Raw genomic sequence first — 451,078 nt, 5'->3', positions numbered from 1 at the left:
AAGAGCAGTTGAAGCGCGGCATGGGCATCATGCAGAAGAACTATGAAGCCACCGCTGCGCGCGGCGGCATTCCCGCCGACGCCCCGGCCAAACGCATGGGCCTGATCAATGGCGTGGTCGGCCTTGAGAACGTCAAGGACGCCGACCTCATCATCGAGGCGGTGTTCGAAACCATGGCGATCAAGAAGGAAGTGTTCACCGCGCTCGACGCCTACGCCAAGCCGGGTGCCGTGCTGGCCAGCAACACCTCCTATCTCAACATCGACGAGATCGCGCAGGTGACCAAGCGTCCGCAGGACGTGCTCGGCATGCACTTCTTCTCGCCGGCCAACGTGATGAAGCTCTGCGAGATCGTCCGCGCCGACAAGACCGCGCCGGACGCGCTTCTGACCGCCGTGGCGGTTGCCCGCAAGATCGCCAAGGTGCCGGCCGTGGTCGGCGTCGCCGATGGTTTCGTCGGCAACCGCATGCTGGCGGCCCGCTCCAAACAGTCCGAGAAGCTTTTGTTCGAGGGCGCTCTGCCGCAGCAGGTCGATGCCGTCGTCACCAAGTTCGGCATGCCGATGGGTCCGTTCGCGATGGGCGATCTCGCCGGTCTCGATATCGGCTGGCGCTCGCGCAAGGACCGCGGCATCACCTCGCCGATCGCAGACGCTTTGTGCGAGGCTGGCCGCTTCGGCCAGAAGGCCGGCAAGGGATACTACAAATACGAGGCCGGCTCGCGTGCGCCGGTTCCGGATCCGGAAGTCGAGAAGCTGATCGACGACACCTGCAAGAGCCTCGGTCTCACCCGCCGCATCGTCAGCGACGAGGAGATCCTCGAGCGCATGATGTATCCGATGATCAATGAAGGCGCCCGCATCCTGGAAGAGAAGGTCGCCTCGCGGCCCTCCGACATCGACGTGATCTGGCTGTACGGCTACGGCTGGCCGATCTACCGCGGCGGCCCGATGTTCTATGCCGACAGCGTTGGCCTCAAGCACATCGCCGAGCGGCTGTCGTTCTACGCCAAGCAGACCAACGATCCGTCGCTGGAGCCATCGGCGCTGCTCAAGCGTCTCGCCGACGAAGGCAAGACGTTCGCATCATTGGCGAAGGGCTGAGCCTTGATGGAGACGATTGCGTCATTGCGCGGTCCTCTCAGCACGTCGTCCCCGCGAAAGCGGGGACCCATAGCCTCTGTCTTATCGATGGAATGCTGTGGAACTATTCGTGCTTCTCTTCCTCTGCCGTGGTTATGGGTCCCCGCTTTCGCGGGGACTACCCGCGGAAAGGCCGAACAGCAGGCATTTCGATGACCTATCCCGGCGAAAAATTCTATCCCGACGACGTGCGCTGGGATGCGCCGATCGCGCGTGGCACGCTGCCCGATCTGCTGTCGAAAGCGGCAGCCGATTTCGGCGACCGTCCCGCAATCGAATTCCGCGACCGATCGCTCAGTTTCAACGAACTCGACGAGAAGGCCGCAACCGCTGCCGCGGCATTCCTTCGTGCCGGCTTCGGTCGCGACACGTCGATCGGTCTGTTCCTCGGCAATACGCCGGATCACCCCGTCCACTTCTTCGGCGGGCTGAAGGCCGGCGCGCGCCTCGTGCATCTCAGCCCGCTCGACGGGGAACGCGCGCTGTCGCACAAGCTCAGTGACTCCGGCGCTCGCGTGCTGGTCACCAGCAACCTGTCCTCGCTGCTGCCGATGGCGCTCAAATTTCTCGACAACGGCCTGCTCGACCTCCTGATCGTCTGCGAGGACGATGACTGGGGCGACGTCGGCAATCCGCAGATACCGCTGCCGGATGATGCCCGCATCATGACCTTCAAGCGCTTCACCGAAGGCGCTGCGCCGCCGTCGCAATGGCCGGCGATTTCGCCGGATGATGTGGCCTTGCTGCAATATACCGGCGGCACCACGGGGCTGCCGAAGGGCGCCATGCTGAGCCACGGCAATCTCACCTCAGCGGTGTCGATCTACACCATCTGGGGCGAAGCAGCGCGTGCCGAGCGCAACACGATCGAGCGCGTGATCTGTGTGTTGCCGCTGTTCCATATCTACGCGCTGACCGTGATCCTGCTGCAGCGGATCCATGTCGGCGACACCATCTCGCTGCACCAGCGCTTCGACACCGGCCGCGTGCTCGGCGACATCGAGAAGAACCGCGCCACGGTATTTCCCGGCGTGCCGACGATGTGGATCGCGATCGCCGCCGATCCGTCGCTGGAAACGCGTGACCTGTCGTCGCTGGTATCGGCCGGATCGGGCGGCGCACCGCTGCCGGTCGAGGTCGCGCGATTGTTCGAGGCCAAGACCGGGCTCAAGCTGAAGAGCGGCTGGGGCATGACCGAGACCTGTTCGCCGGGCACCGCGCATCCCGCCGTTGGTCCCGATAAGCCGGGCTCGATCGGGCTGATGATGCCGGGCGTCGAGCTCGATATCGTCTCGCTGGACGATCCGTCGCGGGTGCTGCCGACCGGCCAGAGCGGCGAGATCCGGATCAAGGGCCCGAACGTCACCAAAGGCTACTGGAACCGGGCGCAGGAATCCGCTGACTCGTTCGTCGGCGAGCACTTTCTCACCGGCGACATCGGCTACATGGACGATGACGGCTATTTTTATATCGTCGATCGCAAGAAGGACATGATCATCTCGGGCGGCTTCAACGTCTATCCGCAGATGATCGAGCAGGCGATCTATGAGCACCCGGCGGTGCACGAGGTCATCGTGATCGGTGTGCCCGACCAGTATCGCGGCGAGGGCGCGAAAGCCTTCATCAAGCTGCGGCACGGTGCCGAACCGTTCAGCCTCGACGACCTCCGGGATTTCCTGTCCGGCAAGCTCGGCAAGCACGAATTGCCGGTCGCGGTCGATTTCGTCGACGATTTGCCGCGCACCGCCGTCGGAAAACTCTCGCGCCATGCCTTGCGCGCGCTGCATCCATCGCCAACACTCGATCAACGACAAACCGCCACCGGAGGCCGCCCATGACTGAAGCCGTAATCGTTTCCACCGCCCGCACCCCGATCGGCAAGGCCTATCGCGGCGGCCTCAACGCCACCGAAGGCGCGACCTTGCTCGGCCACGCCATCGAGCACGCCGTCAAGCGCGCCGGGCTGGATCCCCGCGAGATCGAGGACGTGGTGATGGGCGCTGCGTTGCAGCAGGGCTCGACCGGCGGCAACATCGCCCGCAAGGCGCTGCTCCGCGCTGGCCTGCCCATCAGCGTCGGCGGCACCACCATCGACCGGCAGTGCGCTTCGGGCCTGCAGGCGATCGCGCTGGCGGCACGCTCGGTGATCTTCGACGGTGTCGAGATCGCGGTCGGCGGCGGCGGCGAGTCGATCTCGCTGGTGCAGAACGACCACGCCAACAAGTTCCACACCGTCGATCCCGAACTGATGAAGATCAAGTCGGACGTCTACATGCCGATGCTCGACACCGCCGAGAACGTGGCGAAGCGCTACAACATCTCGCGCGAGCGCCAGGACGAGTACTCGCTGGAGAGCCAGCGCCGTACCGCGGCGGCTCAGCAGGGCGGCAAGTTCAACGACGAGATCGCCGCCATCACGACGAAGATGGGCGTCGCCGACAAGGCGACCGGTGAAGTCACGTTCAAGGACATCACGATCCACAAGGACGAAGGCCCGCGCCCCGAGACCACCGCCGAAGGCCTCGCCGGCCTGAAGGCCGTGCGCGGCGACGGCTACACCATCACCGCCGGCAACGCCTCGCAGCTGTCCGATGGCGCTTCCGCCACCGTGATCATGAGCGACAAGACTGCGGCTGCGAAGGGTCTCACCCCGCTCGGCATCTTCCGCGGCTTCGTCTCGGCCGGCTGCGAGCCGGACGAGATGGGCATCGGCCCGATCTACGCCGTGCCGCGGCTGTTGAAGCGTCATGGCCTCAAGGTCGAGGACATCGACCTCTGGGAGTTGAATGAAGCTTTCGCGGTGCAGGTGCTGTATTGCCGCGACAAGCTCGGCATCGATCCGGAGAAGCTCAACGTCAATGGCGGCGCGATCTCGGTCGGCCATCCCTATGGCATGTCGGGCGCCCGCCTGACCGGCCACGCGCTAATCGAAGGCCGCCGCCGCAAGGCGAAATACGCGGTCGTCACCATGTGCGTCGGCGGCGGCATGGGCTCTGCCGGCCTGTTCGAGATCATCCACTAACTGTCATTCCGGGGCGCACGCGGCGCGAGCCGCGCGCGAACCCGGAATCCCGAGATGGGACGATGAACATCTCGAGGTTCCGGGCCTCCGCCAGCCGGCTTCGCCGTCTGTCGCATCCCGGAACGACAACATTATCGTTTAATTTTCACAGGAGGATCCGATGGATCTCAACTTCAGCAAGGAAGAAGTCGCGTTTCGCGACGAAGTGCGCGCGTTTTTCAAGGATCACGTACCGCCGGCGACCCGGCAGAAAATGGCCGAGGGCCGCCATCTCGGCAAGGACGAGATGGTCGCCTGGTGGCGCATCCTCAACGACAAGGGCTGGGGCGTGACGCACTGGCCGGAGGAATATGGCGGCACCGGCTGGAGCTCGGTGCAGCACTACATCTTCAACGAAGAGCTGCAGATGGTGCCGGCCCCGGCGCCGCTCGCCTTCGGCGTCAGCATGGTCGGCCCGGTGATCTACACCTTCGGCAGCGAGGCGCAGAAGAAGCGCTTTTTGCCGCGCATCGCCTCGGTCGAGGATTTCTGGTGCCAGGGCTTCTCCGAGCCCGGCTCCGGCTCCGACCTCGCGTCCTTGAAGACCAAGGCCGAGCGCAAGGGTGACAAGTGGATCATCAACGGCCAGAAGACCTGGACCACGCTGGCGCAATACGCCGACTGGATCTTCTGTCTCTGCCGCACCGATCCCACCGCCAAGAAGCAGTCCGGCATCTCCTTCATCCTGGTCGACATGAAGACGCCGGGCATCACCGTGCGCCCGATCGTCACCATCGATGGCGGCCGCGAAGTCAACGAAGTATTCTTCGATGACGTCGAGGTGCCCTATGAGAACCTCGTCGGCGAAGAGAACAAGGGCTGGGACTACGCCAAATTCCTGCTCGGCAACGAGCGCACCGGTATCGCCCGCGTCGGCGTGTCCAAGGAGCGCATCCGTCGCATCAAGGAGCTGGCGTCGCAGGTGGAGTCGAACGGCAAGCCGGTCGCAGACGATCAGAAGTTCCGCGAGAAGCTGGCGATGATCGAGATCGAGCTGAAGGCGCTCGAACTGACGCAGCTCCGCGTCGTCGCGGATGAAGGCAAGCACGGCAAGGGCAAGCCCAACCCGGCGTCCTCGGTGCTGAAGATCAAGGGCTCGGAAATCCAGCAGGCGACGACCGAGTTGCTGATGGAAGTCATCGGCCCGTTCGCGGCCCCCTATGACGAGCATGGCGACGACGGCAGCAACGAGGCGATGGAATGGACCGCGCAGATCGCGCCGAGCTATTTCAACAACCGCAAGGTCTCGATCTACGGCGGCTCCAACGAGATCCAGCGCAACATCATCACCAAGGCCGTGCTGGGGCTGTAAGCGCACTTCTTTCACCTCTCCCCAGCGGGGAGAGGTCGGCGCGCAGCGCCGGGTGAGGGGGCGGCTGCGAGTAAAACATGGGCTCCCCCTCACCCGAAGCCTCGCTGGCGCGAGACTCCGACCTCTCCCCGCTGGGGAGAGGTGACCATCACTGCCATTGCAAAAAATCGACGCAGCGACCGGATCGCGCGAAACAGGAAACGGAAACATGGATTTTGATTTGTCGGAGGAGCAGCGGCTTCTCAAGGATAGCGTCGACGGTCTCCTGAAGACCTCGTACGACTTCGATCACCGCAAGAAGTATCGCGGCGAGAAGGGCGGCTGGAGCAAGAACGTCTGGGGCAAGCTCGCCGAGCAGGGCCTGCTCGGCCTGCCGTTCACGGAAGAAGAGGGAGGCTTCGGCGCCGGCGCCGTCGAGACCATGATCGTGATGGAATCGCTCGGCCGCGCATTGGTCGTCGAGCCCTATCTGCCCACGGTAATCATCGGCGGCGGCTTTTTGCGTCGCGGCGGATCTGCCGCGCAGAAGGAAGCCTACATCCCCGCGATCATCGACGGCTCGAAGACGCTGGCTTTTGCGCAGCTCGAGAAGAACTCGCGCTACGATCTCGGCGACGTCTCCACCTCCGCGAAGAAGAACGGCGACGGCTGGTTGATCGACGGCGAGAAGTTCGTCGTGCTGAACGGCGAGAACGCCGACACGCTGATCGTCTCGGCGCGCACCAATGGCGGCCAGCGTGACCGCAGCGGCATAGGCCTGTTCCTGGTGCCGGCGAATGCCCCCGGCGTCAGCATCAAGGGCTATCCGACGCAGGACGGCCTGCATGCCGCCGACATCACCTTTACTGCGGTGCAGGTCGGCGCAGACGCGGCGATCGGAGATCCCGCGAACGCGCTGCCGCTGATCGAGACCGTGGTGGATGACGCCCGCATCGCATTGTGCGCCGAGGCGGTCGGCGAGATGGACGAGTCGCTGAAGACCACCGTCGAATATCTCAAGACCCGTACCCAGTTCGGCGTCGCGATCGGCACGTTCCAGGTGCTGCAGCATCGTGCCGCCGACATGTTCGTCGCGGTCGAGCAGGCGCGCTCGATGGCGATGTTCGCCACCATGGCCAGCGACTTCGAGGACGCCGCGGAACGCGCCAAGGCGGTCTCGGCGGCAAAAGTGCAGATCGGCAAGTCGCTGAAATTCGTCGGCGAGCAGGCGATCCAGCTGCATGGCGGCGTCGGCATGACCATGGAGTACAAGATCGGCCACTACTTCAAGCGGCTGACCATGATCGAAAGCACCTTTGGCGATACCGACTATCATCTGCGTTGCGTGACAGACGCGGGCGGCTTGAACGGCTAGAACACCGGCCTCTCCCCGTCATTGCGAGGAGCGAAGCGACGCGGCAATCCAGAGAGCCACACGCGCAGTCTGGATTGCTTCGTCGCAACGGCTCATCGCAATGACGGGGAGAGCGAAGTGCAAACAAAAACAACAACAGGGAGCTCTCCATGAACAACCCGTTCGATCTCACCGGCAAGGTCGCCGTCATCACCGGCTCGAGCCGCGGCATCGGCCGCGCGTCGGCCGAGTTGCTGGCCAAGCTCGGCGCCAAAGTGGTGGTGTCCAGCCGTAAGCAGGACGCCTGCGAGGAAGTCGCCGAAGGTATCCGCAAGGATGGCGGCGACGCGCACGTCATCCCCTGCAACATTTCCCGCAAGGACGAGGTTGCGGCGCTGATCGCGGGGACCGTGAAGCATTACGGCCCGATCGACATCCTGGTCTGCAATGCTGCGGTCAATCCCTATTACGGCCCGCTGCTCGACATCACTGACGAAGCTTTCGACAAAATCATGGGCTCCAACGTCAAGAGCAACATCTGGCTGTGCAAGGAGGCGATCCCGGCGATGGCCGAGCGCGGCCGCGGCTCCGTCATCATCATCTCATCGATCGGCGGGTTGCGCGGCTCCACGGTGATCGGCGGTTATGGCATCTCCAAAGCCGCGGATTTCTCGCTGTGCCGCAGCCTCGCCGGCGAATGGGGCCCGAAGGGCGTCCGCGTCAATTGCATCGCGCCGGGCCTTGTGAAGACCGATTTCGCGAAGGCGTTGTGGGAAGACCCCGAAAGTCTCAAGCGCCGCACCGCCACCACGCCGTTGCGCCGGATCGGCGAGCCGCACGAGATTGCCGGCGCGGTGGCCTATCTCGGCTCGGATTCCTCGACCTTCATGACCGGCCAGACCATCGTCATCGACGGCGGCGTCACGACGGCCGGGGCATAATCTTTCTTCCCTCTCCCCGTGCGAAGCTTCGCTTCGCTAGGTGGGAGAGGGTGGCTTCGCGAAGCGAAGACGGGTGAGGGGGCCGCGCGCTCTGTCGCCAAAGCCCCCTCATCCGTCACGGCCTGCGGCCGTGCCACCTTCTCCCACAAGGGGAGAAGGAAGATGCGCGAGTTGTCAGAGAGGAGACCCCCATGCCCTTCATCCTCGCCATCGATCAAGGCACCACCTCGTCCCGCGCGATGGTCTTTCGCGAGGACCTCTCGATCGCCGCCGTCGCGCAGCAGGAGTTTCCGCAGCATTTTCCGGCGTCCGGCTGGGTCGAGCACGAGCCGGACGACATCTGGTCGTCGATGCTGCAGACCTGCCGCGAAGCGATCGCCAAAGCCGGCATCACCGCCCGCGACATTGCTGCGATCGGTATCACCAACCAGCGCGAGACCACGGTGGTATGGGACCGCTCGACCGGCCAAGCGGTGCACCGCGCCATCGTCTGGCAGGACCGCCGCACGGCGGAGATGTGCGCGCAACTCAAGGCCGATGGCCACGAGCCCGCGATCACCGGGAAGACAGGATTGATCATCGATCCGTACTTTTCCGGCACCAAGGTCGCCTGGATCCTCGATCACGTGCCCGGCGCGCGCGTTCGCGCCGAACGCGGCGAGCTCTTGTTCGGCACCGTCGACAGCTATCTGCTGTGGCGCCTCACCGCGGGCCGGGTGCATGCCACCGACGCCACTAATGCCTCGCGCACGCTGCTGTTCAACATCCATACCGGGCAGTGGGACGAAGATCTGTTGCGCCTGCTGCGGGTTCCCGCGGCGATGCTGCCGGAGGTGAAGGATTCTTCCGCCGATTTCGGCAGCACCGATCCCGAATTGTTCGGCGGCGCCATCACCGTTGCCGGCATCGCCGGCGACCAGCAGGCGGCGACCATCGGCCAGGCCTGCTTTGCGCCCGGCATGATCAAATCGACCTACGGCACCGGCTGCTTCGCGCTGCTCAACACCGGCACCACCGCGGTGGCGTCCCAGCACAAGCTGCTCACCACGGTTGCCTATCAGCTCAAGGGCGTGCGGACCTACGCGCTGGAGGGGTCGATCTTCGTCGCCGGCTCCGCGGTGCAATGGCTTCGCGACGGGCTTGGCATCATCAGGAACGCCGCCGAGACCGGTCCGCTCGCCGAGCAGTCCGACCATGCGCAGTCGGTCTATCTGGTGCCGGCCTTTGTTGGCCTCGGTGCGCCGTACTGGAACCCTGACGTGCGCGGCGCGCTGTTTGGCCTGACGCGTAACACCGGCCCCGCCGAGCTGGCGCATGCCGCGCTGGAGAGCGTGTGCTACCAGACCATCGACCTGCTGGCCGCGATGCGCGCCGACTGGCCGGAGGCCGACGCCGCCAATATCGTGCTGCGCGTCGATGGCGGCATGAGCGCGTCGGACTGGACGATGCAGCGCCTCGCCGACTTGCTGGACGCGCCGGTCGATCGCCCGACTATTAGCGAGACCACGGCGCTGGGCGCGGCCTATCTCGCCGGGCTGCATGTCGGCCTCTATCCGGAGCCGCAGAAATTCGCCGACAACTGGCGGCTTGAGCATCGTTTCCGCCCGAACATGAGCGAAGCCACTCGCACGCGAAAACTGGCGGGCTGGACGCGCGCGGTGAAAGGATTGCTGGCGAGCCAGGCGTAGCCCGGATGACAATCCGGGGCCGGCTCATCTATACGTACGACGGCTCCTGGATTGCGTCACCGCCCGCGAGCCGCGGTCGCTAACTTCATCCGGGCTACGACTGAGCCGTTGGTGATTTTCCACGCGCCAGCCACGAACACACGACAGCCGGGATGGCGCCGACGATCCCGAAGGTGAGGATCTCGCGCAGCGACAGCGGGCGGCTGGTGGCGACGACCAGAAGCGCGATGACGGCGACGTAGCCCGTCACTGCAGAGGTCAGCAGCTTCGGCCACAGTCCCATTTTGCGCTCGAGCAGCCAGTCCTCGAACCACATCACCAGCACGATCGGCAGGCCGAACACATAGGCGAACGGCAGCCCGACCAGCAGCCCGATGGCGCCGCCATAGATCTTGCCGCCGAGCACGTCGCGCACCGCAAAGACCGCGAAACCGATCAGCGGCCCCAGCAACAGGAAAACCAGAAAACGCCTCATGCCACCTCCGGACCGCTCACCCGCAAGATGCAAGCCTAGCCCGGATGGCACAAAGCGCAATCCGCCGTTGTGGATTACTTCGCGCCGATCGCCCGGCCACGGAACTGCAGATGTACCGCGCAATTGCAGCCCGGCGGATGCGTGGCCATCTCTTTGGCGATGACGTCGTTGGCCGGTTCGGGGGCGTGGACCGGCGTGGCGGTCATGGCTTCCTTGACGCGGCGGTCCTGCGCCGACTGCTCCTGCGTCGGAATGTAGTTCAGCACCGGCGCCAGCCAGCGTTCCGCTTCGGAGACGCTCCAGCCCTTGCGGGTGGCGTAATCATCGACCTGGTCGCGCTCGATCTTGCCGACGCCGAAATAATAGCTCTCCGGATGGCTGTAATACATGCCGGACACCGACGAGCCCGGCCACATCGCGTAGCTTTCGGTCAGCGTCACGCCGGCGGTCTTCTCGGCGTCGAGCAGGCGGAACAGGGTGGCCTTCTCGGTATGGTCGGGTTGCGCGGGATAGCCGGGGGCCGGGCGGATGCCCTGATATTTTTCCAGGATCAGCTCGTCGACCGGCAGGTCCTCGTCCGGCGCGTAGCCCCAAAACTCCCGGCGCACGCGCATATGCATGCACTCGGCAAAGGCTTCGGCGAGACGATCGGCCAGCGCCTGGCACAGGATCGCCGAATAGTCGTCGTTGGCGTTCTTGAAGCGGTTGGCGATGATGTCCTCGCCGATCCCCGCGGTGACGACAAAAGCGCCGATATAGTCCGGCACGCCGGAGGCCACCGGCGCGATGAAGTCGGACAAAGCGGCGTTGAAGCGGCCGTCGCGCTTCACCAGCTGTTGGCGCAGCGTGTGCAGCGTGGCGACCGGCGCGGTGCGGGTTTCGTCGGTGTACAGCACGATGTCGTCGCCGACCGCGTTGGCCGGCCAGAAGCCGATCGTCGCCTGCGCCTTGAACCATTTTTCGTCGACGATCAGCTTCAGCATCTTTTGGGCGTCGGCATAGAGCGAGGTCGCGACATCGCCGACCTTGTCGTCTTTCAGGATCGCCGGGAAGCGTCCGGCCAGTTCCCAGGTCTGGAAAAACGGCGTCCAGTCGATGTATTCGGCGAGCTCGGCCAGCGGGTAATCGCTGAACGACTTGATGCCGAGGAAGGTCGGCTTCTGCGGCGGCGCCTTGGTGAAGTCGATCACCATGCCGTTGGCGCGTGCATCCGTCAGCTTCAGACGCTTCTTGTCGGCCTGGGCGCGGAAATGCGCCGCGGAGATCTTGGCGTAATCGGCGCGGATTTCCGCGGCATAGGCGTCGCGCCTGTCTTCCGACATCAGCGACGAGGCGACGCCGACGGCGCGGCTGGCGTCGTTGACGTGGACCACCGGGCCCTTGTAGTTCGGCTCGATTTTCACCGCGGTATGCACGCGGCTGGTGGTGGCGCCGCCGATCAGCAGCGGCACCTTCAGCCCCTGGCGCTCCATCTCGCTGGCGAGAAAGCTCATCTCGTCGAGCGACGGCGTGATCAGGCCGGACAGGCCGATGATGTCGGCGTTCTCGGCCTTGGCAGTCTCGATGATCTTCGACGCCGGCACCATAACGCCGAGATCGATCACCTCGAAATTGTTACATTGCAGCACGATGCCGACGATGTTCTTGCCGATGTCATGGACGTCGCCCTTGACGGTGGCGAGCACGATCTTGCCGGCGTTCTTGCGGCCGTCGCCCTTGATGCCGGCTTTGAGATTATCCGCCTTCTCCTGTTCCATGAACGGCATCAGCCAAGCCACCGCCTGCTTCATCACGCGGGCGGATTTCACCACCTGCGGCAGGAACATCTTGCCGTCGCCGAACAGGTCGCCGACGATATTCATGCCGTCCATCAAGGGACCCTCAATGACGTGCAGCGGACGCGCCACGGTGAGGCGCGCGGCCTCGGTGTCCTCGTCGATATATTCGGTGATGCCGTGCACCAAAGCATGGCTGAGCCGCCGCTCGACCGGCCACTCGCGCCAGGCGAGATCCTTTTCCTTCACTTCCTTGCCCTGGCCGCGGAATTTTTCCGCAAGCTCGAGCAGTCGCTCGGAGGCGCCGGGGTCACGGTTGAGGATCACGTCCTCGCAGGTCTGGCGCAGTTCGGGATCGATGTCGTCATAGACGATCATCTGCCCGGCATTGACGATGCCCATGTCCATGCCGGCCTTGATGGCATGATACAGGAACACCGAATGCATCGCCTCGCGCACCGGCTCGTTACCGCGGAACGAGAATGAAAGGTTGGAGACGCCGCCGGAAATATGCGCGTGCGGCAGGTTCTGGCGGATCCAGCGCGTCGCCTCGATGAAGTCGACGCCGTAATTATTGTGCTCTTCAAGGCCGGTCGCGATCGCAAAGATGTTTGGATCGAAGATGATGTCTTCCGGCGGGAAGTCGAGGTCGTTGACCAGGATGTCGTATGCGCGTTTGCAGATCTCGGTCTTGCGCGCAAACGTATCGGCCTGGCCGACCTCGTCGAACGCCATCACGACCACCGCGGCGCCGTGGCGACGCGCGATCTTGGCCTCGTGGATGAACTTGTCGACGCCTTCCTTCATCGAGATCGAGTTCACCACCGGCTTGCCCTGAACGCATTTCAGGCCGGCTTCGATCACGTTGAATTTGGAGGAGTCGACCATCACCGGGACGCGGGCGATATCCGGCTCGGCGGCGACGAGGTTGAGGAAGGTGATCATCGCCTGCTCTGAATCGAGCAAGCCCTCGTCCATGTTGACGTCGATGATCTGCGCTCCGTTCTCGACCTGGTCGCGGGCGACCTGCAGTGCCGCGGTGTAGTCGCCGGCGGTCACCAGCTTGCGGAATTTCGCCGAGCCAGTGACGTTGGTGCGCTCGCCGACATTGACGAACGGAATTTCCGGCGTCAGCTCGAAGGCTTCGAGGCCGGACAGACGCAAGCGCGGCTCGATCTCGGGTACGATGCGCGGCTTGTGGGGTGCCACGGCCTTGGCGATCGCGGCGATATGGTCCGGCGTGGTGCCGCAGCAGCCGCCGACGATGTTGACGAGGCCGGATTTGGCGAATTCGCCGATCAGCCCGGCCATGAATTCCGGGCTCTCGTCATAGGCGCCGAATTCATTGGGCAGGCCGGCATTCGGATAGGCGCAGACCAGCGTATCGGCGACGCGGCCGATATCCGCGATATGCGCGCGCAGATCCTCGGCGCCGAGCGCGCAGTTGAAGCCGATGGTCGCCGGCTTGGCATGGCGCACGGAATTCCAGAACGCTTCCGGTAACTGGCCGGACAGCAGGCGGCCAGACTTGTCGGTGATGGTGCCGGAGATCATCACCGGCACGTCGATGCCGCGCGCCTCGCAGATTTCCGCGATGGCGTAGAGCCCGGCCTTGGCGTTCAGCGTATCGAAGATCGTTTCGAGCAATAGCAGATCGGCGCCGCCGTCCAGCAGGCCGTTGATCTGCTCGCTATAGGCGATGCGCAGGTCGTCGAAAGTGACGGCGCGGTAGCCCGGCGAGGACACGTCGGGCGAGATCGAGGCGGTGCGGTTGGTCGGACCAATGGCACCGGCGACGAAGCGCGGTTTGCCGTCTTCGGCGGAGACCTTGATGGCAGCGTTCTTCGCCAGTCGGGCGCCTTCAAAGCTCATCTCATAGGCGATGTCGGCGAGGTCGTAGTCGGCCTGCGCGATCGAGGTCGAGGAGAAGGTGTTGGTGGCGACGATGTCGGCGCCGGCGCGCAGATATTCGGCGTGAATGTCCTCGATCGCCTGCGGCTGGGTCAGGATCAGCAGATCGTTGTTGCCGCGCAGGTCGCGGTGAAAATCCTTGTAACGCTCGCCGCGAAAGGCGGCCTCGTCGAACTGCAGGCCCTGGATCATGGTGCCCATGGCACCGTCCAGCACGAGGATGCGTTCGGCAGCAGCTTTCAGCAGTTCGGTACGTTTGGCGGAAACGGGAACGGTCATGGATCAGGCTGCTTTCTGCGCGCCGTTCGGCCGGAAGCCGAGCAAATGGCTGATGGCGAAAACGAGATCGGCGCGGTTCATGGTGTAGAAATGGAAGTCGCTGACGCCCTGCTTGGCGAGCTTCTGCACCTGGCCTGCGGCCACGGTGGCGGCGACCAGCTTTCGGGTCTCGGCGTCGTTGTCGAGGCCGTCGAACTTCTCATCGAGCCAGGCCGGCACGCTGGTGCCGGCACGGGTGACGAAGGATCGCGCCTGCTTGAAATTATGCATCGGCATGATGCCGGGCAGGATCGGGATATCGATGCCGCGAGCGCGGACGCGGTCGAGGTAGCGGAAGTACAGATCGTTGTCGAAGAACACCTGGGTGATGGCGCGCGTCGCCCCGGCATCGACCTTGGCCTTCAGCACGTCGATATCGGCGTCGAAGTCCGGGCTCTCCGGGTGCTTTTCCGGATAGGCGGAGACGGTGACGTCGATGTCCGGATAGCGCCGCTTGATCGAGGCCACCAGGTCCGCCGAGGTCTGGTAGCCGTCGGGATGCGCCAGATAGGGCGTGCCGATCCCGGTGGTCGGATCGCCGCGCAGCGCCACGATGTGGCGGACGCCGACGTCGTGATACTGCGCGACCACGTCGTCAATATCGCCCTTCGAGGCGTTGACGCAGGTCAGATGCGCGGCCGGGACCAAAGCGGTCTCATTGAGAATCCGGGTGATGGTGGAATGGGTGCGCTCGCGAGTCGAGCCACCCGCGCCATAGGTCACCGACACGAATTTCGGCGACAGCGGCGCCAGTCGCGTGATGGTCTCCCACAGACTGCGTTCCATTTCCTCGGTCTTCGGCGGGAAGAACTCGAAGGAAATGTTGGGAAGCCTGGTCGGTTCGGGCGCTGCGATATCGCTCATGTCGGCTAACTCCACGCGGCCCGCGCGGGCGGTGACCGGTTGTCCTGCGAGCGAGCGGTGTCCGGGACACCCGTGCGCTGCAACGATATAGGCGGAAAGTCGGGACTACATAGCCCATTTTCCGGCAGAAAGGCGTGGGAAGTGGCCCATTTTATGAAAGCGAGGGCGGATAAATAGAAGGAAATCGCCTTGAGTGGGCAGTTAATTTCAACGGTTCAAGCTGTTTATCTCGGTATTTTGCCTGCCTAAGATCGTGGGCGGAATTGAAGTCGAGATGTAGGTAAGAGGGTTCGGCCCACGGGGTAGACGGCGCATCTGCTTCTGGTCGGCCCGCGAGTTAGCCGAGGCGGCCGTGTCGAGCATTCACCCGGATACCGCTAATGTCGGGACCGACGCCGCCGCGACGTCCTTGGTGCTCGATCCCGACGAAAGGTGAAACCGATGCTTTACGCGATACTGGCCTATCATGTGGAAGACGTCGTCGCGTCCTGGACGCCGGAAGAAGATGCCGCGGTGATGGGCGGCCTGCATGGGGTGCACGACCGGCTGACGGCCGAGGGCCGCCTTGGCCCCGCCGCGCGATTGGGCGCAACCAAGGACGCCTTCACCCTGCGTGGCCCCGGGGCCGGGATAGTGATCGACGGCCCGTTCGCCGAGACCAAGGAGCAGTTGCTGGGCTTCTACGTCGCCGAATGCACGTCGCGTGAAGACGCGATCGCCGCCGCGCGCGACCTGCGCCGCGTCAATCCGACCGCGGTTTACGAGATCCGCCCGATCATCCTGTTCCTGCCCGGCGCGGCGCTGGATGCGACCCACGCGCTGGCGGATCACGCCGCGGGGTAAGCTTCCTGACGAGCGCACGGCCTCTGACGGAGAGGCCGGCGCGACTACTCCGGCGCTTCGCCGTAATTGGCGCGGAAGGGGTGTGCCGGGTAGACGCCGACGATGCGGAATTCGCGGCTGAAGAACTGCAACTCTTCCAGCGCGAAAGCCAGATTGCGGTCGTCGGGGTGGCCGTCGACGTCGGCATAGAACTGGGTGGCGAAGAAATTGCCGTCGACCATGTAGCTTTCCAGCTTGGTCATGTTGACGCCGTTGGTGGCGAAGCCGCCCATCGCCTTGTAGAGCGCGGCCGGCAAGTTGCGGACCCGGAACACGAACGACGTCACCAGCGGCCCGGAGCCCTGCGCCGCCCATTTGGCGTCCCTGGCCAGAATCACGAAGCGCGTGGTGTTGTGGTCCTCATCCTCGACATTTTCGGCCAGGATATCGAGGCCATAGATGTCGGCGGCGAGCTTCGACGCCAGCGAGGCGCAGGATTTGTCGCCGCGCTCGGCCACGGCCCGGGCCGAGCCCGCGGTATCGGCGGCGACGATCGCTTTCAGGCCGAGTTTGCGGATGATGCGGCGGCACTGGCCGAGCGCGTGGACGTGGCTCTCGATGGTCTTGATGTCGTCGAGCTTGGTGCCGCGCGGGGCCATCATCTGGTGGTGGATCGGCAGAAACCACTCGCCGACGATGAACAGGCCGGATGCCGGCAGCAAATGATGGATGTCGGCAACCCGGCCGGCGATCGAGTTCTCGATCGGGATCATGCCGAGTTCGGCCTCGCCCGACGAGATCGCCGCCAGCGCGTCCTCGAAGGTGGCGCAGGGCAGCGGCTCGGCGTCCGGAAAGGCTTCGACGATGGCGATGTGGGAGTTTGCGCCGGGTTCGCCCTGGAATGCTATTTTCATGGTGTTCTCGTCTGTGATCGATCGCTCACGTGTTGGTCAGGACACGCCGCGCGGTTTCCAGGTCGGCTTGCGTATCGACGCCGCGCGGTACGGTATCCACGATGGAGACGTCAATGCGCATGCCGGCCTCCAGCGCGCGCAACTGCTCGAGCTTCTCCCGCCATTCGAGAGGCGAGGGCGGCAGTGCCACGAAGCGTTGCAGCGCCGCGCGCCGGTAGGCGTAGAGGCCGATGTGATGGTAGCGCGGCCCGTCGCCCCAGGGGGCCGTGGCACGCGTAAAATACAGCGCCCGCAGCCGTTGCGGGCCGAGCGCAGAGCCGATCACCTTCACCACGTTGGGGTTGGTGCTTTCTTCCTCCGTATGGATTTCCGCGGCCAATGTGGCGATATCCACGGCCGGGTCGGCCAGCGGCCCCAGAACGGCGCGGATATTGTCCGGCAGGATGGTCGGGAAATCGCCCTGCAAATTGATCACGGTATCGATCCTGCCGTCCGGATCGAGCAGGCCAAGCGCCTCGAAAATGCGGTCGGAGCCGGACGGGTGCTCGGCAGACGTCATTACCGCCTCGCCGCCACAGGCACGGACGGCATCCGCGATCTCCGGCGTATCGGTGGCCACTGCCACGCGGCCGATCCCGGCTGATTCCGCCCGGCGCAATACGTGCACGATCATCGGCAGGCCGGCGATGTCGAGCAGCGGCTTGCCGGGCAGGCGGGTCGCCGCCATGCGCGCCGGAATCAGAATCAGGGTTCGGGTCTCGGTCATGGCGATGCAGTCTGAACCCAGCGGAAACGCGTCAGGATATGCGGGATGGGGTGGCGGATTGCGGCGTTTATACGGGTTGCCAGAGCGGGGGCAAACCGTTATCTCAATTTCGCTGCCTTAGCAGCCGCGAACGCGCGATTCCGAGACAACGCGGCCGATCAACGGCCCACCACCGCCTTACGGCGCGGAGCCTGACTGACGATGGACTCCTTTGAACTCAACAAGATCATCGGTGCCATTCTGGGCACCTGCCTGCTGCTGATGGCGACCAGCATCACGGCAGACGCGATTTTTTCCCCCAAGAAAATAGAAAAGCCCGGTTACGACATCGCGGTAAAGGAAGAGGCGGCCGGCGGCGCCAAGGCGGCCGCCGCGGGGCCCTCCGAACCGATCGAGAAGCTGCTGCAGACCGCCTCGGTCGAAAAGGGCATGGGCGCGGCCAAGAAGTGCGCCGCCTGCCACACCTTCGAAAAGGGCGCCCCGAACCGCGTCGGTCCGAATCTGTTCGGCACCGTCAACGAGAAGATCGGCACCGCCAAGGGCGGCTTCAACTTCTCGGCTGCCATGAAGGGCAAGGGCGGCGAGTGGACCTTCGATGCGCTCAACAAGTTCCTCACCAGTCCGAAGGCCTATATTCCGGGCACAGCGATGGGCTTCGCCGGCATCGCCAAGGACAGCGAGCGCGCCGACGTGATCGCCTATCTGGCTTCGCTGGCCGACACCCCGGTGCCGCTGCCGACGGCCGCGAAGTAAACAAGCCCGCAAAAAGCATCCATTGGAACGAACGGCCAGGCTCAGCCTGGCCGTTTTCGTTTTGCCTTACGAAAGCTTAAGCGGGACGTTTGGCCGCAATGGGCTAGGATGCGGGGATGGTATCCTCAGGGAAACCCGGCATAATCGGTCGAATCCTCGCCTTATATGTCCGCTCTACTCGACGCTTCGGTTCACAGGAATTCAGCATCTTGCCCATGGCCTTCTCCCGACGACGTCTGCTGCAGACCAGCGCCTTTGCCGCCCTCGTCCCCATGCTCGGTGCGGCGCCTGCGCTTGCGCAAGCCGCGGTCCCCGAGGCGGAATGGCGCCACGCTTTATCGCTGTTCGGCGAGATCAAATATCCGGCCGGCTTTCCGCGCTTCGATTACGTCAATCCGGAAGCCCCCAAGGGCGGCGTGGCGCGCCAGATCGCGCTCGGCACCTTCGACAATTTCAACATCGTCGTGTCCGGCGTGAAGGGCAACATCGCCGCCGCCGTCGGCCTGATCTACGAATCGCTGACGACGCCGTCGCTCGACGAGGTGTCCACCGAATACGGCCTGCTCGCCGAATCCGTCAGCCATCCCGCAGATTTTTCCTCGGCCACTTACCGCCTGCGCGCGCAGGCGAAATGGCACGACGGAAAGCCGGTGACGCCGGAAGACGTGATCTTTTCACTGGATTCCTTCAAGAAGCATCACCCGCAATATTCGGCCTATTACCGCCATGTGGTGAAGGCCGAGAAGCAGGGCGAGCGCGACGTCAAATTCACCTTCGACGGGCCGGGCAATCGCGAATTGCCGCAGATCGTCGGCCAGCTCCTGGTGCTGCCGAAGCACTGGTGGGAGGGCACCAATGCCTCCGGTGCCAAGCGCGACATTTCCGCGACCACACAGGAGCCGCCGCTCGGCAGCGCGGCCTACAAGATCAAGGAATTCGTCGCCGGCCGCTCGATCGTGGTCGAACGCGTCAAGGATTACTGGGCGCGCGACCTCAACGTGAATGTCGGCCGCCACAATTTCGATGAGCTGCGCTACGAATATTTCCGCGACGGCACCGTGGCGCTAGAAGCCTTCAAGGGCGACCAGGTCGACTGGCGCACCGAGAACAGCGCCAAGAACTGGGCGACGGCCTACGACTTCCCGGCGGTCACCGACAAGCGCGTCGTGCTCGAGGAATTCCTCAACCGCTCGTCCGGCGTCATGCAGGGCTTTGCCATGAACCTGCGCCGCGACAAGTTCAAGGACCCGCGCGTCCGCCGCGCGCTGAACTATGCGTTCGATTTCGAGGAGATGAACAAGCAGATCTTCTTCAACCAGTACAAGCGCATCGGCAGCTATTTCGAGGGTACCGAGTTGGCGTCGTCCGGCCTGCCGGAAGGCCGCGAACTGGAGATACTGGAGATCGTGCGCGCCGAGGTGCCGGCGGAAGTGTTCACCAAGCCCTACAGCAATCCCGTCGGTGGCAGTCCCGAGGCGGTGCGCGAGAATTTGCGTGAGGCGTTGAAGCTCTTCAAGGAAGCCGGCTTTGAGGTGCGCGAGCGCAAGCTGGTCAATGCCAAGACCGGCGTGCCGTTCGAACTCGAACTGCTCGGCGAGGATCCCAACTCCGAGCGCATCATGCTGTTCTTCAAGCCGTCGCTGGAACGGCTCGGTATCGGCGTCTCGGTTCGCACCATCGACTCCACGCAATATGAAAACCGGCTGCGCAGCTGGGATTTCGACATCGTCGGCTCGATCTGGCCGGAGTCGCTTTCGCCGGGCAACGAGCAGCGCGAATTCTGGGGCTCGCAGGCCGCCGACATGGCGGGATCGCGCAACGTCGTCGGCATCAAGAACCCGGCGATCGACAAATTGATCGACCGCGTGATCTTCACCAAGGACCGCGCCGATCTGATTGCGGCCACCAAGGCGCTGGATCGCGTGCTGTTGTGGAATCACTACGTCGTGCCGCAGTTCACCTACAACAAGGTCCGTACCGCGCGCTGGGATCGGTTCGGCCGTCCCGCCGAGCCGCCGAAATACGGCCAGTCCGGCTTTCCGGCTATCTGGTGGTACGACGCCGAGCGCGCCGCCAAGAGCAAGCGGTCTTGAGCGACATCTCTCGACAGCGTGGTCTGAACCGCCGCCATGTGCTTGGTCTGGGGCTCGGCGCCGTCGCCGCCACACATTTCTCGCCGGCGCAAGCGCAAGACGAGACGCCGATGCACGGCATCTCGGCGTTCGGCGATCTGAAATACCCGGCCGATTTTCCGAACTTCGACTATGTAAATGTCAAGGCGCCGAAGGGTGGGGTGTTCTCGACGGTGCCGTCGACCCGCGCCTTCAACCAGTCGTTCTCGACCTTTAATTCGCTCAACGCCTATATTCTCAAGGGCGACGGCGCGCAGGGCATGGGCATGACTTTCTCGCCGCTGATGCTCCGCGCCGCGGACGAGCCCGATGCGATGTACGGGCTGGTGGCGAAGTCCGTGCAGATTTCCGGCGATGGCCTAACCTACACATTCAAGCTGCGCCCGGAGGCGCGTTTCCACGACGGCAGCCAACTCACCGCGCGCGACGCGGCGTACTCGCTGACCACGCTGAAAAGCAAGGGCCATCCGCTGATCAGCCAGCAGTTGCGCGACATGGCCCGGGCCGAAGCGACCGACGATGCCACGCTGGTCGTCACCTTTGCGGAAAAGCGCGGCCGCGACGTGCCGCTGCTGGTCGCCGGCCTGCCGATCTTCTCGCAAGCCTATTATGCGGCGCGCCCGTTCGATGAATCCTCGCTCGACATTCCGCTCGGCAACGGCCCCTACAAGGTCGGTCGCTTCGAGGTCGGGCGCTACATCGAACTCGACCGCGTCAAGGACTGGTGGGGCGCCGACCTGCCGGTCAGCCGCGGCTTCTATAATTTCGATACGGTGCGCTTCGATTTCTATCGCGACCGTGACGTCGCCTTCGAAGGCTTCACCGGCCGCAACTACCTGTTTCGCGAGGAATTCACGTCGCGGACCTGGAACACACGCTACGATTTCCCGGCCGTGCTCGACGGCCGCGTCAAGCGCGAGACGCTGCCGGACGACACGCCGTCCGGGGCGCAGGGCTGGTTTCTGAATACGCGACGCGAAAAATTCAAGGACCCGCGCGTGCGCGAGGCGCTGGGCAATGCCTTCGACTTCGAGTGGACCAACAAGTCGATCATGTACGGCGCCTATCAGCGCACGGTCTCGCCATTCCAGAATTCCGACATGATGGCCTCCGGCCCGCCGTCGCCGGAAGAACTCGCTTTGCTCGAGCCTTTTCGAGGTCAGGTGCCGGCCGAAGTGTTCGCCACGCCCTATGTGCCGCCGACCTCCGACGGCTCCGGCCAGGACCGCACGCTGCTGCGCCGTGCGATCCAGTTGCTCAACGATTCCGGCTGCGTCATCAAGGACGGCAAGCGCCTGACCGCGCAGGGCGAGCCGTTCAAGGTCGAGTTCCTGCTCGACGAGCCGACCTTCCAGCCGCACCACATGCCCTACATCAAGAATTTAGGCACTCTCGGCATTGAGGCGACATTGCGGGTCGTCGATCCCGTACAGGCCCGCGCCCGACGTGACGATTTCGACTTCGACCTCATGATCGAGCGCTTCAGCTTCTCCACGGTGCCCGGCGATTCCCTGCGTTCGTTCTTCTCGATGCAGTCGGCTACCACCAGGGGCTCCAACAATCTTGCCGGGATTTCCGACCCGGTCGTCGATGCGCTGATGAACGAGGTGATCGCCGCCGATACGCGGGCGAAGCTGGTCTTCGCGGCGCGCGCGCTCGACCGCGTGGTTCGCGCCGGGCGCTACTGGGTGCCGCAATGGTATTCCGGCGCGCACCGGCTGGCCTATTGGGACGTATTCGGTCATCCTGCCAACCTGCCGAAATATATCGGCGTCGGCGCCCCCGATCTGTGGTGGGCCTCGAAGCCCGCGAGCGAACAGGCCAGATAGACCATGACCGCCTATATCGCCCGCCGCGTCCTGCTGATGTTTCCCACGCTGTTGGGCATCCTGTTCGTGTCCTTCGTCGTGGTGCAGTTTGCCCCGGGCGGTCCCGTCGAGCGCGTCATCGCGCAACTCTCGGGCGCCGACACCGGCGCGTCGCGCGTCTCCGGCTCCTCGGGTGGCGATTTCGGCAATCGCGGCCAGGCTGGCGCGGCCGGCGATGCGGTGAATTCGAAGTACCGCGGCGCGCAGGGGCTCGACCCGGATTTCGTGAAAAGCCTGGAGAAGCAGTTCGGCTTTGACAAGCCCGCTTACGAACGCTTCGCGCTGATGCTGTGGAATTTCGCCCGCTTCGATTTCGGCAAGAGCTATTTTCGCGACACCTCTGTGCTGCAACTAATCAAGGAAAAACTGCCGGTCTCGATGTCCTTGGGCATCTGGATGATGCTCTTGACCTATCTGATCTCGATTCCGCTCGGGATCCGCAAGGCGGTGAAGGACGGGTCGCGCTTCGACACCTGGACCTCGGCCGTGATCATCGTCGGCTTCGCAATCCCCGGCTTTCTATTTGCGATCCTCTTGATCATCCTGTTCTCCGGCGGCTCATTCTGGAGCATCTTTCCATTGCGCGGGCTGACGTCGGACGGCTGGGACCAGTTCCCGTGGTACTGGAAGATCATCGACTATTTCTGGCACATGACGCTGCCGCTGATCTCGATGGTGCTCGGCGCCTTCGCCACCATGACGCTGCTGACCAAGAACTCGTTCCTCGACGAGATCCGCAAGCAATATGTCATGACCGCGCGCGCCAAGGGCTGCAACGAGCGCCAAGTGCTCTACAATCACATTTTTCGAAACGCGATGCTGATCGTGATTGCCGGCTTTCCCGGCGCTTTCATCCACGCCTTCTTCTCCGGCTCGCTGCTGATCGAGACCATCTTCTCGCTCGATGGACTGGGCCTGCTCGGCTTCGAGAGTGTGCTGAACCGCGACTATCCGGTGGTGTTCGGCACGCTGTTCATCTTCTCGCTGGTCGGCCTCGTCGTGAACCTGTTGTCCGACCTGGCCTATATGTGGATCGATCCGCGGATCGACTTTGAGGCGCGGGAAGTCTGATGACCATCACCGCACCCGCCGTCGAAACCACCACGCAGACCCCGCTCGGCGAAGCCGTGCCGCCGTCGCGCCGGCCGCTCGGCATCTCGCCGCTGAACCAGCGGCGCTGGCAGAACTTCAAGGCCAACCGCCGCGGCTACTGGTCGCTGTGGCTGTTTGCGATCCTGTTCTTCGTCTCGCTGTTCGCCGAAGTCATCGCCAACGACCGGCCGTATTTCATCCGGTTCGACGGCAAATCATATTTCCCGGCCTTCGTCAGCTATTCCGAAACCACCTTCGGCGGCGACTTCGAAACCGCCGCCGACTATCGCGATCCGTTTCTGCAGAAGCTGATCGCGGAGAAGAACGGCACCATCCTCTGGCCGTTGATCCGCTATTCCTACGATACCCATAATCTCGATTTGCCGACGCCGGCGCCGTCGAAGCCGACCTGGATGCTGACCGAGGCACAGTGCAAGCCGGTGGTCGAGAAGAAGGGGCTCAAGAGCTGCCGCGATCTCGAATACAACTGGCTCGGTACCGACGACCAGGGCCGCGACGTGGTGGCGCGGCTGATCTACGGCTTCCGCATCTCGGTGTTGTTCGGCCTGGCGCTGACCATCATCTCCTCGGCGATCGGCATCGCCGCCGGCGGCGTTCAGGGCTATTTCGGCGGCTGGGTCGATCTCGGATTCCAGCGCTTCATCGAGGTGTGGAGCGCGATCCCGTCGCTTTATCTGCTGCTGATCCTTTCCTCGGTGCTGGTGCCCGGCTTCTTCGTGCTGCTCGGGATTCTGCTGCTGTTCTCCTGGGTCTCGCTGGTCGGCCTTGTGCGCGCCGAATTCCTGCGCGGCCGCAACTTCGAGTACATCATGGCCGCGCGGGCGCTCGGCGTCTCCAACGCGAAAATCATGATCCGGCATCTGTTGCCCAACGCCATGGTCGCGACCATGACCTTCCTGCCATTCATCGTCTCGTCCTCGGTGATGACGCTGACCGCGCTCGACTTCCTCGGCTTCGGCCTGCCGCCCGGTTCGCCGTCGCTCGGCGAGTTGCTCTCGCAGGGCAAGGCCAACGTGCAGGCGCCCTGGCTCGGCTTCACCGGCTTCTTCGCGGTGGCGATCATGCTGTCGCTGCTGATCTTCATCGGCGAAGGCGTGCGGGATGCGTTCGATCCCCGCAAGACGTTTCGGTGAGGCTATGGTAGGTTTCGGGGCTAACGAGGTGGACCATGAACAGAATAGTTCGCGAGCATTATCCAGCTTCGAAACTCCCTGACGACTTGCGGGGCAATGTCGATATTTCATCCACAGTTACCGTGACGATCGTCGAGGAAGAAAATCCGCAAAAAAAGGTGCTGAGTTTAGAAGATATCTGGGCGCTGCGAGCTCCGCCATTCCGGACAGCTCAGGAAATCGATGATGACTTGCGTCGGGATCGAGATCGATGGGATGACTGATCAACAGCGCAGGCGACGGATTTATTTCGATTCGAACGCTTTCATCTATGCGATAGAGAGCGTCGATGACGTCGCAACCGTGCTTCACTCGCTTTTTGGCGCTTTAAGAAAGCAAGGTACGTCAGCTTGCACCAGTGAGTTCACATTGGCCGAGATTCTGCCGAAGGCTAACTCGGCCCAGCGTCGGAGCTATTTCACTTTGATTCTGCATAGTGGCCTCTTCGATCTAGTGCCTGTGACGCGGGATATTCTGATTGAGACTGCGGAGTACAGAAAATTCCTGTTGCGGCCAAATTTCGATACGAAGCAGTCTATGCCCAAGCTTCCTGATGCGATTCACGTAGTGACGGCCGTCAAGGCCGGGTGCGACACATTTGTTTCGTTTGATCGCGGTCTGAAGCTTCCTGTCGGAATAGACAGGGTGGGGCGAGAAGACGACGGTCTGCTTAAATTGGTTCAGGAACTTTCTTAATGGACGCCATCAACCAGCCATTGCTCGACGTCCGCGATCTCTCGGTCGCGTTCCACCATGGCAGCGGCACGTCCGTTGCGGTCGATCATGTCTCGTTCTCGATCAAGCGTGGCGAGTGCGTGGCTTTGGTTGGCGAGTCGGGCTCGGGAAAATCGGTCAGCGCGCTGTCGATCCTGCGGCTGCTGCCCTATCCGACCGCGTCGCATCCCTCCGGCCAGATCCGCTTCAAGGGCCACGAACTGCTGGGCATGTCGGAGAACGAGATTCGCGGCATTCGCGGCAACGACATCTCGATCATCTTCCAGGAGCCGATGACCTCGCTCAATCCGCTGCATACTATCGGTGCGCAGATCGGCGAGATCCTGCAACTGCACAGCGGCATGCGCGGCACCAAAGCGCGCGAGCGCACGCTCGAATTGCTGACCCAGGTCGGCATTCCCGAACCGGAAACCCGGCTCGCCTCCTATCCGCATCAATTGTCCGGCGGTCAGCGCCAGCGCGTGATGATCGCGATGGCGCTGGCCAACGAGCCAGATCTGCTGATCGCCGACGAGCCGACCACCGCGCTCGACGTCACCGTGCAGGCGCAGATCCTCACATTGCTGGCCGATATCCGCGCGCGGCTCGGCATGAGCCTGTTGTTCATCACCCATGATCTCGGCATCGTCCGCCGCATCGCCGACGTGGTCTGCGTCATGAACAATGGCAAGATCGTCGAGCAGGGCCCGGTCGAGCAGGTCTTCACCACGCCGCAGCATGCCTATACGCGCGCGCTGCTCGCCGCCGAGCCGAAGCCGGACCCGGCGCCGCCGCGGCCGGACCAGCCGGTGGTGATGGCGACCGATGATCTGAAAGTCTGGTTTCCGATCAAGCGCGGGCTGCTGCGCAAGACGGTCGGCCACATCAAGGCGGTCGACGGCGTGACGCTCGCGGTCCGCCGCGGCGAGACGCTCGGCGTGGTCGGCGAATCCGGCTCCGGCAAGACCACGCTCGGCCTGGCGCTGCTGCGGCTGATCTCGTCGGACGGCCCGATCGTGTTTCTCGGCCGTGACATCCAGGGCTTGCAGTTCAAGGCGATGCGGCCGATCCGCCGTGACATGCAGATCGTGTTTCAGGATCCGTTCGGTGCACTCAGTCCGCGGATGTCGGTCGGCGACATCGTCGCCGAAGGCCTCAGCGTGCACCAGCCGCAATTGTCCGACGACGAGCGCGAGGCGCGCGTCGTCAAGGCGCTGGTCGACGTCGGGCTCGATCCGAAGACGCGATTTCGCTATCCGCATGAATTCTCCGGCGGCCAGCGCCAGCGCATCTCGATTGCGCGAGCGGCGGTACTGGAGCCGAGCTTCGTCGTGCTCGACGAGCCGACCAGCGCGCTCGACATGCTGTTCCAGGCGCAGATGGTCGATCTGTTGCGCGAACTGCAGCGCAAGCGAGACCTCACCTATCTGTTCATCTCGCATGATCTGCGCGTCGTTGCCTCGCTCGCCAGCCATCTGATCGTGATGCGGCAGGGCAAGGTGGTGGAGGAGGGGCCGGCTTCGGAGTTGTTCAAGAACCCGAAGACCGACTACACCCGCGCGCTGTTTGCCGCTGCGTTCCGGATCGAAGCCACGCCGGGCCCGGCCGCCGCATGAAAAATCCCGGCGTTGACGCGATCGCAGATCAGGTCGCCGAGGTGACGCTGTCGGAGCCGACCTCGATCGGTCGCGGCTACATGCGCTATGAACGCTTCGATATCGCCCTACCGCGGGACGGCGAGGACGCCTTGAAGCAGAAGCGTGACGTCATTCGCGCCGGCCGCGTTGCGGCCGTGCTGCCGATCGACATCGTCCGCGGCGAGATCGTGCTGATCCGCCAGTTCCGGTTGCCCGCGCATCTGGCGACGGGACGGGGCAATATGGTCGAGATCGTCGCCGGCCGCGTCGATGGCGAAGAGAGTGCGATGGCTGCCGCGTCGCGTGAATGCTTCGAGGAGATCGGCGTGACGCCGGACCGCCTGATCGAGCTCTACAGCGTGTTGCCGACGCCGGGGTTTACCGATGAGTACGTCACGTTCTTCCTCGGCTTTGTCGACCCGTCGAAGGTGCTGAACCGCGGCGGCCTGGCCGATGAGACCGAGGATACCCATCCCTTCGTGGTCTCGATCGATGCTGCTATCGCCGCGATCGACGAGGGGGCGGTGTTCAACGGTCTGATGGTCAGCGCGCTGCAATGGCTCGCGCTACACCGTGACCGGCTGCAGGAATTTCACGACCGGGCGACGCCTATAGGCGCTTGATGCTGGTCACCGTGCTGCCGGCCGCGGCAATGCGTGCGATCGAATCCTTCGTGTTCTCGATCGCGGTTGCCATGTGATGCGCATTGGCATGCACAATGGTGGCGGCATCACGCACGATGGCGACGTGGCCTTTCCAGAACACCAGGTCACCGCGCTGCAAGTTCTGCATCTCCACCGCCGACAGCGTGCGACCGAGCCCGCTCTCCTGCATGTCGCTGTCGCGCGGGCAACCGGTGCCGGCGGCCGTCAGCGCCACCTGCACCAGGCCGGAACAGTCGATGCCAAGGCTGCTTTTGCCGCCCCACAGATAGGGCGTGCCGACGAAGCGCTCGGCTACCGCCACGAAGTCGGTCTCCATCGCGTCGATCTCGGCAACATGCGACTTCGGGATGCAATGGCCTTCGCTGGTGACCGCGAATGCCCCGTGAAACTTCACCACGACGATGCGCCCGCCCATCGGCAGCGTATCGACCGGTGGCAGCTTGATCGACGGGCCGGGAAACGCGAAGCTGCGCAGCGCAATTACCTTGTGCGTCACCGCCGGGCCTGGGCGATACAGCGCAAGATCGGGCAGCCAGCCGACATAGCCGTCGCTGTGCAACTGCCCCCACGCCCAGCCTTCGCTGGTGCGATCATAGACCGTGACGCGCTCGCCCTTCAGCGCCTGCGTGTCCAGCGCCGCGCCAGAGAACGGTTCGCGGCGCACCGGCGCAACGCCGTCCATCACCTCGAATTCCTCGCCCTCGACGAAGCGCGCGGCCTCGACCTTGCCCTCGAGATATTTGGCGGCGAGGTCGGGCCGCAGCGGAGTGACGCGTGGATCATGCATAGCGTTGGCTTAGCAAAGCGTAGATCGCGCGCGCGGCCTGGCATTCGCCGCCTTCCGGGCGGGCGGGCTTCGCCGATGGCGTCCAGCCGTAGATGTCGACATGCAGCCAGGTCGTCGTCGGTTCGACGAACCGCTGCAGGAACAGCGCGCAGGTGATCGAGCCGGCGAAACCGCCGGACGGCGCGTTGTTGATGTCGGCGGTTTTCGAATCCAGCCAGGCATCATAGGGCGCCCACAGCGGCAGCCGCCACAGCGGATCGTTCTGCGCGGTCGCACAGCGCGCGACATCGAGTGCCAGCGCCTCGTCGTCGGTGTAGTAGGGCGGCAGGTCCGGCCCGAGCGCGACGCGGGCAGCACCCGTCAGCGTGCCCAGATCGATCAGCAGCTCGGGCTTGTCCTCGTCGGCATAGGCCAGCGCATCGGCGAGCACGAGCCGGCCTTCGGCGTCGGTGTTGCCGATCTCCACCGTCGGTCCCTTGCGCGACTTGAAGATGTCGAGCGGCCGGAAGGCAGTGCCGGCCACCGCGTTTTCCACCGCCGGGATCAGCACGCGCAGCCGCACCTTTAGCCCGGCATCCATCACCATCAGGGCCAGTGCCAGCACATTGGCCGCGCCGCCCATGTCCTTCTTCATGATGAGCATGCCGGAGGACGGCTTGAGATCGAGCCCGCCGGTGTCGAAGCAGACGCCCTTGCCGACCAGCGTAATTTTTGGATGCGTGGGATCGCCCCAGGAGAAATCGATCAGCCGCGGCGCGCGCGGCGAGGCCATGCCGACCGCGTGGATCAGCGGAAATCCCTTCGCCAGTTCATCGCCGGCGATGCAATTGAACGCGGCGCCGAACCGCGTCGCCAGTGTCCTGGCGGCGTCTTCCAGCTCGGCCGGTCCCATGTCGTTGGACGGCGTATTGATCAGGTCGCGCGCAAGCCGGGCGGCTTCCGCGACCCGGCCGATGTCCGCCATGTCGATGCCATCCGGCGGCACCAGCCTGACCTTCGGCGCCTCGTTGCTGCGATAACGGCTGAAACGGTAGCAGCCCAGCGCGAAGGCCAGCACGGCCAGGCGCAGGTCGTGCGGGGCGTTGGCGAAATGATACAGCCCCGGCGGCAGCAGGCCGGGCAATTGACCGGGCCGGAACAGGTCGCGCGGCTTGCCGTCGTCCTCCAGCCCGAACAACACCTGCGCGATCGAGCCGTCGGCGGCCGGCAGCGGCAGGCAGGCGCCGGGCTTGGCGGCGAAGCCGTGGGCCGCAGCGAACGCCTGCGCGGGCGCCGGCAGCGCGGCCGAGATCGCCAGCCAATTGCTCTTGGTGACGAAGTTGATGGCCGTGGACGGCGCGCCGGAGGCGGCCTCGAAGACGGAATGCATAAGGGGGTCTCGCGAAGGGCAGGGGCGGATTAACCAGCCATTAGGGTTAACACATTATTTCTGAAGCCGGTCGGCGGCTGTGTCTGCCGCGTTAAGTGAGTCACCGTGCCATGCGTCAGCCCATTTGTCTTGCCCGGCTTGTTGCGAGCGCCGCCGTGACGATGATTCTGGCGGTCGGCCTTGCCGGCTGCAAGACTGCGGGGTCGGACATCACCGGTTCCATCGGCAGCCGGGTCGAAGCCCCGGTGGAAGCCGATCCGGTCCGGGGCGCCGACATCTATGGCGAGCGTTTTCGCGCCAATCCCAAGGATGCCGACGCCGCGCTGCGCTATGGCCAGGCACTGCGCGCCAATGGTCAGCGCGCCCAGGCCGTCGCCGTGTTCGAACAGGCCAGCCTGCAGAACCCAAGCAATAAGGCGCTGCTCGCCGGCTATGGCCGCGCGCTCGCCGATACCGGCGCGTTCCAGCGCGCCTTTGACGTTCTCGCCAGTGCCCACACGCCGGCCAATCCGGACTGGCGCATTCTCTCGGTGCAGGGCGCCGTGCTCGACCAGATGGGCCGTCACGACGAAGCCCGCGGCTATTACGACAGCGCGCTGAAGATCCGCCCCGAGGATCCCTCGGTGCTGTCCAATCTCGGGCTGTCCTACATGCTGTCGAAGGATCTGCCGCGCGCCGAATCGACGCTGCGCCGCGCCTATGGCAGCGGCTCTGCCGATCCACGAGTCCGCCAGAATCTCGGCCTTGTCGTCGGCCTGCAGGGGCGCTTTGCGGAAGCCGAGACTATCGTGAAGTCCGATCTCCCGCCGGAAGAAGCCGCCGCCAACGTCGCCTATCTGCGCCAGATGATCAGCCGCAAGGACACGCCGCGCGGCCGGCCGGGTCTGGAAGAGACGCTGGGGCGGTCGTAGGCATCTTCTAGGACGCGCTCTTCTTCTTTCCTTCTCCCCTTGTGGGAGAAGGTGGCGCGGACGAAGTCCGCGTCGGATGAGGGGGCGAAGCGCAACACTACCCCTCATCCGGCCGCGCTGCGCGCGTCCACCTTCTCCCACAAGGGGAGAAGGAAGACATCACTGTATCGCGGCGATCTTGATGCCGGTCGGTCCGAGAATGACGATGAACAGCACCGGCAGGAAGAACAGGATCATCGGTACCGTCAGCTTCGGCGGCAGAGCGGCGGCCTTCTTCTCGGCCTCGTTCATACGCATGTCCCGGTTCTCCTGCGCCATCACGCGCAGGCTCTGGCCGAGTGGCGTGCCATAGCGTTCGGACTGCTGCAGCGCCAGGCAGACCGACTTGACGCCCTCCAGCCCGGTGCGCCGGGCCAGGTTTTCGTAGGCCACCTTGCGGTCCTGCAGGTAGGATAGCTCAGCAGTGGTCAGCGTGAATTCCTCGGCGAGTGCTACCGATTGCGAGCCGATCTCGACCGCAACCTTGCGGAACGCGACCTCGATCGACATGCCGGATTCGATGCAGATCAGCAGCAGATCGAGCGCGTCCGGGAATGCCCGGCGGATCGAGAGCTGGCGCTTGCTGATGGCGTTCTTCAGGAAGATCATCGGCGCCTGCATGCCGAGATAGGTCGCCAGCAGGCACATGCCGATCTTGATCGGCATCGAATATTCCAGGTTCGACAGCACGAACACGTAGATCACCGAAAAGATGAGGAACACGATCGGCATCACGGCGCGGAAGAACAGGAACGTCACATAGGGCGCCTGGCCGCGATAGCCGGCCATCACCAGCTTGTCGAGCGCGGCTTCCTGCGCCAGCCATTTGCTGAGGTTGAAATCCGTCACCACCTTCGACACCAATTGCCGGGGCGATTGCCGCAATGACCCGCGATCGCTCTTGCTCAGCCGGTCGCGCTCGCGCTGGCGGATGCGCTCGCGCTCGCTGGCGACGGCCTTCATGCGCCTGGCAAGGCCGTTGCCGGCAAACAGCGGCGTGATCAGGCTGTAGGCGGTGCCGGCCACCGCGATGGCCGCCAGCAACAGCGTCATGAATTTGGGGTCGTGGATCTTGGCGATCAGAAAATCGAGCATGCGACACCATCAGAAATCGAAATTGATCATCTTCTTCATGACGAAGATTCCGCACGTCATCCATACCGCGCTGGCGGCCAGCAACAGCCGGCCGGTTGGGTCGGTCCACAACAGCGAGATGTAGTCCGGCGTCGAGAGATAGACGAGCAGCATCACGATCGGCGGCAGCGAACCGATGATGCCGGCGGAAGCCTTGGCCTCCATCGACATCGCCTGAATTTTTTCCGACATCTTCTTGCGATCGCGCAGCACCTTGGAGAGATTGCCGAGCGCTTCCGACAGATTGCCGCCGGACTTTTGCTGAATCGCCACCACGATGCCGAAGAAGTTGGCCTCCGGCACCGGCATGCGCTCGTACAAGCGTGCGCAGGCCTCGCCGAGCGGCATGCCGATCGTCTGGGTCTCGATGATGGCGTAGAATTCCGTGCGCAGCGGCTCGGGCGCGTCGGCGGCGACCACCTTGATGGAATCGAACAACGGCAGACCGGCCTTGATGCCGCGAACGATCACATCGACGGCGTCGGGCAGCGCCTTCAGAAAAGCCTTCTCGCGCCGCGTCTTGAGAAACGCCAGAACCCAGCGCGGCAGGCCGAAGCCGGCGGCAAAGCCGATACCTGCGGCTCCCAGCAGACCGCCGCCGCCCATCAGAACCGTCAGGAACGACGCGACGCCGAGGGCGCCGGAGATCGTCAGGAACTTCTGTTCGCTCCAGTCCAGCCCCGCTTGCGCGATGCGGATGCCAAGCGCGACCTTTTTCTCCTTCTGGCGGCGGGCCTCGACTTCCTTCATCGAGCCCTCGACCTGTTCGCGGCGCGAGCGCTGCGACTTGTCGGACTGGCGTTTCACCGGCTCGCGCCGCGAAACGGCGATACGGCGCTGCTCCATTTTGTTGGCGCCTGACAGCGAGGGATACAGAAACACCCAGGCCAGTCCGCCGACGGCGGTGAAGGCGAGGAAGGCCATCGCGAGCGCCTGCATGTTCATCGCGCGCTCCCTAGTTCATCACAGCGACTTCGGCGGCATCGAGCGCTGCCGCCAGTCGTTTCTCTTCGCCGTAATAGCGCGCACGGTCCCAGAACCGCGGCCGGCCGATGCCCGTGGAGCGGTGCTTGCCGAGAATGTTGCCGTTGGCGTCCTCGCCGGTCATGTCATAGATGAACAGGTCCTGGGTGATGATGGTATCGCCTTCCATCCCCATCACCTCGGTGATGTGGGTGATGCGGCGGGAGCCGTCGCGCAACCGCGCGGCCTGCACCACGACGTCGATCGAGGCACAGATCATCTCGCGGATGGTGCGCGACGGCAGCGAGAAGCCGCCCATCGTGATCATGGACTCGCAACGCGACAACGCCTCCCGCGGGTTGTTCGCGTGCAGCGTGCCCATCGAGCCGTCATGGCCGGTGTTCATCGCCTGCAGCAGATCGAAGGCCTCGGGTCCACGGACTTCGCCGACGATGATCCGTTCCGGGCGCATACGCAGGCAGTTGCGCACCAGTTCGCGCATCGTGACCTGGCCTTCGCCCTCGATGTTTGGCGGCCGGGTTTCGAGCCGCACCACATGCGGCTGCTGCAGCTGCAGTTCGGCGGCGTCCTCGCAGGTGATGATGCGCTCGTCGTCGTCGATATATTGCGTCAGGCAGTTCAGCAGCGTGGTCTTGCCGGAGCCGGTGCCGCCGGAGATCAGCACGTTGGCGCGGCAGCGGCCGATGATTTGCAGGATGGTGGCGCCTTCCGGCGAGATCGCGCCGAACTTGACCAGCTGGTCGAGCGTCAGCTTGTCCTTCTTGAATTTGCGGATGGTGAGCGCCGGCCCGTCGATCGCCAGCGGCGGCACGATGGCGTTGACGCGGCTGCCGTCGGCGAGGCGAGCGTCGCAGATCGGCGAGGATTCATCGACGCGGCGGCCGACTTGGCTGACGATGCGCTGGCAGATGTTGAGGAGCTGCTGGTTGTCGCGAAACCGGATACCGGTCTTCTGGATCCGACCGGCAACTTCGATGAACACGGTGCCGGCGCCGTTGACCATGATGTCCGAGATGTCATCACGCGACAGCAATGGTTCCAGCGGGCCGTAACCGAGCACGTCGTTGCAGATGTCGTCGAGCAGCTCTTCCTGCTCGGCGATCGACATCACGATGTTCTTGATCGCGATGATCTCGTTGACGATGTCGCGGATTTCCTCACGGGCCGATTCGCCGTCGAGCTTGGCAAGCTGCGCCAGATCGATCGCCTCGATCAGAGCGCCGAAGATCGTCGCCTTGACCTGGTAGTAGTTCTCCGACTTTCGGTCGGCGATGGTTGCAGCAGTCGTCGTGCGGGCCGGCGACAGCGGCGGCGACGAGACCGGCGGCGCGCTGACGCTGGGCGCGCTCGGGGCAAGCTCCATCGTGCTGGCGGGCTTGATGGCCCGGGGTTCTGTATCGCTTGCGCTACGCTTACCAAACACGACGACGCTCCTGGCGGTGTCTTACTTTGACCGCAACTTCTCGAGGAATGGCGACAGGAAAGAGCCGCGCGGCTTCTTGGTCTCGCCGCGGCCGGTCAACCGCTGCGCGATCTGCAGGAATATCTCGGTAGTGCGATGACCGCTGGCGATCTCGGCGATCATCTGCCCGTTGTTGGCCGCCAGGCCGAACATCTGCGGATCGAACGGGATCGAGGCGATCGGCGCCGTCTCGATCGCCTTGGCGAATTCGCTGGCAGTGATTTCCGGGCGCTTCGGCACGCCGACCTGGTTGAGGCAGTACACCGGCGCACGGTCATTGGGTCGCGCGGCCTTGATCAGGTCATACATGTTCTTGGCGTTACGCAGATTGGCGAGATCGGGAGCCGCGACGATCAGAATGTCGTCGGCGCCGATCAGCGCCCGCCTGGTCCAGCCCGACCATTGATGCGGCACGTCGAGCACGATGCAGGGCATCGTGGCGCGCAGCGTATCGAAGATCGAGTCGAACGCATCCGCGCCGAAATCATAGACCCGCTCCAGCGTCGCCGGCGCCGCCAGCAGGCTGAGATGGTCGGTGCATTTCGACAGCAGGCGGTCGATGAAGGCGGTATCGACGCGGTCCGGCGAGAACACCGCATCCGCGATGCCCTGCGGCGGATCCTGGTTGTAATCGAGCCCGGCGGTGCCGAAGGCCAGGTCGAGATCGGCAACGACGGAATCGAGCGCGAGGTCGCGCGCGATCGCCCAGGCGACATTGTGGGCGATGGTGGAGGCGCCGACGCCGCCCTTGGCGCCGACCACCGCGATGATGCGGCCGACCGCCTTGGCTTCCGGCGCCGAAAACAGCCCGCAGATCGAGCGCACGACGTCGATCGGCGCCACCGGCGCGATCACGTAGTCGCTGACGCCGCGGCGTACCAGTTCGCGGTACAGCGTGACGTCGTTGACCTTGCCGATCACCACGACGCGGGTGCCGGCGTCGCAGACCGAAGCGAGCTGGTCGAGGCCGGCGAGGATGTCGGTTTTCGGCTCGGTCTCGAGCACGATGACGTTGGGAGTCGGTGACGAGCGATAGGCCTCGGTGGCCGCGGCCATGCCGCCCATCTGGATCTTGAGATGCGCCTTGCCGAGCCGGCGGTCCTCGCCGGCGGCCTGCACGGCCGCGGCGGTTTCCGGAGTCTCGCAAAACGCTTGCACCGACACCCGGGGTGCCGGCGCGATGTGTTCTTCCGCCATCGGCGGTGTGGCAGCCGGATCTTCCCCGGCCTGGCGTGCGTAGCTGATCATTTGCCGATATCGCTCAGTTTGGCCTTGTCGCTTTCGGGATAGGTGATCGCCGTCGGGGTACCCTTGCGGTATTTCTCGAAGGCGGCGGTGCGCCGTGCCGTATAGGCCGGGCTTTCCGGTCGCGGCTGGATCAGGTCGGCGGGGTTATCGACCATCGCCGCCATGTTGCGCTGATAGGCGCAGCCAAAGTTGTGATAGGACCGATTCTCCAGGTAGCTCGGGTTCTTGATCGAGGGACCGAGATCCGCCGGCCAGGTGCCACATGGGCCGGCATCGGCCACGATGCGCGGATATTTCAGCCGGATGGTTGCGAACAGACGCGGATCCTCCGGATGGTACTGCCGCACGGTCACGCCGCCGGCGGGGAGGCCGACCTGGACGAGCAGCATCTGGATCTCCCGCAGCGACTCCTGCGCGGCGCGGGCGTTCGGCGTACCGACCGGCACTTCAGCAATGATGGCGCCGGTGCCGTCGGCGAGCCAGGTCTGGCCGAGCCCGATGACGTCGGCGCGCTGCGCCGAAGTCAGGCCGCCGCGCGTCGAGCCGACGAAGATCTCAGTGTTGCGGTTCGATTCCTGGATCACGATCGGATGCCGCAGCCGGTAATCCTCCGGCGCCAGTGCCAGACTGCCGGTCACTTCCGGTTGACGGGTCGTGTTACATGCGCCGAGCGCCAGAGCGAGGCCGGTCAAAGCGAGCGCCAGGCAGAGCCTTTTACGGAAGGCGGCGGGGTGTGTGGTGGTCATGATTCTGTCCTCGTCCCGCGTCAGTCCGTGATAAAGCCGTAGGTGCCGCGATAATTCTTGGTGGTCTCGGGCCGGCCTGGTGCGCCATAGATGCGATTGATGCTGCCGAGCAGGTCGGCCTGCGGATCGGAGGCGGAAGCAAATCCATCGTCCGGACGCGACAGATCCTTCTGCGCGACGGCGCGGACCACCATCGGCGTCACGATCACCATCAGCTCGGTCTGGTTGTTGACGAAATCACGGCTGCGAAACAGCGTGCCCAGCACCGGCAGCGTGGACAGCCCGGGCAGTCCGTTGATCGCCTGCTTGGTCTGATCCTGGATCAGGCCGGCCATCGCCATGGCGCCGCCGGAGGGAATTTCCAGCGTAGTTTCGGCGCGGCGCACCTTGATCGAGGGTACCGTGAGGCCGCTGATGGTGATTGAATTGTCGGTCGAGACTTCCGACACTTCGGTCATCACCCGCAGGCTGATGCGGCCTTCCGACATCACCACCGGGGTGAAGTTGAGCGAGATACCGAACTTCTTGAACGAGATCGAGGGCGCGCACTGGCCTACCGCGCCTGCCGCGGTGGTCTGGCAGGTCACGCCGGTCGGGATCGGGAATTCGCCGCCGGCCAAAAAGGTCGCGGATTCGCCGGAGATCGCCGTCAGGTTCGGTTCGGCCAGCGTACGCACCACGCCGGCGCTTTCCATTGCCTTCAGCGTCGCCGTCACGGACGGCACGGCGCCGCCGCCGAACGAGGCCGCGGTGCTGCCACTGCTGAGCGAACGACCCAGTGCGGTGAAAGCATTGGTGTTGGTGAAGGTCACGGCAGACGTGCCGTAAGCCAGATTGGCGGTCAGATCGATTCCGAGCTGCTTGACGATGCTGCGCGTGACTTCCGCCACGGTGACCTTGAGCAGCACCTGGTCGCGGCCGCGCACGACGATGCTGTTGACGACCTTGTCGACCCCGCCGACGAGGCGCGCGGCAATGTCGCCGGCCTGTTGCGCTTCGATCGGGCTCGAGACCGAACCCGACAGCATCACGCCTTCGCCGACGCCCTCGATCCGCAGGTCGGCGTTCGGCATCGCCTGCCGCAGCGCAGCGCGCACGCCGTTGAGGTCGCGGGTGACGGCAATGTCATAGGCGGCGATCTGCTGCCCGGTGGAGTCGAAGAACACGATGTTGGTCTGGCCGACGGTGGCGCCGATGATGTAGGCGCGCTGCGCCGAGCGCACGACGGCATTGGCGATCTTCGGATCCGCCACCAGAACGTCCTTGATGTCGCGCGGCAGGTCGATGACCACCGACTTGCCGATGCCGAGCGCCAGGAAGCGCGCACCCATCTGCCCCTCGGACGACACCGGCGCGCCGGCATAGCCGCGCGGGTCGGCGGCCAGTACAGGCGACAGCGCGGTATTCAGCGCAAAAGCCGAAATAGCCGTAAACGACAGCGCGCAGACCATGAAGGCCTGCATCGATCCGCTGGTTGTCATGCGCCTCATCGTCTGCGTCCTCGTCACTTGGTCGTGGTCTGCGTCGGGATGCCGTAGCGAACGACGTTGACGCTATCGCGCTTGGCATTGCGGTCTTCGCTGACCGGATCGGGCAGGTTGCGGTCCACCAGCGCGCGCAGCGCCAGCGACAGCGTGCCGGTCTGCCGCGCCCGCGCCAGTATCTCGGCCTGCTCCGGCTTCAGCTCCAGCGTCGCGGTCTTGCCGACGACGGTGTTCTGGCCGTCCTTTTCCTTCGGCGCCTGATCGATCGCGAGCACGCGGATGTTGCTCATGATGACTTCGGAATTGACGATGTCGGCTGCGCCGCCGCGGTCGGGGTTCCGGTCGCGCTTGGACAGGATCACATCGACGCGGTCGTTCGGCAGGATGAACCCGCCGGCGCCGGTTTCCGGGGAGATTTCCGTGGAGACCGCGCGCATGCCGGTCGGCAGCACGGCGGCCATGAAGCCGGAGCCGTTGGCGCGCACCAGCTTGGGCTCGCGAATTGGCTCGCCGGCGATGAAAGGCGACCGCGCGATCGAGCCAGCCAGTTGGTTGGGTGCATCCGGCCTGTCGGTGCGGCGAATGACGGTGGAACTGGCGGCGGAGGACGGCCAGCTTTGCCACTGCACGTCACCGGGCCCTAGCGTCTGACCAAGCGCGATTTCGGATTTGGCGACGAGGACGTCGGTGGTTTGCAGTTGCGCGACCGGCGCGACCGGCGGCGGCGCCTGTTCGGAACTGCCGGCCAGATAAAGGGCCACGCCACCCGCGCCTACGGCAATGGCCAGGACCACGATGCGTGCGGTATTCATACGCTTCAACTTTCCACATTACGCCGCGACGCGAACGTCGCTGTAAGGGGCAGTTGACCAGCTATTCGTCAAAGCATGGTTAATGCGCGGTATCTAAATCGAGCCTAGCGGTAATCGCTGCTCAGTGCAGCGCCAGTCGGGTCAGATCGACGGCCCGGATCCATTCTGTTTCCGGGTAGACCATCAAGGCCCCCAGCGCGAGCGCGATGCCGTAGGGGATGCCGGTCTCCCTGTCATGCAGCTTCAGAAGCCAGGGCTGGCGGCCCAGCGCCTGCGGCAGCGGCCACTGCCGCGCCTGCAGCAGCAGCAGCGTCAGCGCGCCGCCGAACAGCGAGGCATAGAGCAGAAAGTCGAGCAAATGGCCGAAGCCGAACCACAATCCCACCGAGGCCGCCAGCTTTGCGTCGCCGCCGCCGACCCAGCCGAAGGCAAAGCAGGTGAAGGCCACCACGAGCACCGCAGCGCCGGCGCCAACATGCGATCCGATGTCAGGGAGTGACATGCCGCCGAACAGGGCCAAGACGGCAAAGCCGACGATCAGCAGCATCGAAATGCGATTCGAGATCGTCATCGTGAACAGGTCGCTGGCGGCGGCAAAAGCCATCAGTGCCGGGAACAGCAGCAGGCGTGCAAGGTCGAGGATCATCAATCAGGCCCGTTGCGGCGATGCAGCCAATCTAGCCGGCAGAAATGAACAATCGGCAAACACGCCGGAATTACCAGGCGCCGATGATCCGCGTTGCCAGCGCGGCCAATGCCAGCACCAAAGCGAGGCAGACGATGCCGGCGGGTTCGCGAAACAGGGCCGCCAGCGGCGAAGACGGCTGCGCCAGCAGGCGCGGATTGGGCTTACTCATCAGCGACGCCTTGTCGGGCGACCGGCCTGTCGTGAACCGGTGCCGCACGCATTGATACAATTAAATACAAAAAAGGCTCCGGTTTCTCCGGAGCCTTTTCTGCAAGATCGACCGATGCTTACTTCAGCGAAGCGTTGATGCTGCCAAACGTCGAGTTCAGCTTGGTGCCCAGGCCGTTGACGGCGGCGATGATCACCAGCGAGATGCCGGCTGCAATCAGGCCGTATTCAATAGCGGTGGCGCCGGACTCGTCCTTGACGAAACGCGCAACGAGATTCTTCATAATACAAACTCCATGAGTACACGAGGCTGTCGAACTAAGGTTTGGTCCTGTCGGCGTTCTCAGCACCGTGACCATGTCGGTACTCTAGGAGACGACACTTGCAGACGGGTTAATTCGATCGCCGAAAGTGGCCTTGAATCATCACTTGTTGAGCACGGTAAATGAAAACTTAAGCGTATTCAGTGGGACATGGGCTAAATCTCCGGAGCGACGGGGCCGGGTTCATGGCTCTTTAAGTATGATGCGCTACCTGTCGGATCAGATTACCCGATGAGGTCGCCATGTTTCCAATGCCCATGGAAATCGTTGATATGTGCGGCGAGACCCTCGCCAAGGTTGCGCCGATCACGCTCGTGCTGGCGATCGTCTTTACGGTGCTGTCCCATTTCTGGGCCTGCAATCCCGGCAAGGCATGGTGGCAGAAGACCGAGCTCGTCACCGATATCTGTTACTGGTTCTTCATCCCGCTGCTGACCCGCGTGGTCCGTATCGGCCTGCTGGTTCTCGGTGCTGCCGTCATTTTCAATATCCATGACGCCGGCGGATTGATCGCATTTTACGACAATGGTCATGGTCCGCTGGCCGAAATGCCGCTATGGGCGCAGGCCATCGTCTTTCTCGTGGTATCCGACTTCCTGCTGTACTGGTTCCACCGCATGTATCATGGCGGCGGGTTCTGGAAATACCACGCGATTCATCACTCTTCGGAAGATCTGGAGTGGATCTCCGCGGCGCGCTTTCATCCGGTCAACCTGTTTCTCGGCACGGTCGCCGTCGATGTCGTGCTGTTGATGGCCGGCATCTCGCCTAACATCATGCTGTGGGTTGGCCCATTCACGACGTTCCACTCCGCCTTCGTGCACGCCAACCTGAACTGGACGCTGGGTCCGCTGCGCTACGTGATCGCCACGCCGGTGTTTCACCGCTGGCATCACACCTCAATGGCTCGCGGCGGCGACACCAATTTCGCCGGCACCTTCCCGGTCTGGGATATTCTGTTTGGTACCTTCCGGATGCCGGAAGGTGAATTGCCGGACGATTACGGCGTCGATGGCGAACCGCTGCCCACTGCGTTCGGCGGCCAGTTGATCTATCCCTTCAAGCAGTGAAGGCGGGCCTGACGGCCGCAACCTCGACGGTCATCGCGCGGCTTGACCGAGAGATCTGGTTGCAACGGCAGCGGTGAGAAAAGCCGCCTCAACTTCGTCTGTTCGGGCACCTAACTGGCGGGCGATGACAACGGGATTCCAAAGCTCGCATCTCTTTTGCAATCTCCTGTTCCCGTTTGCTCTTCCTTCACCAATTAACGTCAGATTTGCCATGTCGGGCGTCGGCACCGCTGCGTATCTGCTTTTGCCGGCCTTGTTCGTCCCGGAGTACAGAATGTCGTTTTTGTTGCGTAAGCGCGTGCGCGCGCTGTTATTGCTCCCACCGCTCGCGGCGGGGATGTTGCTGACCCCGGCCGTGGTGGCGGCGCCGGTCGATGACCTGATCGCGGTCAATGTCGATCAGGCCACGCTGGTCAAGTTTCCCGGCCAGATCGCCACCATCGTGGTCGGCAATCCGCTGATTGCGGATGTCACCTTGCAGCCGGGGGGCCTCGTCGTCGTCACCGGCAAGGGCTACGGCGCCACCAATGTGATCGCCATCGATCGCCGCGGCCAGGTGCTGATGGATCGCATTATCCAGGTGCAGGGCCCGAGCGACAAGGTGGTGACGGTCTTCCGTGGTGTCGAGCGCGAGTCCTATAGCTGCACCCCTGTGTGCCAGCGCCGCGCGACGCTCGGCGACAGCGACGGTTTCTTCAACACGACGATGGGGCAGGCGGGTTCGCTGAGCACATCGGCCGGCGCTGCCGCGGCACCGAAGACCAATTGATCCGGCGATGCGAGCGCGTGCGAACGGTCCGGCCGGTGCGTCGGATCGTGGTTAACATGGCGATAACGGCGCGTGACAGGTCGTCTGTGTCGCTGGAAACACTTCCACAATCAGTTTGCGGTAATCTTGGCGCCAGACAATCACGGTAGTTCAGGGTTTACTGATGCTTTTACCGATCATCTCGATCTCGGCGTCCGGCCGCACGGTGCGCGGCTTCGGACGGGACCGGCGCGGTTCTGCCGCCGTCGAGTTTGCGATCGTTGCGCCGGTGTTCTTCGCGCTGATCTTCGCCATCATTGAAACGGCCATCGTGTTCTTCGCCGGCCAGGTTCTTGAGACCGCGGTGCAGGACAGCGGACGCACATTCTTCACCAGCACGGCGATGTCGAAATCGGCCTATGAAACGGCGGTCTGCGACCGCGTCAAGGTGTTGATGGACTGCACGAAGCTGCGCAACGATGTGCAGACCTATGCGGCGGGCGCCGCCTTCACGATTGCCGATCCGATCGATGCCAACGGCAAATTCGTCGACAGCTTCAGCTACAACCCGCCGGCTACGACCGACACGACCAGCACCGTGGTGGTGCGTTCGTTCTACCAGTGGCCGCTGTTCGTGACAGGTCTTGGCTACAACATCGCCAACATCAACCGCGGCGGCACCAGCCAGTCGCGCCTGCTGACGGCGACAGCCGCATTCCGTCCGCAATGAGAGCCGGGATCATGGTCAGGTCTGTTGCATCGTGCTGCCGGATTTCGCGCTGTCTGAGACGCCTGGCGGCGGACAATTGCGGTATCGCCGCGGTTGAATTTTCCATGATCATGCCGCTGATGATCTTGATGTTCTTCGGCATGATCGACGTCTCGATGGGGGTCGGCGCAGATCGCAAGGTCACGATCATCGCGCAATCGATGGCAGATCTGGCCTCGCGCTATACCAAGGTTACCGACACCGACTTCACCAACTTCTTCACGATCGGTGATGCGGTGCTGACGCCCTACACCGCTTCGGCGCTCACGGTCACGATCAGTCAGGTCTATATCGACCCGACGACCGGTACCGGAAAAATCTACTGGAGCAAAGGCGATGCAGCGCGCACGGTGAATTCGGCGATCACGGTGCCGACGGGGCTGATCGGGAAAGACTCATCGAACAACGTGCTGGCGAACCAGTACCTGATCCTCGCCGAGGTGAGCTACGTCTACAAGCCGATCATCGGTTACGTCGTGCCGAAGGCCGGCATTACGCTCAGCGAGTCGACCTACACCCGGCCGCGACAGTCGGCCTGCGTGTTTTATTCGGCGGCCAACGACTGCAAGTAATTTGCGCCGCGGATGCGGGCAAACGCATCAATAGCAAAAGGCCGCACTGCAAAGCGCGGCCTTTTGTACATGTCGATGACTTCACGCAGCGGCAGCCGCGGAGTTCGTTTAGCCGGCGGCGCGCAGGTTGTCGGCCGAAGACTTGCCAGAGCGACGATCGGCAACGATTTCGTAGCTGATCTTCTGGCCTTCACGCAGGGTGCCCAAGCCGGCACGCTCGACAGCGCTGATGTGCACGAACACGTCGTTGCCGCCGTCATCCGGCTGAATGAAGCCGAAGCCCTTGGTCGCGTTAAACCACTTCACAGTTCCCATGCTCACGGGGGTAGTCCCTTCTCAATAAACTTTAGTAGTAGCCGGCGCCCCTCTCCGGAGGGCGCGCAGGCTGGTGACATCGAATTTTTGGAAGGGTCGTCAGTCTAGACCGGCTGCACCGGGGGATAGATAATGTCGTCCGGCCGAAAATCGATTGACAGATGTTAAGCGAAGCGGGCGGTCAAGACAATCCTGACGCGCATGATTTTTTGATAGCGCACGAACAGTCGCGCCTCCCACGAAAAACCGCGCGCGACACAGGGTGCCACGCGCGGTGTAGTTGTTGTGCAGTGCAAGCTAGGCGTCGCGCGCGTTAGCGTACTTAGCGCCGGCGGAACTGGCCGCGCGGCGGAGCGCCACGCGGTGCGCCGCCGCCGGGACGTTCGTCCTTGTGGCGGAAGATCAGCCGGCCCTTTTCGAGATCGTAGGGCGACATCTCGATCGTCACGCGATCACCCGCCAGCGTCTTGATGCGGTTCTTTTTCATCTTGCCTGCGGTGTAGGCGACGATTTCGTGTCCGGCATCCAGCTGCACGCGGTAGCGCGCATCCGGAAGGATTTCGGTCACCAGTCCTTCGAACTGGATCAGCTCTTCTTTGGCCATTCGTTAGCTCCAGATCGATCGTGTGTTAGCGCGGACGCTGGGTGCGGTTCGGCGTGGTATTGGGTCGGCTCTCGCGATGCAGGAAGGCAACGCCCTGCATCCCTTCTTTCGGTGCAGCGCCGGCCTGGGTGGCCGGACGTGCGGTCGGTTCGTGCCGCGCGTTGTCGCGGTTCGGTTGCGGTGCGCCGCCATTGCCGCCGCCCGGGGGGCGACGACGGTTGCGCGCGTTCTGGCCAGGCGCGCCGTCATTGCTGCGCGGTGCGGACGGGCGCGAATTGCGGTTCTGACCGCCACGGTTCTGGGAGGGCGGCGGACCCACGTCGTTGCGACCGGGGGTGCGGCGATCTTCCTTAGGCAGCGAGATGCGGATCAGCTTTTCGATATCGCGCAGATACGCCATTTCCTCGCCGGAGCAAAGCGAGATCGCGATGCCCTCGGCCCCGGCGCGCGCGGTGCGGCCGATGCGGTGGACATAGGTCTCGGGGATGTTCGGCAGGTCGAAATTGACGACATGGGTGATGCCGTCGACGTCGATGCCGCGGGCGGCGATATCGGTCGCCACCAGCGTCTTGATTTCCCCGCTGCGGAAATTCGCCAGCGTGCGCTCGCGATGGTTCTGCGACTTGTTGCCGTGGATGGCGTCGGCGCGGATGCCGGCGCGCTCAAGGCCCTTCACGACCTTGTCGGCGCCGTGCTTGGTGCGGGTGAAGATCAGCGCGCGGTTGACGGTCTCGGACTTCAGGATCTGCGCCAGGATGGTCGGCTTGGCGGAGTGATCGACCTGGATCACGCGCTGGGCGATGCGCTCCACGGTGGACGCCACCGGGGTCACGGCGACGCGGGCGGGGTCCTTCAGCATCGATTCGGCGAGCTCGGCGATGTCCTTCGGCATGGTGGCCGAGAAGAACAGCGTCTGGCGCTTGATCGGCAGCTTGGCGACGATTTTGCGGATGTCGTTGATAAAGCCCATGTCGAGCATGCGATCGGCTTCGTCGAGCACCAGGAACTCAACCAGGTTAAGTTTCAGGCCGTTGCTCTGCACGAGGTCGATCAGTCGGCCGGGGGTGGCGACGAGGACGTCGACGCCCTGCATCAGCGAGCGCACCTGGCGGCCCATCGGCACGCCGCCGATGGCGAGTGCGGAGGTAAGGTGCATGTGGCGGCCGTAGGCGTTGAAGCTCTCTAGGATCTGGCCGGACAGTTCGCGGGTCGGGCTGAGCACGAGCACGCGGCAATGCTTGGGCTGCACCTTGATGCGGTCGAGCAGCAGGCGGTGCAGGATCGGCAGCGCGAAGGATGCGGTCTTGCCGGTGCCGGTCTGGGCGATGCCGATGACGTCCTTGCCGGTGATGGCGATCGGGATGGTCTGCGCCTGGATCGGGGTTGGGGTGGTGTAGTTTTCTTCTTTAAGCGCACGGGTAATGGGCTCGGCGAGGCCGAATTCCTGAAAGGTGGTCAAAAGATAGGTCTTTCCATCATGAAAGCAGGCGCCCGGCCATCAGGCCAGGAGCGCGCGAGGGGTGTCTGGAGACACCCGCGTGTCTGGGGCGTCGTTTAGGTTGGCTGAAGGGGCAAGCCAGAAACCGTTGGACGGGATCAGTACACGCGGCTCGCATAGACCTGATGATTCTCAAGGTCGTGTTGGTCATATGGAACAGGAACGCGGCGTTTTCAAGGTCAATCGAGGCAGTAGCCGATCCAGCGACAAAATACCGCTGCACGAAATTTATACAAACGTGCATTATTGCAAGTTTTTTGGTCCGCCTGCCTTGGCGGCGTTCAGAGTATGAGCGCAAAAATTAGGCACGCAATCGTCGCGGGACTCGCCGGATCGCGGAATTACCAGCAGTCACAAAGCGATAACGCGCAGAATGGCGATGGCACACTTCTTGCCATTCCCTTGACGCATCGGCCGTGGGGCCGGTCCGCAAACATTTACGTCTGCGTCAGGGAGATGAACGCACATGATCACCAATTTGACTCACGCCATAGCCGGGCCGCTCACCCGGCGCCGCGCCTTGGCGGCGACCGCGGGCCTTGTCCTCGGCCTTTCGGCCTTCTCGCCCGCCATGGCAGCAGACGACACCATCAAGGTTGGCGTGTTGCACTCGCTGTCGGGTACGATGGCGATCTCCGAGACGACGCTCAAAGATACGGTTCTGTTCATGATCGATGAGCAGAACAAGAAGGGCGGCGTGATGGGCAAGAAGCTCGAGGCCGTGGTGGTCGATCCCGCCTCGAACTGGCCGCTGTTTGCCGAGAAGGCGCGTGAACTGATCACCAAGGACAAGGTCGCCGTGGTGTTCGGCTGCTGGACCTCGGTGTCGCGCAAGTCGGTGCTCCCGGTGTTCAAGGAATTGAACTCGGTCCTGTTCTACCCCGTGCAGTATGAGGGCGAGGAATCCGAGCGCAACGTGTTCTACACCGGCGCGGCTCCCAACCAGCAGGCGATCCCCGCGGTCGATTACCTGATGAAGGACGAAAAGGTGAAGCGCTGGGTGCTGGCCGGCACCGACTACGTCTATCCGCGCACCACCAACAAGGTGCTGGAAGCCTACTTGAAGTCGAAGGGCGTCAAGCAGGAAGACATCATGATCAACTACACCCCGTTTGGCCATTCGGACTGGCAGACGATCGTCGCCGACATCAAGAAGTTCGGCTCGGCGGGCAAGAAGACCGCGGTGGTCTCGACCATTAATGGTGACGCCAACGTGCCGTTCTACAAGGAACTCGGCAACCAGGGCATCAAGGCCAAGGACATCCCGGTGGTGGCGTTCTCGGTCGGTGAGGAAGAACTCGCCGGCATCGACACCAAGCCGCTGCTCGGCCATCTCGCCGCCTGGAACTACTTCCAGTCGATCAAGGACCCGGAGAACGAGAAGTTCATCAAGTCCTGGCAGGCCTTCACCAAGAACCCGAAGCGCGTGACCAACGATCCGATGGAAGCTACCGTCATCGGTTTCAACATGTGGGTGAAGGCGGTCGAGAAGGCCAAGTCGGTGGAAGCCGACAAGGTCATCGACACGCTGCCGGGCATCGAAGCCAAGAACCTGACCGGCGGGACCTCGAAGATGCTGCCGAACCACCACATCACCAAGCCGGTGTTCATCGGCGAGATCAAGGGTAACGGCCAGTTCGACGTCGTCTGGAAGACCCCGGGTCTGGTGGCCGGCGACGCCTGGTCGAAGGAGCTCGAAGGCTCCAAGGACCTGATCGGCGACTGGGTCGGCAAGAAGTGCGGCAACTACAACACCAAGACCAACAAGTGCGGTGGTCAGGGCTCCTGATCCCGTCGTGATGGTCTGAGCAACGCGGGACCGTCTTTGCCCGTCATTGCGAGGAGCATCTGCCGTGGCTCGCAGAGCCACGGCAGATGCGACGAAGCAATCCAGTCCTTCTTCCTTGCGGCTCTCTGGATTGCCGCGTCGCTTCGCTCCTCGCAAAGACGGGGGCGCGATCCGTCGTTTGATGAGTTACTCCCGAGCAAACTGGAGAAGGCGGCAGTGTCGCCGCCTTCTTTTTTCTCCCGTCCGGGGTCATAAAGTGCATAATAAACTAGCCGCGCGTTTTCGCGTTCTGATCTGTGCCGTGCTTCTGATAGCCGCGTCTGCCATTCCCGCGCTGGCCGGTCCAATCGAGGACGCCGTCGCCAAATTCGCCAATGATGATTATTCCGACACCGACGACGCCATCGGCGTGATCGCCACCTCCGGCAACCCGCAGGCCTTCGCCATCATCACCGCGCTGCAGGACGGCCGGCTGATGGCCGACCCCGACAGCAAGAAAGTCTATCTCACCGACGCCGACGGCAAGAGCACCGACGTTGCAACCGGCGCGCCGGTCGCCAGCGTGCCCGACAGTGCCGCCGCGGTGCGCCTCAACAACCGCCTGCGTCGGACCATCGATGCGGCGCTGGGCGGGCTGACGCTGATGTCGCCGGATCCCGCCAAGCGGGTCGAAGCCGCGCAATCGGTGTTCAAGACCCATGACGCCGCGATGCTGCCGATTGTCGATCAGGCGCTGGAGAAGGAAACCGACAAAAAAGCGAAGCAGGCATTCATCGAGGCCCGCGCCGCCATCCTGCTGTTCAAGGAAGACGCCACCGACGTCGAGAAACTCGAATCGATCGCCGTCATCAAGGCGCGTGGCGACCAGGAAGCCCTGGCGCTGCTGACCGGGCTCGCCGGCGCCGAGCAATCGATCCTCGTGACCCGCAGCGCCGCCAGCGCCACCAAGGCGATCGAGAGCCGGCAGACGCTGTGGTCGATCGCCCAGAACGCCTGGTATGGCCTGTCGCTCGGCTCGGTGCTGCTGCTCGCCGCCATCGGCCTCGCCATCACCTTCGGCGTGATGGGCGTCATCAACATGGCGCATGGCGAGATGGTGATGATCGGTGCCTATGTCACCTTCGGCGTGCAGGAGATCATCCGCACATCCTATCCCGGGCTGTTCGACTATTCGCTGCTGATGGCGGTGCCGCTGGCGTTCCTGATCGCCGGCATCATCGGCATCGTCATCGAGCGCACCATCATCCGCTTCCTCTACGGCCGCCCGCTGGAAACGCTGCTGGCGACCTGGGGCCTGTCTCTGGTGCTGCAGCAGGCGGTGCGCACCATGTTCGGCCCGACCAACCGCGAGGTCGGCAATCCGTCCTGGATGTCCGGCGCCTTCGAACTCGGCCAGATCACCATCACTTACAACCGGCTGTGGATCCTGTGTTTCACGCTGGCGGTGTTTGCGATCCTGCTGGCGATGCTGCGCTATTCCAGCATCGGGCTGGAAATGCGCGCGGTGACCCAGAACCGCCGGATGGCGGCCTCGATGGGCATCGCGACCTCGCGCGTCGATGCGCTGACCTTCGGGCTCGGTTCCGGCATCGCCGGGATCGCCGGCGTGGCGCTGTCGCAGATCGACAACGTCTCGCCCAATCTCGGCCAGAGCTACATCATCGACTCATTCATGGTCGTGGTGTTCGGTGGCGTCGGCAATCTGTGGGGCACGCTGGTCGGCGCGTTTTCGTTAGGGATCGCCAACAAGTTTCTCGAGCCGGTCGCCGGCGCGGTACTCGGCAAGATCGCCATTCTGGTGCTGATCATCCTGTTCATCCAGAAGCGCCCGCGCGGGTTGTTCGCACTCAAGGGCCGGGCGATCGAAGCATGATGATGAATGTAGATATGAACGCCTGCCGTGACGCGCTGCTCTTCTCCCTCCCCCCTTGCGGGGGAGGGTCGGGGAGGGGGGTAACCCCAAGCGACGTCGCCTGTGGCAACCCCCACCCCCGACCCCTCCCCGCAAGGGGGAGGGGAGCCGGCCGTGCACTGTTGTGGAGTCCGCGCGTATGACCCCGCACATCCTCACCCGCTCGCTGGACCGTAGCGCCACGATCTTCCTGCTGATCGTGGCGTCCGTCGGCGTACTGCTGCCCCTGTCCAACCTGCTGCTGCCGGCCGATTCCATGTTCCAGGTGCCGACCTATCTGCTGGCGCTGTTCGGCAAATATGTCTGCTACGCGATCCTCGCGCTGTCGATCGACCTGATCTGGGGCTATTGCGGCATTCTCTCGCTCGGCCACGGCGCGTTCTTCGCGCTCGGCGGCTATGCGATGGGCATGTATCTGATGCGCCAGATCGGCCCGCGCGGCGTCTATGGCAATCCCGTCTTGCCGGACTTCATGGTGTTCCTGAACTACAAGGAGCTGCCGTGGTATTGGTACGGCTTCGACATGTTCTGGTTCGCGGCCCTGATGGTGCTGCTGGTGCCGGGCCTGCTCGCCTTCGGCTTCGGCTGGCTGACGTTCCGCTCCCGCGTCTCGGGCGTGTACCTCTCGATCATCACCCAAGCGATGACCTACGCGCTGCTGCTGGCCTTCTTCCGCAACGATTTCGGTTTCGGCGGCAACAATGGCTTGACCGACTTCAAGGACATTCTCGGCTTCAACGTGCAGGCCGATGGCACTCGAGCGGCTCTGTTCGCGTTGAGCTGCCTTGCTTTGATGCTCGGCTTCCTGATGTGCCGCGCGGTGGTGACGTCGAAGCTCGGCAAGGTACTTATCGCGATCCGCGATGCGGAATCGCGCGCGCGTTTTCTCGGCTACCGCGTCGAATCCTACAAGCTGTTCGTGTTCACGCTGTCGGCCTGCATGGCCGGCGTTGCGGGGGCGCTCTACGTGCCGCAGGTCGGCATCATCAATCCCGGCGAGTTCGCCCCGGCCAATTCGATCGAGGCGGTGATCTGGGTCGCCGTCGGTGGCCGCGGCACGCTGATCGGCGCGGCGCTCGGCGCCGTCGTCGTCAACTACGCCAAGACCGTGTTCACCTCAGGCGCGCTGGCGCCGTACTGGCTGTTCATGCTGGGCGCGCTGTTCATCCTGGTGACGCTGCTGCTGCCGAAGGGCATCATCGGTACCTTCAACGCCTGGTGGGAGCCGTGGAAGGCGAAGCGCGACACCGCCAATGAAGACAGCGCCGCCGCTGAAGACGGCGTCAGCAAACCCCGACCAGCGGAGTAGGGCGCATGACCATTACCGACACGCCTGAGCTTGTAAAGCCGACCTACCACGCGCCCGTGGCGGTCGATCCGCAGGTCGCCGCCCGCGAGGCCGAGGCGCGGCAGAAGCGCATCACCTCCGCATTGCTGTATCTCGACGGCGTCCACGTCTCGTTCGACGGTTTTCACGCCATCAACAATCTCTCGCTGGTGCTTGGCCCCGGCGAGATGCGCGCCATCATCGGCCCGAACGGCGCCGGCAAGACCACCATGATGGATATCATCACCGGCAAGACCCGACCGGACGAGGGCGACGTCTATTTCGACGGAATCCACGATCTCACGCTGCTCGACGAGACCGAGATCGCCAAGCTCGGCATCGGTCGCAAATTCCAGAAGCCGACGGTGTTCGAGAGCCAGAGCATCGAGGACAATCTGATGCTGGCGCTGAACGTCGACCACAGCGTGCGCGGCACGCTGTTCTGGCGCAACACACGGGCGCAGATGGAGCGTATCGGCCGCGTGCTGGAAACCATCCGCCTGACCGATTCCCGCCACCGCCTTGCCGGCAATCTCTCGCACGGCCAGAAGCAATGGCTGGAGATCGGCATGCTGCTGGCGCAGGATCCGAAACTGCTGCTGGTCGATGAGCCCGTCGCGGGGATGACCGACGTGGAAACCCACCAGACCGCCGAACTGCTGAAGGCAATCAACCGCGACAACAAGACCGTGGTGGTGGTCGAGCACGACATGACCTTCGTGCGCGAACTCGGCGTCAAGGTGACGTGCCTGCACGAAGGGACGGTGCTGGCGGAGGGCACGATCGATCAGGTCTCGACCAACGACCGCGTCGTCGAAGTGTATCTGGGAAGATGACAATGCTGAAGGTCGATAATATCAGCCTGTATTACGGCGCGGCGCAGGCGCTGCGCGGCGTCACGGTGGCGGCGGAGCCCGGCAAGGTGACCTGCGTTTTGGGCCGCAACGGCGTCGGCAAGACCTCACTGCTGCGTGCGCTGGTCGGCCAGCAGGCGATCTCGTCGGGCTCGATCACCTTCGACGGCCAGGACATCTCGGCGCTGAAGCCCTATGAGCGGGCGCGGCGCGGTATCTCCTTCGTGCCGCAGGGCCGCGAGATCTTTCCGCTGCTCACGGTCGAGGAAAACCTCAAGACGGGTTACGCGCCGCTGAAGCGGGCTGATCGCCATATTCCCGACGACGTGTTCTCGCTGTTTCCGGTGCTGAAATCGATGCTTGGCCGGCGCGGCGGCGACCTGTCGGGCGGCCAGCAACAGCAACTCGCGATCGGCCGCGCGCTGGTGATGCGGCCGACGCTGCTGCTGCTGGACGAGCCGACCGAAGGCATCCAGCCCTCGATCATCAAGGACATCGGCCGCGCGATCACCTACCTGCGCAGTCTCGGCACGATGTCGATCGTGCTGGTCGAGCAATATCTCGACTTTGCCTGCGAGCTCGGCGACAATTTTGCGGTGATGGACCGCGGCGTGGTGAAATTCGCCTGCGATCGCTCGACGCTGGATCCCGCCGAGATCAGCCGGCAGATGGCGCTGTGATCCATCCGCTGTATGATGCGGGCGGAGACAGCATGGCCATCGATTCCCCCGACGCATCATCCGCGATCTTTGCCGCCAACCGCGCCCGCGGCGCGGTGACCTTCGACGTGCAACTGATCGACGGCAAGACCCGCCGCCGCCAGTTGCATGAATCCGGCTCGCTGCGCGTTCGCTTCCCGTCGCCGGAGGATCACGGCCTGTCGGCGATGTTCGTCAACACGGCGGGCGGTGCTGCGGGCGGCGATCGCTTCGATATCGATATAGCGGCGGGGGAGGGCACCCGCCTGACCGTCAGCACCGCCGCGGCCGAAAAAGTCTATCGCTCGCACGGCCCCGCAGCCGAGATCAACATCAGGCTGACGGCCGGCGCCGATGCACACCTCGCCTGGCTGCCGCAGGAGACCATCCTGTTCGATCGCTCCCGGACTGAGCGTTCGATCGACATCGACCTCGATGCCACGGCCTCGCTGGTCGTCTGCGAGATCGTGATCTTCGGCCGCGCCGCGATGGGCGAAAAGATGCTGTCCGGCGGCTTCGTCGATCGCTGGCGGCTGCGCCGCGGCGGCCGTCTCGTGTTCGCCGAAACCGTTCGGCTCGACGGCGACCTCGGCGAGAAACTGGCAAGGCCGGCGATCGCCAATGGCGGCCTCGCCATCGGCACCGCGCTGATCGTGCCCGGCGACGAGGCGCTGGTGGAGCGCATCCGCGAGGCGTCAGATGGGTTCGGCGGAGAGGTGGGAATCTCCTCGTGGAACGGATTTGCAATGGCCCGTTTCTGTGCGCAAGATGCGGCCAAGCTACGCACCGACATGATGAAGGTCCTGGCGCGCTCCGGCGCGGCGCTGCCGCGGCTGTGGCTGAACTAAACATGCAAGTCGAGTAGGCCGATGAATCTGTCCCCCCGCGAAAAAGACAAGCTGCTGATCTCGATGGCCGCGATAGTCGCGCGCCGAAGGCTCGAGCGCGGCGTCAAGCTGAACCATCCCGAGGCCATCGCGATCATTTCCGACTTCATCGTCGAAGGCGCCCGCGACGGCCGCACCGTCGCCGAGCTGATGAAGTCCGGCGCCGAGGTCATCACCCGCGCGCAATGCATGGACGGCATCGCCGAAATGATCCACGACATCCAGGTCGAGGCCACCTTCCCGGACGGCACCAAGCTGGTCACCGTCCACGAACCGATCCGATGAAGGAGCCTGCCATGGCCGACGCCCCGTCGAAGCCGAGCTGGAAGGACCTTGCCGAGTTCGACCTCAGCGATCCCGAGAGCGCGCTGGCGCTGGTCGAGCATTTTCACGGTGAGTGGTATAATGGCGGTTTCTCGCAATTGTTCGCGAACTGGAATCGCGCGGATATCGTGCTGATCCCCGAGGCGCTTAGAATCGTCGGCGCGCCCGAGGCCGCGCCGGTCGTCGAGGCCGCGATCGCTTTGTTTCCTGACGATCAGGACGACTGGCGCGATATCGCGCTCAAGGCCATGCTGGATCCGGCAAGTCCGCTCGGCAACAAGCTATGGGATCTGAACGGCTCGCTTGGCGATCTCGAGGATGTCATCCAGCAGGCCGCCGAGGCGTTCGAACTGAAGCTCAGCGAAGACGAAGATCTGTAAAGGACCGACCATGATCCCCGGTGAACTCTTCATTCAGGACGGCGAGATCGAACTCAACGCCGGCCGCGCGACCGTGACGCTGACGGTGGCGAATTCCGGCGACCGGCCGATCCAGGTCGGCTCGCACTATCATTTCTTCGAGACCAATCCCGGCCTGAAATTCGACCGTGCCCTTGCCCGCGGCATGCGGCTCGACATCGCCGCCGGCACCGCCGTCCGCTTCGAGCCCGGCCAGAGCCGCGACGTGCAACTGGTCGAGCTGGCCGGCAAGCGTGAGGTCTACGGCTTCCGCGGCGACGTGATGGGGAAGCTGTAGATGTCGGTCAGGATCAAGCGTTCCGTCTATGCCGACATGTTCGGCCCCACCACCGGCGATCGCGTCCGGCTGGCCGATACCGATCTCATCATCGAGGTCGAGAAGGACTTCACCATCTACGGCGAGGAGGTGAAGTTCGGCGGCGGCAAGGTGATCCGCGACGGCATGGGGCAGTCGCAGGCCACCAATGCCGAGGGGGCGGTCGATACCGTGATCACCAACGTGCTGATCGTCGACCACTGGGGCATCGTGAAGGCCGACGTCGCCATCCGCGAAGGCTATATCTGCGCGATCGGCAAGGCCGGCAATCCCGACATCCAGCCCGGCGTCACCATCAATGTCGGACCGGGCACCGACGTCATCGCCGGCGAAGGCAAGATCCTTACCGCCGGCGGCTTCGACAGCCACATCCATTTCATCTGTCCGCAGCAGATCGAGCACGCGCTGATGTCCGGCGTCACCTCGATGCTCGGCGGCGGCACCGGCCCGTCGCACGGCACCTTCGCCACCACCTGCACGCCCGGCCCGTGGCACATCGGGCGGATGATCCAGTCGTTCGATGCCTTCCCGGTCAATCTCGGCATCTCCGGCAAGGGTAACGCCTCGAAGCCCGCCGCGCTGATCGAGATGATCCATGCGGGGGCCTGCGCGCTGAAGCTGCACGAGGACTGGGGCACCACGCCGGCCGCGATCGACAACTGCCTGACCGTCGCCGACGACCATGACGTGCAGGTGATGATCCATTCCGACACGCTGAACGAATCCGGCTTCGTCGAGGACACCATCAAGGCCTTCAAGGGCCGTACCATTCACGCCTTCCACACCGAAGGCGCCGGCGGCGGGCACGCGCCGGATATCATCAAGGTCGCCGGCCTGCCGAACGTGTTGCCGTCCTCGACCAATCCGACGCGGCCGTTTACGCGCAACACGATCGACGAGCATCTCGACATGCTGATGGTCTGCCACCATCTCGATCCGTCGATCGCGGAAGATCTGGCGTTTGCCGAAAGTCGCATCCGCAAGGAAACCATCGCCGCCGAAGACATCCTGCACGATCTCGGCGCGCTCTCGATGATGTCGTCGGACAGCCAGGCGATGGGCCGGCTCGGCGAGGTCATCATCCGGACCTGGCAGACCGCCGACAAGATGAAGAAGCAGCGCGGGTCCTTGCCGCAGGACAACGGCAACAACGACAATTTCCGCGTCAAGCGCTATATCGCCAAGTACACGATCAACCCTGCGATAGCGCATGGCGTGTCGAAACTGATCGGCTCGGTGGAGAAGGGCAAGCTCGCCGATCTCGTGCTGTGGTCGCCGGCGTTCTTCGGCGTCAAGCCGGATCTGGTGATCAAGGGCGGCATGATCGTGGCGGCGCCGATGGGCGATCCCAACGCTTCCATTCCGACGCCGCAGCCGGTGCACTACCAGCCGATGTTCGGCGCCTTCGGCCGCGCGCTGACGCAGTCGAGTTTCGTGTTCACCTCGGGGGCGGCGATCTCGAACGGGCTGCAGGCCAGGCTCGGCACGCAGAAGGCGCTGTATGCCGTGGAAAACACCCGCAGCGGCATTTCGAAGAAGAGCATGATTCACAATGACGCGACGCCGGACATCGAGGTCGATCCGGAGACCTACGAGGTCCGCGCCGATGGCGAGTTGCTGACCTGCGCGCCGGCCGAAGTGCTGCCGATGGCGCAGCGCTATTTCATGTATTGAATGCCGCTTGTGGCTTCCCTTCCCCCTTGTGGGAGAGGGTGGCCGCGCGCCAGCGCGGACGGGTGAGGGGTGTGTGGCGCTTTGTAGTTACCCCTCATCCGTCGCGGGCTTCGCCCGCGCCACCTTCTCCCACAAGGGGAGAAGGAAGAAAGCGGTGGCACGTCCTGCGCGCAACAAGCCCCCTTCAATCCCGCGCCATAACCCCCTAAGGTCCGCCCCGGCCGTCTCAGTGCCACAACAGAACCGGGAGCATTCGCCTTGATCTACGTCGTCGCCACCCTGACCGTGAAACCCGAAACACGGGCCGAACTGATTGCCGCCGCTACCGCCTGCATCGCCGAGACCCGCAAGGAAGCCGGCAATATCGCCTATGACATGCATGAGAGCATCACCGACCCGACCAAGATGGTGTTTGTCGAACAATGGGAAAACGCCGAGGCGCTGGTGCCGCATCGTCAGATGGAGCACATGAAGGCATTCGGGCGCGTCGCCGTAAAATGCTTTGCCGCGCCGCCGAAGATCGAGATCATCACCCCCGCCGATGTCGTCGTGCGATAGGACGCGCCGGCGCGGATTTACAAGAATGAGAGTATGACCATGATCCGCGCCACCGACGTCAAGGGCCAGCACCCGTTCAAGGAAGCCGCAGCCGACACCGTCGTGCTCGATTTCGACGATCGGCATCGCCGCCGCATGGCGATGACCGGCACCCGCGGGCTCGAGTTCCTGCTCGACCTCGAAACCGCCATCGCGCTGCGAGGTGGCGATGCGCTGGTGCTGGAAGACGGCCGGCTGGTCGAGGTGGTCGCTGCCCCCGAGCCGCTGATCGAGATTCGCGGCACCGAGCCCGCACATCTGGTTCGCATTGCCTGGCACCTCGGCAATCGCCATTTGCCGACGCAGATCACCGCCCGTGGCCTGCGCATCCGCCGCGACCATGTCATCGAGGACATGGTGAAGGGCCTCGGCGCCCGCATCATCGAAATCGAAGCGCCATTCGATCCCGAAGGCGGTGCCTATGCGGTGGTCGCGGAAATTCATGACCATTCCGGCCATGGTCACGCGCACCACGATCACGGCCACCATGGCCACGATCACGGCAAGCACGACCACGCGGGCCACGATCACGCCGCACACGCGCCCGCCGAGCATGTTCACGACGAACATTGCGGCCATGACCATGGGCATCACGGCCATTCCCATGCTGATGACCACAAGTAGCCCGGCAAAAATCCCCGCCGTGCTGTCGACCGACGACGGCGCGGCGCTGTACCGGCTGATGACCTGGCTGTCACCGGCGTTTCCGGTCGGCGCCTTCTCTTATTCCAGTGGTATCGAATGGGCGGTGGAAGCCGGCGACATTACCGATGCGACCAGCCTGCAGGACTGGTTGTCGGCGATGCTGACCGACGGCTCCGGCTTCTGCGACGGCGTGTTCCTGGCCCATGTGCATCGCGCGGTTTCGGGCGGCGATAACGTGGCGCTGCGCCACATCGCTGAACTCGCTGCGGCCTTCGTGCCCTCGAAGGAGCGCCAGCTCGAGACGACGTCGCAGGGCCGGGCCTTTATCGAGATCGCGCGCAGCGCATGGAGCCATCCGGGCCTGGAACGCCTGATCGACGCTTGCGATGGCGCCATCGTCTATCCGGTCGCGGTTGGCCTCGTCAGCGCCGCGCATCAGATTCCGCTGGCCGCCACCATGCACGCCTTCTTTCATGCGGTGACCTCGAACTGGATTTCCGCCGGCGCCCGCCTGGTGCCGCTCGGCCAGACCGACAGCCAGCGCGTGCTGGCGGCGCTCGAGCCCGTCGTGGTCGCGACCGGCGCCCGCGCGCTGACAGCTTCGCTCGACGACCTCGGCGGCGCCACCTTTCGCGCCGATCTGGCCAGCCTGCGCCATGAGACGCAGTATACGAGGCTGTTTCGGTCATGATGTCCGCGGTAGCCCGGATCAAGCGTAGCGAAATCCGGGGCCGTCCTATCCATTGAAATGCTTTTTCCCGGATTGCGCTACGCTCCATCCGGGCTACGATCAACGCATCAAACCGAAAGAGCCTCTGACATGTCCTCGTTTCACGGCCCATTGCGCGTCGGTATTGGCGGTCCTGTCGGCTCCGGCAAGACCGCGCTGATGGACCTGTTGTGCAAGACCATGCGCGAGCGTTACGACATCGCGGCCATCACCAACGACATCTACACCAAGTGGGATGCCGAATTCCTGGTGCGCTCGGGGTCGCTGACCGCCGACCGCATCGCCGGCGTCGAGACCGGCGGCTGCCCGCATACCGCGATCCGCGAGGACGCGTCGATGAATCTGGCGGCCGTCGCCGACATGCGCGCCAAATTTCCGGATCTCGACATGGTGCTGATCGAATCCGGCGGCGACAACCTTGCCGCCACCTTCTCGCCGGAGCTGGCCGACCTCACCATCTATGTGATCGACGTCGCGGCCGGCGACAAGATCCCGTCAAAGGGCGGGCCGGGCATCACCCGTTCCGACCTGCTGGTGATCAACAAAATCGATCTGGCGCCGCATGTCGGAGCGTCGCTGGAAAAAATGGATACCGACGCCAAACGGATGCGCGGCGCGCGCCCGTTCGTGATGACCAACATGAAGACCCAGGATGGCCTGGATCGCATCATTGCCTTTATCGAAGCGAAGGGCGGGCTGAAGGCCAGGGCCGCGTGAATGGTGCCGACTGCAGGTAATTGCTTGCCATCGTCCGCAGATGTTCGGGACGGTCACTTCGTCAAGCCTGTCTGGGAACCCACATTAAATTCCGATCGATCTGGAACAAAGACATTTCGGCGTGATTGGGCTAACCCTAGCCGCGAATTGGCCGTTGCCAATGAGGCGCGGCGACGATTCCTTCATGACCACGGGCAGCCCGGCGTGCAGTTCATCAGCTATTTGTTTGGGATCGCCGCTCTGCCCGCGAACGGTGCATCTCATTCCGCCTGCTATATTCGGCCATGCCCGTGATCCGGCTGGGTTTCATCATCGGCTTCATGGCACTGGTCGGCGTGTTCCTGTCCGGCCTGTCGGCCTATCGTGTGCACAATCAGGAGCTGGCGATCGACGGCATTGCCTTGGCGCGTGCGGTCGATATCCACGCCAGCCTGGTGCAGGAGCGGCTGACCGAGCGGGAATTACTGGCGCGCGTGGCGTCCGGGCTGTTCCGTGCGCCCTCGGTCATGAAGGCCAATATGCTGCAGCCACTGCGGTCTTCGATCTATGCGTTCAAGACCGATTTCGTGCTCGCCAGCTGGATCGCCCGGCTGCAACCTGGCGAATTGCCAGCCGCCCGCGCTGAACTGGCGGCGGCCGGATTCCGCAATCCCACGACCCGCAATTTTGACGATAGGCCAATGGACCCGCAGGTGCTCGACGGGCCCGTCGATGTGCTGATGGATGTCGAGCCGCGCAATTCGGTCACCGAGGGTCTGACCGGTCGCGTCCTGAACGACAGCCCGACCCTGGGGCCGATGCTGGCGCGCGCGATGGCCGAAGCCCGGCCGGTGGCGTCCGATCCGGTGTCGCTGCTGGGGCCGAGCGGGCGGATCGGCATGGTGCTGGCCGCCCCCGTGCTGCAGGACGGCAACACGACGCCGGCCGGCTTCGTGTCGTTTTCCTACGAACTGGGCCCCCTGATGCTTGAAAACGACGATCTGTCGCTGTTTTCGGTGGCGCTGAAGGACCCGCGCAAGGAGGACAGCGAGCTGGTCGCGGACGAGCGCGGGGTGGTCACCGCGCGACCGCTGGTCGCCAACAAGCCACTGAGCATCCTGCGCAGCGTCAGCTTTGGCAGCCGCGACTGGTCGCTGGGCTACTACCCCAAGACGGACATCACGACGCGCGCGCAACGGTTGGCGCTGATCGTCGGAGCCATCGGGCTGGCGCTGACGGCGATCATCTGCGGCCTGTTTGGCTATGTCGCCTACAATAACCTTCGTCTCAGCCAGGAAGTGCAGCGGCGCATCGGCTTCGAGCGACGCCTCACCGCCGTGATCGACGAACTCAACCACCGGGTAAAGAATATTCTGGCGGTGATCCAGTCGATCGTGACGCGCACCCTGCGCCATGGCTCCGACCTCGATGTGGCGCGTGACCTGCTGATCGGCCGCATTCACGCGATGAGCAACGTGGTGTCATTACTGTCGGAGAGCCAGTGGCGGGGCGTCAATCTCAAGGGCCTGTTCGAGCCGCGCGCTATTCCGCGGGCGGACCGTATCGCCGTCACCGGCCCGGACATCACCGTCAGCGCCCGCGCCGCGCAGAGCTTGTCGCTTTTGTTCTACGAACTGGCCTCGCATTCCGATGAGGGGCACTCGCTGGTCGGCAAGCACCCGCACATCATTGCGCATTGGGAAATCAGCGGCGAGGGCCACGAGGCAACGTTCAACTTCCGCTGGGAAGAATTCAACACCTCCGAGGCGACGCGCCGGCCGGACAGCGATTTCGGCGTGGTGCTGCTCGACCGCGTGGCGCCGGAAGCCCTGGGCGGTACGGCGAAGCGGTACTTTACCGACGTGTCCTACGTCTATGAGCTGACCGCGCCGATGGACACCGTGATCGACATGACCGAGCGCGATCGCACCGGCGCGCTCGCCAAGCCGGTCAAGTAGCGCTTTTTCCTGACGCGAATCCCTTTATGGGAACCCGTGAGCACAGCTATTTCCCCGTCATTGCGAGGAGCACTTGCGACGAAGCAATCCAGCTCTTGTCGCGCTCGCGGCTTCTGGATTGCCGCGTCGCTTCGCTCCTCGCAATGACGTGGATAGGTCTGTGCTTCTTATCAGCGCCCGACAAAAAAAGCGGCCACCGAAGTGGCCGCTTTCCGTATTTGCGTAAGCTCTTGTCTAGCCGCCGCTGCCACCGATGACGGCGCGGATCGTGTTGTCCGGACCGAAATCATCGGTGCCGTCGACATAGAGCAGGGCGCTCAGCTTCGAGCGTGCGCGGTTGACGCGGCTCTTGATGGTGCCAACGGCGCAGCCGCAGATGGTGGCGGCGTCTTCATAGGAGAAGCCCGAGGCGCCAACCAGGATAAGCGCTTCGCGCTGGTCCTGCGGCAGCTTTTCCAGCGCCGCCCTGAACTCCTCGAACTCCAGATGGGCATTCTGAGCCGGCTGGGTCTTGAGCGTCTTGGCGTAGCTGCCATCGGCATCCTCGACCTCGCGCCGCCGTTTGCGGTAATCCGAGCGGAACAGGTTGCGCAGGATCGTGAACAGCCATGCCGGCAGGTTGGAGCCGACCTGGAACGAGTCGATGTTGGCCAGCGCGCGCAGCAGCGTTTCCTGGACCAGATCGTCAGCACGGTCGCCATTGCCGGAGAGCGAGATCGCGAAGGCGCGCAGGCTCGGCACCGAGGCCAGAATATCGTCGCGGAGAGAATCGGTGAGAGGCATTATTCGCCTCCATCGGTTTTAGTCGCCACGGCGGCCTTGGCGCCAGGTTCGTCCAATTTGCGGATCAACTCCGCGAACCGGTCCGGGACACCTTGACGCACCACGTCGTCATACATCGCGCGCAGCTGGTGCCCTATCCGGGACTGGATCTCGGAGTTGAGCCCACCCTGCTTTGGCTTCACATCTTTCATGACCCGTTCCACATTCCCCAAAGGTAAGCCCTTGGATTTCGAGAGTTTTTCTTGATTTTGAAGCTTTGGCGGCTTCTGTTACGGTGCTAATTCAAAGCCTCGCTGAAAGTTCCGAGCCCGTGGAACTTTCATGACGCTGGGGCGTAAACACGCATATCAGGGGAGCCGGGGGTGTCATTCCCGCACCTTGATGTTTGACTCAGAAAGATGGAGTGGGGATGTCCCGATCACAGCTCGTAGCTGAACATTTACCGCTGTTGCGGCGCTATGCCCGTGCCTTGACCGGCAATCAGGCATCCGGCGACGCCTATGTCGGCGCCATGCTGGAAGCGTTGCTGCAGGACCAGTCGCTGCTCGACGAGCAGCATGGACCGCGCGCCGGACTTTTCCGTCTGTTCACGCAGATCTGGAATTCCGTCGCCTTGAACGACGATCCCGAGGTGACGCCGTTTTCGTCGGCGTCCGAGCGTCGGCTGTCCAACATTACCGCGTTGCCGCGTCAGGCGTTCCTGCTGCTGTCGCTCGAAGGTTTCTCGGAAGAGGAAGTGGCTTTCATCCTCGACACCGACGTGGCCGAGACCCGCGTGCTGGCCGATACCGCCGGCCGCGAAATGGCTGCCGAGATCGCGACCGACGTGCTGATCATCGAAGATGAGACCTTCATTGCGATGGACCTCGAGAGCCTGGTGAAGAACCTCGGCCACAATGTCATCGGCGTGGCGCGCACCCATGCGGATGCGATCGCTCTGGCCAAGAACAAGAAGCCCGGCCTGATCCTCGCCGACATCCAGCTTGCCGACGGCAGCTCGGGTCTCGATGCGGTCAACGAATTGCTTCGGCTGTTCGAGGTACCGGTGGTGTTCATCACCGCCTATCCGGAGCGCTTCCTGACCGGCGAACGGCCGGAGCCGGCGTTCCTGATCTCCAAGCCGTTCCAGCCTGCGATGGTGTCAGCCGTCGCCAGCCAGGCGCTGTTCTTCCAGCGCAATTCGCGCAACAAGACACCGAAGGCTGCGGCTTCCTGAAGGCGCCGATCTGCGCGCTAGTCGAAGGGCGGTTGCTTGGCAGCCGCCCTTTTTCGTTTGGCATCGTTCGCTGAATGCTCGCTGGCGTTGGATTAACGACCCGTACGGGGCACTGGGGACCGATCGCTCACCGTTGAATTCGTACACACGGTTAAGTGATCCCGGGTGTAGAACCCGTTCCGAACCTGCCGCGTTGATCTGCCGACCACCACTTGATGGTCCCAGCAGCGCGAGGCGGCACATGTCTCACATCACCCGCGGAATTTTAGGCGGTACGGCCGTAGCCCTGTTGCTGGGAGCGATCCAGCTGGCATCCGGCAGCGATATGCGCGCCACGGCGGCGGTACCTGTCACAGCCATCGAAGCCAGCCAGATCAATGCGGAAGCCGTCAATCGCGGTGGAAAGTCGGACCGGGCACAGATCGCCACGATCCAGGACGGCAGCCGGACGGTGGCATTTCAGCTCCATGGCCTCCGCGACACCTCGCTGTTGGTGCGGATCTCTTCTCCGCCGGCGAAGGTTGAAAAACCCGTCGCGGCATCAGACGTCGTCAATGCGACGACATTCAAGGCGTCATCGAAGCGGTCTGCAGTGGCCTGCGAGCCGCCGGTGAGCGTGCTCACGGAAGTCGCCAGACTCCTCGAGCCGGGACGTTGCGTCACCTGATTGGTGTTACGCCTCGTCGCCTTCGCTCTCGCCCTCGGTCTCGTCGTCTGCCGGCTCTGCCTTTCGGCTCATGTAATATCCGTAAGCCACCCCCGCCACAGCCAATAGCGGGATCAGCCGGGTCAGCCCGATGGCCCGCACGATCGGCAGGGCGGTTGCCAACAGCATGGGATCGATCATCGGCGCGGAGGCGGCAGCTTCCCGGGCGCGCTGGGCTGCCGCCAGAGCGCGGGCCCTGGCTTGGCGCTTCTTCGTCATGTAGATGGCGGCGATCACGAGAGCGATGACCAGGAACAGGCCGGCAAGCGTCAAGCAGGCCTCGATCGCTCCATAGCGATGCAGAATGGCGATGAATATCGCGGCGCACACAAACGATAGCGTGACGAACAGTGCCAGGCCCGCCAGGGCGGCCAGCGACGTCATTCGCAGCGATGCGCCGGTGGAATTCTTCAAATCGTCGATCAGCCGCTGCAACATGGAATCCCCCTTGAAACCGATACCTCAAACGAACTGACGACGCCTTGCGGCGCCGTCAGGGCAGTCTGTCATATACGCAAATGGCGCGCCGGTGTCTCACGCCTTAGCGGCGCCAGGCGGCGCCGATCAGGATGCCAACGCCGAGCGCCAGTCCAACGGCCGCCAGCGGTCGCTGGTGGATAGCGTCTTCCACCGTCTCTTCCATCGAATAGGCCGCATCATAGGCGGCGTCATAGGCCTGACTGCCGCGCTCCTGCGCGTCCGACCACATCGAATCGGCATTGGAGCGTGCCTGCTTGAGGCCGCGACGGGCCTGTTTGCTGGCATCGCCGGCAAAGCTGTTGAGCACGTCGGTGATCTGGTCGGTGAGGGCGGAGATGTCATTTTTCACGGCTGATAAATCCTTTTCGAGGCGTGCATAGGTGGCTCTGTCTGTCAGGGTCTTCAATTTCTCTGCGCCGTCGATACGCATTGTCCGTCCCCTCGAGTTGATACTAATGCTGAAACGCCGGGTCGGGCCGGAAGTTCCATTCGTGAACCGGTCAATCCGGCGGCAACTGCGTCTTGTCGGTCGGCATCAAATGCTCCTTCAGGATCAGCCCGACGATCAGGATCGGCGACGCGAGGAAGCCGCCCATCGGCCCCCAGAGCCAGGTCCAGAAGGCTAGTGCAAGAAACACTGCCAGCGCATTGAGCTGCAGCCGCCGCCCGATGATAGCCGGCGTGATGAAGTGGCCCTCGATGAAGGTCAGTCCGACGAAAAGCGCGGCGGCGAGAAGGCCGGCGCCGAGCGTGGCGGAGGTGATGATGCCGACCGCCACCAGGATGACGAACATCGCGACCGGCCCGATGATCGGAAAGAAGTTCAGCGTCGCGGCGAGCGCGCCGAGGCCGGCGGGATTGGGCATTCCGGTGAGCGCGCAAATCAGGCCGGTGGCGATGCCGACGCCAAAATTGATCATCGTAACCGTGATCAGGTAGCCTCCCAGGCTGGTCTCGATGGCGTTGAGAATCCGAAGCGTGCGCAATCGCCATTCGTGATCGGCGAAGTTCATGATCATCGCGCGGCGCAGGTCCTTCCAACTGGCGATGAACAGCACCAGGATGGCGAAGAACAGGAGGAATTCGGTGAAGGTCGGCGACAGGAATTCCAGCGTCGGCTGCACCCAGTCGATCTTCGGCATTTCGAACCTGGTCGTCGCCAGCGTCTCGGAGCCGCCGAACAGCACCTGTATCTGGTGCCACAGCGCCAGCGGCCGGTCGAACACGTGCAGCTTGTCCTTGAGCAGCGTTCCCAGCTCGGGCAGCCGCGTGGTCCACTCCATCAGCGGCGCCGAGATCAGCCCGACGATGAAAGCGAGCCCTCCGGTAACGCCGATGACGATCAGCACCGCCGAGACCGCACGCGGGATGCCGCGCTTTTCCAGGAAGGTGGCGGCGGGAGACAGCATGGTGCCGACGATGAACGCGGTGACGATAGGAAGGAAAAACGCCTTGGCGACATAGAGCACTGCCACGACGGTGATAATCAGCATTGACACCAAGGCGAAGGCAACCACCTCGGCGCGGCGGATGACAGGTGGCTGATAGGCATTGCTGTCCGGAATAGGCGTGCCCGGGTGAGAGGACTCCGTCTTCTGCGCCGCGCTCATGGACGGTCTTTTAGAGCTATCGCTTTTCTTATCGGGCAACGTTCGAACTTTGCTCATCGGCGCGTTGCTCCGTTGCAGAGCAGAGCCCTCACTAGGGGATTGTTTGCCTGAGGCCCCATAACCGGCAATTCGATCGAAGGTTCCATCGCGAAATAGTGAGCATTGGCGAGGTTGACAGCGCGCGAAGCGCGTCCTTCGCGCGGAACTGTTCGGCACTGGCGTGGTTGTTTGAACAGTCATCATCATGACGCATCAACGGGGCCAATCATGTCGCAGGCATCTTCTCGAAATCAAAAGTTGTCGCTGCGGTCGGCCCCTGCGCTGGCTTTCGCAGCCGCGCTGGTTCTGGCGCCGACGCTGTGGTCGACCGGCGCATCCGCGCAGGTCATGAGCTACGCTTCGGCCCCGTCGAACGGCTTTCCGGAGCACGATGTGATGGATGCTCCGGAAGCAGGCGAGGATAGCTCGGCGACACCGGAACGTTTCCGCCGGACCGAAGTGTCTTTCAACAGCCGCGAAGCGCCGGGCACAATCGTGATCGATACCGCCAACACCTATCTTTACTACGTGCTCGGCAATGGTCGGGCGATGCGCTACGGCGTCGGCGTCGGACGCGAAGGCTTCACCTGGGCCGGCACACAGACCGTCAGCCGCAAGGCGGAATGGCCGGACTGGCATCCGCCAGCCGAGATGATTGCACGCCAGCCCTATCTTCCGCGTTTCATGGCAGGCGGCCCCGGCAACCCGCTTGGCGCACGTGCCATGTATCTCGGCTCGAGCATCTATCGCATTCACGGCACCAACGATGCATCGACGATCGGCAAGTTCGTATCGTCGGGCTGCATTCGTTTGACCAACGAAGACGTCGCGGACCTTTTCAGTCGCGTCGCGGTTGGCACCAGGGTGGTGGTGCTGCCGAAGTCGGGTCCAGCGCCGCGCTTCGAAGCGGTTCGTGATGTGCCGCGCGCGGCCAACTCGCCGCGTTCGGCCGACGGACGACAGGCCATGAACCTGTCGGCACCGTCGGTCTACTGAAGCTACGTACTCTCGGGGAGGTTCCATGCGCCGTTTTCCTGCACGAATGGCGTTGATCGCCTCTGCCGTTGCCTTTGCCATGCCATCGGCGACGCCGGTCCAGGCTCAGGATTTCTTCTCTGCCCTGTTTGGCGGAATTGTCGATGACCGACCGCCGCCTGCGCTGTCGCGGCCGTCCGGCAGTGAAGGGGGATATGGTGAGCGACGCGAGTCGCGCTCATCCTCGGGCGGGCGACAGGCGTTTTGCGTCCGTAGCTGCGACGGGCGCTATTTTCCGATATCAGCCACGGATAGCGCGTCGCGCGCGGCGTCGTGCACCAATTTCTGTCCGGCCAGTGAAACCACCGTCGTGTATGGAAGCGCCATCGATCAGGCCGCGACCGAGACGGGAAAACCGTATACGGCGCTTCCGAACGCGTTCAAGTATCGTACCGAGCTGGTGGCCGGTTGCACCTGCAACGGCAAAGATCAACTGGGACTGGCGCCCGTGAAGGTCGAGGATGATCCAACGCTGCGCAAGGGTGATATCGTTGCCGGCGCCGGCGGCCTGATGGTCACCAACCGCCCGGATAAACGAGGTGCATCGCTCAACATGTCACCGGCCCCGGAAGCGATCCGCGCCAAATTCGAGCGCCCAGTTCAGGAATAATCGGTTCCCTGCATGGAACTCGCGGTTTGCCTTGGTGTTGTCATGCATCGCACAACGCCACTGATGGCCGTGCTCATCTGAACCAAGCTGGGGAATTTCACTATGCTCGTCGGCGTCCTGATTACGTTTCTCGTCGTTATCCTGATCCTGTATCTGATCAACCTGTTGCCGATCGACGGTCGCGCCAAGCAGATCTGCCGCGTCGTGGTGATCATTCTCGGCGTGATCTCGCTGTTGAAATATATCGCGGTATTCTAGCCGCGCTGATCCCAGGTATGGCGATTACAACGAAAAGCCCCGGCAACTTGCCGGGGCTTTTTTGTTGGATCAGGCCAGCGCCTTCGCCTCGCGGCGCCGCGCGGTCAGGATGAACTCGGTGTAGCCGTTCGGCTGTTCGCGGCCCTTGAAGATCAGGTCGCAGGCGGCCTTGAAGGCGACGCCGTCGAAGCCCGGCGCCATCGGCTGATAGATCGCATCGCCGTCGTTCTGCTTGTCGACCACCATCGCCATCCGCTTCAGCGATTCCATCACCTGCTCGCGGGTTATGACACCCTGATGCAGCCAGTTCGCCAGATGCTGCGCCGAGATGCGCAAAGTGGCGCGGTCTTCCATCAGGCCGACGCCGTGGATGTCCGGCACCTTGGAGCAGCCGACGCCCTGGTCGATCCAGCGCACGACGTAGCCGAGAATGCCCTGGCAATTGTTGTCGATCTCCTGCTTGACGTCGTCCGGCGCCCAGTTCGACTGCGATACCGGGATTGTCAGGATCTCCGAGAGCTTGGCGCGCGGGCCGCCCTCGGCCAGTTCCTTCTGGCGCGCGGCGACATCGACCTGGTGATAATGCAGCGCGTGCAGCGTTGCCGCGGTCGGCGAGGGCACCCAAGCCGTGGTGGCGCCGGCGTTCACATGGGCGATCTTCTGCACCAACATGTCGGCCATCTTGTCGGGTGCGGCCCACATCCCCTTGCCGATCTGGGCATGGCCGGGCAACCCGTCGATCAGGCCGACGTCGACGTTCCATTCCTCATAGGCCTTGATCCACGGCGTCGCCTTCATGTCGTTCTTGCGGATCATCGGGCCGGCTTCCATCGACGTATGGATCTCGTCGCCGGTGCGGTCCAGGAATCCCGTGTTGATGAACATGATGCGCTCGGAGGCATTCTGGATGCAGGCCTTGAGGTTCACCGTGGTGCGGCGTTCCTCGTCCATGATGCCGACCTTCATGGTGTTTTCCGGCAGCTTCAGCATCTGTTCGACGCGGGCAAAGGTCTCGCAGGTCAAAGCGACTTCATCCGGGCCGTGCATCTTCGGTTTCACGATATAGACCGAGCCGGTGCGGCTGTTGCGCAGGCCGGTGGACTTCAGGTCGTGCATCGCCAGCAGGCCAGCGACCGCAGCATCCATCAGGCCTTCCGGGATTTCTTCGCCGGCCGAATCCAGCACGGCGTCGGTGAACATGTGGTGGCCGACGGCGCGCATCAGCAGCAGGCTGCGGCCGTGCAGGGTGATCTTGTCGCCGGCGACCGTCTTGTAGGTGCGGTCGGGGTTGAGCGCGCGGGTCAGCGTCTTGCCGCCCTTCTCGAAGTCGGCCGACAGCGTGCCGTTCATCAGGCCGAGCGTGTTGCGATAGACCAGCACCTTGTCGTCGGCGTCCACCGTGGCGACGCTGTCTTCCATGTCGAGGATGGTGGAGACCGCGGATTCGATGATCATGTCGGCGACCCCCGCGGCATCGTCCTTGCCGATGGTGTGGGCACGGTCGATCACGACCTCGATATGCAGGCCGTTGTTGACCAGCAGGATCGAGTTCGGCGAGGCGAAATCGCCGAGATAGCCGGCAAGCTGTGTGCCGTCCTTCAGCGCGGTCATGTTGCCGCTGTTCAGCTTCACGGAAAGCTGGCCGGCAACGATGCTGTATTCGGTGACGTCGGTGTGGCTGCCGGTGGCGAGCGGCACGGCCTGGTCGAGGAAGGCCTTGGCCCTGGCGATGACGCGATCGCCACGCGCCTTGTTGTAACCCTTGCCGCCGTCGGTCGGCTCATGCGGGATCGCGTCGGTGCCGTACAATGCGTCGTAAAGCGAGCCCCAGCGCGCATTGGCCGCGTTCAGCGCATAGCGGGCATTGGTCAGCGGCACCACGAGCTGCGGGCCGCAGATCTGGCCGATCTCGATGTCGACATTGGCGGTCTCGACGGTCTTGGTCGCCGGCTCCGGCAGCAGGTAGCCGATTTCCTTGAGGAAGGCGGTATAGGCGGCCATATCGAAGGCGCCCTTGTTGGCGCGATGCCAGGCGTCGATCTTCTCCTGCAGCGTATCGCGGAATTTCAGGAGTTCGCGGTTCTTCGGCCCGAGATCGCGGATGATGCCGGCGAGGCCGGCCCAGAACGCGTCCGGCTCGATGCCGGTCTTGGGGGCGGCTTCCTTGGCAATGAAGTCGAACAGAACGGGGGCGATCTGCAATCCGTGGGCGTCGATACGTTTCATGATTGGGTTTCTCGCGAAAGCGGCAATTCTGCTCTATTTTCAGGGAAAGCGACGTCAGAGACGCCCGCAGGCGGTCTAGAGGGCCCTTTTAGCGCCAAACACCCGCGGCTGAGAAGGGGGGCCAGGGCGGCGCTCCTCTTCCTTCTCCCCTTGTGGGAGAAGGTGGCACGGCCAAAGGCCGTCACGGATGAGGGGTTACTGGGCTCGGAGTTTGTGGATACCCCTCACCCGGCCGCGCTAACGCGCGTCCACCCTCTCCCACAAGGGGAGAGGGAAGGAAGAAAGTCTAATGCCCGGGCGGCCGGGCCAGCGGCACGTCGGTCTCGCGACCGATCCGCTCCAGCACGACCTTAATGACGATGGTGACCAGCGCCACGGCGGTCAGCACGGTCGCTGCGGCAAAGGCGCCGGCGACGTTGTAGTCCTGATACAACAGCTCGATCTGCAGCGGCAGCGTGGTTGTCTGGCCGCGGATGTTGCCGGAGACCACCGAGACCGCGCCGAATTCGCCCATCACCCGCGCATTGCACAGGATCGCGCCGTACAACATCGCCCAGCGCACATTCGGCAGCGTGACCCGCCAGAACGTCGCAAAGCCGGAAGCGCCGAGCGTCACCGCGGCCTCTTCCTCGTCGGTGCCCTGCACCTGCATCAAGGGGATCAGTTCGCGCGCCACGAAGGGCGCGGTGACGAACATCGAGGCCAGCACGATCGCCGGCAGTGCGAACATTACCTTCAGCCCGAAATAATCCAGCACCGGTCCGAACAGGCCCTGTGAGCCATAGACGAACAGGTAGGCCACGCCGGCCACGATCGGCGAGATCGAGTAGGGCAGTTCGATCAGCGCGATCAGCAGCGTGCGGCCGGGAAACACAAATTTTGTCACGGTCCACGCGGCGGCAAGGCCGAACAGGATGTTCATCGGCACGGCGATCAGCGCGGTGATCACCGTCAGCCAGATCGCGTGCTGGGTGCCGGGATCGGACAGGCTGCGGACGAACACGCCGACGCCCTGCGACAGCGCCGAGGAGACGATCAGTGCCAGCGGCGCCACCAGGAACAGCAGCGTCACGACGGTGACGATGCCGAGCACGACGCGGCGCGCCACCGGGCCGGCGCCGACCGGCGTCACCCTCCATTCGGTATGGGCGCGTTCCGAGACCGGCTTTTCCATCATGCGTCTCCCCGGCCGAGATAGCGCAGGTGCCAGGCCTGCACCGCATTGGTGATGATCAGCATGGTGAAGGCCATCAGCAGCATCACCACCGCGATGGCGGCGGCAGCCTCGTAATTGTATTCCTCCAGCCGGATGAAGGTGAGCAGCGCCACGATCTCGGTTTTCATCGGCTGGTTGCCGGCGATGAAGATCACCGCGCCGAATTCGCCGAGGCTGCGCGCAAACGACAGCGAGCAGCCGGCGAGAAACGCCGGGAAGATCGCCGGGAAAATCACCCGCCACAGGATCTGGAAGTCGTTGGCGCCGAGCGAGCGGCCGGCTTCCTCGACGTCGGAGCCGAGATCCTCGATCACCGGCTGTACCGTCCGCACCACGAAGGGAATGCTGGTGAAGGCCATCGCGATCGCGATGCCGAGCGGCGTATAGGCAACCTGCAGGCCCAGCGCATCGAGCGGCGCGCCGAACCAGCCGTTCTTCGAGAACAGCGCGGTCAGCGCCAGGCCAGCTACCGCCGTCGGCAGCGCGAACGGCACATCGACCAGCGCGTCGAGCAGCCGTTTGCCGGGAAATTCATAGCGCGCCAGCACCCAGGCCAGCAGCAGGCCGTAGACCGCATTGAACGCGGTGGCCGCCAGCGCCATCGTTACCGTGACCCGCAGCGCCGACAATGTGCGCGGTGAAGACATGATGCCCCAGAATTGCGCCAGCCCGACATCGGACGCCTTCAGGATCAGCGCGCACAGCGGCAGCAGCACGATCGCGCCGAGATAGAGGAAGGTGATGCCGAGCGCGAGCCCGAACCCTGGAATGACGCTACGTCGCAATGTGGGGAGGCCCTGTGGGTGAGAGGCGATGCAGCGTTTTCTTAACAGCAGTCGCAGGGTGGGCAAAGGCGCGCTGCGCCGTGCCCACCTCTGTTGTCATGATCGCGTAGGGTGGGCACGCTTCGCTTTGCCCACCCTACGCGATCATCGCTGGCGGTCACTTTCCGCCGAACAACAGATCCAGCTTCGCGCCGGCATTGAGATGCTCGGCATTGAGCTTGTCCCAGCCGCCGAATTCCTCTTCGACGCGGTACAGCTTGACGTCCGGGAACTTGTCCTTGTTCTTCGCCATCACGGCCTGATCGGCGACGCGGTTATAGCCCTTCAGCTCGATCGCCTGGCCTTCCGGCGAATACAGGAATTCGAGATAGGCGGTGGCGAGCGCGCGGGTGCCATGCTTGTCGGCATATTTGTCGACCACGGTGACCGGGAACTCCGCCAGCAGGCTGGTCGGCGGCACCACGACCTCAAACTTGTCCTTGCCTCCGGCATCTTTTCCAGAGAGATCGCGGATCGAGGAGGTTTCGGCCTCGAAGGTGATCAGCACGTCGCCGGTGCCGCGCTCAACGAAAGTGGTGGTCGCAGCCCGGCCGCCGGTGTCGAACACCGGCACGTTGGCGAACAGCTGCTTGATGAAGGCGTCGGCCTTGGCCTCGTCGTTAAACGTATGCTTGGCATAGGCATAGGCGGCCAGATAGGTGTAGCGCGCATTGCCGGAAGTCTTCGGGTTCGGGAAGATCACCTGCACGCCGGGCTTCACCAGATCGCCCCAGTCCTTGATGCCCTTGGGATTGCCCGCGCGCACCAGAAACGCCGGCAACGAGTAGTAGGGCGAGGAATTGTTCGGTAGCCGGGTCGCCCAGTCCTTCGGGATCAGCTTGCCCTTGTCGTACAGCACCTGCACGTCCGTCACCTGGTTGAAGGTGACGACGTCGGCCTCGAGGCCTTCCAGGATCGAGCGCGCCTGCCGCGACGAGCCGTTGTGCGACTGGTTGACCGTGATGTCCTGGCCGGTCTTGGCCTTCCAATGCTTGATGAAGGCCGTGTTGATCTCGGCGTAGAGCTCGCGCGCAATGTCGTAGGAGACATTCAGCAACGTGGTCGGCGCCTGCGCCCGGGCGGGGGCAACCGAGGCGGCGACGATGCTGACCGTGGCGGCGAGGGCGATGGCAAAACGGTTCACGAGGGATCCCCTTGTTGACGGCTGGGTGGGACCATTTGTCCCGGCCCGGATTGACGCGGCAGTTGGCTGAATCGTTGCATCGCAAGAGGTCCGTTCGCGCAGTCGCCAAGCCCGGCGATTGCGCTCGAGAATAAAACACCTGCTGCGCTTGGCGATTGAAGGCAAAAATTCTATAGTGCGGACGCGCCGAAGTAGAAATATAATTCTCTTTGCGTGGCCTGATCGATGGATATATAGAAAATAATTCCAGTCAACCCCGGAATCGGGGCAGCGGAGCGTCGATGCGATTTCTTCCGGTATTCCTCGATATGCAGGCCGGGCCGATCCTGTTGGTGGGCGCGGGTGAACTCGTGCGCGCCAAGCTGCGGCTGCTGCTGGCCGCCGGCGCCCGGATCCGCTGGTACGCGATCGACGGCAACCGCGACACCGCCGGGCTCGACGGCGTCGACCGTATCGAATTCGCCGACGGCGATCCGCTCGACGCCGACCTGTCGGGCCTGGTTGCCATCCTGTGCGCCGGGGCGGGCGCCGTGGGGGAGGCGATGTCTGCCCGGGCCAAGGCGATCGGCCTGCCGGTCAATGTGATGGACGATCTGGCCAATTCCACCTTCATCTTCCCGGCGATCGTCGACCGCGGCGATGTGGTGGTGGCGATCGGCACCGGCGGCTCCTCGCCCGTGGTGGCGCGCCGGGTCCGCGAAAGCATCGAGGCGCTGCTGCCGGCCAGGATCGGCGATCTGGCCTCCTTCATCGGCCGCTGGCGCAAGCCGATGTCGGCGCATCTCGCGGACATGTCGCTGCGCCGACGGTTCTGGGAGCGCATCGTCGATGGACCGATCGGCGCACTGGTGCTGGCCGGCAAGTCGCAGGAGGCGGAAGCCGCGCTGCAGGGGATCAAGGACCCGGTCGGCTATGCCGGCACCACCGTCACCGCAGCGACGCAGGGCCATGTCACTTTGGTCGGCGCCGGGCCGGGCGATCCCGATCTCCTCACCATCAAGGCGCTGCGCGCGCTGCAGGATGCCGACGTGGTGTTCTACGACGAACTGGTCTCGGCCGAAATTCTCGACCGCATCCGCCGCGACGCCTCGCGCATTCCGGTCGGCCGCCGCGTCGGCAAGCCCGGCATCGGCCAGGACGCCGTCAATAAATTGCTGATCGAGGCCGGCCGCGCCGGCCAGCGCGCGGTTCGGCTGAAGGGCGGCGACTGTTTCATCTTCGGCCGCGGCGGCGAGGAGATCGTGGCGCTGCGCGAGGCGGGCGTTGCCTTCTCCGTGATCCCCGGCATCACCGCCGGGCTCGGCGGCGCCGCGCAGTACGAAGTGCCGCTGACTTTCCGCCACGAGGCGCTGCGTCTGACCTTCCTCACCGCGCACAAGGCGCGTGACGCGGAAACCGTCGACTGGGGCGCGCTGACCGACGAGAAGATGACGGTCGTGGTCTATATGGGCATGACCGCCGCGCCCTCGGTGCGCGCCGGGTTGCTCGCCGCCGGCCGCTCGCCGCAGACGCCGGTCGGTGTATTCGCGCGCGTGACGCGGCCGGAATCGCAGGCCGCCGTCGGCACGCTGGAAAATCTGGTGTCGCTGGTCGCGCAGATTGATTCCGGTCCGGCCATCCTGATCATCGGCGATGTCGTGGCACATTCCGCGCCGTGGCGCGCCTCCGACCTCCCGCAACAGATTTCCGAACTTCTGGTAGCTGCCGAATGACCTCTCCGCTGCAACAAAAGATCAAGATCACCGGACCTTCTGTCGTCACCGCCAACCGCGCCGCGGATGGCGTGGTGATCTGGCGCAACGCCGCTTGCGGCTGGAGCACCGACCTGTCCGATGCCGTCGTGGTGCGTACCGCCGATGAGGCGCGCGCGCTGCTCACCGAATCCGCCGCCGACGATGTCGGCGCCATCGGCCCCTACATCGCGCCGGTCGTGCTCGACGCCCACGGCGCCATTGGCCCCGGCAATCTGCGCGAACAGATACGCTCGGTAGGCGTCACCATCGACCTGCCGGTTCCGGCGTAAGGCTATCGTATCATGTACACGTATGACGAAATCGACCGCACGCTGATCAACGAGCGCGTCTCCGAATTCCGCGACCAGGTGAAACGCCGGTTGGCCGGCGAACTCACCGAAGACGAGTTCAAGATGCTGCGCCTGATGAACGGCGTCTATCTGCAGCTGCACGCCTATATGTTCCGCGTGGCGATCCCTTATGGCACGCTGTCGTCGGCGCAGCTGCGCAAGATGGCGCATGTGGCCAGGCGCTACGACCGCGGCTACGGCCACTTCACCACGCGGCAGAACATCCAGTTCAACTGGATCGCTTTGTCCGACCTGCCGGACGCGCTGGAAGATCTGGCCTCGGTCGGCATCCACGCGATGCAGACCTCGGGCAATTGCACGCGCAACATCACCACCGATCAATGGGCCGGCGTAGCACCCGGCGAGGTCGAAGACCCGCGGATCTGGTGCGAATTGCTGCGGCAATATTCCACCATGCATCCGGAATTCTCGTTCCTGCCGCGCAAGTTCAAGTTTGCCATCACAGCATCCGCGCATGATCGCGCGGCGATCAAGGTTCACGACATCGGCCTGCGGCTGCACAGGAACGACGCCGGCGAGACCGGCTTCGAGGTGCTGGTCGGCGGCGGTCTCGGCCGCACGCCGTTCATCGGCAAGCCAATCAAACCCTTCGTGCACGGCCGCGATCTGCTCGGCTATGTCGAGGCGATTTTGCGCGTCTACAACCAGTACGGCCGCCGCGACAACATCTACAAGGCGCGCATCAAGATTCTGGTCCATGAGCTCGGCATCGAGAAATTTGCCCGGGAAGTCGAGGACGAATGGCTGGCGATGCGCGACACCGCATTGTCGCTCGACGCGGAAGTTGTCGAGGATATTCGCGCGCGCTTCATCTACCCGCATTACGAGACCCTCACCGACCTGCCGGACGAAGTGCGATCGGCTTCCGCCGATCCGGCGTTCGAAGCCTGGCGGCTCAACTCGGTCGCGCCGCACAGACTGCCCGGCTATTCGATCGTGACGCTATCGCTGAAGCCGATCGGCGGTCCGCCGGGCGACGCCACCGCCGACCAGATGGATGCCATCGCCGATCTCGCCGAAAAATATTCGTTCGGTGAGATCCGGGTCGGCCATGAGCAGAATCTCGCGCTGCCGCATGTCGCGCAGAAGGACCTGCCGGCGCTGTGGAAGGCGCTCGACAAGATCGGCGTCGCCACGCCGAACGTCAATCTGGTCACCGATATCATCGCCTGCCCGGGGCTGGATTACTGCTCGCTCGCCAACACCCGCTCGATCCCGATCGCGCAGGAACTGACGCGGCGCTTCGCCAACCACCACACTGCCAATTTGATCGGCCGGTTGCACGTCAACATTTCCGGCTGCATCAATGCCTGCGGTCATCACCATGTCGGCCATATCGGCATTCTCGGCGTCGAGAAAAACGGCGAGGAATATTACCAGATCACCATCGGCGGCCGCGCCGATGAGCATGCCGTGGTCGGCACGCTGATCGGCCCCGCGGTGCCCTATGCCGAAGTCGCCGATGTGATCGAGGATATCGTCGAGGCCTATCTGGCGCTACGCCAGCGACCGGATGAATTGTTTGTCGAGGCCGTGGCGCGGCTCGGCGTCGAGCCCTTCAAGGAGCGCGTCTATGCCACTCGTTAAGAACGGCACGGTCGCCGCCGACACCTTCATTCACGTCGGTGAAGATCAGGAAATTCCCGTCCACGGCGCGGCGCTGATTCCGGCTTCGCGGTTTCTGGCCGACCCCGAGGCGCTGGTCGCGCGCAACAGCCCGACCGGCGTGATCTGGCCCAACAACCGTGATCTCGACGATCTCGTGCCGTGGCTCGATCGCCTCGCAGTGGTGGCACTGGTGTTTCCGAGCTTTCGCGACGGTCGCGCCTACAGCCAAGCGCGGCTGCTGCGCGAGCGCTACGGCTACAAGGGCGAGATGCGCGCTACCGGGCAGGTGCTGCGCGATCAGTTCGTGTTCATGCTGCGCGCCGGCTTTGATGCTTTCGAGGTCGTCAAGCACGCCGATGCGGAGGCCTTCCTTGCCACCGCCCAGCGCTATACGGTGTTCTATCAGCCGACCGGCGACGGCCGCATCACCGCGCTGCATCGCCGCATGCAGTTGCGGCATTCGGAGAGCGCCAGCTAGGCAGTGGAAGGTGGCACCCGTGCTCGGACATATTGACAGCATATTGTCGCCGTCATTCTGCTAACATTGAAATCTGGTTTCGTTGACTTCGCGTTCCGTCTTGACGAGTCTGGCGCATTCCCGGATGGCGCTTCCGTCGTCTCGCTGATGGAGATCACCATGATCTTGCGTGGTTCATTTCGCCGTTTTATTCCCGCAATTGCCGCGCTGCTGTGTGCCGGCTCGGCTTTAGCCGCGGACGTGTCGCTGCTCAACGTCTCCTACGATCCGACGCGCGAACTCTATGCCGAATTCAACAAGGCCTTTTCCGCCGCCTATCAGAAGGAAACTGGCAAGACCATTGCGATCAGGCAGTCGCACGGCGGCTCCGGTTCCCAGGCGCGCGCCGTGATCGACGGCTTGCAGGCCGATGTGGTAACGCTGGCACTGGCCTATGACATCGACGCCATCGCCGCGAAGAAGATGCTGCCCGCCGAATGGCAGCAGCGGCTGCCGCAGAACGCCTCGCCCTATACATCGACCATCGTGTTCCTGGTGCGCAAGGGCAACCCCAAGGGCATCAAGGACTGGGACGACCTGATCAAGTCCGGCGTCAGCGTGGTCACGCCCAACCCGAAGACCTCCGGCGGCGCGCGCTGGAATTACCTCGCCGCCTGGGGCTTTGCGCTGAAGAAATATGGCTCCGAGGATAAAGCAAAGAAGTTCGTCCGCGACCTCTACCAGAACGTTCCGGTGCTCGACACCGGCGCGCGCGGCTCGACCGTGACGTTCGTCGAGCGTGGCGTCGGTGACGTGCTGCTGGCGTGGGAAAATGAAGCGTTCCTCGCGCAGAAGGAATTTGGTAAGGACAAGTTCGAGATCGTGTCGCCGCCGCTGTCGATCCTAGCCGAACCGCCGGTGTCGGTGGTTGACGTGGTCGCCGACAAGAAGGGTACCCGCGCCGCCGCGGAGGCCTATCTGAAATACTGGTATACGCGCGAAGGCCAGGAAATCGCCGCGCGCAACTCCTACCGTCCGCGCGACGTGGAGATTGCCAGGGAGTACGAGAAGTCGTTCGCCAAGGTGGAAATGTTCACGATCGACGACGTGTTCGGCGGCTGGACCAAGGCGCAGAGGTCCCATTTCAGCGAAGGCGGCGTGTTCGACCAGATCTACAAGAACTGAGCGAAGCGCAGAAATACAGGGGGACGGGTGAGCGGGGGAATAAGACGACGAAACACGCTGCCGGGGTTCGGCCTGACGATGGGCCTGACGCTGATGTGGCTGTCGATCATCGTGCTGATCCCGCTCGCCGGCCTGTTCCTCAAGACCTTCGAACTGAGCTTCGAGCAATTCTGGGGAATCCTGACCAGCCGTCGCACCATGAACGCCCTGAAGATCTCCTTCGGTCTCGCCTTCCTTGCCGCGCTGGTCAATCTGGTGATGGGCATGGTGATCGTCTGGGCGCTGGTGCGCTACCGCTTTCCCGGCCGCCGGCTGTTCGATGCCATCGTCGATGTTCCCTTCGCGCTGCCGACCGCCGTGGCCGGCGTCGCGCTCACCGCTCTGTTTGCGCAAAAGGGCTGGCTCGGTGCGCCGCTCGCCGAACTCGGCATCAAGGTGGCGTTCACCCCGGTCGGCATCTTCATCGCAATGATATTCATCGGCATCCCCTTCGTCGTGCGAACCGTGCAGCCGGTATTGCTCGATCTCGACAAGGAGATCGAGGAGGCCGCCGCCAGCCTCGGCGCCAATCGCTGGCATACGGTGTTTCGCGTGATCGTGCCCAGTCTGGTGCCGGCGATGCTGACTGGCTTTGCATTGGCCTTCGCGCGCGCGGTCGGCGAATATGGTTCGGTGATTTTCATCGCCGGCAATCTGCCGAACATTTCCGAGATCGCGCCGCTGTTGATCGTGATCCGGCTGTCGGAATACCGCTATGCCGACGCCACCGCGATTGCGGTCGTCATGTTGCTGGCATCTTTCCTCATCATCTTCGCCATCAACCGGATTCAGCGCTGGGCGCAGACCCGCGTGCCGGCCCATTGAGCGCGATGGCAATGACGCAACGCTCCCTCGAGATTCAGGCGCGAGACGACGCGCGGACCGAGCCCGGCTGGATCCGCTGGATCATCATCGCGCTGGCGATCGCCTTCCTGGTGGTGTTCGTGGTGCTGCCGCTGGTGCTGGTATTCAGCCAGGCGTTTTCGCGCGGCATCGGGGCGTATTTTCAGGCGCTGTCCGATCCGGAAGCGTGGTCCGCGATCCGGCTGACGCTGATCGTCGCGGCGATCTCGGTCGGCATCAATCTGGTATTCGGCGTGATGGCCGCCTGGGCCATCGCCAAGTTCGATTTCCGCGGCAAGACCATGCTGATCTCGCTGATCGACCTGCCGTTTTCGGTGAGCCCGGTGATCTCCGGCCTGGTCTTCGTGCTGTTGTTCGGCGCGCAGGGCTTTTTCGGGCCGTGGGTGATGGCTAACAACATCCCGATCCTGTTCGCCGTGCCCGGCATCGCGCTGGCCACCACCTTCGTGACCTTTCCCTTTGTTGCGCGCGCGCTGATTCCGCTGATGCAGGAGCAGGGCACGCAGGAGGAGGAGGCCGCGATTTCGCTCGGCGCCTCCGGGCTGCAGACCTTCTTCCGCGTCACTTTGCCCAATATCAAATGGGGCGTGCTCTATGGCGTGCTGCTATGCAATGCGCGGGCGATGGGCGAGTTCGGCGCGGTGTCGGTAGTGTCCGGCCATATTCGCGGCGAGACCAACACCATGCCGCTGCTGGTGGAAATCCTCTATAATGAATATCAGTTCGTCGCCGCCTTTGCGATCGCATCCTTGCTGGCCATGCTTGCGCTGATCACGCTGGTGGCGAAAACCATTCTGGAACGGCATCTCGACGAGGGACAACCGCGTGGCGATTGAAGTCAAAAACATTGTCAAGAAATACGGCGCCTTCGCCGCGCTCGACAACGTCGATCTGAAGGTCGCCAATGGCGAGCTGCTGGCGCTGCTGGGGCCTTCCGGCTCCGGCAAGACCACGCTGCTGCGGATCATTGCCGGGCTCGACTGGCCGGATTCCGGGGAGGTCTCGTTCGACGGCGAGAATGCGCTGGCGCGCGGCGCCGGTGAGCGCCACGTCGGCTTCGTGTTCCAGCATTATGCGCTGTTCCGCCACATGACGGTATTCGAGAACGTCGCCTTCGGTCTGCGCGTGCAGCCGCGCGCGATCCGCAAGGACGAGGCGGCGATCCGCGCCCGCGTCAAGGAACTGCTCGACCTCGTCCAGCTGGACTGGCTGGCCAGTCGTTATCCCAGCCAGCTCTCCGGCGGCCAGCGCCAGCGCATTGCGCTGGCGCGTGCGCTGGCCATCGAGCCGCGCATCCTGCTGCTCGACGAACCGTTCGGTGCGCTCGATGCCAAGGTGCGCAAGGAACTGCGGCAGTGGCTGCGCACGCTGCACGAGGAGATCAACGTCACGTCGATCTTCGTCACCCACGACCAGGAAGAGGCGCTGGAAGTCGCCAACCGCGTGGTGGTGATGGACAAGGGCCGCATTGAGCAGATCGGCACTCCCGGCGAGGTCTACGACCATCCGGCCACCGCTTTCGTGCATTCCTTTATCGGCGAGTCGATCATGCTGCCGGTCGATGTCAGCGATGGGCAGGTCCGGCTCGGCGACAAGCTCCTGAACGTCGATGCGGGTGCTGTGTCGGGTCCGTCGAAACTGTTCGTGCGCCGTCACGACATGAATGTCGGGCCGGTCGGCGAAGCCGCCACCGATGGCGCGCTGGAAGGCACGGTGCGGCGCGTCCGCACCTTCGGCCCGATCCAGCGGGCCGACATTGCGCTGTCCGGCGCCGGTGACACGATGGTCGAGATCGACGCCCCGCGCGACCGCAACCTCGCCACCGGCGACCTCGTCAGCCTGCAACCCCGGCGCTACCGGATTTTTGCCGGCCGCGAGTAGGGCGGCCACGTTCGCCGCCATTCTTCACCTTTCAGCCACGGTTGGTGTGCAACAAACGCCCTCTGTACGGGGGATTGCCGATGATGCGCGTGGCTACAGCCATTCTGGGATTTTTGCTGCTGGGCGGCTGCGCCGCCGACATGGTGGCTCCGGCGCCGGACCAGCCCACGATGTATCTCAGCATGGCCAATGGCGGCGCCAAGCTCGACCCTGTCGCGGCCGCCTCGATGATTTCGCTGTACCGGAAGAACAACGGGCTCGGCCCGGTCACGGTCGATCCGGCGTTGATGGCGCTGGCCGAAGACCAGTCGACCAGCATGGCCAAGAAGAACAAGATGGACCACGACGTGAAAGCGCCACTGGCCAAGCGCCTGAACGCCGGCGGCTATCCGGCGACGCTGGCCGTCGAGAACATCTCCGCCGGCTATCACACCATGGCGGAGGCCTTCTCCGGCTGGCGCGATTCGCCGCCGCACCGCGCCAACATGCTGAAATCCGGTGTCAACAAGATCGGCATTGCTGCGACATATGCGCCGGGCACCAAATACAAGGTGTTCTGGACCATGATCCTGGCCTCGACCGATAGCAAATAAACGCCTGCTGCTTTGCAGCGGCGGCGTTGACGGGGTGATCCGGGGACGCCACGCTGCGGTTCTCTTCATTGCCTCAGGGAATGCCGGGTGCGCGGCCATTTCCTGCAGGCGTCCCACGTCGCAGGAGCATCCCCATGGCTAATCTCACAGGCAAGGTCGCGGTCGTGACCGGCTCGACCAGCGGCATCGGTCTGGCCTATGCGCGCGCCTTTGCCGGCGCCGGCGCCAATATCGTGCTGAACGGCATGGGCACTCCGGAGGAGATCGAGAAGGAACGCGCCTGGATCGAGAAAGACTTCGGCGTCAAGGCGATCCATTCGCCGGCCGACATGACGAAGCCCGCGGAAATCGCCGCGATGGTCGCGCTCGGCGAGAGCAAATTCAGCTCGGTGGATATCCTGGTCAACAATGCCGGCATCCAGTTCGTTTCGCCGATCGAGGATTTCCCGATCGAGAAATGGGACGCGATCATCGCGATCAACCTGACTTCGGCGTTCCACGGCATGCGTGCCGCTATCCCCGGCATGAAGAAGCGCGGCTGGGGACGCATCATCAACACGGCTTCCGCGCATTCACTGGTCGCCTCGCCGTTCAAGTCGGCCTATGTCTCAGCAAAGCACGGCATCGCCGGCCTGACCAAGACCGCCGCGCTGGAACTCGCGACCTTCAAGATCACCTGCAATTGCATCTCGCCGGGCTACGTCTGGACGCCTTTGGTCGAGAAGCAGATCCCCGACACCATGAAGGCCCGCAACCTCACCAAGGAGCAGGTCATCAACGACGTGCTGCTGCAGGCGCAGCCGACCAAGGAATTCGTGACGTCGGAGCAGGTCGCAGCGTTAGCGCTGTTCCTGTGCGGCGACGACGCCGCGCAGATCACCGGCACGAACCTCTCGATCGACGGCGGCTGGACCGCGGCGTAGCAATCTCTGTAGCCCGGATGGAGCGCAGCGAAATCCGGGGAAACCGGTTCGACGGACGAGCCGGACGCGGATTGCGCTTCGCTCCATCCGGGCTACGGCTGGGTTTGCTTCCCGAACGCCAGCACATGCAATCCGAGCCGCGTGCGGACGATCCAGAACAGCAGCACGGTCTCGAAGGTGAGCGCGATCGACGTCGCCGCCGCGGCGCCGTGGCCGCCATAGCGCGGCACCATCAGGATGCACAAAGCGAGGTTCATGGCGAAGGCCAGCGCATAGGCCAGTGCGCAGATGTTCTGGTGGCCGAGCATGTTGAGCAGCCGCTCGACCGGGCCGATTGCCGAGCGCACCACGAGGCCGATCGCGGCGATGAACATGATGTCGTAGCCTGCGACGAAGCTCGGCCCGAACAGCCACAGCAGCGGCTTGCCCAGTGCCAAGAGAACGATGGTCACTGCCAGCGACGGCCAGAACGTCCACTTGATCGCATGCGTCACGTAGGCCGCCAGCCGGTCCTTGTCGCCGGCCTGGTGATATTCGGTGAAGCGGTGCGCGGTGGTGGCCGACATCGCGTAGTGAATGAAAGATACCAGCGCCAGCGTCTTCACGACCGCAAAATACACGCCGACTTCTTCGGAAGAACGGTACTGCTGCAGCACCAGCACGTCGGTGTAAGACAACAATAGATAAAAGCTCTCGACCAGCAGGATCGGCAGCGAGGTCTTTAGCCAGCCGCGGTAATCATAGGCTTTCGGGCCGGGCGCGATATGCGCCGTGAGCCGGCGGTTCAGCACGATCATCTGCCCGATCATCGCCAGCCACACCGCGCCGACGCTGGCCAGCATCGCGATGGTCGCGCCGAGCTGGAAGCCGAGCGCGAAGGCGCCGGCGGTGAAGCCGATGATCAGCGCCTGGCGCACGATGAACTGCGGCATCAGGCCGAGCGTCATCCAGTCGTGCGAGCGCGCAATGCCGTCCTGCGTATTGGCGACGACGAAGGCCGGCAGCGTCAGGCAGCCGAGATACAACGGCACGATGGTATCGGCCGCGATCCACGGTGACAGCAGTTTCACGAGACCCGCGAGGCCGAGCGCGACGATCGCCGACACTGCGCCGGTCATCCAGCGGCTACCGGAGAGGAAGCCGCGCAGCAGGGCCTGGTCGCCGCTGGCGCGATATTCCGGGATGATCTTCTGCGCTGACGCCGCGATGCCGAAATCCATCATCGAGCCGAGCAGCAGGACCCAGGTCCAGACGTAGACGTAGATGCCGTAGTCGGAACCACCCATCCAGCGCGCCAGCAGGATCTGCGAGAAATAGGCGAGCCCGGCCGAGACCACCCGAATGACAAAAATGGTGCCGGCCAGCCGCCGCGTCAGCGCGGCTTCCCCGGCGCCGCCCAGTCTGGCGCGCAGCCGGGCGACGAGGCCTGAGGCAGGCGCGGCGTTTACATCCATGGCAGCCACTGCAGACATCCTGGCCGCGTCCGCGCGGCGATGCTTTTGGGTAGCAAACAGGGGTTAATATCGGGTTGGATGAAGCCACACACTGTCATTCCGGGATGCGGCAGACGGCGAAGCCGGCTGACGGAGACCCGGAATCCCGAGATGTTCATCGTTTCATGGCAGCGCGTCTCATGACGGGATTCCGGGTTCGCTCGCTGCTGACGCGCTCGCGCCCCGGAATGACGACCAGGCTCAGTTCAAATTCACATTGAACTCATACGCCTTGTCCGCGCCCACCAGCGTCAGTTTCAGCGCCGCGCCGTCGGCGCTGGCGCCGGATGGTATGCCCTCCAGATCGAACGCGAAGCGCTTCACCCCGGGCGGGCCTTCCTTGAGCCGTTTCGGCACCGGCAGCGCCCATTCCGGCGTCGGGCCCTCGACGAACAGGTCCGCCTCGCCGTCCGCGGTCACATCGACCAGCACCCGGTTGCCGTCGCGTCTGACGTCGCGCACGGTCAGCGGATTGGCGTCGCCGAGCGTGGCCGGCTTCGGGACGGTGTCGAGCGCCGCCGTGAGCGCGCTGTCCTCGGTCGAGGCGATGCTGGTGAAGGCCAGCTCGGCCACCGCCTCGATCGGGACGCAGAGCTTTTCGCACACCGCATAGCTGATCGCGGCGCGCAGCGTCACCGGTTTGCCGGCGTCCCTCGCGACCACGCGCAGCGGCAGCACCACTTTGGCGACATAGCCCAGCGACTGGCCACCGGCGCCGTCCTCGAACTTGGTCGGGGCTGGCCACAGGATGGTGACGGAGTCGACATTGTCGGATTTGGAGAAATCGAACCGCGGTGGCACGCCGGAATCGCCGGGGCTGCGCCAATAGGTATGCCAGCCCGGCGCGAGGTGGATGGCGATGCCGCCTAGCATGACTGGCCCGCTGCGTGAGCCTGCCAGCAGGCGGAGCTGGGAATGGCGGTCGACCTGCCATGGCGAGGCATCCTGCGCAATCGCAGGAGCGGCAGCGAGCCATGCGGCACAGACGGCGGCGAACCGCAGCGCTAAAGAGGCATTCATCGGACGTCCTTACAGGACCACGCGGGTCCTAGGCCATTGAACTGCTTGTGATGCGGTTGGTGCATCGCGGAAGGTTGATTGACAGACGAGCGACCCAATATCAGGATGGACACAACGAGAGAGGGCCTTGCCGATGGAACCGACCCGCAAGCGACCCCGCAAGAGCCGGGCCCGGGCTGCTTCTTCCAGCGCCGGCAGCTATCTCGACGGTCAGTTGCTGATCGCGATGCCGGTAATGGAGGACGAACGCTTCGCCCGGTCGGTGATCTACGTCTGCGCGCACTCCTCCGAAGGCGCCATGGGCATTATCGTCAACCGCCGCGCCGGCAGCATCGATTTTCCTGAACTGCTGGCGCAGCTTGATATCATCGATAAAGCGGATGGCATCAAGCTCCCGGAAAGCGCCGAAAGCATGAAGGTCCTCAAGGGCGGCCCGGTCGAAACCGGGCGCGGCTTCGTGCTGCATTCCAGCGACTTCTTCATCCAGGACGCCACGCTGCCGATCGATGACGGCATCTGCCTGACCGCCACCGTCGATATCCTGCGCGCCATCGCCCAGGGCGGCGGGCCGAAGCATGCGATCCTGGCGCTGGGCTATGCCGGCTGGGCGCCGGGCCAGCTCGAGACCGAAATCCAGCACAATGGCTGGCTGCACTGCGCCGCCGACGACGATCTGGTGTTCGGTGGCGACATCGAGGCGAAATACCAGCGCGCGCTGACCAAGATCGGCATCGAGCCCGGCATGCTGTCGAACGAAGCCGGCCACGCCTAGACCAGACGGTTGACTTAGTTCGCCGCCTCTAACCGTTCTTCGGTCAGCAATCGCATTGCGGCGTCGGCGTCCATCGGCTCGCCGAAGGCGAAGCCCTGGGCGTATTCGCAGCCCAGCTGATACAGCTCGACCGCATCTGAATCCGTCTCGACGCCTTCGGCCACGACGTCCATGCCGAGATCGTGGGCCATCGCGATGATCGACTTCAGGATCACCGGGCGGGTGCCGCGGCTGGTGGTGCGGACGAAGGACTGGTCGATCTTCAGCGTGTCGAACGGGAAGCGCTGCAGATAGGCCAGCGACGAATGGCCGGTACCGAAATCGTCCAGCGACAGGCCGGTGCCGAGTTCGCGGATGCGGTGCAGCATCTGGGCGGCGTGTTCCGGATTTTCCATCACCAGCGATTCCGTCAGCTCCAGCTTCAACGAGCCGCGGGCGACCGAGGAGCGCGACAGCACGGTACGGATGTCGTGCAGCAGGTCATGGCGCAGCAACTGCCGCGAGGAGACGTTGACGCTGGCGAAGATCGGTTCGCGGGCGCGCATCGCGCGCTGCCAGATCGCCAGCTGCTTGGCGGTCTGGTCCATCACGAACATGCCGAGATCGATGATCAGTCCGATCTCCTCGGCAATGGCGATGAATTCCACCGGCGACATCCGGCCAAGTTTTGGATGATCCCAGCGCGCCAGCGCCTCGAAGCCGGCGATCGAACGATCTTCCAGCCGCACGATCGGCTGGTACAGGATGGTGATTTCCTGCCGCTCGATGGCGCGGCGCAGTTCGGATTCCAGCGTCAGGCGGTCGGTCTTGCGGGCCCGCATCGCCGGCTTGTAGACGTCGATGCGGTCGCCGCCGATCCGCTTCGAATGGTACATCGCCAGCTCGGCGTCCTTGATGATCTCGTCGGACAACGGCGTGGTCGGATCGGATAGTGCCAGGCCGATCGAGGCGGTCAGGAAGATCTCGCGGTCGTTGAACGCGATCGGCGCACGGATGGTCTTGCGAATGGTCTCGGCAAAGGCGGTGATTTTGACCGAGTCGGTTTCCGACATCAGCATCAGGCCGAACTGGTCGCCGGCGAGACGGGCCAGCGTGTCCTGCGGCTTCAGGATCCGGGTCAGGCGCCGCGCCAGCGTCAGCAGGATCGAATCGCCGACGGCGATGCCGACGGAATCATTGACCTGCTTGAAACGGTCGAGGTCGATCACCATCACGGTCGGCCGCAGGGTCGGCATCGTCTTGGCCAGATTGGCGACGGCGCCGAGCCGGTCGATGAACAGTTTGCGGTTGGGCAGGCCGGTCAGGTTGTCATGCACCGAGTCATGCAGCATGCGCTCTTCGGCGTTCTTGGTCTCGGTGACGTCGGTCAATGTCCCGACCACGCGCGACACTTCGCCGTCGGAGCCGACCACCGGCCGCGCCTTCAGCGCGAACCACATGAAATGGCCGTCCGGCGTGCGCAGCCGGAAGTCCTGCACGAGACGGCCGCGGCGCTGGTCGAGCACGCTGTCGAGGGCTGCGCGAAAGCGGTCCTGGTCGAGCGGGTGCAGCACTTCGAGCCAGCCGGCGGCCGGGCCTTCCAGCGCGCCGCGCTTGAGGCCGAGCAGGGCTTCCGTCTCGGGCGAGGTGAACACCTTGTCGGCGGAGACGTCCCAGTCCCAGATCAGGTCGCCGGAGCCGGTCAGCGCCAGCGCGCGGCGCTCGACGTCGGAGACGATGCCATTGGTGGCGCCGCCGCCGGCAAAAGCGTGCTGCATCACCGTGAAGCCGATCAGCATCACGATCAGCACCAGGCCGCCGAGCAGCGCCGGGCCGACAATGTCGTTGGTAACCGAGCCGCCGACCGTCATGCCGGCGGCGACCACCCAGACCACCAGCAGGAACCAGGTCGGGATCAGCAGCACAGCGCGGTCGAAGCCGTGGGTCGACAGATAGACGATCAGTCCGAAGCCGGCGAAGGCAATCAGCACCAGCGAGATACGCGCGATGCCGGACGCCACCGCGGGATCGAACAGCGCCAGCGCCACCAGCGATCCCAGAAACAGCAGCCAAGCCAGCGTGATGTGCGAATAGCGCACATGCCATCGGTTGAGATTGAGATAGGCGAACAGGAACACCAGCAGCGTTGCGGCCAGCATCGCTTCGCCGGAGGCGCGCCAGATCCGCTCGGCGCCCTGCGACATGTCGAGCACCTTGCCCCAGAAGCCGAAGTCGACGCCGATATAGACCAGCACGGCCCAGGCCAGGGCGGCAGCCGCGGGGAACATGATGCTGCCCTTGACCACGAACAGGATGGTCAGCACCAGCGCCAGCAGGCCGGATATGCCGATCACGATGCCCTGGTACAGCGTGAACGAGTTGACCTTGTCCTTGTAGGCTTCCGGCTCCCACAGATAGAGCTGCGGAAGCTTGTTGGTGCGCAACTCGGCAACGAAGGTGATGACCGCGCCCGGATCCAGCGTGACGCGGAAGATGTCGGCGGTGGCCGAGTCCTGTCGCTCCGGGCGGTCGCCGGTGGAGGGCGTGATGGTGGCGATGCGCGACATGCCGAGATCGGGCCACAGCAGGCCTGATGACACGATGCGGTAATGCGGCGCCACGATCAGGCGGTCGAGCTGATCGTCGGTATTGTTGGCGAGCGCGAACACCACCCAGTTCTGGCCGGCCTCGCGGGCGCGCACCTCGATGCGGCGGACGATACCGTCCGTGCCCGGCGCCGTGGAGACCTGGATACGGTCGGTCTCGTTCTGCTGGTATTCGAGGATCGCGGTGAGGTCGATCGCAGGCGCGTCAGAGCGGACGCTGACGGCGTCAATGGCATGTGCCTGCGAGGAGGCAACGATAATCATGAGGCCGAGCGCGAGCGGCGCAAGCCACCTGATCAAACGCAATGTCATTACTCCGCTGTCGCTGAACAGCCGGGCCGACCTTCATGAAGCCGTCCCGGCAAACCCCAGAATTCGTGAGCGATAAATGACATGAAAGCCAGCGCTTTCAAAGACTTTCCGGCCGTCTTCCCGCGCTAAACGACCAACACAATTTTGCCAATATGTTCACTGGTTTCCATCCGGCGATGGGCGTCTGCGGCCTTTTCGAGCGGAAAGCTGGAATCCATCACGGGCTTGACGCGGCCGGCCTGCAGCAGCGGCAGCACTTTGGCTTCGATGGCGCCGACCATCGCCGCCTTGTCGGCCGGCGAGCGCGGCCGCAGCGTCGAGCCGGTGTAGTGCAGCCGCTTCACCATGATTTTGGCAGCGTTGATGGTCGCCTTCGGGCCGTTCAGCACCGCGATCTGCACAATGCGGCCGTCGATCTGCGCGCAATCGAGATTCTTGTCGACGTAATCGCCACCGACCATGTCGAGTATCAGTTCGACACCGTTGCCGCCGGTGATCTCTTTCACGCGGGCGACGAAGTCTTCTTCCTTGTAGTTGATGGCGTGGTCGGCGCCGAGCTTGAGGCAGGCGTCCGCCTTGGCCTGCGAGCCCACGGTGACGATCACCTTGGAGCCCAGCGCCTTGGCGAGCTGGATCGCCATGGTGCCGATGCCGGAGGAGCCGCCATGGATCAGCAGCGTCTCGCCGGGCTGCAGCGCGCCGCGCTCGAACACGTTGTGCCACACCGTCATCAGCGTCTCGGCGGTGGCGCCGGCTTCCATCATCGAGAAGCCATCCGGCACCGTCATCGCCTGGGCGTCCGGCGCGATGCAATATTGGGCATAGCCGCCGCCGGCGACCAGCGACATTACCTTGTCGCCGAGCTTGTGCTTGCTGGCGCCTTCGCCGAGCGCGACCACAACGCCTGCGATTTCCAGGCCGGGCAGGTCGGAGGCGCCGGGCGGCGGCGGATAGGCGCCGGAGCGCTGCGAAATATCCGGCCGGTTGACGCCGGCGGCGGCGACCTTGACGAGGATCTCGCCGGGGCCGGGCTTCGGCAGCGCCCGGGTTTCCGGGATCAGAACCTCTGGTCCACCGGGGGTACTGATGCCGATAACGGTCATTTGCGCGGGCAGCTGTTCCATGATTTGTCCTTGGCGAGTTGTCAATCGGCTGGGACCTGATTAGCCAGCCATCGTGAGGCTGGCAACCATCCGGTATCGAAGCGAGGCAAGCATGGCGATCGACGACGACGACAAGCCAAAGAAGAAGATTAGCCACGAGATCGGCCAGGATCTGACATTGCTGTCGGTCGAGGAACTCGCCGAGCGCATCGCGCTGCTGCAATCCGAGATCCAGCGCCTGCAGTCCAGCATGCAGCTCAAGCGGGCCACCCGGGATGCCGCGGACCGGTTCTTCAAGAGCTGAGTCGTGAAGGGCTGAGATCCGGCGTCTGCCGGTCGCCGGGCGCAATGCGAAATAAGGGGCCGCAGCGCGTCCCGAAAACGGGAGTTATCAACATGGCCCGGGAAGTGGTGCTATGTCCCGTTTTGATACATCGCGTGCCGGACGCGCGATCTCATCCTTGCGGTAATCTACGAGATTTACGCGCAATTAAGCTTTCTCGCATATGAATCAAATTGTCCTGTTTGGACACCGAGTGGCTCCTGTCCACTCTGTTTGACGCCTCCCTGTTATCAACTTCAAAGCCGCCGGAAACGGCGGCTCTTTTTTTGGGACAGCGTCGCTTCCTTGGAAACCATAAATACTTCTTTAAATTTGACTCGCTGGACTCTCGCCTGCGGTCGCGTAATGATTTGTTCATCATATACCGGCGTTTTTTTTCAAGCCGGCCGCGTAACCAGTTGCTCGAGGCGTCACCTCCATGTCGGACCGTTTGCAAGGCGAAGCTGCGCTCGTTCATTTCAGCGAGCGGCTTACCAATTCCGCGGCCTTCGGGGCGTTGTTTCGCGAGGGGATGGATCTGGTCGAGGAGACGGCAGCCTATCTGGATGGCGTCGGCCGTGCCGAAGCCAAGGCGCTGGATCGCTCCGTCAGCCTCACCTATGCGACCGAGAGCATGCGCCTTACCACGCGCCTGATGCAGCTGGCCTCCTGGCTGCTGCTGCACCGCGCGGTAAAGGAAGGCGAGATGACGCTGCTGCAGGCCAATCGCGAAAAGACCAAGGTCAAGCTGAGCGCCGCCGATCCAAGCCCGGACGACATGCTGCTCAAGCAGCCGCAGCAGTTACAGGACCTGATCGCGCGCTCGATGACGCTGCAGACCAAGGTCCGCCGCCTCGACGTGACCATCCATGCCTCGACCACCGAACGTGCCGCGATCGGCAATCCGCTGGTGCCGCAGATGAACCGCCTCAAGGCCGCGTTCGAACGCTGACACGAAACTGTCATTTCCAGAGTGGGAGCAGCGATAGCTGCGAGCGATACCGGACGCTCGAGATCGCGGTACATTGAACATTTCGTGATTTCGGGGTGGTTCGGGCTTTCGTCGTGGACCCCGGACTGACGGCACTTCCGAATATGCGCTAAGTGTGTCCCGCAAGAGGGGCATGTGGCATGGCGGCGGATATCAGGGCGTTGACCGGGGTGCGCGGCGTGGCCGCGGCGATCATCGTGATCTATCATTTCGGCGACGTGCAACTCTCCACCGGCGGCACCGCGTCTTATTTCCGGATTCCGTTCGGCTATCTGATCGTCGATCTGTTCTTCATGCTCAGCGGTTTCGTGATGGCGCTCACCTATCGCGACGCCTTCGCACAACTCACGCTGCCGAAATTCGCGACCTTTATGCTTAAGCGCGTAGCAAGGCTGTATCCGGCCTATTTCGTCATCGGACTGTTTTATATCGCCAAGATCGCAGCCGGCCTGTCGGGCGAGCGGCTCGAGATGTATTCGGCGTGGGACTGGATCGGCAATCTGCTGATGATGAGCGGGTGGGGGCTGCACATTTTCCCGGTGATCGGCGTGGCCTGGGCGGCCAGCGCCGAGATGGGCTCCTATCTGCTGCTGCCGATCCTGATGGCCTTCACCTTGCGCAGGAGTCCGGCAATCTGCGCGGTTTCCGTGGCCGCGGCACTGCTGGCGATCTATGTGGTCAGCGTCAGCGGCCGCGGCTCCGGCGGCCCGCTCGACGTGGTCAACGGCAATTCGTTCTATCCGCTGCTGCGCGCTGTGGCCGGTTTCGCGCTGGGGCTTTCGATCTTCCGTTTCGCCGGCGTGGTCGACCGGCTGTCGATGCGGACGCAGGATGCGCTGGTTGTCGGTATTCTGGTCGCGATCCTCACGATCGGCTATTTCAGCGAAAGCGACTTGCCGATGTACCTGCTGTTCATCCCGCTGGTGGCCGTGCCGTCGCGCGGCGGCCGCGCCGCCCAGGCGTTGTTCGGCGGCGCGCTGGTCTATCGGCTCGGCATCATCTCCTATTCGATCTACCTGATCCACCCGCTGTTCGTCAGCTTTGCCGTGCGCGCCTGGCGCTATTTCGGACAGACCGAAGCGGTTTTCATTGCAGCGTCCTGCGTGTGCTTTGCGATCATCTGGGCGCTGTCGGAAGTCAGCTATCGTCTGGTCGAGATGCCCGGCCGCCATGCGATCGTCGCCTGGTTCGGTCCGAAGCAGGCCTCGCCGCGCGTCGCTGCAGCGCCGGAGCGTTAAAGCAGGCGCGCGCGGGTGACTCATTGTCACACCAGCTCTTAACGCACGACGTGGCATACACGATCGGCCGAGCAGCCTCGGGCTGCTCAACTTCCGGGGTGACATGTCCTTTTCTCGTATTCTCATCGGCGTCGCGGTGGCGATGGCCTGTTCGGCGGCGCAAGCCCAGCCGGTCGCCGTGCTGCCGGCGCCGCCGGCCATCCCGTTCCTGCCCTCGCCGGTCGGCGGCTGGACGGTGACCGTCGGCCTCGGCGCCGAGGCCACGCCCTCCTATGAGGGCGCCAACAGCTTCCGCTTCAGCCCGGTGCCAATCTTCTCGCTGCGTCGCGCCGGTACGCCCGCGCGCTTCCGCAGCATGCGGGACGGCGCCAGCTTTGCGATCTTCGATCCGGGCAACGGCTTTCGCGCCGGTCCGGTCGGCAAATACAAGCGCGAGCGCAAGGCCAGCGACCACAGCGAACTGAACGGGCTGCGCGACGTCGATTTCGCCATCGAGCTCGGCGGCTTCGCGGAATATTACGCCATCGACTGGCTGCGGCTGCGCGCGGAAGTTCGCCGTGGCGTCGTCGGGCACGAGGGTGTCGTGGCGGATTTCGCCGCCGACGTGATCATGCCGCTCGCCGAACGACTGACCTTTGCCGTCGGTCCGCGCTACACCGTGACCAACGCCGCCTATTCGTCGACCTATTTCGGCGTCAGCGCCGCGGAATCGCTGGCTTCGGGCCTGCCAGTATTCGATGCCCGTGGCTCCCAGTCGGCCGGCGCCGGCGCGCAACTGCGCTACCAGCTCAATCCGCAGTGGGAAGTGCGGACCTATGTGGAATATGAGCGCCTGCTGGGCGCTGCCGCCGACAGCCCGCTGGTGCGGCTGCGCGGCACGCCGAACCAGACCACCGGCGGTATCGGCGTCGCCTATTCGTTCGACGTCGATGTGAGGTAAATCCGTAGCCCGGATGACAATCCGGGGCCGGCGTATCCCCATGCGCGCTTTCCCCGGATTGTGTCGCCACCGCATCGCGTCGCCGATGTCATCCAGGCTCCCCCGCCCAACGAAAAACGCCCCGCAAAGCGGGGCGTTTTGTATTCAGGTCGAACCGGATCAGGCCGAAGCGGCCTCGTCCTTCTTGAGGAAGCCCGAAAACTTCTTCTGGAAGCGCGACACGCGACCGCCACGGTCGAGCATCTGCGCGCTACCGCCGGTCCATGCCGGATGGGTCTTGGCGTCGATGTCGAGGTTCAGCTTGTCGCCGGCCTTGCCCCAGGTCGAACGGGTCTGGAACTCGGTCCCATCGGTCATAACGACCGTGATCATGTGATAATCGGGGTGAACATCGGCTTTCATGGCAATTCCTTCGGCGCGTAGGCGCCCTGCAGCACGGCGTAAGAGAAGTGGATTTGGCCGCTCTATATCGCAGACCTTGAGCCAAGACAAGGACTCCGCGGCGGATGATGGTCATTTGCCACCGGCCGCCAAGCGGCCTATCTGAGGCGGGCATTTAGAATGGTTGGAAATCATGAGTGCAGTCGAACGGCTTGAAGCGAGCGTAGCCCCGAATCCCAAGCTCCCCCAGCCGGAACCGGTGCTGCCCGAGCCGTCGCTGGTCGATGCGGTGGTCGATGTGCCCGCGCCCAGCCGGGCCAGACTGCGCCCGTTGCTGGCGCTGGCGCCCTATGTGGTGCGCTACCGGGTGCGGGTGATTCTGGCCCTGATCGCGCTGACCATCGCCGCCGTGACCACCCTGGTGGTGCCGGTCGCGGTGCGCCGGATGATCGACTTTGGCTTCAGCCCCGAAGGCATCGCCATGATCAACAGCTATTTCAGCGTGATGATCGCCGTGGTCGCCGTACTCGCCGGGGCCAGCGCTGCGCGCTATTATCTGGTGATGACGATCGGCGAACGCATCGTCACGGATTTGCGCGGCGACGTGTTCGCGCATCTGACGCGGCTGTCGCCGGCGTTTTTCGATTCGGCGCGCTCCGGCGAACTGGTGTCGCGGCTGACCGCGGACACCACCCAGATCAAGTCGGCGGTCGGCGCCTCGGTCTCGATCGCGCTGCGCAATATCGTTCTTTTTCTCGGCGCCGCCACCATGATGGTGATCTCCAGCCCGAAACTGTCGGGCTTCGTGCTGGCCGCGATCCCCCTGATCGTGATCCCGCTGGTCGCCTTCGGGCGACGCGTGCGCAAGCTGTCGCGCGGCGCGCAGGATACGCTGGCGGAGGCCTCGGCCTATGCCAGCGAGCTGGTCGGCTCGATCCGCACCGTGCAGGCCTATACCAATGAAGGCATCGCCAATGCCCGCTTCGCTGCCGGCGTCGAGCGGTCCTACGAGTCCGCCGTCAGCACCACGCGCGCCCGCGCGCTGTTGACCGCGATCATCATCTTCATCGTGTTCTCCAGCGTGGTCGGCATCCTGTGGGTCGGCTCGCATGACGTGTTGACCGGGGCGATCACGCCGGGCCGGCTCGGCCAGTTCGTGCTCTATGCGGTCTTTGCCGCCTCCAGCCTCGGCCAGCTCAGCGAAGTCTGGGGCGAGATTTCGGCGGCCTCCGGCGCCGCCGAACGGCTGTTCGAGATTCTCGGCGTCAAGTCGCAGATTACCGCCCCCGCATCGCCGCGCGCGCTGCCGGTGCCGGCGCGGGGCGATGTCGCGTTCGATAACGTCATCTTCGCCTATCCGACGCGGCCCGACATCCTCTCCGCCGACGGCGTGTCGCTGACGATCCGGTCCGGCGAAAAGGTCGCGATCGTCGGCCCCTCCGGGGCCGGCAAGAGCACGCTGTTTCATCTCCTGTTGCGGTTCTACGATCCGAAGAGCGGCGTGATCTCGTTCGACGGCGTGCCGGTCGTCGATGTCGATCCGCACGAACTGCGCCAGCGCATCGCGCTGGTGCCGCAGGATTCCGTGGTATTTGCCGCGACCGCCCGCGAGAACATCCGCTTCGGCCGCCCCGATGCCACCGACGCCGAGGTCGAGCATGCCGCGAGCCTGGCGCACGCCACCGAATTCATCTGCCGCCTGCCGGAGGGATTTGATGCCCAGCTTGGCGAGCGCGGCGTGACGCTGTCCGGCGGGCAGCGCCAGCGCATTGCGATTGCCCGCGCCATCCTGCGCGACGCCCCGCTCTTGCTGCTCGACGAGGCGACCTCGGCGCTCGATGCGGAATCCGAGACGCTGGTACAGACGGCGCTGGAAGAGCTGATGAAGCACCGCACCACGCTGGTGATCGCGCATCGCCTGGCGACGGTGCTGTCCTGCGACCGCATCCTGGTCATGGAGCACGGCCGCATCGTCGAAGAAGGCACCCACGCCTCGCTGGTCGCCGCCGGTGGGCTGTATGCACGTCTGGCAAGGTTGCAGTTCGGGGTGTGATCATCCCGAACCCGGCGTATCCGATGGATTGCGTGCCGCGTGACGGATCGCATGCACGATGACTTCTTTTTCAGTGGGCTCGTAGAAAATCAGATAGGGATAAGGCGGTGTCGCCAGTTTGCGTATCGTCGGGTCTTCGGTACGTGAGCCGATGGCGGGATGCGACGGCAACAAGCTTACCATCCGCTGGATACGCGCGTGAACTCTCGTTGCACCCTGCGGCGATTGGCTCGCGATATAATCCAGAATGCCGTCAAGGTCGGCCAGAGCCCGGCGGGTGTAGCGCAGTCTCACAGCCCGTGCTTGGCCCAGACCGCGCGGACTTGCTCGTCCGTAGCAAACTCACCGCGGGCTGCCTCCGCTTTCGAAGCTGCAATGGCCGCGCGCTCGTCGACGGACAGCATCACTGGAGCGGAGTTGTCGCTGCCGGCAAGCTGCATCACGATTCGCGCGATATCGTCCTGAGCCTCCGAGGGAAGGCTACGGGCTAGCTCAAGAGCTTGATCAAGAAGCTTCGTCATTCCTGGAAGATACCGAACTTTTTGGTTTGCGTGAAGTAAATGTAGCTGGCTTGCTTAGGCTGTCCACGCCATCAGCCACACCGCGCGCCCCGACGAATTCACTTCCTCGCCGGTCTTCGCAAACCCGTTGCGCTCATAGAACCGGATCGCGCGAAAATTGTCGGCGTTGACCTTCAGCGTCACGCCGCCGGGCGACAATCGCTTGGCCTCATTGACCAGCGCGCGGCTGACGTCCGCGCCCCATTGCGCCGGGCTTACCACCAGCTGGTCGAGATAGCCGGTGTCGTCGATGGTCACGAAGCCGATCAGCGCGCCGTCCTGCTCGGCGACGACGATCTGCGCCACCGGCACCAGCTCGGTGCGCCAGCGCTCGCGCCACCAGTCGACGCGGGCGTCGAAGTCGATCGACGGGTAGGCCTGCCGCCAGGTCGTGAGCCACAGCGCGATCGACGCCTCTTGGTCGCTCTCGCGATAAAGGCGGAGCTTCACCTCTAGCGCTCCGTCAGCTTCAGCTCGATGCGGCGGTTGCGGCGATAGGCTTCCTCGGTCGTGGCGGTATCGAGCGGCTGGAATTCGGCGAAGCCGGCGGCCAGGAGGCGCTGCGGCGGCACGCCGAGCGATACCAGATATTGCACCACCGAGATCGCGCGCGCGCTCGACAGTTCCCAGTTCGACTTGAACAGCGGGCTGTTGAGGATCGGCCGCGAGTCGGTATGGCCATCGACCCGCATCACCCAGGCGATCTCGGCGGGGATCTGCTTGTCGAGATCGGTCAGCGCGCTGGCGACCTTGTCGAGCTCGGCCTTGCCTTCCGGCAGCAGCAGGGCCTGTCCGGCATCGAAGAACACTTCGGACTGGAACACGAAGCGGTCGCCGACGATGCGGATGTCCGGCCGGTTGCCCAGGATGGCGCGCAGCCGGCCGAAGAATTCCGAGCGGTAGCGCGACAGTTCCTGCACGCGCTGCGCCAGCGCCACGTTGAGCCGCTGGCCGAGATCGGCGATGCGGCTCTGCGATTCCTGGCCGCGCTTCTCCGAGGCATCGAGCGCGTCTTCGAGTGCGGCGAGCTGGCGGCGCAGCGCCGAGATCTGCTGGTTCAGCACCTCGACCAAAGCGGCTGCGCGCGCGGATAATTGCTTCTCGGAATCCAGCGCCTTGTTGAGTTCGGAGGCGCGGCCGGCAGCGTCGTTGCCGGCGCTGGCGAGGCCGTCATAGAGGCCCTTGACGCGGTCGCGCTCGGTCTGGGCGGCAGACAGGCCGGCGCGCATCTGCGACAGCTGGTCGTCCAGGTTGAGCTTGCCGAGCTTCTCCAGCGAGAGCAGATCGTTGAGCTGCGCGAGGCGCGCGGTGAGTTGCTCGAGCGCCTTGTCCTTGCCGTTGATTTCGTTGGACAGGAAGAACTGCACGACCAGAAACACCGACAGCAGGAACACGATCGACAGCACCAGCGTCGACAGCGCATCGACGAAGCCGGGCCAGTAGTTGAATTCCGAAGACGAGCGGCGTCCGCGCGCGAGGGCCATGTCAGTTCTTCTCGGGTTGGCGGGCGATGTGCTCGAGCAGCTTCTTGATCTCGCGGCTTTGTTCGCCCTGGCCGTCGGCCCATTCGCGGATCATTTCCTGCTCGGTACGCATATGCGCCACCAGGCTCTGGATCGCATCCGCCAGGTTGGCCATCGCCGCGGTGGTGCCGCGGTTGTTGCCGCCTTCCTCCATCGTCACGCGCAGTCGCTCGATGGCGTGCTGCAGGTCGCCGGAGGCGCCGGCGGCGCTCTCGCCGGAATATTCCTTCACGGTCGAGGCCAGCCAGTCTTCCAGATCGGTGTAGAAGCGGTTCTGCGCCTGACTCGACTGCAGGTCGAGGAAGCCGAGGATCAGCGAGCCGGCGAGGCCGAACAGCGACGACGAGAACGAGATGCCCATGCCGCCCAGCGGCGCGGCAAGGCCTTCCTTCAGCGTGTCGAACAGCGAGCCGGAATCGCCGCCGACCTTCAGCCCCTCGATCACTTTGCCGACCGAGCCGACGGTCTCGATCAGGCCCCAGAACGTGCCGAGCAGGCCGAGGAACACCAAGAGGCCGGTCATGTAGCGCGAGATGTCGCGGGCCTCGTCCAGCCGCGTAGCGATCGAATCCAGCAGGTGCCTCATGGTCTGCTGCGAGATCGACATCCGCCCCGAGCGTTCACCGCCCAGGATCGCCGCCATTGGCGCCAGCAGGGTCGGGCGCCTGTCGAGTGCCAGACCAGGATCCGAGATCCGGAAATTATTGACCCAGGACACTTCGGGATACAGCCGCACCACCTGCCGGAACGACAGGATGATGCCGATCACCAGCACGCCGCCGATCAGCGCGTTGAGGCCCGGATTGGCGAAGAACGCGGTCATGATCTGCTTGTAGAGCACCGTCATCACCAGCGCGCACAGCACCAGGAACACCACCATCCGCACCAGAAAGATCCGGGGCGAGGACAGCTTGGTCAGTTCGATCTCCATCGCGGAGCGGGAGGTTGGGCTTGGCGCCATGGGGAGGTCATCTTCCTCGGAGAAACGGATCAGATGCGCAATATGGCACAGCCGGGCGACAAAAAAAGATCGATACCGCTGGATCAGCCGCTGTCCCGCGGAACTTCAGGTTGAAACCCGGCTTGAACTGTAGCGTATTTGTCAGACACGCATAATTTCAGCCGCTTATCGGGACTTTCCATGACGATTTTGTATCTTGAGGCGCTGGCCTTGATCGCCGTGTCCATGTCGATCCTGATGGCGGGGGCCTGGCTGGTGCAACAACGCACGGGCAATTCGGGCTGGGTCGATACGATCTGGACGTTTTCGCTCGGCCTCGTCGGCGCCGGCTCGGCGCTGTGGCCGGTAGCAGGTGCCGCGCCAAGCGCCCGGCAGTGGCTGGTCGCAGCCCTGGTGGCGATCTGGTCGGTGCGGCTCGGCTCGCACATCGCCGCGCGCACGCGGGGGATCACCGACGATCCGCGCTACGCGGCGTTTGCTAAGGAGTGGGGCGTCGATTCGCCGAAGAAGATGTTCATGTTCCTTCAGAATCAGGCGTTCGCGTCGATCCCGCTGGTGTTCGCCATCTTCGTCGCAGCGCGCTTTCCCGATCCGGCGCTGCGATGGCAGGATGCACTCGGCGTGCTGATCCTGTTCGGCGGCATCGCCGGCGAGGCACTGTCCGATTCGCAGCTCAAGGCCTTTCGGAGCCAACCCGACAATAAGGGCAAGGTCTGCGATAGCGGGCTGTGGCGCTGGTCGCGGCATCCGAATTACTTCTTCGAATGGTTCGGCTGGCTGGCCTATCCGGTGATCGCTTTGTCGCTGGACTACCCATGGGGCTTTGCGACCTTGCTGGCGCCGTTGTTCATGTTCTGGATCCTGCGCTACGTCACCGGCGTGCCGCCGCTGGAAGCGCAGATGTTGAAATCGCGCGGCGACGCCTACAGGGCGTACCAGGACCGCACCAGCGTGTTCTTCCCGCTGCCGCCGAAGGAGGCCGTTCCATGAGCGTTGTCTCCCGCATCATCGGCACCGCCGAGCGTGTGCCTCTGCCGGACGCTTTGATCCGGGCCGGCATCCAGCAGCTTTGCTCGCGCACGGCCGAGAGGCTGGCACTGTCCGATGTCTCGACCGATGCGAGCTTTGCCGAATTGATGACGGTGCGCCGCATCGCCGAGCATACCGATGCGGCCAATGCGCAGCATTACGAAGTGCCGGCGGCGTTTTTTGCGCTGGTGCTGGGGCCGAACCGCAAATACTCGTCGTGCTTCTACAAGGAGCCCGAATCGACGCTGCAGGAGGCCGAGGAAGAGGCGCTGCGCCAGACCATCGAGCACGCCGACCTGGTGGATGGACAGAACATTCTCGAACTCGGTTGCGGCTGGGGCTCGCTGTCGCTGTCGATGGCGCGGCAGTTTCCCGGCGCTCACATCACCGCCGTCTCGAACTCGCACTCGCAGCGCGAATATATCGAAGCCGAAGCCGCGTCGCGCGGCATCGAAAATCTGCGGATCGTCACGCAAGACATGAACGTCTTCGAGCCCGGACAGACGTTCGATCGCATCGTCTCCGTGGAGATGTTCGAGCACATGATGAACTGGCGGGAGCTGCTGGCGCGCGTGCGATCGTGGCTGGCGCCGGAGGGCCGCTTCTTCATGCACATCTTCACGCATCGCTCGGGTACCTATCTGTTCGACCGCGCCGACCAGGACGACTGGATCGCGCAACACTTCTTCACCGGCGGCGTCATGCCGAGCCATCAACTGATCCGTCAGTACGAAGATCTGTTGGCCGTCGAGAAGGAGTGGCGCTGGAGCGGCGTGCATTACCAGCGCACGGCGCTCGACTGGCTTGCGAACTTTGATCGAAACCGTCGTGCGATCGAAAAAATCCTGCGCCCGGTCTATGGCCGCGACACCGCGCTCTGGATGCGACGCTGGCGCTGGTTCTTTTTGGCGACGGCGGGCCTGTTCGGCTACGCCGAGGGAAGCGAGTGGGGCGTCAGCCACTACCGGATGACCGCCGCTGACCCGAGTTCACGCAGGCACACGATCGCGTGAGTCATTGGAACTCGCTGTATAATCAAGCCGATAGGCCCATGTGGCATTGAGCCGCCGCCAAATCTGTTGCGCTGCAGCGCTTCTGATCTATCCTAAGCTATCAAGCAGGTTCGGAATATCCGGAAAAAGTCGCGATGGACACAGTCCGGCGGCTCCGTTGATGCATGTACGATCCTGAAATGGGAACCATACCGACGATGACGATATTCAACGCTCGCTCCGCAGGCCTGGCCTTCTTGCTGGCGGGTCTCGCGCCGCTGCTGGCAGGATGCGGTGAGCCAAAGCAGGCCGTTGCGTCGGCTCAGGCGACAGAGCCCGAAGTCAGCGTCGTGTCCGTCAAGCCGCAGGCGCGTTCGCTGATTCGTGAATTGCCAGGCCGGATCGCGCCGACCCGCGTAGCGGATGTTCGTCCGCGGGTCTCCGGTATCGTCGTCGAGCGCATGTTCCATCAGGGCAGCGTCGTGATGGCCGGCGAGCCGCTGTACCGGATCGATCCGAAGCCGTTCCAAGTCGAGTTGCAGGCCAGCGAGGCCGCACTGGCCAAGGCGACCGCCGCCTATGATCTGGCCGTACAGCAGGCCAACCGCATTACCACTTTGTTCAGCCAGAAGGCGGTATCCGAAGCCGAAAGCGAGAGAGCCGTCGGTGCCATGCGTCAGGCCGATGCCGAAATCGCCGGCCGCAAGGTCGACATTGCGCGCGCCAAGCTCAATCTCGATTACGCCACCATCCGCGCGCCGATCAGCGGCATCATCGGTGCGGCGCTGGTCTCCGAAGGCGCACTGGTGGTGCAGAACGAAAACACCAATCTGGCCACGATCCAGCAGCTCGATCCGATCTATGCCGACTTCACCCAGTCGGTCAGCGAGATGAACACGCTGCGTCGCGCCTTCGAGAGCGGCGACCTCGACCAGATCGCGGACGATGCCGCGCGCGTCCGCCTCGTACTCGACGATGGCCAGGTCTATCCGCTGCCGGGCAAGCTGTTGTTCTCCGAGGCCAAGGTCGATGCCTTCACCGGGCAGGTGACGCTGCGCGGCCAGTTCCCCAATCCGAAGCGGGAATTGCTGCCGGGCATGTATGTTCGCGTCAAGATCGAGCAGGGCATCGATACCGACTCGATTGCCGTTCCGCAGCAGGCGGTACAGCGCAACGGCGGCGGCGGCAGCGAGGTGTTCGTAGTCAAGGACGACGGCCATGTCGCCACGCAGGTGGTCCGCATGGGGCAGATCCAGGACGGTCAGTGGTTCGTGACCGAAGGCTTGAAGGGCGGCGAAAAAGTCGTCGTCGAGGGCTTCCAGAAGTTTGCACCGGGAGACAAAGTCAAGCCGATGCCGTGGCCGTTGGCCGAAACGGCCCATAACGCGGCGGCCGGCGATCAGCCGCGCGTAAAGCCCTGAGACCTGACAGATGGCTAATTTCTTTATCGACAGGCCGATTTTCGCCTGGGTCGTCGCGCTGTTCATCTGTCTGTTCGGCGCCATCGCGCTTCCGCAACTGCCGATCGCGCAATATCCGATCATTGCGCCGCCCTCGATCTCGATCTCGACCAGCTATCCCGGCGCATCGCCGGAGAATCTGTACAATTCAGTCACCCGGCTGATCGAGGAAGAGCTCAACGGCGCCGCCGGCATCCTGAATTTCGAATCGACGTCGGACTCGCTCGGCGCGGTCGAAATCATCGCGAACTTCGTGCCGGGCACCGATACCAGCCAGGCTTCCGTGGAAGTGCAGAACCGGCTCAAGCGCGTTGAAGCGCGATTGCCGCGGGCTGTCATTCAGCAGGGCATTCTGGTCGAGGAAGCCTCGGCGGCGGTGCTGAACATCATCACGCTGCGTTCCACCGACGGCAGCATGGACGAAGTCGGCCTCGGCGACTTCATGATCCGCAACGTGCTCGGCGAAATCCGCCGCATCCCGGGCGTCGGCCGCGCCTCACTTTATTCGACCGAGCGTTCGCTGCGCGTCTGGGTCGATCCGGCCCGGCTGGTCGGCTACAATCTGACCTCGGACGACGTCAACAAGGCGATCACCGCGCAGAACGCTCAGGTCGCGTCCGGTAGCGTCGGCGCCGAGCCGTCGACGGCGACCACCAAAACGTCGTCGCTGGTGCTGGTCAAAGGCCAGCTCTCCACACCGGAGGAATTCGGCGCCATCGTGCTGCGCGCCAATTCCGACGGCTCCACCGTGCGGCTGCGCGACGTCGCCCGCATCGAGATCGGTGGCCTGAGCTACCAGTTCACCACCCGGCTCGACGGCAAGCCGACCGCCGGCCTCTCGGTGCTGATGTCGCCCAAAGGCAACGCGCTCGCCACCGCCGCCGCCATCGAAGCCAAGATGAAGGATCTGTCGAACTTCTTCCCGGCCAATATCGCCTATGACATCCCCTATAACGTCACGCCGGTGGTCGAAGCCTCGATCGAGAAGGTGGTGCACACGCTGCTGGAGGCAGTCGCGCTCGTCTTCATCGTGATGTTCATCTTCCTGCAGAATTTCCGCTACACGCTGATCCCGACCATCGTGGTGCCGATCGCGCTGCTCGGCACCTGCACGATGCTGCTGCTGGCCGGCTACTCGATCAACATGCTGACCATGTTCGGCATGGTGCTGGCGGTCGGTATTCTGGTCGATGACGCCATCGTCGTCGTCGAGAACGTCGAACGCATCATGAGCGAGGAGGGGCTTCCGCCGAAGGAAGCCACCAAGAAGGCCATGGGCCAGATCTCCGGCGCGATCATCGGCGTGACGCTGGTGATGATCGGCGTGTTCGTGCCGATGGCGTTCTTCCCGGGCTCGGTCGGCATCATCTACCGGCAGTTTTCCGTCACCATGGTGGCGTCGATCGGGTTCTCTGCGCTGTTGGCGCTGTCCTTGACGCCGGCGCTGTGCGCCACCTTCCTGAAGCCGATCAAGGAAGGCCACGGTCACGCCAAGAAGGGCGTGTTCGGCTGGTTCAACCGCAAGCTCGATGCCACCCGCGATGGCTATTCGCGGACGGTGGGCTGGTCGATCCAGCGCACCGGACGCCTGCTGATCGTCTACGTCGCGCTGCTGGTCGGCCTGACCTGGGGCTTCATGCGGATGCCCGGCGGCTTCCTGCCGATCGACGATCAGGGCTTCATCACCACCGACGTGCAGACGCCGTCGGATTCCTCGTTCGCCCGCACCGAGGGCGCGATCGAGAAGGTCGAAGCCTATCTGGCCAAGCGCTCCGGCATCGAGAGCGTCGTGTTCCTGACCGGCTTCAGCTTCCTCGGTCAGGGCATGAACACCGCGCAGGCCTTCATCACCTTGAAGGACTGGTCGGAGCGTCCGCCCGGTGACTCCGCCGCGGCCCTCGTCGACGACATCAACCGCGAATTGTCGTCGATCCGCGATGCCAAGATTTCGGCGCTGCAGCCGCCGCCGATCGACAACCTCGGTAATTCCTCGGGCTTCAGCTTCCGTCTGCAGGATCGGGGACAAAAGGGGCTGGTCGCGCTCAACGCCGCGTCCGACAAGCTGATCGCCGACGCCAACGCCAGCCCGGTGCTGCAGAAGGTGTTCGTCGAAGGCCTGCCGCCGGCGCCGCTGGTCAATCTGATGATCGACCGCGAAAAGGCCGGCGCCTTCGGCGTCACCTTCGAGGACATCAACTCCACGATTTCGACCAACCTCGGCTCGAACTACATCAACGACTTCCCGAACCGCGGCCGCATGCAGCGCGTCGTGGTGCAGTCGGAAGCTGCCAACCGGATGAACGCGACCGACATCCTGAACTACAACGTCAAGAACAGCCGCGGGCAGCTCGTTCCGTTCTCGTCGTTCGCCACCGTGGAGTGGGCAAAGGGGCCGACCCAGATCGCCGGCTTCAATTTCTATCCGGCGGTCCGCATCTCCGGTGAAGCGCGTCCGGGCTTCACCTCGGGCGACGCGATTGCCGAGATGGAACGCCTCGCCCGTCTGCTGCCGCGCGGCTTCGGTTTCGAATGGACCGGCCAGTCACTGCAGGAAAAGCTGTCGGGCTCGCAGGCGCCGTTCCTGCTCGCGCTGTCGGCGCTGGTGGTGTTCCTGGTGCTCGCCGCGCTCTATGAGAGCTGGACGATCCCGATGGCGGTGTTGATGACGGTGCCGCTCGGCATCTGTGGCGCTGTGCTGGCCGCGACGTTGCGCGGGTTGCCGAACGACGTCTACTTCACGGTGGGTCTGATCACGATCATCGGTCTGGCGGCGAAGAACGCGATTCTGATTATCGAATTCGCCAAGGATCTGCGCGCCGGTGGCAAATCGCTGATCGATGCCACGATGGAAGCCTGTTATCTGCGCTTCCGCCCGATCGTGATGACGGGCCTGGCGTTCATCTGCGGCGTGCTCCCGATGGTGTTCGCCAGCGGTGCTGGCGGCAAGAGCCAGAATGCGCTGGGCACCTCGGTGACCGGCGGCATGATCGCCGTGGTGATCCTGGCGCTGTTGATGGTGCCGGTGTTCTTCGTCTCGATCCAGCGGCTGTTCTCGCCGGACAAGGCCAGGGAAACGACTCCGCCAGCCGACGCATCGCCAGTGCCGCCGCACGCCGTTCCGCACTAAACGCGCCACGAGCCGTTCCCGCCTTCGCGGGGACGGCTCGTAAAGCGGCCTCACGAAACCCCCGAGCTCGTCCCACATCGCATCGACCCACGCGATCACCGCCGGGTCCATTGCGAGCACCTCGCCCCACGGCCGCGAGGTCTCGGCGCCGATCTTGTTGGTCGCATCGATGCCCATCTTGCCGCCGAGGCCGGATTTCGGCGAGGCGAAGTCGAGATAGTCGATCGGGGTGTCGCTGACCACGACCAGGTCGCGCGACGGGTCGGAGCGCGTCGATACCGCCCACATCACGTCGGTCCAGTCGCGCACGTTGATGTCGTCATCGACGAGTCCACCACGGTCGGCGCCTACCGCAAGGCATGGCGATGACGGGGACGTTGGTAGGTGAAGCAATGAGTTCAAACATGCAATTGACGCTCGGACCGGTGCTGTTCAACTGGAAGCCCGACGAGTGGCGCGATTTCTATTATCGTATCGCGGAGGAAGCGGCGGTCGATACCGTGGTGATCGGCGAGATCATCTGCTCGAAGCGCTCGCCGTTCCTCAAGGATCACATGCCGTCGGCGGTGGCCCGGCTCCTGGCCTGCGGCAAGCAGGTCATCCTCGGCGCGCTGACGCTGATGTCGCTGCCGCGCGAGCGCAAGCAGATGGTCGAACTGGCCGACGTCACCGCCCTGCAGATGGAAATGAACGACATCTCCGTGCTCGGCCTGCTGGCCGGACGGCCGCATGCGATCGGGCCGTATGTCAATGTCTACAACGAGGCGGCGGCGAACTATTTTGCCTCGCGCGGCGCGGCGCGGTGCGGATCTGCCTGCCGCCGGAATTGCCGATGACGTCGATCCGGACCATCGCCGCGGCCCTGCCGGACGTTACTTTCGAAGTGTTCGGTTTCGGCCGTGCGCCGCTGGCCATCTCGGCGCGCTGCTATCATGCCCTCCTGCATGATCTCACGAAGGATAGTTGCCGCTTCGTCTGCGAGCAGAATCCGGACGGGCTGGCGGTATCGACATTCGACGACGAGCCGTTTGTGGGAGAGGGTGGATCGAACCGCGCAGCGGTTCGAGACGGGTGAGGGGAGCCACAAGCTCCGAGCTCCGCAGGCCCCCTCATCCGTCACGGCCTGCGGCCGTGCCACCTTCTCCCACAAGGGGAGAAGGAAGAAAGAGCCCACACTCGCCGCTGCTTAGAGCGGCTTCAAAATTTTCGTCAATTCGCCGTTCACGAATTCATTGCCGCACACGATGTTGCCGGTCTTCAGCACGTCGCCGCCATGGATGTCGCCGACGGTGCCGCCGGCTTCCTTGATCAGCACGATGCCGGCCGCGATATCCCAGGGCTGCAAATTGCGCTCCCAGTAGCCATCCAGACGACCGGCGGCAACGAAAGCGAGATCCAGCGATGCCGCACCGAAGCGGCGCAGACCGGCGACCTTCGGCTGCAGCGCCGACATTTCGCGGCGCGACAACTCATGGTCGCCGCGGCCGATATGCGGCAGGCCGCAGGCGATGACGCATTCGTTGAGTTGCTTGCGGCCGGCGACGCGCAGGCGGCTATCGTTGAGGAACGCGCCCGACCCCTTCTCGGCCATGTAGAGCTCGTCGTTGGCGGGATTGTAGATCAGGCCGGCGATGGCGACGCCCTCGCGCAGCAACCCGATCGAGACCGCGAAATGCGGAATGCCGTGCAGGAAGTTGGTGGTGCCATCGAGCGGATCGACGACCCACATGTGGCTCTTGTCGGTGCCTTCGCGGTTGCCGCCTTCCTCGCCGAGGAAGCCGTAGCCGGGGCGCGCCTTGTTGAGGTCGGTGTAGAGCATTTCCTCGGCGCGCTTGTCGGCGAGGCTGACGAAATTCGCGGGGCCCTTCATCGAGACCTGCAGATTCTCGACCTCGCCGAGGTCGCGCTTGAGGCTGCGGCCGGCGCGGCGCGCGGCTTTCACCATGACGTTCATCAGGGCTGAATTGATCATGATTGCGCTCGGTGACCTGAAAGGTCAGGTCTCAATTGGAAGGACAGGGGATTTGCTGGGCGATGGGTGCCCTGCAAGCGGGCGAAGGTCAAGGGCCGATCATTTCGGGCTGGTCGGGCTGCCCAGCCATTTGCGGGCGGCGTCCTGCGCCTTGGTCCGGTCCTCCGGCGTGGCATTGGCCAGCGCCTCGTCGAGGAACAGGTCGCCCTTGCCGGCGGTCTTGGCGACGATGTGCCATTTCAGCCCCTCGATCCTGTCGGCGGCGTCGGCGCGGTTGACCAGTACCCGCGCCAGCCGGTTCTGGGCGATCGGGCTGTTCTGTTTCGACGCCTTGCGCAGCAGCGCGACGGCGCCGGCCTCGTTCTTCGGTGTCCCGGTGCCGTTGTAGAGCGCAATGGCGTATTCGACGGAGGCATCAACATTGTCGGCCAAGGCTGCGGCCTGCAGCAGCCGGACGGCCTTGTCGAGGTTCTTCTCGACGCCGGTGCCTTCCTTGTAGAACGTCGCCAGCGCGTATTGCGCTTCCGGGTTGCCGGCATCGGCCGCCACCCGCAGCAGTTCGGCGGCGCGCTTGAGGTCCTGCGGAAAGGTCTGGCCGTCGAGATAGAGCAGCGCGAGATTATAGGCCGCCTTGGGATTGCCGAGCTTGGCGGAGGAGGCGAGCCATTTGGCGCCTTCCTCGCGGTTGCCGGTCTTGCCGCGATCGGACAATCGCAGCATGGCCAGCGCAAACATGCCCTCGCGGTCGCCGCGCTCGGCGGCGCGCTGATACCACTCCGCCGCCTTGGCATAGTCGCGCTTGACGCCCATCGCGTTGGAATAGAGCTCGCCGAGCATCGTCATCGCCTTGGGGTCGTTGTTCTCCTGGGCGCGCTGGGTGGCGAGGTCGAAGGCGGTCTTGTACTGGCCGCGCTGATAGGCGCCGTAGACCAGATCGAGGTTGGGGTCGGTCGGTGAGGCGGCCGCGGGCTCGGCCGGCTTGGCGGGGGCGGCCTTCTTGGCGGCGGCAGCCGGCGCCTTCGCAGCAGGCGGCGTTGCCTTGGGCGGCGCTTTCGGGGGCGCGGCCTTGGCCGGTGCCTTCGGCGGTGCCTGGGCGGACGGCGGCGTCAGCGAGATCTGCGCTGCCGCGGGGGCAATCGCGAGCGCGCATCCGGCCCAGAGTGTGAGGCAACGCAGAACCTTCATTCCGGCGTCATTCCTGCTCGGCAGCGGCTTTGGCGGAAACCGCGGCATAACCCTGCTTGATCGCTGCTTCGGCGTCCAGCAGCGCCGCTGCGGGCCCGCGCGGGTCGTCCCAGATCATGTCGCCGACCAGCACGAAATCGGCGCCGGCGGCGGCGAATTCGCGGACCTCGTCCAGCGTGGCGGCATAGCCGACGCAAGGCGGCTCGAACAATTCGGTCCACCACTGCAGCCGTTCGGCGATCGCTTCTACCGAGGGTCGTTCGCCATTGGCGTCGGGCTCGCCGAACAGCACGTAATCGACGCCGGCTTCGCCCGCCGCCATCGAATCGTGCCGCGTCGGCAGTCCGCCGACCCCGGCGATCCAATCGGGCTTCAGCGACGGCATCGCATCTTCCAACGCTTCGATGCCATCCAGATGGGCGCCGTCGGCGCCGGCACGCGCGACCAGTTCGGCATGGCCATCGATCAGGAGCGCCGCGCCGCTCGGCTGGATCGCAGGGGCCAGTGCCTTGATGCGCGAGATCATGGTGCGCTGGTCGGTGGTCTTCAGCCGCACCAGTACCGCGGCCACGTCGGCCTTTTTCAGCAGCGCTGGCAACATGCCAATCAGCGCCGCGGGGTCTTCCAGCAGCGGGGTTGCGAGATAGAGCCGGGGCGCGGGCGGCGGTGGAACGGGCTTGGCCAAGACTATGCTGCCTTCTTCGTTTCTTGATCCGCCGTCCATTCGCCCTTGCTGGCGAGTGAATTCATGCGGGCGCGGTGGGTGAAAGCCTGCTGGCCGGCGGCGACGTTTTCCGTCTTGCCGGCCCACGCCTTCTGCGGCGCGGCCTGCAGCGCGCGACCATAGGAGAAGGTCAGCGGCCACGGCAACCCGCCGATTCGGTTCATGGCGTCGAGATGCGCGGTGGCGTCTTCACCGGACTGGCCGCCGGACAGGAAGGCGATGCCGGGCACCGCTGCCGGCACGCAGTTCTTCAACATTCGGACGGTCTTCTCGGCGACTTCCGCGATGCTCGCCTGCGTGGGCGATTTCTTCCCGGGGATCGCCATGTTCGGCTTCAGCACGATGCCTTCCAGCGCGACGCGCTGCAGGCGCAATTCCTGGAAGGTCTTGTTGAGCACGCGCGTGGTGATCTCGACGCAGCGATCAATGTCGTGGTCGCCGTCCATCAGCACTTCCGGCTCGACGATCGGCACGATCTGCGCCTGCTGGCACAGCGCTGCATAGCGCGCCAGCGCATGTGCGTTGACGGAGATCGCCGTCATGCTGGGAATGCCGTGCCCGATATCGATCACCGCGCGCCATTTCGCAAAGCGCGCACCGCGCTTGTAGTATTTTGCCAGCCGTTCGGCGAGGCGGTCGATGCCAACGGTGACCAGTTCGCCGGGACAGTTCGGCAGCGCCTGGGTGCCCTCATCGACCTTGATGCCGGGGATCGCGCCGGCCTGTTCGATCAGTTTCACTAGCGGCGTGCCGTCGGCGGCGTCCTGCCAGATCGTCTCGTCGTACAAGATGACGCCGGAGATGAAGTTCGACATCGCGTCTTTCGAACGAAACATCATCTCGCGATAGTCGCGGCGGGAGTTCTCAGTCGACTCCACGCCTATCGCATCGAAGCGCTTCTTGATGGTGCCGCCCGACTCGTCCGCCGCCAGCAGCCCCTTGCCGGGAGCCGTCATGGCGCGGGCGATTTTGTTCAGATCGGCAAGGTTCATCGGATGTCCTGTCGGCGGAAGTCTTGAAGGCGAAAGGTGACGGATGTCAGGCAAAGCCAAGGAAAGCGGCAAGGGCGCGGTCCACCGATGCCATTCCTTCATCGGAAAGCTCACCGATCCGATCGCCAATCTTGCCGATTCCAACGCTAACGATCTTATCGACCATAATTTGAGATGGAAGCCTGAGCCCATTCGCGGCGTCTGGATCAACGTCGATACGCAACGCGGGTACGCTGCGCAAGTCACTGGTGAGCGGGAGCACCGTCAGTGAAGGGATGCCGGAGAAACGATCCGCTTGGACAATCAGTGCGGGTCTTGGCTTACCGTAGTCGCCCGGGATGACGACCGACACTATTTCGCCTCGTCTCACTTCCAGCCTTCAGCGTCGAACAGTTGCTCAATCTCGGCCAAGATCTGCTGTTCTTGCGGATCGTTCCTCAGGATCAGGCACTGCCTGCGGATATCTTCCGCATAACCAGGCGCATTTACATCCGGCACCCAGATGGTCACCGGCTTGAGGCCGGCGGCCTTCATCTTTTCGCGGTGCTTGCGCACGCGCCTGGCTCCATCGGACATGGCCGACCTCCACACGTTACATGTAACGTATGGCAGGTCGGCCGGACGTTCAATAACGAACCGGGAAGATCAGGCGATCTTGGCCGCCAGTTCGCCGGAAGCGTAGCGCTTGGCCATGTCGGCGGTGGTGTGGATGGTCTTGAACTTGCCTGCCTGTCCAGCCGTGTTGAACTCCTGCAGGCGCTGCTTGCACAGCTTGACCATCGCCTCCATCGCCGGCTTCAGATATTTGCGCGGATCGAATTCTTCCGGATGCTCCGAAAGGATCTTGCGGATCTGGCCGGTCATCGCCATCCGGTTGTCGGTGTCGATGTTGATCTTGCGCACGCCATGCTTGATGCCGCGCTGGATCTCCGAGACCGGCACGCCCCAGGTCGGCTTCATCTTGCCGCCGAATTTGTTGATGATCTCCTGCAGGTCCTGCGGTACCGAGGAGGATCCGTGCATCACCAGATGGGTGTTGGGCAGCTTGCGGTGGATTTCCTCGATCACGCCCATCGCGAGGATGTCGCCGTCCGGCTTGCGGGTGAATTTGTAGGCGCCGTGCGAGGTGCCCATGGCGATCGCCAGCGCATCGACCTGGGTTTCCTTGACGAACTTCACAGCCTCGTCGGGATTGGTCAGCAGCTGGTCGTGCGACAGCTTGCCTTCGGCGCCGTGGCCGTCTTCGGCCTCGCCCATGCCGCTCTCCAGCGAGCCCAGCACGCCGAGCTCGCCCTCGACCGAGATGCCGCCGAGATGCGCCATGTCGGTCACCGTCTTGGTGACGCCGACATTGTAGTCCCAGTCGGCCGGGGTCTTGCCGTCGGCTTTCAGCGAGCCGTCCATCATCACCGAGGTGAAGCCGGCCTGGATCGCCGTCATGCAGGTCGCAGGTCCATTGCCATGGTCGAGATGCACGCAGACCGGGATCTGCGGATAGATTTCGGTGACGGCGTCCATCATGTGCTTGAGCATGATGTCGTTGGCATAGGAGCGGGCGCCGCGCGAGGCCTGGATGATCACCGGCGCGTCCACGCTGGATGCCGCCTCCATGATCGCCAGCGCCTGTTCCATATTGTTGATGTTGAAGGCGGGGACGCCGTAGTCGTGTTCCGCGGCATGATCGAGCAACTGACGCAACGTGATGCGGGCCATGGGAACTCCTTGCGAGGTAAGAACGGTGCTGTCGATCCGTGGGACCAACGGTCTGAAATGGTCACCGCTCTTAACGCGACAGACGCAGAAATCCAAGTCACCGATGGTCGCGGACGATGCGGCAGGGGAGGATGGTCGGCAGAGGCCGCCTTATCAGCTTGTCTTGGCTTCCAGCGCCGCCACGCGCTCTTCCACGGCGTTGACCCGCTCGTCGAAATCGCCGGCCGTCGCTCGCATCATGACCAGCATCCCGGCGCTGTTTCGACGGTGCTTGCGATTATCCTCTTCGAGCCGATTGAACCGATGCTCGACCGTCGCACGAAACGACGCGATATCCTCCCTGATCGCAATCAGGATATCCAGCGTTACATCTGTTGGACGCTCTGCCATGCTGGGAACATACCATAAACACCGCGTCCGGCAAGCGTAGTGTCAATCTTTTGCAACCTTCAAAACATCCACGCCCGGGAGCGGCTTGCCTTCCATCCATTCCAGGAAAGCGCCGCCCGCCGTCGAGATGTACGAAAAATCATCCGCGACGCCGGCGTGATTGAGCGCCGCCACGGTGTCGCCGCCGCCGGCGACGGAAATCAGCTTCTTCGCCCTGGTGCGCTCCGCAGCATGCTTGGCTGCCGCCACGGTGCCGGTGTCGAACGGCGCCATCTCGAACGCGCCGAGCGGGCCGTTCCAGACCAGCGTCGCCGCGTCGTTGATCGCGGCGTTGATGCGCTCGATCGATTGCGGGCCGACGTCGAGGATCATGCCGTCCTCGGGAATTGCATCCAGCCCATAGGCCTGCGACGGCGCATTGGCTTCGAACTTGAACGCCACCACCGCATCGACCGGCAGGATGATCGCGCAGTTCGCGGTTTCGGCTTTCTCGATGATGCGCAAGGCGGTGGCGGCCAGATCCTTCTCGCACAGCGACTTGCCGACGCCGATGCCCTGCGCGTGCAGGAAGGTATTGGCCATGCCGCCACCGATCACCAGCGCATCGACCTTGGTGACCAGGTTTTCCAGAAGATCGATCTTTGACGACACTTTTGCGCCGCCGACGATGGCGATCACCGGCCGGGTCGGCGCATCCAGCGCCCTGCCGAGCGCGTCGAGTTCGGCCTGCATGGTGCGACCGGCAAAGGCCGGCAGCTTGTGGCCGAGGCCTTCGGTGGTGGCATGGGCGCGGTGCGCGGCGGAGAACGCGTCGTTGACCCAGATGTCGCCGAGCTTGGCCAGTTCGGCGACAAAAGCGGGATCGTTCTTTTCCTCACCGGGATGGAAGCGGGTGTTTTCCAGGCAGAGGATGTCGCCGTCCTTCATCGCAGCGACGGCCTTGGCGGCGACGTCACCGACGCAATCTTCCGCGAAGGCGACCGGCTTGCCGATGACGTCAGCCAGCGCGGCGGCCACCGGCTTCAGCGACTGCTTGGGATCGACGCCCTTCGGCCGGCCGAAATGCGCCAGCAGAATGACCTTGCCACCCTTGCCGGCGATCTCGGTCACGGTCGCTGCAATGCGCTCCAGCCGGGTCGCATCGGTGACGCGGCCATTGTCCATCGGGACATTGAGATCGACGCGCACGAGCACGCGCTTCGATTTAACATCGACATCGTCGAGAGTGCGGAAGGAATTGGTCATGGTATTGATCCGCTATCATGGTCATCGAAACGATGGCCGTCACGCGACGGGGTGATCTTCGTTCCTTGACGAAGCGCGAACACGATGAACGCAAAGAAAAGAACGCCAACCGGAATAACTACCCAGAGCGATTGCGTCATCGTGTTCTCTTGTGCAAGCGGCTAGATAAGCTTGCCCATCGCAACGGCCGTGTCGGCCATGCGGTTGGAGAAGCCCCATTCGTTGTCGTACCAGGAGAGCACGCGGACCAGCGTGCCGTTCTGCACCTTGGTCTGGTCGAAGGCGAAGGTCGATGAGTGGGCATCGTGGTTGAAATCGATCGACACGTTGGGATGCGCCGTGGTGCCGAGAATGCCCTTGAGGTCGCCGCTCTCGGCGGCAGCCTTGAACGCGGCGTTGATTTCGGCCGGGGTGACCGACTTCTTGGCAATGATCTTGAGATCGATCACCGAGACGTTCGGGGTCGGCACGCGGATCGAGACGCCGTCGAGCTTGCCGGCCAGTTCCGGCATCACCAGGCCGATGGCCTTGGCGGCACCGGTCGAGGTCGGAATCATCGACATCGCCGCGGCGCGGCCGCGGTAGAGATCGCTGTGCAGCGTGTCCAGCGTCGGCTGGTCGCCGGTGTAGGCGTGGATCGTGGTCATGAAACCGGTTTCGATGCCGACCAGTTCGTTCAGCACCTTGGCGACCGGCGCCAGCGCGTTGGTGGTGCAGGAGCCGTTGGAAACGACCAGATGGTCCTTGCTCAGCGTCTTGTGGTTGACGCCGTAAACGATCGTCGCGTCGGCGCCGTCCGACGGCGCCGAGACCAGCACGCGCTTGGCGCCTGCGGTGAGGTGCATCGAGGCCTTGGCCTTGGCGCTGAAGATGCCGGTGCATTCCAGCGCGATGTCGATGCCGAGGTCCTTCCAGGGCAGGGTGTTGGGATCGCGTACCGCGGTGACCTTGATCTTGCCGCGGCCGATATCGATGCTGTCGCCATCGACGGTGACTTCGCCGGGGAAACGGCCGTGCACGGAATCAAAGCGCAGCAGATGCGCGTTGCTCTCGACGGAGCCGAGATCGTTGATGGCGACCACTTCGATGTCGGTGCGCTTGGACTCATAGATCGCCCGCAGGACGTTGCGGCCGATGCGGCCAAACCCGTTGATCGAAACCCGGACTGCCATTCAAGTTCTCCCTGTCGTTCTAAACCTGCGTATTACCTGCATATAGGTACGTTTAACGGCCGTTTCATGCCCTGATTGAAACGCCGGCGCAATGTGTCGGATGCGCCGGCGTTCCGGCAGGGTTAAGCCGCGTTGTGGCGCTTGGTGGCGGCGTCCACGACGGCTTCTGCCGTGATGCCGAAATATTTGTAGAGCTCCTTGGCCGGCGCGCTGGCGCCGAAGGTCGACATGCCGATAAACACGCCGTCATGGCCGATCACGGCGTCCCAGCCGAACCGCACGGCGGCCTCGATCGCAATCTTGACCGGGGCCTTGCCGATGATGGCTGCCTGCTTCTCCGGCGACTGCTGCAGCAGCAGTTCGAGCGACGGCACCGAAACCACACGGGTCGCGATGCCCTTCTCGGCGAGCTGCTTCTGCGCGACCACGGCGATCTCGACTTCCGAGCCGGACGCGAACAGCGTCACCTTGGCTTCGCCCTGCGCCGCGACCAGCTCGTAGCCGCCGGTGGCGCACAGATTGTCATCATGATGAACGGTGCGCGCCGGCTTCAGGTTCTGCCGCGACAGCGCCAGCACGGTGGGGCCTGTGGTGTTCTCCAGCGCCAGCTGCCAGCATTCCGCGGTCTCGATCGGGTCGGCCGGGCGGAAGGTTCGCATGTTCGGCATGCAGCGTAGCGACGCCAGGTGTTCGACCGGCTGGTGCGTCGGGCCGTCTTCGCCAAGTCCGATGGAATCGTGGGTCATGATGTAGACCACCGGCACGTGCGACAGCGCCGCGATGCGCATCGAAGGCCGCGCATAGTCGGTGAAGCACATGAAGGTGCCGCCGGCCGGGGCGAAGCCGCCATGCTGCGCAACGCCGTTCATAGCCGCCGCCATGCCCATTTCGCGGATGCCGTAATGGATGTAGCGGCCGCTGAAGTCTGTCGGCGTCACATCCTTGGCGTGCTTGGTCCGGGTGTTGTTCGACGGCGTCAGGTCGGCAGATCCGAGCAGCAGTTCGGGCATCACGCCGACCAGCACTTCCAGCACGATCTCGCTGGCCTTGCGGGTGGCGACGGTCTGCGGCTCGTCGATCAGCTTCTGCTTCAGCGTGCGGATCGCCTCATGGAGGCCGTCCGGTCGCTTGCGGTCGATCACCCGGCGCGTGAACTCGCTGCGGGTCGCTTCCGGCAGGGCGTCGAAACGCTCGTTCCAGTCGGTATGGGCGGTGGCGCCCTGCTTGCCGACATTGCGCCAGGCCTGCAGGATATCGTCGGGAACCTCGAACGGGCCGTAATCCCAGCCCAGCGCCTTCTTGGCGCCGGCCAGTTCCTCGGCGCCGAGCGGTTCGCCATGGGCTTTCGAGGTGCCGGCGCGGTTCGGCGCGCCGAAGCCGATGATGGTCTTGCAGGCGATGAAGGACGGTCGGTCCGAATTCTGGGCCTCCTTGATCGCGGCGGCGATGGCCTTCTGGTCGTGGCCATCGACCCGGACGGCATTCCAGCCATGGGCCTTGAAGCGCGCCACCTGGTCGACGCTGTCGGTCAGCGTCAGCGGGCCGTCGATCGAGATGCCGTTGTCGTCCCACAGGAAGATCAGCTTCGACAGCTTGAGATGGCCGGCCAGCGCTGCGGCTTCGTGGCTGACGCCTTCCATCAGGTCGCCATCCGAGCACAGCACATAGGTGTAATGATCGACGATGTCGCCATATTCGGCCGCCAGCAGCCGTTCCGCCAGCGCGGTGCCGACCGATGACGCGACGCCCTGGCCGAGTGGACCGGTGGTGGTCTCGATGCCGGCGGTGACGAAGTTCTCGGGGTGGCCCGGGGTCTTGGAATGCAGCTGGCGGAAGTTCTTCAGCTGATCCAGCGTGACGTCCTCGTTGCCGGTCAGATACAGCAGCGCGTAGAGCAGCATCGAGCCGTGGCCGGCGGAGAGAATGAAACGGTCGCGGTCCGGCCAGCGCGGATCAGCGGCGTCGAACTTCAGGAACTGGGTCCACAGCACCGTGGCGACATCGGCGGCGCCCATCGGCAACCCCGGGTGGCCGGAATTGGCCTTCTGCACGCCATCCATCGCCAGCGCGCGGATCGCATTGGCCATCTTCGAATGATCAACCTGCGTCATGTGGGGTTCCGCCTGAAATAATGTTGGGACGTAGCGCATCCGCTGGGGAACGCGGCATCGCTGCAGAGTGGTGGTATGCCAATGGAGAGGTGCTGGATAGCATCTGGCCAAAGCAGAGTCCAAGCCGGTAGACCTCTCGCGCGCCATTTTGTGGCGCTTTCTGGTGCATAGCTTCCGTGCGGCGTTGCGCCGGGCTCGCTTGCCACGTAAATTTCACGACCTAAAGGCTTGCCGAGCCGCCGCTTTTACGGTCGGCCAGCTTTCACCAGGCGTTGTCAGCCAAGGTTACGTTCCCCGAATGATCGATCGTCCTGCCTATGGTCCTGCCGGCCCGGATCCCGCCCAGAGCGGGATGGCGGAGATCGACGTGGCGACGCGGCGGCTGATGGCGGCCCTGGCCTCGTTGGAGAGCGCCGTGGAACGCCGCCGCGAGGCAGATCGCGACGAGGACGAACTGGCGACGCGGATCCAGGCGCTCGGCGCCGACCGCTCGCGGCTGGCGGATGAACTCGACGGCACGCTGGTGAAATCGCGCCGGCTGGAGCGCGCCAACCGCGAGGTCGCCGAAAAGCTCGACGCTGCGATCGGCAGCATCCGCGCGGTGCTCGAGACGGACGACACCACGGGCGACGCCGCATGAACCACGTCAGCGTCACCATCAACGGCCGGCAGTACCGCATGGCCTGCGAGGAAGGCCAGGAAACCCGCCTGCTGCGGCTGGCTGAAAGCCTCGAATCCCGCGTCGAAAATCTGCGCGGCAAGTTCGGCGAGATCGGTGACGCCCGTCTGACCGTGATGGCGGCGTTGACCATGGCGGACGAGTTGGCCGACGCCAACCTGCGCATCGGTGCGCTGGAGGAGGAACTCGCCGCGCTCCGCGACGTCCGCGTGGTCGCCGCCGACCGGGCGCGGGCCACCCAGAGCGCGGTCGCCGCCGCATTGAACTCGGCCGCCGACCGCATCGAAAAGACCACCCAGATCCTCAACCGCACCATCGGCGGCGGCATCGCGATCGGGTAGGGACAAGCCTTCTTGCCACTGGCGCAGGCGCCCCATAGCCCCTACATTGTTTCTGCGAGGCTGCGTCGCGCGTCAGGAGCCACATATCCCCGGGGCCTTATCGATCCTCACGGGAACTGTCCCTGGCCAGGTCCGTGGACCTGGCTACATGGTGCCCACCTACTTTCGTAGGTGCTCCGGGATCGAGTGCTTCAACGGCCACCGCGGCTTCGCACTATTTTTGCTTGGAGGTAGCGATGAAGCAACTTCAGGTCTCGCTGACCGACGATTTGAACGACTTTGTCGAGACCAGCGTTGCGAGCGGGAAGTACGCTTCGGACAGCGAAGTCATCAGAGAGGGTCTGCGGCAGCTCGTATTGCAGCAGTCCGACGCCGCGAAGCTGAAATGGCTTCAGGAAGCCTATCGCATCGGCCTTGAGAGCGGCGATGCGGGTGAACTGGATTTCGAAGCCCTCAAGGCTGAGGGGCGTGCGCGTCTCAAGCAGCGCGCTGCAGAATAATCCCCGTAATGCGATATTCGCGACAGGCGAGAGAAGACATTCTCTACATCTGGCAGCATATCGCGACATCCGATCACCACAGCGCCGATCGCGTGCTTGATCGTATCGAAGCACGTTGCGAGCAGCTCAAGGGATTTCCTCGCTTGGGTCCGCGGCGACCTGACGTCTTCGCAGGAGCGCGCGCACTCGTTATTGAACGTTGGCTCGCGCTCTACCGGATCGACGAATACGGTCCACGAATAGTCCGCATCGTCGATGGTGCGCAGGATCTGTCCGCCATTGCGATTGCCCCCGACGAGGATACTGATGACCAATGAGGAGGCAGCTGCTGCCAAGGCCAAATTGCGAGTGGCCGCGCTCGAACGAAGACAATCGCTAAGCCCCGAGATTCACGCCGACGCCAAGTGCCTCTTCGCCACCCGCGGGCTGCCGGTGCCCAACACCCCCACATCCGTCGTTGCCGGCTACTGGCCGATCCACGGCGAGATCGATCCGCGGCCGCTGCTCGCGATGCTGGCGGGGCAGGGCGCCACGACCGCGTTGCCCAGCATTGCCGGACAGAACGCTCCGCTTATCTTTCGCGCCTGGCGCGAGGGCGCCCCCGTTCAACGCGGCGCGCTCGGCATTTCCGAGCCGTTGCCCGAGGCCGACAGCGTGCAACCGACCATCGTGCTGGTACCGCTGTCGGCATTCGACCGCCGCGGTCAGCGCATTGGGTATGGCGCAGGCCATTACGACCGTGCGCTCGGCCTGCTGCGGTTGCATACCCACATCGTCGCCATCGGACTGGCTTTCGCCACCCAGGAAATTGACGAGGTGCCGGCCGAACCGCACGATGTTGCGCTGGATTTCGTGCTAACGGAGCGAGAGATCATCGATTTCCGGAGCATCTGATTTGCGTATTCTTTTCATCGGCGACGTGGTCGGCAAGACCGGGCGCACCATCATCCTCGACCGCCTGCCGGGCATGATCCGCGACTGGAAGCTCGATCTGGTCGTCATCAACGGCGAGAACGCCGCCGGCGGCTTCGGCATCACCGAGAGCATCTACAACGATCTGGTCGATGCCGGCGCCGACGCGGTGACGCTCGGCAACCACGCCTGGAATCAGAAGGAAGCGCTGGTGTTCATCGAACGCGCGCCGCGCCTGATCCGGCCGTTGAACTTCCCGCGCCATACGCCGGGCAGGGGGGCAGCGATGGTCGACGCCAAGAACGGCGCCCGCGCGCTGGTGATGAATGCGATGGGCCGCGTCTTCATGGAGCCGCTCAACGATCCCTTTTCCGCGGTCGGCAAGGAGATCGACGCCTGTCCGCTGGTCGAAGCAGTCGACGCGATCGTGGTGGATTTCCACGGCGAGGCCTCGAGCGAGAAGCAGGGCATGGGATTTTTTTGCGACGGCCGCGTCAGCCTCGTCGTCGGGACGCATACCCATGTGCCGACTGCCGACCATCAGATCCTGCCCGGCGGCACCGCCTACATGACCGACGCCGGCATGACCGGCGACTATGATTCCGTGATCGGCATGCAGAAGGAAGAGCCGGTGCGGCGCTTCACGACCGGCATTCCCTCCGGCCGCTTCGAGCCGGCGTTCGGCCCGGCGACGCTATCAGGAGTGGCTGTGGAGACGGACGACAAGACGGGGCTTGCGCTCAAGGTCGGCCCGGTCCGCCTCGGCGGACGGCTGTCGCAGGCGGTGCCGGAGTTCTGGGCGAGCTAAGCGCGATTGCTTCTGCTCCCCTCCCCCGCAAGGGGGGAGGGAGCGCAACTGCCGGCGCGTCGTTGCTAGTTCGTCGTACTCGCGAGTCCGCCGAGATAGGCGCGGCGCACCGCCGGATCGGACTGCAACTCCATCGCCCGGCCGTGGCCGACGATCTCGCCGTTTTCCAGCAGATAACCACGGTCGGCGATCGCGAGGCTCTCGCGGGCGTTCTGCTCGACGAGCAGCAATCCGCCGCCGCTGTCGCGGACCACGCGCAACGCGGCAAACAGCTCGCGCACCAGCAACGGCGACAGGCCTAGCGAGGGCTCGTCGAGCAGCAGGATGTCCGGCCTCGACATCAGCGCGCGGCCGATCGCCACCATCTGTTGCTCGCCGCCGCTCATGGTGCGCACGGTCTGCTTCAGTCGCTCGCCGAGCTTTGGAAACAGGCCAAGCACTTTGGCACGCTGCGCCACCTCGCTTGCGCGCGCGCGCTTCGGGTTGGCGCCGAGCAGAAGGTTTTCTGCCACGGTGAGATCGGCAAAAATGCCGCGGCCTTCCGGAACCAGCGCGAGACCCGCCTCGACGATGTCGTGCGGCGCGACACGCGACAGGTCGCGGCCGCCGAGCCGGACGCGCTTGCCGGGCGCGCATGGCAACAGCCCCGCGATGGCTTTCAGCAGCGTCGTCTTGCCGGCGCCGTTGGCGCCGAGAATGACGACGATCTCGCCGCGCTCGACGTTCAGCGCCGCCTCGCTCAGGGCGCGGTGCTGGCCGTAGGACACGCTGATGTCGGACACCTCAAGCATCGAGCGGTGCTCCCAGATAGGCCTCGATCACCGCGTCGTTGGAAAGTACCATTTCCGGCGTGCCCTCGGCGATCTTGCGGCCGCTGCTCATCACCACGCAGCGATCGCACAACGATCGAATCGCATCCATGACATGCTCGACCAGCAGGATCGACAGCCCTTCCTGCTTCAGCGACCGGATCAGTTCGATGCCGATCAGCAGCTCGGACGGGTTCAACCCGGCCAGCCATTCATCGAGCAGCAGCAGGCGCGGCCGCAGCGCCAGCGCGCGCGCCAGTTCGAGTCGCTTGCGATCGATGTAAGTCAGGTCGGTGGCGGCACGCGGGCCAAAGCCGGCGAGGCCGACGCGCGCCAGCAATTGCGTTTCGGAGGCATCGAGTTCGGCGCGCGTCAACAATGGCCGATGAAACGCCAGGCCGGCGCGGACATTCTCCGCGCAACTCATGCCGTCGAGCAGCCGCACGAGCTGGAACGTCCGCGCCAGCCCAAGCCGGGCCACGCGATGCGTCGGCCAGCCGGCGACGTCGTGGCCGGCGAAGTAGATCTGGCCGGCGTTCGGCTGTAGCACGCCGGAAATCAGATTGAGCGCGGTGGTCTTGCCGGAACCATTCGGGCCGAGCAGGCCGACGATCTCGCCGCGCCCGACCACGAGGTCGAGCTTATTGACGGCGATCAGCCCGCCGAAAGCTTTGGTCAGGCCTTCGATGGCGAGCGCCGGCGCGGCGTCGATTTCGCTCATGCCCCGGCGCTCCGCACTTGCGGGCGCGCTGGCCGCCAGGCGCGGAGCCGCTCCCACAGGCCGGCCACGCCGGATGGCAGCGCATAGACGATCAGCAGGAACACCACGCCCATCATCAGGGTCGAGGTCGCGGGAAAGCGCGCCGAGAGAAACTCAAACAAGAGCGTCAGTGGAATCGCGCCGAGCGCCGGGCCCCACAATCGGTGCGCGCCGCCGAGCAGCGCCATGATCACCACTTCGAACGAGATGGTGGCATTGAATGCGATCGACGGTTCGATATAGGTCCAGCGCGGCGACATGATCGCCCCGACCAGCGTCATGAAGGTCGCGGTGATGGCGAACAGCGCGACCTTGGCGACGGTGACATTGATGCCGCAATGCCGCGCCACGGTCTCATCCTCGCCGATGATGCGCAAAGCAAAGCCGAAGCGCGATCGTGCAATCAGGTAGCCGGTGGCGAACACCACGACGCACAGGGCGAGCAACTGCCAGTAGATGTCGGCCGGGGTGATGTCGACGAACACATAGCGGCCGAGCACGCGCGAGATGTTGACCTCGTACCAGACCACGATCTGGCGAATGAGTTCGGCGAGACCGAAGGTGAAAATGACGAAATGCACGCCGCTCAGCCGCAACGTCGAGAGGCCGACGAGCACTGCCATCGCGGCGCCAATGCCGGCGGCCACCAGCAATACCAGCGACCACGGCAGCTGCTCGCCGAGCACCGCCACGGTATAGGCGCCGACGCCGAAGAAGGCGGTGGTCGCCAGCGAGACGTAGCGGGTCGGCCCGGAGAACATCCCCCAGGCGGTCGCCAGCACGGTGAACTGCAGCAGGCTGATGGCCAGGGAGAGATAATAGGCATCGACCAGGCTGGGAACGAAGGCCAGCGCAGCAATGGCGGCAAGGCCGGCGAGGGCGGCCGCAACTTGAGATGCTGTCATCGTTGCACCCGCCCGAACAGGCCGGCGGGCTTCACCAGCAGCACGCCGAGGAACAGCGCAAAATTGACCGCCAGCGTCAGGCCGGGATCGACATAGGTGGCGACCAGCGCCTCGCTGAGGCCGAGTGCCAGGCCGGCGACAAGGCAGCCGAGCAGATTGCCGACGCCGCCCATCACCACCACGATCAGGGCCTTCATGGTGAACACCACGCCGGACGTGGCGCTGAAGGTCAGGAACATGCTGATCAGCACACCGGCCGCCGCGACCAGCGCGCCGCCGAGCGCGAAAGCGAGTGCCGCTGTCTTCGTCACGTCGATCGCAACCAGCTGCGCCGCCACGGGATCGACTGCCACCGCCCGGATCGCGGTGCCGATCCGGGTCCGCGTCAACGTGAGATACAGCGCAAGGCCGACGACCACCGCGAGGCCGAAGGCCAGCATCCGGTTCAGCGCAATCACCTCACCCACCACCGTCACCGGCACGGCGAGGAACGAGTAGCTGAAATAGGCACCGCCGAACATCGTCAGCATGATGCCCTGCACGATGAACATCATGCCGAACGTGGCCAGGATGCTGTCGACCTCCAGCGCGTCGCGGGTCTTCGCACGGCGCACCAAGGGGGTCAGCAGCACGCGGTACAGCAGCCAGCTCGCGGCGAAGCTGAGGGGAATGACGAGTAACAGGCCCAGCAGCGGATTGAGCGCCCAGCCGGTGAACAGCCAGTACGACGCGAAGGCGGCGGCGATCAGGAATTCGCCGTAGGACAGGTTCATGATCCGCGCGACGCCATATTGCAGCGTCAGTCCCATCGCGATCAGCGCATACATACCGCCCAGCACGAGGCCGGTGAGAACTGCATTGGTCATTCCCTCAGTCCGGCCGCCGATTTCCGGCGATCACGGCGCCTTCCACGCCGGCTTCGGCAGGATCGGCGCGCGGGCGCCTTCGTTGGTCGATGGCCCGACGCCGTAGAAGTCGCCGTCCTGCCATTGCCCGACCCACCAGTATTGCGTCGGCATGTTGTTCTCGAGCTTGACCTTGCCGATCACGGTATCGAACGTGCCGGTCTGCAGGTCCTTGATGACCGCGGCGCGGTCGATCTTGCCGACGCGCTCGATCGCCTGCTGCAACATCTGCAGGCTGGCATAGGTCACCGCGCTGGCCCAGCGGTCGGGCTCGGCGCCGTTGGCGGCGGAGGCCTTGTGGCGCGCCAGATAGTCCTTGATCGCCTGGCTGTCTCCGCTCCAGCCGCCGATCCCCATCACGCCTTCCGCATTGGCGCCGAACTTCTGCTTGAACAGCGGAAACGCCGTGCCGACGCCGGTATAGAACACTTTCGGATTGAAGCCCGCGATGCGCGACTGCTCGGTGATCGCAATCGTATCCGGCGGATAGCTGAAGGCAATGAAGACGTCGGGGTTCAGCGCCTTCACCTCGTTGATGATCGGGCTGAGGTCCTGGGTGCCGACCGGATAGGTCTTGTCGTAGGCCAGCTTGAAATTGGCCTTGGTCAGCGCAGGCCTCGCCGCGCCGGACAGATCGATGCCAAAGCCGTCGGCGATGCTGGCCATCGCCACGGTGTCGCCGATCTTGCCCTCGGAGCGCAGCTTCACCAGCAGTTCGACCAGCGTGTTGGCGGCGCCGGCGCTGGTGCCGAGCAGCCAGAAGCTGTTTGGCCAGCGCTTGGCCAGTTCGGGCGCGCGGTCGGTCACCGCGGTGGCAGCCAGATGCGGGTAGCCGGCCTTGTTGAGGATCGGCCCCACCGCGAGGTTGAGTCCGGTGCCCCATGGCGGCAGGATGAAATCGACCTTGTCCTGGGTGATCAGCCGGTCGAGGGCTTTCGCGGCCTCTTCCGCGCTGGAGCGGTCGTCATACTGGACGACTTCGATCGGCACGCGCTTGTCGCCGAGCTTGAGGCCGCCGGCGGCGTTCACTTCCTTGACCCACAGATCGTAGTTCGGGATCGTGGTAACCGCGGCGCCGCCGGCGCCCGGGCCGGTGCGCGAGATCGCATAGCCGATCTTGACTGAGGTCTGCGCCTGAACAGTTGCGCTCGCGCCGCAGGCAGCCATTGCCAGCAGTCCCGCCGCAAAGCGGGTGAATGGTGAAAGCATGTCGTCCTCCCCGGAGCCCCGTCGCCTTTCCGGCGATCGATCGCGCTACTTAAGCGGGCATTTTTACCGTTGTCCATGCGAACAACGAGGGACGCATCGGCAATCGCTGCTGCGGTGCAGGGGCGTTTCGCCGCAGGGCGGTGCGGCGGTTGCGGTCTGTCAGTAGCGCTGCGGCACGTAGAGCTCCGGCGGCACCGGCGTGCGGTGATAATCGGGATTGCGCACGCGCGGGGGCAGTTCGACCGGCGGCTGCGCGATCTCCTGATACGGAATCTGCTCCAAGAGATGCGCGATGCAGTTCAGCCGTGCCTTCTTCTTGTCGACGGCCTCGACGACGTGCCACGGCGCTTCCGCGATGTGGGTGCGGGCCAGCATGGCTTCCTTGGCCTTGGTGTAGTCCTCCCAGCGGCTGCGTGCCTGCACGTCCATCGGGCTCAGCTTCCACTGCTTGAGCGGATCGGCGATCCGCATGCTGAAGCGCAGGTGCTGCGCTTCGTCGGTGATCGAGAACCAGTACTTGATCAAAATGGTGCCCGAACGCACCAGCATGCGCTCGAATTCCGGCACCGAGCGGAAGAACTCTTCTACCTCGTCCTCGGTGCAGAAGCCCATCACGCGCTCGACGCCGGCGCGGTTGTACCAGGAGCGGTCGAACAAAACGATCTCGCCGCCGGCCGGCAGATGCGAAACATAACGCTGGAAGTACCACTGGCTGCGTTCGCGCTCGCTGGGTGCCGGCAAGGCGGCGACGCGGCAGACGCGCGGGTTGAGCCGCTGCGTGATGCGCTTGATGACGCCGCCCTTGCCGGCGGAGTCGCGGCCCTCGAAGATCACCACGACTTTCAGTTTGTGATGCTGCACCCAGCTCTGCAATTTGACGAGCTCGCCCTGCAGGCGGAACAGTTCCTTGAAATACAGCCGGCGATCGAGCGTCTCCTGCGGGGTGTGGCCTTCCATTTCGTTGGTCAGCGCATCGAGCCGCTCGTCGTCGATCTCCAGCTCGATTTCTTCGTCGAAGCCGTCGAGCATTTCCTCGCGGATGCGGTCGTGGGCGGATTGCACGTCGTCGATGGAAAGATTGGTCATCAGGGCTCCGCGGGGGGGATCGAAAGATCGCCGTTATCACCCCACGCAAATGTCACCCGTGTGACAAACGTTCCAAAGCAGCGGCGATCGGCCGCTGCGTCGTCAGAGCTTGTAGGCCATGCGGAACTCGCCCCAGTGCCGGCCCTGGACGCGGATCGGGACGTCGATCTCGCGCATCATTACGGTGACGTTGTTGCCCATGTCGCGGGCGTAGCTCTGGATCAGATAAGCGCGGGTGTTGCGGCCGGCGGCGAGACCCGCGGGGTCGTTGAAGATGCGGCGGTTGCGTGAATTGGCAGTGTTGAAGGCGACGTCGCCGGGACGCTGCGGTTTGGAATAGATGCTGTTGTGCACCGGCAGATAGCCGTTGCGGTCGATCGCCGCACAGAACGCCATCCGCTGGTCGGTCGCCAGCAGCCTGTCCTGGAAGTCGGGCAGAGCGCGGTCGGCCCAGTCGAGGATTTTCGTACGCACCTGGACCGGGTTGGAGCCGGCGATCTCGACATAGCTCTCGTCGAACATGTCCTCGATGCGGACGGCGCCGCGGGCGACGCCATCGGCGAAGATCTTGGTGATGGCTGCGCCGGCGTCGATCGCGCGGGTGACGAATTCGGTGTTCTCATCGTGGATCGCCCATAGCCGGTCTTCGATGCGATCGAGCAGTCGGGCATCGGGCGTCACGAACAGCGCGCGGGCGCCGGCCGGCGAATGATCCGCGATGCGCAGCCGGCAGGCGCCGACGTCCGCCAGATCCGCCGCGACGATGTCGTTGCGTGCCAAGGAGGCCGCCCCCGGTCCGCCGATCAGGACGCCTTCCAGCGAGATCTCGTAGACCGGGGCGGTCAGCGGGCCGCTGCGGCTCTGCAGCGTGATCTGCAGGTGGCAGGGCAGCCGTTCGCGCTTGCGCTCCTCCTCGCGTTCGCTCTGGCGCAGCAGCACCGCGCAACGCGCCTTCAGCTTGGAGGCAAAGGTCGTGACCGCCCGGCCGGCCTGCGCCACATCTTTACCATGCGCGGCGGCCTCATTGGCCGCCTGGTCGATTTCGGCGGCGCTGTCGCTCACCGAGACGATGAACTCGGAGGCCTGCGCGGCATTGCCGGATATCTCGCCGGTGGTGGCATTCTGTTCGGCGACCGAGTCGTTGACGCTGGCAAAGACCGGGCGGATCGCTTCGATCGCGCTGGAGATCCGGTGCACGGCATCGACCGAGCCGGCAGCGTCTTTCTGCAGGGCGTCGATCTTGCGCTCGATTTCCTTGGTGGCGTCCTGGGTCTGCACCGCCAGCGCCTTGACCTCGGTGGCGACCACCGCAAAGCCGCGCCCGGCCGCGCCCGCGCGCGCCGCCTCGATCGTGGCGTTGAGCGCCAGCATCGTGGTCTGGCGTGCGATCTGTGCGATCAGGGTGACGACGTTGCCGATCGCCGCCGATGAATCGCGCAACCGGTCGACGGTCACGCTGGCCTCCTGCGCGGCGGCGCCGGCCTCGTCGGCGAGTCGGCTGGCGTGGCGGACCTGGCTGCCGATCCCTTCGGCCGAATGGGTGAATTTGTCGGCGGCCTGGGAAAAGGTGGTGGCGGTCGATTGCGCCGCCTGCGTGCGTTCGGCCAGCGCGTCGGAGCGGGCGCGGATCAGCGTCAGCGTGGTCGCGGTGGCTTCGGCGCCGCCGGCGACCGACGACGAGGCGCGCTCGAGCTGCCGGATCAGGGCGCCGAGTTCGAGTTCCAGCAGGTCGAGAATGTCGCGCGCCTGGTCCGCCTCCGGCGCCAGCGGTGCCTCGGCGGCCACGACAGGCGTCATCGCTGGCTCGGCTGCCTGCGGCGGCCGCTTTTGAAACAGTCCAAATGCCATGATCAAATCCGCTGCACTGCAATCCAAGCGGGTATTCTTGCACCCTTGCATGAAATCATGATTAACAAAGCGGGATTGCCGGCGTTCGCTGGCCAGAAAGCACGCCTGTTTTTGATTTTGTGGGGCGCGCGGCCTATAACCCCGCGCCGCCGACACCTTGAAGCACCACCGAATCCGAGAGAGACCGCATGGCCGGACATTCCCAGTTCAAGAACATCATGCACCGCAAGGGCCGGCAGGATGCTCAGAAGTCCAAGCTGTTCAGCAAGCTGGCCCGCGAAATTACCGTCGCCGCCAAGCTCGGCATGCCGGATCCCGCGATGAACGCGCGGCTGCGGGCGGCGATGATCTCGGCGCGACAGGAGAACATGTCGAAGGATTCGATCGATCGCGCGGTCAAGAAGGCGATCGGCGGCGAGAGCGAGAACTATGACGAGATCCGCTACGAGGGCTATGGCCCCGGCGGCGTCGCCGTGATCGTCGAGGCGATGACCGACAACCGTAACCGCGCGGCCTCCGATATCCGCTCCTATTTCACCAAGTCCGGCGGCAATCTCGGCGAAACCGGCTCGGTCGCCTTCATGTTCGACCATGTCGGCATCATCGAATACGACGCCGCCAAGGCCTCTGCCGACGACATGCTGGAAGCCGCGATCGAGGCCGGCGCCGACGACGTGGTGTCGAGCGAGACCGGCCACGAGGTCTACGCCTCCAAGGAAACCTTTCGCGAGGTCGCCAAGGCGCTGGAAGTGAAATTCGGCGAGGCCCGCAAGTCCGAACTGACCTGGAAGCCGCATAACAACGTCCCGGTCGACGACGAGACCGGCGAGAAGCTGATCAAGCTGATCGACCTGTTGAACGAGCATGACGACGTGCAGAACGTCTATGCGAACTTCGAAGTGTCGGACGCGCTGGTCGCCAAGCTGGGCGGGTAAGCCTTACTGGCATTCCGGGGTGCGACGGCCCAGCCCGTGCGAACCTCAGCCACTCCAATTGGACTGGCGGCGCCGCCCGCGCCCCGGAACGACCGTGGTGGTTTCGTCGTGCACACTCCCTTGTTGCTATTTTGTTCTTAAGCTTTCGGCGGTATCACTCCGGGCATGACAAACATGCCGATTCGCCAAGCCGTCCGCATTCTGGGCATCGATCCGGGCCTGCGCCGCACCGGCTGGGGCGTGATCGAGATCGACGGCAACCGGCTGACCTATATCGGCTGCGGCACGGTGGAGCCGGCCGATACGCTGCCGCTGGCGAGCCGGCTGCTCGGTATCCATGAGGGGCTAGCGAAGGTGCTCGGCGAGTTCCAGCCGATGGAAGCCGCTGTCGAGAACACCTTCGTCAACAAGGACGGTGTCGCCACGCTGAAGCTGGGCCAGGCGCGCGGCATTGCCATGATGACGCCGGCGATGTTCGGCATCGCGGTGGCGGAATATGCGCCGAACCAGGTCAAGAAGACGGTGGTCGGTGCCGGCCACGCCGACAAGAACCAGATCCAGATGATGCTGAAAATCCTGCTGCCGAAGGCCGAGCCGAAGAGCGCCGATGCGGCCGACGCGCTGGCGATTGCCATCACGCACGCGCACCACCGCCAGAGTGCGCAGCGCCTGCTGCGGGTGGTGGGAGCATGATCGGCAAATTGAAAGGCCTGATCGATTCCTACGGCGAGGACTATGTCATCCTCGACGTGCAGGGCGTCGGTTATCAGGTGCATTGCTCGGCGCGCACGCTGCAGGCGCTGCCTTCGCCCGGCGAGGCCGCGGTGCTGTCGATCGAGACCTATGTCCGCGAGGACGCGATAAAACTGTTCGGCTTCCGCTCCGACCAGGAGCGCGAATGGTTTCGGCTGCTGCAGACCGTGCAGGGCGTCGGCGCCAAGGTGGCGCTGGCGGTCCTCTCCACACTGCCGCCGGCCGATCTCGCCAATGCGATTGCGCTGCGCGACAAGGCGGCGGTGGCACGCACGGTCGGCGTCGGCCCGAAGGTCGCCGAGCGCATCGTCACCGAGCTGAAGGACAAGGCGCCGGCGTTCTCGACCGTCGATCCGTCGCTGGTGCAATTGTCCGGCGCCATCGAGGAGAACAATGCGCCGCGGCCGGTGTCGGATGCGATTTCCGCGCTGGTCAATCTCGGCTACGGCGCGCCGCAGGCCGCCGCCGCCATCGCCGGCGCTTCGCGCATTGCCGGCGAGGGCGCCGAGACCGCGATGCTGATCCGGTTGGGTTTGAAGGAGCTGGCGAAGTGACCGCGCGCAGCGCGTCTTCCTTCCTTCTCCCCTTGTGGGAGAAGGTGTCGCGGACGAAGTCCGCGTCGGATGAGGGGGGCCGCAAGCTTGGAGCTTGTGGCTACCCCTCACCCGTCTCGAAGTCGCTTCGCGCCTTCGATCCACCCTCTCCCACAAGGGGAGAGGGGACTTACAGCGTTCGTGGTAAGCTCATCCCATGAACCCACCGACCCGCCTAATCACCCCCGAGCGCCGCGCCGACGATATCGGGGATACCTCGCTGCGGCCGCAGAACCTGTCCGAATTCGTCGGCCAGGCGCAGGCCCGCGCCAATCTGCAGATCTTCATCGACGCCGCCCGCAAGCGCAATGAGGCGCTCGATCACGTGCTGTTCGTCGGCCCGCCCGGCCTCGGCAAGACCACTTTGGCGCAGATCGTGGCGCGCGAGCTTGGCGTCGGTTTTCGCGCGACCTCGGGGCCTGTCATCGCCAAGGCCGGCGATCTCGCAGCCCTGCTCACTAATCTCGAAGAGCGCGACGTGCTGTTCATCGACGAGATCCATCGCCTCGCGCCCGCGGTCGAGGAAGTGCTGTATCCGGCGATGGAGGATTTTCAGCTCGATCTGATCATTGGCGAAGGCCCGGCCGCGCGCTCGGTGAAGATCGAGCTGGCGAAGTTCACTCTGGTCGGCGCCACCACGCGCGCGGGCCTGTTGACCAATCCGCTGCGCGACCGCTTCGGCATTCCCGTGCGGCTGAATTTCTACACCGTGGAAGAGCTGGAAAAGATCGTCACCCGCGGCGCCCGTGTGCTGGAGATCGGCATCACGCCTGACGGTTCCAACGAGATTGCCCGCCGCGCCCGCGGCACGCCGCGCATCGCCGGCCGGCTGCTGCGACGGGTGCGCGATTTCGCTTCCGCCGCCGACGCCTCCGCCATCGACCGCAAGATCGCCGACCACGCATTGAGTGCGCTGGAAGTCGACAGCGCCGGGCTGGATGCGATGGACCGCCGCTATCTCACCACCATCGCGATGAACTACGGCGGCGGCCCGGTCGGCGTCGAGACGATGGCCGCAGCGCTGTCGGAGCCGCGCGATGCCATTGAAGACATCATCGAGCCGTTCCTGATCCAGTGCGGCTATCTGCAACGCACCCCGCGCGGAAGGCTGCTCACCTCGCACGCATTCCGGCATCTCGGGCTGAACGAGCCCTCGCGCGATCCGGCGCAGATCGGGCTGTTCGGCGCGGCGGATGAATAGGATTCGCCAGCCCGTCGAAATCTGCTAAAATGACGCCATGAGCCCGACTATCGAAAAAGCCATCGCGGCCCTGGAGGCGATGCCCGAGGAAATGCGCGAAAACGCCGTTGCACATCTCGTCAGGCAGGCCGACAAATTCAAAGCGCTGCAGAGCGCTATTGATGAAGGCATGGCCGACGTCGAGGCGGGACGCATCTTCCCCTGGGACCCCGAGGATATCTTGCGTCGGGCAAAGATTCAGCCATAGCGTCGTGATGGACCTTGTCGTCACCGGCCGGGCACGCGCTGAAATTTCAGCAGCGGTTGCCTATCGTGCCGAGCTAAATGTCTCCGCGGCCCGGCAACTTCTCGATCAGTTTACCCGCCGCTTTGACGAACTCAGACAGTTTCCTATGATGGGTCGAAGCCGAAGCGATCTTGGACCCGGTCTGCGCGCACTTCTGATCGAGAATTATATCGCATTCTATGTTGTTGAGGCTGAGCAGATCGTCATCGTTCGCGTTCTCGATGGCCGGATGAACGTCGAACGAGAGTTTTCAGAATGACCCCCCATCTCGACGGCGCCATCAGCGATGGCCTGCACCGCATGCAGGTCCGGGTCTATTACGAAGACACCGATTTTTCGGGCATCGTCTATCACGCCAATTACCTGCGCTTCATGGAGCGCGGGCGGACCAATTATCTGCGGCTGCTCGGCGCCGACCAGCGCGCTTTGTTCGCGGAGGCCGAGAGCGAGGCGCCCGGCTTTGCTTTCGTGGTGCGCTCGATGACGCTGGAATATCTCAAGCCCAGCCGGATGGACGATTTGTTGGACATCGTCACGCGGCCGATCGAGGTCAAGGGCGCCTCGATCCTGATGGGGCAGGAGGTGTGGCGCGGTGACGAACTTCTGCTCGAAGCCAAGGTCAAAGTGGCGTTCGTGTCGGGCGGTCGCGCCAAGCCGATCCCGAAGGCGCTGCGCATCGCCATGAAGGCCGATCAGGTTTAACCGTAGCCCGGATGGAGCGAAGCGAAATCCGGGGCCGCTCCATCGCCGAACGCTTTGCCCCGGATTGCGCTTCGCTTCATCCGGGCTACACTCACCCACTGGAGATCGTTCGATGTCGCGCCCGCCATTTCCGCCGTTCACTCAAGAGACCGCCGCCCAGAAGGCCCGCATGGCCGAGGACGGCTGGAATTCGCGCGACCCCGTTAAGGTGTCACTGGCTTACACCGATGACAGTGTCTGGCGTAACCGCGGCGAGTTCTTCCAGGGCCGTGATGCGATCGTCGAATTCCTCACCCTCAAATGGCAGAAGGAACACGAGTATCGCCTCATCAAGGATCTGTGGGCGTTTCACGACAACCACATCGCGGTGCGCTTCCAGTATGAATGGCATGACGATGCCGGCCAGTGGTTCCGCTCCTACGGCAATGAGCAGTGGGAGTTCGACGCGGCGGGTCTGATGCGCCGCCGCGAGGCCAGCATCAACGATGTCGCGATCGCAGAGCAGGATCGCCGTTTCCACTGGCCCGCTCCGGGACCGCGACCAGCGGATGTGCCGGGTCTGGGTGAGAGCCCTTTCTGAAGACCTGTGGAACTATCTAAACCGGGATCCCGGATCTGCGCAGCGGCATGAAGAATGCCGCGGCGCGTCCGGGAAACGCGGCGTGCTTTGCGGCTGCTTCTTCGTTACGCCGCCGCCTTGTGTCGCTCGATCTGCGCCTTGTACAGCGCGTATTCCTGCGTGATCGCGTTCGCCACGCTGGGACGTACCCGGTGCAAGTCATAGTAGCGCTTGATCGCCGGCCATTTGTTCAAATCGATCGGCGGCAAGGCCGTGGTCCAGTTGAGCACGGTCACCAGATAGGCGTCGGCGACGCTGAAATGGTCGAGCAGGTAGTCGCGTCCTTCGAGCTGGGCGTTGAGATAGTCCAGCAGCGGCAGGCCCTTGTGCAGCGCATAGGCCTTGACCTCCGCGGGGGCCGTCTCGGTCAGCAGGGGATTGAACAGGCCCTTGTGCAGTTCGGTGCCGATGAAGCACAGCCATTGCTGCAGCCGGCTGCGGTCAAGGCCCGAACCTGCCGCGATGCCCGAGTCCGGGAAGCGGTCGGCGACATATTGCAGGATCGCGGCGTTCTCCGTCAGCACGACGCCGTCGTCGGTGCGCAAAGTCGGCACCAGGCCGAGCGGATTGATGGCCCGGAAATCGGAACCGTCTGTCAGCACGCGCTTGGTCTTCGGGTCGACCTCGAGGAAGGTCGCGGTCGCGCCGGCCTCGTCGAGCGCGATGCGGGTGGCCATCGAACAGGCCATCGGCAGGAAATACAGATCCATGGGTGTCTCCATCATTGGTAGCGCCTGGTCACGCCGTCGGTTGATTTTTGTAACGTCTCGCATAATATAAAAACCGTCAAGGAATTAAATTCGAAATGGTACAAAAAAAGACGATGGCTCCGAAAGCCGCCGACTCCGCCGAGCCCAGGCGTCGTGGCCGTCCGCGGGCCTATGAGCCGGAGCGGGCGATCGGCCAGGCGCTGGCGCTGTTCCGCAAGGATGGCTTTGCGGCGACGTCGCTGGACGATCTCAGCGCGGCCACCGGCATGAACCGGCCGAGCCTCTACGGCGCCTTCGGCGACAAGCGCGCGCTCTACATCAAGAGCTACCAGCGCTACCGCGACGACTACACCGCAGCGGTGCAGGAGATCTTCAAGGACGATTGCCCGGTCCGCGACCGGCTGCGGCGCATCTACGACGCCGCGCTCGATATCTATATGCTGGGCGGCGACGCGCCGCGCGGATGCTTCACGGTGATGACGGTCGCGTCGGACGCCATTGCGGACCCGGAAATCCGCAGCATGATCCAGGAAGCGCTCGAGGCGTTGGACCGCGCCTTCCTCCGGTGTTTCAAAGCGGCCGTGGAAACAGGCGAATTGCCGGCCACGGCGGACGTCGCGACGCTGTCGCAAATGGCCTCAGCGACATTGTATGCGCTGGCGATCCGTTCGCGCGCCGGCGTGCCGCGCGGGGAACTCCAGGCCTTCGCCGCGGGCGCCGTGGACTTGCTGTGCCGGCCGGCCCCGAAATAGGCTGACGAAGATTATTCACGCGGCTCTGTCGGCGTCGCCCTGCCGTGTTCGTCTTGCAGCAAAGGGACCGCCCGCATGCTCTATGCCATTCTCTGCTATCACGACGAAGCCGTCGTCGGCGCCTGGTCGAAGGACGAGGATGACGCGGTGATGGCCAAACTTTCCGTCGTGCACGGCAGGCTCGCCGCCCAGGGGCGGCTCGGTCCGGTGGCGCGGCTGCTGCCGACTACGGCGGCGACCACCTTGCGCAAGGAAGATCCGCCTGTCGTGCTCGACGGCCCGTTCGCCGAGACCAAGGAACAGCTGCTCGGCTTCTATGTGGTGGAAGCGCGGGACCTCGATGGCGCGCTGCAGATCGCAAAAGACCTCGGCGAGGCCAATCCCGGCGGCGCCTATGAAATCCGTCCGATCGGCGTGTTCCACGGGAACGCGGTGCCATGAGCGATCTGGCCTGGATCGAGGCGTCGCTGATTTCGGCGCGGCCCCAGGCGATCGGCGCGCTGCTGCGCTATTTCCGCAATCTCGATACCGCAGAGGAGGCCTTCCAGAACGCCTGCCTGCGCGCGCTGAAGGCGTGGCCGCAGAACGGCCCGCCGCGCGATGCCGCGGCATGGCTGATCATGGTCGGCCGCAATGTTGCGATCGACGATATCAGAAAGACCGGCCGGCACGCGCCGCTGCCGGAGGACGCCGCCGAAATTTCCGATCTGGACGATGCCGAAACCGAGCTCGCCGACCGGCTCGATGGCGCGCATTATCGCGACGACATCCTGCGGCTGCTGTTCATCTGCTGCCACCCGCAACTGCCGGCAACGCAGCAGATCGCGCTGGCGCTGCGTATCGTCTCCGGCCTCAGCGTCAAACAGATCGCGCGCGCCTTTCTGGTCTCGGACGCCGCGATGGAGCAGCGCATCACCCGCGCGAAGGCGGCGATCGCGAAAGCCGAGGTGCCGTTCGAGACGCCCGGCGCGCCGGAGCGCAGCGAGCGCCTCGCCGCGGTGGCTGCGATGCTCTATCTTGTTTTCAACGAGGGCTATTCTGCTGCCGCCGACAGCGTCGATGCCCGCGTGCCATTGTGCGAAGAGGCGATCCGGCTGGCGCGGCTGCTGCTGAAACTGTTTCCGTCCGAGCCCGAGATCATGGGCCTCACCGCGTTGATGCTGCTGCAGCACGCGCGAAGCGCCGCGCGCTTCGATGCCGATGCGACCCTGGTCTTGCTCGACGACCAGGACCGCCGCCTGTGGAACGGCACGTTGATCGCCGAAGGCCTGGCACTGATCGACAAGGCGATACGGCACCAAAGAACCGGGTCGTATCAGATCCAGGCTGCCATTGCCGCGCTGCATGCCCGCGCCGCCACACCGGCGGAAACCGACTGGCTGCAGATCGATCTGCTCTATGCTTCGCTGGAGATCTTGCAGCCGTCGCCGGTGGTGACGTTGAATCGCTCGGTGGCGGTCTCCAAGTGTCGCGGTCCGCAGGCCGCGCTGGAGATGATCGCGCCGCTGGCTTCAAGGCTTTCGAACTACTTTCATTTCTTCGGCGTGCAGGCGCCTACCTGATGCAGCTCGGCCGCCATGACGAGGCCCGCATCAGTTTCAACCGCGCCATCGCGCTGGCGCACACGTCTGCCGAAGCGGCGCATATCCGGATGCATCTCGATCGATTGATGGAGGAGTGTAGTTCAATCCCCGAAGGGCGTGCTCCCTCCCCCCTTGCGGGGGAGGGCCGGGGAGGGGGGTAACCCCCGGCGACGGCGATATGCTGGATTACAACGGCAACCCAGGGAGAGTATCGATGCAGGTCAATCCCTAAATTCATTACAGCGGCAACTGCGAAGAAGCCTTGAACTTCTACGTCAAGGCGATCGGCGCGAAGATCGATGTCATCATGCACGTCAAGGGTTCGCCCGCGGAGGAACACCTGCCGCCGGAGATGGCCGACAAGGTGTTGCATTCGCAGTTCACCATCGACGGCGAAGTGGTGATGGCGTCCGACGCGCCGCCGGCGCATTTTGAAAAGCCGCAGGGGTTTTCGGTAGCACTTCAGATCCAGGATCCGGCCGAGGGAGAAAGGATATTCAAGGCGCTGGCCGACGGCGGCGCGATCAAGATGCCCTATGGCGCCACCTTCTGGTCGAAAGGCTTCGGCATGTGCATCGACAAGTTCGGCATTCCCTGGATGGTGAACGGCGCGTTCGAGCCGTAGTGACGCCGATGTGATGTTGGTTCATCGTGCCCGGCCTTGTGCCGGGCATCGACGTGGCTAAAACGTCGAAGCCGTGGATGGCAGGGACAAGCCCGGCCATGGTGTGGAGAGGCAAGCGTGTCCGCCACCTTTTGAAAACGTTGATTGCAGCGCTGAACCGAAGAAAATCTGCATGACCTCCTTTACCCGCAACGCGATCGTGCTCGGCCTGTTGTCCGCCGTCGGACCGTTTGCGATCGACATGTATCTGCCCGCGCTGCCGGCGATCACGGCGGACCTGAAAACCACGACCGCGGCGACCCAGCTGACGCTGACGGTGTTCTTCATCGCCTTCGGCCTGTGCCAGATCGTCTATGGCCCGCTGTCCGACGTCTATGGCCGCAAGGCGCCGCTCTATGCCGGGCTTGTGCTGTTCACGCTGGGCTCGATCGGTTGCGCGCTGGCGCCCGGCATCGGCGCGCTGATTGCATTCCGCTTCATTCAGGGCCTTGGCGCTGCCGCGATGGCGGTGATCCCGCGGGCCATCATTCTCGATCTGCACACCGGCGCCGAGGCGACCCGGCTGATGGCGCTGGTGATGCTGGTATTCTCGGTCTGCCCGATTCTGGCGCCGTTGTTCGGCAGCGCGCTGATCGTGCCGTTCGGCTGGCGCGCGGTGTTCGCAGCAGTAACGCTCGTTGCGGTGATCGGCGTCGCGCTCGTGGCCACGCTGTTGCCGGAAACCCGCCCGGCCGAGGAGCGCATCAGCGGCAATGTCCGCGACGTGCTCGGCGCCTTCGCGGAGCTGCTGCGTGACCGGCATTTCCTCGGCCTCACCTTCATCGGCGGACTCGGCATGTCGAGCTTCTTCGCCTTCCTGGCGACGTCGTCCTTCGTCTATATCGGCCATTACGGCCTGACACCGACGCAATACAGCTTGGCCTTCTCGGTCAATGCGATCGGCTTCATCGGCGCCTCGCAATTCGCAAGCCGCCTCGGCAGCCAGTTTGGGATCGGCCGCATGGTGCTGACGGCGGTGTCGCTCTATGCCGGCTTCGCGCTGCTGCTGCTCGTCCTGACGCTGCTGGGCTACGACAGTCTGCGTGTGCTGATGCCGCTGCTGTTCACCTCGTTCGCGTTTCTCGGCCTGGTGATTCCGTCGACGATGGTGCTGGCGCTGGAGCGGCACGGACCGATCGCCGGCATTGCGGCGGCGCTCGGCGGCACGCTGCAGATGGTCACCGGCGGCGCCATGATCGCCGTCGCCGGATTGTTCTTCAACGGCACCACGCTGCCGATGGTCGCCACCATCGCCGTCGCCGCCGTCGGTGCGCTGCTGGTGAGCCTGGCCACGCTGCGTCACGCGGAGCCGGTCGCGGCGGCGGCGGAGTAGGGCGTCAGCCGTTGCTGCCCTCGCGCCGCAGGGTCGGCAGGCCGATGCCGGTTGCCTCGAAGCCGCCATCCACCGCCAGCATCTGGCCGCTGATGTACGTCGCGCGGTCGCTGCACAGGAAGAACACCGCGTCGGCGAGTTCGGTCTCGAGGCCGTAGCGGTTCAGCGGAATGGTGTCGTGATAGTCGGCGCGGATCGCCGGCGTGTGCACCGCCTTGGCCATCGCGGTGTCGACCGGTCCCGGCGCGACCGCGTTGACGCGGATGCCGAGCGTTGCCAGTTCGACCGCGAATTGTTTGGTCAGATGCGCGAGGCCGGCCTTGCTGGTGCCGTAGGCGGTGCGCAGCGTCGAGGCGCGCAGCGCCGAGATCGAGGTGATGTTGACGATCGCGCCGCCGCCATGCTCGCGCATCAGGGGTGCCGCGGCCTGCGTGCACAGGAACGGCCCGGTCAGATTGACCGCCAGCACGCGATCCCAGTCAGCCTGGGTGGTTTCCAAGAGCGGCTTGAAGATCGCAATGCCGGCATTGTTGACCAGCGCATCGAGCCGCCCGAAGCGGTCCTGTACCGCGGCAAAGGCCTTCGCCACCGCATCGGCATCGGAGACGTCGGCATGGATGGCCAGCGTATTGTCGGGATCGTTCAGCGCCTGGACGCTCTGCTGCAGCAACTCGCCCTCGATGTCGAGTAGCGCGACGCGATATCCCTCGCCGAGAAAGCGTTTGGCGACCGCAAGTCCGATGCCGCGCGCGGCGCCCGTCACGAGTGCGACCTTGTGCGGTGATGTGGTCATGTCCTGCCCTGTCGTTCTTGATTTTATGCAGGGTGTTTAGAGCCGGACTGAAAAAGAAGCTGAGTGATTTCAGCCAGTTGTGATTCCTTCGGATTTGCGAAGATTCGAGGAGAGCACGATGGGCTGGACTGAAATCACTCGTCGACATTATAGACGCGAGGGCTTGCGGTATGAAAGCGATACGACGGATGCAGAGTGGTTTGTGATGGAGCCGCTTCTGCCGCCCGCTTCAGCGCTCGGGCGTCCACGTGCAACAGACATGCGAACGGTGATAGATGCGATCCTCTACATTGCGTCCACCGGTTGCCAATGGCGGCAGTTGCCCAAGGACTTCCCACCCTACTCGACGGTGCAGGGCTATTTCTACGCGTGGTCGCGTGGTGGAATTTTTGCCTCGCTGAACTACACGCTTGTCATGGCGGCACGCGAGGCTGCTGGCAGAGAGGCGAGCCCGACGGCCGGAGTGATTGACAGCCAGTCGGTGAAAACCACGGAAAGCGGCGGCCCACGGGGCTTTGACGCAGGCAAGAAGATCAAGGGCCGCAAGCGCCACATCGTCACCGACACCCAAGGCAATCTGGTCGGGCTCGTCGTGCACGAAGCCAGCATTCAAGATCGCGATGGCGCCCCGTGTGTCCTTGCTTCGATCCGCTCGCGCTATCCTTGGCTGCGCCATATCTTTGCCGATGGTGGCTATGCCGGAGATAAATTGCGCAAGGCGTTGAAGCGCATCGGCGAATGGACGGTAGAAATCATCAAACGTTCCGACACCGCGCAGGGCTTCGAAGTTCTTCCCCGCAGATGGGTCGTCGAACGTACTTTCTCGTGGCTCGGTCGCTGTCGCAGACTGGCAAAGGATTTCGAAGCGACAATCGCAAGCGCCGTTGCCTGGGCGCTCGTAGCTCACATTCGCATCCTTACAAGACGACTCGTAAGAGCTTGACATCAAACATAATCATTATGAGTCGGACTCTTAGAGAACCTTGAAGGCCGGGACAAGCGGCAGGGCGAGCGGGATCTACCTCGCGTAGAGGACGATGCCCGCGATCACCAGCATCGCCGCGCAAGCCAGAATTCGCGCGAACGCCCCCGAAGCCGCCTTGAGACGGGCGTCTTTCATGCGTGTCTCCCCGGACATGGCAAGCCGCCGGGCATGGCTCGTCGCTGCGCGAAGAGCACCCAAGGCCGCCAGTTGATTTGACGCAGAACCACCCGAAACGAGACGCCGCAACAAGGTCCCCAAGCGCGACGGTCGATGGCTTCAGACTCGTTCAGCAATGCGGCGGCAATTTGTTGCTGCAGATGTCGGCGGGTTCCACGTCGGGCATTGCGCAGCAACCGATCGCTGCCGGCGGATCGTCAAAGTCGCATCACCTGTGCGATAAATATCGAGCTCGTGTCGGAGTTGCAGGCGCTCGTTCGTCTATGTCGGAACGCTCCATGCTGCGACGGAGCGGACCACCGATTTCCTGGTGATAGCGAAACAGGCAGAGGAAAAAACGTCCCATGCGTTTCATGATGCTGATGATCCCGCTCGGCTACGAGTCCGCACCGCCGGACGTGCAACTCGACCCCGCCGCCGCCGCGGCGATGATGAAATACAACGAGGCGCTGCAGCAGGCCGGCGTGCTGATCACGCTGGAAGGCCTGCATCCGCCCTCGATGGGCGCCCGCGTCAGCTTCGCCGGCGGCAGACCGGTCGTGAACGACGGGCCGTTCGCGGAGGTCAAGGAGGTGCTCGGTGGCTTCTGGATGATCGACGTCGCCTCCCGCGACGAGGCGATCGCCTGGGCCAGCCGCTGTCCGGCCGGCGCGAACGAGATCATCGAGATCCGTCAGGTGCAGGAGATGGCCGATTTTTCGCCGGACGAACCGCCGGCGGCCTGTGCGCTCGCCGTCAATGGTTTGGTCACCATAGGCCGCACGACCTGGATACCGAACGTCGGCTGGTAGTGGTAGTGGACTATAACGAATCCGCCGGGTTCTGAAATGGTTCGACCGCATGGCATTCGATCAATCGTCGATCTTTATCGCCATCGGCCTTTCCACCGCCGCGCTCGCGCTGACGCTGTTCATGAGCTGGCTGGTCGAACGATACAATACCTACCTGCTCACCTGGTCGATCGGTCTTGCGGTTATCGTGCCCGGCGTATTTATGTTCTTGGTATTCGGCGTTCCCTATGATGCCGGCCTGCAATCATGGTCCTTCATTCTGCTGATCTGCGGTTTCGGCCTTGTCTATGCCGGCACCATGCAGTTCTGTTCCGAGCAGACGCACTGGGCGGATGCGGCCTTCGCGAGTGCAATTGGACTGCTGCCGACCGTGGTGGCGTTCGCGTGGGGGTATTCCGGGACGGGGACGATTGCGGCGAATTGGGGCATCGGCCTCCTGCTACTCGTGCTGAACGGACAGAAATACTGGTCGGCCCGCGGTGAGACGCCGTTGTTGATGACCGCCAATGCGGCGCTGTACTTCATCACGGCCGTGTCGTTCCTGGCCTGCGGATATGAGCTGGTCCGCAACGGCCAGTACATTCTCGAAGCGCTGCCTGCCAACTGGGCGGAGACGGTCAATTCCTTCGTCATCATCGTCGGCCTCACGGGCATCGGTGCGCTGACGCTCGCCATTCACCAGATGGGGATCGCCAACCGGCACAGGTCGGCGGCGATGCGCGACCCGCTGACCGGGTTGCGCAATCGTCGCGGGCTGTTCGACGACTATCCCGACCACGCGGCAAGCGACGCGACCATCGTCGTGATGGATCTCGACCACATCAAGGCGATCAACGACCGGTTCGGACATGCCGCCGGCGACCTGGTGCTGCGGGAGTTTGCCGACATCATTCTGTCGAACATTCGTCTCAGCGAGATCGCCGGCCGGATCGGCGGCGAAGAATTCTGTATCCTGCTGTCCAATGCCACTCCGGCGGCGGCAACGGCCATGGCGGAGCGCATCAGGTCTCGCCTGGAAGCCAGGACTTTCATGACGTCGGCGGGCGCCATTCTGGCGACGGTCAGTGCCGGCATTGCCGTGCGGTCGCGTGAACTGGAGAGCCTTCAGGCGCTGCTCGACCGCGCCGACGTGGCGCTCTATCAGGCCAAGGAGGCCGGCCGCAACCGTGTCCATATCTCCGGCTTTCATCAGGCCGCCTGACGGCGATGGCCGGGACCAACGTCGGGCGCCAACGTCCGGAGCTGCGACGCCGATTTCGGGTGACCTTGCAGGGGGGCTCATGTAAAAGCCCTTCACATGAGCTGGCGCAAGGACGACCGCCGCGCCGAGCGCGGCTATCACCACGGAAATCTGAAGGAAGCGCTGCTGCAGGCAGCGCTCGGGCTGATCGCGGAGAAGGGGCCGGCGGGTTTCACCTTCGCCGACGCGGCGCGCTCGGCCGGCGTCAGTGCAGCCGCGCCCTACCGGCATTTTCGCGACCGCGACGACCTTCTTGCCTCCATCGCGCAGCGCGGCTTCGAGCAGTTCGAGGTGATGCTGGCCGCGGCCTGGGACGACGGCCGTCCTGACACGGTCACCGCCTTCATGCGGGTCGGCAAGGCGTATCTTGCCTTCGCGCGCAACGAGCCGGCCTTTTATTCGGCGATGTTCGAATCCGGCATCCCTGTCGATGCCAATCCGCTGCTGACCGCGGCGGGCGAGCGCGCCTTCGGCGTGATCCGTGCCGCAGCCGAGCGCCTGGCAGCGCTGACGCCGCCCGGCGTGACGCGGCCGCCGGCCATGATGATGGCGTTGCACATCTGGTCGATGTCCCACGGCGTCGCATCCCTGTTCGGCCGCGGCGATGCCGCCCGCCGCAAATTGCCGATGCCGCCGGAAGAACTGCTCGAGGCCGGCGTGCTGATCTATCTGCGGGGGCTGGGCTTTACGACCGACCGCCGGCCGCCGCCGGAAGCCGAGGCCGCCACGCGCGCCGCCGAGGCCGAGCGTCCTGCCGGTCCGTGGGGCAAGATCCCGAAATAATTTTCGCGGGCCGCTTGCGGATATCTTGACAAAATCCGGCTTCGGTTTACGTATGTAAATGTTATTTACATTCACCGACGGCAGGTGCCGTCATGGAGAGCGAAATGGCCGAAGCTGGTTACAATCGATGGAGTGGTCCGACCGACATGCCACGCTATCCGCAGGCGCCAATGCTGCGTCCGGCGTGGTCGCCCGGCTGGATCATCCTGACGGTGCTGGGTTTCATGTTCTGGTGGCCGATTGGCCTCGCGGTTCTTTTCTACACCATAGGGAGCAGGAAGATGGGTTGCTGGGATAATGGCGATCGGTTCGCCAACAAGATGGAGCGGATGCAGAACAAGATGGAGCGGATGCGCGGCCGCATGGAGCAGCGTGGCTTCGGCTTCGGCGGCTTCAGCCAGCCGACCTCGGGCAACCGCGCCTTCGACGAATACCGCATGGAGACGCTGCGGCGCCTCGAGGAGGAGCAGCACGAGTTCAAGGACTTCCTCGACCGGCTGCGACACGCCAAGGACAAGGCCGAGTTCGACCAGTTCATGGCGCAGCACCGCCCCCGCCCGACGCCGCCGTTGGACAACCAGGCGCAGGGCTGATCGACCGAACACCCTCTTGGGCGCCGGCCTCGCAGCCGGCGCCGGCATCGCCGCCCATCTGGCAACAGGTGGGCGGTTTTGTTTACGTGGTGGAACTTGTGCCGCAGTGCCACCTAACAAACGAATTGAGCTTCATTTCTCCGCGAGTTCGGGTCTTGGTAACCTCGCATTAACCACGCCGGGCGTCTGGTAAAGCCTGCAAAACCGCGTGCAGGCCCTCGTTTTGACATGTTGGCAGGGAATTCAAGGCTTGGCTTCGGACGGGCCATTCCTGCGAAACAACGGGCTGAACGCTGGCTTTGACGCCGCTCGCGGCGCGTGGCTGCGATCGGCAGCCGACGCCGGACATCGAACCTTCGAGGGGATACTGATCTCGTGCTGCAGAAAGTCTTTTCGCTCACCGCGCTGGCGTTGTTGCTGACGGTATCCGCAGCATCGGCACAGGCGGTCGACGTGCAGGCCGCCCCGGCGCTGGCGGCGTCCGACGTGTCGCTGGTCAATCTGTTCTGGCAGGCGCACTGGATCGTCAAGGCGGTCATGATGGGCTTGCTGGGCTGTTCGGTCTGGGTCTGGGCGATCGCCATCGACAAGATGTTCCTGTTCGCCCGCACCAAGAAGGCGATGGACCGCTTCGAACAGGCGTTCTGGTCCGGCGAGTCGATCGAGGACCTCTACCGCGCGCTCTCGACCAAGCCGACGCAATCCATGGCCGCCTGTTTCGTCGCTGCGATGCGCGAGTGGAAGCGCTCGTTCGAAAGTCAGGCACGCTCCTTCACCGGGCTGCAGATGCGGATCGACAAGGTCATGAACGTCTCGATCTCGCGCGAGATCGAGCGGCTGGAACGGCGCTTGCTGGTACTGGCCACGGTCGGCTCCGCCGGCCCGTTCGTCGGCCTGTTCGGCACCGTCTGGGGCATCATGTCGAGCTTCCAGTCGATCGCTGCGTCCAAGAACACCTCGCTGGCCGTGGTGGCTCCGGGCATCGCGGAAGCGCTGTTCGCCACCGCAATCGGCCTTATAGCCGCCATTCCGGCGACTATTTTCTACAATAAGTTTACCTCGGAAGTGAACCGCCAGGCGCAGCGCCTGGAAGGTTTTGCCGACGAGTTTTCCGCCATTCTGTCGCGCCAGATCGACGAGCGCGTTTGAGGCGATTCGTGTTGAACCTTGAACTGGGCATCCCGTCATGGGCATGAATATGGGTGCAGGCGGCGGGGGCGGACGGCGCGGGCGCCGGCGCGCCCATGTCATGGCCGAAATCAACGTCACCCCGATGGTCGACGTCATGCTGGTGTTGATGATCATCTTCATGGTGTCGGCGCCGATGCTGACTGTCGGCGTGCCGCTCGACCTGCCGCAGACCCAGGCCAAGAGCCTGGAGCAGGACAAGACGCCGCTGCAATTGTCGGTCGATATCTCGGGCAAGATCTTCATCAACGACACGGAAGTCCAGATGAACGACCTGGTGCCGAAACTGAAGGCGATCACCGATGCCCGCGGCGGCACGGACGAGCGCATCTACATGCGCGCGGACAAGAAGGCCGACTATGGCACCGTGGCCCGCGTGATGGGGCAGCTCTCCGGCGCAGGCTTCAAGCGGCTGGCCCTGGTGACCGAGGTGGAGCAGGGGACCTGACGGTGAAGGTCGACAAGACACTCGCGGCGTCCGCCGCCCTGCACGTTCTCGTGCTGGGCTGGGGACTCGTGTCTTTTTCGTCCAAGGCCTACGTCTCGATTCCCGAGGAGTCGCTGCCGGTCGATATCATTTCCGCGGATCAACTGGCGAAGGTTACGGCCGGAATCAAGACCGGCAAGAAGGAAGTCAAGACGCCGCTGGTCGAGAAGGTCGCCGAGGCCAAGCCGATCGAGGACAACGTCGGCAAGATCTCCGAAAAGCCCCCGGTGGTGACCGAGAGTACGCCGCCGCCACAGCCCAAGACGGAAGACAAGACCGCCGCCGATGCCGCCGCGAAAGCGGCGGCTGCGGCCAAGGCGGAAGCCAAGGCAGCCGCGGACTCCAAGGCAAAGGCCGAAGCCGCCACGGAAGCCAAGATCGAGGCGGAGGCCCTGCAGCAGGCCAAGGCGGCCGCCGAAGCCAAGGCCGAGGCGGACGCCAAGGCCAAGGCTGATGCGCAGGCCAAGGCGAAGGCGAAAGCCGAAGCGAAGGCCAAGGCGGATACGGACGCGAAAGCCAAGGCGGAAGCCAAGGCCAAGTCCGACGCCGATTCAAAGGCCAAGGCCGAAGCACAGGCCATGCTCGAGGCCAAGAAGCCGGATCGCAGCTTCGACCAGTCGAAGATCGCGGCGCTGCTCGACAAGCGCGACCCGACCCGTGCTGCGGCGACTGGTGCCACGTTGAATTCAAACGCCGCTCTGGGCCTCGCCCATGGCAAGTCTGCGGATAATTCGGCGACCTGGGGATCGATGTTCAAGGAGCAGGTCAACCGTTGCTGGAAGAAGCCCTATGGCGGGCTCGACGCGCGACTGGCGCAGGCCGAGTTCAGCATCAAGCTGAAGCAGGACGGCACGCTGGAATCGATGCCGGTGATGCGCGGATCGCCCAACACGCCGTTCGAGCGGGTGTTCCAGGAGAGTGGCGCGCGCGCCATCATCGCCTGCCAGCCCTACAAGCTGCCAGCCGCATTCTATGAAGAATGGAAATTTTTCTACCCCGTTTTTGACAGTAAAGACCTGTAGCGGCGCGGTAAGTTGAAAGCAGAAAATATGTCCGACGATCATTTTACAAATCCGCTACTTCGCCCCAGCCGACGGCAGATCCTGTCGGGAATGGCCTCCACCGGATTGCTTCTCAGCGGCGCGCACGGCGCCTTTGGCCAGGCCCGCGTTACCGTGACGGGCGGCGAGGTGGCGCCGTTGCCGATCGCAATTCCGGCGTTCGTTGCCGGCACGGCGGGCGATAACGAAGTCGCCAATGGCGTGGCCCAGGTCATCACCAACAATCTCAAGCGCAGCGGCCTGTTCGCGCCGGTCGATCCGGCGGCCTTCATCGACAAGGTCAGCAATATCGACACGCCGCCGAACTTCCAGAACTGGAAGACCATCAACGCCCAGGCGCTGGTGACCGGTCGCGTCACCCGCCAGCCCGACGGCCGGCTGAAGGCCGAGTTCCGGCTGTGGGACGTCGGCACCGGACAGCAGTTGACCGGCCAGCAGTACTTCACCTCGCCGGAATACTGGCGCCGCATCGCGCACATTATTTCCGACCAGATCTATGAGCGCCTTACAGGCGAAAAGGGCTATTTCGACAGCCGCGTGGTGTTCGTCGACGAGACCGGCGCCAAGGAGCGCCGCGTCAAGCGGCTGGCCTTGATGGACCAGGACGGCGCCAATGTGCGCTATCTCACGCGCGGCGCCGATCTGGTGCTGACGCCGCGCTTCTCGCCATCGACGCAGGAAATCACCTACATGGAATTCGGCCAGGGCGACCCGCGGGTCTACCTGTTCAACATCGAGACCGGACAGCGCGAGATCGTCGGCAATTTCCCCGGCATGTCGTTCTCGCCGCGCTTTTCGCCGGACGGCCAGCGTGTCATCATGAGCCTGCAGCAGGGCGGCAATTCCAACCTGTTCGTAATGGATCTGCGCTCGAAGTCCACCACGCGCCTGACCGACACGCCGGCAATCGATACCTCGCCGTCCTATTCGCCGGACGGTGCGCGGATCTGTTTCGAGAGCGACCGCGGCGGCAAATCCCAGATCTACGTGATGGGAGCCACGGGCGGCGCCGCGCAGCGCATTTCCTTCGGGGACGGCACCTATTCGACGCCGGTGTGGTCGCCGCGCGGCGACTACATCGCCTTCACCAAGCAGGGTGGCGGCCAGTTCTCAATCGGCATCATGAAGCCGGACGGCTCCGGTGAACGGCTGCTCACCTCCGGCTACCATAATGAGGGGCCGACCTTCGCGCCGAACGGCCGCGTCATCATGTTCTTCCGCGAGCAGGGCGCGGGGCCGTCGCTCTATACGGTGGACGTGTCCGGTCGCAACGAGCTCAAGGTGCCGACACCGGGCTTCGCCTCCGATCCCGCCTGGTCGCCGCTGCTGTCGTAGTGGCCAAGATTCGCGAAGCCGTGGCGGCGCGCGCGCCTTGAGGCTAGGCAGACTTTGCCTAGCCTGCTGAAATCATAGCCATTTCCGGCTTTCTGGGGAACTTGCAACGTCTTGGTAAGGATCTTCCCTTAGAAAGGTAATACCTCCGGAATTTATCGTTACGCGTTGAAATCAAATGGACGGCGCGTGCTGATGCAAGTGGTCAAGCCTGAAACAGCTCAAGACGACAAGATGCTGCCTCCCAGCATCTATGCAGCCTTGGTCAACTCGCTGTTCCAGAATTCAGCGCCGATTTTTGCCGGCACGCTGTGCGCTGCTGCCGCCGCCATCATGACAGTATGGAAAACCGGCAACCACTGGCTATGGATGTGCGCCGGCCTGATCATCGTGATCGGCGTGGCGCGCGCGTTTCAGATGCACCACTACGAGCGCGAACGGCGCAGTGATGGTCCGCTGACGCCGGAACGTGCCGCCTGGTGGGAGCCGCGCTACAAGATCGGCGCTGACCTCTATGCGGCCTCGCTAGGCCTGTGGTGTTTTGTCGTGCTGCTCGGCAGCGACGACCCGGTAGCGCACATGCTGTGCACTGCCGTCACGATCGGTTACATCGGCGGCAGCGTCGGTCGCAACTACGGCCGTCCGCTGATCATCCAGGCGCATATCATTAATGCGACCGCGCCGATGTCGCTGGCTTTGGCGCTGCGCGGCGATCCTTATTATGTCGGTCTGGCCGGCCTGCTGATCCTGTTCTTTATCGGCCTGCGGCTGATCAATCTCAATCTGCATCTGATGTTCGTCAAGGCGCTGACCGAAACCGAACGGGCTGCGGCGCTGGCCAGGCAATTCGACACCGCGCTCAACAACATGCCGAACGGGTTGTGCATGGTCGGTGCCGATGGCCGTCTGGCCGTCATCAATGACCGCTTCAATCAGATGATGAACGGCATAGGCGAGCCCGTGCAGCCGGGCGCAAAGGTCCGTGAAATGATCGCGGCCTTCGTCGATGCCGGCACGGTTTCCGCCGCAAGCGGCATGACGATCGTGGCCGAGATCGAAAACTCGAAGGCGGCCGAGATCGTCACCATCGACCATGCCTTCACGCAGGAACGCGCGCTATCCTGGAAGTTTCAACCCATGACCGGCGGCGGCACCGTCGTGCTCGTCGAGGATATTACCGAGCGGCGCAACTCCGAAGCCCGCATCAGCCACATGGCGCGGTTCGACGAACTGACCGGCCTGCCCAACCGGATCAGCTTCCGCGACGAGATCGGTCGCCTGCTGAAGGGGGCCGATGCCGCTTCGCTGTCGGCGTTGCTGTTCGTGGATCTCGACCAGTTCAAGCAGGTCAACGATACGCTCGGTCATCCCTGCGGCGACCAGCTGTTGTGCATGGTGGCCGACCGGATCCGCGAGATGCTGCGGCACGAGGACTTCGTGGCACGGTTCGGCGGCGACGAATTTGTGGTCTTCCAGCGCGGCATCACGACCAGCCATGACGCCGCGGATCTGGCGCAGCGCATCGTCGAACGTCTCAGCGAGCGCTACGAGGTCGACAATCATCAGGTGGAAATCGGCGCCAGCGTCGGCATCGCCATGACCCAGCCCGAGGTGAGCGCCGACAGCCTGTTGAAGAATGCCGACATGGCGCTGTATCGTGCCAAGGCGTCCGGCCGCGGCACGTTCTGTTTCTTCCGAGAAGAGATGGCGCAAACGGTGGAAGCGCGCCGCGTGCTCGAACTCGACCTGCGCAAAGCGCTCGCCAACGAGGAATTCGAGCTTTACTATCAGCCGCTGGTCCATCTCAAATCCGGCCGGATATCGACCTGCGAAGCCTTGCTACGCTGGAATCATCCGGTTCGCGGAACGGTGTCTCCGGTCGACATCATTCCGATCGCGGAAGACATGGGGCTGATCGTCGACCTCGGCCGATGGATCCTGCGCAAGGCCTGCATGGAGTGCATGAAGTGGCCGGATGCGGTCAGCGTCGCGGTGAACTTCTCGTCGCAGCAGTTTCACCAGCGCGACGTCCTGGGCGAGGTGCGCTACGCGCTCGAAGTATCCGGTCTGCCGGCGAACCGGCTGGAGATCGAGATCACGGAATCGTCGCTGCTGAAGAACACCCAATGGACACATGACGCGCTGTCGCAATTGCACGCCGCTGGATGCCGGATTTCGCTCGACGATTTCGGAACCGGCTATTCGAGCCTGAGCTATCTACATAATTTTCCGTTGCAGAAAGTGAAGATCGACCGCTCCTTCCTCGAAGGTATCGATACCGATCGGCCGCTGACGCTGTTGCGCGGCGTGGCGCGGCTGAGTGCTGATCTCGGCATGTCGGTGGTGGTCGAAGGGATCGAGACCAACGAGCAGCTCGAGCTGATAAGTGCCGACGGCACGGTGACCGAAGCGCAGGGCTATCTGTTCAGCCGCCCGGTGCCGGCCTCGCGCGTCCGCCAGTTGCTGAATGCCTCGCATGGCCGGCAGCAGGACGACGAACGACAGAAAATTCTGCCGTTGCACTCGATCGCATAAGGGCGGAGCAGCAATCTGTTTCCAAATATTTTCACGTCGTCAGGCGCGATGTCATTGGATCCTTAACCCTGTTCGATACAGTTCTTTGACTTATGTTGGGAAGTTATTAACCTTCATAGGTGTTGGGATACGCGTTAGAAAGGCGTAAAATGGCTGCGGTCGAGGCGGTTGGTAAGTTCATCGGACATGGCAGCGACCTACTAGACAGAGTGGATTATCGCCTCGCGGAGACCGAAGCCGAAAAGGAAGCGATCTATCGGTTGCGCTACCGTGCCTATCTTCATGAGGGCGCCATCGAACCGCGGGACGACCGCCGACTGGCGGATCGCTTCGATGGAGCGCCGAATTCCTGGACCTTCGGCGTGTTCGTCGATGGCCAGCTGGCCAGCTCGTTGCGGATCAGCGTCGCGACCCCGGACTATCCGGACTCGCCGGCCGTCGAGGCCTTTGCGGACATTCTGAAGCCGGAACTGGCGCTCGGCAAGACCATCGTCGATCCGAACCGCTTCGTGGCCGAGCCGACGCTGAAGCTGCCGCATCTGCCCTACATGACGCTGCGGCTGGCTTACGTTGCTTGTTCGTACTTCAATGCCGACCTTGGTACCGCCACCGCGCGCGCCGAGCACCAGGCGTTCTATCGCCGGGTCTTTTTGCACGAGCCGCTGTGCCCGCCGCGTCCCTATCCGACGCTGACCAAGCCGCTGGGTCTGATGGCGGTCAACTTTCCGGCGCTGCGCGAGAAGGTGTTTGCGCGCTATCCGTACTTCCGCTCCAGCTTCTTCGAGCGGCGGATGCTGTTCGAACGCAACGGCCTGCATGCCTCGCCGGCGCTCGGCGGCCCCGAGTTCCCGGTCGATCCGGCTGCGGCGTGTTCCGTTCGGACCGGCTGAGGTCGCCCGCCTGCGGTCAGCCGCCCTGCGGGCACCCGGGGCGCCGCGCCGGCTGGGCATCGTTCACCATCGCGCCACATTTACACCCCATTAACCATCAGGTGGCTTTTCGGGGACGTGTGGCTTTTGATGGGTTTTGGCAACACTCCATCAAGGTTGACGGAACGTTCGCTTAACCAACGCCCTGTAGACCAAACACAGTTGGACAAAGCGCGAGCGTGGAGGCTCCGAAATGAAACCTCAGATGCGAATCCTCCAGGGATTAAAACTGGCTGCGGTACTTGCCGTGGCGCTTTCGATGGGCGCTTGCGCCAACAAGAATCCGCTGGGCGGCGATGGCGCCGGCGGCATGGCCAATGCAGCGTCGCCGGGCAGCCAGCAGGACTTCGTGGTCAATGTCGGCGACCGCGTGTTCTTCGAGAGCGATCAGACCGAGCTGTCGCCGCAGGCGATCGCCACGCTGGAGAAGCAGGCGCAGTGGCTGCAGCAGTATAACCGCTACGCCTTCACGATCGAGGGCCATGCGGATGAACGCGGCACCCGCGAGTACAACATCGCGCTCGGCGCCCGCCGTGCCCAGTCGGTCCGGACCTTCCTGGCCTCGCGCGGCATCGATGCCAGCCGGATGCGGACCATCTCCTACGGCAAGGAACGCCCGGTCGCGGTCTGCAACGACATCTCGTGCTGGTCGCAGAACCGCCGCGCCGTTACCGTGCTGAACGCCGGCGCCTGAGCCAGAGCCTCGATAACAGCGAACGGCGTCTGCCATGCGGCAGGCGCCGTTTTTGTTTGATGCGGCGGCTTTGCCGCTGTCGGAAGACACATTTTCGGCGTAGTGAAATTCTCATCGTGATGCGCGCCGATGGGGCGTGAAACCAATCATTCTCAGGCACACATGTCATCCAGATCTCATTGGTTCGCCGGCGCTGCGTTCTTCTCCCTTGTACTCGTGACCGCTTCGCCTGTGTCCGCGCAGTTGTTCGGTCAACCGGCGCCGCGTCAGCCGGACTACAGCCAGCAGTCGGGCGACGACGATGCCGATCAGGGGATGCAGATCGAGCGGCTGCAGAGCCAGCTGCGGAAACTCACCGGGCAGAACGAAGAGCTCCAGTTCCGCAACCGCCAGCTCGAGGAGCAGTTGCGCCAGTTGCAGGCCGGCGCGCCGCCGGCGGGCGCGCGTCCCAACGTCGCCGCAGCCCCCGTGCAGGCCGCGCCTGTGCAGGCCGCGCCGGCGCGCCAGCAGCCGCTGCAGCCGCAGGTCTATGATCCGCAGCCGCCGGTCGCTGCCGCCGCGCCGGTCGTGCAAGACCCCGCGCCGCCGCAGCGCGGCGGACGGCGCAACGATGCCTTCGATCCCAATGCCAATCCGAATGCGCCGGGCGTGCCGCGCGCGTTGGGCGGCGGCGGGCAGCCGATACCGTCCACCGCGCCGGCGGCGATGCCCAACGCCCGCGGGGCAGGGGAGCCTCTGCCGCTCGACAATGCCGCGCCGGCCGCAGCCGGCGCGGGCCTCACGACGCTGCCGCCCGGCAGCACGCCCAAGGACGAATTCGATCTCGGCATCGGCTACATGCAGCGTCGTGATTACGCGCTGGCCGAAGAGACCATGCGCAACTTCGCGCAGAAATATCCGACCGACCCGCAGCTCGCGGATTCGCAATATTGGCTCGGCGAAAGCTTCTTCCAGCGCCAGAAGTATCGCGACGCCGCCGAGGCTTTTTTGGGGGTCACCACCAAGTTCGATACGTCGGCCAAGGCGCCGGACGCGCTGCTGCGGCTCGGGCAGTCGCTGGCGGCGCTGAAGGAAAAAGAGGCGGCCTGCGCCGCCTTCGGCGAAGTGCTGCGGAAATATCCGCGCGCCTCAGGCAGCGTGAAGACCGCGGTAGACCGCGAGCAGAAGCGCGTTAAGTGCTAGGGTTTGATTCTTGCATTTGAGCTGCCGCGACGCACTGGCGGTGCGCTCCCTCTCCCCTCTAGCGAAGCTTCGCTTCGCGCGGGGGGAGAGGGCTGGGGTGAGGGGGCACCGGCCTATCGGTGGCGCTTAGCCCCCTCACCCGGATTGCTATGCAATCCGACCTCCCCCCAACGGGGAGAGGTGACACAACATGGCCTTCCGATGCGAGACGACGACTCATCGCCCATCCCGGCCCGCGAAGCGAAGCAGCTATTCGCCGACTGGCAATCCGCTCCGGCACTGATCCTGGCCGTGTCCGGCGGACCGGATTCGGTCGCGCTGCTGTGGCTGGCTGCGCGCTGGCGACGCGCGTTGAAACGCGGGCCGGCGCTGCTGGCGGTCACGCTCGACCATGGTCTGCGGCCTGAAGCGGCGCGTGAGGCCCGCGACGTCAGGAGACTGGCGGCGTCGCTCGATATCCCGCATCGCACCTTGCGCTGGACCGGCGCCAAGCCGTCGGCCGGACTGCCCGCCGCGGCCCGCGAGGCCCGCTACCGATTGCTGGCCAGGGCCGCCAAACGGCACAAGGCAACGCATATCCTGACCGCGCACACCCGCGACGACCAGGCCGAAACCCTGCTGATGCGGATGGCGCGCGGCAGCGGACTGGCCGGACTTGCGGCGATGGCGCGGCAAACGCGGCTCGACGGCGTGGTGCTGGCGCGCCCGTTTCTGGGCGTGCCCAAGGCCCGGCTGATCGCGACGCTGGCGAAGGCGAAGGTCGGATTTGCCGAGGACCCGACCAACCAGGATCCGCACTTCACCCGGCCGCGCTGGCGCGCGCTGATGCCGAAGCTCGCCGCCGAGGGTTTTGATTCGCGCAATCTGGCGCGGCTGGCGACGCGGCTGGCCCGCGCCAATGTCGCGCTGGAAGGGCTGGTCGACGGCGCCGAACAATTCCTGGCGCTGAGAAGCGGTGCCGCCCGGCCCGGCATCGACGCCTGCGGCTTCGCTGGTCTGACCGAGGAAGTCCGTCTTCGCCTGCTGCTGCGGATGATCGGCCGGGTCGGACATGAGGGCCCGGCCGGCCTCGGGCAGGCCGAGGCGCTGCTGGCCGCGATCGATCGGGCCATGCTGGCGGCAAACAAAGGTATCCGGTTGAAGCAAACGCTGGCTGGTGCGTTGATTACGCTCTCCCACGACCGGCTGCGAATCGATCCCGCGCCGCGGCGCCGGCGCCGGGATTGATCCAAAGCAACGGCCCGGCCGGCCAATGGCTTAACCACGGCGGCGTGACCGCCATGATTTAAACCGGATGCCGGGCTACATGCGTTAAATAGTCCAGTCTGGTTCCCTTGGCAGCGCGCTCTGTCGCACCTAGATTGTATCCAACCGACCCAGGGTAATTCCCTTGAGGCGACCCAAGGGAATACGGCCGCGATCCGCGCGGCGACGAAGGAAGATCGATGAACGCGAACCTGCGCAATTTCGCCCTCTGGGTCATTATCGTTTTGTTGTTGCTGGCGCTGTTCACGCTGTTCCAAAATCCGGGACAACGCGCCGCCTCGCAGGACATCTCGTTCTCGCAACTGTTGAGCGAGGTCGATCAGAACAAGGTCCGCGACGTCGTGATCCAGGGGCCGGAGATTCACGGCACCTTCACCAACGGTTCCAGCTTCCAGACCTACGCGCCTTCCGACCCGACGCTGGTGAAGCGCCTGTATGACGGCAAGGTCTCGATCACCGCCAAGCCGCCCGGCGACAACGTGCCGTGGTTCGTCTCGCTGCTGGTCTCCTGGCTGCCGTTCATCGCGCTGATCGGCGTGTGGATCTTCCTGTCCCGTCAGATGCAGGGCGGCGCCGGCAAGGCGATGGGTTTTGGAAAGTCGCGCGCCAAGATGCTGACGGAGGCCCATGGCCGCGTCACATTTGAAGACGTCGCCGGTGTCGATGAAGCCAAGCAAGACCTGCAGGAGATCGTCGAATTCCTGCGCGACCCCGGCAAGTATCAGCGCCTCGGCGGTCGCATTCCGCGCGGCGTGCTGTTGGTCGGCCCTCCCGGTACCGGCAAGACGCTGATCGCGCGTGCGGTCGCCGGCGAAGCCAACGTGCCGTTCTTCACCATCTCGGGTTCCGACTTCGTTGAAATGTTCGTCGGCGTCGGCGCCTCCCGCGTCCGCGACATGTTCGAGCAGGCCAAGAAGAACGCGCCTTGCATCATCTTCATCGACGAAATCGACGCGGTCGGTCGTCATCGTGGCGCCGGTCTCGGCGGCGGCAATGACGAGCGCGAGCAGACCCTCAACCAGTTGCTGGTCGAGATGGACGGCTTCGAGGCCAATGAAGGCGTGATCCTGATCGCCGCGACCAACCGTCCGGACGTGCTGGATCCCGCTCTGCTGCGTCCCGGCCGCTTCGACCGCCAGGTCGTGGTGCCGAATCCGGATGTCGTCGGCCGCGAGCAGATCCTCAAGGTTCACGTCCGCAAGGTGCCGCTGGCGCCGGATATCAACCTCAAGACCATCGCACGCGGCACCCCGGGCTTCTCCGGCGCCGACCTGATGAACCTGGTCAACGAAGCCGCTCTGACCGCCGCGCGCCGCAACAAGCGCATGGTGACGCAGAGCGAGTTCGAAGAGGCCAAGGACAAGGTGATGATGGGCGCCGAGCGCAAGTCGCTGGTCATGACCGAGGAAGAGAAGATGCTGACGGCCTATCACGAGGGCGGTCACGCCATCGTCGGCCTCAACGTCATCGCCACCGACCCGATCCACAAGGCGACCATCATCCCGCGCGGCCGTGCGCTGGGCATGGTGATGCAGCTGCCGGAACGCGACAAGCTGTCGATGTCGCTGGAGCAGATGACCTCGCGCCTCGCCATCATGATGGGCGGCCGCGTCGCCGAAGAGCTAATCTTCGGCCGCAACAAGGTCACCTCGGGTGCGTCCTCCGATATCGAGCAGGCCACGCGCCTGGCCCGCATGATGGTGACGCGCTGGGGCCTGTCGGAAGAACTCGGCACCGTGTCGTATGGCGAGAACCAGGATGAAGTGTTCCTGGGGATGTCGGTGTCGCGCACCCAGAACGCGTCGGAAGCCACCGTGCAGAAGATCGACAGCGAAATCCGCCGTCTGGTCGAGGAGGGCTACAACGAGGCCACCAAGATCCTGACCGAGAAGCGCGCCGACCTCGAAGCCCTCGCCAAGGGCCTGCTCGAGTTCGAGACGCTGTCGGGCGACGAGATCACCGATCTCTTGAACGGCAAGAAGCCGAACCGCGAATCCGTGCTCGAGCCGACTGGCCCGCGCACCTCCGCGGTGCCGCCCGCCGGCAAGCCGCGTCCGCGCCCCGACGCCGGCCTGGAGCCGCAGCCGCAGGCGTAAGTTCGACGCATCGACGATTGCAAAACGCGGCCGCAAGGCCGCGTTTTTTGTGGGCATGGCCCGCCGGGTACGTGGCGCGCGCTGGCAGAAGACGAGAAGCGCGCCCGACGTCCTGTTCAGCCGCGCGGAATCGTGCTTCGCGCGGTCTCGTCGTAAGGCCATAGCTCGGAATAATCCGGCGCCGCCGCCGTCAGCCGCCGCCCGTGGGCGGGCACCACGCGGTCGGCCTGCGGGCGGCTGACGATCTCGTTGATGGTCCGCGCGTTGAACACGATCAGCCGTGCCGCGGCGCCTTCTGCGATCTGCCCGTGGTTGCCGAATCCGGTGATGGCCGAGGGCATCGCGCCGACCAGCGAGGGCGCCTGCGCCAGCGGATGATCGACATGCAGGATACGCACCGCCTGCCGAAACGTATCGACCATGTCATGGTCGCCATAGGCGTAGAAACTGTCGCGGCAATTGTCGCCGGCGGCGGCGACGCGGATGCCGCGCGCCAGCATCTCGTGCACCACGGTGACGCCGCGCCAGCGCGGCGTGCGCCCGGGCTGGCGGCCCTGCAGATACATGTTCACCGTCGGCAGCGTGACGATCGCAATCTCCGCCGCCGCCAGCAGGTCGAGCGTGCGGTCGATCTCGCTGTCGTCCTGCAAGGCGAGGCTGCAGCAATGCCCGCACACCACGCGGCCCTTGTAACCGTGTCGCAGCGCCGCGCGGGCGATATGAGGCAGCGAGGCTGCCGTCCGGTCGCCGGTCTCGTCGACGTGCAGGTCGATGTCGAGGTCGTGCCGGATGGCCAGCGCGAACAGCCGGTCGAGCTGCGCCTCGATGTCGGCGCCCGGTGCGCCATGGCTGCCAACCGCCGGTCGCGTGACGCCGCCGATCAGCCCGCCGGATTCGCTGACAATCGCCGCAATCCGGTCGCCGAAGCCGTCCATCAGCGTTTCCAGCGGGCACAGCGACACCATCTGCAGGTCGACCCGGCCGGCCCACTCGCTCCGCATCTCGCGCAGCACCGTCCAGCTTCGCTCGGCGCTGTCGGGATAGGTGTCGAGATGGGTCCGGATCGCGGACACGCCATGCGCTTCTGCGCAGCGCAGCCCGAAGTCGATGCGGCGGCGCAAATCCGCCACCGTCCAGTTCGGCCGGTCGGCGGTGGCGCCGAGCCGCGCATTGTTGAAGGTGCCGTCGATGTTGGGGCTGCGTTCGACCGAATGGCCCTTGTCGAGATGCGTATGCATGTCGATCAGGGTCGGCCACACCTGCCGACCGCCGAGATCGACGCGGGCGCCATCCGTATCCGCCACACCGGCCGCAACGATGCGCGCGATCTTGCCGTCTTCGATCAGGAGATCGGCGCGCGCGACGCCTTCGGTATCGTAAAATCCAGGCAGGCTTCGATCGGCTAAAAGACACGCAGGCACGCGTGCAGAAGTAAGCCAATAGCGTGACTTATCGGGCCACGCGATGTCGGCGAACGGAACTGTCATAATGACGCAAAACCTTTGTACGTCTGCGGGAAATGCGGGCCTATGCCGCGCGCTGCCTGCAACGTAGCGAGGATGCGCCGTTCAGCCAAGCATGACGCCACAGACCTCGCCGTCGATGAAGCCCTCGCCCAGACCCGCTTCACCCATTTCGGCTATCTGGCCTGGCATTTAAATCTTCCTCAACGCCGGTAATGGCATGCTCGGCGCGCAAGCGTATGGGGAATGGCCGATGACGGCAGAAGTTCTGGCTCCGGTACCTAACGACACGGCGCTTCCCAAGCCGCTCGTCAATGTCTGCTTTCTGCTGGCGGTGCTGCATGCGGCGTTCTTCGCGGCGTTCTATGGCCGCGGCTGGATCTTCGACGACAGCCGCTTCAACCTGCCGACCGACTTCATCAACGTCTGGTCGGCCGGCAAGCTCGCGCTCGACGGCCATCCGGCGCAAGCGTGGGACTGGGCGATCCAGAAGCAGCTCCAGCTCGGCGTACTCGGGCAAGACTATCCCGGCAACTTCGCCTGGCACTATCCACCGCCGTTCCTGATGATTGCCGAACAGCTGGCGCGGCTGCCCTACCGGCTGGCGTTTGCCGGTTGGGCCGCGGTCAGCTTCCTGCCTTATCTCGTGGTGATGCGCGCCATCGTCGGGCGGCCGTTCGGGTGGCTGCTGGCGGCGGCCTTCCCGGTGGTGCTGACCAATACGCTGGTCGGGCAGAACGGCTTTCTCACCGCCTCGCTGATTGGCGGCGTGTTGCTGCTGCTGCCGAGCCGGCCGGTATGGGCCGGCATCTGCCTCGGGCTGTTGAGCTACAAGCCTCAATATGGCCTGCTGTTTCCGCTGGTGCTGATTGCCGCGATGCAGTGGCGGGTGTTCGTCGCGGCCGGCGTGACCACGGTGCTGCTGGCCGGCGTGTCGTGGCTCGCTTATGGCACCGAGAGCTGGCAAGCCTTCTTCCACTGGATGCCGATGTTCTCGCAGGCCTTCCTCACCGATGGCCTTGCGCCTTGGGGCAAGTTGCAGAGCATTTTTGCCCTGGTACGCTACTTCGGCGGCAGCGAGGCGCTCGGTTGGACGTTCCAGTGGATCATGAACGCGGCGGTTGCCGGGCTGCTGGTGGTGCTGTGGCGCAGCCGCGTGCGTTACGAATGGAAGGCCGCGGCGCTGGCCACCGGCACGCTGCTGGTGACGCCGTATCTGTTTCTGTACGACGTGATGGTGCTGGCGATCGCAGCCGGATTCATCGTCCGCGTCGGACTGGCCGAGGGGTTTGCGCGCTATGAACTGCCGGGGCTCGGCGTTGCGGCGGTACTGCTGATCGCGTTTCCCGCGGTCGGCGCGCCGACCGGCTTTTTCGCGACGCTGATCGTGGCGGCGCTGATCGCACGGCGTTGCGGATTATGGCAGGGCCGGGCGCTGGCGAGCCGTTTCGCGCCCGAAAGCTAACTCTACAGCCGATGTTCGATCGCCAGCCGCACCAGTTCGGCGGGGGTGCGCAGGCCGAGCTTGTGGCGCATCATCGAGGAGGTGTTGGCGATTGTCTTGTAGGAGGCGTGCACCAGCCAGGCGATTTCGGTGAGGCTCTTGCCGGCGGCAAGCAGGCGCAGGATCTCGATCTCGCGGGTGCTCAGCTTGCCGAGCCGGTCGTCGAGCCTGGCGAAGGCGATGCTGCGCGCGGTGGCCGGCGCCAGATAGACGCCGCCGCGGCCGACCTCGCGGATCGCATCGACCAGATCCTGTGGATCGCCGGATTTTGAAACATAGCCCTTCGCGCCGGCCCCGATCGCCCGCACCGCGAAGGCGGGATCGTCATTCATGCTGAACATGATGAGCTTCGCGTCGGCGTCGCGCGCCAGCAGCCGCCGCGCCAGCTCGAAGCCGGAGACGCCGGGCAGGTTGATATCGAGCACACAGATGTCGGGCGGCTGCGCGACGAAAGCGGCTTCGCCGGCGTCGGCATCGGCCGCCTCGACCACCTCGATGTCGCCATCGCCGGCCAGCAGCGCGCGGCAGCCGGAGGCGACGATCGGATGGTCATCGACAATCAGGATACGCATCGAACCCATTCGCGGATACATTCCGGTTGGCGTCATCTGCTCGCGCAAGTAGAACGTTGCTACACTTTGCTGTCAATGGATCTACATGTTGCAGAGCGGCGAAACCCGATGTGGAGCATTCTTTCGTTGCAAGCCCGGTTGACCTTGTTGCTGGCGCTGGTGCTGACAGCCGGGCTGCTGATCAATGTCGGCCGTCTCGTGCTGGAGGCAGCTCCGCGCGTAGCCGCGGAGGATCGCAGCGTGGTCCGGCTGGCGCACGAACTGATCGCGGTGCTGGTGGTCGATCTCGGAGATGCGCCGGATCCGGACGTGCGGCTGGCGCGGATCGTCGGCGATCTCGGCCGGCTGCGCCATGTCAGGATCACTCATGAAACGGAAGGCGGTAAGCCGGCTGTCGTCGCGCCGCGCCGCGACGCAGTAACGGCGCCGCCGTCATGGTTCGTGCGAATGGTGCATCCGGAACAGACGTCGGAGAGAGTGCCGGTGGTCGTGAACGGCCGCTCGCTCGGCGCGCTGCTGATCGCGTCCGATCCGGTCGATGAAATGGCGGAGATCTGGAACGGCATCGTGACGCAGATCGAACTCGGGCTGGCCATCGCTCTGGCGCTGTTCGCGATCACCGTGCTGGTGGTCCGCCGGGCGCTGGCGCCGTTGCGGCAGATCGCCGATGCGATGCGGACCATTGAAGGCGGCGACTACGCGATCCGGGTTACCCCCGCAGGCTCGCCCGAACTGGCCGATATCTGCGTGCGCGTGAATCATCTGGCAGCCGCACTCGGCGAGGCGGTCGAGGACAAGCGCCAGTTGGCCGAGCGGGTGGTATCGCTGCAGGACGAGGAGCGCCGCGAGATTGCAAGGGAGCCGCACGACGAATTCGGGCCGTTCCTGTTTGCGCTGCGCGCGCATGGCAGCGCGTTGCTGCGCATCGCGGGATCGGCCGCGCCGGATGTCGCGGCGATCCGCAGCCATGGCGAGGCGATGCTGGCGCAACTCATGCAGTTGCAGCAGCTCAATCGCCGCGTGCTGGAGCGGCTGCGTCCGGCGGGGTTGAGCGAATTGGGGTTGCGCGAGGCGCTGGGCGCGCTGCTGCGCTGGTGGCGCGAGGCACATCCCGATGTTGCCGTGGAGATGCACCTGGCGCCCATCCTCGGCGCGATCAACGACACCGTCGAACTGACGATCTACCGCGTGGTGCAGGAGGCACTGACCAACGTGTTCCGTCATGCCGGCGCCACCCGCGTTATTGTGACGATTTCGCCCGGCGTGGATGCGGTGTCGGTGCGGGTGCAGGACGATGGCGGCGGCCTCGGCGCCGACCACCGCCTCGGTTTCGGCCTCACCGGCATGCGCGAGCGCGTGCTGGCGCTGGGAGGCACGGTGAAGGTGATCTCGGCGGAGCAGGGCGTAGTGGTGCAGGCGATGATTCCGACGGAGCGTCGGTCCATGCGTAGCCTGGATGAAGTCGGCGACGCTTAGCGGCGGCGACGCAATCCGGGACTGCGTCATGTGATGGGCCGGCCCCGGATTGGCATCCGGCTACGTACAAACAGGCGGCCCGGCCGTCTCAAAACCGGGCCGCCAGTCTTCGCGGATGGGTCGTCGCGGCGCGTGGGTCGCCGCTACAGCCTCACCCGTATGCCGCCGTAGATCGCGAATGGCGACCCCGGCACTTCGGTGCGCTGGTCGGTCAGCGCGATGGGCAGGCCCGCCTTGGCCGTGCCATCGGGCCCGAAATAGGTGCCGAACAGTGAATATTGCTTGTTGAACAGGTTGTTGACGACGCCGAACAAAGTGACGTTGCGGCTCACCTCGAACGAAGTGTGCAGATTGACGACCGCATAGGACGGCAGCAGCGGGTTCTGGTTGCCGTCGTCCCCGACATAGAGCCGCTTCCCCACCGCGACGACGTCGCCGCCGAGCTTCCATTGCGGCGTGATCCAGTAATCGAGACCGGCCTTGAACTGGTGCTGCGGGATGCCGGGAATGCGGTTGCCGGAGGTGACGCGGACGTTGCCGCTGGCGTCGGCTAACGGATTGTTCGGCGAGGCGAGGTCGCCGTCGAAGCGATAGGTGGCGTCGATATAGCTGTAGCCGGCATAGGCCAGCCAGCGCTGCGACTTGTACTCCGCTCCAAGCTCGATGCCCTGGCGCCGCGTCTCCGGGACGTTCTGGTAATAGCCGCGGCCCTGGATGAACGAGGCCAGGCTGACGATATCGTTCTTGCTGTCGGTGCGGAACCAGCCCGCCTTCCATTCGAGACGGCCGTCGGCGAATGGCGACGTGCCGCGCAGGCCGGCTTCATAGGTGTGGCCGACGACCTGCTGCAGCGGTGGGTCGGATACCAGGAAGTTTTCCAGCAAGCAGGGCTTGGCCGGATTGGAGCAGCCGAGCTCGAGCGGCGTCGGCGCGCGGTTGGATTCTGAATATCCGCCATAGACGGTGATCCACGGCGCGATCTTGTAGGTCAGGCCGACCACCGGGTTGAAGCGCGAAAAGGAGTGATCGCCGTTGAGGTCGGGGCTGGTGCCGAGCACGTCGCGGATGCCGATCCTGGCGACGTTGTAGCGGCCGCCGGCGGTCGCGGCAAACTTGTCGGTAATATCGAAAGTGTCGGTGACGTAGAGGCCGTAATAGGTGTTGGTGGTGTCGATCGTCACCGGCGTGTAACCGACATTGCCGAGCGTATGTATGACCGAGCCGTTGCCTGGGATCGCCGGATTGACCGTGATCGCGAGGTCAGGATTGATGAAGCCGAGCGTCGAGGTCGCGGCAAAATTGGTCGCGCCGCGGTCGACGCTGCCGCCGACTACGAAGTGGTTGCCGTGGCCGAAAATCTTGTCGTCGTTGGTCGCCTGCAGCGAACCGCCATAGGTGTCGGACTTCGTATTGGTGCGATCGATCGTGCCATAGGGGACCGTTGCGCAGGTGTTGCCGGCGCCGGGCGGGCAGGGGATCGGCTGGTTCGCGGCATTGAGGATCGCGAACTGGTTTCGGAAGGCGAGTGCCGCCGCGCCGGTGAACGGCGCCGGGCGCGGAAAGCCGTCGTCCTCAAGGCACAGGCGGCCGGCGAACGACGAAGAATTGCTACAGCGTTCGACCTCAGCGGCGTTGCCATCGACGTGGTCCTGCCGAAAGAACCGGCCATACAGATTGCCCTGCAGCGACCATGTGTCGGTGACGGCGTACTTGCCGTTGACGCCGACCAGCGCCATCTTGTTATCGGTGGTCTGCGGCGTCGTGTAGATCTGATCGCGGCCGAGCGCTAGCAATTGCACCGGCGTCGCTGCCGCCACGCCGAACGAACTCGACGACACCGCGCCATAGAAATGTAGTTCGGCGCGGTCGTCGCGCCAGCCGATGTCGCCAAAGAAGCGCCCGAGCTTCGCCGGCGATTGTCGGCGCCAGCCGTCGTCGGTCAGGCCCTGGGCGGCGATGTAGACGCCCCAATTGCCCATCTCCGCGCCGTATTGCAACCCGCCCTGGCCGCGGCCGAACGAACCACCCTGGCCTTCGACCTCAAGGCCCTGATAGGTGAAACCGTTCTTGGTCTGCAGGCTGATCGCGCCGCCCAGCGCGTTGAGGCCGAACACCGGATTATTGGTGAAGATGTCGGCGCGCGCTATCGCATTGGTGGGGATCAGGTCCCAGTTCACGGTGTCGCCGAAGGATTCGTTGAGCCGGATGCCGTTCATGTAGACCGCGAGGCCCTGCGGCGTACCCTGCAGGGGCGAGGCGGCAAAGCCGCGGTAGCGGATCTCCTGCTGCGCACCGTTGCCGTTGGGGTCGGACAGCGACACGCCGGGCACGCGCTGGAACAGCGTGTCCGTGACATTCTGCGAAGTACTGCGCTGGAAATCCTCGGCGGTGACGGTCGAGGTCAGCGACGGAATCTTGTCGCGGTCGATGCCGGGTCCCTGGATCGGCGTGTTGGAGATCACCTGGATCTCGGGCAATTGCTCCTGCGCGGCGGCGGGCACGGCGATGAGCAGGGCTCCGGCGGACAGCAGGGCACGTCGCGCTAGTGATAAAAACCGAATGCCCATTGCTGCGCTCCCCGATTTTTTCCCATCGCGCTTGCCGCGCGTTGGATCAAATCCTGCGGGACGCGTTCTGCTTTCGCAATGGAAATACCGGTGCGGGGGGCGGGAATGTTTGGCGTGCCGATCGGGAAGAATTCCCGACCGCGCCTCGCCGCGGTTGTTGCAGCGCGAGGAAACGCGAGGTCAACAAATGGCGGACGGCGGCGGGGGTTCCTCGTGCGTTGCCTGTTGCTGGCTCATGTTTGATGTGGATCAAGCAAGGTGGCTGTGCATCGGCCTATATTTCAGGCAGGCGCCGGCCCTGAAGCCGGCAAATCCCCCATCTTCATATACGAGATCCCCCTCATGTCCGCCACAGGCCGCGACACGGGACACGTGCGCCGCCGGCGCATGGAAGTCTTTGCGTTCTTGTTTCTCACCGTGGTGCTGATGCCGGCGCTCGCGGTGGCTACCGTCGGCAGCTACGGGCTTTCGGTCTGGATCTACCAGATGATCTCCGGACCGCCCGGTCCGCCAGCCGCGCATTAGCGTCAACAACAAGGGAACAAGCCCGTGCGCAAGCAGCAGACCGATATCGATCGCCGCTCCCTGATAAGGGGACAACTTCTCAACCCGAACCGCGTCGTCACGCCGCCCGGTGGCGAAATCGCCAGCATCCTGGTACAGGCCCGGCCGGAAAATCTCGCCGCGGTCGAGGCGGCAATCCTCGCGCTGCCCGGCTGCGAGATTCACGGCCGAGACCCCAAGGGCAAGCTGGTGGTGGTCATCGACGTGCCGGACGCCGGCGCGATCGGATCGACCCTCAACACCATCACGGCGCTGCCCGACATCTACTCGGCCTCGCTGGTGTTTCACGCCATCGGCGCCGCCTGAGGCGTTGGAGAAGATATCATGACCACACCGAACCTCGACCGACGCCAGGTCCTGAAGCTGGAGGCCGCCGCGATGGCCGCGCTGGCCGGCGGCATGTCCGTGCCGGCGCTCGCCGCCAACCTCACCACGGTGCGCAGCGAAAGCGAGTTGAAATGGGACAAGGCGCCATGTCGTTTCTGCGGCACCGGCTGCAGCGTCATGGTGGCGACCAAGGAAAATCGCGTAGTCGCCACCCACGGCGATATCAAGTCGGAGGTCAATCGCGGCCTCAACTGCGTCAAGGGCTACTTCCTTTCCAAGGTCATGTACGGCCAGGACCGGCTGACGCATCCGATGCTGCGCAAGACGGCCGGCAAATATGACAAGAACGGCGAGTTCACGCCGGTGTCGTGGGATGAAGCCTTCGACGTCATGGCCGAGAAGTTCAAGGCGGCGCTGAAGAAGCGCGGCCCGAGCGGGGTCGGCATGTTCGGCTCCGGCCAGTGGACGGTGTGGGAGGGCTATGCCGCCGTCAAGCTGATGAAGGCCGGCTTCCGCACCAACAACATCGACCCCAACGCACGGCACTGCATGGCTTCCGCCGCTGTCGGCTTCATGCGGACCTTCGGCATCGACGAGCCGATGGGCTGCTACGACGATATCGAGGCCGCCGATGCCTTCGTGCTGTGGGGCTCCAACATGGCGGAGATGCACCCGATCCTGTGGACCCGCGTCGCCGATCGCCGGCTAAGCGCGCCGCATGTCAAGGTCGCGGTGCTGTCGACCTTCGAACATCGCTCGTTCGATCTCGCCGACATCGGCATGGTGTTCAAGCCGCACACCGACCTGTATCTGCTCAACGCGATCGCCAACTATATTGTCACGACGGGGCGCGTGAACAAGGACTTCGTCGATCGCCACACGTTGTTCAAGCGCGGCCAGACCGACATCGGCTACGGCCTGCGGCCCGAGCATCCGCTGGAGAAGAAGGCCACCGGCCGCGCCAAGGCGGGCGACGCCACCGACATGAGCTATGACGACTACGTCAAGTTCGTCTCCGACTTCACGCTGGAGAAGGCCGCCGAAATGACCGGCGTGCCGCTGACCCGGCTGCAGGCGATGGCCGAGCTCTATGCCGATCCCAAGGTCAAGGTGGTGTCGTTCTGGACCATGGGCTTCAACCAGCACACCCGCGGCGTCTGGTGCAATAATCTGATCTACAACATCCATCTGTTGACCGGAAAGATCTCCGAGCCCGGCAACAGCCCGTTCTCGCTGACCGGCCAGCCCTCGGCCTGCGGCACCGCGCGCGAGGTCGGCACCTTCTCGCACCGGCTGCCCGCCGACATGGTGGTGACCAACAAGGCGCATCGCGACAAGACCGAGCAGATCTGGAAGTTGCCGGAAGGCACCATTCCCGACAAGCCGGGCTATCACGCGGTGCTGCAGAACCGCATGCTGAAGGACGGTTTGCTCAACGCCTACTGGGTGCAGGTCAACAACAATCTGCAGGCCGGCGCCAATAGCAACGAGGAGACGTATCTCGGCTACCGCAATCCGGACAATTTCATCGTCGTCTCCGACGCCTATCCCTCGGTGACGGCGCTGGCTGCCGACCTGATCCTGCCGACAGCGATGTGGGTGGAGAAGGAGGGCGCCTATGGCAATGCCGAACGGCGTACGCATTTCTGGCACCAGCTGGTGTCGGCGCCGGGCGAGTCGAAATCCGATCTGTGGCAGCTGATGGAATTCTCCAAGCGCTTCAAGATCGAGGAAGTCTGGCCGGAGGAGCTGCTGGCTAAGAAGCCGGAATATCGCGGCAAGACCATGTTCGACGTGCTGTACAAAAACGGCCAGGTCGATGCGTTTCCGCTGTCCGATATCGAGGCCGGCTACCAGAACGACGAATCCAAGGCGTTCGGCTTCTACGTTCACAAGGGCCTGTTCGAGGAATATGCGAGCTTTGGCCGCGGCCACGGACATGATCTTGCGCCGTTCGACACCTATCACCAGGTGCGCGGGCTGCGCTGGCCGGTGGTCAATGGCCAGGAAACGCTCTGGCGCTTCCGCGAGGGGCGCGACCCTTACGTGAAGCAGGGCAAGGGCGTCGAGTTCTATGGCTTTCCTGACGGTCGCGCGCGCATCTTCGCGCTGCCCTACGAGCCGCCGGCGGAATCGCCCGACGCCGACTATCCGTTCTGGCTGTCGACCGGCCGCGTGCTCGAACATTGGCATTCCGGCACCATGACGCGCCGCGTGCCCGAACTCTACAAGGCGTTCCCCGAAGCCGTCTGCTTCATGCATCCCGACGACGCGCTGGCCGCCAAGCTGCGGCGCGGCGACGAGATCAAGGTGCAGTCGCGGCGTGGCTTCATCCGCACGCGGGTCGAGACGCGCGGCCGCAACAAGCCGCCACGCGGCGTCGTGTTCGTGCCGTGGTTCGACGAGGCGCAGTTGATCAACAAGGTGACGCTGGACGCCACCGATCCGATCTCGCTGCAGACCGACTACAAGAAATGCGCCGTTCGCATCGAGAAGGTGCAAAGCACATGATCGGAAAACCTGTCCTGCTGGCGCTGGCGATCCTGCTCGCCGCCGCCTCGACCTCGCTGGTCGCGCAAACCGTCAATTCCGGGCTGCGCGGCGCCACGCCGCTCGATCAGGAGGGCCCCGCGCCGCCATTGCTGCCGCTGCGAAACTCTGCGGAAAGGGAAGTGCGCGCCTATCCCGAACAGCCGCCGGTGATCCCGCATACCACCGAGGGCTACCAGATCGATCTCAATGGCAACAAGTGCCTGTCGTGCCACGCCCGTGCCCGCACCGGCGAGTCGCAGGCGCCGATGGTCAGCATCACCCACTTCATGGATCGCGACGGGCAGTTTCTGGCCTCGGTCTCGCCGCGCCGTTTCTTCTGTGCCGAATGCCACGTGCCGCAGAGCACCGCGAAGCCGCCGGTGGTCAATGAATTCCGCGACATCGATTCGCTGTTGAACCACGCCTCGCCCGGAGGCAAGCGATGACTGACATCGTACCGCCGCGCCGCTCCCGGCGGGCGCGGGCATGGGGCTTCATTGTCGAATTGTGGGACGTGCTGCGGCGACCTAGCTCGGTATTCGGGCTCGGCGTGCTGGTGCTCGCCGGCTTCATCGCCGGCGTGGTGTTCTGGGGCGGCTTCAATACCGCGCTGGAAATCACCAACACCGAGAAATTCTGCACCGGCTGCCACGAGATGCGCGACAACGTGTTCGCCGAACTGAAGCCGACGGTGCATTTTTCCAACCGATCTGGCGTGCGCGCGAGCTGTCCGGATTGCCACGTGCCGCATAACTGGACTGACAAGATCGCGCGCAAGATGCAGGCCTCCAAGGAAGTCTGGGCCAAATTGTTCGGTACCATCGACACGTCGGACAAGTTCAACGAACACCGGCTCGAACTGGCGCTGCACGAATGGGCGCGCTTCAAGGCCAATGACTCGCTGGAATGCCGCAACTGCCATAGCGCCGCCTCGATGGATATCACCAAGCAGTCGCCGCGCGCCTCGGTGGCGCATCAGCGCTTCCTGTTCACCGGCGAGAAGACCTGCATCGATTGCCACAAGGGCATTGCGCATCATCTGCCGGACATGAAGGGCGTTCCCGGCTGGCAGTAGGCCGGGGGCGATAAAGCGCCCGCGCATGGCCGCATGAGTCCGGGGCATCTTGACCGCGCCGCCGCCAGACCGCACCCATGCGGGCAAAGGCGGATCGACCATGCATACGGGAATCACCAAGGCTCCAGCCTACTGGTCAACGGCGGCGATCGTGCCGGGCATCGTCGCGATCGGCCCGATGCTGCCAGGCACGCTGGCGTTCGGCATGGCCTTTGGCGCACTGTGCGCCCAGAAGCATTTTTCGCTTGTAGAGGTCGAGGTGATGATGGCCACGGTCTATGGCGGGCTGTCGCAGTTTGTTGCGGTGCAGTCGTGGCCTGACCGGCTGACGCCGTCCTCGATCGCGACGCTGGCGCTGCTCACCTTCACCGTCAATGTCCGCTTCATGCTGATGAGCGCGACGCTGCGGCCGTGGTTCGGCACGTTGCCGGCATGGCAGGCCTATCCTTCAATGCTGCTGGTCACCGACGGCGGCTGGCTGGCCGCGATGCGCTACCGCGACCATGGCGGCGCCGATGCCGCCTTCTATGTCGGCGGCGGCATCGTGCTGTACTTCGTCTGGCTGTTCTCGGCGATCCCCGGTTTCCTGCTCGCGGAACAGCTCACCGATCCCCGCAAATACGGCGTCGACCTGGTAATGCCGGCGTTCTATGCGGCGATGCTGGTGCCGGCCTGGAAGGGGGCGCGGCGCGCGATCCCCTGGGCGGTGTCCGGCGTGGTCGCGCTGGCGGTGCATTATGTGCTGCCGGGCTGGTGGTTCATCATCGCCGGCGCCGTGTCGGGCGCTATTACCGCCGGGCTGATGGAGGAGCCGATGCCGCATCCTCACGCGGGGGCGGCCCCATGAGCGAGTTTTTGCGCAGCGACGTGATGATAGCGTTTGCCGTCATGACCGCGGTGACGGTGGCGTCCCGGCTCGGCGGCTACTGGCTGATGGGCTATGTCAACGTCACGCCGCGGGTGCGCCGCATGCTGGACGCGCTGCCGGGCTCGATCATCGTCGCCGCAGCACTCCCGGTGGCGGTCAATGGCGGGGCGGTGGTGATGTTCGCCATCCTCGCCGCGATGGCCGTGACCATCATCCGGCGCAACGATTTCATCGCCGTGATCACCGGTATGGCGGTGGCTGCGCTGGCGCGGGCGGCCGGCTTCGGCGGCTGACGAGGGCGTTGCGCGAAACGACTTGTCAAAATCTCTGAACTAGTGTTCAGTTCTTATCTGTGAGGGCCTGCAATCTCACGTAAAACCTTGAAGCCGTGCACCTTCTCGCCCGGGCCCTGTGGCCGGGCCGGGGGCGTCCGGGGGAAGAAACGCGCATGGTTTATCGGCGGACGACCCAGGTGGTGAAACGCTTGGCAGCGCGGCGCAGCGCCATTCTGGCGGCAGCGCGCGACACCTGCGCCGATGGCGGCATGGCCGCGGTGCAGATCGCCCCGGTGGCGATCCGCGCCAATGTCGCGGCCGGCACGGTGTATCGCTATTTTCCGTCCAAGGCCGACCTGATCTCCGAACTGATTGCCGACGTCTCGCGCGACGAACTCGCGGCGATCCGCCGTGCCGCCGATGCCGCACCGGGGCCATCTTCGGCGCTGGCCGCGGCGGTAACCACCGTCGCCGTGCATGTAGTGTCGCACCGCAAATTGTCGTGGGGGATTCTGGCCGAGCCGGTCGAGGTCGATGTCACCGAATCGCGCCTCGCCAGCCGCCGCGAGATCGCCGGCGAGATCGAACTGCGCATTGCCGCGGCGATCCGCGCCGGCCATCTGCCGGCGCAGGATACGGCGCTGGCCGCAGCCGCCTTGCTCGGTGCGTTGCATGAAGCCCTGGTCGGGCCGATGGCCCCGGACAATCTCGACGATCAGGCCAAATTGCGCGATGCGGTGCAGACCGTGACGCTGCTGGCGCTGCGCGCCGTCGGCGTGATGGACGCCCGCGCCAGAGGCCTGGTCGTGCAAGCCGTGCTGCCGACGCGCATGGCGGCAGGGGCTTAAGTACTTCTCAAATTCTAGGCGAAGTCAGAAGTGCTCCCTCCCCCCTTGCGGGGGAGGGTCGGGGAGGGGTGCCACAAGCGACGTCCCCTGTGGCTCCCCCTCTCCCGGCGCTTCGCGCCACCCTCCCCCACAAGGGGGGAGGGGACAGAACACGACGGCCGGCGTGTAGTTGTCGCGACTACTGCGCCTTTACCTTGCCGTCCTTGTCGTACTGCGCGAGGAATGCCCAGAGGTCGTTGATCTCAGTTTCCTTCTTGATGCCGGCGAACGCCATCTTGGTTCCGGGGATCTTGGCCTTGGGATCCTTGATGTATTCCTTGAACTGCGCCTCGTTCCAGGTGATGCCGGAATCCTTGTTGGCGGCCGAGTAGGAATAGCCCTCGACGGTGCCCGACTTGCGGCCGTCGAGGCCGTTCAGTTCCGGACCGACCTTGTTCTTGGCCCCTTCGCCGATCGCATGGCAGGCCAGGCACTTGTTGAAGGAAGACTTGCCGGCGGCGACGTCCTGCGCCAAAGCGGAGGAGGTTGCGGCGGCGGTCGCGGCGCCGATGATCAAAGCACGGAGGATGTTCTTCATGGATGGCTCTTCTGTCTGTTGGCTGTCCCGAGCGGCGCTTGTCGCATGCAGCCCGCATCGGGCACAAGGCCGATAATCACGGGAACCGGGGCCGATGCCGCCATGCTTTCGTGCGCTACCCAAAGCGCTCCAGACATGCTTTGATTCAGCACAATCAGGGCCGCCAGCGACACGGATGGCTCTCGCGGGAGTGACGACATGACGATAATGATGCCCGCGGCGGATCAGGCGGTGCTGGCGCGCCGCGAGACGATCGTTGCTGCACTGCGCAAGATTGTTCCGGGCGAGGGCGTGATCTCCAGCGCCGCCGAGATGCTGCCCTATGAGTCCGACGGGCTGATGGCCTATCGCCAGCCGCCGATGGTGGTGGTGCTGCCTGACACCACCGAGCAGGTTTCCAAAGTACTGCGCTACTGCTTCGACCATGGCATCAAGGTGGTGCCGCGCGGCTCCGGCACCTCATTGAGCGGCGGCGCGCTGCCGCTGGCCGACGCGGTGCTCCTTGGCCTAGGCAAGTTCAAGCGGATCCGCGAGATCGATCTCGACAACCGCGCGGTGATCACCGAACCCGGCGTCACCAACCTCGCGCTCAGCCAGGCCGTGGCGCATGCCGGTTTTTATTACGCGCCGGATCCGTCGTCGCAGATCGCCTGCTCGATCGGCGGCAATGTCGCGGAGAATTCCGGCGGCGTGCACTGCCTGAAATACGGCATGACCACCAATAATCTGCTCGGCTGCGAGATCGTGCTGATGAACGGCGAGATCATCAAGGTTGGCGGCAAGGCGGCGGAGCCGTCGGGCTATGATCTGCTCGGTATCATCACGGGCTCCGAAGGGCTGCTTGGCGTCATCACCGAAGTCACGGTTCGTATCCTGCAAAAGCCGGAGACGGCGCGCGCGCTGATGATCGGCTTTGCCGAAGTGGAGGAGGCGGGCCGGTGCGTCGCCGATATCATCACGGCCGGCATCATTCCTGGCGGCATGGAGATGATGGACCGGCCGGCGATCCACGCCGCCGAAGCCTTCGTCCATGCCGGCTATCCGCTCGATGTCGAGGCACTCCTGATCATAGAGTTGGACGGGCCGGGCGTCGAGGTCGATGAACTGATCACGCGCGTCGAGGCGATCGCGCTGGGCTGCGGCTCGACCACCTGCCAGATTTCGACTTCCGAGCAGCAGCGGCTGTTGTTCTGGTCCGGCCGCAAGGCGGCGTTTCCGGCGGTCGGCCGGATTTCGCCGGACTATCTGTGCATGGACGGCACTATCCCGCGCGCGGCATTGCCTCTGGTCTTGCGCCGCATGAAGGAGCTGTCCGTCAAATACGGCCTCGGCGTCGCCAACGTGTTTCACGCCGGCGACGGCAATCTGCATCCGTTGATATTGTATGATGCCAACAAGCCTGGCGAGTTGCAGCGCGCCGAGGATTTCGGTTCCGACATCTTGCGATTGTGCGTCGAGGTCGGCGGCGTGCTGACCGGCGAGCACGGCGTCGGCATCGAGAAGCGCGACCTGATGCCGGAGATGTTCAGCGAGATCGACCTCAACCAGCAGCAGCGCATCAAATGCGCGTTCGATGCGCAGGGGCTGCTGAATCCCGGCAAGGTGTTTCCGACGCTGCATCGCTGCGCCGAGCTCGGTCGCATGCATGTGCATGCCGGCCAGCTGGCGTTTCCGGAATTGCCGCGGTTTTGAGGATGTGTATTGTAGTGGAAAGCGGAGATGCGCCAGCCGCAGTGCTCCCTCCCCCCCGTGCGAAGCGAAGCTTCGCTAGGCGGGGGAGGGTCGGGGAGGGGGGTAGCCGCGGGCGACGGCGCCTGTGGCACCCCCACCCCGGCCTCCCCTCCCGACGATGCTATGCATCGCCGTCCGTTCGGCCGGCCGTCCCCGCAAGGGGGAGGGATGCTATCGGCATTTCGCTTTCAACTAATAAGAAGATCACACCGTGGACATTCTGAAAGTACGCGACGCCCAGGACGTCGAGACCGCGGTGCGCGCGGCGATTGCCGGCGAGCAGCCGCTGGAGATTGTCGGCCATGGCAGCAAGCGCGGCATCGGGCGGCCCGTCGCTACCAATGCGCGACTCGATCTCTCTGCGCTCAACGCCATCACCGCCTATGAGCCCAACGAACTGATTCTCACCGTGCAGGCCGGCGCGCCGATGGCCGATGTGCTGTCGCTGATCGACAGTAAGAACCAGCAATTGTCGTTCGAGCCGATGAACACTTCAAGACTGCTCGGCACGGCGGATGTCGGCACAATCGGCGGCATGATCGCGGCCGGGCTTGCCGGGCCGCGGCGGATCCAGGCCGGCGGCGCGCGCGACCATTTGCTCGGCGCGCATGCGGTGTCCGGCTTCGGCGACAGCTTCAAGGCCGGCGGCAAGGTGGTGAAGAACGTCACCGGCTACGATCTGTGCAAGCTGCTGGCGGGCTCGTGGGGCACGCTGGCGGTCATGACCGAGGTCACGCTGAAAGTGATGCCGTCGGCGGAAAGCGAACGCACGCTCGTGCTGCGCGGGCTCGACGACCTCCAAGGCAACCGGGCGATGACCGCCGCGCTGGGCTCGCCGTTCGACGTGTCCGGCGCGGCGCATCTGCCCGGTTCGGTGCTGCGCACCACGCCAGCACCACTCGGCGAACTGGCCGCTCCCGACCAGTCGGTCACGCTGCTGCGGCTCGAGGGCATCACAGTATCGGCGAAACATCGCGCCGCCTCGCTGGCCGAGGCATTGTCGGCCTATGGCACGGCGGAGATCGTCGAGGACACAGCGTCGGCGGCGCTGTGGGCCGGCATTCGCGATGCCGTGCCGTTCGCTGCCGACGGGCCGCGGGCGATGTGGCCGGTGTGGCGGATCGTCTGTCCGCCGGCCGCGGGCGGCCAGCTCGGTCAGGCGATCGCCCGGGCGTCACAGGGCGAGGTGTTCTACGACTGGGGCGGCGGGCTGATCTGGGCCGCGCTGCCGCCCTCGGACGACGCGCAGGCCGTGCCCTTGCGCAAGCTCGTCGATGCCGCGGGCGGCCACGCGACGCTTATCCGCGCCGCGGAAGCGGTGCGTCTCGCTGTCGATGTGTTTCACCCGCAGGCCGCCGGCCTCGCGGCGCTGGGCGAGCGGGTGCGGAACAGTTTCGATCCCAGAACGATTCTCAATCGCGGCCGGATGTCGCGCGGACCTCTTGCATGAAAACCGACTTCACGCTCACGCAACTTGCCAATCCCGATCTTGCCGAAGCCGACAAGATCCTGCGCGCCTGCGTACATTGCGGCTTTTGCACCGCGACGTGCCCGACCTATGTGTTGCTCGGCGACGAGTTGGACAGCCCGCGCGGTCGCATCTACCTGATCAAGGAGATGCTGGAGAAGGACAAACCGCCGACCAGAGAGGTGGTCAAGCATATCGATCGCTGCCTGTCCTGCCTGTCCTGCATGACGACGTGCCCGTCCGGCGTGAACTACATGCATCTGGTCGATCAGGCGCGGGTCCGGATCGAACGGGATTACACGCGGCCATTCACGGAACGCGCACTGCGATCCGTGATGGCCATGATCCTGCCGCGGCCAAAACTGTTTCGGGCCAGCATGGTGATGGCGCGGCTCGCCCGGCCGCTGGCGGCGCTGCTGCCCTCGACGCACAACCAGGCCAATCCGAACCTGCTGAGCCGGCTGCGGGCGATCCTGCAGATCGCGCCGTCATCGCTGCCGGCGCCGGTCCTGCAGGGCGGCAACGTCTATCCCGCCATGGGCACGCGCCGCGGGCGCGTGGCGTTGCTGCAGGGCTGCGCCCAGCAGGTGCTGGCGCCGCGCATCAACCAGGCCGCCATCCGCCTGCTGACGCGGCACGGCATCGAGGTGGTGCTGGTGCGGGACGAGCAATGCTGCGGGGCGCTGACCCATCATCTCGGGCGCGACGACGCGGCGCTGGCGATGGCGCGGGCCAATATCGGTGTCTGGCTGGGCGAGGCCGATCGCGGCGGGCTGGATGCGATCCTCGTGACGGCGTCGGGCTGTGGAACGGTGATCAAGGACTACGGATATCTGCTGCGTGAGGACCCCGAATTCGCCGGTCCCGCAGCCAAGGTGTCGGCCCTCGCCAAGGATATCAGCGAATATGTCAGCGAGATGAACCTCCCTGCGCCGCAGACCCGCAGTGATCTCGTCGTGGCCTATCATTCGGCGTGCTCGCTGCAGCACGGGCAGAAAATCACGCAGGCTCCCAAAGAATTGCTTTCCAAGAGCGGATTCGTGGTGAAAGATATACCGGAAGGCCATTTATGTTGCGGGTCGGCGGGCACGTACAACATTCTCCAGCCTGACATCGCGAGCCGATTGCGTGACCGCAAGGTGGCCAACATCGCGATGCTCAAGCCCGACCTGATCGCCGCCGGCAACATCGGCTGCATGGTTCAGATCGCCGGCGGCACCGGCGTGCCGGTCGTGCACACGATCGAGCTGCTGGATTGGGCGACTGGCGGTCCAAGACCAGGTTTGATAGGGCCCGGATTGAACTGAGCGAACGCGGTCGCGCGCCGGCACACGACGAGACGCTGGATCGCTCCCGGTCGGCGCCCCAACAGGAGGACCACATGGCGAAAGACAAGAAATCCAAAAAGGACAAGAAGGACAAGAAAAACAAGAAGAAGCTTCTGCTAGCGGCAAAGGCCGCGAAGAAGGCCTCCAAGAAGCCCGCAAAGAAGGCGCCGAAGAAGGCCGCCGAAAAGTCCGCCAAGAAAGCTGCCAAGAAGGCCGTGAAGAAAGCGCCGAAGAAGGCTGCTAAGAAGGCCACCCCCAAAGCTGCCAAGAAGACGGCGAAGAAAGCGGTGAAGAAGACGGCGAAGAAGGCCCCGGCCAAGAAGGCAGCCAAGGCGGCCCCGAAGAAATCTGCGCCCAAGAAATCTGCGCCCAAGAAATCTGGAGCGAAAAAGGCTGCGCCGAAGAAGGTCGCGGTAAAAAAGGCGGCTCCCAAGACATCTGCCAAGACATCTGCCAAGGCATCTCCCAAGACATCTCCCAAGACAGCGGTGAAGAAGCCCCGCGCCAAGAAGGCGGTGTCGCCGTCGATCAGCGTGCCGGACGAGTTGATGACCAGCACGGCGCCGATTGCGCCGGCCGAGCCGTTGCCGCCGGTGTCGCTGCCGCCGAAGCCGCCCAAGAAGGCCCGCGCCCCGCGCAAGCCGAAGCCGGAACCAGTCGCGCTGACCGCCCCGGAATTGCCGTCCGAACAAGCCGACGCGCCGGACTGGTCCGCGCCCGAGCCCGATCCCACCCCCGTAGAAGGCCATTCCAGCGGCGATACCACGCCGATCGAATCGTCGGACGATGCGGCGGATCTGGTTGATCGCAACGACACCAAGTAGATCGCCCGTCAGAACGTGTTGACGAACCGAAGGCCGCAACGTGTCCGTTGCGGCCTTCTATATTTCGGGGATTACGGGCGCAGCCGATGCTCGGCGGGGGAGGGCAGCCGTACCGCCGGTGGGACCGGCGAACGATTCGCCTTATGGCGTCCAGGCTTTCTTCGCCAGGGTACTCCTGACCGCGACGGTGCCTCGGCCCCCCTGGGTTTAGTCTTCCGATATTTCCCTATTGCGGTATTCTCTTTAAGGCATCTCGGAATTTGTGACGATTAAGCAACACCCCTGAACAACCTCTTACGGAATCGTCAGAACGCCCAATAAGGCGGCAAATGCTCGTTTTTTTAACTTCTCCATCGACGCAATGCGCCCCAGAGTTGCGTCAGGTTCAGGAGTTCGCAGTGCCGCGTCTTTCAGACACGAAACTGCTTTGGTTCAAATGGGGAATGTCATGAAGAAAGTAATCGTTTCGGTTGCAGCGCTGCTGGCCGTGGGTGTGAACTCCGCCTCGGCCGCCGATATGGCCGCCAAGATGTACAAGAAGGCGCCGCCGATCGTGGCCTATGATCCCTGGGACATCGCCTTCGGCGCTGCGGTCATGAGCAACTACGTGTTCCGCGGCATCACCCAGTCGAATGGCAACAAGGGCTCGGTCGCAGCCTACTTCGAGCCGCGCTACAACATCACGAAGGACGTCCAGCTGTACGCCGGTGTCTCCGGCGAGAGCATCTCTTTCCCGAACCGCGCCTCGATGGAGCTCGACGGCTACTTCGGTATCCGCCCGACCTGGGGAGCCGCGGCGTTCGACTTCGGCTTCTTCTACTACGGCTACCCGGGCGGCCAGTGCTTCAACACCCCGGCGTTCTGCGGCGGCGATGTGACCGCGGTCGCGCTGCCGAACGGCAGCGTCGCCAAGAAGAACGCTAGCTTCTATGAAGGCTATGCCAAGGTTAACTACACCTTCAACGACAACTTCTCGCTCGGCGGCAATGCCTTCTACTCGCCGAACTTCCTGAACACGGGTGCCGAGGGCACCTATGCGTCGGTGGTCGGTAAGGTGATCGCGCCGTCGACCTGGTTCGGCACCTCGGGCATCGGCTCCTACGTTTCGGGCGAGTTCGGTCGCCAGTGGCTCGGCACTTCGGACGCCTTCTACGGCACCGTTGCGTTCCCGCGCGGTATCAAGTACGCCGACTACAACACTTGGAACATCGGCATCGGCTTCACGTACAAGGTCTTCACGCTGGACCTGCGCTACTCCGACACCAACCTGTCGAAGGGTGACTGCAACGCCTTCACGTCGGACTTCTCGGCTCCTGCCGCCGGCACCAACTTCACCCCGATCAATCCGTCGGGCGCTGGCTCGAGCTGGTGCGGTGCTACCGGCATCGTCAAGCTGTCGGCTGACCTGACCGCGATGACCAACCTCAAGTAAGCATTTCGCGCATCATAAAGGGGCGGCAGAGCGATCTGCCGCCCCTTTATCGTTGCGGCGCAGGCTGCGGCGCAGAATGTCGTGATGGATTTTCGGTGATCTTGCATGAGATGGGACTGGCGCGCCGCCGCCACGGCGATCCGCCGCAACAACCACCGCAACGCGCTGGCCGGCACGGTTGCCGGCCTCGGCGCCGCGATCGCCATCGGGGGCATGGAAGCCTTCTCGACCGCCGCTCACACGCCGCTGGTGATCATTCCTTTTGCCACTTCCATCGTGCTGGTGATCGGATCGCCGGAAGCCGAGCCGGCGCAGCCGCGGGCGCTGATCGGCGGCCATATGATCTCCGCGCTGGTGGGGCTCGTCGTGCTGCAGGCGACCGGGCCGCACGCCTGGGCAGCCGCGATGGCGGTCGGGCTGGCCGTGCTGGCGATGTACCTCTCCGGCACGTTTCATCCGCCGGCGGGAATCAATCCGCTGCTGGTCGTGTCTTACGCGCTGCCGTGGTCATACCTGATCGTGCCGGTGCTGCTCGGAGCGCTGTTGCTGACGGTCTTCGCGCTGGTCTGGCACCGCTGGGTGGCGCAACGATCATGGCCGCGGGAGTGGATGTAGTGTCTCAATAGTGGAGCTTGCTGTTAGTTGGCTCTCCATGTCGTCCCGGGCAAGCTCGCAACGCGAGCGCCGATCCCGGGACCCATAGACTCTGTCCCATCGTCTGCAAGCTGTGGCGGTTGCGGTGCGCAAGCCACGAGCTCGGAGGGTATGGGTCCCGGCGCGGCGTTCGCTGCGTTCACTGGGCCGGGATGACATCGGGTTTCTCACAGCGGCTTCGCCACGCCCTCCGCCAGCGTGTAGCCCGCCGCCGCCTTGCTGAGCGTGACGTTGCGCTGGTGGAACGCCTGCAGCGTGCTGCGGTGCCCGATCGAGATCAGCGTGGTGGCCGGCAGTCTTTCCGCGATCAACTGATATAGTTTCGCTTCCGACGGCTCGTCGAGCGAGGCGGTGGCCTCATCGAGGAACAGATATTGCGGCGCGTGCAGCAGCGCCCGCGCGACGCCGAGCCGTTGCTGCTCGCCGAGTGACAACATTCGGTTCCAGTGCGCTTCCTCGTCCAGCCGCGATACCAGCGCCGGCAGGCCGACCGCCGTGATGGCGTCGGCGATTCGCTCCGGCGTGAATGCGCTGGTCTCGGCCGGGTAGGCGATGGCGTCCTGCAAGGTGCCGACCGGAAAATACGGCCGCTGCGGCAGCATCATCAGCGTCGCCTGCGCCGGGATCGCGATGCGGCCGCGGCCGAACGGCCAGATCCCGGCGATGGCGCGGAACAGCGTCGACTTGCCGGCGCCCGATGGCCCGGTGAACAGCGTGCTTTCGCCGCTGCGGAACTGGAAACCGTCAGCTGCTATCAGCGGCGCGCCGTTCGGCAGGTTGATTGCGAGCTCGTTGAGGTCGATCGCCCCGTTGTCGGCCGGCGCGACGTGAACGATATCGGCGGTGCTGTTCAGCGCTTCGGCGCCGGTGATGGCCTGCTCGAAGCCGTCCAGACGGGCCACGCCGGCCTGCCATTCCGCCAGCGTGCGGTAGGCGGTGATGAAGAACGACAGCGCATCCTGCACGCTGCCGAAGGCCGAGGCCGTCTGCATCATGCCGCCGAGTTCCATCTTGCGTGCGAAGTAGGCCGGCGCCACCATGATGTAGGGAAAGATCACGGCAGCCTGCGCGTAGCTCGCCGTGAAGGCGGTGAGCTTCTTGGTGCGGCTCATGATAGCCAGCCAGTTTCCGGCGACGCGCGAAAAGCGCGTCGACAGCCTGAGGCGCTCGACGTTCTCGCCGTGCAGCAGCGCGATCTGTTCGGCGTTCTCACGGGCCCGCACCAGGTTGAAGCGGAAATCCGCTTCATACTGCTGCTGCTTGAAGTTCAGCCCCATCAGCGGCGCGCCGATCAGATGTGTCAGCACGGTGCCGATCACCGCATAGATCAGCGCGGCCCACACCAGATAGCCGGGGATCGCGATGTCCTGCCCGAACAGATGCAACGGGGCGGCATCCGACAGGCCCCACAGGATGACGACGAAAGACGCCAGCGTCACCACGGAACTCAGCAGCCCGACGCCGAGCGACAACGTACGATCCACGAACAATTGGGTGTCTTCGGCGATGCGCTGGTCGGGGTTATCGGCGGCGTCGCCCTGCAACTGCATGCGATAGTGATTGCCATGCGCCAGCCAGCCGCCGAGATAGCGCTCGGTGAGCCAGCGCCGCCAGCGAATCTGCAGCCACTGATTCAGATAGAGCTGGTACACTTTCAGCGCGATCCAGATTGCGGCGAGCACCGAGAAGTAGCCGAGCTGATAGGTGAAGACGTCGAGGTTGCGCTCCTGCAGCGCATTGTAGAACACGTTGTTCCAGCGGTTGAACAAGACGTTGAGCCCGACCACCATCAGCTCGATGGCAATCACCGCGGCGAGCAGGCCGCGCGCCATCCATTTGTCCTCGGAGCGAAAATAGGGAACCGCGATCCGCCAGACGGTCGCGAGCGTGGAGCGCATGTTGTTCACAGGAAAGTCTCCGAGGGAGGGCCACAAGTCCCGGATAGAGCAGGGATTTTCGATGTGTAGACTAAAGTTGCTGATTCGATGGCGTGCGGCGTCTTGTCGCGAATTGGCGATCAACCTAGCATGGTTTCAACGGTGAGGGGCGGGGGCCTTTCCCGACTGACCTGACGATGAGCTGCAACAGGCAGCTCATCTCGATCGGCATCGGCACGCCACTCCCGCCAAAGCATTAACAGGTCCTGATCCACCACGCGGGTCCGGGCGACGTAACGAGTGTGGGGAGAAGCGCCATGTGGAATCAGGTCTACAATCCATTCAACAGCGGTACGCTGTCGACCATCGTCGCCGCCATTCCGGTGGTCGTGCTGTTGGTGCTAATCGCGACCAACAAGGTCAAGGCGCATGTCGCCGCGATCATTGCGCTGGTGCTGGCGAATCTCGTCGCGATCTACGCCTTCACGATGCCCGCCAACATGTCGGTGCGCGCCTCGCTGCTCGGCGTGGTCACCGGCTTCTTCCCGATCGGCTGGATCGTGCTCAACGTCATCTTCATGTATCGCCTCACGGTCGACTCAGGCCGCTTCGAGATCCTGCAGCGTGCGATCGGCGGCGTCACCAATGACCGCCGCCTGCAGATACTGCTGATTGCATTCTCGTTCGGCGCGTTTTTCGAAGGCGCGTCGGGCTTCGGTACGCCGGTGGCCGTTACCGGCGCCATCCTGATCGGGCTCGGCTTCTCGCCGCTCGCCGCCTCGGGCCTGTCGCTGATCGCCAACACCGCGCCGGTCGCCTATGGCGCGCTGGGCACGCCGATCCAGGGCCTGGCCACGGTCACCGGCTTCGACCCGTTCATCCTCGGCGCGATGGTCGGCCGGCAGTTGCCGGTGTTCTCGATGATCGTGCCGTTCTGGGTGGTGTGGGCCTTTGCCGGCTGGAAGGGCATGAAGGAAGTCTGGCCGGCAATCCTCGTCACCGCCCTGTCCTTCGCGATTCCGCAGTTCCTGATCTCGAACTACATCAACCCGTGGATCGTCGACATCGGCGCGTCGCTGATCTCGATGGCGACGCTGATCCTGTTCCTGAAAGTCTGGCAGCCGAAGCGGATCTGGACCTCGGCGGCGCTGCGCACCAAGGACGACTCCGCCTCCACCGTGCCGCCGGTCAAGCCGTTCAATACCGATCCGCTGACCAGGGCAGAGGTGTGGCGCGCGCTGACGCCGTGGATCATCCTGTGCGCGATCCTGCTGATCTGGGGCACCAACTGGTTCAAGGGCATCGTCAACCCGATCTTCACCTGGAACTATCCGGTGCCCGAGCTGCACAACATGATCAACAAGGTGCCGCCGGTGGCGCCCAAGCCCACGCCCGAGGGCGCGGTGTTCGCCTTCACCTATGTCTCGTTCACCGGTTCCGGCATGCTGCTCGCCGCCATCATCTCCGGCTTTGTCATGGGCTTCACGCCGGCCAGGATGATCGCGGAATACGGCCGCACCATAAAGCTATGCGCCTATTCGCTGATCACGATCTCGGCGATGCTGGCGATCGGCACGCTGACAAGGCTGTCCGGCGTCGACGCGACGCTCGGCCTCGCCTTTGCCGCGACCGGCGTGCTGTACCCGTTCTTCGGCACCTTGCTGGGCTGGCTCGGCGTGGCGCTGACCGGATCGGATACCGCGTCCAACGTTCTGTTCGGCAACCTGCAGAAGATCACGTCGGAGCAGCTCGGCCTGTCGCCGATCCTGATGAGTGCGGCGAATTCCTCCGGCGGCGTGATGGGCAAGATGATCGACGCGCAGTCGATCGTGGTGGCCTCCACCGCGACCGGCTGGTTCGGGCATGAGGGCACCATCCTGCGCTTCGTGTTCTGGCACTCGATCGTGCTGGCCTGCATGGTCGGCTGCTTCGTCATGCTGCAGGCCTATGTCTATCCGTTCACGGAAATGGTGCTGAAGCCGTAAAGCGTAGGGTGGGCAAAGCGAAGCGTGCCCACCGCGAAAAAAACTGCCGCACAAGAGGCGGCACTCGGTCTTCCTTCGCCCCTTGTGGGAGAAGGTGGCACGGACGAAGTCCGTGACGGATGAGGGGGTACTGAGTGACGGCGTTTGTGGTTACCCCTCACCCGGCCGCGCTTTGCGCGTCCACCCTCTCCCACAAGGGGAGAGGGAAGGCAGCGCGTCATGGTGGCGCCCGATTTATACGTGACCCGGTAGTCTCCGACGGCGCATCTTTGCCGCATTGCCGTTTCCACTTTCGAGAGTCCCGATGATGTCAGCGATCAACCTGTTGCGTGCCGGCGTGGTCGGCGCGGCCCTGCTATCGAGCCTTCCCCTGCACGCCGCCCCGGAATTTCCGTTCGGCCTGGAGATGACGCTCGACGCCGCGCCGCAGCCGGGCTCGAAGCGACGGCCCAACCTTGAAATCGGCGACGCCGGCGAGACCCGCATCGAGCTGTGGTGCAAAGGCGGCAAGGGTCAGTTTTCGGTGGCTGGCGACACCGTGGTTTTCGTCGCCGGCGCGATGGAGGAGCGCAACTGCCCGCCGGCGCGCGCGCAGCTCGACGACGAGTTGCTGGCGAATCTGGCGGCAGCGACCAACTGGAAACGCCAAGGCGAAGCGATAACTTTCATTGGCCCGAAGCCGCTGAAGTTTTTGCTGAATACGAACTGAGCGACGCTCTTTCTTCCCCTCTCCCACGGCGCCGCGCAGCGCCGCTGGCGGGAGAGGGGAAAACCAGCGTCCGGGCCGAAAGCTCTTACGAACCGAACCTTACTTCCACACCGACTTGTCCGAATCCCACCGCTGCGCCTTGAATTCCGCGGCGAGTGCCGCCACCGCTCCGTTGTCGTCGCGGGGATCGCTTTCCTCGTCGGTGTTGGCGGTGTCGGCGAGATTGAGTTTCGCGCCGGACGCCTCGTCGGTGGTTGCGACCGATGGCGCGCTGATCCACAGGATCAGCTTGTCCGACGTGCCGGGCTTGTCGGGCGAGACGATCGCGCCGACTTCCACCGTCTCGGTGAGCTCGAGCGCCGGTACCACCTGGCTCGGGCGTTTGAAGCTGAGCTTGACGCGGCCCGTCTCGTCGTCCCATTTCACGCCGGCGGGTTTGGCCGACAGCGACTTCGCCAGCACGCCGGACAACGTCGCGGCGACCTTGTCGCGAGCGATCTTGTCGCCGTCGCGCCACTCGGCGGCGTTGAAGCGCACGGTGCGCTCCATGTCGACGCTGCCGCTGGTCCAGCCGGCGTTGACCACGCCCGGATAGGCCTTCGCCCTGGCGATGAAGGCCGCCGCGCGTTCCGGGTCGATATTGAGGTTGATCACCTGCTCGCCGGCGCGCAGCGCGTCGCACGACACGTTGAGGCTCGCCAGCGATAGCTCGACCTGCTGGCCGCGCAGCGTGCGGACGAAATCCAGCGCCGCCTCGATCTTGATCTTCACCGCCACGGCCTCCGGCGACACTTCGGTGAAATCCTTCGGCGCGGCCATGATGTTGTCGTCGGCGGTCTGGTTGTCGCGGAATTCCTTCTCGCTCTGGTCGGAATTGTCGGTCGATGTCACGCTGGTCGTGGTCTGGCCGACCGTGATCTGGCCCTTGAACTCGAAGCTGTCGCCGGTCGGCCGCCGCGTCAATTTGACGGTCACCGGCAACTTGTCGATCTGGCTCTGCGTCGCGCCGGTCAGGGCGTTGCCATTGACCGTGAGATCGGCGACGAAGCGGTCGCGGCGCTCGGAGCCCTTTTCCGCGGGATAGCAGACGTCGAGCGTGGCGGCGGTGACATTCTTGCCCTGCCGTGTTTCGCGCAGCACCACGTCGGCATTGCCGTCCATCAGCCCGTCGATCGAGGTGAAGTAGCGCGTCTCGCTGGAGGCCGTGCCCTTCGCGGCGGGGGCGGCCGGCGCTTTCATCATCTGGGCGGAAGCGACCTGCAGCGTCGCTACGCAAGCGGTGGCGGCAGCAGCGATCAGGCAAACACGAAGCGCGCGCATTTCATATTCCTTGGGAGACTTAGAGCTGGTTCCAACCTGCCGGGCGCGCGGATTGAATCAGAACCGCGCCATCGGCGAAAGATCAAACCCACGATACCCAAAAAGAAGGCCGCCCGGAGGCGGCCTTCGATCGGTCGTGGCTGGTGCAAAGACTGGGCTCAGAAGCCCATGCCTCCCATGCCTCCCATTCCGCCCATGCCCCCCATGCCGCCGCCGCCGCCGGGCATCGCCGGGGCTGCTTCGCGCGGCAGTTCGGCGACCATGGCTTCGGTCGTCACCAGCAGGCCGGCCACGGAGGCCGCGTCCTGTAGGGCGGTGCGAACCACCTTGGCGGGATCGATGATGCCCTTGGCGACCATGTCGACATATTCTTCGGTCTGGGCGTCGAAGCCGAACGTCTCGGACTTGTTCTCCATGATCCTGCCGACCACGATCGAGCCTTCCACGCCGGCATTCTCGGCGATCTGGCGGATCGGGGCTTCCAGCGCCTTCAGCACGATGTTGATGCCGGCCTGGACGTCGGAGTTCTCGCTGGTGAGACGGCCCACCGCCTTCTTGGCGCGCAGCAGCGCCACGCCGCCGCCCGGCACGATGCCTTCCTGCACGGCCGCCCGCGTCGCGTTGAGCGCGTCATCGACGCGGTCCTTCTTCTCTTTCACTTCGATCTCGGTGGCGCCACCGACGCGGATCACCGCGACGCCGCCGGCGAGCTTGGCGAGCCGCTCCTGCAGCTTCTCGCGGTCGTAGTCCGAGGTGGTTTCCTCGATCTGCGCCTTTATCTGGTTGACCCGGGATTCGATCGCGGGCTTCTTGCCGGCGCCGCCCACGATGGTGGTGTTTTCCTTGTCGATCACCACCTTCTTGGCGCGGCCGAGCATGGCCAGCGTGGTGCTTTCCAGCTTCATGCCGAGCTCTTCCGAGATCAATTGCCCGCCGGTCAGTATCGCCAGATCTTCCAGCATCGCCTTGCGGCGATCGCCGAAGCCCGGCGCCTTGACGGCGGCAACCTTGAGGCCGCCGCGCAGGCGGTTAACGACCAGCGTGGCCAGCGCCTCGCCTTCGACGTCCTCGGCGATGATCAGGAGCGGCTTGCCCGACTGCACCACGGCCTCGAGCACCGGCAGCATGGTTTGCAGGCCCGTCACCTTCTTCTCGTACAACAGGACGTAGACGTCCTCGAGCTCGGCGGTCATCTTCTCGGGGTTGGTCACGAAGTAGGGCGACAGATAGCCGCGGTCGAACTTCATGCCTTCGACGATGTCGACTTCGGTCTCGAGCGACTTGTTCTCTTCGACGGTGATAACGCCTTCATTGCCAACCTTCTGCATCGCCTGGGCGATCATCTTGCCGATCGCGGCGTCGCCATTGGCGGAGATGGTGCCGACCTGGGCGACTTCGGCGGTCGAGGCGACCGGCTTGGCGCGCTTGGTGATGTCCTTGATCACGGCGGCGACCGCGATGTCGATGCCGCGCTTGAGGTCCATCGGGTTCATGCCGGCAGCGACCGACTTGGCGCCCTCACGCACGATGGCCTGGGCCAGCACGGTGGCGGTGGTGGTGCCGTCGCCGGCGGTGTCGTTGGTCTTGGAAGCGACCTCGCGCAGCATCTGCGCGCCCATGTTCTCGAACTTGTCCTCAAGCTCGATTTCCTTGGCGACGGTGACGCCGTCCTTGGTGATGCGGGGCGCGCCGAAGCTCTTTTCGATCACGACATTGCGGCCCTTGGGACCGAGCGTGACCTTGACGGCATTGGCGAGAATGTCGACGCCGCGCAGCATGCGATCGCGCGCGTCTCCGGAAAATTTAACGTCCTTGGCGGCCATGTTGGCTCCTATGGTTTGAGATGAGGGCATCGCTTTCGGCCGTCATTGCGAGGTCAGGGAAAGCCAATTGGCTTTCCCTGACCTCGCAATGACGATCCGAGGGACCGTTCATTGAGTTAATTCATCACGCCCATGATGTCGGACTCCTTCATGATCAGGAGCTCCTCGCCATCGAGCTTGATCTCGGTGCCCGACCATTTGCCGAACAGCACACGGTCGCCGACCTTGATGTCGATCGGGATCAGCTTGCCGGCCTCGTCGCGACCGCCGGGGCCGACGGACACCACCTGACCCTCGGAGGGCTTTTCCTTGGCGCTGTCGGGGATGATGATGCCGCCCTTGGTCTTGGTCTCGGCATCGATGCGCTTGACGACGACACGGTCATGCAGCGGACGGAACTTGGTCTTGGCCATGGGAGTTTCCTCTGGTCGGTTGCGGGTCAGGGTCATCGCGGAGCCGGTGCGGGGTCGTGGCCGAGGTGCAGTGCGGCACTGGCCACGCCCTTAGCAATCGGGTCGCAGGAGTGCTAAAGGAACATTCGGGAATATGGCCAGACGCATTGGCTGTCAAGGCAAGGTCTTAAGGCCTTGCTAGGGCCAAGATGAGATGATCTGGAAACCATATCGGCAGATGGGCGTAGTTCATGCGACCTCATTACTCCGACAGGTGTCTGCGCTTGGCTGCAGGATGGCGGCCACCAGCGATTGAGAATGTTGTTTTAGGGGATGCTATGATCAGGTCACGCCATGTCCGTACCGTTGCCCAGCTGGGTGTCGTCACCATTATGGCGATGATGATGGGCGGCTGTAGCTCCACGGGCGGCGGTTTCGGCGGGGGAATGTTTGGCGGATTTGGTTCTGACCCCGTCGTCGAAGCCCCGCCGCCGGCGGCGCCGGAATTGCCGGCCTCGATCCGGGCCGATGAAATCGTCGGCCGCTGGGGCCTGGCCTCCTACATGAATCCAGCTGACCGTACCCGCACGGAGAATGCCGCGCGCGGCCAGTGCAAGAATCCCTACATCATCGGCGCCGGCACCTCCGGCGGCGTCATCATGCATCTGGCGGACGAAGCGACCCCGCAGGAACTGCGCCTCAAAGGCAGCCCAAGCGGCAAGAACTACATCGGTCCGGCGGGTCCTGCCGGCGGCGAAAAGGACCGCGAGATCGTGTCGTTTGACGGCCGCATCCTGGTGACGCGCTTCATCGACAAGGACGCCGCGGTTCGTTACGGCAACATGGTCTACATCCGCTGCGCGCCACGGGCGTAAGCCTCGTTGGTCGAAGCCATCTTGTTTCGTCCCCGCTTTCGCGCGGACGACAGCTGAGAGCCGGAGCGAGATACAAAAATGGCGCGTCCCCCGACGCGCCATTTTCCGTTGATGTTGGTCGACTGTGTCTAGCCGAACATCGCGTCGATATCGTCCTGCGAGGCATGGCCGATGTCGCCGTTGAGCCTGGGGCCGTTGAGCAGGCGGTCGTCGCCCTCGCGCTCGTCGATGATTGGCGGGGCGTGTGCCTTGATGGCATCGACGCCACCCCAGATGTCCATCATCTCCGTGATGTGGTTTTCGATGAACTTCATCGTCGTCATCACCTTGCTGATGCGCTGGCCGGTGAGGTCCTGGAAGTTGCAGGCCTCGAAGATCGAGACGACGCTGTCCTGAACGTCGTCGAGCAACTGCTTGTGCTGATCGGGGGACGTTACCTTGCCGAGTGCGGTCGAGGCATTGTCGATGGCTTCGGCCGCGGCGAGAATCTGCTGGGTGGCCTCTTCGGTGCCGCCGACCACGGCGCCGAGTTCGCCGTTGACCTTGGCCATCTCGTCGCCGTTGAAGCTCTTGCCGTGCAGCACGGCAATCTCCTGTTTGGTACGGGTGATGGCGTCATGGATCAGGTCGAGCTCGATCTTGAGCTTCTCGCACTGCTCGATCTTCAGGCGGTAAGTCTCAAGCATGGCCTGTGCTTCGGCGACCTTTTCGTCGGCGGAGGCGCTGACCTGTTCGGAGACGGCATTGCGCTGCGGGGCGCCCATTTGCGATCGGATCGCGCGCAGCTCTGTCATCACCTCGCGATGCATCGGCGACTCGTTCTCGACGTCGGCGGGCATCGGCGTGCTGCCGAAATTGGTTTCTTCAATGCGAAAACGCTTGCGACGAACAGTCATATGGTCCCCCAACAATCAAGTACGCACCCTGTCTAAACGCATCAGTTTAACGCGGGGTTCACAGCCGGAACATTGTCATTTTGCATTTGATACCAGCGGTTAACCATCGGCCGGGCGCGTTCAGCAAAAATAAACGCTAGTCGCAACAAAACGGGGTTCCGGGCGACGTGGTGAATCGATGTGCCTCATCCATTTACCAAACCGACGCGAATTTCACTTTAAGTCGATGCGTGCAAAGCGCTCCTCGGGTGAGGACGCGTCACGACGAAACAGTGCAGAGTACGTCGATGTTGAAAACCTGGTCTCTCGCCTTTCTCGCCAGCGCGTCCTTCGCGGGCGCCGGAAGTCATCCCGCCGCGGCGTTCGATTCCGCGGACTACGTTACCGCACCGCGCGTCTACTACGCCGACCAGCCTGCGCGACCGGTGCAACGCACGGCCTATGCCGAGCGTCCGCGCATGGGCGGCGGCTTCATCGAATTCCTGTTCAGTGACAGCGCGCAGGGCCAGCCGTACCCGCCGCCGCCGGCCTATGAGCCGCGCCGCGGCATGCTGCCGGTGGATCCGCAACAAGCCATGCGGCAACCCGACGACACTATCGATGCCGCGCGGCCGGCGATGGATCCGAAATTCGAGCCGCAGATGGTCGAGTATTCCGGCCGGGAAAGCGCGGGCACGATCGTTGTCGACACGCCCAGCAAATTCCTGTTCCTGGTGCAGGGCGATGGCCGGGCGATGCGCTACGGTATAGGCGTCGGCAAGCCGGGCTTCACCTGGGCCGGCGTGAAGACGATCACGGCGAAAAAGGAATGGCCGGCCTGGACGCCGCCGCCGGAAATGCTGCTGCGCCGTCCCGATCTGCCGCGCCACATGGCGGGCGGACCGGACAATCCGCTGGGCGCGCGCGCGATGTATCTCGGCACCTCGCTGTATCGCATTCACGGCTCCAACGAGCCATGGACGATCGGCACCAACGTCTCTTCGGGCTGCATCCGCATGCGCAATGAAGACGTCATCGATCTCTACGGCCGGGTCAGCGTCGGCGCCAAGGTGGTCGTGATCTGATAGCAAGACCGCGGCGAAGGAACGCAAACGGCCGCTCGTGAGAGCGGCCGTTTGTTTAACGAATGGCCATGCCGCTCAGGCGAAGTTGTCGTCGTCGTAGCCGTCGGAGTCGAGGTCCATGGCGTCCTGGTCCTGGTCCTGATCCTGGTCGATATCGGCCTGCGCCTGGTCGTAATTGCCGGACCGCTGGCCGGACGAATTGCCGATGTCATTGACGCCGGCGTCCCTGGCGAGATCGCCGCCCGAACTATCAGAGCTCCACGGGCTCTTGCTCTCGCTGGCATTGGCGCTGTCGCCGAAGCCGTGCTTGTTGCCGCCGCCAAACATTCCGCCGAGACTGTTCATCAGCAGCGAACCGCCGACCATGCCGGCGGCGGCGGCCGCGGCGGTGCCGAGGAACGAGCCACCGCGGCCGGGCTGGGGCGCCTGCTGCCCCATCGGCGGCTGGCCGAACTGGCCCTGCTGTCCGTAACCACCCTGCTGTCCGCCACCCGGCTGGCCGTAGCCGCCCTGTTGCGGCTGGCCCATCACCTGTCCGGTATTCCACGCCGGCCGGCCGCCATCGCCGGGACGTACGCTGGGCACCGAGCCGCGCGGCTGGTTCTGGCCCTGATTGCCCTGGCCGAACAGCGCGTCGCGCATCGAATCCAGGAAGCCGCCGGGCGGTGCCTGTTCGGGCGCGCCATGGGCTTCCAGCTCGGTGATACGGTCGTGGGCGCGCTTCAGCGCCTCGTCCTGCAGCAGCACGGTCTGCACCAGCGCATAGATCGCGTTGGGCGCGCGGCGCTGGCCATCGGCGATCACGGCCTGCGCGTCGGGCTCGCGCGGGGCGGCTTCGACCTTGGCGAGCCGGTCGAACAGATCGTCGACGAGCTGGCGTTCTTGCGGTGTCATGGCGTTCTCCGTCTTCGCATCGCGCGGCTGAATGGCGCGTGGGAGATGTAGTGACGCTTTGTGTCGCAATAAGTGCCGCCCGGATTAAATTTCCGTATGCGACAAAACGCCCGGTCAGGTCGCCCGTGAAAGCGTTACCTGGCTTATGTCGAGCAGCCGCGCGAAATCGTCGCTGCCGAGATAGGCCAGTTCGCGGGCGCGCTGGTCGGTGAAGGGATCGAGGCTGATGAGCAGATCATCGACATGGCCGGGGTGGCACATGACGAGCCCGCCATCGGGCAGGCCGTGCAGGAAGCCGGTCATCAGCGCGCCGAAGTCCGATGCACCAGCAAAATCATAGGCGCCGGCAAAACCGGGATTGTAGGCGACGCCTGCTCCCGTCGCGCGCTTGCGGAATCCGGCGCTGAGCGTGTCGAGCAGCAGCGCCTTGGGCTGATCCAGCCGTTGCGAAAGCCTGTGCACCCGTCCGGACTGCCGCACCCAGGCGCCCGGGGCGCCATGCTTCACCGCCGCAAGGAACGCCTCTCGGACCTGCGGAAAAACCTGCACATGCTGGTGGCCGTCGACATAGGCCGGCGGCCGTCCGAACAGCGTGGTGAAGGTCGCGATCTGTGCGGCAATTTCGGCGCGGATCATTTCCGGATCGAACCGCCGCAGCAGGCTGCCGCGCAGCTTGTGCGCCAGCGGCAGGAATTGCTCGCCGCGCAACGGCTTGTAATGCATCGTCACCGGATGAAACGGCGCCGTCAGCGTAGCATGCAGGCCGATCGCGCAATTCGGGTTCTTGGCGACCGCGTCCTGCAGCATCGCGATCTCGTCGCGGCCGATCGCGGGACCCACCACCATCACCGAGGTGGCGTTGAGGCGGCCCCTGTCGATCAGCTCGCGAATGCCCTGGTTGACGCCGGGGCTGATGCCGTAATCGTCGGCGCACAGCCAGATCCGGCGCGGCGCGGCGGTCGTCATTCCGCGGCGGTCCGGTCGGTCGTGCCGGCGTCGGCATCGGCCGCCACGCGCTTCACGCTGTGCTCGGCCACGAAATAGATCGGCCGCGCCTTCAGCTCGGACAGGATCTTGCCGATATATTCGCCGACGATGCCGATCATCAACAGCTGCACGCCGCCGATCGTCATCAGGCCGACCATCAGCGACGGATAGCCCGGCACCGACTTGCCCTCCCACCAGGTCTCCCACAGGATGTTGAGCCCAAATAGGAAGGCGCCGACCGCGAGCAGCAATCCGAACATACTGGCGAAGCGCAGCGGTGCCACCGAGAAGGAGGTCAGGCCCTCGATCGACAGGCCGATCAACTGCCGGGGATTGAACGAGGTGACGCCGTGCTGGCGCGCCGCGGGCTCGTAATCGACGCGCAACTGCCTGAAGCCGATCCAGGTGGCGAGCCCCTTGAAGAAGCGATTGCGCTCCGGCAGCTGCCGAAGGGCGGCGGCGGCCCGCGGCGACAGCAGGCGGAAGTCGCCGGCGTCTTCCGGAATTTTCGCGCGCGCGCCCCAGTTGATCAGCTTGTAGAAGCCGCGCACGGCCTGGCGGCGCAGGAAGGATTCCTCGTCGCGATGCGCCTTGGCGGTGTAGACGACGTCGAAGCCGCCATCGATCCAGTGGCCCACCAGCGTCTCCACCAGCGTCGGCGGATGCTGGCCGTCGCCGTCCATGAACAGAACGGCGCCGAGCCGGGCATGGTCGAGCCCCGCCATCAGGGCGGCTTCCTTGCCGAAATTGCGCGACAGCGACACCACCTGCACGTCGAGCGCGGTGGCGACAAGCGTGCGCGCGATGCCGAGTGTGCCGTCGGCCGAGCCGTCATCGACATAGACGACTTCGCAGGACAGACCATGGCGCTGCTTCAGCGTCACCGCGAGCGCGTTGAGCCGGTCGTGGAAGATCGAAAGACCTTGCGCCTCGTTATAAAGCGGCACCACGATCGACAACCCCTGCGCCGCAGCGGTGGCGGGGTCGGTCGACAGGCGGGAAACGTCGCTGCCCAGCATCATCGATCAGATTCCAGTGTCCAGTTGATCCGGCAACATATGGCAATGGCGGCAGGCTGTCGCCAGCGCCCCATGCGCCCTCCTGCCGCAAGTTTACTGTCGCAAGAACGCCTCGAGCTTGGCGAACAGCGGGTTCTCGCGGTCCAGCACATATTCCAGCGAGGCAACCGACACGGTATCGGCGCCGTGCTGGCGCAGGAAGCTGCCGAGCGCGTAGATCTGCGGCGGCGGGCAGTGCAGCGTGATCATGCCCGACGAGGTCGGACCGCCAAACGGCGCCACCACGCCGAAGCGGTTATGCGCCTCGGTGAGCAGCTTCTGGTCGCAGCCGGCAAAGCGGGTGCGGACTTCCTTGTACTTGGCGGCGCGAGCCCGCGCGGCGATGTGGTCGAGGATGATGCTGGCGGTGGCGCGCGCCTCCTCGCTCCAGTCGGCGTCGCGCGACGCGACCAGATTGGCCTGGCTACGCAGCATCACGCCGTCGTCGAGCACCTTGAGGCCGTTGGCGACCAGGGTCGCGCCGGTGGTGGTGATATCGACGATCATTTCCGCCGCGCCGGTGGCCGGGGCGCCTTCGGTGGCGCCGGCGCTCTCGACGATGCGGTAGTCGACCACGCCATGTCTGGCGAAGAAGTTGCGCGTCAGGTTGATGTACTTGGTGGCGACGCGCATGCGGCGGTTATGCTTCGCGCGAAAACCGGTGGTGACGTCGTCGAGATCCGCCATGGTCCGGACGTCGATCCACGACTGCGGCACCGCAACAACCACATTGGCGCTGCCGAAGCCGAGACCCTCGATCAGCGCGACCTTCCTGTCGGCATCGGGAATGCTTTCGCGCAGCAGGTCTTCGCCGGTGATGCCGAGATGCACGGTGCCGCGCGCCAGGTTGGCGGCGATCTCGCTGGCCGAGAGATAGGCGATCTCGACATTGTCGAGCCCGGCGATGGTGCCGCGATAGTCGCGGGCACCGCGCGGCTTGGCCAGGATCAGGCCGGCGCGGGCGAAGAAGGCTTCGGCATTTTCCTGCAGGCGCCCCTTGGAGGGCACGGCGACGACGAAGGGCTGGGTCATGCGGCGCTCCCGGCGGATCCGGTTGCGGCGACGTCGGCGCGAACCTCGGTCAAGGCTTCGATCCAGATCGAGAAGCCGACCGCCGGGATCGGCTCGGCCGCTCCCAACTGCCCGAGCAGCCCGTCATAGCGCCCGCCGGCGACCAGCGGCTCGACGCCGTTGCCCTGGCGGTGCAGTTCGAATTCGAAGCCGGTATAATAATCGAGCCCGCGGCCGAACGAGGTCGAGAAACGGATTTTCGAAGTATCGATGCCGTGGGCGACCATGAAGCCGATCCGTTCTTCCAGTTCTGCAAGCGCTGCCGTGAGATCGAGGTTCGACGACAACGTAAGCAAGCGCAGCTGCGCAAGCGCCTGGTCCGGCGTGCCGGAAATGGCGAGAAACGCCGTGATGATCTTCAGTGCATCGCGCGGCAGCGCGCCGCCCTTCAGCGTCGATTGTTCGAGGAAGCGATCGGCGATCTCGGCGACCGACCGGCCGCCGACATTGCTGGCACCTGCAATCGACATCAGATCGGTGACCAGCGCCAGCGCAGCCTTGCGGTCCGAGCCGGCGAGTGCGGCCAGCACGCCTTCATATTCATTGCGCAGCGGCGCTTCGGCCAGCGCCAGCCGGCCCAGATCCATTTCGAGGTCGCCCTTGCGGTTGAAATCCTTGATCAGCCGGCGTTTCCACACCGGATAGAGGTCCAGCGCATCGATCAGCGCGGTGAACAAAGCGACGTCGCCGCTGCGGATCTCGATATCGCTCACGCCAGAGGCGGCAACCGCCTCCAGAGCGAGCGCCAGCATCTCGGCGTCGGCGGCGGCGCGGTCCTGGCGGCCGAAGGATTCGATGCCGGCCTGCTGGAATTCCGACGCCGCACCGTGCCGATAGCGGAACACCGGGCCGAGATAGCAGAACCCGGCTGGCTGGCCGGCCTTGGCGGAGGCAAGGTAGTCGCGCGCCACCGGAATCGTGAGATCCGGGCGCAGGCAGAGTTCCTCGCCGGAGGCGTCGGTGGTCAGATACAGGCTTTTGCGGATGTCCTCGCCGGACAGGTCGAGGAACGGCTCGGCGGGCTGCAGGATCGCGGGCTGGGCGCGCTGGTAGCCGGCCTCGGCAAAGGACAGCAGCAGCGCATCCGCCCAGGCGGCGGATCCGGTCGCGCGAAGGGCGGCGGGTTGGGTCATAGTCAGTCCAGCAATCCAGTGAAACGCAAGGTCGGCGCAGGCCTTAGCATGGGATTTGCGACGTTTCGACCTTCTTTCCCGAAAGGGCTTAACCGGAGCCCGGGGGTAGCAACCATTAAAGCGCGGCCTGCTTTTCAACCCATGGCGTGCCGCGCTCGACGACGGTGTTGGCGTAGATGAGGAGCTTGCGAGCGCAGGCGATGAGCGCCTCGTTGTGGCCTTGCCGCGGGCTTTCAGGCGCTCGTAGAGCGCGCACAGGGCCTTGTTCCAGCGGAACGAGGCCGGCAGCGCCGCAGCAAACAGCGAGCGACGCAGGCGGCTTCGACCACCTGCAATGTGGCGCTGCCCCCTATGCTTGCCGCTGTCATCGTCGAACGGCGCAAGGCCGGCAAGAGCTGCCGCCTTCTCCCGGCTGATTTGGCCGAGCTCAGGCATGCGGATGATCAGCGCCAGCGCAGTCCGCTCGCCGATGCCGGGGACGCTGAGCACCAGATCGAGGCGCCGCGCCAGATCCGGATGGTCGCGCAGTTGGCCCGCGATTCGTAGGAGTTCGGTGGCTCGGCGCGCCTTCAGCCGATCGATGTCGTTGAGGACCAGACGCCGCCGTCGTGGCTCGTCGATATGTTCGAGCCGAGTCTTGAGGCGGACCATGTCTTCCTCGATCTGTTCGACGAAGGTCAGGTGATCTGCCAGCTCCGTGAGCCTTGGATCCGCGTCGACAGATGGAGGATCGAGCACCGCCGCGCAGGCGGCGACCAGCACGGCATCCAGGGCGTCGTTCTTGGCGCGCCGCAGATGCAGCCTGGCAAAGTTCTTGACCTGGATCGGCTGCAGCACCAGCACGACGAAGCCTTTGGTGCGCAAATGCGTAACCACGCCACGTTCATAACCACCGGTGGCCTCGATACCGACTTTGGTGACGCCTGCCTTACCGAGATCGGCCGCCAACTGCCGCCATCCCGCCGCTACGTTGGGCACCTGCCATCGCTGCTCCCGGCCATGCACCGCAATGTCGAGCTTGTCTTTGGCCGTATCGATGCCGGCCGTTTCCGTGTTATTGTTCGTCATCTTCGTCGACCCCTGCCTTGTGAAGCGAACCAACTTGTTCCGGCAACCATCCGGGTCCGATGAAGGAGCTGGCGCGATCCCGCTACGGGGCAGTCTCAGACGACTCAGGGCGGATACGGTCCGATCGCCAGCCGCTCTGCCGCGGATGGCCGTCCGCGGCAGAGCATTCCTCTCGGAACGAGCTGACAATATCCCGATTTGCTATTACAAGGGCGGATTGGCCGAAGGCGTAATCCGCCGCCTACCGGTCGGGCTTGGCGGCGGGTTACGGCGCAAGGGCGCCTAACCCGCCCTACGCCCGAGTCGCCCAGTCCCCGAGCGCCGCCTGCACCAGCGCCAGGGCCGCGACTGCCGCGGTGTCGGCCCGCATGATGCGGGGGCCGAGCGCCAGCCGCAGAATGCTCGGCTGGCGCAGCAGCAAAGCGCGCTCTTCCTCGGCAAAGCCGCCTTCCGGGCCGATCAGCACGTCCATGCCGGCGGCAGCCGCGTCGCGGGCTCCGGCCAGCGCGAGCATTGGATCGGCCACGTCCGCCGCTTCGTCGCAGAAGATCAGCAGCCGGGCGCTATTGCGGGTGTCGAGATATTTTACCAGCGCCAGCGGTTCGGCGACCCCGGCAACGCTGAGAATGCCGCATTGTTCGGCCGCTTCGACCACGTTGGCGCGCATTCGCTCGGTATTGACGCGGCTGGCCTGTGTGTAGCGCGTCATCACCGGCTGCAGGGCGGCGGCGCCCATCTCGATCGCCTTCTGCACCATGTAGTCGAGCCTCGCGTGCTTCAGCGGCGCGAACACGTAAGTGACGTCGGGCAGAGCGTCCTGCGGCCTTGTGCGTGCCAGCAGCACCAGCCGGTCCGGGCGCTTGCCGCCGGCAATCGCCGCCTGCCACTCGCCGTCGCGGCCGTTGAACACCAGCACCGAGGCGCCGGCTTCGAGCCGCAACACGTTGCCGAGATAGTTGCTCTGGTTGCGGTCCAGCGCCAGCGTGGCGTCGGCCGAAAGCGGCGCATCGACGAACAGGCGGGGACTGCGGAAATCGGCTGACGGCATCAATTCGGGTTCCATTGCGCGGTGGGCCTCACCAGGCCCGCGACGATTTAGCAGCGATTTTCGTCGTTTACGCCGTGCTGTCGCCAGAATCCACGGGTTGTTAAGGGCTGGCAGGAATCGTAGAAAGCCCTGAATCGGGATGGCAGCATCCCAGCGCGTGGGGAAGCCGAACCCGCCGGAGGAATGACCGTGAACATCCGTCGTTTGATTGTGCCGCTGAGCCTGGCGTTGTTCGCCGTGCAGGCGACCCTGGTTCATGCCCAGGGCGCGTTTCCAGCACCCTTGCCGTCCGGCGCTGCCGCGCCGGCCAGCGCGTCGCCGTTTCCGCCCGTCAACGGCGCGCCCAGTTCTTCGTCGTTTCCGCCGGTCAATGGTGCTGCGCCCAGCCCGTTTCCGTCGAATGGCGCTGCGCCGATGGGCGGCGGTGGCGCTTTCGGCGCGCCGCAGCAGGCAGGCCCCCCCGGCGGCGAAGATTGCATGAAGGGCTTCCTGCCGCTGCGCCAGGACGCCGAAAAGCGCGGCTCCGCCATCAAGGCCGCCAGCGAGCGCAAGGCGCCGCCGGACGAGGCCTGCAAGCTGATCTCCGCCTTCTCGCAGAGCGAGATCCGGATGATCAAATATATCGAGGCCAACGCGCAGAAATGCGGCATCCCGCCGTCGGTCAGCGAGCAGATGAAGACCGGCCACAAGAACACCGAAGGCATGCGGGCCAAGGTCTGCAATGTCGCCCAGCAGCAGCAGCGGCAGGGTCCTGCGGCGCCTCGGCTCAGCGACGTGCTGGGCTCCTCGGCCGCCTTGCCCGAAGCCAATACCGCGAAGAAGAGCGGCGGAACGACCTTCGACACGCTGAACGGCAACGTGCTGACCCGATGATGGCCGGGCGATGAGCGACGCTGCCGCCCGCGTTGCGGATGCGACCGGCAACTGGGTCGATCGCAGCGCGCCGCTGTGGTCGCGCCCCTATCTGCGGCTGGCTAGGTTCGACCGCCCGATCGGCTCCTGGCTGCTCTTGATGCCATGCTGGTGGTCGGCGGCGCTGGCTGCCGGCGTCGCGCAAGACCTGCATCAACTGCCGTGGTCGGTCGCACTGTTCTTCGTCGGCGCCTTCGTGATGCGCGGCGCCGGCTGCACCTGGAACGACATCACCGACCGCGACCTCGATGCGAAGGTCGAGCGAACGCGCTCGCGGCCGATCCCGGCCGGGCAGGTCAGCGTCAGGCAGGCTTTGGTATTTCTGGTGCTGCAGGCGCTGGTCGGGCTCGTCGTGCTCGTGCAGTTCAACGGCTTCGCGACTCTCACCGGCATTGCCTCGCTCGGCATCGTCGCCGCCTATCCCTTCATGAAGCGCATCACCTACTGGCCGCAGATCGTGCTCGGCCTGGCGTTCTCGTGGGGAGCGCTGATGGGCTTTGCCGTGCAGTTCGGCGGGCTCGATCCGGCGGCCTTCCTGCTTTACGCCGGCTCGATCTCCTGGGTGATCGGCTACGACACGATCTACGCCCATCAGGACACCGAAGACGACGCGCTGATCGGCATCAAATCGACGGCGCTGTTGTTCGGCGCCCGCACGCAGGCCGCGCTGCTGGCGTTCTATGGACTGGCCGTGCTGCTGATCGGCGCCGCGCTGGTGTCGGCCGGTGCGCAGTGGCCGGCGTGGCTGGGGCTCGCGGCGTTTGCCGCGCATCTGGTGTGGCAGACTATGCGCGTCGATATCCGCGATTCCGCGCTGTGCCTGCGCATCTTCAAATCCAACCGCGACGCGGGGCTGCTGCTGTTCGCAGCGTTGCTGATCGATGCGGTGATGCGGGCGGGGTAAGGGCGAGAGAGTATCAACCTCTCCACGTGTCGTCCCTGCGAACGCAGGGACCCATACCCTCCGAAATCGTTGTGTAGTAAGGTGATCTCAACGATCACCTCGGCAGCGCGCCATGTATTACGTGTATATCCTCGCCAGCGGCCGCAACGGAACGCTATACATCGGCGTCACCAATTCGCTGCAGAAGCGACTTGAACAGCACCGGGCCGGAATCGGATCGGAGTTCGTCAAGAAGTACGGAGTGTACCGGCTCGTTTATGTCGAATCTTATGATCGCACCTACGAAGCCATCTACAGCGAAAAGCAGCTCAAATGCTGGAAGCGCGACTGGAAGATCGAACTGATCGAACGCGACAACCCGGAATGGAGCGATCTCAGCGATCTGATCATGTGAGGGGAATCTCAAGCCCATCAGCCCGTCGTCCCTGCGAACGCAGGGACCCATACACACCGTCAGAATGATTGAAACTCGATAGATGCGAGCTCGAATTGCGGCTTCGGAGGTTATGGGTCCCTGCGTTCGCAGGGACGACTCGTGGAGGGGCTATGTGAAAGAACCGAGATCAATCCCGCGCGATGATCTCGCGTTCGCCGTGATACACGCCGGCGTCGCCGAGCATCGCTCCCGCACGCCGTCGTACCAGAAACTTCGGACGTCGTCCGCGCACCGCGTTGTGGCGGCGGCGGCGCTGGGCCGGTTCGCGGACCTTTTCTTCCGGCAATTGCGGCAGCCCGAAAACCGCGCTCCACATCTGCCAGGCCGTGTCGATTTCGACGCGGTCGGAACTGACGCACAACGGGATCGACAATGCGGGATCGCGATGCGCGAGCACCAGCATCTTGGTATCGTCGAGGCCGCGCACGGCGACGCCGAGGAAGTCGCTGACGCGCACGTTGATCGCCATCCGCATGCCGCGCAACGCGCGGTGCAGCACGACGCGTTCGCGATGCAGTTCGATGTGCCGGACGCTGCCATCCGCACGTTGATCGTGCGCATCGAAGCGGACCGGTAGCGAGTGGGGGTCGAGCCGCAATGGGCGGCTCGACCCGTGGTGGGAATCCCCTTGGGGAATGATCCCGTCTTTGACTGCTGTTTGATGCCTCAAGATTTTATCTCCCCGCCGAAATTATGCTTCCGGTCGATGGGGAGAGCTTGCCAGACCGCGCACGGAAAGCGCTTAAAAAGGCTGGTTAATTGAATCCGTCCCGCCCTGCATTCGCCCGCATGATTGACGAAAGCCTGAGGGACATGATTGACGAGTCGTTGCGGTAATACCGGAAATTCGTTGGCTTTATCCGCGCCGCATGCTTGAAGTCGCTGTCCGACAGGCACATCTTGGCATCAGCCATCCTCCGCCGCCGCGCCCTGAACCACCCCCTCAAAACGTCGGGAATTTGTTCGTGATCTCTTCACCATCCACGCTGTCGACCTCGCCCAACGCCGACCTGCTCGACCAGACCGCATTGTCCACGCTGGCGCATCGCCTCGTCGAGGCGGCCAAAAAGGCCGGCGCCGATGCCGCGGACGCGGTCGCGGTGCGCGGCGTCTCGCACGGCGTCGAGGTGCGCGATGGCAAGGTGGAATCCTCGGAGCGTTCCGAAGGCGACGATGTCGGGCTGCGCGTCTTCGTCGGTCGCCGTCAGGCGGTTGTGTCGACCAATGACGTGTCCGGCGACAATGTCGCTGTTCTCGCCGAGCGTGCGGTGGCAATGGCGCGCGTGGCGCCCGACGATCAATATGTCGGTCTTGCCGATCCCGAACTTTTGGCTCGCGATTTTCCTAAGCTCGATCTGCTCGATCCGGTCACGCCGTCGGTGAAAGAACTCGAGCGCCGCGCGGTCGAGGCCGAACAGGCCGCGCTTGCCGTCCACGGCGTCAGCAAGTCGTCGGGCGCCTCCGCCTCGACCGGCATCGGCGGCATGGTGCTGGTGACCTCGACAGGCTTCCACGGCGCCTATCTGCGCTCGAGCCAGAGCATCTCGATGACGGCGATCACCGGCGACGGCACCAACATGGAGCGCGACTACGCCTATTCGTCGGCGCTGCATGCGTCCGATCTGGAGTCGCCGGCGTCGGTCGGCAAGCTGGCCGGCGAGCGCACCGTGGCGCGCGCCAATCCGCGCAAGGTCGCGAGTTGCAAGGTGCCGGTGGTGTTCGATCCCCGCGTTTCGAACACGCTGGTCGGCCACATCGTCGGCGCGGCGAACGGCGCGTCGATCGCGCGCAAGACGAGCTTTCTCAAGGACAGCCTCGGCAAGCAATTGTTCAGCAGCAACATCCGTATCATCGACGATCCCCTGCGCGTGCGCGGCCTGCGCTCGCAATCGTTCGATGCCGAAGGCGTCGCGGTGAAGAAGACTGCGATCATCGACGAGGGCGTGCTGACGACCTGGCTGCTGGACTGTGCCACCGCACGCGAACTCGGCATGGCTACCACCGGCCACGCCCATCGCGGCGTGTCGTCGTCGCCGTCGCCCGGCGCCTATAATCTGCATATGGAGGCGGGCGATCCTTCGCCGGAAGAACTGATCGCCGACATCAAGGAAGGCTTCTACGTCACCGACCTGATCGGCTCCGGCGTCAATGGCGTGACCGGCGATTACAGCCGCGGCGCCGGCGGGTTCTGGATCGAGAACGGCAAGCTGACCTATGCGGTGAGCGAGATCACCATCGCCGGGCATTTGTTCGATATCTTCAAGTCGCTGCAGCCCGCCAACGATCTGAAATTTACCTACGGGGTCAACGCGCCGACCGTGCGGGTCGAGGGGTTGACGATTGCCGGACGCTGACGCACCACTTCTCACCGACACGCTGACGCGCGATATCGCGCTGCTCAAGGACACCGTGCGCGACGCCGGCGCGCTCGGGCTGTCGCTGTTCCGCACCACGCTGAAAATGTGGACCAAGGGCGAATCCTCGCCGGTCTCGGAAGCCGATATCGCGGTCAATGATTTGATCCAGTCGCGGCTGCAGGCGGCGACGCCGGATTATGGCTGGCTGTCGGAGGAAAGCGCCGACGACGAATCCCGGCTCGGCCGGCGCCTGACCTGGATCATTGACCCGATCGACGGCACCCGTGGCTATCTTGCCGGCCGCGAGGACTGGTGCGTCAGCGTCGCTTTGGTCGAGGATAACCGCCCGCTGCTGGCGGCGGTGTTTGCGCCGTCCACCGATGAATTTTTCTTCGCCGTGCGCGGGCAGGGCACCACACGCAACGACACGCCCGTCGGCGCCAGCAGTGGCATCGGGCTGGATTATCCGCGCATCGCCGGGCCGAAGCCGCTGGTGCAGCGGCTGGCTGGCGGACGGGACATCACGCTGTATCCGCGAATCGGATCGCTGGCGCTGCGGCTATGCTGGGTGGCGAATGGCCGGCTCGACGCCGCCTTTGCCGGCGGCCAGAGCCGCGACTGGGATCTTGCCGCCGCAGATTTGATCGTGCACGAAGCGAATGGTAGGATGAGCGAGCTTTCCGGCGATCCCATTCTCTACAACCGCCAGGAAGTGACGCATGGGTTGCTGGTGGCCGCGGGGGCCGAGCGGCATGCTCATCTGGTTGAGCAGTTTCGGCACCGCTGACGCCGTCATCCGGCGAGCCATTCACATCGATCGGATCCCGGCCGGTCAGTAGCAGGAAACATACCCATGTCGGACGCACCGCAGCCGCAACTGCTTCATCTGGTGATCGGCGGCGAACTGACCGACCTCACGGGCACCACGTTCAAGGATCTGAGCCAGGTCGAGACCGTCGGGTTCTATCCGAACTACGCCTCTGCCTATGTCGCCTGGAAGGCCAAGGCGCAGCAGACCGTGGATAACGCCCACATGCGCTACTTCATCGTCCATTTGCATCGCCTGCTCGATCCCAGCCAAGACACGAAGACGTCCTCTTGAAACGATTGCTTCGAAGCGCGCTGCGCAGCAGCTCTGTTCAGCGCGCCGCGGGCTTTCTCGCGGCCGAATTTCTGCGTCTGGTCTGGAAGACCAACAAGTTTACGCTCGATCCGCCGAATGTTTATGACATGGTCGAACCCGAGATGCCGGTGATCCTGGCGTTCTGGCACGGCCAGCATTTCATGACGCCCTTCATCAAGCGCAAGGATTACAAGGGCCGCGTGCTGATCTCGAAGCACCGCGACGGCGAGTTCAACGCGCTGGCGGCCGAGCGGCTCGGTATCGGTACCGTCCGGGGCTCCGGCGACCATGGCGGCGCGTTTCACCGCAAGGGCGGCGTCGGCGCCTTCAACGAGATGGTACGCACGCTGGCCGACGGCATCAACATGGCACTGACCGCCGACGTGCCGAAGCGCTCGCGCGTGGCCGGGCTCGGCATCATCATGCTGGCGCGCGAAAGCGGGCGGCCGATTATGCCGTTCGCGATGGCCACCAGCCGCTTCATCCAGCTCAAGAACTGGGACCGCACCACCATCAACATGCCGTTCGGCCGCGGCGTGCTGGTCGGTGGCGAGCCGATCAGCGTTCCCGCCAATGCCGACCGCGCCATGATGGAGACGCTGCGCCAGCAATTGGAGGCGACGCTGAACGATGCCACGCGCCGCGCCTATATCGCGGTCGGCCGGCCGGAAGAGGCCCGTGATGGCTAGCTTGCCGGTGACGCTGCGCGTCTATCGCGGACTGTCGATGGCGCTGGCTCCGTTGGCGCCGATGTGGATCAATCGCCGCCTGAAGCAGAACAAGGAAGACCCCGCGCGCAGCGACGAGCGCCGCGGCATCAGCCGCATGGCGCGGCCAGCGGGGCCGCTGGTCTGGATCCATGGCGCCAGCGTCGGCGAGGTGCTGGCGGCGGCCGCCTTGATCGAACGGCTGCGCGGCGCCGGCTTCCGCATCCTTCTGACCTCGGGCACCGTGACCTCGGCTGACATCGTCGCCAGGCGGTTTCCGGCCGATATCATCCACCAATATATTCCCTATGACTCGCCGGCCTTCGTCGCGCGCTTCCTGGCGCACTGGCGGCCCAATCTGGCGCTGTTCATCGAGTCCGATATCTGGCCGAACCTGGTGCTGCAGGCGGCGCATCGCCGGCTGCCGATGGTGCTGATCAACGGCCGGATGTCGCAGCGCTCGTTTCCGCGCTGGCAGAAATTTTCGGTGACGATCGGCGCGCTGCTCGGCCGTTTCGACATCTGTCTGGCGCAGTCCGACACCGACGCCGAACGCTTCGCCGCGCTGGGTTCGCCGAGTGTTCGCGTCACCGGCAACCTCAAGCTCGACGTGCCGGCACCGCCGGTGGACTACGCCAAGCTTGATCGATTGAGAGACGTCACATCCGGCCGCCCGGTGATCGTGGCGTCCTCGACGCATCCCGGCGAGGAGGAAATCCTGCTGGCAACGCATCGCATGCTGGCCGGCCTGTTTCCCGGCCTGCTCACCGTGATCGTGCCGCGCCACGCCCATCGCGGCGAGGCGATCGCCCAGATGATCGCCGCCAGCGGCGCCGAGGTCGCGCTGCGCTCGCGCGACGAAACCCCGACGGCGGCGACTGATATCTATGTCGCCGACACGATGGGCGAACTCGGCCTGTTCTACCGGCTGTCGCCGGTGGTGTTCATGGGCGGCTCACTGGTGCCGCATGGCGGGCAGAACCCGATCGAGGCGGTGAAGCTCGGCGCGTCGATCGTGCACGGCCCGCACGTCTTCAACTTCACCGACGTGTTCGCCGCGCTCGATGCCGCCGGTGGCGCCAGGCAGGCCGCGACACTGGAGCAACTGGTCAAGCAGCTTGGCCAGATGCTCGGCGACAGCGCCGCGCGGCAAGCGTCGATCGACGCCGCCGAACAGGTCGTGGCCCGGCTCGGCGGCGCGCTGGAACGCACGCTGGCGGCGCTCGATCCCTATCTGCTGCAGATGCGGCTGGAGACGGACCATGCGTGAGCCGGCGTTCTGGCAGCCGCCCTCGAGCTGGCTGTCGCGCTTGCTGATGCCGCTTGCTGCGATCTATGGCGAGATCGCCGGCGCCCGGATGGCCCGCAAGGGAATCGTGGTCGGCATTCCCGTGATCTGCGTCGGCAACTATCATGTCGGCGGCGCCGGCAAGACGCCGACCACGCAGGCGTTGGTCGCGCTGTTGCGCGAGCTCGGCGAGGCGCCGGTGGTGCTGAGCCGCGGCTATGGCGGCAGCCTGCGCGGACCGGTCAAGGTCGACGTCAGCCGCCACCAGGCCGCGGAGGTCGGCGACGAGCCGCTGATGATGGCGCGCGATGTGACGGTGGTGATTTCACGCGACCGCGTCGCCGGCGCGGCGCTGGCGCGCTCGACGGGCGCCAGCGTGATCGTGATGGATGACGGCTTCCAGAATCCGGCGGTGGCGAAAGACGCCTCGATCATCGTGATCGACGGCGACCGCGGCCTCGGCAATGGCCGTGGGATGCCGGCCGGTCCGATGCGCGCGCCGCTCGATCTGCAGGTGGCGCGAACCGATGCGCTGGTGATTGTCGGCACGGGCCGCGCGGCGGACGGCGTGGCAAGGCAAGTCGCGGCCAAAGGCGCGCCGGTGTTTCGTGCGCAACTTGCGCCGGACGCGGCATCGCTCAAAGCCTTGCACGGCCGCCGCGTGCTGGCCTTTGCGGGAATCGGCGACCCCGTGCGTTTCTTCCGCACGCTGCGCGGCGCCGGTGTCGATGTCGCAGCGGAGCAGGCGTTTGCCGACCATCATCCCTATACGGCCGATGACATTGCAGCACTGCTGGCACAGGCAAAGCGCGACGCGCTGACGCTGGTGACGACGGAAAAGGACATGGTGAAACTGCGCGGCCTGCCGGGCGCGGAAGGTATCGTGCCATTTGCCGTGACGCTGGCGTTCGATGACGCGGCGGCGTTGCGAATGTTCGTGATGGAACGGCTGAATATCGCGCGCGGGCGAGCTTCAAATCGTAGCCCGGATGGAGCGTAGCGAAATCCGGGGCCGGCCGATCCATTGAAATCCGGCCCGGATTGCGTCGCCGCGCCGCCAGCGACGTGGCGACTTCATCCGGGCTACGGATTCGCGCCTCAGCTGGCCTTCAGCGCCTTGGGATAATGACGCTGCAATACCGCCGTCGGCATCGCATAGGCCTCCTGCAGATCGACGCTCCAGTATTTTAGCTCGTCGAGCGGAATGCGTTCGCCGGTGATGGCGCAATTCACGAAGGTACCAGGCGACACCACGCGAAAATCGCCGTCGAGATATTGCAGCTGCGCCTGGCCGCTGCCGGAGGGGCCGAATTTGTTCAGCACAATGGTATTCCTTAGATCATCCGGCCGCAGCCGGGCAGAGGGTGTCGGTGAATTCCTAGCATAAATGGGGATCCGCCGTCGCCGGTTAAAGGCGGCTAGAACAGCGTGCCCTGATCGACCGGTTTTGTCGTGCGCTTCGGCGCGGCTGGCTTTACCTCCCGGGGCGCCACGGCCGCGCGGTCCATATCTGCGGTGACGCCGACGCGGCCGTCGGCAAACTCCAGGCTGAGGCGGGCGCCGGGGCCGATATTCGCCGCGGCATGCAGCGCGGCGCCGTCGGCGTCGCGCACCAGCGCGAAGCCGCGCGCCAGCACGCTGCGATACGACAAGGCCGCCAGCAACTGCCCGGAGGCCAGCACGCGGGCCTGCTGGCGCTGCACCAATGTGGCCAGCGCGCGACGGGCGCGCTCGCTCAATCGCTGCGCGCGTTCGCGGTCGCGCGCCAGCGCGTTGCGTTGCGCCTGCGCATTGGCAACTTTGGAGGCCTGCAGGCGGATCGACAGCCCGGCAAAGCGATCGCGGCGCTGCCGCAGAGCCGCGCGCGACGCCAGCGTCAGCCGCTCGCCGGACACTGTGAAGCGATGCGTAGCCTGCGCGATCTGGCCGCGCAGCACGCGCAGCGTGAGACCTGCAGAAGCCTGCGCGAAGCGGCGGTGATGCGAACTCGTATTGGCCTTCAGCGCGCGCGGCAGCGAGGCGCCGGCGCCGTCCAGGCGTTGCCGCGGGATCGCCAGCAACTCGCTCAAGGATGGCAGCGCGCGGGTGGCAGCGCGCAGCTCGGTGCGGCGGCGTTCCTGGCCGCGCTGCCAGCACAGCATCATGCGGCGCTCATAGGCCGAGATTTCGACGAACAGTTCGGCGCGCACCGGCACCGCCATTTCGGCGGCGGCGGTCGGCGTCGGTGCGCGCTTGTCACTGGCGAAATCGATCAGCGTGATGTCGGTCTCGTGGCCGACCGCGGAGATCAGCGGGATCATGCTTTCGGCGGCGGCGCGGACCACGATCTCCTCGTTGAACGACCACAAATCTTCCAGCGAGCCGCCGCCGCGCGCCACGATCAGGAGGTCGGGGCGGGGGATCTTGCCGCCCTCGGGCAGCGCGTTGAAGCCATGGATGGCCGCGGCGATCTGCTCGGCCGAGCCTTCGCCCTGCACCTTGACCGGCCAAACCAGCACGCGGCGCGGAAAGCGATCGGCGAGGCGGTGGAGAATATCGCGAATGACGGCGCCGGTCGGCGAGGTCACCACGCCGATCACCTCCGGCAGCCACGGCAATAGCTGTTTTCGCGATTCGTCGAACAGGCCTTCGGCTGACAGCTTGCGCTTGCGCTCTTCCATCAAGGCCATCAGCGCGCCGACGCCGGCCGGCTCGATCGATTCGATGACGATCTGGTATTTGGAGGAGCCGGGGTAGGTGGTCAGCTTGCCGGTGGCGATGACCTCGAGGCCCTCTTGCGGCTTGAACCGCATCTTGCCGTGCACGCCTTTCCAGATCACCGCCTCGATCTTGGCGCCCTCGTCCTTCAGCGCGAAATAGCAGTGCCCGGAGGAATGCGCGCCGCGAAAACCGGAGATCTCGCCGCGCACCCGGACATGACCATAGGCGTCCTCCACCGTCCGCTTCAGTGCCGAGGACAGCTCGGTGACGGTGAATTCGGACGAGTTGGACAGGGCAGCGGGGGATCTGGGCATCGAATCTCGGTTCTCTGGAATGCAGCGAAGGTAGGGTTTTTAACGCGGGATTGCCAATCGAAGCTTGTAATTCAGATAACTCTGGATTAAAGAGTTATCTGTAAATTCATGGTGGGAGGCTGGTCATGGTCAGGAAGATCCTTTCCTTCGGTGTTCGCGTCGTTGTCAGGGGGCTGGCCGCAGCCGGGCTCGTTGCGCTTTTACTGGCTGGGCTGATCGCTACGCCGCTGCATCATCCGCCGGAGCTTCCATCCATTTCGGAAGCCCGTAAATTCGTGGACCTGAGCAACCTGCCGGTTCTGCAGCGCTACGCAGGAAGCGATGGCACGGCGCTGGCCTATCGGCATTATCGCCCGGTGCAGGCCTCTACCGACCGCATCGCCATCGTCGTGCACGGCTCGTCGGGGTCCAGCGGCGGCACCATCCACGCCCTGTCGTCGGCCCTGATGGAGCGTGGCGTGCAGACCTACGCGGTGGATATTCGCGGCCACGGCGCATCGGGCACGCGAGGCGACATCGGTTATGTCGGCCAGCTCGAGGACGACCTTGCCAATCTGGTGGCCGTGGTCAGGCAAGACAACCCGACGGCGCCGCTGACGCTGATTGGCCACTCATCCGGGGGCGGCTTTGCGTTGCGGATCGCAGGCTCCGCCATGCAGAACCTGTTCGATCGCACGGTTCTGCTCGCGCCCTATCTGGGTTACGATGCACCGACCAACCAGCCGGACGGCGGCTGGGCGCGCGCGGACGTCCCGCGGATCATCGGATTGCTGGCGCTTGCCAAGCTTGGAATCACCTGCTGCGACCACCTGCCGGTGGTCGCCTTCGCGGTGCCGCCCGGTTCCACGAACAGGCTGGTGGCGACCTACAGCGAAAGACTGCGCAGCAATTTCGGCACCCATCCTGACTTCCGCACCGATCTGGCTGCCGTCAGCAGACCGATCACTCTGTTTTCCGGCAGTGCTGACGAATTGATGGATTCGGGTAGATATGAAGCGGCGATGCGCAGCGTATTGCCGTCCATCAAGGTCAGGCTGCTGCCGAGCATCAATCACATGGGTATCGTCGCCGACGCCCGCGCCGTGTCGGCTATTGCCGACGATGTCGTCAAATCCGAAGTGAGTTCGCGATGAGTATCGACCGCCGCGAGGCTGCCGCCGCGCTGCATGACATCGACGACATCGTCCAGCGCGTCAAACGCTCCCGCAGCTATCAGCTCGCCAGCCTGATGCTCATGCTCTGGGGACCGCTCATCGCGCTGGGTTACGTGGTGTCGTGGTCGTGGCCGCGCTATGCCGGATATGGCTGGGTGCTGATCGACCTCATCGGCGTCGCCGGGTCCCTCGCCATCAGCGCGCGCAATCGCGCCCGGTCCGGCCAACGCGGCTTCGATGGACGGGTACTCGCCGCGCTGGCGATGTTCTTCGGCTTCGGCCTGTTGTGGAGCATCGGCATCGTGCAGTTGACGCCGCGCCAGCTCGGCGCGTTCTGGCCGATCTATTTCATGCTCGTCTACAGCGTCGCGGGGCTATGGCTTGGCGCGGCCTTCGTCGCCATCGGCCTTGGCATCATCGCGCTGACGCTGGTCGGCTATGTCCTCACCGGGCCGTGGTTCGAATTGTGGATGGCGGTGGTGAACGGCGGCGGACTGCTGCTCGGCGGCATCTGGATGCGGCGGAGCTGACATGGCCGGGCTCGACGATATTATTCACCAGCCGCTGCGGCTGCGCATCATGGCCGCGCTGACGGCGCTGCCGGAAGCGCAGGGCATGGATTTCCCCCGGCTGAAGAAGCTCACCGGCGCCACCGACGGCAATCTCGGTGCCCATATCGAGACGCTGTCCAAGGCCGGCTATGTCGATGTCGCCAAGGCCTTCGTCGGCAAGAAACCGCAGACCACGGTGACCGCAACGGTGGCCGGGCGGGGCGCGTTCGCCCGCCATGTTGCCACGTTGCGCGAGATCATCGCCGGGGCGGGGGATTGAACTGTCATTCCGGGGCGCGAGAGCGCAGCTTGAGCGAACCCGGAATCCCGGGGTGGGACGATGAACATGTCCGGATTCCGGGTCTCCGTCAGCCGGCTTCGCCGTCTGCCGCATCCCGGAATGACGGTGTGCTGCGGTTGCGACGTCCACCGCGCGAGGTTAAACCCTGCGCTTATCCGCATCTTCCGGACGGGCTGCATTCATGAACATTCTCCTTCTCGGTTCCGGCGGGCGCGAGCACGCGCTGGCATGGAAGCTCTCGTCGTCGCCACTGGTGACGAAGCTGTGGTGCGCGCCGGGCAATGCCGGCATCGCCGAGGAGGCCGAATGCGTCGCGCTGGATACGGCCGACCATGCCGCGGTGATCGCATTCTGCCGCGATAACGCCGTGGAGTTCGTCGTGGTCGGGCCGGAGGCGCCGCTGGCGGCCGGCATCGTCGACGATCTCGCGGCCGCCGGCATCAAGGCGTTCGGGCCGAGCAGGGCTGCGGCCCGGCTGGAAGGCTCCAAGGGCTTCACCAAGGACCTCTGCCAGGCCAACGACATCCCGACCGCCGCCTATCAGCGCTTCACCGATGCGGACAAGGCCAAGGCCTATATAAGCGAGCAGGGCGCCCCGATCGTCATCAAGGCCGATGGCCTCGCCGCCGGCAAGGGCGTGGTCGTCGCCGAAACGTTGAAGGACGCGCTCGACGCCATCGACATGATGCTGTCGGGCGGGTTCGGCGAGGCGGGTGCAGAGGCCGTGGTCGAGGAATTTCTGGTCGGCGAGGAGGCCTCGTTCTTCGTGCTGTGCGACGGCGAGCACGCGCTGGCGCTGGCCAGCGCGCAGGACCACAAGCGCGCATATGACGGCGACAACGGCCCCAATACCGGCGGCATGGGCGCCTATTCGCCCGCACCCGTTATGACGGAGGCGATGTGCCAGCGTGCGATGGACGAGATCATTTACCCGACGCTGCGGGCGATGAGCGCGATGGGCGCGCCCTATAAAGGCGTGCTGTTCGCCGGTCTGATGATCACCGAGGATGGCCCGAAGCTGATCGAATATAATTGCCGGTTCGGCGATCCCGAGACCCAGGTCCTGATGATCCGCCTGATGTCGGACCTGCTGCCGGCGCTGATCGCCTCTGCCGATGGCCAGCTCAAGAATTTCGACCTGCGCTGGTTTCCCGATCCGGCGCTGACCGTGGTGATGGCCGCGAAGGGCTATCCCGGGTCTTACGAGAAAGGCACCCGCATCGCCGGCCTCGATCGTGCGGCGAAGATCGAGGGCGTCGAGATTTTCCACGCGGGCACCAAGGCCTCCGGTGACTGGATTCTGTCCAATGGCGGTCGCGTGCTCAACGTCACGGCATCCGGCAAGAGTGTCGCCGAGGCGCAGCGCCGCGCCTATGAGGCGATCGGGTTGATCAACTGGCCCGAAGGCTTCTGCCGCCGCGACATCGGCTGGCAGGCAGTGGCGCGGGAACGTGCAAAAAGGTAGCTTGACACCAAAGTTAAGGCACTAAGTCTACTAACAACCTGAGATGAGGAACCGCACGGCGAGCCGCACATTGGTAGTACTGGAGACAATGATGACCCAGTATTATTTCGACGTGAAGAACGGCATTACCAAGCGCGACCATCGTGGACTTGATCTGAAGAGCGACCTCGAAGCCGTTGCCCAGGCCAAGCGTATTGCCGAAGAGATCGCGGCCAAGCCGGATCAGCATACCCGCCGAGTGTGTATCGTCCGCGAGGATGGCCATGAAGTCATGCAGGTGGACGTACCCGCCGAGAACGAGGCGACGTTAGCGCCGCGCCTGAAAAAACGCTCGTAGCAGGCTCGCCGCCTCGCTTTCGCCAACTGCGGAATAAACCTCCGGCGCGTGGTGGCAGGTCGGCTGCGCAAAGAACCGCACGCCGGAATCGACGCCGCCGCCTTTCGGATCGGCGGCGCCGAAATACAGCCGCCTGATCCGCGCGAACGAAATGGCGCCGGCGCACATCGTGCACGGCTCCAGCGTGACGTAGAGGTCGCAACCATCGAGGCGCTGGTTGCCAAGCCGGCCCGCGGCCTGGCGGATCGCCAGGATTTCGGCATGGGCGGTCGGGTCATTGTCGCGGATGGTGCGGTTGGCCGCGGTCGCGATTACCTCGTTGTTCCGGACGATAACGCAGCCGATCGGCACCTCGCCGGCCGTCGCGGCGTCTGCGGCGGCCTGCAGCGCCAGATTCATGAACGAAAATGAGGTCATCTTGTCTTCGGGGGTGAGGCGATCGCCGCCAGTTCCGCTTTTGCTGATCGCACTTTGCGTCGAACTCTGCTAGGGCTGTGCGTTCAGCACGAGTGGATACCGGTTTTTGCGTGAATGCGCCCGAAAATTGAGCGCGCAACTCGTTCCGCCAGCCCTGTTCCGCACTCAACCGCAATTCAGCCTTAAGCTGCAGTGAGACCTTCATGCCCCGCGACAACGATCGAAATAACGGCCCCTCGCGCGGCCGTCCGCCCGGCAAGTCCGGCGGTGGCGCCAGCAAGGGCCGCTCCGGCGCGGCGCGCGGCCCCGAGAAGAAATTCGCCAAGCGCGACGGTACCTACGCGCCGAAGCCGCACGATGCCGGTGCAGCCGGCGAGCGCAAGACCTATGGCGCCAAACCCTATTCCGGCCCGGGCAAGCCCTATGCCGGCAAGCGCGAGGGCGCAGCCCCGCGCCGCGACGACGACCGCGCCCCGCGCCGCGATTATGGCGACGCGCCGCGTCCCGCCCGCAGCTTCGGCGGCGATCGCCCCGAGCGCAGCGGCGGCGACAAGCGCCCGTACCAGTCCCGCGACGGTGGCGGCGAGAAGCGCCCCTATACGCCGCGCGACGGCGGTGGCGAGAAGCGGCCGTATTCGCCGCGCCCTGCGGGTGGCGACAAGCGTCCGTACCAGTCCCGTGACGGTGGCGGTGAGAAGCGCCCCTACACGCCGCGTGACGGCGGTGGCGAAAAGCGCCCCTACACCCCGCGCGAAGGCGGCGGCGAGAAGCGTCCCTATAGCCCGCGTGGCGACCGTCCCACTTTCAACCGCGATGACCGTGCGCCTCGCAGTGATGCCCGGCCGGCCGGCCGTTCCGACGACAGGAAGTTCGGCGAGAAGCGTCCGTACACCCCGCGCGACGGTGGTGGCGAGAAGCGCCCGTACCAGTCCCGCGATGGCGGCGACAAGCGCCCCTATACGCCGCGCGACGGCGGCGACCGGCCGCGCCCTTCTGGCGACCGTCCTTACAGCGCGCGCCCGTCGCGCGACAATGATCGTCCGCGTTCGGACCGCCCGCAGGGCGATCGTCCCTTCAGCGGCGGCTCCAAATTCGGTGGCGACAAGAAGTTTTCCCGTGGCGCGCCGGATCGCGGCGGTCCGCGCAAGACGTTCGGCGACCGGCCCGATCGCGGCGCGGATCGCGGCGAATCCAAGCCGTGGCAGAAGCGCGAGGAGGGTGATCGCAATGCGCGTCCGTCGCGCGACGGCGCCCGTCAATACGAGCGTCCGAAGTTCGAGCGCACCGAGTTTCCCCGCGTGCATGAAGAGCGTCCGCGCTTCGAGCGCGCCAGCGAGGCCCGTCCGAAATTCGACCGGCCGCGCGAGCGCCCGAGCAACGACTTCCACGAACATCCGCGCAACAATTCCGGCCTCGAGCGGCCGCGTCGCGACAACGAGGATGACAGCCGCATCTTCGCCAAGCGCCCCGCTTTCGGCGGCCGCGGCGACTATCGCGAGCGCAAGCCGGAAGAACGCCGTCCGCCGCGCCCGCCGGCCCCGAAGAAGGACGGCGAGCGCGTCGCGAAAGTCGTGTCGCGCGCTGGCCTGTGCTCGCGCCGCGATGCCGAGGACTGGGTCACGCAGGGCCGCGTCGCGGTCAACGGCCGTATCATCAATTCGCCGGCGCTCGACGTCACCACCCGCGACGTCATCACCGTCGATGGCAAGCCGTTGCCCGCACCCGAGCGCACGCGGCTGTTCATGTATCACAAGCCGCGCGGCCTGATGACCACGCATGCCGATCCCGAGGGACGGCCGACCGTGTTCGACCATCTGCCCGAGCATCTGCCGCGGCTGATCTCGATCGGCCGGCTGGATTTCAACACCGAAGGCCTGCTGCTTCTCACCAATGATGGCGGCCTCGCGCGCACGCTCGAACTACCCGACACCGGCTGGCTGCGCCGCTACCGCGTCCGCGCGCATGGCGAAGTCACGCAGTCGCAACTCGATCAGCTCAAGCACGGCGTCGAGGTCGACGGCGTCAAGTACGGCTCGATCGATGCGACGTTGGAACGCGACCAGGGCGCCAATGTCTGGCTGGTGTTCGCAATCCGCGAAGGCAAGAACCGCGAAGTCCGTAACGTGCTGGCGCATCTCGGCCTCGAAGTGAACCGCCTGATCCGGATTTCCTACGGCCCGTTCCAGCTCGGCGAGCTGGAAGAAGGCGGCGTCGAGGAAGTTAAGACCCGCGTGCTGCGCGAGCAGCTCGGCGAGAAGATCGCGGAAGCGTCGGGTGCGGATTTTGCGCGGCAGATTCCCAGCAAGGGCGATCCGTCGGACGATCCGATCATCGTCAAGAAGCCGGAGTTCAAACGCTCGACCACGGAGGACCGCAAGGGCCGCCGTGTGCTGGTGCAGCGCACCGGCTCGGAAGAATCGCGTACTCGCAATGAGGAAGAAGCGTCAGGCTACGGCCCGCCGAAACGCCCGAAGCGCGGCTATCACGGCAAGCGCGACATCACGCCCCGAAAGGACTGAGTTTGCTGTGCTGGGCTTAGCCATGAGCGACGTTCGATCTTTGTGTGACGCGGCGGCAGTAGTGCTCCCTCCCCCCTTGCGGGGGAGGGTCGGGGAGGGGGGTAGCCGCAAGCCCCGAGCCTGTGGCGCCCCCACCCCCGACCCCTCCCCGCAAGGGGGAGGGGGGCTGACAGCGTTTGCAGCGACGCCTTGCCAACTCAAGCGGGCTTCCTGATGCGCGTCGTCGGTGGGCGGCTGAAGGGCCGCAACATTGCATCTCCTACGACGCAGGCGATTCGTCCCACCGCGGACCGGCTGCGCGAGGCGCTGTTCAACATTCTGATCCATGCCTATGACAATCCGGTGCAGGATGCCCGCGTGCTCGACCTGTTCGCCGGCACCGGCGCGCTCGGCATCGAGGCGGTGTCGCGCGGGGCGGGCTTCACGCTGTTCGTCGACAACGGCGCCGAGGCGCGCGCGCTGTTGCGCAACAATGTCGAGGCGCTGGGGCTCGGCGGCACCACCAAAGTCTATCGCCGCGATGCCGCCAATCTCGGCCCGGCGCATCCGGTCGAGCCATTCTCGCTCGTCTTCCTCGATCCGCCGTACCGCATGAAGCTCGCCGAAAAGGCGCTGGCCTCGTTGCGCGACGGCGGCTGGCTGACGCCGGACGCTTTGCTGGTGGTGGAGGAGGCCAAGAGTGCCGAGTTCAAGGCGCCCGAGCGCTTTGAAGAACTCGAACGCCGCGCCTATGACGATACCGAGTTCACTTTTCTGCGAATTATTTGATCCCGAAGCCAGCGACACATCAGGGCCGTTAAACTTGGCTCGGACCTTTTTCGAACGAAGTCGTTTCTGGTTCGCGTTAAATCGCGAAACAAGCAGAAAATGGACGGTTCTGCTTAGAGCAGAACTGAGGGCGGCGCTGGCTCGCTCGCCATCATTGTAACATCATATCGTTCGATCGAAGAACATGGTCGTGCCGCCGGATTTCAAACGATAGATCTGTGCTGGACGATTGCTTGCGCGCCGCATCTCCCCTTGTATAGGTTCCACGAAATCAGCTTCTGCCATGCGCTTGCGAAAAGCCGACTTGTCGATACGACGACCGAGGATTTGCTCGTAGACGGACTGCAATTCGCTCAGTGTAAATGCGGCGGGCAGAAGATGCACAGGCAATGTTGAATATTCGACCTTGTTCCTGATCCGGGTTAGCGCCGCGCGAACGATATCGGCATGGTCGAACGCGACAGCCACCTCCGTCGTGTCACCTCTGACAGGCCACCAAGCGAAATCGGCGCTGTACTCTTCACGCGAACGAACGTCATCGGCCGAGATCAAGGCCACATAGACGACGCTCACGGTCCAGCCTCGTGGATCTCGTGTGGCGTTCCCTATCGTCTGCAACTGCTCCAGATATGGCGTCTCGATACCCGTTTTCTCGGTCAGCACGCGGCGCGCGGTGGTTTCAATATCGAGATCCTCGTCGACATGAATCCATCCGCTTGGGAGCGCCCACTGACGAGCAAATGGTTCGGCAGAACGCCGAATGAGCAAGACTTCGAGGCCGGCCTGCGACAGCGCAAAAATCGCCAGATCGACCGAGACGATCGGCCTCGCATGGTTTTCATCCAAATTCATGGCCCAGCCTAATCAGTCTCCTTCTTAGTGTAAATTAAAAACTATCTTAATTGACAATATACAATAAGTGGTATTTTTTACTTCTGGCCGGTGCCCGGCTGCCAAACCACAGGGAGGCGGACATGTTAGGTTTTCGTTTCGTCAAGACGCAGCCAACCCAGTATGTGATCCAGTACAGGAACGGTCGGCCCAGCCGAGAGGGTGCCGGGCTGGCATTTTGGTACTTCGCGCCATCCGCCTCGATCGTCGTGGTGCCAACGGCGAGCGTGAACGAGCCCTTTATCTTCCCGGAAGTTACCGCTGATTTCCAGGAGGTCACGATACAGGGCCAGATCACCTTTCGGGTTGCGGATCCGCACCGAACGGCGAAGCTTCTCAATTTCACGCTGGATTCCAAGGGCGGCTATATCTCCGAGGATCCCCAGAAGCTCTCCCAGCGTCTGATCGGGCAGGTTCAGGTCGCCATGCGTGCCGAGGTGCAGGCGTTGACCCTCAAGGAAGTTCTTGCGTCAGGACAGGCGCTAGTCGGCCGGGTCGCAGAACAGTTGCAAACCCATCCAACGGTGGAGGCGCTTGGCCTGGAGTTGCTTGGCCTCTCGCTGCTCGCTGTCAAACCAAAGCTCGAAACGGCCAAGGCTCTTGAGGCGGAAGCCCGTGAGGCGCTGCTGCGCCGTGCTGACGAGGCCGTGTATTCGCGCCGTAATGCTGCTGTGGAGCAAGAGCGCATGATCAAGGAGAATGAACTGGCCACCGAGATTGCGGTCGAAAACAAGAAGAGGCAGGTACGCGAAGCACAGATGGACGCGGAGCGTTCGGTCCAGGAACGAAGGCTGCAAATGGAGCGCGAGCAAATGTCCGGAAGGATCGAGCTTGAGGAGCAGAATAAGGCACTGGTTGCCCTGGCATCGCTCAACTCGCGCGAAGAGGCGGAAACCAAGGCTGCGAACGTTGCAGCAATGATGCGCTCCTTCGGCGGCTCGGACCCCAAGATCCTTCAGGTGCTGGCTTCCGTCGGTATGGATGCAGGACAGCTTATGGCGCTCGCCTTCGGGGATTTCGCTGACAATGCTGCCAAAATTGGACAGCTCAACGTATCGCCAGACCTGCTAAGGGAAATGATACGTCCAGAGGCATCCCGGTGACGCCATGGACGCTTCAGACACCCGCAAGATCGTTCTGATTATTCGTCCAACCCGGCTTGACGAACTGATCACACGGTTCAACACCGTCCAGCAGGCCCAATTTTATGTGGAGCATCTCGGTGCCGACTTCGGGGATTATCTGACCGAACACAGCCAGTACCGCGCCGCCACGGGTGAAGTCGAAGCCATTCTGAGAACTGTCGGACGGGTTCAGCGTGTCGACCGACAGTACCTTGGTAATTTTATTTTCGGGGCTGATGATATCGTGGTGGTCCTGGGCCAGGACGGTTTGGTGGCGAACACACTCAAATATCTGGACCGCCAACACGTGGTAGGCGTGAACCCCGATCCAAAGCGGTGGGACGGCGTGCTGCTGCCATTTTGCTCGGGGGATCTGCGCAAGGTCATGCTCGAGGAGATTGCTAACCGCCGACCGATACGGCGGGTGACAATGGCCAAGGCCTCGCTCAATACCGGCTCAGTGCTCTACGCAGTCAACGATCTTTTCATTGGTCCACGCAGCCACGTTTCGGCCCGTTATACAATCAAGGTCGGTGATCGCGAGGAGCGTCAATCTTCCAGCGGAATCATCGTCTCGACGGGCATGGGGTCGACAGGCTGGCTGAAGAGCCTGTATGCGGGCTGGACAGCCGCGGCGGACACCTTCGGAACGGAGATGCCGGCGCGGGCTCCTGATGCCTCATTTCCCTGGGATGCCAATTTTCTTAATTTTTTTGTTCGTGAGCCTTTCCCCAGCAAAACGACGGGCGCCTCCCTCGTGGTTGGCCGAATTATTCCGCAAAATCCCGTAACCATCGTTTCCGAGATGGCTGAACATGGTGTTATTTTCAGCGATGGCCTCGAGATTGACTTCCTTGAATTCAATGCCGGTACCCAGGCCACGATCGAAGTTGCTGAACGTGTGGGGCTCTTGGTTGCTTGACAGATGGGTTTGTCAGGTGACCGAGAGGTCCCACTATGACGAATGAGCAGGAAAATATCGATGTCTACCTATCCGAACTATACTTGGGATCACGTCCATATTCGCACGCCCGACGTCCAGGCGATGGCGCAGTGGTTCGCCGACACGCTGGGCGCCGAGATCGTGCGGGGACCGGCGCGGACCGACATCAAGCTCGGCGGCGGCATCATCTTCCTCGCGGAAGCCCCTTCAAGCGTCAACCCGCCGCCGGTGACGCCGTATCAGGGTCTCGATCACATCGGCCTGGCGGTGAAGGACATCGATACGGTTGCTGCGTCCTTGAAGGCGAAGGGTATCGAGTTCACGAAGGAGCCGACCACGATCCGCCCGGGCGTGCGGGTGTGCTTCATCCGCGGGCCGCTCGGCATCTCGATCGAGCTGCTGGATCGCGACGCGAAGTATCAGTGAGCTGATCGCGCAACAAACACCTCCGTCATCCTGAGGTGCCGTCGCTCTTGCGACGGCCTCGAAGGATGGCCGCGAGCGCCGGAAATCGTCGCCGCATCCTTCGAGGTGCGCCCTGCGGGCGCCCACCTCAGGATGACGACGGGGAGCTATCTTCTCCCGAACAGCTTCTCGATGTCGCTGAGCTTCAGTTCGACATAGGTCGGGCGGCCGTGGTTGCACTGGCCGGAGTTCGGCGTGTCTTCCATCTCGCGCAATAGCGCGTTCATCTCTTCCGGCTTCAGCCGTCGTCCCGAACGCACCGAGCCGTGGCAGGCCATGGTGGCCGCGACGTGCATCAGCCGGCGCTCCAGCGGCAGCGCCTCGTCCCATTCCGCCATGTGCTCGGCCAGATCGCGCAGCAGCGATCCGGCATTGGTCTTGCCGAGCAGCGACGGCGTCTCGCGCACCGCGACCGCCCCCGGCCCGAAGGAATCGATCGCCAGGCCGAAGCCGGCCAGTTCTTCCGCGCGGTCGAGCAACTGCTCGACAGTCGCCTCGTCCATCTCGACGATCTCCGGGATCAGCAGCAATTGCCGCTGCACGCCGTTCGCGGCAATCGACGCCTTCAGCCGCTCATAGACGATGCGCTCATGCGCGGCGTGCTGGTCGACCACGATCATGCCGTCGCGAGTCTGCGACACGATGTAGTTCTCGTGCAATTGCGCGCGCGCGGCGCCCAGCGGCCGGTCGATCAGGTCGTTGTTCGGCGCCGCCTCTAAGCGCATGTCGGCGGAAGGCCCGCCCACGTCGAAGGCAGCTTGTCCTGGCTCGGCGAGCGCCGCCGAGCCATCGAAGGAGGGCATCGGGCCGACGGGATAGGACGGCGATTGCCGCCAGTCCCAGTTGGCGTCCCGCCGCGGCGGAAAGTTCGGCGAAAAATTCGGTCGGAAGGAATCCAGCACCGCGCCGTCACTATTAGCAGCCGTGCGGCGGCCCTCGCGGGCCAGGCCTTCCTTCAGCGCATGCACGATCAGCCCGCGCACCAAGCCGGCATTGCGGAAGCGCACCTCGGTCTTGGCCGGATGCACATTGGCATCGACCTCCTGCGGGTCCAGCGTCACGAACAAAGCCACTATTGGATGGCGATCGCGCGGCAGATAGTCGGAATAGGCGGCGCGCACCGCGCCGATGATCAGCTTGTCGCGCACCGGGCGGCCGTTGACGAACAGGTATTGCCCGAGCGCGTTCGCCCGCGTCAGCGAGGGGGCGGCGGCAAAGCCCTCGACCATCACGCCTTCGCGCGCGCTGCGGACCTCGATGGCGCTGAGGCGAAACTCCGCACCCAGAATGTCGCCGAGCCGGGTCAATTGCCCGGCCGGGCCGGGGAGTGCGGCGGCCCAGGTCACGGGCGCGCGCTCCTCGCCGGCCATCGAGAAGGCGACGTCCGGCCGCGCCATCGCGAGTCGCCGCACGACTTCACGAATGGCTTCCGCCTCGGTGCGATCGGTCTTGAGAAATTTCAGCCGTGCGGGCGTGGCATAAAAGAGATCGCTGACCTCGACGCGGGTGCCCTGGCTCAGCGCCGCCGGCACGATCGGGGATTTGTCGCCGGCGTCGACATGGAGCGACCAGGCGTGGGGCTCCGAGGCATGCCGCGTCGTGATGCCCAATCGCGCCACCGAGCCGATCGAGGGCAGCGCCTCGCCTCGGAAGCCGAGCGTGCGGATCGCCAGGAGGTCCTCGTCGTCGAGCTTGGACGTGGCATGGCGGTCGGTGGCAAGCGAAAGGTCGGCATGGGTCATGCCGGCGCCGTCGTCGGTGATGCCGATCCGCCTGCGGCCGCCGCCGTCCGTGAAGATGTCGATCCTCGTCGCGCCGGCGTCGATCGCGTTCTCGACCAGCTCCTTCACCACGCTGGCCGGCCGCTCCACTACTTCGCCGGCGGCGATGCGGTTGACGATGGTTTCGGGCAGCTGGCGGACGGGCATGGTTCGACTCGGGAACTGGGAGAGTCAATTTAGGCGGTATGGCCGGGCAAAGGGAGGGCCGGCGGCGATCTCTCCCCGGTGTTATCGCGCCCCGTTCCGTGCGCCGAACACAGCGAATTTATTGTGACGGCGCACGACCGGGTATATCGTTTGGAAAAGCTCTAAAAACGTCAGGGAAACGCCATGTGCACGCTGTTCGCCCACCAGCCGTCGCGCGACTACGAGTCGCAAACCCGCTCCTTGCGGATTGGCGGTCATTGCACCTCGATCCGGCTCGAGATGGCGTTCTGGGACACGCTGGAGGAAATCGCCGCCCAGCAGGGGCTCAGCCTCGCCAAATTCTGCACCATGCTGCACGACGAGGTGCTCGATCACCGCGGCGAGGTCAGCAACTTTGCCTCCTTGCTGCGCTGTTCATGCCTGATCTACCGCGCGCGCGCCGCGATGCCCGCGGCCTTCGACCCCGCGCAGATGATGGCTGCGGCGGAGTAGGAAAGCGCGCTTTTTACCCTCGCCCGCTTGCGGGAGAGGGTGGATCGGACACGCGTCGCGTGTTCGAGACGGGTGAGGGCGGCAGCGAGCCCGTGGCTTCCCCTCACCCGAAGCCTCGCTGACGCGAGGCTCCGACCTCTCCCGCAAGCGGGAGAGGTGAAGGAAGAGCGCTTCATATCTCCTTCTTCTGCATCGCGCCGGCGATGTGGTCGGCCTGGCGGATCGCCAAAGCGACGATGGTCAGGGTCGGGTTGCACGCCGCACCCGACGTGAACTGGCTGCCGTCGGAGACGAACAGGTTCTTGATGTCGTGGCTCTGGCCGAACTTGTTGACGACGCCGTCGCGCGCTTTGGCGCTCATCCGGTTGGTGCCCATGTTGTGGGTGCTCGGATAGGGCGTGGTCGGATAGGTCACGGTGGCGCCGATCGCCTCATAGACCGCCGCGCCCTGTCGGTAGGCGTGGTCGCGCATCGCGATGTCGTTGGGGTGGTCATCGTAATGCACGCTGGCCACCGGCATGCCGAACTTGTCCTTGGCCTTCGGATCGAGCGTGATGCGGTTGGTTTCCTGCGCCATGTCCTCGCCGACCAGCCACATCCCGGCCATCCGCGGATATTGCTCCATCGCGCTGGTGAATGGCCGGCCCCAGGCGCCGGGATTGAGGAACGCCGCCATGAACGGGAGGCCGAGCGACAAGGTCTCCATCTCGTAGCCGCCGAGGAAGCCGCGTGACGGGTCATGCCGCGCTTCGTCGCGGATAATGCCGGCCATGGTGGTGCCGCGATACATGTGCACCGACTTCTCGAACGCGGCATAGACGCTGCCGGTCATATGCCGCATGTAGTTGCGGCCGACCTGGCCGGAGGAGTTGGCGAGGCCGTCGCTGAACATGTTCGAGGCGCTGTTGAGCAGCAGGCGCGGGCTCTCGATCGAGTTGCCGGCCACCGCGATGATGCGGGCGCGCTGACGCTGCGTCTTGCCGGCCTCGTCGGCGTAGACCACCGCGGTGACCTTGCCGGAGGCGTCGTGCTCGATCTTCAGCGCCATGCAGCCCGGCCGTACTTCGAGATTGCCGGTGGCTTCGCCCTTGGGAATTTCGGTGTACAGCGTCGACCACTTGGCGCCGGACTTGCACCCCTGGAAGCAGAAGCCGATCTGCTGGCAGGCGCCGCGGCCGTCGCGCGGCTCGCTGTTGATCGCCATGCGGCCGGTATGGACATCCTTGTAGCCGACCTTCTTGGCGCCGGCCTCCATGACCTTGTAGTTGTTGTTGCCGGGCAGGCCGGGGATGTTGTTGGTGCGGGTCACGCCCATCTTGTTTTCGGCCTTGGCGTACCACGGCTCCAGCTCGGCGAGCGTGAGCGGCCAGTCCAGCAGGTTGGCGCCGGGCACGGCGCCATAGATCGTGCGGGTGCGGAATTCATGCTCGTCGAAGCGCAGCGACGCGCCGGCCCAGTGCACGGTGGAGCCGCCGACCGACTTGACGATCCAGGCCGGCAGGTTGGCGAAGTCTTTCGCGACGCGCCAAGAACCAGAGGTGGTGCGCATGTCGGTCCAGGCGAGCTGCGTGAAGCTCTCCCATTCGTTGTTGACGAAGTCCTGGATTTCGTTACGCGCACCGGCCTCCAGGATCACCACCTTGATGCCCTTCTGCGCCAGTTCGTTGCCGAGCGTGCCGCCGCCGGCGCCGGAGCCGACAATTACTACCACGCCATCGTCATTGAGATCGAATTTAGCCATGCTGTATCCTCCCAACCAATTGTTGCGCGATGTCGTTCAGGCTTTCGGCAGCCAGTCGATGTCGTTGAAGCCGCGCTTGATGTAGCCGCCATGTTCGGCCGAGGAGCCCTCGTAGCCAAATTTCGGCCACAGCTGCTCCTGGTTGTAGAGCGACACCACGAGGTCGCCGCGCAAGGTCATGAAGAACGCGGTCTGCTCGATGCCCTGCAGCAGCACGACGCGGTCGGCCTCCCACGGCACCTGCGCATAGGCGACCTTGTGGCGGTCCTTGGCGTCGGCATCGAGCCGGCGCACGCCGTCTTCCAGCATCGCCTTGACGGCTGGTTCGGCGGCGGCCTTGCCATCCCATGGCTTGATGGCGGTGATGTAGTAGCTGTCGCCGAGGAAATCGTGCGGATAGATGTCGCGCGCGACCTTTACCATGGTCTTCAGCGTGGCGGGCGCAAGCGCGGTGGCGTCGGCGGCCCAGGCGTCCTCGATGCCGGCGGCGCCGATGGCGGCGACCACCGGCACGGCGGTCGCTGCGCCCTGCAGAAAGATCCGGCGGCTGTACTGGCCGCGTCGATCGACTTCTCTCATGTGATCCTCCCTGAATAGTTCCTGGTTGTTGTAATTTTCGTCTTATCCGAAACGCCCGCCCTTCTCGATCACCTCGATCTTGTAGCCATCGGGATCGCTGACGAAGAAGAACCGCGCCATGGTGCGGCCGTCATGCTTGAAGTCGCGCAGCGGTCCCGGCGAAAGTCTTTCGCTTTCGAAGCGCGCGTGCTCGGCATCGACGTCGTCGACGACGACGGCGAGATGGCCGTAGCCGTCGCCGATTACATAGGGCTCCTTGCGGTCGAAATTCACCGTCAGTTCCAGCTCGAACGGCGACGAGGGGTGGCGCAGATAGATCAGCGCGAAATCCGGCCACGCCAGTCGCTCGGCGATTTCAAGACCGAAGGCGCGGACGTAAAAATCCAGCGCCCGGGTTTCGTCAAGCACGCGGATCATCGAATGCACAGGCTTGGCCATTCAGTTCAGTCCCTTGAGATAGTTAATCACGGCGGCGCGAATCTCCGGCTTCGACTGGCGGTAGGCCATGCTGCTGCCGGCGACGACCGCCTGCGGATTGGTGAGCCAGGCATCGAGCCGGCTTTCGTCCCAGACGAAATGCGCCTGCGCCAGCGCCGGCGAGTAGCGAAAGCCGTCCTGCTTGCCGGCCTCGCGGCCGACGACCTTGTGCAAGGCCGGTCCCTGACGCGGCGGGTCGCTCAGATTGGTGGTGTGACAGGTGGCGCATTGCTGCTTGAACAAAGCGGCGTCATCGAGCGGCTTGGCCGATGGCAGCGCCATCTGCGCGACGGCCACGTCGATCGTCAGCACTGCGCTGAGAAATGTCAGCATCGTCGGAAAGAGGGTGCGCCGCATCATGATATCACCGTTCATGGCGCAGAGCCTAGGTCGCGGCGCGACCGCAGTGGTAGTAGCGGGCTGTTGTCGGAGCGAACAAACCAGCGTCGGCCGGCGGGGGCTTCGCCGCATATATGACGCAGCCGGGCAAACCGTCGCGCAATGACCGCATCCTGTCTGCACTGCGGACACATGCGGGGACTTCCTTGAGCCTTGCGTCGCCCGCAAGACATGCTCGTGCGATCGACGGTCCCGCCACCGGTGGGCGGCGCAATTTCTGCGGCACTGTCCTCGCGCGACCAACCCAGGAGAATCGAATGAAGATTGTGAAAACTTCGGCGATCGCCTTTACGCTTTCGGCCATGCTGGCCGGCCCTGTTCTGGCGCAGGGCGCCGGATCGACAACGCCACCCTCAGGGATGACGCAGCAGGGCGGCGCCATGCAGCGCGGCCCGGCCGGAGGCGCCGACACCGAAATGAATGCCCAGACGCCCGGCGCCAAGGCGGGGGCTGCGACCAAGGGCACGGTAGGCTCCGGCAGCGGCGGAACGGCGCGCGGCACGGCCGGCGCGACAGGCCGAGCGGCGCCGGAGGCTGCGCCCAACGGACTCGACGCCGGCGGTGCCGCATCGACGACCAAACGCCATTAGCGCGATCTGACGCCAGGATGGCTCGCGGCCAACGCGAGCGCGACCACGGCCCTTCCGCAAGGAAGGGCCGTTTTCGAATGCTACGTCAGTCGTCGTAACCGCCGGAGCCGCGCTTCGACTTGACGTCGCTGCGGCGCTTCTTGCCTTCCAGCCGGCGGGTCTTCGAGCCCAAAGTCGGCTTGGTCGGCCGCCGCGTCACGGGGCGGAACGCGGCCTCGGCCAGCAGTTCGGTGAGCCGCTCGATGGCGTCGGCGCGGTTACGATCCTGGGAGCGGAAGCGCTGGGCGTGGATCACGATCACGCCGTCCTTGGTCATGCGCTGGCCGGCCGCGACGCGCAGCCGGATCGCCATGTCCTCGGGGATATCCAGCTTGCGGCTGTCGAAGCGCAGTTGCGCCGCGGTCGAGACCTTGTTGACGTTCTGCCCGCCGGGACCCGACGCGCGCACGAACGTCACCTCGATGTCGTCCTCGTCGATGGAAAGATTTCGCGCGATCCGCAGCATGGGGCACCAAAGCGATCTCCGGGACGGGAATCGGCAAATCGCATAATATCGGATTTGGCGTAGTTTTGCTTTGCCGAAGCACACTCCCCGTCATCCTGAGGCGCCCGCCGTCTTCGGCGGGCCTCGAAGGATGGAGGCGGGCGCTGAGGTTGCGGCCATCCTTCGAGGCGCGCATGAAGTATGCGCGCGCCTCAGGATGACGGCGGTGGTGGGGTAACTTCTGAACTCAGTTCGCCTTCGGTGCCACCGCGGTCGGTGCCACGGCGGCCTGCGGGGCGCGGCCGACGACGACGGTGAGCAGGCCGTCGCCCCAGATATTCTTCGCTGCGGCCTTCGCCTGGTCGAGCGTAACGGCATCGACCACGGCGTTGCGCTTCTCGATGTAGTCGATCGGCTGCTTGTCGATCTGGTACTGCAGCAGCGCGGTGGCCAGCTTCGAGGAAGAGTCCAGCGCCAGCATCTGCGAGCCCTTGAGATAGGATTTGGCCTCGTCGAGCTCGATCTGCGTGGGGCCTTCCTCGGCCATCCGCTTGACTTCCGAAGCGACGGTGTCGACGGTTTCGGTGGCGCGGTCGGCGCGGGTTGCCGTATTGCCGATGTAGATGCCGGAATGCTGCATCCACAGCAGCGAGCCCGACACGCCATAGGCCAGGCCGCGCTTCTCGCGCACTTCGTGATAGAGCCGCGACGACAGCGTGCCACCGCTGAGGATGTGGTTGACGATATAGGCCGCCATGAAGTTCGGGTCGTCGCGCTTGATGCCGGGCGAGCCGAACGTCACTACCGTCTGCGGCACGTCGAGCGTGACGGACACTTTCTGCGGCGGCTTGCTCGCGACGATTTCGGGGACCGGCACCAGATCGGCCTTCGCCGGCAACCCGCCGAAGGTCTGGTCGAGCAACTTGCCGAGCGTGTCGGGATCGACGTCACCGACCACCGCGATCTTCAGCGTGTCCTTCGCGATGATGCGGCTCTTGTAGGCCTTGATGTCGTCGACGGTGATGGTCGGCACGCTTTGCAACGTGCCATTCGACGGCCGGCTGTAGGGATGGCTGCCGAACGCCACTTCGAGGAATTTGCGGCTGGCGATCGAGCTCGGATTGCTGCTCTCGCGGCGCAGATTGGATAGCACCTGGTTACGGATGCGCTCGACGTCGACGGCGTCGAAACGCGGCTGCGACAGCGACAGCCGCAACAGATCGAAGGCCTCGTCGCGGTGGTCCTTCAGCATCCGCAGCGAGCCGCGAAACGCGTCGCGCTGCGCGTTGTAGCTGAGCTCGATGGCGCGGCGCTCCAGCCGCTCGTGAAAGGTCTTGGAGTCCAGGTCGGCCGCGCCCTCGTCCATCAGGCTGGCGACCATGTTGGCGGTGCCGGGCTTGTCGGCCGGGTCCTGCGCCGCGCCGCCGCCGAAGGCATATTCCATCGCGATCAGGGGCACGGTGGCGTCCTGCACGAACCACGCCTCGATGCCGCCCGGCGACACCAGGCGCTGGATCTTGGCCGCGGCAAGCGAGGGGGCGGCGGTGAGGCCGGCGAAGGCGACCGTGGTGACGAAAGCTAGCGCCGCGCGGCGGGTGAGGCGGATCATGTTCACGAGCGCTTCTCCTCGCGCTTCGGCGCGGTGTCCTTGATCAGATAGCCGGTGACCGAACGTTTCTTGTCGAGCCATTTTTGCGCGGCATCGCGGACCTGTGCGGCGGTCACCGCCTTAACGCGGTCCGGCCAGCTGCGGATGTCCTCGACGGACAGCCCGGTGGTGAGCGCCGCGCCATACCAGCGCGCCAGCGTGGCCTGGTTGTCCTGCGCGTAGATCGCCTCGGCCACCAGCTGGGTCTTGACGCGTTCGAGGTCGGCGGCAGGCACCGCGTTGGTGGCGACCTCACCGATCACGGCATCGATCGTCTTTTCGATGTCGGCGAATTCGACGCCGGGGCGCGGGGTCGCCGAGATCATGAACTGCGAGTTATCGAGTGCGGTGCCCTGATAGCCGGCGCCGGCATTGATCGCGAGCGGCTTGTCGATCACCAGCGCGCGGTACAGGTACGAATTGCTGCCGCCGCCGATCAACTGGGCGAGCACGTCAAGCGCGGGGCTTTCGCCGGCCGCGGCAGTGGTGGCGGACGGCACCAGGTAATAGCGGCGCAGGCTGTTCTGCTCGACGCGGGGATCGGCCAGCGTCACGGTGCGCGGACCGGCGGGCTCCGGCTCCTTCGGGCGGATGCGCGGCGCGCCGATCGCCGGCTGTGCCGGAATCGCGCCATAGGTGCGCTCGATGGTCGGCCGGATCTCGGTGGCGTCGACGTCGCCGGCGATCACCAAAGTGGCGTTGTTCGGGGCGTAGAAGCGCTTGTAGAAGGCCAGCGCGTCCTCGCGGTCCAGCTTCTCGATCTCGGAGTGCCAGCCGATCACTGGGCGACCGTAGGGATGGTTGAGATACAGCGCCGCCATGATCTGCTCGGACAGACGCGCGTCCGGGCTGTTGGCGACGCGCATGTTGTATTCTTCCAGCACGACGTCGCGCTCCGGCAGCACGTTCTCGTCCTTGAGCACGAGGCCGGTCATGCGGTCGGCCTCGAACTCCATGATCGTGGCGAGCTTGTCGCGCGGCACGCGCTGGAAGTAGCCGGTATAGTCGGTGGAGGTGAAGGCGTTCTCGTTGCCGCCGATCCGCAGCACGGTCTGCGAGAATTCGCCGACCGGGTGTTTGGCGGTGCCCTTGAACATCAGATGTTCGAGGAAATGCGCGAGGCCGGATTTGCCTGGGGTCTCGTCGGCCGAGCCGACCTTGTACCAGACCATCTGCGTGACCACGGGGGTGCGGTGGTCGGGGATCACCACGACCCGCATCCCGTTGCCCAGCGTGAAGGTGGCAGGCGGCGGCGCGGTGATGGTCTGCGCGCCGGCGGGCGCGAGGGTGAACAGAAGCGCCAGCGCCGCGGCGGAGCGCACGGCCAATCGGGATGTGGGGGTCATGACGGGGCTAATGGCTCCTCGGCAGCAGAGAAATGTCGGCCAACCCTTTTCAGGTGTTGGCCGATCACGGGCAATTCAAGGGGTACGGAACGAACAGTCACGCCGTAGCGGCGCCCGATAGGCTCACGGCTGCGGCTTGTCGCTCATGATGTTGCGTTCGGACGCATTGCGCAGGACTTCCTTCGGCCCGGTGCCATAGGCGTAGCCGGAGGCCGGCGTCTGATAGCCGACCGGCGGCTGGGTCAGCGACTCGCGCGTCGGCTCGCCCTTGAATTCGGCGGTCTCGCCCTTGTTGCTGCTGCCGAACAGGTTCTTGAACAGCCCGCCGGAATAGCCGAGCTGCGAGGGGCTCAACACGATGTTCTTGTTGGGATCGCCGGGAATGGAGCTTTCGGAAACGGTGGGCCTGGAGCGCTGCAGCTCCATTTCCTTCGGGGTCAACGAGCGGGGGTAATCGCGCGGGTCGCCCTTCGGGGCCAGACGGGCCTGGCGCGCGGCGTTGCGCTGCTGGACGTCGGGGTCCTTCGGCCAGTTCGGCACGTTGGCGGGGGTGGCATCCGGCGGCGGCAGCGTGATCTTGGGCGGTACCACCAGCGGCGAGCGCTCGCGGTAGTCGATGCCCTGGTTTTCCATGTTGGTGCCGCCAAGGCCCGACATGATGTTCTTGATAACCTTGTCTTCGAACGACGAGTCGTCTTCCTCGTCCGCGGCGCGGGCGACGCCGGCCGACATCACCAGGCCGATACCGAGCATCGCGACCGCCAGCCGCAGGTTGCGCTTCAGTCCGTTGGAAGGGTGCACCAATGAGACGCTCGTGTTGGTCTCGCGCATCGGGTTCATCCTGTTCAAATGTCTCGCGGATCGCCGTTTCCGGCGCAGTCCGCTCGCTTCGCCCTTGGGGTTCGTATCGGCCGTGATCAGGGCGCTTTTGCGGCGGGGACGTTGAAGAAGGAGTCATACAGCAGGGCGCCAACCCCGGCAACGATGGCGACATCGGCGAGGTTGAACACGTACCAGTTGTAGGTCTTGCCGGCGATTTCGACGTGCAGCAGGGCGAAATCGACCACCGCACCCCACGCAAAGCGGTCGATCGCATTGCCGATCGCGCCGCCGATGATCAGCCCGAGCGCGACGGTGGCCAGTTTGGTCTGCGACTTGGCCATCCAGACCGCCAGCGCCACCACCGCGAGCGCCTTGACGGCAATCAGCACCGCCTGGCCGGTGGGGCCGGAATCGGAAAACCAGCCATAGGAGATGCCGGTATTCCAGGCCAGCACCAGGTCGAAGAACGGCGTCACCGCCACCGCGCCGCGGCGGGAAATGTCGAACACATACAAGAGCCAGAGCTTCGACGCCTGATCGAGCACCAGGGTGGCGAGCGCGGCCAGGATGCCGGTGCGAAGGGCAGGGGAGGTCGTCATGCCGCCGCCCGCCCACAACGCCGTGTCGTCCCCGCTAAAGCGGCGACCCATACACGCTGTCGAAACAATCCGGGCGAAAAAGACATGGCGAACCCTGAGCCCGAACCGGGAGGACGGAGGCTATGGATCCCCGCTTTCGCGGGGACGACGATGAACTTGGCGGGCGGCGACGATCGCTAGCCGACGCCCAGTTTCTTCCATTCGCGCAACGCCGCAGCATCCCGCGGGGTGACGTCGGGATATTCCTTGTCCTCGCCCACCGTAGGCAGGATCTTCCAGGACCGCGCGCATTTGGTGCCGATGGCCTTCTCGACCACGACCGCGACGCCTGGCACGTCATGCAGCGCGAAGGCACCTTCCGGCGCGTCGTCATTGGTCATCATGGCATTCGACGTGATGAACACTTCGGCCAGATCGATATCGGCGAGCACTGCGAAGATCGCGGGATCGTTGACGTAGACCAGCGGCGAAGCTTCCAGCGAGGAACCGATCCGCTTGGCGGCGCGCTCGACTTCCAGCGCCCCGGTGACGACACGGCGGACGTCGCGGATCGAGGCCCACTTCACGGCGAGTTCGTCGTTGCGATAGGCGCCAATCCCTTCCGGAAACTCGGTGAGATGCACGGATGGCTCGGCATCCGGCCGGTACATCCGCCAGGCTTCTTCCGCGGTGAAGGACAGGATCGGCGCCAGCCATTTCAGGATCGCATTGCACAGCAGGTCGATGGTGGTGAGTGCGGCCTTGCGCGCCAGCGACGACGGCGCGTCGCAATACAGCGTGTCCTTGCGGATGTCGAAATAGAACGCCGACAGTTCGGTGTTCATGAAGGTCGACAGCGAGGCGACCACAGTCTTGTAGTCGTAACCGGTATAGGCCTCGCGCACGACGGCGTCCTGAACCGCGAGCTGGTGCAGCATCAGCCTTTCGAGCTCCGGCATGTCGGCGAAGGCGACCGCGTCTTCCGGCTTGTAGTGGGCGAGCGTGCCGAGCATCCAGCGGATCGAGTTGCGCAGCTTGCGATAGGTCTCGATCGTGGTCTTGAGGATTTCCGGGCCGATGCGCTGGTCGTCGGCATAGTCGGTGGCGCAGACCCAGAGCCGCAAAATGTCGGCGCCGGACTGCGCGATCACCTTCTGCGGTTCGACGGTGTTGCCGACCGATTTCGACATCTTGCGGCCGTTCTCGTCGAGCGTGAAGCCGTGCGTCAGCACGACGTCGTAAGGCGCGCGGCCGCGGGTGCCGCAGCTCTCCAGCAGCGACGACTGGAACCAGCCGCGGTGCTGGTCGGAGCCTTCCAGATACATCACGGTGTCCGCGCCGCCATCGACCTTGCGGTGGATGCCGGCAAGGCCCGGGAAGTGCACGGGGTCTTCCAGCACGAAGGCATGGGTCGAGCCTGAATCGAACCAGACGTCGCAGATATCGTCGACCTTCTTCCAGGTTTCGTTCGACAGCGTGCCGAGGAAACGCTCGCGCGCGCCTTCGGCATACCACGCGTCCGCCCCTTCGGCCTCGAAGGCGTCGGCGATGCGCTTGTTGACGGCGGCATCATTCAGCAGCTCGGCGGAGCCGTCGCCCTTCTCGCGCACGAACACCGCGATCGGCACGCCCCAGGCGCGCTGCCGCGAGATCACCCAGTCGGGCTTGGTGTTGATCATGCCGTTGATACGGTTCTGGCCCATCGGCGGCACCCACTGCGTGGCCTTGATGGCCTCGCGTGCGCGATGGCGCAGCGTGTCAGCGGGCTTGGCGACGCCGTCGTCGCGGATGTCCTTGTCCATCGCGATGAACCACTGCGGCGTGTTGCGATAGATGATCGGCTTCTTGGAGCGCCAGGAATGCGGATACTGGTGCTTGAGGCGCGAGCGCGCCAGCAGCATGCCGGCGGCCATCAGAGCCTTGATGACGGCCTCGTTGGCGCCGCCCTTCTCGCCCTTGTCGTTGATGACGCGCTCGCCGACGAAGCCCGGCGCCTGCTCGGTGAGCGCGCCGTTTTCATCCACCGTGTAGGGGATCACCGACGAGATGCCGCGCGCCTCGAGCTGGCGGCCGTTCGCCATCCAGGCCTCGAAATCCTCGCGGCCGTGGCCCGGCGCGGTGTGCACGAAGCCGGTACCGGTATCGTCGGTGACATGGTCGCCTTCGATCAGCGGCACGGTGAATTCATAGCCGCCACTGAGGCCGGCCAGCGGATGGCGGCATTCCAGCGCGTCGAGGATGCCGGCGTCGACATCGCCGCTCTTTTCATAGGCGGTAACGCGGGCCTGCTTGAACACGCTCTCGGCCAGCGCATCGGCGAGGATCAGCAGTTCGCCGGGCTTCACCCAGTTGTCTTCCGGCGCGTCGGTGACCTTGTAGAGGCCGTAGGAAATCTTGTTGGAGAACGAGATCGCGCGGTTGCCTGGCAGCGTCCACGGCGTGGTGGTCCAGATCACCACGGATGCTTTCGCCAGCCGGCCGAACTCGGCCTTGACCGGAAACTTCACCCACACCGTATCGCTCGTGTAGTCCTCGTACTCCACTTCGGCTTCGGCCAGCGCGGTCTTTTCCACCACGCTCCACATCACCGGCTTGGAGCCGCGGTACAGCGTGCCGTTAGCGGCGAACTTCATCAGTTCGCGGGCAATCTGCGCCTCCGCGAAGAAGTCCATGGTGGCGTAGCGGCCGTCCCAGTCTCCGACGATGCCGAGCCGCTTGAATTCGCTGCGCTGCACGTCGAGCCAGCGGCCGGCATAGGCGCGGCATTCCTGGCGGAATGCGACCATCGCGGCAGAATCCTTGAAGTCCGGCTTCGGCTTGCCCTTCGAGCGGTAGTTCTCCTCCTCGATCTTCCATTCGATCGGCAGGCCGTGGCAGTCCCAGCCCGGCACGTAATTAGAGTCGAAGCCGAGCATCTGCTGGCTCTTGGTGACGACGTCCTTGAGGATCTTGTTGAGCGCGTGCCCGATATGGATGTTGCCATTGGCGTAGGGCGGGCCGTCATGCAGCACGAATTTCGGCTTGCCCTTCGATTGCTTGCGCAGGGTGCCGTAGAGGTCGATCTCCTGCCAGCGCTCCAGCAGCTTCGGCTCGGCCTGCGGCAGGCCGGCGCGCATCGGAAACTCGGTCTGCGGCAAATAAAGCGTGCTGGAATAATCGTGGGCGTCGGACTTCGGTGCGTCGGATTTGGCGGGCTTGTCGGACATGAAAGGCTCTGGCTCGGCTGAAAAAGCGAGGAAACGCGCAAGATGCGCGGCGAACGGCAACGGTCCCGGTCTTGCGCCGAGCAAAGCTCAGGCGGAAGCCGGGCCGATAATGCGAGATATGGGCCGCCGTGCGAACATCGGCCCTCAATAGCAGCCGGATGGCGAAGCGCAAAGCCCTGTAGGCTCCGGCCGGCTGCGCTAGCCTGGGGGGCCCAGCTTCGGAAACGCCTCCGGCGCTGCGGCAAGGGCGGCGCGGGCGCGGGCGCTGTCGTCGTCCATCTGCCGGATCAAGGGCTCGATGCCGTCGAATTTCAACTCGCCGCGGAGAAAGGCGATGAAGGCGATGTCGAGCGTCTGGCCGTACAGGTCGCCTGCAAAATCGAACAGGAACACTTCCAGCAGCGGCGCGCCGTTGTCGAAGGTCGGGCGGCGGCCGAAGCTGGCCACCGCGTCGAAACGCTCGGCGCCGCGGCCGACCCGCACGGCATAGACGCCATGCCTGAGGCCGCAACTGTCGGGCAGGCGAATATTGGCGGTTGGGTAGCCGAGATCGCGGCCGAGCTTGCGGCCATGGATCACCTCGCCGGTGACGAACCACGGGCCGTCGAGCATGTTGGTGGCCTGGTCGATCTGACCCTCGGCCAGCGCCGCCCGGATCGCGCTGGAGGACACCGGGCGATCGGCAAAATCGACATGCGGCTGCACATCGACCTCGATGCCCAGTCGCGGCGCCTCGGCGACCAGCAGGCTGGGCGAGCCGATGCGGCCCTTGCCGAAATGGAAGTCGTAACCGACGGCAATGCCGCAGATGCCCAGCCGTTCGATCAGGTCATGGTGAATGAAATCCTGCGCCGGGGTGCCGGCGCGGCCCTGGTCGAAGGTCATGACGACGGCGCCGGCGAGCCCCGTCCCTGCCAGCAGCCGCAATTTGCCGGTCTCGTCGGTGAGCCGGAACTGCGGCGTATTCGGGCTGAAATAGCTGCGCGGATGCGGCTCGAACGTCACCGCCATCGCCGTGGTGCCCCGCAGCTTCGCCATGTCCAGCGCGGCCTGGATCACGGCGCGATGGCCGAGATGCACGCCATCGAAGTTGCCCATGGCGACCACGGTCCCGCGTGGAATGTCGGACAAGGGTGTGGAGTCGCGGATAACGGCAAAGCCAGGCGGCATGGGATGGATTCGCTTATGATCTGGAAACGGCGGGGCGGGCACGGGACGGTGGCGCGACGGCGGCGGCGAAGTCAAGCCGCCGGACACCGACACCTCCGCCGGACCGGTTACAGGCAACGTCAAAGGAGAGTTTTATGTCGATGTAACAGGGCCTTGCTTCAATTCAGCGAAACATTCGAGAGAACTGTTAAGGCGTTATTAACCACGCTTTGAGCGGTGCGGATCGATCGATCAATCCAATGGTTCTGGCGCTATGAGCGAAGCGCTAACCATCCTTGTCGAACAGGTTGAGGCGGTCGAGGAGGTCGTAAGCCCCCCGCGCAGCCCGGCGTCGCAACGCGATTCTCGACGCGTAAATGGCCCGTGAGGTCTATCGCAGGCGTCCGCCGCCGCGTCCGACCCGGCTGGATATGAACGCCTAGATCCCGAAACGGCCGCCATTGGGTACCCGACTGCGCGCCAAAGCGCTCTTCGGTGTCTCCGCACCATCGTAACTGCAACAATGAAATCAATATCTTCCGGATTAACGAGCTGTTTAATCGCAGCTGCTAATTCTGCAGACGGGCCGCAGCCAGCACGTTTGGCAGATGCTGCGCCCGGGCAAATTTGCTACCGGCAAATGTCCAGACCATGCACGTGTCGGTTTCAGGGGGAATGAAGATGGCGGTTGATTTGTCGATGACGGTGCTGGTGGTGGATGACTACAACACCATGATCCGTATCATTCGCAATCTTCTCAAGCAGCTCGGTTTCGAGCACATTGATGATGCTGCCGATGGTTCGGCGGCGCTGGAGAAGATGCGTACAAAGAAATATGGTCTGGTGATCTCGGACTGGAACATGGAGCCGATGACCGGCTACGACCTGCTCAAGGAAGTGCGCGCCGACGCCAACCTGTCGCAGACCCCGTTCATCATGATCACGGCCGAATCCAAGACCGAGAACGTGATTGCGGCCAAGAAGGCCGGCGTGAACAACTACATCGTCAAGCCGTTCAACGCTGCGACCTTGAAGACCAAGATCGAAGCCGTGTTCCCGGACAGCGTCCCGGCATAAGGCACTTTCTTCACCTCTCCCCGTTGGGGAGAGGTCGCAGCCGAGCGTCAGCTCGGCTTCGGGTGAGGGGCTGCCAGTGTTTCACTCGCGGGCCCCCCTCAGCCGTATCGAACGACCTTCGGTCCTTCGAGCCACCCTCTTCCCGCAGGCGGGGCGAGGGACGTAAGGCGCCGTCTGTTGCTTGTGCGCTACCACTTCAATTCGCGCATCAACGCCTTCGGCGGATGCCCGAACAGTTCCGTCACGGCCGCTTCTTCCATCTGCTCGATGCCTTCGAGCTCGCCGGCATGAATGCCGCGGGCGACGAACAGGCAATCGATGCCGTAGGCATGCGCGCCGACGAGATCCGTGCGGACGGAATCGCCGATCGCCAGCACGCGCTCCCGCGGGGTGTCTTTCCCGGTTTTCGCCTTCGCCAGCGCCATCGCGCGGTCGTAGATCGGGCGGTGCGGCTTGCCGTAGAATTCCACGTCGCCGCCGAGTTCACGGTACAGCTCGGCGATCGCGCCGGCGCAGTAGATCAGGCGGTCGCCGCGCTCGACGAGGATGTCCGGGTTGGCGCAGACCAGCGTCAGTTTTCGCGACAGCGCCTGCGTCAGCGTCTCGCGATAGTCTTCCGCGGTCTCGACCTCGTCGTCGAACGGCCCGGTGCAGACGATGTAATCGGCCTCGGCGAGCGGCGCGAATTTGGCGTCGAGGTCGCGATGGATCGAATTGTCGCGCTGCGGCCCGATCCAGTACATCGACTGGCCGAGCCGGCTTTTGATGAAATTCCGCGTCAGGTCGCCCGACGACACGATCGCGTCATAGATGTCGTCGGCGACGCCGAGCTTGCGCAGCTGGCGCTGCACGGAATCGGCCGGGCGCGGCGCGTTGGTGATCAGGATCACAGTGCCACCATTCGCGCGAAACGTGTGCAGCGCCTCGCGCGCGTCCGGGAATGACTCCAGGCCGTTATGCACGACGCCCCAGATGTCGCTGAGGATGACGTCCACGCCGGACACGAGGTCGCGCAGGCGTTCGGCGAATCGAAGTTCTGTCATAAGAGTGAAAGCCGTTCAGTTCGTGCCGGCGCGGCGGGCGAGCGCGGCACTGCCGCTTACGCGCGGCGGATCGATTTTCGGAGCGTCGCTGCGGCGGCCGGCGCCGTTGGCTCCCGCTGCTGATGACGACGCCTTGGCGGGTGGCGTCGCGGCTCCCGCAGCCGGGGCTTCCGGCCGCAGCGGACGCGGCGCCGCGAACAAAAACCCTTGCCCGAAACGGACGTCGAAGTCGAGCAGGTCGATGACCGCGCGCTCGCCCTCGATGCGCTCGGCGATCAGGTCGATGCCGAAGCGGCCCAAGAGGTCGGACAGATCGGCCGGATGAATATCGGAGCCGGCATTCTGTGCGGGGTCGAGCAGCAGCCGCGCCGGCACCTTGATGAAGCGGACGCCGCGGTCGGCGAGTTCGCGCGGCTCGATCCGCAGATCGGTGACGTGGTCGATCGAGAACCGGTAGCCGCGCTGCGCCAGAGCGGCGAGATGCTCGCTCTCGATCGGCCCGAGCGCGCGAAACGTCGCCTGCTTGAATTCCAGCACGAAGGACGAGGCCAGCGCGCGGTTGGCGTCGAGAAAATCGATGCATTGCGCGAAGCTGTCGGCGTTCGACAGCGTCGAGGCCGCGACATTGCAGAACACGCCGACCTCCTTGTTGCGCACCATCAGCCGGCGCAGCACCTGCATGCAGCGCAGCATCACGGTATGGTCGATCTGGCCCATCAGCCCGGCGGCGTCCGCGGCGGCGATGAAATCATCGGCGACGATCACTTGGTCCTTGTCGTCGCGCAGCCGGGTCACCGCCTCGTAAAAGCGCACCTTGCGCTGCGGCAGCGTCACCATCGGCTGAAGATAGATGTCGATCCGGTTGGCGTTGATCGCGCCGGTGACGGTCGCCAGCATCAAGGCGTCGTTGCGTGGTTGCGCCGGCGCCAGCGCCAGCGGGGAAACCTTTGTAACGGTGTCTTCGGCAATATCGGCGGCGAGCGGCAGATCGGGGGCCGGGGCCTGCGGCCGAAGCTGCGGCGGTACCGGGGGCGCGATGGCGGCGGTTGCGGTCACCGGGGCAGGTGACGGCCTGTCCTCCGCGGTAAGCAGGTCCTCATGGGTCGCGACCGTGGAGGCCAACTGGGTGACCAGCGCGCCGAGCTCGCCGATTTCCCCGATTACCGACTGCAGGCGGTCCGGGCCGTTATTCGTTGCAGCCACTTTGGTATCCTGCGCCATTTTGGCTTCCAGCGCCTGGAGCCGGCGGCCGAATTCGGTGACCTGGCGGGCCAGATCGACGGTGCCGCGCGACAGGTCGGCGATCTGACCGCCGGCCTCGGAGCGGTCGCGCAACCGCATCGACACCGCATTATAGAGGATCATGAAGGTCAGCGTGGCCAGAGCCACGATGGCGGATTCCGGCCCGCTGATGCCGGCCATCGCATACAGCACGGTGCCGAGCGAGGCCGAGATCAGCACCATGCAGATGGCGATGAAAATCGTCGAAATCCGGATCATGACGCGCATAGGTCCTCGGCGCCTGAAATCGAGGCGTTGGCAAGCGTAGCATTTAAGTTGATTCGGCAAGCCGGACCTACCCGGCTTGCACACCGGAAAAGGTTCAGCCCGTGGCTTTGCCGAGCGTATCGGCCATCGTCGCGCCGCGCGACCCCATCGGCAGGCCGGGGCCGACGGTGGTATCGATCGCGGTCTGGTGCTCGATTTCCGAATTCAGCTCGGCGCCGACCAGCACGATGATCGACGACATCCACATCCAGGTCATCAGGCCGATGGCGGCGCCCAGCGAACCATAGGTAGCGCTGTAATTGCCGAAATTCGACAGGTACCAGGACAGCAGCGAGGAACCCGCGATCCACAGCAGGGCTGCGACCACCGTGCCGACGCCGAGCCACTGCCAGCGCGCGCCCGGCCGGCTCGGCCCGAAGCGGTAGAGAATGCCGAGCGACAAGATCAGCAGCGCCAGCAGAAGCGGCCAGCGCACGAGGCTGACGACGACCTGGCTGTCATAGGCCAGCCCGACCCGGTCCAGCATCAGCGGCAGCGCCACGACGCCGCCGACCATCAGCATCAGCCCCGCGATGGCGCAGGTGGTGAAGGTCAGCGACAGCAGGTTGAGCTTGATGAAGCTGCGCTTTTCGCGCTCGCCATAGACCACGTTGAGGGCGTCGATCACCGCCTTGACGCCGGCATTGGCGCTCCACAGCGCCAGCGCCAGACCGAACAGGAAGGTAAAGCCGAGCCGGGTCTGGCCGTTGCCCAGCACCCGCGCGATCTGGTCCTGCACGATCTGGTACGAGCCGTCCGGCAACATATAGGCCAGCGTCCGCAGATTGTCGGAAATGGTGGCGGGATCGGCAAACAGGCCGTAGCTGGAAACCAGCGCGGTGATCGCCGGGAAGACGGCGAGCAGGCCGAAGAATACCACGCCGGCGGCGATCGCCAGCAGGCGGTCCTCATTGGTGCGCTCATAGGTCCGCCACAGGATATCCTTCCAGCCCGCCCAGGGAATCTGGAGCGGATGGGTCGAGCGCCGGCCGCGGCCGCGCTGGACCAGTTCGCGGTGGAAGGCGCGCGGCGGCGGCACCGAGGTGTCACCCACCATCGGAGCCAACTCGTTGGACGGCGCGTCCGGCGCGGCTGGAAGTCTCGCCTGCGCGGTCTGGCCCGCCAGATAGCTCTGCACTGCCCAGGCGGCGAAGGCGCCGGCCGCGAGCAGCGCCAGGTTTTCCACGTCGGGGCGTCTGGTAGCCATCAGACGGAAGCTTTCCCCGCCGGGCGCCGCGGTCGAATGCTCCGGCGCCGGGCCATCGCCCAGGCGGCCAGCGCGGCGGCCAACACCAGGCCTGCTTTGGCCTGTGTGGGCAGCGTCAGCGACGGCGAGGTCGGCCGCGGCTTGCGGGTCGAATTGCTGCCGAAGGGCGCCGCGTGGGGAGACGCCGGCTGGGAGAGCACTTCCGCCGCCGTGTTGCGCGCCTGCGCAATGGGGGTTGGCGGTTGCTTGCCGGGCGTGGCAGAGATCGCCACGCGCAGGCGGCTGCCAAGGCTGGGAAAGCGTTTGGCGGGCTGCTTCAGCCGGCTCGCGGCCAGCGCAGCGCATATGATGGCCAGCACCAGCAGCATGGCTGCCGTCGCTCCAAACGCCTGAAACAGGCCGTAACTGATCTCGATCCAGCGGAACAGGGCGGTGGCGCCGACCAGCAGCAGCGCGATGGCGAAGATGCCGGCCGCGGCGTACAGCCCGCCCGCAACCGCGTAGGAAACCGCCGTACCCTGGGTCTGCTCGACCCGGTCTCGCGCATAGGATTCGGTCGCGCGCTTGACCTGACTGATCTTGAGCGCCAGCCCGGTTCGCAACAGGGCAATCGCAAGGGGATGCATCGGGGGAGCCTCGTTCTCGACAGGCGCCATGGCTGCGCCGCAAATGGAACGACAACACGGGGGTAAGGTTCCGCGGCAGGAGGCGCCACGCCCGCACCAGGGCGCGCCGCGCCGCGTCCAGGGAACGGGTCTGGCTTGCCGCTGCGGGCCGGCGCTGGTAACCCGCGTGGATCCCGCGTGACATCCAACGAATTGCTGACGACATGGCCGACAAACCGAAGAAGCCCCAGAAACTCCGCGCCCGCCTGCCGCGCGGCCTCGGCGACCGCGGTCCGGCGGAGATCGCCGCCACGAGGCGCATGACCGAGACGATCCGCGAGGTCTATGAGCGCTACGGCTTCGAGCCGGTCGAGACCCCGACGATGGAATTCACCGACGCGCTCGGCAAATTCCTCCCCGATCAGGACCGGCCCAACGAAGGCGTGTTCTCGTTCCAGGACGATGACGAGCAGTGGATCAGCCTGCGCTACGATTTGACGGCGCCCTTGGCGCGCTACGTCGCGGAGAATTTTGACCATCTGCCGAAGCCGTATCGCAGCTACCGCGCGGGCTATGTCTATCGCAACGAAAAGCCCGGCCCCGGCCGCTTCCGCCAGTTCATGCAGTTCGACGCCGACACGGTGGGCAGCGCGTCGCCCGCCGCAGATGCTGAGATGTGCATGATGGCGGCGGACGCGATGGAGAAGCTGGGGCTGACCGGGCAGTACGTCGTCAGGGTCAACAACCGAAAGATCTTCGACGGTTTGCGCGAGCAGCTTGCTATCACTGATGATGCCCAGTGGCTCACGGTCATGCGGGCCATCGATAAGCTGGACAAGTTCTCTGTTGCCGAGATCGAGAAGTTGCTCGGTCCAGGCCGATGGGATGGTGGCGAAGAGGGCAAAGGTGATTTCACCAAAGGCGCAGGCCTGGACGGATCTCAAATCACACGCATTCTCGCTGTCACGGGGACGCCGGGAGAGCCGTCTGGCGCAGAAAGCACCGTATCGTCGAATGCCGTCACGCTTGCCAACTTCGAGAGTGCCGTTGGAGAAAGCAGCATTGGTCGCGAAGGCATCTCGGAGCTCACGCAAATCGATGCGATTGCGAGTGCATCAGGTTACGATGGACGCATCGTCATCGATCCCTCCGTGGTCCGCGGCCTCGAATACTACACTGGCCCGGTCTACGAGGTAGAACTGACTATCCCGACGGAAGACGAAAAAGGCCGCCCCGTGCGGTTCGGCTCGGTCGGTGGCGGTGGTCGTTATGACGGCCTCGTCTCGCGCTTTCGCGGTGAGCCGGTGCCGGCGACCGGGTTCTCGATCGGCGTGTCGCGGCTGCAGGCTGCGCTCACCATGCTGGGCAAGCTCGACACCACGCCGGCCGCCGGTCCCGTCGTCGTCACCGTGTTCGATAGAGCGCGCATCGCCGACTACCAGAAGATGGTCGCGACGTTGCGCAATGCCGGCATCCGCGCCGAACTCTACCTTGGCAATCCGAAGAACATGGGCAACCAGCTCAAATATGCCGACCGCCGCAACTCGCCCTGCGTCATCATCCAGGGCGGCGACGAGCAGGCCGAGGGCGTGGTGCTGCTGAAGGACCTGATCCTCGGCGCCGAGCTGTCGAAGCTGGAAGGCGACCGCGACGAATATCTCGCCAAGCAGAGCGAGGCGCAGGTCAAGGTCGCGGAAGCGGATCTCGTCGAGGGCGTGCGTAGGATCCTCGACAGACACGGCGTGAAGTGGAATTAATCCACTCGCGATAATCAACGCATTGGGAGTTTGAAATGCCTGAAGTCACCATCAGCCTGGCCGCCGGCCGCACCGAAGAAGCCAAGAAGGCGGTCATGCTCGACATCACGCATTCGATGATGAAGCATTTCGGTGTCGATGCCGAAGCCGTCGTGATCCAGATCAACGAGGCTCAGCACAACAACAAGATGAAGGGCGGCAAGACCTTCATCGAGCGCAAGGCCGAAGCCGCGAAGAAGTAGACGCACGCTCTGGCTTCCCCTCTCCCCTTGTGGGAGAGGGTGGATCGAACCGCATAGCGGTTCGAGACGGGTGAGGGGTGCCGAGGCTCCGAACCGGCGATACCCCTCATCCGACCGCGCTACGCGCGGCCACCTTCTCCCAGCTAGCGAAGCTTCGCTTCGCGCGGGGGAGAAGGAAGCAAGATCACCCGAACACCGCAATATTCTGTCGGGCGGCCATCACCGCCGTGCCGTTCGCGTTCCACACCGTCATCGCCTGGCTGGAATAGCCGTCGCCGATCTGTTCGGCGCTGGTGCGCAGCAGCCACCAGCCGTCGGTGGTCTCGATCCGGTCGGTCAACAGATCGACCGACCAGGTCATGGTGCTGATCGGCGACGGCGCGCTCGCCATCGTCGAGGCCGCCGGCGGCGGCGCGTCGGCCAGCGCCAGCAGCGCCACCAGCGGCGATGCCTTGGCTGTCGAGCGATGCCGCAGCCACAGCGTCATCTCCGGATGCTCGGCGCCGCTGAATGGCAGCGCGCCGCCGACGAAGCGGCCGTCGAAATGCTGCACGAAGCTCAGTCCCGGCGGGGCGTTGCGGAAGAAATCGCGGCAGCTCTCGGGCGCCGGCGCGTCCGGCGCCATCATGACATTGTGCGCGAACGCCGAGGCGCGCGCCGCGCCGAAACAGAACGTGGCGCGGGTGGCGAGGCCGGCCTCGCCGGTCAGATCGACGCCGACGAATACCGTCGACTTGCCCTTGCGCAGCACGCGGGGCGCCACCTGCAGCTTGCCGGTGGCCGGGCCGATGAAGGCGATCTGCGCCGAGCGCAGCGGCGGCAGACCTTCGAAGGAGGCACGCGCGCTTTGCAGGCACAGCGCGGCGGCCAGCCCGCCATAGACGGTGCGGCCCTGCAGCCAGTCGTCGCTCACGGTGACGCTGAAGCCGTCCTCGGCGGGCGTCAGGCTGTGCATCAATTCGGTGAAGTCGGTCATGGGGCCTCCGCTATATATGATAGGCGTCATCTATAGCGGATATGCGGGGGATGGGAAACATGCGTTCGGCGCGCCCCCATCTGTCGTTCCGGGATGCAGCGGACGGCGAAGCCGGCCGATGGAGACCCGGAACCCCGGAATGTTCATCGTCCCATCTCGAGATTCCCCGCCACTCCAATTGGAGTGGCTGAGGTTCGCTCGCGCTGGTGCGCTCGCGCCCCGGAATGACAGCGAGCTACTGCTTCGGCAGCAAGCCCTTGAGCTTTTCCATGTCCTTGATGTTCATGCGGAAGCCGCCGGGCATCACGATGTCGCCGGGGCGCTGGTCGGCGGCGCAGGCGCCGAGCCACTTGGCTTCCAGCATCACCGTGCTGTCGGCCGGCACGCCGGCGGCGACCGGCTTGTCGCTGCTCGAAATCACCTTCATCGCATAGCCGACATTGAAGTCGCCGGTGATCTCGCTATGCGAGGTCAGCGTCGCGCCACCGAAGCTGCAGACGGAATCGGTCACATAGCCGGTAGCGGTCTGCGTGGTGTCGTTCTTGCTACAGTTCTGCTTGGCCATCGGCGAAAAATTCGCCGTCATCTGCTTGTCGGTGGCCTCGGCGGTGCAGTGCTGCATCGTGACTTCGGGTGTCGTGCCGCCGGGGCGGAGCATCTTCAGCTCCCACAGCCCGGCCTTGCGGGTCGGCAGCTCGACGGACTGGGCCGCCGTCGCAGCGGTGCACAGCGCGGCGATACTCAACACGGTCAGTCGCATCATGCTCCGCTCTCCCGGTGCAGATGAGGCGCTCAGCTGGCCTCGAAGCTTCAGTAGCGGACGCGCAACGGCCGGTCCGACGAACCGTACGGCACCCAGCGGCAGGCAAACGAAACGTAGCCGCCATAGGTGTTCTGCGCGCCGAGGAATTTGACCACCTTGCCGTATTGCGCACAATGGTCGACCGCAAGCTGACGGACATCGGTCTGGCTGACCAGCTGGGTGCTGATGATGCCGCCGGTGTCGTTGCCCTTGAACGTGGGAACCGTGTCGGCGTTCGCTGTGCCCGCCAGCAGTGTCAGTATTGCCAGTACCATCGCTGGCCGAATCATGAACATCGTCATCTCCATCGTTGGTCGCACCTTAGAGGGCTATGGCGACGCTGAAAAGAACGGGCAGCGCCCATGACAGAGTTGTGCTCCGGGTGTTGCCGCGGCGCACTTGACCCCGCGCAGCCTTCGCGGCACCGTTGGGAACATCACAACAGCCGGCGGATTCCCCATGCGCGACCTCATTTCATCCTGGAAGAAAGCCGGAAGGAAAGCCGTTTTGGCGGCGATCGCCGGTGCCGTGTTCGGGCTGCTGGCCCTGGCGCCGGGCGCGCAGGCCGCCAATCCGCTGGAGCTGAACTTCTGGCTGTCCGGCCCGAAATATGACGGACGCGTCGCTGATTGCGCGGCGGCGCTGCAGACCATCTCGTCGCAGTTCCAGGAGAAGGAAAGCACCTTCTGGAATTCGGCCCTTGTGATCACCGGCTATGACCGCGTCCACGAGACCGCCTTCCGCCCCTGGGCATCCAACAACATCCCGCGTCGCTATTGCACCGCACATGCAATGCTGAACGACGGCAAGGCGCGTCAGGTCAACTACTCGATCATCGAGGATGGCGGCTTCGCCGGCTTTGGCCAGGGCGTCGAATGGTGTGTCGTCGGCCTCGATCGCGACTGGGCCTACAATCCCTCCTGCCGCGCGGCCAGGAAATAAGCTCGCGCAGACGGTTCTTGAATTGAAGCGGGGGCCTGACTAGGCTCGCGCCATTCAGGGGGCGGGGCGTCATGTCATATCTATTGCGAATCACGCTGGCCGTCGGGCTGGTGTGGGCGACATTGCTGGGCATGGCCCAGGCGCAAGACCGCCGGCAGAGCGCGCCCGGCGAATTCGATTTCTACGTGCTGGCGCTATCGTGGTCGCCGTCGTTTTGCGAGGCGGCACAGGAGCGCAACAACGGCGGACGCTCGCAGCAGATGCAGTGCGGCGGCCGGCCCTACGCTTTCGTGGTGCACGGGCTGTGGCCGCAATATGAGCGCGGCTTCCCGGATTACTGCCAGCGCCCGTCGCCGCGGCTCGACCGCAACATCATGACCTCGATGCTTGACCTGATGCCGGCGCCGGGTCTGATCTTCAACGAATGGGACAAGCACGGCACCTGTTCGGGCTTAAGCGCGCGGGGCTATTTCGAGGCCGTCCGCAAGGCGCGGGCCGGCATCAAGATCCCCGAGGAATATCTCGACCTCGCCAGCGTCAAGACGGTCTCACCGGCGGCGATCGAGGAGGCCTTCATCAAGGTCAATCCGGGGCTCAGCCAGTCGGCGATCGCGGTCACCTGCGATCGCACGAGGCTCAGCGAGGTCCGGATCTGCCTGAGCAAGGACCTCCAGTTCCGCGCCTGCGAGGAAATCGACCGCCGCGCCTGCCGCCGGGACCAGGTCGTGATGCCGCCCATGCGCGGCGGGTAGTTTTTTTACCTCTCCCCGTTGGGGAGAGGTCGACCGGGCGAAGCCCGGGCGGGTGAGGGGGCTGGGCTGGGAGTGTGGGGCTCCCCCTCACCCGAACCCTCGCTGGCGCGAGGCTCCGACCTCTCCCCGCTGGGGAGAGGTGAAGCAAGCCGCCCTTTGCTCGGTCCCCCGCATAGCGTATGGCTTCGGCCATGAATTATCGCCACGCCTTTCACGCCGGTAACTTTGCCGACGTCATCAAGCACATCGTGCTGGTCCGCATTCTCATGCATCTGCGCGAGAAGGAGGCGCCGTTCCGCGTCATCGACAGCCATGCCGGCGCCGGGGTCTATGACCTGCATGGCGACGAGGCGACGCGCACCGGGGAATGGACCACCGGCATCGCGCGCGCGATGCAGGCGCGCTTCACCGAATCCACCGTGCCGCTGGTCGAGCCCTATCTCGAGATCGTGCGCGCCTTCAACAAGCCGCGCGAGCTGAAGGTCTATCCCGGCTCGCCATTGATCGCCCGCCGGCTGATGCGGCCGCAGGACCGCATGGTCGCCTGCGAACTGGAGCCGACGGCGCGAAAGCATCTGATCTCGGCGCTGCGCCGCGACAAGCAGGCCCGCGTCGTCGACATCGACGGCTGGGTCGGGCTGCCCGCCTTCGTGCCGCCGAACGAGCGTCGCGGCCTGGTGTTGATCGATCCGCCGTTCGAGAAGAAGGACGAGTTCGAGCGGATGGCTTACGGCTTCGACGAGGCCTTTGCCAAATGGGCGACCGGCATTTTCGTGATGTGGTACCCGGTGAAAAGCCGCCGTGCCACCGACACGCTGGCGCAGCATGTCGCCGCGACGGCCGCCGCCGCCCCAACCCCGGGCAAGGTGCTGCGGCTCGAATTCAGCGTCGCGCCGCAGGAGGCGGACGGCGGTCTGACCTCGGCCGGCCTGCTGATCGTCAACCCGCCATGGAAACTGATGGCCGAGCTGAAGGCGATCCTGCCCGAGCTGGAGAAGCCGCTCGGCCTAGGTGGCGCCGGGCGCTTCCGGCTCGAGACGGTCAAACCGTAAGTACGCTTCTGAACCATCCAGTAGCTAACTACCAAACGTCGCACGCCAAAGCTGTATTTCCCGTAGGCAATCCGCGGGGAACCGTATTATGCTGCCTCGATTGGGACTGGCTTTACGTTCCGCTTCCGCGAATGGGGGCGGCGGAGTGACAAGGCCTCGATGCATGAAATGGCGCGGAAACAAGCGCCCGTCGAACAAGGCCAAGCTTTCCGACGACAGTGAATGTCCGGTCGGTCGCGGCGCGTGAGCGCTGCGGGGGAGCAGTGCGGGGAGAGGAGTTTCCCGATGGCCATGACGGGTACGATCAAATTTTTCAACGGCGAGCGCGGCTACGGCTTCATCAAGCCGGACGACGGCGGACGCGATGTGTTCGTGCACATCACCGCAGTCGAACGCGCCGGCCTGAAGGACCTGAACGAGGGCCAGCGCATCACCTTCGAAGTCGAGCCCGACAAGAAGGGCAAGGGGCCGAAGGCGGTCAATCTGGTGGTGATGGCGTGAGGCGTGCGTAGCCCGGATGGAGCGAAGCGCAATCCGGGAATCTTTGCATCATCGAAGCGCCGGCCCCGGATTGTCATCCGGGCTACAGACGACAAAAATCCCGGCCGCGTGAACGGCCGGGAGGTTGTTGCCGTGTCGTCTCTTGGTTGGATTAGAAGTGGTAGTTCACGCCGAGGCGGACGGTGCCGAAGTCGAGGCCGTTCCGTGCGCTGGTGAGCGTGTAGTCGTTGGCGGACAGGTTGACGTAGAGATACTCGATCTTCGCGGTCCAGTTCTGGTAGATGCCGACTTCGGCACCGACGCCGACGGCGTAGCCGGCCGACGTCTTCGACTGCTGCAGACCGGTGATGAGCGATTCCGTCTCCAGGCTGCCGAAGGCGAGGCCGCCGGTGCCGTAGATCAGCACGTTGTTGAAGGCATAGCCGATACGGCCGCGCACGGTGCCGAACCACGGGTTCGAGAACTTGTAATTGGCGAAGCGGTCATCCGCGGTGGAGCCCTGCATGTCGCCTTCGATACCGAACACCACGTTGCCGCTCTGCCAGTTGTAGCCGCCGGTCACGCCGCCGACGAAACCGGACGGCTTGGCGCCGGAATTGGAAACGTTGCCCCATTCGTAGCCGAGCGTGCCGCCGAGATAGGGGCCGGCCCAGCTATAGCCATTGAGCGGCTGGTTCACGGTGTAGGGCTGGCGCGAACGATAGGGCAGATCCGCCGCCTCGGCCGAAACCACACCCGCCAGAAGAACGGCGACTGCCGCGAACGCACACTTGCTCATCTCAAACTCTCCAAAAACGCTGTACTGCCGCAACCCGGACCTGTTTCGAACGAAGCCTTAGGGTTACGGAATTCGATCTTTTCTTGAGACGATTTGTGGGAGTTTTGAATTAAGCAAATCTTAATTCGGCGGTTCGGCGCTCTATCGCCGTTAAAAAAGTCTTACTTTTGGCATGGATCGGGCGAAACTCGGGCTCTCGCTTCCCGGATGCGGTTCGTCGTCTTATGGCCGCTTCCGCAACCCGGACCTCGAATCCGATGCTGGCGATCAGGCGCGGCAACGCTTAAATCAGGCCCATGATTCAAGACCCCACCGACCTGCCGCCGATTCCGGCTGAGCCCGCTCCGGAACCCGAGGCGGCTTCTTCCGACCTGCCGCCAGCGACCGCCCCCGAACTGGATACCGACAGCGCCGCCGACGACGAGGAAGATGGCGCGCTGCCGGACGTCGCCGAGGATGATTCCGGCGAGCCGGTGCTGGAAGGCCCGCTGGCGCTCGGCCGCGCCGCGATCGAGCATGCCGTGAAGCACGCCCCGCACTCGCCGGGCGTCTATCGTATGCTGAATGCCGCCAATGACGTGCTCTACGTCGGCAAGGCCAAGAACGTGAAGAAGCGCCTGTCGTCCTACGCCCGGCCGACCGGCCACGTGATGCGGATCGCGCGGATGATCGCGGCGACCGTGATGGTCGAGATCATCTCGACGGCGACCGAGACCGAGGCGCTGCTGCTCGAGGCCAACCTGATCAAGCAGTTGCGGCCGCGCTTCAACGTGCTGCTGCGCGACGACAAGTCGTTCCCCTATATCCTGCTCACCGGCGACCATTGGGCGCCGCAGATCGTCAAGCATCGCGGCGCGCAGTCGCGGCCGGGGCGCTATTTCGGCCCGTTCGCCTCGGTCGGCTCGGTCAACCGCACCATCACCGCGCTGCAGCGTGCGTTCCTCGTGCGCTCGTGCACGGATTCGTTTTTCGAGAGCCGGACGAGGCCGTGCCTGCTGTACCAGATCCGGCGCTGCTCTGGCCCGTGCACCGGCGAGATCGATTTCCCCGGCTATACCGAGCTGGTGAAAGAGGCCAAGGACTTCCTGTCCGGCCGTTCGCGGGCGGTGAAACAGCAGCTCGCCGGCGAGATGGAAAAAGCCTCCAGCGAAATGGAGTTCGAGCGCGCGGCGCTGTACCGCGACCGGCTTGCCGCGCTGTCGGCGATCCAGTCGCAGCAGGGCATCAACCCGCGCACCGTGGAGGAGGCCGACGTGTTCGCCATCCACCAGGATGGCGGCTATTCCTGCGTCGAGGTGTTCTTCTTCCGCACCGGCCAGAACTGGGGCAACCGCGCCTATTTCCCGCGAGCGGAGAAAAGCTTCACGCCGGAGGAGGTGCTGTCCTCGTTCCTGTCGCAATTCTACGACGACAAGCCGCCGCCGAAGATGATCCTGCTGTCGCATGCCATCGAGGATGCCGAGCTGATGGCGTCGGCGCTGTCAATCAAGGCCGGTTTCAAGGTCGAGGTCCTCACTCCGCAGCGCGGCGAGAAGAAGGAACTGGTGGCGCACGCGCTGACCAACGCCCGCGAGGCGCTCGGCCGCAAGCTGGCCGACACCGCGACCCAGGCCCGGCTGCTGCAGGGCATCTGCACCACGCTCGGCCTGCCGGGGGTCCCGAAGCGGATCGAGGTCTACGACAACAGCCACATCCAGGGCACCAATGCGGTCGGCGCGATGATCGTGGCGGGGCCGGACGGATTCCTGAAAAACCAGTACCGCAAGTTCAACATCAAGTCGGAAGGCCTGACGCCGGGCGACGACTACGCGATGATGAAGGAGGTGCTGCAGCGCCGCTTCAAGCGCCTGCTGGCGCCCCCGGCGGAGGGCGACGCGGCCAAGCCCAAGGTCCAGGACGACGACGTGCCGCAATGGCCGGATCTCGTCATCATCGACGGCGGCCGCGGCCAGCTCAACGCGGTGAAGGAAATCTTCGACGCGCTGGAGCTCAAGCAGGTGACGCTGATGTCGGTCGCCAAGGGGCCGGAGCGCGACGCCGGCCAGGAGACGCTGTTCATGCCGGACCGCCCGGCGATCAAGCTGCAGCCGCGCGATCCCGTGCTGTATTTCATCCAGCGGCTGCGCGACGAGGCGCATCGATTCGTGATCGGTTCGCACCGCACGCTGCGCAAGAAGGATATCCGCGAGGCCGGCCTGCAGGAAATTCCCGGCATCGGCCCGACCCGCAAACGGGCGCTGCTGCACCATTTTGGAACCCTGAAAGCCATCGAGCGCGCCTCGGTCGGCGACCTCGGCAAGGTTCCCGGTATCTCGACGGAGAACGCGCGAAAAATTTTCGATTTTTTCCATGCCCAGCCCGCGCCGCGATGAAGGGGTTGTCATGTCGCTGCCGCATGGCGGGAATGGTTTGATGGTAATCTGGCAGCCGGTGAGCTACGGCGGTTGACCAACGCGTCCGGGGAGTATTGGTAGAAGCCATGACAGTGACAACCAGACGGGCCGCGAACTCCGCGACGAACCTGCCGAACATGCTGACCTATGCCCGGATCGCCGCGATCCCGGTGGTGGTCGGCTGCGTCTATGCGCAGTCGATCATGGACGGCCCGCTGTGGCTGCGCTGGGTCGCGCTGGCGGTGTTCATCGCGGCTGCGGTCACCGATTTTCTCGACGGCTATTATGCCCGGATCTGGAACCAGCATTCGGCCTTCGGCCGCATGCTCGATCCGATCGCCGACAAGCTGCTGGTGGCGTCCTGCCTCTTGATGCTGGCGGCCGACGGCATCATCCACGGCTGGACGCTGTGGGCCGCCATCGTCATCCTGTGCCGCGAGATCCTGGTCTCGGGCCTGCGCGAATATCTCGCCGCCCTGCGCGTCAGCGTGCCCGTGACGAAGCTGGCGAAGTGGAAGACCACGGCGCAGCTGGTTGCGATCGGCTTCCTCTTGGCCGGCGAGGCCGGCGACCAGGTGATCCCCTTCACCACCCAGCTCGGACTGCTGCTGCTCTGGCTGTCGGCGCTGTTCACGATCTACACGGGCTACGACTATTTCCGCGCCGGCATTCATCACCTCATCGCGGAGGATGTATGAAGCTGTTGTATTTCGCCTGGGTGCGCGAGCGCATCGGAAAGACTGAGGAAGTGATTGAGCCCCCGGCCGCGGTGACGACGGTCGGTGAGCTGATCGGCTGGCTCGCCACGCGCGGCGAGGAATACGCCCACGCCTTCGAGACGCCAAAGGTGATCCGCGCCGCCATCGATCATACCCATGTGCGACCCGACACGGCGATCGCGGGCGCGCGCGAGATTGCGTTCTTTCCGCCGATGACCGGCGGCTGATCCTGTCATGACCAGCCCGGTCACCATCCGCATCCAGACCGCCGATTTCGACCTCGCACGCGAGATCGCGGCCCTAACCGCCAGCCGCATCGACATCGGCGCGGTCGTCACCTTTTCCGGCATTTGCCGCGGCCAAGAAAATTCAGCGGGCGGCGACGCCACCGAGGCGCTGACGCTGGAGCACTATCCCGGCATGGCCGAGGCCGAGATCACGCGCCACGCCGAACAGGCCATGACGCGCTGGCCGCTGACCGGCATCACCATCGTGCACCGCGTAGGCCGCATCGTGCCCGGCGAAAACATCATGGTGGTGCTGACGGCCTCCGCGCACCGTCAGGCCGCGTTCCAGGCCGCCGAATTCCTGATGGACTATCTGAAGGCCCACGCGCCGTTCTGGAAGCGTGAGGAAACCGCCGATGGCGCCGGCTGGGTCGCCGCCAAGGCCGACGACGATGAAGCCGCCGCGCGCTGGGACGAGAAGTAATGGCCAAGAAAACGGTTAAAAAGGCACCCGCGAAAGCGGCGGTGCAAAAGCGCAAGCCCGTGGTCGCCAGGCCGATGAAGGTGGGCGCCGGCGAACTCGTCACGCTGCTGGACTACGTCCGCTATGCCACCAGCCGCTTCATCGAGGCCAAGCTGGCTTTCGCCCACGGCACCACCGATCCCGTCGCTGAGGCCGCCTTCATCGTCTGCGAGCTGCTGCATCTGCATCCCGACCAGTTCGAGACCTTTGCCATCGCCCGCGTCACCGCTGCCGAGGGCCGCAAGATCCTCGCGGTGATCGATGCCCGCGTCGCCACGCGCAAGCCGGCGGCCTATCTCGTCAACAAGATCTACATGCGCGGCCTGCCGTTCTATGTCGACGAGCGCGTGATCGTGCCGCGCTCCTTCATCGGTGAATTGCTGGAATCGCATTTCACCGGTGAGGACGGCTCGCTGATCGACGATCCGCTCGCGGTGGAATCCGTGCTGGAGCTCTGCACCGGCTCCGGCTGCCTGCCAATTTTGGCGGCGCGTGCGTTCCCCAATGCGCGGATCGACGCGGTGGATCTGTCGGGCGACGCGCTCGCGGTCGCCGCGCGAAACGTCGCCGATTACGGGCTCGAGGACCGCATCACTCTGTACAAGGGCGACCTGTTCGCGCCGATCGGCGATACCCGCTACGATCTGATCATCACCAACCCGCCCTATGTCGACGCCCAGGGCATGGCGGATCTCCCGGAAGAGTGCCGGCACGAGCCGGCGATGGCGTTTGACGGCGGCGATGATGGCATCGATCTGGTGCGGCGCATCGTCGAAGAGGCCGGCGATCACCTCAATCCCGGCGGCGGCCTCCTGTGCGAAGTCGGCCGCTGCCAGCCGGCGCTGGAACAGGCCTATCCCGATGCGGGCTTCCTGTGGCTCGACAGCGAAGATTCCGAAGGCGAAGTATTCTGGCTGCCGGCGGCCGAGTAGGCGCCTCTTTCTTCCTTCTCCCTTGTGGGAGAAGGTGGCACGGACGAAGTCCGTGACGGATGAGGGGTTACTAGGCTCGGCGCGCGCGGCACCCCTCACCCGGCCGCGCTGACGCGCGTCCACCCTCTCCCACAAGGGGAGAGGGAAGTAAGAGCGATCGACGGGTTTCTTAACCGGGCTCGCCATCCTACAAGCTCCCATGTTGATGACCCACCCCACCTCCGCCTTCAGCCGCGCCGCCTGTCTCGCCGAACTGCGCGCGATGCTGGCGCTCGGCTGGCCGCTGGTGCTCACCAACATCGCGCAGATCGCGCTCACCACCACTGACGTGATCGTGCTCGGCCGCGTCAGCGCCGAGGCGCTGGCGGCGGGGGCGCTTGGCGTCAATCTCTATCTCGCTATCCTGATCTTCGCGATCGGCCTGATTACCGCGACTTCGCCGATGATGGCGGAGGCGATCGTCCGCCGGCTGCATGTCGTGCGCGAGATCCGGCGCACCTTTCGCCAGGGGCTGTGGTCCGCCGTGATGATCACGGTGCCGGCGTGGATCGTGCTGTGGCACACCGAGGCGATCATGCTGGCGTTCGGGCAGGAAGCGCAGGCCGCCGCGGACGCGCAGACCTTCATGCACATGCTGCAATGGGGCTTCCTGCCGACGCTTGGCTTCATCGCGCTGCGCTCCTTCGTAGCGGCGCTGCAGCAGCCGAAATGGGCGCTGGTGGTCACCGGCATCACGATCCTGTTCAACATTGCAGCCAATTGGGTGCTGGTGTTCGGCCATCTCGGCCTGCCGGAAATGGGGCTGCGCGGCTCCGGCCTCGCCACCACGCTGTCGAACCTGTTCCTGTTTGTCAGTTTCGCGCTGGTGGCGATCTATCACCGCAAATTCCGGCGCTATCATCTGTTCGGCCGCTGGTGGCGCGCCGACTGGCCGCGCTTTGCGAAGCTGTGGCGGCTCGGCGTGCCGATCGGCGCCACGATGGCGTTCGAGATCACCGTGTTCAACGCCGCGGTGTTCCTGATGGGCCAGTTCGGGACCGCGGCGCTGGCCGCGCATACCATCGTCATCCAGATCGCCTCGGTGTCCTTCATGGTGCCGATGGGCCTCAGCCAGGCCGCCACCGTGCGCGTCGGCCAGGCCTATGGCGCCGGCGACCGCGACGCCATCACCCGCGCCGGCTGGACCGCGTTCGCGCTCGGCGTCGGCTTCATGGCTTTGATGAGCGCGCTGATGCTGTTGGCGCCGTTGGCGTTGATCGGCGCTTTCATCGATGTCGGCGACGCTGCCAATGCGGCGGTGGTTGAACTGGCGATCTCGTTCCTGTTCTTTGCGGCAGTGTTCCAGATCGCCGACGGCGCACAGGGCGTCGCCGCCGGCATGCTGCGCGGGCTGCAGGACACGCGGATGCCGATGATCTTTGCGCTGGTCGGCTATTGGGGATTCGGCATGCCGCTCAGCCTGCTGCTCGCCTTCACGCTCGGCTTCGGCGGGCGGGGCATCTGGATCGGCCTGGCCGCCGGATTGCTGGCGGTGGCGATCGTGATGGTCTGGCGCTGGACGATGCGCGAGCGGTTGGGATTGGTGAGAGTGTAGTTGCGTGCTCTTTCTTCCTTCTCCCCTTGTGGGAGAAGGTGTCTTCGCGAAGCGAAGACGGATGAGGGGTAGCGAGAGGCTCGGCGCTTGTGGCTACCCCTCACCCGGCCGCGCTATCGCGCGTCCACCCTCTCCCACCTAGCGAAGCTCCGCTTCGCGCGGGGGAGAGGGAAGTAAGCAAGGTCTCGTTCAGATCACCTTGCGGATCCAGTTGTGCGGATCCGGCGCGCGGCCGTACTGGATGTCGACGAGCTGCTTGCGCAGGCCCATCGCGACGGGGCCGGCCTCGCCGCCATTGATGCTGAAATCGCCATTCGCCGAGCGCACCTGGCCGATCGGCGAGATCACCGCCGCGGTGCCGCAGGCAAACGCTTCCTTCAGGCGTCCGCTGGCGGCGTCTTCGCGCCACTGCGCCAGCGTGTAGAGCTCTTCACGCACGGTCTTGCCGGCATCGCGCGCCAGCGCGATGATCGAATCCCTGGTGATGCCGGGCAGGATGGTGCCGAGCGGCGGCGTCGACAGTGAACCGTCCTCGAACACGAAGAAGATGTTCATGCCGCCGAGCTCCTCGATGTAGCGGCGCTCGACCGCGTCGAGGAACACCACCTGGTCGCAGCCTTTGTCCATCGCTTCGGCCTGGGCGCGCAGCGAGGCTGCGTAGTTGCCGCCGCATTTCACGGCGCCGGTGCCGCCGACCGCGGCGCGGGTGTAGTTTTCCGACACCCAGATCGACACCGGGGCAGGGCCGCCCTTGAAGTATGAGCCGACCGGCGAGGCGATCACGCCAAAGATATATTCGGCGGAGGGCTTCACGCCGAGGAAGATCTCGGTCGCGATCATGAACGGGCGCAGATACAGGCTGCCCTCGCCGCCGGGAATCCAGTCGCGGTCGAGCCGAACCAGTTGCTCGACGGCTTCGATGAAGATCGGTTCGGGCAGTGGGGCCATCGCCATGCGGTCGGCCGAATTGCGGAAGCGCTTCGCATTGGCGTCGGGGCGGAACAGGTTCACGCCGCCGTCTTCGCGCTTGTAGGCCTTCAGGCCCTCGAAGATTTCCTGCGCGTAATGCAGCACGGCGGTGGCCGGATCGAGCGGGAAACTGGCGCGGGTTCCGATCCGCGCACCGTGCCAGCCCTCGGTCGGGTTGTAGCGGACGATCGCCATGTGATCGGTGAAGACGCGGCCGAAGCCGGGGTTTTCCAGCTTCGTCGTGCGCTCGGTCTCGATGACCGGATTCTCGGAGGGCTGCACATCGAACGTCAGCCAGGCTGCGCCATCGATTTTGTCGAACGAAATTCCCATGGACCTTGCTCCTGGCGTACGGCGCCGCGACTGGCGCCGCCGGTGGTTCTACGTCAACTTCGCGGCCCGTCACAACGGCTGGACGGCATGGTATTGCGGAGGCCCGAAATTCAGTAATGTTTGGCCGGTTGCCGGGGCAATCGCCGGTGGAGAACAGACAGACATACGACGTGTTCATCGTGTCGGACTGGTGTAGCCCTCCCGCAGCGAAAGTTCTATTGTTTCGTCGCGGTGGTCCGTTTTGTAAGATTGAAACCAAGATGTGTCAATATGGCTGACATAAATTTCACGAACGAGCCGTCACGATCGCTTGAGGCGGAGCCGTCGCGTGCCGCGGTCGCAGCGGACCCGCAGCCCAGCTGGGACATCATCGAACTTTTGTTCTTCGCCTATCGAGACTTTGTCGGCGATCCCGACCATGTGTTGGGCCAGTTCGGCTTCGGCCGGGCGCATCACCGCGTCGTGCATTTTGTACATCGCTATCCCGGCCTCAAGGTCGCGGACCTGCTGGAGGTGCTGCGGATCACCAAGCAGTCGCTGGGCCGGGTTCTCAAGCAATTGCTCGACGAAGGGTATATCGTGCAGAAGTCCGGCGCGGCGGATCGCCGCCAGCGCCTGCTTTTCGCCACGGCAAAGGGCGAGGCTCTGGTAGCGGAACTGGCGGGGCTGCAGACCGACCGGATCAATCGGGCGCTGCGGGGGATGGCCCCGAACGAGGTCGATGCGATCGGCCGGTTTCTCTCCGGGATGATCGATCGCGACGATCCTGACAAGGTGCTGCAGGCCATTCTGGGTCATGACAAGGCTGGCGCTGCCAGTGGGAAAATACGAGAATGATCCTTGCCGCCGCTGCCAAGCGAGTGCCTGTCGAGCCGTCCGACGATGCGCCGCATCTGCTGCTGGTCGATGACGACCGCCGGATTCGCGACCTGCTGTCGCGCTTCCTCGCCGGCGAGGGCTACCGGGTCACGACGGCGGCCAGTGCCAAGGACGCCCGCGCCAAGCTGCTCGGGCTGAATTTCGACATGCTGATCCTCGATGTGATGATGCCGGGCGAGACCGGCTTCGAGCTGGCGCGTTTCATCCGCACCAGTTCGGTGGTGCCGATCATCATGCTGACCGCGCGCGACGAGGCCGAGAGCCGCATCGAGGGCCTGCAGATCGGCGCCGACGACTACGTCGCCAAGCCGTTCGAGCCGCGCGAGCTGGTGCTGCGGATCGGCAACATCCTCAAGCGCCTCGCGCCGGTCGTGGTCGAGCGCACCGAGTCGCTGCAGTTCGGTCCTTACGTCTATCACCTGCAGCGCGGCGAATTGCGCCAGGGCGACGAGATCATCCACTTGACCGACCGCGAGCGCGACATGCTGCGCGTGCTGGCGGCGTCGCCGGGCGAGACCGTGCCGCGCGGCGAGCTGACCGGCGGCGACGGCACCGTCAACGAACGCGCCGTCGATGTGCAGATCAACCGCCTGCGCCGCAAGATCGAGACCGATCCGGCCAATCCCTTGTTCCTGCAGGCCGTGCGCGGCATCGGTTATCGTCTCGTGGCCTCGCCATGAGGTTTGTGTTTTTTCACAATTGCCGCCGTCTCGGCCGCCTTTCTTCACCTCTCCCATGCGGGGAGAGGTCGGCTCGAAAGCGCGTAGTGCTTTCGAGCCGGGTGAGGGGGTGTTCGCGGCTCACCAGACAGCCCCCCTCACCCGACATCGCGCTGCGCACGACGTCGACCTCTCCCCGCTGGGGAGAGGTGAGGTCGGCGCAGGTGGCAGGCTTATGAGCACGCTCGACAGCGGCCTGACGATGATCCGCACCGCCGCAGGAAGGGTGTCGGCGGCCAACAACTGGATGGGGCGGCGCTTCAACAATTTCATGCCGAAGGGTCTCTACGCCCGCACCCTGCTGATCATGATCGTGCCGATGGTGCTGCTGCAGTCGGTGGTCGCCTTCGTGTTCATGGAGCGGCACTGGAACACGGTGACGCGGCGCCTGTCGCAGGCGGTGGTGCAGGACATCGCGGCGCTGATCGACGTCTACAAGATCTACCCGCAGGACAAGGACCGCACCCAGATCAAGACGATCGCGCAGCAGCGCCTCAATCTGGTGGTGGACTTCCTGCCGATCGGCGACATGCCGCCGCCCGGTCCAAAACCGTTCTTCTCGCTGCTCGACCAGGCGCTGTCGGCGCAGATCGGCCGGCAGATCATCAAGCCGTTCTGGATCGATACTGTCGGCCGCTCCAACCTGGTCGAGATCCGCATCCAGCTCGACGATGCGGTGATGCGGATCTTCGCGCAGCGCAGCGCGGCCTATGCGTCGAATTCCGAGATCTTCCTGTTCTGGATGCTCGGCACCTCGTCGATCCTGCTGCTGGTCGCGATCCTGTTCCTGCGCAACCAGATCCGCCCGATCCTTCGGCTGGCAGACGCCGCCGAAAGTTTCGGCAAGGGCCGCGACGCGCCGAATTTCCGGCCGCGCGGGGCGCGCGAAGTGCGTCGCGCCGCGAACGCCTTCATCGAGATGAAGGTCCGCATCGAACGCTCGATCGAGCAGCGCACCGCGATGCTGGCCGGCGTCAGCCACGATTTGCGCACCATCCTGACCCGCTTCAAGCTGGAACTGGCGCTGCTCGAGGACAGCCCGGAAGTCGAGGACATGCGAAAGGATGTCAACGAAATGGCCGGCATGCTCGAGGCCTATCTCGCCTTTGCGCGCGGCGATTCCGGCGAGCAGGCGCAGCCGACCGACATGGCGGCGGCACTGGAAGAACTGCGCTCGGATGCCGAGCGCAACGGCCACAAGGCCACCGTCACCTTCCACGGCCTGCCGATCGTCACGGTGAAGCCGGCCTCGTTCAAGCGCTGCCTCGGCAATCTGGTCTCGAATGCCGCGCGGCATGCGAACGACATCGCCATCACCGGCCACCGCGACCATCGCTATCTGACGGTGACGGTGGATGACGACGGCCCCGGCATCCCGCCCGACATGCGCGAAGAGGTGTTCAAGCCGTTCCTGCGGCTCGACGACGCCCGCAACCAGGACGAGGGCGGCACCGGTCTGGGATTGGCGATCGCCCGCGATATCGCGCGTTCGCACGGCGGGGATATCAGCCTGGGAGAGAGCCCGATGGGCGGGCTGCGCGCGACGGTAAGGGTGCCGGTGTAGCTACTCTGTAGCCCGGATGCAGCGAAGCGCAATCCGGGAACGGCGTCTCAATCAATTTGCGGGCCCCGGATTGCGCTTCGCTGCATCCGGGCTACGCATGGCGCATATTATTACTTCGCCAGTTCCTTCGAGCGCTTGGTCGCTGCCGCAATCGCTTTCGTCAGCAGCGGCTCGAAACCCTCCGCGCCCATCAGCACGTCGAGCGCCGCGGCCGTCGTGCCGCCGGGCGACGTCACGTTCTTGCGCAAGGTTGCGGAGTCTAGTTCCGAGCGATGCAGCAGCTCGCCCGATCCCGACACGGTCTCGCGCGCCAGCTTGGTCGCCAGCTCCACCGGCAGCCCGGCCGCGACGCCGGCGCGCGCCATTTCCTCGGCCAGCAAAAATACATAGGCCGGGCCGGAGCCCGACAGCGCGGTCACGGCATCCATCAGGCTCTCGTCGAGGGTCCACTCCACCGAGCCGGTCGCACGCAGCAGCGCGTCGGCCGTGTCGCGTTGCTGGGCGCTGACGTCACCAGCGGCTACCGCCACCGTGATGCCGCGGCCGATCGCGGCCGGCGTATTCGGCATCGCACGAACGACATGGCCGCCGCACACTTCGGAGATTGCGGCAATCGTTGCGCCCGCCATGATCGAAACCACCAGCGCGGAGCCGGCCAGTTCGCGCAATGCCGGGCCGGCCTCGCGAAACATCTGCGGCTTCACCGCGATCACCAGCGTTTCGACACGGCCGATCGTATTGGCTTCGGGATTGATGCGGACGCCGGTCATGCTCAACGCCTTGATCGTGTCAGGCGCGAACGGATCGATCACTACGACGCGCTTTGGATCGAGGCCGCGGGCCAGCCAGCCGGTCAGCATGGCGCCGCCCATCTTGCCGGCGCCGGCGAGCACGATTGTGCCGCGGAGATCGGCAAGTGGCAGGGGATTGGTCGAGGAGGTCATGGCATGGTCCCGGAAGGCGAAAGGTGCCGGACCGTATCACTGTGGCGCCGCGTGTGCAGCCGGTGGCGGCCTAGACCAGGCTCTTTTTCAGGAAGTAGCGCGGGCCGCCGCGCGGATAATCGGGCAGGGTGCCGACGACCTCGTAGCCTTGCTTCTTGTAGAATTCCGGCGCCTGAAACCAGTAGGTGTCGAGCCACAGCCCGATGCAGCCGCGCGTCCGCGCGATGTCCTCGGCCTGCGCCAGCACTTTCGAGCCGAGGTCCTGGCCGCGGCATGATGCGGGGATCACGAACAGTTCGACGAAGCACCAGTTGTACGCCGTCTTGCCCCACAGCCCGCCGGCCGGTTCGCCGGTGACGGGATCGTTGACCAGGATCGCCAGCGGCTGGAAGCCGGACGGGCCGACCTTGCTGTCGTTATATTCGACCAGCGCCTTCCAGACGACGTCGCGATGCGTATCGTCCGGCGCGTCCGGAATGAATATGTCGGGATGCGCGGACACGCGACTACGCTTCGCCCATCGTATCGAACATCGCGGCCGACATCGCTTCGGCGGCGGTCTTGCCGGCCCACACCACGAACTGGAACGCCGGATAGTAGCGCTCGCAGGAATGGATCGCAGACACCAGCATGGTCTCGCACTGCGCGGTAGAGGCGGTGAGGCCGTCCGGCAGGATCAAGGCCTGGCGATACATCACCATGCCGGTGTGGGTCCAGATATCGAAATGGCCGACCCACATCTGCTCGTTGATCGCAGCGATCAGGCGCTGCACTTCGGCGCGGCGCGCGGTCGGAATCTTCATGTCGAAGGCGCAGGCCAGATGCAGCGCCTCGATCTCGTTCATCCAGGTGAATGAGAGTTGATAGTCGGTCCAGTCGCCCTTCGAGACGATGGTGACTTCGTCTTCGCCGGAGCGCTCGAACGCCCAGTTGTGATCGGCAGCGATGTCCTCGACAACACCAAGCGGGTTGATCCGTGAATCGATAGTGCCTTCGAGAAGTGACATGCCGTCGCGACCTTGCTGTGTATGTGATGAACCGCATGCAACCGGCCGGTACGCGAAAAATTAAGAGAGCCGCTGCACGCTGCAGGTCCGGGTCGATGTGGTAGCGAGATCCAGACTTGCGAGTTTGAAGTGATGTGATTTGCGGAATCGGCGCAACGCCGTCACGAATCCATCCACAGACAAACACCCCTTCATCCACAGCTGATCGCGAAGTGATGAGAACAAACCGGAATCGGATTCCCGGCATGCGAGTCCGGCATGCGAGTCCGGCATGCGAGTCCGGCGTGTGGCGCTCGCGTGCCGCGAGTCGGAATTCGGCGTTAACCATTGATTCGGCACGGCGCTTTTCGGGACTCCCAAGAGTCTCGTCATGGCGCTCGTGCAGCCTGTGGATGGTTTGGACAGCAGGGCTGTCGGGTTGCTTCTTGCCGCGTCCGTGCCGTTTCGCCATAGTCGGCGCCCGAGCCTTAGAAAGTATCGTCATGACCGACCAGTCGTCCGAACCCGCCGGGCATCCGCGCTTCGCCAAGCCGCAGCGCATCGCCTTCGTGCAATCGGCATGGCACCGCGACATTGTCGGGTCGTGCCGCACGGCGTTCATGACCGAGATCGAGGCGCGTCACATCGCGCCATCGCAGGTCGATGTGTTCGAGGTGCCGGGCTCGTTCGAGATTCCACTGCATGTGCAGGTCCTCGCCAAGACCCGGCGCTACACCGCGATCGTGGCGGCGGGTCTGGTCGTCGACAGCGGCGTGCGCGGCTTCGTCGCCGACACCGTGATCCGCGCCTTGATGGATGTGCAGCTGCGCACCGAGGTGCCGGTGTTCTCGGCGGTGGTGACGCCCACCGATTTCGACGAGACGGAAGGATGCCTCGATTTCCTCAGCAAGAACTTCGCGACCAAGGGCGTCGAAGTCGCCGAAGCCTGCGCCAACACGCTGCTCAGCCTCGAGCGGCTGCGCGGCCAGGTCGCCGCGGGGATTGTGTAAGGCGCTTCTTGTAGCCCGGATGAAGCGAAGCGCAATCCGGGGCCGGTCCGTCAGTTTAGATGCTTTCCCCAGATTGCGCTTCGCTTCATCCGGGCTACGCCTAATTCAGTCGAACAGGCTCGACACCGACTCTTCCGACGCGGTGCGGCCGATCGCTTCGGCGATCAGCGACGCGATCGACAGCACGCGGATGTTCGGCGAGTTCTTCACGGCATCCGTCGGCTGGATAGAGTCCGTGATCACCAGTTCCTTGAGCTTCGAATTGGTGATGCGCGCTGCCGCGCCGCCACTCAGCACGCCGTGGGTGATGTAGGCGTAGACTTCGGTGGCGCCGTTGGCGAGCAGCGCATCGGCCGCGTTGACCAGCGTGCCGCCGGAATCGACGATGTCGTCGACCAGGATGCAGGTATAGCCGGCGACGTCGCCGATCACGTTCATCACTTCGGACTCGCCGGCGCGTTCACGGCGCTTGTCGACGATCGCCAGGGGCGTGTTGATGCGCTTGGCGAGGCCGCGCGCGCGCGCTACGCCTCCGACGTCGGGCGAGATCACCATCACTTTGGAAAGGTCGAACCTTTCCTTGATGTCACGCACCATCACCGGCGAGGCAAACAGGTTGTCGGTGGGGATGTCGAAGAAGCCCTGGATCTGTCCGGCATGCAGGTCGAGCGTCATGACGCGGTCCACGCCGGCATTGGTGATCAGGTTCGCGACCAGCTTGGCGGAAATCGGCGAGCGCGAGCCGACCTTGCGATCCTGCCGGGCGTAGCCGAAATACGGAATCACTGCGGTGATGCGACGGGCCGAGGCGCGGCGCAGCGCGTCGGTGGCGATCAGCAGCTCCATCAGGTGGTCGTTGACCGGATAGGAGGTCGACTGGATGATGAAGACGTCGGAGCCGCGGACGTTTTCCTGGATCTCGATGAAGACTTCCATGTCGGCGAAACGCCGGACGCTGGCCTTGGTCAGCGACAGTTGCAGCCAGGAGGCGATCTCCTGCGCCAGCTCCGGGTTGGAATTGCCGGCTACCAGCTTGATGGAGCCGTTTTTACCCGACATCGACGCGTCTCCCCGCGGCTTGGTGGATACAACGTTCAGCATATCGGGTTACCTAAAGAACTGATGGTCTCAACATGCGAGGTGTTATCAAGGACGGCAGCTCGCTGGCAACCCGTCGAGAGCGGTTTTCCGATGCAAATTCAAGCATTCGTCGTTAATCGTCGCTAAACCCTAAAGCCATCTGCGTGGCTGCCGGTTCACTACCGGTTGCGTTCGCCATGGCCGGGCCATTGCCGCGTGCCGGTGCCGCGGACGGTTCGGGCGCGATGGGCGTCGTGCCGTTGATGATGCCTCCGAGGCCTGTGAGGCCGGCCTGGGCGATCCGGCGCAAAACGAGGTCGTCGGCAGTGGCCCAGGCGTCGGCACCGCCGCGCCCCGTCGGCTCCTCGCCGGTGAGCCGCAAGGCGCGTTGCTGGTCGCGGTCATAGACGTCCCAGACCCAGGCAATGGAGGTCTTGCCGCCACGGATCTGGGCGGCGAGATAGCTGCGCACCCGGTAGGCGGCGCTGTCCTGCCGCGACACCACGGCGATGTTGCGAAGCCGGGCTTCGCTGTCGAGCAAATTGACGAGGCGGTCGAACACTTGCGGCGGCGGGCCGTCGATCGATTCAAAGGCAACGGTGGCGCCACCTGGGGCCTGCGCGAAGGCGGCGGAAGGGCCGGACGCGGAAGAGGTGTTGGCGACGTTGGCGCAGCCACCGAGACCCAGCGCCGTCACCAGCAGCAGCGCGGCGGACGCAAGCCGCGGCTTTCGATGGGCGGTGAAGGTGGCAAGGCGCATGCAACATCCCGACGTCGGTCCGGGCGTCAAGCTGCCGCGGACAGACGGAGCGATATCGTTAAAATGCGTTAAGGTCTAGGGCAGCGGCGACACAGGTGTGGACGCGGTGAGCGAAGCGCTCACCGGACGCCGACAATTCGCCTTCAATTGACGGCAATCAGGCTTCCAGCACGATGGCGTGGATCTGCCGGCCATAATCCGGCTCGCCGCGATGCACCGAGCGGCGATAGCTGAACAGTTTCTCGTCCGGGTAGGTGTCGATACCGGTGTCGTCGATACCGCCCACGCCTGAGCGCGTCAGCCGCATCCGGATATAGCCGGCGAGGTCGAACATGGCGTGGCCGTCGTTTGCCGAGGGGATGAAGAACAGCGAATTCTCGCCGTCCTCGCGGACGAAGCGCTCGACGAATTCGGCGCCAACCTCATAGCTCGGCTGCCGGATCAGGGGGCCGATCGCGACCTGGATCCGGGTGCGGTCGGCGCCGAGTTTTTCCATTGCGTCGATGGTGGCCTCCAGCACGCCGGTCAGCGCGCCCTTCCAGCCGGCATGCGCCGCGCCAATCACCCGCGCATCGGGATCGGCAAACAGGACCGGGCCGCAATCGGCGGTGGTGACGCCGAGCGCCAGGCCTTCGACGCGGGTCACCATCGCATCGGCGCGCGGCCGGGTGGCTGTGTCCCATGGCGCGGTGGCGAGTGCGACATCCGGCGAATGCACCTGGTGCACGGTCAGGAAATGCGCGGCATCGACGCCGATCTCCGCGGCCATGCGGCGGCGGTTTTCCGCGACATGGGCGGGGTCGTCATGGGAGCCCAGCCCGCCGTTCAGCCCGGCATAGATGCCTTCGGAGACGCCGCCGTCGCGGGTGAAGAAGGCGTGGCGCAGGCCCGGCAGCGCGGCGAGTTTCGGGGACGTGAAGGTCATGCTGTGGCTGGCTCCTGGCCGGTGTCGTCGCTCAGCGCCACCAGGGTCTCGAGCTGCGGGTCGGAAATGCCGATCACCTTGAACATCGAGCCCATGCCCTGGCCGCCGTCGACCAGCCGCGCCAGCGCGCTGGTGACGTCTTCGACGACTTTCGGGCTGGCCTTGGCGGTCAGGGTCTGCGCGCGGGTCTCGATGCCCAGTCGCTTGAGGAATTCGCCCTGCGTCACAGGGCCGTGGACGCGGGCGCCGACGTCTTCGGCGGCGCGCCCCAGCGCCTCGAAATCGACATGGGCGGTGATGTCGGCCTCGCCGGGATTGCGCAGCGGATCGGCGAAGGAGTGCCGCGCGATTGCCTGCAGCGTGTCGCCGGCGTCCGAGCGGGTATGGCCGTAGTCGATCACCAGCGCCGCGCCGCCCTCGTCGCGGACGCGGGTGGCGATCTTCATCATCTCGGAATCCGGCCGCCATTCGAACACGGCGCCGACCGGCGCGGCGCGCACCAAAGGCGGCAGCAGCTGCTCGAAATGCGGCATCGGCTCGGGCGCCGCGCCAAAGCCGAAGCCGCCATCCTCCTCGACCTCGACGGTGCGCTCGTGCCAGCCGTTGCTGTGCCGGACCACCTGGTGCACCGGCAGCACGTCGAAATATTCATTGGCCAGGATCACCGACGGTCCGGCCGGGACGTCGTCGAGGCTGGTGTGCCAGCTGATCTTGCGCACGTTGGACAAGGTCGCCTTCTGTTTGCTGCGCAGCATCGGGTTGATCTCGACCAGATGGACATGCAGCGCCTGATACAGCGGCGGCAGCACGCGCAGCGCGCGCAGCGCGTCCGCCATCATGGTGCCGCGGCCGGGGCCGAGCTCGATCAGGTGCAGCACCGGCGGCGATCCCATCGCGCGCCAGACCGAGGCCGCCCACAGCCCGATCAGCTCGCCGAACATCTGGCTGACTTCCGGCGCGGTGGTGAAATCGCCCTCGCGGCCCAGCGGGTCGCGCGATACGTAATAGCCGTAGCGCGGATGCGTCAGGCACAGGTCCATGTAGCGCCACACCGGCATCGGGCCGGCGGATTTGATGAGGCGCTTGATTTCGTCCGAGAGCGGGGAGGGTGGCGAGATGTCGGTCACGTCAGGCCTTGCTGGGCTGCGGTTCGGGGCTCACCGCAGCATGCCGCGGCGGCTTGCGCCAGGCCAGCACCATCAGCACCAGTCCCACGACAATCATCGGCACCGACAGCAGCATGCCCATCGTCAGCCCGCCCCACAGGAAGCCGAGTTGCGGGTCCGGCTCCCGGAAGAATTCGCCCGTGATGCGCGCCAGGGCATAGAAGAAGATGAAGGCGCCGAGGATCAGGCCGGGCCGCTTCAGCGCGCCGGCGCGGATCATCAGCGCCAGGATCAGGAACAGCACGATGCCTTCGAGCCCGGCCTCGTAGAGCTGGCTGGGATGGCGGGGCTGCGGCCCGCCATTGGGAAACACCATCGCCCACGGCACGCTGGCGTCCGCCGGCCGGCCCCATAATTCGCTGTTGATGAAATTGGCCAGCCGGCCAAGCAGCAGGCCGATCGGGCCGACCGCGCAGGTGATGTCGCCGAGCGACAGGACCGAGATCCCGCGCTTCCAGGCGAACGCCATCACCGCCACCACGCAGCCGAGGAAGCCGCCGTGGAACGACATGCCGCCCTTCCACAGCTCGAGGATTTCGGCAGGATGGGCGACGAAGAAGTCGAGGTTGTAGAACAGCACGTAGCCGGTGCGGCCGCCCAGGATGATGCCGAGCGTCACCCACAGGATGAAATCGTCGAATTGCAGCAAGGACACCGGCGACGGCCCGCCCCACAGCCGCTCGCGCTTGATCAGCGCGCGGGCATAGACCCAGCCCAGCACGATGCCGCCGATATAGGCCAGCGCGTACCAGCGGATCACGATCGGGCCGAGCGCGATGGCGATCGGATCGAACACCGGGAATGCGATGGTCAGGAAGGGGATGTCTGCAAAGGCCATGGCCTGACTTACGGGTCCGGGCGGCGGCAGTAAAGCGCCACTGTATGACGATTGCGTGCCATCCGGAATGCGGCTTCCCGGCGATCAGCAGGCTTGAACTGCGCCGCCGGGATCGCCATTGTCGATCTGAAGATCCCTTTTGCGAGATGGCCTGACGGCCGGAGTTCCTGCCATGACCCAGACCAACAACCGCTTCCTCGACGAGATCGGCCGCCTGATGAACGACGCCGCCGGCGCCGCCCAGGGCGTCAAGCGCGAAGTCGACACCGTGGTGCGCAACCAGGCCGAAAAGATCCTGCGCGACCTCGACATCGTCAAGCGCGAGGAATTCGAGGCTGTCAAAGACATGGCCCGCCTCGCCCGCGAGGAAAACGAGACCCTGAAGGCCCGCATCGCGGCGCTGGAATTAACGCTGGCCGGCAGCGAACCGAACGGCATCTGAGGTCAGTGTTGGGCGTTTGGTTACGCCTCGACGTAATCCGCGATGCTGGTCGGGGCAGGTACCGGCAGGCCGTCTTCTTTCAGCCCGTCGATATGAAACCGGATCGCATCGCGAATTTCGACTTCGACAGCTTTGATAGTGTCGCCGGTCGTCACACAGCCGGGCAGGTCCGGCACGTAGGCCGAATAGTTGCCGTCGGCCTTCTCGATCACTATCGCGTATCGCATCAGCGTCGTTCCTTCAGACCAGCCTGCTTCAAAATACTGGCAAACGTCCCCGGTGCAAGGTCATCGGACGGCTTGCCGGCGACCGTTACGCGGCCGGGCTTCGATGCATGTTTGTATTGACGGTGACTGCCGCGGGTAGCGACCAGAGATCAGCCGTCATCTTTGATCAATAGAATGGCGTCGCGGACTTTCATCGCCTGCCGGTGGTTGGATGGCCAGAAGTGCCACAAATTCCGGCGGGAAAGACGGGCCAAACCACTACCATTCCGCAAAATCCCCCTGCATTTCCTTGTCTTTCCGCCCCTTTGGCGTTAAAAGCCTGGCACGTCTGCAGCCCCCGCACCCCTGGAGGCTTGCTGCGACGACGACACGGGCCGCGCGGCGGCCCTAAACTTTTTGAAAAACAAGGACTTAAACGATGGCGACCGTCAAGGAATTGAAGGCGACCGTACGTTCGGCAGGCGGCAAGGGGGCCGCACGGGCAGTACGGCGCACCGGCCGAGTTCCGGGAGTAATCTATGGTGACAGCAAGCCCCCGGTGTCGATTTCGGTCGATGATGCCGAATTGCGCCAGCGCATTCTGGCCGGCCGCTTCCTCACCACGATCTATGACATCGATCTCGATGGCACCAAGCACCGCGTGATTCCGCGCGACTTCGCGCTCGATCCCGTCAGGGACTTCCCGCTGCATGTCGACTTCCTGCGCCTCGGCGAAGGCGCCACCATCCGCGTCAGCGTTCCCCTCCACCTCAAGGGCGCCGATGTCGCTCCGGGCGTGAAGCGCGGCGGCACCATCAACGTCGTCACCCACACGCTCGAACTCGAAGCCGAGGCCGACAGCATTCCGCAGTTCGTCGAAGCTGACGTGTCGACGCTGGATATCGGTGGTTCGCTGCATCTGACCGACATCAAGCTGCCGAAGGGCGTCAAGACGCTGGCGCGTGCCGAAGACGTTACTCTGGTCACGATCGTGCCGCCGTCGGGCTATGGCGAAGAACCCGCCGCAGGCACCGCTCCCGCTGCCGGTGCCGCTCCTGCGGCTGCCGCCAAGGCTCCGGCCGCCGGCGCCAAGGCTCCCGCTGCTGGTGCGAAAGCCCCGGCCGCTGCCGCCAAGGCACCCGCCGCCCCGGCGAAGAAGAAGTAACCAGGCGCGGACACCCGCGTCATGCAGCTCTTTGTTGGTCTCGGAAACCCTGGTGCGAAATACCAGGGCAACCGGCACAATATCGGCTTCATGGTTCTCGACGAGATCGCGCGGCGTCACGGGTTTGCCCCGTGGCGCCGCCGCTTTCAGGGCGAGACCTCGGAAGGCAATCTCGGCGGCGAGCGGGTCATCCTGCTGCGGCCGCTGACCTTCATGAACGATTCCGGCATCTCGGTGCAGGCCGCAGCCTCTTTCTTCAAGATCGCGGTCGGTGACATCGCGGTGTTTCACGACGAACTCGAACTTCCGTTCTCGAAAGTGCGCGTCAAGGTCGGCGGCGGCATCGCCGGACATAACGGGCTGCGCTCGATGTCTGCCCATGTCGGCAACGAGTATCGCCGCGTGCGGCTCGGCATCGGACACCCCGGCGCCAAGGAACTGGTGCACAACCACGTGCTCAGCGACTTCGCCAAGGCCGAACGACCGCAGCTCGAAGCGCTGGTCGATGCGGTGACGGACAATGTGGCGCTCTTGGCCGACGGCCGCGACTCCACGTTTCAGAACAAGGTGCATCTGACGATGCAGGCCAAGGGTTTCACGTCGAAAGACGACACCGGCACGTAAGTGCCGAACCATTCAGGACAGGTCATGGGATTCAAATGCGGTATCGTCGGGCTGCCGAATGTCGGCAAATCGACGCTTTTTAATGCGCTCACCGAAACCGCGGCCGCCCAGGCGGCGAACTATCCGTTCTGCACCATCGAGCCGAATGTCGGCGAGGTCGCAGTGCCGGATTCGCGGCTCGACAAATTGTGCGAGATCGCCAAATCGCAGCAGATCATCCCGACGCGGCTGACCTTCGTCGATATCGCGGGTCTGGTGAAGGGCGCCTCCAAGGGCGAAGGCCTCGGCAACCAGTTCCTTGCCACCATCCGCGAAACCGATGCCATCGCGCACGTCGTGCGCTGCTTCGTCGATGACGACATCACCCATGTCGAAGGCAAGATCGATCCGCTCGCCGACATCGAGATCATCGAGACCGAGCTGATGCTCGCCGATCTCGAATCCTGCGAGAAGCGCGTCGACAACCTGACCAAGAAGGCCAAGGGCAACGACAAGGACGCCAAGGAGCAGCTCGATCTGGTGCAGCGTGCGCTGGTGCTGCTGCGTGAGGGCAAGCCGACCCGTTTCCTGGAGCGCAAGCCGGAAGAAGAGCGCGCCTTCGGCATGCTCGGCCTGCTGACTTCGAAGCCGGTGCTCTACGTTTGCAACGTCGAGGAAGGCGCGGCTGGCGAGGGCAATGCCTATTCGAGGCTGGTGGCGGAGCATGCCGCCAAGGAAGGCGCGGTCGCCGTGGCGATCTCTGCGAAAATCGAATCCGAAATCGCGACGCTGTCGCGTGCCGAGCGCGCCGAATTCCTGGAGACGCTGGGCCTCGAAGAGGCCGGCCTGGATAAGCTGATCCGCGCCGGTTATTCACTGCTGCATCTGATCACCTACTTCACGGTGGGACCGAAGGAAGCCCGCGCCTGGACCATCACCAAGGGCACCAAGGCGCCACAGGCCGCAGCGGTGATCCACACCGACTTCGAGAAGGGCTTCATCCGCGCCGAGACCATCGCCTATGACGACTATGTCAATCTCGGCGGTGAATCCGGTGCCCGCGACGGCGGCAAGCTGCGCCTCGAAGGCAAGGAATATGTCGTCGCCGACGGCGACGTGCTGCACTTCCGGTTCAATACTTAAGTACAAAACCGGCCCCTCCGCGTCATTGCGAGGAGCCCTTGCGACGAAGCAATCCAGTTCTCTGCTTGTGGCTCTGGATTGCCGCGTCGCTTCGCTCCTCGCAATGACGGGGAGGGCATGACTCCCGGCTCAATGCCCGTGATGCTGCCCCTGATCCCGGATCGCGCCGAGATGCTCGTTGATCCGGAACACGATCAGAATGAACTCCGCCGCAATGCGCGAGAAGATGATGCCGACCACCGTTCCGGCAAGGCTGGACAGCACCACCATGAAGCCGCCGAACGGGCTCACCGCCATCGCGGCAAGGCCGGAGAACACGCCCGAAACGCCGACCAGGATCATCAGGACCATCACCAGCCAGTAGAACGTCTTGATGATGGTCGGCGTGATGAAACGGTCCCATTGAAACAGGTCGCGAAATTCAAACATCGATGGTCTCCCCCCGGCGCGTCAATTGAGCATATTGGCATGTAAAACTGCTGCAGGCCGTAACGTCGAACCATGGCCTGAGCATGATCGGGCCTGCCATGCGGCGTCCCGGGTTGAGATTGCGGTCAATAACGGCCACAATCGGGCTTCCTCCACGGCATATTTTTCATGACCCTGACATTCGAACATTTTCAGCCGGGCCACCTCGGCAGCTATGGACCGCGCCATATCACCCGCGAGGAGATCATCGCGTTCGCCGCCGAATACGATCCACAGCCGATGCATCTCGACGATGACGCCGCCAATGCGTCCTTGCTCCGCGGCCTCGCCGGTTCGGGCTGGCATATGTGCGCGCTCATGATGCGGATGATGTATGACGGCTTCCTGCATGAAACCGCGTCGCTGGGCTCGCCCGGCGTCGATGAGATGAAATGGCTGGCGCCGTTCCGCCCCGGCGACGCCATGATGCTCGACGTCGAAGTGCTGCAGGCGCGACCCTCGCAGAGCCGGCCCTCGACCGGCATCGTCACGTTCAAATGCAGCACGCGCAACGCCCTCGGGCCGCTCGCCGAAATGACCGTGGCGGTCATCATCGGCCGCGCTGCGGTTGCCGCGGAGCAGGCCTGACATGCGCTTTCTGGAAGACATCGAACTGGGCCATCGCCGCGAGATGGGCTCGTTCACCTTCACCGCCGAATTGATCAAGGCGTTCGCCGTGCAGTTCGATCCACAGCCGTTTCATCTCGATGAGGAAGCCGCCGAGAAATCGCTGTTCGGCGGGCTTGCGGCGTCCGGCTGGCACATCACGGCGGTAGGCATGAAGCTCCTGGTGGCCGACAGCCAGCGGCAGATGGCGGAAGCCTCCGCGCGTGGCGAGGTGCCGGCGGTGTGGGGGCCATCGCCCGGTTTCCGCGAGCTGCGCTGGCTCCGGCCGGTGCTGGCCGGCGATACCATAAGCTACGCCAATGAGGTCGCAGCCGTGCGCGCCACCGCCTCGAAACCGGGCTGGGGCATCGTGCAGGCCCGCAACACCGCTACCAACCAGCGTGGCGAAGTGGTGTGCACCTTCCTCGCCACCGCCTTTGTTCCACAGCGGAGCGTGGCCGTCTGAGCACACTTCGCCGGAAACAACTGGCTATTTAACCATTACCAAATTCGGCCAAGGAACTGCCTTGTTGTTAAGGCGTTCTGAACCGTGTGTTGTTGATGTACGACACACGGACGATGACGATAAAGATAAAGAGATCTTGGGGACTTCGATGGCTGACCGCACCGGACTTAAATTTGTAGGCTTCATCTTTGCCAGCGTGACGCTGGCCGTGATGTTCGCGACCTGCATGGTGGTGAAGGGTTACGCCGACGGCGCCTATTCACTCGACACGATGCAGGTTTCCTCGGACCTTCAGTAATGTTTTGTTAACCGCCGCACCGCGGCGATCACGGGGCCGCTCAGCGGCTCCAGCCCCAGGCCAGCACGGCCACTGCCACCACCAATAATCCGACAAATCGCACGATGATGATTCCGATCTGCGGCGGCGAACTGCGGGCCGGAATCGGCTCGGTCGTGGTCGGTCTGATGGTCTTCATGAACGTCCCCAGGCGTGGTCTGCGCAGGGTATAGTCGCGCCGATCGGCCTAAAAGTTCAATCGTACCGATTGAAGCGGTTGTTTTTCCCGGTCGTCCCCGAGACCATGCAGGCATCGAAGGTCAGGCCTCATCAAACAAAATGCCGCTCCCTTCCGGAAGCGGCATTTTTCGAAGTCGGTGGCTTTGTCGATCAGTCGTGGCGCAGGCCGTCGGCGGTGCGCTTCCACTGGGCGACATTGTCGGCGATCAGCCGGGTCGATTTCATCGCAGCCTGGCTGAGCTGGGCGTAGCCGGAGATTTCGCGCTGAACGCGCTGGCCTTCGGCATGCAGCAGGTCGCGCAAGGCTTCCAGTTCGCTGACGAGATTCTCGATCTCGGCAAGCGAGGTGCCGGCAACGCGCTGGATCAGCGAATTGACGCTGTTGACCGTGGCTTCGGTGGATGACTCCATCGGCAGGTCGGTGCTGGTGGGGGCGCTGCTCACGACGCCAGCCGCCGGGCGGCGCAGATAGGCGACGTCATTGCGCACGAAGTCGCGGATCCCCGCTTCAACTTCGGAAACGGCGGCCAGATCGCTGTCTTCGGTGACGGGATCGGTCTTCTCGGAATGGATCGCATTCATCGGCTCTTCCTTGTTTCGCGTTGAGCGAGCGCGGCTGGCCCCCGCATGACGGACTCATCGCTCGATTAATCACCTGAATTTGACCAGAACGCGGCCGTGGTGCGGCAATAGCCATGTTTGCGGACTATCGGCAAAAGCGATGAAGGCTTCGTTACGATTACCAGCTGTGCTTGAAGCCGGCGGTCAGGCTCTTGTTGGCCGGACCCTGCAGCGTCTCGCTGATAGTGCCGGAGACGCTGACGCCGCCGAACAATTTCTGCTCGGCGCCGACCTTGCGCAACCATCGGTCGTCGGTGGTGGCCAGTGTCTGGCCGGCGAGCAGGCTGGTGCCGCTGTCGGCGATGCTCAGCTTCGCCTGCTGGTCTGTCTCGTAGCTGCGGGTGGCTCGGCCGTTGAAGCCGATGATCGGCACGCTGCCCTGCTGGATCACGTTGTAGCCATTCTGCAGCGTCAGCGAATACTGGTTGCCGGCCAGCGGCACCGACTTGCTGAACGAGGTGCCGAACTTGCTCTGGTCCGACAACGGATCGACGCGAGCCTCGATCGCGGTCTTGTCCCAGATCGCGCCCATGCCGGGCGCGGTCATCGCCGCCCAGGCGGTGCCGCCCGAGTTCGACTGCGTCCCGGTGCCGAACTGGTTGCGGTAGGCGTCGGCGGCGCTGAAGGCCGAGGGCTGGCTGGCGACGTTGAGGTCGGCGCCGATTCGGGTGTCCCAGAACGGCAGCAGCGGCTGCTTCACCGACACCGCGGCGGAGCCATCGGCGTTTTTATGCGTGCTCCAGGCCGAGGCTGCCGCTTTGGCCGCGGCGCGCTGCTCGCGCGGCGAGGCGCTGGCGATCGGGCGGCTGGTGTCAAGCAGCGACCAGTCCGGCTCGGGAAGATCCTCGATAGCGGCGGGCGGGGCATCGGTCGGGGCGATCTCGGCGGGCGGCGCAAGATCGAGGCCGCGCCAGGCATCCTGCGCGGACACCGGCGTCAACCAGATCGCGGCGCCGAGCGGCGCGGCTGCCAGGGTCGCCAGCGTCGATTTCATTGTCGTCGTCATCATCATCAAGATCAAGCCGATGCCCCGATCACCCCGTGCGGGGGACAGGATACCAGCCGTCTCGTCGAAAGTGTGGCGATGCAGCATGCAGATCGCTCAAGCCTTCGTGACGACCGCGCGGCTGGGCGTGGCCGCCGGGCTCAAAAGCCCATCGGCAGACGGATGCCGAACCCGATCGTGAGCAACAGCGCCCCGATCACCGCGCCGACGCTGCCGCCGCGCCGGCCAGGCGAGAGCGCCGATCACACCGCCGACGATCAGCCCGGGCGCGAAAATCCCCAGCAGGACGGACAGAAATCCCAATGCGCTCCAGTGCAGGCCGACGCTGGACACGAACGGCCTATTTCTTCGGCGACGATCCTGAAGCGGTCTTGCCGGCGGCGAACGGATTCACGGGGGCGTCGCTTCCCTTCTTCATGTTCTTGTCGGCCTTCGGTTTCTTCTTCTCTTTGTTGGACTTCATTTGGCCTTTTGCCATGACACGATCCTCGGCGCCCGGTTGATGGACTCGGCGCGCCAGCAAAATAGCAGGTCGTGGGAGATTTGTATCTGACGGCGTTGGAACGCGTAGGGTGGGCAAAGGCGCTGTCTTGTCCGCCGAAGCCCGCAGGGCGAAGGCGGATGCGCCGTGCCCACCATCGGCGATGCGGTGGGCACGCCGCCGCGCGTTACGCGCACGTCGGCTTTGCCCACCCTACGGCTCGGCCGTCAGCACACCACCGCGAGCACGCAATTGGTCGGCAGCACCCCGCGGAGCAGCGGCTGCGGCGTGCCGTAATAATTGCGGTAGTGGAAATCGCCCGCCTGGCCGTAATAGCCGGCCACCCGCGGAGAGGTGCGCACATAGCCGGGATCGACCACCACCACCTCGTCCTGGGTCACGACCGCCCCGCGGACGACCTTCGTCGGCTCGGCAAACACCGCGCCGAGCCGGGACCGGTGCGCCATGTCGGCGGCCGAGGCCGAGGTCAGGCTGCCGATGAGGCTGAGTACGACGGCGAAAGCGGCGTGGGCGAATGTGATCGGCATGGTCCGGCTCCGATGATTCGCCAGATCATAGCGGTGCGGCGTTAGTAAAGGTTAACGCCGCACCATTGGTCAGCTTAGGCCGCCCGGACATCCGCGAGGAAGCGATGCAACTGCGCGGCGAGGTCCTCGGACTGCTGCGACAGCTCTTCGGCGGCGCCGAGCACCTGCGTGGCGGCTGCGCCGGTATCGTTGGCCGCCTGCTGCACGCCGGTGATGTTGGAGGTGACATGCTGCGTGCCGTGCGCGGCTTCCTGCACGTTGCGGGCGATTTCCCGTGTCGCCGACCCCTGCTGCTCGATCGCGGTGGCGATCGCCTGGCCGATCTGCTCGATCTCGGTGATCACGCTGACGACATTGCGGATCGCGGCGACGGATTCGGCGCTGGCGCCCTGGATGGCGGCGACCTGTTCGGAGATTTCTGTCGTTGCCTTGGCAGTCTGGCCGGCAAGCGATTTCACCTCGGAGGCGACGACCGCAAATCCACGCCCGGCCTCGCCGGCGCGCGCGGCCTCGATGGTCGCGTTGAGCGCCAGCAGGTTGGTCTGCGCGGCGATGTTCTGGATCAGGATCACCACGTCGCCGATCTTCTGCGCGCCGGCGGCGAGCGACTCTGCGGTGTCGCCGGTGCGGCGGGCATCGACCACGGCACGCGCGGAAATCTGCGCGGACTGCGCGACCTGGCGGCTGATCTCGGTGATCGACGACGTCAGTTCTTCGGTGGCGCTGGCGACCATCTGAACGTTCGACGAGGTCTGCTCCGACGCCTCGGCCACGACGCCGGCCTGGCGGTTGGTCGTGGTGGCGGTCGAGGACATCGAGCGCGCGGCGCTCTCCATCGTTGCGGACGACGTCGACAGCCCGCTGACGAGTTCGCCGACCCGCGCTTCGAAGGATTTCGCGAGGTCGTCGAGCAGGCTGGCGCGGCGCATCTTGGCGTCGTTCTCGGCCGCCTGATCCGCGGTGAGGCGGCTGGCGGTGATCATATTGTCCTTGAACACCTGGACGGCGGCGGCCATCGCGCCGATCTCGTCCTGGCGATCGCTGGCTGGCGTCGCTTCTGACGCGTCGCCGCTGGCAAGGCGCGTCATCGACGCCGTGATCGCGACGATCGGCTGCACGATCCGGCGCCGTACCGTCACCACCATGGCAACACTGGCACCCACGACAGCGAGCAACACAATGAGCGCGATGACGAAGCTGAGCCGCGCGCTGTCATACGAAGATTCGAGCAGGGATTCGGCATTGTCGTAGAGCGCTTCGCGCACGCCGATCACCGAATTCAGGCCAAGCTGCGATTCCACATAGAACGCATCGACGTCATGCTCGTACTTGCCGCTCACCGCGCCGGCCCTGACCAGCTTCAGCTCATTGCCGAAGCGATCGACATAGGCCTCTTTCATCTTGTCCAGCGCGGCCACGACATTGGCGGGCGTGGCCGGGTTGCCGCGCATCTCCATCAGCGACGCCAGCACCTGGTCGGTGGCGCCCTGCGAGCGGGCGAGATCCAGCCGTTCGGCCTCGGTGCCGGCGCGGCCCGCGCCGACCAGATTCTTGTGCACGCTGGCATTGTAGCCGCCGACGTCGCGCAGCATCCAGGCGGTATTGGCGTTGATCGCCTGGCGATAGGCGTCGCCATTGCCGGCCGCCATCTTGCGCACCTGATCGGTGAGCAGCACGGTGACGACGCCGTTCAGGCCGGAATTCTCCGCGACGACTTTCTTGGCGGCGTCGCGACGCGCTTCTGCCGGTCCTGCGATGGCCGCGTCGGTCGTGCCGCGCAGCGCCTTGAAGCGCTGGCCGATGTCGTCGATCTTCGGTGCGATCTCGGCGGCGTCGTCGAGGGTGGCGACGGTGGTCGCGCGCAACTGCTCCATCTTCTCGATCGCACCGTCGGTTAGCTTGCGCAATTTTTCGAGATCGGCGCGCATCTTCGGATCGACAACCGCGGGCCCGAACAGGATGTTGGTGGAGAAGCCGCGTTCCGAATTCAGATAGCGCGGGATGTTGCCGACGGCGCGGACCAATGCCAGGCGCGTCTGCGCCGTCGCCACTCGTCCCATCGTGTCGAACTTCGATGCCGCAATGTAGACGGCGAGGCCGCCGGCGGTCGCCGACAGCGAAGCGATGGCAATGGTGAGCAAGGTACCGATCTTCATGAAACACCGTCCGGCGAAAAAGGAATAGATATAAGATGCCACCAGCCTAGGGGGCTTGAATTAATCAAGCATTGATGGGGGGCGCCGCGCACGACGCGTATGTGAGGATATCGCGCGCCCAGGTTGCGTATTTGAACGTCGGCGTGTGGAGCCGATCGAAGGGATGCAGATGCAGTTGTTGCTATCGATGGTTCTGGCGCTGCTGACAGTCGCCTCGTCGGCCATGGCGCAGTCCCCTGCGGCGGACGTGGTGCGTGACCTCGCGCCCTCCGGCATGCTGCGCGCCGCGATCAATTTCGGCAACGGCGTGCTGGCGCAGAAAGGGGAGGGTGGCGTGCCGCGCGGCGTCTCCGTTGATCTCGCCACCGAACTCGCCAGGCGGCTCGGCGTGCCGGTTGCCTTCGTGCCCTACGAGGCTGCCGGCAAGGTGTTCGAGGGCGCGAAGTCTGGCGAATGGGACATCGGCTTCATGGCGATCGAGCCGGTGCGTGCCGCGGAGATCGCGTTCACCGCGCCCTATGTGGTGATCGAGGGCACCTACATGGTACGGCAGGACTCGCCGTTTAGAGACGTCGACGACGTCGACAAGCCCGGCGTCAAGATCGCCGTCGGGCTCGGCTCGGCCTACGACCTCTACCTCACCCGCACCATCCAGCACGCCAAAATCCTGCGTGTCAAAACCGGCGGCGGCACCGCGATGATCGAGATGTTTGTTGGCGACCATCTCGACGTAGCCGCCGGCGTCCGCCAGCAGCTCGACGCCTATGCCAAGGACCATCCGGAGATGCGCGTGATGCCGGGCCATTTCCAGGAGATCGCGCAGGCAATGGGCATGCCGCGCGTGGAAGGCCAAAAGCGCGACGCCGGCGCGAAATATCTCGCCGCCTTCGTCGAGGAGATGAAGGCCTCGGGCTTCGTCGCCGACGCCTTGAAGCGCAGCGGGCAGGTGGCCCAGGTGGCGCCGCCGGCTGCGAAGTAGCGCGCGACGTCAATGCAGCCAGGCCATGACCGATTTTCGGAAGAAGGCGCGATCATTATCCCTCCTCGCGAATCTTCGCTTCGCCGGGCGGAGCGAGCGAGAAGGCAGCCCTGCAGTCGTACGGCTTGACTTCGCGGCCGCGTCGGCCAATCTCCCGCCACAACAAGATCAAAAACACGTAGGGAGAACACCATGGCCGAGGCCTATATTATCGACGCCGTCCGCACGCCCCGTGGCATCGGCAAGGTCGGCAAGGGCGCCTTGTCCGAGCACCATCCGCAGCATCTCGCCGCCACCGTGCTGCGCGCCATCGCCGAGCGCAACCATCTCAATACCGCGGATGTCGACGACGTGATCTGGTCGACCTCGACCCAGCGCGGCAAGCAGGGCGGCGACCTCGGCCGCATGGCGGCGCTCGACGCCGGCTACGACATCAAGGCCTCCGGCACCACGCTCGACCGCTTCTGCGGCGGCGGCATTACGGCCGTGAACTTCGCCGCGGCGCAGATCATGAGCGGCATGGAAGACGTGGTGATCGCCGGCGGCACCGAAATGATGTCGCTGACGGGCGCGATCGCTGCCGAGGACATGGCCGCCGGCAAGCCGCCGCTTGGCATGGGCTCCGGCAACAAGCGTCTCGCGCAGGTGCATCCGCAATCGCACCAGGGCATCTGCGGCGACGCCATCGCCTCGATGGAAGGGATTTCGCGCGAAGCCTTGGATGCGTTGGGCCTCGAAAGCCAGCGCCGCGCCGCCGTGGCGATCGCCGAGGGCCGTTTCGACAAGAGCCTGATCCCGGTCAAGGACGACGCCGGCAATGTCGTGCTGGCGAAGGACGAATTCCCGCGTCCCAATACGACCGCCGAAGGCCTCGCCGGCCTCAAGCCGGCGTTCGCCGCGATGGCCGATCATCCGCTCGACGAGCAGGGCACTACCTATCGTAGCCAGATCAACCAGAAATATCCCGATCTCAAGATCGAGCACTTCCACCACGCCGGCAATTCATCGGGCGTGGTCGACGGCGCCGCCGCTCTGCTGCTGACGTCGAAGGACTACGCCGACAAGCATGGCCTGAAGCCGCGCGCGCGCATCGTGGCGATGGCCAATATCGGCGACGATCCGACGCTGATGCTCAATGCCCCGGTACCCGCCGCGCGAAAAGTGCTGGCCAAGGCGGGTCTCACCGTGGACGACATCGACCTCTGGGAGATCAACGAGGCCTTCGCCGTGGTGGCGGAAAAATTCATCCGCGACCTCAAGCTCGACCGCGACAAGGTCAACGTCAACGGCGGCTCGATCGCGCTCGGCCACCCGATCGGCGCGACCGGCGCGATCCTGATCGGCACCATCCTGGACGAGCTGGAACGCCGCAATCTGAAGCGCGGGTTGGTGACCATGTGCGCCGCCGGCGGCATGGCGCCGGCGATCATTATTGAGCGGGTGTAACCTCCTTCGTCTCCGGCATCTCACTGTCGTTCCGGGGCGCGAGCGCATCAGCGCGAGCGAACCCGGAACCTCAATATGGGACGATGAACATCTCGGGATTCCGGGTTCACGCTTCATCGGCTTCGCCGACCGCAGCGTGCCCCGGAATGACAGCCAGGGACGCAGGGCTTCGCTTCCAATTGAATGGCGCCCACGCGCCGTCGCTTTCGCGCCATCGCGCAAATTCGCCTCCCCCGGTTTCCCCTCGCCCAACGAGGGGGACGACGCGCCGAAAGGCGCAACTTGTATAGTCACGCTCCGGGCCACGGCCTGCGACGGCCCTGTCCCGGCGCGCGTCGCCTTTCGGCGCGCCATCGCGGCGTCTTGTGTCCGGGGGACCGTGCTTCCGGGGACGTGGCGGGCCTCCGGCAACTGCCGTCAGCCCCGGCGTTTCCGCCGTTCGCCTGTCCCGCGTCCAGCCGACAAAGTGCGGCAGAGCCCCGTAGTAGGCCCGGACGGCGACCCCCGGCCTCCCGGGGCCGTGGGTGCGAGCCACGTCCGCAGGCGCCGCATCCCGCTCCACTCCCAGAGCGCCCTCGAGAAGCGCCCCTCATGGGCGGGACGGGGAGGGGTATATAGTCCTGTAGGGATATTGTCAAGATAACTATGGCGCGGACAGCTACAAAAAGCTTCCGTAATTTTAAAAAACTGACTTCTATTCGGCGTACTTTCTTCAAATCTTTACAAGGAGCGGTCCGTGACAAGTGAGATTAGTTGGGAGGATTTCAAATTTTCTGTCAATGAACTTCTCGAGAAAGCCAGTGCAGATGGCACGACAATACTTTTCCGAGGACATGCATCCAGCTCTTGGAAGCTGGACACCACTTTGCAGCGAAGCGAGCACTACGAAGAAGTGTCCGACTACTATCGACTGATTCTCAGGATAAAATCGGAGGTCCAGGCTCTGACGGAAAATTCGTGGCTTGACGAACCGAATTTTTCGATTCTGGAGCCGAAAATCTTAAACGACTACGATAGCTTTAATCGAACGTTCAATTTCGGAAACTTGCCTCACTATGCGTACATGGTCTATTTGCGTCATCATGGCTTTCCGTCCCCATTATTAGACTGGAGCGCATCCCCCTTTGTCGCCGCTTACTTTGCCTTTTACTCTGTCACGGAGGAAAGCGTTGCTATATTCGCGTTTCGCGATAGAGCAGCCGGCGGCTTTAAGGTCGGGGGAAGCGATAGTCCATCAATCACGCAGTTGGGGCCGTACGTTCTCGGGCCGAAACGACATTTCTCGCAGCAATCGCAATATACAATTTGCACTTCTTGGGGCGGAGGGAGACCGCTATTTGCGGACCATTCCGAGGTCTGCCAGCCTTACGATCCAGAGGCAAAATTTCAGCAGGACGTAGTTTTTAAGTTTGTTATCGCGAATAGCGAACGAAAAAAGGCTCTCAAAGAGCTGCAGCGCTATAATCTAAGTGCGTTCACCCTTTTCGGCTCGGAAGATAGCTTAATGGAGAGCCTGTCCATTCGGGAGGAGCCTTAATTCACGAAAGCTATTCCGATGTCGTTTTCGAGAGAGCCTATCGCTCGCCATACGATGGAGGCGTTACTTCGAACGGCACGTCCTGGCCGGCCCGCGGGTCGCCGTTGTCGAGCAGCACGTCCTGTATCATGTCCGGCAGTTTGCGGTACAGGATTTCGAACGTATCCGATTCGGTCACCAGCGGGATCGTGTCGCTCTGCACGACCCAGACCTGGGCTTCTTCGTCGTAGTCGACATTGATGATGAGGGACAGGGTCGTCTCCCGGCGCAATGGTTCGGCCTTGTTGAAATCATAGCGCGTCGGGGTGAATTCTCAATTGGATATCACCGGCGGGCCGTGCGCCGTGCGGCTCCCCCCTCTCCCTGACCCTCCCCCACGAGGGGGGAGGGGACACTGCTGCCGTGCCGTCTCAGAAGAAGCTACCGCTTCTTCCACCCGCCCCGATGCCCCGGCGCGCCGCCGGAGCTTCTGGCGGTCGGGCCGAACTCCGGTCCCGATTGCCGTGAATCCTTCGGCTGGAAGATCTTGCTCTCCGTCCCCGGGCCCATTTCGTCGAGCGTCGGCTTGCGCGGACGTCCGACCTTCTTGCCGCGATCCGGCAGCACTTCGTGCCAGGTGGCGATGCCCATCTCATCCAGGCCGGGCTTGTGCACTTTCGACGACGGCGTGTTGTTGCCGCCGCGCTTGGCCGAAAGCTTCGGCATGTTGGCGCTGGCGCCGAACTGCTTGTCGCCCTTGAACGAACCGGCCGCGCCGGCCACCTTGCGCTGCTTGGCGGTGGGGTCGTCCACGACAGCTAGCTCGGTCGCGCGCAACCGCTTGACCTCGTCGCGCAGTCTTGCTGCTTCCTCGAAGTTGAGGTCGGCGGCGGCTTCGCGCATGCGGGTTTCGAGATCGCCCAGCACGGCCTCGAAATTGTGCCCGATGGCCATGACGTCGTCGGCCATGCCGCCATTGCCGATTTCCACCAGCACGTGGTCGCGCTCGTAGACCGAGTTCATGATGTCGCCGATCGACTTCTTGATGCTCGCCGGCGTGATGTTGTGGAGCGTGTTGTATTCGACCTGCTTTTCGCGGCGGCGGTCGGTCTCGGCGATGGCGCGCTCCATCGAGCCGGTCATCTTGTCCGCATAGAGGATCACCTTGCCGTCGACGTTGCGCGCCGCGCGGCCGATGGTCTGGATCAGCGACGTCTCGGAGCGCAGGAAACCTTCCTTGTCGGCGTCGAGCACGGCGACCAGCGCGCATTCGGGAATGTCGAGGCCTTCGCGCAGCAAATTGATGCCGACCAGCGCGTCGAACGCGCCGAGCCGCAGGTCGCGGATGATCTCGATGCGCTCGATGGTGTCGATGTCGGAGTGCATGTAGCGCACGCGGATGCCCTGCTCATGCAAGTACTCGGTCAGATCCTCCGCCATGCGCTTGGTCAGCACGGTGATCAGCGAGCGATAGCCGGCCGCGCAGGTGGCGCGGACCTCGCCGACGAGATCGTCGACCTGGGTGCGCGCCGGGCGGATGTTGATCGGCGGATCGATCAGCCCGGTCGGGCGGATGACCTGCTCGACGAACACGCCGCCGGATTCGTTGAGCTCCCACGCGGAGGGCGTGGCCGACACCGCGACCGATTGCGGGCGCATCATGTCCCATTCCTCGAAGCGCAGCGGCCGGTTGTCCATGCAGGAGGGCAGGCGGAAGCCATATTCCGCCAGCGTCGCCTTGCGCCGAAAATCGCCTTTGAACATGCCGCCGATCTGCGGCACGGTGACGTGGCTCTCGTCGGCGAATACCAGCGCGTTGTCCGGCACGTATTCGAACAGGGTCGGCGGCGGCTCGCCCGGCCGGCGGCCGGTGAGATAGCGGCTGTAATTCTCGATGCCGGCGCAGGAGCCGGTGGCTTCCATCATCTCGATGTCGAAGGTGGTGCGCTGCTCGAGCCGCTGCGCTTCCAAGAGGCGGCCCTGTTCGTGCAGCTGCTCGAGCCGCCATTTCAACTCGGCCTTGATCGACTTGATCGCCTGGATCAGGGTCGGCCGCGGCGTCACGTAATGCGAGTTGGCATAGATCTTGATGAATTCCAGCTCGTCCTGCTTGTGGCCGGTGAGCGGGTCGAATTCCTCGATGGTCTCGACGGTGTCGCCGAACAGATTGACGCGCCAGGCGCGGTCTTCGTAGTGCGCCGGGAAGATGTCGATGACATCGCCGCGCACGCGAAAAGTGCCGCGGGTGAAGTCGTGTTGTGTGCGCTTGTATTGCAGCGCCACGAGGTCGGCGATCAACTGCCGCTGGTCGATGCGCTCGCCTTTCTTCAGGGCGAAGGTCATCGCGGTGTAGGTCTCCACCGAGCCGATACCGTAGATGCATGACACGGAAGCCACGATGATGACGTCGTCGCGCTCCAGCAGCGCGCGCGTCGCCGAATGGCGCATGCGGTCGATCTGCTCGTTGATCGAGGAATCCTTCTCGATATAAGTGTCGGTCCGCGGCACATAGGCCTCGGGCTGGTAGTAGTCGTAATACGAGACAAAATATTCGACGGCGTTGTCGGGGAAGAAGCTCTTGAACTCGCCATAGAGCTGCGCCGCCAGCGTCTTGTTCGGCGCGAGGATGATCGCCGGGCGCTGCGTCGCCTCGATCACCTTGGCCATCGTATAGGTCTTGCCGGAGCCGGTGACGCCGAGCAGCACCTGGGTGCGGTCGTTGCGGCTGATGCCCTCGACCAGTTCCTTGATCGCGGTCGGCTGGTCGCCCTTCGGCTCGTATTCCGACTTGATGACGAATTTCACGCCGCCTTCGGACTTGTCGGGGCGTGGCGGGCGATGCGGAACCCAGATCTTGTCGTCCTTGAATTCGGGGCGGCCATTGGTGACCAGCGCTTCCAGCGCGTCGGCGGTGGCCTGCACGCCCAAAGCTTCCATCTTGTTGCGCGGCGGGCGGGCCAGCGCGGCATTGTCCTCTTCCTCGGTGGTGAAGCCATATTGCTTCGCCAGTTCCGGGTCGAGCGTCGGGATCGCCGCATGCGTGCCATAGACGGCCTGCGGCGCTTCCTCGAAACCCTGTTCGCTCAGCCGCAGCGCGTAAGGCCGCGCCGGCTGCGGCAGCGGCTGCAACGGGGTGGGGCGCGGACCGCTATCGCCCTTGAAGTTCTTCGGCGTGGAGGCGCGGGCGCGATGCACCGCTGCCTCGCCGCCGGAGCGGCGCTCCAGCGAATTGCTCGGTGGCGGCTGCAGGCCGGTCGAGGAACCCATGCCGGCCTCGCCGCGGTTGATCGCGGGATTCAGCAGTTCGGCCAGCGCCGGGCCGATCGGCTTGACCTCGGGTCGCCCCGCGCCGGGCTTCGCCGCCGGGGTCTTCGCGCGCTTGATGGGGGACTTCTTGGGTGTCTCGGGAGTTTTCGCCATACAGGGAATATGGGGCGAGTCCCCCGGCGATAAAAGCCCTGCCGCCGCGGCTTCAGCAGCGCATTTCCGGCGGGCGCGGCCTGGTCATCTTCCTCATGTCCCGAAGTCGGGGGAACACCGAAAAGCTACAGCGCGCGCGCGGCGTTGCCCTTGAACAGGATCGGGCCGGTGGGCCGGCCGATCGGCGAGCCGCCTTCGGGTTCCAGGGTGATCTCGAACAGCTGGTCGGCGACCGTGTCCGGCAGCGATTCCAGATTGAGCTGCAATGTGCGGGACTGCGAGGCGAGGCCGATCGATTTCGGCCCGATCGCACGGTCCCACAGCGTCCAGACCTGCAGCGTGCGGCCGGCCGGCACGTCGATGGCGCGCAGCGGGATCAGTTCGACGCGGCCGTTGGAGAACGTGTTGACGATCGCGCCGGCTTCTTTGGTCGTATCGTTGACCAGCACCGCGACATAGATCGGCTTGCGCTGCGCCAGCGCCACCAGTTCGTGGCGAAGCTGCCGCGAAGTCGCCAGCGCGCCGATCATGATCATCGCGAAGGCCAGCGCCGCAAAGGCGCCGCCGATCCCGGCGCCGCGCCAGAACCGCAAATTGTTCCACAGCGTGGCACCGCGCAGCGCGTTGCGCGCGCCCGGCAGCGGGATCGCCGGCGCAACTCTGGTGCTTGCGGCAATGCGGTCCCACAGCGCGGCGCTGGGCTGCATTTCCTCGGCGGTGGCATCGAGTTCGGCGAGCCGCTCGCGCCAGGCATGGACCGCGCCGGCGAAGGCGTCGTCGCTGTCGAGACGCGACTCCGCGGCGGCCAGTTCGGCGCCTTCCAGCAGGCCCATCACATAGTCGGCGGCGAGGTCATTGATGTGGTCGTCCTCGGGCAGGCTCATCCCATGCACTCCTGCAGCGAGAACAGGCCGCGGCGCACCCAGCTCTTCACGGTGCCGAGCGGCACCTTCATGCGACCGGCGAGTTCGCCGTGGCTCATGCCATGCGCATAGGCCAGCACCACCACGTCGCGCCGTGGCCGGTCGATGCGCTCCAGGCAGCGCCGCAGCGCCGAGGTCTCGGGCAACCGCGTCATGGTCGCCTCGCAGTCGATCTCGAGCGCGGTTTCGACGGAGGCGTCATAGCGGTGCTCGTTGCGGTGGATGCTCAGCGCGCGGTTGCGCACGATGGCATAGAGCCAGCCGCGCGCGCTGCCGCGGTGCGGATCGAAACCGGCCGCGCTGCGCCAGATCCGCATGAAGGCGTCATGCACGGCTTCTTCCGCGAGGTCCTGCCGCAACAGGATGCGGCGCGCGACGCCGATCATCCGCGGCGCCTCGCCGGCATAGATCATCTGCAGCGCGGCCCGGTCGCCCGCCGCGCAGCGCGCCAGCGCAGCCGCGAGCTGCGCCTCGCGCTCGTTGTCGAGCAGGCGTCTCTCGCTCCGCTTCGTTATGGTGCCACTCCCGGTCATTCCGATGCCTTTGCATGTCCACTGTACTCTGGCCGTGCGGCATTTGGATGCAGTGGCTCGGAAATTATTCGCAAAATTATTTTGACCGCCGTGCATCCAATCCACGGGGTCGGCCGGTACTCCCTGTGTCGATCCCGAGAGGATCGTGAAACCCAGGGAGCTACCCATGAAGATTCACTCGCTACTCGCCACCTCCGTCGCCCTGCTGCTGACCTCCGCCGCCGCCAACGCCGCGCAGGTCGCAGCCCTGGTCGGTGGCGATACCATCGCCATGGTCGATACCGCCCAGAAGAAGGCCACCGGCTCGGTCAAGGTCACCGGCATCACCGGCATGCTGGTCGGCATCGACGTGCGACCGTCGGACGGCCTTTTGTACGGCCTGGTCGATGACGGCACCGTCGTCACCATCGCCGCCGACGGCAAGGCGACGATGAAGTCCAAGCTCGACACCATGCTGGCCAAGGGCGTCACAGCCACCGTCGACTTCAACCCGGTCGCCGACCGCCTGCGCGTGATGGGTTCGGACGGCATGAGCCTGCGCGTCAATGTCGACGACGGCAAGGTGACCAAGGACGGCGACCACAAATACGCCGAAGCCGACATGCACAAGGGCGAGAAGCCGAACGTCATCGCCGGCGCCTACACCAACTCGGTGAAGGGCACCAAGGAAACCGCATTGTTCAATATCGACGGCACGATCGGCGCGCTGGTCAAGCAGGCGCCCCCGAATGACGGCATCCTCGGCGCCGTCGGCAAGCTCGGCATTAAGCCTTCCGCGGTGGCGTTCGACATCTGGTCGGACGGCACCAAGAACGAAGCCTGGCTGATGGCCGACGGCACGCTGTATTCGGTCGATCTCGCCACCGGCAAGGCCACCGAAGCCGCCAGGATTGCCGGCGTCACCGGCAAGGTGACCGACATCGCCATCATCGGGATGTAAGTTTCAACGAACGGGAAAATGAACGATGCCGCGTCCGCAAGGGCGCGGCATTTTCATGCGCGGGAAAGCCGTTGACTTGCCGCGTCAAATCCGGCGACCTTCGCGTACCCGCATCTCCCTCCGATGCTCCCCTCCATTCCTTGCGCCCGTGCATGACGGCTGCGGAGAATTACGATGACACGACAACTCTACGAACTGGTCGGCACGGATGCGGATCGTCCGTTCAGCCCGTTCTGCTGGCGGACGCGGATGGCGCTGGCGCATAAGGGGCTCGAGACCGCCTCGGTGCCGTGGCGCTTTACCGAGCGCGAGGCGATTGCGCCGCACGGGTCCGAGAAGGTCCCGGTGCTGATCGACGGCGATCGCACGGTGTCGGACTCCTGGGCCATCGCCTGCCATCTCGAAGACGCCTATCCTGATCGGCCCTCTTTGTTCGGCGGCGACGGCGGCCGTGCGATGGGGCGGATGCTGAACTGGTGGGGCGATACGGTGGTGATCGGAGGCCTGTTTCCGATGATCGTCGCCGATATCTGGGCGCATCTGCGGCCGCAGGACCAAGCCTATTTCCGGCAGTCGCGCGAGGCCCGTTTCGGCAAGACGCTGGAAGAGGTTTCGGCGGATCGCGAGCAGCGCGTCGCCGGCTTCCGCAAATCGCTGGACCCGATGCGGCTGACGCTCAAGACGCAGCCCTTCCTCGGCGGCGAGGCGCCGAACTATGCCGACTATATCATGTTCGGCGGCTTCCAATGGGCACGCGCGATCAGCGCGTTCCCATTGCTGGCGAAGGAGGATGCGATCTACGCTTGGCGGGAAAAGCTGCTGGATGCGTTTGGCGGTCTGGCGCGGCGCTCGCCGGGATATGACGTTTAGGCGTGACCGCCCTCAATTGTCTGTGACGGCCGCCATCGGAACGATGAGCAATTGGCCGGGTTAGGCGTGCTCATCACGAGGATTGCAGCATGACCACCCAGGACAACGATTCTACACGCCTATCACTCACGCGACGAAACGTCGTCGGCGGAGCAGGCTTGGGTCTCGCCGGTCTGGCAACCTCGGCCGCTCCCGCTTTTGCGCAAGGAAATCCGCCGATGGCCGCCGTTCCGCTCGAAGATCCCCGCACCAAATATCCGGTGCCGCCCTACAAGAAGCAGTCGCAAAAATGGCCGGGCCTGGCCAGCCAGATGGATCCGCTGCCGGACCATGGCGAGAAGAGCTACAAGGGGTCAGGCCGTCTTGCCGGCCGCAAGGCGCTGATCACCGGCGGCGATTCCGGCATGGGCCGCGCCGCGGCGATCGCCTATGCGCGCGAGGGCGCCGACGTCGCCATCAATTATCTACCGGATGAAGAGCCCGACGCACAGCAGGTTATCGCGCTGATCAAGGCCGAGGGCCGCGTCGCGGTGGCGATCCCCGGCGATCTGCGTTCCGAGGCGTTCTGCCAGGAGATGGTCGCGAAGGCGGTGCAGGGTCTCGGCGGGCTCGACATTCTCGTCAACAATGCCGGCCGGCAGCAGACCCAGGCCTCGATCATGGACATCACGTCGGAAGAATTCGACGCTACCATGAAGACCAACATCTACGCGCCGTTCTGGACCATCAAGGCGGCGATGCCGCATCTCAAGCCGGGCGCGGTAATCATCGCCAGCTCGTCGGAGCAGGCGATCGATCCCTCGGCCGAACTCTACGATTACGCGCAGACCAAGGCCGCCACGACCAGCTACGTCAAATCGCTGGCCAAGCAGCTGGCGGCCAAGGGCATCCGCGTCAACGCGGTGGCGCCCGGTCCGATCTGGACGCCGCTGCAGGTGTCCGGCGGGGCGACCATGGAGAAGCTGGAGAAGTTCGGCGCCACGACGCCGCTCGGCCGCGCCGGCCAGCCGGTCGAGCTGGCATCGATCTATGTGCAGCTGGCGGCGCCGGATGCGACCTACGCCACCGGCCAGGTTTACGGCGCCGCCGGCGGCTCTGGCCAGCCGTAGCGCAGCCGGCTGTCACGGCCTGCCGGATCACATCGGCGCCGGACCTCGCGGTTCGGCGCCGGTTGTTTTTTCACACACATCGATAGGGACATTCTTAACCGGTAGGCGCATAAGGGTCGGAACATTCCCTGACTGAATTTTTCAAGGCCGCCATGTCTTTTCCGATTGATCCCGACACCGATGCCAAGATGTTTGAACTGGCGCCGGTTTCGCTGTGGATCGAAGACTACAGCGACGTCAAGGCGCTGTTCGAGCAGTGGCAGGCGCAGGGCGTCGATGACATCGGGACCTATCTGCTGGCCAATCCTGCCCGCGTCCAGGAATGCTCGCAGCGCATCCGCATCCTCCGGGTCAACCGCAAGACGCTGTCGCTGTTCGGGGCGCGCGACCTCAACCATCTGATGGTCAGCCTCAGCCTCGTGATGCGCGACGACACCTTCAAGAGCCACGTCTCGGAGCTGGCGCAATTGTGGAGCGGGCAGACCCAGTTCTCCAGCCACACCGTCAATTACACGCTGGCCGGCGACCGGCTCGACATCCAGTTGCACGGCACGGTGCTGCCCGGCCATGAAGCGCGCTGGGACCGCGTCATGATCGCGATCGAGGACGTCACCGAACGCGAGGGCGCGAGGCGCCGACTTGCCAAGAGCGAGGACTATGCGTTCGGCCTGTTCGCGCATTCGCCGGTGTCGCTGTGGGTCGAGGATTTCAGCGGTGTGAAACGGCTGATCGACGAAGTGCGCGAGCGCGGCGTCGAGGATTTTCGCGTCTTCACTGACGTGCATGAGGAGTTCGTGTCGCGCTGCATGAGCGAGATCCGCGTGCTCGACGTCAATGCCCGCACGCTGGAACTGTTCGGCGCGCCCGACAAGGAAACCCTGCTGCGCAATCTGGGCGACGTGTTTCGCGACGAGATGGGGCCGCATTTCCGCGAGCAGTTGATCGACCTGTGGAATGGCAAACTGTTTCAGCAGCGCGAGGTGGTCAATTATGCGCTCGACGGCACCAAGCTGCACCTGCTGCTGCAATTCTCCGTGCTGCCGAACCACGAGCGCGACTGGTCAAGGGTGCAGGTTGCGCTGACCGACATCACCGCGCGCAAGAAGGCGGAAGCCTATCTCGAATATCTCGGTACCCACGACGTGCTGACGCGAACGCTCAACCGGTCGTTTTATGTCGACGAGTTGAACCGGCTGGAGCGCAGGGGCCAGCAGCCGGTCACCATCATCATCGCTGATCTCAATGGGCTGAAGACCGCGAATGACGAACTCGGCCACGCCGTCGGCGACGCGCTGCTGCGCCGCGCCGGCGAGGTGTTCGGCTCGCTGGTGGAAAAGCCGGCGACGGTGGCGCGCATCGGTGGCGACGAGTTCGCGGTGCTGCTGCCCGGCACCGACGCCGCCGGCGGCGAAGCCGTGCTGGCGTCTTTGGCCGAACTGATCGAGGTCAACAACCAGTATTATCCGGACCTCGAGCTCAGCGTCTCGACCGGCATCAGCACCAGCCGGCCCGGCGAACGGCTCGAGCAGGTCGTCAAGCGCGCCGACATGCTGATGCTGCAGGCCAAGCGGCTGTACTACATCCAGACCGATCGCGACCGCCGCAGCGCCGGCGCGCACTGAAACAGGTTGCGGCGATCGCAGCAGGTTTCCTGAATTTGCCCTTTATCCCAAAAGACAAGATACTCCGCTCCGGCTAACGTGGGAATCTTCATGGCGAACCGGCTCGGAGCGTTCGAGATGCGGCGGCTGGAGGCGTTGAGCAACACCATTTTCGGTGTGGCGATGACGCTGCTGGCCTACGATCTGCCGAAGCAGAAACTGATGGTCGCCACGCCGGACTGGCACGCGATTGCCGCCGTGTACGGCACGAACCTGCTGGCGCTGCTGCTCAGCTTCGTCATCGCCGGCATGTTCTGGTTCAGCCACCAGCGCCGGCTTGCTTATGCGCCGGACGGCGGCCGCGCCGCCGTGCTGGTCAATCTGCTGTACCTGCTCTCGATCATCCTGCTGCCGGTGACCTCCGGCCTGTATGGCAGCTATTCCCAGGCCCGCGACGTCGCCACCCTCTATGCGTTCAACCTGGCGCTGATCGCGACCATCAACCTCGTGCTCTGGGTGATGGCGGCCGCGCCCGGCCGGCATTGGCAGATGCTCGGCGCGCCGGCGTTCTCGGCACTCGTCTTCGTCGTCGCTTTTGCCGTGGCGCCGTTTGCGCCGGGGTTTATCACCTTCATCTGGCCGCTGGCGTTCATCGCCCCGTTTTTCGCGGCTAAAGCCAATGGCGGCGACGGAGAAGTCAGCTAGCCGCGTCGACTGCAGCCCCCGTCTTGTTGCGCAGACACTCCCGACACAGGCAGTCGCCGCCCGCGGTCGGCATCGGCAGCGCGACCGGCTCGTCGATGCACCAGCAGTTGCCGGACAGGTCGCAGCCGAATTCGGTGCCGCATTCGGCGCAGACGAGGCGACGGCTGGTCGGAACGATCGTTACTCTCGAATCTGTCATCGGTTCAGCCAAATTTTGACCGGGTTTTCATCCAGCGTTCATTGATCGCAGCCGTATAGTCAGCCGCCGGCGATCATACGTCGATGTCGTGATCAGAGAAAGCCGAGGAGTTGGGATGGCCCGCGATCCGCAGATGGCGCTTGTGGCGCTCAATCGCTTCGGCTTCGGCGCCCGCGGCGGCGCGGCCGGCGATTTCGTCAGCGCGGCCTCCGATCCGCGCGGCTTCGTCAAAGCGGAGCTTGCGCGTGCCAATGGCGCGCTGCTCGAATTGCCCGGCCTGCAGTCGACGCCGGCGCTGGGGCAGGCGCTGTTCGCCTACCAGCTCGAGGTCAAGGCGGCGCGTGACGCCGTCAAGGCTGCCGAGGCGCCGCCGGCGATGGATGGCAACGCCGATGCGATGAGTGCCGGCAATACGGTCATGACCGTGCAGCCCGATGCGCCGAAGCCGCCGGTCGCGCAGCCGCCGCCCAATGTCGTGCAAAAGGTGTTCACCGCAGAGGCACTGGCGCGGATCCAGCGCGCCACCATCGCCGATGGCGGCTTCGTCGAGCGGCTCGTCACCTTCTGGTCGAATCACTTCTGCATCTCCGCCAGCAAGGGCGAGCCGGCGCGGATCTGGGCGGGCTCGTTCGAGCGCGAGGCGATCCGCCCATTCGTGCTCGGCAAGTTTGCCGGCATGCTGCGCGCGGTCGAGCAGCATCCGGCGATGTTGTTCTTCCTCGACAACCAGCAATCGATCGGCCCGGAATCGAAAGCCGGCCAGCGCGGCAAGCGCGGCCTCAACGAAAACCTCGCTCGCGAGATCATGGAGCTGCATACGCTCGGCGTCGGCGCCGGCTATACGCAGGCCGACGTGACCGCGCTGGCGCGCATCATCACCGGCTGGACCTTCGCCGGCCGCGACGGCAAGATCGGCCTGCCCGGCAGCTTCGCGTTCAACGCCAACGCGCATCAGCCGGGCCCGCAGCTGCTGCTCGGCAAGAGTTATGACGACGCCGGCGTGGGGCAGGGTGAAGCCGCACTCGCCGACATCGCGCGGCACCCGGCCACGGCGAAGTTCATCGCGCATAAATTCGCGCAGCATTTTGTCGCCGATACGCCGCCCCCGGCGCTGGTCGCGAAACTGCAGGCCGTGTTCTCGAAAACCGATGGTGATCTGAAGGCGCTGGCGCTCGCGCTGGTCGATTCCGACGAGGCGTGGACCGCGCCGCTGACCAAAATGCGCTTGCCGTATGAATATCTCATCGCCACCGGCCGCATCCTTGGACGGATTCCCGAAGAGCCTAACCGCACCATCGGCAGCCTCGCCATGATGGGCCAGCCGCTGTGGACGCCGCCGGGGCCGAACGGCTTCGCCGACAGCAACGCCGCCTGGGCGGCGCCGGAAGGCCTCAAGCTGCGGCTCGATATTGCCGCGCAAGTATCATCGAAGATCGCCGACAGCATCGATGCCCGCGACTTGCTGGAAGTGGTGGCGGGCGAGGCGGCATCGAACGAGACGCGACAGACCATCGCGCGCGCCGAGACGCGACAGCAGGCGCTGGCACTGCTTCTGATGTCACCGGAATTCCAGAGGAGATGACGATGGATTGCGAAACCCGGATCTTTCCGACGCGCCGCTCGCTGCTGCTGTCAGGCGCCGCCTTTGCCGCCTGGGCCTACATCCCGAAATTCGCCCGCGCGGCGGGCGCGCGTGATCCTCGGCTGGTCGTCATCATCCTGCGCGGTGCGCTCGACGGTCTCGCTACCGTGGCGCCGATCGGCGATCCCGATTACGCCGGACTGCACGGTTCGATCGCGCTCGCCAAGGACGGGCCGAATGCCGCAGTTATGCTCGACTCGTTCTTTGGCCTGCATCCGTCGATGCCGCAATTCGCGCGGATGTACCGCGAGCGCAAAGCGGCCGTGGTGCATGCGGTGGCCACCCCGTATCGCGAGCGCTCGCATTTCGATGGCCAGGATACGCTGGAGAGCGGCTTCCCCGGCCCCGGCCGTGTGCAGTCCGGCTGGCTCAACCGCGCGATCGCCGCTCTGCCGCGCGGCGAGCGCGTCTCGTCGGGGCTCGCCATTGGCCCGACCACGCCGCTGATCTTGCGCGGCGCGGCGCCGACCGTCGGCTGGTCGCCGGTCAACCTGCCGAATGCTTCCGATGACACCGCGGCCCGCCTGATCGAGCTCTACCAGCATCGCGACCCCGCGCTGGCGACGGCGCTGTCGCAGGGATTGCAACTCGACAAGCTCGCCAAGGGCGACGCGATGAAGCCCGTGCCCGGCGTCAAGATCTCGGCGATGCAGCAGGTGGCGCGCGGCGCCGCCAAATTGATGGCCGCCGACGACGGCCCGCGCGTTGCGGCATTGGCGTTCGACGGCTGGGACACCCATGCGCAGGAAGGCGGCCCGGTTGGACGCCTCGCGCAATTACTGGGCGGGCTCGACGGCGCGCTCGCGGAGTTCGAAACCGGGCTGGGCTCCCACTGGCGCGACACCGTGATCGTCGTCGCCACCGAATTCGGCCGTACGGCAAAGATCAACGGCACGTCCGGCACTGACCACGGCACCGGTACCGTGGCGCTGCTCGCCGGCGGCGCGGTGGCCGGAGGGCGGGTGATCGCGAATTGGCCGGGGCTGCGCGCCTCCGATCTTTACGAATCCCGAGATCTCGCGCCGACCATGGACCTTCGCGCGATCCTCAAGGGCGTGCTGCATGACCACCTCGGCCTCGGCGAACGCGTGCTGGCCGACAGCGTATTCCCGGACAGCGCGATGGTGCGGCCGGCGAAGGGGCTGGTCGCCTGATACCAGTCCGGCATGGAAGGCGGACCCGGCAAATTTGTCGCGCCCTGCAACCTAATGCCCGGGCAGTGCGTATCTCCTACGTCAGCGGCTGATATCAGAAAACGATGCTGCCGCTGGAACCGGACAGAGATAGTTCGGCTGGTTTGACGCGGCAATTGGGCCGCCTGGGAGAGCGAAACATGAAGTTGATGATTGCTGCCGCCACCATTGCCATCGCCGCTGCCTGCAGCCCCGCATCTGCTGCGATGATGAAATGCACCAGCGATAACATGATGAAATCCATGAGCGCCGGCGCGTCGATGCCGGATGGTCCGGGCAAGATGGGCATGATGAAGGAGATGGCCATGGCCAATACGCAGATGTCCAAGGGCGATATGAAGGGCGCCTGCAAGAGCTACATGAAGGCGCAGCAGATGGGGATGATGAAGTCGTCGATGTAACCGACCCGTCCCGCATCGCAGCAAGCAAAAGCCCGGCGGTCACCCCGCCGGGCTTTTCGCTCTGCAATCGTAGCCCGGATGGAGCGCAGCGAAATCCGGGAAAATCGCTGGTGCTGAAACGCGGGCCCCGGATTGCGCTACGCTCCATCCGGGCTACGAGCTGCCGGGTCTACTTCAGCGAGATCGCCAGACCGCTGAGATCGGCATTGACCATCAACCCGGTCTGCCGGCCGGAGAGTTCGAGCACGGCGCCTTTCTCGTTGGCGAGCACGATGGCGCTGACGCCGCGGCCGATCGCGGCACCCGCGCCGCCTGCGCCATAGACGCCCGCGACGTCCGACGGTCGGTTGATACGGCTGACGCGACCGGACAGGTAGGTCTGCGACGCGCCGAATACCAGGCCGGCGCTAAGCCCGCCGATCGACAGTGGATAGGTGCGGCCGCGAAACGTCAGCGTGCCGGAGCCGCCGGACGCACCGATGAACCAGCCGCCCTTCAGCACATTGATGCGAATGGTGCCGCTGTCGGCGCGCGCAACGGAGGAAACCCCGAGGCTGGCGATGGCCAGGGTGGCGGCGACGAGTGCGTTACGCAAAGCGGATGATGACATGGCAATCCCCGGAACGATGATTCGCCCGCCGTTGCGGCGGCAGCTCACCTTCCGGCAAAACCGCGCCGCGGTCCATGCCGTGGGTCGCAATCGAGGCGATCCCGCCGGGTGGGCAAAGCCCGATCGCGCCGCGCGCGGTCGGGAGTGCCCGCCGCGGTTCAGCGTGGAACGGTGGTGGGCACGGCGCAAATGCGCCTTCGGCCATCCTGCGCATTACTTGTTGAGGTTGGCCGCGACCCAGAAGGCGTAACCGATCATCGCGAGCGCCGGCACGGCATAGAACATGGTGCCGAGACCGATGATGGACCACTTCATCACAGCGGCATTACGCGCCGGCCGCACTGCAACACGAGGGGGGGTGGAGCTACGGTTCTGTTCATGGATCGCGAGCAATTCATCCATCTTCAGGATATCAGGCATCAGTTCTTCCCCGTGTTTTATATTTTCACGCACGCTGACACAGGAGTCGCGAAGTCACAATGGCTTTTAAGTCATTGGTCGAGGACGGATATTCCGCACAGCGGATGGCATGGGCAGGGCGGATTAGCGAAGCGTAATCCGCCGCCGTGTCGTGAGTGGGGGACTGCGCGTCGCTATTGCGCCCTACGCTTGCTGCTTTCTTTTTCCTTCTCCCCCTGTGGGAGAAGGTGGCGCGGACGTTAGTCCGCGTCGGATGAGGGGGCTTTGGGCTCGGAGCGCATCACTACCCCTCACCCGTTTCGACCGCTGCGCGGTCGATCCACCCTCTGCCACAAGGGGAGAGGGAAGAAAGTGCGCAACTATCCCAGCGTGATCTTGTCGATTTCCGCCATGTCCTCGGCACTGATCGTCCACTCGATCGCTTTCACGTTCTGCTCGATCTGCTCGACGCGCGTGGCGCCGGCGATGACGCTCGATACTTGCGGTCGTGCCGCGAGCCAGGAGAAGGCGAGCTCCAGCATGGTGTGGCCGCGCGCTTTCACGAAGGCATCGAGCCTGGCCACGATGGCCTCGTTGCGCGGATTGACCGAGCGGTCGCGTAAGGCGGGCGCGATCGCGAAGCGGCTGCCTTCCGGCGGCGCTGCGCCGGGTTGATACTTGCCGGTGAGCAGGCCCGAGGCCAGCGGGAAGAACGGCAGCAGGCCGAGGTTGAAATGCTGCGCGGCCGGCAGCAGGTCCTTCTCGATGTCGCGCACCACGAGGCTGTATTCGTCCTGGCACGACACGAACGGCGAGGTGCCGATGCCGCGCGCGGTCATCTCGGCTTGCGCCAGACGCCAGGCCGGGAAGTTCGAGTTGCCGATGTAGCGCACCTTGCCCTGGCGGACGAGATCGTCGAGCGCGCGCAGTGTCTCCTCGATCGGCGTCAGCGGATCGTAATCGTGCTGCTGGTAGAGGTCGATGTAATCGGTGTTGAGCCGCTTCAGGCTGGCTTCCACCGCGCTCATGATGTAGCGGCGCGACGCGCCCTGCTTGCTGCCGTCGGTGGCCATCGGCTTGCAGAACTTGGTGGCGAGCACGATGTCTTTGCGGCGGTCGCCGAGCACCTGGCCGAGCACGGTCTCAGAGCCGCCCATGCCGGCATAGATGTCGGCAGTGTCGAACAAAGTGATGCCGAGGTCGATCGCCTTGTGGATCACCTTGCGCGAGGTTTCGAGATCGGTGCGCTGGCCGAAATTGTTGCAGCCGAGGCCGACCGCGGAGACGCGCAGGCCGGAGCCGCCGAGATTGCGAATTTGCATGAAGGGTCCTGTCCGAAAAGATGGGACCGCTTTATCGCCCGTGGTCCAGATTGCGGCAAGCCGCAGCGCCTCATGGCCGCTGTGCTGCAGCCTCAGGCGACCGCAGGGGTGGCGTCCGCAGCGGCCTGCTCCGGCGCGGGCAACGCGGCTTGCTTCGGCGCGCCGGCACGCAGCGCGGCCGAGGTCATCCGCCGCACGCTGCGTTCGGCCTCGCGCGCGATCGCCTTGCGGTCGGCGCTCATGTCGTAGGCGGTGGCTTCGCCCCAGGTCACGGTGATGTCGGTAGCACCGGCTTTCAAAATGCCGATGAAATGCGGGATCAGGTCCGCGTCGCCATACCATGCCACATTGTCGCGTAGCGCCCGGCCCACAGGCAAACCGCCGAAGCCGACATAGGCCAGCGACAGCGGCTGCACGATGATCTCGTTGTGATGCACGGACTCGCCGAGCGCGTGATGCACGGCGCCGATCAGCGCCGAGCGAAACGGCAGGATGCGGATGCCGTCGCTCGAGGTGCCCTCGGCGAACAACACCACGGCGTCGCCACCCAGCAACCGGTCGCCGATTTCCTGCGTGGCCGCGCCGGTCTTCTGCCGGCGCTCGCGCTCGATGAAGATGGTGCGCTGCAGCCGCGCCAGAAAGCCGAACACCGGCCAGGTCGCGACCTCGCTCTTGGCGATGAACACCACCGGCGCGAGTGCGCCGATCACGCAGATGTCGAGCCAGGAGACGTGATTGGCGAGGATCAGCACCGGCGTGTCCGCCGTGCGGGTGCCGACCTCGCGGATGCGGACGCCGGCGAGGCGGCAGAAGGCGCGGTGGAACAGATGCGGGATGCGGCGCTGGATCGGCCAGCCCAGCGCGAGGCCGAGCCACTGGAACGGCACCAGCACCAGGATGACGATGGCAAGGGCGGCAAGAGCAAAGGCGAAGCGGATCATGACCTGCTTATACAGCGCCGCGCGGGGCAGGCAAAAAAACGGCCCCGGTCAGCGCGGCAACTGACGGGGACCGCTGAAGCGCATCCCGCCGGCGACGGGGGGCAGCCGCAGGGTGCGGAGCGGAAGCTAGCCGCGCCGGATGACGTGGAAATGACGGGGGAGGTTATCAACTTCGAGAGCTCTAAGTTGTCATTCCGGGGCGCGAGAGCGAAGCTCGAGCGAACCCGGAACCTCAAGATATTTTGCAGAACATCTCGAGATTCCGGGCCTGCATCAGCCGGCTCCGCCGTCTGCTGCATCCCGGAATGACAGCTTTTTACTCCGCCGCATCCAGATGGCGTTCGGCGAACAGATCGCCGGTGTCGCGGACCGACAGATAATGATCGCGGTGAGCGCGGTCATCGTTGCGCCGGACCAGGTCGGTGACCGGCGTGCAACTCAGCATGCGGCCGCCATCGGGCAGCGCGGTGCAGCTCAGCCGCAGCACCTCACCATTGGCGAGGCGCAGATTCATCGGCGTCGGGTCGCCGGCGCGGATCATTTCGACGCGGCTGGCCACGAAGCCTTCGACCTCGTCTTCCGGCAGTTCGAACGCGTGGTTGTCGCGGCAGTGATACATCAGCGCGATCAGCGGCGGCTTGCTGTCGGCCTTGGCGTCGGGCAGGCGGAATTGCGCGCGGAAGGCGCGGTTGATGAATTCGGCGCGGGTGTCGGCATTGAGCAGCACGACTCCGATGTCGATCCGGTCAAGCGCGGCGGACAATCTGTCGGCGGTGGCACGGCGCTCGAGGTCGCGCTGTCGCGCCTTCAGCAGGCGGTTTCGAATGGCGACGGCACCGCCGACGACGGCAAACAGCGCGAACGCCGTGGCCAGAGCAGGGTGGAAAAGCAAGGTCCAGTCGAACTGCATGTGCGTTTCCTGGTCTGTCTCACAGACAAGAACTGCACGATGACGCCTCATTTCCGAATCGCCCAGAGTTGCTTTTTGTTACCGTTAAGAATTGTGCCGGTGAATGCGTCGGATTTTCGGGATTATTGTAACGGCTGTGGTCAAGTCCTGCGGAACCCGCGCCCGAGCTACGGCGTTGCCGCCGATTGAAAGGACGCCGATGCCATTCACCATTCCGCCGCTAGTGCTGCCGATCCTGATGCTGTTTGCCTCGAACGTGTTCATGACCTTCGCCTGGTACGGCCATCTGAAGTTCAAGGGCGCCTCGCTGCCGCTGGTCATCATGGTGAGCTGGGGCATCGCGTTCTTCGAATACTGGCTGGCGGTGCCGGCCAATCGCTGGGGCAGCGAGGTCTATAACGCCGCGCAGTTGAAGACGATGCAGGAGGTGATCACGCTGGTCGTATTCGCGGCGTTTTCGGTTCTGTACCTCAAAGAACCGCTTGGCTGGAATCACGCGCTCGGCTTCGCCTTCATCGCGCTCGGCGCGTTTTTTATCTTCCACAAATGGTCGTGATCGCCATGTTGCTGGCCTTGGCTGCACCGATGCCCATATAGAGCGAAGCTCTTTCAAGGAAATTCATGACACATTCAGCACTCGTGGTCGGTGCCAGCGGCATCGTCGGCAACAATCTCGCGCGGCATCTGGTCGGCAAGGGGTGGAATGTCCACGGCCTTGCAAGGCGGCCGTCGGCCATCGACGGCGTAACGGCGGTTGCGGCCGACCTGCTCGATCCCGGCTCGCTGCGCACGGCGTTGGCCGAGGTCCGGCCCAGCCATGTCTTTCTCACCACCTGGATGCGGCAGAATACGGAAGCCGAGAACATCAAGGTCAACGGCGCCATGGTGCGCAACCTGCTCGACGCGCTGTCGCCGGGCAAATCGGTGCAGCACGTCGCGCTGGTGACGGGATTGAAACACTACCTCGGACCGTTCGAGGCCTATGGCAAGGGCACGCTGCCGGCGACGCCGTTCCGCGAGGAGCAGCCGCGGCTGGAAGTTGAAAACTTCTACTATGCGCAGGAAGACGAAGTGTTCGGCGCGGCGAAGCGCGACGGCTTCGGATGGAGCGTGCACCGGCCGCACACCATCATCGGCTATGCCGTCGGCAATGCGATGAACATGGGCGTCACGCTCGCGGTCTATGCCACGATCTGCAAGGCCACGGGGCGCCCCTTCGTGTTTCCGGGTTCGGCGATGCAGTGGAATGGGCTCACCGACATGACCGATGCGCGGCTGCTGGCGAAGCACCTCGCCTGGGCCTCGACCACCGAGGCCGCGCGCAACCAGGCCTTCAACGTCGTCAATGGCGACGTATTTCGCTGGAGCTGGATGTGGCCGCGGATTGCCGAATGGTTCGGCATCGAGGCGGCCCCGTTCCCGGACAAGGTGACGCCGCTGGAAACGCAACTCGCCGACGCAGCCCCGGTCTGGGCCGACATCGCGAAGAAGCATGGCCTGGCGGAGAGCGATCTCGGCGTGGTGTCGTCGGCATGGCACACCGACGCCGATCTTGGCCGGCCGATCGAGGTCGTCACCGACATGGGCAAGAGCCGCAAGCTCGGCTTTCTCGACTATCAGCCGACCGAAGACAGCTTCTTCGAGCTGTTTGTGCGGCTGCGGTCAGAGAAGATCATTCCGTAGATCACAGCAAACACCGTCACCGTCATCCTGAGGTGCTCGCCCGAAAGGGCGAGCCTCGAAGGATAGGGGCCACGGGCGATGGCGCTTGCGGCGCATCCTTCGAGGCCGCCGCTTCGCGACGGCGCCTCAGGATGACGGCAAAGTTTGTGGCTTATAGTATCCGCCGACGAACTACCACTTCGCCGGCACCACGCGAAGAATCCGCCCCGCGGAACTATCCGTCAGCAGATAGAGCGCGCCGTCCGGTCCCTGCCGGACGTCTCGGATGCGCTCGTTGAGATTTCGCAATAGGCGCTCTTCGCCGGTCACGGCGTTGCCCTGCAACGACAGCCGCACCAGCATCTGGCCGCCGAGCGCGCCGGTGAACAGGCTGCCGCGCCAGGCCGGAAACAGCTCGCCGGTATAGAACGCCATGCCGGAAGGCGCGATCGATGGCACCCAATATTTGATCGGCTGCTCCATGCCGTCCTTCGCCGTGGCCTCGTGTATTTTGGCACCGGAATAGTCGATGCCGAAGCCGATGACCGGCCAGCCGTAGTTCTTGGCCCGGCCGATGATGTTGACCTCGTCGCCGCCGCGCGGGCCGTGCTCGATCTCCCACAGTTCGCCGTTGGCCGGGTTGGTGGCGAGGCTCTGCGGATTGCGGTGGCCGTAGCTCCAGATCTCGGGCTTCGCGCCGTCGCGGCCGACGAAGGGATTGTCTTTCGGTACCTGGCCATCGGGCGCGATGCGGATCAGCTTGCCGAGATGATTGCCGAGGTTCTGTGCCTCGTCGCGGAAGCTGAAATGGTCGCCGAGCGTGACGAACAGGTTGCCGTCACTGGCCTGCACGATCCGGCAGCCATAATGGCTGCCGGACGACAGCGGGCCATCCTGGCGAAAGATCACCTGCACCTGGTCGAGCGCGGGTGCCGTGCCGTCGACCAGCCGGCCGCGCGCCACCGCGGTGCGTCCGCCGCTGCCGCTGCGCTCGGAATAGCAGAAGTATACGGTGTTGTTCTCAGCGAAGCCGCGGTCGGTGATGACGTCGAGCAGCCCGCCCTGGCCGCTGGCCCAGACCGCCGGCACGCCTTTCAGCGGCGAGGACAGCTGGCCCTGCGACGTTACCAGGCGCATCCGCCCGGGGCGCTCGGTCACCAGCATGCGGCCATCCGGCAGCAACGCCAGCGCCCATGGATCGACCAGTCCGGAGGCCACCGTCTGCACCTCGAGGCGGCCGGCCGAGGAGGCGAACGCAATCGTCTCGCCACGCGACGTGGTGGCGATCAGGAAACTCAGGGTGATTACGATCGCGGCCGTCAGCGTCGCGGTAACCCAGACCACGGGGGTCTTCATCGGATGGCTCCGTTGCGGAGGCGGGGACGCGATACCTGTCAGCGCGTCGGCGGATGGAGGTAACGACCCGTCAGGCCGGCAGGGGCATCGCTGTCGCGACCTTGAGGGTCAACAGCGTCAGCGTCACGATCAGGCATACCGACAGGCAGGCCACCGCCAGTGTGGCGGCGACGGCTTGGCCGAGGCGGGTGGATTCTACAGTGGCGGGACGGGGCTCAAATCCTGCAACAACGCGAAGCGACCGGATCATGGTCGTAAATCCTTCAAATCGCGGGCGAATCACCCGCGCACTAGCAATCTGAAGGGAGTAGCCGGCAAGATTTGGGCAAACACCCGCGCAAACGTGGCGAAAAAACGGCATAACCGGCCGTTATGCCCGCTATTTTGCGCTTTTAAGCCTCGGCGGCCAGGTCGAGCGTGTCGAACTCCGCGTCGGCCGGCCGCCAGTCCATGGCCACGAAGCCCGGCGACTGCTCGACGCGGCGCAACCAGCGACGCACCGCGGGGAAACTGTCGAGGTCGAAATCGCACTGCTCGGCGACATGGGTGTAGCCGTACAGAGCGATGTCCGCGATGGTCAGCTGGCCTGCGGCGAAGAAGTCGTTGGTCTGGAGATGGTCTTCCATCACCTGCAGCGCCGCATAGCCGCGCTCCATCCAGTCTTCCAGCGCGTGGGTCTGCAGGTCGCGGCCGCCGCGCACCAGGCACAGCCAGAAATACGCGGCGCCGAGGTTCGGCTCCAGCGCGTGCTGCTCGAAGAACATCCACTGCAGCGTCTCGGCGCGGTCCATCCGCGAATCCGGCGCCAGCGAGGTGCCGATCGCGACGTACCACAGGATGGCGTTTGATTCGGCGAGGTAGCGGCCGTCATCGATTTCGAGCAGCGGTACCTGGCCGCTCGGATTCTTGGCAAGGAATTCCGGCGTGCGGCTTTCACCGCGTAGAATATCGACCTCGATGGCGCGATAGGGCGCGTCCAAAAACGCCAGCGCAAGGCGGACCTTGTAGCTATTGCCGGAGCGCTGCATCGAATAGAGCTTGTACATGCGCTGTGGTTCGATTCATCGATGACAGGTTGTTCGCGCGCCACCTCGAGCGGCATCACGATCGAACAATGATGCCGTTGCCGCGCGCTCGCAAGCCCTTGAAGCTGGAAAAAGTTGAAAACCATCGTCGCCTGTCGCAACGCAAAGAAATCATTCCCTGTTATGACGCGATGCATCACCCAAGCGTGAAGTCGTCTGCCCGCGTTCTTGCAAGAAGTTAACTTCGTTCAACGCAAACGCGCGAAAAAACGCTGCTGCAAAGCAACATTCTGAGGTGCCATTTGACTTGGCTTCTTGCGATGCAGCGTCTTGCGCCTTAGGGTGCCGCGATCCCAACAGGATCGTCCATCCAGGAGTCGCGAACGTGGGTTCGCGACGGTTGCAAGGAGAATATGATGTCGTTTTTGTCCGCTGCGCTTGATCGTGTGAAGCCGTCCGCAACCATTGCGGTGTCGGACAAAGCACGTCAGCTCAAAGCAGCCGGTCGCAACGTCATTGGCCTTGGCGCCGGCGAGCCCGATTTCGATACCCCCGCCAACATCAAGCTGGCGGCGATCCACGCCATCGAAGCCGGCAAGACCAAGTATACCGCCGTCGACGGCATCCCCGAGCTGAAGGACGCGATCATCGCGAAGTTCAGCCGTGAGAACGGCCTGACCTATGCGCCGAACCAGATCATCGTCGGTACCGGCGGCAAGCAGGTCCTGTACAATGCGTTCATGGCGACGCTGAACCCCGGCGACGAGGTCATCATCCCGGCGCCGTATTGGGTCAGCTATCCCGAGATGGTGGCGCTGGCCGGTGGCACCTCGGTGCCCGTGGTCTGCACTGCCGACTTCAATTTCAAGCTGCAGGCCTCTGCACTGGAAGCCGCGATCACGCCGAAGACCAAATGGGTGATCCTGTGCTCGCCGTCGAACCCGACCGGGGCGGCCTATTCGCGGGCCGAGCTGAAGGCGCTGACCGACGTGCTGGTCCGGCATCCGCAGGTCTGGGTGCTGACCGACGACATGTATGAGCACTTAACCTATGACGACTTCGTCTTCACCACCCCGGCGCAGGTCGAGCCGAAATTGTTCGATCGCACGTTGACGGTGAACGGCGTCTCCAAGGCCTATTGCATGACCGGCTGGCGCATCGGCTACGCCGGCGGCCCGGCGCCGCTGATCAAGGCGATGGCCACGATCCAGTCGCAGTCGACCTCGAACCCGTGCTCGATTGCGCAGTGGGCGGCGGTCGAGGCCCTCAACGGTCCGCAGGAATTCATCCCGGCCAACAATGCGGTGTTCAAGGAACGCCGCGATCTGGTCGTCGCCATGCTCAACCAGGCCAACGGCATTCATTGCCCGCGTCCGGAAGGCGCGTTCTACGTGTATCCGTCCTGCGCGGGTACCATCGGCAAGACCGCGCCGTCGGGCAAGGTGCTGGAGAACGATGAGGACTTTGTCACCGAACTGCTAGAGAGTGAAGGCGTCGCGGTGGTGCAGGGGTCGGCTTTCGGCCTCGGCCCGGCATTCCGGATTTCCTACGCGACCAAAACGTCGGATCTGGAAGACGCCTGCGGCCGTATTCAGCGGTTTTGTGCCAACCTTCGGTAATCTTTGTCAGATAACTTCGGAACTTGCGACGATTTGTCGCCTTATTCAAGGAAGCGCCTTGTTTTGAACACGGCGCTTCCCTCCTGTCCGCCACGTAATTCCAAACCTAAAAAAGGCAAGTTGCAAATGCAGATCTCCAAAATGTTCGGTATAGCCACGGTTGCTCTGGTGGCGTCGTTCGCCTCCGCCAACGCGCAGCAGGGCGTCCGCGTCGGCGTGCTCGAGTGCACCGGCGGCCAGAACGTCTCCTTCGTCGTCGGTTCGAACGCCACCCTCAACTGCGTGTTCCAGAGCGAAGGTGGCCGCGCCGAGCGTTACGTCGCTACGATCCGTCGTTTCGGCCTCGATCTCGGCTTCACCCAGAACACCACCGTGCAGTGGACCGCCTTCGCACCCTACGCGCGCGTGCCCCGCGGCGCGCTCGCCGGCAGCTACGGTGGCGTTGGTTCCAACGCCTCGGTCGGCATCGGCTTCGGCGGCAACTTCCTGCTCGGCGGCAATGGCAACCAGTTCACCCTGCAGCCGATCAGCGTTCAGGGCCAGACCGGCTTCAACGTCGCTGCCGGCATCGTCGAACTGCAGCTGACCCCGGCCGCTCCCGAGAAGCGCCGTCGCATGCGTCACCATCGTCGTCACCACTAAGCTTCGGCTTGGTTGAAAAAGGCCCGCGCAAGCGGGCCTTTTTTTTGGCCTGCCGTTGTCACGACGGCGTCAGCGATTATGAGGATCGGTAGCCTCGCGACCACCTCTCCCCAGCGGGGAGAGGTGTTGAGCGCCGCCGTTCGATGGGAGCCAGTTGGTACATTTTCGGTAGCTCCCGTTACCGTTGTCTGGCACTCCTAATTCAACATCACCGCATCGGAGAATTCGCCATGAACCGCCCGTCGCTGTTTCTCGGACTTGCCGCATCGATCCTGGTCGCCTCGAGCGCTCAGGCGCAGTCGCCACAGACCGTCCAGATCGGCGTCCTCAATTGCCGCGGCGGCGCCAGCGTCGGCTTCATCGTCGGCTCGGTCACCAATCTCGGTTGTGTGCTGCTGTCCACCGGCCGCCCCGACCAGCCCTATGTCGCCACCATCCGCAAGGTCGGCATCGACCTCGGCATCACCGAATCGACGGCGTTGTCCTGGGCGGTGTTCGCCCCCGTCGAGCGCGCCGGAATGGGCGACCTGTCCGGCAATTATGCGGGAGCACAGGGCTCGGCCTCGTTCGGCGTCGGCCTTGGCGCCAACGTGCTGGTCGGCGGCTCCGCCAATTCGATCGCGCTGCAGCCGCTCAGCCTGCAGGGCTCGACGGGACTGAACGTCGCGGCCGGGCTGGAAAGCCTCGAGCTGCGTCCGGGCCGATAACAGCAAGACTCTGCACTTCTTTCTTCCCTCTCCCCTTGTGGGAGAGGGTGGCCGCGCGTAGCGCGGACGGGTGAGGGGTAGCCACAAACTTCGAGCCCAGTAACCCCTCATCCGTCACGGCCTTCGGCCGTGCCACCTTCTCCCACAAGGGGAGAAGGAAGAAGGGACTGCAATACGACTTCATATCGAACTACATTTTCCATCTTGCCAAATGCGCAGACCGGGCAGACGATCCCGTCGCCGACCCAATCACGGGCCGAGCTCCAGATCAGGAGGCGGCAATGGGACATGACCTGATAAGTCCCCGCGGTCCACAGCGCCCTGCACGATGCATTGCGCTGGTGGGCCCTTTCCAGAGCGGAAAAACCACACTTCTCGAAGCCATCCTCGCCCGCACCGGGGCGATCCCGCGGGTCGGCAGTGTCGATGCCGGGACCAGTGTCGGTGACGTCTCGGCCGAGGCCCGGCACCACAAGATGGGCGTCTCCCTCAACGCCGTCACCACCAGCTTCATGGGCGACAGCTACACTTTCATCGATTGCCCGGGCTCGGTGGAATTTTTGCACGACATGCGCGCCGCGATTCCGGTGGTGGATGCCGCCGTCGTGGTCTGCGAGGCCGACGAGCGCAAGCTGCCGCAGCTGCAACTGGTGCTGCGCGAACTCGAGGACCGCCAGATCCCGCGGTTTCTGTTTCTCAACAAGATCGACCGTGCCAGCAAGCGCATGCGCGAGACGCTCGACACGCTCCAGCCGGCGTCGCGGATTCCGCTGGTACTGCGGCAAATCCCGATCTGGAACGGGGACCTGATCGTCGGCTTCGCCGACCTGGCGCTGGAGCGGGCCTTTGTCTATCGCGAGCACAAGGCCTCCGAAGTGATCGCGCTCGACGGCGGCGACCTCGCGCGCGAGAAGGAAGCGCGGTTCTCGATGCTGGAGAAGCTCGCCGACCATGACGACTCGCTGATGGAGCAGTTGCTCGAGGATATCGAGCCGCCGCGTGACGCGGTGTTCGACGATCTCGCGCGCGAATTACGCGAGGGCCTGATCTGTCCGGTGCTGCTCGGCTCGGCGCTGCGCGAAAACGGCGTGCTGCGGCTATTGAAGGCGCTGCGCCACGAGGCGCCGGATATCACGGCCACCGCCAGGCGTCTCGGCGCCGCGGGCCCGGACGCGCTCGCTTACGTCATGAAGTCCGCCCATCTGCAGCATGGCGGCAAGCTGTCGCTGGCGCGCGTGCTGACCGGTGAGCTCGACGATGGCGCGACGCTGCAGGCCTCAACCGGCGAAAGCGGCCGCATCGGCGCCATTCTCGCCGCCCACGGCGCGCATGACAGCAAGCGCGCGGCGGCAGAGGCCGGCGAGGTGGTCGCGCTAGGCAAGCTCGATCACGTCCACACCGGCGATACGCTGTCGTCCGGCAAGGCGACACCCGCGGCGCTGGTGACCGTCAAGCCGGCGCCGCCGGTGCTGGCGATGGCGCTCGCCGCCACCGACCGCAAGGACGACGTCAAGCTCGGCCAGGCCTTGCAGCGCCTCACCGACGAGGACGGCTCGCTGCAGGTGGTGACGCCCGCCGGGCACCATGAGGTGGTGCTGTGGGGGCAGGGCGAGATGCATCTGCGCGTCGCGCTGGAGCGGCTGCACGATCGCTTCGGCATCGACGTCAAGGCGCAGCCGCCCGCGATCGGCTATCGCGAGACGATCCGGCAGCCGGTCACGCAGCGCGGCCGTCACAAGAAGCAGTCCGGCGGACACGGCCAGTTCGGCGACGTCGTGCTGGAGATCCGGCCGCTGCCTCGCGGCTCCGGCTTTGCCTTTGCCGAGAAGGTGGTCGGCGGCGCAGTGCCGCGCAACTACATTCCGGCGGTCGGGGACGGCGTTGCCGACGCGCTGGTGCGCGGCCCGCTCGGCTTCCCGGTGGTCGATATCGAGGTGACGCTGACCGACGGCTCGTTCCACAGCGTCGATTCCTCCGACATGGCGTTTCGCACGGCGGCGCGGATCGGCGTCACCGACGCGCTGCCGCAATGCCAGCCGGTGCTGCTGGAGCCGATCCATCTCGTGGAGGTCGTGTGTCCGACCGACGCGACGGCGAAGATCAACGCCATCCTGTCGCATCGCCGTGGCCATATCCTGGGCTTCGATACGCGCGAGGGCTGGCCGCATTGGGACGTGGTGCGGGCGATGTTGCCGGAAGCGGAGATCGGCGACCTGATCGTCGAACTGCGCTCCGCGACCGCCGGCGCCGGCAGCTACACCCGCGCCTTCGACCACATGGCCGAAGTCACCGGCCGCGCCGCCGACCAGATCATCGCCGCGCACCGCGTCGCGGCGTGAAATGGCTTGCCGATGATGCTCGGACCTCGCGTCGTCATCATCGGCAATAGCGGCTCGGGCAAGAGTACGCTGGCGCGAGACGTGGCTCGGCGGCTTGATTGCCGCGCCCACGATCTCGATCGGATACATTGGCAGGAAGGAGTAAGCGTCAAACGCGACGAGGACCAGGCCATGTCGATGGTATCGGCTGTGGCCTCAGAACCACGCTGGGTCATCGAAGGCGTCTTTGGCTGGCTCGCCGCGGTGGCGCTACCGTTTGCAACCAGCCTGGTCTGGCTGGATATGCCTTGGACCGTCTGCAGCGATGGGCTCGCCAGCCGGGGTCCCTCGACCGGCGCGACGGCCGTACAACATGCTGAACTCCTCGCATGGGCCGAGGCCTACTGGCATCGCTCGACCTCGAGTTCGTTTGCCGGCCATCTTACGATGTTCGATAGTTTTGACGGCAAAAAGCACCGCTTACTGGAACGATCGGACATATCAGCGCTGTTTGCCGGATAGCAGCGATGCGATTTCGCAGGCGATCAGCCGAGCTTGCGCGCCGCCTTGCGCAGATCCGCATTGATGCGTGTCTGCCAGCCGCTTCCGGTCTTGCGGTAGGCGGCAAGCACATCGTGATCGAGCCGCAGCTTGACAGCCTCCTTGGGGCTGTCGAGCGGCGGCCGGCCGCGCTTTACGATGGTATCGCCGTGGCGAATTTCAGCGCGGTCGAGCATCTCTTTGGTGAGTTCGGGCGCTTCGTCGTATTCGGCTGCCGTGATGCGATGCGCGTCAACCCTGGTTAAATCGCTTTTGATAGATCGCTTTTTCACGGGCATTGCACTTCCTCATCGACATCACATGCCGCGCCTCGCCGCGCGGTGTCCAGACCACCATCACCATCCGGCCCGCCAGAAACCCGACCGTCTGGTAGCGAGTCTCGCCGTATTTGCGACGCGTGTCCTCGACAGTAATGGTCGGCCCATCGAATAAGATCGCCGCGTCAGCAAAATTCAGGCCCCGGTCATCGAGAGCCGCCTGACGTTTGGCCGGATCGAACACGATCTTCACACGATTAAATGTACCCCCAATTAATTGATAGCGTCAAGGATGTTGGCGGACGAAGTTGCCATTTCCCGCCCCGACTTGATCCTGATCAACCCACCGATCACCTGCCGGCGCATGATAAGGTCTGAGTCGGAAATCATCGGAGCGAACGGGTTTAATGCGGCAGGCACGATCACAGCCGACTTTCGCCGAACTGTTCACGCCCAAACTGGTCACAGTACTGCGCGAAGGCTACGGGCTGGCGCAATTGCGCGCCGATGTCCTGGCCGGCCTTACCGTGGCGATCGTGGCGCTGCCCTTGTCGATGGCGATCGCCATCGCCTCGGGCACTTCGCCGGATCGCGGCATGGTCACCGCGGTGATCGGCGGTTTCCTGGTGTCGGCCTTCGGCGGCAGCCGGTTTCAGATCGGCGGTCCCGCCGGCGCTTTCATCGTGCTGGTTGCCATTTGCGTCGGCCGCCATGGCATCGACGGGCTGATCCTCGCCACCCTGATGTCCGGCGTGCTGCTGATGGCCGCGGGCTTTCTACGGCTCGGCACCTACATCAAATTTATCCCCTATCCGGTCACCGTCGGCTTCACCGCCGGCATCGCCGTCATCATCTTCGCCACCCAGATCAAGGACCTGCTCGGGCTGACGCTGGCGGGCAAGGAGCCCGGAGAATTGCTGCCGAAGCTGGAAGCGCTCGGCCGCGCCCTGCCGACGGTGAATAGCGCGGCCGTGGCCGTCACCGTGGCGTCGCTGGCGATCATTCTGGGCTTGCGCAAACGGCGGCCGTCCTGGCCCGGCATCCTGATCGCGGTGATCGTCAGCGCGGCGGCGGCGGCGCTCATGGGGCTGCCGGTGGAAACCATCGGCACCCGCTTCGGCGGCATCCCGCAATCCTTCCCGCTGCCAAGCTGGCCCACGATGTCGGCGACCAAAGCCCTGGCGGTCTTGCCCGACGCGATCGCCTTCGCGCTGCTCGGCGCCATCGAGTCGCTGCTGTCCGCCGTGGTTGCAGATGGCATGACCGGGCGGCGCCACCGCTCCAATTGCGAGTTGGTGGCGCAGGGCATCGCCAATATCGGATCGGCGATGTTCGGCGGCATCTGCGTCACCGGCACCATCGCGCGCACCGCGACCAACGTCCGCGCCGGCGCCCATGGCCCGGTGGCCGGCATGCTGCATTCCGTTTTCCTGCTTTGCTTCATCCTGCTGGCGGCCCCGCTGGCGAGCTATATTCCGCTGGCCGCGCTTGCCGCCGTGCTGGCGGTGGTGGCCTGGAACATGGCCGACAAGCATGATTTCAGCATCCTGCTGCGCTCGTCCTGGGGCGATGCCGTGGTGCTGCTGGCGACGTTTCTGCTCACCATCTTCCGCGACCTCACCGAGGGAATCGTGGTCGGCTTCGCGCTCGGCGCGGTATTGTTCATCCACCGCATGTCGGAGACCACCGGCATCGAGGCCGACGGGCTGGATGTCGCCGATCAGGCCGACAATGCCGATGGCAGCCGCGTGCCCTACGACGCTGCTCTCGCCAGCGATCCCGACGTGCTGGTCTATCGCATCACCGGGGCATTCTTCTTCGGCGTCGCCTCCACCGTCGGATCGGTGCTCGACGGCATCTCGCCGCACCACAAGGCCTTCGTGATCGATTTTGCCGCGGTGCCGTTCCTCGATTCCACCGCCGCCAACGCCATCAAGGGCATTGCCGCCAAGGCGGCCGGGAAGGGCGTGCGCGTCATTCTCACCGGAACGTCGCAACCGGTGCGCCGCGCGCTGCTGACTCACGGCGCACGGCCGCCGCTGGTGAAATACCGCGCGACGGTAGCGAGCGCCGTAGCCGAACTGAAGCAGTCTTTGGCTGTGCCCGATCTGGAGCCGGCAACCTTGCACTGACGGCATCGCGCCCGGCTACGGCCCGGATCGCGACGCGATCTGTTTTCCGCGCCCGCCGCGCATTCATGTGTGCAAGCTTTGCAGAGCGTGCTCGCCTGTCGCGTCAATGACAGCCAACATCTCACCATGATTCTTGTGACAGCTACGCCTCGGTTCGAGGCGAAGGATGATCGATGCCTAATCTGATAAAGCCGCGTGCCGCCTGTCTAATCGGCTGGCCCGCCGCGCATTCGCGTTCGCCCCTGATCCATCACTACTGGTTGCGCACCCTCGATATCGCCGGCGGCTACAGCATCGAATCGGTGCCGCCCGAGGGCGTCGCCGAATTCGTGATGAACCTGTCGAAGTACGGCTATATCGGCGCCAACGTCACCATCCCGCACAAGGAGCGCGTGCTGAATCTCACCGCGCCGGACCAGCGCGCGCGCGCCGTCGGCGCCGCCAACACGCTGTGGTACGACCACGGCACGTTGCGCTCGACGAATACCGATATTGAGGGGTTCATCGACAACCTCGACCACTGCGCCGACGACTGGGATCACGCCGAGGACGCGGTGGTGCTCGGTGCTGGCGGTTCGTCGCGTGCGGTGGTGTTCGGCCTGCTGGAGCGCGGCATCAAGCGCATCCATCTCGCCAACCGCACCATCGAACGTGCACAGGAACTCGCCAGGAAGTTCGGGGCCAGGGTGATTGCAACGCCGTGGGAAGATGTCGACGCGGTTCTTCCGCGCGCCGGCCTGCTGGCCAATACCACCTCGCTCGGCATGAAGGGCCAACCGGAACTGGCGATCGACCTGTCGCGGCTGCCGGCGTCGGCCGTGGTGGCCGATCTCGTCTATGTGCCGCTGCAGACGCCGTTGCTGGCGGCGGCGCAGGCGCGCGGGCTGCGCACGGCGGATGGTCTGGGCATGCTGCTGTGCCAAGCGGTGCGCGGGTTTGAGCTGTGGTTCGGCCAGCGGCCGGAGGTGACGCCGGAATTGCGCGCGCTGGTCGAGGCCGATCTTGCCGTCACAGTGGCGTGATCCCGAAACAATCGACCTCCACGGCACGTTGAAGAATAAGATGCCGGGCACTCCGTCCGGTTGTCTCAGAGGAAATCGCATGGTTCGTTTTGTTTCTCCGGCGCGCGTGGTTGCGGCGTCGCTCATTGCCGCGTCGCTGCTGTCGTCGGTCGCCTTCGCCCAGCAGCCGCAGCCGACGCGGATTCGCGGCACCATCGAGAGCGTGGATGGCGCCAACCTGTCGGTGAAGACGCGCGAAGGCGACGAGCGCAAGGTGCACATGACCGACAACGTCATGGTCACCGGCATCGCCAAGACCACCCTGGCCGAGATCAAGCCGGGCTCCTACATCGGCGTCACCGGCCAGCCGCAGCCCGACGGCACCCAGAAGGCGATCGCCATCCACATCTTCCCGGAAGCGATGCGCGGAACCGGCGAAGGCTTTCGCCCCTGGGACCTGCGCCCCAACAGCACGATGACCAATGCAACCGTCGACCAGAAGGTCGAGGCTACCGACGGCCAGACCCTGACGGTGAAATACAAGGACGGCGAGAAGAAAGTCACCGTCGGCCCGGACACGCCGATCGTCACCTTCGTGCCGAGCACCAAGGCCGAGCTGCGGCCCGGCGCCAAGGTGATCATCATGGGCGCCGACAAGAAGCCCGACGGCAGCTACGAAGCAGCCCGCGTCAATGTCGGCCTGGATGGCCTGACTCCGCCGATGTAGCCGCGCGCCAGCCGACGGCCGGCAGCAAGCCCAAATCCTTGAAAAGTTCCAGATGGAACTTGATGGTAAGAGGAAACCGGGGCAAAAGTTCCATCCGGATCGGTGATGTCACCGACCGGATGGAGGTTTCGATGATCACGCGACGCCTGTTTTGCGGATGTCTTGCCGGTGGATTGTCGCTGGCAAGTCAATTGGCCCATGCCCAGTCACTCGAATGTGCCGTTTTCACGCCAGACCGGCAGAAATCGACGGCGCCGGATGAGGCCTTGCTGCGGCTGAAGGCCGGCAATGAACGGTTCACCGCCGGCAAATCGGTTAATTGCAATCTGATGCAGCAGGTGAAGGACACTGCCGAGAACCAGTCACCTTACGCGGCGATTGTCGGCTGTATCGACTCGCGCGTTCCACCGGAGCTGGTGTTCGACCAGCGCATCGGGGACGTGTTCTGCGCGCGCGTGGCGGGCAATTGCGTCGATGTCAACATCATCGGTAGCCTGGAATATGCCACCAAGGTGGCCGGCGCCCGCGCCATCGTCGTGCTCGGGCACAATTCCTGCGGCGCCATCAAGAGCGCGGTCGATGACGTCAAGCTCGGCAACATCACCGAACTGCTGAAGAACTTTCAGCCTGCGCTCGCCACGCTGACCGAGGCCGACGGCCATCGCGACTCGCACAATTATCCGCTGGTTCAGAAAGTCGCCGAAGCGAATGCGCGGCTCACCGCGGCCAGCCTGCTCGACCGCAGTCCGATCATCAAGTCGCTGGTTGTGTCCGGCGATCTGAAGATTGCAGCCGCGATGCACGATATCAAGACCGGCAAGGTGAGCTGGTTGTCGTGAAGCGATAGCGGCCGGCGCAAGCGCCGGCCGCTATCGGGCCGCGCTATTGCACCAGAACGTGCTTGTCGATCTCGGCGATCGAATTGACGCCGCACAGGCCCATGGTGACGCTGAGTTCGTTGCGCAGGATATCCAGCGCCTTGCTGACGCCGGGGCCGCCGTAGGCACCGAGGCCGTAGACATAGGCGCGGCCGATCATGCACGATTTTGCACCCAGTGCGAGCGCGCGCATGATATCCTGCCCGGAGCGGATGCCGCTGTCGAATAGCACTTCGATATCCGATCCTACCGCGTCGACGATCCCCGGCAGCACTGAAATCGACGATGGCGCGCCGTCGAGCTGACGGCCGCCATGGTTCGATACCACCATGGCCTGGGCGCCGACCTTCACGGCCTCGCGCGCATCCACCACGTCGTGGATGCCCTTGATCACGATCTTGCCGGGCCAGATGCTGCGGATCCAGTCGAGATCCTTCCAGTTCAATGAGGCGTCGAATTGCGTCGCCGTCCATTGCGACACGGATTCCAGATTGTCGGCGTCCTTCACGAAGCCGGCGATATTGCCGAAATTGCGCCGTTTGGCGCGCAGCGTCCGCATCACCCAGGACGGCTTGCTGGCGAAGTCGATCATGTTCTTCAGGCTGTAGATCTTCGGCGGCACCGACAGGCCGTTCTTGATGTCCTGGTGGCGCTGACCGATCACCTGCAGGTCGACCGTCAGCACCAGCGCGCTGCATTTCGCAGCGATGGCGCGCTGGATCAGTTCCTTGATGAAGCCGCGGTCCTTCATCACGTAGAGCTGGAACCAGAACGGCTTGTCGACGCTCTCGGCCACGTCCTCGATCGAATTGATCGACATCGTGGACAGCGTGTAGGGGATGCCGGCGGCTTGCGCGGCGCGGCAGGCGTGGATCTCGCCGTCGCCATATTGCATGCCGGTGGAGCCGACCGGCGCGCAGATTAAGGGCAGGCTGGCCTTCTCGCCGAGGATGGTGGTGGAGAGGTCGCGCTTGGAAATATCGACCAGGATGCGCTGGCGGAATTTCAACTTCTGCAAATCGTCGCGGTTGGCGCGCAGCGTGTCCTCGGAGTAGGAGCCCCGATCGACATAATCGAAGAACGCCTTCGGGACGTTGCGCTTGTGCACCTCGCGCAAGTCGTCGATCGTGGTGATGTGCTTCATGGCGTTCCGCCCTTCTTGCATTTGCGTGTTTCGTAGTGATCTAGCATGGTTGCGGCAGCCGCCAAATGATCCTTGCAGACGGCTGCTCCGCGTCACCGAAGGACGAGTGCGATGCCAGGCTCCGACAACAAGACCGCCACGGCGGAAGAGATCGAGAAACGGCAGCTCGACGACGCCCTCGAGGAGGGTCTGAAGGAGAGCTTTCCCGGCTCCGACCCGGTCAGCATCGTCCAGCCGGCGCCCTCGAAAGAGGACCTGCACATCAAGCGCAAGGACTGAATGGTCCCGGCCGGTTCCCCCCAAAACTAGCGCGGCGTGAAAGTTATCTAGGAATATCAATTGCTTGCTGGAATTAACGGTGGTGGTTGCCCGGTAATGATTCATCATATTTTTTGAAGCCATTTTAGGCTGCGGGGCTCTATAAGACCGTCACATGCCAAGTGGGCTGGTGTCGCAGGCGAGTTGCCGGGGTGGGTTCAACCCCAGGCTGACGACGCCACGGCAACAATGGGGGTCGATATGAGCCGCAAATATTTCGGTACCGACGGCATCCGTGGCCGCGCCAATGGCGTGATCACGCCGGAGCTGGCGCTGAAGGTCGGGCAGGCCGCGGGTCTGGTTTTCCAGCGCGGCGAGCATCGCCACCGCGTCGTGATCGGCAAGGACACAAGGCTGTCCGGCTACATGATCGAGAACGCGATGGTCGCGGGCTTCACTTCGGTCGGCATGGATGTTTTGCTGGTCGGCCCGATGCCGACGCCGGCCGTCGCGATGCTGACCAAGTCGATGCGCGCCGATCTCGGCGTGATGATCTCCGCCTCGCATAATTTGTTCGAGGACAACGGCATCAAGCTGTTCGGCCCGCTCGGCTTCAAGCTGTCCGACGAGGTCGAAAAGCAGATCGAGGAATTGCTCGACGAGGATCTCGGCAAGAAGCTGGCGCAGAGCGCCAGCCTCGGCCGCGCCCGTCGCATCGACGGCGTGCATGACCGCTATATCGAATTCGCCAAGCGCACGCTGCCGCGCGACCTGTCGCTCGACGGGCTGCGTGTCGTCGTCGATTGCGCCCATGGCGCCGCCTACAAGGTGGTGCCCGAGGCGCTGTGGGAACTCGGTGCCGACGTGATCTCGATCGGCGTCGAGCCGGACGGCTTCAACATCAACAAGGAATGCGGCTCGACCTCGCCGGAAGCGCTGTCGCGCAAGGTGCGCGAGATGCGTGCCGACATCGGCATAGCGCTGGACGGCGACGCCGACCGCGTCATCATCGTCGATGAGCGCGGCCATGTCGTCGACGGCGACCAGTTGCTGGCGGTGATCGCGCAGAGCTGGAAGGAGGACGGCCGCCTCGCCAAGCCGGGCATCGTCTCCACCGTGATGTCCAATCTCGGCCTCGAGCGCTTTCTCAATGCGCAGGGCATCGAGCTGATCCGCACTGCGGTCGGCGATCGCTATGTGCTCGAGCAGATGATGAAGCACGGCTACAATGTCGGCGGCGAACCTTCCGGCCACATCATCATGTCGGACTATGCGACCACCGGCGACGGCTTCGTCGCGGCGTTGCAGGTGCTGGCGGTGGTGAAGAAGCACGACCGCCCGGTGTCCGAAGTATGCCATCTGTTCGACCCGCTGCCGCAGATCCTGAAGAACGTGCGCTACCGCAGCGGCAAGCCGCTCGACAATGACGACGTGAAGTCGACGATCGCCGCGGCTGAACAGCGCCTCAACGGCCACGGCCGACTCTTGATCCGCCCCTCCGGCACTGAACCGGTGATCCGCGTGATGGGCGAGGGCGATGACCGCGTCATGGTCGAGGAGGTGGTCGACACCATCGTCTCGGCGCTCGGGCACGCCGCGGCTGCGGCATAGGCGAAGCTCTCTCTACATGTCGTCCCCGCGAACGCGGGGACCCATAGCCTCTGGCGCTGCGAATGAATCGCCGTGGCCTTCGCGCGCCTGCTCGAAAGCGGCGTGTAGGGGTCCCCGCGTTCGCGGGGACGACACACTGACACTGCGTGCTCGAACACTGATATCAACACTTTGTTAGTAAATGTGGCACGCGCATCGCTCGATCGCGCCCGGCAATGCCGTTCCACATGAATTGTCAACCTTAATTGTTAGGGTTAAGTGCCGCTTAAGAAATTGCTGGCATCCTCTTGCCATGAGTTTTGAGTGTGGGGCCATCGAGTGCTCCTTTGTAAGAGGACGAACCCAATGAATAGGAACAAGTCGATCCTGGCCCTCGGCGCGGCAGCTCTGATGTCCAGCGTGAGTTTCGTCGGCTCTGCCGTCGCCGCCGACATGGCGATGCGCGGGCCGCAGACCTACTACGCCCCGCCGCCGCCGCCGGTCGAAGAATTCGGCGGCTGGTATCTGCGCGGCGATATCGGCATGAGCAACCAGAAGGTCAAACGCCTCGAGACCCCGGCGGGCGTCGGGTACAACGCGCCGAACACCGTTCTGGATTCGCAGTCGCTGGCTTTCGATAGTGCCGGCATCTACCAGATCGGCGTCGGCTACCAGTTCAATTCCTGGTTCCGCGGCGACGTCACCGGCCAGTATCGCGGCAGTGCGAATTTCCACGGCAACGACCGCTTCTCCTTCACGGGTGCTGCCAATGCCGGCATCGTGCAGTCGGAGCAGTACGGCGGCCGCAAGAGCGAATGGGTCGTGATGGCCAACGGCTATGTCGATCTCGGCACCTGGTGGTGCGTGACCCCGTTCATCGGCGCCGGCGTCGGCATGGCGCGGGTCGAGGTGGCTAACTTCACCGACCAGAACCTGCAGTTCCGTCCGGGCGTCGGCACCTTCGCCGGGCAGGCCTCCGCGGACTCGGCGTCGAAGTGGAATTTCGCCTGGGCGCTGCACACCGGCCTGGCGTACAAGGCCACGCCGAACATGACCGTCGAACTCGGCTACAGCTATATGAACCTCGGCAATGGCGTCACCGGGTCGCTGACGCCCTATACCGGCGTCGTTCCCGGCCAGTACGCAGTCACCTTCAAGGACATCACCTCGCATGACGTGAAGCTCGGCGTCCGCTGGAACCTCGACAGCCCGGCCGTTTACGCGCCGCCGCCGCCGCCGTTGATCCGCAAGGGCTGATCTCTCGGATCACTTCGATACTTCATGAACGGCGCAGGAATTTTCCCGCGCCGTTTTGTTTGTGTAGTTGGTGTTCGGCAACCATTGATTAACGTTAACAAGGGATGATCGCGTCAGTCCAAAAAATCGAGGATGTTGGTAATGCGTCATTTTCTGATCGCCATTGTGATGTTCGGCAGCGTGGTGCAGGGCGCCGCGGCAGCCGACATGCCGGACTTTCCGGTTCTTCGTGGCGGGTTTTCTGACGTGCCGACCAGGACGATCAACTGGCAGGGCGGCTATATCGGCGGTCAGGTGGCCTATGGATCGGTAGATACCAAATTCGGCGGCTCCAACTCCGACCTGACGTCCAGCATTCTGGCCAATACCCTTGTCGGAAGCGAAATGGGCATTTCGCAATGGCCGCTCGGCTTCCGCAATCAGTCCGGTCATTCGGAAGCCTATGGCGGCTTCGCGGGCTACAATTCGCAATGGGAAGACGTCGTCATCGGCCTCGAGATGAATTATGTCCATGGCAAGTTTGGTGGCGTGTCCAGCGGTGACATGTCGCGCTACTCGTTGCTGTCGGACAACAACTATCACTCGGTCACCTCGCAGGCATCGAGTTCGATCGCGATCAGCGATATCGGCACCTTCCGGGCCCGCGCCGGCTATGCCATCGGCGGTTTCCTGCCCTATGCCTTCGGCGGTCTGGCGCTCGGCCAGGCGGATATCGTGCGGACGGCTTTTGTATCGGACTTCGTTACGCCGGGGCCGGGGTCGACGACGCCCGCCAATCTGCTCGGGCGCCAGCTCGGTCGTGGTATCGAGGACGGCAAATACAGCCATCTGATCTACGGCTACACCGCCGGCCTCGGCTTCGACATGGCGATTGTCGGCGGCCTGTTCCTGCGCGGCGAGTGGGAATACATCCGCTTCACCTCGAAGGTGGAAACCAGCATCAACACCGTGCGCGCCGGCGTCGGCTACAAGTTCTGAGGCCGGTTGACAGCGTCGGCAATCGCTGTTGCTCTCTGATGGCGGAGGGCCCACGAATGTTGAAAATTTACGGCGATCTGAATTCCGGCAATTGCCTGAAGGTGAAGTGGGTGTGCGATGCGCTCGCGCAGCCCTATGAGTGGATCGCCATCGACACGATGAAGGGCGAGAGCCGGACGCCGGAATTTCTCGCGCTGAATGGCGCGGGGCAGGTGCCCGTCGTGGTTCTGGACGACGGCCGCGCGCTGGCGCAATCTAACGCTATCGTCCGCTATCTGGCCCGCGACAGCGCGTTCATTCCGGCCGACGCCTATCAGCAGGCCAAGATGGATGAATGGCTGTTCTGGGAGCAATACAGCCACGAGCCCTATATCGCGACCTGCCGCTTCCAGATGGTCTATCTCGGCCGTCCCGTGTCGGATCTCGACCCCGACAAGGTGAAACGCGGCTATTTCGCGCTGGCGCGGATGGAGCAGCAACTGGCGCATCAGCGATATTTCGTCGGCGACAGGGTGACGCTCGCCGACATCGCCCTGCTGGCCTATACGCGCGTCGCCCATCAGGGCGGCTTCCATCTCGACGGCTACGCCGCGATCCGACGCTGGATTGCGGATGCGGAGCAGGCGCTAGGCGTGGTGTGAACGCCGCACCGATCACCGAGGCGTGTCCAGATCTGTCTTGACGGTTACCGTCGGTTCCCATATCCACGCCGGCGGGCCACCTCCCCCCAACGGGAGGCTTGCTATCTGGAAGGATAGATCATGACCGCTACCAGACCGACCGCGCGCCCCCATGTGCCGCATTTCTCCTCCGGCCCCTGCGCCAAGCGCCCCGGATGGACCCCCGAAAAACTCAGTGACGCCACGCTCGGCCGCTCGCATCGCGCGAAAGTCGGCAAGGCCAAGCTCAAGCTCGCCATCGATCTGACCCGCGAAGTGCTGGAAGTGCCGGCCGACTATCGGATCGGTATCGTGCCGGCGTCCGACACCGGCGCCGTCGAAATGGCGCTGTGGTCGCTGCTCGGCGCGCGCCCTGTCACCACGATCGCCTGGGAGTCGTTTGGCGAAGGCTGGGTGTCGGATATCGTCAAGGAGCTCAAGCTCAAGGACGTCACGAAGCTGAAAGCGGCCTATGGCGAGATCCCCGATCTCTCCACCGTCGATCCGAAGTCCGACGTGGTCTTCACCTGGAACGGCACCACCTCCGGCGTCCGCGTGCCGAACGCTGACTGGATCGCGGCCGACCGCGAAGGCCTGACGATCTGCGACGCGACGTCGGCGGCGTTCGCACAGAAGCTCGATTGGGCCAAGCTCGATGTCGTGACCTTCTCCTGGCAGAAGGCGCTGGGCGGCGAGGCCGCGCACGGCATGCTGGTGCTGTCGCCGCGCGCCGTCGAACGGCTCGAGAGCTACACGCCGGCCTGGCCGCTGCCGAAAATCTTCCGCATGACCAAGGGCGGCAAGATCATGGAAGGCATCTTCCAGGGCGAGACCATCAACACGCCGTCGATGTTGTGCGTCGAGGACTATCTCGATGCGCTGGGCTGGGCCAAGTCGGTCGGCGGACTGAATGCGCTGGTCGCGCGTGCCGACGCCAACACCAAGGTTCTGGCGGACTGGAAGGCGCGCACGCCGTGGGTGGATTTCCTCGCTGTGGATGCCGCGATCCGCTCCAACACCTCGGTGTGCATGAAGGTGATCGATCCTGCGATCACCGCGTTGTCGGCCGATGCCCAGGCCGACTTCGCCAAGAAGCTGGTCGCCATGGTGGAGAAGGAAGCCGCCGGTTACGACTTCGCGCATTACCGCGACGCTCCCCCCGGCCTGCGCATCTGGTGCGGCGCCACGGTGGAAGCCAGCGACGTCGAAATCCTGACGCAGTGGATCGACTGGGCCTTCGCCGAGATGAAGGCGAGCCTCGCCAAAGCGGCGTAAGCGCGCGTTTTCTTACTTCCCTCTCCCCTTGTGGGAGAGGGTGGCCGCGCGAAGCGCGGACGGGTGAGGGGGTGCCACGAACTCCGAGCCTAGCATTACCCCTCATCCGACGCGGCCTATCGGCCGCGCCACCTTGCCTCACAAGGGGAGAAGGAAGTGGGCACCGCGCTCGTTTCACTGACATCCCACTAATTGCAGGATCATCCCATGCCCGCCCCCAAAGTACTCATTTCCGACGCTCTTTCTCCCGCTGCCGTCCAGATCTTTCGGGATCGCGGTATCGAGGTCGACTTCCAGCCCAACCTCGGCAAGGACAAGGACAAGCTCGCCGAAATCATCGGCAACTATGACGGCCTCGCCATCCGCTCGGCCACCAAGGCCACCGAAAAGATCCTCGCCCGCGCGACGCGCCTGAAAGTGATCGGCCGCGCCGGCATCGGCGTCGACAATGTCGAGATTCCCGCCGCCACCGCGCGCGGCATCATCGTGATGAACACGCCGTTCGGTAATTCCATCACCACCGCCGAACACGCCATCACCCTGATGATGGCGCTGGCGCGCGAGATCCCGCAGGCGGATGCCTCCACACAGGCCGGCAAGTGGGAGAAGAACCGCTTCATGGGCGTCGAGATCACCAACAAGACGCTCGGCGTGATCGGTTGCGGCAATATCGGCGCGATCGTCGCCGACCGCGCGCTCGGCCTGAAAATGAAGGTGATCGCGTTCGATCCGTTCCTGTCGCCGGAGCGCGCCAAGGATATCGGCGTCGAGAAGGTCGAGCTTGATGAGTTGCTGAAGCGCGCCGATTTCATCACGCTGCATACTCCGCTCACCGACAAGACCAGAAACATCATCGATGCCGCGGCGATCGCGAAGATGAAGCCCGGCGTACGCATCATCAATTGCGCGCGCGGCGGCCTGGTCGATGAGGCCGCTTTGGCGGCGGCGCTGGGATCCAAGCATGTCGCGGGCGCGGCCTTCGACGTGTTCGTCGAGGAGCCCGCCACCACCAACGTGCTGTTCGGCCACCCCAACGTGATCTGCACGCCGCATCTTGGGGCGGCGACCACCGAGGCACAGGAGAACGTGGCGCTCCAGGTCGCCGAGCAGATGTCGGACTATCTGTTGACCGGCGCGATTTCCAATGCGGTCAATTTCCCCTCGATCACCGCGGAAGAGGCGCCGAAGCTGAAGCCATTCGTGGCACTTGCCGAAAAGCTGGGATCCTTTGCCGGCCAGCTCACCGAGAGCGGCATCATCAAGGTCACCATCACCTATGAGGGCGCGGTCGGCGAGATGAAGATCAGGGCGCTGACCTCGGCGGCGCTCACCGGCCTGCTGCGGCCGATGCTCGGCGACGTCAATTTCGTCAGCGCGCCGATCGTTGCCAAGGACCGCGGCATGGTGGTGGATGAAGTCGTCCGCGCCGCCCAGAGCGACTATGAAAGCCTGATCACGGTGACGGTCACGACCGAGACCCAGGAGCGCTCGGTGTCCGGCACGGTCTATGCCGACGGTCAGCCGCGCCTCGTCGACATCAAGGGCATCCGGGTCGATGCCGAATTCGGCAAGTCGATGATCTACGTCACCAACGAGGACAAGCCCGGCTTCATCGGCAAGTTCGCGTCGTTGCTCGGCGACGCCAAGCTCAATATCGCCACCTTCCATCTCGGTCGCAACAGCAAGGGCGGCGACGCGATTGCGCTGGTCGAGGTCGATGGTGCGGTACCGAACGAAGTGCTGGCGAAGGTGCAGAAGCTGCCGCAGGTCAAGCAGGCCAAGGCGCTGACGTTCTGAGAAAGCCAGAGGGAGCGCTCGCCGTTGTGCGGGCCAACGTCACGCCTCGTCCCCCGTCAAATCCCCGTCCGCAAGGCGGGGATTTTTCATGGTGGTCTCAGCCGGTTGGCCACGGGACAGCCCAGGAGTCGTGAAACGCGCGTTGGCCGGGCGACTTGCACGCAGATCTACGGGAGCCGGTCATCAGACAAGCTTAAGGTGTTCAGACAAGCTTAAGGTGTTCAGACAAGCTTAAGGTGTAAAGGATAGTTTCGGCAATTGAAATCCGGCAGCCGCCGGCTCGGCGCCGGAGAAATATCGTGAGATTGAACAATCTTCGCATTACGTCCAAGCTCGTCATTCTGGTCGCCGTCACCATGATCGGTTTGTGCGCCGCCGGTATTCTGGCGGCCTACCTGGTCAAGAGCGAGATGCTCGCGGCGCGCACCGAGCAGTTGAAGTCGATCGTCGAACTCGGCACCAACGTCGCGGCCAACGTGCAGAAGGACGTCGCGGCCGGCAAGATCAGCAAGGAAGCTGCCACCGCCGAACTGGTCCGCCGCATCGAGCCGATGACCTACGACAATGGCAACTACCTGTTTATCTACACGATGGACGGCGTCGTCGTGCATCTGCCAGGCTTCAAGGCGGGATCCGACCGGCTGAACACCTTGGTCAATGGCGTGCCCGTGACCCGCGAATTTCGTGACGGCGTCGCCGCCAAGGGCTGGGCGCTTTTGACCTATGAGTTCGCCAAGCCCAATGCTCAGGTGCTGTCGCGCAAGATGGGCTATGCGGCAGCGCTTCCCGGCTGGAACATGTTCATCGCCACCGGCGCCTATCTCGACGACCTCGACGAGCACCTCAAGCCGATCATCTGGGCGCTTGGCCTCGCGATGGTGGGCATCGCCGCCGTCGCCGGCCTGATCGCCTGGCTGATCGGCCGCAGCATCACCGGGCCGCTCCGCCAGCTCGGCACGCGGATGGGGACGCTGGCCAATGGCGCGATCGACGATGCAATTCCCTGTGTCGAGCGCGGTGACGAGGTCGGCGCCATGGCCAAGACCGTTCAGGTGTTCAAGGACAACGCGCTGCGGATTCGCGGGCTGGATCAGGATGCGGTCGCAGCGCAGGGCCGCGCCGCAGCCGATCGTCACGCCGCGATGGAGAGCATCGCCGACGAGTTCGAGCGCAGCGTCAACGGCATCGTCCGTTCGGTCTCGACCGCGGCGTCCGGTATGCAGGTCACCGCTCGATCGATGACGGCAACCGCGTCTGATGCCAGTGCACGCGCCGCCACGGTGGGCTCTGCGTCGCAACGATCCTCGGACGATGTGGGGACGGTCGCGTCGGCGGCGGAGGAATTGTCGGCGTCGGTCAACGAGGTGCTGCGCCAGGTCGCGCAATCGACCGAAGTGGCCAGCCGCGCGGTGAGCGATGCCGAGCGCACCAATGCCACCGTGCAGTTGCTGTCGCGCGGCGCCGAGAAGATCGGCGAGGTGGTGCAACTGATCCATAACATCGCATCGCAGACCAACCTGCTGGCGCTCAACGCCACCATCGAGGCGGCGCGCGCCGGCGAATCCGGCCGTGGCTTCGCCGTCGTGGCCAGCGAGGTGAAGGCGCTGGCGAGCCAGACCGCCAAGGCGACTGAAGAAATCTCCGCCCAGGTCTCGGCCATGCAGGCCTCGACCAGCGAGGCGGTGGCGTCGATCACCGGCATCACCGGCACGATCGGGGAGATGAGCGAGATCACCAGCCGCATTTCCGGCGCCGTCGAGGAACAGGGCAAGGCGACGCGCGAGATTGCGCAGAGCATCCAGTCGGTCGCAGCCGGCGCCAGCGAGATCAGCCACAATATCGGTGGCGTCACCGCCTCTGCCGAGGCCACCGGTGCGGCGGCGTCGCAGGTGCTGTCCAGCGCCCGCGAATTGGACAGTCAGTCCGGCATGCTGCGTGCAGCGGTCAGCGACTTCCTCAGCAAGGTCCGGGCGGCGTGAGGTTACTTTCCTCGTCGCTGCAGCCTGGACATGGACGATCATGTGCCGTCCTTGTTGCAGATCGAGCTGTTCGCCATGCCGGCGCCGGTTGCTGATCTCCAGATCCGACCGCCGCTGTACGGAAATGCCGCTTTTGCGCGAAGGCATTTTCTGCGACAACGACATGTTGCATTTTTCCGTAGTTCCACGGATTCGGTTGCTAATCACTGGCTAGCATATGAACGCTACTGTCGAACCAAGTCCGCCGCCGCGACCGTTCGGGAGATATCCAGTGAAATTGAACAACCTGCGCATCACCTCCAAGCTGGTCATCCTGCTAGCGGTAACGCTGGTGGGGCTGTGTGCAGCCGGCCTGCTCGCCGCCAATCTGGTGCAGAAGGAAATGCTGTCGGCGCGGATCGACCAGACCAAGGCCATTGTCGAGTCGGCTCGCAACATGGCGATCGGGCTGCAAAAGCAGGTCGATGCCGGCCAGTTCACCAAGGAAGCCGCGATCGCCGAGTTCAGCCGCCGCGCCCAGACCATGACCTACGACAATGGCGCCGGCTACGTGTTCGCCTACACCATGGACGGCGTCACGTTCTCGTCGCCGGATCCCAAGACCATCGGACAAAACCGGCTGGACGTGCAGACCAACAACAGGGCGCTGGTCCGCGAGATGCGCGACGGCGTTGCCGCCAAGGGCGATGTCACGCTGCGCTACGAAATCAAGAAGCCGGGCTCGGAAGATCTGATCCGGAAGATATCCTATGCGGTGGCGATCCCCGGCTGGAACATGTTCGTCGGCACCGGCGCCTATCTCGACGATATCAATGCCAAGCTGGCGCCGATCTTGTGGGCGCTCGGCCTGGCAATCGTCGCCATCGGCGCGATTGCCGGCCTGATCGCCTGGCTGATCGGGCGCAGCATCACCGGTCCGCTCGGGCAACTCGGCGCGCGCATGGAGACGCTGGCCAACGGCGCGCTCGATGACAGCATTCCCGGCGTGGCGCGCGGCGACGAGGTCGGCGCTATGGCCAAGACCGTGCAGGTCTTTAAGGACAACGCGCTCCGCATCCGCGGCCTCGAGCAGGTCGAAGCCGACGCCCAGACTCGCGTCGCCGCCGAGCGCCGCGCGGCGATGCAAAGCATCGCCGACGAGTTCGAGCGCAGCGTCAATGGTATCGTCCGTTCGGTCGCCACCGCGGCGACGGATATGCAGACCACGGCGCAGTCGATGACCGCGACGGCGTCTGACGCCAGTTCACGCGCCGCCACCGTGGGCGCCGCCTCGCAGCGCTCCTCCGACGATGTCGGCACGGTGGCCTCCGCCGCCGAGGAGTTGTCGGCGTCGGTCAACGAGGTGTTGCGTCAGGTGGCGCAGTCGACCCACGTCGCCAGCCGCGCCGTGAGCGATGCCGAGCGCACCAATGCCACCGTGCAATTGCTGTCGCGCGGCGCCGAGAAGATCGGCGAGGTGGTGCAACTGATCCATAACATCGCTTCGCAGACCAACCTGCTGGCGCTCAACGCCACCATCGAGGCGGCGCGCGCCGGCGAATCCGGCCGTGGCTTCGCCGTCGTGGCCAGCGAGGTGAAGGCGCTGGCGAGCCAGACCGCCAAGGCGACCGAAGAAATCTCGGCGCAGGTGTCGGCCATGCAGGCCTCGACCAGCGAGGCGGTGGCGTCGATCACCGGCATCACCGGCACCATCGGGGAGATGAGCGAGATCACCAGCCGCATCTCCGGTGCGGTCGAGGAGCAGGGCAAGGCGACCCGCGAGATCGCGCAGAGCATCCAGTCGGTCGCCGCCGGCGCCCACGAGATCAGCAACAATATCAGCGGCGTCACCGCCTCTGCCGAGGCCACCGGTGCGGCGGCGTCGCACGTGCTGTCCAATGCACGAGACCTCGACGGCCAGTCCGGCATGCTGCGTGCAGCGGTCAGCGACTTCCTCAGCAAGGTCCGCGCAGCGTAGCCCTTGCTTTCCCTCCCCCACGAGGGGGGAGGGAACGATCAACGCGGGCTCCTCCGCCCGATCGCTTCTTTCGCTTACTTCGCCTTCAGGAAATCAGCGACTTCCAGCAGCACGAATTCGTTGTCGTCGGCCTTGTTGGGATCGCGGCTCGACGAGAACGGCAGGTTGTTGTCGTTGCCGACGATGATGTGCGTTGCATCGACGAGATCGACGTTCTCGATGGTGAAGAACGGGAAGGTCAGCACGCCGTCGTTCAGCGGCTTGCGGGCCACCTTGTCGGGGTCCTGGATCTTCATCAGGTCGATGAAGCCGATCTTGCGCACCGGCTTGCCGACATTGGCGTCGTTCATCTCGATCTTGAACACACGCTTGAACTTCGCCAGATCCGGGAAGCAGTCGGTGCCGCGCTTGCCCTCGGCGCAGGCCTTGTCCTTGGTCCCTTCGCCATTGTCGCGCTCGATGATCAGGCCGTTGTCGGCGCTGATCATGTTAAAATCGCCGATCGCATGGCCATTGTTCTCGAACACATACTGCCAGTAACGCCCGGTGAACTTCTCCGCCTTGACGTCGAACTCGAGAATTCGCGCGGCTTCCTTGCCGTCGACCTTCTCCCAATCCTTCTTCTCGGCATCCCAGATCGGGCCTTCCAGCAGGCCGTACAGGAAGCGGCCGTCCTTCGACGCCGCAAAGCCTTCATAGCCCTTGGAGCGGCGCAGGTTGACGTTGGTGAAGGTGGCGCCCGGCGCGCCAGGCGACTGCACCTGCCAATGGTCCGGCGAACGCACCGGCTTGCCGTCGGCGACGGTGTCGAACACGGCAAGAACCTTACCGGTCATGTCGGCCTTGATGATATAGGGGCCGAATTCCTCGCCGAGCCAGAAGTTGCCGTCGACGATCTGGAAGCCTTCGGTGTCGACGTCGGCGCCGGTGAGATAGCGCTTCGCGGTGTCCTCGTGGACGATGCGGAACGGCACCTTCTTGTCGGGGTCGTGCAGGAACACGGTGGCCTGGCGTTCGACCTTGCCGTTCTTCCAGTCGATCTTGTGGTGATTGAGATAGATCATGTAGTCGGCGGAGGTGTAACGCGAGCCGGCGCCGTTGTCGGTCAGCACCCAGAACGAACCGTCTGGCATCACCTTGATGCCGGAATGGCCCTGCAGCGGCTGGCCCTTCATCGGCAATGCGACGCCGGTTTCGCGCTCATAGGACTTGCCCATCACGGTGCCCAGCGCATCGACGCGCTTGCCGGTGGTGTATTTGCCCGAGGTCTTCAGGTCGTTCGGCGCATCCGCCGGGGCCTCGATGGTCGACAGCGCCGGCAGCACGGCGTGGCCGGCGAGCTTGGCGGGAAACTCGCCCTCGCTTTGCGCAAAGGCCGCGGACGACAGCAGCACGATCGACGCGACGGAACAGAGCAGTGAATGGCGCATGGTGGTTCTCCCAGAGCTATTGACGTGGCGAGTTCTGGGGGGTGGTCGTTACGGCCTGCTGACGGTTTGACGACGGGAGCGTGACAGTCGGGGAGAGCGGTGGGACATGACGCCGCGCTGCGGGTTAGTGCGCGCGCGTGTCTCTCGACATCTTTTCCACGTCGTCCCGGCTTGCGCTCCCACGCTGGCTCGCCGGGACGATACAGATTGGATTTTACTGCTTCTCGATCTTCGCGTTGGTGATCAGTCTCTCCCACAGCACCAGTTGCTCCTTCACGAACGTATCGAGCTCCTCCGGCGTCCCTGAAAACGCGTCCATGCCGAGCTCCGCCAGCCGGGCCTTCATCTCCGGCTTCTCGACGATCTTGCGGATCTCGCTGTTCAGCCTCGTCACGATCTCCTTCGGCAGGCCGGCGGGGCCGAAATAGGCCTGCCAGGAGGTGATGTTGAAATCCGGTACGCCGGCTTCCTGCATGGTGGGCAGCTCCGGCACCAGCGGCGAGCGCTTGGTCGTGGTGACGGCGAGTGCGCGCAGCGCCTTGCCGGTGACGTGCGGCAGGCCGCTCGGCACGTCGGTGAACATCATGTCGATGCGGCCGCCGATCACGTCGTTCATCGCCGGTGGCGAGCTCTTGTAGGGCACATGCAGCATCTCGATGCCGGCGTTGCGCGCAAAAGTGGCGCCCGACACGATCGCCGACGAACTGCCGGACGCATAGGTCAGCTTGCCCGGATTGTCACGGCCGTAGGCCACCAACTCGGCGACCGTCTGGGCCTTCACGTCGTTGTTGACCACCAGCATGAAGGGCAGGTCGCCGGTGCGCGCAATCGCCGTGAAATCCTTCACCGGATCGTACGTCATGGTCTTGAGCAGGAAGGGGTTCGCCGAATGCGATGTGTTGGTGGTGACGAACAAGGTGTAACCATCCGGCGCCGCACGCGCGACATAGGTCGCCGCGATCGAGCCGTTGGCGCCGGGCTTGTTCTCGATCACGATCGGCACACCGAGCGCTATGCCGAGCTGCTGGGAGATGATCCGCGTGGTCACATCGGTGCCGGAGCCGGCGGCAAACGGCAATACCAGCGTGACGGTGCGGTTCGGGTAGGTTGAAGTCTGTGCGGATGCGGCGCTGGTGAGGCTTGCTGTAACAACAGCGGCAGCCAACCATCGAATTCCGTGACGCAAAATCATTCTGTCGCTCTCCCTGCGCGCCGGCCTTGGTGGCCGGCTGTTGTTGCGGGCAGGCTAAACGAGGTTGGCGCGATCAGGAAGCCCTCCCGGCTGTCGTCCCGCGAAAGCCTGTGCTCAATCCAGCGCGCTCTCGATGGTGCAGACGACGCCGGTCGGCAGGAAGTCGACGGTCGCGCTGCCGCCGAGCTGGTCGCGGGCGCCGCGTTCGATCAGACGCGATCCGAAACCCCTGCGTGTCGGGGCGTGCACATGTGGGCCGCCGGTCTCGACCCAGGTCAGGTGCAGCCCGTCGTGGTCCGGCTCGGTCAGATGCCACGCGATGCTGATGCAGCCCGTGTCGTTTGCCAGCGCGCCGTATTTCGCGGCATTGGTGGCGATCTCGTGCAGGATCATCGACATCATCACCGCGCGCGGCGGCGCCAGCGGCACCTTCGGGCCATGAATGTGCACGCGGCTCGAGCCGATCACCGCATAGGGCTGCAGCACGCGGTGCACGACGTCGTGGATGCCGGCGCCGGTCCACTTCTCCTGGCTGAGCAGGTCATGCGCGCGGGCCAGCGCGCCGAGCCGGCCGTCGAAGGCGTCGCGTTCGGCCTTGCTGGCGCTGCGGAAGGTCTGGCTGGCGATCGCCTGCAGCACCGCGAGCGTATTCTTGACGCGGTGGTTGAGTTCTTCCACCAGCAGCACGTGCAGCGCCTCGCCGCGCGCGATCGCGCTGGCCATGCGAAGCGCAAAGCCGATCCCGATCAATAGCAACAGCACGCCGATCGCGATGGTGATGGCGAGATCGCGCCACAGCGGAGAGGCCAGCGAGGCCTGCGCGATCCCGACGCCGATGATCCATCCCGAGACCTGCGAGTGCGCGACTGCGGTGATCAGCGGAACGCCCTCCAGCGACACCGTTTCTAGCGAGGCTTCCGGTGCCTTGAACATCTCGGCGAACAGGGTCGGCGATGCCCGCTTGCCGACGGTCTGCTGCGGGTTCGGCACCCGCGCGAAGTTGATGCCCTCGGCATCGAACATCGACATCGTCCAGTCCGCATTGGGGCGCTGTTTTTCCAGCATGTCCTGGAACATGGCGATCGGCGGCGTGAACGAAATCACATAGACGACCTGCCCGCCGATGCTGACCGGCACTTCCACCGTCAGGATCGGCTTGTTCAGCACCGAGCCGATGAACAGTTTCGAGTAGGCCGGGCGGCCGGTATCGAACACCTTGCGGGTGATCTCGACGTTGTTGCGCCGGGGCAGCAGAGAGGCGTCGGTTGCCAGCGAGGAAAACAACTGGCGGCCGTCGCGGTCGGAGACCAGCAATACGCCGCCCGGCGAATACTGGTCGAGGAAACCCGAGGCGATGCCGTGGAACCGGTCGAAGTCGCCGGCGCGCAGCGAATTGGTCAGTGCCAGCAACTGCAGGCTGCCGGTCATGCGCAGTACTTCGCCATCGAGCACGGTGCGCAGGCTGCGCACCGTCGCCAGTACCCGCGCGGACGCCTCGACGCGATCCTTCTGATAGCCGCGGGTGATGATGACGCTGGCAAAGATGATCAGTGGCAGCATGGTGCCGGCAACAAGCAACGCCAGCCGCATCGGCAATGAGATTTTCCGCATGCGGGCCCCGAAGGTGTTTGGCGAATACGTCAGCGAACCAGTCCCGCAATCATAGGGTCGATCGCGCCGCGCCGCTATGGTTTTCGAGAGACCGGGCCTGCCGCCGCTACGCCACGAAAACCCTCGCCAGCACCCGCGCGTAGCCGGCGAGGTGCATGCAGGCCATCGTCACTGGCGGGACACACGCCGTTCATGCAGCCGGTGTTGCAGATCGTGCTGGCGGTGGGCATCCTCATCGGCGGCTAGCGCGGGCCTATCGCGCGCTGCAGCCGCGCGCGGATTGATACCAGGACACCCGCCGTTGAAAACACGATTGGCCGCGTCGGACGGATGACTTCGCGGGGATAGGTCGCGTGGCGTACCGAGAAAAACTTAATGTTGCATGATCGAGATACCACTTGCGCCCGTCGCGCAAACCTTTCGTTAAGGCAGAATTATGCTCCACGCCATAGCTTGACGGCACAATTCAAAGGAACGTGTCATGCAAATCGGTCGTCTGTTTTCGCTCTCAATGCTCTCGGTGACGGGGCTGGCGGTTCTTCTGGGCGCCGAGATTCTCGTTCCACAGTATCGAACCATGGCGAGCAAGAGTGAGGCCATCAAGGCCGTTGAGGCGTATGGTGCGGTCCTTGTGGTCGGACAAAACGTCGCCGGGCAGCGTGCACCCTATGTCGGGCCTCTTTTCCAGGACGCTGCCGCTACGCCCGCCCAACTGGAGGGGATCCAGAAGGCCGTCAAGTCCTCCGATGATGCATTCGCGAAAGCGCGGACGGCGCTCGCTGCGTTGAGCGACGGCGCATCGGTGATCGAGGTGCTGAACCAGGCCGCGGCAAGTCTGTCGGATACGCGCGCTGCAGTCGACCGCGTCATGCCCGTTGCGATGACGGCGCGTGACCCCGCGATCGTCAAGGGGTTCCTGCCCGGCGTCGGCAAGGTGGTCTCGATGATCGAGCCGCTCCTGAACCGCCTCGAAAATAAGGTCGTGGTTGCGGACGCGTCGCTCACGTCGCTGCTGACGCTTGCCCGCACGGGACAGGATATGCGCGTCGCGGCGGGCTCCCGCGCCGCGACATTTACACTTCCGCTCGGCACCCGTCGTGCGCTGACCGCGGCCGAACTATCCTTGATGGATCGCGGCCAGGGCCGCATCGAGGCGGGTCGCGAACGCCTCGAGGCCCTGGTCGATCAGCTCGGCAAGCCGGAGCGGTTGGTCGTCCCGCTCAACGCGGCGATCCAGAAGTACTTTGTCGAGGTTGCGCCGATGATCGACAAGGAGATTCCCGCGGGCCGCACCGATGGCAACTACGTCATGACATCGACTGAACTGGCCAACGTCATCGTGCCGGCAATTCAAGGCTTCCTCGGCTTGCGCGACGTCGCGATTGCCGATGCGCTGGATCGTGCGCGTGCCGGCCGTGATGAAGCCATGCTGATGCTTGCTTTGACCGGTGCGGCGGTGCTGGCCCTGCTCGGCGTCGTCGCCGGCGTGACCTTCATGCTACGTCGTCGCGTGATCGCGCCGCTGGCCACGATAACGGAGGCGGTCAGCGAACTTGCCGCCGGTCGGCATGACGTGACGATCCCGGCGATCAATCGCACCGACGAGATCGGCACGATGGCCAAATCGCTTCAGGTGTTCAAGGAAGCCCTCATCTCCAAACAGGCCGCCGACGAGGCTGCCGCGGTGGAAGCCGACGCCAAGATCCAGCGCGGCCAGCGCATCGATACGATGACGCGTGATTTCGAGGCGATGATCGGCGAGATCGTCGAGACCGTCGCATCGGCGTCCACCGAACTGGAGGCTTCCGCGGGAACGCTGACATCGACCGCCGAGCGTTCCGAGCAGATGACCACGCTGGTGGCGGCGGCGTCGGAAGAAGCCTCGACCAATGTGCAGTCGGTGGCCTCCGCTACCGAGGAGATGGCCTCGTCCGTGAACGAGATCAGCCGCCAGGTCCAGGACTCCGCGCGGATCGCGAGCGAGGCGGTGGTGCAGGCGCAGTCGACCAATGATCGCGTCGGCGAATTGGCCAAGGCGGCTTCGCGCATTGGCGATGTGGTCGAGCTGATCAATACCATTGCCGGGCAGACCAATCTGCTGGCGCTGAACGCGACCATCGAAGCCGCGCGTGCCGGCGAAGCCGGTCGCGGTTTTGCGGTGGTAGCGTCCGAGGTGAAGGCGCTGGCCGAGCAGACCGCCAAGGCGACCGGTGAGATCAGCCAGCATATCACCGGCATCCAGGCGGCGACGCAGGAATCGGTGAATGCCATCCGGGAGATCGGCAATACCATCGGGCGGATGTCAGAGATCGCCTCGACCATCGCCTCGGCGGTGGAAGAGCAGGGCGCGGCGACGCAGGAGATTTCCCGCAACGTCCAGCAGGCGGCGCAGGGGACCCAACAGGTTTCCACCAATATCACCGACGTGCAGCGCGGCGCCAGCGAGACCGGGCTGGCGTCCTCTCAGGTGCTCCATGCCGCCAAGTCGCTGTCCGGCGAGAGCGCGCGTCTCAAGGCCGAGGTCGCCCAGTTCCTGACCTCGGTACGCGCCGCATAAGCAGAACCGGGTTTGACTGCATCGCGTCCCGCACGCGATGCAGCGTGACCACGTGGCCGGCCAGGCGCGCATCGATCGTCATCGACAATGGCTGCGGAAATGCGATGGCGCAGGTCTGGTCGTGTCTATCGTCGCGACGCCACGAAGACGCCGGCCAGCACCAGCCGGTCATCGAGGCGGCGATGCCGAGCCCTTGCGCCCATGTCAGCCGCACGCCGAACAGGATCTGCGTCCACAGCGCCACGCAGAGCGGCCCGGCCGACTGGATCAGCAGCGCGTTCTGCGCCTGCGTGTATTTCAACCCCCAATAGGCCAGCACGGTATTGGCGGCAAAGCCGGTGAAGGCCAGCGCCAGCATCAACGGCCCGTGGGCCCGGAGCACCGGCCAGTCGCGCCTGAGATGCGGCCAGGCCAACGGCAGCAGCAGCAGGAAGGCGCCGACCCAGCGCACGCAGGCCATCGTCACCGGCGGGACATGGCCGGAGACATAGCGGCCCAGCACGAGATTGCCGGCCCAGAACAGCGAGGTCAGGCTGAGCAGCAGATAGGGCTGGTTGGAAATCCAGACGATGCCGGCGAATCGGGAGGAGGATTCGGGGGGCATCGCGTTCCATCGTTCAAGGATGGCAACGTGCTGCGCGGGGCGGCATTTTGCCTGATGTCGGCGCCACGCCGCCGCTCTTGATATGTCGAGTCGGCGAAACCGTTCTGGTGTCAGATAATTAGAGTCAAGTAAAAAAATCTTTTAGATTGTACCGTTGGCGACCTACAGCGTTAACGTGTTTCACATCGTCCGGGCCTACGATCAATCCAACGCCAATTCATTTGGCCAATCAATTTAAATGAGCACCGACGCCGCTTGTTGCGCGCGGCCGATCCGTAAGAGGTTCGGCCGATGCGCCGTCCTGTCAGGAGATTGCCCATGTCGTCGTCCGTCCTGCCGAAATCGCGTCGTGCGCTCGGTCTTGTCCCCCGCATCATGCTGATGTCGGTGTCAGGCATTCTGGTGCTCGGTATCTGCGTCACCGGAGTCGCCAAGGTGCTGCTGGAGCGCAGCGCGACCAAGGCGGCGGCCGACCGGGTCGAGACCAACATGCGCGTGGCGTGGGACGTGCTGCGCGCCCGCGGTACCAGCTTCAAGGTCGAGGATGGCAAATTGCTGGCGGATAGCAGCGTGCTGAACGGCGACGTCGCAGTGGTCGACAAGGTCAAGAGCCTGGTTGGCGGCACCGCGACCATCTTCCTCAAAGACACCCGCATCGCGACCAATGTGCAGAAGCCGGACGGCAGCCGCGCCACCGGCACGCCGCTGGCGCGCAGCCCGGCCTATGATGCCATCTTCGAGCGCAAGGCGCCGTTCCGCGGCGAGGTCACGATTCTCGGTGAGAACTACATGACGGCCTATGACCCGATCCTTTCCGCCTCCGGCGACGTGCTCGGCATCCTCTATGTCGGCATCAAGAAGGTCGAGTTCCTGCAAGCCGCCAACGAGACGTTCTGGACCATGATCTATGTGACCGTCGGCGTGATGCTGGCGGCGATCATCGCCAGCTACCTCGCTGCACGCAGCAGCATGGCGCGGCCGCTGAACGCCGCCATTACCACCATGAAGCGGCTCGCCGAGGGCGACCTCACCGTGGATACGCCAGTATATCGCCGCCACGACGAGATCGGTGAAATCATGTCGGCGCTGGCGGTCTTCAAGGCGAATGGCCTCGAGGTCGAACGCATGAAGACCGAACAGGGCATCGAGACGCAGCGTGCCGCGGAGGCACGCAAGAGCGAAATAATGAAGCTCGCCGACGGCTTCGAAGGCGCCGTCGGCCGGATCGCCGAAACGGTATCTTCTGCCTCGAAGGAACTGGAGAGCTCGGCCGCCACGCTGACGTCCGTCTCGGCACGTTCGCAGTCGCTGGCGGTCGCGGTCGCCGCCTCGGCGGAAGAAGCCTCCACCAATGTACAAACAGTTGCTTCGGCGACGGAAGAAATGGCGTCGTCGGTCAACGAGATCAGCCGCCGGGTACAGGACTCCGCGCGGATCGCCAATGATGCGGTCGGGCAGGCCAGCGACACCAACCGGCGGGTCGGCGAACTGGCTGCGGCGGCGAGCCGGATCGGCGACGTCGTCGAACTGATCAATACTATCGCCGGCCAGACCAACCTTCTGGCGCTCAACGCGACCATCGAGGCGGCACGCGCCGGCGACGCCGGCCGTGGCTTTGCGGTGGTTGCCGCCGAGGTGAAGCAACTCGCCGAGCAGACCGCGAAGGCCACCAGCGAGATCAGCCAGCAGGTCGATGGCATTCAGATGGCGACCAGGGATTCCGTCGCGGCGATCCGCGAGATCGGCAACACCATCGGCCAGATGTCGGAAATTGCATCCGCCATTGCCGCGGCGGTCGAAGAGCAGGGCGCCACCACGCACGAAATCTCGCGCAACGTGCAGCAGGCCGCGACGGGCACGTTGCAGGTCAGCGCCAATATTGCCGATGTGCAGCGGGGCGTCGATGAATCCGGCACGGCTGCTTCGCAGGTGCTGTCGGCCGCGCAGTCGCTGTCCGGCGAAAGCACTCGCTTGAGCCAAGAAGTCGGACGCTTCCTGAATTCGGTACGCGCCGCCTGAGCTGAAAACCAAAACGCGCCGCGGCAGCGAGCCGCGGCGCGTTGATCGAGGTCGAAATTCAGGAATCGATTACCAGCGGCGATTCCAGTCCCAGCCGCCATTGTCCCACGATTCTTCCTGAGCGGCACGACGGGCGGCGTCCCGGGCGGCCTTGCCGCGCAGGCGCGGCTGCGGTCCCTGCCCATAGGCCGGCGCACGACCGTAGGCGAAGGCCGGGTTCTGGATGCAGTCTCCGCCAATGCCGCTCACGGTCGCCATGCACTGCCGCATGGTATCGAACGAGCAGCTCGGGTTGAACCCTGACGTGATGGTTCGCGAGCAGACCGGATAATCGCGGGCCATGCCGGGCGAGGCGCCCATCACGACGAGCAGGGCGGTAGCAGCGAGAAGCGAGCGCATGGCATATCTCCGGTTGTTTCAATAACATAATCGCATGCGCCGATTGTCGTTCCGCAGCGCGCACAAATCCAGTCAATCTTTTGCCGATCGACGGCCCTCACGCCACCAGTTCTGCGGCCTCCGCCCCGAGCGCCGCCATCGCGGCGGTGGGCTCGATCTCGATCTGCAGGCCGCGCTGGCCACCATTGAGATAGACGGTAGGGTGCGAAAGCGCAGCGCGTTCGATCGCCACCGGGATGCGTTTTTTCTGACCGAACGGGCTGATGCCGCCGACATGGTAGCCGCTCAGCCGCTCGGCGTCCGCCGGGCGCATCATCTTTGCGGCCTTGCCGCCGAACGCCGCCGCGCATTTCTTCATGCTGACCTCCTTGTCCGACGGCACCACGACGCAGACCGGCCGGCCATCGACCTCGGCCATCAACGTCTTCAACATCCGCTGCGGTGCCACGCCGAGTGCGTCCGCCGCCTGCAGGCCGATGCTGTCGGCGTCGGGATCGTAGGCGTATTCATGCAGCGTGAAATCCACGCCCAGCCGGCTCAGCGCCTGCGTCGCGCGGGTGGTCTTCGACATCGTGCTCCCTTGCCGGCTGCGCCGCAGGAACCTGTTGCGATGCTCCACGTTGGCCCCGCGAAGCCCGAGGAGATCATCATGGGACTAGCAACTTACGCCATTATCGCGACCGGCAAAACCACAACCGACGGCGACGAGATTTCCGGTAAATGGGGCGTGCTGCATGACGGCAATGTCGAGGGGATCTACGACACCAAGGAATCGGCCTTCGAATCCGCCGTTGCCGCGGCTTCGCTGGCGGTCCGCCAGGGTCATGAGGTGCATGTCAGCGTCCCCGCCGGTAAATCCGGCAATCGCACCGCCCTTGGCGGCGCGACCAGCTAACCCGTAAGGAGCCGGCATGACCGACAAGAACCCGATCGAAGACATCCAGGAAACGCCCGCCGACGATCCGCGCGAACGCAGCGACTGGACGGACCATCCGGGCACCGACGAGCCGTGGAAACAGCCGGCGCACAACGTGCAGGATCCCGCCGCGCCGCAGACGCCGAAGCCCGATCTGGAAAAATGGGGCGAAACCAACACGCATTCAATGACCGGGCTGCCGCGACTGCGGCAGCCCGTACGAGGTGTGCCTACTTCGCGGGCGCGGCCTTCTTGAAGTCCGCAAAACATTCGTCCAGCACCTGACGGGTGAATTTGCCGATCGAGGCGTATTCGATCTCGGTCAGGTTGGCGAGCGACACCCGTGCGGAGGTGTCGACCACTTCGAAGCCGTTGCCCGGCAGCAGCACCACGCCGGTTTCTTCGGCCAGCCGGAACAGGAAGCTGATGCCGAGGTCGCTATTGATGAACCAGGCGCGGAATTCCGGGCCGTACAGCGTGCCGCCGATTTCCTGCAGGTCGATCAGCGAATAGTAGTTGACGTCGTTGAGCTGGTGCGGGGCGATCACGCCCATGTTGCGGTACAGCGTCTGGTAGCGCTTGCGGATCAACTGCTTGGCGGCGTCCTTGTAGCGTTGGTCGCGGTCCATCAGCCCGTTCAGCGCGAACAGCGCCATCTGCAATTGCTGCGGCACCGACAGGCCGGCGGTGTGGTTCAGCGCCACCGCGCGGCTGTCGGCGACAAGCCGGTCGATGAATGCGAGGTCGCGCGGCGTCGTGGTCAGCGAGGCATAGCGCGTATCGAGCAACAGCTTGTCCGCCTCCGGCAGCGCCTTGAGTGCGGCGTCGAACACGTTGTCGTTGTGCAACGCCATCGCGCCGAGCCGCCAGCCGGTGGCGCCGAAGAACTTCGAGAAGGAATAGACGCACAGCGTGTTGCGCGGGCATTTGGCGAACAGCGACACAAAGTCGTCGGCAAAGGTGCCGTAGACGTCGTCGGTGACGATGAACAAATCGGGCCGCTTCTCGACGAGTGCGGCGAGCTGGTCCAGCACGGCGTCCGACAGTTTGGATGATGGCGGGTTGCTCGGGTTAACCAGGCAGAAGATCTTCACCGCAGGATCCAGCAATTTGTCGATTTCCGACTGCGGCAACTGCCAGTCGTCGAGCCGGTCCATCCGGATGTCGATGACCTCAAGGCCGTATTCGGCGAGCACCGGGATTTCCAGATAGGGCGAGAAGATCGGCGTGGCGATGGCGATCCGGTCGCCGGGCTTGACCAGCAAATTGGCGCGCAATGTCTGGAAGATGTAGGTCATCGCCGCGGTGCCGCCCTCGGTGGCGAATACCGAGAACTCGCCGCGCGGCGGCAGCGGGCCGAACATTTCCTGCGCGAGATAGGCTTTGACGATCTCCTCGGTGTGCACCAGCATCCGCGGCGGCGTCGGATAGTTGCAGCCGAGAAACGCGCTGACCATCTCGAACATAAAGGATTCAGGATCGAGGCCGAGCTGGTCCTTGATATAGGACAGCGCGGCGCGCAGGAAGCGCACGCCGTCGGAGTCGCGGTGATGGTTCGCATAGGCGTCGAAGCGCTCGACGATGCCGTCATGCTCGGGCAGGCCGCCGAAGCCGCTGTCGAGGTAGGAGTAGGAGCGCTCGGCCTCGCGCAGCGAGAAATCGCCGAGGCTGAGAAACGCCCAGCGCGGCAGGGTGGCGAGAAAATTCGGATTGCCGCGGCCGGCGTTCAGCATCAGGCGCTGCGCATCCGAGGACGCGATCTCCATCAACTGGTCCTTCAGTTCGAAGGGGCTCAGCGTGGCGTATTGCGTGTAGTCGCGGGTGGGGTTCAGCATGACGGTCTCCTCAAAGGTCGATGGAAGGTGTCGATGGCGTTATGGCGTCGCGTTGGTGGTGACGATGCCGACGATGACGGGTCCCCACAGCGTTAGGAACACGTTGGCGACCGCATAGGTGACGGTGAACGACACCACCGGCGTGGCGTTGCCGGCCTTTTCCAGCAGGGCTGCGAAGGCCGGATTGGCGCTGCGACCGCCGGCCACGCAGGCCAGCGCCTCGATCGGATTCTGGATGCGCAGCACATAGTAGGAGAAGAAGAAGGTGACGATCTGCGGGATCAAGGTGACGCCGACGCCGAGGAAGAACAGCGTCAGGCCGTAATGCTGGATCGCCACCAGCGCCTGCGGGCCGGCGGAGATGCCGACGATCCCGACGAACACCGCGAGACCGAAGTCGCGCAGGAAGTTGGAAGCGCCCTGCGGCAGGGCTGCAAACTTCGGATGTACGCTGCGCAGCCAGCCGAACGTCAGGCCGGACAGCAGGCAGCCGCCGCCGCTGCCGATCGAGATCGGAATGCCCCAGATCCGGAACTGGATCATGCCGAGCGCGATGCCGATCAGCATGCCGATGCCGAAGAAGATGAAGTCGGTCACCGCTGCTGCGGTGATCTTGTAGCCGATCTTGCCCTGCACGCGGTTGAGGTCGGCCGGGCTGCCGGTGAAGTGCAGCTCGTCGCCACGCTTGACCACGAGCTTGTCGAGCACCGGCAAATCGAGGCCCATGCGCTTGACCGCCGTGAGAAACACGCCGTGCCGGGTTTCGACATTGGCGTGATCGTGGATGTCGGCGATGGTACGGTCGTTGAGGGCGCGGTTGGTGAGGATGATCTCGCGGTTTTCCTGCACCAGCAGCAGCCCGTTCGGCGGGGTGACTTCGCGGCTGAACAGCGGCGATGCGGTCGGCAACTTGTCGATCTTGCCGGTGATCGCGACGCGGTCGCCGGCCGCGATCTCGAGCGTGTCGGCGAGGTCGAGCGTCTTGCCCTCGCGGTAGATCGCCTCGATGGAAGCGTCCGACAATTGCCGGTCGATCGCCAGCACGGAGAGATCCACGGCCTTGCTGCTATCCGTGACTTCATAGATCCGGGTGGCGATTTGGCTCGCCGCATTGAACTGGCCGGGGTCCAGTTCGCCGCGCCCGCCGGATAGCTGCGCGGCGAGCTTGATCGCTTCGGCGCGAATATCCCACTTCATGATCAGCGGCAGGAACCAGCTCACCATGATGATCGGGCCGAGCGAGCCGAAAATGTAGCAGACCGCGTAGCCGACCGCGACGTTGGTCTGCATGGTTTTTATGAGGTCGGGCGCGAGACCGAGCTTGCCGATGGCGTCGCCGGCGGTGCCGATGATCGCCGATTGCGTCAGGCCGCCGGCGGCCAGCCCTGCGGCCATGCCGCGGTCGAGCCCGAACAGCCAGGCAGCGCTGAGCACGCAGAGCAGGCCGGTGAAGCACATCACGAATGCGGAGGCGAGCTGGTTCAGCGAGCGGCGATTCAGTGCGTGGAAGAATTGCGGACCGCCCTGGAAGCCGACCGCGTAGATGAACAACGCGAAGAAGATGCCCTTGATGCCGGCGTCGATGTCGACGCCGAACTGGCCGATGATGACGCCGACCAGCAGCGTGCCGGCAATGCCACCCAGCGTGAAACTGCCGATCTTCAACTTGCCGACAAAATAGCCAATGGCGATGGTGAGAAACAGCGCGAGCAACGGCTCGGTGGTCACCAGTCGGTGCAGCACGTCCATGTGAACTTTCAAGGATTGGAGAAGCGCCCGGCCGCGCACGGCGCTCGGCATGGGGCAGCGACGCGCAACGTCATGCGCGACCGCCGCGGCGGGCCGCGGGCAGGGTGAGGCAAAGCAGGGATAGCAAGCAGGATGGGGGCTGCGGACCTGGGCAGACAGGGTCGTCTTCGCGTCGGCTCCAACTGAGCGCGTGATGGATGGCTCGCCTGACCCTATGCGCTATTTCGGACTGAGCGGTTTGATCTGCATCAAGTTAAATCAGTGGGATAGGTGGACTATGCTGTGATTCATCAGTCGCCCATCGAACATGCGCGTGATGGGCTGTTCAAGAAGCCCATGGCCTGCGTCGCTCCAGCGGAGAGATGCTCTCCTTCCTCCAGCAGAGATCAGCCATGCGCACGATCAAGCGGCACTTCACCCTTCGCGCGCTTCTCGAAACGCGCGCCAACGTCATCCGCTGCGCGCGCCGTCTGCCAGTGGGAGAGAAGCGGACCCAACTGCGCCGGTTCGGCATCCAGATCCGCGCTTTGTGCCGCAACAGTACCTGGCTCAACGCCAACGTCATCGACGGCCCGCTGCTGCCCGACCGCAAGCCGGCCGCGAAGCTGCCGGTGGAGTATGGTGTCTCCGTCGCTATCGAGCGTGAATTGCAGGGCGCACTAGGCTACCGACCTGTCCGCCGAAGCTCGTAGAGAAGGCGAAAGCGTATTGCGTCGCCCTTGGTCGGATATCTAAATCGCGGCGATGGCTTCGATCTCAATCAGAAAGTCTGGCCCGTATAGTTTCGATACTTCGATCAGCGTCACTGCCGGGGCTGCTGCCGGCGTCACGGTGGCGAAGAACTCGTTGCGCGCTGCGCGATAGGCCTGAAGGTTCGCCATGTCGCGTACGAACACTGTGAGCTTGACCAGATGGGCCGCCGTGCATCCGACTGCCTGAAGCGCTATGGCAAGATTACGGAACACCTGCCTCGCCTGCTCGGCGAAATCATCCCTGCCGACCAGTTCGCCGTGCGCATCAAGCGCGGTCTGCCCGGCGATGTAGATGGTGCGGCCACCTTGGACCTCGACGATCTGGGAATAGCCTGGCGGTTCGCCCAGTGCAGCCGGGTTGATGCGTGTGACGCTCGCCGTCATCGCGGACCCGACGGGCAGCCCTCGATCGCTCGGCGGCGATTGAACATCAGTTTATCCATCGTCTCGCCCTGCGTCGCTCAGCCGGGCAAAGCGGGAACTTCGGCCCACAAGCCGCCTTTCTCCGCATCGTGAATGACGATCTTGATCTTCATGGCGAACTCCGCTCCGACAGGATCGATCAGGCGAGGCCAAAATTCAAGCCGCCATTGCCGCAGCCACCGTTTCGGAAATCCCATACGGTCGATGCCACCCGGCGCCCCCGGATATTCAGGGGATATCAAGGGTTTGCGCAGCTCCTCCGGGGGCTTTTTGCGCCCTTTAACTTGCTTCCCCGGGCCGCATCCGTTAATCCCCCTCATGCCTCGCATGCGAGCGGCCGCGGCCGCGTTTGGCTGGGCGCAGTGGCGTGATCCGGGGAACGGCAGACCGTTTTTCGTATGATCGCGCTTCGACACGTGATTCAGGGATTACCTCGAAATGACCAATGTTGTCGTCGTCGGCGCCCAGTGGGGCGACGAGGGAAAAGGCAAGATCGTCGACTGGTTGTCGGAACAGGCGGACATCGTCGCCCGTTTCCAGGGCGGCCATAATGCCGGCCACACGCTGGTCATCGACGGCAAGACCTACAAGCTGGCGCTGCTGCCGTCCGGCGTGCTGCGCCCCTCCAAGCTCGGCGTGATCGGCAACGGCGTGGTGTTCGACCCGCAGGCCTTCCTCGACGAGGTTGCCAAGCTGCGCGGCCAGGGCGTCCATATCGGCCCGGACAATCTGCGCATCGCCGAGAACGTCACGCTGATCCTGCCGCTGCATCGCGAACTCGATTCGCTGCGTGAGAACGCCAGCAAGGCCAATGCGATCGGCACCACCCAGCGCGGCATCGGCCCGGCCTATGAAGACAAGGTCGGCCGCCGCGCCATCCGGCTGATGGATCTCGCCGATCCCGACACGCTGCCGAACAAGATCGATCGGCTGCTGGCGCATCACAATGCGCTGCGCCGCGGCTTTGGCCTGCCGGAACATGACGGCGCCGAGATCCAGAAGGGCCTGATGGCGCTGGCGCCGGAACTGCTGCCCTATGCCGAAGCCGTCTGGCGGCTGCTCGACCAGAAGCGCCGCGAGGGCAAGCGCATCCTGTTCGAGGGCGCGCAGGGCGCGCTGCTCGACGTCGACCACGGCACCTACCCCTACGTGACCTCGTCGAACACCGTGGCGGCGCAGGCCGCGACCGGCACCGGCATGGGTCCGGGCTCGGTCGGTTATGTGCTGGGCATCTGCAAGGCCTACACCACCCGTGTCGGCGCAGGTCCCTTTCCGACCGAGCTCGACAACGAGATCGGCCGCAAGATCGGCGAGCGCGGTCGCGAATTCGGCACCAATACCGGCCGTCCGCGCCGCTGCGGCTGGTTCGACGCCGTTCTGGTCCGCCAGACCGTCCGCACCTGCGGCATTCACGGCCTGGCGCTGACCAAGCTCGACATTCTCGATGGCTTCGACAGCATTGAGGTCTGTGTCGGTTACATGCTGGACGGCAAGGAAATCGACTATCTGCCGGCCGGCGAGGGCGCCCAGGCCCGTATCGTGCCGGTCTACGAGACCATCGAAGGTTGGAAGGAACCGACCGCCAATGCGCGTTCCTGGGCCCAACTACCGGCGCAGGCCATCAAGTATGTGCGCCGCATCGAGGAACTGGTGGGCTGCCCGATCGCTTTGCTTTCCACCAGCCCGGAACGCGAAGATACTATCCTCGTGCAAAATCCTTTCGAGGCTTAACGAACTATTACCGGAATGCCCGCAAACTGCGGGCATTCACAGACTCGAGTACCGATGGCCGACTACTACCCGCTGATTGCCCGTGCCATCGCCGGACTGGACCCCAGTGCTCCCGGCGAAAGCCGGCGCGCGCTCTATGAACGCGCCCGCAGCGCGCTGATCGCGCAATTGCGCAGCGTCGAGCCGCCGCTCAGCGAATCCGAGATCACCCGCGAGCGGCTGTCGCTCGAGGAAGCCGTCCGCAAGGTCGAATCGGAGGCCGCCCAGCGCGCCCGCGATGCGACGCGCGGCGACGCCAAGCCGCGCGCCGGCGACGCCTTCCGCAGCAATAATCCGCGCGGCAATGCCACGGCGATCGATCCATCGCCGCGCGGCCGCCAGCCGATCACGCCATCGCCGCGGGAGCCCGCGCCGCCGCGTGACACGCCGCGCGACGCCGCTCCGCGCGCTGAAGAGCCGCGTTCAAATCGCAATTTGCGCGTCGATCCGCCGCCGATCCCGCGCCAGCAGCCGGCAGCCGGCATGCCGGACCCCGGCCAATCGCCTGCGCTGCCGCCGACCCGGGAGCGCAGCGCCGCCCCGCGCCGGCTCGAAAATACCCCGCCGCCGGCCGCGCCCGCGCTGGGCGCCGCCGCGATGCGCGGCTTCCGCGACGTCACCGCGGATGTCGACGATCTCGGCCGCGCCGCCGCGCAGGCCAACCGCGCCGCGCGAAAAACCTACGCCAACGTGCCGTCGCCGACGCCGGAATTCGACCGGCTCGAGCCGACCATGGAAGACCGCAGCGAGGTGTTCGGCTACGACGAGCCCGCCGATGAGCCCGCGCCGCCGGAATCCCGGATCCGCGAGCCCAAGCTGAAGAAGGAAAAACCGCCGAAGCCGCCGAAGCCGAAGCGCGTCAGCGGCGGTTTTCCGGTCCGCACCGCGGTGCTGATCGGTCTGGCGATGATCCTGATCGGCACGGCCATCCTCGCCGGCCCCCGGCTGCTGCAGATGGTCGGCCTCAGTTCCCCGACGCCGGTGGTGGTCGATTCCTCGAAGGAAGCGCCATTGGCGCCGAAGCCGAAGATCGCCGACCGGGTCGGCCAGCCCTCCACCGGCGAGACGCTGGCGCCGGTGGCGCAGCGCGTCGTGCTGTATGACGAGGATCCGGCCGAGCCGAAGGGCAAGCAATATGTCGGCACGGTGGTGTGGCGCACCGAGCCGATCAAGGCCTCCGGCGGCAAGCCCGCTGACGTCGCGGTGCGCGCCGATGTCGATATTCCCGAGCGCAAGCTGAAGATGACGATGTCGTTCCGCCGCAACACTGACACCTCGCTGCCGGCCAGCCACACCGCCGAACTGACCTTCGTGCTGCCGTCCGATTTTCCCGGCGGCGGCGTCGCCAACGTGCCGGGCGTGTTGATGAAGTCGAACGAGCAGGCGCGGGGCACACCGCTCGCAGGCCTCGCCGTCAAGGTCACTGACGGTTTCTTCCTGGTGGGTCTCAGCAACGTCGAGAGCGACCGCGTCCGCAATTTGCAGCTCCTCAAGGAGCGCTCCTGGTTCGATATCCCGCTGGTCTATTCGAACCAGCGCCGCGCCATCATCGCGATCGAGAAGGGCTCGCCCGGCGAGCGCGCCTTCAATCAGGCTTTTGCGAGCTGGGGCGAGTAGGGCGTAGCCCGGATGCAGTCAGCGCGCCGTCTTGCGGCGTGGTGACGAAATCCGGGGAAGGCATTGATGGTTGATGGGCCGGCCCCGGATTGTCATCCGGGCTACCGCAATCAAGGCGCACCATCCGCGCCGGCCTCGACCGCATGACTCAGCAAGGCGCGCCGGTCCGTCTCGCCCCCGCGGGCGATGTGCAGGATGCTCTGCGCCATCTTGGCCTTGGTCGCGGGCGTGCGGTGCTGCACGGCGATCTGCTCGACCGCGATCTCCAGCAATTCACGCAAGGCGGCCACCGAGCGGGCGTCGAGATAAGGCTGCGCGTTGATCGTCATGGTCGGTCTCCGTCGTTGTTGCGCGGACCATGCCGAACCAATCGGGCCGATTGGCGTCGGGGGCATGAATTGCCGATGACATCGCCTGACATTGAAGTGATGCCGGCGTTAACGAACCGGTCATCATCTCGTCACGCACGATCCTGCAGCGACGCGTTCGGCATGGCCTCTGCCTGCACAGGGCGCCGCTCGTCGCCGGCGCTGCCGTGCTTTCAGGGCGCGGCCACGCGTGCGGCGGACGACCGGTCTATCGATAAAATCCGCCATATTCGGTTCAGAAATTCCGTACCCCGGTAGTTTAATCGGGGAAAGAAGATCAGGAGGCGAGTGATGTTGCGGGATGGACGATATTCGGTGTTGTAGCGCGTCAATCTGGATGGGAAGCGCGACAATCAGGATGGCAATTTAGCGGTCGCGGCGTGGGGATGATTGTCGCGGCCTGACGATAACGCAAGCGATAATCGCGTGCTGTAGAGTTGATTGTCGTGGAGCGACAATCAGGATGACGCTTTGATTGTCGCGCGCGTTGGCGGTCGTCCGGCTCCACGAGCCTTGTCGAGAGCCTCTTTCCGGCGATAGCTGTCGACATTCATTTCGAGGATCGTGGCGTGATGGACGAGGCGGTCGATCGCCGCGAGGGTCATAGCTTGATCCGGGAAGATTTTTCCCCATTCACCGAATGGCTGATTGGCGGTGATCAGCATCGAGCGGCGTTCGTAGCGAGCGCTGATCAACTCGAACAGAACGCTGGTCTCCGCTTGATCCTTGGTCACATAGGCCAGATCGTCGAGGATCAGCAGGTGATATTTGTCGAGTTTGGCGATCGCCGCTTCAAGCGTGAGATCGCGGCGCGCGATCTGGAGCTTTTGCACGAGATCGGTGGTTCTGGTGAACAACACGCGCCAACCGTTTTCGATCAGGGCCATGCCGAGCGCCGCTGCCAGATGCGATTTGCCGCCGCCAGGGGGACCAAAACACAACAGATTGGCGCCCTTGTCGAGCCAGGCGTCACCGGCGGCGAGAGCCTGCACCTGCGCCTTTGAGATCATCGGCACGGCATCGAAGTCGAATGCAGCGAGGGTCTTGCCCGGCGGCAGGCGGGCTTCATCCAGATGACGCTCGAAGCGACGACGGTTTCGCTCCACCATCTCCTGTTCAGCCAGGGCCGCCAGGAAGCGGGCGGCGGGCCAGCCTTCCTTATCGGCGGTTTCCGCCAGGGCGGCCCAGATCAGCTTGATGCCGGGCAGACGCAGTTCGCTGAGCAGCAATTCGACACGGGCGGCGTCGATCTTGACGGTCGCGTTCATGCGGCTTCTCCCACAGCCGCGGCAATCTGGTCGTAGATAGCGAGCGAGGGCAGCGTGACGACGACGACCGGTAGTGCCATGCCCTTCGGTCGGAAGCGTTCGATCAGCGCCTTGAGATCCGGCAGGATGCCGTCGTCGAGCGTGGCTTGCAGCACGGCACCGAGCTCCGCCTCGCAGGCCCGTTCATGTGCGAGCGCCAGAAGCCCGACCATGGCACGGCAGGCTGGTCTTTCGCCAATGCCGGCGAGCAAGGCGTCGAACGCACGGGCGTAGACGCGGCGGGGGAACAACTGGTCGCGATAGACCAGATTGAGCAGCGCCATCGGTTTGCGGCGCAGCGAATGGATGACATGGCGATAGTCGATGACGTGGCCGTGTTTGCCGTTGGGCTGGGTTCGCCCGCGTCGCAAGGTGATGATGTGCGTGGCGCCCTGGAAGCATTCGAGCCGGTCGTCATAAAGACGTACGCGCAGCCGGTGACCGATCAGGCGGGATGGGACCGAGTAAAACACCTTGCGCAACGTGAAGGCGCTGGAGGTCGTGACGTCGACGTTGACCTCCTCATAATCGGCGGTCTTGCGCACCGGCAGTTTCTTCAGCGCCGTCCGCTCCTGATCGATACGCTTGGCATTGCGCGCGTTGCCGCGGCCAACGATCTCGTCGACAAAACCCCGCCAGGCCGCAAGATCGTCGAAGTCGCGTGAGGCACGCAGCAGCAGGGCATCGGCCAGCGCTCTCTTGAGATGGCCATGCGCACTTTCGATCGAGCCGTTCTCATGCGATACGCCGGGATTGTTGCGGGTCGGCGTCATGCCGTAATGGCCGCAGAACGCCTCATAGCGCGTCGTCAAATCCTCCTTGGCATCGGCTCCGAGATTGCGGAACGCGGCCGACAGGCTGTCGCTGCGGTGCTGCTCCGGAACCCCGCCCAGCGACCACAGCGCGTTCTGCAAGCCTTCCGCCAGCGCGACAAAGCTTTCGCCACCGAGCACGACGTGGGCGTGTTCGAAGCCGGAGAAAGGCAGCCGGAAGTGATAGAGCCGGCAGTCCAGCAACTGGCCCGCAATGGTGACGCCGAGATCGGCGACCTCGGTGAAGTCCGACAACCCCATGCGACCCGGCGGATGTTCCTGACGGAAGATCACCTCCCGATCCGGCCCGTTCACCGCCCGCCATGCCCGAATGCGCCGCTCGAGCGTCCGCCGCGTTCCAGAACCCAGTTCCGGATGCCGCCGGCATAGTTCCTCGAACACGGCGATCGGCCGCAATCCGGGGGCGGCCCTCAGTATCGGCAGAACTTCGTTCTCCCAAACGTCGATGAACGGATCGGCTCGACGGCGTGCGCGGCGCGCCTTCTTCTGGGTCGGAAGTCGGGGATCCTTCTCGTATCGGTAGGCGGCGGAGGTGCTGAAACCAGCCTTTGCAGCGGCGACGGCTGGCGAATGGTTGCGACGCAAGCTCATGAAAAGCCTCATTTGTTGATCGGTGACATGCCGGCCGGCCAAAGCACTGGTCCTCTCGAAGGAGAAGCCGATGCTTTACCAGCCGCCGTTACCGCCAATGAGGCCCCTTCGGGCCGACACGCCGCTGCTGGGGTGCCTCCGGTCGGGCTACGCCCTCCCTTCGTCACCCCAGCAGCGGCGCATTCTCATCCTGATTGTCGCGGGATTCTCATCCTGATTGTCGCGCTACACGGTGTGGTTCAAGACGGCGCAGGCCGACGGCGTCGGCATTGTCGAACTGGCCGATGAGCGATTGTCAGGGCGTGACGCGGTGATCGAATATAGCGGCCGGCTTACGCAGGATGGCGACACGTTCAAGGCCACCGTCTCGACGCGGCGGCACTCGCCCGGTCATGCCGGCATCCTCGGCCTCGACGAGTTCGACGTCGATTTCGAGGGCATCTCCGGACCCCGGAACGCGGCCTGCAGCGGCACCGTGCGACAACTGCCCGACGTCCCGCTCGAAGTGGTGCTCGTGCTGATGGAGGGGTAGTGGAGGGCAATCAAGCTGGTCTTGCGGACCCATCGGACCGTCGTGTTCAGGGCCGCCGTTTTTGCTGGCTCGGCCACACGGGTTCGAGCGAAAGTTTTAAGCCGACCTCAGCCAGTTCGCCGTCACGTTGCTCGCTGGTGGGGAAAACTTCGACCTCGCCGGCCGCGCCCCAACGGCCGTGAAACGACGCCCCTAGAAATGGACCGCGAGCCCCTGCGCGGCAGCCATACGGCAAACGCTCGATGGGCTGGAAGCAGATCCGCAGCTACAAAACGTGGAGGAAAGGGACGAGCGCCGTTCATCGCGAAACCGAACAAGAACCGGGAAACCCGGTCGCCCAGCACACCGGCAAAAGGCCTGTGGTGCTCCATTCAGAATAAACCTGCGAACACGTATCTAATTGAAATCGCTTATAATAATCTAAGCGATTGAAGTTCGCTCGCACCAGATTCAGCGTGATGAACTCATAGAGTCGAGGGGGCAATCTCTCCGCGCTCACCAAAAAACCTCACTGCCTCAGCGCTCAATGAACATTGGCGCTCATGAACCTTTGCGGTGCTGACCGCCGGGGGATGGCATCACGCAACAATCCGGCCAGATCGGCTCATCTGAAGTGGGACGGTCATTTGCAACAAGGAACTGGGGCAGACGTCGTCCGAGGAGGCTTCATTCAGGCTTTCACCGGGCGATGCCTGGCGGCGTGTACCAGATGGGCGAGGTCCAGGCTCGTTCCTGCAACATCGGCGGTGCCTCCGGATTGAGGGGGCTTCCGAGTTCAACGGCCCAGCGGGTGGACCAACGCGGCGTCGGAATTTCGATCGCCCGGGCGTAATAGGTCGCGCTGGCGCTGGGATCGAACGTCGGATCCTGCCATGTGCCCATCAATTCGACCGCGCCGATGCTGTTTTCGTAACTGGCCTTGGCGAGATCGACCGTATTACCGACGCTCGGCAGTTTTCCGGTCAGGTCCGGCTTGCGGTCCCCGCTCCAGGCGACGTCGAAGACCTGCTCTTTCGACACCCCGCCCCGGGTCTCGACCTTGATGATTTGCACCCGATCGAGATTGCCGGAATCTGGATCTTTCAGCGCCTGTACGATGAACGTCGGAGCAAGGCCGGCGGGGCCGGCCTTGAGGTCGTCGCCCATAGGCACGCCCTCTGTGTAAGCCCTGCGCACCCAATCGGGACGCGACAGCGTATCGGAACCGAAATTCCAGCCGCCAAAGAACCGAACCTGGATGCGCCCTCCCGAAGTTCCGAAAGTCTCTTTGCGCTGGAGAGCATCGAAAATCGCCTCCCGCGTGTTGGCTTCTGCCCAGACGCCGGTGAGGGCCGCCGCGCTGGCGCCAACCGGCGGTTCGCCGCCGATCGACGTTGTCGCTGTGATCGTCGCAAGAGTCTTGGGATCCTGGTTGCCGTGGGAACCGGGATAGGCGGACTCCTCGGTCGCGGAGACACCAGAATGAAAATCCGTGCCGCCGACGAGTCCGAGCTTGAACGGATTGATTCCGAACTTTTCCTGCAGCGCCTGACCGGCGCCGTAGGCCTGCCGGATATAACTTCCAGTGGCGAAGTTCGCTTTGCGCGGCACACCAATGAGGTACTCGTATAGTTCAAACGAGGCGAACTCGTCATTGGGTGACAACAGGGGGTGTGTCTCGCTTTGTCCCTTGACCTGCGCCACTTCGGTGAGCGGTTCGTTTGCGCGTCGTCGCTCCAGATAGTCGCGCGTGATCGGGGCGCCTGATAGCGTCTTCTCCGTGCTGAACATCAGGCCGTTGCTGGCGTTGCCGTTGTGCGGGATCGCTAGCAACGTCAGCCCTGCCTTCCGCTGTCGCTCCATGTAGGCCCAAAGCTGCTCGGGATCGTTCGACTCCTTGGACGAGAACGGGACGTCTGGCCCTTTGCCGCGGAAGATCACGTTGCGGTGCAGGTTCTGGTTACCCGGTGCCGACGTCCATTCAAAGGCAACGAAAGTCGTGAACCGTCCCGGCGCATAGTACTTGTCAGCATAGGCGACGTATTCGTCCCACGCGCTTTTTTGCAGGGCGGGGTTTTCGAATTCATCGATCTTCGCGCTTTCGCCTGATGCTTTCAGCAGCTCTTTGTAAGCGGCGGCAGAACCTTCGACAGTGTCGCCGGCCAACCAGTCGCCCCAACGCGTCCCTTTGAGCGGTCCGTCGGGCTTTAGGGCCATTCGGACAACGCCGAGGTATTCCGCGTGATCCGTCACGGCGAGAAAGTCGAGCGGCGCCTTACGTTTTACGCGGTGACCGAGGTACTCGACCTCCTGCCCCTGCGCGAACCGATAGGAATCGTCCGGAGTTGTGCGCGTCATCAGCAGAAACGCATCGGTCGAATAACTGGTGTGCAGGTGGATGTCGCCGAAAAACGCGATGCGTTCGGGCGCTTGCGCGAGAGCAGGGCCAACAAAGACGAGCAGCGCAACTGAACACAATGCAGGTTTGGACCATCTACTGTTCATGTCGTCTCCAATCAGGGCTTGGCTTTTTCCTCGGAGATATCTTTCCGAACGATCGTATAGCGTCGCGAGAGTTCTTCCAGGCGCTTCTGGACGGCTAAGTCGAGCTGATTTGACGTCCACGCATTGCGTACCATGTCCAGAGCATCCTCGAATGGCAGCAATCGCGAGGGTGCCCGTGCGGTAACGCGGATCAAATGCCAGCCGAAACCGGATTCCACGGGCCCAGTCCAACGGCTCACCTCAGCGTTGAACGGCGCCTCCGCAATCGACTTCGGGCCAAAGACTTGTACGAGTGCTGCCGGAGTCATGGCGTCATAGGCTGACTTGAGCGGAAACCGGTCGCCGATGCTGGCGAGATCGCTGGACTCTGTCAAATTTTCCAGCTCTTGCGCAGCCGCCTTGCGCGCGCCTTCGGCGGTTCGCTTGTCCGGACTAAAGAACACGTGGCTGAAACTCACCTTCGCAGGCGCCAGAAAGAGTTCCGGACGAGCCGTGTGATATGCGCGCAGCGTCGCTTCGTCGGGCTCCGCAGGAATTGCGGCGTCAGCTTTCAGAAATTCGAGTTTCTGAACGAGGCGGCGCCGCACCAGCTCGTCACCTTCATCTAGTCGCAGAGATTTGGCTTCGCGGAAAAGCATCTCTTCTCTAATATAGTTTTGTACGAGCCATTCACGCCGGCGGCTATCGGGCTGCGAACCCGTCTGCAGCCGATACAAATTCGCGAGCCGTTCGACGAGGGCGGGCGTGACAAGGATTTCCTGATCAGATTTCGCAGGCTTTTGGAGCAGTTGGACGGCGCCCGCCAAAAAGGCGCCTATTAAAATGAAATGAAGCAGCGGCTCGCGGCATAGTCTAGCGAGTGTACCGGGTTGATCAGCTGGCATCGGCTACTCGCTCGATCAGCCAGTATGCTGCCATCGCCCCGATCGCGTAGGCGGGTATCAGTGCTGCTCGCAAGGGAAACGCAAAAAGGCGGCGCGCCGCCCAGACGACCGTAAGTGCAATCACAACAAACGTCAGTTGGCCGATCTCGACACCGATGTTGAACCCGAACAGAACGGAAGCGACATCCTCATTCGGGAGTCCGGCGCGCGTAAGGGATCCTGCAAAGCCGAGACCATGCAAAAGGCCGAAACCTCCCGCCACAAGCCAGGGCTGCCGCGATGCAAAGGTGTTGCGACCTGTGATCGCATAGACGACCTCGACGGCCAGAATGAGCACGCTCAAGGCAATCAGAATCTCGACCATAGCCGGATTGACGTTGACGTAGCCGAGCACTGCCGCCGCCAGTGTGACGCTGTGGCCAAGCGTGAAGGCCGTAATGGTCCAGGCGAGGCGACGCAGACCCCGGACAAGCAGCATGAGCGCGCTGATGAACAACAAGTGGTCGTAGCCGGTCAGGATGTGCTCGACCCCGATTCTAATGGTTTCCAGAAGCCCCTCGGGCGACGATCCGTCGCTCTCGACCAGGAACGACGAGGCCCCCGGCCGCAGCACACGCGTGATGCTCTGGCCGCTTGTGTGCGTAATTTTGACGAGTACGTCGGTAATGCTGCGATCCAGCCCGTCGATTGAAATTGTCACACCCGCGATATCTGCGTTGCTCGTAGGTACGCGCCATTCTTTCAGGAAGTCGGCGTCGGAAGCGAGAGCGCGGGAAGGCGGACCTGCAATCCATCCATTCGAGAGAACGGGCGAGAGCGGCAAGGCGAACTCGCCTGCGACCGGTTGCTTCCAGAGAATAACCGCCTCGCGTCCGGTCAAGACGATTTCCAGATAAGCGGGCCGGACCTCGTGAGCGGCGGCGCCGCGCGGCGCAACAGCCAGAACCGCCACTGCGGTGATGACGAGAAGAGCTCTGTAAAATTCTTCCATCGCCACAATTTGCGCTCCACATTGTCGATCTTGGGTATCGGCAGCTTGTCGGCTGAATTGATCTCCAAGATTTCCTCCATGCGCAGGATTACGTCACTGAACACATAGGATGCGCAAACCGACCGCAATCTCGTCGTGGTCAGTCAAGGCAAGAAAATCGAGCGGGGTCCTTCGTTTCACTGTCCTGCCGAAAAAACTCACCGGCTGGCCCTTCGCGAAATTGAACGCGTAGTCCGGAGTTGTGCGGGTGCCGAGCACGAATGCATCTGCCGAGAACGAGCTGTGAAGGTGGAGGTCTCCGAAATAGACATTTCGTTGAGGTGCAGAAGCCGAGACCTGCGCGACCGCCGTGCGGCAGATCGTCGCGCTAAGCGCCAATTTACAGGCCAGTGCGGTTGGCGAGAAGATACTGTGTCTGAACGTAACGTCTCTGCTACTGTCCGCGCCCAACGAGCCCGGTTGATAGTTCTGTCTCACGCCGCCTGCTACCAATGGGAATCTAGCCACTGATCCTCCGCAATGCTGCGAAAATTCGGCCATTACCTCCTGCGCAATGACGAAGGCTCCTACGGCAATGCGCTCTTGACCATGTTGCACGACGGTATTCGGTTCGGAAGAAGCGCGGCTTCAACCAATCTTCGAGTTTCGTCCGACTGTCCGTCGTCTATTTTTGATCTGCGTCAGCAGATCGAACTGCCAAATGAAAAACAATAGCCCGAAGCGGCTATATCTGCCGGCAACATTGTTTTGAACATCGGATAGACGCCATGCGCACGATGTCCGCCAAGCTCACGGCCGCTACCAATTGGACCGATAACGGCGCGACGTTCGGGAAACTGAACTCGCTCCCCGTCAGTATAGCGATCCTCGATGCCGTTGGAAAAATTGTAGTAGTCAATGATGCCTGGAAAAAGTCTGGCCGACAAAACGGATTGCGCCTTCCCGATTCAGCGATTGGTTCGAACTACCTGCAATATTGCCAATCGGATGAACGGGACTCATGTTTCTTGGAAAGCGAGTTGAGGGCACTGCTCGCGGGTCAGCGTGAATACTTGACGTATCTTTATCCCTGTCACTCGCCGACCGAGGCACGATGGTTCTGCCTCATGGGGATTCCGCTCTCGCCACACGGACCTGCCGCCGTAGCCCTTCTCCATGTAAACCTCTCGGCGATATTCTCGGCAACGATAGGCAAGCGACGCGAGCACCAGAAGCGGGAGAAAGGACAAGCGCACGCCCGGTTCGGTTTAGCTGCGATTGGCGACGTCCTCGATCGCTCCGTCCTGGAAACGCTCCCTTCCCAGCTAAAAGCGATGCCCACCGTGCTCGGTATAGGCGAGAAGAGCGAAACGCAGTGGGATGCCGATCAGGTCGTTCGTGCTCAGTTGAGCAAACGGCAGATGGAAGTCCTGCGGCTGCTGGGCGAGGGCAAATCAAACAAGGAGATCGCGATGATGCTCTTCCTTTCGCCAAACACCATCAAGCTGCACGTGTCCGCAATCCTCGATCGCTTAAAGCTCAAGAGCCGCACTCAAGCGGCGCTTCTTTCATCACGGCTCGCAAGACCGTAAAATTGCGGGCAGCAAGCATTTGGAAAACAGTCGTTTCGGGCTATTGATCACGCTTTGTCGGGCATGAAACTCTTTTCCGGAACGGGTGCTCCACCAGTACGTGATCGAAGCGCCGACAATTGGAGAAACGCGATGTTCAATGTAGCCGGGCAGAGCCAAAGCCTGACCTTTCCTTAGGGTCGACACACTGCCTTAGGCTGCGCTTGATACTTTCGTGGGCAGAGTTCCGGGATTCCAGCGCTTCCTCCGGCGCGGAGCGGTCGCGCCGGATCAGCACTGACGATAGCCGCAGATATTGCGGTGACGACAAAGAGGCCTCCGCGCCGGTCCTTATTCGGCGGATACCTCAAAACGCGTCGTCAAACAACTTTTGGTCGGGTTTGATAGTGATGAAGGTAAGAGGCCTGCGATGCGTTTTACACTGCAATCGTTCGACCCGTTCCTGCACTGGATGACGCTAGTCATCCTGTGCATTATGCCTTTGCTGATTGGCTATGTACTCTACAAGCTCGGTAGCCTGCCGGGCGCTATTGCGCGCGAGTGCGGACATCCGCAGGCTGCGGCGATCGGCATCTGCGGGTGGATGGGCGTCGTCACGCTGGTGCTTTGGCCTGTCGCTATGGTCTGGGCGCATCTCTCGCCGGCCCGGCTGGGCGAAATCAATGCAGATCGAACGAGCGAGCTACTCGCACGCATGCAACGCGCCTCAAAACTGCTTGCGCAGATCGAGGCCCTGGCCCCCGGCCAGTCGACGAAGGTGACAGGAGGCTAGCCATGCTTTGAGCACTCATTTCATCGGTCTATGTCATCTATCTCCATAAGAAGCACGCCGGCGAAATGAAGGAGTCACCAGTCGTTGGCGAGGACGCCGTGGAATCGGCACTGATGGATCTCGAGCAAAGAATCGAAGCGCTTCACCGACGGCTTGTCAGCACTGAAGCACGGGAGAATACAGCATGATGGGGGCGCTCTTCCTCACCTACATTGCGCTTGTCTGGCTCGTGTTCGACAAGCTGCGTCTGATGCGGATGAGTTTGCCGGTCACGATAGCGCTCGCTGCAGTCGGCCCGCTCTTCGCCGGTTACATTCTCCTGTCGATGAACAATTATCATCCCTCGTCCGCCGATGCGCGTGTTTTCCAGCACATCGTGCCAATTGTCCCGCATATCAGCACACCGGGACGCGTGCAGGAGGTTGTCGCTCAACCCAACACGGCGATGAAAAAGGGCGAGGTGATCTTTACGATCGATCCGCGGCCATTCCAATTCGATGTCAGCCGGCTCGAAGCCGCGCTGGCCGCAGCCGAGCAGACTGTTCCACAGCTCAAGACTGCGCTGGACCAGGCCTCGGCTACAGCTGAAAAGGCGGGCGTTCAGTTCGCCCTCGCGCGTGCGGAGTACGACCGGCAGTCGGACCTTTTTGAAAAGAAGGTCGTGGCGCAGGCGACCCTCGACAGGGCCGAGCGGAACCTTGAAACAGCAAAACAAGGAGTCGCCGAGGTGCAGGCCGCCGAGCAGCGTGCGAAGCTGGCCTACGATTCGAACGTCGGCGGTGAGAACACTAGCGTAGCCCAGGTGAGGCAGCAACTCGAACAAGCACGCTATAATCTCGCAGAGGCGACGGTGCGTGCGCCATGCGATGGTTACGTCACCAACATGCAGCTCGAAGCTGGTGCCGTCGTCAGCGCGGCGGCCTCGGTCGTGCCTTTCATCTGTAATCGCGATGAACGGCACAAGGGAATTGTCGTCGCGTCCTTCATGCAGAGCGGATATCTGCAGATCATGCCGGGAGATTACGCCGAGGTAGTCTTTCCGCTCTATCCTGGTCGTGTGTTCACAGGAAAAGTCGAGACGACCATCGATGTCGCAGCCGAGGGGCAGCTGCAAGCGACAGGTCTTTTCCCTGCGATAACGCGCGTGAATGAATCGCGGTTTCCGGTTCGCATCAAGCTGGATCAAGCGAGCGGATTGCGGCTGCCAGCTGGCGCGCAGGGCGATGCCGCGGTGTTCACTGGTAATGTGCAGATCGCCGGCGTCATTCGCATGGCTTTGATGCGAATGACGAGCTGGACCAACTACCTATTCCTGACAGGATAGCTGTGCAGTTTGACAATGCCGATACCAACTGCGGCTCAGGCGGCGCCGCAACTTGCGATTAAAAAGGTAGTTTTGGCGTCACGTCTTCAGTTAGGCTTGCTGTTCCTGTGATGAGGTTACCGTGATGCGCGAGGATATTCACGAGGCCAGACGCTACGGGTTCACTCATTGCGGTCATCACGATCGGCACCGCAGGTTCTAGGCGTTGCGCCGCGCGCATTCCGGCTGGTGTGTCTGCTAGGATTGTTCGTAAATTGAGATGCGCTAATTCCCGCACGAATTCGGAAAGCGGGCATCACCGCCAGTAGTAAAGCGAGGTTCAAATATGAGGTCCCGCCCCACGACCAGCCCGTTTTCAACGAAGCCTTGCATTAGAGCTTTCATGAAACGAAGGAACCTCTTGCTCGTCGCCGGCGCGGCGATCGTCGCAGGCTGCTCGACCACCAGCGGCGGAGGCACCGCCGCGCCGGCGGTCAAGCGCAAGGAGATCTCCACACACCGCAGCGGCACCGCCAGGCCGCTTCTCCGCGCCCTGGTCACAGCGTCGCTCGCTGCACTCTTCCACTTCGGCGGCGCGCAGGCCGCGCCGGTCGAACGCGTGACGCTCGACAACTACGTTCGAGCCGAGACCGATCGCTACTTCAGCGAGCGAGTGAATAGCAGCGGCATCGGCCGCCTGTCGCACGATCGGCAGGGCGTCGACATCGACCATCAGCCGGTGGTGCGGATGAACCGCGATACGCCGTACAGCCGCGTGGTGCTCGACCTAACCACGCCCGCCACGCTCGTCCTGCCCAACGTCGGCACGCGCTTCCAGTCGGCGATGGTCATCAACGAGGACCATTTCATCAAGCTCGTGATCTACGGTCCGGGCGAGCGGACCATCACGAAGGAAATGGTGGGAACGCGCTACGCGTTCATCAGCATCCGGACCTTCGTCAACCCTGACGATCCCGAAGACTGGAAGCGCCTGCACGCGGCGCAGGACGGCATCGCTCTCACCCAGGCCAGTCCTGGCAGGCTGGACGTGCCCAACTGGGATACGGCCGCACGCGACAAGCTCAGCGGGCTCCTGCGGCAGATGGCGCCCTTCGTGGCGAGCAGCCGCGGCATGTTCGGCGACGTCGACGCTGTAGACAAGGTCGCGCACCTGGTGGGCACCGCCGGCGGCTGGGGCGGCAACCGCGAGCAGGACGCGCTGTACCTGAACGTCGTTCCGCCGGCCAACGACGGCAAGACCGCCTACACGTTGACGCTCGGCGACGTGCCGGTGGACGGTTTCTGGTCGGTCAGCGTCTACAACGCCGGGGGCTTCTATCAGAAGAACCCGCAGAAGGCTTACTCGCTGAACAACGTGACCGTGAAGCCGGGCCCGGACGGCAAGGTGACGCTCCGCTTCGGCGGCGATCCCCGCCAGCCCAACTACCTGCCGATTGTGCCTGGCTGGAATTACACCGTGCGCCTGTACCGTCCGCGCGCCGAGATCCTCGACGGCACCTGGCGCTTCCCCGCCTTGGTGGCGGTGTCAGCGCCATGATTGCGCGGTTGCGCCGTAAGAACTCGCTTTCCCGCCAACCAGAAGGAGCTGACATGAAACGAAGGAACCTCTTGCTCGTCACCGAGCTGCAGTCTGATCTAAAATCAGGCACGATGTTGCTGGCTGATCGAGGGTACGACGCAGACTGGATTAGGGCATTCGCCGGTCCGAGGTGCGTGGGCTAACATTCCTCCGAAGCGAAATCGCAGAGACCCAATCTGTTTTAGCCCATATCTGTATCGGGCACGCAATTTGGTGGAGCGTTTCTTCAATAGGATCAAGAAATGCCGGCGCGTCGCGACCCGATATCACAAACTCGCCGCGAATTACCTTGCCTTCATCAAGCTCGCAGCGATTCGGATTTGGCTGCGCGCTCATCAGTCCACGCCCTAGAGCTTCGCTATCGCGTTTTGCCTCCAGTCTAAGAATTGATCTTATACTGGGCTTCCGCCTGTTGAGACGTATGGTACGCCTAGATGTCCAAGTTCCAACGACCGCTCAGCTTATAATAGTATCTCAGATTGTATCGAAAGGGAGGCTGTGAACGCGCCTTCAGGCACTGCTTTAACCTACCAGCGGCGTTTGGCACGACTGAAACACACCCGCCCCTCAGAACGGCACCGAGCCCCGCCCCCGGAAACTCCAGATCTGCACGTTGTTGCAGATGCCGCCGAGTTCGGCGCCGAAGACGACCGCAGCGCTGTTGCCGAACCGTGCGCGACCGAATTGCTAACGGCGAGATTCCGTTCCGCAAATTTTACCTTCGCGCGGTCATCTACCGTATCGTCGTGGACGACCACAATATTCGGGTTGTCGGGTGACAGCGCGACGCTGGAAAATTTTATCGCTGGGAAAAGTGTCACCGGGGCAGGTGTTCGCAGTTTTGAACACAAGTGGTGCTCCCTAGCGGAATCGAACCGCTGTTTTCGCCGTGAGAGGGAGACTTTTACGTGTTTAGGTTGTCCGGTGATGTCCACCTAAGTATTTGTTTTGAAAGCAAATACTCTGATTATGTTCATGGTTGTCCAGACTCGTTCGCCAGCGTATATTTGATCTTTATTTGATGACCAAGTGAGTGGCCAATGTCCAGAACTCTCAAAGAATCAAGGCTGACCACCAAGAATGCTCGCCTTAAGCTGGACTTAGGACAACATTGGCGAAGCCTCGATCCATCCATCCACCTCGGGTACCGGAAAGGTAAAAGAGGAGGGTTTTGGATAGTGAGGTACTACCTGGGGGCGGAAAGATATAAGCAGACCACGTTAGCCAAGGCCGATGATCTCTTACCGGCAGATGGCACTGAGTTTTTAAGCTTTGAGCAAGCCTCCCGAGCAGCCAAGGATTATGTCGGGCGGCAAATCAAAGAAAGGCTCGCAGCAGTCGCTGGACCGCTCCTAACCGTTGAAGTGGCAATCAATGAATATCTGCAAATGCGAGAGATACGAGAAAACGCCATACATGGCGGCTCGACAGGGACGAAACGAGATGCTCGGTCTCGACTACGGAAGCATGTGCTTTCTTCGGACTTGGCCCGTAGGCTGCTACTTGACCTCGAAGTCGAACACTTCGTAAAGTGGAGACAGCAGCTATCGGGATTGGCACCGCAGTCGATCAAACGGCTTATCAACGACCTGAAGGCAGCGTTAAACTTCGCTGTAAGGAACCATCGAAAGCAAGTTGCGGCAGATTTTGAAAGGGTCGTGCGGGATGGCCTAAAAATTGATGAACCGAATATCAGCCAAGGCCGACAGCAAATCTTGACGCCCGATCAATTACTAAAAATTATTGTTTCAGCCGCAAAGATCGACAAAGCGCAGAGCCTGCACGGTGACCTGCACCGCATGGTCGTCGTCATGGCTGCGACGGGAGCACGGTTTTCGCAAATTCGTCGAATGGTAGTATCCAGCGTCCAACCCGAAAGGAAACGGTTGATGATGCCTAAGAGTAGGAAAGGAGCTAACAAAGCCGTTCAGATATACCCAATTTCGATAACTCAAGATGTTATCGAATGCTTGTTTCCCGTAACGAAAGGTCGGTCGCCGGATGAGCCTCTGCTCGAACACTGGATTCGAAAGCAGACTGGTTTCGGAAAATGGGTGAATAGTGCAAGAGGGGCTTGGAAAAATCCAAGCGAAATGGATGGAGAATGGAAAGCAATAGTTGCTGATGCCGGACTCCCTGATGGCACGATCCCGTATGCGCTGCGCCACACCAGCATTCATCGTATGATTACTGCGAATATGCCAATCCGGACCGTGGCTGCTCTTCACGACAACTCGGTGGCGATGATAGAAAAAAACTACACAGCTTTCATCACCGACCATATCGACCAGATGGCAGCGGACATCGCTGTGCAGCTTATCTATCCAGATCAAAGTGGGTGATCCCAGCGATATCGATTATTTTAGAAAAGTCATAGTGCGTAGCGTTTAAGACCAACAACATGTGTCTTGAACGACAGCTTGGGAAGCTGCCTATAAGCCAACTTAAACAACACGGTGGCCGCAAAACCCCCAGATTTCGGCTTAATCGGATCAATGAGGTAGAACCGAATAACAAAACTTTTAGAAGCAAATTTCTGAACGGTGATGCTCGTCGAAGAGGAAACACTGTTGCGGTACAACGAGGCTGTGCTCCCTTAACGATGATAGCTCGCCATGAATTCAGCGACTAGGCATCTAGCAACAGGATTGGCTGTCAGGTCGTTATATTTCTGGTATCTCGACAACATCTTTTAATTTCGGTTTCGGAGACGTGTCAGCGAAGACATGCCGGTCGCTGTACCAATCCGTCGGCGAAAATTTATCCAAAGGCGCCAGAGGGATGCGAACCATCTCAGGGTCAGCAATTTTGGCTTCAATATTTTGAAGAGGCGATCTACTGTCAAAAGGCTAGCGCCGTACATGCTTAGCATCAAGCTGACCCCGATGAGCCAGTGACCGTCTCCGGCCACCAACAATGCCCAGAGCTTCAGAGGCTCAACGATCATCAACGGTATCGCTAACACGATCAGCGATTGGTACGGCCCGAGTGACGCAAACCAACCTGCTAATCTACCTCTGCCTAGCGATCCAACTCCGGTAGACCTGGGACTGAAGTGGTCATTATTTGGAGACAAATTTTTCTCGTTGTTTCATTCGTAAAAAACTCAGAAAGCCAAAAAAAACGCCCCGCACGAAGCAGGGCGTCTTTTGGAACACAGTTTTAGTTATATTTAAACTGCGGCATCTTTTTCAGTTCATCTTTGCTAACATTATAGACAGCGTGATCCGGGTACCAGATTTCATTTCCGGCCCGCATCGGACGGTTTGACCGGTTGACCTCACCTGTCACAGCGCCTTTGTCGGTTGTACCAACCGTAGGCGTGTTTACGGGTGATGTTGAGATTGTGGTTGTGGAGGTCGAACGAACAGGCTCATTGATCCATGTGAGCTTGTCCATGGAAACAGCTACGTAGTGTTCGCCCATTCCGAGAAAGCCACCAACGCCAAGGATAACGTCTGACACTCGGCCGGATTTATCGATGATGATCTCCTCGACCTCGCCAACTTTCTCTTTGGCGTCGTTGTAGACGTTCAAGCCAATCACCTTGGAAGATCGCCACTGACCTTCCTTGTGAGAACTGACAGTAGTGTCAGATCGATCTTTCGTTATTGTCTGTGCCCAAGACGGGGCACCCAAAACCGCAAGACCAATGAATACGATGGGTAATAGTTTATTCGAAACCATTTTTTCCTCCTGTTGTACCGAGGGTCATAACGGTTCCAAAAGCCCATAAGTTCCGACGGCCTCCGACTAAACGACCTCTAATCTTCACTGTATGCCAAGAACTGTGTGAAAAGTCCGCCGAAATTGACACCGCCACCTTGGTTAAGCAAAGCGTTTACTTGCCGAGAAGCTGGAACAGAAGGTCCAACTCCCACCCTGAGCAACGGTCTCCCAGAGTTTAACAACAAGCACTGATTGGAATACATTAATTATGTATCAGCGCCGATTGGAGCAGCGTAGTCTATCAATGGTCGGGTTCGACCGGCCGACACAGAAAACCGATACAGTTTCTGCCACATGGCTTTGAAAAACGGCCCGGCTTTTACACCGGGCCTCTTTTCATTACTTCTGTTGGTCGCTCTTCTTGTGAGCTTCGTCAGAATGTTGGTGGGCCGACTGCGAATGCTGCATCGCAGCCTTTGCATGTTCTTTGCCCTTCGCATGATCGCCCTTGCCGTGATGTTCGGCGGCCGAACGATGCGATTTAGCGGCAGTTTCGTGATGCTCGGCTGCCTTCGTGTGTTGTTCCTTGGCCATCTCATCCCATCCTTTTAAGTTTCGCTCCCCAGCCTGCATCAAGATCAACGGTCAGAGTTTGTTCCTTACGGCCTACCTGATTAGGGAAAATATATCCCACTGGGCAAGCTTACTTTAGCCTATGATTTGGCCTCCAAATTCAAATGGGGGAAATGCGCTATGAGCAATCACATGCCGCCAGTACCGCCCGCTAACCGTACCAACAAGGGCGTATCGAACGAAGCGAAAGACATCCAGGACACGTCGCATAAGAAAACTCATACCGACAACACTGCGGAGCAAGGCGACACAGCGAATATTAGGCAAAACACAACAAACAAGGGGGCCTTCAAAGGCAGCCGAGTTAAGTAGCGGCGCTCTACGCCTCGCAATCATCAGACAGCGTGCAGCTCCGATAATACCGCTGTGTACTTGAATTCTGGATTAAGAGGTTTACTCTCGAAAAAAGGAGCTACCTTGAACGAAAACATGAAAATGCAGGTCCCTGCACAGATAAAAGAGTTGGCGGAAAAAACCGTCGAGCAGGCCGAAAAGGCTTTCACTACGTTTATCGAAGCGGCGCACAAGTCGGTCGATATGGTCCCTCACCCGGCAACAGATATCTCAAAGAAGACGCTGTCGTTGACGCAGCAGAATATGAAGGCGGCGTTCGACCATGCCCGCAACCTACTTCATGCCACCGATCTTCAACATTTCATGCAGATTCAGAGTGACTTCTTGAAAACCCAGTTCACGACTGCTCAGGAGCAAATGAAACAGTTGGGTGGAGACGTCATGGCCTCGACGAAGAAGGCCGCGTCCAACGAAAAAACCGGTTAGTATTGCCCAGAATGAGTGAGGGTAAGCCCACGCTAGGGCTTACCTGACATACGGCCCTGCGCAAATGATGCTCGCCTACTGCACAGAGAGTATGTTCGGGGCTACGATATTTGAACTCTATGGCCTGCAATCAATTGCGCAACGGAAGATTCTTCCGTACTTCAGTCATCTACTCACAGCGAGAATTTACATGAGCAAGCGATCTAAATCGTCGGGCTTGAAGAATTCGACAATGCTGGCTAGGGCTAAGGGCAGCATGGCTGAAGCTGCTCCGAAGAAGCAGACGCCCACCGAAACCATTTTTGTTACTCCTGTTTCGACGACGGGCACTGTTTCCGATCCTGATCCCCTTGAGGCCGTAGCGGCGACTCAAGAAAAGATTGCACAAGAGTTTATCGCACCGTCCGTGCCAGGTGCCGCTTGTGCGGATGCACCAGAGCCAGCGTCTTATGGGAGACCGTCGGCCAATCCGACACTGTGGGATTTTTCTGCAAAGGTTTTGGGAATCGCCCAAGCGAATGCCATCTGCGCATCAAATTTCGTCAAACATTGTTCAACGGCCAAAACACCTCAAGATATCATCGCAGCAGCGAGCGAATTTTACAAAAAGCAAGGCCGGCTTCTTGGACAGCAATCGAATGACATGTTTGAAATGTTGGCAGGTCCGAAGCATTGATGATCTATGAGACCTCTCAGGTGACCACACCCGCTCTGCGGGGATGCAATGAATAATTGTATCTTTCGAAATGCCGGGCTTGTCATCCTGCTAATCATCGGCCCGATTGCGTCTTCATTTGCCTCAGAACGCATCAATGCCAATACCATTGAAAATGCTCAGTTCACCAAGAAGCTTGCTCCGACTGACACGGTCAACCCCATCGCAGTAAAGGTTCAAGTCTTTCTCGATAGGGCTAAATTTTCTCCCGGTGAGATTGATGGCAAGCTTGGAGAAAATTTGGAAAAGGCGCTAACGGCATACTCCGCTTCACGGAATCTTCCGGTTGGAAAGGAGCTAACTGCTGATCTTTGGGCAAAGCTCGTTTCCGATGCGGAGCCTGTTTTGACGGAGTACGTCTTGACGGACAAAGATGTCCAAGGCCCCTTCCTCGAAAAAATCCCCGCAAAGTTAGACGACATGAAGAGTCTGAAAGCCCTAAGTTATCGAAACGTTCGAGAGAAAATCGCTGAACGATTTCATATGAGCGAGGGGCTGTTAGTGGTCCTCAATCCAGGCACGAAGTTTGATGTTTTCGGTCAGAAGATTGCGGTGGCCAATGTCTTAAGGGCGGCTGAAGAAGTAAAAAAAGAAAGGATATCCCGTATCGAAGTTGATAAGGACGCTCAGACAGTAAAGGCTTTCGACAAGGCTGGTGCCGTGGTTGCGTTTTATCCGGCAACGGTGGGGAGTGACGAAAAGCCGACACCCTCCGGCACGTTGAAGGTCGTTTCGATAGATCGGAATCCGACGTACCGATATAATCCTGATTACAAATTCAAGGGGGTTAAATCGAAGAAACCGTTCGTTATCGGTCCCGGACCGAATAATCCTGTTGGAATCGAATGGATTGGTCTAAATGCCGAAGGCTACGGAATTCATGGGACGCCGGAGCCATCAAAGGTTAGCAAGACCGAATCTCATGGCTGTGTCCGTCTGACGAATTGGGATGTCGAACGGCTGGCTGCGATGACCAGTAAAGGGACGCCGGTAGTCTTCTTGCAAAGTGCAGACAAAACCGAGAACTAGCTTGATCGATACGGGCATCGCTATGCGCATCACCGGACCCTGGACCTGGTATGATGTCGCCTTGCCTTTTGACAGTCGCATCATAATAGCTGATGGACAGAAGCACGGCCGATCTTATGATGCTATGCAAGCGCAGACAGCCGCCCATTTTGAAGCAGTTTATATAATCGTTAGATTAAAACTGTTTTCGGGCGGTGGTGACCATGACGATTCGTGACGTATTTAGGCGTATCTCCAGCGAATACCTCAGAAGCAAGAGCGAGCCGCTCACGGATAATCGACTAAGCACCTTGTGCCGCTTGCGCCGTAGGTTTTAGCCTTGCTGCACGAGTTACGATTGCTGCCCGGGTCGGAAAATAGCGCATTTCTGTTTCCGTCGCCTGGGAAGGACGGACACATGAGCAATAATACGATGCTGTATGTGATGTACCGCATGGGATATCACGGGCGAGCGACAGTCCACGGCTTCCGGGCACTGGCATCCACAACTCTCAACGAGGCCAGGATTCGGCCTGATCTTATAGAGAAGCAGTTAGCGCACGAGGAGAGGAAAAAGGTTCGTGCTGCTTACAACCGTGCTCTGTATCTGGCCGAACGTCGGGCATGATGGTCTACTGGGCCGACGTCGTCACTGGTGCGAATGTTGTAAAATTTCGATCTGCCTGAGAACAAAACCACGGGAATGCTGAACTGCGACCTTTCGTCCCGAAACCATGATTGCGGTGTCGCCTGTCAGGCGTTGAGCATTCATCCTCTGTCTTGTGGAACCCAGCGAAGTCAAAAGGGTTATCACGAGAGTTTAACAGGGAGAACTGCCATGAGGAATATCTACTTAATCTCTACAGCTATCGTATTAGCGAGCACAGGAATGGCTGTTGCCCAGGGTACCAGTCCAAGTCCAGGCGGTACGACGACGGCTCCCGCCTCGTCTCAATCGCCACCTCCGGCAGCCCCTGCTGAAAAAATGGCCCCGGCCGAAAAGTCTGCCCCAACTACTTCAAAGGACACCCCAGCGGCGGGCATGAAAGGTGCCCCAGCCGATAAGATGGCTCCGAAGTCCGAGAGTATGAAGTCCGATGCGCCTAAGAGTGCGGCGGATACCAAGGCACCAGCGCCTGGTGCTGCAGAAACCAAGGCACCAGCGACTGAACCTAAACCCTCCGCTGCCGATCAAAAAGCCGGAGCGCCAAAGTCTTCAGCCGACACCAAATCTGGCGAAGCGAAGCCACAGGCGGCGGATACAAAGTCAGCAGGTGCTGCACCACCTGCGGAGAAGCGAACTGAAATCTCCTCTGCTATCAAGCAGGAGAAGGTGACTGAAGTTACCAATGTGAACTTCAACATTTCCGTTGGCGCCACGATTCCAGCGACCGTGCAGTTTCATCCTCTTCCGACTCGCATCATCACGATTTATCCTGAATGGCGTGGATACGATTTCATTCTAGTGCGTGGCCGATACATTATTGTTCGTCCGCAAACCCATGAGATCGTCTACATTATCGAGAATTAAAATCGAAAAAGAGGGTGGCGAAAGCTACCCTCTTTTTTTCGGAGTGCATCGCCAAGTTCTGCCCAATGGTAGCCAGGATTTTCTTGAGAAGCGTATCAATTGACATTTCATCGGATGCGCCAATTTGCCAAAGCAGCTTCAGCGGCTGCCCGGTTATCACTAATTCGATAGATGGCCTGTCGGCTTAATCCTGTATTGGCTGCAATCTCGCTGACGCCAACAGACAGATCGAGCATGTTGCAGGTCGCTGTTAGCTGTTGAGAAGTGAGGCTGGGTTTGCGGCCTCGATATTTCGTTTCCGAGTCATCCATTCGGGCGTGCTCAATGCCGCTGCGCTGTGCCTCCTTCGTCGCCTCGGCGTTGGCCTGAGCCGTGGCAGCCATAAAGCCGATCAGGGCGTCCGGAATGCCATCTGCATCGGGTCGGATGTAGCGCCATTGAAAGTCATGTTATTTATGACCGTCCGAATGATTACGCCCCGTCGCATGAACTCTCGGATGGCGTCGCAGACATCACTGTAGTTTCGTCCGAGTCGATCAACCCAACGCACGACGAGCTTGTCGCCGCTACGCAGCATGTCGAATAATCGTTTTCCTTCGGGTCGATCAGCCAGCTTGGTGCTGACGCATGATATGCCATGGTCCGAAAGGACACGGTCTATATTGAAGCCAGCAGCTTCGGCCTGAATAGCTCGCTAATAGCAGCTTCCGTCGTATTGCGTGAACGACCTACCTTGGAGGGTGAAGATTGCTATTCGCCCAATTTGCGGTTGGTGACTTCATCGGATCACTGAAATACCCCAGCCGGGTTGACTGATGACACTGCGAGCAGTCAAACACTAGATGCTTGTCTCTTCTTGTCCGAAGGGATATGAGAAAATTAAACTGCGTATCGCAAACCGGACAACGAAGAATGATCGGAGTTGGGAAATCGACTGATGGCCCGGACATAACGCTACCCCACAGAAAATGAGAGCACTACGAAGCCTTGACCGCATAAAATCGTAATCGAGAAAATGCTAATCCTTTCGAATGAAGCTGTCTATTGAGAATTTCGGTCTTACTGCCTTCTTGAAAATGCTTTCCGGCACCCGACCTTGCCCCGGTCTTTCAAGTCTTTCCCCAAATGGCGCTGCCAGGGCGCATCCAATATTATCTGATGCGGATACCCCCGCCCACCGATAAGCCTTCGGCCCGATTTATCACTTAGGACGCTTCCTTATCAAAGGGGAGAAGGTGTGAACTCTTTTTGCGCCGAAATGGTCAGCGAGGCGTAGAGGCCGCAGACACGATCCGGAAACGAAAAGTGGTCCACTTTCGTCAAGGGACCCAATGCGATTTAGCAGCGTCTTCCTGGTTTTCGGCTGCGGTTGCAACAGCCGGTAAATCGACGCCTCTCGGAGGGCCTGAGGGGGCCGGGAACGATCTCCCGACATGACCATTATCCACATCCGCTTGATGCAGAGGCGGCATTTCCAAGACGGCTGCCTCGGTCTATTCCCCCTTGCTCTCTGGAGGGGACGCTAATTTTCTACCAAAAAGAAGGAAGGCGCACCTTCAGGTAAGTGCCGTGAAAGATACAAAGAAAATTGGTTGAATTCTGGGGAATCACAGTGCGACTAGTACCAATAACTCATTCAAGCCACTCGTGGCGCAATATCAAAGAGCAGTGGAAGCACGAAGCCGAAACCGTAGGCGAAGACTTTTCAGCTTTTGCCATCGGGAACTTCGCAACACTTGATTCGCTTGCTACCCGGGACGGGTCTAACGCAGGTCTATTCGGACTCTATGACGGCGACAAAGCTCACGCAGTTTTTCAAGCGACCCGGATTCTCATGAAGAAGTACACTAACAGAAAAGAATCTTTTGTCACACCTGGTGAGACACGACACACTGACCGGCCTCACAAATCGGTTTTCTTTTACCGAGCACCTTGAAGTTCGACGGGCTCGCTTGGAACAGACGGGCCAAGGTTTTGCAGTCATGCTAATTGATCTTGATCGGTTTAAGATCATCAACGACACGATGGGCCACCCTGCCGGGGACGAATTGCTGAAACAAGTCGCAATCCGCCTCCGACTCGGTATCACGGATGGCGATTTTGTAAGCCGCCTTGGTGGAGACGAATTTGCAGCAATTCTGTCCGATACTGTTAATTGCGCAAACTTCGCTCGCAGCCTCGGTGAGACCCTACGGGCACCTTATCATATCCAAGGACAGTCGGTGACGATTGGAAGCAGCATGGGCATTTCGATGGCACCCATCCACGGGACAGACACGAGCGTGCTTATGAAACGGGTGGACATGGCGTTATACCGGTCAAAGGGGAACGGCCGAGATACGTTCTATATTTTTGAAACTGAGCGGGATGAACCGAAAGCGCATTGGGCGCTACCGTAATAAATCCCCATGAACTCCTGCATGGTTGAAACGTCACGTTGGCCTGCACCGACCGGTTAGTATAGGATGTGGGCTGGAACTACTGGTGTGACCTCGCAGCCCGCTGCCTTCCAAATTGTAATCAACTGGGACCCGAAGGATGAGGCGTATTGGCTAATTCGCTGGTATATTGGGTAGCGTTCTTTCTACGATAGCCTGCACGAAACGCCGGAGCGACAGCGATGCATCTGGATCACGTTAATATTCACGCTTACGACCTGACGGCAGCCCGGAACTTTCTCATGGGCCTTCTCGGCGTCAAAGTTGGTTGGCGGCCTTCCTTCGGAGTGCCGGGCGACTGGTTATATTTAGACTCCCGGGCGGTCATCCACACCTGGCTGAAGACTGGCGAGCGAGGCTTAGGCTGGGTCGATCACATCGCATTCGGCCCGTGTGGCGACCCCGATAAGAAGCGTGGCGAATCGCAACGGCAGGGTTATACTTTCACCGAAGCGGGACTGATTGACACGAACATCACTCAGTTCTTCGTCTATGGCCCCGAAGGCATGAAGATCGAGTTGCAATGCGAGAGGACCATCGACCACGCAAGGTAGACGATTCATCTGAGAAACTGCCTCTGGGGAATTTTCATGCTCAGAATCGCATTTTCAATGGGACTTCTAATCTCTTTTCCTGCCAATTCTTACTACTTCTCATACCAGTCATGGCTTGCACAAAGCGAAGACGCTAGAGCAGCTTATATTGCAGGAGCGTTTGACTCGTTCGTATTTTATTACGATACGGACGAAGGTCACGATACGAACGAGTATTATCGGTCTTGCGTCGAACGGCTACATCTAAAGCCGACACAATTCGCTACTGAGCTTTCAGATTTTGGTTCGAGCCAGCCGCACCTTTACGCAGGAACGGTTCAAGCGATGATTCTTGAATATCTCGTAAAAACATGTGGCAGGTATAAAGCGACTAGTTGGGAAAAGCCGGGGAGGGGGGGCTGACGATTGACGTTGTAAAGTTCATACGTCGCATCAATGGCAACTTGCGCCGGGAGGAAGTGTGTACGGCCTAGCCTTACCAATCCGTCGCCGGGCATCGCACTGGTTCGATCGATTCTTGTGGGCAGAATCACCATTGGCTGCGACCACTGGATGATCCATTTGATGTCTCCCTTGCCTGGGATAAAGTTTACAATAACCGGTAGACGGACGCTCGGCCGATCTTAAGATGCTTTGCAATCGCTGATGGTCCCAACCCCTGGCCCTTCAATTCGAGCACCATTGCTCGATCAATGCTGGGTTTTCTGCCCTTGTAGACGCCCTCAGCCTTCGCCTTGGCAATTCCCTCCATCTGGCGTTCTTTCCGTAAGTTGGTCTCGAATTCTGCAAACACGCCCAACATGTCTAGGGTCCGGACCCAATAACTGGATTCCCATGATCGTTCGTTCGTGATTCACTGCCTCATCGAGGAGGCAATGAGATGGCGGATTTCTTTTGGTTTTCCGATACGCAGTGGGCTCGGATCGAGCCGCTGCTTCCAACCGACGTGCGCGGTAAGCCCCGGGTAGATGATCGTCGTGTGCTGAGTGGCATCGTCCATGCCCTTCGCTGCGGCGGCCGTTGGGTCGATTGCGCCGACGTCTATGGTCCGAAGAAAACGCTCTATAACCGGTTCGTCCGCTGGTCAGAACGCGGCATTTGGGAAGGCATATTCAGCGCGTTGGCGGGAGCGGCAGATGTGCCGGGCCGGCTGTTCATCGACAGCAGTTGTATCAAGGTCCACCGCTGTGCGGGCGGCGGAAAAGGGGGGCCTTGGCTCATGGTATCGGCCGCACGAAAGGCGGACGAAACACGAAGCTCCATGCCGTCTGCGACGAGAAGGGCCGCCCCTGCGTCCTGCTCCTGACGCCCGGAAACGTGCACGATTGCAAGGTCGCGCAGCTCTGCATCGGAGCGATGCCACCCTCTGCGGAACTCGTCGCTGACAAGGGGTACGATAGCCAGGCACTGCGGGAATGGCTGGCCGAGCGTGGCACCGAGCCCGTCATTCCGCCCCGCAAGAACCGCAAGATCCAATACGAATATGACCGCGCGATCTACAAGCAGCGCAACGTCGTCGAGCGCATGTTCTGCCGCTTCAAAGATTGGCGACGCATCGCAACCCGCTTCGATCGGAACATCAAAAACTTCATGGGAGCCATCAGTCTCGCCGCCGCAGTCATCTGGTGGCTGTAGTGAGTCCGGACCCTAGAAACGCTTTTCCGGCGGCTGTTGTGGTGTCGATTGGCTGTTCTGTAGCTTTCAGTGATGCCCCCTTCGCTCTGACGGCTCTGACGATATCCTGCAAATCGCCAATCGAGCGGGCAAGCCGATCAATGCGTGTCACGATCAGCACGTCACCGGCTCGCAGGAAGTCCAAGACCGTTTCTAGCTCCTGGCGGCCTTTGGTGGTCGTCCCAGAGCGTTTCTCGGAGCGGATGACCTCGCAGCCTGCGGCCTTGAGGGCTGCCAACTGGATCGAAAGGTCCTGATCGCCGGTGCTGACACGGGCGTATCCGATAATTGTCACGATTGGCCTCGTTGCGTCTCATTAGAGACTAGACTATCGAGTCGTAACGTCTCGCAATCTATAAGTAAACCCTATTGAGACAATAATTGTGTCTCATGCGTGTGCTTCGCAACGGTATACCCAATTGCGACAAAGGAATTTATGCTCAAGCCATGTAGCCAGGACGTTAAGCGAATATTCGCTCGTGTTGATCGATCAGCTCGATACTACTGTTCCTTGTACACGAGAGCATCGAAGATCGCAGCTCGATAGCTCGCCAACATACGCCCTCTATTATCCTGCGGCATTGGGTTCGAGTACCACGATTGCTCTTCAAACCACCTTAAGAGATCGAGGTATGTTTTCCCTCTTCCATTTGGAGCATTCGAAAGAGCAGTCGGCGGCAGTCCGGACAATTCAGCCAACAATCGTCGTGACCCTGCATTTACAGAGACAGCTCTATCTGGCCGTGCAAGTGCAAGAAAGCGTGTAGCTAACGCTCCCCCGAATCCGTCAATTGAATTAAGTTCTGAAATAAACTCGACGGCAGCTCCGGCGAAATCTGCATCAGACGAGTCGATTACCAACTGTAGGTGCCGTCTTATCGTTGCTCGAACTGCGATGTTAGCACGGCTTTTCTCGGCAAAGATGTTGTTCGCAACACCGGCCCCCTTCATTGACCCGAGTAGTCCGTGATAATCTCCCCTTCCCAGCAGAAGATGTCGTTCCGTCTTCGACAGATCGTCCCAGCTTTGTTGAACGATCACGGCATGTCCTTGCGAGATCGTATGGCACCAGCTTCCAACTTCACCAGTGACAGGGTGTTCTATATCCCAGTGATTTCCCCAATACTCATCGGCTTCATCGATTGCGCTTTCAAAAGAAGACCAACTAGTGATACCACCGGCTAAATCATAAAGGCCGGAGAATGGAAAGGCTTTATGATAGGCCTTCTTGCTGAGCGGAGGCGGGGCTGGCGGCTTCCATCCATTTTCGTATTCATCGATAATTGTGGCTTGGCCTTCTGAATTTTCCAGAGAATTCCATAACTTACTAAACCACCCCGCAGCATCTCCCTTATCGGTAAATTTCATAACTAGTTCTTCATTTAGCTCAAAGCCGCCGTTTGTAAGATTAGCACTTCCGATCCACCCTTCACACTCTGTTGCTTTGTGAAAAAGATATAGCTTTGGGTGAAAAAGAGAGTTTGTGCCTGTCACAATCCTAAGCTCGGCAGCCCTCTGAAGCTTTCGCAGAGCGGCAGGGTGTGTAGCATTCCCCCAAATTCCGACTATCACTTTCAATTTTCCTGCACGCTCTGCAAACTCACATAGCTGTTCCAACGCAGAACAGTTATTTACCCAGGCAACGGCGATTTCAACACGCTGCGCTTGCAATAGAACTTTAGAAAGCTCGGGTAGAAGATTATCCGATTCGAAGAGCATTTGTTATTTCCCAACGTAAACGGCGACGCCAAATGATGGCAACTTTCGGAAGAGCTCGTCAACCGTCGCACCAGCAACCTTTTTTGCGTCTGATAATTCATTTTTGAGATTTAAAGCGCCGTTGCTCATTAGCTTTGAGAGAGTTTCTGCTTGAAATGAAGAAACATCCCGGCCAAAGGACCCCCAATTCGAGATGACACGTATCGTCATTTTTACAGATTGGTCGCAGACTGGAGCATCACTAGCGGCTTAGCTCAGCAAAAATTGAACTCGGCGAAGAACGGCGTTTTCATCCACCAAATTTATCCCCTGACTAATGACTGAGCATTGCCCTACATTGAAAGAGCGATCAAACTGATGACTGAGGACCTTGCGCCTATTGTGGATTAAGTTCCTGGCATCTTCCGTATCGAGATGATTTTCGTCCAGTAGAACATCCCGTGCCCCGCATAAAGTCCTTCGACGTTACATCGAGACTTGATGGGGCAAGTCGCCAAGACTTGTTTTGCGAGCGAAGAGCTTTTATCAAAATCAAAAGATGCGTCACACCATGACGAACTGCTTTTCGGAATATCTAATAGTTGCAATCCGTCTTCACCGAGGCCGACAGTACCAACGCAAGACTGCCGTAGCGACTGCTTGGCGTCCGCTTCGATTGACGAATGGATACCGGCGCTTATCAGCGCCGCAATAATGATCAAACAAAACACCCTTCGTTTGCTTCTGCGATAATCGAGATCGAATAACGTCATTTGCCACCCAAATAACCCGCTTAATTTCCTGCTTCGTTGCTGGGCCGAGCCTATCCAGCAAGATTTCCGATCCACCGCTTATGAACCCAGCCAGATGCACACGGCCCCGTGTATGGCATCGTTTTCGCCCACGGCGTGTTTACATTGCACTCCTGACGCCTCTTAGAATAGACAACTGCGTACCAGTCACCTTGCTGTTCGCAAATCGACAGGTTCTGTCCGTTATAAACCTTATCAATTCTGCTAGCTTGAATTGACGGAAAGGACTTCACAGCCAGGAACCCGTCACCATGAGGGTCAAGCCCCATTACAGTGCCTGTGCTCGGACATCCGTCTAGGTCCGTTCCGCCCTGGACCATCACTGTTCTGTCAGGGCGAACTTCTCGGTCCTCTGAATGTGCGGACCATGATATGCTTGTTAATGCAGCCACCATCATAACGATGCGTTTCATTCTATCCCCTCAAACATTCTAGCGGTCTCATTGCCGCTTCAAGTTAGATTCAACTTCTGCGTCGCAACTCAGAATAGGCGCCTCCTGCCCTACACTGTCGTTCGAGTTTATCGACTGGGTAAAAGGTTTAACGCCAATAAAGTGCGGAGGTCTCGATCAGTCCGACATGCTTTTGATCGCCTGACCCTTTGACGAACCGCATCAGGTCAACACCCATCATCTTTTAAGATTACATTGAACCCTAACGTCGCCATTTTTGTCCTGAATGGACCCATATCCCTGCGTCGCAGCACAGAATGTAAATGACGTTCCATTACCTTCTGCGTGCCATCCCGCTTTGGCACACACAATTTCATCCTTATTGGGGTCGTTGGCGTTGGAAACGCTGTACTTCTTTCCTCTCCATTCTAGGACATTTTTACTATCATCCACCCGAAGCGGATACGTCTTGCCATCGACGACATCATCGCATCCGTATCCGTCGCTGCTATTAGGAAATATGCATGCCTTGCAGGAATAGTTGAAAGTTTCTGCGCATGCAAAGCCCATCGGAACGCTGAAGGCAGCAACGACTAAGAGAATTTTTTTCATTTTTCATTTCCCGACCGTTTCCCGTGTATGCTAATAACATAGACAACGTGTGCCGATTCATCCAATCAAGTATCCTTATCAAAATGGATCCGGCTTGCCTTGTGCGCAAAAATTTTCGAACAAGTAATTAACTGCTTTTTTGGTTCTCGCCCAATCAGAGTCGCTGGGAACTGCAAATGAACATCGATCGCTACAAGAATCGAATGTTTGCGAAATCAGCATAGAAGCAGCGTCCTTGAAATTTGCTTGCTTAAATTTGCCCTTAAATACACTTCCATCTTTTTCTATTGTGAACGCAGCATAGCGATACCGAAACTGATTCCGTGAACCGTCGTACACCGTCATGGGCGTTCCCTTCCATGACTTCAATCCGTTTAAATTAAGCGTCCCCTGGGCGATCAGGAACACCCCAAAGTGCGTTTCGATATCCACGGAACATTTTGCTTGGTTGTAGTTGGTGATCTTGGTTGACCACACACCATCGAAATTCACGGATGACCACGATTTATTAGTGGTCAGGATAAAGTTTGCAGTCTCGGCGAAAGACGGCGTACCGGCTTTGCTGTCGGTTGCATTCGGCGAGGCAGTATCCGCCAAAACCAGCGTGCTATCCTTAGTGATCGGCTTAACGGTCTTGATCTCACCTCGGGCTGCCGTAACGCCGCTAAGCATTTTGCACCCACTCAACGGCACAAAACCCGCTTTAATTGCTTCCGGCGTCGGTGACTCACTTCGGCAATTGGTGGCCGTCGCAGCGGTAATGACGCAAAATCTGCCAACCTGGCATTCTTTGGCAATCAACGAGTCTGCGTTTTTATCGTCAACTACACAAGCTACGCCGCCATCCCGTTGTAGAAGCGTCAACGAGAAATATGGTGACTTCTCTGTTCTAAGATTGCCGAAGCATTGCACTGGGGTCAGGTCAGCCGGCTTCACCTGAGTATCAGGTGTTAGATCTGCTTTAACATCAATCACCAACGAGATATTGGCACATTCGCCTTGACACTCCTCGCCGGTGAAACCGTTTACAATGCACCTTTCACCCAATTTACAAATCGTTGTTACAGCCCTAGCATCAGCCTTGGTTATCAAGCATATGCTTTCCTGATCCCCATCAATCATTGGGGGGCCAATGAGTAGCGAACCGTCCCCGTCAGGCGATTCTTTGAGTTTACCAAGACACGTCGCAATGGCATTTTTACTAAAGCTAATAACTTTTCGTTTTGAGCCATAAGAGGGCACCGTTTTGTCTCGCCCGAACCAATACCCGTCAAATTTGTTTACAAAATAGCTGTTTGCAGACTGATTGGAGCAAAGATACTGATCACCATTCGATATTTTACAAATGCCCACCATTGCATCGCTCAAAGTTTTTTTGTCATCCTTTTCTTTAGAAATCAGTCGATCGGAAATGGCGTCGGTCTTAGGTCGAGTATCTTTTTGCGACGAAAGAACTCCACTCGGTGTATTTGTAGAATAAAGTTCGATATGCTTTGCATCTGCAACGCAATCTGCAAGCATTTTCATCGCAATTGTCGGGCTAGCGAGAACCATCGTTAGGGTTCGCATTCCCGTTGGCATGGTAAAATCTATTCTTGCTGTTGACGAAAACGCATCAATAATTTTCGAATCGACGTTTGGAATTAAGATTTCTCTCTCCGAGAACGCCTCATAAACAAGTTTGTCCGCTAATATGAAATCCATGCCCGTGCTGGACCGGAAAAGGTCGAGTCTTACGTATCCCTGTGATTTAGGGCGAAGTTGCCAGTTAGAATTATTAATCTTGAGGAAGAACTCTCCGTCCTTCAGGTCCTTCGCTAGTATTAATTCTGAGCCTTCTGGGCTGGTCGATCTTGCGGAACAGGACGGGTCAGCCGTCCCTCGTTGGCGATAGCCCATACCAGACCATCCGGTCAGCTCTTTAGAGAAGAACATGTCTGTATCGGCGAATGCAGCTACTGTCGAAGGTGTCGGTACACGGCGCACGTTTTCTTGAATTTCTTCGGAGTGCGAACCGACCGTCAAAAACTGTAGAGCGAACAGAAGGGCGAAACAAATCACTAAAAGTGCGGAATATCCGATTTTGGGATGGCTGCTTACGATCACGCCCCGCACCTTTAAAATGTGGCGAAAATTGGATTAGGGCAAATATACCGTCTCACGTCAACGCTTGACTGCGGTCTCGAGGAACCCGAGCCGCCGACTGCTTTTCGAAGCCTAAATGAGCCAGGGATTTTACGTCGTCCGGTTAGATGGATTCGCAACAACGGGCTACATTCCTTTTGTTCGATTTTAATGCAGCCTGGGACGGTCCTGTGAGCCCCGCAGAAGCCCGCCAGCGGGTTTAAAAGCGGTTCAGGCCCAACAACCCTCATTTGACAGCCAGCCACCGTATGGGTTCATTTTAGCGGCCTGATAAGGCCCAAGCTGTCTGCCATTGCCCTTTGCAGCTTGCTCGGAAAGCCTGTCCCGATCCAAGTCATCTCTAACCCAACCGATGGCAGGCGTTCTCCTCCGCTGAAGGAAGCCGTCTGCCACGGTGCAATGCCATGACCAGACGGACTTCCCCAACCTCCAAATGAATGGAGACCTCCTCCTAATAGGTCCCCGTTTCGTAGAATCACTACGGAGAAGCGTCGTCAGATGGCGTGCTCGTGATCTGATATTTCGCCGCCAGATGCTGGTCTGACCTATCGTCGAAGCCACAGGACACATCCCGAACTCCATTGTACCCCCGTTGGAGGCTTTTCATAATCGAAGGAATTTGCCGGAGACGATCCCGCTTCGAGTGCGCAAACGTAGCGTTGTGGACGAGATGCACCTTAATTTCTCGAATGCTTAGCCCTGCTTTTTGCAACTTGAGACCAAGCCGATAGAAACCATCGTTACCCTTCCCATCCGACGTTGACCGCCACTCAGAGATGGCCGCTTCGACAAGTTCTTGAACAACCCCTCTAGGATGGCCGTCATTGACAACTTGATCTTCATAATCGTTATCGGCCGGACTGATCGAGTGCATGAACCAGGTCTTGGGGTCGAGGACTTCCCGGCCATCCTCATAGTATGTAAAAAAGCTTTCGCTTGCTAACTGGGCCTGTGCAGGCAAAGCGAAGAGGCTTGTTGGCGTGCATTTCGAGGTGTCGAGGCCGGACTTTGGTTTATTTGATCCCTTCCCCTGCTTGCCCACGGAATAGCCAGCTTCCGTCAGCTTCCATCTGATATCACCCATGATGGTGTCATACACCGCAGGCGTCATAACGGTACTGGTTAGAATGATCGCACGGAACCGAGGCTTCTCATTGGTGTGCCCGTCAGTGTTCGTGATAATCATCTTGATCGATGGAAACAAAGCTGCAAATGCTTCTGGTCGCAAATCACCATTCTCAAAATCAAGCCAGATATGACGGCAGCAAGCGATATTTGCATAGCCTCTGGAGGTTGCCTGAGCCAAAGACGGATCATATAGGCTTGGCGAAATCAGAAGGTTCTTACTTTTTGGACATGAGTCTTGGTGGAATCCCCATTGGGTTACTACAAATGAATCAATGCAGGATGTCTTCAGATACCCGTCTGATTCCTTCTGGTTTTTCTTAGTAAATATTGATCCATTAAAGACTCCCATGCAGTTTGGGGTAATAGATTCTATAGTACAATCTACACGGTAGTCCTCTTTATCAGGATCGCAACTTCCCTCACGATTGTGCTGCGGATAACGAGAAAGGAGATCATTATACTCATCAAGCTTCTTCTGCTTCGCCTCACGACGCTGAGTACGGCCCCGCTCAGCATGGGAGGAATGCTTCTTAGGACGGCCACCGGTCCTCCTAACATGCTCCTTGGGCAACCCAGCATCCAGCCAGGACACCGTCGCTCCAGGGAACAGATCAGCAAGATATTCGGCCAAGCCCAGATCAGGGACAATAACTGTTATAGGCTCGGTTGACCCCAATGATCGTGCCGAGGTCCGCATCACCGCCTGGTACGCAGCCGAGAAATAGATCATGCGGCGAACGTCTGACCGAGACAGGCCATGACTTTCAAGAAATCGGCAATGGTCCGGGGGCGGGTTTAAAGCGGACGCAAACAAGATGTTGCTTATATGGGAATACGAATTAAGCCCATGAGGCTTGTTAGGCAGGCGATGGGCATTTGTTCCGAAGGGCTCCTCTTTGAAGCTTTTGTTAGCCTGCCACAAAAACGGACGTTCACCGAACTGCGTTTTCGCCGCTGTCATCAGGCGGTCAATAACCATGGCACCCCCCACAGTCTCCCTGCCATATTTTTTAGACCAATCTTTGTTTGTGACATAATATATGGTCATCGATGGTCCGTTCTCATGCTTCGTGAATCGAAGCTCTGAAGAAAATTCATTGTCGTCAATAAACTTAACACCTTTGTCGGACCAGAGCCTGTAGATCGCTGTGTCTTGAAAATTTGCGGACGCCATGAAGACACTGGCAAAACCCGCAAGAAAAGATGGCTCCAGAACAGAATGGAAAGTCAGTGACACCTCGCTATCCCGAGCGAGAAGTCGATAGTACTGTTCGGTGTTAACAAACGTGCTCCAGTGATCGCTCGCCAGAAGATTGATAGTTTTTCTAAGAGCGTTTAGAATTTCGTCTTGCTGGCTATTTTTCGCCATCCTGCGCAGCACTTCCATGTCACGAGGGGCTACACGGGAGTACACCGTGTTGTGAGGTACCAAGACTAGTTTGTCTGTCAGAATGTGGTGAGTTTCGGGAAGATCATGCAGATCGCATCGGACGGCCTCGAACTCTTCATCGATGAGTAGGTGCACGTCCTTCTTGCTCGACCAATACGGGACGTGTTCCAGAGCTTGGTGTGTTGCAAAAATAATTTGGCCTTCATCTGAAAAGTCTCTCAAGTGATCAGCTATTTGATGACCGACACTCAGGTTAGAATTCGACGAAGTGCTGTGAATCGATGCATACATCGGTTTCTTTTCAAGCTTTCCTATCTCTTCTGAAACGGTTTTAGAAATTAGCTCGGTTGTCGGTTGTACGATCAAAGCAATTTGATTGGCCAGCGCAATTCTGGAACCACGCCTTACCAAAGCACGTGTCTTTCCTGAGCTACAGGGGGCCGGGCAACATAGAATTTCATACACGGTGGGTATCCTTTTTTATAAGCACGATAAATTCCTGGCAGAAATGCTCATCGGCGGTTTAGGTGTGAGGTTGTATTTGTTCTTAGTATCAGATGCCGCTGTGACGATAGTGGCTGCGAGAGCGAAACAATGGTTTTGCCGATGTTATGGCGGCAGAAGAATGATCGCCCCTTTTGGGGTGCCTGGCATTTGCGCAGTAGTCCCGGGTCAGGCTTGGTCTTTTAATGACATGTCGTGAAAACGATCTGCTGATTTGATCAGGGCGCCGGTGCTGCTTCAGCAGATCGACGAATTCTCGCATGCGCTTGGGTTGAAGACGGCAAGCAGAACAGCCACTCTTCCGCATCGGCCAAGGTGATCAAAGTCCTTCGACCAATCTTTATCGCTCGCAGCCGACCAGCTTTTATCTCGGCGTAAGTTTTTGATCGGCCAATGCTGAAGCATTTGCAGAATTCTTTGATGTTATAGGCTTTTTTCGATGCGTTCATTTGGTAGGTCCAGGTTGATACTGGACAAGCGTATAGCGGTTGCGGGATGCTTCAAATGCGGACAACCGCAGGAAAAATCCTCACGCTGTTCTTTTAGTTTTTTTCAAAACAATTCTTTTTCGACGCTGAACAATCGCCTCTGGCGTGAATATCTCGCCATTTTTATTGGTGATGTTTGCCTTTTTGAGTACTAGCTCAATAAATTCTGTAGCGACGCCCGTGACCGTATTTGGACACGAACTCTGTTTGAAGTGCTTGATATAAAGGTCGGGCAGAATTTTTGTGATAAGGCGCTCTATAATGTTGGCACGTGGAATGTTGATGGCTAGTTCTTCAGGGAAATTCTTGGCCAACCAATCCGAGGCTGAAATGACAACCGCTTGAAGGGTATCGGCATCGAGTTGCACAACACTTGCCTGACCTAAAGAGATGGTCGGCATAGAAATCTTATTCTGCAATCGAAGGAGGGTCATTACCTCTGCCGAACTGATGATCTGACGAGTGCGTAAGAGTGCGCTCCGTAAAGACACCGCACTTCTAGCCGCTGTTGCGGGACTGTTTAGAAAGACACCCTGAGCTTTTCGAACTGCGATATTCAGTTCGTGCTCAAGCGTCGAAATGTCGACCTTGGGAAAGAGGTTTTTACGCAGACGCATTGGTCGGCTTGTGATCGCTCGGGCGATGTGTTCGACATCGCTGCGTGTCAAAACTTTCGGCATATTGCCAATCACGTCCGCAGCAAGCCGTCACCGTCCGCCAGTGCTTATTCGATGGTTATTTGACGGAAGATCGAATTCAACGGCCAAGCCATTGAAAAGATTGGTGCTCCCTAGCGGAATCGAAGCTAATTACTAGTTCAGTTTCAAAATCAGTTACTTAGAACTGGGTTTGACACTTTTAAGCCCCCGTCATCGGGCCTAAAACTCCCACCCTTTCCCTATGCTTTTTGCGACCCTGTCACACCGTCAAACCGGCTGCGCGGGCCGCTGGGTGCTGTTCGGGAACGCCGGGGCACTGGCAGGCAGGGACTTGCTCGCGGCGCTGGCACGGTTGGCTGTCCCGGCGTGCAGGCTTGCAGGCTCGGGGCTGACCGGCAGGACAAACGGCACTTTGGGGAGGGAGTGAAATGAAATAGTCGCGTAATTTAATTGCGAAGATTTATGCTATTCTGAACTCTTATTCCGTTAGTAGAATTAAATTCTATTTTATAGCATAATATTACCTAAATAGGAATTATCTTCCAAAAGAGGCCTTCTTGATCTGACTACGTTAAGACCCTATCTACCCCATACGCGATAATTGGGTCGGTACCTGATCCTCCGTTTCAAATCACCCCTTCATCTTTGGCGACTACATCACCCGGCACCACCGTGCAGGGCGACGACGCGCGCCTGTACCCTTCGCCTGACGGAAGCCATCTGCCGGCCCGTAGGCCAATCCGGAGAACTGACTATGCCCAACAAGTGCACGCCTCACCAAGTGCCAGAAGAGGATCGGCTAATTGATGCGCGATACATCGTATCAACCGGTTTGTACCGGTCACCCGCCGCTGTCTACAATGCCGAAGCGCTCGGCAACATTCCGAAGAGCTTCAAGGTTGGCCCCGGCGCTCGCCGATGGAAGCTGTCAACGTGGCGCGTGTTCGTCGCCAAGCTCGAACAGGACGCAAACGCCGCAGCCTGACCGCCGACAACTAAACACCTGATCTATCGCCGCCCTCCAGCATCCGCTGTGAGGGTTTTTTTTGATGCCCGCGATCGGGCAGAAGAGGACCAACACCATGTCTACCCAAATGTACGAACGCGCTGAGATCACCGACCGCAGCGACCTTATCCTTGAAGCGCTTTGTCAGCGCCATCGGAAGAGCGAGCCGTTGCCTGCGCGCGTCACCCTGCACGGCGAAGAAATCGCAACACGCGCCTTCCTGCTCGGTCACCGCACCGACCACCGGGAATCCTGGCCTTCTCTGGCAAACCTGATCGAGACCGCGACCGCAATGCCGCTGGTTTCAGAGGTAGCGCTGACCGTCGAAGGCCGAGCGACTTACCGCAGCTAACTATCAGTCGCCACTTCTATCCGGCTAACAGGCCTGTCGCCGAAGCGGCGGGCCTTATTCAATATGGGGTTCGAGATGACCACGACCACACCAACCGCACCACTGCACCCGTTCCTGTCCGCAGGAGGATCGCTGCTGATCATCGGCGATATTGGCAGCTACAAGACGGCGGTGCTTAGCAGCATGTCGCGGGCAATCGCGTCGGGCCGACCTTGGGGCAGCTTGGCGACAGGAAAGATGACGGTCAGGATTGATACTTGGAGCAGCCTTGAGCGACTTGATGATGCTGCGTTCGCACTGACCGGCGAGGCCAGCGAGATGGAAGAGCTGCGAGATACTTTCGCATCAACCCCGTGCGACTACGGAGACTCGTTCCCGAACAAGCCCAACTTCGAAGAGTTGCGGATTGTCGCCCGTCAGAACAACGAGGGTGGTCCTGTAGTCATCGCCATTGATGACTTCGACCGCGTCGCGCCAATTGGATATGAGGCTAACGACCGCATTCTCGCGCAGGCCATGTCCCACGTCGTGTGCAACTTGCGAGATGATAATAGCATCGTCGCGACCATGACGGCGTCGGCAGAGACCTTCATGACTCATTTTCGATCACTCGCAAAGCAGTTTGACTGTATCGCTCATGTCGAACGCCTAGGCGACTGGTGGACGCTCACGCTGATCAAATCAACCAACGGGCCAGAAGCCTTTCAGGTCGAGGGCGAAGTATTTTTCCCTGTCGTGTCGGAAGACGCCTTGGGCAACGAAACGCGAGTGGCCGTCGCCAAACCCATCTTGCAGCTGCCGCACAATCGAAGGACGTTCTAATGCAACAGATTAGCCCGTTCGAGCGGAAACAAATCGGTGTCAAGCGTCTGGCCATGGTCGCCGGTACACCACTCGACTGCAAAGCTGGCTATCAACTATTGGCCAAGGCGACGGCAGGCGAGCAGACTAAACTGATCGAGAAGTACATGCACAGTAAGATTGATATCAGTCTTGCAGTGCAGACCGCCCGAATTGAGGCCCGCACCACGCGGCGCGCGGTCACCACCAAGAAGGCGAAAGACGAAGCCGCCGACGTAATGGTCGCGCTGTCCGACATCTTGAAGGACGGCATGAAGCTGTCGGCGCTTTGCCGAACGCTCGCGGATACCGGATCGCAGCCGGGGCGTGCCGTCTTTGCGGCGCGGATGTTCGCCGCGTTCTCGGATACGCTCACCGTTAGGCTCGCAGAAGCAAAGTGTCCATTGGTGCAGCGGGAGCCTGCGGCCCGAACAGAAGCTGCACTGTGTCTCTGGCTTGCAGATGCGAAAGACGAACCGGGCGCGATGGCACAGATGGCGCAATTCTTCGCGGCCCTCGCCGACAACATCGTCGAGGTGGAATGTTCGTCAACTCAACGTCTGCGGGTCGCGACCACTATAGCCGAACTCATTAACGACGGCCTCGACCCCGAAGCTGTCGCTGACGAAGCGGACTTCGACGACAATCATGAATCACAATGGTCCTTCATCGCGCGCAGCCGACAGGGCCAGCGCTACCGTGACCCTTCCATGGGAGCCCGGCAAGATGTCGAGACTGAACTTAAGGAATACACCGATGCGCAATAACATTATCCCGATTTTGGGCGAAAGCACGCTGATCGTAACGCCGGGACGCCGAACAGGCTTTGCCATCTCGCACAGCAACAGAAGTGTTACGGACGTGTTCCAACTTTCGCCGACCAACCAATCGCCGGAGGGCATGCTCGCTATGCTTCTTTCTGTTCTCGGCAGCCGCGCCGAAATGATCCGGTACGTTTTGGTGATCGATACGCCAGCATTGCCGGGTGACGGCGCGGTCAGGGTTGCCGACGCAAGGACGGCAGCCGTGGCGCTGGCAGCAGGGTGCGGCGCAGAGCTTAGATCGCTTGGCTACCAATGCCTCAAGGCCGTCGCCGACGAATACGACGTGACGCTGAACGATAGCACGGGCTTGGCTGCGACGGTTGAGAAGCACCGTAGAGTGCTGGCCTCTCAAGGAGAGAAGCTCGGCGAACTACTGCACCCGGTTGATCCTGCGAAACAGGCAGACCATTCCGACCTTCGCGCTCTGTCGCGGCATGTACAGGAGGCGGTCGCGTCATGACCGAACTATCAGAACCTGAACGGGGCGATGTGCTTGCGAAAGTCGGCCCGTACGAACTGCGGAAAGGCGGGACGCCGATGGCCTTCGTGGTGATCGCGCCCGGCATTCGCAGTTGGTTCAGTATCCTTTGGGATGGCGAACGAATTGAGACCAGCTCGCACGCGCACATGCTGCGCAGCCGGTCGCCTCATATATACAAGTGGGCTGAGAAGGCCCTTATCGATTACGCTGCGCAGCAGCACAAGGCCGGGACGTACGAACATGCTCGACAAATCTGACTACGACGCACTGCTCGGCTTACAGGTCGAGGCGAACACGAAAGACGTCATCAAGCAACTGAACTTCATGTTCGGCGGTCTGGATAAAACGCAATACTCCAATGGCCGAATTGAAGTTGGCAGCACCGCAGGCGAATGCAAGTTCTTCAAGCTGTCGCAATTCCACAAGGTCGCGGCGTACGTGACGGAGCGGACGCACAGCGGCGAGAAGACCTATATTCACGCTGGACTGATCAAGCCAGACGGTGAGAAGGTGCAGCGCGCGTCTCAGGGTCTGCATGGCACGCACTCCAAGGGCGCAGACGTTCTGTGTTGGCCGGTTGTGTGGGGCGAGGCCGATCACAAAGACCTCGACTACAATCGCGAGCTGACGGGCGAAGAGCGCAACGACGCTCGGCTTGCAGCTTTTGAAGCTGCCGCGCCATGGGGCTTCATCTATGCGACCGGCAGCGTGCCGACGTTGCGACTGCAAGGCCTGATGCGTCTCGACGTACCGGCGTCACCGAACGATAAGGCATTTTGGGACGTGCTCAAGTCGATCAGCGTAAACGGCAAGCTCGACGTAGGAGCTAACAACTCTTCGCAGTTGGTTCGGCTGGCCGGCTCGGTCTCGTTCTCCGGCGGCGTGCAGAAGGCCGTCGAAGTTGGCGAAGTGCAGCGCATCGACGAAGTCGTGCGGGTTTTGACGTTCAAGCCAGCTATCAAGCATTCGCTCGACAAGCTGCACACCCAGCTCGCCAACGAAGGCAAACTGATCGAAGCATCGGCGAAAGGCGCGCTGGCATCGGCCAAAGGTCTTGAAGACCTGATGTCGAAGGTCAAGAGGCCGGATGATTCCAACGACCTCGACGCGAGTGCCGTTGTTAACTACGTGAAAAAGCAGGTCGCGAAAGCGTGCGAGCTGGAAAGCGGAGGCGACACCAATCGGCGCAGCGCAATCCTCGGTGCTGCAAAGGCCATCGGCGGGCTGCTCTGGACCGGTCACTTCGAGGCCGAAGACATTATTTCCGACGATGAAGACTTCTCACTAGTCGAAGCATACCACGCCAACGGCGGCGCGGCTGACAACGGTGAGAACGGAATTGCCAAGGGCATCATTGATGCTATGGCGACGGGCGCAGCAAAGCCTCTGCTGTCGGTCGGTACGGCCAGCACAGCAGGGGAAGCGTTCGGCGCTGTCGATGACGACGACGACGACGAAAGCAGCAAGGCCGTACAGAAAACCGTTACGGCGTTGTTCAGTCCCGTGTCACTCAGTGGACCCTTCGACCTCGCGACCAGCATGCCGCGCCGCTACGTTTATCGGCATTGGTTCGCGCTGGGGTATTTGACGATGATCATCGCACCGGGTGCCGCTGGCAAGTCGGCGCTGTTGCGTGCCATCGCGATCTGCATTGCGGCTGGCGTGGACTATCTGTCCGGTGATCGCGCCAAGCTCATTCGGCCCCGTCCGATACTTATCGTCAACGGTGAAGACGATATCAAGGACATGCTAAAAGGCGTGGAAGCATTCCTTCGCGAGCATGAAGCTACACCGAAGGAGCGTGCCAGCGTGTATTCGAACCTCAAGCTGTTTAGTTCGGTCGGCGCTGACCCGTCCGGAAAGCGGTCGTTCGGCCTCGCGAGCTACGACGAAAAGCGCGCGGTGAAGATCACTACACTGGAGCGCAATGCCATCGAGTCGTTTATCGATGAGCACGGCATCGAGGTGGCGCTGTTCGACCCATTGGCTTCACTGCACACGACCAGCGAGTCCAACGAAGACTTGGATGTCATCGCTCGAATGTTCGCAGGGATCGCCACGCGAAAGGAGATCGCGGTCGGTCTAGCGCACCACACCACGAAAAGCTCAGCGTCGGCGGGCAAGGTGGACTCGCTCGACGCTCGCGGTGGCGGCGCAGCTATCAATGCGGCGCGTATCTCTATCGTGATCAACGGGGTTAGCGCCGATGATTGCGAGGTCGCGAATGTGCCGCCACGGTTTGCGCATCGCTATATGTCGGTCAAGCTGGGGTCGAAGGCGAATCTTGTTCTCGGCGGCGGGCCGGCGCTCATCTTGGAGAAGGCCAGCCACGACGCCGGCAACGCTCGCGATGGGTATGCCGCCGACAGCATTGTGGTCCTGAAACACCACGGCGAGGCGGACCCAACGGCTGCCTTTGGTGACGACGTCGAGGATGGCGGCGAAGCACAGGGCAAGACGACTGCGCAGCTGGAAGCCGACGCGGAAGCCATGCTGCGGCTCTGTATGGATCATGACGGGCTGCCGGACTTCTTGGCGGACTACCTGAACCGGGAAGCCGCTACGTGCGACCAGCGGGACGCCTACAGCGTTCAGTCGAACGTCCTACGGTCGCGGCTGGCCTTTGCGCTGGATCACTTCGCGAACCGCTCCAAGGTGCCTAACAACGCCAATAAGGCAGCACGGGATAAGCGCGACAGACAGCGCAAGTCTCAGTTGGAAGTTGCCTTGAAGACGTTGAGCGAAAAACGTGGCGCGATCAGGCTGACCGGAGAGGGCGGAAAGCCTTCCACCATCTCCCTGATTTAGCTCGCGGGCTGAATGCTTAAGGCCAACTTTGCAACTTCTAGACACCGGCAGGAATGGCCTGTTTCTGCCGGTCCGCCTGCCGGTCGCCTGCCGGTCCAGCCTGCCGGTAGGCTGCCGGTTTTCTGCCGGTGCCTGCCGGTCCTTTTAGGTCGCGATAACATAAGCTTAGAACCTACGCCTGCCGGTGCCTGCCGGTGCCTGCCGGTTCAAAATTCACCAGAGCCTGCCGGTCTGGGGGTTAGCTTGGAGAGCTTCCCCCGACCGGAAGGCGAATGCGGTCAGAAAAACAGCAGTAAGATAAGCACATCCCTCATTATCGCGAACTATACGAGCTTATGGGCACCGGCAGGCACCGGTTCGACCACAGTCTGCCAGACCAAAACCCGAACCCGGACAGCTCAACACGGCTCGGCGATGACCCATTGCGGGAATGTCAGGACCGACGCATCAGCGCGATCATTCAGGATATCGGTCGCCCCGGCGCTGGTCGTCCAGGCGGACAGGGATAGACGGCGCGCTTGAAGGGTCAGGGTTCTTTAACGATCTGAATGTAGAATTGGAACTTTAATGACGCAGCATAATTTCCAAGTGGTGAGGTCGGTTATGGGAAAACTGATAATATTTCCGTCTGTAGGACGAGCAACCTCTGATGTTGAGGATCAATCGGAAATCGTTGCTGTTCGAGAACAACAAAAAGAGGCAGTAGAAGTTCTTTCGCTCGCATTGGACGAGTTGACCGCGTTGATTGCGATAATCGGAAAACGAATAAACAGCCTCCCACATGGCGATCCTCGCATGGCGCTGACCGTCGAACAGTTGCAACTGAACATCGTCGTTTTTAAAGCCAAACAAGTCGTGTCGAATATCGGAAGTGACATTATCTCTTGCGGCCCAACTTAAACGACCGGTGGCGCTTGGGCGTGAGTGTTAGTAAGCGGTCGACTATTGCAATAGTTGATCCGCGAACATTCAGCCTAAAGTAACAGCCGGCCTCCGTTAGGGGAACAACCTAACTCAGCTTAAGCCACCATTCTAGGCAGGTCCAACTCAAACTCCGTGAACATCAGCATCACGATGCCGAAGGTGCGTGAGCGATAAAAATCCTCTTGGGCACTTTTGGGTGGGCTAATGGAAACGGTCCAACCATAACCATCGTCGAATGCCAACAAAGTCATGCCAGATGGCCAAGGCCCGTAGCTCTGTTCGGCGCGTACCTTTATCAAATGCTCAAGTTGGCGGTAAGTTGCGCTCACGACAAAGTGTGTCAAAAATTCCGGAATTGCACGAACTTCGGGTGTCAACTCAGGACTGCATTCGGTCTGTAATAGCACCTGCTCACGAAAATCGTATTGCCGCTGAAAACCGCAAAATGGGCACTTTAAAAAGGGTATATTCGCCATCCACGATTCCGACCACATCATCTTAGCTGTGCAAACCCAGCAGAGTTGGCGCTTGTTGAAACTTGTTGCGTACGGCATCTGACGACAATGCTACAAAACAACCGATTCGTCACTCCGTAAGCAACTTTTGCCTACCCCGTATGATTTCGGGGTACGCTGCGGCGTGCCTTCTGCGCAGGTCGATGCTTGGGCCGATCATTGCCACCACGCTGCGCCAGCAGCAGCCACCAGCTCGACGGTGCGCGCCCTCGCCGTACATCGGCAGCCGGTCAACGGTCAGGCTATCAGGCGGGCTTCCGAGAGGCTCGGCCTTTTACTCCAGTTACTCCCAAAAGGTTTGCGTTTAGGTACAGGGGTCGCAAACGCAGCCGACGCGCCGTGTGCGCCGTTCATTCGATCGGCACCAGCCGGGCGCGGCCCCAACCCATTCAACAATCAACAATCAACAGGAGGCCAGCATGGCCGTCGTCTTTTCCAAATACAGCACCCACTCCGGCTATGAGGCCAACAACTGCGTCGAAGTGCGCGGCGTCATCAAAGGCGGGTTGACCGGCTACGTCGAGAGCGACATCGGCGGCGCGATCTTTGCCACGAACGGCATCGGCAGCGACGTATTGGTGCTGCATATCAGCGAGGCCGTCCGTCTGCGCAATGAAGGCTTGGCGGATTTCTGATGGCAAACACCGCTCATGAGATCGCACCGTCGCTGATCGTGATGTTCGCTGCCAGCCTCTTGAAGGCAGCAGAGCAGGCCGAACAAGCTGGCCGATCAGCCGCCGCGCCGCGTTGGCGCTTCCCACTTCTGAAATGGATACGATGACATGCAGACCAAGATCAACGCGCCGCTGGCGCAGGTGCTGACCGGCTCGGCATTCAAGATGATGCGGGACATGGCTGCGAACGCAGTGAAGGCCGACGAAGCAAACAGGCTCGAAGATGCCAAGTGGCGCAGCCTGACCGCCAGCTTCGCGCGCCGATAGGTGGCGCATGGGCATCACGGTCAAGCTCGACGCTGTCAACTTCATCAAGTGGGCGACAGAGCTTAGCGCATACACGGTTCGCTTGGCGGCGAAATCTGGACTTAACAAGGCATCGCGCGCCGCTAGGACGGCAGCCATCGAGATGATCTCGTTAGACGAGGGGGTGAGTAGCGCAAGAGCCAAGCGTAGCATCAGTGCGCTCTCGACCGCATCGCCGTCTCGATTGGTTACTACGTGGACAGCCGCTAAGGCAAAGGTCGGCATCATGAATACTAGTGGTGCTACAGTTCGTAAGGGCGTTGGCCTCAGGGCCTCGACGCATCGCGTGACCGGCGGCGGCTCTTCTCACCTGAACGTCGAGAAAGCCTTCTTGCTGCGTGCTAACGGTGGCGTCGTCGTGGTCGTGCGGAAGGGCAAGGGCCGCAACGCGCTCCATGGTATTTACGCCGAGAACCCAAACACGGCCATGGCGCAGGCGGGCGGCGCGGCTCGCAAGGTCTGGGAAAAGGTTGCTTCTGTTAGACTACAGAACGAACTGACCGCCTCAGTGCAGGCCGTGCTATCGGGCGGCATGCCGTCGAGCGACAGCGGGTCGAACAACTAACACCAACACATGCAGCGTCGGTCGTCTTCCAGCGCCTCGTTGCATGCTCGGCAGCGCGCTCATGCGCGAGCAGCGGGAATTGCACCGCAGGGGCGCGCTGTCGTTACCAATCGCTATGTGCAGCCTCGCATAGCGTCGTGGGAGCACGCGCGTGTGGATTGAACCCCGTCGCGCGCGTGAAGACCCCGCAGGCAAAGCAGAGCCCACGACGTGGCCATGGCCGACTGGGTCGAAGCCACGGAATAGGTCGTGGGTCCTCCTGAGCGACCCTTTCGAGGCTCGGGCGGCGCACTGCGCCGCACCTTTCATTAAAACAACTACACAAATAGATCTGAATATGGGGTTTTCGATGTCGCAGATATCAATGAACGCGCTCGCAAATGAGCTAGGCATCTCGCCGAACACCGTGAAGGCTGCAGCCGTTGCCGCCGACTTGCCGCATGGTCGTGGCGGCTTTAACGAGGACAACCTGCGCGCAGCTGTTGAAGACTTCGCTGACCCTGCGCGAATTGCAGGGCATGCGGCATCGTCCGGCAAGACCACCCTCGCGACCACTTCAACCAACACGCTCGCCAACGCACGGGCACGCGCCGAAGAGGCACGAGCCGACAAGCTGGAGCTTGAGCACCGGGTGCGCGTCGGCGAGCTTGTCGAGCGCGAAGCAGTCACCAACGTCGCAACGGACTTGATCGCGGCCGTGCGGACTTCGCTGCTGTCGCTCGGCTACCGCATCGCTCCATTGATCACGGGGTCCACCGACCCGCAGGCCATCGCGGGCATCATCAACGAACAGATACGGACGGCGTTGCGCGAGCTTGCCGACCCCGACCGTTTTCTCGACGAGGTGCTTTCGTGACGGCATTTGACCTTCCATTAATGCAGGCACTGCTCGGGGCCTTCAATCCACCGGAGCTTATCGCGCCATCTGCTTTCGCCGAAGCCAACATAGTGCTGCCGTCCAGCGCGAATGCCCAACCGGGGCCGCTTCGCCTTGCCAGTTACCAGCACGAGCTAGTTGATAGCATTGCGGCGACCGACTGTGAGATTATCGTCTACATGCTTTCGTCGCAGGTGGGCAAGTCACTGTCGGCTGATGCGCAGATGGCCTATGTGATCGCGAGCGATCCGGGACCTGCGTTGCACGTCAGCCCTACGAGTTCAAAAGCGGAGCAGCTTGTTAGAAATCGTATCGACCCGCTGATCGGAGCCAGCCCTACGCTGCGCGCGCTGGTCGGCCGCGGGGTCGCAACCCGCAAAGGATCAACCGGCGGCGCTGACAGCCTGACGTCGAAAACATTTCCCGGCGGACAGATCGACTTCGGATCGAGCTTCAAGGCGGACGACCTCGCGGCGCGAGCTATCAAGTATCTGTTCCTCGACGAAGTGGACCGCTTCGCTAAGTCGGTCGGCGTCGAGGGTGATCCTGTCTCGCTCGCCATCAAACGAACGAAGACGTTTGAGAACGCAGGCCGCAAGGTGGTGATCATCTCGACCCCGACATCACGTATGGGGTCACGGGTTGCTGCGTGGTTCGAACGCGGCGATAAACGTCGGTTCTTTGTTGCCTGTCCCGACTGCGACCACCGCGCGCCGCTCTCATTCGAGCAATTGAAGTGGGAGCAGGGCAAGCCAGAAGCCGCACAGCTTATGTGCGAGCAATGCGGATGCCTTCACGATGAAACGACGAAGCGCAAAATGGTGGACGGCGGAACATGGGTCGCCACTGCGCTCGGTGAACCCGGTGTACGTTCGTACCACCTAAACGAATTGGCGTCCAAGTTCTCGACCCTCGCCAGTGTGGCCGCGCAATTCGACGCCGCGACCACCCCGGAGATGAAACAGAGCTTTTTTAATACCACACTCGCCGAGGTGTACGACGCGGGAACTGAGATCGATCTGTCGTCTTCCGAACTACAGCAACGAGCTGTTGAGATCGTTGCGCCATACCCGGCGGACATTCAACACGTCTGCGCTGGCGTTGACGTTCAGGGCGACCGGCTGGAGTGTACCATACTTGCGACGGGACACTCTGGGCCAAAGGGTGAGCAGGGCCAGGCCTACGTGCTGAACCACATCATCCTGCGCGGGGACACCAGCGCAGATACGGTCTGGCTGGACCTCGACGACGCGCTCGGTCAACGCTTTCAGCTGCTGGACGGGCGCTCGTTGCCCGTACAGATCAGCGCAATCGACTCGGGGTTCAGCGCCGATCAGGTCAACAAGTTTGTGTTGATGCAACGCAAGAAATCGCGACGCTGCTATGCAATCAAAGGAACGGCTGGCTTCGACAAGCCTGCTACCCGCGAGGGTGGTCGCTTGAAAGGCGTGGTCCGGCTTTTGCTGATTGGGGTCGATGGCCTCAAGCTGTCGATTGCCAAGCGGCTATCAATGCAGGCCGTCGGTCCCGGTTACATCCATCTGCCATCGCATTTGGATACGGACTATTTCGACGGCCTCGCATCCGAACAATTGGTGGGGACGCCAAAGCATGGCTTCGTCAGCTACCGCTTCGAGAAAACGGTGCGGGCAAACGAGGCGCTTGATAGTTGCGTGTACGCCTCGGCAGTCGCCACGCTCGCGAAGCCGGACCGCAGTAAGCCTGCCACTGCACAACAACCAAAACCAACTGCAGACGCTCTTGATGTCATGAGCGCTGTCTTCAACACCGGAGGCCAACGTGGCTAAACTCTCACCCAACACTCCCGCTGTCAGCGCCATCGTGGCCGTCGAGCGTGCCCGTATCAGCAGCATCGTCAATTCCGAAGTCGGCAAGTCCCGACGCGATGCGGCTTTGCAGCTCGCGCTCAACACCGACCTGACGACCGACACAGTGCTCGACCTGCTCGCGAAGATGCCGGAAGACGCAAGCTCAAAGTTCCTGATGGCCATGGAGCGCGAGGCCGTGAACTTCACCGGCAACACCGGTGCGGCGAGCATGAACAGCGACCCCAAGGCTGCACGCCTTGAAGAGCTTAAAGGCAGCATGAAGGCGTTCAATCACGCCAAGGGCTACACCGTCAAGCTGAACGAGGACTGATCGAAATGTCGTTTTTATCGAAAGTGAAATCTGCATTTATGGGGTCGCCTGCGCTGACGACCCCGTCGATGCCAAAAGCGCTCCTGTCGCAGTCAACATTTGCGCAGGGGCTGCCATCGTCTGGCTTCGCGTCATCGGCAAACGATAATTCGCAGGACCGTGATGTCTGGTCGGGCTTTCGCTCCATGGCTGGCAGCTACACCTTGCAGACCGGCGGGTATCTCAGCCGCGACCGCAACGCCGCGATCAGTGCCAGCCAGCAGCTTGCCATCAGTGACCCGATCATCTCGACGATCATTATGAACGGCGTGACGCATGCGGTCGGCACCGGCCTCAATCTCAGCATGAAGCTCGACCCGGAAGCGTTGGGGTTATCGCCCGACGTTGCGCGCAAGTTCGGCTCTCAGATTGAGAAAGCGTGGATTCGTTGGAGCAAGGATGCCCTAGAAGTTGATCTCGCTGGCCGACACAATTTAGATCAATTAGCCTCGGCGGCTTTCGAGTCGTTCATGCGGTCTGGTGAGGTTTTGGCTTTGCTGCGCTGGAAAAAGGTCGCCAACTCGCGGACCCGCACGAAGGTGCAGCTGTTGCAGACCAGCCAGCTCGACCAGCAGCGGAACTTCGAGAAGGGCCGCGATGGTGTAGCTGTGCAGAACGGGGTCGAGTTCAACGGGGACGGTCGCGTAATCGCGTACCACATCCGCGAGTTCATTATGGGGCACACGTTGTACACGCCGCTGCCGGTGCGTATTCCTGCCTTTACGGGGTTTGGGCGGCGCAACGTGATTTATCTGTTCCAGTTGCGAGATGGTGCGCAGGTGCGGGGATATCCGGTTGTAGCTCCTGCGCTGACGCCAGCGCAGTCGAAAGCGGTGCTGCAAGAGACCACGCTGACCAGTGCGAACGTGCAGGCGCAAATTGCCATCACGTTGGAGTCGTCACTGCCGGGTGCACAGGCACTGAATAATCTCAAGGTCGATGACGGCCTCGGTTATGAGCAGCCGGGCGGCGTCGCTATTGCAGGCAGCACCGAAGCCGACCGCGCAGCGTTTTACGCGCGACTGCCGCCGAAGCTGGGAAGTATCGCGCCGCTGCCGAAGGGCGACAGTCTAAAGCTGCACCGCGCGCAGAACCCGTCTGCGGGATATCTGGAGTTCGATGCCAGCTTGAGCCGTCAAGCAAGCAAGTCTGCAGGCATGTCGGCCGAAGACGTGAGCGGGGATTATAGCAAGACGAGCTTCTCGGCGTCCCGACTATCTGCAGAAACGCCGCATCGCATTACGATGCAACGGCGAGCAGACATCGCGGCGGCGTTCTATCAGCAGACCTTTGAAGCGTGGCTTGAAGAGGCCCTTGCTACCAATGAAATTAAAATGCCAGCCGGTGTCGTGCCGTACTACGGCAATCAGCATCTGTACCACGAATGCAAATGGCTCGGTATCGGTAAAGTATCGGCCGACAAACTTAAAGATGCCCAAGCGACTGTTTTGGAGATCGAGGAAGGTCTCGGCACCCTGTCGTCAGCTCTCGCAGAGCGTGGTCTGGATTTTGAGACCGTTGCGGAAGAGAGAGCACAGGAGATGCGGGTGCTGAAAGAGCTGGGCCTGTGGCGCGAGCCGAAGGAGATTAACCCCAAGGGGCCGACCGCCCCGACACCGGACAACGAAGATGACATTGCAGCTGAAGACATCGCCGACGAGGGCGGAGCTTCACCGTTGCGAACGAGAAAGCCGAAGCGATGACCAACCCTTGCAATCCGGTGGCGACCCCGCCGCCGAACATCGACAACCCCTGCGCATATCTGGGGCAACTGCGAGCTGCGCTATACACGTTGATGGCGGGACAGGCGCGGGCTGAAATCCGCTTTGGCGATCAGACGCTGCGATATCACCAGACCAACGTAGCAGAGCTGCGGCTGGAAGTGCAACGTCTGGAGCACATGTGCAACGGGGACGGCACCGTGAACAATCGGGGCCGTGCAATGGGGACGCCACGACGGCCAGCCGGTTCACTTGGCTTCCCGCATAACCGCTATCGCTAAGGACATACGACATGACAACGAAGACCGCAACGCGCTGTCCGACGTACCGCAGCATGTGCATCATGCCTGACGGTAGTCGGGAAACAATCGGAGCCGCAGAAGCAAAAGGATTCACGATTGCAAGCGCACAGACGACCAGTCGATCAGTCTCCAAGCCAGCGCCGGCCGTCGCGAGCTACACACCGCGACCCATGACGTTCTCGCAACTTGTTGCCGCGCTGCCTGAGGCTCAAGGCCGACCGGCTGCCGCTGCCGCTCTGGCTGACAACTTCACCGCCGATACCCTTTCCCTCACCAGTGCTGCCGCCACGTTGCGGGGCCTTCCCACCGAACAGGACGACACCACCATGACCACCTCGACCTCGAAACTGTCCGCCGCCGACGTAGCATCTTTTAACAGGCGTGCAGAATTGCGAGTTACCGCTTTGACCCGCAACGGCCAAAAAGGCAACGAGGCGGCTGCGGTCGAAGCCAGGAAAATTAAGCTCGGCCTCTCCATCGTTTCCCAGACCGGCGTTAGCTATGGATCGGCGTTCGCGTCGGTCGGCCTCGACGCCCGCGCGACGATCAGCGCCATCCTTGGAGTTGCGAACTAATGGCTACCGGCGAGCTTAGTTGGTTCGATGCCGACAGGGGGTTCGGATTTATCACGCCGGAGGGTGGCGGAAAAGACGTCTTCCTGCATATCCGCGACGTCATAAGCGCAGGCATCTTCTTCCTGCGCGAAGGCGATCCCATAAACTACGAACTGTCTACCGACGGCCGATCAGGCAAGGCCTGCGCCACGAACATCTCACTTCCCGCACCCCAGCTTTAAGGAGCTATTATGTCTGCACCCACCGTCACCGTCACCCTCAAGTCCCCGCTGCTCACCCATAGCGGGGAAGCAACCACCATCACGCTGAAAGAACCGAAGGCCCGTTCGTTCTTCGAACATGGCGAGCCGTTCAAGATGCGTGTCATAAACGAGGGCCAAAGCGACCGCGTCGAGTTCGATTACAATCACAAGGTACTCGGCAAGTTCCTGCAGGACATGTCGGGCCTTGACGACATGATCCTCGGGAAGGTTAGCGCGAGTGACTACTTCTTGCTCCGCAACGCCGCAACCAACCTGATCATCGGAGTCGCCGGATCGGACCCCACGGAAGCGTGAAACGAGCGAGCGCCATTCTGGTGTTCGACTATGGCCTCGACCCTGACACGGTCGAGGCCTTCTCGCTTTCACGCCTGTACACATGGATTATGGCTGGCAACGATCTCTTCAAGGATCGTGAGAAGCAAAAAGGTGGACGATGACAAACCCGACCGTCACAGCCAGCATCATCGTCGATGATCAGGCTTCACCGGCATTAAAGCAACTCGCTGCGATGGCGAAGATGATCGCCGCAGAAACCAGCGCCGCTCTTGCAAGGAGCGGCAACGTCGATCCGTTCAAGACGGCGAACCGATCAGCGAAAGAGCAGCTTAGTACGCTTGCCAATATCAAGAAGATGCACCACGACATTGCGGGCATCGCTGGCGGCTATCTGTCTGGGAAGGTCGCGCACCAAGTAAAAGACAAGGTGCTCGACTACGGCAAATACGACAAGGAAGTGCGGCTTCAACAGGCAGCCTCGACGGACCACAATCGATCCGATGGGCGTTACAATGCCCAAGACATGGACATGCTGGATAAGCAGCGGGTCGAGGCAGCCAAGACGCGGGGTGTTCCCGTCGAGCAGACGCTGCACGCGCAGAATGAGTTCGTTAAGCGGCAGTTCAGCGCGGAGATGACCGAGGCCGCAACTCAATACGCGATCACGGTCGGCAAGGCGCTCGACATTCCGCTCGAGAAGGCTGCGACGCTGATCGAGTCGATGGTCTTCACTCAAGGCGAAGAGGAAGCACCGCACAACGTCGCGGAGGCGCACAAGAAGTTCAAAGAGGCCGCCGACCGGGCGACGGTGATGATGAAGAAAGGCGCACTGTCCGCAGACGATATCGAAGCGAATACCAAGTATTCTGGAGCGATGGCGTCCGTTGCGCATGTATCGCCGCAGACCAACTCTGCTATCGCGATGACGTTGATGCGAGCGAAGATCAGCGGCGATGAGTCCGGAACGTTCCAGCGTCAGCTCTATGCTCGGCTGCTGTCTCCGACATTGGAAGGCAGGCGCGCTCTCGAAGCTGCGAGCATCAACTACGACGACTATTCTAACCATCAGTCGATTACCCCTGATGCTGTCAGCAATACGATGAAGGGCAAGTTTGGCAAGGCTCTAAGTGCGGCTGCAAAGAAAGCGTTACAGGATAAGATCGACGCGGACGTCAGCAAGGTTCTGGAGAGCGGCAGCAACTTCTCGCAGGCTGTAGTCGAAACGGTCGAAGCCTCCGACGGGAAGCTGTCCAAAACCGACGCCAAGCATGTGACGTCGGCGGCGCAATCTCAGTACAAGCTCGGGCAGACCAATCTGCAGGGCGATGCGCTGTTAGCGAAGATGCTGGAGAAGATGTCGCCGGAGCAACTGCTAGCCTATCTGGGCGTAAAGCAGGGTGCGAAGTTCGACATGCTCAAGGGTGCGCTGGACACCTATAAGAAGAACCGCGAAGAGCTGGACAACGGCACCGGACTTGCGGGTAAGATCGCGGCCGAACGTCAGCAGGGCCTTGGGGCCGCGCTGGACAGGCTAGCATCGTCAGCGGACAGCGCAGAGAAGAACCTTGTCAAGCTGGCAGCGACACCGATTGAAGGTGTCGTCGGGGCTGTCACTAAGATCGTGAATGCATTCGACGCTCTACCGGACAACGTGAAGATGGGAGCGGTGACGGGTGGCGTGTTTGGGCTTGGCGCTGCTGCGCTCGGTTCCGTCGCGAGCGTCATATCGTTGGGGGCGTCTGCAGCTGGTGCGGCTGCATCGCTGAACCTGCTCGCGACAAGAGGCATTCCGGGTATTGCTTCCAGCGCTGTCACAACTACTGCTGCCACTGCTGCCGCCGGCCCTGTCGCTGCGGCTGCAACGGCTGGCAGCAAGATTGCAGGAGCAGTCGGTGCGCTCGCAAAGGGCCTTGTCGTCGGAGCTGTCGTGGCTGCTGCTGTGCCAATCATTTATGAAGCGACCAGCGATAAGACGCAAGGCGTAGACCGTGACCATAGCAAATCGAACACCGCTCGGGCTGCTATCAAGGCGGATGCCGAAGATCGGATGAAACGCGCAATCGAAGAGGCGGACCAGCAAGCCAAGGAAGCCGCAGAACGCGGTAACGCTAATGTCGAGCAGGCCACGCGTCGCGGCGGCAATGGCGCTCTGCGCAAGCAACTCCGAGAAAAGTGGGATAACCGGGACACGGTTGATGGAACAGCGGCCCCCGCTGCCAGCGTGCCGGTGACTGTTACAGGCGAGATGACGGGGCAGGCGAATATCACTGCGAACATCTCGCTTACGCCGTCGCCGATGTTCATGGCAAAGATCGATGGTCTAGAGGCCGCAGTGCTGCACTTGAAGGGACAGGCCGGCAGCGGCAAGACCGGCTTCAACATGGGCGGCAGCAATGGTGCTCAACCCGTATCAACTGGCAACCCTTCAGGCGGGCACCACTAACACAGGAGCAAGGCAGTGACCTTCGCTAGTTACTTCCGTGAGGCCGCGAACGAAATGGCCTCTGCTATCAATGACACCATGGGGGAGACGGTCACCGTCTTTCCCTACACGGCAAAGCCGAACTTCCCATCTATGCCAGACCCGTCGCTGTTGCCGTTCTCTATCACTGCCGTGTTTACTCACAAGGCAGTGATGGCGTTCAGCAAGAAGGGCGAGCCGGCTTCTGGTAACAGGGAGTTCGACCTCGCGCCGCTGATCAGCACAAGAAAGCCGTGCTTCTCAGTGAAGGCGTGCGAACTGCCGTTCCCGCTTCGCCAGCACTATCGGATTGAACGCTGCTGGGACAAGACGCAATGGGAGATCACTGACATGAAGCCTGACGGTATCAGCCGCATCGAACTTGATGTCGTTCAGCTGGGCCGCAGCGGTCAACTCGACCGGCCGGCACGATGACGGATGTGCAATGGACATATGCCGTCGTGCTGCTGTCGGGCGCACCGCTGGCAGTCATTGCGTGGCCCCACCTTCCGCTCGCAGCTATCCATATGGCTGCGGGCGCGGGGCTAACGCTGGGCTTTGGGGCCGTCACCTTCCTCGCGATCCACTGGCTTTACGGCTTCTATTCGGCACTGATCGGGGGCAACCGGTGAGCACCTTACAGAAAAGAAAAATTGCCGTTTTATTACAACGGCGGTGACAGGAATTGTGAGGTTCGCGACCGCAGATTAGAACGAGAATTGCAGTTGCGGCACAGGCGGTTCGGGTGTTTGCAGAGCAACGATTGTTAGGTCTGTCACCTTACAAGCCTATTTTACAGATTGCCCATATCGTGGGAGTCTCCTGCTATCGAAACAGGAGCAACCCCGATGACCGCCACCATGACCCTTGCGACCCGCCGCTATAACCTCGACGGCTATCCGTGCGTCGAGACGGTGCGCCGAACAGCGAACGGACTAACACTCTTGCAGTCGTTCGGCGGCCATCCCCAAGAGACCGATTGCGAGACGTCGTACACCGCCGACAAATACTTCGCTTGGCTCTTGGAAGCCCCCCAACAGATCACCCGCCACTGATTGCGCTGACAACATCAAGCCCGGTATGCCTGAAAAAGGCTGCCGGTTTTTTTTGGGTTGGTAATGCGTGGCAGCGAATTAAACGTAATCTTAAGAAAGATTTCGTCTAAATGAATGATTTAGTAGCGGGAAATCTTATGGTTTTGGATCGTTTTGATGAGATGGACCTAGAATATTCGGCCAATGTCGCCGACCGGGCACTTCGAACCATGTCACAACAGTCAGTGCCAGCAACGCCTGACAACTTCAGCGTTTGGTTCGCATATACTTTGGGTACGCCGCCAATGCTCCGTAAGACTATCGATGTCATGCTGAGCAACAGGCAAAAGTTTGATGCATCGATAGATAGAGAACTTTTCAATACCTTCATCGGGACGCCAACCGGCTCCCCCGATGTAGGCAGCGCAGCGGAACAGTTGAATGGCGCCGTAAGTGGTGCGAGAAATTTTCTGCAAGCAGCTATTGCGGACAACAAAACTCAAATCGCGGACCTAAGTAAAGCATCTGTCGAATGTAAGTCTGCTACGGACCCTCGCCCTATCATTCTTAGATTAGTCGGCGAGCTGGCAAAAGCTACTTCACGCGCAACTGCGTTGGAAGCAAATTTTGCATCGACATCTGAACAATTGGAGAAGGTTCGCGTCTCATTGCACGAGGCGGAGGAGCGGTCGAATACCGATTCTTTAACCGGCTTGGCAAATCGTCGGTCGTTAGAAAACTTCTTTCGCTCGGCCCTGATAGGGGCAATGGAGACAGGAGGTGCGCTTAGTGTGTTCATGATTGATATCGACCATTTTAAAAAATTCAATGATAGTCACGGTCATCAAATTGGCGATCAGGTTCTCAAGCTCGTCTCGAATGTTCTGCAAAGCAGTGTTAGAGAGTCGGATTTGGCAGCACGCTACGGCGGCGAGGAACTAATCACGGTCTTACCGGGGGTCAATCTATACGCCGCGAAAGAACTAGCTGAACGCATCCGCAAACGAATATCTGATGCTCGATTGAAAAAGCGCGTATCTGGGGCCGAAATTGGCAATGTAACTGTTTCCATTGGCGTTGCTCAATATCGCTTAGGGGAATCTTCTGAAGAAATGGTCGTGCGCTGCGACAAAGGCCTGTATCAGGCAAAGCGGATGGGGCGCAATCAAACTGTTTCAGAAGATGAAATCATCGAGCACGACGTTGCCTGATCAGCGCACGACGAAGGGGGACGTTCAGCCGGAGGGGCGGATTGCGCCGCGCCGTCGTGTGCTTAAGGCTGGCAGAATGACTTTCGCGAACGGCGGTGCGATCACGTGCACCTGTGCGAAACGTCTCGAAAACTGGCGCTGCGCTCGGTGTGACAAGCCCAATCGGCATTCCCGACAAATTTACATTGGTACTTGAGATGGAAACGGTGGTACTTTCCTGCGAAGTGGTGTGGCGCAAAGAAAATACTATAGGTGTGCGCTTTATCAGTGATGCGCCACGTTAGCGAGACCCATGACTATGTCGGTAACAAAAAGAAGCCGCCGCGACGATATCACCGCGACGGCTTGTATTGTTTTGAGAACAGAGATCGACCGCGCCACATGAGGCCGATCCCCGCCATGTTCGTACTGCGGGAAGATTAAGAAAATCTTGTGTCGGTCACTTGCAAAACGTTCTTCTTCAAAATGGCTATGGTAGCACGGCCTCCAAGGGTATGGATGCACAGACGATCAATCCTTTCGGTTTCCAGTCATAGGTAATTCTCCCACTGAGCTGCGCCTCGATGCTAATTCGCGTTAGATTTGAGCCGAAACCTAAACTCATTGGAGTTGCGACCGGAGGACCGCGCTTCTCTTCCCAATTAATTTTCAACGCGGTCTCGGTTACCTCTGTAGAAATCTCGACTAGGCCTTCCGCAGTCGATAGCGATCCGTATTTTGTGGAGTTGGTAGCAAGCTCATGGAAAAGCAGAGCAAGAGACATTGTCGCTCGCTCGTTCACCTGCAAGTCTTTTCCGGTAATGAGAATTCGCTCGTCTCGTTGATAGGGGGCAAGTAACTGATGAATGAGGTCGAACATTGAAGTGGCGATGAGCTTGGATGATGAAGCATTGTGCGGGCGAATAAAATCGTGTGCTTTGCCCAATGCAGCAATTCGTTTTGATAACTCAAATGAAAACTCTCGGCAGGCGGGGACGGATCGTGCTGAGAACGATATCAAACCCGAAACGACGGCAAATATGTTTTTGATGCGGTGGCTCAGCTCGTTTGCTAGCAGAGCGAGTGCATCTTCCGCCTGCACTTGCTCGGTTATTTCGGTGTTGACCCCATACCAAGCAGTGATCTCACCGCTTTCATTTCTCGCAGGATTTACCCGCGTCAGAAATGGAGTAAAGGTGCCGTCGAATTTCCGCAGCGGGAAAACCATTTCAAACGGTTCTCCAGAGGATATCGAGCCGCGCCACCGCTCAAGTACCCCAGGAAGTTCTTCAGGCTTATGGACAGACTGCCAGCCCCAGCCTTCCATTTCTTCAACGGTTGCGCCAGTAAATTCGTACCATCTCTTGTTGTACCAAGCGATGTAGCCATCGGGTTGGGCGATCCAACAAAGCGCGGGCAAGTTGTTCGCAAATTCACGCGCTGATAAGTCCCACATCTTGCCCCCACGCCGACGCAACTAACCAAAAAAATCTTAGTTCAAAAACTGGCTCGGCGAGCGTAGTAGCGCCCGCGAAGACGACAATAGGGGTTAGCGAACTTCTCGTCTATGCGTTAAGCGAGGCCAGCGGTAGGCCCGATTAGGGCCGCAACGGTGCCTTGGCTATCGTCCGCTCAGCTTTTCAATTGGGTCCGGGACGTGCCGCCATCCCTTTCACAAGCGTAGCGCGTTTAACGGCACGTTTGTGCGGAAACGGTCTCCCAATTTGCCTTGCCTTCGTCTGAACAGAGATGATTGTGCGGTTCATTGCGGCAGCCGCACGTACTGCAGAGGCCCCCGCATCTAGCAGGGCTTCCAGACGTGCAACATCTTCGGGCGTCCATAGACTTACGAAGGGTTTACGACGCATTTCATCAAAGCTGTGCGAGTTAAGCCACCCGTAGCGTGGCACATAGTAGTTCTCAAAATGTAGCTCACGTGGTGGTTGGCAGTAAAGTGCAAAGTTAGCGCCCAAAGTGGTGATCCGGAGAGAGCCATCCCGCAGGCCTCGCAGTACGTCTGATGCCAGGCGCATCAGCTCGGGGTTATCGTCCGCTCAGCTTTCCACCCGTTCGACAGGACAGGCGGCAAGGCTTAAGCCTTAAGACGAACGACCTTTAGAAAAATTAGAAACAACATCTTCCCCGCGCCCCGACTGAGTACCGGGCAGGAAATCCATCACCATGCCTACCGCAACTGAACGACCGAACCATCGCCCCCGTCGAGGCCTTCGACGCGAGGATGCCGCCGCATATATCGGGGTGAGCGCTTCGAAGTTCGACCAGCTTGTTACCGACAGCATCATGCCCAAGCCTGTCAGGCTGGGCGGCTGCGTGATCTGGGATATGAAGCGGCTCGACGCCGCTTTCGACGACCTCGTTACAGAGGTTGAGGTAAACCCTTGGGACGCTGTAGCTGCAGCATAGCCATGTCAGCCAGCCCTTCTTGCTCGGCTGCCTTGGTGTAGTTCTCGACCTCGGCAAGGGAGTCGTGGCCGGTCATGGCCGCGATCATGTGGACGGAACAGCCCGCCTGTGCCAGCCGGCGAGCTGCAGCCTTGCGCAGGGTATGAGGCGAAGCCTGTTCGGTTATGCCGGCACGCTTAGACCACGCGCTGAAAAGGTTGGAGAACGATTCGGGGGTGTACGCTCTGCCATCCTTTGTCCGCATGAAAGCTGGCGCACCGGCCGGCACCGCCGCGACCGCAAGAGCTTCCCGCAACATATCCGCGATGGGGATGACCAGCTGCTTCCCTGTCTTGATCTGGGTCAGCGCCAGCCGCCGCCCCGCGAAGTCGGTCGGGTCATAGGTCCCCACAATGTTCTTGGGGCTGAGCTTGACCACGTCGGACCGCCGTTGCGCCGTGCAGAGCAGGAGGGACAGGGCGAGGTACTGGCGGGTGCCCAAGGGGAACTTGGCGATGAAGGCTGACACGTCGGCCTCGCTGAACGTCCGGTAGCCCTTCTTTCCCAAGGGGGCCTCGGCCTTCTCGACGCCAAGGGTGGGGTTGTCCTCGCGATAGCCTCGCTGGACCGCGACCTTCATGAGCAGCTTCAGGACGCGGCGCACGCTGTTGCCAGCCTCGGGACCGCCAGCCTTAACCCTGCGGTCGATCATGCGCTCGACGTCGGCCCGGCGCATCTTCTTGACCGGGAAGGTGCCGACCTCAGCTTCCAGCTTGTCGAAGAGCCGGGTGTAATTCTTGATGGTGGTCGGCCCCAGTCTGCCGAAGTATTTCGAGGCTTTGTATTCGGCGACCAGCGCCGACATCGATCCCGGCAGCGGCGCGACCTTGGGGCCTTCCGTCTTACTGAGTCGCACCTTGCTGCCAGACTTCACGCCTGCGAGCTGCGAGGCTTCCAAGGCCGCGCCGTACGCGAGCATGAAGGTTGGGGTGTAGGGCAGGCCGGGCAGTGGCTGGCGCTTCACGCCTGCGCGGCGGAAGTAGAAGCGAGGCTTATTGTGTCGGTCGGTGAACGCCTGAACGTACTTTGGCAGCGAGCGCGGCATTGCAAATCGGTTCCCGTAAATGGAACCTAACCGTGACCTGTGGGATGACGACTGTCAAACCTTGGGGCGGTTTGACAATTTCCGACAATTAAGTGTGTGAGAGATCAGCACCTTAAGGGGAAAATGGTGCTCCCTAGCGGAATCGAACCGCTGTTTTCGCCGTGAGAGGGCAACGTCCTAACCGCTAGACGAAGGGAGCATTGAGGCAAGCAATAGCCAAGATGGATGGCGGTGGCAAGATGCCAAAAGGAGGTTTGATGGGAATAGAAGCGACGGCGTTGGATTTACGGTTCCTGCGCGAATTTCAGCGTGCCGGCCGGCTTCAGCGTCTTGGCGTCAAAGGTGCGGATCTCGGTGGCGTCGCCGACATCCAGCGTCAGCACCAGGCGGTCGCCGGCGACCGCCGTGGACAGGATTCTGGCACCTTTCGGCAGGGTCGCCGTGGTAGCTTGCGTCACGACGCTTCCCTCGGACTTGAAAAGGCGGTAGCCGATCACAACGAGCAGTGCGCCCACGCCCAGCGCAGTGGTCAGCCCGGCAATCAGCATCATCCGCCTGACCTTCGCCATCATGGCCGCGGTCGCTTCAGGGTTCGGATCGGGCGCAACAGGTTCAGTCATGCAAAACTCTTCTGATCAGGGCATACCCGCCACCAACGATGTCACGCTGGACGTCACGGTGCAGGGCGATGAGGGCTCGGTGCGGCTCGACCGCGTGCTGGCGGTGCGCAGTCCCGCGCTGTCGCGCTCGCGGCTGAAGGCGCTGATTCTGGCCGGGCAGGTCAGGATCGGCGCCGATGCCGTTCGCGACCCCGCTTATCATGTCACTGCGGGCGATACGATCACAATCGACGTGCCGCCGGCGGTCGCCGCCGAGCCGGAAGGCGAGGACATCGCGCTCGATATCGTGTTCGAGGACGAGGACATCATCGTCATCAACAAGCCGAAGGGGCTGGTGGTGCATCCCGCCGCCGGCCACGAGACCGGCACGCTGGTCAACGCGCTGATCGCCCATTGCGGCGCGATCCTGTCGGGGATCGGCGGCGTCAAGCGGCCGGGCATCGTGCACCGGCTCGACAAGGATACCACCGGCCTGATGGTGGTTGCCAAGAACGACCACGCGCACCAGTCGCTGTCCGCGCAGTTCGCCGACCACGGCCGCACCAACGAGATGCGGCGGGGCTACATGGCGTTTGCCTGGGGCGTGCCGAACCGGCAGCGCGGCACCGTGGAGGCGCCGATCGACCGCCATCCCTATGCCCGCGAGAAAATGGCGGTGCGCGATACCGGCCGCGAGGCGGTGACGCATTGGGAAGTGCAGCAGACCTTCGACGATCGCCACGGCCGGCCGGTCGCCAGCCTTCTGGCGTGCCAGCTCGAGACCGGCCGTACCCACCAGATTCGCGTCCATCTGGCGCATATCCAGCATCCGCTGATGGGCGATTCAGTGTATGGTCCGCATTTCAAGACCAAGAGCAATGCGCTGGGTCCCGTCAGCCAGAAGGCGCTGGCCGAACTCGATCGCCAGGCGCTGCACGCCTATCTGCTGGCCCTCGAACACCCGCGCAGTGGCGAGATTCTCGAATGGATTTCCGACCTGCCGCCCGACCTCGCCCGCCTGCGCGATGCCCTGGCGGTGACGGAATGACGCAGATGCATATATTAAATTGAGGTATTCCAATAAGTTATTTAAGTAACACGCGGACGTGACAGAAAGTTCACTTCCAATACGCCTGTAGTCAGGTGTATGTTGCGTCTGCGTTGAACATGCAACGTGGAACATCGCAGCAAGAGCGGCTTTAGTAACGCGCTCGCTGCCTGGCCCGCCGCTATCGGGGGCCTGAACGACTGGAGGGTGCTACCATGGCCCGTACAGCTACACTGCCGGTTCTCAACGGAGAATCCGGACTGTCCCGCTACCTGTCGGAAATCCGCAAATTTCCGATGCTGGAACCCCAGCAGGAATATATGTACGCCAAGTCCTGGCGCGAGCATGACGACCGCGACGCGGCGCATCATCTCGTGACCAGCCATTTGCGGCTCGTCGCCAAGATCGCGATGGGCTATCGCGGCTACGGCCTGCCGATCTCCGAGGTCGTCTCGGAAGGCAACGTCGGCCTGATGCAGGCGGTGAAGCGGTTCGAGCCCGAGAAGGGCTTCCGCCTCGCCACCTACGCCATGTGGTGGATCAAGGCATCGATTCAAGAGTACATCCTGCGCTCGTGGTCGCTCGTGAAGATGGGCACCACCGCGAACCAGAAAAAACTGTTCTTCAATTTGCGCAAGGCGAAGAGCAAGATCTCGGCGCTGGACGAGGGCGATATGCGCCCGGATCAGGTCAAGATCATTGCCAAGCGCCTCGGCGTCACCGAGCAGGACGTGGTCGACATGAACCGCCGCCTCGGCGGCGATGCGTCGCTCAACGCCCCGATCCGGGACGATGGCGAGGCCGGCGAATGGCAGGACTGGCTGGTCGACCATGCGCCGACGCAGGAAGCGGTGCTGGCCGAGCATGAGGAACTGGATCACCGCCGTCAGGCGCTGAACGGCGCGATCGGCGTGCTCAACCCGCGCGAGAAGCGTATCTTCGAGGCGCGTCGCCTGGCAGACGACCCGATGACGCTGGAGGATCTCGCCACGGAGTTCGGCGTCTCCCGCGAGCGCGTCCGCCAGATCGAGGTGCGTGCCTTCGAGAAGGTGCAGACCGCGGTCAAGGGCACCATCGCCCGCCAGGAGCAGGCGGCGATGGAAGCTGCCTACTGAGCGGATGGAATGTTAAGCGAAAAGCCGGCGGCAACGCCGGCTTTTTGCGTTTAGACCTGCGCCACCAGATGAAAGAAGCTGCCGGTGACATTGCGGCGTCGGCTTCCTGCGGCCACCGGCTCGCTGTCGTAGGCATCCGTTGCCAGCGCGAACGGCGCGTCGTCGCCCTGGTCGATAATCGTGGCGTAGTGGAATTCATGGCCGCGAAACGTCGCGCCGGTCTTGCCGAGACAACCGTCCGCAGCGAGTCGCGCTTCGCGATAGCCGAGGTGCATCTTGCGGGCCGCAAAGCTGGTGCGGACACTGAGCAAGCCGGCCATGCGATGTACGACGCCTTCCTTGTCGGTCAGTGTCTCGCCGAGCGTCATGTAGCCTCCGCATTCGCCATGCACCGGCCGCGTTTCGGCGAATTGCCGCAGTCCGCTCAGAAAGACGGCCGACGCCGCAAGCCGTCCGGCGTGCAGTTCCGGATAACCACCCGGCAGCCAGCAGATATCGCACTGCTCCGGCGGTGCTTCATTCGCCAGCGGCGAGAAGAACGAAATCTCGGCGCCGGCGCTGCGCCAGCCCGACAACAGATGCGGATAGATGAAGGAAAACGCCTGATCTCTGGCCATCGCGATGCGTCGTCCCGGCGGCGGCAATGCGGCTTGCGCAGATGGAGCCGCATCGGCGTTGGACGCCGAAGCCAGCGCGGCGATCGCATCAAGATCGACATGCTCGCTGACGAAGCCGGCCATCGCATCGAGCCGCGCGTCGAGGTCGGATGTCTCGCCCGCCTGCACGAGTCCGAGATGTCGCTCCGGCAAAACGATTCCCGGAGATTTCGGTAGGGCGCCGAGAATCGGAAGGCCCAAAGGCGCGATGCCCTCGGTCACCAGCCGCAGATGCCGCGCGCTGCCGACGCGGTTGAGAATCACCCCGGCGATGGTGACGCGCGGGTCGAATCCCAAGCACCCCCGAACGATGGCGCCGGCGGATTGCGATTGCCCGCTGACGTCGATCACCAGCACGACCGGCAGGCCGAGCGCGGCGGCGATATCGGCGGACGAGCCCGAGCGTCCGGTTGCCGCAGGCACGCCGTCGAACAGTCCCATCGAGGCCTCGCAGATCACCAATTCGGATTCGGCTGAGGCCTCACGCGCGAGCCGCGCGATCAGATCGGAACGCATCGCCCAACTGTCGAGATTGAGGCTGGGCCGTCCGCTCGCCGCGGCATGGAACGCGGGATCGATGTAATCCGGACCGCATTTGACGCCGCCGACGCGAAACCCCTTGTTACGCAGCGCGCGCAGCAGGCCGATCGTCACGGTGGTCTTGCCGCTGCCGGAACGCGGCGCGGCGATCATCAGGCCGCGGGCGGCATCGGGCATCATTTTTCTCCGCACGCGCTGGCGTGGTTGGGCCCGTCATACAGCACCTCGCCCGCTTGCTGAAGCACCTTCGCCGGCTGTATCATGCATGACCTGCGAGAGGCGTTGCTCGCCAATCTGTGGTTCCCGATGAGCGATGTTTCCGACCCGCCGAACCTGCGCCGCGGCTGGACCACCGGCACCTGCGCGACCGCGGCAACCCGCGCCGCCTACCAGGCGCTGCTGACCGGCGAATTTCCCGATCCGGTGGCGGTGCTGTTGCCCGGCGGCACGCGCCCGGCCTTTTCGCTGGCGATGCAGGAAAGCGGCGATGGCTTCGCCCGCGCCGGCATCGTCAAGGACGCCGGCGATGACCCCGATGTCACCCATGGCGCGCTGATCATCGCGACGGTGCGTCTTGGCGCACCCGGCCGCGGCATCCAGTTCCGCGCCGGCGACGGCGTCGGCACCGTGACGCGACCGGGATTGCCGCTGCCTCCCGGCGAACCCGCCATCAACCCGGTGCCGCGTGAGATGATGCGCACGGCGATCGCCGAGGTCGCCGCAGCGTGCGGCGGCGCGGGCGACGTGGTGGTGGAAATCTCCGTGCCCGGCGGGGCGAGGATCGCCGAGCGCACGCTGAACGGCCGGCTCGGCATCGTCGGCGGCATTTCGATCCTCGGCACGTCCGGCATCGTCGTGCCGTATTCCTGCGCGGCGTGGATCCATTCGATCTATCGCGGCATCGACGTCGCGCGCGCGATGGGCTTGCAGCATGTCGCGGGCTCGACCGGCAACACGTCCGAGCAGGCGGTGCAGAAGCTGCACGGCCTGCACGAGGTGGCGCTGATCGACATGGGCGATTTCGTCGGCGGCATGCTGAAATATCTGCGGCGAAATCCCGTCGCGCGCATCTCCATTGCCGGCGGCATGGGTAAGATGACCAAGCTCGGCCAGGGCATGCTCGACCTGCATTCGAAGCGCGGCGAGGTCGATCGCGACTGGCTGGCGCAACTGGCCAGCGCGGCCGACGGCACTGCCGAACTGGCTGATAGCATCCGCGCCGCCAACACCGCCAAGGATGCCTTCGAGATCGCCGACCGTGCCGGCATCCGGCTTGGCGGACGCGTCGCTGAAGCCGCGTGGATCACCGCCGCACATGTGCTGCGCGACTGCGATATCGAACTGGAAACCGTGATCTTCGATCGCGATGGCCAATTGCTGGCGCAAACGCCGTTCCGTCGGGTCTGCTAGTCGTCGCTGTTCGACACGTCGCGGAAGCGGCGGTGATAGTCGGCGTTATACAGAGCGCTGTCGCGAAAGCCGCTGGCGGTGAGCACGCGGCCGACGAAGATCAGCGCGGTGCGCTCAATCGGCGCTTTCGCCACCTCATCGACGATGCTGGAAAGCGTGCCGCGCACGATCTGCTGGTCTGGCCAGCTCGCGCGATAGACGATCGCGACCGGGCAATCGGCGCCGTATTGCGGCAGCAGCTCGGCGACGACCGTGTCCAGCGTATGGATCGAGAGGTGGATCGCCAGCGTCGCTCCGGTCTGCGCGAAGGTCGAGAGCTTCTCGCCGGGCGGCATCGACGAGGCGCGACCCGAGGTCCGCGTCAGCACCAGAGATTGCGCGACTTCCGGCAGCGTCAGTTCGCGGCCGAGCGCGGCGGCGGCGGCCGCAAATGACGGCACGCCGGGCGTGATCGTGTAGGGGATCTGCAGCGCGTCGAGCCGCCGCAATTGTTCGCCCATCGCGCTCCACACCGAGAGATCGCCGGAATGCAGCCGCGCCACGTCATGGCCGGCCGCCTGCGCGCGCGAAAACTCGGCGGCGATCTGGTCAAGGTCCAGCGAGGCCGTATCGACGATGCGGGCGTCCGGCGGGCACCAGGCCAGCAATTCCCTTGGCACCAGCGATCCCGCATAGAGGCAGACAGGGCAGTGCGCGATCAGGTCGCGGCCGCGCACGGTGATCAGATCGGGCGCGCCCGGGCCCGCGCCGATGAAATGCACGGTCATGATGGCTCTCCAGGATCCGGCAGCCGTGCGGCGATGGCGCAGGTGGCGTGGTCGCTGCTGATGCGCGGCACCACCAGCGTGGCGTCGGTGCCGGCGCCGGCCAGCGCGGCGGCTTCCGCGACCGAGGCCACGCCGAACAGTTCCTGCGCGCGGGCTGAATAGATTTGCGTGCGCGGCATCGCGGCGTTGAGCTGATCGCGCGACAGAAACACCAGCTCGATGCCGAGCAGGTCGGCGGCCTGCCGGATGCCCGGCTCGTCGCGCTTGTCCTCGATCGTGAACAATTTTCGCGCGCCGTGTTCGGGCAGATGCTGCGGCCATTCCGCCAGCGCCTGCGAAATCAGCCGGATCAGCACGTCGCCCGCGCACCCCTTGCGGCAGCCGATGCCAATGGCAATCATATCTGTCATGGCTTGATCACCGACCATTGCACCACCGGCATCGCCGCGCGCCAGCCGTGGAAGCCGCCGATCCTGTCGGCGCGCGCGAAATTGAACGATAGCAATTCACCGCCCAGCGCCGTGAAGCGGCGCGTCAGCTCGGCCTGGGTCTCGATCGTCACCGCATTGACCACCAGGCGACCGCGCGGCGCCAGCGCGGACCAGGCGGCATCGAGCACGCCGTCATTGGTCGCACCGCCGCCGACGAAGATGGCATCGGGCTGCGGCAGGCCGTGCAGGATGCCGGGTGCGGCACCTTCGACGATCTGCAGATCCGGCACGCCGAGCGCGAGCGCGTTGCGTTGGATGCGTGCAATGCGGGAGGGATCGCGTTCGATCGCGATGGCGCAGTTGGCGGGATCGGCCAGCATCCATTCGATCGAGACCGAGCCGGAGCCCGCGCCGATGTCCCACATCAATTCGCCGCGGCGCGGCGCCAGCACCGACAGCGTCACCGCGCGCATCTCGCGCCGGGTGATCTGGCCGTCATGTTCGAACCAGTCATCGGGCAGGCTGCCTACACGGGGGATGATACGCGCGCCGTGGTCAGCGACGACTTCCAGCGCGATGGTGTTCAGCGGATCGATGTCGCCCAACGCAAAGCCATCTGCCAAGGACTGGCGGATGCGCTGGCGCGGACCGCCGATGTTTTCCAGCACCGTCAGGATGGAGTGGCCCATGCCGCGCGCCTGCAGCAGGCCGGCGAGTTTGCCGGGGGTGGTGCCATCCCATGACAGTGCAAGGATGCGCGCGCCGGGCCGCAACTGCGGAATGATGCGCTCCAGCGGTCGGCCGTGCAGCGTCAGCAGCGCGCAATCCTGCTGCGCCCAGCCGAGTTTCGACGCCGCAAGGCTGAAGGCCGAGGCTGAGGGCAGGCAGAGCATTTCTTCGGCAGCAATATGCTGCATCAGCAGCGATCCGATGCCGTAGAAGAAAGGATCGCCGCTGGCGAGCACGCAGACAGGTTGGCCGCGTCGCGCCAGTATCCCGGGAAACGCCGCGTCAGGTGGCGAGGGCCAGGCCAGTCGTTCGCCCGGAAATTCGCCGGCCAGCGCCAGATGCCGCTTGCCGCCGACCACCAGGCAGGCTTGCGCCAGCAGGTTTCGTGCGGCAGGAGAGAGGCCTTCGAGGCCGTCTTCGCCAAGGCCGACGATCGACAGCCACGGGCGTGTGCTGGACGGGGTCACCGGCGGCTCCGTATTGGAAGGGCACGATGCGAATTCTGATACTTGGCGGCACCAGCGAAGCGCGCGCACTGGCGCAGCGCGTCGCCGGAGACGCGGCCTATCAGGCGACGCTGTCGCTGGCCGGCCGCACGCGCAATCCCTGGCTGCCGCCGATCCCGTTTCGCATCGGCGGATTCGGCGGCGTCGATGGCTTGCGCGACTATCTGGCCGCCGAGGCTATCGAGGCCGTGATCGATGCGACGCATCCCTTCGCCCTGCAGATGTCGGACAACGCCCGGCTGGCCTGTGCGACCGCGCAAATTCCGCTGGCCGCGCTGACGCGCCCGGAATGGGAGGCGCAGGCTGGCGACCGCTGGATCGTGGTCGACGATATCGATACCGCAGTCGAGGCATTGGGCGATGCGCCGCGACGCGTGCTGCTGACGCATGGCCGGCTGCGACTCGCGGCCTTCGCGCGCCGGCCGCAGCACGATTATCTGGTTCGTACCATCGACAGGCCGGACGACATCGAGATGCTGCCGCAGCACCGTTTGATCCTGGAGCGCGGGCCGTTCGACGGAGCCAGCGAACTGCGCTTGCTCGAGAATGAGCAGATTGACGTCATCGTCAGCAAGAACAGCGGTGGCGCCGCGACCTATCCGAAGATCGAGGCTGCGCGCGAACTCGGTATTTCCGTGGTGATGATCCGGCGACCAAAAGCCGATGCCGTCGCCGAATGTTTCGACGTCGAGGCGGTGATGGCCTGGCTCGCGGCTCATCGCGCGGCTCCGTAGCTGCGCGGCGTCAGCAGCCACGGCAATTTGTCGCCGCCGCGCGTGATCAGCCGGCTCTCGCTCGAACCAATCATCACCAGCGTGCTCATGTCGATGAGGCCGGGATCGGCATCGGCCAAGGTCGAAAGCGTAAGTCGCTCGTCGGGCCGTCCCACCGCGCGCGCGAAGGCCACCGGCGTGGTGGCGGCCTTGCGGCTTCGCAAAATGTCGAACGCCTCGAAGATGCGCGTCGGTCGCGCTTTCGAGGCGGGGTTGTACAGCGCGATGACGAAGTCGCCGTCGGAGGCGGCGATCAACCGACGCTCGATGATCGACCAGGGCTTCAAATTGTCCGAAAGCGAGATCGCGCAGAAATCATGACCGAGCGGCGCGCCCAGGCGTGCGGCGGCGGCATGCATCGCGCTGATGCCGGGCTGCACCTCAATGTCGAGATCGCGCCAGCCGGGTTCGCCGCTTTCGACCGCTTCCAGTACGGCCGCAGCCATCGCGAACACGCCGGGATCGCCGCCGGACACCACGGCGACGTCGCGGCCCTCGGCTGCGAGTTGGAGCGCATGGCGGGCGCGACGAATCTCATCGCGGTTGTCGCTGGCGTGGTGCTGCTGGTTGTCGCGCAATGCCAGGCGCGCGACATAGGGCGCGTAGCCGACGACATCGGTGACGCGCTCCAGCGTCGCGGTGGCTTCCGGGGTCAGCCAGTGCGCCGGGCCGGGCCCGAGGCCGACGATCTTCAACGAGCCTTGCCTGCTCATGGCCGGCGGCCGTTGCCGGGCACCAGCACCATCGCGAAATAGGGCGCCCTGTCGCCGGTGTGTTCTTTCAGCGGCATCACGATCTCGGCCGCCATCGTGCCGCGCTCGACATAGATCGCGCGCTCCATCAGACCGGCGTCGCGGATCGCGTCGCGCACCTTGGCAAAATTATTGCCGAGCTTCATCACCACGGCGGCGTCGCTCTCGCTGAGGCGTTTGGTCAGTGAAGCTGCGGACAGCGTGCCGGGCAGCACGGTGAGCACGTCGTCGCCCCAGGTGATCGGTGCGCCCGCGGTGGTCCAGCAGCCCGACATGCCGGTGACGCCGGGCACGACGGTTACGGCAAAGCGGTCCTTCAGCCGGATGTAGATGTGCATGAAGGAGCCGTAGAAGAACGGATCGCCTTCGCACAACAGCGCGACGTCGCGTCCGTCCAGCAGATGCGTGGTAATGGCGTCGGCGGCTTCTTCATAGAAAGTGCTGAGCGCAGCGTTATAGGCCGGCTCGGTGAACGGCAGTTCGGTGGTCACCGGATAGTAGAGCGGCAGTTCTTCGGACGACGCCGAGATCCATTGATCGGCGATGCCGCGGGCGTTGCCGCGACGGCCGGCTTTCGCGAAGTAGGCGACGACAGGGGCGGCTTGCAGATGGCGCACGGCCTTCACGGTCAGCAGTTCGGGATCGCCCGGTCCAAGGCCGATGCCATACAGCCGTCCGATGGGCGAAGCGGCGGTCATTCCGCTGCGCTCGCCAGCGCGTTGATGGTCGCCGCCGCCATCGCGCTGCCGCCGCGGCGTCCGCGCACCACGAGGCACGGCACGCGGCCGTCCTCGATCAGGGCTTCCTTGGATTCGGCCGCCCCGATAAACCCGACCGGCATGCCGACGATCGCGACCGGCGGGCTGACGCCTTCGTCGAGCATCTCGAACAGCCGATACAACGCCGTCGGCGCATTGCCGATCACGACGATGCTGCCGGCCAGACGCTCCCGCCACAGCTCCATCGCTGCGGCGGACCGCGTGGTGCCGAGCCTGGCGGCAAGCGCGGGCGTCGAGGGATCGTTCAGCGTGCAGATGACGTCGTTGTTGCGGGGCAACCTGGCCCGCGTGACGCCGTCGGCCAGCATGCGGGAATCGCACAGGATCGGCGCGCCGGCTTCGAGCGCGGTCGCGGCGACGCTGACGGCGCCGGGCGAGAAATGGATATCGCTGGCGACATCGACCATGCCGCAGGCGTGGATGATACGCACGGCAACGCGCTCCTCGATGCCCTGGAAGCGCGCTAGTTCGGCCTCGCTGCGGATCAGCGCAAAGGAGCGCCGGTAGATTTCCGCGCCGTCGCGGACGTAGTCATGGGTGTTCGACAAGCAGGCGTTCCTTGATAGGACGAAGGCGCCGGGACAATTCGGCTTCGACTTCGTCTGGCGACAGATGAACGGCGACTGGCGTATCTGCCGCGGTGCCGTTCTCGATCAGATCGTAACGGCCGGCATGGCCGACCAGCGTGAACTGCGCGCTTGATGCATGCGCGCAGCCTTTGGTGCAACCGGAGACGTGCAGCACGGTGCCGCCCGGCGCGAGGTCCGTGAACAGCTGGCTGAAGCGCGTGGCATCCGGCTGCACCGGCGTGGTGGCGCTGTTGCAGGATGGCGCGCCGGGGCAGGCGGCGACGTGCAGCCTTGCATCATCCGCCTTCAGGATGAAGCCGTCGTCGTGCAATTCGGCCAGCATCGCATCGGCGGCGTCGGCGGAGATGCCGACCACCAGGATCACGCGCCACGGCGTCAGCCGCAATCCGGTCGCACCATGCCGTGACGCCACGGTGGCGAGATGGTCGAGCGCGGCGCTGCCCATCCGGCCGAACGGCAAGGCAACGCCGAGATAGGCCATGCCGGAGATTTCATGACGGCCGATGACATGGCTGATCGCGACGTGGCGATCAGCGGGCGCCGGCGCATCCTGCATCGCCATATCGGCGGCTTCTGCGATCGCCGCGACCCCGAGCGATCGAACGAGATCGCGCATCCGGCGCGCCGGCGTCTGGTTGCGTAGATCGATAAAGGCTTGCGCCAGCCGCGCGGCACAGTCGACCAGTTGCGCCGGCTCGCAGGTGGCGATCGGCAAATCCTCGGCGTCGCCCAGCGCGATCAGGAAGCGCGGGCCTTGCGGCGTGGCGATGGCCGTCAGACGGATATCGGCGCTGACGCCGGTGAGCGGCAACGCGCCGCCGTCGTCGATCAGGAAGCCGAATTTGCCGGGCAGACGGTGCAGCGCGGTGTCGCTCGTCAGCCGCGCCTCCAGCGCTTTGGCGATCGGACGGATGTCGAGCACGGCTGCGGGATCGAGCCCGGCCAGCGGGCTGGCGGTCACATTGCGAACGGTCTCTGCTTCGGCACTGGCATCGAGAATGTGCAACCGTTCGAGCTCAGCGGTGAGGCCGGGCAGGGTGGCTTCGCCGACGCCGCGCAGTTGCAGATTGGCGCGGCTGGAGAGATCGATCAGGCCGTTGCCGAAACGGGTGGCGCAAGCTGCAATGGCGTGGGCGGTGGCGAGGTCGAGAATCCCGCCGGTCAGCCGCAGCCGCACTAGCAGTCCATCTCCGGTAAGCATCGGGCGCAGCGCGCCGGGGCACCAGCCGCGCGGCGCCGGCCGATTGGGTACTCCGCGCGCCAGTGGCGGCGTGAACATTGAAGTTGGTCCTGGGGTGTCGAAACGCTGCACCAGATCGCACCTTGTTTCCCGCCACGCGGTCAGCGCACGGGGCCCCGGCAGCTCGAAATCGCCGGCATTTACGGGCGGAATTGCCGCTCTGTCAATCGATCTGGACAGCCGCGGCGACAGCCGGGCCGTTTGCTTGACATCCCCGGAGGAGTCGGGTCACCGATGGATCGGTAGCGGTCGCTGCGGCACTCAGCCGGGCGCTGCTTGCCTCGATGGAACGACCGATCCCATGCGCTTCAGCTTCATCCACTCGGCCGATCTGCACATCGACAGTCCGCTCGCCGGTCTCGGCCTCAAGGACAAGGCCGTTGCCGAGCGTTTCGCGCAGGCCGGCCGCCGCGCGGTCGAGGCGCTGGTCGCCGAGACGATCCGCAGCGAGGCAAAATTCCTGATCGTCGCCGGCGATATTTTCGATGGCGACTGGCGCGACGTCACTACCGGATTGTTCTTCGTCCGCGCGATCGGCGAACTGCACCGCGCCGGCATCCCGACCATCATGGTCAAGGGCAATCATGATTCGGAAAGCGGCATGTCGCGCTCGCTGAGCTATCCCGACACGGTGCGCTTCTTCTCGTCGCGCAAGGCCGAGACTATCGAGTTGCCGGAGCACCGCGTGGCGCTGCATGGCCGCAGCTTTCCGAACCGTCTGGTGCCGGATGATTTCGTCGAAAGCTATCCGGCGCGCCGCGACGGCTGGCTCAACATCGGCGTGCTGCACACCTCGCTCGAAGGCTCGCGCGACCACAAGAGCTACGCGCCGTGCAGTGTCGCCGACCTGCGCCTGTTCGGTTACGACTATTGGGCGCTTGGCCACGTCCATGATGCGAAGATAGTGAGCGAGGATCCCTGGATCGTCTATCCCGGCAATCTGCAGGGCCGCAGCGTGCGTGAGACCGGCGCCAAGGGCGCGATGCGCGTCACCGTGGAGGATGGCCGTATAATCGCGGTGGAGCCGCTGGTGTTCGACGGTGCGCGCTGGGCGCATGAGACCGTCGATGTGTCGGGGGCCGACCGCGAGACCGACGTGCTGTCGCGGATCGAGGCGGCGCTGGATGCGCTGCACGGCCGCAGCGGCGGCCGCGCGCTGGCGGTGCGCGTCACGCTGTCCGGCGTGACGCCGCTGCATGGGCAATTGATGGCGCGGCGCGAGATGCTGCAGGACGAGGCGCGCGCGGTCGGCTTCCGCATCGCCGGGGATTGCTGGGTCGAGCAGCTCAAGCTGTCGACCATGGCGCCGTCGCGGCCCGCGGCCGCCTTGTCAGCCGCCGAAAGCCTCGACGTCGATGATCTGCTGGCTGCCGTTGCCGCCGATCCCGGCTTTGCGGACGCGCTGGCGGAAACGATGAAAAGTATCACCGACAAGCTGCCGCATGAATTACGAAAGGAACTGGAAGCCGATCCTGCGGCGTTGCAGCGTCTGGCGGACGATGCCCGCGCCTATCTGTCGGGAGCGATGACGTCGTGAGAATCGAAACCCTGACGCTGGAGCGCTACGGCATCTTCACCGACCGCGTGCTGTCGTTCCGGCCCGACGCGCCGCTGCATGTCGTGCTCGGCGCCAACGAGGCGGGCAAGACCTCGGCGCTGTCGGCGATCGGCGACCTGCTGTTCGGCTTCGGCGCGCGCACCGACTATGATTTCAGGCATGACAGCAAGACGCTGCGGATCGGCGGCGCGTTCCGCCATGCCGATGGCCGCACGCTTTCGGTGCGGCGGCGCAAGGGCAACAAGAATACGCTGGTCGATGCCGCCGATCAGCCGCTGCCCGATACGACGCTGGAGCCGTTTCTCGCTGGCATCACCCGCGACATTTTTGCCCGCGAGTTCGGCCTCACCGCGGAAGCGCTGCGACTTGGCGGCAATGAGTTGCTGCATGCCGGCGGCAGCCTCGCGGAAACCCTCGCGGCGGGATCGGCCGGCATGACGGCGCTGTCGCGCGTCCGCGATCGCCTGAAGAACGAGGCGGACGAGCTGTTCACGCCGCGCAAATCCGCCAGCCGACCGTTTTATGTCGCGGCCGATCGCCATGAAGCCGCCGAACGCGCGCTGCGCGACGCTGTGGTGACGCGCGAGGCGCTGGAGGATGTCGAGAAGGCCGTGACCGAAGCCGGCACGCGGCTCGACGCGCTGAAGGCCGAGCACGCGGCCTCCGGCAGCAACCTCGCACGCTGGCAGCGCACCTTGCGGGTTCGCTCCAAACTGGCGCGGCTCGACAGCGTGGCGCAGGAGTTGGCCGATCTGGCCGACATGCCGGAGGTCCCGGCACAGGTGATCGGGCCGTGGCGCGAGGCGCTGGCGGCCGATGCCGTGCTGAGCGATGACCTGGCCGCGCTCGATGCGGCGGACGCCGCCGACCACGACGCGATGGAAGACATGTCGGTCGACGAGGCAACGTTGGCCGCCGCGCCAGCTATCGATGCGCTGCGCGAGCGGCTCGGCGCCGTGCGCAAGGCGATGGAGGACCTGCCGCGCCGCCGCGAGGCGCGCCGCGCCGCGCAGGAGCAGCTCGACGCCGCCGCACATCGCCTCGGCCTGCCGTCGCATGTCGAATTGCTGGAGCGGTTGCCGACCGATCCAGCACTGGCCGCGGTCAAGGAACTGATCGAGCGCACCCGCCGCGCCGAGCAGGGCAGGGCCGAGGCGGAAGCCAAGCGCGCCCGCGTACTGCACGATATCGAAGGCCTCGCCGACGCCGCCGGCGCCCCGGCCGCGATCAGCGATCCCGAAGCCGCCCGGCAGCGGCTCGAAGCGCTGTCCGAACTTCCGACCCATGCCGACCGGCTGCGCCGCGAAACCTCGGCGCTGGCGATCGAGAAGAACAATCTGTCGGCACTGGCGACCGCGCTCGATCCGCGCGCCGGCGATATCGCCGACCTCGCGGGCCTGCCGCTGCCGGACCAAGCCAGCGTTGTGGCGCATGCCCGCGCGGCCGAATTGGCCGAGGCTGACCTCCGCAAGCTTGAAGACGCGAGAGCCATGGCCGACGCCGCGATCGAGGCGGCGGAGACGGAACTGCGGCGCCTGTCGGGCGATGGTACGGTTTCGACGCGCGGAGATTTGACCCTTGCGCGCAGCGCGCGCGACGCTGAGCTACAATCGCTGCAGAGCGTGTTGGACGGCGACGCCACCGAGCGCCGCCGTCTCTTCGGCGATGTCGAGCGTGCTTCGCAGAAAATCGACACGATCACCGACCGACTATTGACAGACACCGACCGCGCCGCGCGCCGCGAGGCGATGCAAGAGCGCCTCGATCAGAGCCGCCGCGAGCGCGACCGCGTGACTGCTGCGCTTGCCGCGTTGCAGCTGCGTCGCGCAGAAGCCGAGGCGGCGTGGCGCTCGCTGTGGCAATCGTCGGGCCTGCTGCCGCGCCGCCCGGCGGAGATGCTGCGCTGGCGCGAGCGCGTCGATCAATTGATCGGCCGGATCGGCCGGCTGGAAGAACAGCAGGCCGAACTTGACGCGCTCGCCGCGGCGCAGGAAGCGGGCAAGACTGCCGTGATCGCGCTGCTGGAGGCCATGGGCCGCGCGCCCGACCGCTCGCTGCCGGCTGACATTTTGTATCGTGAGGCGCGCAGCCGGCTCGACGAGCTGCAAAAGGCCTGGACCGATGCGCGCGCCCGCGCCGTAGCAAGGCAACGCGCCGAGCGCGATCTCGCCGAAGCGCAGCGCGCGCAAGATCAGGCGACCGCCGTGCTGGCCGAACAGGCCGGGCTGTGGCCCGCGGCGCTGGCCCCGATCGGTCTGCGCAAGGAGGCCTCGCCGGCCGAGGCCGAGGCCGCGCTGGCGGTCTGGCGATCTGTTCCGATGCCAAAATTGAGCTTCGAGCGCGAGGGTCGCAGCGTCGAGACCATCGAGGCCGACCTCCTTGCGTTTGATCGCGACGCGGCCGAATTGGCGGGGCGCCTGATGTCGGAGGCCGCAGGCGCTTCGGCGCAGGAATCGCTGGCGCGGCTGACCGGGCGCCTCGCCGAGACCCGGAGCGCGGCGGATGCCTGTCACCGCCTGCGCGAGGCGATGGCCCGGCGCGCGACGCAGCGCAAAGCCGCGATGAGCCGACGCCAGAGCGTAACGATGATGTTGGACGACGCCCGCGCCGCATTCGGCGCCGCCGATCTTGCCGCCCTTGTGGTGGCGATCGAGCGGTTGGCGCGTCGCCATGCGCTACAGACCGAAGGCGCGGCTTTGCGGCGCGAACTGCCGGAGATTGCCGACGGTCAGGATGAAGAGTTTCTGCGGGCCGAACAGCTCGGCCTCGACCTCGACGCCTTACCCAGTGAGATCGCGCGGGAAACCGTCCGGCAGAACGAAGTGCTGAAAGATTTCGAGCGCACTGCCGCCGAACTGCACCAGAAGCAGCGCGACTTCGAGGCGCTGGTGAAGGGGCGCGACGCGGCCGCTGCGGCGGCCGAACGTGCCGAATCGGCGGTCGAGCTTGTCTCCGTCGCGGAGCGCTGGTTGTTGCGCAGTGCGGCGGCCAAGCTGGCGTCCCTGGCGATCGAGCGGCACCGCGCGATGGTGCAGGACCCGCTGATCGAGCAGGCCAGCCGGCTGTTCGCGCTGGCAACGGGGCAGGCCTTTGCCGGGCTTGGCGTCGATTACGGCGAAGACGACCACCCGGTGCTGGTCGCGGTCCGCGCCGACGGCGAGCGCGTCGGCACCGGTGGCCTCAGCGAGGGCTCGCGCGACCAGCTGTTCCTGGCGCTACGGCTGGCGCTCTTGGAGCGGCGCACGCACCAGCCGCTGCCCTTCATCGGCGACGACTTGCTCACCAGCTTCGACGAGGCGCGCACGGTGGCGACGCTGTCGCTGCTGGCCGAGGCTGGCCGGCAGCGCCAGATCATCGTCTTCACGCACCACCAGCACGTCGCTGATCTCGCCAACGCCATCGACGGTCACGCGATCGACGTGATGCGGCTGTGAGCGTCACATCGCCAAGAACGAGCGGTTCCAGGTCGGGCTGATCAGCACTTCGTTGATGCAGACATGCGGCGGCATGCCGGCGATGAAGGCGATGGTGCGGCCGAGATCGGCGGGCTGCAGCATCCGCGCCATCACCTCGTCGCTGGGTGGCACCGGGCGGTTCTTCATGATCGGGGTGGCGACCTCGCCGGGCGACAGGCAGCAGGCGCGCAGGCCGTTGACGCATTCGTCCATGTTGAAGGAATGCGTCAGCGCCAGCACCGCATGCTTGGTCGCCGTATAGGCCGGGCCGGTCATCTTGGAGACGATGCGCCCGGCCCAGGACGCCACGTTGATGATGCAGCCGTCCTGCTGCGCGCGCATCGCCGGCAGCACCGCGCGCATGCAATACATCACGCCGTTGAGGTTGATATCGACGATCTCGTCCCAGCCGTCCTGCGTCACGTCGGCCCAACTGCGCTTCGGGACGTTGATTCCGGCGCTGTTGACCAACAGGTCGATGCGGCCGTGTCTGGCAAGAATCGCCTGTGCCACCTTGCCAACGTCGTCGGCATTGCTAACGTCGAGCGCCATCGCTTCCACTGGCCTGCCGTTGCGGCCGAGCTCGTCGGCGACGCCCTGCAGTACGTCGGCACGGCGGCCGGAAATGATCACGGTCCAGCCGTCGGCCAGCAGTGCTTCGGCGCCAGCGCGGCCGATCCCGGTGCCGCCGCCGGTCACCCAGGCGATCTTCTTGGTAGCGTCGTTCACGATAGTCTCCCTGATGGTTTCTTGATTCACCAGGGCAGTGTCGAATATCTAGAGCGCGGACGCCAGCCTCGGCGTGGCCGAGCTGTGGAGCTGGACCGGAGCGGCGAGGGCATTGCCCATCGATGCGGCGAGAAAGCCGCCGACCCGCTCCCGGCTCATCGGCTTGCCGAAATGGTAGCCCTGCATGAAGCGACAGCCCTGGCCGTGAAGAAATTCCGCCTGTTCGGCGGTCTCGACGCCTTCGACGATACATTCGAGTCCCAGGTTCCGGCACAGCCCGATGATCGTCGTTAGGATCAGGCGGGACGCGGTGTCGTACTCGATTTCGCTGATGAAGCTGCGGTCGATCTTGACCTTGTCGAGCGGCAATTCGCGGATACAGCTGAGGCTGGAGTAGCCGGTGCCGAAATCGTCGAGCGAGATGCGGGCGCCCAGTCGTTTCAACACGTTCAGTGCGATCGTGGCTTCGGCCATGTTGTGCATTACCGCGGTTTCGGTGATCTCGAAGTCGATCCGGCTGGGGTCAATGCCGCTGTGCTCCACGACGGAGATGATCTTCAGGATCGACAGCGGCGAGGCGATATCCAGCCTCGACAAATTGAAAGAGACGCGCATGTCGTCCGGCCAGGCCGCGGCACCCTCCAGGACCTTGCGCAGCAGCAGCGGTGTCAGCTGGCCGATCAGGCCCAGTCGCTCGGCGGCGACGATGAAGCTCATCGGGGGCACGTTGCCGAGCACCGGGCTGTTCCAGCGCGCCAGCGCCTCGAAGCTGACCGCCTCCGCACTGGAGCCATCGACGATGGGCTGATAGGCCACCCACAATTCGGATTCGAGATCGGCATTGAGCAGTGCCTGGTCGATCAGGCTGGCCTCGCGGATCGTGTTCTCGTGCTCGGCGGAAAAGCCGACCACGGTGCCGCGGCCGTGCTTCTTGGCGAAGAACAGGGCGTAGTCGGCGCGCTCGAACAGTTCGTCGGCGGTTCTCGCCGTGGTGGGATATTCGGCATAGCCGATCGTGCATCCGATCTTGACGATGACGCCGTCGAACTCGAACGGGACCATGAAAACCGCTGCCAGTTCGTCGCCGGCGTCCGCTGCCGTGTCAGGCGTTCTCAGGGGGGGAGCGATCATGACGAACTCATCGCCGCCGAGGCGGCCGAGAAACATGCTGGGGTGCAGGTGCGCGCGCAGACGGTCGCCCACGCTCCGCAGCAGCCGGTCCCCTGCGGGATGGCCGTGAACGTCGTTGATCTGCTTGAATCCGTCGAGATCGAGGATCGCGACGACAAGGCTGGTCGTGTCGCTCGCGGCGATCTGCTGGTTCAACTCGCTGAAGAAGCACCGGCGGTTGGGCAGCCCGGTAAGGCTGTCGATGTTGGAGTTGCGGAAATTGATGTCGCTCATCGCCTGCAACTCGGCCTGCCTGGATCGCAAGGCGTCCTCGGAAATGACACGCTTTTCGAAGTCGGCGTAGTTGGTGAGCAGCATGAACGTCACCGCGACCGAGACGATGAAGAAATTGATGGCGATCAACACCAGGATGACATGTCCGCTCGACAGCAGGAACACGGTGAACGGGATGACTACCAGGGTCATGACCAGCAGCGCCGCCGGTCGCAGGTGCATCAGGCAGAACCCGCAGCCGATCACGGTGGCGCCGGTAAAGAAAATCACCTGACCCTGCATATAGGCGTCGCCATAGGGGAACAGCCAGATGCTCCAGCTGACGAAACCGATCCCGAGAAGTCCGGCAAGCACGATGGTGCTTCGCAGCCGCCGGATCGCCTGATTCACGCTGGCGGTTCGACCATGCGAAAGCCACCACATCGCCATCCGCATCAGGCAGATCGCGTCGAGGCAGCCCGGCAGGTACAAGGTCAGCCAGTCCGGAGCCTTGCCGTAATGGGTGATCGCGACCGCCACGGTGTTGAAGACCACCAGGGCATACATGATCGGGACCTGCCGGCTGAATGCCGCCAGTTTGGCCTGCAACAGCTCGGGATTGCCGCTTGGCACGAGAACTGCGCTCTGTAGATAGTCGATAGTCGTGCGTAGCATTCTGCTATTCCGGTATCAGCGTTTCTCCTTTCATGCGTATTCGTGAATGCTTAACGGACACTTCTCGCCGTCACTAGTTATGCCTGCAGCGCAAGGCATACTTGCAAAGTCAGGCGCCGGACATTCGACTTCTGACCTTCAGATCGCATCGTTAGTGTGTGGTAAGTACGTTGGCACCTGAGGAACCAGATTTATGGTATTGAAGAACCGCTGGCAGGCGTCTCTGCTATGCAGCAGCGCCATGGACCCGGCCCAGTGATATGTACGATTTACGATATAGCGGGTCGCGTTGTGCATTCGAGAGTCTAACTTTCTCCCAGCAAATCCCGTCGTCTCTTTTCGGATTCTTCAGCATAACGTCGCAAAACATGGGCCTCGGTGAGCACGCCGATCACGCGACCGCGGTCCAGCGTGTCGAGCACGGCGAGCGACTCCGCTTCGGCACGGTCGAAGGCGGCGACCGCTTCCTGCACATTCCAGTTAGGCAGCAGCGTGAAGCCGCGACTGCGCAGGATCTGGCGCAGGGTGTCGTCGGGCTGGTTCTCCGGTGCATGTGCATCGGCGACCAGCACGATGCCGGCATAGCGTTCGTCGGCATCGATGGCGATCACCTGGGTCTTTGACCCCAGCGGAAACGTCTCGCGGAATTGCGCGATGCTGAGATCGGCATTCACCGTCGTCATGTCGGCGCGCATCATGCTGCGCACGGTGAGGTCGCGGATCCAGCCGACATCGGCGGCGCTGCGGATGGTCTCGCCGCGCAGATGCAAGCGCCAGGTCGCAAACGAATAGCCGAACAGCTCACGCGTGGTCTGCGTCGAGACGATCACTGCAATCAGCACGGCGGTGGTCAGCCACAAATTGCCGGTCGCCTCCAGCGCGATGAAGGTCATGGTCAGCGGGCCGCCGATGACCGCCGCCGACAGGGCGCTCATGCCGATCACCGCGTAAACGCTGATGTCGAGGTTCAAGGTCGGCAGCAGCGCGTTGGCGCCCGCGGCAAACAGATGGCCGCCGATCGCGCCCAGCAGCAAGGATGCGAAGAACAGACCGCCGCGAAAGCCGGAGCCGAGCGAGATGATCGAGGCCACCGTCTTCAGTGCGAACAGGGTGACCAACGCCGTGATTGGCGCGGTCATGCCGCTGTTGACATGCAGCGCGCCATGGCCGGAGGACAGTACTTCCGGCGTCACCAGCGCCAGCAGTCCAACCAGCAGGCCGCCGAGCGCGGGACGCAGCGGCGGCCACAACCTGATCTTTTGCAGCAGCGTGTCGCATTGCGCCACGCCGCGCATGATCCCGATGCCGAACAATGCGGCGATTAGCCCGAGCAGGGCCGCGACCGCGAGATCCTGGCCGGTGACCTCGCCGATCTGGCTGACGGAGATGCCGAGCGACAGCGGCGAGAACGCCCGCGTCGTCGCAAAGCCGGCGACGGCTGCGACGCCGATCGGTGTCAGGCTGGCGGCCGTATAACCGCCGATGATCAGCTCGAAGGCATAGAATGCGCCGGCCAATGGTGCCCCGAACGCGCCGGCGATGGCGGCGGCGGCGCCGCAGCCGACCATGATGCGCTGGTCGCTGCGCCGCAGATGCAGCGCGCGGCCGATCGAGGAGGCGACCCCGGAGGCGATCTGGGTGTATCCGGCCTCAAGCCCGACCGAGCCGCCGACGCCGCTCGACCACACCGTCTGCAGCGCCACGATGAGGCTGCCGCGGAACGACATGGCGCCGCCATGCAGCGCGTTGGCCTCGATCGGATCGATCTCGCGGCCGGGCCGCCAGCGCAGCAGAAGCAGCAAGGCGATACCGAGCAGCAGTCCGCCGAGCATCGGCACCAGGATGGCGCGGACCGGATCGATCCAGGTCTGGCTCGACAGGCGTTCGCCGGGCAGCAGGTTGAACAAAACGATGTGCATCATATTGACGGCACCACTCATCAAAGCCACCAGCATGCCGGCGATGCTGCCGATCAGGGCTGCGACGACGACCAGGCTGGTCTCGCGCGCCCGAACAAAGGTGCGCAGCCAGCGCGGCGCCTTGAGGTGGGATTCCGAACTGGGCATGGCGGAGGACTATGGGCGTGAGGGCAGGGAGCATGGTGACGTTGCACGATGCGTTGTACGTAACACGCACTGCGCAGGCTACCGGCAAAAGCGGGTAGGCCTATGCGAGGGATGTTGTTCGCAGCCGATAATGGTATGTCCTGGCTTCCATCCAGATGCGGCGGCCCCATGATCCACATCAGTTCCCTCAGCGGCCTTCCCGACGTGGCCGCCTCGCTCGGTCCGTTCGACATGCTGACGCTGCTGTCGCCCAGCGCCGAGGCGCGGGACTGGAGCGGGTTTTCGCAGGTGCGCCATCTCCGTCTTGCCTTTCACGACATCACGGTGCTGACGCCGGACCTGATTGCGCCGGATAAGGGGGTGCTGCAGGCGATCCTCGATTTCGGCCGCGATGGCCTGGCGGAGCGCTCGCTGCTGATCCACTGCTGGGCCGGGATCAGCCGCTCCAGCGCCGCCGCCTATGTGATCGCCTGCGACCGCAATCCGGGATTCGAGGACGAGATCGCCGACGAATTGCGACGCCGGTCGCCTGTCGTGACGCCGAACAAATTGATGGTGCATCTCGCGGACGAGCTGCTCGGCCGCGAGGGCAAGATGATCGACGCCATCGCTCGTATCGGCCGCGGCGCCGATGCGTTTGAAGGCGCGCCGTATCAATTGCCGCTGCAGTGGCCGTTGTCGTAGCCAGGATGGAGCGAAGCGCAATCCGGGGAAGCGCGTTTCAACGAGATCGTCGGCCCCGGATTTCGCAAGGGCTCATCCGGGCTACGGATCACCTCATCGCCGCGACGACACCCAGCAGAAATCCGATCTCGAACACCTGCTCGACCGCACCGAGCACGTCGCCGGTGTAGCCGCCGAGCATGTGGCGCGACCAGCGCGTGAGAACGAATGCCAGCGCCGCGCCGCACAGCAGCCCGACCAGAACGGCGGAGAGCGAAATCAACGCCAGCGGCAGCATTGCGAGCAGCACGACGACAAGCGCGAACCGTAATTCGCCGGAGCGTACCGGCGCTTCTGCGTAGCTGACTTTCATCGCCGCGGTGTTGCCGGCATAGCGCAGGCGGTTCATTACGAAGGCCGGCGCCGCGCGCGCCGCCGCATGGGCTGCGATCAGCGCTGCCGGACCCGCCCACATCGGCATGTCGGAAATCGCCGCGACGCGCAGCGCGACGCCAAGGCCGAGCGCCAGCGCGCCGTAGCTGCCGATCCGGCTGTCTTTCATGATCGCCATCCGCTTCTCGATCGTCCAGCCGCCGCCGAACGCGTCGGCGGTGTCGGCAAGGCCGTCCTCGTGCAGTGCGCTGGTGAGAATGATGCTGGCGGAGATTGCGAGCAGGGCGGCGATCACCGGGCTGACAAACTCGTTGGCGATCAGCAGTATCAGCGCCGATACAAGGCCGATGCCCAAGCCGACCACGGGAAAATACTTCATCGCCCGCGCCAGCCAGTCCGGCGCCGTCGCGCTCGCGGTGTCGCGCACCCGCACGATGGTGAGAAACCGGATCGCGTCGAGCAGCGAGTCGGGCAGGCGCATCAGATGTTTCCTGCGAGCACGTCCTGGAGATCGGCGACATCGGTGATCAGCCGTGCCGCCGCGCGCACCAATGGCACCGCCAGCATCGCGCCGGTGCCCTCGCCGAGCCGCAGGCCGAGGTCGAGCAGCGGCGTCGCGTCCAGCGCCGCCAGCGCGATGTCGTGGCCGCGTTCGGCCGAGCGGTGCGCGAACACGCAATAGCCGCGCGCTTCCGGGCACAGCCGGATCGCCAGCAGCGCCGCCGCGGTGGTGATGAAGCCATCGACGATCACCGGGCGGCGCTGCGACGCCGCACCCAGCACCGCGCCGGCCAGCATGGCGATCTCCAGCCCGCCGAACTCGCTGAGCACGTCGAGCGGCGCGGTGGCCTGGCTGCGCGCCGCGGCCTTGTGGATAGCGGCGCGCTTGCGTGCCATGCCGATATCGTCTTGTCCGGCGCCGACGCCGATGCAGTCGTCAAGGTCGGCCGGCGCCAGGCGATGCAGCAGCAGCGCGGAGGAGGCGGTGTTGCCGATTCCCATCTCGCCCAGCGCGACGATGTCGGCGCCGTTCCTGATCTCGCCGACCGCGATGCGGGCGCCGCGCGTCAGCGCGTCGGCCGCCTCCTGGGCCGTCATCGCCGGCTCGCGCGCGGCATTGGCCGTACCCAGGCGGATCTTGGCGTCGATCAACTGTGGGTGATGCGGCAACTCGGCCGCGACGCCGGAATCGACGACGCGGATCTCGACCCGGCTGGCGGTGGCGAAGGCATTGGCGGTGGCGCGGCCGGCCAGATAGGTCATCACCATCCCGACCGTCACCGCAGCGGGAAATTGCGAGACGCCTTCCTCGACCAGCCCGTGATCCGCGGCGAAAATCAGCAGCACCGCATTGTCGCCGCGCGGCTCGCCGGGATGCCGGATCTGGCCGAGCTGCAGCGCGAGTTCCTCGATTCGCCCGAGCGATCCCGGCGGCTTGGCCTTGCCGTCGATTCGCGCGCGGATCCCGGCCTCAGTCGCCGGATCGAGGGCGGCAATGGCGGGGGGCTGCCAGACAGGCTGGGAATCGGCGGTCATCATTCTGTTCCTTTACGCGACCCACCTGACGCAACACCGGCCGGCAGGTCAACCAAGGTTGACCCCAACGACCTCGCCCGGTAGCGTTGCGAATGATGGTCCTTCCGCGTGGAAGGTGAATAGGGAAGCCGGTGCGGGCGTTCGCGCTCTACTCCGGCGCTGCCCCCGCAACTGTAAGCGACGAGTCCTCGCCGGTGCCACTGGGAATGTCCCGGGAAGGCGGATGAGGGCAATGACCCGCGAGCCAGGAGACCTGCCATCGAAAACTGTGCTTTGGAGGCGTCGTCGGGGCGGGGTGCACCGGACGGGAGCGAGTTGACGGTCATGCCGTCGACGCGACCCAACAAAGCTCGCGGCCCCTTTGAGGGCACGATGGTGAGCCTATGATGGATCGCGACCCCGCCGATATTTTTGGCGAAACCTTGCTGGCCGAACCGCCGCGCGCACATGCGCCGGCCGGTTGCGTCGTGGTCAGCGTTTGTATCACCTGCAAATCTGCCGACGGCAACGCGGTGATCGGCCCGGAAATGTTCGACGCCGTGAAGGCGGCCTTGGGCGAGACGGAGGCCCGCGTGATGGTGCGGCCGGTGCAGTGCCTCGGTGTCTGCAAGCGGCCGGCGACGGTCGCCGTCACCAGTCCGGACGGCTACACTTTCCTGTTCGGCGACCTGCAGACCGAAACCGGCACCGCGGCGCTCTTGTCCTTCGTGCAGTCCTACCAGAAATCCGACTACGGCCTGGTGCCGTGGCGCGAGCGCGCCGACGTGCTGCGCAAGGGCATGGTGGCACGGGTGCCGCCGATGCGCTGGTCGCCCGATGACGGGCGCGCGCCGAAATGAGCGCGCTGGTCACCACACTGGTGCTGGGCGGCGCGCGGTCGGGCAAGTCGGCCTTTGCCGAGGCGCTGATCCACGACAGCAATTTTACCCGCGTGTACCTTGCCACGGCGACGCCCGGCGATGACGAGATGGCCGCGCGTATCGCGCAGCACCGCAAGCAGCGCGGCGACGGCTGGATTACCGTCGAGGAACCGCTGGCGCTGATCGATGCGCTGACCCGCGAGGCGACGCGCGGCCGCGCCGTGCTGGTCGATTGCCTGACGCTGTGGCTGTCCAACCTGATGTTCGCCGACCGCGACCCGGAAGTCGAAGCGCGCCGGCTGGTGCGCTTTCTCGGCGTGGCGCGCTATCCGATCGTGTTCGTCTCCAACGAAGTCGGCATGGGCCTGGTACCGGAGACGCCGCTCGGCCGCGCCTTCCGCGACGCCCAGGGCCGGCTCAACCAGATCGTCGCAGCGGCCGTGCCGCAAGTCGCCTTCATCGCAGCCGGGCTTCCGCTCTGGCTGAAAAATTCCCAGGAGTAATTCATGTCCCGCGTTCCCGTTACCGTCCTCACCGGCTTTCTCGGCGCCGGCAAGACCACGCTGCTGCGATCCTTGCTGACGCAGGCCGACGGCCGCCGCATCGCCGTGATCGTCAATGAATTCGGCGATGCCGGCTTCGACGGTGGCCTCGTCGAGGAATGCGCGGCCAATGCCTGCGCGCCTGGCGATATCGTCGAACTCACCAATGGCTGCATCTGCTGCACCGTGGCCGACGATTTCATCCCGACCATGGACAAATTGCTGTCGCGCGACATCCCGCTGGATGCGATTGTGATCGAGACATCGGGCCTCGCTTTGCCGCAGCCGCTGCTGAAGGCCTTTGCCTGGCCGGCGGTGAAGACCCGCGCCACCGTCGACGGCGTCGTCACCGTGGTCGATGCGCTGGCGCTATCGGAAGGCCGCGTCACGCTGGATGAGGATGCGGTCGCCGCTCAACGCGCTGCCGACGAAGGCATCGAGCATGATGATCCGATCGAGGAAGTGTTCGAGGACCAACTTGCTTGCGCCGATCTCGTCGTGCTGTCGAAGAGCGATCTGGTAACGGCCGAGCAGCTCGTTGAGATCGAGACCAAGCTGAAAGCTGTGCTGCGGCCCGGCGTCACCATCGTGCGCTCGAAGGGCGAGCTTGCGCCCGCGGTGCTGATCGGCCTCAACGCCGCCGCTGAGGACGACATGGCGGCGCGCGCCGGCCATCACGGCGAGGAGGAAGAGCACGACCACGATGATTTCGACAGCATCGTGGTGTTGCCCTCGGCCGCAGCGAGCGTCGATGCGATGCGCGCGCGCGTCAGCGAGGCTTTAGGCTTCGAGGGCGTATTGCGCGTCAAGGGCCACGCGCGGATCGCCGACAAGGCTGCGCCGATCGTCGTGCAGGCCGTCGGCAGCCGCGTCGAGCTGGCCTTCGCGCGCCCCGACGTGAAGCAGGCCGAGCATCTGGTGGTGATCGGGCTAAAGGGATTTGACGGCGACGCGGTGCGAAGGGCGTTGGCGTAGCGCTGTCGCCACCCTCCCCATTGCGGGGAGGGTGGCGCGTTGTGAGCGAAGCGAGCAAACGCGCCGGGTGGGGTAGCCACAAGCTCAGGAGCCAGCGGCTACCCCCGGCCTCCGCTTCGCTGCGGCCGACCCTCCCCGCAAGGGGGAGGGGCGGCCAATGGCTGTTGTGATAAACATTTGAATTGACCGCATGCACTTAAAGCTCGATCCCACTGGCGGCATTGACGACGGCGACGTCGCCCGCGATCTCGGGCAGGACACCGCCGACATCGTCGTGCTGTCGGCGGCCGACAGCGATCTGGCGTCGTTTCACGCCGCGCATGCGATGCTGCCGAAAGACTTCCCCAGCCTGCGGCTGACCAACCTGCTGGCGCTCGGCCATCCTGCCTCGGTCGATCTCTATGTCGAGCGCACGCTGGCGAAAGCCAGGATCGTCGTGCTGCGCATGCTCGGCGGCATCGGCTACTGGCCGCACGGTGTCGAGAGCCTGCGCTCTGATGCGCTGGCGCGCGGCGCGCAATTCATCTGCATCCCCGGCGAAATGTACTGGAACGCCGAACTCGCCGCACGCGGCACGGTCAACGATGAGACCACACAGGCGATGTGGCGCTATTGCAGCGAGGGCGGCGTCGACAATGCCCGGCTGGCGCTGCAACTCGCGGCGCACCAGATCGGCCATGGCGAGGCGCCGATGGCGGCGCGGCCGATGCCGTCGGCCGGCTTCTGGCCGAGCGAGCCGGTGCCGGACCATCGCCCCAACGCCGTCGTGATCTTCTACCGCGCGATCGTCGCCGGCGGCGACACCGCGGCGATCGGTGCGTTACGGCTGGCGCTCGAAGCGCGCGGGCTGAACGCCGTCTGCCTCTATGTCACCAGCCTGAAGGACGAGCGCTCCGCAGCCTTCCTGCGCGCCGCGCTTGCCGCGCATCCGGCCGATATCATCGTCAACGCCACGGCGTTCGCCACCGCCACCGCGCATGACGACGCCGGCGTGCTTTCGGCCTCGGGCTGTCCGATCCTGCAGGTCGCGCAGGCCGGCACCTCGCGCGCCGCCTGGGAGGCCTCGACCCGCGGGCTAACGCCGCGCGACCTCGCGATGCATGTCGTGCTGCCGGAGGTCGACGGCCGCATCTTCGCCAACGTGATTGCCTTCAAGGAACGCGGCGACAGCGATGGCGGTTTTGCGCCGGTGACGTTCCAGCCGGTGCCGGACCGCATCGACGCCACGGCCGATCTCGCCCACGCCTGGATCCGGCTACGCCGCGCCGAAGTACCCGAGCGACGGATTGCGCTGATCCTCGCCAACTATCCGAACCGCGACGGCCGGATCGCCAATGGCGTCGGCCTCGACACGCCGCAGAGCCTGATCGACGTGTTGGCGGCGATGCTCAGCGCCGGTTACGCGATCGATGAGGCACCGCTCGACGCCGCGGCGATGATGGGGCTGCTGCAACAGGGGCCGACCAATGCGCTGGCCGATCGTGCCGATCGCCGCGGCGGCGTGACGTGGTCGTTGGCCGACTATACGACCGCGTTTGCGACGCTGCCGCACACTGTGCGGCTGGCGGTCGAGGCGCGCTGGGGCATTGCCGACAGCGATCCGCATATCGTGGACGGCGCGTTCCGGCTGGGCCTGCATCGCTTCGGCAACGTGGTCGTCGGCGTGCAACCGGCGCGCGGCTACAATATCGATCCGAAGAGCACCTATCACGATCCCGACCTGGTGCCGCCGCATCATTATCTCGCGTTTTATCTCTGGCTCCGTCGCGAATTCGATACGCATGCCGTCGTGCATCTCGGCAAGCACGGCAATCTCGAATGGCTGCCGGGCAAGAGCGCCGGGCTATCCGCCGACTGTCTGCCGGACGCGGTGCTGGGCCCGCTGCCGCATCTCTATCCGTTCATCGTCAACGATCCGGGCGAAGGCATCCAGGCCAAGCGCCGCGGCTCTGCCGTGATCATCGACCATCTGACTCCGCCGATGACGCGCGCCGAACTGCACGACGATCTGGCGCGGCTGGAAAACCTGGTCGACGAATATGCGCTGGCGGCGGATCTCGATCCCAAGCGCGCGGGGGTGATCGCCGAGGATATTCTCTCGATGGCGCGGGCGCAGCGACTCGATGCCGATGTCAACGTGACGCGCGACACGCCGACCGGGGAGGCGTTGCGCGCGCTGGACGCGCATCTCTGCGACCTCAAGGAAATGCAGATCCGCGACGGCCTGCACATCTTCGGCCGCACGCCGCAGGACGCGGCGCGCAACGACCTGCTGGTCTCGATTGCTCGCCTGCCGCGCTCGGAGAGCAAGCCGCAGGATGCCTCGTTGCACCGCGCGATCGCCGGGGATCTGGGACTGGGCGCGTTCGATCCGCTGACGCGGGAATTGGCGGAGGATTACACCGGCCCACGCCCTGCCGTTCTAGCCGACATCAGCGAAGCGCTGTGGCGCACGACCGGAGATACGGTGGAGCGCATCGAAATGCTGGCTTTGCAGCTGGTCGCGAACGAAGCCGCTGCAGGCGAGGCCGCATTGTTAGGCGACGAATTTCTCACCACGTCGTCCCCGCGTAAGCGGGGACCCATAACCTCCGAAGCAGAAACTTTAACGAGGTTACTGCCACCGAGCGAGACGACGCCGACAGCGGCTATGGGTCCCCGCTTTCGCGGGGACCACGCGGAGTGTGTGATTTCTTCTGAGCGTTGGCCCGCAACATCCTCCGTGCTCGCCTGGATTTCTTCCACCCTCCGTCCTGCCATCGACGCGTCAGGCGCTGCCGAGATGTCGGCGTTTCTCGCCGGCCTCGATGGCCGTTTCATCCGGCCCGGTCCGTCCGGCGCGCCGACGCGCGGGCGGCCCGACGTGCTGCCCACGGGCCGCAACTTCTTCGCCGTCGATGTCCGCGCCGTGCCGACGCCGTCGGCGTGGCGGATCGGGCAGCTCGCGGCCGAGCGGCTGGTCGAAGCCTATTGGCAGGAGGCCGGCGAATGGCCGCGCGCGATCGCGCTGTCGGCCTGGGGCACCGCCAACATGCGTACCGGCGGCGATGACGTAGCGCAGGCGCTGGCGCTGATCGGCGCGCGGCCCGTGTGGGAAGACACTTCAGGCCGCGTCACCGGTTTTGCTATCACGCCGCTGTCGGAGCTGAAGCGCCCGCGCGTCGATGTCACGTTTCGCGTGTCCGGCCTGTTCCGCGATGCGTTCCCGACGCAGATGGACATCATTGGCTCGGCGGTCGCGGCGATCGCGCTGCTGAACGAACCTGACGAGGCCAATCCGATCGCGGCCAACGTTCGCACCCGTGCGCTCGCGCTGCAGGCCGGCGGTGCCAGCGCCGACATCGCACGCGAGCAGGCGACGCGGCGGGTGTTCGGCTCCAAGCCCGGCGCCTATGGCGCGGGACTGCAGGCGCTGATGGACGAGGGCGGCTGGGAAAAGCGCGGCGATCTCGCCGAGGTCTATCTCGACTGGGGCGGCTATGCCTATGGCAGCGGCACTGAGGGCGAGGCCGCGCGCGGCGAATTCGCCGAACAGCTCAAGGGGATCGATCTTGTCGCCCAGACGCAGGACAATCGCGAGCACGATATTCTGGATTCTGACGACTACTACCAGTTCATCGGAGGGCTTGCCGCCACCGTGCAGACCCTGCGCGGATCGGCGCCGCGGGTCAGCCATATCGACACCTCGCGCCCGGAGGCGCCGGTCGCGCGGCCGCTGTCTCACGAAATTTCCCGCGTGGTACGCGGCCGCGCCGCCAATCCGAAATGGATCGCCGGCGTGATGCGGCACGGCTACAAGGGCGCGTTCGAGATCGCCGCCACGGTGGACTACCTGTTCGGCTTTGCCGCCTCTACCGATGCGGTTGCCAACCACCATTTCGACCAGTTGTTTTCCGCCTATCTGGAGAACGACGACGTCCGCGACTTCATGCAAGACGCCAACCCGGAGGCGTTGCGCGAGACGGCCGCGCGCTTCACCGAGGCGATCCGCCGCGGAATGTGGACGCCGCGCTCCAACCGTGCCGCCGATCTGCTCGCCGAACTGACGCACAAGGAAATCGCATGACCGACGATGCCCACGACGACCAAGAGAATGCGAAGCACAAGCTCAAGGCGGCCAAGCACAAGGCCGCGCGCGACAAGATCATGGCCGGCAAGATCGGCGAGAAGGGCCTCTTGATCGTCCACACCGGCACCGGCAAGGGAAAGACCTCCGCCGCGCTCGGCATGGTGTTCCGTCATATCGGTCACGACATGCCGGTGGCGGTGGTGCAGTTCACCAAGTCGCCGGCCTGGGACACCGGCGAGGCGCGGCTCTTGGCCAGATTTCCCGAACTGGTGACGCTGCACATCATGGGCGAAGGCTTTACCTGGGAGACCCAAGACCGCGAGCGCGACATCGCCGCCGCGACCAAGGGCTGGGAGCGCGCCAAGGAACTGATCCGCGACGATCGCCACAACATGGTGCTGCTCGATGAGCTCAACATCGTGCTGCGCTACGACTATCTCGATTTGCAGGAGGTGCTGACCTTCCTGCGCGACGAGAAGCCGGCCGACAAGCACGTCGTCATCACCGGCCGCAACGCCAAGCCGGAGCTGATCGAGATGGCGGATCTGGTCACCGAAATGACGCTCATCAAGCACCCGTTCCGTGCCGGCGTGAAGGGCCAGAAGGGCGTGGAGTTTTGATGCAGCCCCTCACCGTCATTCCGGGGCGCTCCACAGCGACACCGTCGCTGGCGAGCGAACCCGGAACCTCGAAATGGGGCGCGCTGAACAACTCGGGATTCCGGGTTCGCGCCCGGCTGGCGCCGCTCGCGCCCCGAAATGACAGTTTGGGGCGGTTGGACACGAAGACGCTATGACATCCAACCCCACCCCTGCCGTCATGATCCAGGCCACCGGCTCCAACGCCGGCAAGTCGACGCTGGTCGCAGGATTGGCGCGGGCGCTGGTGCGGCGCGGGCTGAAGGTCGCGCCGTTCAAGCCGCAGAACATGTCGAACAACGCGGCGGTCGCCGTCGATGGCGGCGAGATCGGCCGCGCGCAGGCGGTGCAGGCGCGCGCCGCGCGGATGCCGCCGAGCGTGCACATGAACCCGGTGCTGCTGAAGCCGGAGACCGACACCGGCGCGCAGATCATCGTGCAGGGAAAACGCTGGGGCACGCTGCGGGCGAAGAATTATCTCGAGAAGAAAGCGGCCTTGCTGCCGGCAGTGCTGGAGAGCTTTGCGCGTCTCGCCCGCGAGGCCGACATCGTGCTGGTCGAGGGCGCCGGATCGCCGGCGGAGATCAATCTGCGCGCCGGCGATATCGCCAATATGGGCTTTGCCGAAGCCGCCAACGTGCCGGTGCTGCTCGCCGGCGATATCGACCGCGGTGGCGTCATCGCCAGCCTTGCTGGTACGCATCTGGTGCTGCAGCCGGAAGAGCGCGCACGGATCCACGGCTTCATCATCAACAAATTTCGCGGCGATCCTCGCTTGTTCGATAGTGGGCTCAGCGCGATCACGCGGCTGACCGGCTGGCCGTCGCTCGGTGTGGTGCCATGGCTGACGCAGGCGGCATGGTTGCCGGCCGAGGACGCCGTCGATCTCGACCGCACCCACGTCTCCACGGCGACGCGCATTATCGCGGTACCGGTGCTGGCGCGGATCGCCAATTTCGACGATCTCGATCCGCTCGGCATGGAGCCCGACGTCAAGCTCGTCTTCGTGCGGCCGGGCGAGCCGATCCCGGGTAATGCCGACGTGGTGATCCTGCCGGGCAGCAAATCCACTATCGGCGACCTCGCTTACTTGCGCGCGCAGGGCTGGGACATCGATATTGCGGCGCATGTCCGGCGCGGCGGCCATGTGCTCGGCCTGTGCGGCGGCTACCAGATGCTGGGCCGCGTGATCGCCGATCCCGACGGCGTCGATGGCGCGGCAGGAATGGTCGACGGACTTGGACTGCTCGACATGACGACCCTGATGAGTTCGGACAAGTCGACCACGCTGGTGTCCGGCACCCATGTCGCGACGGGTGCCGCGATCGAGGGCTACGAGATTCATCTCGGTCGCAGCGAAGGCGCCGACTGCGCGCGGCCGCTGCTGACCATCGATGGTCGGCCCGATGGCGCGATGTCGGCGAATGGCCGCGTCCAGGGCACCTATGTGCACGGGCTGTTCACCGGCGACGCGTTTCGCCGCGCGTGGCTGGCCCATCTCGGCATCGCCTCGGCATTGGCTTACAACACCCAGATCGAATCCGCGCTCGATGCGCTGGCCGATCATCTGGAAACGAATCTCGATATTGACGCGATCCTGAAGATCGCCCGCAGCCGTCAGAGCACCAGCGCCAGCGCGGCGTAGATCGCGGCCTGCATCGCGCAGGCGGCGACGAACAGTTTCAGCGCACGGTTGATATCGGCCGGCGTGGCCGCGCGTCCTTCCGCGTTGAGGAAGGGGTCGTTGACGGGTCCCTCGGCATAGTGACGCGGGCCGGCGAGCGCGATGCCGAGCGCGCCGGCCATCGCACTTTCCGGCCAGCCGGCATTGGGCGAGCGATGCTTTGGCGCATCGCGGAACATGATCATCTTCGAATGCGCCATCGTGCCGCCGACCAGCGGCGCGACGACGACGAACAGCAGGCCGGACAGCCGCGCCGGAATGATATTGACGAGATCGTCGAGCCGCGCCGCCGCCCAGCCGAACTGCTCATAGCGTTCGCTGCGATGGCCGATCATCGAATCCGCGGTGTTGATTGCCTTGTAGGCGATCAGGCCGGGCAGGCCGAACACCGCCAGCCAGAAGATCGGCGCGGCGATGCCGTCTGAGAAATTCTCCGCCGTTGACTCGATCGCGGCGCGCGCCACGCCGGCCTCGTCGAGCCGGGCGGGATCGCGGCCGACGATCATCGATACCGCTTGGCGTGCCGCCGCCAGCCCCCCTTCGGCAAAGGCGTCGCGGACGCGGGCAACGTGCTGGTACAGGCTGCGCTGCGCCAGCAGCACCGAGGCGAGAAAGCCTTCGATCAGGATACCGATCCAGTGGTCCGGCAGCACCAGTTCGATCAGCAGGCCGGCGATCGCCGCGCCGATCACCAGCCACAGCACGGCGCCGACGCCGGCGATCTTGCGGTCGCGAGCCGACCATTCCGCGACATTAAGCGTGCGTTCCAGGACGTCGATGGCCTGGCCGATCCACGCCACGGGATGCGGCAGGCGTCGCCAGAGCCAGTCGGGATCGCCGATCGCGGCATCGAACAGGATGGCGACGACGGTGATCCACAGTGCGTGTTCGGTGATCAGCATCTCAGCGCTCCACGCGCGCGAGTTCGGCCGCCAGCCGGTCGAGCGCCTCGGCGATCATCGGCCCGCCGCAGTTGATCAGTTTCTCGGGAATCACCAGCCGCTTCGAGGCGGGATAAAAACGCTCCAGCGCCGGATGCAGCAGCAGGGCGCGGCCTTCGTCCTCGGCAAAGCTGCTGTCTTCCGAGAGCAGCAGATAGTCCGGCCTGAGGCTGACGATCGCCTCTAGCGAGGCGAAGCCGCCGGTGCGCAGGCCCATCTCCTTTGCCGCGCTGCTCAGCCCGACGGCGCCGAGCAGTGCGCCCGTCAGACTGTCGCTACCCGACACCCAGCCGCGCCGCGACAGCGCCAGCACGCGAAACGCCTTGCGCGCTGCAACCGCACGCGTGCGCGCGATGGCGGCCTCCAGCTTCGCCACTTCGGCCGCGGCGCGGTCGGGATGGCCGGCGATGTCGCCCATCCGTACGATCTGCTTCTTCACGTCCTCCATCGAGCGCGGCACGTCGAATTCCACGACCCGCAGGCCTTTCTCCTTCAGCAGCTCGCGCGTCGCTCGCTTGGTGTAGCGGCCGGCGACGACGATGTCGGGCTTCAACACCAGCACGTCCTCGGCCTCGCCGGACAGTTTGGGAAACTGCGCGGCCTTCTCGGCATCCCAGGAACGCGCGGCGTCGCGGGCATAGGGGCTGAGGCCCAGAATCTGTCCGGGGTCGGCCAGCGTCATCAGCAACTGGTCGGTGCACAGGTTGATCGAGGCGAGGTGCGGCAGCTCGGCGGCATGCGCCGTGCCCGCCAGCATCATCCACAAAGCGGCGATCAGGCTCTCGCACTTTCGTTTCGATAATGGCATGAAGCGGCCATGAATCATGGCGGCGATCTCACCGAAGCAATGGCGCGCTATGGCGGCGAAGCCGCAGACTGGCTCGACTTGTCGACCGGAATCAACCCCTGGGCCTATCCGTTCGGCGACATCGCCGACGCGGCCTGGCGCCGGCTGCCGTCGCAGGCCGACGGTCAGGCGCTGCTCGCTGCCGCGCGACACGCCTATCGCGTGCCGGACGGTGTCGATCTGGTCGCCGCACCCGGCACCCAGGCGCTGATCCAGTGGCTGCCGCATCTCGCCGCCAACGGGCCGGTTGCCATCGTCGGCCCGACCTATAATGAGCACGCGCCGGCATGGCAGAACGCCGGCCACGAGGTGATCGCGATCTCCGACCTCGCCGCACTGCCCGACGAGGCCGTGCATGTCGTGATCGTCAATCCCAACAATCCCGACGGCCGCATCGCGGACCATGCGACGCTCGCCGCCGTTGCCGCAAAACTGCATCAGCGCGGCGGCTGGCTGCTGGTCGACGAGGCCTTTGCCGACGTCGATCCGGCTATCGGCGCGGCGGTTCTGTGCGAAAAGCTCCCGGTGGTCATCCTGCGCTCGTTCGGAAAGTTCTATGGTCTCGGGGGCCTGCGGCTCGGCTTCGCCATCGCCGCGCCCGAGACGATCAAGCGCATCGCCGCAGTGCTGGGGGCGTGGGCGGTGTCCGGCCCGGCCCTGCAGGTCGGCGCGCGCGCGCTCGGCGACGACGCATGGGGTGAGCACATGCGCGCGCAACTCATCGAGCACGCGACCCGGCTCGATTTCATCCTGACGCAGGCCGGCGGCAAGGTGATCGGCGGCACCTCGCTGTTTCGCTTCGTCCGCCATCCGGATGCCAGGTACCTGCATGTCCAGCTCGCCCGACAGCGCGTCTGGGTCCGCAAGTTCGACTGGGCCAGCGACCATCTGCGCTTCGGCCTGCCGGCCAATGATGCCGCGCTGGGGCGTCTGGCGGATGCTCTGTCCACGCACGACTAGCGGCATCGCTCAGACTCCCGCCCAAGGCAGGATGACGGTCTCGTTCCGATAGTCGGCGCGAAACGCGACGACGCGGAACACGTCGGCCATCACCTCGTCCGACAACGCCTGCGCCGGCGCGCCATCCGCGACAAGGCGGCCTTGCGACATCACCAGCACCGTATCGGCAAAGCGCGCGGCAAGGCCGAGGTCGTGCGTCACCACGATGACCAGCACGCCGCCGTCGGCGACATCGCGAAGATTTTTCATGACGTCGAGTTGGTAGCGCGGATCGAGCGAGGCGGTCGGCTCGTCGGCCAGCACGATCGGCGCCTCCACCGCCAGCACCCGCGCCAGCGCGACGCGGCTGCGCTCGCCGCCGGACAGTTCGGTGACGCGGCGCGCGGCGAAGCCGGTGACGTCGGTGGCCCGCATCGCGCGTTGCACGGCAGCCTCATCGGCTGGCGACAGCCGCGCCGGATTGGTGGCGCCGTGCGGATAGCGGCCGAGCGCCACGACGTCCTTCACCTCCAGCGGCCAATGCACGACGTGGCCCTGCGGCAGATAGCCGAAGCGCTTGGCGCGCTCGCGCAGCGAGAGTTTGGCGAGATCGTCGCCGGCGACATGGATTGCACCGGTCGAAGGCTGCAGGCCGGCGAGCGCGCGCAGCAGTGTGGTCTTGCCGGCGCCGTTGGGGCCGATCAGCGCGACGAGGTGTTTCGGCTGCAGCGCCAGCGATACGTCACGCAGGATGGCGCGGCCGGACAAGGTAACGCCGAGGTTCCGGGCGGTGAGCAGCGCGGTCATGCGACGCCTCCGCCGAGCGCGCGGCGTTCACGCAGGATCAGATAGAGGAAGAACGGCACGCCGATGATCGAGGTCAGCACGCCGACCTTGATATCAGTAGTGGAAGGAATGATCCGTACCGCGATGTCGGCGGCGAGCAGCAACGCCGCACCCGCCAGCGCGCTGGGCACCAGCAGCCGGCCGGGATCGTGGCCGATCAGGGGACGCATCAGATGCGGCGCGACCAGGCCGATGAAGCCGATCGTGCCGGCGACCGCGACGGCGCCGCCGACGCCGAGCGCAACGCCGGCGATCACCAGCAGCCTGAGACGGCCGACATCGACGCCGAGGCTCTGCGCGGTTTCTTCGCCCAGGCTGAGCGCGCGGAACGCGCTGCGCTGGGTCATCAGCAGGATGCCGCCGGCCACTATGAAAGGCAGCGCCAGTTCGACGTGGCGAAAGCTGCGGTCCTCCAGCGAGCCGAGCAGCCAGAATGCAATCTCCAGCGCGGCAAACGGATTCGACGACAGGTTCATCACCAGCGCGGTCGCCGCACCTGCAAGGCTGGAGATCGCGAGGCCGGCAAGGATCAGCAACAGTAGTCCTGCGCTGCGGCCGGCGATGCCGAGCAGCACGAATACCGAGACAAAGGCCATCGTGATGCCGGCGACCGGCAGCGCCCAGGAGCGTACATCGGCCAAGCCCAGCGCGATCATCAACACCGCGCCGAAGGCGGCCGATTGCGGCGCGCCGAACAAAGACGGCGACGCCAGCGGATTGCGCAGCAGTCCCTGCAGCGCCGCACCGGACAGGCCGAGAATGGCGCCGATAGCGAGGGCCAGAATGGCGCGGGGCAGGCGGATCTCGCGCACGATGGTCTGCTGCACGTCGCTGCCGCCACCGAACAGCGCGTCGAGCACGGTGAGCGGCGACATTTTTACGGGGCCGGTGCCGAGCGAGCCCAGCGCCAGCAGCACGACGAGCCCGAGGAGGGCGATGGTAACAAAAGTCCGGCGCTGCGGAGAAATCGACGTCACCATGTGGCGTTGAGCCCGGCATAGGCGGCGGGACCCGTGGTGCCGAAGTTCAGCACTTCCTGATAGCGTTCGTTGAGCAGGTTCTCGCCGCGGGAAAACACCTTCCAGTTCGCGTCGAGCCGGTACTCGCTGTAGAGGTCGACGCGGGTATAGGCATCGACCTGGCCGACCTGGTTGGCGCTGGAAAAGCGCTTCGACACGGTGGTGACGCGCGGCTCGATCATCCATTTGTCCGTTGGCGTGATAGTCAGTGCGAAGCGCGCGAAATTCTTCGGCCGCCGCGCCAGCACTGCGCCGGTGGATAGGTCCGTGGCGTGAAGATAGGTGTAGGCGGCGTTGAACTTCATCAGGCCGGGCAACAGGATGACATCGGCGCCGACCTCCAGCCCGCTGGTTTCGGCGCGCGCGACGTTGACATAGTAACCGTTCGGCCGCGAGGCGTCGCTGACAAAGTTGATCAGATTGTTGAGGTCGTTGGCGAAGCCGGTAACGGAGAGAACCACCCGGCCGCCGAGCAGGCTCTGGTCGATGCCGGCGTCATAGCCGAAGCTGGTTTCTGGCGTCAGCGACGTGTTGCCATACTGCCGGTCGTAAAGCTGGAACAGGGTCGGCGCCTTGGCGCCGGTGCCGGCGCTGGCGTGGAATTTGGTGCCGGTCTCGCGGATCGCATAGGCCGCGGTCGCGCGCCAGGTCTCGAAGCGGGCGACATCCACCACATCGTCGACCCGGCCGCCCAGCGAGACGGTGAGCCGTTCGCCGATCGGCACCGACCACAGCGCGAACAGCGAGTTGGTATCCTGACGTCTGTCGAGGGCCGGCGTCTGCGCGCCGGGGATCGGCAGGAGGGCCGTGGTGGAGGTCTGCGCGGTCTCGGCCTGCGTCTTGGCGCCGGCGATCAGCGTGCCGAAGGCGCCGAGCTTCAGCGTCGCCTGGTACTCTGCGCCCAGGCTGTTGCCATTGTAGTCGGAGATCGTCGAGGTCGTATTTCGTGGCAACGTGTTGGTGCGGTAGGTCACGTCGTTGAACGAACGCTCGGTGTGGGTGTTCGACACGGTGACGGCGTGCGTGAGTACCCCGCCGAATGAGTCGATGGTCGCTCGCCCGTAGATGGTTTCCAGCAGCCGCGTCGCGGCGGATGGCGTGTCGGGAAACGTGCCGCTAGCGGCATCATAGGCCGAGCGGGTGAACGACGAGACGATGCCGGATTCCAGCCGGAGGCCTTCGCCGGCATCATAGCCGAGGCGGGCCGAGCCGCCGACGCGGTCAAAGCTGTCGCTCTCCATATTGGGGAAGCGCGCTTCGAGTGCGGGGATGCGATAGCCGTAGCGCGAGAAGCCGTTGCTGTGCTGGCCGCCGCCGGTGAAGGCGTAGGACCATGGCCCGCTCGAGCCGGTCAGCGAGCCCTGGGTCACTGCGGTCCCGTAGCTGCCGGCCTCGGTGCGGACATTGACCTGCGCGGGCCCGGCGCCTTTTCTGGTGATGATGTTGATGACGCCGGTCATGGCGTCGGAGCCGTACAGCGCGCTCTGCGGTCCTTTCAGCACCTCGATGCGTTCGACGGCAGAGGGCGTGAACATCGCGAATTCGAAATCGCCGGAGGCAGCGGTGGGATCGTTGACGCGGATGCCGTCGATCATCACCAGCGCCTGGCCGCTGTTGCCGCCGCGGATGCGTACATTGGCGGTGCCGCCGGGGCCGCCATTCTCGGAGATGTCGAGACCCGGCACGGTGCGCAGTGCATCGACCAGCGAGCCCGGATTGCTGGTGGCAATGGTCTCGCCGGAGACGACACTGATCGAACTGCCGGTCTGGCTGAGCGGCACCGGGGTGCGATCGGCGGTGACCACGAGTTCGGGGAGCTGTTGCGAGTTCGACTGCGCGCGCGCGGCACTGGTGCCGGCGCAGAATGCCAATATAGCTGCCGTGCCGGCAGCAAGATTCCGGATAGCCATCGATAACCCCTTCCGTCGACCCACCGTCGAACGAGTTGAAACTCGTCAGCGGCCGGTCTCCTGGCTCGCGGTCGTCTCTCGATCCGCCTTCCCAGACCTGCTCAGGTCCAGTGGCGTCGTGGATCGAAAATGGCCGCTTACAGTTGCGGGGGCAGCCGCGGAATAGGGGAGTAATCCCCGCACCGCATTCCCGTTTCACCTCCTTGCGGGAGGCACCGATGACGGATCACAGGAAGCACAGCGCCGGGAAGCGTGCAACCGTCCAGGTCGAAGGCGCTCAGTGTCAAAGGCGCTCAGACCGGCGGCCAGCTGCGCATCGTCATGTCGGCGATGCGGCGCAACTGCGCGTGGTCGGCGCCGCCGGCGGCCTGCACCGCCATGCCCTGCAGCATCGCGGAAATGTAGCGCGCCAGATCGGCGGCGTCGGCGCCCTCCGGCAGATCGCCTTCGGCGAGCGCGCGCGCAAAGCGCTGGCGCAAATCGCTTTCGCCCTTGGCGCGGCGGGCCATCAATTCCTGCTTGATCGTCTCGGCGGCGTCGCCGCAGCTCAGCGCGCCCTGCACGGCAAGGCAGCCCGGCGGGTGCGCGGGGTTGGTTAGCGCGTCGGCGGCCTCGTACAACACATGCGAGACGACCTCGCGCGCCGTCGGCTTGGTCAGCGCGACCTGGAAATAGCCGCCGGGGCCATCGACATAGCGGTCGAGCGCCTTGCGAAACAGCTCTTCCTTGTTGCCGAAGGCGGCATACAGGCTGGGCTTGGTGATGCCCATCGCCTCGGTCAGGTCGGCCATCGACGCGCCCTCATAGCCCTTGCGCCAGAAAACCTGCAGGGCGAGGTCGAGTGCCTGTTCGCAACTGAATTCGCGCGGGCGGCCCATGATGGCCATGTGACGATGCCTCCAGAATAGATCTAACGAGTTTCGTACCTTTCGTTAGATATGTCTCTTGACAGCGGAAGTCGATCCCCCATCTATACCGAACGTTACGGATGTGTGCGGTGCAGCATAGCGCCAAGTCATCTTACCCGAATACCGGGCTCAAACGAGTCCAAGGCTTGATGGGATTCGCCATGACCCAGAATATCGCCCGCAAGATCCTGATCGGCACCGGGATCGCCCTGGTCGCCGTGACCATCGGCGGCAGCGCCGCGCTGATCAATCTGTCCAGCTATGCGGCGCAGGCGGAGACCGCCGCGGCTGTTCCGCCTGCCGTGTCGGCCTCCGTCGCCGTGGTCGCCGCCCGCGCGACGGCCCCCTCCGACGCGTTTTCCGGCCGGCTCGAGGCCGTGGAGCGGGTCGAGATACGCTCCCGCGTCGCCGGCGCAATCCAGGAAATTCACTTTCGCGAGGGCGCGCTGGTCAAGAAGGGCGACCTCCTGGTGCTGATCGACCCCGGCCTCTTCGCCGCCGACGTGGCGCGGGCCGACGGCCAGGTCGCCGCCGCCCGCGCCCGGCTGGTGCTGACCAAGAACGAATTCGACCGCGGCCAGCAGCTCAACGATTCGCGCTGGATCTCGCAGAAGGACCTCGACAGCCGCATCAACGGTTTTCGCGAGGCGGAGGCCAACCTGAAGGCGGCTGAAGCCGCGCTGCAGACCGCCAGGCTCAATCTCGGCTATACCGAGATCCGTGCGCCGGTTGCCGGCCGCGTCGGCAAGATCGAAACCACCGTGGGAAATCTGATCGCGGCAGGGCCCGGCGCGGAGGTGCTGACCACGCTGGTGTCGATCAATCCGATCTATGCCAGCTTCAACGCCGACGAGCAGGTGGTGACGCGCGCGCTGAAGACGCTGGTGGACGACAAGACCCCGGCGGATATCGACCGCATTCCGGTCCAGATGGTCACCGGCGCGTCGGACAAATCGATTAAGGGCCACATGCAGTTCATCGACAATCAGGTCGATGCGAAAAGTGGCACCGTGCGGGTCCGCGCCCAGTTCGACAATGCTGACGGAAGGCTGATGCCGGGCCAGTTCGCGCGGCTGTCGATGGGCCAGCCGAAGCCCGAGCAGACCCTGCTGGTTTCTGAGCGTGCGGTCGGCACCGACCAGAACAAGAAGTTCGTGATGGTGGTCGACGACAAGGACAGGGCGGAATACCGCGAGGTCACGCTCGGCGTCTCGGTCGAAGGCCTGCGCGTGGTGCTCGGCGGGCTGAAAGCCGGCGAGCGGATCGTCGTCAACGGCCTGCAGCGGGTGCGTCCGGGCGTGCAGATCAAGCCGGAAATGGTGGCGATGGACTCAGCCCATCTGGAGCAGGCCAAGACCGCCGTCGCGGCGCGCTGATTATTTCACCCTCCCCCTCCAGGGGAGGGTGAAGAACTGCGACGCCATTCCAGCGACCCGTCAATCGTGCCGGCACCAGTGCCTGCTATGCGCGCTGCCATTGAAAAGATGACACCATGAACTTCTCCCGATTCTTCATTGATCGCCCGATCTTTGCCGGCGTGCTGTCGACGCTGATCTTCCTGGCGGGCCTGTTGTCGATGCCGGTGCTGCCGATCTCGGAATATCCCGAGGTGGCGCCGCCGACCGTGGTGGTGCGCGCGACCTATCCCGGCGCCAACCCGAAAGTCATTGCGGAAACCGTGGCGACGCCGATCGAGGAGCAGATCAACGGCGTCGAGGGCATGCTCTATATGAGCAGCCAGGCGACCACCGACGGGTTGATGACGCTGAACGTCACGTTCCGGCTCGGCACCGATCCCGACAAGGCGCAGCAGCTGGTGCAGAACCGCGTGTCGCGGGCCGAGCCGCGGCTGCCGCAGGAAGTCCGCACGCTGGGCATCACCACCATCAAGAGCGCACCCGATCTCACGATGGTGGTGCATCTGACCTCGGCCAACGGCCGCTACGACATGACGTATCTGCGCAATTACGGCGTGCTCAACATCAAGGACCGCCTGGCGCGCCTCGAAGGCGTCGGCCAGGTGCAGCTGTTCGGCTCCGGCGACTATTCGATGCGGGTCTGGCTCGACCCGCAGAAGGTCGCGGAGCGCGGGCTTTCGCCCGGCGACATCGTCAAGGAGATCCGTGCCCAGAACGTGCAGGCCGCCGCCGGCGTGGTCGGCGCGTCGCCGGGCGAGCCGGGGCTCGATCTACAGCTCTCGATCAATGCGCAGGGCCGGCTGCAGACCGAAGAGGAATTCGGCGAGATCATCGTCAAGAACGGCAGCAATGGCGAAGTGACGCGGCTGCGCGACGTCGCGCGGATCGAACTCGGTGCCGCCGACTATTCGCTGCGCTCGCTGCTCAACAATGATTCCGCCGTGGCGATCCCGATCTTCCAGTCGCCGGGCTCCAACGCCATCCAGATCTCCGACAACGTCCGCAAGACGATGGCCGAGCTGAAGCAGAACATGCCGGACGGCATGGACTACAGTATCGTCTATGACCCCACCCAGTTCGTCCGCGCTTCCATCGAAGCCGTGATCCATACGCTGCTGGAAGCGGTGGCGCTGGTGGTGCTGGTCGTCATCCTGTTCCTGCAGACCTGGCGCGCCTCGATCATCCCTTTGATCGCGGTGCCGGTGTCGGTGGTCGGCACCTTTGCGGTGATGCATCTGTTCGGTTTCTCGATCAACGCGCTGACGCTGTTCGGACTGGTGCTGGCGATCGGCATCGTGGTCGACGACGCCATCGTCGTGGTCGAGAACGTCGAGCGCAACATCGAAGCAGGCCTGGCGCCGAAGGAGGCGGCCTATCAGGCGATGCAGGAAGTCACCGGTCCGATCATCGCGATCGCCCTGGTGCTGGTCGCGGTGTTCGTGCCGCTGGCCTTCATCACCGGGCTCACCGGGCAGTTCTACAAGCAGTTCGCGCTGACGGTGGCGATCTCCACGGTGATCTCCGCGTTCAACTCGCTGACGCTGTCGCCGGCGCTCGCCGCGCTTCTGCTGAAAGGCCACGACGCACCCAAGGATGCGCTGACCCGCGGGATGGACAGAGTGCTCGGCGGTTTCTTCAAGCGCTTCAACCGTGCCTTCACCTGGAGCTCGAACGCCTATGGCGGCGGCGTCGCCAGCGTGATCTCGCGGCGCGGCATCGTGATGGTCGCCTATGTCGTGCTGGTCGGCGTCACCGCGCTGCTGTTCAAGGCGGTGCCGGGGGGCTTCGTGCCGGGTCAGGACAAGCAGTATCTGGTCGGCTTCGCGCAACTGCCCGACGGCGCCACGCTGGATCGCACCGAAGAGGTGATCCGCAAGATGGGCGAGATCGCGCGTGCCACGCCCGGCGTCGAGGACGCCATCCAGTTTCCCGGCCTGTCGATCAACGGTTTCACCAACTCGTCGAACTCCGGCATCGTGTTCGTAACGCTGAAGCCGTTCGAGGAGCGTAAGGACAAGTCACTCTCCGGCGGCGCCATCGCCATGACGCTGAACGGCAAGTACTCGAAGATCCAGGACGCCTTCATCGCCATGTTCCCGCCGCCGCCGGTGTCCGGCCTCGGCACGATCGGCGGCTTCAAGCTGCAGATCGAGGACCGCGCCGGCCTCGGCTACGAGGCGCTGTCGGAGGCGACCAAGGCGTTCATCGCCAAGGCCTCGACGCAGAAGGAACTGGTCGGGCTGTTTTCCAGCTACCAGATCAACGTGCCGCAGCTCTATGCCGACATCGACCGCACCAAGGCGCGTCAGCTCAGCGTGCCCGTGACATCAGTGTTCGAGACCATGCAGATCTATCTGGGATCGGTCTACGTCAACGACTTCAACAAGTTCGGCCGCACCTATTCGGTGCGGGTGCAGGCGGATGCGAAATATCGCGCGCGCGCGGACGACGTCGGCCTGCTGAAGGCACGCTCCGATACCGGCGAGATGGTGCCGCTGTCGACACTGCTGAAGATCAAGGAGAGTGCCGGGCCGGAGCGGGCGATGCGCTACAACGGCCTCCTCACCGCCGACCTCAACGGCAATGCCGCGCCGGGCTATTCGACCGGGCAGGCGCAGGACGCGATCACGCGGGTGGCGGCCGAAACGCTGCCGAAGGGCATCGGCTTCGAGTGGACCGAACTGACCTATCAGGAAATCATCGCCGGCAACTCGTCCTTCATCGTGTTCCCGGTAGCGCTGTTGCTGGTGTTCCTGGTGCTCGCCGCACAATATGAGAGCCTGACGTTGCCGCTGTCGATTATCATGATCGTGCCGATGGGCCTCCTGGCCGCGATGTTCGGCGTCTGGGTCACCGGCAGCGACAACAACGTGTTCACGCAGATCGGCCTGATCGTGCTGGTCGGGCTGTCGGCGAAGAACGCGATCCTGATCGTCGAATTCGCGCGCGAGCTCGAATTCAACGGGCGCACGCCGGTGCAGGCGGCGGTCGAGGCCAACCGCCTGCGGCTGCGGCCCATTCTGATGACGTCGCTGGCCTTCATCATGGGCGTGGTGCCGCTGGTGATCTCCACCGGCGCGGGCTCTGAGATGCGGCAGGCGATGGGCGTCGCGGTGTTTTCCGGCATGATCGGCGTCACCGCCTTCGGCATCTTCTTCACGCCGATGTTCTACGTGCTGCTCCGTGCGCTTTCCGGCAACCGGCCGCTGACGCAGCACGGTGATGCAACCGTCGGCCTCCCGATGCCCCAGGGTGAGACGGCGTCGCATCACTAACCGTCCGGCGCGGCGGCAGCGCCGCGCCGGAATTGGAACTTTTCGTAGGGCGACGAATTATCGTTGCGGCCGGAACAAAGCGTAGGTACATGAATCCGGCAATAACCTCGGCGCCTGATCGGTCCGGGGTTGTTTACGTAGCAAGTTGAATGGACGCGTCGCGTGGTACTGCATCGAGATATTTTCTGGCTGGGTCGGCAATGGGCCGTCACCGGCTACGGCATCCAACTGGTCAGCACCAAGCACGACATGCGGTTTGACGTCCCCGCTGCCGATATTGTCCGCGACGATCTCGATGCGACGCTTCGCGATGAGCCGTGGTTCGATCCGGACGATTTCGCCGATGCCCTGCAGGTCGCGCGCCGCCGTGTCGAGGAGAGCCCGATGATCTTCCAGCCGCCGATGAGCAACGAACGGTAGTTTCTAGCTCACGAATTCACTTCGCTTGTAGCCCTGCGCATAGAGCAGCGCGGTGAGGTCGCCATGGTCGATGCGGGCGGTGGCTGCCGCGGCCACCGCGGGCTTGGCGTGATAGGCGACGCCCAGGCCCGCGCTTTCGATCATCGCCAGATCGTTGGCGCCGTCGCCGACCACCAGCGTGTCGATGCCATCGATGTCGAAAGACTCGCGAAGGTCATCCAGCGTCGCGAGCTTGGCAGCGCGGCCGAGAATCGGCTCGTTGACCAGCCCGGCCAGCTTGCCGTCCTCGACCACGAGTTCATTGGCGCGGTTTTCCTGGAAGCCGATCAGCTCGGCGACCTTTTGCGTGAACAGCGTGAAGCCGCCCGAAACCAGGCAGGTATAGGCGCCATTGGCGCGCATCGTCTGCACCAGTTCGCGCGCGCCGGACGTCAGCGATATCCGCGACGCCAGCACCTCGTCGACGACTCCGACGGAGAGTCCCTTGAGCAAGGCGACGCGCTCGCGCAGCGCCGGCTCGAATTCGATCTCGCCGCGCATCGCGCGTTCGGTGATGGCGGCGACATAGGCTTTCAGGCCGGCAAAATCGGCGAGCTCGTCGATGCATTCCTGGCCGATCATGGTCGAATCCATGTCGGCGAGCAGCAGCTTCTTGCGCCGCGTTGCGCGCGATTGCACGACGACGTCGATCGCGAGATCGCCGCGCGCCTGCCGCAGCCGCTCGGCGATCGCCTGGATATCGTCGTCGCTCTCGAAGTAGAAGTCGGCGGCGACCCCGTCGCTCAGCCAGTGCGCCTCGTTCGGCGGCAACACCGCGCGCGCGCCTTCGACGATCGTGCTATCGAGGGCGGGATCGGCAGGATGGCAGATGAGGGTAGCGACAAGCGACATGATGGATTCCGGGCCGGAAAAAGGTGCGCTGCTTATCGCAGGGCCGACCGCCAGCGGCAAGTCGGCGCTGGCGGTGCGGCTGGCGCGCGTGCAGGGCGGCGTCATCATCAATACCGATTCGATGCAGGTCTACCGCGACCTGCACGTACTCACGGCGCGGCCGACGCTGGACGAAGAGGCCGAACTGCCGCACCGGCTGTATGGCACTGTGGATGCCGCGGTGAATTTCTCCGCCGGGGCGTGGGTCGCGGAGGCGGCGAAGGTGCTGGCCGAAGTGCGTGCGCAAGGTCGGCTGCCGATTTTTGTCGGCGGCTCCGGGCTATACTTTAAGGCCCTGACACGGGGTCTATCGGATGTGCCGCCGATCGCCCTGGAGGTGCGCGACGATGTCCGCGCGCGGCTGGAGCGGGACGGCGTCGAGGCGCTGCATGCCCAACTGGCGCTGCGCGACGCGGAGAGTGCCGCGCGGCTGCATCGCAACGACCGCACGCGGATCGCCCGCGCGCTGGAAGTCGTCGAGGCGACCGGGCGCTCGCTGACCGACTGGCACCGCGACGCGCTGCCGCCGCTGCTGCCAGCCGGCACGTTTCGGGCGATGTTCCTCACGCCGGAGCGCGACGAACTGTATGCGCGTATCGATGCGCGGTTCGATCGCATGCTGCGGGCAGGGGCGCTGGACGAGGTCGCCGCCATGGCGGCGCGACACCTCGACCCGCTGCTGCCGGCGATGAAGGCGCACGGCGTGCCGGCACTGATCCGGCATCTGGCGGGCGAGATCTCGCTCGAGGATGCCGCCGTAATCGGCCGCGCCGACACAAGGCATTATGCCAAGCGGCAGTTCACCTGGTTTCGGCATCAATTGCCGGAATTTGGTTGGGTGGCGCCTGAGGCGGTCTGTAGCCCGGATGACAATCCGGGGCTCGCCCCTCCATGAGCGCTGCCCCCGGATTGCGGCGCCGCGCCCTAAGTGGCGCGCCACCTTCATCCGGGCTACCTGCCGCCGCGTGCATTGCTGGGTGTGCGAATTTCGTGCTCGCGGAACGACCAAGTCCGGACTAGCTTGTCATCACGCGATACCGACGCCTTGCGCTTGACTTCCAATCCCGGGCGGCTATATCTCGCGCAACCTTAGAACGTTCGAGCGATCAGATGCGCAATAAAATTACCCACCTTATTATCGTCGTCGTACCCAGGCACATCGCCGGGGGTGGTTGAGGCCATCCACTCGAAGGCGGTGTGCGGGGGTCCTCAACGGGGCCCTTTTTTATTGTCCAGCGACTTTCTCGTCCGACCAAGCCGCGCCGAATGGCGCATCCGGAGCCCGTCATGACCGATATGAAGCCCAGCGATCCCAACCAGATGACCGGCGCGGCGATGATCGTCCGCGCGCTCGCCGATCACGGCGTCAAGCACATCTTCGGCTATCCCGGCGGCGCCGTGCTGCCGATCTATGACGAGATCTACCAGCAGTCCGAAGTCGAGCACATCCTGGTCCGCCACGAGCAGGGCGCCGGCCACGCCGCCGAGGGCTATGCGCGCTCCACCGGCCTGCCGGGCGTCGTGCTCGTCACCTCGGGTCCCGGCGCCACCAACATGGTGACGCCGCTGGCTGACGCGCTGATGGATTC

At 63.6% G+C, this 451,078-nt stretch carries 443 protein-coding genes, 2 tRNA genes, 1 other RNA gene, 8 pseudogenes and 2 riboswitches (2 of these 456 only partly in view); of the genes and pseudogenes, 262 read left to right on the top strand and 192 right to left on the bottom strand.

From position 1 onward, the window contains the following. From FNL56_RS23455 to glpK, 7 genes are all read left to right on the top strand, one after another. Positions 1-1,103 carry the 3' portion of a 3-hydroxyacyl-CoA dehydrogenase NAD-binding domain-containing protein gene (locus FNL56_RS23455; RefSeq protein ID WP_143575246.1) on the top strand. It extends 982 nt beyond the left edge of the window, so only the last 1,103 of its 2,085 coding nucleotides appear in the window; the start codon falls outside the window, past its left edge; it ends in the stop codon at positions 1,101-1,103. A gap of 191 nt (positions 1,104-1,294) precedes the next feature. Then, positions 1,295-2,980, top strand: coding sequence for a dicarboxylate--CoA ligase PimA (gene pimA, locus FNL56_RS23450; protein WP_143578319.1), 1,686 nt, complete (start codon positions 1,295-1,297; stop codon positions 2,978-2,980). Further along, the gene (locus tag FNL56_RS23445) at positions 2,977-4,164 is read left to right on the top strand and encodes an acetyl-CoA C-acyltransferase (protein ID WP_143575244.1); all 1,188 of its coding nucleotides are present in this window, start codon (positions 2,977-2,979) and stop codon (positions 4,162-4,164) included. Before pimA ends, FNL56_RS23445 begins: the two co-directional genes overlap by 4 nt. Before the next feature lie 160 nt (positions 4,165-4,324). Further along, positions 4,325-5,515, top strand: a complete 1,191-nt coding sequence (pimC, locus tag FNL56_RS23440) for a pimeloyl-CoA dehydrogenase large subunit (protein ID WP_143575243.1) — start codon at positions 4,325-4,327, stop codon at positions 5,513-5,515. Positions 5,516-5,723: 208 nt separating this feature from the next. Beyond that, a complete protein-coding gene (gene pimD, locus FNL56_RS23435; protein WP_143575242.1) occupies positions 5,724-6,869 on the top strand; it encodes a pimeloyl-CoA dehydrogenase small subunit in 1,146 nt (381 codons plus the stop codon). A 149-nt stretch (positions 6,870-7,018) separates the two neighbouring features. Then, a complete protein-coding gene (locus tag FNL56_RS23425; protein ID WP_143575240.1) occupies positions 7,019-7,789 on the top strand; it encodes an SDR family NAD(P)-dependent oxidoreductase in 771 nt (256 codons plus the stop codon). Positions 7,790-7,980: 191 nt separating this feature from the next. Then, the gene (gene glpK / locus FNL56_RS23420; RefSeq protein ID WP_143575239.1) at positions 7,981-9,477 is read left to right on the top strand and encodes a glycerol kinase GlpK; all 1,497 of its coding nucleotides are present in this window, start codon (positions 7,981-7,983) and stop codon (positions 9,475-9,477) included. A 94-nt stretch (positions 9,478-9,571) separates the two neighbouring features. Here the strand turns inward: glpK and FNL56_RS23415 are convergent, their stop codons facing one another. The 3 genes from FNL56_RS23415 to metF all read right to left on the bottom strand — a co-directional run bounded on the left by FNL56_RS23415 (position 9,572) and on the right by metF (position 14,820). Beyond that, positions 9,572-9,952: a hypothetical protein gene (locus FNL56_RS23415; RefSeq protein WP_143575238.1), complete on the bottom strand. Its 381-nt coding sequence runs from the start codon at positions 9,950-9,952 to the stop codon at positions 9,572-9,574. A gap of 74 nt (positions 9,953-10,026) precedes the next feature. After that, positions 10,027-13,917, bottom strand: coding sequence for a methionine synthase (gene metH, locus FNL56_RS23410; RefSeq protein ID WP_143575237.1), 3,891 nt, complete (start codon positions 13,915-13,917; stop codon positions 10,027-10,029). Positions 13,918-13,920: 3 nt separating this feature from the next. Further along, the gene (gene metF / locus FNL56_RS23405) at positions 13,921-14,820 is read right to left on the bottom strand and encodes a methylenetetrahydrofolate reductase [NAD(P)H] (protein ID WP_143575236.1); all 900 of its coding nucleotides are present in this window, start codon (positions 14,818-14,820) and stop codon (positions 13,921-13,923) included. Between the two features lie 441 nt (positions 14,821-15,261). Between metF and FNL56_RS23400 the strand changes: the two genes are divergently transcribed. After that, positions 15,262-15,663 (top strand): YciI family protein, encoded by a 402-nt coding sequence (locus tag FNL56_RS23400; protein WP_143582405.1) that lies wholly within the window; start codon positions 15,262-15,264, stop codon positions 15,661-15,663. A 44-nt stretch (positions 15,664-15,707) separates the two neighbouring features. On the opposite strand, the gene FNL56_RS23395 is transcribed toward FNL56_RS23400, so the two are convergent. After that, entirely contained in the window at positions 15,708-16,556 is an 849-nt protein-coding gene (locus FNL56_RS23395; RefSeq protein WP_143575234.1) for a prephenate dehydratase, read from the bottom strand. Positions 16,557-16,581: 25 nt separating this feature from the next. Then, entirely contained in the window at positions 16,582-17,322 is a 741-nt protein-coding gene (locus FNL56_RS23390) for a 3-deoxy-manno-octulosonate cytidylyltransferase (RefSeq protein ID WP_143575233.1), read from the bottom strand. Positions 17,323-17,523: 201 nt separating this feature from the next. On the opposite strand from FNL56_RS23390, the gene FNL56_RS23385 reads away from it, so the two are divergent. From FNL56_RS23385 to FNL56_RS23345, 9 genes are all read left to right on the top strand, one after another. Further along, positions 17,524-18,075 carry a c-type cytochrome gene (locus tag FNL56_RS23385; protein ID WP_143575232.1) on the top strand — a complete coding sequence of 184 codons (552 nt, stop codon included), beginning with the start codon at positions 17,524-17,526 and terminating at the stop codon, positions 18,073-18,075. A gap of 215 nt (positions 18,076-18,290) precedes the next feature. After that, positions 18,291-20,168: an extracellular solute-binding protein gene (locus tag FNL56_RS23380; RefSeq protein ID WP_143576335.1), complete on the top strand. Its 1,878-nt coding sequence runs from the start codon at positions 18,291-18,293 to the stop codon at positions 20,166-20,168. Then, positions 20,165-22,036, top strand: coding sequence for an extracellular solute-binding protein (locus tag FNL56_RS23375; protein ID WP_246660768.1), 1,872 nt, complete (start codon positions 20,165-20,167; stop codon positions 22,034-22,036). Before FNL56_RS23380 ends, FNL56_RS23375 begins: the two co-directional genes overlap by 4 nt. 3 nt (positions 22,037-22,039) lie before the next feature. After that, complete coding sequence (locus tag FNL56_RS23370) at positions 22,040-23,146, top strand: microcin C ABC transporter permease YejB (RefSeq protein WP_143575231.1); 1,107 nt, start codon at positions 22,040-22,042, stop codon at positions 23,144-23,146. Continuing rightward, entirely contained in the window at positions 23,146-24,321 is a 1,176-nt protein-coding gene (locus FNL56_RS23365) for an ABC transporter permease (RefSeq protein ID WP_143575230.1), read from the top strand. Before FNL56_RS23370 ends, FNL56_RS23365 begins: the two co-directional genes overlap by 1 nt. Before the next feature lie 35 nt (positions 24,322-24,356). Then, positions 24,357-24,584 (top strand): hypothetical protein, encoded by a 228-nt coding sequence (locus FNL56_RS23360; RefSeq protein ID WP_143575229.1) that lies wholly within the window; start codon positions 24,357-24,359, stop codon positions 24,582-24,584. Continuing rightward, complete coding sequence (locus FNL56_RS23355; RefSeq protein WP_168203011.1) at positions 24,577-25,056, top strand: type II toxin-antitoxin system VapC family toxin; 480 nt, start codon at positions 24,577-24,579, stop codon at positions 25,054-25,056. The genes FNL56_RS23360 and FNL56_RS23355 overlap by 8 nt, the downstream gene beginning before the upstream one ends. Next, the gene (locus tag FNL56_RS23350) at positions 25,056-26,690 is read left to right on the top strand and encodes an ABC transporter ATP-binding protein (RefSeq protein ID WP_143575227.1); all 1,635 of its coding nucleotides are present in this window, start codon (positions 25,056-25,058) and stop codon (positions 26,688-26,690) included. Before FNL56_RS23355 ends, FNL56_RS23350 begins: the two co-directional genes overlap by 1 nt. Then, on the top strand, positions 26,687-27,334 hold the full coding sequence (locus FNL56_RS23345) for an NUDIX domain-containing protein (RefSeq protein ID WP_143578318.1): 648 nt from the start codon (positions 26,687-26,689) through the stop codon (positions 27,332-27,334). Before FNL56_RS23350 ends, FNL56_RS23345 begins: the two co-directional genes overlap by 4 nt. On the opposite strand, the gene FNL56_RS23340 is transcribed toward FNL56_RS23345, so the two are convergent. Beyond that, on the bottom strand, positions 27,321-28,163 hold the full coding sequence (locus FNL56_RS23340) for a C40 family peptidase (RefSeq protein ID WP_143575225.1): 843 nt from the start codon (positions 28,161-28,163) through the stop codon (positions 27,321-27,323). The two genes, FNL56_RS23345 and FNL56_RS23340, sit on opposite strands and share 14 nt — an antisense overlap. Next, a complete protein-coding gene (locus FNL56_RS23335) occupies positions 28,156-29,532 on the bottom strand; it encodes a leucyl aminopeptidase family protein (RefSeq protein WP_143578317.1) in 1,377 nt (458 codons plus the stop codon). Before FNL56_RS23335 ends, FNL56_RS23340 begins: the two co-directional genes overlap by 8 nt. 110 nt (positions 29,533-29,642) lie before the next feature. On the opposite strand from FNL56_RS23335, the gene FNL56_RS23330 reads away from it, so the two are divergent. Beyond that, on the top strand, positions 29,643-30,443 hold the full coding sequence (locus FNL56_RS23330; RefSeq protein ID WP_143575223.1) for a tetratricopeptide repeat protein: 801 nt from the start codon (positions 29,643-29,645) through the stop codon (positions 30,441-30,443). Positions 30,444-30,602: 159 nt separating this feature from the next. On the opposite strand, the gene FNL56_RS23325 is transcribed toward FNL56_RS23330, so the two are convergent. From FNL56_RS23325 to FNL56_RS23285, 10 genes are all read right to left on the bottom strand, one after another. Beyond that, entirely contained in the window at positions 30,603-31,577 is a 975-nt protein-coding gene (locus tag FNL56_RS23325; RefSeq protein WP_143575222.1) for a type II secretion system F family protein, read from the bottom strand. Between the two features lie 9 nt (positions 31,578-31,586). Beyond that, positions 31,587-32,561, bottom strand: a complete 975-nt coding sequence (locus tag FNL56_RS23320; protein ID WP_143575221.1) for a type II secretion system F family protein — start codon at positions 32,559-32,561, stop codon at positions 31,587-31,589. 10 nt (positions 32,562-32,571) lie between these two features. After that, positions 32,572-34,023, bottom strand: a complete 1,452-nt coding sequence (locus tag FNL56_RS23315) for a CpaF family protein (protein WP_143575220.1) — start codon at positions 34,021-34,023, stop codon at positions 32,572-32,574. Positions 34,024-34,044: 21 nt separating this feature from the next. Then, positions 34,045-35,310, bottom strand: coding sequence for an AAA family ATPase (locus tag FNL56_RS23310; protein ID WP_143575219.1), 1,266 nt, complete (start codon positions 35,308-35,310; stop codon positions 34,045-34,047). Next, positions 35,307-36,056 carry a CpaD family pilus assembly protein gene (locus tag FNL56_RS23305; protein ID WP_143575218.1) on the bottom strand — a complete coding sequence of 250 codons (750 nt, stop codon included), beginning with the start codon at positions 36,054-36,056 and terminating at the stop codon, positions 35,307-35,309. Before FNL56_RS23305 ends, FNL56_RS23310 begins: the two co-directional genes overlap by 4 nt. A 20-nt stretch (positions 36,057-36,076) precedes the next feature. After that, positions 36,077-37,537: a type II and III secretion system protein family protein gene (locus FNL56_RS23300; protein WP_246660767.1), complete on the bottom strand. Its 1,461-nt coding sequence runs from the start codon at positions 37,535-37,537 to the stop codon at positions 36,077-36,079. A 23-nt stretch (positions 37,538-37,560) separates the two neighbouring features. Next, positions 37,561-38,352, bottom strand: a complete 792-nt coding sequence (gene cpaB / locus FNL56_RS23295; RefSeq protein ID WP_143575216.1) for a Flp pilus assembly protein CpaB — start codon at positions 38,350-38,352, stop codon at positions 37,561-37,563. A gap of 121 nt (positions 38,353-38,473) precedes the next feature. Continuing rightward, positions 38,474-38,998 (bottom strand): A24 family peptidase, encoded by a 525-nt coding sequence (locus FNL56_RS23290; protein ID WP_143575215.1) that lies wholly within the window; start codon positions 38,996-38,998, stop codon positions 38,474-38,476. A 70-nt stretch (positions 38,999-39,068) separates the two neighbouring features. Continuing rightward, entirely contained in the window at positions 39,069-39,209 is a 141-nt protein-coding gene (locus tag FNL56_RS27890; RefSeq protein ID WP_168203010.1) for a hypothetical protein, read from the bottom strand. Between the two features lie 118 nt (positions 39,210-39,327). Further along, positions 39,328-39,492, bottom strand: a complete 165-nt coding sequence (locus FNL56_RS23285; protein WP_143575214.1) for a Flp family type IVb pilin — start codon at positions 39,490-39,492, stop codon at positions 39,328-39,330. A 281-nt stretch (positions 39,493-39,773) separates the two neighbouring features. Here FNL56_RS23285 and FNL56_RS23280 point away from each other — a divergent pair, with 281 nt between their 5' ends. The 4 genes from FNL56_RS23280 to FNL56_RS23265 all read left to right on the top strand — a co-directional run bounded on the left by FNL56_RS23280 (position 39,774) and on the right by FNL56_RS23265 (position 42,690). Continuing rightward, entirely contained in the window at positions 39,774-40,601 is an 828-nt protein-coding gene (locus FNL56_RS23280) for a sterol desaturase family protein (RefSeq protein WP_143575213.1), read from the top strand. Between the two features lie 274 nt (positions 40,602-40,875). Continuing rightward, the gene (locus FNL56_RS23275; protein WP_143576334.1) at positions 40,876-41,370 is read left to right on the top strand and encodes a pilus assembly protein N-terminal domain-containing protein; all 495 of its coding nucleotides are present in this window, start codon (positions 40,876-40,878) and stop codon (positions 41,368-41,370) included. 163 nt (positions 41,371-41,533) lie between these two features. Beyond that, complete coding sequence (locus FNL56_RS23270) at positions 41,534-42,079, top strand: TadE/TadG family type IV pilus assembly protein (protein WP_143575212.1); 546 nt, start codon at positions 41,534-41,536, stop codon at positions 42,077-42,079. Further along, positions 42,076-42,690 (top strand): TadE/TadG family type IV pilus assembly protein, encoded by a 615-nt coding sequence (locus FNL56_RS23265; protein ID WP_441351250.1) that lies wholly within the window; start codon positions 42,076-42,078, stop codon positions 42,688-42,690. Before FNL56_RS23270 ends, FNL56_RS23265 begins: the two co-directional genes overlap by 4 nt. A 108-nt stretch (positions 42,691-42,798) precedes the next feature. Here the strand turns inward: FNL56_RS23265 and FNL56_RS23260 are convergent, their stop codons facing one another. From FNL56_RS23260 to FNL56_RS23250, 3 genes are all read right to left on the bottom strand, one after another. After that, positions 42,799-43,011 (bottom strand): cold-shock protein, encoded by a 213-nt coding sequence (locus FNL56_RS23260; protein WP_011474122.1) that lies wholly within the window; start codon positions 43,009-43,011, stop codon positions 42,799-42,801. Between the two features lie 316 nt (positions 43,012-43,327). Further along, positions 43,328-43,609 (bottom strand): translation initiation factor IF-1, encoded by a 282-nt coding sequence (infA, locus tag FNL56_RS23255; protein WP_143575210.1) that lies wholly within the window; start codon positions 43,607-43,609, stop codon positions 43,328-43,330. Between the two features lie 25 nt (positions 43,610-43,634). Further along, the gene (locus tag FNL56_RS23250; RefSeq protein ID WP_143575209.1) at positions 43,635-45,068 is read right to left on the bottom strand and encodes a DEAD/DEAH box helicase; all 1,434 of its coding nucleotides are present in this window, start codon (positions 45,066-45,068) and stop codon (positions 43,635-43,637) included. 505 nt (positions 45,069-45,573) lie between these two features. Here FNL56_RS23250 and urtA point away from each other — a divergent pair. From urtA to FNL56_RS23170, 15 genes are all read left to right on the top strand, one after another. After that, on the top strand, positions 45,574-46,896 hold the full coding sequence (urtA, locus tag FNL56_RS23245) for an urea ABC transporter substrate-binding protein (protein WP_143575208.1): 1,323 nt from the start codon (positions 45,574-45,576) through the stop codon (positions 46,894-46,896). 301 nt (positions 46,897-47,197) lie between these two features. Continuing rightward, complete coding sequence (gene urtB / locus FNL56_RS23240; protein ID WP_441351249.1) at positions 47,198-48,769, top strand: urea ABC transporter permease subunit UrtB; 1,572 nt, start codon at positions 47,198-47,200, stop codon at positions 48,767-48,769. Positions 48,770-48,947: 178 nt separating this feature from the next. Further along, positions 48,948-50,117 carry an urea ABC transporter permease subunit UrtC gene (gene urtC / locus FNL56_RS23230; protein ID WP_143578316.1) on the top strand — a complete coding sequence of 390 codons (1,170 nt, stop codon included), beginning with the start codon at positions 48,948-48,950 and terminating at the stop codon, positions 50,115-50,117. 5 nt (positions 50,118-50,122) lie between these two features. Next, positions 50,123-50,971 (top strand): urea ABC transporter ATP-binding protein UrtD, encoded by an 849-nt coding sequence (urtD, locus tag FNL56_RS23225; protein WP_143575205.1) that lies wholly within the window; start codon positions 50,123-50,125, stop codon positions 50,969-50,971. A 2-nt stretch (positions 50,972-50,973) separates the two neighbouring features. Beyond that, on the top strand, positions 50,974-51,669 hold the full coding sequence (gene urtE, locus FNL56_RS23220) for an urea ABC transporter ATP-binding subunit UrtE (protein WP_143575204.1): 696 nt from the start codon (positions 50,974-50,976) through the stop codon (positions 51,667-51,669). A 32-nt stretch (positions 51,670-51,701) separates the two neighbouring features. Beyond that, a complete protein-coding gene (locus FNL56_RS23215; RefSeq protein WP_143575203.1) occupies positions 51,702-52,535 on the top strand; it encodes an urease accessory protein UreD in 834 nt (277 codons plus the stop codon). A gap of 21 nt (positions 52,536-52,556) precedes the next feature. Beyond that, on the top strand, positions 52,557-52,859 hold the full coding sequence (locus FNL56_RS23210) for an urease subunit gamma (RefSeq protein ID WP_068733936.1): 303 nt from the start codon (positions 52,557-52,559) through the stop codon (positions 52,857-52,859). A gap of 11 nt (positions 52,860-52,870) precedes the next feature. Beyond that, positions 52,871-53,278, top strand: coding sequence for a DMP19 family protein (locus FNL56_RS23205; protein ID WP_168203009.1), 408 nt, complete (start codon positions 52,871-52,873; stop codon positions 53,276-53,278). 10 nt (positions 53,279-53,288) lie between these two features. Beyond that, positions 53,289-53,594, top strand: a complete 306-nt coding sequence (locus FNL56_RS23200) for an urease subunit beta (protein ID WP_143575201.1) — start codon at positions 53,289-53,291, stop codon at positions 53,592-53,594. Continuing rightward, positions 53,595-55,307, top strand: coding sequence for an urease subunit alpha (gene ureC, locus FNL56_RS23195; RefSeq protein WP_143575200.1), 1,713 nt, complete (start codon positions 53,595-53,597; stop codon positions 55,305-55,307). It abuts the gene before it with no gap. Positions 55,308-55,565: 258 nt separating this feature from the next. Continuing rightward, positions 55,566-55,865, top strand: a complete 300-nt coding sequence (locus FNL56_RS23190; protein ID WP_143575199.1) for a putative quinol monooxygenase — start codon at positions 55,566-55,568, stop codon at positions 55,863-55,865. Positions 55,866-55,904: 39 nt separating this feature from the next. Beyond that, complete coding sequence (gene ureE / locus FNL56_RS23185) at positions 55,905-56,528, top strand: urease accessory protein UreE (protein WP_143582576.1); 624 nt, start codon at positions 55,905-55,907, stop codon at positions 56,526-56,528. Beyond that, on the top strand, positions 56,509-57,240 hold the full coding sequence (locus tag FNL56_RS23180) for an urease accessory protein UreF (RefSeq protein WP_143575198.1): 732 nt from the start codon (positions 56,509-56,511) through the stop codon (positions 57,238-57,240). Before ureE ends, FNL56_RS23180 begins: the two co-directional genes overlap by 20 nt. Positions 57,241-57,369: 129 nt before the next feature. Further along, entirely contained in the window at positions 57,370-57,996 is a 627-nt protein-coding gene (gene ureG, locus FNL56_RS23175; RefSeq protein ID WP_143575197.1) for an urease accessory protein UreG, read from the top strand. Between the two features lie 290 nt (positions 57,997-58,286). Then, entirely contained in the window at positions 58,287-59,933 is a 1,647-nt protein-coding gene (locus FNL56_RS23170; protein WP_143582404.1) for a CHASE domain-containing protein, read from the top strand. A 234-nt stretch (positions 59,934-60,167) separates the two neighbouring features. Here the strand turns inward: FNL56_RS23170 and FNL56_RS23165 are convergent, their stop codons facing one another. Continuing rightward, positions 60,168-60,716, bottom strand: coding sequence for a sigma-70 family RNA polymerase sigma factor (locus FNL56_RS23165; RefSeq protein ID WP_143575195.1), 549 nt, complete (start codon positions 60,714-60,716; stop codon positions 60,168-60,170). Next, entirely contained in the window at positions 60,716-60,907 is a 192-nt protein-coding gene (locus FNL56_RS23160) for a NepR family anti-sigma factor (protein WP_168204695.1), read from the bottom strand. Before FNL56_RS23160 ends, FNL56_RS23165 begins: the two co-directional genes overlap by 1 nt. A gap of 218 nt (positions 60,908-61,125) precedes the next feature. Here FNL56_RS23160 and FNL56_RS23155 point away from each other — a divergent pair, with 218 nt between their 5' ends. Beyond that, on the top strand, positions 61,126-61,932 hold the full coding sequence (locus FNL56_RS23155) for a response regulator (protein ID WP_143575193.1): 807 nt from the start codon (positions 61,126-61,128) through the stop codon (positions 61,930-61,932). A gap of 241 nt (positions 61,933-62,173) precedes the next feature. Beyond that, positions 62,174-62,599, top strand: a complete 426-nt coding sequence (locus FNL56_RS23150; RefSeq protein ID WP_143575192.1) for a hypothetical protein — start codon at positions 62,174-62,176, stop codon at positions 62,597-62,599. A gap of 6 nt (positions 62,600-62,605) precedes the next feature. Here the strand turns inward: FNL56_RS23150 and FNL56_RS23145 are convergent, their stop codons facing one another. The 3 genes from FNL56_RS23145 to FNL56_RS23135 form a co-directional block, all read right to left on the bottom strand. Beyond that, positions 62,606-63,076, bottom strand: coding sequence for a hypothetical protein (locus tag FNL56_RS23145; protein WP_143575191.1), 471 nt, complete (start codon positions 63,074-63,076; stop codon positions 62,606-62,608). Between the two features lie 103 nt (positions 63,077-63,179). Next, positions 63,180-63,548 carry a DUF883 family protein gene (locus FNL56_RS23140; RefSeq protein WP_143575190.1) on the bottom strand — a complete coding sequence of 123 codons (369 nt, stop codon included), beginning with the start codon at positions 63,546-63,548 and terminating at the stop codon, positions 63,180-63,182. Positions 63,549-63,618: 70 nt separating this feature from the next. Continuing rightward, positions 63,619-64,728, bottom strand: coding sequence for an AI-2E family transporter (locus FNL56_RS23135; protein WP_143575189.1), 1,110 nt, complete (start codon positions 64,726-64,728; stop codon positions 63,619-63,621). 267 nt (positions 64,729-64,995) lie between these two features. On the opposite strand from FNL56_RS23135, the gene FNL56_RS23130 reads away from it, so the two are divergent. The 3 genes from FNL56_RS23130 (at position 64,996) to FNL56_RS23120 (ending at position 66,670) form a co-directional block, all read left to right on the top strand. Beyond that, entirely contained in the window at positions 64,996-65,763 is a 768-nt protein-coding gene (locus tag FNL56_RS23130; RefSeq protein WP_143582574.1) for a L,D-transpeptidase, read from the top strand. 25 nt (positions 65,764-65,788) lie between these two features. Next, positions 65,789-66,412: a DUF2865 domain-containing protein gene (locus tag FNL56_RS23125; RefSeq protein WP_143575188.1), complete on the top strand. Its 624-nt coding sequence runs from the start codon at positions 65,789-65,791 to the stop codon at positions 66,410-66,412. 102 nt (positions 66,413-66,514) lie between these two features. Continuing rightward, entirely contained in the window at positions 66,515-66,670 is a 156-nt protein-coding gene (locus FNL56_RS23120) for a Thivi_2564 family membrane protein (RefSeq protein ID WP_086937086.1), read from the top strand. Between the two features lie 69 nt (positions 66,671-66,739). Here FNL56_RS23120 and FNL56_RS23115 read toward each other — a convergent pair whose 3' ends face one another. The 4 genes from FNL56_RS23115 to FNL56_RS23100 form a co-directional block, all read right to left on the bottom strand. After that, positions 66,740-68,896: a malate synthase G gene (locus tag FNL56_RS23115; RefSeq protein ID WP_143575187.1), complete on the bottom strand. Its 2,157-nt coding sequence runs from the start codon at positions 68,894-68,896 to the stop codon at positions 66,740-66,742. 286 nt (positions 68,897-69,182) lie between these two features. Beyond that, entirely contained in the window at positions 69,183-70,073 is an 891-nt protein-coding gene (gene cysW / locus FNL56_RS23110) for a sulfate ABC transporter permease subunit CysW (RefSeq protein ID WP_441351248.1), read from the bottom strand. Then, entirely contained in the window at positions 70,070-70,897 is an 828-nt protein-coding gene (gene cysT / locus FNL56_RS23105) for a sulfate ABC transporter permease subunit CysT (RefSeq protein WP_143575186.1), read from the bottom strand. Before cysT (FNL56_RS23105) ends, cysW (FNL56_RS23110) begins: the two co-directional genes overlap by 4 nt. Before the next feature lie 157 nt (positions 70,898-71,054). After that, positions 71,055-72,080, bottom strand: coding sequence for a sulfate ABC transporter substrate-binding protein (locus FNL56_RS23100; RefSeq protein WP_143575185.1), 1,026 nt, complete (start codon positions 72,078-72,080; stop codon positions 71,055-71,057). Between the two features lie 281 nt (positions 72,081-72,361). On the opposite strand from FNL56_RS23100, the gene cysG reads away from it, so the two are divergent. The 10 genes from cysG (at position 72,362) to FNL56_RS23050 (ending at position 81,734) form a co-directional block, all read left to right on the top strand. After that, positions 72,362-73,792 (top strand): siroheme synthase CysG, encoded by a 1,431-nt coding sequence (cysG, locus tag FNL56_RS23095; RefSeq protein WP_143575184.1) that lies wholly within the window; start codon positions 72,362-72,364, stop codon positions 73,790-73,792. After that, positions 73,789-74,103, top strand: a complete 315-nt coding sequence (locus FNL56_RS23090) for a DUF2849 domain-containing protein (protein WP_143575183.1) — start codon at positions 73,789-73,791, stop codon at positions 74,101-74,103. The genes cysG and FNL56_RS23090 overlap by 4 nt, the downstream gene beginning before the upstream one ends. Before the next feature lie 12 nt (positions 74,104-74,115). After that, the gene (locus FNL56_RS23085) at positions 74,116-75,771 is read left to right on the top strand and encodes a nitrite/sulfite reductase (RefSeq protein ID WP_143575182.1); all 1,656 of its coding nucleotides are present in this window, start codon (positions 74,116-74,118) and stop codon (positions 75,769-75,771) included. Beyond that, positions 75,758-76,270: a DUF934 domain-containing protein gene (locus FNL56_RS23080; RefSeq protein ID WP_143575181.1), complete on the top strand. Its 513-nt coding sequence runs from the start codon at positions 75,758-75,760 to the stop codon at positions 76,268-76,270. Before FNL56_RS23085 ends, FNL56_RS23080 begins: the two co-directional genes overlap by 14 nt. A gap of 147 nt (positions 76,271-76,417) precedes the next feature. Next, positions 76,418-77,434: a sulfate ABC transporter substrate-binding protein gene (locus FNL56_RS23075; RefSeq protein WP_143575180.1), complete on the top strand. Its 1,017-nt coding sequence runs from the start codon at positions 76,418-76,420 to the stop codon at positions 77,432-77,434. Between the two features lie 57 nt (positions 77,435-77,491). Continuing rightward, positions 77,492-78,298 (top strand): sulfate ABC transporter permease subunit CysT, encoded by an 807-nt coding sequence (gene cysT / locus FNL56_RS23070; protein WP_143576330.1) that lies wholly within the window; start codon positions 77,492-77,494, stop codon positions 78,296-78,298. A gap of 11 nt (positions 78,299-78,309) precedes the next feature. Continuing rightward, positions 78,310-79,173 (top strand): sulfate ABC transporter permease subunit CysW, encoded by an 864-nt coding sequence (gene cysW / locus FNL56_RS23065; RefSeq protein ID WP_168203007.1) that lies wholly within the window; start codon positions 78,310-78,312, stop codon positions 79,171-79,173. Continuing rightward, the gene (locus FNL56_RS23060) at positions 79,163-80,218 is read left to right on the top strand and encodes a sulfate/molybdate ABC transporter ATP-binding protein (protein WP_143578314.1); all 1,056 of its coding nucleotides are present in this window, start codon (positions 79,163-79,165) and stop codon (positions 80,216-80,218) included. The genes cysW (FNL56_RS23065) and FNL56_RS23060 overlap by 11 nt, the downstream gene beginning before the upstream one ends. An 80-nt stretch (positions 80,219-80,298) precedes the next feature. Further along, entirely contained in the window at positions 80,299-80,811 is a 513-nt protein-coding gene (locus tag FNL56_RS23055; RefSeq protein WP_143575177.1) for a CAP domain-containing protein, read from the top strand. Positions 80,812-80,945: 134 nt separating this feature from the next. Then, the gene (locus FNL56_RS23050) at positions 80,946-81,734 is read left to right on the top strand and encodes a 3-hydroxybutyrate dehydrogenase (protein ID WP_143582403.1); all 789 of its coding nucleotides are present in this window, start codon (positions 80,946-80,948) and stop codon (positions 81,732-81,734) included. Positions 81,735-81,826: 92 nt separating this feature from the next. Here FNL56_RS23050 and FNL56_RS23045 read toward each other — a convergent pair whose 3' ends face one another. Both FNL56_RS23045 and FNL56_RS23040 read right to left on the bottom strand, forming a co-directional pair. Further along, positions 81,827-83,188 carry a flippase gene (locus FNL56_RS23045; protein WP_210245540.1) on the bottom strand — a complete coding sequence of 454 codons (1,362 nt, stop codon included), beginning with the start codon at positions 83,186-83,188 and terminating at the stop codon, positions 81,827-81,829. 240 nt (positions 83,189-83,428) lie between these two features. Next, positions 83,429-84,247 (bottom strand): protein-disulfide reductase DsbD domain-containing protein, encoded by an 819-nt coding sequence (locus FNL56_RS23040; protein WP_143575174.1) that lies wholly within the window; start codon positions 84,245-84,247, stop codon positions 83,429-83,431. Between the two features lie 133 nt (positions 84,248-84,380). On the opposite strand from FNL56_RS23040, the gene FNL56_RS23035 reads away from it, so the two are divergent. Beyond that, positions 84,381-85,019 carry a YqgE/AlgH family protein gene (locus tag FNL56_RS23035; RefSeq protein WP_143576329.1) on the top strand — a complete coding sequence of 213 codons (639 nt, stop codon included), beginning with the start codon at positions 84,381-84,383 and terminating at the stop codon, positions 85,017-85,019. Positions 85,020-85,033: 14 nt separating this feature from the next. Here FNL56_RS23035 and FNL56_RS23030 read toward each other — a convergent pair whose 3' ends face one another. Together FNL56_RS23030 and FNL56_RS23025 are read right to left on the bottom strand one after the other, a co-directional pair. Beyond that, a complete protein-coding gene (locus tag FNL56_RS23030; protein WP_168203006.1) occupies positions 85,034-87,910 on the bottom strand; it encodes an EAL domain-containing protein in 2,877 nt (958 codons plus the stop codon). Between the two features lie 131 nt (positions 87,911-88,041). Further along, positions 88,042-89,040, bottom strand: coding sequence for an NAD(P)H-quinone oxidoreductase (locus FNL56_RS23025; protein WP_143575173.1), 999 nt, complete (start codon positions 89,038-89,040; stop codon positions 88,042-88,044). Positions 89,041-89,131: 91 nt separating this feature from the next. Here FNL56_RS23025 and FNL56_RS23020 point away from each other — a divergent pair, with 91 nt between their 5' ends. From FNL56_RS23020 to FNL56_RS23005, 4 genes are all read left to right on the top strand, one after another. After that, positions 89,132-89,323, top strand: a complete 192-nt coding sequence (locus tag FNL56_RS23020) for a DUF1192 domain-containing protein (RefSeq protein ID WP_143575172.1) — start codon at positions 89,132-89,134, stop codon at positions 89,321-89,323. Between the two features lie 457 nt (positions 89,324-89,780). Continuing rightward, positions 89,781-90,293, top strand: a complete 513-nt coding sequence (gene rcdA, locus FNL56_RS23015) for a protease adaptor protein RcdA (RefSeq protein WP_143582402.1) — start codon at positions 89,781-89,783, stop codon at positions 90,291-90,293. Positions 90,294-90,472: 179 nt separating this feature from the next. Further along, the gene (locus FNL56_RS23010; RefSeq protein ID WP_143582401.1) at positions 90,473-91,570 is read left to right on the top strand and encodes an acyltransferase family protein; all 1,098 of its coding nucleotides are present in this window, start codon (positions 90,473-90,475) and stop codon (positions 91,568-91,570) included. A gap of 103 nt (positions 91,571-91,673) precedes the next feature. Next, a complete protein-coding gene (locus tag FNL56_RS23005) occupies positions 91,674-92,510 on the top strand; it encodes a MipA/OmpV family protein (protein WP_143575169.1) in 837 nt (278 codons plus the stop codon). Between the two features lie 159 nt (positions 92,511-92,669). On the opposite strand, the gene rpmE is transcribed toward FNL56_RS23005, so the two are convergent. Beyond that, the gene (gene rpmE, locus FNL56_RS23000; RefSeq protein ID WP_143575168.1) at positions 92,670-92,912 is read right to left on the bottom strand and encodes a 50S ribosomal protein L31; all 243 of its coding nucleotides are present in this window, start codon (positions 92,910-92,912) and stop codon (positions 92,670-92,672) included. Between the two features lie 172 nt (positions 92,913-93,084). On the opposite strand from rpmE, the gene FNL56_RS22995 reads away from it, so the two are divergent. Next, positions 93,085-94,944 carry an ABC transporter ATP-binding protein/permease gene (locus FNL56_RS22995; RefSeq protein WP_143582400.1) on the top strand — a complete coding sequence of 620 codons (1,860 nt, stop codon included), beginning with the start codon at positions 93,085-93,087 and terminating at the stop codon, positions 94,942-94,944. Here FNL56_RS22995 and FNL56_RS22990 read toward each other — a convergent pair whose 3' ends face one another. Genes FNL56_RS22990 through FNL56_RS22970 form a run of 5 tightly spaced genes read right to left on the bottom strand, consistent with a single transcriptional unit; the run spans position 94,945 to position 97,988 of the window. Beyond that, entirely contained in the window at positions 94,945-95,238 is a 294-nt protein-coding gene (locus FNL56_RS22990; RefSeq protein WP_143575166.1) for a type II toxin-antitoxin system RelE/ParE family toxin, read from the bottom strand. Beyond that, complete coding sequence (locus FNL56_RS22985) at positions 95,235-95,465, bottom strand: hypothetical protein (protein WP_143575165.1); 231 nt, start codon at positions 95,463-95,465, stop codon at positions 95,235-95,237. The genes FNL56_RS22990 and FNL56_RS22985 overlap by 4 nt, the downstream gene beginning before the upstream one ends. A 54-nt stretch (positions 95,466-95,519) precedes the next feature. Then, a complete protein-coding gene (locus FNL56_RS22980) occupies positions 95,520-95,954 on the bottom strand; it encodes a GNAT family N-acetyltransferase (RefSeq protein WP_143575164.1) in 435 nt (144 codons plus the stop codon). A 2-nt stretch (positions 95,955-95,956) separates the two neighbouring features. Next, positions 95,957-96,988, bottom strand: coding sequence for a peptidoglycan -binding protein (locus tag FNL56_RS22975; protein ID WP_143575163.1), 1,032 nt, complete (start codon positions 96,986-96,988; stop codon positions 95,957-95,959). Between the two features lies 1 nt (position 96,989). Then, positions 96,990-97,988, bottom strand: coding sequence for a flagellar motor protein MotA (locus FNL56_RS22970; protein WP_143575162.1), 999 nt, complete (start codon positions 97,986-97,988; stop codon positions 96,990-96,992). A 180-nt stretch (positions 97,989-98,168) separates the two neighbouring features. Between FNL56_RS22970 and FNL56_RS22965 the strand changes: the two genes are divergently transcribed. The 4 genes from FNL56_RS22965 (at position 98,169) to FNL56_RS22950 (ending at position 104,596) form a co-directional block, all read left to right on the top strand. Next, positions 98,169-98,978 carry a DUF1295 domain-containing protein gene (locus FNL56_RS22965; RefSeq protein ID WP_143575161.1) on the top strand — a complete coding sequence of 270 codons (810 nt, stop codon included), beginning with the start codon at positions 98,169-98,171 and terminating at the stop codon, positions 98,976-98,978. Further along, complete coding sequence (locus FNL56_RS22960) at positions 98,975-100,030, top strand: SAM-dependent methyltransferase (protein ID WP_143575160.1); 1,056 nt, start codon at positions 98,975-98,977, stop codon at positions 100,028-100,030. Before FNL56_RS22965 ends, FNL56_RS22960 begins: the two co-directional genes overlap by 4 nt. A gap of 197 nt (positions 100,031-100,227) precedes the next feature. Beyond that, entirely contained in the window at positions 100,228-101,430 is a 1,203-nt protein-coding gene (locus FNL56_RS22955; RefSeq protein WP_143576327.1) for an efflux RND transporter periplasmic adaptor subunit, read from the top strand. A 10-nt stretch (positions 101,431-101,440) separates the two neighbouring features. Continuing rightward, positions 101,441-104,596: a multidrug efflux RND transporter permease subunit gene (locus FNL56_RS22950; protein WP_143575159.1), complete on the top strand. Its 3,156-nt coding sequence runs from the start codon at positions 101,441-101,443 to the stop codon at positions 104,594-104,596. Positions 104,597-104,656: 60 nt separating this feature from the next. Here the strand turns inward: FNL56_RS22950 and FNL56_RS22945 are convergent. Beyond that, positions 104,657-104,926, bottom strand: a pseudogene (locus FNL56_RS22945) (UbiD family decarboxylase); the annotation flags it as partial. Positions 104,927-105,000: 74 nt separating this feature from the next. Between FNL56_RS22945 and FNL56_RS28515 the strand changes: the two are divergent. Beyond that, a pseudogene (locus FNL56_RS28515) lies at positions 105,001-105,641 on the top strand (U32 family peptidase); the annotation flags it as partial. Positions 105,642-105,782: 141 nt separating this feature from the next. Here the strand turns inward: FNL56_RS28515 and FNL56_RS22935 are convergent. The 11 genes from FNL56_RS22935 to tkt form a co-directional block, all read right to left on the bottom strand. Further along, on the bottom strand, positions 105,783-106,568 hold the full coding sequence (locus FNL56_RS22935) for an inositol monophosphatase family protein (RefSeq protein ID WP_143575158.1): 786 nt from the start codon (positions 106,566-106,568) through the stop codon (positions 105,783-105,785). Positions 106,569-106,667: 99 nt separating this feature from the next. After that, positions 106,668-107,753 carry a tetratricopeptide repeat protein gene (locus FNL56_RS22930; protein ID WP_143575157.1) on the bottom strand — a complete coding sequence of 362 codons (1,086 nt, stop codon included), beginning with the start codon at positions 107,751-107,753 and terminating at the stop codon, positions 106,668-106,670. 7 nt (positions 107,754-107,760) lie between these two features. Next, the gene (locus FNL56_RS22925) at positions 107,761-108,477 is read right to left on the bottom strand and encodes a thiamine phosphate synthase (RefSeq protein ID WP_143575156.1); all 717 of its coding nucleotides are present in this window, start codon (positions 108,475-108,477) and stop codon (positions 107,761-107,763) included. Further along, positions 108,441-109,469, bottom strand: a complete 1,029-nt coding sequence (locus tag FNL56_RS22920) for a class I fructose-bisphosphate aldolase (RefSeq protein ID WP_143575155.1) — start codon at positions 109,467-109,469, stop codon at positions 108,441-108,443. The genes FNL56_RS22925 and FNL56_RS22920 overlap by 37 nt, the downstream gene beginning before the upstream one ends. Positions 109,470-109,515: 46 nt before the next feature. After that, positions 109,516-109,839 carry a type II toxin-antitoxin system PemK/MazF family toxin gene (locus tag FNL56_RS22915; protein WP_143575154.1) on the bottom strand — a complete coding sequence of 108 codons (324 nt, stop codon included), beginning with the start codon at positions 109,837-109,839 and terminating at the stop codon, positions 109,516-109,518. Then, positions 109,836-110,045: an antitoxin MazE family protein gene (locus FNL56_RS22910; RefSeq protein ID WP_143575153.1), complete on the bottom strand. Its 210-nt coding sequence runs from the start codon at positions 110,043-110,045 to the stop codon at positions 109,836-109,838. The genes FNL56_RS22915 and FNL56_RS22910 overlap by 4 nt, the downstream gene beginning before the upstream one ends. 69 nt (positions 110,046-110,114) lie before the next feature. Next, a complete protein-coding gene (gene fba / locus FNL56_RS22905; protein WP_143578313.1) occupies positions 110,115-111,182 on the bottom strand; it encodes a class II fructose-bisphosphate aldolase in 1,068 nt (355 codons plus the stop codon). A 153-nt stretch (positions 111,183-111,335) separates the two neighbouring features. After that, positions 111,336-111,572, bottom strand: a complete 237-nt coding sequence (locus FNL56_RS22900) for a hypothetical protein (protein ID WP_143575151.1) — start codon at positions 111,570-111,572, stop codon at positions 111,336-111,338. A gap of 42 nt (positions 111,573-111,614) precedes the next feature. Next, on the bottom strand, positions 111,615-112,817 hold the full coding sequence (locus FNL56_RS22895; RefSeq protein WP_143575150.1) for a phosphoglycerate kinase: 1,203 nt from the start codon (positions 112,815-112,817) through the stop codon (positions 111,615-111,617). 161 nt (positions 112,818-112,978) lie between these two features. Beyond that, entirely contained in the window at positions 112,979-113,989 is a 1,011-nt protein-coding gene (gene gap, locus FNL56_RS22890) for a type I glyceraldehyde-3-phosphate dehydrogenase (protein WP_143575149.1), read from the bottom strand. Between the two features lie 122 nt (positions 113,990-114,111). Next, on the bottom strand, positions 114,112-116,100 hold the full coding sequence (tkt, locus tag FNL56_RS22885) for a transketolase (RefSeq protein WP_143582399.1): 1,989 nt from the start codon (positions 116,098-116,100) through the stop codon (positions 114,112-114,114). 298 nt (positions 116,101-116,398) lie between these two features. Between tkt and FNL56_RS22880 the strand changes: the two genes are divergently transcribed. The 7 genes from FNL56_RS22880 (at position 116,399) to FNL56_RS22850 (ending at position 119,340) form a co-directional block, all read left to right on the top strand. Continuing rightward, positions 116,399-116,740, top strand: a complete 342-nt coding sequence (locus FNL56_RS22880; protein ID WP_143578311.1) for a DUF4164 domain-containing protein — start codon at positions 116,399-116,401, stop codon at positions 116,738-116,740. Next, the gene (locus FNL56_RS22875; protein WP_143575146.1) at positions 116,737-117,120 is read left to right on the top strand and encodes a cell division protein ZapA; all 384 of its coding nucleotides are present in this window, start codon (positions 116,737-116,739) and stop codon (positions 117,118-117,120) included. The genes FNL56_RS22880 and FNL56_RS22875 overlap by 4 nt, the downstream gene beginning before the upstream one ends. A 54-nt stretch (positions 117,121-117,174) precedes the next feature. Next, positions 117,175-117,334, top strand: a non-coding RNA gene (ssrS, locus tag FNL56_RS22870) — 6S RNA. A 22-nt stretch (positions 117,335-117,356) separates the two neighbouring features. Further along, entirely contained in the window at positions 117,357-117,620 is a 264-nt protein-coding gene (locus FNL56_RS22865; RefSeq protein WP_143575145.1) for a type II toxin-antitoxin system ParD family antitoxin, read from the top strand. Positions 117,621-117,628: 8 nt separating this feature from the next. Continuing rightward, positions 117,629-117,937 carry a type II toxin-antitoxin system RelE/ParE family toxin gene (locus tag FNL56_RS22860; protein ID WP_246660760.1) on the top strand — a complete coding sequence of 103 codons (309 nt, stop codon included), beginning with the start codon at positions 117,629-117,631 and terminating at the stop codon, positions 117,935-117,937. Next, positions 117,927-118,514 carry a 5-formyltetrahydrofolate cyclo-ligase gene (locus tag FNL56_RS22855; protein WP_143582398.1) on the top strand — a complete coding sequence of 196 codons (588 nt, stop codon included), beginning with the start codon at positions 117,927-117,929 and terminating at the stop codon, positions 118,512-118,514. The genes FNL56_RS22860 and FNL56_RS22855 overlap by 11 nt, the downstream gene beginning before the upstream one ends. 1 nt (position 118,515) lies before the next feature. Further along, a complete protein-coding gene (locus FNL56_RS22850) occupies positions 118,516-119,340 on the top strand; it encodes a TIGR00282 family metallophosphoesterase (protein WP_143575142.1) in 825 nt (274 codons plus the stop codon). Positions 119,341-119,405: 65 nt separating this feature from the next. On the opposite strand, the gene FNL56_RS22845 is transcribed toward FNL56_RS22850, so the two are convergent. From FNL56_RS22845 to FNL56_RS22815, 7 genes are all read right to left on the bottom strand, one after another. After that, on the bottom strand, positions 119,406-120,131 hold the full coding sequence (locus FNL56_RS22845) for an ABC transporter ATP-binding protein (RefSeq protein WP_143582397.1): 726 nt from the start codon (positions 120,129-120,131) through the stop codon (positions 119,406-119,408). Beyond that, entirely contained in the window at positions 120,124-120,870 is a 747-nt protein-coding gene (locus FNL56_RS22840; RefSeq protein ID WP_143578310.1) for an ABC transporter ATP-binding protein, read from the bottom strand. The genes FNL56_RS22845 and FNL56_RS22840 overlap by 8 nt, the downstream gene beginning before the upstream one ends. Beyond that, positions 120,867-121,814: a branched-chain amino acid ABC transporter permease gene (locus FNL56_RS22835; RefSeq protein ID WP_143575139.1), complete on the bottom strand. Its 948-nt coding sequence runs from the start codon at positions 121,812-121,814 to the stop codon at positions 120,867-120,869. The genes FNL56_RS22840 and FNL56_RS22835 overlap by 4 nt, the downstream gene beginning before the upstream one ends. Next, positions 121,811-122,680, bottom strand: a complete 870-nt coding sequence (locus tag FNL56_RS22830; protein WP_143575138.1) for a branched-chain amino acid ABC transporter permease — start codon at positions 122,678-122,680, stop codon at positions 121,811-121,813. Before FNL56_RS22830 ends, FNL56_RS22835 begins: the two co-directional genes overlap by 4 nt. Positions 122,681-122,710: 30 nt before the next feature. After that, a complete protein-coding gene (locus tag FNL56_RS22825; protein WP_143575137.1) occupies positions 122,711-123,928 on the bottom strand; it encodes an amino acid ABC transporter substrate-binding protein in 1,218 nt (405 codons plus the stop codon). 159 nt (positions 123,929-124,087) lie between these two features. Next, positions 124,088-125,014 (bottom strand): polyphosphate kinase 2, encoded by a 927-nt coding sequence (gene ppk2, locus FNL56_RS22820; RefSeq protein WP_143575136.1) that lies wholly within the window; start codon positions 125,012-125,014, stop codon positions 124,088-124,090. A 102-nt stretch (positions 125,015-125,116) separates the two neighbouring features. Continuing rightward, positions 125,117-126,862 carry a methyl-accepting chemotaxis protein gene (locus tag FNL56_RS22815; protein ID WP_143582396.1) on the bottom strand — a complete coding sequence of 582 codons (1,746 nt, stop codon included), beginning with the start codon at positions 126,860-126,862 and terminating at the stop codon, positions 125,117-125,119. A gap of 188 nt (positions 126,863-127,050) precedes the next feature. On the opposite strand from FNL56_RS22815, the gene FNL56_RS22810 reads away from it, so the two are divergent. The 8 genes from FNL56_RS22810 to FNL56_RS22775 all read left to right on the top strand — a co-directional run bounded on the left by FNL56_RS22810 (position 127,051) and on the right by FNL56_RS22775 (position 131,912). Continuing rightward, positions 127,051-127,797: a YebC/PmpR family DNA-binding transcriptional regulator gene (locus FNL56_RS22810; RefSeq protein WP_143575134.1), complete on the top strand. Its 747-nt coding sequence runs from the start codon at positions 127,051-127,053 to the stop codon at positions 127,795-127,797. Positions 127,798-127,962: 165 nt separating this feature from the next. Beyond that, positions 127,963-128,490 (top strand): crossover junction endodeoxyribonuclease RuvC, encoded by a 528-nt coding sequence (gene ruvC / locus FNL56_RS22805; protein ID WP_143575133.1) that lies wholly within the window; start codon positions 127,963-127,965, stop codon positions 128,488-128,490. Further along, the gene (ruvA, locus tag FNL56_RS22800) at positions 128,487-129,104 is read left to right on the top strand and encodes a Holliday junction branch migration protein RuvA (RefSeq protein ID WP_143575132.1); all 618 of its coding nucleotides are present in this window, start codon (positions 128,487-128,489) and stop codon (positions 129,102-129,104) included. Before ruvC ends, ruvA begins: the two co-directional genes overlap by 4 nt. A gap of 196 nt (positions 129,105-129,300) precedes the next feature. Further along, positions 129,301-130,344, top strand: a complete 1,044-nt coding sequence (ruvB, locus tag FNL56_RS22795; protein ID WP_143575131.1) for a Holliday junction branch migration DNA helicase RuvB — start codon at positions 129,301-129,303, stop codon at positions 130,342-130,344. A 37-nt stretch (positions 130,345-130,381) separates the two neighbouring features. Then, complete coding sequence (locus FNL56_RS22790; protein ID WP_143575130.1) at positions 130,382-130,591, top strand: hypothetical protein; 210 nt, start codon at positions 130,382-130,384, stop codon at positions 130,589-130,591. Between the two features lie 7 nt (positions 130,592-130,598). Next, positions 130,599-130,889: a type II toxin-antitoxin system RelE/ParE family toxin gene (locus FNL56_RS22785; RefSeq protein WP_143575129.1), complete on the top strand. Its 291-nt coding sequence runs from the start codon at positions 130,599-130,601 to the stop codon at positions 130,887-130,889. Further along, positions 130,886-131,332, top strand: coding sequence for a tol-pal system-associated acyl-CoA thioesterase (gene ybgC / locus FNL56_RS22780; RefSeq protein WP_143575128.1), 447 nt, complete (start codon positions 130,886-130,888; stop codon positions 131,330-131,332). Before FNL56_RS22785 ends, ybgC begins: the two co-directional genes overlap by 4 nt. A 112-nt stretch (positions 131,333-131,444) precedes the next feature. Then, the gene (locus tag FNL56_RS22775; RefSeq protein WP_143575127.1) at positions 131,445-131,912 is read left to right on the top strand and encodes a nuclear transport factor 2 family protein; all 468 of its coding nucleotides are present in this window, start codon (positions 131,445-131,447) and stop codon (positions 131,910-131,912) included. A 104-nt stretch (positions 131,913-132,016) separates the two neighbouring features. Here FNL56_RS22775 and FNL56_RS22770 read toward each other — a convergent pair whose 3' ends face one another. Further along, on the bottom strand, positions 132,017-132,661 hold the full coding sequence (locus FNL56_RS22770; protein WP_143575126.1) for a glutathione binding-like protein: 645 nt from the start codon (positions 132,659-132,661) through the stop codon (positions 132,017-132,019). Between the two features lie 95 nt (positions 132,662-132,756). On the opposite strand from FNL56_RS22770, the gene FNL56_RS22765 reads away from it, so the two are divergent. From FNL56_RS22765 to FNL56_RS22745, 5 genes and pseudogenes are all read left to right on the top strand, one after another. Then, positions 132,757-133,413, top strand: coding sequence for a TetR/AcrR family transcriptional regulator (locus FNL56_RS22765; RefSeq protein ID WP_143582395.1), 657 nt, complete (start codon positions 132,757-132,759; stop codon positions 133,411-133,413). Between the two features lie 75 nt (positions 133,414-133,488). Further along, positions 133,489-133,854: a YciI family protein gene (locus tag FNL56_RS22760; protein ID WP_143575124.1), complete on the top strand. Its 366-nt coding sequence runs from the start codon at positions 133,489-133,491 to the stop codon at positions 133,852-133,854. Next, a pseudogene (locus FNL56_RS22755) lies at positions 133,851-135,157 on the top strand (RNA polymerase sigma factor). The gene FNL56_RS22760 and the pseudogene FNL56_RS22755 overlap by 4 nt, the downstream one beginning before the upstream one ends. Before the next feature lie 71 nt (positions 135,158-135,228). Further along, positions 135,229-135,621 (top strand): VOC family protein, encoded by a 393-nt coding sequence (locus FNL56_RS22750; protein WP_246661671.1) that lies wholly within the window; start codon positions 135,229-135,231, stop codon positions 135,619-135,621. A gap of 172 nt (positions 135,622-135,793) precedes the next feature. Then, positions 135,794-136,993 carry a multidrug effflux MFS transporter gene (locus FNL56_RS22745; RefSeq protein ID WP_143582394.1) on the top strand — a complete coding sequence of 400 codons (1,200 nt, stop codon included), beginning with the start codon at positions 135,794-135,796 and terminating at the stop codon, positions 136,991-136,993. Between the two features lie 4 nt (positions 136,994-136,997). On the opposite strand, the gene FNL56_RS22740 is transcribed toward FNL56_RS22745, so the two are convergent. Then, positions 136,998-137,786, bottom strand: coding sequence for an SDR family NAD(P)-dependent oxidoreductase (locus tag FNL56_RS22740; protein WP_143575121.1), 789 nt, complete (start codon positions 137,784-137,786; stop codon positions 136,998-137,000). Between the two features lie 118 nt (positions 137,787-137,904). Between FNL56_RS22740 and FNL56_RS22735 the strand changes: the two genes are divergently transcribed. The 15 genes from FNL56_RS22735 to ftsH all read left to right on the top strand — a co-directional run bounded on the left by FNL56_RS22735 (position 137,905) and on the right by ftsH (position 155,125). Continuing rightward, positions 137,905-138,729, top strand: coding sequence for an IS5 family transposase (locus FNL56_RS22735; protein WP_143578024.1), 825 nt, complete (start codon positions 137,905-137,907; stop codon positions 138,727-138,729). Positions 138,730-139,292: 563 nt separating this feature from the next. Next, positions 139,293-139,739, top strand: coding sequence for a YciI family protein (locus FNL56_RS22730; RefSeq protein ID WP_143575120.1), 447 nt, complete (start codon positions 139,293-139,295; stop codon positions 139,737-139,739). 49 nt (positions 139,740-139,788) lie between these two features. Then, the gene (locus FNL56_RS22725) at positions 139,789-140,940 is read left to right on the top strand and encodes a GGDEF domain-containing protein (RefSeq protein ID WP_143575119.1); all 1,152 of its coding nucleotides are present in this window, start codon (positions 139,789-139,791) and stop codon (positions 140,938-140,940) included. A 96-nt stretch (positions 140,941-141,036) separates the two neighbouring features. After that, the gene (locus tag FNL56_RS22720) at positions 141,037-141,762 is read left to right on the top strand and encodes a TetR/AcrR family transcriptional regulator (RefSeq protein ID WP_143582393.1); all 726 of its coding nucleotides are present in this window, start codon (positions 141,037-141,039) and stop codon (positions 141,760-141,762) included. 104 nt (positions 141,763-141,866) lie between these two features. Then, positions 141,867-142,355, top strand: a complete 489-nt coding sequence (locus FNL56_RS22715) for a DUF2852 domain-containing protein (protein ID WP_143582392.1) — start codon at positions 141,867-141,869, stop codon at positions 142,353-142,355. Positions 142,356-142,808: 453 nt separating this feature from the next. Further along, a complete protein-coding gene (gene tolQ / locus FNL56_RS22710; protein ID WP_143576326.1) occupies positions 142,809-143,504 on the top strand; it encodes a protein TolQ in 696 nt (231 codons plus the stop codon). Between the two features lie 37 nt (positions 143,505-143,541). After that, positions 143,542-143,991 (top strand): protein TolR, encoded by a 450-nt coding sequence (gene tolR / locus FNL56_RS22705; RefSeq protein WP_143575116.1) that lies wholly within the window; start codon positions 143,542-143,544, stop codon positions 143,989-143,991. Between the two features lie 2 nt (positions 143,992-143,993). Next, on the top strand, positions 143,994-145,052 hold the full coding sequence (tolA, locus tag FNL56_RS22700) for a cell envelope integrity protein TolA (protein WP_143578305.1): 1,059 nt from the start codon (positions 143,994-143,996) through the stop codon (positions 145,050-145,052). A gap of 27 nt (positions 145,053-145,079) precedes the next feature. After that, positions 145,080-146,426: a Tol-Pal system beta propeller repeat protein TolB gene (tolB, locus tag FNL56_RS22695; RefSeq protein WP_143575114.1), complete on the top strand. Its 1,347-nt coding sequence runs from the start codon at positions 145,080-145,082 to the stop codon at positions 146,424-146,426. Positions 146,427-146,618: 192 nt separating this feature from the next. Continuing rightward, positions 146,619-148,958 (top strand): putative bifunctional diguanylate cyclase/phosphodiesterase, encoded by a 2,340-nt coding sequence (locus FNL56_RS22690; RefSeq protein ID WP_143576325.1) that lies wholly within the window; start codon positions 146,619-146,621, stop codon positions 148,956-148,958. A 149-nt stretch (positions 148,959-149,107) separates the two neighbouring features. After that, positions 149,108-149,848, top strand: a complete 741-nt coding sequence (locus FNL56_RS22685; RefSeq protein WP_143575113.1) for an N-acyl amino acid synthase FeeM domain-containing protein — start codon at positions 149,108-149,110, stop codon at positions 149,846-149,848. Positions 149,849-150,080: 232 nt separating this feature from the next. Next, positions 150,081-150,581 (top strand): peptidoglycan-associated lipoprotein Pal, encoded by a 501-nt coding sequence (gene pal / locus FNL56_RS22680; RefSeq protein WP_143575112.1) that lies wholly within the window; start codon positions 150,081-150,083, stop codon positions 150,579-150,581. Between the two features lie 162 nt (positions 150,582-150,743). Then, a complete protein-coding gene (ybgF, locus tag FNL56_RS22675; protein ID WP_143582391.1) occupies positions 150,744-151,763 on the top strand; it encodes a tol-pal system protein YbgF in 1,020 nt (339 codons plus the stop codon). A gap of 201 nt (positions 151,764-151,964) precedes the next feature. Continuing rightward, a complete protein-coding gene (gene tilS / locus FNL56_RS22670; RefSeq protein WP_143575111.1) occupies positions 151,965-152,990 on the top strand; it encodes a tRNA lysidine(34) synthetase TilS in 1,026 nt (341 codons plus the stop codon). A gap of 218 nt (positions 152,991-153,208) precedes the next feature. After that, on the top strand, positions 153,209-155,125 hold the full coding sequence (ftsH, locus tag FNL56_RS22665) for an ATP-dependent zinc metalloprotease FtsH (RefSeq protein WP_143575110.1): 1,917 nt from the start codon (positions 153,209-153,211) through the stop codon (positions 155,123-155,125). 116 nt (positions 155,126-155,241) lie between these two features. Here ftsH and FNL56_RS22660 read toward each other — a convergent pair whose 3' ends face one another. Next, positions 155,242-156,612 carry a cytosine deaminase gene (locus FNL56_RS22660; RefSeq protein WP_143582390.1) on the bottom strand — a complete coding sequence of 457 codons (1,371 nt, stop codon included), beginning with the start codon at positions 156,610-156,612 and terminating at the stop codon, positions 155,242-155,244. Between the two features lie 229 nt (positions 156,613-156,841). Between FNL56_RS22660 and FNL56_RS22655 the strand changes: the two genes are divergently transcribed. Continuing rightward, positions 156,842-158,053, top strand: a complete 1,212-nt coding sequence (locus FNL56_RS22655; protein ID WP_143575108.1) for a glycosyltransferase family 87 protein — start codon at positions 156,842-156,844, stop codon at positions 158,051-158,053. 2 nt (positions 158,054-158,055) lie between these two features. On the opposite strand, the gene FNL56_RS22650 is transcribed toward FNL56_RS22655, so the two are convergent. Next, complete coding sequence (locus FNL56_RS22650; RefSeq protein ID WP_143582389.1) at positions 158,056-158,664, bottom strand: response regulator transcription factor; 609 nt, start codon at positions 158,662-158,664, stop codon at positions 158,056-158,058. A 108-nt stretch (positions 158,665-158,772) separates the two neighbouring features. Here FNL56_RS22650 and FNL56_RS22645 point away from each other — a divergent pair, with 108 nt between their 5' ends. Further along, complete coding sequence (locus FNL56_RS22645; RefSeq protein ID WP_143582388.1) at positions 158,773-160,140, top strand: ATP-binding protein; 1,368 nt, start codon at positions 158,773-158,775, stop codon at positions 160,138-160,140. 143 nt (positions 160,141-160,283) lie between these two features. On the opposite strand, the gene FNL56_RS22640 is transcribed toward FNL56_RS22645, so the two are convergent. Then, positions 160,284-162,707 (bottom strand): TonB-dependent receptor, encoded by a 2,424-nt coding sequence (locus tag FNL56_RS22640; RefSeq protein ID WP_143579197.1) that lies wholly within the window; start codon positions 162,705-162,707, stop codon positions 160,284-160,286. A gap of 342 nt (positions 162,708-163,049) precedes the next feature. Here FNL56_RS22640 and napE point away from each other — a divergent pair, with 342 nt between their 5' ends. From napE to FNL56_RS22600, 8 genes are all read left to right on the top strand, one after another. Further along, complete coding sequence (gene napE / locus FNL56_RS22635; protein ID WP_143575104.1) at positions 163,050-163,232, top strand: periplasmic nitrate reductase, NapE protein; 183 nt, start codon at positions 163,050-163,052, stop codon at positions 163,230-163,232. 24 nt (positions 163,233-163,256) lie between these two features. Further along, positions 163,257-163,577 carry a chaperone NapD gene (locus FNL56_RS22630; RefSeq protein ID WP_143575103.1) on the top strand — a complete coding sequence of 107 codons (321 nt, stop codon included), beginning with the start codon at positions 163,257-163,259 and terminating at the stop codon, positions 163,575-163,577. Between the two features lie 18 nt (positions 163,578-163,595). After that, entirely contained in the window at positions 163,596-166,109 is a 2,514-nt protein-coding gene (gene napA / locus FNL56_RS22625; RefSeq protein ID WP_143575102.1) for a nitrate reductase catalytic subunit NapA, read from the top strand. Then, on the top strand, positions 166,073-166,576 hold the full coding sequence (locus FNL56_RS22620; protein ID WP_441351247.1) for a nitrate reductase cytochrome c-type subunit: 504 nt from the start codon (positions 166,073-166,075) through the stop codon (positions 166,574-166,576). Before napA ends, FNL56_RS22620 begins: the two co-directional genes overlap by 37 nt. After that, positions 166,573-167,205: a NapC/NirT family cytochrome c gene (locus tag FNL56_RS22615; protein WP_143575100.1), complete on the top strand. Its 633-nt coding sequence runs from the start codon at positions 166,573-166,575 to the stop codon at positions 167,203-167,205. The genes FNL56_RS22620 and FNL56_RS22615 overlap by 4 nt, the downstream gene beginning before the upstream one ends. A 100-nt stretch (positions 167,206-167,305) precedes the next feature. Further along, complete coding sequence (locus FNL56_RS22610; RefSeq protein ID WP_143575099.1) at positions 167,306-168,052, top strand: AzlC family ABC transporter permease; 747 nt, start codon at positions 167,306-167,308, stop codon at positions 168,050-168,052. Beyond that, positions 168,049-168,366, top strand: a complete 318-nt coding sequence (locus tag FNL56_RS22605; protein WP_143575098.1) for an AzlD family protein — start codon at positions 168,049-168,051, stop codon at positions 168,364-168,366. The genes FNL56_RS22610 and FNL56_RS22605 overlap by 4 nt, the downstream gene beginning before the upstream one ends. Positions 168,367-168,521: 155 nt before the next feature. Next, entirely contained in the window at positions 168,522-169,196 is a 675-nt protein-coding gene (locus FNL56_RS22600; protein WP_143575097.1) for a TetR/AcrR family transcriptional regulator, read from the top strand. Positions 169,197-169,374: 178 nt separating this feature from the next. On the opposite strand, the gene cycA is transcribed toward FNL56_RS22600, so the two are convergent. Then, positions 169,375-169,773, bottom strand: coding sequence for a cytochrome c-550 CycA (cycA, locus tag FNL56_RS22595; protein ID WP_143578300.1), 399 nt, complete (start codon positions 169,771-169,773; stop codon positions 169,375-169,377). A 198-nt stretch (positions 169,774-169,971) separates the two neighbouring features. Here cycA and FNL56_RS22590 point away from each other — a divergent pair, with 198 nt between their 5' ends. The 6 genes from FNL56_RS22590 to FNL56_RS22560 all read left to right on the top strand — a co-directional run bounded on the left by FNL56_RS22590 (position 169,972) and on the right by FNL56_RS22560 (position 177,171). Next, on the top strand, positions 169,972-171,465 hold the full coding sequence (locus FNL56_RS22590; protein WP_143575095.1) for an FAD-linked oxidase C-terminal domain-containing protein: 1,494 nt from the start codon (positions 169,972-169,974) through the stop codon (positions 171,463-171,465). A 250-nt stretch (positions 171,466-171,715) separates the two neighbouring features. Next, positions 171,716-172,954: an FAD-binding protein gene (locus tag FNL56_RS22585; RefSeq protein WP_143578298.1), complete on the top strand. Its 1,239-nt coding sequence runs from the start codon at positions 171,716-171,718 to the stop codon at positions 172,952-172,954. Next, a complete protein-coding gene (gene glcF / locus FNL56_RS22580; protein WP_143575093.1) occupies positions 172,951-174,279 on the top strand; it encodes a glycolate oxidase subunit GlcF in 1,329 nt (442 codons plus the stop codon). Before FNL56_RS22585 ends, glcF begins: the two co-directional genes overlap by 4 nt. Positions 174,280-174,353: 74 nt before the next feature. Beyond that, positions 174,354-175,124, top strand: a complete 771-nt coding sequence (locus FNL56_RS28070; RefSeq protein WP_210245431.1) for a hypothetical protein — start codon at positions 174,354-174,356, stop codon at positions 175,122-175,124. 448 nt (positions 175,125-175,572) lie between these two features. Further along, positions 175,573-176,556 (top strand): TorF family putative porin, encoded by a 984-nt coding sequence (locus FNL56_RS22565; RefSeq protein ID WP_143575091.1) that lies wholly within the window; start codon positions 175,573-175,575, stop codon positions 176,554-176,556. A gap of 105 nt (positions 176,557-176,661) precedes the next feature. Beyond that, positions 176,662-177,171, top strand: a complete 510-nt coding sequence (locus FNL56_RS22560; RefSeq protein ID WP_143575090.1) for an HPP family protein — start codon at positions 176,662-176,664, stop codon at positions 177,169-177,171. A 206-nt stretch (positions 177,172-177,377) separates the two neighbouring features. Here FNL56_RS22560 and FNL56_RS22555 read toward each other — a convergent pair whose 3' ends face one another. Continuing rightward, positions 177,378-179,117: an ABC transporter ATP-binding protein/permease gene (locus tag FNL56_RS22555; protein WP_143575089.1), complete on the bottom strand. Its 1,740-nt coding sequence runs from the start codon at positions 179,115-179,117 to the stop codon at positions 177,378-177,380. A 287-nt stretch (positions 179,118-179,404) separates the two neighbouring features. Between FNL56_RS22555 and FNL56_RS22550 the strand changes: the two genes are divergently transcribed. Beyond that, a complete protein-coding gene (locus FNL56_RS22550) occupies positions 179,405-181,072 on the top strand; it encodes an L-lactate permease (RefSeq protein ID WP_143575088.1) in 1,668 nt (555 codons plus the stop codon). A 304-nt stretch (positions 181,073-181,376) separates the two neighbouring features. Continuing rightward, positions 181,377-181,781, top strand: coding sequence for an META domain-containing protein (locus FNL56_RS22545; RefSeq protein WP_441351246.1), 405 nt, complete (start codon positions 181,377-181,379; stop codon positions 181,779-181,781). Between the two features lie 99 nt (positions 181,782-181,880). On the opposite strand, the gene FNL56_RS22540 is transcribed toward FNL56_RS22545, so the two are convergent. The 3 genes from FNL56_RS22540 to FNL56_RS22530 all read right to left on the bottom strand — a co-directional run bounded on the left by FNL56_RS22540 (position 181,881) and on the right by FNL56_RS22530 (position 185,337). After that, the gene (locus FNL56_RS22540; RefSeq protein WP_143575087.1) at positions 181,881-183,101 is read right to left on the bottom strand and encodes a hypothetical protein; all 1,221 of its coding nucleotides are present in this window, start codon (positions 183,099-183,101) and stop codon (positions 181,881-181,883) included. Positions 183,102-183,259: 158 nt separating this feature from the next. Beyond that, a complete protein-coding gene (gene groL / locus FNL56_RS22535) occupies positions 183,260-184,924 on the bottom strand; it encodes a chaperonin GroEL (protein ID WP_143578297.1) in 1,665 nt (554 codons plus the stop codon). Positions 184,925-185,040: 116 nt separating this feature from the next. Next, positions 185,041-185,337, bottom strand: a complete 297-nt coding sequence (locus FNL56_RS22530; RefSeq protein WP_143575085.1) for a co-chaperone GroES — start codon at positions 185,335-185,337, stop codon at positions 185,041-185,043. Between the two features lie 317 nt (positions 185,338-185,654). Between FNL56_RS22530 and FNL56_RS22525 the strand changes: the two genes are divergently transcribed. Continuing rightward, complete coding sequence (locus tag FNL56_RS22525; RefSeq protein WP_143575084.1) at positions 185,655-186,191, top strand: hypothetical protein; 537 nt, start codon at positions 185,655-185,657, stop codon at positions 186,189-186,191. Between the two features lie 128 nt (positions 186,192-186,319). Here FNL56_RS22525 and FNL56_RS22520 read toward each other — a convergent pair whose 3' ends face one another. Next, positions 186,320-187,087, bottom strand: a complete 768-nt coding sequence (locus FNL56_RS22520; protein WP_143575083.1) for a protein phosphatase CheZ — start codon at positions 187,085-187,087, stop codon at positions 186,320-186,322. A 287-nt stretch (positions 187,088-187,374) separates the two neighbouring features. On the opposite strand from FNL56_RS22520, the gene FNL56_RS22515 reads away from it, so the two are divergent. Beyond that, a complete protein-coding gene (locus FNL56_RS22515; RefSeq protein WP_143575082.1) occupies positions 187,375-188,151 on the top strand; it encodes a L,D-transpeptidase in 777 nt (258 codons plus the stop codon). A gap of 75 nt (positions 188,152-188,226) precedes the next feature. On the opposite strand, the gene FNL56_RS22510 is transcribed toward FNL56_RS22515, so the two are convergent. The 7 genes and pseudogenes from FNL56_RS22510 to FNL56_RS22480 all read right to left on the bottom strand — a co-directional run bounded on the left by FNL56_RS22510 (position 188,227) and on the right by FNL56_RS22480 (position 195,410). Next, on the bottom strand, positions 188,227-189,045 hold the full coding sequence (locus FNL56_RS22510) for a DUF2076 domain-containing protein (protein ID WP_143578296.1): 819 nt from the start codon (positions 189,043-189,045) through the stop codon (positions 188,227-188,229). Between the two features lie 114 nt (positions 189,046-189,159). Next, entirely contained in the window at positions 189,160-190,011 is an 852-nt protein-coding gene (locus FNL56_RS22505; RefSeq protein ID WP_143578295.1) for a ChbG/HpnK family deacetylase, read from the bottom strand. Beyond that, positions 190,008-191,054, bottom strand: coding sequence for a glycosyltransferase family 2 protein (locus FNL56_RS22500; RefSeq protein ID WP_143575079.1), 1,047 nt, complete (start codon positions 191,052-191,054; stop codon positions 190,008-190,010). Before FNL56_RS22500 ends, FNL56_RS22505 begins: the two co-directional genes overlap by 4 nt. Before the next feature lie 90 nt (positions 191,055-191,144). Continuing rightward, positions 191,145-192,122 carry an ATP phosphoribosyltransferase gene (hisG, locus tag FNL56_RS22495; RefSeq protein WP_143575078.1) on the bottom strand — a complete coding sequence of 326 codons (978 nt, stop codon included), beginning with the start codon at positions 192,120-192,122 and terminating at the stop codon, positions 191,145-191,147. After that, on the bottom strand, positions 192,119-193,294 hold the full coding sequence (locus FNL56_RS22490) for an ATP phosphoribosyltransferase regulatory subunit (RefSeq protein ID WP_143575077.1): 1,176 nt from the start codon (positions 193,292-193,294) through the stop codon (positions 192,119-192,121). Before FNL56_RS22490 ends, hisG begins: the two co-directional genes overlap by 4 nt. 303 nt (positions 193,295-193,597) lie before the next feature. Beyond that, positions 193,598-194,362: pseudogene (locus tag FNL56_RS22485) on the bottom strand (IS110 family transposase); the annotation flags it as partial. Positions 194,363-194,654: 292 nt separating this feature from the next. Further along, positions 194,655-195,410 (bottom strand): 16S rRNA (uracil(1498)-N(3))-methyltransferase, encoded by a 756-nt coding sequence (locus tag FNL56_RS22480; protein ID WP_168203005.1) that lies wholly within the window; start codon positions 195,408-195,410, stop codon positions 194,655-194,657. Between the two features lie 183 nt (positions 195,411-195,593). Between FNL56_RS22480 and FNL56_RS22475 the strand changes: the two genes are divergently transcribed. The 3 genes from FNL56_RS22475 to FNL56_RS22465 all read left to right on the top strand — a co-directional run bounded on the left by FNL56_RS22475 (position 195,594) and on the right by FNL56_RS22465 (position 197,620). Continuing rightward, positions 195,594-196,283: a hypothetical protein gene (locus tag FNL56_RS22475; RefSeq protein WP_143575075.1), complete on the top strand. Its 690-nt coding sequence runs from the start codon at positions 195,594-195,596 to the stop codon at positions 196,281-196,283. A 10-nt stretch (positions 196,284-196,293) separates the two neighbouring features. Beyond that, on the top strand, positions 196,294-197,226 hold the full coding sequence (gene ubiA / locus FNL56_RS22470; RefSeq protein WP_143575074.1) for a 4-hydroxybenzoate octaprenyltransferase: 933 nt from the start codon (positions 196,294-196,296) through the stop codon (positions 197,224-197,226). A 112-nt stretch (positions 197,227-197,338) separates the two neighbouring features. Continuing rightward, positions 197,339-197,620, top strand: a complete 282-nt coding sequence (locus FNL56_RS22465; protein ID WP_143575073.1) for a GIY-YIG nuclease family protein — start codon at positions 197,339-197,341, stop codon at positions 197,618-197,620. 169 nt (positions 197,621-197,789) lie between these two features. Here FNL56_RS22465 and FNL56_RS22460 read toward each other — a convergent pair whose 3' ends face one another. After that, on the bottom strand, positions 197,790-198,332 hold the full coding sequence (locus tag FNL56_RS22460; RefSeq protein WP_441351245.1) for a DUF6101 family protein: 543 nt from the start codon (positions 198,330-198,332) through the stop codon (positions 197,790-197,792). 295 nt (positions 198,333-198,627) lie between these two features. On the opposite strand from FNL56_RS22460, the gene FNL56_RS22455 reads away from it, so the two are divergent. The 6 genes from FNL56_RS22455 (at position 198,628) to lpxK (ending at position 204,137) form a co-directional block, all read left to right on the top strand. Beyond that, a complete protein-coding gene (locus tag FNL56_RS22455) occupies positions 198,628-200,016 on the top strand; it encodes a TldD/PmbA family protein (protein WP_246660757.1) in 1,389 nt (462 codons plus the stop codon). Next, positions 200,003-200,806, top strand: a complete 804-nt coding sequence (locus FNL56_RS22450) for a 3'(2'),5'-bisphosphate nucleotidase CysQ (RefSeq protein ID WP_143575071.1) — start codon at positions 200,003-200,005, stop codon at positions 200,804-200,806. The genes FNL56_RS22455 and FNL56_RS22450 overlap by 14 nt, the downstream gene beginning before the upstream one ends. 66 nt (positions 200,807-200,872) lie before the next feature. Next, positions 200,873-201,121 (top strand): DUF4170 domain-containing protein, encoded by a 249-nt coding sequence (locus tag FNL56_RS22445; RefSeq protein WP_143575070.1) that lies wholly within the window; start codon positions 200,873-200,875, stop codon positions 201,119-201,121. Beyond that, complete coding sequence (locus tag FNL56_RS22440) at positions 201,118-201,831, top strand: lysophospholipid acyltransferase family protein (RefSeq protein WP_143575069.1); 714 nt, start codon at positions 201,118-201,120, stop codon at positions 201,829-201,831. Before FNL56_RS22445 ends, FNL56_RS22440 begins: the two co-directional genes overlap by 4 nt. Continuing rightward, positions 201,824-203,119, top strand: coding sequence for a 3-deoxy-D-manno-octulosonic acid transferase (locus FNL56_RS22435; protein WP_168203004.1), 1,296 nt, complete (start codon positions 201,824-201,826; stop codon positions 203,117-203,119). Before FNL56_RS22440 ends, FNL56_RS22435 begins: the two co-directional genes overlap by 8 nt. Next, positions 203,112-204,137 carry a tetraacyldisaccharide 4'-kinase gene (lpxK, locus tag FNL56_RS22430; RefSeq protein WP_143575067.1) on the top strand — a complete coding sequence of 342 codons (1,026 nt, stop codon included), beginning with the start codon at positions 203,112-203,114 and terminating at the stop codon, positions 204,135-204,137. Before FNL56_RS22435 ends, lpxK begins: the two co-directional genes overlap by 8 nt. A gap of 98 nt (positions 204,138-204,235) precedes the next feature. Here lpxK and FNL56_RS22425 read toward each other — a convergent pair whose 3' ends face one another. Together FNL56_RS22425 and xseA are read right to left on the bottom strand one after the other, a co-directional pair. Then, positions 204,236-204,460 (bottom strand): DUF2093 domain-containing protein, encoded by a 225-nt coding sequence (locus FNL56_RS22425; RefSeq protein WP_143575066.1) that lies wholly within the window; start codon positions 204,458-204,460, stop codon positions 204,236-204,238. A gap of 95 nt (positions 204,461-204,555) precedes the next feature. After that, positions 204,556-206,151, bottom strand: coding sequence for an exodeoxyribonuclease VII large subunit (gene xseA, locus FNL56_RS22420; protein WP_143575065.1), 1,596 nt, complete (start codon positions 206,149-206,151; stop codon positions 204,556-204,558). A 125-nt stretch (positions 206,152-206,276) separates the two neighbouring features. Between xseA and FNL56_RS22415 the strand changes: the two genes are divergently transcribed. From FNL56_RS22415 to FNL56_RS22395, 5 genes are all read left to right on the top strand, one after another. Then, positions 206,277-207,284, top strand: coding sequence for an alpha/beta hydrolase (locus FNL56_RS22415; RefSeq protein ID WP_143575064.1), 1,008 nt, complete (start codon positions 206,277-206,279; stop codon positions 207,282-207,284). Next, complete coding sequence (locus FNL56_RS22410) at positions 207,281-207,835, top strand: hypothetical protein (protein WP_143575063.1); 555 nt, start codon at positions 207,281-207,283, stop codon at positions 207,833-207,835. Before FNL56_RS22415 ends, FNL56_RS22410 begins: the two co-directional genes overlap by 4 nt. A 1-nt stretch (position 207,836) precedes the next feature. Further along, the gene (locus FNL56_RS22405; protein WP_143575062.1) at positions 207,837-208,136 is read left to right on the top strand and encodes a winged helix-turn-helix domain-containing protein; all 300 of its coding nucleotides are present in this window, start codon (positions 207,837-207,839) and stop codon (positions 208,134-208,136) included. 202 nt (positions 208,137-208,338) lie between these two features. Next, entirely contained in the window at positions 208,339-209,622 is a 1,284-nt protein-coding gene (gene purD, locus FNL56_RS22400) for a phosphoribosylamine--glycine ligase (RefSeq protein ID WP_143575061.1), read from the top strand. 91 nt (positions 209,623-209,713) lie between these two features. Further along, positions 209,714-209,959 carry a DUF6894 family protein gene (locus FNL56_RS22395; protein WP_143575060.1) on the top strand — a complete coding sequence of 82 codons (246 nt, stop codon included), beginning with the start codon at positions 209,714-209,716 and terminating at the stop codon, positions 209,957-209,959. Here the strand turns inward: FNL56_RS22395 and FNL56_RS22390 are convergent. Beyond that, entirely contained in the window at positions 209,930-210,376 is a 447-nt protein-coding gene (locus FNL56_RS22390) for a nucleoside deaminase (protein WP_143575059.1), read from the bottom strand. The two genes, FNL56_RS22395 and FNL56_RS22390, sit on opposite strands and share 30 nt — an antisense overlap. A 203-nt stretch (positions 210,377-210,579) precedes the next feature. Here FNL56_RS22390 and FNL56_RS22385 point away from each other — a divergent pair, with 203 nt between their 5' ends. Continuing rightward, a complete protein-coding gene (locus tag FNL56_RS22385) occupies positions 210,580-212,895 on the top strand; it encodes a pseudouridine synthase (RefSeq protein ID WP_143575058.1) in 2,316 nt (771 codons plus the stop codon). Positions 212,896-213,108: 213 nt separating this feature from the next. Further along, positions 213,109-213,663 carry a 16S rRNA (guanine(966)-N(2))-methyltransferase RsmD gene (rsmD, locus tag FNL56_RS22380; protein ID WP_143576321.1) on the top strand — a complete coding sequence of 185 codons (555 nt, stop codon included), beginning with the start codon at positions 213,109-213,111 and terminating at the stop codon, positions 213,661-213,663. Positions 213,664-213,825: 162 nt separating this feature from the next. Here rsmD and FNL56_RS22375 read toward each other — a convergent pair whose 3' ends face one another. Beyond that, positions 213,826-214,515 (bottom strand): NUDIX hydrolase, encoded by a 690-nt coding sequence (locus FNL56_RS22375; protein ID WP_143575057.1) that lies wholly within the window; start codon positions 214,513-214,515, stop codon positions 213,826-213,828. A gap of 122 nt (positions 214,516-214,637) precedes the next feature. On the opposite strand from FNL56_RS22375, the gene FNL56_RS22370 reads away from it, so the two are divergent. From FNL56_RS22370 to FNL56_RS22360, 3 genes are read left to right on the top strand one after another with little or no spacing between them, the layout of a single operon-like run. Then, positions 214,638-215,657 carry an SPFH domain-containing protein gene (locus tag FNL56_RS22370; protein ID WP_143575056.1) on the top strand — a complete coding sequence of 340 codons (1,020 nt, stop codon included), beginning with the start codon at positions 214,638-214,640 and terminating at the stop codon, positions 215,655-215,657. Between the two features lie 4 nt (positions 215,658-215,661). Continuing rightward, the gene (locus tag FNL56_RS22365) at positions 215,662-216,600 is read left to right on the top strand and encodes a sugar kinase (protein ID WP_143575055.1); all 939 of its coding nucleotides are present in this window, start codon (positions 215,662-215,664) and stop codon (positions 216,598-216,600) included. Positions 216,601-216,660: 60 nt separating this feature from the next. Further along, positions 216,661-217,047, top strand: a complete 387-nt coding sequence (locus tag FNL56_RS22360) for a VOC family protein (protein WP_143575054.1) — start codon at positions 216,661-216,663, stop codon at positions 217,045-217,047. Between the two features lie 146 nt (positions 217,048-217,193). On the opposite strand, the gene mutL is transcribed toward FNL56_RS22360, so the two are convergent. Next, positions 217,194-219,014, bottom strand: a complete 1,821-nt coding sequence (gene mutL / locus FNL56_RS22355) for a DNA mismatch repair endonuclease MutL (protein WP_143575053.1) — start codon at positions 219,012-219,014, stop codon at positions 217,194-217,196. 183 nt (positions 219,015-219,197) lie between these two features. Here mutL and FNL56_RS22350 point away from each other — a divergent pair, with 183 nt between their 5' ends. Beyond that, positions 219,198-219,506 (top strand): ribbon-helix-helix domain-containing protein, encoded by a 309-nt coding sequence (locus FNL56_RS22350; RefSeq protein WP_143575052.1) that lies wholly within the window; start codon positions 219,198-219,200, stop codon positions 219,504-219,506. 172 nt (positions 219,507-219,678) lie between these two features. On the opposite strand, the gene FNL56_RS22345 is transcribed toward FNL56_RS22350, so the two are convergent. From FNL56_RS22345 to FNL56_RS22330, 4 genes are read right to left on the bottom strand one after another with little or no spacing between them, the layout of a single operon-like run. Next, on the bottom strand, positions 219,679-221,247 hold the full coding sequence (locus tag FNL56_RS22345; RefSeq protein ID WP_143575051.1) for a GMC family oxidoreductase: 1,569 nt from the start codon (positions 221,245-221,247) through the stop codon (positions 219,679-219,681). Between the two features lie 36 nt (positions 221,248-221,283). Beyond that, positions 221,284-221,826: a gluconate 2-dehydrogenase subunit 3 family protein gene (locus FNL56_RS22340; protein WP_143578293.1), complete on the bottom strand. Its 543-nt coding sequence runs from the start codon at positions 221,824-221,826 to the stop codon at positions 221,284-221,286. A gap of 42 nt (positions 221,827-221,868) precedes the next feature. Further along, a complete protein-coding gene (locus FNL56_RS22335; RefSeq protein WP_143578292.1) occupies positions 221,869-222,264 on the bottom strand; it encodes a VOC family protein in 396 nt (131 codons plus the stop codon). Further along, positions 222,265-222,585: a c-type cytochrome gene (locus FNL56_RS22330; protein ID WP_143576320.1), complete on the bottom strand. Its 321-nt coding sequence runs from the start codon at positions 222,583-222,585 to the stop codon at positions 222,265-222,267. It lies immediately after the preceding gene. Positions 222,586-222,959: 374 nt separating this feature from the next. Between FNL56_RS22330 and FNL56_RS22325 the strand changes: the two genes are divergently transcribed. Further along, on the top strand, positions 222,960-223,292 hold the full coding sequence (locus FNL56_RS22325) for a hypothetical protein (RefSeq protein ID WP_143575049.1): 333 nt from the start codon (positions 222,960-222,962) through the stop codon (positions 223,290-223,292). A gap of 85 nt (positions 223,293-223,377) precedes the next feature. Here the strand turns inward: FNL56_RS22325 and arfB are convergent, their stop codons facing one another. The 7 genes from arfB to FNL56_RS22290 all read right to left on the bottom strand — a co-directional run bounded on the left by arfB (position 223,378) and on the right by FNL56_RS22290 (position 232,546). Beyond that, complete coding sequence (gene arfB, locus FNL56_RS22320) at positions 223,378-223,797, bottom strand: alternative ribosome rescue aminoacyl-tRNA hydrolase ArfB (protein WP_143575048.1); 420 nt, start codon at positions 223,795-223,797, stop codon at positions 223,378-223,380. 226 nt (positions 223,798-224,023) lie between these two features. Further along, positions 224,024-225,385 carry a M16 family metallopeptidase gene (locus FNL56_RS22315; protein WP_246661027.1) on the bottom strand — a complete coding sequence of 454 codons (1,362 nt, stop codon included), beginning with the start codon at positions 225,383-225,385 and terminating at the stop codon, positions 224,024-224,026. A gap of 2 nt (positions 225,386-225,387) precedes the next feature. Beyond that, positions 225,388-226,770 (bottom strand): M16 family metallopeptidase, encoded by a 1,383-nt coding sequence (locus FNL56_RS22310; RefSeq protein WP_143575046.1) that lies wholly within the window; start codon positions 226,768-226,770, stop codon positions 225,388-225,390. 123 nt (positions 226,771-226,893) lie between these two features. After that, positions 226,894-227,601, bottom strand: coding sequence for a hypothetical protein (locus tag FNL56_RS22305; protein WP_143575045.1), 708 nt, complete (start codon positions 227,599-227,601; stop codon positions 226,894-226,896). Between the two features lie 86 nt (positions 227,602-227,687). Next, positions 227,688-228,191, bottom strand: coding sequence for a signal peptidase II (lspA, locus tag FNL56_RS22300; RefSeq protein ID WP_246660756.1), 504 nt, complete (start codon positions 228,189-228,191; stop codon positions 227,688-227,690). Between the two features lie 176 nt (positions 228,192-228,367). Next, positions 228,368-231,376, bottom strand: coding sequence for an isoleucine--tRNA ligase (gene ileS, locus FNL56_RS22295; protein WP_143575043.1), 3,009 nt, complete (start codon positions 231,374-231,376; stop codon positions 228,368-228,370). Positions 231,377-231,574: 198 nt separating this feature from the next. Continuing rightward, a complete protein-coding gene (locus FNL56_RS22290) occupies positions 231,575-232,546 on the bottom strand; it encodes a bifunctional riboflavin kinase/FAD synthetase (RefSeq protein ID WP_143575042.1) in 972 nt (323 codons plus the stop codon). A gap of 660 nt (positions 232,547-233,206) precedes the next feature. Between FNL56_RS22290 and FNL56_RS22285 the strand changes: the two genes are divergently transcribed. Further along, entirely contained in the window at positions 233,207-233,602 is a 396-nt protein-coding gene (locus tag FNL56_RS22285) for a response regulator (protein WP_143575041.1), read from the top strand. 188 nt (positions 233,603-233,790) lie between these two features. On the opposite strand, the gene FNL56_RS22280 is transcribed toward FNL56_RS22285, so the two are convergent. The 4 genes from FNL56_RS22280 to FNL56_RS22265 all read right to left on the bottom strand — a co-directional run bounded on the left by FNL56_RS22280 (position 233,791) and on the right by FNL56_RS22265 (position 238,026). Beyond that, the gene (locus FNL56_RS22280; protein WP_143582387.1) at positions 233,791-234,645 is read right to left on the bottom strand and encodes a TIGR01459 family HAD-type hydrolase; all 855 of its coding nucleotides are present in this window, start codon (positions 234,643-234,645) and stop codon (positions 233,791-233,793) included. A gap of 15 nt (positions 234,646-234,660) precedes the next feature. Continuing rightward, positions 234,661-236,145, bottom strand: coding sequence for an EAL domain-containing protein (locus FNL56_RS22275; RefSeq protein WP_143575039.1), 1,485 nt, complete (start codon positions 236,143-236,145; stop codon positions 234,661-234,663). Between the two features lie 103 nt (positions 236,146-236,248). Continuing rightward, a complete protein-coding gene (locus FNL56_RS22270) occupies positions 236,249-237,400 on the bottom strand; it encodes a YihY/virulence factor BrkB family protein (RefSeq protein ID WP_143575038.1) in 1,152 nt (383 codons plus the stop codon). Next, positions 237,400-238,026 carry a phage holin family protein gene (locus tag FNL56_RS22265; RefSeq protein ID WP_143578291.1) on the bottom strand — a complete coding sequence of 209 codons (627 nt, stop codon included), beginning with the start codon at positions 238,024-238,026 and terminating at the stop codon, positions 237,400-237,402. Before FNL56_RS22265 ends, FNL56_RS22270 begins: the two co-directional genes overlap by 1 nt. A gap of 203 nt (positions 238,027-238,229) precedes the next feature. Between FNL56_RS22265 and hisS the strand changes: the two genes are divergently transcribed. Both hisS and FNL56_RS22255 read left to right on the top strand, forming a co-directional pair. Further along, entirely contained in the window at positions 238,230-239,762 is a 1,533-nt protein-coding gene (gene hisS, locus FNL56_RS22260; protein ID WP_143575036.1) for a histidine--tRNA ligase, read from the top strand. Positions 239,763-239,797: 35 nt separating this feature from the next. Next, on the top strand, positions 239,798-240,004 hold the full coding sequence (locus FNL56_RS22255) for a tautomerase family protein (protein ID WP_143575035.1): 207 nt from the start codon (positions 239,798-239,800) through the stop codon (positions 240,002-240,004). 184 nt (positions 240,005-240,188) lie between these two features. Here FNL56_RS22255 and FNL56_RS22250 read toward each other — a convergent pair whose 3' ends face one another. From FNL56_RS22250 to FNL56_RS22240, 3 genes are all read right to left on the bottom strand, one after another. Next, positions 240,189-240,980 carry a thioesterase family protein gene (locus tag FNL56_RS22250; protein ID WP_143575034.1) on the bottom strand — a complete coding sequence of 264 codons (792 nt, stop codon included), beginning with the start codon at positions 240,978-240,980 and terminating at the stop codon, positions 240,189-240,191. 235 nt (positions 240,981-241,215) lie between these two features. Beyond that, positions 241,216-241,743, bottom strand: coding sequence for a DUF3617 domain-containing protein (locus FNL56_RS22245; protein ID WP_143582386.1), 528 nt, complete (start codon positions 241,741-241,743; stop codon positions 241,216-241,218). A 47-nt stretch (positions 241,744-241,790) separates the two neighbouring features. Beyond that, the gene (locus FNL56_RS22240) at positions 241,791-242,078 is read right to left on the bottom strand and encodes a hypothetical protein (RefSeq protein ID WP_143575032.1); all 288 of its coding nucleotides are present in this window, start codon (positions 242,076-242,078) and stop codon (positions 241,791-241,793) included. A gap of 163 nt (positions 242,079-242,241) precedes the next feature. On the opposite strand from FNL56_RS22240, the gene FNL56_RS22235 reads away from it, so the two are divergent. The 4 genes from FNL56_RS22235 to FNL56_RS22220 all read left to right on the top strand — a co-directional run bounded on the left by FNL56_RS22235 (position 242,242) and on the right by FNL56_RS22220 (position 245,029). Beyond that, positions 242,242-242,724, top strand: a complete 483-nt coding sequence (locus FNL56_RS22235; RefSeq protein ID WP_143575031.1) for a hypothetical protein — start codon at positions 242,242-242,244, stop codon at positions 242,722-242,724. A 71-nt stretch (positions 242,725-242,795) separates the two neighbouring features. Continuing rightward, positions 242,796-243,476, top strand: coding sequence for a ribonuclease T2 family protein (locus FNL56_RS22230; RefSeq protein ID WP_143575030.1), 681 nt, complete (start codon positions 242,796-242,798; stop codon positions 243,474-243,476). A gap of 191 nt (positions 243,477-243,667) precedes the next feature. Then, positions 243,668-244,528, top strand: a complete 861-nt coding sequence (locus tag FNL56_RS22225) for a 23S rRNA (adenine(2030)-N(6))-methyltransferase RlmJ (protein ID WP_143575029.1) — start codon at positions 243,668-243,670, stop codon at positions 244,526-244,528. Positions 244,529-244,813: 285 nt separating this feature from the next. After that, complete coding sequence (locus FNL56_RS22220; protein ID WP_143575028.1) at positions 244,814-245,029, top strand: cold-shock protein; 216 nt, start codon at positions 244,814-244,816, stop codon at positions 245,027-245,029. 151 nt (positions 245,030-245,180) lie between these two features. Here FNL56_RS22220 and FNL56_RS22215 read toward each other — a convergent pair whose 3' ends face one another. After that, a complete protein-coding gene (locus FNL56_RS22215; RefSeq protein ID WP_143575027.1) occupies positions 245,181-245,807 on the bottom strand; it encodes an outer membrane protein in 627 nt (208 codons plus the stop codon). 296 nt (positions 245,808-246,103) lie between these two features. Here FNL56_RS22215 and uvrC point away from each other — a divergent pair, with 296 nt between their 5' ends. The 6 genes from uvrC (at position 246,104) to FNL56_RS22185 (ending at position 252,195) form a co-directional block, all read left to right on the top strand. Further along, positions 246,104-248,179 (top strand): excinuclease ABC subunit UvrC, encoded by a 2,076-nt coding sequence (uvrC, locus tag FNL56_RS22210; protein WP_143575026.1) that lies wholly within the window; start codon positions 246,104-246,106, stop codon positions 248,177-248,179. Between the two features lie 107 nt (positions 248,180-248,286). Beyond that, complete coding sequence (gene pgsA, locus FNL56_RS22205) at positions 248,287-248,898, top strand: CDP-diacylglycerol--glycerol-3-phosphate 3-phosphatidyltransferase (RefSeq protein ID WP_143575025.1); 612 nt, start codon at positions 248,287-248,289, stop codon at positions 248,896-248,898. Further along, on the top strand, positions 248,895-249,146 hold the full coding sequence (gene moaD / locus FNL56_RS22200) for a molybdopterin converting factor subunit 1 (RefSeq protein ID WP_143575024.1): 252 nt from the start codon (positions 248,895-248,897) through the stop codon (positions 249,144-249,146). Before pgsA ends, moaD begins: the two co-directional genes overlap by 4 nt. A gap of 7 nt (positions 249,147-249,153) precedes the next feature. Beyond that, complete coding sequence (locus FNL56_RS22195; protein WP_143575023.1) at positions 249,154-249,630, top strand: molybdenum cofactor biosynthesis protein MoaE; 477 nt, start codon at positions 249,154-249,156, stop codon at positions 249,628-249,630. Then, positions 249,630-250,601, top strand: coding sequence for a 50S ribosomal protein L3 N(5)-glutamine methyltransferase (gene prmB, locus FNL56_RS22190; protein ID WP_143575022.1), 972 nt, complete (start codon positions 249,630-249,632; stop codon positions 250,599-250,601). Before FNL56_RS22195 ends, prmB begins: the two co-directional genes overlap by 1 nt. A gap of 205 nt (positions 250,602-250,806) precedes the next feature. Further along, positions 250,807-252,195 (top strand): MATE family efflux transporter, encoded by a 1,389-nt coding sequence (locus FNL56_RS22185; RefSeq protein ID WP_246661670.1) that lies wholly within the window; start codon positions 250,807-250,809, stop codon positions 252,193-252,195. Between the two features lie 189 nt (positions 252,196-252,384). Here FNL56_RS22185 and FNL56_RS22180 read toward each other — a convergent pair whose 3' ends face one another. Beyond that, complete coding sequence (locus tag FNL56_RS22180) at positions 252,385-253,497, bottom strand: branched-chain amino acid aminotransferase (RefSeq protein WP_143575021.1); 1,113 nt, start codon at positions 253,495-253,497, stop codon at positions 252,385-252,387. A gap of 270 nt (positions 253,498-253,767) precedes the next feature. On the opposite strand from FNL56_RS22180, the gene FNL56_RS22175 reads away from it, so the two are divergent. From FNL56_RS22175 to FNL56_RS22165, 3 genes are all read left to right on the top strand, one after another. Continuing rightward, positions 253,768-254,334, top strand: coding sequence for a MarR family winged helix-turn-helix transcriptional regulator (locus FNL56_RS22175; RefSeq protein ID WP_143576318.1), 567 nt, complete (start codon positions 253,768-253,770; stop codon positions 254,332-254,334). Continuing rightward, positions 254,331-255,056: a response regulator gene (locus FNL56_RS22170; RefSeq protein WP_143575020.1), complete on the top strand. Its 726-nt coding sequence runs from the start codon at positions 254,331-254,333 to the stop codon at positions 255,054-255,056. The genes FNL56_RS22175 and FNL56_RS22170 overlap by 4 nt, the downstream gene beginning before the upstream one ends. A 214-nt stretch (positions 255,057-255,270) precedes the next feature. Continuing rightward, complete coding sequence (locus FNL56_RS22165) at positions 255,271-256,659, top strand: ATP-binding protein (RefSeq protein ID WP_143575019.1); 1,389 nt, start codon at positions 255,271-255,273, stop codon at positions 256,657-256,659. A 110-nt stretch (positions 256,660-256,769) separates the two neighbouring features. On the opposite strand, the gene proC is transcribed toward FNL56_RS22165, so the two are convergent. From proC to FNL56_RS22150, 3 genes are all read right to left on the bottom strand, one after another. After that, positions 256,770-257,603, bottom strand: a complete 834-nt coding sequence (gene proC, locus FNL56_RS22160; RefSeq protein WP_143578289.1) for a pyrroline-5-carboxylate reductase — start codon at positions 257,601-257,603, stop codon at positions 256,770-256,772. Positions 257,604-257,673: 70 nt separating this feature from the next. Further along, positions 257,674-258,105, bottom strand: a complete 432-nt coding sequence (locus tag FNL56_RS22155) for a GNAT family N-acetyltransferase (RefSeq protein ID WP_246660755.1) — start codon at positions 258,103-258,105, stop codon at positions 257,674-257,676. Positions 258,106-258,109: 4 nt separating this feature from the next. Next, complete coding sequence (locus FNL56_RS22150) at positions 258,110-258,610, bottom strand: YbjN domain-containing protein (protein WP_143575017.1); 501 nt, start codon at positions 258,608-258,610, stop codon at positions 258,110-258,112. A gap of 482 nt (positions 258,611-259,092) precedes the next feature. On the opposite strand from FNL56_RS22150, the gene FNL56_RS22145 reads away from it, so the two are divergent. Next, positions 259,093-259,599, top strand: coding sequence for a 6,7-dimethyl-8-ribityllumazine synthase (locus tag FNL56_RS22145; protein WP_143575016.1), 507 nt, complete (start codon positions 259,093-259,095; stop codon positions 259,597-259,599). 105 nt (positions 259,600-259,704) lie between these two features. Here the strand turns inward: FNL56_RS22145 and FNL56_RS22140 are convergent, their stop codons facing one another. From FNL56_RS22140 to lgt, 5 genes are all read right to left on the bottom strand, one after another. After that, positions 259,705-260,658 carry a ribose-phosphate pyrophosphokinase gene (locus tag FNL56_RS22140; protein WP_143575015.1) on the bottom strand — a complete coding sequence of 318 codons (954 nt, stop codon included), beginning with the start codon at positions 260,656-260,658 and terminating at the stop codon, positions 259,705-259,707. A gap of 154 nt (positions 260,659-260,812) precedes the next feature. Beyond that, positions 260,813-261,439, bottom strand: a complete 627-nt coding sequence (locus FNL56_RS22135) for a hypothetical protein (RefSeq protein ID WP_143575014.1) — start codon at positions 261,437-261,439, stop codon at positions 260,813-260,815. Positions 261,440-261,596: 157 nt separating this feature from the next. After that, positions 261,597-262,364, bottom strand: coding sequence for a peptidoglycan editing factor PgeF (pgeF, locus tag FNL56_RS22130; protein ID WP_143575013.1), 768 nt, complete (start codon positions 262,362-262,364; stop codon positions 261,597-261,599). Next, a complete protein-coding gene (locus tag FNL56_RS22125) occupies positions 262,361-263,422 on the bottom strand; it encodes a class I SAM-dependent methyltransferase (protein ID WP_143576316.1) in 1,062 nt (353 codons plus the stop codon). The genes pgeF and FNL56_RS22125 overlap by 4 nt, the downstream gene beginning before the upstream one ends. A gap of 70 nt (positions 263,423-263,492) precedes the next feature. Next, positions 263,493-264,353 carry a prolipoprotein diacylglyceryl transferase gene (lgt, locus tag FNL56_RS22120; RefSeq protein ID WP_210245538.1) on the bottom strand — a complete coding sequence of 287 codons (861 nt, stop codon included), beginning with the start codon at positions 264,351-264,353 and terminating at the stop codon, positions 263,493-263,495. 187 nt (positions 264,354-264,540) lie between these two features. Between lgt and FNL56_RS22115 the strand changes: the two genes are divergently transcribed. After that, complete coding sequence (locus tag FNL56_RS22115) at positions 264,541-264,810, top strand: accessory factor UbiK family protein (protein WP_143575011.1); 270 nt, start codon at positions 264,541-264,543, stop codon at positions 264,808-264,810. A 20-nt stretch (positions 264,811-264,830) separates the two neighbouring features. Here the strand turns inward: FNL56_RS22115 and FNL56_RS22110 are convergent, their stop codons facing one another. Beyond that, positions 264,831-265,037, bottom strand: a complete 207-nt coding sequence (locus FNL56_RS22110; protein ID WP_143575010.1) for a type II toxin-antitoxin system HicB family antitoxin — start codon at positions 265,035-265,037, stop codon at positions 264,831-264,833. After that, positions 265,037-265,183, bottom strand: a complete 147-nt coding sequence (locus tag FNL56_RS22105) for a type II toxin-antitoxin system HicA family toxin (RefSeq protein ID WP_246661025.1) — start codon at positions 265,181-265,183, stop codon at positions 265,037-265,039. The genes FNL56_RS22110 and FNL56_RS22105 overlap by 1 nt, the downstream gene beginning before the upstream one ends. A 272-nt stretch (positions 265,184-265,455) precedes the next feature. On the opposite strand from FNL56_RS22105, the gene FNL56_RS22100 reads away from it, so the two are divergent. The 3 genes from FNL56_RS22100 to ychF are packed head-to-tail and all read left to right on the top strand — an operon-like array spanning position 265,456 to position 267,927. After that, positions 265,456-266,181, top strand: coding sequence for a 50S ribosomal protein L25/general stress protein Ctc (locus FNL56_RS22100; RefSeq protein WP_143575009.1), 726 nt, complete (start codon positions 265,456-265,458; stop codon positions 266,179-266,181). A gap of 21 nt (positions 266,182-266,202) precedes the next feature. Next, the gene (gene pth, locus FNL56_RS22095) at positions 266,203-266,805 is read left to right on the top strand and encodes an aminoacyl-tRNA hydrolase (RefSeq protein WP_143575008.1); all 603 of its coding nucleotides are present in this window, start codon (positions 266,203-266,205) and stop codon (positions 266,803-266,805) included. A gap of 24 nt (positions 266,806-266,829) precedes the next feature. Then, entirely contained in the window at positions 266,830-267,927 is a 1,098-nt protein-coding gene (ychF, locus tag FNL56_RS22090; RefSeq protein ID WP_143575007.1) for a redox-regulated ATPase YchF, read from the top strand. Positions 267,928-268,056: 129 nt separating this feature from the next. On the opposite strand, the gene FNL56_RS22085 is transcribed toward ychF, so the two are convergent. Further along, positions 268,057-268,356, bottom strand: coding sequence for a DUF4282 domain-containing protein (locus FNL56_RS22085; RefSeq protein ID WP_143575006.1), 300 nt, complete (start codon positions 268,354-268,356; stop codon positions 268,057-268,059). A 168-nt stretch (positions 268,357-268,524) separates the two neighbouring features. Between FNL56_RS22085 and FNL56_RS22080 the strand changes: the two genes are divergently transcribed. The 3 genes from FNL56_RS22080 (at position 268,525) to FNL56_RS27880 (ending at position 269,765) form a co-directional block, all read left to right on the top strand. Next, complete coding sequence (locus FNL56_RS22080; RefSeq protein ID WP_143575005.1) at positions 268,525-268,983, top strand: MaoC family dehydratase; 459 nt, start codon at positions 268,525-268,527, stop codon at positions 268,981-268,983. Position 268,984: 1 nt separating this feature from the next. Beyond that, on the top strand, positions 268,985-269,467 hold the full coding sequence (locus FNL56_RS22075; protein ID WP_143575004.1) for a MaoC family dehydratase: 483 nt from the start codon (positions 268,985-268,987) through the stop codon (positions 269,465-269,467). A gap of 148 nt (positions 269,468-269,615) precedes the next feature. Beyond that, on the top strand, positions 269,616-269,765 hold the full coding sequence (locus FNL56_RS27880; RefSeq protein ID WP_168203003.1) for a hypothetical protein: 150 nt from the start codon (positions 269,616-269,618) through the stop codon (positions 269,763-269,765). Positions 269,766-269,805: 40 nt separating this feature from the next. On the opposite strand, the gene FNL56_RS27875 is transcribed toward FNL56_RS27880, so the two are convergent. The 6 genes from FNL56_RS27875 to FNL56_RS22055 form a co-directional block, all read right to left on the bottom strand. Further along, on the bottom strand, positions 269,806-269,943 hold the full coding sequence (locus FNL56_RS27875) for a hypothetical protein (RefSeq protein ID WP_168203002.1): 138 nt from the start codon (positions 269,941-269,943) through the stop codon (positions 269,806-269,808). Positions 269,944-270,134: 191 nt separating this feature from the next. After that, a complete protein-coding gene (locus FNL56_RS22070) occupies positions 270,135-270,566 on the bottom strand; it encodes a hypothetical protein (RefSeq protein ID WP_143575003.1) in 432 nt (143 codons plus the stop codon). A gap of 157 nt (positions 270,567-270,723) precedes the next feature. Continuing rightward, positions 270,724-271,614: a hypothetical protein gene (locus FNL56_RS22065; protein ID WP_246660754.1), complete on the bottom strand. Its 891-nt coding sequence runs from the start codon at positions 271,612-271,614 to the stop codon at positions 270,724-270,726. Between the two features lie 337 nt (positions 271,615-271,951). Then, complete coding sequence (locus tag FNL56_RS27865) at positions 271,952-272,089, bottom strand: hypothetical protein (RefSeq protein ID WP_168203001.1); 138 nt, start codon at positions 272,087-272,089, stop codon at positions 271,952-271,954. Between the two features lie 230 nt (positions 272,090-272,319). Further along, positions 272,320-272,640, bottom strand: a complete 321-nt coding sequence (locus tag FNL56_RS22060; RefSeq protein WP_143575001.1) for a hypothetical protein — start codon at positions 272,638-272,640, stop codon at positions 272,320-272,322. A 74-nt stretch (positions 272,641-272,714) separates the two neighbouring features. Then, on the bottom strand, positions 272,715-274,796 hold the full coding sequence (locus FNL56_RS22055) for a methyl-accepting chemotaxis protein (RefSeq protein ID WP_143578286.1): 2,082 nt from the start codon (positions 274,794-274,796) through the stop codon (positions 272,715-272,717). A gap of 169 nt (positions 274,797-274,965) precedes the next feature. Here FNL56_RS22055 and FNL56_RS22050 point away from each other — a divergent pair, with 169 nt between their 5' ends. From FNL56_RS22050 to FNL56_RS22040, 3 genes are all read left to right on the top strand, one after another. Next, the gene (locus FNL56_RS22050) at positions 274,966-275,775 is read left to right on the top strand and encodes an ABC transporter substrate-binding protein (RefSeq protein ID WP_210245429.1); all 810 of its coding nucleotides are present in this window, start codon (positions 274,966-274,968) and stop codon (positions 275,773-275,775) included. Between the two features lie 192 nt (positions 275,776-275,967). Further along, positions 275,968-277,221, top strand: coding sequence for an acetyl-CoA C-acetyltransferase (locus tag FNL56_RS22045; RefSeq protein WP_143574999.1), 1,254 nt, complete (start codon positions 275,968-275,970; stop codon positions 277,219-277,221). A gap of 736 nt (positions 277,222-277,957) precedes the next feature. Continuing rightward, positions 277,958-278,758: an FRG domain-containing protein gene (locus tag FNL56_RS22040; RefSeq protein ID WP_143582385.1), complete on the top strand. Its 801-nt coding sequence runs from the start codon at positions 277,958-277,960 to the stop codon at positions 278,756-278,758. 37 nt (positions 278,759-278,795) lie between these two features. Here the strand turns inward: FNL56_RS22040 and FNL56_RS22035 are convergent, their stop codons facing one another. The 4 genes from FNL56_RS22035 to FNL56_RS22020 all read right to left on the bottom strand — a co-directional run bounded on the left by FNL56_RS22035 (position 278,796) and on the right by FNL56_RS22020 (position 283,613). Beyond that, positions 278,796-279,029, bottom strand: coding sequence for a DUF1902 domain-containing protein (locus FNL56_RS22035; RefSeq protein WP_246660753.1), 234 nt, complete (start codon positions 279,027-279,029; stop codon positions 278,796-278,798). Positions 279,030-279,178: 149 nt separating this feature from the next. Next, positions 279,179-282,157 (bottom strand): excinuclease ABC subunit UvrB, encoded by a 2,979-nt coding sequence (gene uvrB / locus FNL56_RS22030; RefSeq protein ID WP_143578285.1) that lies wholly within the window; start codon positions 282,155-282,157, stop codon positions 279,179-279,181. Between the two features lie 125 nt (positions 282,158-282,282). After that, positions 282,283-283,041, bottom strand: coding sequence for an anti-sigma factor (locus tag FNL56_RS22025; protein ID WP_143574996.1), 759 nt, complete (start codon positions 283,039-283,041; stop codon positions 282,283-282,285). Continuing rightward, positions 283,038-283,613 carry a sigma-70 family RNA polymerase sigma factor gene (locus FNL56_RS22020; RefSeq protein ID WP_143574995.1) on the bottom strand — a complete coding sequence of 192 codons (576 nt, stop codon included), beginning with the start codon at positions 283,611-283,613 and terminating at the stop codon, positions 283,038-283,040. The genes FNL56_RS22025 and FNL56_RS22020 overlap by 4 nt, the downstream gene beginning before the upstream one ends. Positions 283,614-283,779: 166 nt before the next feature. On the opposite strand from FNL56_RS22020, the gene FNL56_RS22015 reads away from it, so the two are divergent. From FNL56_RS22015 to FNL56_RS21995, 5 genes are all read left to right on the top strand, one after another. Beyond that, the gene (locus FNL56_RS22015; protein WP_143574994.1) at positions 283,780-284,553 is read left to right on the top strand and encodes a DUF4394 domain-containing protein; all 774 of its coding nucleotides are present in this window, start codon (positions 283,780-283,782) and stop codon (positions 284,551-284,553) included. A gap of 174 nt (positions 284,554-284,727) precedes the next feature. Next, positions 284,728-285,423, top strand: coding sequence for a glutathione S-transferase family protein (locus FNL56_RS22010; protein ID WP_143574993.1), 696 nt, complete (start codon positions 284,728-284,730; stop codon positions 285,421-285,423). Between the two features lie 218 nt (positions 285,424-285,641). Beyond that, positions 285,642-286,532 carry an SDR family oxidoreductase gene (locus FNL56_RS22005; RefSeq protein WP_246660752.1) on the top strand — a complete coding sequence of 297 codons (891 nt, stop codon included), beginning with the start codon at positions 285,642-285,644 and terminating at the stop codon, positions 286,530-286,532. A 152-nt stretch (positions 286,533-286,684) separates the two neighbouring features. Then, complete coding sequence (locus FNL56_RS22000; protein WP_143574991.1) at positions 286,685-288,154, top strand: sensor domain-containing diguanylate cyclase; 1,470 nt, start codon at positions 286,685-286,687, stop codon at positions 288,152-288,154. Positions 288,155-288,244: 90 nt separating this feature from the next. Then, entirely contained in the window at positions 288,245-288,838 is a 594-nt protein-coding gene (locus tag FNL56_RS21995) for a TMEM175 family protein (RefSeq protein ID WP_143574990.1), read from the top strand. On the opposite strand, the gene FNL56_RS21990 is transcribed toward FNL56_RS21995, so the two are convergent. Next, entirely contained in the window at positions 288,831-289,037 is a 207-nt protein-coding gene (locus FNL56_RS21990) for a hypothetical protein (protein ID WP_143574989.1), read from the bottom strand. The genes FNL56_RS21995 and FNL56_RS21990 overlap by 8 nt on opposite strands. 115 nt (positions 289,038-289,152) lie before the next feature. On the opposite strand from FNL56_RS21990, the gene FNL56_RS21985 reads away from it, so the two are divergent. Continuing rightward, positions 289,153-290,619 carry a DUF1800 domain-containing protein gene (locus tag FNL56_RS21985; protein ID WP_143574988.1) on the top strand — a complete coding sequence of 489 codons (1,467 nt, stop codon included), beginning with the start codon at positions 289,153-289,155 and terminating at the stop codon, positions 290,617-290,619. Beyond that, the gene (locus FNL56_RS21980) at positions 290,616-291,833 is read left to right on the top strand and encodes a DUF1501 domain-containing protein (protein WP_143582384.1); all 1,218 of its coding nucleotides are present in this window, start codon (positions 290,616-290,618) and stop codon (positions 291,831-291,833) included. Before FNL56_RS21985 ends, FNL56_RS21980 begins: the two co-directional genes overlap by 4 nt. Before the next feature lie 94 nt (positions 291,834-291,927). On the opposite strand, the gene FNL56_RS28890 is transcribed toward FNL56_RS21980, so the two are convergent. The 6 genes from FNL56_RS28890 to FNL56_RS21950 all read right to left on the bottom strand — a co-directional run bounded on the left by FNL56_RS28890 (position 291,928) and on the right by FNL56_RS21950 (position 296,455). Next, positions 291,928-292,179, bottom strand: a complete 252-nt coding sequence (locus FNL56_RS28890) for a hypothetical protein (RefSeq protein ID WP_365948301.1) — start codon at positions 292,177-292,179, stop codon at positions 291,928-291,930. 263 nt (positions 292,180-292,442) lie between these two features. Beyond that, on the bottom strand, positions 292,443-292,883 hold the full coding sequence (locus tag FNL56_RS21970) for a hypothetical protein (RefSeq protein WP_143574986.1): 441 nt from the start codon (positions 292,881-292,883) through the stop codon (positions 292,443-292,445). A 213-nt stretch (positions 292,884-293,096) separates the two neighbouring features. Beyond that, positions 293,097-293,303, bottom strand: coding sequence for a hypothetical protein (locus FNL56_RS21965; RefSeq protein WP_143574985.1), 207 nt, complete (start codon positions 293,301-293,303; stop codon positions 293,097-293,099). 359 nt (positions 293,304-293,662) lie between these two features. Further along, positions 293,663-294,604, bottom strand: coding sequence for an aldo/keto reductase (locus tag FNL56_RS21960; protein ID WP_143574984.1), 942 nt, complete (start codon positions 294,602-294,604; stop codon positions 293,663-293,665). Between the two features lie 92 nt (positions 294,605-294,696). Beyond that, the gene (locus tag FNL56_RS21955) at positions 294,697-295,545 is read right to left on the bottom strand and encodes a lysophospholipid acyltransferase family protein (protein ID WP_143574983.1); all 849 of its coding nucleotides are present in this window, start codon (positions 295,543-295,545) and stop codon (positions 294,697-294,699) included. Positions 295,546-295,861: 316 nt separating this feature from the next. Then, positions 295,862-296,455, bottom strand: coding sequence for a PAS-domain containing protein (locus tag FNL56_RS21950; protein ID WP_441351244.1), 594 nt, complete (start codon positions 296,453-296,455; stop codon positions 295,862-295,864). A gap of 199 nt (positions 296,456-296,654) precedes the next feature. On the opposite strand from FNL56_RS21950, the gene FNL56_RS21945 reads away from it, so the two are divergent. Further along, on the top strand, positions 296,655-297,011 hold the full coding sequence (locus FNL56_RS21945; RefSeq protein WP_143574981.1) for a DMT family protein: 357 nt from the start codon (positions 296,655-296,657) through the stop codon (positions 297,009-297,011). Between the two features lie 65 nt (positions 297,012-297,076). Then, entirely contained in the window at positions 297,077-298,138 is a 1,062-nt protein-coding gene (locus FNL56_RS21940) for an SDR family oxidoreductase (protein WP_143574980.1), read from the top strand. Between the two features lie 171 nt (positions 298,139-298,309). Here FNL56_RS21940 and FNL56_RS21935 read toward each other — a convergent pair whose 3' ends face one another. From FNL56_RS21935 to FNL56_RS21925, 3 genes are all read right to left on the bottom strand, one after another. Further along, positions 298,310-299,473: a PQQ-dependent sugar dehydrogenase gene (locus FNL56_RS21935; protein WP_143582383.1), complete on the bottom strand. Its 1,164-nt coding sequence runs from the start codon at positions 299,471-299,473 to the stop codon at positions 298,310-298,312. 70 nt (positions 299,474-299,543) lie between these two features. Next, entirely contained in the window at positions 299,544-299,723 is a 180-nt protein-coding gene (locus FNL56_RS21930; RefSeq protein WP_143574978.1) for a hypothetical protein, read from the bottom strand. A 142-nt stretch (positions 299,724-299,865) separates the two neighbouring features. After that, entirely contained in the window at positions 299,866-300,519 is a 654-nt protein-coding gene (locus tag FNL56_RS21925) for a glutathione S-transferase family protein (protein WP_143574977.1), read from the bottom strand. Positions 300,520-300,914: 395 nt separating this feature from the next. On the opposite strand from FNL56_RS21925, the gene FNL56_RS21920 reads away from it, so the two are divergent. The 5 genes from FNL56_RS21920 to FNL56_RS21900 all read left to right on the top strand — a co-directional run bounded on the left by FNL56_RS21920 (position 300,915) and on the right by FNL56_RS21900 (position 306,306). Continuing rightward, entirely contained in the window at positions 300,915-302,117 is a 1,203-nt protein-coding gene (locus FNL56_RS21920; protein ID WP_143574976.1) for a pyridoxal phosphate-dependent aminotransferase, read from the top strand. Positions 302,118-302,243: 126 nt separating this feature from the next. Then, a complete protein-coding gene (locus FNL56_RS21915) occupies positions 302,244-302,759 on the top strand; it encodes a DUF992 domain-containing protein (RefSeq protein WP_143574975.1) in 516 nt (171 codons plus the stop codon). Positions 302,760-302,989: 230 nt separating this feature from the next. Further along, entirely contained in the window at positions 302,990-303,466 is a 477-nt protein-coding gene (locus FNL56_RS21910) for a DUF992 domain-containing protein (RefSeq protein ID WP_143574974.1), read from the top strand. Between the two features lie 281 nt (positions 303,467-303,747). Continuing rightward, a complete protein-coding gene (locus FNL56_RS21905) occupies positions 303,748-305,805 on the top strand; it encodes an elongation factor G (protein ID WP_143574973.1) in 2,058 nt (685 codons plus the stop codon). Positions 305,806-305,811: 6 nt separating this feature from the next. Beyond that, positions 305,812-306,306: an ATP-binding cassette domain-containing protein gene (locus tag FNL56_RS21900; RefSeq protein WP_143582382.1), complete on the top strand. Its 495-nt coding sequence runs from the start codon at positions 305,812-305,814 to the stop codon at positions 306,304-306,306. 23 nt (positions 306,307-306,329) lie between these two features. Here FNL56_RS21900 and FNL56_RS21895 read toward each other — a convergent pair whose 3' ends face one another. Together FNL56_RS21895 and FNL56_RS21890 are read right to left on the bottom strand one after the other, a co-directional pair. Then, on the bottom strand, positions 306,330-306,623 hold the full coding sequence (locus FNL56_RS21895; protein WP_143574971.1) for a BrnA antitoxin family protein: 294 nt from the start codon (positions 306,621-306,623) through the stop codon (positions 306,330-306,332). Continuing rightward, complete coding sequence (locus FNL56_RS21890) at positions 306,577-306,855, bottom strand: BrnT family toxin (RefSeq protein WP_143574970.1); 279 nt, start codon at positions 306,853-306,855, stop codon at positions 306,577-306,579. The genes FNL56_RS21895 and FNL56_RS21890 overlap by 47 nt, the downstream gene beginning before the upstream one ends. Positions 306,856-307,009: 154 nt before the next feature. On the opposite strand from FNL56_RS21890, the gene FNL56_RS21885 reads away from it, so the two are divergent. The 4 genes from FNL56_RS21885 (at position 307,010) to FNL56_RS21870 (ending at position 311,301) form a co-directional block, all read left to right on the top strand. Then, positions 307,010-308,734, top strand: coding sequence for a SulP family inorganic anion transporter (locus FNL56_RS21885; RefSeq protein ID WP_143574969.1), 1,725 nt, complete (start codon positions 307,010-307,012; stop codon positions 308,732-308,734). A gap of 173 nt (positions 308,735-308,907) precedes the next feature. Beyond that, positions 308,908-309,756, top strand: a complete 849-nt coding sequence (locus tag FNL56_RS21880) for a shikimate dehydrogenase (RefSeq protein WP_143574968.1) — start codon at positions 308,908-308,910, stop codon at positions 309,754-309,756. Positions 309,757-309,835: 79 nt separating this feature from the next. Further along, complete coding sequence (locus FNL56_RS21875; protein WP_143574967.1) at positions 309,836-310,462, top strand: DUF5666 domain-containing protein; 627 nt, start codon at positions 309,836-309,838, stop codon at positions 310,460-310,462. Between the two features lie 131 nt (positions 310,463-310,593). Beyond that, a complete protein-coding gene (locus FNL56_RS21870) occupies positions 310,594-311,301 on the top strand; it encodes a carbonic anhydrase (RefSeq protein ID WP_143574966.1) in 708 nt (235 codons plus the stop codon). Positions 311,302-311,344: 43 nt separating this feature from the next. Here FNL56_RS21870 and FNL56_RS21865 read toward each other — a convergent pair whose 3' ends face one another. Next, positions 311,345-312,484: an alpha-hydroxy acid oxidase gene (locus tag FNL56_RS21865; protein WP_143574965.1), complete on the bottom strand. Its 1,140-nt coding sequence runs from the start codon at positions 312,482-312,484 to the stop codon at positions 311,345-311,347. Between the two features lie 111 nt (positions 312,485-312,595). Between FNL56_RS21865 and FNL56_RS27860 the strand changes: the two genes are divergently transcribed. The 9 genes from FNL56_RS27860 (at position 312,596) to FNL56_RS21825 (ending at position 324,234) form a co-directional block, all read left to right on the top strand. Then, positions 312,596-312,763: a hypothetical protein gene (locus tag FNL56_RS27860; RefSeq protein WP_168203000.1), complete on the top strand. Its 168-nt coding sequence runs from the start codon at positions 312,596-312,598 to the stop codon at positions 312,761-312,763. 240 nt (positions 312,764-313,003) lie between these two features. After that, positions 313,004-314,353 carry a phosphoglucosamine mutase gene (gene glmM / locus FNL56_RS21860; protein WP_143574964.1) on the top strand — a complete coding sequence of 450 codons (1,350 nt, stop codon included), beginning with the start codon at positions 313,004-313,006 and terminating at the stop codon, positions 314,351-314,353. Between the two features lie 345 nt (positions 314,354-314,698). Then, positions 314,699-315,589: an outer membrane protein gene (locus tag FNL56_RS21855; RefSeq protein ID WP_143574963.1), complete on the top strand. Its 891-nt coding sequence runs from the start codon at positions 314,699-314,701 to the stop codon at positions 315,587-315,589. Positions 315,590-315,730: 141 nt separating this feature from the next. After that, the gene (locus FNL56_RS21850; RefSeq protein ID WP_143574962.1) at positions 315,731-316,567 is read left to right on the top strand and encodes an outer membrane protein; all 837 of its coding nucleotides are present in this window, start codon (positions 315,731-315,733) and stop codon (positions 316,565-316,567) included. 59 nt (positions 316,568-316,626) lie between these two features. Then, entirely contained in the window at positions 316,627-317,208 is a 582-nt protein-coding gene (locus FNL56_RS21845) for a glutathione S-transferase family protein (protein WP_143576311.1), read from the top strand. 120 nt (positions 317,209-317,328) lie between these two features. Next, positions 317,329-318,501 carry a phosphoserine transaminase gene (locus FNL56_RS21840; protein WP_143574961.1) on the top strand — a complete coding sequence of 391 codons (1,173 nt, stop codon included), beginning with the start codon at positions 317,329-317,331 and terminating at the stop codon, positions 318,499-318,501. Positions 318,502-318,708: 207 nt separating this feature from the next. Continuing rightward, positions 318,709-320,298: a phosphoglycerate dehydrogenase gene (serA, locus tag FNL56_RS21835; RefSeq protein WP_143574960.1), complete on the top strand. Its 1,590-nt coding sequence runs from the start codon at positions 318,709-318,711 to the stop codon at positions 320,296-320,298. A 299-nt stretch (positions 320,299-320,597) separates the two neighbouring features. After that, the gene (locus FNL56_RS21830) at positions 320,598-322,277 is read left to right on the top strand and encodes a methyl-accepting chemotaxis protein (RefSeq protein ID WP_143574959.1); all 1,680 of its coding nucleotides are present in this window, start codon (positions 320,598-320,600) and stop codon (positions 322,275-322,277) included. A gap of 271 nt (positions 322,278-322,548) precedes the next feature. Beyond that, a complete protein-coding gene (locus FNL56_RS21825; RefSeq protein WP_143574958.1) occupies positions 322,549-324,234 on the top strand; it encodes a methyl-accepting chemotaxis protein in 1,686 nt (561 codons plus the stop codon). A gap of 74 nt (positions 324,235-324,308) precedes the next feature. On the opposite strand, the gene FNL56_RS21820 is transcribed toward FNL56_RS21825, so the two are convergent. The 3 genes from FNL56_RS21820 to FNL56_RS21810 all read right to left on the bottom strand — a co-directional run bounded on the left by FNL56_RS21820 (position 324,309) and on the right by FNL56_RS21810 (position 328,467). Beyond that, positions 324,309-325,664, bottom strand: a complete 1,356-nt coding sequence (locus tag FNL56_RS21820; RefSeq protein WP_143574957.1) for an esterase-like activity of phytase family protein — start codon at positions 325,662-325,664, stop codon at positions 324,309-324,311. A gap of 214 nt (positions 325,665-325,878) precedes the next feature. Next, on the bottom strand, positions 325,879-326,853 hold the full coding sequence (locus FNL56_RS21815; protein WP_441351310.1) for a Bug family tripartite tricarboxylate transporter substrate binding protein: 975 nt from the start codon (positions 326,851-326,853) through the stop codon (positions 325,879-325,881). Between the two features lie 117 nt (positions 326,854-326,970). After that, a complete protein-coding gene (locus tag FNL56_RS21810) occupies positions 326,971-328,467 on the bottom strand; it encodes a sensor histidine kinase (RefSeq protein WP_143582381.1) in 1,497 nt (498 codons plus the stop codon). Between the two features lie 481 nt (positions 328,468-328,948). On the opposite strand from FNL56_RS21810, the gene FNL56_RS21805 reads away from it, so the two are divergent. Continuing rightward, positions 328,949-331,024 carry a methyl-accepting chemotaxis protein gene (locus tag FNL56_RS21805; protein WP_143574954.1) on the top strand — a complete coding sequence of 692 codons (2,076 nt, stop codon included), beginning with the start codon at positions 328,949-328,951 and terminating at the stop codon, positions 331,022-331,024. On the opposite strand, the gene FNL56_RS21800 is transcribed toward FNL56_RS21805, so the two are convergent. Beyond that, positions 330,978-331,628 (bottom strand): DMT family transporter, encoded by a 651-nt coding sequence (locus FNL56_RS21800; protein ID WP_143574953.1) that lies wholly within the window; start codon positions 331,626-331,628, stop codon positions 330,978-330,980. The genes FNL56_RS21805 and FNL56_RS21800 overlap by 47 nt on opposite strands. A 318-nt stretch (positions 331,629-331,946) precedes the next feature. On the opposite strand from FNL56_RS21800, the gene FNL56_RS21795 reads away from it, so the two are divergent. After that, a complete protein-coding gene (locus FNL56_RS21795) occupies positions 331,947-333,647 on the top strand; it encodes a methyl-accepting chemotaxis protein (RefSeq protein WP_143574952.1) in 1,701 nt (566 codons plus the stop codon). Positions 333,648-333,716: 69 nt separating this feature from the next. On the opposite strand, the gene FNL56_RS21790 is transcribed toward FNL56_RS21795, so the two are convergent. Beyond that, a complete protein-coding gene (locus FNL56_RS21790) occupies positions 333,717-334,046 on the bottom strand; it encodes a DUF3551 domain-containing protein (RefSeq protein ID WP_143574951.1) in 330 nt (109 codons plus the stop codon). A 97-nt stretch (positions 334,047-334,143) separates the two neighbouring features. Further along, entirely contained in the window at positions 334,144-334,617 is a 474-nt protein-coding gene (ybaK, locus tag FNL56_RS21785; protein ID WP_143574950.1) for a Cys-tRNA(Pro) deacylase, read from the bottom strand. Between the two features lie 78 nt (positions 334,618-334,695). Here ybaK and FNL56_RS21780 point away from each other — a divergent pair, with 78 nt between their 5' ends. Next, the gene (locus tag FNL56_RS21780; RefSeq protein WP_168202999.1) at positions 334,696-334,941 is read left to right on the top strand and encodes a hypothetical protein; all 246 of its coding nucleotides are present in this window, start codon (positions 334,696-334,698) and stop codon (positions 334,939-334,941) included. Positions 334,942-334,957: 16 nt separating this feature from the next. Then, entirely contained in the window at positions 334,958-335,218 is a 261-nt protein-coding gene (locus tag FNL56_RS21775; RefSeq protein ID WP_210245428.1) for a hypothetical protein, read from the top strand. Here the strand turns inward: FNL56_RS21775 and FNL56_RS21770 are convergent. Together FNL56_RS21770 and aspT are read right to left on the bottom strand one after the other, a co-directional pair. Beyond that, positions 335,193-336,797 carry a bifunctional aspartate transaminase/aspartate 4-decarboxylase gene (locus tag FNL56_RS21770; protein ID WP_143578281.1) on the bottom strand — a complete coding sequence of 535 codons (1,605 nt, stop codon included), beginning with the start codon at positions 336,795-336,797 and terminating at the stop codon, positions 335,193-335,195. The two genes, FNL56_RS21775 and FNL56_RS21770, sit on opposite strands and share 26 nt — an antisense overlap. A gap of 39 nt (positions 336,798-336,836) precedes the next feature. After that, positions 336,837-338,546, bottom strand: coding sequence for an aspartate-alanine antiporter (gene aspT / locus FNL56_RS21765; RefSeq protein WP_143574948.1), 1,710 nt, complete (start codon positions 338,544-338,546; stop codon positions 336,837-336,839). A 392-nt stretch (positions 338,547-338,938) separates the two neighbouring features. On the opposite strand from aspT, the gene FNL56_RS21760 reads away from it, so the two are divergent. Next, positions 338,939-339,238: a hypothetical protein gene (locus tag FNL56_RS21760; protein WP_143574947.1), complete on the top strand. Its 300-nt coding sequence runs from the start codon at positions 338,939-338,941 to the stop codon at positions 339,236-339,238. Positions 339,239-339,277: 39 nt separating this feature from the next. Here FNL56_RS21760 and FNL56_RS21755 read toward each other — a convergent pair whose 3' ends face one another. Both FNL56_RS21755 and FNL56_RS28065 read right to left on the bottom strand, forming a co-directional pair. Further along, positions 339,278-339,682: a RidA family protein gene (locus tag FNL56_RS21755; RefSeq protein WP_143574946.1), complete on the bottom strand. Its 405-nt coding sequence runs from the start codon at positions 339,680-339,682 to the stop codon at positions 339,278-339,280. Positions 339,683-339,759: 77 nt separating this feature from the next. Continuing rightward, on the bottom strand, positions 339,760-339,918 hold the full coding sequence (locus FNL56_RS28065; protein ID WP_210245427.1) for a hypothetical protein: 159 nt from the start codon (positions 339,916-339,918) through the stop codon (positions 339,760-339,762). A gap of 241 nt (positions 339,919-340,159) precedes the next feature. On the opposite strand from FNL56_RS28065, the gene FNL56_RS21745 reads away from it, so the two are divergent. Together FNL56_RS21745 and FNL56_RS21740 are read left to right on the top strand one after the other, a co-directional pair. After that, the gene (locus tag FNL56_RS21745; protein WP_143574945.1) at positions 340,160-341,452 is read left to right on the top strand and encodes an adenylosuccinate synthase; all 1,293 of its coding nucleotides are present in this window, start codon (positions 340,160-340,162) and stop codon (positions 341,450-341,452) included. 54 nt (positions 341,453-341,506) lie between these two features. Then, positions 341,507-343,108: a hypothetical protein gene (locus FNL56_RS21740; RefSeq protein WP_143574944.1), complete on the top strand. Its 1,602-nt coding sequence runs from the start codon at positions 341,507-341,509 to the stop codon at positions 343,106-343,108. 110 nt (positions 343,109-343,218) lie between these two features. On the opposite strand, the gene FNL56_RS21735 is transcribed toward FNL56_RS21740, so the two are convergent. The 3 genes from FNL56_RS21735 to istA all read right to left on the bottom strand — a co-directional run bounded on the left by FNL56_RS21735 (position 343,219) and on the right by istA (position 346,249). Then, positions 343,219-343,437, bottom strand: coding sequence for a hypothetical protein (locus FNL56_RS21735; protein WP_143574943.1), 219 nt, complete (start codon positions 343,435-343,437; stop codon positions 343,219-343,221). A gap of 497 nt (positions 343,438-343,934) precedes the next feature. Beyond that, complete coding sequence (gene istB, locus FNL56_RS21730) at positions 343,935-344,744, bottom strand: IS21-like element helper ATPase IstB (protein ID WP_143581761.1); 810 nt, start codon at positions 344,742-344,744, stop codon at positions 343,935-343,937. Continuing rightward, complete coding sequence (istA, locus tag FNL56_RS21725) at positions 344,741-346,249, bottom strand: IS21 family transposase (RefSeq protein ID WP_143581760.1); 1,509 nt, start codon at positions 346,247-346,249, stop codon at positions 344,741-344,743. The genes istB and istA overlap by 4 nt, the downstream gene beginning before the upstream one ends. A 175-nt stretch (positions 346,250-346,424) precedes the next feature. On the opposite strand from istA, the gene FNL56_RS21720 reads away from it, so the two are divergent. Then, positions 346,425-346,739 carry a hypothetical protein gene (locus tag FNL56_RS21720; protein ID WP_143582380.1) on the top strand — a complete coding sequence of 105 codons (315 nt, stop codon included), beginning with the start codon at positions 346,425-346,427 and terminating at the stop codon, positions 346,737-346,739. 678 nt (positions 346,740-347,417) lie between these two features. On the opposite strand, the gene FNL56_RS21715 is transcribed toward FNL56_RS21720, so the two are convergent. The 4 genes from FNL56_RS21715 to FNL56_RS21700 all read right to left on the bottom strand — a co-directional run bounded on the left by FNL56_RS21715 (position 347,418) and on the right by FNL56_RS21700 (position 351,575). After that, positions 347,418-349,223 (bottom strand): DUF3604 domain-containing protein, encoded by a 1,806-nt coding sequence (locus FNL56_RS21715; protein WP_143582379.1) that lies wholly within the window; start codon positions 349,221-349,223, stop codon positions 347,418-347,420. A gap of 11 nt (positions 349,224-349,234) precedes the next feature. Beyond that, positions 349,235-350,107, bottom strand: coding sequence for a peptidyl-prolyl cis-trans isomerase (locus FNL56_RS21710; protein WP_143574940.1), 873 nt, complete (start codon positions 350,105-350,107; stop codon positions 349,235-349,237). Continuing rightward, positions 350,097-351,098, bottom strand: a complete 1,002-nt coding sequence (locus FNL56_RS21705) for a HupE/UreJ family protein (RefSeq protein ID WP_246661024.1) — start codon at positions 351,096-351,098, stop codon at positions 350,097-350,099. Before FNL56_RS21705 ends, FNL56_RS21710 begins: the two co-directional genes overlap by 11 nt. Before the next feature lie 93 nt (positions 351,099-351,191). After that, entirely contained in the window at positions 351,192-351,575 is a 384-nt protein-coding gene (locus FNL56_RS21700; protein ID WP_168209968.1) for a DUF3604 domain-containing protein, read from the bottom strand. Between the two features lie 42 nt (positions 351,576-351,617). On the opposite strand from FNL56_RS21700, the gene FNL56_RS28060 reads away from it, so the two are divergent. The 6 genes and pseudogenes from FNL56_RS28060 to FNL56_RS21675 form a co-directional block, all read left to right on the top strand. After that, complete coding sequence (locus tag FNL56_RS28060; RefSeq protein WP_210245426.1) at positions 351,618-351,812, top strand: hypothetical protein; 195 nt, start codon at positions 351,618-351,620, stop codon at positions 351,810-351,812. A gap of 53 nt (positions 351,813-351,865) precedes the next feature. Then, positions 351,866-352,669 carry a helix-turn-helix transcriptional regulator gene (locus FNL56_RS21695; protein ID WP_143582378.1) on the top strand — a complete coding sequence of 268 codons (804 nt, stop codon included), beginning with the start codon at positions 351,866-351,868 and terminating at the stop codon, positions 352,667-352,669. Between the two features lie 409 nt (positions 352,670-353,078). Next, positions 353,079-353,441: a DUF3302 domain-containing protein gene (locus tag FNL56_RS21690; protein WP_143578278.1), complete on the top strand. Its 363-nt coding sequence runs from the start codon at positions 353,079-353,081 to the stop codon at positions 353,439-353,441. A gap of 184 nt (positions 353,442-353,625) precedes the next feature. Continuing rightward, a complete protein-coding gene (locus FNL56_RS21685) occupies positions 353,626-354,765 on the top strand; it encodes an HlyD family secretion protein (protein WP_143574935.1) in 1,140 nt (379 codons plus the stop codon). A 382-nt stretch (positions 354,766-355,147) separates the two neighbouring features. Further along, positions 355,148-356,302 carry a DUF1214 domain-containing protein gene (locus tag FNL56_RS21680; RefSeq protein WP_168202998.1) on the top strand — a complete coding sequence of 385 codons (1,155 nt, stop codon included), beginning with the start codon at positions 355,148-355,150 and terminating at the stop codon, positions 356,300-356,302. An 86-nt stretch (positions 356,303-356,388) separates the two neighbouring features. Further along, positions 356,389-356,695: pseudogene (locus FNL56_RS21675) on the top strand (transposase); the annotation flags it as partial. A gap of 501 nt (positions 356,696-357,196) precedes the next feature. Here the strand turns inward: FNL56_RS21675 and FNL56_RS27855 are convergent. Beyond that, positions 357,197-357,283 (bottom strand) — tRNA-OTHER (locus FNL56_RS27855). 101 nt (positions 357,284-357,384) lie between these two features. Here FNL56_RS27855 and FNL56_RS21670 point away from each other — a divergent pair. Next, positions 357,385-358,686: a tyrosine-type recombinase/integrase gene (locus FNL56_RS21670; RefSeq protein WP_143582377.1), complete on the top strand. Its 1,302-nt coding sequence runs from the start codon at positions 357,385-357,387 to the stop codon at positions 358,684-358,686. A gap of 820 nt (positions 358,687-359,506) precedes the next feature. Here FNL56_RS21670 and FNL56_RS21665 read toward each other — a convergent pair. Next, the gene (locus FNL56_RS21665) at positions 359,507-360,031 is read right to left on the bottom strand and encodes a PRC-barrel domain-containing protein (protein WP_143582376.1); all 525 of its coding nucleotides are present in this window, start codon (positions 360,029-360,031) and stop codon (positions 359,507-359,509) included. A 381-nt stretch (positions 360,032-360,412) separates the two neighbouring features. Next, positions 360,413-360,607 (bottom strand): hypothetical protein, encoded by a 195-nt coding sequence (locus FNL56_RS21660; protein ID WP_143582375.1) that lies wholly within the window; start codon positions 360,605-360,607, stop codon positions 360,413-360,415. Between the two features lie 468 nt (positions 360,608-361,075). Here FNL56_RS21660 and FNL56_RS21650 point away from each other — a divergent pair, with 468 nt between their 5' ends. The 5 genes from FNL56_RS21650 (at position 361,076) to FNL56_RS21630 (ending at position 364,680) form a co-directional block, all read left to right on the top strand. Then, positions 361,076-361,426, top strand: a complete 351-nt coding sequence (locus tag FNL56_RS21650; protein WP_143582570.1) for a phasin — start codon at positions 361,076-361,078, stop codon at positions 361,424-361,426. Between the two features lie 190 nt (positions 361,427-361,616). Further along, entirely contained in the window at positions 361,617-362,102 is a 486-nt protein-coding gene (locus FNL56_RS21645; protein ID WP_143582374.1) for a phasin family protein, read from the top strand. A gap of 48 nt (positions 362,103-362,150) precedes the next feature. Continuing rightward, on the top strand, positions 362,151-363,170 hold the full coding sequence (locus FNL56_RS21640) for a L,D-transpeptidase family protein (protein ID WP_143582373.1): 1,020 nt from the start codon (positions 362,151-362,153) through the stop codon (positions 363,168-363,170). Positions 363,171-363,567: 397 nt separating this feature from the next. Continuing rightward, entirely contained in the window at positions 363,568-363,777 is a 210-nt protein-coding gene (locus FNL56_RS27850) for a tyrosine-type recombinase/integrase (protein WP_168204693.1), read from the top strand. Between the two features lie 210 nt (positions 363,778-363,987). Further along, the gene (locus FNL56_RS21630; protein WP_143582372.1) at positions 363,988-364,680 is read left to right on the top strand and encodes a DUF1236 domain-containing protein; all 693 of its coding nucleotides are present in this window, start codon (positions 363,988-363,990) and stop codon (positions 364,678-364,680) included. Positions 364,681-364,787: 107 nt separating this feature from the next. Here FNL56_RS21630 and FNL56_RS21625 read toward each other — a convergent pair. Continuing rightward, a pseudogene (locus tag FNL56_RS21625) lies at positions 364,788-365,368 on the bottom strand (recombinase family protein). Positions 365,369-366,557: 1,189 nt separating this feature from the next. Between FNL56_RS21625 and FNL56_RS21620 the strand changes: the two are divergent. From FNL56_RS21620 to FNL56_RS21610, 3 genes are all read left to right on the top strand, one after another. After that, positions 366,558-367,079, top strand: coding sequence for a GGDEF domain-containing protein (locus FNL56_RS21620; protein ID WP_246661669.1), 522 nt, complete (start codon positions 366,558-366,560; stop codon positions 367,077-367,079). A 221-nt stretch (positions 367,080-367,300) separates the two neighbouring features. Further along, positions 367,301-367,672, top strand: coding sequence for a glyoxalase (locus FNL56_RS21615; protein ID WP_143582370.1), 372 nt, complete (start codon positions 367,301-367,303; stop codon positions 367,670-367,672). 36 nt (positions 367,673-367,708) lie between these two features. After that, positions 367,709-368,074 carry a hypothetical protein gene (locus FNL56_RS21610; protein WP_143582369.1) on the top strand — a complete coding sequence of 122 codons (366 nt, stop codon included), beginning with the start codon at positions 367,709-367,711 and terminating at the stop codon, positions 368,072-368,074. A 187-nt stretch (positions 368,075-368,261) separates the two neighbouring features. Here FNL56_RS21610 and FNL56_RS21605 read toward each other — a convergent pair. After that, positions 368,262-368,480: pseudogene (locus FNL56_RS21605) on the bottom strand (helix-turn-helix domain-containing protein); the annotation flags it as partial. A gap of 45 nt (positions 368,481-368,525) precedes the next feature. Next, positions 368,526-368,672 (bottom strand): hypothetical protein, encoded by a 147-nt coding sequence (locus tag FNL56_RS28505; protein WP_246661574.1) that lies wholly within the window; start codon positions 368,670-368,672, stop codon positions 368,526-368,528. Between FNL56_RS28505 and FNL56_RS21600 the strand changes: the two genes are divergently transcribed. After that, positions 368,604-369,307 (top strand): IS5 family transposase gene (locus FNL56_RS21600; RefSeq protein WP_441351309.1). Its coding sequence is split into 2 segments (ribosomal slippage): positions 368,604-368,885 and positions 368,888-369,307, totalling 702 coding nucleotides; the frame shifts between segments, so codons are not numbered across the junction. The two genes, FNL56_RS28505 and FNL56_RS21600, sit on opposite strands and share 69 nt — an antisense overlap. Before the next feature lie 13 nt (positions 369,308-369,320). Here the strand turns inward: FNL56_RS21600 and FNL56_RS21595 are convergent. The 8 genes and pseudogenes from FNL56_RS21595 to FNL56_RS21560 all read right to left on the bottom strand — a co-directional run. Continuing rightward, positions 369,321-369,641 (bottom strand): annotated as a pseudogene (locus FNL56_RS21595) (recombinase family protein); the annotation flags it as partial. Positions 369,642-369,847: 206 nt separating this feature from the next. Then, entirely contained in the window at positions 369,848-371,065 is a 1,218-nt protein-coding gene (locus tag FNL56_RS21590; RefSeq protein WP_143582368.1) for a phospholipase D-like domain-containing protein, read from the bottom strand. A gap of 386 nt (positions 371,066-371,451) precedes the next feature. After that, positions 371,452-371,817 carry a hypothetical protein gene (locus tag FNL56_RS21585; RefSeq protein WP_143582367.1) on the bottom strand — a complete coding sequence of 122 codons (366 nt, stop codon included), beginning with the start codon at positions 371,815-371,817 and terminating at the stop codon, positions 371,452-371,454. A gap of 668 nt (positions 371,818-372,485) precedes the next feature. Further along, complete coding sequence (locus tag FNL56_RS21580) at positions 372,486-372,860, bottom strand: hypothetical protein (RefSeq protein WP_143582366.1); 375 nt, start codon at positions 372,858-372,860, stop codon at positions 372,486-372,488. A gap of 78 nt (positions 372,861-372,938) precedes the next feature. Then, positions 372,939-374,966: a hypothetical protein gene (locus FNL56_RS21575; protein WP_143582365.1), complete on the bottom strand. Its 2,028-nt coding sequence runs from the start codon at positions 374,964-374,966 to the stop codon at positions 372,939-372,941. A 517-nt stretch (positions 374,967-375,483) separates the two neighbouring features. Continuing rightward, positions 375,484-377,988 (bottom strand): DEAD/DEAH box helicase family protein, encoded by a 2,505-nt coding sequence (locus FNL56_RS21570; RefSeq protein ID WP_143582364.1) that lies wholly within the window; start codon positions 377,986-377,988, stop codon positions 375,484-375,486. A 257-nt stretch (positions 377,989-378,245) separates the two neighbouring features. Further along, positions 378,246-378,476, bottom strand: a complete 231-nt coding sequence (locus FNL56_RS21565; protein WP_143582363.1) for a helix-turn-helix domain-containing protein — start codon at positions 378,474-378,476, stop codon at positions 378,246-378,248. A gap of 80 nt (positions 378,477-378,556) precedes the next feature. After that, on the bottom strand, positions 378,557-379,195 hold the full coding sequence (locus FNL56_RS21560; protein WP_143582362.1) for a hypothetical protein: 639 nt from the start codon (positions 379,193-379,195) through the stop codon (positions 378,557-378,559). Positions 379,196-379,928: 733 nt separating this feature from the next. On the opposite strand from FNL56_RS21560, the gene FNL56_RS21555 reads away from it, so the two are divergent. The 8 genes from FNL56_RS21555 to FNL56_RS21525 all read left to right on the top strand — a co-directional run bounded on the left by FNL56_RS21555 (position 379,929) and on the right by FNL56_RS21525 (position 386,385). Then, entirely contained in the window at positions 379,929-380,159 is a 231-nt protein-coding gene (locus tag FNL56_RS21555; RefSeq protein WP_143582361.1) for a helix-turn-helix transcriptional regulator, read from the top strand. 97 nt (positions 380,160-380,256) lie between these two features. After that, positions 380,257-380,532 (top strand): hypothetical protein, encoded by a 276-nt coding sequence (locus FNL56_RS21550; RefSeq protein ID WP_143582360.1) that lies wholly within the window; start codon positions 380,257-380,259, stop codon positions 380,530-380,532. 75 nt (positions 380,533-380,607) lie between these two features. Continuing rightward, positions 380,608-381,354 (top strand): hypothetical protein, encoded by a 747-nt coding sequence (locus FNL56_RS21545; RefSeq protein ID WP_143582359.1) that lies wholly within the window; start codon positions 380,608-380,610, stop codon positions 381,352-381,354. After that, positions 381,354-382,139 carry a hypothetical protein gene (locus tag FNL56_RS21540; protein ID WP_143582358.1) on the top strand — a complete coding sequence of 262 codons (786 nt, stop codon included), beginning with the start codon at positions 381,354-381,356 and terminating at the stop codon, positions 382,137-382,139. The genes FNL56_RS21545 and FNL56_RS21540 overlap by 1 nt, the downstream gene beginning before the upstream one ends. After that, on the top strand, positions 382,129-382,656 hold the full coding sequence (locus FNL56_RS21535; RefSeq protein WP_143582357.1) for a hypothetical protein: 528 nt from the start codon (positions 382,129-382,131) through the stop codon (positions 382,654-382,656). The genes FNL56_RS21540 and FNL56_RS21535 overlap by 11 nt, the downstream gene beginning before the upstream one ends. Next, positions 382,653-382,934, top strand: coding sequence for a hypothetical protein (locus FNL56_RS27845; protein ID WP_168204691.1), 282 nt, complete (start codon positions 382,653-382,655; stop codon positions 382,932-382,934). The genes FNL56_RS21535 and FNL56_RS27845 overlap by 4 nt, the downstream gene beginning before the upstream one ends. Continuing rightward, on the top strand, positions 382,918-385,485 hold the full coding sequence (locus tag FNL56_RS21530; RefSeq protein WP_168204690.1) for an AAA family ATPase: 2,568 nt from the start codon (positions 382,918-382,920) through the stop codon (positions 385,483-385,485). Before FNL56_RS27845 ends, FNL56_RS21530 begins: the two co-directional genes overlap by 17 nt. Before the next feature lie 567 nt (positions 385,486-386,052). Beyond that, positions 386,053-386,385 (top strand): hypothetical protein, encoded by a 333-nt coding sequence (locus FNL56_RS21525; protein ID WP_143582355.1) that lies wholly within the window; start codon positions 386,053-386,055, stop codon positions 386,383-386,385. Between the two features lie 119 nt (positions 386,386-386,504). On the opposite strand, the gene FNL56_RS21520 is transcribed toward FNL56_RS21525, so the two are convergent. Beyond that, complete coding sequence (locus FNL56_RS21520) at positions 386,505-386,885, bottom strand: hypothetical protein (RefSeq protein ID WP_143582354.1); 381 nt, start codon at positions 386,883-386,885, stop codon at positions 386,505-386,507. Between the two features lie 458 nt (positions 386,886-387,343). Between FNL56_RS21520 and FNL56_RS21515 the strand changes: the two genes are divergently transcribed. From FNL56_RS21515 to FNL56_RS21440, 18 genes are all read left to right on the top strand, one after another. Beyond that, positions 387,344-387,559: a hypothetical protein gene (locus FNL56_RS21515; protein ID WP_143582353.1), complete on the top strand. Its 216-nt coding sequence runs from the start codon at positions 387,344-387,346 to the stop codon at positions 387,557-387,559. Next, positions 387,559-387,705 carry a hypothetical protein gene (locus FNL56_RS27840; protein WP_168204689.1) on the top strand — a complete coding sequence of 49 codons (147 nt, stop codon included), beginning with the start codon at positions 387,559-387,561 and terminating at the stop codon, positions 387,703-387,705. The genes FNL56_RS21515 and FNL56_RS27840 overlap by 1 nt, the downstream gene beginning before the upstream one ends. 1 nt (position 387,706) lies before the next feature. Then, on the top strand, positions 387,707-387,865 hold the full coding sequence (locus FNL56_RS27835) for a hypothetical protein (RefSeq protein WP_168204688.1): 159 nt from the start codon (positions 387,707-387,709) through the stop codon (positions 387,863-387,865). A 7-nt stretch (positions 387,866-387,872) separates the two neighbouring features. Then, complete coding sequence (locus FNL56_RS21510; RefSeq protein WP_143582352.1) at positions 387,873-388,469, top strand: hypothetical protein; 597 nt, start codon at positions 387,873-387,875, stop codon at positions 388,467-388,469. 364 nt (positions 388,470-388,833) lie between these two features. Further along, positions 388,834-389,325: a hypothetical protein gene (locus FNL56_RS21505; protein WP_143582351.1), complete on the top strand. Its 492-nt coding sequence runs from the start codon at positions 388,834-388,836 to the stop codon at positions 389,323-389,325. After that, positions 389,322-391,154, top strand: a complete 1,833-nt coding sequence (locus FNL56_RS21500; protein WP_143582350.1) for a phage terminase large subunit family protein — start codon at positions 389,322-389,324, stop codon at positions 391,152-391,154. The genes FNL56_RS21505 and FNL56_RS21500 overlap by 4 nt, the downstream gene beginning before the upstream one ends. Then, positions 391,147-391,506 (top strand): hypothetical protein, encoded by a 360-nt coding sequence (locus FNL56_RS21495; protein ID WP_143582349.1) that lies wholly within the window; start codon positions 391,147-391,149, stop codon positions 391,504-391,506. The genes FNL56_RS21500 and FNL56_RS21495 overlap by 8 nt, the downstream gene beginning before the upstream one ends. A gap of 5 nt (positions 391,507-391,511) precedes the next feature. Continuing rightward, positions 391,512-393,248 (top strand): phage portal protein, encoded by a 1,737-nt coding sequence (locus tag FNL56_RS21490; protein WP_143582348.1) that lies wholly within the window; start codon positions 391,512-391,514, stop codon positions 393,246-393,248. After that, entirely contained in the window at positions 393,245-393,547 is a 303-nt protein-coding gene (gene gpW / locus FNL56_RS21485; protein ID WP_143582347.1) for a gpW family head-tail joining protein, read from the top strand. Before FNL56_RS21490 ends, gpW begins: the two co-directional genes overlap by 4 nt. An 11-nt stretch (positions 393,548-393,558) precedes the next feature. Beyond that, positions 393,559-394,143, top strand: a complete 585-nt coding sequence (locus FNL56_RS21480; RefSeq protein WP_143582346.1) for a hypothetical protein — start codon at positions 393,559-393,561, stop codon at positions 394,141-394,143. Continuing rightward, positions 394,143-394,364 carry a cold-shock protein gene (locus FNL56_RS21475; protein ID WP_143582345.1) on the top strand — a complete coding sequence of 74 codons (222 nt, stop codon included), beginning with the start codon at positions 394,143-394,145 and terminating at the stop codon, positions 394,362-394,364. The genes FNL56_RS21480 and FNL56_RS21475 overlap by 1 nt, the downstream gene beginning before the upstream one ends. Before the next feature lie 9 nt (positions 394,365-394,373). Continuing rightward, entirely contained in the window at positions 394,374-394,700 is a 327-nt protein-coding gene (locus FNL56_RS21470; protein ID WP_143582344.1) for a hypothetical protein, read from the top strand. A gap of 139 nt (positions 394,701-394,839) precedes the next feature. Further along, on the top strand, positions 394,840-397,125 hold the full coding sequence (locus FNL56_RS21465) for a phage tail tape measure protein (protein ID WP_143582343.1): 2,286 nt from the start codon (positions 394,840-394,842) through the stop codon (positions 397,123-397,125). Positions 397,126-397,140: 15 nt separating this feature from the next. After that, on the top strand, positions 397,141-397,578 hold the full coding sequence (locus tag FNL56_RS21460) for a hypothetical protein (RefSeq protein WP_143582342.1): 438 nt from the start codon (positions 397,141-397,143) through the stop codon (positions 397,576-397,578). Beyond that, positions 397,575-397,775, top strand: coding sequence for a hypothetical protein (locus FNL56_RS21455; RefSeq protein WP_143582341.1), 201 nt, complete (start codon positions 397,575-397,577; stop codon positions 397,773-397,775). The genes FNL56_RS21460 and FNL56_RS21455 overlap by 4 nt, the downstream gene beginning before the upstream one ends. Positions 397,776-397,991: 216 nt before the next feature. Then, complete coding sequence (locus FNL56_RS21450) at positions 397,992-398,198, top strand: hypothetical protein (protein WP_143582340.1); 207 nt, start codon at positions 397,992-397,994, stop codon at positions 398,196-398,198. Between the two features lie 110 nt (positions 398,199-398,308). Next, positions 398,309-399,388, top strand: a complete 1,080-nt coding sequence (locus FNL56_RS21445; protein WP_143582339.1) for a GGDEF domain-containing protein — start codon at positions 398,309-398,311, stop codon at positions 399,386-399,388. A 95-nt stretch (positions 399,389-399,483) separates the two neighbouring features. Next, positions 399,484-399,672 (top strand): PilZ domain-containing protein, encoded by a 189-nt coding sequence (locus FNL56_RS21440; protein WP_441351243.1) that lies wholly within the window; start codon positions 399,484-399,486, stop codon positions 399,670-399,672. A 185-nt stretch (positions 399,673-399,857) separates the two neighbouring features. Here FNL56_RS21440 and FNL56_RS21435 read toward each other — a convergent pair whose 3' ends face one another. The 4 genes from FNL56_RS21435 to FNL56_RS21415 form a co-directional block, all read right to left on the bottom strand. After that, positions 399,858-400,823, bottom strand: coding sequence for an HWE histidine kinase domain-containing protein (locus tag FNL56_RS21435; RefSeq protein WP_143582338.1), 966 nt, complete (start codon positions 400,821-400,823; stop codon positions 399,858-399,860). 921 nt (positions 400,824-401,744) lie between these two features. After that, entirely contained in the window at positions 401,745-402,875 is a 1,131-nt protein-coding gene (locus FNL56_RS21425) for a tyrosine-type recombinase/integrase (RefSeq protein ID WP_143582336.1), read from the bottom strand. Between the two features lie 124 nt (positions 402,876-402,999). Further along, positions 403,000-403,074: transfer RNA gene (locus FNL56_RS21420), tRNA-Glu, on the bottom strand. A gap of 85 nt (positions 403,075-403,159) precedes the next feature. Next, positions 403,160-403,495, bottom strand: coding sequence for a hypothetical protein (locus tag FNL56_RS21415; protein ID WP_143582335.1), 336 nt, complete (start codon positions 403,493-403,495; stop codon positions 403,160-403,162). Between FNL56_RS21415 and FNL56_RS21410 the strand changes: the two genes are divergently transcribed. Both FNL56_RS21410 and rpoH read left to right on the top strand, forming a co-directional pair. Then, positions 403,494-404,522, top strand: coding sequence for an RluA family pseudouridine synthase (locus tag FNL56_RS21410; protein ID WP_143582334.1), 1,029 nt, complete (start codon positions 403,494-403,496; stop codon positions 404,520-404,522). The genes FNL56_RS21415 and FNL56_RS21410 overlap by 2 nt on opposite strands. Before the next feature lie 215 nt (positions 404,523-404,737). Next, positions 404,738-405,637 carry an RNA polymerase sigma factor RpoH gene (rpoH, locus tag FNL56_RS21405; RefSeq protein ID WP_143574931.1) on the top strand — a complete coding sequence of 300 codons (900 nt, stop codon included), beginning with the start codon at positions 404,738-404,740 and terminating at the stop codon, positions 405,635-405,637. A 50-nt stretch (positions 405,638-405,687) separates the two neighbouring features. On the opposite strand, the gene FNL56_RS21400 is transcribed toward rpoH, so the two are convergent. Next, on the bottom strand, positions 405,688-407,013 hold the full coding sequence (locus FNL56_RS21400) for a cobyrinate a,c-diamide synthase (protein WP_143582333.1): 1,326 nt from the start codon (positions 407,011-407,013) through the stop codon (positions 405,688-405,690). An 81-nt stretch (positions 407,014-407,094) separates the two neighbouring features. Here FNL56_RS21400 and FNL56_RS21395 point away from each other — a divergent pair, with 81 nt between their 5' ends. Beyond that, the gene (locus FNL56_RS21395) at positions 407,095-408,243 is read left to right on the top strand and encodes a cobalt-precorrin-5B (C(1))-methyltransferase (protein WP_441351242.1); all 1,149 of its coding nucleotides are present in this window, start codon (positions 407,095-407,097) and stop codon (positions 408,241-408,243) included. On the opposite strand, the gene cobM is transcribed toward FNL56_RS21395, so the two are convergent. Genes cobM through cbiE form a run of 3 tightly spaced genes read right to left on the bottom strand, consistent with a single transcriptional unit; the run spans position 408,240 to position 410,637 of the window. Beyond that, the gene (gene cobM / locus FNL56_RS21390) at positions 408,240-409,010 is read right to left on the bottom strand and encodes a precorrin-4 C(11)-methyltransferase (RefSeq protein ID WP_143574929.1); all 771 of its coding nucleotides are present in this window, start codon (positions 409,008-409,010) and stop codon (positions 408,240-408,242) included. The genes FNL56_RS21395 and cobM overlap by 4 nt on opposite strands. Further along, on the bottom strand, positions 409,007-409,420 hold the full coding sequence (locus FNL56_RS21385; protein ID WP_143574928.1) for a cobalamin biosynthesis protein: 414 nt from the start codon (positions 409,418-409,420) through the stop codon (positions 409,007-409,009). The genes cobM and FNL56_RS21385 overlap by 4 nt, the downstream gene beginning before the upstream one ends. Continuing rightward, positions 409,417-410,637: a precorrin-6y C5,15-methyltransferase (decarboxylating) subunit CbiE gene (cbiE, locus tag FNL56_RS21380; protein ID WP_143582332.1), complete on the bottom strand. Its 1,221-nt coding sequence runs from the start codon at positions 410,635-410,637 to the stop codon at positions 409,417-409,419. The genes FNL56_RS21385 and cbiE overlap by 4 nt, the downstream gene beginning before the upstream one ends. Positions 410,638-410,663: 26 nt before the next feature. Here cbiE and FNL56_RS21375 point away from each other — a divergent pair, with 26 nt between their 5' ends. After that, a complete protein-coding gene (locus tag FNL56_RS21375; RefSeq protein ID WP_143582331.1) occupies positions 410,664-411,410 on the top strand; it encodes a cobalt-precorrin-6A reductase in 747 nt (248 codons plus the stop codon). Here the strand turns inward: FNL56_RS21375 and cobJ are convergent. Genes cobJ through cobG form a run of 4 tightly spaced genes read right to left on the bottom strand, consistent with a single transcriptional unit; the run spans position 411,392 to position 414,849 of the window. Further along, positions 411,392-412,162: a precorrin-3B C(17)-methyltransferase gene (cobJ, locus tag FNL56_RS21370; RefSeq protein WP_143574925.1), complete on the bottom strand. Its 771-nt coding sequence runs from the start codon at positions 412,160-412,162 to the stop codon at positions 411,392-411,394. The genes FNL56_RS21375 and cobJ overlap by 19 nt on opposite strands. After that, on the bottom strand, positions 412,159-412,899 hold the full coding sequence (locus tag FNL56_RS21365) for a precorrin-2 C(20)-methyltransferase (protein WP_143574924.1): 741 nt from the start codon (positions 412,897-412,899) through the stop codon (positions 412,159-412,161). The genes cobJ and FNL56_RS21365 overlap by 4 nt, the downstream gene beginning before the upstream one ends. Next, positions 412,896-413,528, bottom strand: coding sequence for a precorrin-8X methylmutase (locus tag FNL56_RS21360; RefSeq protein WP_143578251.1), 633 nt, complete (start codon positions 413,526-413,528; stop codon positions 412,896-412,898). The genes FNL56_RS21365 and FNL56_RS21360 overlap by 4 nt, the downstream gene beginning before the upstream one ends. Beyond that, entirely contained in the window at positions 413,512-414,849 is a 1,338-nt protein-coding gene (gene cobG / locus FNL56_RS21355; RefSeq protein WP_143574922.1) for a precorrin-3B synthase, read from the bottom strand. The genes FNL56_RS21360 and cobG overlap by 17 nt, the downstream gene beginning before the upstream one ends. Positions 414,850-415,111: 262 nt before the next feature. Between cobG and FNL56_RS21350 the strand changes: the two genes are divergently transcribed. Then, positions 415,112-416,347, top strand: coding sequence for a metallophosphoesterase family protein (locus FNL56_RS21350; RefSeq protein ID WP_143574921.1), 1,236 nt, complete (start codon positions 415,112-415,114; stop codon positions 416,345-416,347). After that, on the top strand, positions 416,344-419,802 hold the full coding sequence (locus FNL56_RS21345; RefSeq protein WP_143582330.1) for an ATP-binding protein: 3,459 nt from the start codon (positions 416,344-416,346) through the stop codon (positions 419,800-419,802). Before FNL56_RS21350 ends, FNL56_RS21345 begins: the two co-directional genes overlap by 4 nt. Before the next feature lie 3 nt (positions 419,803-419,805). Here FNL56_RS21345 and FNL56_RS21340 read toward each other — a convergent pair whose 3' ends face one another. The 3 genes from FNL56_RS21340 to FNL56_RS21330 form a co-directional block, all read right to left on the bottom strand. Continuing rightward, the gene (locus tag FNL56_RS21340) at positions 419,806-420,552 is read right to left on the bottom strand and encodes an SDR family oxidoreductase (RefSeq protein ID WP_143574919.1); all 747 of its coding nucleotides are present in this window, start codon (positions 420,550-420,552) and stop codon (positions 419,806-419,808) included. 48 nt (positions 420,553-420,600) lie between these two features. Further along, the gene (locus FNL56_RS21335; RefSeq protein ID WP_143582329.1) at positions 420,601-422,610 is read right to left on the bottom strand and encodes a putative bifunctional diguanylate cyclase/phosphodiesterase; all 2,010 of its coding nucleotides are present in this window, start codon (positions 422,608-422,610) and stop codon (positions 420,601-420,603) included. Between the two features lie 305 nt (positions 422,611-422,915). After that, positions 422,916-424,676, bottom strand: coding sequence for a chloride channel protein (locus FNL56_RS21330; RefSeq protein ID WP_143574917.1), 1,761 nt, complete (start codon positions 424,674-424,676; stop codon positions 422,916-422,918). A 168-nt stretch (positions 424,677-424,844) separates the two neighbouring features. Between FNL56_RS21330 and FNL56_RS21325 the strand changes: the two genes are divergently transcribed. Continuing rightward, positions 424,845-425,360 (top strand): tyrosine phosphatase family protein, encoded by a 516-nt coding sequence (locus tag FNL56_RS21325; protein ID WP_143574916.1) that lies wholly within the window; start codon positions 424,845-424,847, stop codon positions 425,358-425,360. An 88-nt stretch (positions 425,361-425,448) separates the two neighbouring features. Here the strand turns inward: FNL56_RS21325 and FNL56_RS21320 are convergent, their stop codons facing one another. Next, complete coding sequence (locus tag FNL56_RS21320) at positions 425,449-426,213, bottom strand: adenosylcobinamide-GDP ribazoletransferase (RefSeq protein WP_143574915.1); 765 nt, start codon at positions 426,211-426,213, stop codon at positions 425,449-425,451. Then, positions 426,213-427,268, bottom strand: a complete 1,056-nt coding sequence (cobT, locus tag FNL56_RS21315; RefSeq protein ID WP_246660750.1) for a nicotinate-nucleotide--dimethylbenzimidazole phosphoribosyltransferase — start codon at positions 427,266-427,268, stop codon at positions 426,213-426,215. Before cobT ends, FNL56_RS21320 begins: the two co-directional genes overlap by 1 nt. A gap of 79 nt (positions 427,269-427,347) precedes the next feature. Further along, positions 427,348-427,543, top strand: a riboswitch (cobalamin riboswitch). Positions 427,544-427,654: 111 nt separating this feature from the next. Between cobT and FNL56_RS21310 the strand changes: the two genes are divergently transcribed. From FNL56_RS21310 to FNL56_RS21285, 6 genes are all read left to right on the top strand, one after another. Continuing rightward, a complete protein-coding gene (locus FNL56_RS21310; RefSeq protein WP_246660749.1) occupies positions 427,655-428,107 on the top strand; it encodes a DUF1636 domain-containing protein in 453 nt (150 codons plus the stop codon). Then, positions 428,104-428,631 (top strand): bifunctional adenosylcobinamide kinase/adenosylcobinamide-phosphate guanylyltransferase, encoded by a 528-nt coding sequence (cobU, locus tag FNL56_RS21305; RefSeq protein WP_143574912.1) that lies wholly within the window; start codon positions 428,104-428,106, stop codon positions 428,629-428,631. Before FNL56_RS21310 ends, cobU begins: the two co-directional genes overlap by 4 nt. Before the next feature lie 3 nt (positions 428,632-428,634). Continuing rightward, positions 428,635-429,645 carry a cobalamin biosynthesis protein CobW gene (gene cobW, locus FNL56_RS21300; protein WP_143574911.1) on the top strand — a complete coding sequence of 337 codons (1,011 nt, stop codon included), beginning with the start codon at positions 428,635-428,637 and terminating at the stop codon, positions 429,643-429,645. Between the two features lie 190 nt (positions 429,646-429,835). Next, positions 429,836-433,711, top strand: a complete 3,876-nt coding sequence (gene cobN / locus FNL56_RS21295) for a cobaltochelatase subunit CobN (RefSeq protein WP_143574910.1) — start codon at positions 429,836-429,838, stop codon at positions 433,709-433,711. Continuing rightward, entirely contained in the window at positions 433,708-434,334 is a 627-nt protein-coding gene (gene cobO / locus FNL56_RS21290; RefSeq protein WP_143574909.1) for a cob(I)yrinic acid a,c-diamide adenosyltransferase, read from the top strand. Before cobN ends, cobO begins: the two co-directional genes overlap by 4 nt. Positions 434,335-434,506: 172 nt before the next feature. Then, positions 434,507-435,997 (top strand): cobyric acid synthase, encoded by a 1,491-nt coding sequence (locus FNL56_RS21285; protein ID WP_143574908.1) that lies wholly within the window; start codon positions 434,507-434,509, stop codon positions 435,995-435,997. Here the strand turns inward: FNL56_RS21285 and cbiB are convergent. Continuing rightward, positions 435,970-436,938 carry an adenosylcobinamide-phosphate synthase CbiB gene (cbiB, locus tag FNL56_RS21280; RefSeq protein ID WP_143574907.1) on the bottom strand — a complete coding sequence of 323 codons (969 nt, stop codon included), beginning with the start codon at positions 436,936-436,938 and terminating at the stop codon, positions 435,970-435,972. The two genes, FNL56_RS21285 and cbiB, sit on opposite strands and share 28 nt — an antisense overlap. Position 436,939: 1 nt before the next feature. Continuing rightward, positions 436,940-437,785: an ABC transporter substrate-binding protein gene (locus tag FNL56_RS21275; protein WP_441351241.1), complete on the bottom strand. Its 846-nt coding sequence runs from the start codon at positions 437,783-437,785 to the stop codon at positions 436,940-436,942. 9 nt (positions 437,786-437,794) lie between these two features. Here FNL56_RS21275 and cobD point away from each other — a divergent pair, with 9 nt between their 5' ends. Further along, positions 437,795-438,784, top strand: a complete 990-nt coding sequence (gene cobD / locus FNL56_RS21270) for a threonine-phosphate decarboxylase CobD (RefSeq protein WP_143574906.1) — start codon at positions 437,795-437,797, stop codon at positions 438,782-438,784. Between the two features lie 9 nt (positions 438,785-438,793). Here cobD and FNL56_RS21265 read toward each other — a convergent pair whose 3' ends face one another. From FNL56_RS21265 to FNL56_RS21250, 4 genes are all read right to left on the bottom strand, one after another. Then, complete coding sequence (locus FNL56_RS21265) at positions 438,794-439,570, bottom strand: ABC transporter ATP-binding protein (protein ID WP_143574905.1); 777 nt, start codon at positions 439,568-439,570, stop codon at positions 438,794-438,796. Then, the gene (locus FNL56_RS21260) at positions 439,567-440,589 is read right to left on the bottom strand and encodes a FecCD family ABC transporter permease (protein ID WP_143574904.1); all 1,023 of its coding nucleotides are present in this window, start codon (positions 440,587-440,589) and stop codon (positions 439,567-439,569) included. The genes FNL56_RS21265 and FNL56_RS21260 overlap by 4 nt, the downstream gene beginning before the upstream one ends. Then, positions 440,583-442,538 carry a TonB-dependent receptor plug domain-containing protein gene (locus FNL56_RS21255; RefSeq protein WP_143582328.1) on the bottom strand — a complete coding sequence of 652 codons (1,956 nt, stop codon included), beginning with the start codon at positions 442,536-442,538 and terminating at the stop codon, positions 440,583-440,585. The genes FNL56_RS21260 and FNL56_RS21255 overlap by 7 nt, the downstream gene beginning before the upstream one ends. A gap of 33 nt (positions 442,539-442,571) precedes the next feature. Then, positions 442,572-442,773, bottom strand: a riboswitch (cobalamin riboswitch). A 58-nt stretch (positions 442,774-442,831) separates the two neighbouring features. Continuing rightward, positions 442,832-443,425, bottom strand: coding sequence for a TetR/AcrR family transcriptional regulator (locus tag FNL56_RS21250; RefSeq protein ID WP_143574902.1), 594 nt, complete (start codon positions 443,423-443,425; stop codon positions 442,832-442,834). A gap of 182 nt (positions 443,426-443,607) precedes the next feature. Between FNL56_RS21250 and FNL56_RS21245 the strand changes: the two genes are divergently transcribed. The 3 genes from FNL56_RS21245 (at position 443,608) to FNL56_RS21235 (ending at position 448,559) form a co-directional block, all read left to right on the top strand. After that, positions 443,608-444,822 (top strand): efflux RND transporter periplasmic adaptor subunit, encoded by a 1,215-nt coding sequence (locus FNL56_RS21245; RefSeq protein WP_143574901.1) that lies wholly within the window; start codon positions 443,608-443,610, stop codon positions 444,820-444,822. A gap of 116 nt (positions 444,823-444,938) precedes the next feature. Further along, entirely contained in the window at positions 444,939-448,139 is a 3,201-nt protein-coding gene (locus FNL56_RS21240; protein WP_143582327.1) for an efflux RND transporter permease subunit, read from the top strand. A gap of 162 nt (positions 448,140-448,301) precedes the next feature. Continuing rightward, the gene (locus tag FNL56_RS21235) at positions 448,302-448,559 is read left to right on the top strand and encodes a hypothetical protein (protein WP_143574899.1); all 258 of its coding nucleotides are present in this window, start codon (positions 448,302-448,304) and stop codon (positions 448,557-448,559) included. Between the two features lie 3 nt (positions 448,560-448,562). Here the strand turns inward: FNL56_RS21235 and serB are convergent, their stop codons facing one another. Then, the gene (serB, locus tag FNL56_RS21230; protein WP_143574898.1) at positions 448,563-449,450 is read right to left on the bottom strand and encodes a phosphoserine phosphatase SerB; all 888 of its coding nucleotides are present in this window, start codon (positions 449,448-449,450) and stop codon (positions 448,563-448,565) included. Here serB and miaA point away from each other — a divergent pair. After that, the gene (gene miaA / locus FNL56_RS21225; protein ID WP_246661599.1) at positions 449,428-450,384 is read left to right on the top strand and encodes a tRNA (adenosine(37)-N6)-dimethylallyltransferase MiaA; all 957 of its coding nucleotides are present in this window, start codon (positions 449,428-449,430) and stop codon (positions 450,382-450,384) included. The two genes, serB and miaA, sit on opposite strands and share 23 nt — an antisense overlap. A gap of 392 nt (positions 450,385-450,776) precedes the next feature. Continuing rightward, on the top strand, positions 450,777-451,078 hold the 5' portion of the coding sequence (locus FNL56_RS21220) for an acetolactate synthase 3 large subunit (RefSeq protein ID WP_143574897.1). The gene runs 1,477 nt beyond the window's last position; 302 of the gene's 1,779 nt are visible here — the first part of the coding sequence; it begins with the start codon at positions 450,777-450,779; the stop codon falls past the right edge of the window.

The sequence above is a fragment of the Tardiphaga sp. vice304 genome, from assembly GCF_007018905.1.
Lineage (GTDB): Bacteria > Pseudomonadota > Alphaproteobacteria > Rhizobiales > Xanthobacteraceae > Tardiphaga.
The sequence above is the reverse complement of the archived record's forward strand: the minus strand, read 5'-3'. Positions and strand labels throughout refer to the sequence as shown.

Bases quoted from the DNA above. Each gene is read 5' to 3' on its own strand.
- pimA (WP_143578319.1), top strand. From the start codon at position 1,295: ATGACCTATCCCGGCGAAAAATTCTATCCCGACGACGTGCGCTGGGAT.
- FNL56_RS23445 (WP_143575244.1), top strand. From the start codon at position 2,977: ATGACTGAAGCCGTAATCGTTTCCACCGCCCGCACCCCGATCGGCAAG.
- pimC (WP_143575243.1), top strand. From the start codon at position 4,325: ATGGATCTCAACTTCAGCAAGGAAGAAGTCGCGTTTCGCGACGAAGTG.
- pimD (WP_143575242.1), top strand. From the start codon at position 5,724: ATGGATTTTGATTTGTCGGAGGAGCAGCGGCTTCTCAAGGATAGCGTC.
- FNL56_RS23425 (WP_143575240.1), top strand. From the start codon at position 7,019: ATGAACAACCCGTTCGATCTCACCGGCAAGGTCGCCGTCATCACCGGC.
- glpK (WP_143575239.1), top strand. From the start codon at position 7,981: ATGCCCTTCATCCTCGCCATCGATCAAGGCACCACCTCGTCCCGCGCG.
- FNL56_RS23415 (WP_143575238.1), bottom strand. From the start codon at position 9,952: ATGAGGCGTTTTCTGGTTTTCCTGTTGCTGGGGCCGCTGATCGGTTTC.
- metH (WP_143575237.1), bottom strand. From the start codon at position 13,917: ATGACCGTTCCCGTTTCCGCCAAACGTACCGAACTGCTGAAAGCTGCT.
- metF (WP_143575236.1), bottom strand. From the start codon at position 14,820: ATGAGCGATATCGCAGCGCCCGAACCGACCAGGCTTCCCAACATTTCC.
- FNL56_RS23400 (WP_143582405.1), top strand. From the start codon at position 15,262: ATGCTTTACGCGATACTGGCCTATCATGTGGAAGACGTCGTCGCGTCC.
- FNL56_RS23395 (WP_143575234.1), bottom strand. From the start codon at position 16,556: ATGAAAATAGCATTCCAGGGCGAACCCGGCGCAAACTCCCACATCGCC.
- FNL56_RS23390 (WP_143575233.1), bottom strand. From the start codon at position 17,322: ATGACCGAGACCCGAACCCTGATTCTGATTCCGGCGCGCATGGCGGCG.
- FNL56_RS23385 (WP_143575232.1), top strand. From the start codon at position 17,524: ATGGACTCCTTTGAACTCAACAAGATCATCGGTGCCATTCTGGGCACC.
- FNL56_RS23380 (WP_143576335.1), top strand. From the start codon at position 18,291: ATGGCCTTCTCCCGACGACGTCTGCTGCAGACCAGCGCCTTTGCCGCC.
- FNL56_RS23370 (WP_143575231.1), top strand. From the start codon at position 22,040: ATGACCGCCTATATCGCCCGCCGCGTCCTGCTGATGTTTCCCACGCTG.
- FNL56_RS23365 (WP_143575230.1), top strand. From the start codon at position 23,146: ATGACCATCACCGCACCCGCCGTCGAAACCACCACGCAGACCCCGCTC.
- FNL56_RS23360 (WP_143575229.1), top strand. From the start codon at position 24,357: ATGAACAGAATAGTTCGCGAGCATTATCCAGCTTCGAAACTCCCTGAC.
- FNL56_RS23355 (WP_168203011.1), top strand. From the start codon at position 24,577: ATGACTGATCAACAGCGCAGGCGACGGATTTATTTCGATTCGAACGCT.
- FNL56_RS23350 (WP_143575227.1), top strand. From the start codon at position 25,056: ATGGACGCCATCAACCAGCCATTGCTCGACGTCCGCGATCTCTCGGTC.
- FNL56_RS23345 (WP_143578318.1), top strand. From the start codon at position 26,687: ATGAAAAATCCCGGCGTTGACGCGATCGCAGATCAGGTCGCCGAGGTG.
- FNL56_RS23340 (WP_143575225.1), bottom strand. From the start codon at position 28,163: ATGCATGATCCACGCGTCACTCCGCTGCGGCCCGACCTCGCCGCCAAA.
- FNL56_RS23335 (WP_143578317.1), bottom strand. From the start codon at position 29,532: ATGCATTCCGTCTTCGAGGCCGCCTCCGGCGCGCCGTCCACGGCCATC.
- FNL56_RS23330 (WP_143575223.1), top strand. From the start codon at position 29,643: ATGCGTCAGCCCATTTGTCTTGCCCGGCTTGTTGCGAGCGCCGCCGTG.
- FNL56_RS23325 (WP_143575222.1), bottom strand. From the start codon at position 31,577: ATGCTCGATTTTCTGATCGCCAAGATCCACGACCCCAAATTCATGACG.
- FNL56_RS23320 (WP_143575221.1), bottom strand. From the start codon at position 32,561: ATGAACATGCAGGCGCTCGCGATGGCCTTCCTCGCCTTCACCGCCGTC.
- FNL56_RS23310 (WP_143575219.1), bottom strand. From the start codon at position 35,310: ATGATCAGCTACGCACGCCAGGCCGGGGAAGATCCGGCTGCCACACCG.
- FNL56_RS23305 (WP_143575218.1), bottom strand. From the start codon at position 36,056: ATGACCACCACACACCCCGCCGCCTTCCGTAAAAGGCTCTGCCTGGCG.
- FNL56_RS23300 (WP_246660767.1), bottom strand. From the start codon at position 37,537: ATGACAACCAGCGGATCGATGCAGGCCTTCATGGTCTGCGCGCTGTCG.
- cpaB (WP_143575216.1), bottom strand. From the start codon at position 38,352: ATGAATACCGCACGCATCGTGGTCCTGGCCATTGCCGTAGGCGCGGGT.
- FNL56_RS23290 (WP_143575215.1), bottom strand. From the start codon at position 38,998: ATGATCCTCGACCTTGCACGCCTGCTGCTGTTCCCGGCACTGATGGCT.
- FNL56_RS27890 (WP_168203010.1), bottom strand. From the start codon at position 39,209: ATGAGTAAGCCCAATCCGCGCCTGCTGGCGCAGCCGTCTTCGCCGCTG.
- FNL56_RS23285 (WP_143575214.1), bottom strand. From the start codon at position 39,492: ATGAAGAATCTCGTTGCGCGTTTCGTCAAGGACGAGTCCGGCGCCACC.
- FNL56_RS23280 (WP_143575213.1), top strand. From the start codon at position 39,774: ATGTTTCCAATGCCCATGGAAATCGTTGATATGTGCGGCGAGACCCTC.
- FNL56_RS23275 (WP_143576334.1), top strand. From the start codon at position 40,876: ATGTCGTTTTTGTTGCGTAAGCGCGTGCGCGCGCTGTTATTGCTCCCA.
- FNL56_RS23270 (WP_143575212.1), top strand. From the start codon at position 41,534: ATGCTTTTACCGATCATCTCGATCTCGGCGTCCGGCCGCACGGTGCGC.
- FNL56_RS23265 (WP_441351250.1), top strand. From the start codon at position 42,076: ATGAGAGCCGGGATCATGGTCAGGTCTGTTGCATCGTGCTGCCGGATT.
- infA (WP_143575210.1), bottom strand. From the start codon at position 43,609: ATGGCCAAAGAAGAGCTGATCCAGTTCGAAGGACTGGTGACCGAAATC.
- urtA (WP_143575208.1), top strand. From the start codon at position 45,574: ATGATCACCAATTTGACTCACGCCATAGCCGGGCCGCTCACCCGGCGC.
- urtC (WP_143578316.1), top strand. From the start codon at position 48,948: ATGACCCCGCACATCCTCACCCGCTCGCTGGACCGTAGCGCCACGATC.
- urtD (WP_143575205.1), top strand. From the start codon at position 50,123: ATGACCATTACCGACACGCCTGAGCTTGTAAAGCCGACCTACCACGCG.
- urtE (WP_143575204.1), top strand. From the start codon at position 50,974: ATGCTGAAGGTCGATAATATCAGCCTGTATTACGGCGCGGCGCAGGCG.
- FNL56_RS23215 (WP_143575203.1), top strand. From the start codon at position 51,702: ATGGCCATCGATTCCCCCGACGCATCATCCGCGATCTTTGCCGCCAAC.
- FNL56_RS23210 (WP_068733936.1), top strand. From the start codon at position 52,557: ATGAATCTGTCCCCCCGCGAAAAAGACAAGCTGCTGATCTCGATGGCC.
- FNL56_RS23205 (WP_168203009.1), top strand. From the start codon at position 52,871: ATGGCCGACGCCCCGTCGAAGCCGAGCTGGAAGGACCTTGCCGAGTTC.
- FNL56_RS23200 (WP_143575201.1), top strand. From the start codon at position 53,289: ATGATCCCCGGTGAACTCTTCATTCAGGACGGCGAGATCGAACTCAAC.
- ureC (WP_143575200.1), top strand. From the start codon at position 53,595: ATGTCGGTCAGGATCAAGCGTTCCGTCTATGCCGACATGTTCGGCCCC.
- ureE (WP_143582576.1), top strand. From the start codon at position 55,905: ATGATCCGCGCCACCGACGTCAAGGGCCAGCACCCGTTCAAGGAAGCC.
- FNL56_RS23180 (WP_143575198.1), top strand. From the start codon at position 56,509: ATGCTGATGACCACAAGTAGCCCGGCAAAAATCCCCGCCGTGCTGTCG.
- ureG (WP_143575197.1), top strand. From the start codon at position 57,370: ATGTCCTCGTTTCACGGCCCATTGCGCGTCGGTATTGGCGGTCCTGTC.
- FNL56_RS23165 (WP_143575195.1), bottom strand. From the start codon at position 60,716: ATGCCTCTCACCGATTCTCTCCGCGACGATATTCTGGCCTCGGTGCCG.
- FNL56_RS23160 (WP_168204695.1), bottom strand. From the start codon at position 60,907: ATGAAAGATGTGAAGCCAAAGCAGGGTGGGCTCAACTCCGAGATCCAG.
- FNL56_RS23155 (WP_143575193.1), top strand. From the start codon at position 61,126: ATGTCCCGATCACAGCTCGTAGCTGAACATTTACCGCTGTTGCGGCGC.
- FNL56_RS23150 (WP_143575192.1), top strand. From the start codon at position 62,174: ATGTCTCACATCACCCGCGGAATTTTAGGCGGTACGGCCGTAGCCCTG.
- FNL56_RS23145 (WP_143575191.1), bottom strand. From the start codon at position 63,076: ATGTTGCAGCGGCTGATCGACGATTTGAAGAATTCCACCGGCGCATCG.
- FNL56_RS23140 (WP_143575190.1), bottom strand. From the start codon at position 63,548: ATGCGTATCGACGGCGCAGAGAAATTGAAGACCCTGACAGACAGAGCC.
- FNL56_RS23135 (WP_143575189.1), bottom strand. From the start codon at position 64,728: ATGAGCGCGGCGCAGAAGACGGAGTCCTCTCACCCGGGCACGCCTATT.
- FNL56_RS23130 (WP_143582574.1), top strand. From the start codon at position 64,996: ATGTCGCAGGCATCTTCTCGAAATCAAAAGTTGTCGCTGCGGTCGGCC.
- FNL56_RS23125 (WP_143575188.1), top strand. From the start codon at position 65,789: ATGCGCCGTTTTCCTGCACGAATGGCGTTGATCGCCTCTGCCGTTGCC.
- FNL56_RS23120 (WP_086937086.1), top strand. From the start codon at position 66,515: ATGCTCGTCGGCGTCCTGATTACGTTTCTCGTCGTTATCCTGATCCTG.
- FNL56_RS23115 (WP_143575187.1), bottom strand. From the start codon at position 68,896: ATGAAACGTATCGACGCCCACGGATTGCAGATCGCCCCCGTTCTGTTC.
- cysW (WP_441351248.1), bottom strand. From the start codon at position 70,073: ATGATGGAAAAGCCGGTCTCGGAACGCGCCCATACCGAATGGAGGGTG.
- cysG (WP_143575184.1), top strand. From the start codon at position 72,362: ATGCGATTTCTTCCGGTATTCCTCGATATGCAGGCCGGGCCGATCCTG.
- FNL56_RS23090 (WP_143575183.1), top strand. From the start codon at position 73,789: ATGACCTCTCCGCTGCAACAAAAGATCAAGATCACCGGACCTTCTGTC.
- FNL56_RS23085 (WP_143575182.1), top strand. From the start codon at position 74,116: ATGTACACGTATGACGAAATCGACCGCACGCTGATCAACGAGCGCGTC.
- FNL56_RS23080 (WP_143575181.1), top strand. From the start codon at position 75,758: ATGCCACTCGTTAAGAACGGCACGGTCGCCGCCGACACCTTCATTCAC.
- FNL56_RS23075 (WP_143575180.1), top strand. From the start codon at position 76,418: ATGGAGATCACCATGATCTTGCGTGGTTCATTTCGCCGTTTTATTCCC.
- cysW (WP_168203007.1), top strand. From the start codon at position 78,310: ATGACGCAACGCTCCCTCGAGATTCAGGCGCGAGACGACGCGCGGACC.
- FNL56_RS23055 (WP_143575177.1), top strand. From the start codon at position 80,299: ATGATGCGCGTGGCTACAGCCATTCTGGGATTTTTGCTGCTGGGCGGC.
- FNL56_RS23050 (WP_143582403.1), top strand. From the start codon at position 80,946: ATGGCTAATCTCACAGGCAAGGTCGCGGTCGTGACCGGCTCGACCAGC.
- FNL56_RS23045 (WP_210245540.1), bottom strand. From the start codon at position 83,188: ATGGATGTAAACGCCGCGCCTGCCTCAGGCCTCGTCGCCCGGCTGCGC.
- FNL56_RS23040 (WP_143575174.1), bottom strand. From the start codon at position 84,247: ATGAATGCCTCTTTAGCGCTGCGGTTCGCCGCCGTCTGTGCCGCATGG.
- FNL56_RS23035 (WP_143576329.1), top strand. From the start codon at position 84,381: ATGGAACCGACCCGCAAGCGACCCCGCAAGAGCCGGGCCCGGGCTGCT.
- FNL56_RS23025 (WP_143575173.1), bottom strand. From the start codon at position 89,040: ATGGAACAGCTGCCCGCGCAAATGACCGTTATCGGCATCAGTACCCCC.
- FNL56_RS23020 (WP_143575172.1), top strand. From the start codon at position 89,132: ATGGCGATCGACGACGACGACAAGCCAAAGAAGAAGATTAGCCACGAG.
- rcdA (WP_143582402.1), top strand. From the start codon at position 89,781: ATGTCGGACCGTTTGCAAGGCGAAGCTGCGCTCGTTCATTTCAGCGAG.
- FNL56_RS23010 (WP_143582401.1), top strand. From the start codon at position 90,473: ATGGCGGCGGATATCAGGGCGTTGACCGGGGTGCGCGGCGTGGCCGCG.
- FNL56_RS23005 (WP_143575169.1), top strand. From the start codon at position 91,674: ATGTCCTTTTCTCGTATTCTCATCGGCGTCGCGGTGGCGATGGCCTGT.
- rpmE (WP_143575168.1), bottom strand. From the start codon at position 92,912: ATGAAAGCCGATGTTCACCCCGATTATCACATGATCACGGTCGTTATG.
- FNL56_RS22995 (WP_143582400.1), top strand. From the start codon at position 93,085: ATGAGTGCAGTCGAACGGCTTGAAGCGAGCGTAGCCCCGAATCCCAAG.
- FNL56_RS22985 (WP_143575165.1), bottom strand. From the start codon at position 95,465: ATGACGAAGCTTCTTGATCAAGCTCTTGAGCTAGCCCGTAGCCTTCCC.
- FNL56_RS22975 (WP_143575163.1), bottom strand. From the start codon at position 96,988: ATGGCCCTCGCGCGCGGACGCCGCTCGTCTTCGGAATTCAACTACTGG.
- FNL56_RS22970 (WP_143575162.1), bottom strand. From the start codon at position 97,988: ATGGCGCCAAGCCCAACCTCCCGCTCCGCGATGGAGATCGAACTGACC.
- FNL56_RS22965 (WP_143575161.1), top strand. From the start codon at position 98,169: ATGACGATTTTGTATCTTGAGGCGCTGGCCTTGATCGCCGTGTCCATG.
- FNL56_RS22960 (WP_143575160.1), top strand. From the start codon at position 98,975: ATGAGCGTTGTCTCCCGCATCATCGGCACCGCCGAGCGTGTGCCTCTG.
- FNL56_RS22955 (WP_143576327.1), top strand. From the start codon at position 100,228: ATGACGATATTCAACGCTCGCTCCGCAGGCCTGGCCTTCTTGCTGGCG.
- FNL56_RS22950 (WP_143575159.1), top strand. From the start codon at position 101,441: ATGGCTAATTTCTTTATCGACAGGCCGATTTTCGCCTGGGTCGTCGCG.
- FNL56_RS22935 (WP_143575158.1), bottom strand. From the start codon at position 106,568: ATGATCAATTCAGCCCTGATGAACGTCATGGTGAAAGCCGCGCGCCGC.
- FNL56_RS22930 (WP_143575157.1), bottom strand. From the start codon at position 107,753: ATGAAGGTTCTGCGTTGCCTCACACTCTGGGCCGGATGCGCGCTCGCG.
- FNL56_RS22925 (WP_143575156.1), bottom strand. From the start codon at position 108,477: ATGGACGGCGGATCAAGAAACGAAGAAGGCAGCATAGTCTTGGCCAAG.
- FNL56_RS22920 (WP_143575155.1), bottom strand. From the start codon at position 109,469: ATGAACCTTGCCGATCTGAACAAAATCGCCCGCGCCATGACGGCTCCC.
- FNL56_RS22910 (WP_143575153.1), bottom strand. From the start codon at position 110,045: ATGTCCGATGGAGCCAGGCGCGTGCGCAAGCACCGCGAAAAGATGAAG.
- fba (WP_143578313.1), bottom strand. From the start codon at position 111,182: ATGGCCCGCATCACGTTGCGTCAGTTGCTCGATCATGCCGCGGAACAC.
- FNL56_RS22900 (WP_143575151.1), bottom strand. From the start codon at position 111,572: ATGGCAGAGCGTCCAACAGATGTAACGCTGGATATCCTGATTGCGATC.
- FNL56_RS22895 (WP_143575150.1), bottom strand. From the start codon at position 112,817: ATGACCAATTCCTTCCGCACTCTCGACGATGTCGATGTTAAATCGAAG.
- gap (WP_143575149.1), bottom strand. From the start codon at position 113,989: ATGGCAGTCCGGGTTTCGATCAACGGGTTTGGCCGCATCGGCCGCAAC.
- tkt (WP_143582399.1), bottom strand. From the start codon at position 116,100: ATGACGCAGGTTGATCATTCGAAGATGGCCAATGCGATCCGCGCGCTG.
- FNL56_RS22880 (WP_143578311.1), top strand. From the start codon at position 116,399: ATGATCGATCGTCCTGCCTATGGTCCTGCCGGCCCGGATCCCGCCCAG.
- FNL56_RS22875 (WP_143575146.1), top strand. From the start codon at position 116,737: ATGAACCACGTCAGCGTCACCATCAACGGCCGGCAGTACCGCATGGCC.
- FNL56_RS22865 (WP_143575145.1), top strand. From the start codon at position 117,357: ATGAAGCAACTTCAGGTCTCGCTGACCGACGATTTGAACGACTTTGTC.
- FNL56_RS22860 (WP_246660760.1), top strand. From the start codon at position 117,629: ATGCGATATTCGCGACAGGCGAGAGAAGACATTCTCTACATCTGGCAG.
- FNL56_RS22855 (WP_143582398.1), top strand. From the start codon at position 117,927: ATGACCAATGAGGAGGCAGCTGCTGCCAAGGCCAAATTGCGAGTGGCC.
- FNL56_RS22845 (WP_143582397.1), bottom strand. From the start codon at position 120,131: ATGCTTGAGGTGTCCGACATCAGCGTGTCCTACGGCCAGCACCGCGCC.
- FNL56_RS22840 (WP_143578310.1), bottom strand. From the start codon at position 120,870: ATGAGCGAAATCGACGCCGCGCCGGCGCTCGCCATCGAAGGCCTGACC.
- FNL56_RS22835 (WP_143575139.1), bottom strand. From the start codon at position 121,814: ATGACAGCATCTCAAGTTGCGGCCGCCCTCGCCGGCCTTGCCGCCATT.
- FNL56_RS22830 (WP_143575138.1), bottom strand. From the start codon at position 122,680: ATGACCAATGCAGTTCTCACCGGCCTCGTGCTGGGCGGTATGTATGCG.
- FNL56_RS22825 (WP_143575137.1), bottom strand. From the start codon at position 123,928: ATGCTTTCACCATTCACCCGCTTTGCGGCGGGACTGCTGGCAATGGCT.
- ppk2 (WP_143575136.1), bottom strand. From the start codon at position 125,014: ATGACCAATCTTTCCATCGACGACGTGCAATCCGCCCACGACCGCATC.
- FNL56_RS22815 (WP_143582396.1), bottom strand. From the start codon at position 126,862: ATGGCATTTGGACTGTTTCAAAAGCGGCCGCCGCAGGCAGCCGAGCCA.
- FNL56_RS22810 (WP_143575134.1), top strand. From the start codon at position 127,051: ATGGCCGGACATTCCCAGTTCAAGAACATCATGCACCGCAAGGGCCGG.
- ruvC (WP_143575133.1), top strand. From the start codon at position 127,963: ATGACAAACATGCCGATTCGCCAAGCCGTCCGCATTCTGGGCATCGAT.
- ruvA (WP_143575132.1), top strand. From the start codon at position 128,487: ATGATCGGCAAATTGAAAGGCCTGATCGATTCCTACGGCGAGGACTAT.
- ruvB (WP_143575131.1), top strand. From the start codon at position 129,301: ATGAACCCACCGACCCGCCTAATCACCCCCGAGCGCCGCGCCGACGAT.
- FNL56_RS22790 (WP_143575130.1), top strand. From the start codon at position 130,382: ATGAGCCCGACTATCGAAAAAGCCATCGCGGCCCTGGAGGCGATGCCC.
- FNL56_RS22785 (WP_143575129.1), top strand. From the start codon at position 130,599: ATGGACCTTGTCGTCACCGGCCGGGCACGCGCTGAAATTTCAGCAGCG.
- ybgC (WP_143575128.1), top strand. From the start codon at position 130,886: ATGACCCCCCATCTCGACGGCGCCATCAGCGATGGCCTGCACCGCATG.
- FNL56_RS22775 (WP_143575127.1), top strand. From the start codon at position 131,445: ATGTCGCGCCCGCCATTTCCGCCGTTCACTCAAGAGACCGCCGCCCAG.
- FNL56_RS22770 (WP_143575126.1), bottom strand. From the start codon at position 132,661: ATGGATCTGTATTTCCTGCCGATGGCCTGTTCGATGGCCACCCGCATC.
- FNL56_RS22765 (WP_143582395.1), top strand. From the start codon at position 132,757: ATGGTACAAAAAAAGACGATGGCTCCGAAAGCCGCCGACTCCGCCGAG.
- FNL56_RS22760 (WP_143575124.1), top strand. From the start codon at position 133,489: ATGCTCTATGCCATTCTCTGCTATCACGACGAAGCCGTCGTCGGCGCC.
- FNL56_RS22745 (WP_143582394.1), top strand. From the start codon at position 135,794: ATGACCTCCTTTACCCGCAACGCGATCGTGCTCGGCCTGTTGTCCGCC.
- FNL56_RS22740 (WP_143575121.1), bottom strand. From the start codon at position 137,786: ATGACCACATCACCGCACAAGGTCGCACTCGTGACGGGCGCCGCGCGC.
- FNL56_RS22735 (WP_143578024.1), top strand. From the start codon at position 137,905: ATGGGCTGGACTGAAATCACTCGTCGACATTATAGACGCGAGGGCTTG.
- FNL56_RS22730 (WP_143575120.1), top strand. From the start codon at position 139,293: ATGCGTTTCATGATGCTGATGATCCCGCTCGGCTACGAGTCCGCACCG.
- FNL56_RS22725 (WP_143575119.1), top strand. From the start codon at position 139,789: ATGGCATTCGATCAATCGTCGATCTTTATCGCCATCGGCCTTTCCACC.
- FNL56_RS22720 (WP_143582393.1), top strand. From the start codon at position 141,037: ATGAGCTGGCGCAAGGACGACCGCCGCGCCGAGCGCGGCTATCACCAC.
- FNL56_RS22715 (WP_143582392.1), top strand. From the start codon at position 141,867: ATGGCCGAAGCTGGTTACAATCGATGGAGTGGTCCGACCGACATGCCA.
- tolR (WP_143575116.1), top strand. From the start codon at position 143,542: ATGGGCATGAATATGGGTGCAGGCGGCGGGGGCGGACGGCGCGGGCGC.
- tolB (WP_143575114.1), top strand. From the start codon at position 145,080: ATGTCCGACGATCATTTTACAAATCCGCTACTTCGCCCCAGCCGACGG.
- FNL56_RS22690 (WP_143576325.1), top strand. From the start codon at position 146,619: ATGCAAGTGGTCAAGCCTGAAACAGCTCAAGACGACAAGATGCTGCCT.
- FNL56_RS22685 (WP_143575113.1), top strand. From the start codon at position 149,108: ATGGCTGCGGTCGAGGCGGTTGGTAAGTTCATCGGACATGGCAGCGAC.
- pal (WP_143575112.1), top strand. From the start codon at position 150,081: ATGAAACCTCAGATGCGAATCCTCCAGGGATTAAAACTGGCTGCGGTA.
- ybgF (WP_143582391.1), top strand. From the start codon at position 150,744: ATGTCATCCAGATCTCATTGGTTCGCCGGCGCTGCGTTCTTCTCCCTT.
- tilS (WP_143575111.1), top strand. From the start codon at position 151,965: ATGCGAGACGACGACTCATCGCCCATCCCGGCCCGCGAAGCGAAGCAG.
- ftsH (WP_143575110.1), top strand. From the start codon at position 153,209: ATGAACGCGAACCTGCGCAATTTCGCCCTCTGGGTCATTATCGTTTTG.
- FNL56_RS22660 (WP_143582390.1), bottom strand. From the start codon at position 156,612: ATGACAGTTCCGTTCGCCGACATCGCGTGGCCCGATAAGTCACGCTAT.
- FNL56_RS22655 (WP_143575108.1), top strand. From the start codon at position 156,842: ATGACGGCAGAAGTTCTGGCTCCGGTACCTAACGACACGGCGCTTCCC.
- FNL56_RS22650 (WP_143582389.1), bottom strand. From the start codon at position 158,664: ATGCGTATCCTGATTGTCGATGACCATCCGATCGTCGCCTCCGGCTGC.
- FNL56_RS22645 (WP_143582388.1), top strand. From the start codon at position 158,773: ATGTGGAGCATTCTTTCGTTGCAAGCCCGGTTGACCTTGTTGCTGGCG.
- FNL56_RS22640 (WP_143579197.1), bottom strand. From the start codon at position 162,707: ATGGGCATTCGGTTTTTATCACTAGCGCGACGTGCCCTGCTGTCCGCC.
- napE (WP_143575104.1), top strand. From the start codon at position 163,050: ATGTCCGCCACAGGCCGCGACACGGGACACGTGCGCCGCCGGCGCATG.
- napA (WP_143575102.1), top strand. From the start codon at position 163,596: ATGACCACACCGAACCTCGACCGACGCCAGGTCCTGAAGCTGGAGGCC.
- FNL56_RS22620 (WP_441351247.1), top strand. From the start codon at position 166,073: ATGCGCCGTTCGCATCGAGAAGGTGCAAAGCACATGATCGGAAAACCT.
- FNL56_RS22615 (WP_143575100.1), top strand. From the start codon at position 166,573: ATGACTGACATCGTACCGCCGCGCCGCTCCCGGCGGGCGCGGGCATGG.
- FNL56_RS22610 (WP_143575099.1), top strand. From the start codon at position 167,306: ATGCATACGGGAATCACCAAGGCTCCAGCCTACTGGTCAACGGCGGCG.
- FNL56_RS22605 (WP_143575098.1), top strand. From the start codon at position 168,049: ATGAGCGAGTTTTTGCGCAGCGACGTGATGATAGCGTTTGCCGTCATG.
- FNL56_RS22600 (WP_143575097.1), top strand. From the start codon at position 168,522: ATGGTTTATCGGCGGACGACCCAGGTGGTGAAACGCTTGGCAGCGCGG.
- cycA (WP_143578300.1), bottom strand. From the start codon at position 169,773: ATGAAGAACATCCTCCGTGCTTTGATCATCGGCGCCGCGACCGCCGCC.
- FNL56_RS22590 (WP_143575095.1), top strand. From the start codon at position 169,972: ATGACGATAATGATGCCCGCGGCGGATCAGGCGGTGCTGGCGCGCCGC.
- glcF (WP_143575093.1), top strand. From the start codon at position 172,951: ATGAAAACCGACTTCACGCTCACGCAACTTGCCAATCCCGATCTTGCC.
- FNL56_RS28070 (WP_210245431.1), top strand. From the start codon at position 174,354: ATGGCGAAAGACAAGAAATCCAAAAAGGACAAGAAGGACAAGAAAAAC.
- FNL56_RS22565 (WP_143575091.1), top strand. From the start codon at position 175,573: ATGAAGAAAGTAATCGTTTCGGTTGCAGCGCTGCTGGCCGTGGGTGTG.
- FNL56_RS22560 (WP_143575090.1), top strand. From the start codon at position 176,662: ATGAGATGGGACTGGCGCGCCGCCGCCACGGCGATCCGCCGCAACAAC.
- FNL56_RS22550 (WP_143575088.1), top strand. From the start codon at position 179,405: ATGTGGAATCAGGTCTACAATCCATTCAACAGCGGTACGCTGTCGACC.
- FNL56_RS22545 (WP_441351246.1), top strand. From the start codon at position 181,377: ATGATGTCAGCGATCAACCTGTTGCGTGCCGGCGTGGTCGGCGCGGCC.
- FNL56_RS22540 (WP_143575087.1), bottom strand. From the start codon at position 183,101: ATGCGCGCGCTTCGTGTTTGCCTGATCGCTGCTGCCGCCACCGCTTGC.
- groL (WP_143578297.1), bottom strand. From the start codon at position 184,924: ATGGCCGCCAAGGACGTTAAATTTTCCGGAGACGCGCGCGATCGCATG.
- FNL56_RS22530 (WP_143575085.1), bottom strand. From the start codon at position 185,337: ATGGCCAAGACCAAGTTCCGTCCGCTGCATGACCGTGTCGTCGTCAAG.
- FNL56_RS22525 (WP_143575084.1), top strand. From the start codon at position 185,655: ATGATCAGGTCACGCCATGTCCGTACCGTTGCCCAGCTGGGTGTCGTC.
- FNL56_RS22520 (WP_143575083.1), bottom strand. From the start codon at position 187,087: ATGACTGTTCGTCGCAAGCGTTTTCGCATTGAAGAAACCAATTTCGGC.
- FNL56_RS22515 (WP_143575082.1), top strand. From the start codon at position 187,375: ATGTTGAAAACCTGGTCTCTCGCCTTTCTCGCCAGCGCGTCCTTCGCG.
- FNL56_RS22510 (WP_143578296.1), bottom strand. From the start codon at position 189,045: ATGACACCGCAAGAACGCCAGCTCGTCGACGATCTGTTCGACCGGCTC.
- FNL56_RS22505 (WP_143578295.1), bottom strand. From the start codon at position 190,011: ATGACGACCGCCGCGCCGCGCCGGATCTGGCTGTGCGCCGACGATTAC.
- FNL56_RS22500 (WP_143575079.1), bottom strand. From the start codon at position 191,054: ATGATGCTGGGCAGCGACGTTTCCCGCCTGTCGACCGACCCCGCCACC.
- hisG (WP_143575078.1), bottom strand. From the start codon at position 192,122: ATGACCCAGCCCTTCGTCGTCGCCGTGCCCTCCAAGGGGCGCCTGCAG.
- FNL56_RS22490 (WP_143575077.1), bottom strand. From the start codon at position 193,294: ATGACCCAACCCGCCGCCCTTCGCGCGACCGGATCCGCCGCCTGGGCG.
- FNL56_RS22480 (WP_168203005.1), bottom strand. From the start codon at position 195,410: ATGCCGTCAGCCGATTTCCGCAGTCCCCGCCTGTTCGTCGATGCGCCG.
- FNL56_RS22475 (WP_143575075.1), top strand. From the start codon at position 195,594: ATGACCGTGAACATCCGTCGTTTGATTGTGCCGCTGAGCCTGGCGTTG.
- ubiA (WP_143575074.1), top strand. From the start codon at position 196,294: ATGAGCGACGCTGCCGCCCGCGTTGCGGATGCGACCGGCAACTGGGTC.
- FNL56_RS22465 (WP_143575073.1), top strand. From the start codon at position 197,339: ATGTATTACGTGTATATCCTCGCCAGCGGCCGCAACGGAACGCTATAC.
- FNL56_RS22445 (WP_143575070.1), top strand. From the start codon at position 200,873: ATGTCGGACGCACCGCAGCCGCAACTGCTTCATCTGGTGATCGGCGGC.
- FNL56_RS22435 (WP_168203004.1), top strand. From the start codon at position 201,824: ATGGCTAGCTTGCCGGTGACGCTGCGCGTCTATCGCGGACTGTCGATG.
- lpxK (WP_143575067.1), top strand. From the start codon at position 203,112: ATGCGTGAGCCGGCGTTCTGGCAGCCGCCCTCGAGCTGGCTGTCGCGC.
- xseA (WP_143575065.1), bottom strand. From the start codon at position 206,151: ATGCCCAGATCCCCCGCTGCCCTGTCCAACTCGTCCGAATTCACCGTC.
- FNL56_RS22415 (WP_143575064.1), top strand. From the start codon at position 206,277: ATGGTCAGGAAGATCCTTTCCTTCGGTGTTCGCGTCGTTGTCAGGGGG.
- FNL56_RS22410 (WP_143575063.1), top strand. From the start codon at position 207,281: ATGAGTATCGACCGCCGCGAGGCTGCCGCCGCGCTGCATGACATCGAC.
- FNL56_RS22405 (WP_143575062.1), top strand. From the start codon at position 207,837: ATGGCCGGGCTCGACGATATTATTCACCAGCCGCTGCGGCTGCGCATC.
- purD (WP_143575061.1), top strand. From the start codon at position 208,339: ATGAACATTCTCCTTCTCGGTTCCGGCGGGCGCGAGCACGCGCTGGCA.
- FNL56_RS22395 (WP_143575060.1), top strand. From the start codon at position 209,714: ATGACCCAGTATTATTTCGACGTGAAGAACGGCATTACCAAGCGCGAC.
- FNL56_RS22390 (WP_143575059.1), bottom strand. From the start codon at position 210,376: ATGACCTCATTTTCGTTCATGAATCTGGCGCTGCAGGCCGCCGCAGAC.
- FNL56_RS22385 (WP_143575058.1), top strand. From the start codon at position 210,580: ATGCCCCGCGACAACGATCGAAATAACGGCCCCTCGCGCGGCCGTCCG.
- rsmD (WP_143576321.1), top strand. From the start codon at position 213,109: ATGCGCGTCGTCGGTGGGCGGCTGAAGGGCCGCAACATTGCATCTCCT.
- FNL56_RS22375 (WP_143575057.1), bottom strand. From the start codon at position 214,515: ATGAATTTGGATGAAAACCATGCGAGGCCGATCGTCTCGGTCGATCTG.
- FNL56_RS22370 (WP_143575056.1), top strand. From the start codon at position 214,638: ATGTTAGGTTTTCGTTTCGTCAAGACGCAGCCAACCCAGTATGTGATC.
- FNL56_RS22365 (WP_143575055.1), top strand. From the start codon at position 215,662: ATGGACGCTTCAGACACCCGCAAGATCGTTCTGATTATTCGTCCAACC.
- FNL56_RS22360 (WP_143575054.1), top strand. From the start codon at position 216,661: ATGTCTACCTATCCGAACTATACTTGGGATCACGTCCATATTCGCACG.
- mutL (WP_143575053.1), bottom strand. From the start codon at position 219,014: ATGCCCGTCCGCCAGCTGCCCGAAACCATCGTCAACCGCATCGCCGCC.
- FNL56_RS22350 (WP_143575052.1), top strand. From the start codon at position 219,198: ATGTGCACGCTGTTCGCCCACCAGCCGTCGCGCGACTACGAGTCGCAA.
- FNL56_RS22345 (WP_143575051.1), bottom strand. From the start codon at position 221,247: ATGGCTAAATTCGATCTCAATGACGATGGCGTGGTAGTAATTGTCGGC.
- FNL56_RS22340 (WP_143578293.1), bottom strand. From the start codon at position 221,826: ATGAGAGAAGTCGATCGACGCGGCCAGTACAGCCGCCGGATCTTTCTG.
- FNL56_RS22335 (WP_143578292.1), bottom strand. From the start codon at position 222,264: ATGGCCAAGCCTGTGCATTCGATGATCCGCGTGCTTGACGAAACCCGG.
- FNL56_RS22330 (WP_143576320.1), bottom strand. From the start codon at position 222,585: ATGGCGCTGCCATCGGCCAAGCCGCTCGATGACGCCGCTTTGTTCAAG.
- FNL56_RS22325 (WP_143575049.1), top strand. From the start codon at position 222,960: ATGAAGATTGTGAAAACTTCGGCGATCGCCTTTACGCTTTCGGCCATG.
- arfB (WP_143575048.1), bottom strand. From the start codon at position 223,797: ATGCTGCGGATCGCGCGAAATCTTTCCATCGACGAGGACGACATCGAG.
- FNL56_RS22315 (WP_246661027.1), bottom strand. From the start codon at position 225,385: ATGATCCGCCTCACCCGCCGCGCGGCGCTAGCTTTCGTCACCACGGTC.
- FNL56_RS22310 (WP_143575046.1), bottom strand. From the start codon at position 226,770: ATGACCCCCACATCCCGATTGGCCGTGCGCTCCGCCGCGGCGCTGGCG.
- FNL56_RS22305 (WP_143575045.1), bottom strand. From the start codon at position 227,601: ATGCGCGAGACCAACACGAGCGTCTCATTGGTGCACCCTTCCAACGGA.
- lspA (WP_246660756.1), bottom strand. From the start codon at position 228,191: ATGACGACCTCCCCTGCCCTTCGCACCGGCATCCTGGCCGCGCTCGCC.
- ileS (WP_143575043.1), bottom strand. From the start codon at position 231,376: ATGTCCGACAAGCCCGCCAAATCCGACGCACCGAAGTCCGACGCCCAC.
- FNL56_RS22290 (WP_143575042.1), bottom strand. From the start codon at position 232,546: ATGCCGCCTGGCTTTGCCGTTATCCGCGACTCCACACCCTTGTCCGAC.
- FNL56_RS22285 (WP_143575041.1), top strand. From the start codon at position 233,207: ATGGCGGTTGATTTGTCGATGACGGTGCTGGTGGTGGATGACTACAAC.
- FNL56_RS22280 (WP_143582387.1), bottom strand. From the start codon at position 234,645: ATGACAGAACTTCGATTCGCCGAACGCCTGCGCGACCTCGTGTCCGGC.
- FNL56_RS22275 (WP_143575039.1), bottom strand. From the start codon at position 236,145: ATGATCCGGATTTCGACGATTTTCATCGCCATCTGCATGGTGCTGATC.
- FNL56_RS22270 (WP_143575038.1), bottom strand. From the start codon at position 237,400: ATGGCTACCAGACGCCCCGACGTGGAAAACCTGGCGCTGCTCGCGGCC.
- FNL56_RS22265 (WP_143578291.1), bottom strand. From the start codon at position 238,026: ATGCATCCCCTTGCGATTGCCCTGTTGCGAACCGGGCTGGCGCTCAAG.
- hisS (WP_143575036.1), top strand. From the start codon at position 238,230: ATGGCCGACAAACCGAAGAAGCCCCAGAAACTCCGCGCCCGCCTGCCG.
- FNL56_RS22255 (WP_143575035.1), top strand. From the start codon at position 239,798: ATGCCTGAAGTCACCATCAGCCTGGCCGCCGGCCGCACCGAAGAAGCC.
- FNL56_RS22250 (WP_143575034.1), bottom strand. From the start codon at position 240,980: ATGACCGACTTCACCGAATTGATGCACAGCCTGACGCCCGCCGAGGAC.
- FNL56_RS22245 (WP_143582386.1), bottom strand. From the start codon at position 241,743: ATGATGCGACTGACCGTGTTGAGTATCGCCGCGCTGTGCACCGCTGCG.
- FNL56_RS22240 (WP_143575032.1), bottom strand. From the start codon at position 242,078: ATGTTCATGATTCGGCCAGCGATGGTACTGGCAATACTGACACTGCTG.
- FNL56_RS22235 (WP_143575031.1), top strand. From the start codon at position 242,242: ATGCGCGACCTCATTTCATCCTGGAAGAAAGCCGGAAGGAAAGCCGTT.
- FNL56_RS22230 (WP_143575030.1), top strand. From the start codon at position 242,796: ATGTCATATCTATTGCGAATCACGCTGGCCGTCGGGCTGGTGTGGGCG.
- FNL56_RS22225 (WP_143575029.1), top strand. From the start codon at position 243,668: ATGAATTATCGCCACGCCTTTCACGCCGGTAACTTTGCCGACGTCATC.
- FNL56_RS22220 (WP_143575028.1), top strand. From the start codon at position 244,814: ATGGCCATGACGGGTACGATCAAATTTTTCAACGGCGAGCGCGGCTAC.
- FNL56_RS22215 (WP_143575027.1), bottom strand. From the start codon at position 245,807: ATGAGCAAGTGTGCGTTCGCGGCAGTCGCCGTTCTTCTGGCGGGTGTG.
- uvrC (WP_143575026.1), top strand. From the start codon at position 246,104: ATGATTCAAGACCCCACCGACCTGCCGCCGATTCCGGCTGAGCCCGCT.
- pgsA (WP_143575025.1), top strand. From the start codon at position 248,287: ATGACAGTGACAACCAGACGGGCCGCGAACTCCGCGACGAACCTGCCG.
- moaD (WP_143575024.1), top strand. From the start codon at position 248,895: ATGAAGCTGTTGTATTTCGCCTGGGTGCGCGAGCGCATCGGAAAGACT.
- FNL56_RS22195 (WP_143575023.1), top strand. From the start codon at position 249,154: ATGACCAGCCCGGTCACCATCCGCATCCAGACCGCCGATTTCGACCTC.
- prmB (WP_143575022.1), top strand. From the start codon at position 249,630: ATGGCCAAGAAAACGGTTAAAAAGGCACCCGCGAAAGCGGCGGTGCAA.
- FNL56_RS22185 (WP_246661670.1), top strand. From the start codon at position 250,807: ATGACCCACCCCACCTCCGCCTTCAGCCGCGCCGCCTGTCTCGCCGAA.
- FNL56_RS22180 (WP_143575021.1), bottom strand. From the start codon at position 253,497: ATGGGAATTTCGTTCGACAAAATCGATGGCGCAGCCTGGCTGACGTTC.
- FNL56_RS22175 (WP_143576318.1), top strand. From the start codon at position 253,768: ATGGCTGACATAAATTTCACGAACGAGCCGTCACGATCGCTTGAGGCG.
- FNL56_RS22170 (WP_143575020.1), top strand. From the start codon at position 254,331: ATGATCCTTGCCGCCGCTGCCAAGCGAGTGCCTGTCGAGCCGTCCGAC.
- FNL56_RS22165 (WP_143575019.1), top strand. From the start codon at position 255,271: ATGAGCACGCTCGACAGCGGCCTGACGATGATCCGCACCGCCGCAGGA.
- proC (WP_143578289.1), bottom strand. From the start codon at position 257,603: ATGACCTCCTCGACCAATCCCCTGCCACTTGCCGATCTCCGCGGCACA.
- FNL56_RS22150 (WP_143575017.1), bottom strand. From the start codon at position 258,610: ATGTCACTTCTCGAAGGCACTATCGATTCACGGATCAACCCGCTTGGT.
- FNL56_RS22145 (WP_143575016.1), top strand. From the start codon at position 259,093: ATGACCGACCAGTCGTCCGAACCCGCCGGGCATCCGCGCTTCGCCAAG.
- FNL56_RS22140 (WP_143575015.1), bottom strand. From the start codon at position 260,658: ATGTCGGGTAAAAACGGCTCCATCAAGCTGGTAGCCGGCAATTCCAAC.
- FNL56_RS22135 (WP_143575014.1), bottom strand. From the start codon at position 261,439: ATGCGCCTTGCCACCTTCACCGCCCATCGAAAGCCGCGGCTTGCGTCC.
- pgeF (WP_143575013.1), bottom strand. From the start codon at position 262,364: ATGACCTTCACGTCCCCGAAACTCGCCGCGCTGCCGGGCCTGCGCCAC.
- FNL56_RS22125 (WP_143576316.1), bottom strand. From the start codon at position 263,422: ATGCCGGTGTGGCGCTACATGGACCTGTGCCTGACGCATCCGCGCTAC.
- FNL56_RS22115 (WP_143575011.1), top strand. From the start codon at position 264,541: ATGACCCAGACCAACAACCGCTTCCTCGACGAGATCGGCCGCCTGATG.
- FNL56_RS22110 (WP_143575010.1), bottom strand. From the start codon at position 265,037: ATGCGATACGCGATAGTGATCGAGAAGGCCGACGGCAACTATTCGGCC.
- FNL56_RS22100 (WP_143575009.1), top strand. From the start codon at position 265,456: ATGGCGACCGTCAAGGAATTGAAGGCGACCGTACGTTCGGCAGGCGGC.
- pth (WP_143575008.1), top strand. From the start codon at position 266,203: ATGCAGCTCTTTGTTGGTCTCGGAAACCCTGGTGCGAAATACCAGGGC.
- ychF (WP_143575007.1), top strand. From the start codon at position 266,830: ATGGGATTCAAATGCGGTATCGTCGGGCTGCCGAATGTCGGCAAATCG.
- FNL56_RS22085 (WP_143575006.1), bottom strand. From the start codon at position 268,356: ATGTTTGAATTTCGCGACCTGTTTCAATGGGACCGTTTCATCACGCCG.
- FNL56_RS22080 (WP_143575005.1), top strand. From the start codon at position 268,525: ATGACCCTGACATTCGAACATTTTCAGCCGGGCCACCTCGGCAGCTAT.
- FNL56_RS22075 (WP_143575004.1), top strand. From the start codon at position 268,985: ATGCGCTTTCTGGAAGACATCGAACTGGGCCATCGCCGCGAGATGGGC.
- FNL56_RS27880 (WP_168203003.1), top strand. From the start codon at position 269,616: ATGGCTGACCGCACCGGACTTAAATTTGTAGGCTTCATCTTTGCCAGC.
- FNL56_RS27875 (WP_168203002.1), bottom strand. From the start codon at position 269,943: ATGAAGACCATCAGACCGACCACGACCGAGCCGATTCCGGCCCGCAGT.
- FNL56_RS22070 (WP_143575003.1), bottom strand. From the start codon at position 270,566: ATGAATGCGATCCATTCCGAGAAGACCGATCCCGTCACCGAAGACAGC.
- FNL56_RS22065 (WP_246660754.1), bottom strand. From the start codon at position 271,614: ATGATGACGACGACAATGAAATCGACGCTGGCGACCCTGGCAGCCGCG.
- FNL56_RS27865 (WP_168203001.1), bottom strand. From the start codon at position 272,089: ATGGCAAAAGGCCAAATGAAGTCCAACAAAGAGAAGAAGAAACCGAAG.
- FNL56_RS22060 (WP_143575001.1), bottom strand. From the start codon at position 272,640: ATGCCGATCACATTCGCCCACGCCGCTTTCGCCGTCGTACTCAGCCTC.
- FNL56_RS22055 (WP_143578286.1), bottom strand. From the start codon at position 274,796: ATGAAGATCGGTACCTTGCTCACCATTGCCATCGCTTCGCTGTCGGCG.
- FNL56_RS22050 (WP_210245429.1), top strand. From the start codon at position 274,966: ATGCAGTTGTTGCTATCGATGGTTCTGGCGCTGCTGACAGTCGCCTCG.
- FNL56_RS22045 (WP_143574999.1), top strand. From the start codon at position 275,968: ATGGCCGAGGCCTATATTATCGACGCCGTCCGCACGCCCCGTGGCATC.
- uvrB (WP_143578285.1), bottom strand. From the start codon at position 282,157: ATGGCGAAAACTCCCGAGACACCCAAGAAGTCCCCCATCAAGCGCGCG.
- FNL56_RS22025 (WP_143574996.1), bottom strand. From the start codon at position 283,041: ATGAGCCTGCCCGAGGACGACCACATCAATGACCTCGCCGCCGACTAT.
- FNL56_RS22020 (WP_143574995.1), bottom strand. From the start codon at position 283,613: ATGACCGGGAGTGGCACCATAACGAAGCGGAGCGAGAGACGCCTGCTC.
- FNL56_RS22015 (WP_143574994.1), top strand. From the start codon at position 283,780: ATGAAGATTCACTCGCTACTCGCCACCTCCGTCGCCCTGCTGCTGACC.
- FNL56_RS22010 (WP_143574993.1), top strand. From the start codon at position 284,728: ATGACACGACAACTCTACGAACTGGTCGGCACGGATGCGGATCGTCCG.
- FNL56_RS22005 (WP_246660752.1), top strand. From the start codon at position 285,642: ATGGCCGCCGTTCCGCTCGAAGATCCCCGCACCAAATATCCGGTGCCG.
- FNL56_RS22000 (WP_143574991.1), top strand. From the start codon at position 286,685: ATGTCTTTTCCGATTGATCCCGACACCGATGCCAAGATGTTTGAACTG.
- FNL56_RS21995 (WP_143574990.1), top strand. From the start codon at position 288,245: ATGGCGAACCGGCTCGGAGCGTTCGAGATGCGGCGGCTGGAGGCGTTG.
- FNL56_RS21990 (WP_143574989.1), bottom strand. From the start codon at position 289,037: ATGACAGATTCGAGAGTAACGATCGTTCCGACCAGCCGTCGCCTCGTC.
- FNL56_RS21985 (WP_143574988.1), top strand. From the start codon at position 289,153: ATGGCCCGCGATCCGCAGATGGCGCTTGTGGCGCTCAATCGCTTCGGC.
- FNL56_RS21980 (WP_143582384.1), top strand. From the start codon at position 290,616: ATGACGATGGATTGCGAAACCCGGATCTTTCCGACGCGCCGCTCGCTG.
- FNL56_RS28890 (WP_365948301.1), bottom strand. From the start codon at position 292,179: ATGGCCATCTCCTTCATCATGCCCATCTTGCCCGGACCATCCGGCATC.
- FNL56_RS21970 (WP_143574986.1), bottom strand. From the start codon at position 292,883: ATGTCATCATCCGCTTTGCGTAACGCACTCGTCGCCGCCACCCTGGCC.
- FNL56_RS21965 (WP_143574985.1), bottom strand. From the start codon at position 293,303: ATGCCTGATATCCTGAAGATGGATGAATTGCTCGCGATCCATGAACAG.
- FNL56_RS21960 (WP_143574984.1), bottom strand. From the start codon at position 294,604: ATGCAAATTCGCAATCTCGGCGGCTCCGGCCTGCGCGTCTCCGCGGTC.
- FNL56_RS21955 (WP_143574983.1), bottom strand. From the start codon at position 295,545: ATGATCCGCTTCGCCTTTGCTCTTGCCGCCCTTGCCATCGTCATCCTG.
- FNL56_RS21950 (WP_441351244.1), bottom strand. From the start codon at position 296,455: ATGCAGTTCGACTGGACCTTGCTTTTCCACCCTGCTCTGGCCACGGCG.
- FNL56_RS21945 (WP_143574981.1), top strand. From the start codon at position 296,655: ATGCCATTCACCATTCCGCCGCTAGTGCTGCCGATCCTGATGCTGTTT.
- FNL56_RS21940 (WP_143574980.1), top strand. From the start codon at position 297,077: ATGACACATTCAGCACTCGTGGTCGGTGCCAGCGGCATCGTCGGCAAC.
- FNL56_RS21935 (WP_143582383.1), bottom strand. From the start codon at position 299,473: ATGAAGACCCCCGTGGTCTGGGTTACCGCGACGCTGACGGCCGCGATC.
- FNL56_RS21930 (WP_143574978.1), bottom strand. From the start codon at position 299,723: ATGATCCGGTCGCTTCGCGTTGTTGCAGGATTTGAGCCCCGTCCCGCC.
- FNL56_RS21925 (WP_143574977.1), bottom strand. From the start codon at position 300,519: ATGTACAAGCTCTATTCGATGCAGCGCTCCGGCAATAGCTACAAGGTC.
- FNL56_RS21920 (WP_143574976.1), top strand. From the start codon at position 300,915: ATGTCGTTTTTGTCCGCTGCGCTTGATCGTGTGAAGCCGTCCGCAACC.
- FNL56_RS21915 (WP_143574975.1), top strand. From the start codon at position 302,244: ATGCAGATCTCCAAAATGTTCGGTATAGCCACGGTTGCTCTGGTGGCG.
- FNL56_RS21910 (WP_143574974.1), top strand. From the start codon at position 302,990: ATGAACCGCCCGTCGCTGTTTCTCGGACTTGCCGCATCGATCCTGGTC.
- FNL56_RS21905 (WP_143574973.1), top strand. From the start codon at position 303,748: ATGGGACATGACCTGATAAGTCCCCGCGGTCCACAGCGCCCTGCACGA.
- FNL56_RS21895 (WP_143574971.1), bottom strand. From the start codon at position 306,623: ATGCCCGTGAAAAAGCGATCTATCAAAAGCGATTTAACCAGGGTTGAC.
- FNL56_RS21885 (WP_143574969.1), top strand. From the start codon at position 307,010: ATGCGGCAGGCACGATCACAGCCGACTTTCGCCGAACTGTTCACGCCC.
- FNL56_RS21880 (WP_143574968.1), top strand. From the start codon at position 308,908: ATGCCTAATCTGATAAAGCCGCGTGCCGCCTGTCTAATCGGCTGGCCC.
- FNL56_RS21875 (WP_143574967.1), top strand. From the start codon at position 309,836: ATGGTTCGTTTTGTTTCTCCGGCGCGCGTGGTTGCGGCGTCGCTCATT.
- FNL56_RS21870 (WP_143574966.1), top strand. From the start codon at position 310,594: ATGATCACGCGACGCCTGTTTTGCGGATGTCTTGCCGGTGGATTGTCG.
- FNL56_RS21865 (WP_143574965.1), bottom strand. From the start codon at position 312,484: ATGAAGCACATCACCACGATCGACGACTTGCGCGAGGTGCACAAGCGC.
- FNL56_RS27860 (WP_168203000.1), top strand. From the start codon at position 312,596: ATGCCAGGCTCCGACAACAAGACCGCCACGGCGGAAGAGATCGAGAAA.
- glmM (WP_143574964.1), top strand. From the start codon at position 313,004: ATGAGCCGCAAATATTTCGGTACCGACGGCATCCGTGGCCGCGCCAAT.
- FNL56_RS21855 (WP_143574963.1), top strand. From the start codon at position 314,699: ATGAATAGGAACAAGTCGATCCTGGCCCTCGGCGCGGCAGCTCTGATG.
- FNL56_RS21850 (WP_143574962.1), top strand. From the start codon at position 315,731: ATGCGTCATTTTCTGATCGCCATTGTGATGTTCGGCAGCGTGGTGCAG.
- FNL56_RS21840 (WP_143574961.1), top strand. From the start codon at position 317,329: ATGACCGCTACCAGACCGACCGCGCGCCCCCATGTGCCGCATTTCTCC.
- serA (WP_143574960.1), top strand. From the start codon at position 318,709: ATGCCCGCCCCCAAAGTACTCATTTCCGACGCTCTTTCTCCCGCTGCC.
- FNL56_RS21820 (WP_143574957.1), bottom strand. From the start codon at position 325,664: ATGCGCCATTCACTGCTCTGTTCCGTCGCGTCGATCGTGCTGCTGTCG.
- FNL56_RS21810 (WP_143582381.1), bottom strand. From the start codon at position 328,467: ATGCGGAAAATCTCATTGCCGATGCGGCTGGCGTTGCTTGTTGCCGGC.
- FNL56_RS21805 (WP_143574954.1), top strand. From the start codon at position 328,949: ATGCAAATCGGTCGTCTGTTTTCGCTCTCAATGCTCTCGGTGACGGGG.
- FNL56_RS21800 (WP_143574953.1), bottom strand. From the start codon at position 331,628: ATGCCCCCCGAATCCTCCTCCCGATTCGCCGGCATCGTCTGGATTTCC.
- FNL56_RS21795 (WP_143574952.1), top strand. From the start codon at position 331,947: ATGTCGTCGTCCGTCCTGCCGAAATCGCGTCGTGCGCTCGGTCTTGTC.
- FNL56_RS21790 (WP_143574951.1), bottom strand. From the start codon at position 334,046: ATGCGCTCGCTTCTCGCTGCTACCGCCCTGCTCGTCGTGATGGGCGCC.
- ybaK (WP_143574950.1), bottom strand. From the start codon at position 334,617: ATGTCGAAGACCACCCGCGCGACGCAGGCGCTGAGCCGGCTGGGCGTG.
- FNL56_RS21780 (WP_168202999.1), top strand. From the start codon at position 334,696: ATGGGACTAGCAACTTACGCCATTATCGCGACCGGCAAAACCACAACC.
- FNL56_RS21775 (WP_210245428.1), top strand. From the start codon at position 334,958: ATGACCGACAAGAACCCGATCGAAGACATCCAGGAAACGCCCGCCGAC.
- FNL56_RS21770 (WP_143578281.1), bottom strand. From the start codon at position 336,797: ATGCTGAACCCCACCCGCGACTACACGCAATACGCCACGCTGAGCCCC.
- aspT (WP_143574948.1), bottom strand. From the start codon at position 338,546: ATGGACGTGCTGCACCGACTGGTGACCACCGAGCCGTTGCTCGCGCTG.
- FNL56_RS21760 (WP_143574947.1), top strand. From the start codon at position 338,939: ATGCGCACGATCAAGCGGCACTTCACCCTTCGCGCGCTTCTCGAAACG.
- FNL56_RS21755 (WP_143574946.1), bottom strand. From the start codon at position 339,682: ATGACGGCGAGCGTCACACGCATCAACCCGGCTGCACTGGGCGAACCG.
- FNL56_RS28065 (WP_210245427.1), bottom strand. From the start codon at position 339,918: ATGGGATTTCCGAAACGGTGGCTGCGGCAATGGCGGCTTGAATTTTGG.
- FNL56_RS21745 (WP_143574945.1), top strand. From the start codon at position 340,160: ATGACCAATGTTGTCGTCGTCGGCGCCCAGTGGGGCGACGAGGGAAAA.
- FNL56_RS21740 (WP_143574944.1), top strand. From the start codon at position 341,507: ATGGCCGACTACTACCCGCTGATTGCCCGTGCCATCGCCGGACTGGAC.
- FNL56_RS21735 (WP_143574943.1), bottom strand. From the start codon at position 343,437: ATGACGATCAACGCGCAGCCTTATCTCGACGCCCGCTCGGTGGCCGCC.
- istB (WP_143581761.1), bottom strand. From the start codon at position 344,744: ATGAACGCGACCGTCAAGATCGACGCCGCCCGTGTCGAATTGCTGCTC.
- FNL56_RS21715 (WP_143582379.1), bottom strand. From the start codon at position 349,223: ATGAACAGTAGATGGTCCAAACCTGCATTGTGTTCAGTTGCGCTGCTC.
- FNL56_RS21710 (WP_143574940.1), bottom strand. From the start codon at position 350,107: ATGCCAGCTGATCAACCCGGTACACTCGCTAGACTATGCCGCGAGCCG.
- FNL56_RS21705 (WP_246661024.1), bottom strand. From the start codon at position 351,098: ATGGAAGAATTTTACAGAGCTCTTCTCGTCATCACCGCAGTGGCGGTT.
- FNL56_RS28060 (WP_210245426.1), top strand. From the start codon at position 351,618: ATGCTGCGAAAATTCGGCCATTACCTCCTGCGCAATGACGAAGGCTCC.
- FNL56_RS21695 (WP_143582378.1), top strand. From the start codon at position 351,866: ATGCGCACGATGTCCGCCAAGCTCACGGCCGCTACCAATTGGACCGAT.
- FNL56_RS21690 (WP_143578278.1), top strand. From the start codon at position 353,079: ATGCGTTTTACACTGCAATCGTTCGACCCGTTCCTGCACTGGATGACG.
- FNL56_RS21685 (WP_143574935.1), top strand. From the start codon at position 353,626: ATGATGGGGGCGCTCTTCCTCACCTACATTGCGCTTGTCTGGCTCGTG.
- FNL56_RS21680 (WP_168202998.1), top strand. From the start codon at position 355,148: ATGAAACGAAGGAACCTCTTGCTCGTCGCCGGCGCGGCGATCGTCGCA.
- FNL56_RS21670 (WP_143582377.1), top strand. From the start codon at position 357,385: ATGTCCAGAACTCTCAAAGAATCAAGGCTGACCACCAAGAATGCTCGC.
- FNL56_RS21665 (WP_143582376.1), bottom strand. From the start codon at position 360,031: ATGGTTTCGAATAAACTATTACCCATCGTATTCATTGGTCTTGCGGTT.
- FNL56_RS21660 (WP_143582375.1), bottom strand. From the start codon at position 360,607: ATGGCCAAGGAACAACACACGAAGGCAGCCGAGCATCACGAAACTGCC.
- FNL56_RS21650 (WP_143582570.1), top strand. From the start codon at position 361,076: ATGAAAATGCAGGTCCCTGCACAGATAAAAGAGTTGGCGGAAAAAACC.
- FNL56_RS21645 (WP_143582374.1), top strand. From the start codon at position 361,617: ATGAGCAAGCGATCTAAATCGTCGGGCTTGAAGAATTCGACAATGCTG.
- FNL56_RS21640 (WP_143582373.1), top strand. From the start codon at position 362,151: ATGAATAATTGTATCTTTCGAAATGCCGGGCTTGTCATCCTGCTAATC.
- FNL56_RS27850 (WP_168204693.1), top strand. From the start codon at position 363,568: ATGAGCAATAATACGATGCTGTATGTGATGTACCGCATGGGATATCAC.
- FNL56_RS21630 (WP_143582372.1), top strand. From the start codon at position 363,988: ATGAGGAATATCTACTTAATCTCTACAGCTATCGTATTAGCGAGCACA.
- FNL56_RS21615 (WP_143582370.1), top strand. From the start codon at position 367,301: ATGCATCTGGATCACGTTAATATTCACGCTTACGACCTGACGGCAGCC.
- FNL56_RS21610 (WP_143582369.1), top strand. From the start codon at position 367,709: ATGCTCAGAATCGCATTTTCAATGGGACTTCTAATCTCTTTTCCTGCC.
- FNL56_RS28505 (WP_246661574.1), bottom strand. From the start codon at position 368,672: ATGGACGATGCCACTCAGCACACGACGATCATCTACCCGGGGCTTACC.
- FNL56_RS21590 (WP_143582368.1), bottom strand. From the start codon at position 371,065: ATGCTCTTCGAATCGGATAATCTTCTACCCGAGCTTTCTAAAGTTCTA.
- FNL56_RS21585 (WP_143582367.1), bottom strand. From the start codon at position 371,817: ATGACGTTATTCGATCTCGATTATCGCAGAAGCAAACGAAGGGTGTTT.
- FNL56_RS21580 (WP_143582366.1), bottom strand. From the start codon at position 372,860: ATGAAAAAAATTCTCTTAGTCGTTGCTGCCTTCAGCGTTCCGATGGGC.
- FNL56_RS21565 (WP_143582363.1), bottom strand. From the start codon at position 378,476: ATGAACGCATCGAAAAAAGCCTATAACATCAAAGAATTCTGCAAATGC.
- FNL56_RS21560 (WP_143582362.1), bottom strand. From the start codon at position 379,195: ATGCCGAAAGTTTTGACACGCAGCGATGTCGAACACATCGCCCGAGCG.
- FNL56_RS21555 (WP_143582361.1), top strand. From the start codon at position 379,929: ATGCCCAACAAGTGCACGCCTCACCAAGTGCCAGAAGAGGATCGGCTA.
- FNL56_RS21550 (WP_143582360.1), top strand. From the start codon at position 380,257: ATGTCTACCCAAATGTACGAACGCGCTGAGATCACCGACCGCAGCGAC.
- FNL56_RS21545 (WP_143582359.1), top strand. From the start codon at position 380,608: ATGACCACGACCACACCAACCGCACCACTGCACCCGTTCCTGTCCGCA.
- FNL56_RS21540 (WP_143582358.1), top strand. From the start codon at position 381,354: ATGCAACAGATTAGCCCGTTCGAGCGGAAACAAATCGGTGTCAAGCGT.
- FNL56_RS21535 (WP_143582357.1), top strand. From the start codon at position 382,129: ATGCGCAATAACATTATCCCGATTTTGGGCGAAAGCACGCTGATCGTA.
- FNL56_RS27845 (WP_168204691.1), top strand. From the start codon at position 382,653: ATGACCGAACTATCAGAACCTGAACGGGGCGATGTGCTTGCGAAAGTC.
- FNL56_RS21530 (WP_168204690.1), top strand. From the start codon at position 382,918: ATGCTCGACAAATCTGACTACGACGCACTGCTCGGCTTACAGGTCGAG.
- FNL56_RS21525 (WP_143582355.1), top strand. From the start codon at position 386,053: ATGACGCAGCATAATTTCCAAGTGGTGAGGTCGGTTATGGGAAAACTG.
- FNL56_RS21520 (WP_143582354.1), bottom strand. From the start codon at position 386,885: ATGGCGAATATACCCTTTTTAAAGTGCCCATTTTGCGGTTTTCAGCGG.
- FNL56_RS21515 (WP_143582353.1), top strand. From the start codon at position 387,344: ATGGCCGTCGTCTTTTCCAAATACAGCACCCACTCCGGCTATGAGGCC.
- FNL56_RS27840 (WP_168204689.1), top strand. From the start codon at position 387,559: ATGGCAAACACCGCTCATGAGATCGCACCGTCGCTGATCGTGATGTTC.
- FNL56_RS27835 (WP_168204688.1), top strand. From the start codon at position 387,707: ATGCAGACCAAGATCAACGCGCCGCTGGCGCAGGTGCTGACCGGCTCG.
- FNL56_RS21510 (WP_143582352.1), top strand. From the start codon at position 387,873: ATGGGCATCACGGTCAAGCTCGACGCTGTCAACTTCATCAAGTGGGCG.
- FNL56_RS21505 (WP_143582351.1), top strand. From the start codon at position 388,834: ATGAACGCGCTCGCAAATGAGCTAGGCATCTCGCCGAACACCGTGAAG.
- FNL56_RS21490 (WP_143582348.1), top strand. From the start codon at position 391,512: ATGTCGTTTTTATCGAAAGTGAAATCTGCATTTATGGGGTCGCCTGCG.
- gpW (WP_143582347.1), top strand. From the start codon at position 393,245: ATGACCAACCCTTGCAATCCGGTGGCGACCCCGCCGCCGAACATCGAC.
- FNL56_RS21480 (WP_143582346.1), top strand. From the start codon at position 393,559: ATGACAACGAAGACCGCAACGCGCTGTCCGACGTACCGCAGCATGTGC.
- FNL56_RS21475 (WP_143582345.1), top strand. From the start codon at position 394,143: ATGGCTACCGGCGAGCTTAGTTGGTTCGATGCCGACAGGGGGTTCGGA.
- FNL56_RS21470 (WP_143582344.1), top strand. From the start codon at position 394,374: ATGTCTGCACCCACCGTCACCGTCACCCTCAAGTCCCCGCTGCTCACC.
- FNL56_RS21465 (WP_143582343.1), top strand. From the start codon at position 394,840: ATGACAAACCCGACCGTCACAGCCAGCATCATCGTCGATGATCAGGCT.
- FNL56_RS21455 (WP_143582341.1), top strand. From the start codon at position 397,575: ATGACGGATGTGCAATGGACATATGCCGTCGTGCTGCTGTCGGGCGCA.
- FNL56_RS21450 (WP_143582340.1), top strand. From the start codon at position 397,992: ATGACCGCCACCATGACCCTTGCGACCCGCCGCTATAACCTCGACGGC.
- FNL56_RS21445 (WP_143582339.1), top strand. From the start codon at position 398,309: ATGAATGATTTAGTAGCGGGAAATCTTATGGTTTTGGATCGTTTTGAT.
- FNL56_RS21435 (WP_143582338.1), bottom strand. From the start codon at position 400,823: ATGTGGGACTTATCAGCGCGTGAATTTGCGAACAACTTGCCCGCGCTT.
- FNL56_RS21425 (WP_143582336.1), bottom strand. From the start codon at position 402,875: ATGCCGCGCTCGCTGCCAAAGTACGTTCAGGCGTTCACCGACCGACAC.
- FNL56_RS21410 (WP_143582334.1), top strand. From the start codon at position 403,494: ATGCAAAACTCTTCTGATCAGGGCATACCCGCCACCAACGATGTCACG.
- FNL56_RS21415 (WP_143582335.1), bottom strand. From the start codon at position 403,495: ATGACTGAACCTGTTGCGCCCGATCCGAACCCTGAAGCGACCGCGGCC.
- rpoH (WP_143574931.1), top strand. From the start codon at position 404,738: ATGGCCCGTACAGCTACACTGCCGGTTCTCAACGGAGAATCCGGACTG.
- FNL56_RS21400 (WP_143582333.1), bottom strand. From the start codon at position 407,013: ATGATGCCCGATGCCGCCCGCGGCCTGATGATCGCCGCGCCGCGTTCC.
- FNL56_RS21395 (WP_441351242.1), top strand. From the start codon at position 407,095: ATGCATGACCTGCGAGAGGCGTTGCTCGCCAATCTGTGGTTCCCGATG.
- cobM (WP_143574929.1), bottom strand. From the start codon at position 409,010: ATGACCGTGCATTTCATCGGCGCGGGCCCGGGCGCGCCCGATCTGATC.
- FNL56_RS21385 (WP_143574928.1), bottom strand. From the start codon at position 409,420: ATGACAGATATGATTGCCATTGGCATCGGCTGCCGCAAGGGGTGCGCG.
- FNL56_RS21375 (WP_143582331.1), top strand. From the start codon at position 410,664: ATGCGAATTCTGATACTTGGCGGCACCAGCGAAGCGCGCGCACTGGCG.
- cobJ (WP_143574925.1), bottom strand. From the start codon at position 412,162: ATGAGCAGGCAAGGCTCGTTGAAGATCGTCGGCCTCGGGCCCGGCCCG.
- FNL56_RS21365 (WP_143574924.1), bottom strand. From the start codon at position 412,899: ATGACCGCCGCTTCGCCCATCGGACGGCTGTATGGCATCGGCCTTGGA.
- cobG (WP_143574922.1), bottom strand. From the start codon at position 414,849: ATGTTCACGCCGCCACTGGCGCGCGGAGTACCCAATCGGCCGGCGCCG.
- FNL56_RS21350 (WP_143574921.1), top strand. From the start codon at position 415,112: ATGCGCTTCAGCTTCATCCACTCGGCCGATCTGCACATCGACAGTCCG.
- FNL56_RS21335 (WP_143582329.1), bottom strand. From the start codon at position 422,610: ATGCTACGCACGACTATCGACTATCTACAGAGCGCAGTTCTCGTGCCA.
- FNL56_RS21330 (WP_143574917.1), bottom strand. From the start codon at position 424,676: ATGCCCAGTTCGGAATCCCACCTCAAGGCGCCGCGCTGGCTGCGCACC.
- FNL56_RS21325 (WP_143574916.1), top strand. From the start codon at position 424,845: ATGATCCACATCAGTTCCCTCAGCGGCCTTCCCGACGTGGCCGCCTCG.
- FNL56_RS21320 (WP_143574915.1), bottom strand. From the start codon at position 426,213: ATGCGCCTGCCCGACTCGCTGCTCGACGCGATCCGGTTTCTCACCATC.
- cobT (WP_246660750.1), bottom strand. From the start codon at position 427,268: ATGACCGCCGATTCCCAGCCTGTCTGGCAGCCCCCCGCCATTGCCGCC.
- FNL56_RS21310 (WP_246660749.1), top strand. From the start codon at position 427,655: ATGGATCGCGACCCCGCCGATATTTTTGGCGAAACCTTGCTGGCCGAA.
- cobU (WP_143574912.1), top strand. From the start codon at position 428,104: ATGAGCGCGCTGGTCACCACACTGGTGCTGGGCGGCGCGCGGTCGGGC.
- cobW (WP_143574911.1), top strand. From the start codon at position 428,635: ATGTCCCGCGTTCCCGTTACCGTCCTCACCGGCTTTCTCGGCGCCGGC.
- cobN (WP_143574910.1), top strand. From the start codon at position 429,836: ATGCACTTAAAGCTCGATCCCACTGGCGGCATTGACGACGGCGACGTC.
- cobO (WP_143574909.1), top strand. From the start codon at position 433,708: ATGACCGACGATGCCCACGACGACCAAGAGAATGCGAAGCACAAGCTC.
- FNL56_RS21285 (WP_143574908.1), top strand. From the start codon at position 434,507: ATGACATCCAACCCCACCCCTGCCGTCATGATCCAGGCCACCGGCTCC.
- cbiB (WP_143574907.1), bottom strand. From the start codon at position 436,938: ATGCTGATCACCGAACACGCACTGTGGATCACCGTCGTCGCCATCCTG.
- FNL56_RS21275 (WP_441351241.1), bottom strand. From the start codon at position 437,785: ATGCCATTATCGAAACGAAAGTGCGAGAGCCTGATCGCCGCTTTGTGG.
- cobD (WP_143574906.1), top strand. From the start codon at position 437,795: ATGAATCATGGCGGCGATCTCACCGAAGCAATGGCGCGCTATGGCGGC.
- FNL56_RS21265 (WP_143574905.1), bottom strand. From the start codon at position 439,570: ATGACCGCGCTGCTCACCGCCCGGAACCTCGGCGTTACCTTGTCCGGC.
- FNL56_RS21260 (WP_143574904.1), bottom strand. From the start codon at position 440,589: ATGGTGACGTCGATTTCTCCGCAGCGCCGGACTTTTGTTACCATCGCC.
- FNL56_RS21255 (WP_143582328.1), bottom strand. From the start codon at position 442,538: ATGGCTATCCGGAATCTTGCTGCCGGCACGGCAGCTATATTGGCATTC.
- FNL56_RS21250 (WP_143574902.1), bottom strand. From the start codon at position 443,425: ATGGCCATCATGGGCCGCCCGCGCGAATTCAGTTGCGAACAGGCACTC.
- FNL56_RS21245 (WP_143574901.1), top strand. From the start codon at position 443,608: ATGACCCAGAATATCGCCCGCAAGATCCTGATCGGCACCGGGATCGCC.
- FNL56_RS21240 (WP_143582327.1), top strand. From the start codon at position 444,939: ATGAACTTCTCCCGATTCTTCATTGATCGCCCGATCTTTGCCGGCGTG.
- miaA (WP_246661599.1), top strand. From the start codon at position 449,428: ATGAGGGTAGCGACAAGCGACATGATGGATTCCGGGCCGGAAAAAGGT.
- serB (WP_143574898.1), bottom strand. From the start codon at position 449,450: ATGTCGCTTGTCGCTACCCTCATCTGCCATCCTGCCGATCCCGCCCTC.